Source organism: Amycolatopsis sp. La24, assembly GCF_029087445.1.
Taxonomy (GTDB): Bacteria; Actinomycetota; Actinomycetes; order Mycobacteriales; family Pseudonocardiaceae; genus Amycolatopsis; species Amycolatopsis nivea.
This window is the reverse complement of sequence record NZ_JARACH010000001.1, coordinates 390601-761508: the sequence shown is the minus strand read 5'-3', so window position 1 is coordinate 761508 and position 370908 is coordinate 390601. Positions and strand designations below refer to the sequence as shown.

The 370908-nt window shown below is 70.6% G+C and carries 306 protein-coding genes, 2 tRNA genes and 3 pseudogenes (1 of these 311 only partly in view); 152 read left to right on the top strand and 159 right to left on the bottom strand.

Annotated elements, in window-relative coordinates:
* Positions 1-508: 508 nt before the first annotated feature.
* Positions 509-1564: a chitinase gene (locus tag PUT80_RS03535; RefSeq protein ID WP_275291084.1), complete on the bottom strand. Its 1056-nt coding sequence runs from the start codon at positions 1562-1564 to the stop codon at positions 509-511.
* Between the two features lie 195 nt (positions 1565-1759).
* Complete coding sequence (locus PUT80_RS03530; protein ID WP_037815950.1) at positions 1760-3850, bottom strand: M4 family metallopeptidase; 2091 nt, start codon at positions 3848-3850, stop codon at positions 1760-1762.
* 359 nt (positions 3851-4209) lie between these two features.
* Between PUT80_RS03530 and PUT80_RS03525 the strand changes: the two genes are divergently transcribed.
* Positions 4210-4995 (top strand): TIGR00730 family Rossman fold protein, encoded by a 786-nt coding sequence (locus tag PUT80_RS03525; RefSeq protein ID WP_043831975.1) that lies wholly within the window; start codon positions 4210-4212, stop codon positions 4993-4995.
* Positions 4995-5537, top strand: coding sequence for a TIGR00730 family Rossman fold protein (locus tag PUT80_RS03520; RefSeq protein ID WP_275291083.1), 543 nt, complete (start codon positions 4995-4997; stop codon positions 5535-5537). The genes PUT80_RS03525 and PUT80_RS03520 overlap by 1 nt, the downstream gene beginning before the upstream one ends.
* Positions 5538-5542: 5 nt before the next feature.
* On the opposite strand, the gene PUT80_RS03515 is transcribed toward PUT80_RS03520, so the two are convergent.
* Entirely contained in the window at positions 5543-6217 is a 675-nt protein-coding gene (locus tag PUT80_RS03515; protein WP_037816398.1) for a lysophospholipid acyltransferase family protein, read from the bottom strand.
* Positions 6218-6271: 54 nt separating this feature from the next.
* Between PUT80_RS03515 and PUT80_RS03510 the strand changes: the two genes are divergently transcribed.
* A complete protein-coding gene (locus PUT80_RS03510) occupies positions 6272-7177 on the top strand; it encodes a glucosyl-3-phosphoglycerate synthase (RefSeq protein WP_275291082.1) in 906 nt (301 codons plus the stop codon).
* 93 nt (positions 7178-7270) lie between these two features.
* Positions 7271-7855, top strand: a complete 585-nt coding sequence (locus PUT80_RS03505) for a hypothetical protein (protein WP_238608521.1) — start codon at positions 7271-7273, stop codon at positions 7853-7855.
* On the opposite strand, the gene cydC is transcribed toward PUT80_RS03505, so the two are convergent.
* From cydC to PUT80_RS03485, 4 genes are read right to left on the bottom strand one after another with little or no spacing between them, the layout of a single operon-like run.
* Complete coding sequence (gene cydC / locus PUT80_RS03500) at positions 7839-9347, bottom strand: thiol reductant ABC exporter subunit CydC (RefSeq protein ID WP_275291081.1); 1509 nt, start codon at positions 9345-9347, stop codon at positions 7839-7841. The genes PUT80_RS03505 and cydC overlap by 17 nt on opposite strands.
* The gene (gene cydD, locus PUT80_RS03495) at positions 9344-10834 is read right to left on the bottom strand and encodes a thiol reductant ABC exporter subunit CydD (RefSeq protein ID WP_275291080.1); all 1491 of its coding nucleotides are present in this window, start codon (positions 10832-10834) and stop codon (positions 9344-9346) included. Before cydD ends, cydC begins: the two co-directional genes overlap by 4 nt.
* 13 nt (positions 10835-10847) lie before the next feature.
* Entirely contained in the window at positions 10848-11825 is a 978-nt protein-coding gene (locus tag PUT80_RS03490) for a cytochrome d ubiquinol oxidase subunit II (protein WP_275291079.1), read from the bottom strand.
* A 3-nt stretch (positions 11826-11828) separates the two neighbouring features.
* Positions 11829-12992: a cytochrome ubiquinol oxidase subunit I gene (locus PUT80_RS03485; RefSeq protein WP_275291078.1), complete on the bottom strand. Its 1164-nt coding sequence runs from the start codon at positions 12990-12992 to the stop codon at positions 11829-11831.
* Between the two features lie 140 nt (positions 12993-13132).
* Here PUT80_RS03485 and PUT80_RS03480 point away from each other — a divergent pair, with 140 nt between their 5' ends.
* Genes PUT80_RS03480 through PUT80_RS03460 form a run of 5 tightly spaced genes read left to right on the top strand, consistent with a single transcriptional unit; the run spans position 13133 to position 15479 of the window.
* Positions 13133-13450 carry a helix-turn-helix transcriptional regulator gene (locus PUT80_RS03480; RefSeq protein WP_037815937.1) on the top strand — a complete coding sequence of 106 codons (318 nt, stop codon included), beginning with the start codon at positions 13133-13135 and terminating at the stop codon, positions 13448-13450.
* Positions 13447-14145, top strand: coding sequence for a permease prefix domain 1-containing protein (locus PUT80_RS03475; protein ID WP_275291077.1), 699 nt, complete (start codon positions 13447-13449; stop codon positions 14143-14145). Before PUT80_RS03480 ends, PUT80_RS03475 begins: the two co-directional genes overlap by 4 nt.
* Positions 14142-14471: a DivIVA domain-containing protein gene (locus PUT80_RS03470; protein ID WP_037815935.1), complete on the top strand. Its 330-nt coding sequence runs from the start codon at positions 14142-14144 to the stop codon at positions 14469-14471. Before PUT80_RS03475 ends, PUT80_RS03470 begins: the two co-directional genes overlap by 4 nt.
* Positions 14464-14919 carry an SRPBCC family protein gene (locus PUT80_RS03465; RefSeq protein WP_037815932.1) on the top strand — a complete coding sequence of 152 codons (456 nt, stop codon included), beginning with the start codon at positions 14464-14466 and terminating at the stop codon, positions 14917-14919. The genes PUT80_RS03470 and PUT80_RS03465 overlap by 8 nt, the downstream gene beginning before the upstream one ends.
* Positions 14916-15479 (top strand): DNA-3-methyladenine glycosylase I, encoded by a 564-nt coding sequence (locus PUT80_RS03460; RefSeq protein WP_275291076.1) that lies wholly within the window; start codon positions 14916-14918, stop codon positions 15477-15479. The genes PUT80_RS03465 and PUT80_RS03460 overlap by 4 nt, the downstream gene beginning before the upstream one ends.
* Positions 15480-16026: 547 nt before the next feature.
* Here the strand turns inward: PUT80_RS03460 and PUT80_RS03455 are convergent.
* Entirely contained in the window at positions 16027-16821 is a 795-nt protein-coding gene (locus PUT80_RS03455) for an enoyl-CoA hydratase-related protein (RefSeq protein ID WP_037815927.1), read from the bottom strand.
* Between the two features lie 202 nt (positions 16822-17023).
* On the opposite strand from PUT80_RS03455, the gene PUT80_RS03450 reads away from it, so the two are divergent.
* Together PUT80_RS03450 and PUT80_RS03445 are read left to right on the top strand one after the other, a co-directional pair.
* Positions 17024-17191: a DUF3117 domain-containing protein gene (locus PUT80_RS03450; protein ID WP_005155393.1), complete on the top strand. Its 168-nt coding sequence runs from the start codon at positions 17024-17026 to the stop codon at positions 17189-17191.
* Positions 17192-17279: 88 nt separating this feature from the next.
* On the top strand, positions 17280-18719 hold the full coding sequence (locus PUT80_RS03445) for a leucyl aminopeptidase family protein (RefSeq protein ID WP_275291074.1): 1440 nt from the start codon (positions 17280-17282) through the stop codon (positions 18717-18719).
* 40 nt (positions 18720-18759) lie between these two features.
* Here PUT80_RS03445 and map read toward each other — a convergent pair whose 3' ends face one another.
* Together map and PUT80_RS03435 are read right to left on the bottom strand one after the other, a co-directional pair.
* The gene (map, locus tag PUT80_RS03440; protein WP_134668851.1) at positions 18760-19548 is read right to left on the bottom strand and encodes a type I methionyl aminopeptidase; all 789 of its coding nucleotides are present in this window, start codon (positions 19546-19548) and stop codon (positions 18760-18762) included.
* Between the two features lie 81 nt (positions 19549-19629).
* Positions 19630-20526, bottom strand: coding sequence for a LysR family transcriptional regulator (locus tag PUT80_RS03435; protein WP_275291073.1), 897 nt, complete (start codon positions 20524-20526; stop codon positions 19630-19632).
* A gap of 63 nt (positions 20527-20589) precedes the next feature.
* Here PUT80_RS03435 and PUT80_RS03430 point away from each other — a divergent pair, with 63 nt between their 5' ends.
* Positions 20590-21780: an MFS transporter gene (locus PUT80_RS03430; RefSeq protein WP_275291072.1), complete on the top strand. Its 1191-nt coding sequence runs from the start codon at positions 20590-20592 to the stop codon at positions 21778-21780.
* 4 nt (positions 21781-21784) lie between these two features.
* On the opposite strand, the gene PUT80_RS03425 is transcribed toward PUT80_RS03430, so the two are convergent.
* Complete coding sequence (locus tag PUT80_RS03425) at positions 21785-22441, bottom strand: O-methyltransferase (protein ID WP_037815919.1); 657 nt, start codon at positions 22439-22441, stop codon at positions 21785-21787.
* A 256-nt stretch (positions 22442-22697) separates the two neighbouring features.
* Between PUT80_RS03425 and sigE the strand changes: the two genes are divergently transcribed.
* Both sigE and PUT80_RS03415 read left to right on the top strand, forming a co-directional pair.
* Positions 22698-23291 (top strand): RNA polymerase sigma factor SigE, encoded by a 594-nt coding sequence (sigE, locus tag PUT80_RS03420; RefSeq protein WP_240691572.1) that lies wholly within the window; start codon positions 22698-22700, stop codon positions 23289-23291.
* On the top strand, positions 23288-23971 hold the full coding sequence (locus PUT80_RS03415; RefSeq protein ID WP_275291071.1) for a zf-HC2 domain-containing protein: 684 nt from the start codon (positions 23288-23290) through the stop codon (positions 23969-23971). Before sigE ends, PUT80_RS03415 begins: the two co-directional genes overlap by 4 nt.
* 522 nt (positions 23972-24493) lie before the next feature.
* Here PUT80_RS03415 and PUT80_RS03410 read toward each other — a convergent pair.
* Positions 24494-25570, bottom strand: coding sequence for a GDSL-type esterase/lipase family protein (locus PUT80_RS03410; protein WP_051728554.1), 1077 nt, complete (start codon positions 25568-25570; stop codon positions 24494-24496).
* A gap of 102 nt (positions 25571-25672) precedes the next feature.
* On the bottom strand, positions 25673-27124 hold the full coding sequence (locus tag PUT80_RS03405) for an amidase (protein WP_275291070.1): 1452 nt from the start codon (positions 27122-27124) through the stop codon (positions 25673-25675).
* A 92-nt stretch (positions 27125-27216) separates the two neighbouring features.
* Here PUT80_RS03405 and PUT80_RS03400 point away from each other — a divergent pair, with 92 nt between their 5' ends.
* Positions 27217-27819, top strand: coding sequence for a TetR/AcrR family transcriptional regulator (locus PUT80_RS03400; RefSeq protein ID WP_275291069.1), 603 nt, complete (start codon positions 27217-27219; stop codon positions 27817-27819).
* Here the strand turns inward: PUT80_RS03400 and PUT80_RS03395 are convergent.
* The 5 genes from PUT80_RS03395 to PUT80_RS03375 are packed head-to-tail and all read right to left on the bottom strand — an operon-like array spanning position 27797 to position 31788.
* Complete coding sequence (locus tag PUT80_RS03395; RefSeq protein ID WP_275291067.1) at positions 27797-29005, bottom strand: sigma-70 family RNA polymerase sigma factor; 1209 nt, start codon at positions 29003-29005, stop codon at positions 27797-27799. The genes PUT80_RS03400 and PUT80_RS03395 overlap by 23 nt on opposite strands.
* The gene (locus PUT80_RS03390) at positions 29002-29340 is read right to left on the bottom strand and encodes a YciI family protein (protein ID WP_275291066.1); all 339 of its coding nucleotides are present in this window, start codon (positions 29338-29340) and stop codon (positions 29002-29004) included. Before PUT80_RS03390 ends, PUT80_RS03395 begins: the two co-directional genes overlap by 4 nt.
* A gap of 14 nt (positions 29341-29354) precedes the next feature.
* Positions 29355-30065 (bottom strand): SDR family oxidoreductase, encoded by a 711-nt coding sequence (locus tag PUT80_RS03385; RefSeq protein ID WP_275291065.1) that lies wholly within the window; start codon positions 30063-30065, stop codon positions 29355-29357.
* Positions 30062-30916 (bottom strand): oxidoreductase, encoded by an 855-nt coding sequence (locus PUT80_RS03380; RefSeq protein WP_275291064.1) that lies wholly within the window; start codon positions 30914-30916, stop codon positions 30062-30064. The genes PUT80_RS03385 and PUT80_RS03380 overlap by 4 nt, the downstream gene beginning before the upstream one ends.
* 41 nt (positions 30917-30957) lie before the next feature.
* Positions 30958-31788, bottom strand: coding sequence for a helix-turn-helix transcriptional regulator (locus PUT80_RS03375; protein ID WP_275291063.1), 831 nt, complete (start codon positions 31786-31788; stop codon positions 30958-30960).
* A 219-nt stretch (positions 31789-32007) separates the two neighbouring features.
* Between PUT80_RS03375 and PUT80_RS03370 the strand changes: the two genes are divergently transcribed.
* Both PUT80_RS03370 and PUT80_RS03365 read left to right on the top strand, forming a co-directional pair.
* Positions 32008-32898, top strand: a complete 891-nt coding sequence (locus PUT80_RS03370; protein ID WP_275291062.1) for a glycoside hydrolase family 16 protein — start codon at positions 32008-32010, stop codon at positions 32896-32898.
* 377 nt (positions 32899-33275) lie between these two features.
* Positions 33276-38729, top strand: coding sequence for an RHS repeat-associated core domain-containing protein (locus PUT80_RS03365; RefSeq protein ID WP_275291061.1), 5454 nt, complete (start codon positions 33276-33278; stop codon positions 38727-38729).
* A 20-nt stretch (positions 38730-38749) separates the two neighbouring features.
* Here the strand turns inward: PUT80_RS03365 and PUT80_RS03360 are convergent, their stop codons facing one another.
* Positions 38750-39646, bottom strand: a complete 897-nt coding sequence (locus PUT80_RS03360; protein ID WP_275291060.1) for a LysR family transcriptional regulator — start codon at positions 39644-39646, stop codon at positions 38750-38752.
* A 97-nt stretch (positions 39647-39743) separates the two neighbouring features.
* Here PUT80_RS03360 and PUT80_RS03355 point away from each other — a divergent pair, with 97 nt between their 5' ends.
* Positions 39744-40586 carry an oxidoreductase gene (locus PUT80_RS03355; protein WP_275291059.1) on the top strand — a complete coding sequence of 281 codons (843 nt, stop codon included), beginning with the start codon at positions 39744-39746 and terminating at the stop codon, positions 40584-40586.
* A gap of 85 nt (positions 40587-40671) precedes the next feature.
* Here the strand turns inward: PUT80_RS03355 and PUT80_RS03350 are convergent, their stop codons facing one another.
* Positions 40672-42486, bottom strand: coding sequence for a hypothetical protein (locus PUT80_RS03350; RefSeq protein ID WP_275291058.1), 1815 nt, complete (start codon positions 42484-42486; stop codon positions 40672-40674).
* A gap of 290 nt (positions 42487-42776) precedes the next feature.
* On the opposite strand from PUT80_RS03350, the gene PUT80_RS03345 reads away from it, so the two are divergent.
* Together PUT80_RS03345 and PUT80_RS03340 are read left to right on the top strand one after the other, a co-directional pair.
* Positions 42777-43559 (top strand): lysozyme, encoded by a 783-nt coding sequence (locus tag PUT80_RS03345; RefSeq protein ID WP_238608348.1) that lies wholly within the window; start codon positions 42777-42779, stop codon positions 43557-43559.
* Between the two features lie 50 nt (positions 43560-43609).
* On the top strand, positions 43610-44233 hold the full coding sequence (locus PUT80_RS03340; RefSeq protein WP_275291057.1) for a hypothetical protein: 624 nt from the start codon (positions 43610-43612) through the stop codon (positions 44231-44233).
* A gap of 276 nt (positions 44234-44509) precedes the next feature.
* Here PUT80_RS03340 and PUT80_RS03335 read toward each other — a convergent pair whose 3' ends face one another.
* Both PUT80_RS03335 and PUT80_RS03330 read right to left on the bottom strand, forming a co-directional pair.
* Entirely contained in the window at positions 44510-46012 is a 1503-nt protein-coding gene (locus PUT80_RS03335; RefSeq protein WP_275291056.1) for an FAD-dependent oxidoreductase, read from the bottom strand.
* 1 nt (position 46013) lies between these two features.
* Positions 46014-46931 carry a diiron oxygenase gene (locus PUT80_RS03330; protein WP_275291055.1) on the bottom strand — a complete coding sequence of 306 codons (918 nt, stop codon included), beginning with the start codon at positions 46929-46931 and terminating at the stop codon, positions 46014-46016.
* Positions 46932-47124: 193 nt separating this feature from the next.
* On the opposite strand from PUT80_RS03330, the gene PUT80_RS03325 reads away from it, so the two are divergent.
* Complete coding sequence (locus PUT80_RS03325; protein WP_275291054.1) at positions 47125-47679, top strand: hypothetical protein; 555 nt, start codon at positions 47125-47127, stop codon at positions 47677-47679.
* Positions 47676-48173 carry a GNAT family N-acetyltransferase gene (locus PUT80_RS03320; RefSeq protein ID WP_275291053.1) on the top strand — a complete coding sequence of 166 codons (498 nt, stop codon included), beginning with the start codon at positions 47676-47678 and terminating at the stop codon, positions 48171-48173. The genes PUT80_RS03325 and PUT80_RS03320 overlap by 4 nt, the downstream gene beginning before the upstream one ends.
* Here the strand turns inward: PUT80_RS03320 and PUT80_RS03315 are convergent.
* The 5 genes from PUT80_RS03315 to PUT80_RS03295 are packed head-to-tail and all read right to left on the bottom strand — an operon-like array spanning position 48165 to position 53496.
* Complete coding sequence (locus tag PUT80_RS03315) at positions 48165-49394, bottom strand: multidrug effflux MFS transporter (RefSeq protein ID WP_275291052.1); 1230 nt, start codon at positions 49392-49394, stop codon at positions 48165-48167. The two genes, PUT80_RS03320 and PUT80_RS03315, sit on opposite strands and share 9 nt — an antisense overlap.
* Entirely contained in the window at positions 49391-50365 is a 975-nt protein-coding gene (locus PUT80_RS03310; RefSeq protein ID WP_275291051.1) for an alpha/beta hydrolase, read from the bottom strand. The genes PUT80_RS03315 and PUT80_RS03310 overlap by 4 nt, the downstream gene beginning before the upstream one ends.
* On the bottom strand, positions 50362-51339 hold the full coding sequence (locus PUT80_RS03305; protein WP_275291050.1) for an alpha/beta hydrolase: 978 nt from the start codon (positions 51337-51339) through the stop codon (positions 50362-50364). The genes PUT80_RS03310 and PUT80_RS03305 overlap by 4 nt, the downstream gene beginning before the upstream one ends.
* 50 nt (positions 51340-51389) lie before the next feature.
* Positions 51390-52355 carry an aldo/keto reductase gene (locus PUT80_RS03300; RefSeq protein WP_275291049.1) on the bottom strand — a complete coding sequence of 322 codons (966 nt, stop codon included), beginning with the start codon at positions 52353-52355 and terminating at the stop codon, positions 51390-51392.
* Between the two features lie 31 nt (positions 52356-52386).
* The gene (locus tag PUT80_RS03295; RefSeq protein WP_275291048.1) at positions 52387-53496 is read right to left on the bottom strand and encodes a zinc-binding dehydrogenase; all 1110 of its coding nucleotides are present in this window, start codon (positions 53494-53496) and stop codon (positions 52387-52389) included.
* Between the two features lie 104 nt (positions 53497-53600).
* Between PUT80_RS03295 and PUT80_RS03290 the strand changes: the two genes are divergently transcribed.
* A complete protein-coding gene (locus PUT80_RS03290; protein WP_240690622.1) occupies positions 53601-54956 on the top strand; it encodes an amidohydrolase family protein in 1356 nt (451 codons plus the stop codon).
* 63 nt (positions 54957-55019) lie between these two features.
* Here PUT80_RS03290 and PUT80_RS03285 read toward each other — a convergent pair whose 3' ends face one another.
* Complete coding sequence (locus PUT80_RS03285) at positions 55020-55742, bottom strand: SDR family oxidoreductase (RefSeq protein ID WP_134662934.1); 723 nt, start codon at positions 55740-55742, stop codon at positions 55020-55022.
* An 86-nt stretch (positions 55743-55828) separates the two neighbouring features.
* Here PUT80_RS03285 and PUT80_RS03280 point away from each other — a divergent pair, with 86 nt between their 5' ends.
* The 9 genes from PUT80_RS03280 to PUT80_RS03240 all read left to right on the top strand — a co-directional run bounded on the left by PUT80_RS03280 (position 55829) and on the right by PUT80_RS03240 (position 65847).
* On the top strand, positions 55829-56785 hold the full coding sequence (locus PUT80_RS03280) for an aldo/keto reductase (protein WP_275291047.1): 957 nt from the start codon (positions 55829-55831) through the stop codon (positions 56783-56785).
* 88 nt (positions 56786-56873) lie between these two features.
* Entirely contained in the window at positions 56874-57851 is a 978-nt protein-coding gene (locus tag PUT80_RS03275; protein ID WP_275291046.1) for a methyltransferase dimerization domain-containing protein, read from the top strand.
* A 275-nt stretch (positions 57852-58126) separates the two neighbouring features.
* Positions 58127-59650: an ABC transporter substrate-binding protein gene (locus PUT80_RS03270; RefSeq protein ID WP_134732041.1), complete on the top strand. Its 1524-nt coding sequence runs from the start codon at positions 58127-58129 to the stop codon at positions 59648-59650.
* Between the two features lie 69 nt (positions 59651-59719).
* Positions 59720-60661 (top strand): ABC transporter permease, encoded by a 942-nt coding sequence (locus PUT80_RS03265; protein ID WP_037806414.1) that lies wholly within the window; start codon positions 59720-59722, stop codon positions 60659-60661.
* On the top strand, positions 60658-62478 hold the full coding sequence (locus tag PUT80_RS03260) for a dipeptide/oligopeptide/nickel ABC transporter permease/ATP-binding protein (RefSeq protein WP_037806413.1): 1821 nt from the start codon (positions 60658-60660) through the stop codon (positions 62476-62478). Before PUT80_RS03265 ends, PUT80_RS03260 begins: the two co-directional genes overlap by 4 nt.
* Positions 62475-63290 carry an ATP-binding cassette domain-containing protein gene (locus PUT80_RS03255; RefSeq protein WP_275291045.1) on the top strand — a complete coding sequence of 272 codons (816 nt, stop codon included), beginning with the start codon at positions 62475-62477 and terminating at the stop codon, positions 63288-63290. Before PUT80_RS03260 ends, PUT80_RS03255 begins: the two co-directional genes overlap by 4 nt.
* A gap of 111 nt (positions 63291-63401) precedes the next feature.
* Complete coding sequence (locus tag PUT80_RS03250) at positions 63402-63992, top strand: TetR/AcrR family transcriptional regulator (RefSeq protein WP_275291044.1); 591 nt, start codon at positions 63402-63404, stop codon at positions 63990-63992.
* 574 nt (positions 63993-64566) lie between these two features.
* The gene (locus PUT80_RS03245; RefSeq protein ID WP_275291043.1) at positions 64567-65295 is read left to right on the top strand and encodes an alpha/beta fold hydrolase; all 729 of its coding nucleotides are present in this window, start codon (positions 64567-64569) and stop codon (positions 65293-65295) included.
* Between the two features lie 45 nt (positions 65296-65340).
* Entirely contained in the window at positions 65341-65847 is a 507-nt protein-coding gene (locus PUT80_RS03240) for a hypothetical protein (protein ID WP_037806409.1), read from the top strand.
* 22 nt (positions 65848-65869) lie between these two features.
* On the opposite strand, the gene PUT80_RS03235 is transcribed toward PUT80_RS03240, so the two are convergent.
* Positions 65870-67078, bottom strand: coding sequence for an FAD-dependent monooxygenase (locus PUT80_RS03235; RefSeq protein ID WP_275291042.1), 1209 nt, complete (start codon positions 67076-67078; stop codon positions 65870-65872).
* Between the two features lie 81 nt (positions 67079-67159).
* Here PUT80_RS03235 and PUT80_RS03230 point away from each other — a divergent pair, with 81 nt between their 5' ends.
* Positions 67160-68152, top strand: coding sequence for a WYL domain-containing protein (locus tag PUT80_RS03230; protein WP_275291041.1), 993 nt, complete (start codon positions 67160-67162; stop codon positions 68150-68152).
* 3 nt (positions 68153-68155) lie between these two features.
* Here PUT80_RS03230 and PUT80_RS03225 read toward each other — a convergent pair whose 3' ends face one another.
* Positions 68156-68794 carry a TetR/AcrR family transcriptional regulator gene (locus tag PUT80_RS03225; protein ID WP_037806403.1) on the bottom strand — a complete coding sequence of 213 codons (639 nt, stop codon included), beginning with the start codon at positions 68792-68794 and terminating at the stop codon, positions 68156-68158.
* A 111-nt stretch (positions 68795-68905) separates the two neighbouring features.
* On the opposite strand from PUT80_RS03225, the gene PUT80_RS03220 reads away from it, so the two are divergent.
* The 6 genes from PUT80_RS03220 to PUT80_RS03195 all read left to right on the top strand — a co-directional run bounded on the left by PUT80_RS03220 (position 68906) and on the right by PUT80_RS03195 (position 75394).
* Complete coding sequence (locus PUT80_RS03220; RefSeq protein ID WP_275291040.1) at positions 68906-70450, top strand: AMP-binding protein; 1545 nt, start codon at positions 68906-68908, stop codon at positions 70448-70450.
* Positions 70451-70461: 11 nt separating this feature from the next.
* Positions 70462-71652, top strand: a complete 1191-nt coding sequence (locus tag PUT80_RS03215) for an acyl-CoA dehydrogenase family protein (RefSeq protein ID WP_275291039.1) — start codon at positions 70462-70464, stop codon at positions 71650-71652.
* Positions 71649-72971 carry an MFS transporter gene (locus PUT80_RS03210; protein WP_275291038.1) on the top strand — a complete coding sequence of 441 codons (1323 nt, stop codon included), beginning with the start codon at positions 71649-71651 and terminating at the stop codon, positions 72969-72971. Before PUT80_RS03215 ends, PUT80_RS03210 begins: the two co-directional genes overlap by 4 nt.
* On the top strand, positions 72968-74140 hold the full coding sequence (locus tag PUT80_RS03205; protein WP_275291037.1) for a serine hydrolase: 1173 nt from the start codon (positions 72968-72970) through the stop codon (positions 74138-74140). The genes PUT80_RS03210 and PUT80_RS03205 overlap by 4 nt, the downstream gene beginning before the upstream one ends.
* Before the next feature lie 50 nt (positions 74141-74190).
* Positions 74191-74763, top strand: a complete 573-nt coding sequence (locus PUT80_RS03200; protein WP_275291098.1) for a TetR/AcrR family transcriptional regulator — start codon at positions 74191-74193, stop codon at positions 74761-74763.
* Positions 74764-74860: 97 nt separating this feature from the next.
* The gene (locus PUT80_RS03195; protein ID WP_275291097.1) at positions 74861-75394 is read left to right on the top strand and encodes a hypothetical protein; all 534 of its coding nucleotides are present in this window, start codon (positions 74861-74863) and stop codon (positions 75392-75394) included.
* On the opposite strand, the gene PUT80_RS03190 is transcribed toward PUT80_RS03195, so the two are convergent.
* From PUT80_RS03190 to PUT80_RS03175, 4 genes are read right to left on the bottom strand one after another with little or no spacing between them, the layout of a single operon-like run.
* Positions 75381-75650, bottom strand: coding sequence for a metal-sensitive transcriptional regulator (locus PUT80_RS03190; protein WP_134732068.1), 270 nt, complete (start codon positions 75648-75650; stop codon positions 75381-75383). The genes PUT80_RS03195 and PUT80_RS03190 overlap by 14 nt on opposite strands.
* A gap of 41 nt (positions 75651-75691) precedes the next feature.
* Positions 75692-75859: a hypothetical protein gene (locus PUT80_RS03185; RefSeq protein WP_162836033.1), complete on the bottom strand. Its 168-nt coding sequence runs from the start codon at positions 75857-75859 to the stop codon at positions 75692-75694.
* 2 nt (positions 75860-75861) lie between these two features.
* Positions 75862-76446 carry a disulfide bond formation protein DsbA gene (locus PUT80_RS03180; RefSeq protein ID WP_275291036.1) on the bottom strand — a complete coding sequence of 195 codons (585 nt, stop codon included), beginning with the start codon at positions 76444-76446 and terminating at the stop codon, positions 75862-75864.
* Positions 76443-76847, bottom strand: a complete 405-nt coding sequence (locus PUT80_RS03175) for a DUF302 domain-containing protein (RefSeq protein WP_275291035.1) — start codon at positions 76845-76847, stop codon at positions 76443-76445. The genes PUT80_RS03180 and PUT80_RS03175 overlap by 4 nt, the downstream gene beginning before the upstream one ends.
* A 178-nt stretch (positions 76848-77025) precedes the next feature.
* Between PUT80_RS03175 and PUT80_RS03170 the strand changes: the two genes are divergently transcribed.
* A complete protein-coding gene (locus PUT80_RS03170; protein WP_199817160.1) occupies positions 77026-77616 on the top strand; it encodes a DUF2231 domain-containing protein in 591 nt (196 codons plus the stop codon).
* Here PUT80_RS03170 and PUT80_RS03165 read toward each other — a convergent pair.
* Positions 77613-78047, bottom strand: coding sequence for a DUF6292 family protein (locus tag PUT80_RS03165; RefSeq protein WP_037806385.1), 435 nt, complete (start codon positions 78045-78047; stop codon positions 77613-77615). The two genes, PUT80_RS03170 and PUT80_RS03165, sit on opposite strands and share 4 nt — an antisense overlap.
* Positions 78048-78255: 208 nt before the next feature.
* On the opposite strand from PUT80_RS03165, the gene PUT80_RS03160 reads away from it, so the two are divergent.
* Positions 78256-79152: a nitroreductase gene (locus PUT80_RS03160; protein WP_275291034.1), complete on the top strand. Its 897-nt coding sequence runs from the start codon at positions 78256-78258 to the stop codon at positions 79150-79152.
* Between the two features lie 139 nt (positions 79153-79291).
* Here the strand turns inward: PUT80_RS03160 and PUT80_RS03155 are convergent, their stop codons facing one another.
* The 6 genes from PUT80_RS03155 to ccrA form a co-directional block, all read right to left on the bottom strand.
* Positions 79292-80104 (bottom strand): enoyl-CoA hydratase/isomerase family protein, encoded by an 813-nt coding sequence (locus tag PUT80_RS03155; protein WP_275291033.1) that lies wholly within the window; start codon positions 80102-80104, stop codon positions 79292-79294.
* Positions 80101-81603, bottom strand: a complete 1503-nt coding sequence (locus PUT80_RS03150; protein WP_275291032.1) for an AMP-binding protein — start codon at positions 81601-81603, stop codon at positions 80101-80103. Before PUT80_RS03150 ends, PUT80_RS03155 begins: the two co-directional genes overlap by 4 nt.
* Entirely contained in the window at positions 81600-82169 is a 570-nt protein-coding gene (locus PUT80_RS03145; protein WP_275291031.1) for an OsmC family protein, read from the bottom strand. The genes PUT80_RS03150 and PUT80_RS03145 overlap by 4 nt, the downstream gene beginning before the upstream one ends.
* Entirely contained in the window at positions 82166-83512 is a 1347-nt protein-coding gene (locus tag PUT80_RS03140) for an MFS transporter (RefSeq protein ID WP_275291030.1), read from the bottom strand. Before PUT80_RS03140 ends, PUT80_RS03145 begins: the two co-directional genes overlap by 4 nt.
* Before the next feature lie 173 nt (positions 83513-83685).
* A complete protein-coding gene (locus tag PUT80_RS03135) occupies positions 83686-84576 on the bottom strand; it encodes a LysR family transcriptional regulator (RefSeq protein WP_275291029.1) in 891 nt (296 codons plus the stop codon).
* A 57-nt stretch (positions 84577-84633) separates the two neighbouring features.
* The gene (gene ccrA, locus PUT80_RS03130; RefSeq protein ID WP_134662868.1) at positions 84634-85908 is read right to left on the bottom strand and encodes a crotonyl-CoA carboxylase/reductase; all 1275 of its coding nucleotides are present in this window, start codon (positions 85906-85908) and stop codon (positions 84634-84636) included.
* A gap of 216 nt (positions 85909-86124) precedes the next feature.
* Between ccrA and PUT80_RS03125 the strand changes: the two genes are divergently transcribed.
* The 6 genes from PUT80_RS03125 (at position 86125) to PUT80_RS03100 (ending at position 93440) form a co-directional block, all read left to right on the top strand.
* Complete coding sequence (locus PUT80_RS03125) at positions 86125-87372, top strand: helix-turn-helix domain-containing protein (RefSeq protein ID WP_037806378.1); 1248 nt, start codon at positions 86125-86127, stop codon at positions 87370-87372.
* Between the two features lie 152 nt (positions 87373-87524).
* Complete coding sequence (locus PUT80_RS03120) at positions 87525-87770, top strand: DUF3311 domain-containing protein (protein WP_037806376.1); 246 nt, start codon at positions 87525-87527, stop codon at positions 87768-87770.
* Positions 87767-89323 carry a sodium:solute symporter gene (locus PUT80_RS03115; protein WP_134662866.1) on the top strand — a complete coding sequence of 519 codons (1557 nt, stop codon included), beginning with the start codon at positions 87767-87769 and terminating at the stop codon, positions 89321-89323. The genes PUT80_RS03120 and PUT80_RS03115 overlap by 4 nt, the downstream gene beginning before the upstream one ends.
* A gap of 37 nt (positions 89324-89360) precedes the next feature.
* On the top strand, positions 89361-90167 hold the full coding sequence (locus PUT80_RS03110) for an enoyl-CoA hydratase/isomerase family protein (RefSeq protein ID WP_275291028.1): 807 nt from the start codon (positions 89361-89363) through the stop codon (positions 90165-90167).
* Entirely contained in the window at positions 90164-92248 is a 2085-nt protein-coding gene (locus PUT80_RS03105) for an acetate--CoA ligase family protein (protein WP_275291027.1), read from the top strand. The genes PUT80_RS03110 and PUT80_RS03105 overlap by 4 nt, the downstream gene beginning before the upstream one ends.
* A gap of 4 nt (positions 92249-92252) precedes the next feature.
* Positions 92253-93440: an MFS transporter gene (locus PUT80_RS03100; RefSeq protein ID WP_275291026.1), complete on the top strand. Its 1188-nt coding sequence runs from the start codon at positions 92253-92255 to the stop codon at positions 93438-93440.
* 77 nt (positions 93441-93517) lie between these two features.
* Here PUT80_RS03100 and PUT80_RS03095 read toward each other — a convergent pair whose 3' ends face one another.
* The gene (locus PUT80_RS03095) at positions 93518-94291 is read right to left on the bottom strand and encodes an alpha/beta hydrolase (protein WP_275291025.1); all 774 of its coding nucleotides are present in this window, start codon (positions 94289-94291) and stop codon (positions 93518-93520) included.
* 108 nt (positions 94292-94399) lie between these two features.
* Here PUT80_RS03095 and PUT80_RS03090 point away from each other — a divergent pair, with 108 nt between their 5' ends.
* The 5 genes from PUT80_RS03090 to PUT80_RS03070 all read left to right on the top strand — a co-directional run bounded on the left by PUT80_RS03090 (position 94400) and on the right by PUT80_RS03070 (position 99600).
* Positions 94400-95233, top strand: a complete 834-nt coding sequence (locus tag PUT80_RS03090; protein WP_275291024.1) for a helix-turn-helix transcriptional regulator — start codon at positions 94400-94402, stop codon at positions 95231-95233.
* 103 nt (positions 95234-95336) lie between these two features.
* Positions 95337-95738: a DUF6010 family protein gene (locus PUT80_RS03085; RefSeq protein ID WP_275291023.1), complete on the top strand. Its 402-nt coding sequence runs from the start codon at positions 95337-95339 to the stop codon at positions 95736-95738.
* 211 nt (positions 95739-95949) lie between these two features.
* Positions 95950-96396: a CBS domain-containing protein gene (locus tag PUT80_RS03080; protein ID WP_037806367.1), complete on the top strand. Its 447-nt coding sequence runs from the start codon at positions 95950-95952 to the stop codon at positions 96394-96396.
* 31 nt (positions 96397-96427) lie between these two features.
* The gene (locus PUT80_RS03075) at positions 96428-97717 is read left to right on the top strand and encodes an ArsB/NhaD family transporter (protein WP_275291022.1); all 1290 of its coding nucleotides are present in this window, start codon (positions 96428-96430) and stop codon (positions 97715-97717) included.
* 113 nt (positions 97718-97830) lie between these two features.
* Positions 97831-99600, top strand: coding sequence for a chloride channel protein (locus tag PUT80_RS03070; protein ID WP_275291021.1), 1770 nt, complete (start codon positions 97831-97833; stop codon positions 99598-99600).
* A gap of 207 nt (positions 99601-99807) precedes the next feature.
* Here the strand turns inward: PUT80_RS03070 and PUT80_RS03065 are convergent, their stop codons facing one another.
* Positions 99808-100374 carry a TetR/AcrR family transcriptional regulator gene (locus PUT80_RS03065; RefSeq protein ID WP_134662858.1) on the bottom strand — a complete coding sequence of 189 codons (567 nt, stop codon included), beginning with the start codon at positions 100372-100374 and terminating at the stop codon, positions 99808-99810.
* Between the two features lie 78 nt (positions 100375-100452).
* On the opposite strand from PUT80_RS03065, the gene PUT80_RS03060 reads away from it, so the two are divergent.
* Complete coding sequence (locus tag PUT80_RS03060) at positions 100453-101394, top strand: NADP-dependent oxidoreductase (protein ID WP_275291020.1); 942 nt, start codon at positions 100453-100455, stop codon at positions 101392-101394.
* A 15-nt stretch (positions 101395-101409) separates the two neighbouring features.
* Here the strand turns inward: PUT80_RS03060 and PUT80_RS03055 are convergent, their stop codons facing one another.
* Together PUT80_RS03055 and PUT80_RS03050 are read right to left on the bottom strand one after the other, a co-directional pair.
* Positions 101410-102420: an FAD-binding oxidoreductase gene (locus tag PUT80_RS03055; protein WP_275291019.1), complete on the bottom strand. Its 1011-nt coding sequence runs from the start codon at positions 102418-102420 to the stop codon at positions 101410-101412.
* A 1-nt stretch (position 102421) separates the two neighbouring features.
* Entirely contained in the window at positions 102422-103651 is a 1230-nt protein-coding gene (locus PUT80_RS03050) for a cytochrome P450 (protein ID WP_275291018.1), read from the bottom strand.
* Positions 103652-103786: 135 nt separating this feature from the next.
* Between PUT80_RS03050 and PUT80_RS03045 the strand changes: the two genes are divergently transcribed.
* From PUT80_RS03045 to PUT80_RS03035, 3 genes are all read left to right on the top strand, one after another.
* Complete coding sequence (locus PUT80_RS03045) at positions 103787-104722, top strand: AraC family transcriptional regulator (RefSeq protein ID WP_275291017.1); 936 nt, start codon at positions 103787-103789, stop codon at positions 104720-104722.
* Positions 104723-104785: 63 nt separating this feature from the next.
* A complete protein-coding gene (locus tag PUT80_RS03040; RefSeq protein ID WP_275291016.1) occupies positions 104786-105649 on the top strand; it encodes an alpha/beta hydrolase in 864 nt (287 codons plus the stop codon).
* 162 nt (positions 105650-105811) lie between these two features.
* The gene (locus PUT80_RS03035) at positions 105812-110248 is read left to right on the top strand and encodes a cation-translocating P-type ATPase (RefSeq protein WP_275291015.1); all 4437 of its coding nucleotides are present in this window, start codon (positions 105812-105814) and stop codon (positions 110246-110248) included.
* 59 nt (positions 110249-110307) lie between these two features.
* Here PUT80_RS03035 and PUT80_RS03030 read toward each other — a convergent pair whose 3' ends face one another.
* From PUT80_RS03030 to aztA, 4 genes are all read right to left on the bottom strand, one after another.
* Positions 110308-112587 carry a hypothetical protein gene (locus PUT80_RS03030; RefSeq protein ID WP_275291014.1) on the bottom strand — a complete coding sequence of 760 codons (2280 nt, stop codon included), beginning with the start codon at positions 112585-112587 and terminating at the stop codon, positions 110308-110310.
* A 22-nt stretch (positions 112588-112609) separates the two neighbouring features.
* A tRNA-Asn gene (locus PUT80_RS03025) sits at positions 112610-112682 on the bottom strand.
* Between the two features lie 11 nt (positions 112683-112693).
* A tRNA-Thr gene (locus PUT80_RS03020) sits at positions 112694-112768 on the bottom strand.
* A gap of 61 nt (positions 112769-112829) precedes the next feature.
* The gene (aztA, locus tag PUT80_RS03015) at positions 112830-113552 is read right to left on the bottom strand and encodes a zinc ABC transporter ATP-binding protein AztA (protein ID WP_037806346.1); all 723 of its coding nucleotides are present in this window, start codon (positions 113550-113552) and stop codon (positions 112830-112832) included.
* Between the two features lie 49 nt (positions 113553-113601).
* On the opposite strand from aztA, the gene aztB reads away from it, so the two are divergent.
* The 4 genes from aztB (at position 113602) to aztD (ending at position 117746) form a co-directional block, all read left to right on the top strand.
* Positions 113602-114423, top strand: a complete 822-nt coding sequence (gene aztB / locus PUT80_RS03010; RefSeq protein ID WP_043838566.1) for a zinc ABC transporter permease AztB — start codon at positions 113602-113604, stop codon at positions 114421-114423.
* A gap of 36 nt (positions 114424-114459) precedes the next feature.
* On the top strand, positions 114460-115644 hold the full coding sequence (locus tag PUT80_RS03005) for a hypothetical protein (RefSeq protein WP_275291013.1): 1185 nt from the start codon (positions 114460-114462) through the stop codon (positions 115642-115644).
* Complete coding sequence (aztC, locus tag PUT80_RS03000; RefSeq protein ID WP_275291012.1) at positions 115641-116540, top strand: zinc ABC transporter substrate-binding protein AztC; 900 nt, start codon at positions 115641-115643, stop codon at positions 116538-116540. The genes PUT80_RS03005 and aztC overlap by 4 nt, the downstream gene beginning before the upstream one ends.
* A gap of 102 nt (positions 116541-116642) precedes the next feature.
* Positions 116643-117746, top strand: coding sequence for a zinc metallochaperone AztD (gene aztD, locus PUT80_RS02995; RefSeq protein WP_275291096.1), 1104 nt, complete (start codon positions 116643-116645; stop codon positions 117744-117746).
* Positions 117747-117790: 44 nt separating this feature from the next.
* On the opposite strand, the gene mmsB is transcribed toward aztD, so the two are convergent.
* The 8 genes from mmsB to PUT80_RS02955 all read right to left on the bottom strand — a co-directional run bounded on the left by mmsB (position 117791) and on the right by PUT80_RS02955 (position 127580).
* The gene (mmsB, locus tag PUT80_RS02990) at positions 117791-119026 is read right to left on the bottom strand and encodes a multiple monosaccharide ABC transporter permease (RefSeq protein ID WP_037806337.1); all 1236 of its coding nucleotides are present in this window, start codon (positions 119024-119026) and stop codon (positions 117791-117793) included.
* Complete coding sequence (gene mmsA, locus PUT80_RS02985) at positions 119023-120543, bottom strand: multiple monosaccharide ABC transporter ATP-binding protein (protein ID WP_037806335.1); 1521 nt, start codon at positions 120541-120543, stop codon at positions 119023-119025. The genes mmsB and mmsA overlap by 4 nt, the downstream gene beginning before the upstream one ends.
* Entirely contained in the window at positions 120540-121646 is a 1107-nt protein-coding gene (gene chvE / locus PUT80_RS02980; RefSeq protein ID WP_275291011.1) for a multiple monosaccharide ABC transporter substrate-binding protein, read from the bottom strand. Before chvE ends, mmsA begins: the two co-directional genes overlap by 4 nt.
* Before the next feature lie 17 nt (positions 121647-121663).
* Entirely contained in the window at positions 121664-123169 is a 1506-nt protein-coding gene (araA, locus tag PUT80_RS02975; RefSeq protein WP_275291010.1) for an L-arabinose isomerase, read from the bottom strand.
* Positions 123170-123195: 26 nt separating this feature from the next.
* On the bottom strand, positions 123196-123873 hold the full coding sequence (locus tag PUT80_RS02970; protein WP_238606501.1) for an L-ribulose-5-phosphate 4-epimerase: 678 nt from the start codon (positions 123871-123873) through the stop codon (positions 123196-123198).
* Positions 123873-125543: a ribulokinase gene (gene araB, locus PUT80_RS02965; RefSeq protein ID WP_275291009.1), complete on the bottom strand. Its 1671-nt coding sequence runs from the start codon at positions 125541-125543 to the stop codon at positions 123873-123875. The genes PUT80_RS02970 and araB overlap by 1 nt, the downstream gene beginning before the upstream one ends.
* Before the next feature lie 108 nt (positions 125544-125651).
* Positions 125652-126668 (bottom strand): LacI family DNA-binding transcriptional regulator, encoded by a 1017-nt coding sequence (locus tag PUT80_RS02960; protein WP_275291008.1) that lies wholly within the window; start codon positions 126666-126668, stop codon positions 125652-125654.
* A gap of 117 nt (positions 126669-126785) precedes the next feature.
* Positions 126786-127580: an IclR family transcriptional regulator gene (locus PUT80_RS02955; protein WP_134732129.1), complete on the bottom strand. Its 795-nt coding sequence runs from the start codon at positions 127578-127580 to the stop codon at positions 126786-126788.
* 103 nt (positions 127581-127683) lie between these two features.
* On the opposite strand from PUT80_RS02955, the gene PUT80_RS02950 reads away from it, so the two are divergent.
* The 6 genes from PUT80_RS02950 to PUT80_RS02925 all read left to right on the top strand — a co-directional run bounded on the left by PUT80_RS02950 (position 127684) and on the right by PUT80_RS02925 (position 134474).
* Positions 127684-128634, top strand: coding sequence for a DUF1177 domain-containing protein (locus PUT80_RS02950; protein ID WP_275291007.1), 951 nt, complete (start codon positions 127684-127686; stop codon positions 128632-128634).
* On the top strand, positions 128631-129971 hold the full coding sequence (locus PUT80_RS02945) for a cytosine permease (RefSeq protein WP_275291006.1): 1341 nt from the start codon (positions 128631-128633) through the stop codon (positions 129969-129971). Before PUT80_RS02950 ends, PUT80_RS02945 begins: the two co-directional genes overlap by 4 nt.
* Positions 129968-131257, top strand: coding sequence for a M20/M25/M40 family metallo-hydrolase (locus PUT80_RS02940; RefSeq protein WP_275291005.1), 1290 nt, complete (start codon positions 129968-129970; stop codon positions 131255-131257). Before PUT80_RS02945 ends, PUT80_RS02940 begins: the two co-directional genes overlap by 4 nt.
* A 29-nt stretch (positions 131258-131286) precedes the next feature.
* A complete protein-coding gene (gene pepE, locus PUT80_RS02935; protein ID WP_275291004.1) occupies positions 131287-132021 on the top strand; it encodes a dipeptidase PepE in 735 nt (244 codons plus the stop codon).
* Between the two features lie 631 nt (positions 132022-132652).
* Positions 132653-133933, top strand: coding sequence for an MFS transporter (locus PUT80_RS02930; protein ID WP_205669897.1), 1281 nt, complete (start codon positions 132653-132655; stop codon positions 133931-133933).
* A gap of 22 nt (positions 133934-133955) precedes the next feature.
* On the top strand, positions 133956-134474 hold the full coding sequence (locus PUT80_RS02925; RefSeq protein WP_275291003.1) for a MarR family transcriptional regulator: 519 nt from the start codon (positions 133956-133958) through the stop codon (positions 134472-134474).
* Positions 134475-134603: 129 nt separating this feature from the next.
* Here the strand turns inward: PUT80_RS02925 and PUT80_RS02920 are convergent, their stop codons facing one another.
* The 8 genes from PUT80_RS02920 to PUT80_RS02885 all read right to left on the bottom strand — a co-directional run bounded on the left by PUT80_RS02920 (position 134604) and on the right by PUT80_RS02885 (position 144130).
* Entirely contained in the window at positions 134604-135965 is a 1362-nt protein-coding gene (locus PUT80_RS02920) for a HAMP domain-containing sensor histidine kinase (protein ID WP_275291002.1), read from the bottom strand.
* Between the two features lie 11 nt (positions 135966-135976).
* A complete protein-coding gene (locus tag PUT80_RS02915) occupies positions 135977-136657 on the bottom strand; it encodes a response regulator transcription factor (protein ID WP_043838595.1) in 681 nt (226 codons plus the stop codon).
* 164 nt (positions 136658-136821) lie between these two features.
* On the bottom strand, positions 136822-137505 hold the full coding sequence (locus PUT80_RS02910; protein ID WP_275291001.1) for a class II aldolase/adducin family protein: 684 nt from the start codon (positions 137503-137505) through the stop codon (positions 136822-136824).
* Positions 137502-138263 carry an SDR family oxidoreductase gene (locus tag PUT80_RS02905; RefSeq protein WP_275291000.1) on the bottom strand — a complete coding sequence of 254 codons (762 nt, stop codon included), beginning with the start codon at positions 138261-138263 and terminating at the stop codon, positions 137502-137504. Before PUT80_RS02905 ends, PUT80_RS02910 begins: the two co-directional genes overlap by 4 nt.
* A complete protein-coding gene (locus tag PUT80_RS02900; protein ID WP_134662835.1) occupies positions 138260-138544 on the bottom strand; it encodes an acetone carboxylase subunit gamma in 285 nt (94 codons plus the stop codon). Before PUT80_RS02900 ends, PUT80_RS02905 begins: the two co-directional genes overlap by 4 nt.
* Positions 138541-140514 (bottom strand): hydantoinase B/oxoprolinase family protein, encoded by a 1974-nt coding sequence (locus PUT80_RS02895; RefSeq protein WP_275290999.1) that lies wholly within the window; start codon positions 140512-140514, stop codon positions 138541-138543. The genes PUT80_RS02900 and PUT80_RS02895 overlap by 4 nt, the downstream gene beginning before the upstream one ends.
* Positions 140514-142625 carry a hydantoinase/oxoprolinase family protein gene (locus tag PUT80_RS02890; RefSeq protein ID WP_275290998.1) on the bottom strand — a complete coding sequence of 704 codons (2112 nt, stop codon included), beginning with the start codon at positions 142623-142625 and terminating at the stop codon, positions 140514-140516. The genes PUT80_RS02895 and PUT80_RS02890 overlap by 1 nt, the downstream gene beginning before the upstream one ends.
* Before the next feature lie 23 nt (positions 142626-142648).
* Complete coding sequence (locus PUT80_RS02885; protein ID WP_037806304.1) at positions 142649-144130, bottom strand: aldehyde dehydrogenase family protein; 1482 nt, start codon at positions 144128-144130, stop codon at positions 142649-142651.
* A 183-nt stretch (positions 144131-144313) separates the two neighbouring features.
* Between PUT80_RS02885 and PUT80_RS02880 the strand changes: the two genes are divergently transcribed.
* Positions 144314-145105, top strand: coding sequence for an IclR family transcriptional regulator (locus tag PUT80_RS02880; RefSeq protein ID WP_063697846.1), 792 nt, complete (start codon positions 144314-144316; stop codon positions 145103-145105).
* Positions 145106-145148: 43 nt separating this feature from the next.
* Here PUT80_RS02880 and PUT80_RS02875 read toward each other — a convergent pair whose 3' ends face one another.
* Genes PUT80_RS02875 through PUT80_RS02860 form a run of 4 tightly spaced genes read right to left on the bottom strand, consistent with a single transcriptional unit; the run spans position 145149 to position 148956 of the window.
* Positions 145149-146375: an FAD-dependent oxidoreductase gene (locus PUT80_RS02875; RefSeq protein WP_275290997.1), complete on the bottom strand. Its 1227-nt coding sequence runs from the start codon at positions 146373-146375 to the stop codon at positions 145149-145151.
* Positions 146376-146384: 9 nt separating this feature from the next.
* On the bottom strand, positions 146385-146987 hold the full coding sequence (locus PUT80_RS02870; protein WP_275290996.1) for a maleylpyruvate isomerase family mycothiol-dependent enzyme: 603 nt from the start codon (positions 146985-146987) through the stop codon (positions 146385-146387).
* A complete protein-coding gene (locus tag PUT80_RS02865) occupies positions 146987-147817 on the bottom strand; it encodes a fumarylacetoacetate hydrolase family protein (protein ID WP_275290995.1) in 831 nt (276 codons plus the stop codon). The genes PUT80_RS02870 and PUT80_RS02865 overlap by 1 nt, the downstream gene beginning before the upstream one ends.
* The gene (locus PUT80_RS02860; protein ID WP_275290994.1) at positions 147814-148956 is read right to left on the bottom strand and encodes a cupin domain-containing protein; all 1143 of its coding nucleotides are present in this window, start codon (positions 148954-148956) and stop codon (positions 147814-147816) included. The genes PUT80_RS02865 and PUT80_RS02860 overlap by 4 nt, the downstream gene beginning before the upstream one ends.
* Positions 148957-149022: 66 nt before the next feature.
* Between PUT80_RS02860 and PUT80_RS02855 the strand changes: the two genes are divergently transcribed.
* A complete protein-coding gene (locus tag PUT80_RS02855; RefSeq protein WP_043838609.1) occupies positions 149023-149781 on the top strand; it encodes an IclR family transcriptional regulator in 759 nt (252 codons plus the stop codon).
* Here PUT80_RS02855 and PUT80_RS02850 read toward each other — a convergent pair.
* From PUT80_RS02850 to PUT80_RS02780, 15 genes are all read right to left on the bottom strand, one after another.
* The gene (locus PUT80_RS02850; RefSeq protein WP_037806296.1) at positions 149778-150161 is read right to left on the bottom strand and encodes a hypothetical protein; all 384 of its coding nucleotides are present in this window, start codon (positions 150159-150161) and stop codon (positions 149778-149780) included. The two genes, PUT80_RS02855 and PUT80_RS02850, sit on opposite strands and share 4 nt — an antisense overlap.
* Entirely contained in the window at positions 150142-151359 is a 1218-nt protein-coding gene (locus tag PUT80_RS02845) for an AI-2E family transporter (RefSeq protein ID WP_134662828.1), read from the bottom strand. The genes PUT80_RS02850 and PUT80_RS02845 overlap by 20 nt, the downstream gene beginning before the upstream one ends.
* Positions 151356-152786: an MFS transporter gene (locus PUT80_RS02840; RefSeq protein ID WP_275290993.1), complete on the bottom strand. Its 1431-nt coding sequence runs from the start codon at positions 152784-152786 to the stop codon at positions 151356-151358. Before PUT80_RS02840 ends, PUT80_RS02845 begins: the two co-directional genes overlap by 4 nt.
* Positions 152787-152854: 68 nt before the next feature.
* Entirely contained in the window at positions 152855-153388 is a 534-nt protein-coding gene (cpt, locus tag PUT80_RS02835; protein WP_275290992.1) for a chloramphenicol phosphotransferase CPT, read from the bottom strand.
* A 57-nt stretch (positions 153389-153445) separates the two neighbouring features.
* Positions 153446-153667, bottom strand: coding sequence for a DUF6480 family protein (locus PUT80_RS02830; protein ID WP_037806294.1), 222 nt, complete (start codon positions 153665-153667; stop codon positions 153446-153448).
* Positions 153668-153777: 110 nt separating this feature from the next.
* Complete coding sequence (locus PUT80_RS02825) at positions 153778-154926, bottom strand: CoA transferase (protein ID WP_275290991.1); 1149 nt, start codon at positions 154924-154926, stop codon at positions 153778-153780.
* Positions 154923-155735: an enoyl-CoA hydratase/isomerase family protein gene (locus tag PUT80_RS02820; protein ID WP_037806292.1), complete on the bottom strand. Its 813-nt coding sequence runs from the start codon at positions 155733-155735 to the stop codon at positions 154923-154925. Before PUT80_RS02820 ends, PUT80_RS02825 begins: the two co-directional genes overlap by 4 nt.
* Positions 155732-157420 carry a CoA-transferase gene (locus PUT80_RS02815; RefSeq protein ID WP_275290990.1) on the bottom strand — a complete coding sequence of 563 codons (1689 nt, stop codon included), beginning with the start codon at positions 157418-157420 and terminating at the stop codon, positions 155732-155734. The genes PUT80_RS02820 and PUT80_RS02815 overlap by 4 nt, the downstream gene beginning before the upstream one ends.
* Complete coding sequence (locus tag PUT80_RS02810) at positions 157420-157872, bottom strand: MaoC family dehydratase (RefSeq protein ID WP_275290989.1); 453 nt, start codon at positions 157870-157872, stop codon at positions 157420-157422. Before PUT80_RS02810 ends, PUT80_RS02815 begins: the two co-directional genes overlap by 1 nt.
* A complete protein-coding gene (locus tag PUT80_RS02805; protein WP_275290988.1) occupies positions 157869-159083 on the bottom strand; it encodes an acetyl-CoA C-acetyltransferase in 1215 nt (404 codons plus the stop codon). Before PUT80_RS02805 ends, PUT80_RS02810 begins: the two co-directional genes overlap by 4 nt.
* Complete coding sequence (locus tag PUT80_RS02800) at positions 159076-159942, bottom strand: MaoC family dehydratase N-terminal domain-containing protein (RefSeq protein ID WP_275290987.1); 867 nt, start codon at positions 159940-159942, stop codon at positions 159076-159078. The genes PUT80_RS02805 and PUT80_RS02800 overlap by 8 nt, the downstream gene beginning before the upstream one ends.
* Entirely contained in the window at positions 159939-160673 is a 735-nt protein-coding gene (gene fabG, locus PUT80_RS02795; RefSeq protein ID WP_134662822.1) for a 3-oxoacyl-ACP reductase FabG, read from the bottom strand. Before fabG ends, PUT80_RS02800 begins: the two co-directional genes overlap by 4 nt.
* A gap of 9 nt (positions 160674-160682) precedes the next feature.
* Positions 160683-161831 (bottom strand): acyl-CoA dehydrogenase family protein, encoded by a 1149-nt coding sequence (locus PUT80_RS02790; protein WP_134662821.1) that lies wholly within the window; start codon positions 161829-161831, stop codon positions 160683-160685.
* Positions 161828-162655, bottom strand: a complete 828-nt coding sequence (locus tag PUT80_RS02785) for a CoA ester lyase (protein ID WP_037806285.1) — start codon at positions 162653-162655, stop codon at positions 161828-161830. Before PUT80_RS02785 ends, PUT80_RS02790 begins: the two co-directional genes overlap by 4 nt.
* On the bottom strand, positions 162652-163821 hold the full coding sequence (locus tag PUT80_RS02780) for an acyl-CoA dehydrogenase family protein (RefSeq protein WP_037806283.1): 1170 nt from the start codon (positions 163819-163821) through the stop codon (positions 162652-162654). The genes PUT80_RS02785 and PUT80_RS02780 overlap by 4 nt, the downstream gene beginning before the upstream one ends.
* Positions 163822-164048: 227 nt before the next feature.
* Between PUT80_RS02780 and PUT80_RS02775 the strand changes: the two genes are divergently transcribed.
* Both PUT80_RS02775 and PUT80_RS02770 read left to right on the top strand, forming a co-directional pair.
* Complete coding sequence (locus PUT80_RS02775; protein WP_275290986.1) at positions 164049-164726, top strand: GntR family transcriptional regulator; 678 nt, start codon at positions 164049-164051, stop codon at positions 164724-164726.
* Positions 164727-164783: 57 nt separating this feature from the next.
* On the top strand, positions 164784-166235 hold the full coding sequence (locus PUT80_RS02770; RefSeq protein ID WP_275290985.1) for an amidase: 1452 nt from the start codon (positions 164784-164786) through the stop codon (positions 166233-166235).
* Between the two features lie 47 nt (positions 166236-166282).
* Here the strand turns inward: PUT80_RS02770 and PUT80_RS02765 are convergent, their stop codons facing one another.
* A complete protein-coding gene (locus PUT80_RS02765) occupies positions 166283-167221 on the bottom strand; it encodes an Lrp/AsnC family transcriptional regulator (protein WP_275290984.1) in 939 nt (312 codons plus the stop codon).
* A gap of 180 nt (positions 167222-167401) precedes the next feature.
* Between PUT80_RS02765 and PUT80_RS02760 the strand changes: the two genes are divergently transcribed.
* The 5 genes from PUT80_RS02760 to PUT80_RS02740 all read left to right on the top strand — a co-directional run bounded on the left by PUT80_RS02760 (position 167402) and on the right by PUT80_RS02740 (position 173393).
* On the top strand, positions 167402-168904 hold the full coding sequence (locus PUT80_RS02760) for a peptide MFS transporter (RefSeq protein ID WP_275290983.1): 1503 nt from the start codon (positions 167402-167404) through the stop codon (positions 168902-168904).
* Positions 168901-170109: an amidohydrolase family protein gene (locus PUT80_RS02755; RefSeq protein ID WP_275290982.1), complete on the top strand. Its 1209-nt coding sequence runs from the start codon at positions 168901-168903 to the stop codon at positions 170107-170109. Before PUT80_RS02760 ends, PUT80_RS02755 begins: the two co-directional genes overlap by 4 nt.
* Positions 170110-170205: 96 nt before the next feature.
* A complete protein-coding gene (locus PUT80_RS02750) occupies positions 170206-171666 on the top strand; it encodes a hypothetical protein (protein ID WP_275290981.1) in 1461 nt (486 codons plus the stop codon).
* Positions 171663-172760: a hypothetical protein gene (locus PUT80_RS02745; protein WP_275290980.1), complete on the top strand. Its 1098-nt coding sequence runs from the start codon at positions 171663-171665 to the stop codon at positions 172758-172760. Before PUT80_RS02750 ends, PUT80_RS02745 begins: the two co-directional genes overlap by 4 nt.
* 30 nt (positions 172761-172790) lie before the next feature.
* Positions 172791-173393 (top strand): TetR/AcrR family transcriptional regulator, encoded by a 603-nt coding sequence (locus PUT80_RS02740; RefSeq protein WP_275290979.1) that lies wholly within the window; start codon positions 172791-172793, stop codon positions 173391-173393.
* Between the two features lie 31 nt (positions 173394-173424).
* Here PUT80_RS02740 and PUT80_RS02735 read toward each other — a convergent pair whose 3' ends face one another.
* From PUT80_RS02735 to PUT80_RS02725, 3 genes are all read right to left on the bottom strand, one after another.
* Positions 173425-174639 carry a cytochrome P450 gene (locus PUT80_RS02735; protein ID WP_275290978.1) on the bottom strand — a complete coding sequence of 405 codons (1215 nt, stop codon included), beginning with the start codon at positions 174637-174639 and terminating at the stop codon, positions 173425-173427.
* A gap of 82 nt (positions 174640-174721) precedes the next feature.
* Positions 174722-177787 carry a BTAD domain-containing putative transcriptional regulator gene (locus tag PUT80_RS02730; RefSeq protein ID WP_275290977.1) on the bottom strand — a complete coding sequence of 1022 codons (3066 nt, stop codon included), beginning with the start codon at positions 177785-177787 and terminating at the stop codon, positions 174722-174724.
* Between the two features lie 29 nt (positions 177788-177816).
* Positions 177817-178641 carry a hypothetical protein gene (locus tag PUT80_RS02725; protein ID WP_275290976.1) on the bottom strand — a complete coding sequence of 275 codons (825 nt, stop codon included), beginning with the start codon at positions 178639-178641 and terminating at the stop codon, positions 177817-177819.
* Between the two features lie 262 nt (positions 178642-178903).
* Here PUT80_RS02725 and PUT80_RS02720 point away from each other — a divergent pair, with 262 nt between their 5' ends.
* From PUT80_RS02720 to PUT80_RS02700, 5 genes are all read left to right on the top strand, one after another.
* Positions 178904-183274: an RHS repeat-associated core domain-containing protein gene (locus tag PUT80_RS02720; RefSeq protein WP_275290975.1), complete on the top strand. Its 4371-nt coding sequence runs from the start codon at positions 178904-178906 to the stop codon at positions 183272-183274.
* A gap of 608 nt (positions 183275-183882) precedes the next feature.
* The gene (locus PUT80_RS02715) at positions 183883-184677 is read left to right on the top strand and encodes a hypothetical protein (RefSeq protein WP_037806263.1); all 795 of its coding nucleotides are present in this window, start codon (positions 183883-183885) and stop codon (positions 184675-184677) included.
* A 71-nt stretch (positions 184678-184748) separates the two neighbouring features.
* Positions 184749-186452, top strand: coding sequence for a fatty acyl-AMP ligase (locus PUT80_RS02710; RefSeq protein WP_275290974.1), 1704 nt, complete (start codon positions 184749-184751; stop codon positions 186450-186452).
* A 23-nt stretch (positions 186453-186475) separates the two neighbouring features.
* The gene (locus PUT80_RS02705; protein WP_275290973.1) at positions 186476-186748 is read left to right on the top strand and encodes an acyl carrier protein; all 273 of its coding nucleotides are present in this window, start codon (positions 186476-186478) and stop codon (positions 186746-186748) included.
* 7 nt (positions 186749-186755) lie between these two features.
* Positions 186756-187532, top strand: a complete 777-nt coding sequence (locus PUT80_RS02700; RefSeq protein ID WP_275290972.1) for a hypothetical protein — start codon at positions 186756-186758, stop codon at positions 187530-187532.
* A 205-nt stretch (positions 187533-187737) separates the two neighbouring features.
* Here PUT80_RS02700 and PUT80_RS02695 read toward each other — a convergent pair whose 3' ends face one another.
* A complete protein-coding gene (locus PUT80_RS02695) occupies positions 187738-187827 on the bottom strand; it encodes a DUF1905 domain-containing protein (RefSeq protein WP_240691253.1) in 90 nt (29 codons plus the stop codon).
* Between the two features lie 1296 nt (positions 187828-189123).
* On the opposite strand from PUT80_RS02695, the gene PUT80_RS02690 reads away from it, so the two are divergent.
* Positions 189124-189411 (top strand): hypothetical protein, encoded by a 288-nt coding sequence (locus tag PUT80_RS02690; protein WP_134662803.1) that lies wholly within the window; start codon positions 189124-189126, stop codon positions 189409-189411.
* A 45-nt stretch (positions 189412-189456) separates the two neighbouring features.
* Here PUT80_RS02690 and PUT80_RS02685 read toward each other — a convergent pair whose 3' ends face one another.
* The 6 genes from PUT80_RS02685 to PUT80_RS02660 form a co-directional block, all read right to left on the bottom strand.
* Complete coding sequence (locus tag PUT80_RS02685; RefSeq protein WP_275290971.1) at positions 189457-193800, bottom strand: amino acid adenylation domain-containing protein; 4344 nt, start codon at positions 193798-193800, stop codon at positions 189457-189459.
* A 118-nt stretch (positions 193801-193918) separates the two neighbouring features.
* Positions 193919-198484, bottom strand: a complete 4566-nt coding sequence (locus tag PUT80_RS02680) for a non-ribosomal peptide synthetase (protein ID WP_275290970.1) — start codon at positions 198482-198484, stop codon at positions 193919-193921.
* 26 nt (positions 198485-198510) lie between these two features.
* On the bottom strand, positions 198511-210732 hold the full coding sequence (locus PUT80_RS02675; protein ID WP_275290969.1) for a non-ribosomal peptide synthetase: 12222 nt from the start codon (positions 210730-210732) through the stop codon (positions 198511-198513).
* Positions 210729-215051 (bottom strand): amino acid adenylation domain-containing protein, encoded by a 4323-nt coding sequence (locus PUT80_RS02670; RefSeq protein ID WP_275290968.1) that lies wholly within the window; start codon positions 215049-215051, stop codon positions 210729-210731. The genes PUT80_RS02675 and PUT80_RS02670 overlap by 4 nt, the downstream gene beginning before the upstream one ends.
* Positions 215052-215058: 7 nt before the next feature.
* A complete protein-coding gene (locus PUT80_RS02665) occupies positions 215059-216096 on the bottom strand; it encodes a TauD/TfdA family dioxygenase (protein WP_275290967.1) in 1038 nt (345 codons plus the stop codon).
* Positions 216093-226721: a non-ribosomal peptide synthetase gene (locus tag PUT80_RS02660; RefSeq protein ID WP_275290966.1), complete on the bottom strand. Its 10629-nt coding sequence runs from the start codon at positions 226719-226721 to the stop codon at positions 216093-216095. Before PUT80_RS02660 ends, PUT80_RS02665 begins: the two co-directional genes overlap by 4 nt.
* 368 nt (positions 226722-227089) lie before the next feature.
* Here PUT80_RS02660 and PUT80_RS02655 point away from each other — a divergent pair, with 368 nt between their 5' ends.
* Genes PUT80_RS02655 through PUT80_RS02600 form a run of 12 tightly spaced genes read left to right on the top strand, consistent with a single transcriptional unit; the run spans position 227090 to position 256462 of the window.
* The gene (locus tag PUT80_RS02655) at positions 227090-228346 is read left to right on the top strand and encodes a cytochrome P450 (protein WP_275290965.1); all 1257 of its coding nucleotides are present in this window, start codon (positions 227090-227092) and stop codon (positions 228344-228346) included.
* Complete coding sequence (locus PUT80_RS02650) at positions 228343-239223, top strand: non-ribosomal peptide synthetase (RefSeq protein ID WP_275290964.1); 10881 nt, start codon at positions 228343-228345, stop codon at positions 239221-239223. Before PUT80_RS02655 ends, PUT80_RS02650 begins: the two co-directional genes overlap by 4 nt.
* Positions 239220-240014 carry a tryptophan 2,3-dioxygenase family protein gene (locus PUT80_RS02645; protein WP_134662795.1) on the top strand — a complete coding sequence of 265 codons (795 nt, stop codon included), beginning with the start codon at positions 239220-239222 and terminating at the stop codon, positions 240012-240014. The genes PUT80_RS02650 and PUT80_RS02645 overlap by 4 nt, the downstream gene beginning before the upstream one ends.
* A 19-nt stretch (positions 240015-240033) precedes the next feature.
* Positions 240034-240255, top strand: a complete 222-nt coding sequence (locus PUT80_RS02640) for an MbtH family protein (RefSeq protein WP_037806251.1) — start codon at positions 240034-240036, stop codon at positions 240253-240255.
* Positions 240252-240551, top strand: coding sequence for a hypothetical protein (locus PUT80_RS02635; RefSeq protein WP_275290963.1), 300 nt, complete (start codon positions 240252-240254; stop codon positions 240549-240551). Before PUT80_RS02640 ends, PUT80_RS02635 begins: the two co-directional genes overlap by 4 nt.
* Positions 240544-240879, top strand: a complete 336-nt coding sequence (locus PUT80_RS02630; RefSeq protein WP_275290962.1) for a hypothetical protein — start codon at positions 240544-240546, stop codon at positions 240877-240879. The genes PUT80_RS02635 and PUT80_RS02630 overlap by 8 nt, the downstream gene beginning before the upstream one ends.
* Entirely contained in the window at positions 240876-241850 is a 975-nt protein-coding gene (gene sbnA / locus PUT80_RS02625; protein WP_275290961.1) for a 2,3-diaminopropionate biosynthesis protein SbnA, read from the top strand. The genes PUT80_RS02630 and sbnA overlap by 4 nt, the downstream gene beginning before the upstream one ends.
* 11 nt (positions 241851-241861) lie before the next feature.
* On the top strand, positions 241862-242872 hold the full coding sequence (sbnB, locus tag PUT80_RS02620) for a 2,3-diaminopropionate biosynthesis protein SbnB (protein WP_134728261.1): 1011 nt from the start codon (positions 241862-241864) through the stop codon (positions 242870-242872).
* Positions 242869-246117: an amino acid adenylation domain-containing protein gene (locus PUT80_RS02615; protein WP_275290960.1), complete on the top strand. Its 3249-nt coding sequence runs from the start codon at positions 242869-242871 to the stop codon at positions 246115-246117. Before sbnB ends, PUT80_RS02615 begins: the two co-directional genes overlap by 4 nt.
* Positions 246118-246120: 3 nt before the next feature.
* Positions 246121-254718 carry a non-ribosomal peptide synthetase gene (locus tag PUT80_RS02610; RefSeq protein ID WP_275290959.1) on the top strand — a complete coding sequence of 2866 codons (8598 nt, stop codon included), beginning with the start codon at positions 246121-246123 and terminating at the stop codon, positions 254716-254718.
* The gene (locus PUT80_RS02605; protein ID WP_134728264.1) at positions 254715-255677 is read left to right on the top strand and encodes an ABC transporter ATP-binding protein; all 963 of its coding nucleotides are present in this window, start codon (positions 254715-254717) and stop codon (positions 255675-255677) included. Before PUT80_RS02610 ends, PUT80_RS02605 begins: the two co-directional genes overlap by 4 nt.
* Positions 255674-256462 (top strand): ABC transporter permease, encoded by a 789-nt coding sequence (locus PUT80_RS02600; protein WP_051728533.1) that lies wholly within the window; start codon positions 255674-255676, stop codon positions 256460-256462. Before PUT80_RS02605 ends, PUT80_RS02600 begins: the two co-directional genes overlap by 4 nt.
* Positions 256463-256706: 244 nt before the next feature.
* On the opposite strand, the gene PUT80_RS02595 is transcribed toward PUT80_RS02600, so the two are convergent.
* Positions 256707-257705: an aspartyl/asparaginyl beta-hydroxylase domain-containing protein gene (locus PUT80_RS02595; RefSeq protein WP_275290958.1), complete on the bottom strand. Its 999-nt coding sequence runs from the start codon at positions 257703-257705 to the stop codon at positions 256707-256709.
* A 201-nt stretch (positions 257706-257906) separates the two neighbouring features.
* On the opposite strand from PUT80_RS02595, the gene PUT80_RS02590 reads away from it, so the two are divergent.
* Positions 257907-258773 (top strand): oxygenase MpaB family protein, encoded by an 867-nt coding sequence (locus PUT80_RS02590; RefSeq protein ID WP_275290957.1) that lies wholly within the window; start codon positions 257907-257909, stop codon positions 258771-258773.
* Here the strand turns inward: PUT80_RS02590 and PUT80_RS02585 are convergent.
* Genes PUT80_RS02585 through PUT80_RS02575 form a run of 3 tightly spaced genes read right to left on the bottom strand, consistent with a single transcriptional unit; the run spans position 258759 to position 261401 of the window.
* Positions 258759-259787 (bottom strand): hypothetical protein, encoded by a 1029-nt coding sequence (locus PUT80_RS02585; protein ID WP_275290956.1) that lies wholly within the window; start codon positions 259785-259787, stop codon positions 258759-258761. The genes PUT80_RS02590 and PUT80_RS02585 overlap by 15 nt on opposite strands.
* Before the next feature lie 13 nt (positions 259788-259800).
* The gene (locus tag PUT80_RS02580) at positions 259801-260493 is read right to left on the bottom strand and encodes an ABC transporter permease (RefSeq protein ID WP_037806240.1); all 693 of its coding nucleotides are present in this window, start codon (positions 260491-260493) and stop codon (positions 259801-259803) included.
* On the bottom strand, positions 260490-261401 hold the full coding sequence (locus tag PUT80_RS02575) for an ATP-binding cassette domain-containing protein (protein ID WP_078870190.1): 912 nt from the start codon (positions 261399-261401) through the stop codon (positions 260490-260492). The genes PUT80_RS02580 and PUT80_RS02575 overlap by 4 nt, the downstream gene beginning before the upstream one ends.
* A gap of 71 nt (positions 261402-261472) precedes the next feature.
* On the opposite strand from PUT80_RS02575, the gene PUT80_RS02570 reads away from it, so the two are divergent.
* The 3 genes from PUT80_RS02570 to PUT80_RS02560 are packed head-to-tail and all read left to right on the top strand — an operon-like array spanning position 261473 to position 263395.
* A complete protein-coding gene (locus PUT80_RS02570; protein WP_037806238.1) occupies positions 261473-261772 on the top strand; it encodes a PadR family transcriptional regulator in 300 nt (99 codons plus the stop codon).
* Entirely contained in the window at positions 261769-262539 is a 771-nt protein-coding gene (locus PUT80_RS02565) for a hypothetical protein (RefSeq protein ID WP_134728268.1), read from the top strand. The genes PUT80_RS02570 and PUT80_RS02565 overlap by 4 nt, the downstream gene beginning before the upstream one ends.
* 34 nt (positions 262540-262573) lie before the next feature.
* Positions 262574-263395, top strand: a complete 822-nt coding sequence (locus PUT80_RS02560; RefSeq protein ID WP_275290955.1) for a hypothetical protein — start codon at positions 262574-262576, stop codon at positions 263393-263395.
* On the opposite strand, the gene PUT80_RS02555 is transcribed toward PUT80_RS02560, so the two are convergent.
* The 3 genes from PUT80_RS02555 to PUT80_RS02545 all read right to left on the bottom strand — a co-directional run bounded on the left by PUT80_RS02555 (position 263359) and on the right by PUT80_RS02545 (position 266407).
* Complete coding sequence (locus tag PUT80_RS02555) at positions 263359-264189, bottom strand: alpha/beta hydrolase (protein ID WP_275290954.1); 831 nt, start codon at positions 264187-264189, stop codon at positions 263359-263361. The two genes, PUT80_RS02560 and PUT80_RS02555, sit on opposite strands and share 37 nt — an antisense overlap.
* Positions 264190-264396: 207 nt before the next feature.
* A complete protein-coding gene (locus PUT80_RS02550) occupies positions 264397-264957 on the bottom strand; it encodes an isochorismatase family protein (protein ID WP_037806232.1) in 561 nt (186 codons plus the stop codon).
* A gap of 37 nt (positions 264958-264994) precedes the next feature.
* Positions 264995-266407, bottom strand: coding sequence for an MFS transporter (locus PUT80_RS02545; RefSeq protein ID WP_275291095.1), 1413 nt, complete (start codon positions 266405-266407; stop codon positions 264995-264997).
* Between the two features lie 176 nt (positions 266408-266583).
* Here PUT80_RS02545 and PUT80_RS02540 point away from each other — a divergent pair, with 176 nt between their 5' ends.
* Entirely contained in the window at positions 266584-267447 is an 864-nt protein-coding gene (locus PUT80_RS02540; RefSeq protein WP_037806228.1) for a helix-turn-helix domain-containing protein, read from the top strand.
* Between the two features lie 51 nt (positions 267448-267498).
* On the opposite strand, the gene PUT80_RS02535 is transcribed toward PUT80_RS02540, so the two are convergent.
* The 13 genes from PUT80_RS02535 to PUT80_RS02475 form a co-directional block, all read right to left on the bottom strand.
* Positions 267499-268470, bottom strand: a complete 972-nt coding sequence (locus PUT80_RS02535) for a hypothetical protein (protein WP_051728528.1) — start codon at positions 268468-268470, stop codon at positions 267499-267501.
* A 104-nt stretch (positions 268471-268574) separates the two neighbouring features.
* Positions 268575-269333, bottom strand: a complete 759-nt coding sequence (locus tag PUT80_RS02530) for an SDR family NAD(P)-dependent oxidoreductase (RefSeq protein WP_275290953.1) — start codon at positions 269331-269333, stop codon at positions 268575-268577.
* 32 nt (positions 269334-269365) lie between these two features.
* Positions 269366-270136, bottom strand: a complete 771-nt coding sequence (locus PUT80_RS02525; RefSeq protein ID WP_275290952.1) for a glucose 1-dehydrogenase — start codon at positions 270134-270136, stop codon at positions 269366-269368.
* The gene (locus tag PUT80_RS02520) at positions 270133-271110 is read right to left on the bottom strand and encodes a beta-ketoacyl-ACP synthase 3 (protein ID WP_275290951.1); all 978 of its coding nucleotides are present in this window, start codon (positions 271108-271110) and stop codon (positions 270133-270135) included. The genes PUT80_RS02525 and PUT80_RS02520 overlap by 4 nt, the downstream gene beginning before the upstream one ends.
* Positions 271107-271364 (bottom strand): acyl carrier protein, encoded by a 258-nt coding sequence (locus PUT80_RS02515; RefSeq protein WP_158714388.1) that lies wholly within the window; start codon positions 271362-271364, stop codon positions 271107-271109. Before PUT80_RS02515 ends, PUT80_RS02520 begins: the two co-directional genes overlap by 4 nt.
* A gap of 44 nt (positions 271365-271408) precedes the next feature.
* Entirely contained in the window at positions 271409-272374 is a 966-nt protein-coding gene (locus PUT80_RS02510; RefSeq protein WP_134662779.1) for a zinc-binding dehydrogenase, read from the bottom strand.
* A 2-nt stretch (positions 272375-272376) separates the two neighbouring features.
* Complete coding sequence (locus PUT80_RS02505) at positions 272377-273444, bottom strand: beta-ketoacyl-ACP synthase 3 (protein WP_275290949.1); 1068 nt, start codon at positions 273442-273444, stop codon at positions 272377-272379.
* On the bottom strand, positions 273441-274316 hold the full coding sequence (locus PUT80_RS02500) for a hypothetical protein (RefSeq protein WP_037806221.1): 876 nt from the start codon (positions 274314-274316) through the stop codon (positions 273441-273443). Before PUT80_RS02500 ends, PUT80_RS02505 begins: the two co-directional genes overlap by 4 nt.
* A complete protein-coding gene (locus PUT80_RS02495) occupies positions 274313-274927 on the bottom strand; it encodes a hypothetical protein (protein WP_037806219.1) in 615 nt (204 codons plus the stop codon). Before PUT80_RS02495 ends, PUT80_RS02500 begins: the two co-directional genes overlap by 4 nt.
* Positions 274928-274965: 38 nt before the next feature.
* Positions 274966-276180, bottom strand: a complete 1215-nt coding sequence (locus PUT80_RS02490; RefSeq protein ID WP_275290948.1) for a cytochrome P450 — start codon at positions 276178-276180, stop codon at positions 274966-274968.
* Positions 276181-276202: 22 nt separating this feature from the next.
* Positions 276203-276862 (bottom strand): AfsA-related hotdog domain-containing protein, encoded by a 660-nt coding sequence (locus PUT80_RS02485; RefSeq protein ID WP_275290947.1) that lies wholly within the window; start codon positions 276860-276862, stop codon positions 276203-276205.
* Between the two features lie 124 nt (positions 276863-276986).
* Positions 276987-277703 carry an HAD family hydrolase gene (locus PUT80_RS02480; RefSeq protein ID WP_275290946.1) on the bottom strand — a complete coding sequence of 239 codons (717 nt, stop codon included), beginning with the start codon at positions 277701-277703 and terminating at the stop codon, positions 276987-276989.
* Between the two features lie 742 nt (positions 277704-278445).
* Positions 278446-278727 carry a hypothetical protein gene (locus PUT80_RS02475; protein WP_275290945.1) on the bottom strand — a complete coding sequence of 94 codons (282 nt, stop codon included), beginning with the start codon at positions 278725-278727 and terminating at the stop codon, positions 278446-278448.
* Positions 278728-280192: 1465 nt separating this feature from the next.
* On the opposite strand from PUT80_RS02475, the gene PUT80_RS02470 reads away from it, so the two are divergent.
* From PUT80_RS02470 to PUT80_RS02420, 11 genes are read left to right on the top strand one after another with little or no spacing between them, the layout of a single operon-like run.
* Positions 280193-281104, top strand: coding sequence for a TauD/TfdA family dioxygenase (locus PUT80_RS02470; protein WP_275290944.1), 912 nt, complete (start codon positions 280193-280195; stop codon positions 281102-281104).
* A complete protein-coding gene (locus tag PUT80_RS02465; protein ID WP_275290943.1) occupies positions 281101-282261 on the top strand; it encodes a glycerate kinase in 1161 nt (386 codons plus the stop codon). Before PUT80_RS02470 ends, PUT80_RS02465 begins: the two co-directional genes overlap by 4 nt.
* Positions 282258-283340 carry an Ldh family oxidoreductase gene (locus PUT80_RS02460; RefSeq protein ID WP_275290942.1) on the top strand — a complete coding sequence of 361 codons (1083 nt, stop codon included), beginning with the start codon at positions 282258-282260 and terminating at the stop codon, positions 283338-283340. The genes PUT80_RS02465 and PUT80_RS02460 overlap by 4 nt, the downstream gene beginning before the upstream one ends.
* On the top strand, positions 283337-284449 hold the full coding sequence (locus PUT80_RS02455; protein ID WP_275290941.1) for an aminotransferase class I/II-fold pyridoxal phosphate-dependent enzyme: 1113 nt from the start codon (positions 283337-283339) through the stop codon (positions 284447-284449). The genes PUT80_RS02460 and PUT80_RS02455 overlap by 4 nt, the downstream gene beginning before the upstream one ends.
* Positions 284446-285336, top strand: coding sequence for an isocitrate lyase/phosphoenolpyruvate mutase family protein (locus tag PUT80_RS02450; RefSeq protein ID WP_205669892.1), 891 nt, complete (start codon positions 284446-284448; stop codon positions 285334-285336). The genes PUT80_RS02455 and PUT80_RS02450 overlap by 4 nt, the downstream gene beginning before the upstream one ends.
* Positions 285333-286439, top strand: coding sequence for a thiamine pyrophosphate-dependent enzyme (locus PUT80_RS02445; protein WP_158714384.1), 1107 nt, complete (start codon positions 285333-285335; stop codon positions 286437-286439). The genes PUT80_RS02450 and PUT80_RS02445 overlap by 4 nt, the downstream gene beginning before the upstream one ends.
* Complete coding sequence (locus tag PUT80_RS02440) at positions 286436-287626, top strand: iron-containing alcohol dehydrogenase (RefSeq protein ID WP_158714383.1); 1191 nt, start codon at positions 286436-286438, stop codon at positions 287624-287626. The genes PUT80_RS02445 and PUT80_RS02440 overlap by 4 nt, the downstream gene beginning before the upstream one ends.
* Entirely contained in the window at positions 287608-289692 is a 2085-nt protein-coding gene (locus PUT80_RS02435; RefSeq protein WP_275290940.1) for an aminotransferase class V-fold PLP-dependent enzyme, read from the top strand. Before PUT80_RS02440 ends, PUT80_RS02435 begins: the two co-directional genes overlap by 19 nt.
* Positions 289689-290882, top strand: a complete 1194-nt coding sequence (locus PUT80_RS02430) for a GNAT family N-acetyltransferase (protein ID WP_275290939.1) — start codon at positions 289689-289691, stop codon at positions 290880-290882. The genes PUT80_RS02435 and PUT80_RS02430 overlap by 4 nt, the downstream gene beginning before the upstream one ends.
* Positions 290882-292105: an MFS transporter gene (locus PUT80_RS02425; RefSeq protein ID WP_275290938.1), complete on the top strand. Its 1224-nt coding sequence runs from the start codon at positions 290882-290884 to the stop codon at positions 292103-292105. Before PUT80_RS02430 ends, PUT80_RS02425 begins: the two co-directional genes overlap by 1 nt.
* Before the next feature lie 36 nt (positions 292106-292141).
* Complete coding sequence (locus PUT80_RS02420; protein ID WP_275290937.1) at positions 292142-292834, top strand: aspartyl/asparaginyl beta-hydroxylase domain-containing protein; 693 nt, start codon at positions 292142-292144, stop codon at positions 292832-292834.
* 284 nt (positions 292835-293118) lie between these two features.
* Here the strand turns inward: PUT80_RS02420 and PUT80_RS02415 are convergent, their stop codons facing one another.
* Positions 293119-293394 carry a hypothetical protein gene (locus PUT80_RS02415; RefSeq protein WP_275290935.1) on the bottom strand — a complete coding sequence of 92 codons (276 nt, stop codon included), beginning with the start codon at positions 293392-293394 and terminating at the stop codon, positions 293119-293121.
* A 258-nt stretch (positions 293395-293652) separates the two neighbouring features.
* A complete protein-coding gene (gene uppS / locus PUT80_RS02410) occupies positions 293653-294480 on the bottom strand; it encodes a polyprenyl diphosphate synthase (protein WP_199817156.1) in 828 nt (275 codons plus the stop codon).
* A 266-nt stretch (positions 294481-294746) separates the two neighbouring features.
* On the opposite strand from uppS, the gene PUT80_RS02405 reads away from it, so the two are divergent.
* Positions 294747-295034: a hypothetical protein gene (locus PUT80_RS02405; RefSeq protein WP_275290934.1), complete on the top strand. Its 288-nt coding sequence runs from the start codon at positions 294747-294749 to the stop codon at positions 295032-295034.
* A 286-nt stretch (positions 295035-295320) separates the two neighbouring features.
* On the opposite strand, the gene PUT80_RS02400 is transcribed toward PUT80_RS02405, so the two are convergent.
* Entirely contained in the window at positions 295321-296712 is a 1392-nt protein-coding gene (locus tag PUT80_RS02400) for a lysine 2,3-aminomutase (protein WP_275290933.1), read from the bottom strand.
* Positions 296713-296833: 121 nt separating this feature from the next.
* On the opposite strand from PUT80_RS02400, the gene PUT80_RS02395 reads away from it, so the two are divergent.
* From PUT80_RS02395 to PUT80_RS02385, 3 genes are read left to right on the top strand one after another with little or no spacing between them, the layout of a single operon-like run.
* On the top strand, positions 296834-298435 hold the full coding sequence (locus PUT80_RS02395) for an amidohydrolase (RefSeq protein WP_275290932.1): 1602 nt from the start codon (positions 296834-296836) through the stop codon (positions 298433-298435).
* A 10-nt stretch (positions 298436-298445) separates the two neighbouring features.
* Complete coding sequence (lnt, locus tag PUT80_RS02390) at positions 298446-300074, top strand: apolipoprotein N-acyltransferase (RefSeq protein ID WP_275290931.1); 1629 nt, start codon at positions 298446-298448, stop codon at positions 300072-300074.
* Positions 300075-300097: 23 nt separating this feature from the next.
* Positions 300098-300865 (top strand): polyprenol monophosphomannose synthase, encoded by a 768-nt coding sequence (locus tag PUT80_RS02385; protein ID WP_037806192.1) that lies wholly within the window; start codon positions 300098-300100, stop codon positions 300863-300865.
* Between the two features lie 7 nt (positions 300866-300872).
* Here PUT80_RS02385 and PUT80_RS02380 read toward each other — a convergent pair whose 3' ends face one another.
* The 3 genes from PUT80_RS02380 to PUT80_RS02370 all read right to left on the bottom strand — a co-directional run bounded on the left by PUT80_RS02380 (position 300873) and on the right by PUT80_RS02370 (position 303266).
* Positions 300873-301955, bottom strand: a complete 1083-nt coding sequence (locus PUT80_RS02380; protein ID WP_275290930.1) for an SRPBCC domain-containing protein — start codon at positions 301953-301955, stop codon at positions 300873-300875.
* The gene (locus PUT80_RS02375; RefSeq protein ID WP_275290929.1) at positions 301952-302296 is read right to left on the bottom strand and encodes a metalloregulator ArsR/SmtB family transcription factor; all 345 of its coding nucleotides are present in this window, start codon (positions 302294-302296) and stop codon (positions 301952-301954) included. The genes PUT80_RS02380 and PUT80_RS02375 overlap by 4 nt, the downstream gene beginning before the upstream one ends.
* A gap of 493 nt (positions 302297-302789) precedes the next feature.
* Entirely contained in the window at positions 302790-303266 is a 477-nt protein-coding gene (locus tag PUT80_RS02370) for a helix-turn-helix domain-containing protein (protein WP_275290928.1), read from the bottom strand.
* 49 nt (positions 303267-303315) lie between these two features.
* Here PUT80_RS02370 and PUT80_RS02365 point away from each other — a divergent pair, with 49 nt between their 5' ends.
* Positions 303316-304488: an MFS transporter gene (locus PUT80_RS02365; protein ID WP_275290927.1), complete on the top strand. Its 1173-nt coding sequence runs from the start codon at positions 303316-303318 to the stop codon at positions 304486-304488.
* On the opposite strand, the gene PUT80_RS02360 is transcribed toward PUT80_RS02365, so the two are convergent.
* Positions 304448-305332 (bottom strand): LysR family transcriptional regulator, encoded by an 885-nt coding sequence (locus tag PUT80_RS02360; protein ID WP_275290926.1) that lies wholly within the window; start codon positions 305330-305332, stop codon positions 304448-304450. The two genes, PUT80_RS02365 and PUT80_RS02360, sit on opposite strands and share 41 nt — an antisense overlap.
* Before the next feature lie 117 nt (positions 305333-305449).
* Between PUT80_RS02360 and PUT80_RS02355 the strand changes: the two genes are divergently transcribed.
* Positions 305450-305938 carry a cupin domain-containing protein gene (locus PUT80_RS02355; protein WP_275290925.1) on the top strand — a complete coding sequence of 163 codons (489 nt, stop codon included), beginning with the start codon at positions 305450-305452 and terminating at the stop codon, positions 305936-305938.
* 129 nt (positions 305939-306067) lie between these two features.
* On the opposite strand, the gene PUT80_RS02350 is transcribed toward PUT80_RS02355, so the two are convergent.
* From PUT80_RS02350 to PUT80_RS02340, 3 genes are all read right to left on the bottom strand, one after another.
* A complete protein-coding gene (locus tag PUT80_RS02350) occupies positions 306068-306415 on the bottom strand; it encodes an RNA polymerase-binding protein RbpA (RefSeq protein ID WP_009078445.1) in 348 nt (115 codons plus the stop codon).
* A gap of 226 nt (positions 306416-306641) precedes the next feature.
* Positions 306642-307403, bottom strand: coding sequence for a thymidine kinase (locus PUT80_RS02345; protein ID WP_037806185.1), 762 nt, complete (start codon positions 307401-307403; stop codon positions 306642-306644).
* A 22-nt stretch (positions 307404-307425) separates the two neighbouring features.
* Entirely contained in the window at positions 307426-308826 is a 1401-nt protein-coding gene (locus PUT80_RS02340; RefSeq protein WP_275290924.1) for an MFS transporter, read from the bottom strand.
* A gap of 250 nt (positions 308827-309076) precedes the next feature.
* Between PUT80_RS02340 and PUT80_RS02335 the strand changes: the two genes are divergently transcribed.
* Positions 309077-309781 carry a transglycosylase family protein gene (locus PUT80_RS02335; protein WP_051728517.1) on the top strand — a complete coding sequence of 235 codons (705 nt, stop codon included), beginning with the start codon at positions 309077-309079 and terminating at the stop codon, positions 309779-309781.
* Here the strand turns inward: PUT80_RS02335 and PUT80_RS02330 are convergent.
* Entirely contained in the window at positions 309714-310712 is a 999-nt protein-coding gene (locus PUT80_RS02330) for a YafY family protein (protein WP_275290923.1), read from the bottom strand. The two genes, PUT80_RS02335 and PUT80_RS02330, sit on opposite strands and share 68 nt — an antisense overlap.
* 40 nt (positions 310713-310752) lie before the next feature.
* Positions 310753-311529, bottom strand: a complete 777-nt coding sequence (locus PUT80_RS02325; RefSeq protein WP_275290922.1) for a glycerophosphodiester phosphodiesterase family protein — start codon at positions 311527-311529, stop codon at positions 310753-310755.
* A 75-nt stretch (positions 311530-311604) separates the two neighbouring features.
* On the opposite strand from PUT80_RS02325, the gene PUT80_RS02320 reads away from it, so the two are divergent.
* Positions 311605-311976, top strand: coding sequence for a hypothetical protein (locus PUT80_RS02320; protein ID WP_037806666.1), 372 nt, complete (start codon positions 311605-311607; stop codon positions 311974-311976).
* A 95-nt stretch (positions 311977-312071) separates the two neighbouring features.
* Positions 312072-312893 (top strand): hypothetical protein, encoded by an 822-nt coding sequence (locus tag PUT80_RS02315; protein WP_275290921.1) that lies wholly within the window; start codon positions 312072-312074, stop codon positions 312891-312893.
* A 401-nt stretch (positions 312894-313294) separates the two neighbouring features.
* Here the strand turns inward: PUT80_RS02315 and PUT80_RS02310 are convergent, their stop codons facing one another.
* From PUT80_RS02310 to PUT80_RS02300, 3 genes are all read right to left on the bottom strand, one after another.
* Positions 313295-313756, bottom strand: coding sequence for an SRPBCC family protein (locus PUT80_RS02310; RefSeq protein WP_043838676.1), 462 nt, complete (start codon positions 313754-313756; stop codon positions 313295-313297).
* Between the two features lie 4 nt (positions 313757-313760).
* A complete protein-coding gene (locus PUT80_RS02305; RefSeq protein WP_051173085.1) occupies positions 313761-314786 on the bottom strand; it encodes a tyrosine-type recombinase/integrase in 1026 nt (341 codons plus the stop codon).
* A gap of 652 nt (positions 314787-315438) precedes the next feature.
* Positions 315439-316149 (bottom strand): SDR family NAD(P)-dependent oxidoreductase, encoded by a 711-nt coding sequence (locus PUT80_RS02300; protein ID WP_275290920.1) that lies wholly within the window; start codon positions 316147-316149, stop codon positions 315439-315441.
* A gap of 61 nt (positions 316150-316210) precedes the next feature.
* Between PUT80_RS02300 and PUT80_RS02295 the strand changes: the two genes are divergently transcribed.
* Positions 316211-316804, top strand: coding sequence for a hypothetical protein (locus tag PUT80_RS02295; RefSeq protein ID WP_275290919.1), 594 nt, complete (start codon positions 316211-316213; stop codon positions 316802-316804).
* Here the strand turns inward: PUT80_RS02295 and PUT80_RS02290 are convergent.
* A complete protein-coding gene (locus tag PUT80_RS02290; protein ID WP_275290918.1) occupies positions 316801-317667 on the bottom strand; it encodes an LLM class flavin-dependent oxidoreductase in 867 nt (288 codons plus the stop codon). The two genes, PUT80_RS02295 and PUT80_RS02290, sit on opposite strands and share 4 nt — an antisense overlap.
* An 86-nt stretch (positions 317668-317753) precedes the next feature.
* Between PUT80_RS02290 and PUT80_RS46260 the strand changes: the two are divergent.
* The 6 genes and pseudogenes from PUT80_RS46260 to rox all read left to right on the top strand — a co-directional run.
* A pseudogene (locus PUT80_RS46260) lies at positions 317754-317909 on the top strand (AAA family ATPase); the annotation flags it as partial.
* A 2-nt stretch (positions 317910-317911) separates the two neighbouring features.
* On the top strand, positions 317912-318289 hold the full coding sequence (locus tag PUT80_RS02280; protein WP_275291100.1) for a hypothetical protein: 378 nt from the start codon (positions 317912-317914) through the stop codon (positions 318287-318289).
* Between the two features lie 33 nt (positions 318290-318322).
* Positions 318323-318928 carry a TetR/AcrR family transcriptional regulator gene (locus PUT80_RS02275; protein ID WP_275290917.1) on the top strand — a complete coding sequence of 202 codons (606 nt, stop codon included), beginning with the start codon at positions 318323-318325 and terminating at the stop codon, positions 318926-318928.
* The gene (locus PUT80_RS02270; RefSeq protein ID WP_037806167.1) at positions 318912-320528 is read left to right on the top strand and encodes an acyl-CoA dehydrogenase family protein; all 1617 of its coding nucleotides are present in this window, start codon (positions 318912-318914) and stop codon (positions 320526-320528) included. The genes PUT80_RS02275 and PUT80_RS02270 overlap by 17 nt, the downstream gene beginning before the upstream one ends.
* A 52-nt stretch (positions 320529-320580) precedes the next feature.
* The gene (locus PUT80_RS02265; RefSeq protein ID WP_275290916.1) at positions 320581-321225 is read left to right on the top strand and encodes a methyltransferase domain-containing protein; all 645 of its coding nucleotides are present in this window, start codon (positions 320581-320583) and stop codon (positions 321223-321225) included.
* A 176-nt stretch (positions 321226-321401) separates the two neighbouring features.
* On the top strand, positions 321402-322829 hold the full coding sequence (gene rox, locus PUT80_RS02260; protein WP_275290915.1) for a rifampin monooxygenase: 1428 nt from the start codon (positions 321402-321404) through the stop codon (positions 322827-322829).
* 57 nt (positions 322830-322886) lie between these two features.
* On the opposite strand, the gene PUT80_RS02255 is transcribed toward rox, so the two are convergent.
* The 4 genes from PUT80_RS02255 to PUT80_RS02240 all read right to left on the bottom strand — a co-directional run bounded on the left by PUT80_RS02255 (position 322887) and on the right by PUT80_RS02240 (position 327068).
* A complete protein-coding gene (locus PUT80_RS02255; protein WP_275290914.1) occupies positions 322887-323663 on the bottom strand; it encodes a PE-PPE domain-containing protein in 777 nt (258 codons plus the stop codon).
* Between the two features lie 174 nt (positions 323664-323837).
* On the bottom strand, positions 323838-324758 hold the full coding sequence (locus tag PUT80_RS02250) for a fumarylacetoacetate hydrolase family protein (protein WP_275290913.1): 921 nt from the start codon (positions 324756-324758) through the stop codon (positions 323838-323840).
* The gene (locus PUT80_RS02245) at positions 324755-325537 is read right to left on the bottom strand and encodes a cyclase family protein (protein ID WP_275290912.1); all 783 of its coding nucleotides are present in this window, start codon (positions 325535-325537) and stop codon (positions 324755-324757) included. Before PUT80_RS02245 ends, PUT80_RS02250 begins: the two co-directional genes overlap by 4 nt.
* A gap of 19 nt (positions 325538-325556) precedes the next feature.
* Positions 325557-327068 carry a CocE/NonD family hydrolase gene (locus tag PUT80_RS02240; protein WP_275290911.1) on the bottom strand — a complete coding sequence of 504 codons (1512 nt, stop codon included), beginning with the start codon at positions 327066-327068 and terminating at the stop codon, positions 325557-325559.
* 103 nt (positions 327069-327171) lie between these two features.
* Between PUT80_RS02240 and PUT80_RS02235 the strand changes: the two genes are divergently transcribed.
* The 3 genes from PUT80_RS02235 (at position 327172) to PUT80_RS02225 (ending at position 329280) form a co-directional block, all read left to right on the top strand.
* Positions 327172-327762: a TetR/AcrR family transcriptional regulator gene (locus tag PUT80_RS02235; RefSeq protein ID WP_238606396.1), complete on the top strand. Its 591-nt coding sequence runs from the start codon at positions 327172-327174 to the stop codon at positions 327760-327762.
* A 45-nt stretch (positions 327763-327807) separates the two neighbouring features.
* The gene (locus tag PUT80_RS02230) at positions 327808-328404 is read left to right on the top strand and encodes a TetR/AcrR family transcriptional regulator (protein ID WP_238606395.1); all 597 of its coding nucleotides are present in this window, start codon (positions 327808-327810) and stop codon (positions 328402-328404) included.
* A 141-nt stretch (positions 328405-328545) separates the two neighbouring features.
* Complete coding sequence (locus tag PUT80_RS02225; protein WP_275290910.1) at positions 328546-329280, top strand: SDR family oxidoreductase; 735 nt, start codon at positions 328546-328548, stop codon at positions 329278-329280.
* 645 nt (positions 329281-329925) lie between these two features.
* Here PUT80_RS02225 and PUT80_RS02220 read toward each other — a convergent pair.
* Entirely contained in the window at positions 329926-330573 is a 648-nt protein-coding gene (locus PUT80_RS02220; protein WP_037806151.1) for an SWIM zinc finger family protein, read from the bottom strand.
* Complete coding sequence (locus PUT80_RS02215; RefSeq protein ID WP_275290909.1) at positions 330570-333044, bottom strand: DEAD/DEAH box helicase; 2475 nt, start codon at positions 333042-333044, stop codon at positions 330570-330572. The genes PUT80_RS02220 and PUT80_RS02215 overlap by 4 nt, the downstream gene beginning before the upstream one ends.
* 106 nt (positions 333045-333150) lie before the next feature.
* On the opposite strand from PUT80_RS02215, the gene PUT80_RS02210 reads away from it, so the two are divergent.
* From PUT80_RS02210 to PUT80_RS02190, 5 genes and pseudogenes are all read left to right on the top strand, one after another.
* Positions 333151-333900: a TetR/AcrR family transcriptional regulator gene (locus PUT80_RS02210; protein ID WP_037806149.1), complete on the top strand. Its 750-nt coding sequence runs from the start codon at positions 333151-333153 to the stop codon at positions 333898-333900.
* 86 nt (positions 333901-333986) lie between these two features.
* Positions 333987-335225: pseudogene (locus tag PUT80_RS02205) on the top strand (RNA polymerase sigma factor); the annotation flags it as partial.
* Positions 335226-335297: 72 nt separating this feature from the next.
* Positions 335298-336101, top strand: coding sequence for an alpha/beta hydrolase (locus PUT80_RS02200; RefSeq protein ID WP_275291094.1), 804 nt, complete (start codon positions 335298-335300; stop codon positions 336099-336101).
* Complete coding sequence (locus PUT80_RS02195) at positions 336101-336424, top strand: YciI family protein (protein WP_037806147.1); 324 nt, start codon at positions 336101-336103, stop codon at positions 336422-336424. The genes PUT80_RS02200 and PUT80_RS02195 overlap by 1 nt, the downstream gene beginning before the upstream one ends.
* A gap of 32 nt (positions 336425-336456) precedes the next feature.
* Positions 336457-336945, top strand: coding sequence for a GyrI-like domain-containing protein (locus tag PUT80_RS02190; protein WP_167756325.1), 489 nt, complete (start codon positions 336457-336459; stop codon positions 336943-336945).
* Positions 336946-336964: 19 nt separating this feature from the next.
* On the opposite strand, the gene PUT80_RS02185 is transcribed toward PUT80_RS02190, so the two are convergent.
* Positions 336965-337441 (bottom strand): anthrone oxygenase family protein, encoded by a 477-nt coding sequence (locus PUT80_RS02185; RefSeq protein ID WP_037806143.1) that lies wholly within the window; start codon positions 337439-337441, stop codon positions 336965-336967.
* Positions 337442-337554: 113 nt separating this feature from the next.
* Between PUT80_RS02185 and PUT80_RS02180 the strand changes: the two genes are divergently transcribed.
* On the top strand, positions 337555-338394 hold the full coding sequence (locus PUT80_RS02180; RefSeq protein ID WP_275290908.1) for an alpha/beta hydrolase: 840 nt from the start codon (positions 337555-337557) through the stop codon (positions 338392-338394).
* Positions 338395-338965: 571 nt separating this feature from the next.
* Positions 338966-339901, top strand: coding sequence for an AraC family transcriptional regulator (locus tag PUT80_RS02175; RefSeq protein ID WP_275290907.1), 936 nt, complete (start codon positions 338966-338968; stop codon positions 339899-339901).
* Positions 339902-339905: 4 nt separating this feature from the next.
* Here the strand turns inward: PUT80_RS02175 and PUT80_RS02170 are convergent, their stop codons facing one another.
* Both PUT80_RS02170 and PUT80_RS46255 read right to left on the bottom strand, forming a co-directional pair.
* Positions 339906-340886, bottom strand: coding sequence for an NAD(P)/FAD-dependent oxidoreductase (locus tag PUT80_RS02170; protein WP_343076866.1), 981 nt, complete (start codon positions 340884-340886; stop codon positions 339906-339908).
* An 80-nt stretch (positions 340887-340966) separates the two neighbouring features.
* A pseudogene (locus tag PUT80_RS46255) lies at positions 340967-341041 on the bottom strand (hypothetical protein); the annotation flags it as partial.
* An 83-nt stretch (positions 341042-341124) separates the two neighbouring features.
* Here PUT80_RS46255 and PUT80_RS02165 point away from each other — a divergent pair.
* The 3 genes from PUT80_RS02165 (at position 341125) to PUT80_RS02155 (ending at position 343459) form a co-directional block, all read left to right on the top strand.
* Entirely contained in the window at positions 341125-341811 is a 687-nt protein-coding gene (locus PUT80_RS02165; RefSeq protein ID WP_275290906.1) for a TetR/AcrR family transcriptional regulator, read from the top strand.
* A gap of 27 nt (positions 341812-341838) precedes the next feature.
* Positions 341839-342582, top strand: a complete 744-nt coding sequence (locus tag PUT80_RS02160; RefSeq protein ID WP_275290905.1) for a hypothetical protein — start codon at positions 341839-341841, stop codon at positions 342580-342582.
* An 82-nt stretch (positions 342583-342664) separates the two neighbouring features.
* On the top strand, positions 342665-343459 hold the full coding sequence (locus PUT80_RS02155; RefSeq protein ID WP_275290904.1) for an MBL fold metallo-hydrolase: 795 nt from the start codon (positions 342665-342667) through the stop codon (positions 343457-343459).
* Here the strand turns inward: PUT80_RS02155 and PUT80_RS02150 are convergent, their stop codons facing one another.
* Together PUT80_RS02150 and PUT80_RS02145 are read right to left on the bottom strand one after the other, a co-directional pair.
* Positions 343460-344623 carry a tyrosine-type recombinase/integrase gene (locus PUT80_RS02150; protein WP_134728320.1) on the bottom strand — a complete coding sequence of 388 codons (1164 nt, stop codon included), beginning with the start codon at positions 344621-344623 and terminating at the stop codon, positions 343460-343462.
* Positions 344620-345315 carry a TetR/AcrR family transcriptional regulator C-terminal domain-containing protein gene (locus tag PUT80_RS02145; RefSeq protein WP_275290903.1) on the bottom strand — a complete coding sequence of 232 codons (696 nt, stop codon included), beginning with the start codon at positions 345313-345315 and terminating at the stop codon, positions 344620-344622. Before PUT80_RS02145 ends, PUT80_RS02150 begins: the two co-directional genes overlap by 4 nt.
* Positions 345316-345393: 78 nt before the next feature.
* On the opposite strand from PUT80_RS02145, the gene PUT80_RS02140 reads away from it, so the two are divergent.
* On the top strand, positions 345394-346515 hold the full coding sequence (locus PUT80_RS02140; protein ID WP_037806126.1) for an NAD(P)/FAD-dependent oxidoreductase: 1122 nt from the start codon (positions 345394-345396) through the stop codon (positions 346513-346515).
* 45 nt (positions 346516-346560) lie between these two features.
* Here PUT80_RS02140 and PUT80_RS02135 read toward each other — a convergent pair whose 3' ends face one another.
* Positions 346561-347262 (bottom strand): flavodoxin family protein, encoded by a 702-nt coding sequence (locus PUT80_RS02135; protein WP_078870168.1) that lies wholly within the window; start codon positions 347260-347262, stop codon positions 346561-346563.
* Between the two features lie 132 nt (positions 347263-347394).
* Here PUT80_RS02135 and PUT80_RS02130 point away from each other — a divergent pair, with 132 nt between their 5' ends.
* Together PUT80_RS02130 and PUT80_RS02125 are read left to right on the top strand one after the other, a co-directional pair.
* Positions 347395-348297: a LysR family transcriptional regulator gene (locus PUT80_RS02130; protein WP_275290902.1), complete on the top strand. Its 903-nt coding sequence runs from the start codon at positions 347395-347397 to the stop codon at positions 348295-348297.
* A 38-nt stretch (positions 348298-348335) separates the two neighbouring features.
* Entirely contained in the window at positions 348336-349301 is a 966-nt protein-coding gene (locus PUT80_RS02125; RefSeq protein WP_275290901.1) for a GNAT family N-acetyltransferase, read from the top strand.
* A 24-nt stretch (positions 349302-349325) separates the two neighbouring features.
* On the opposite strand, the gene PUT80_RS02120 is transcribed toward PUT80_RS02125, so the two are convergent.
* Positions 349326-349745: a hypothetical protein gene (locus PUT80_RS02120; RefSeq protein WP_275290900.1), complete on the bottom strand. Its 420-nt coding sequence runs from the start codon at positions 349743-349745 to the stop codon at positions 349326-349328.
* Between the two features lie 244 nt (positions 349746-349989).
* Between PUT80_RS02120 and PUT80_RS02115 the strand changes: the two genes are divergently transcribed.
* The 4 genes from PUT80_RS02115 (at position 349990) to PUT80_RS02100 (ending at position 353042) form a co-directional block, all read left to right on the top strand.
* Complete coding sequence (locus PUT80_RS02115) at positions 349990-350619, top strand: peptidase inhibitor family I36 protein (RefSeq protein WP_275290899.1); 630 nt, start codon at positions 349990-349992, stop codon at positions 350617-350619.
* Between the two features lie 145 nt (positions 350620-350764).
* Entirely contained in the window at positions 350765-351100 is a 336-nt protein-coding gene (locus PUT80_RS02110) for a hypothetical protein (RefSeq protein WP_037806120.1), read from the top strand.
* 199 nt (positions 351101-351299) lie between these two features.
* Positions 351300-352391, top strand: coding sequence for a hypothetical protein (locus PUT80_RS02105; RefSeq protein WP_275290898.1), 1092 nt, complete (start codon positions 351300-351302; stop codon positions 352389-352391).
* Positions 352392-352553: 162 nt separating this feature from the next.
* Entirely contained in the window at positions 352554-353042 is a 489-nt protein-coding gene (locus PUT80_RS02100) for a DinB family protein (protein WP_134661361.1), read from the top strand.
* A 9-nt stretch (positions 353043-353051) separates the two neighbouring features.
* Here the strand turns inward: PUT80_RS02100 and PUT80_RS02095 are convergent, their stop codons facing one another.
* The 4 genes from PUT80_RS02095 to PUT80_RS02080 form a co-directional block, all read right to left on the bottom strand.
* On the bottom strand, positions 353052-353930 hold the full coding sequence (locus PUT80_RS02095) for an alpha/beta fold hydrolase (protein WP_134661362.1): 879 nt from the start codon (positions 353928-353930) through the stop codon (positions 353052-353054).
* Positions 353931-353975: 45 nt separating this feature from the next.
* A complete protein-coding gene (locus PUT80_RS02090; RefSeq protein WP_275290897.1) occupies positions 353976-354554 on the bottom strand; it encodes a TetR/AcrR family transcriptional regulator in 579 nt (192 codons plus the stop codon).
* 73 nt (positions 354555-354627) lie between these two features.
* Positions 354628-355233, bottom strand: coding sequence for a response regulator transcription factor (locus PUT80_RS02085; protein WP_275290896.1), 606 nt, complete (start codon positions 355231-355233; stop codon positions 354628-354630).
* Positions 355230-356402, bottom strand: a complete 1173-nt coding sequence (locus PUT80_RS02080) for a histidine kinase (RefSeq protein ID WP_275290895.1) — start codon at positions 356400-356402, stop codon at positions 355230-355232. Before PUT80_RS02080 ends, PUT80_RS02085 begins: the two co-directional genes overlap by 4 nt.
* An 86-nt stretch (positions 356403-356488) precedes the next feature.
* Between PUT80_RS02080 and PUT80_RS02075 the strand changes: the two genes are divergently transcribed.
* Positions 356489-356905, top strand: coding sequence for a hypothetical protein (locus tag PUT80_RS02075; RefSeq protein ID WP_275290894.1), 417 nt, complete (start codon positions 356489-356491; stop codon positions 356903-356905).
* A 46-nt stretch (positions 356906-356951) separates the two neighbouring features.
* Positions 356952-357752 (top strand): pentapeptide repeat-containing protein, encoded by an 801-nt coding sequence (locus tag PUT80_RS02070; RefSeq protein ID WP_275290893.1) that lies wholly within the window; start codon positions 356952-356954, stop codon positions 357750-357752.
* 1 nt (position 357753) lies between these two features.
* Here PUT80_RS02070 and PUT80_RS02065 read toward each other — a convergent pair whose 3' ends face one another.
* On the bottom strand, positions 357754-357921 hold the full coding sequence (locus PUT80_RS02065) for a hypothetical protein (RefSeq protein ID WP_167754071.1): 168 nt from the start codon (positions 357919-357921) through the stop codon (positions 357754-357756).
* Positions 357922-358057: 136 nt separating this feature from the next.
* On the opposite strand from PUT80_RS02065, the gene PUT80_RS02060 reads away from it, so the two are divergent.
* The 3 genes from PUT80_RS02060 (at position 358058) to PUT80_RS02050 (ending at position 359707) form a co-directional block, all read left to right on the top strand.
* Complete coding sequence (locus tag PUT80_RS02060; protein ID WP_275290892.1) at positions 358058-358354, top strand: YrhK family protein; 297 nt, start codon at positions 358058-358060, stop codon at positions 358352-358354.
* 143 nt (positions 358355-358497) lie between these two features.
* On the top strand, positions 358498-359067 hold the full coding sequence (locus PUT80_RS02055) for a D-alanyl-D-alanine carboxypeptidase family protein (RefSeq protein ID WP_275290891.1): 570 nt from the start codon (positions 358498-358500) through the stop codon (positions 359065-359067).
* Positions 359068-359071: 4 nt separating this feature from the next.
* Positions 359072-359707 carry a TetR/AcrR family transcriptional regulator gene (locus PUT80_RS02050; protein WP_275290890.1) on the top strand — a complete coding sequence of 212 codons (636 nt, stop codon included), beginning with the start codon at positions 359072-359074 and terminating at the stop codon, positions 359705-359707.
* Positions 359708-359715: 8 nt separating this feature from the next.
* Here the strand turns inward: PUT80_RS02050 and PUT80_RS02045 are convergent, their stop codons facing one another.
* From PUT80_RS02045 to PUT80_RS02035, 3 genes are all read right to left on the bottom strand, one after another.
* Positions 359716-361035, bottom strand: a complete 1320-nt coding sequence (locus tag PUT80_RS02045; RefSeq protein ID WP_275290889.1) for an amidase family protein — start codon at positions 361033-361035, stop codon at positions 359716-359718.
* 68 nt (positions 361036-361103) lie between these two features.
* Positions 361104-361796: a helix-turn-helix transcriptional regulator gene (locus tag PUT80_RS02040; protein ID WP_275290888.1), complete on the bottom strand. Its 693-nt coding sequence runs from the start codon at positions 361794-361796 to the stop codon at positions 361104-361106.
* Between the two features lie 124 nt (positions 361797-361920).
* Positions 361921-362457, bottom strand: a complete 537-nt coding sequence (locus PUT80_RS02035; protein WP_275290887.1) for a CGNR zinc finger domain-containing protein — start codon at positions 362455-362457, stop codon at positions 361921-361923.
* An 82-nt stretch (positions 362458-362539) separates the two neighbouring features.
* Here PUT80_RS02035 and PUT80_RS02030 point away from each other — a divergent pair, with 82 nt between their 5' ends.
* On the top strand, positions 362540-363064 hold the full coding sequence (locus PUT80_RS02030) for a GNAT family N-acetyltransferase (protein WP_275290886.1): 525 nt from the start codon (positions 362540-362542) through the stop codon (positions 363062-363064).
* Positions 363065-363089: 25 nt separating this feature from the next.
* On the opposite strand, the gene PUT80_RS02025 is transcribed toward PUT80_RS02030, so the two are convergent.
* From PUT80_RS02025 to PUT80_RS02005, 5 genes are all read right to left on the bottom strand, one after another.
* Positions 363090-363914: an SDR family oxidoreductase gene (locus tag PUT80_RS02025; protein WP_275290885.1), complete on the bottom strand. Its 825-nt coding sequence runs from the start codon at positions 363912-363914 to the stop codon at positions 363090-363092.
* 34 nt (positions 363915-363948) lie between these two features.
* Positions 363949-365310 carry a solute carrier family 23 protein gene (locus PUT80_RS02020; protein ID WP_275290884.1) on the bottom strand — a complete coding sequence of 454 codons (1362 nt, stop codon included), beginning with the start codon at positions 365308-365310 and terminating at the stop codon, positions 363949-363951.
* 101 nt (positions 365311-365411) lie between these two features.
* Positions 365412-365834, bottom strand: a complete 423-nt coding sequence (locus tag PUT80_RS02015) for a cupin domain-containing protein (protein ID WP_043838738.1) — start codon at positions 365832-365834, stop codon at positions 365412-365414.
* 19 nt (positions 365835-365853) lie between these two features.
* On the bottom strand, positions 365854-366675 hold the full coding sequence (locus PUT80_RS02010; protein ID WP_275290883.1) for a phosphoenolpyruvate hydrolase family protein: 822 nt from the start codon (positions 366673-366675) through the stop codon (positions 365854-365856).
* Positions 366662-367906, bottom strand: a complete 1245-nt coding sequence (locus tag PUT80_RS02005; protein WP_275290882.1) for a Tm-1-like ATP-binding domain-containing protein — start codon at positions 367904-367906, stop codon at positions 366662-366664. The genes PUT80_RS02010 and PUT80_RS02005 overlap by 14 nt, the downstream gene beginning before the upstream one ends.
* 20 nt (positions 367907-367926) lie before the next feature.
* Between PUT80_RS02005 and PUT80_RS02000 the strand changes: the two genes are divergently transcribed.
* Positions 367927-369453: a PLP-dependent aminotransferase family protein gene (locus PUT80_RS02000; RefSeq protein WP_275290881.1), complete on the top strand. Its 1527-nt coding sequence runs from the start codon at positions 367927-367929 to the stop codon at positions 369451-369453.
* A 10-nt stretch (positions 369454-369463) separates the two neighbouring features.
* On the opposite strand, the gene PUT80_RS01995 is transcribed toward PUT80_RS02000, so the two are convergent.
* Both PUT80_RS01995 and PUT80_RS01990 read right to left on the bottom strand, forming a co-directional pair.
* Positions 369464-370765 carry an MFS transporter gene (locus tag PUT80_RS01995; protein WP_037806100.1) on the bottom strand — a complete coding sequence of 434 codons (1302 nt, stop codon included), beginning with the start codon at positions 370763-370765 and terminating at the stop codon, positions 369464-369466.
* Positions 370766-370779: 14 nt separating this feature from the next.
* Positions 370780-370908: the final stretch of an AMP-binding protein gene (locus PUT80_RS01990; protein WP_037806099.1), read on the bottom strand. The gene runs 1425 nt beyond the window's last position; the window shows 129 of its 1554 coding nt (coding positions 1426-1554); the start codon falls outside the window, past its right edge — the gene reads right to left on this strand; the stop codon is at positions 370780-370782.

Below are 370908 nucleotides of genomic sequence, written 5' to 3'. Positions count from 1 at the left end.
GTTCGGGGGTGCTTGTCAAGGCGGGAAAGATGCCTTGACAAGCACCCCCGAACCGCAGGAGAGCTTCGTATCGGGGTGCGGGGGAGGGCTGGGTGCCTCGCTCGTTGGGTGCATTGGCTGCGGGTGGGGCTGGGTGTCTCGATGGTTGGGTGCATCGGCTGCCGGTTTTCGGGTGGGGCTTGCGCCCCAATGTGGCATTGGGTGCGTTGGATGCACCCAATGTGGCGTTCGTTGCGTCCCATGCACCCAATGCCGCATTGGGGCGGTTGCGGGCCGGGCGAGCCGGGCGGGGGTGGGCCGTGAAGGGCTCCTTGAGGGAATCTGGGTCCGTGAAGGGGCCCCTCGCGTCCGGAGCATGGTCGTGAGGGGAACCCTGCGGGAATCAGCGTCTGTGAGGGTTCCCCTCACGGCAGAAAGGGCCGCCGGGGAGAGTCCGGCGGCCGTTCGGGTTTGTGGGCTGAGGCCGGGGCGGCGCAATGCGCAAGCACCCCGGCCCACAGCAGCTTTTTTACCGGCCTTGCAGCGATTTCACGTTGTCGCTGAAGGTCCAGCCTTTTGAACCGTCCCAGTTGATTGACCAGTCCATCAATCCCTTGAGTCCGGGGACGCTTTGGTACGCCTGCGAGACCAGGCCCGGGTCCATGTAGCCGCCGCCTGCGCCTGGTTGGGCTGGGAGGCCTGGGACTTGTTTGTCCAGTGGGACGCGGATTGTGGTGCCTTGTACGGTGAGGCCCTTGTCCAGGCATTGCGTCTGCACGGTGAATCCTTGCACGGTCCCGGCTTCGTAGCTGTCGCCGGAGCAGCCGTACATGGAGCCGTTGTAGTACTGCATGTTCAGCCACCACAGTTGGCCGTTGTCGGCGTACTTCTTGATGATGGGGAGGTATGCGCCCCAGATCGAGCCGTAGGTTACCGAGCCGCCCGTTACGTATGCTGTTTCCGGGGCCATGGTCAGGCCGAAGCCGGCGGGCATTTGGGACAGTACGCCGTCGATGATGCGTTCCAGGTTTGCTTGCGAGGCGGACAGCGAATTGATGTCGCCGCTGCTCGACAAGCCGGTCTCGATGTCGATGTCGATGCCGTCGAAATTGTACTTCTTCAGGATCGGCACGATGGTGCTGACGAACTTGTCGGCGACCGAGCTGGACGACAGGTCAATACCCGCTGCCGCGCCGCCGATGGACATCAGGATGGTGGCTCCGGCGTCCTTGGCCGCGCACATCTCGGCGGGGGTCGAGACCTTCACCGTCGAGTCCATGCCGTCTTCCCACTGCACGGTGCCGTCGGAAAGGATCACCGGGAAGGCGGCGTTGATGACGTTGTACCCGTGTGCGGCCATGCTGGGGTCGTTGATCGGCACCCAGCCCATGCCGGGGTGGACGCCGTTCGAGGCTCCGTCCCAGTTTTCCCAATAGCCTTGCAGCACCGAACCGGAGGGTCTCGGTTTTACCGCGCACGTGTCCGACTGCGGAGCGGCCGCTGAGGCGGGGGCGATTCCCGCTAGCGGCAGTGCGAGCAGGGCCGCCACGGCGGTCCCGAACCAGCGCGATTTCCGTCCGTTCATCACGGCTCCCGTCCCCGGTAACGGTGGTGTCGCAACGGTAAGCGGCGCACCGGGGGATTCCTACCCCCGAACGTATGGTCTAGACAAATTCCAGCAGGGGTGGTCTGGACAAGTGGGTGAACACAGACCAGCCGGGCACGAGGCGCCGTGCCCGGCTGGTCCAGAAGGCCGAGAAACTAGAGTGCGGTTACTGCGTCAGCAGGCCCCGTTGTCGGTCCAGACGGCCCAGGAACTGGGTGCGCCCGGCTCAGCGCCGACGGAGTACCACGTCGAGGTCCACTTGTGGTTGTTGTACGAGACCACGTCGCCCGGACCGTAGAACGTGTTCGAGTCCCACGCCGCGATGCCGCCGCAGCCCGGCGGGGTGCCGCTGCCCACGGTCAGGGTGAAGTCCGAGGTGTGCGTGGCGTTCGCGCCGGTCGCGGTGATCGTGACCTTGCTGGTGCCCTTCGGCGTGCTGGCCGTCGTGGCGATGGTGACGGTCGCGGTGGCGCCGGACTGGATGGTCGCCGGGTCGAAGGTCGCGGTCGCGCCCGAGGGCAGGCCGCTCGCGGTCAGCTTGACCGACTGCGCGTTGCCGTTGGTGATCTTGGTGGTCACCGTGGACTTGGCCGACTCACCGGGCTGGACAGTCGCGGTCGCCGGGGACAGCGCGACCGAGAAGTCGTTGCCCGCCGGCGGGTTGCCGGTGCAGGTGGCCTCGCCCGAGACCGCGCCGACCGAAACCGCGTCCCACGCCGCCTTGGTGGCGTTGAACTCGGTGCAGCTGCCCGGGAACAGGTCGACCGCGGCCTGAAGGGTGGCCTTGCGGGCCGCCTTGTGGTTCCAGGACGAGGTCTTGTGCAGCAGGCCGTTGTAGAAGATCTTGCCCGCCTTCTGGATGCCGACGCCGGTGACGCTGCTGTTGTTGCAGGTCGGGCTCGACGGCTGGCCGTCCGAGGGAGAGCTGCCCTCGGCGAGCAGGTAGAACCAGTGGTTCTGCGGGCCCGCGGCGGCGTGCACCTCGGTGTTCGGGATCGAGGACGAGTAGCAGTTCGGGTCGCCGATCTGGCCCGGGTTGTACATGTAGCGGATCGGGCCCTGGCCGACCAGGTTGACGCCCTCGCCGACGGTGAAGTCCGGCTTGTCGACCGGGTTGTTCGCGTAGAACTCGGTCAGCGCGCCGAAAATGTCGCCGGTGGACTCGTTGAGCCCGCCGTTCTCGTTGCCCGAACCCGCGCCGCCCGGCGTGTTCTGGAAGATGCCGTGCCCGAACTCGTGGCCGACCACGTCCATCGACGTCGCCTGGCGCTGGTTGTCCTGCGAGTGGCCGAAGTGCGTGGACGAACCGTCCCAGTACGCGTTGACGTCGTTCAACCCGACCGAGGCGGGGAACCCGCGGCCGTTGCCGTCGATGCCGCTGCGGCCCAGCCAGTCCTTCAGCATGTTCCACTCGGTCTGCACGCTGTAAAGCGTGTCGACGCAACCGGTTTCGAGGTCGGTGCCCTGCCCGTTGCCCCAGTTGTTGCTGGACTTCGTGAACACCGCGCCGTTTTCGCGGCCGCAGCTGATGCCCGACCGGTTCGGGTCGCGCATCGAGTACGAGCTGCCCGACCCGGTGGTGTCGATGCTGACCTGGCCGACGTAGTAGCTGTTGCCGTTGCCCGCCGCGGCGGGGGCCGCGGCGTTCGCGCCGGACTTCGCCGGGCTTTCGGCCTTCACGTCGTCGCGCTGGTCGAGGACCTTGCCGGTGGCGGCGTCGACGAAGACGTGCAGGTTGCTCGGCGCCTTCGCGGTGCGGCCCTTGACGACGACCTCGTAGGCGAGTTTCGGCTGTGCGCCGCCGAGAACGACCAGATCAGGCTTGCTCACCGTGCTCACGGTCGGCAACTGGGCGCGGGCGACCGAGGCCGCGCGCGCCGCGTCGACAGTGGGCTTGGTGCCCACGGTGATGGCCGCGCCCTCGGCGGAGTCGGTGCCGCGCACGCGGCCCGTTCCGTCGGCGACGATCACCGCATCCCCGCCGACGACCCGGAGGCCGTCGTAGGTGCGCTCGTAGGAGTTGTAATACAGCCCGGCGTCGCCCAGGGTGGTGCTGACGCGGTGCAGGCTTTCGGCCGAGCTCTTGCGGAGCCCGACCGCGCCTGCGGCGGCGGCCCGGTCGGCGGCCGCGATCGCGGTGGCCTGCGGGTCTGCGGTGGGGTGGGCGGGGGCCGCGGATGCCGGGGTCACCGGCAGCGCGAGCAGGGAAAGGGCGAGACCGGCGACACTTGCGATGCCGGTGGCGAGCCCTCTTCTGGACGTCATCGACAGTCCTTTCGGGGTACACGATGGGGAAAAGCGCAACGCGTTGAGCTGGGCTGATCAGGCCGCGGACACCGTGAGTAAAAAAGCGCTCACGGGGGCGGTCAATGCGCTGAACGGACCAGCGGGACCTCGGGGGCGATCGGGACTATTCCCCGCAAGTAGCCCCGTAGCAGGGAAAACGCCGGTTTGGGACGGGCCGGACGACTTTCGTAGGTAGTTCCTGACAACCGGCCGTTGGTAGGAGGACCGGAACCCGCTGGTGGTCCGCTTTCCCGCGTTCAGCCGCGGGCAACCGAGCCGTCACGCTCCGGTGCCGCCTCGGGCGCCCGCCGCGGCCGATCGGCCCGTAGGCTTGGCTGGTGAGCGAACAGTCTGAATTTCCCGACGGCCAGTACCCCGAACGTCCGGTGGAGCGGCACAAGGGCCCGGTGGTGCTCCGGCGCGATCGGCGCGACCAGGGCAGCACCACCGATCAGCGGCTGCTCGACTCGCGGGGGCCGAGCGACTGGGTGCACACCGACCCGTGGCGCGTGCTGCGGATCCAGGCCGAGTTCGTCGAGGGATTCGGCGCGCTGGCCGAGGTTCCGCGCGCGGTGACCGTGTTCGGTTCGGCGCGCACCAAACGCGACCACCCGGAGTACGAACTGGGCCGCAAGATCGGGGCCGCGCTCGCCGACGCCGGGTTCGCGGTGATGACCGGCGGCGGTCCGGGCGCGATGGAGGCGGTGAACCGCGGCGCGAACGAGGCGGGCGGGTTCTCCGTCGGGCTCGGCATCGAGCTGCCGTTCGAGCAGGGTCTGAACCCGTGGGTCGACCTCGGCGTGAACTTCCGCTACTTCTTCGCGCGCAAGACCATGTTCGTCAAGTACTCGCAGGCGTTCATCTGCCTTCCCGGCGGATTCGGGACGCTCGACGAACTGTTCGAGGCGCTCACGCTGGTCCAGACCAAGAAGGTCACGAAGTTCCCGGTGGTGCTGTTCGGCACCGAATACTGGGGCGGGCTGTACGACTGGATCGCGAAATCCGTGCTCGACGGCGGGAAAATCGGCGAGAAGGACCTCGATCTGCTGCACTTGACCGACGACATCGACGACGCGGTGCGCGTCGTGCAGGAGTCTTATCAGGCTTGGGAGGACACGCACTGATGCGGATCTGTGTGTTCTGCGGTTCGGCGCAGGGTTTTTCGCCGGAGTACGCCGAAGCGGCGGCCGGCGTCGGGAAACTGTTGGCGCAGCGGGGAATCGGCCTCGTCTACGGCGGCGCGAGCGTCGGCACCATGGGCGTGGTGGCGAACGCCGCGCTCGCCGCGGGCGGCGAAGTGATCGGCGTGATCCCGGAAGTGCTGTCGAACGTGGAAATCGCGCACGGCGGTCTCACCGAATTGCACGTGGTCGCCGACATGCACCAGCGCAAGGCGAAAATGGCCGCGCTGTCGGACGCGTTCGTCGCGCTGCCCGGCGGGGTCGGCACCCTCGAGGAATTGTTCGAGGTGTGGACGTGGGCGCAGCTCGGCATTCACCGCAAGCCGATCGGGCTGCTCGACGTGGCCGGGTATTACTCGCCGCTGGTGGCGTTCGCCGATCAGATGCTGGAGAAGGGATTCCTGCGGCCGGAAACGCGGGAGCTGATCAGTGTCGCGTCCGACGCGGACAAGCTGGTCGACATCATAAGCCGCTCGGTCGGATAAGGCGCCTACGACGCTTTTTCGTCCGGTCGCTTGTGATAGGTGTCGACGTATTCCTGCCCGGACAGTTCCAGGATCGCGTACATGATCTCGTCGGTGACCGAGCGGCGGATCGCCGAGGACGAGTCCTGGCCCTCGTAGCGCGCGAAGTCCAGCGGTTCGCCGAAGCGGACCTTGATCTTGGCGAGCCGCGGGATTTTCGCGCCGTTCGGCTGGATGCCCTCGGTGCCGAACAACGCGACCGGGACCACCTTCGCCCCGGTGGACAGCGCGAGCGCGGCGACGCCGGTGTGCCCGCGGTGCAGCCGTCCGTCGAGCGAGCGGGTGCCCTCGGGGTAGATCGCGAAGACGCCGCCGTCGGTGAGCACCTTCCGGCCCGCTTCGAGCGCGGCGAGCCCGGCCTGTGCGTTGCCGCGTTCGACCGGGACGTACCCGAGCGCGTCGAGCGATTTCGCGATGAACCGGCCCTTGACGCCCTTGCCCGTGAAGTACTCGGCCTTGCCGAGGAACCGGACCTGCCGCGGGGTGGTGAACGTGATCACACCCGTGTCCAGCGCCGCCCGGTGGTTGGAGGCGAGCAGCACCGGACCGTCCTCGGGGATGTTCTCGACCCCCTCGACCCGGGGCCGGTAAAGCGCGCGGACCAGCGGTCCGAGCACGAAACGGACGAGCAGCGACAGCAAGGGTTCTCCCTCCGGAGGATCGGGCACCGGCTCCAGCATGGCACGATCGCCTCCATGAGCTGGTTTCACCGTCGCACCTGGCAGGAGCCCGGGTGGAGCGCCGCGGACATCCTCGCCGCCAAACGCGGCCGGACCGTGTCGGTCGTGCTGCCGGCGCTGAACGAGGAGGAAACGGTCGCCGCGGTGGTCGCCTCGGTGCGCCCGCTGCTCGGCGGAGTGGTCGACGAGCTGGTGGTCGTCGACTCCGGTTCCACCGATGCGACCGTCGAGGTCGCCGCGGCCGCCGGGGCTCGCGTGGTGCGCCGCGAGGACGTCGTGCCGGAGCTGCCGCCGCGTCCGGGCAAGGGCGAGGTGCTGTGGCGCTCGCTCGCCGCGACGACCGGCGACGTCGTGGTCTTCCTCGACTCCGACCTGGTCGACCCGGACCCGGCGTTCGTGCCGTCGCTGCTCGGCCCGCTGCTCACCGAGGACGGCGTGCACCTGGTCAAGGGCTTCTACCGCCGCCCGCTGCGGCTGGAGAGCACCGGCGGCGGCCGGGTCACCGAACTGCTGGCGCGCCCGGTGCTGTCCGCGCTGCGCCCGGCCCTCGGCGAGCTGGTGCAGCCGCTGGGCGGCGAGTACGCGGGCACGCGCGAGTTCCTGGAGTCGGTGCCGTTCGCCGGGGGATACGGCGTCGAGATCGGCCTGCTGCTCGACGCCGAGGAGCGCTACGGCCTCGACGGGTTGGCGCAGGTCAACCTCGGCGTGCGCAAACACCGCAACCGGTCGCTGCTGCAACTCGGCGTGATGGCCCGGCAGATCCTCGGCACCGCGCTGGCCCGCTGCGGGATGCCGAGCGCGGAGGCGGCGCGGTTCACGCAGTTCGTGCAGGTGTCCGGGGAGTGGGTGCCCGACGTGACGGAGGTGCCGGTGGCGGATCGGCCGCCGATGCGCGAGGTGCTGGCCGCCCGGCAGGAATGACCTTCTGTCTACAGTGGACAGAACGCGGCTTCATCGAGATGTCATCGCCGCGCGCTACGTTCCGGAGCCGATCCGATTCGAGCAGCGGGGGCGATGGACGTGGCCAAAGACCGACTGGATCCTTCGAGCGCGCGCCGGCTGGAGCTGCGCGATCTGGTTCTTCGGCAGCCGGACCGGAACACCGTGCGGGTCTACGCGGACGACGGCAGCAGGGACGGGTTCCTGGTCGGCTGGGCCGAACTGGCTCCGCATCCTTTTCACCGGCGGCCCGCGTGGCAGACGGTTTACCGGAGCGTGCCCGGCGACGACTCCAGTTACTGGCGCGGCGGAATTGCCCGCCAGGCCGGGTACACGGCGTTGGATTACGGGGGAAGCGACGAGATCCGGCTGGCGATCGACGAGATCCTCTCGCTCGCCCGGTGGGGCGACGTCCTGGCCGCCCGCGCCGGCCGGACCGGGACTTACACCGCCACGATGCACCCGGTGCAGGCCGAGTGGCTGGCCGGTCTCGCCGAGCCGAAGGGGATCACTCATCTCGGCGACGGCCGAGTCCGGTTCACCGCTGTCGTCGTCGCGCTGTTCCGCGGATCGCCGGAATCGCAGCCGTACGTCGACGCCAACGACCTGTTCCACCTCGATCCGATGGACTCGCCGATCCAGCTCATCCGGGAACAGTGAGCGCTGGCCGACCGTCCTCCACCATGAGGATCTGGTCGAACCCGGCGACGTGCTCCGGCCGGTGCGTCACCAGCACGACGGTTCCCTTCGCCTGAGCGAGAATCCTCGCCAGGACCTCGTCGCCGTGTGCTGGGTCGAGGCCTTCCACCGGTTCGTCGAGGACCAGGACCGGCGGTGCGGCGAGTACCGCGCGGGCGAGAATCAGCCGTTGCCGTTGACCGCCGGAGAGGGCGTCGCCGTCTTGGCCGGTGTCCCGGTCCAGCGGGAGGTCGAAGCCAGCGGTTTCGCAGGCGGCGCGCAGGTCGTCGTCGGTGGCTTCCGGGTTCGCGAGCAGCAGGTTCTCGCGGACGGTCGTGGCGAAGACGTGTGCGTCGGCGAGGGCTCCGGAGATCACCGCGGGGTGCGGTTCGGTCACGGGGCGGCCGTCGACGGTGATCGAACCGGACGTGGGGGAGACGAAGCCGAGCAGGACGTGCAGCAGAGTCGTTTTTCCGGCGCCCGAGGGGCCGAGGATGCCCAACCGGGTGCCGGGCGGCAGGTCGAGGTCGATGCCTTCCAGCGCGGCGCGGCGGCCGGGATACTGGACGCCGACGTTGGTCAGCCGGAAATGCCCTGGTCCGGGGATCGGTTCGGGGGTTCGGGCCGGCGCGGCGAGGACGGCGCGCACCCGGCTCAGCGAGGCGCGGATTTCGGGGATTCGCTCGGCGGCGGGAAGCAGCGGAAGGACCAGTTCGAACAGGGCCATCGTGGTCAGGGTGAGGGCGGCGGTGACCGGGATGCTCGCGGGGCTGAGCAGCGCGACCGCGACGGTGGTCGCGAATTGCACGGCCACTCCGGCGGCAGTGGTCAGGGCGAGACGGCGGCCGGTGCGGCGGGATTCTGCGGCCAGCTTGTCGATGACCGTGGTGGCGCGGGTTTTTTCTCGTTGTTCCCAGCCGTAGGCGATGAGTTCGTGGCGGCCGAGGACGAGTTCCACGGTGCGTTCGGCGAGTTCCTGCGGCGGCTCGGGGGCTTTGCTTCGGGGGATTAACAGAAGTCCTGTTGCGAGCAGTCCGATGAGGACAATTCCGGAAAGCGGAAGGCTTACCGGCCCGGCGAAAACCACGACCGCTAGACCGACAGTGCTCGCGACCACGGCCGGTAGCGCTAGCCGGAGGATGGCGTCTTGCACGGCGTCCACATCGGACACCAGGCGAGTGACCAAGTCCGCGCCGGAGTGTTCGGCGACGCGACGGGGGAGTAGGGCCTGGTACACCCGGGTCCGGAGGGAGCCGAGGTAGCGGAGGACAACGTCGTGTCCGGCAAGGCGTTCGGCGTAACGGAGTCCGCCGCGCGCCAAGGCGAAGACGCGCACGGCGACAATCGCGAGGGTGAGCGCGGCGAGCGGAGGTTGCTCGGCGGCACGCATGAGCAGCCAGGCCGCGGTGCCGGTCAGGCCGAGTCCGGCGAGTTCGGCACCGACGGCGAGCAGGGTCGCGCGGACGAGTTTCATACCGTCACCCCATGCTTGAGTTCGACCGTCCGCGACGCGAGTGCTGCCAGCGCGGGTCGGTGTGCGACCAGGACTGCGGTGCGGCCGGGCAGCAGTTCCTTGGCACCGGCCAGCACGGTCGCTTCCGTACCGGTGTCGAGGCGAGCGGTGGGTTCGTCCAGCAGGACGAGTCCGGCTTCGGTGCGGGACAGAGCTCGGGCCAGTCCGACGCGTTGGCGTTGCCCGGCGGACAGTCCCGCGCCCAGTTCGCCGATCTGCGTCGCGTAGCCGTAGGGGAGGTCGGTGACGATGTCGTCAACGCGGCGTCCGCCGGTGTTTTCCTTGAGGGTGCCGCGAAAGAGCGTCGGACGTTGCGGTAGCCACGCAGTGTCGCGCAGCCAGGACGAGTGGTCGAGGGTGCGCAGGTCGACGCCGTCGACGAGCACTCGCCCGGCGGTCGGCTCGACGAAACCCAGCAGAACGGCGAGCAGAGTGGATTTGCCGGAACCGCTCGGCCCGACCAAGGCGAGGTGTTCGCCGGGTTGAATAGTTAAGTCTACTTCGGACAGTGCGCAAGTTTCGCCGTAATGCACGGATACGTGGTCGAATACCACTTCCGGCGGACCGAGGCGACGTGTCCGCGTGCCGGACCGGCGGATTGTCGTTGGTGCGCTGAGGATTTCTTTCCATGCGGTGAGTCCTTCCGCGGCGGCGTGGAACTTCGCTCCGGCGGCGCGCAGCGGCAGGTACGCCTCCGGGGCGAGGACCAGGACCAGCATCGCGGTGTGCGCGGTCATCGAGCCGGACAGCAGGCGGAACCCGATGGGTACCGCGACGAGCGCGATCGACAGGGTGGCGACGAGTTCCAGCACCAGCGCGGACAGGAAGGCGACTTTCAACGTCCGGATGGTGGCGTCGGCGTGTGCGTTGGCCATTTCGCGCACGCTCCGGGTCTGGGCTTGCGCGCGGCCGAAGAGTTTGAGCGTCGGCAAGCCTCGGACGACGTCGAGGAAGTGTCCGCCCAGTCGCGTTAGGAGTGTCCACTGTGTACGCGCTCTAGTGTGCACGCCAATCAACGCGCCGAAGAGCGGGATCAACGGGACGGTGGCGGTGACGATCAAGGCGGAGGTCAGGTCGGCAGTGAAAAGCCTTGCCAGTACTGCGATCGGGACCATGGCCGACAGCACCATCGCTGGCAAGTAGCCCGCGAGGTAGGTGGCGGTGGCATCGACGCCTTTGGTGATGCGGGTGGCGGTCACGCCGGGGTCGCCGGTCGCGTCTAGCAACCGACGACGCAGACCCGCCTGGGCCGATGCCGCGAAGTGGCTGGTGAGCAGGCCCTGCGCGACAACGAGCAGAAGCCTCGCCCCGACGGCGACGCACAGGGCGACCGAAACGCCGCCGCCGGTGAGCAGGGTCGCAAGCCCGTCCGCCTGGACGAGCACGGTGACAGCAGTGCCGACGCCCAGCACGGCGAGCGCTGTCAGGTAACCGCGAAGACCAGGCATGGTGAGGCTCCTTTTAATAGTGCAGCAACGACTTCTCGTCGACCGGACGTCGGTGCGCCCGCCAGGTCAGCCACTGCACGACGACCAGCACGAGGAGCGTGGGCGCGGCGAACCATCCGAGCACCGCGGCCATGTCCGGCGTGGTGGCGGCCTGGTCGACGGTCAACTGGTAGCCCGCGCCAGAGGACAGGACGACCGGGAACCGCAGCACCCCGACCAGCAGCGCGGGGCACGCGCTCAGCAGCATGACGGCGGGGAGCGCCAACCGTGGTCGCCGGAGTCCGAAAAGGACTGTCAGGTAGGCGGCGAAGGCGACCGCTACTACCGCCAGTGCGGCCCAAGAACCACCGGAGAAAGCTCCCCAAACCGTCGCTGTCACCAGGAAAACGCCCACCGGAAGCAGGAACGACCGAGTCAGCCGACGAACCCGTCCGGCAATTTCCGCCGGGCCACGTACTGCGAGGAAAACCAAGCCCTGCAAGCAGAACAGGGCGACAAACCCGAGTCCCCACAAGACCGCGTACGGGTTGAACAACGCCAGAACGTCGTCGACCGGGCGGCCCTGCGCATCGAGCGGAAGCCCGCGCACGAGGTTGCCGAGGAACAATCCCCACGAGACCGCGGTGACCAGCGCACCCGCGGTAATGGCGAACGTCCACCCGCGCCGGTTGCCCTCCGGATGCCGGCTCCGCAACTGCACCGCCGCGGTGAACGTGACCAAGCCCAGCAGCAACAGCACAATCAGCACGTATGCCCCGGCGAACACCCGCCCTTCCAGATGCGGGAACGCACCGAACAGCACGCCGACCGCCGCGACCAGCCACACCTCGTTCGCCAGGAAAAACGGGCCGACCGCGCCGAGCACGCGCCGCTGTCCAGCCTCGTCGCGGGAGAGCGCGGGCAGCAGCAGCCCGACGCCGTAGTCGTAGCCTGCCAGCGCGAAGTAGCCGCCCAGCAGCAAACCGAGCACACCCCACCAGATCGTCACCACGGGTCACACTCCACTCAGGACAGGAAGTTCGGTTTCCGCCGCGGCGACGGCCGGACCGCGTTTGGCGATCCGGGCGAGCAGCACCCAGTCGGCGACGGCCAGCACGGCGAACAACAGCGTGAAAGCGATGAAGGAGAACAGGATCTGCCCGCCGCTGACGTCGGCGACGGCGTCCGCGGTGCGCAGCTTGCCCCACACCAGCCACGGCTGACGGCCGATCTCGCGGACCAGCCAGCCCAGGATCGCCGCGATGAACGGCACGGCGATCCCCGGCACCATCAGGAAGAGCACCGGCCGTGCCCGGAGCAGCCGGTCGCGGAACAACAGCAGCGTGCCGACCAATGCCGCGAAAAACGCGAAGAAGCCGACATTGATCATCATGCCGAGCGGCAACCCGACGGCGACCGAACCCTTGAACTTGTCCGGCTGATACCCGGCGACCTCGGCGAACTGCGCGAACCCGGCCTGGACCACCAGTACGCTGCCGATCAGCGACGTCACCACGCCGATCCGCAGCGAGCGGCGGAAGAAGTCGATCTCGCTGGTGCGCTTGAGGAAGTGGTACGCACTGACGCCGGTCACGAAGAAGCCGCCGGTCAGCAACGCGGCCCCGATAACGTGCGGCAGCGACGCGACCAGCGCCGGGTTGGCGAACAACGCACCGAAGTCGTCCAGGCGCAGCACGCCGTTCTCCATCCGCGAACCGACCGGGTTCTGCAGGAACGAGTTGGCGACCATGATGAAGAGCGCGGAGGCGTACGCGGTGAGCGTGACCAGCCATAACACCGCCAAGTGCAGCCACTTGTTCATTCGGCCGCGGCCGAAGATCCACACACCGAGGAACGTCGATTCCAGGAAGAACGCCACCAGCGTCTCGATCGCGAGCGGCGCGCCGAAAACGTCCCCGGCGAACGCGGACAGCCCGGTCCAGGTCATCCCGAACTGGAATTCCATCACGATTCCGGTGACGATTCCGAGCGCGTAGTTGACCACGTACAGGCGGCCCCAGAACGCGGTCATCCGGTGCAGCTGCTCGCCGCCGCGGAGCGTCGCGCGGGTCTGCATGATCGCCACCATGGTCACCAAACCCAGGGTGAGCAGCACAAACAGGAAGTGGAACGAGGTCGTGGTCGCGAACTGGAGTCGCGCTATCGGCAGTGGGTCCATGCCGACGGAGCTTATACGTAGCGCGGCTACATGTAGCGGCAAAACCCATGAGATCGGGGTGATCTCAGGGTTTTTCCCGGACGGTTCGGGAAGGCGCGGAGATTAGCCTGCCAGGGTCAAGATGAGTAGACTGCCGACCTATGAAAGCGGACACGTTGCGCGGACACCTCGACGCGTTGCTGCTCGCCGTCCTCGACGGCCGCAAGCTGCACGGATACGCGATCATCGAGGCTTTGGCGCTGCGCAGCGACGGAGCGCTCGACCTGCCCACCGGCACGGTGTACCCGGCGTTGCGCCGGCTCGAGCGCGCCGGCTGGCTTGCCAGCGAGTGGGACGTGGTGTCCGGCCGCAAGCGGCGCACCTACCGGCTCACTCGCGCCGGGCAGCAGGCGCTGGCCGCGGAACGGGTGCAGTGGCGGGAGTTCACCACGGTGATCGGTGGAGTGCTGGAACCATGACCACGACAAGCCAGACTGCGGCAAGCCCCATCGAGGCCTACCTGGCCGAACTGGACCGCGCGCTGATCGGCCGCCGCGGCACGAAAGCGGACCTGCTCGCCGAAGCCCGCGACGGTCTGCGCGACGCGGCCGAGGCGTACCGCGAGGGCGGCTGGAGCGAGGTCGAAGCGCAACGCCGCGCGGTAGCGGATTTCGGTCAGGTCCGCGAGATCGCCGGTGACTACCAAGCGGAACTGAGCATGCACAACGGCGTACGGACGCTGTGGCTGCTCGTGCTCGGCGTGCCCGCGATGCAGACGTCGTGGGAGGTGGCGCGCATCTTCACCTACGGCTCCTGGTCGCGGCTGACCACGCCGAACCCCGGCTGGTATCCGTACGTCACGCAGTTCACCCACGCCGCGATCTACGCCGTGCCCGTGCTCGGCCTGCTCGCGCTGCTGGGCACCCGGTTCCTCAGCCGCCGGTTCGACGGCGTCCGCACGGCCCGGGTCTGCCGGACGCTCGGCGCGATCGCGGTGGGCGTCAACCTGTTCTCCGTGCTGCTGCTGATCGGAGCGACCGGGGTGGTCGACGCGGCGCGGCTGTTCCTGAGCGGTCCGTGCGGCGTGCTGATGGTCGCCTGGGTGGTCCTGTCGTTCCGACTTGTCGTGCTAGCGCGACGTTCTTGGCGGCGGTGTGCCACGATCGTCGCGTGACGACCGCGCTGATCTACCTCGTAGTCATGCTGCTGGTGGCCGCCGTGGTGTTCCTCCTGGCCGCTGTGGTGTTCGGCCGTGGCGAGGAACTGGCGCCGCTGCCGCCGGGCAGTTCGCCCACTCGTCTGCCCGCCGAGGACATCACCGGCGAGGACGTCCGCCAGGTACGCTTCCAGCTGGTGTTCCGCGGGTACAAGATGTCCGAAGTGGACTGGGTGCTGCGCAGGACCGGCGTGGAACTGGACGAACTGCGCGAACGGGTCGCCCGGCTCGAGGCCGCGCAACAGCCCCGCGAAGCAGCGCACCGGAGGCCGACGGGTGAGTGACCTGGTGCTGTCGGTAGACGTCGCGGCACCGGCTGGCACGACCTGGCTCGCACTCACCGACTGGGCCCGCCAGGGTGAGTGGATGCTCGGCACGCAGGTACGGGTCGTCGAGGGCAACGGCCGCAGCGTCGGCTCGAAACTCGCGGCCTTCACCGGCTTCGGAGGCATCGGCTTCACCGACACGATGGAGATCACGACCTGGGAACCGCCCCTGCGCTGCACGGTGCGCCACCTGGGCAGCCTGGTGCAGGGAACCGGCGTGTTCCAGGTGCTGTCGAAGGGCGCCGGCCACTGCACCTTCGTGTGGGCCGAACACCTCAAACTGCCCTTCGGCCTGCTGGGCCGCGCAGGCTGGCCCCTGGCGCGCCCCGCGTTCGCCCTCGGTGTACGCCATTCACTGCGGCAGTTCGCGAGGTTCGCGGAAAATTATTCAATGGGGGAACAATGACGGAACTACTGGGCGAAGACGGCATCGCCCGCTGCAGCTGGGGCAACTCAGCCCCCGATTACGCGACGTACCACGACGAGGAGTGGGGCGTCCCGCTCCACGGCGAGGCTGAGCTGTACGAACGCCTGTGCCTGGAATCGTTTCAGTCCGGACTGTCCTGGATCACCATCCTCCGCAAACGCGAGAACTTCCGGAAAGCTTTCCGAGGCTTCGCACCGGAGAAGGTCGCCCGCTTCGGCGAGAAGGACGTCAACCGCCTGATGCAAGACGCGGGAATCGTCCGCAACCGCGCGAAAATCGACGCAGCCGTGAAGAACGCCCGCGCTGTCGCAGACCTGGACATCCCGCTGGACAAGCTGCTGTGGTCCTTCGCCCCAGCGAAACACCGCCGCCCCCGCACCATGGCTGACGTCCCGGCGATCACCGACGAGTCGAAGGCAATGGCAAAGGATCTGAAGAAGCGCGGCTTCGCCTTCCTGGGCCCGACCACCTGCTACGCGCTGATGCAAGCCACCGGCATGGTCGACGACCACGTAAAAGGCTGCTTCCGCGCCGCCTGAAGTACGTGAGGGGACCCCTCACGTACACAGATTCCCCCAGGGTGGCCCTCACGACCGGCCGCTCGTTCAGTGAGGGGCCCCTTCGCGGACGTGGATTCCCTCAAGGAGCCCTTCACGGACCGCCCGGCCGCTGCCCGCCCCGCCCGCCACCCGGGATGCGCCCCCAATGCGGCATTGGGTGCGTCAGATGCACCCAATGTGGCGTTCGGTGCATCCAACGCACCCAATGCCACATTGGGGCGCTAGCCCCCACCACCAACCAAACCGCCGCCGGTGCACCCAACAATCAGTGCATCCAGCCCTCCCGCAGCCGGTGCACCCAACGCATTGAGGCACCAAGCCCCACCCCGCAGCCGATGCACCCAACCATCGAGGCACCCAGCCCTACCCCGCACCCCGATACGAAGCGCATCTGCGGTTCGGGGGTGCTTGTCAAGGCATCTTTCCCGCCTTGACAAGCACCCCCGAACCGTCAGCACAATCAAGCTTCGGGGTGCCCCACGCAACCCTCTTTTCTTATGCGGCGCAGCCGCTCCTCTTTAACCCTTCACTTCCCCTGAAAATTAGGCCGCCGCTTCCCCACAAACGCCTCCACAGCCTCCGCGTGATCCGCAGTACCCCCCAACTCCGTCTGCGCAGCGTCCTCAGCAGCCAACGCCTCCTCCAACGAAGACTCAGCCGCCACCCCCAACACGCCCTTGATCTTCGCGTAAGCCACAGTCGGCCCAGCCGCGAGCTTCGCCGCCACCTTCTGCGCCCGAGCGGCCAGCTCCTCGTCCGGCACAACCTCCCCGACGAGCCCGATCCGCAACGCCTCCGCCGAGTCCACCGTCCGCGCCATCAGCATCAACTCGGCAGCCCGCCCATACCCGATCAACCGCTGCAACGTCCACGACGCGCCCGAGTCCGGCCCAAGCCCGACATTCGCGAACGCCATCAAGAACGACGACGACTCCGCCGCGATCCGCAGGTCGCTGGCATACGCGAAGGCAGCGCCAGCCCCGGCCGCGGTGCCGTTCACCGCCGCGATGACCGGCTTCGGCATCCCGGTGATCGCCTTGACGATCGGGTTGTAGTGGTCGCTCACCGTGTGCAGCGGGGCCGGGTCGTTCGCCTGCAGCAGGCCGACGTGCTCCTTGAGGTCCTGTCCGGCGCAGAACGCCTTCCCGGTGCCGGTGAGCACCACCGCGCGGACGTCCGGGTCCTCGGCGGCCGCGCGCAGCTCGGCGATCAGGCGCTCCTTGAGCTCGACGGTCAGCGAGTTGTACGCCTCCGGCCGGTTCAGCCGCAGGGTGCGCACGCCGTCGGCGTCGGCGGTCAACAGGACGTCGGATGTGGTCACGAAATGCTCCTCTGAAGCGGCGGCTCGGGTTCTCGGGACTGAGTCTCGCACCCTCGGCGGGCGGCATACCAGCACCGATGCGGCGGCAAATGATCGGTCCGCGTTCGCGCCCGGGCGCTGATGAGGGACAATGGGGGACGAGACCCGGCTGGCATGGGAGTGCGCGACCCGGGCGCGCCGGTTGAGACGGAGGGAGCACGCTATGGCGGCCATGAAGCCCCGGACCGGAGATGGTCCCCTCGAAGTGACCAAGGAGGGGCGGGGCCTCGTCATGCGGGTGCCACTGGAGGGTGGCGGCCGGCTGGTCGTCGAGCTCTCCGCGGAGGAAGCGAAGGACCTCGGCGCCGCATTGCAGGAGGTCACTGGCTGACCTGCGCTCTCCCCGCTCTGTCCACTGTGCACCCCGGTCTCCTTCTGGAGGCCGGGGTCGGTTCGTCTGCGCCCTAAGGTTGCTCGCTGTGCGTAACTCGCTACCACCCGTCCCCACGAAGCTGCCCGAAATCGAGGTCGTCGCCGCGACGCGCCGCGGAGTTCCGCGAGCAGTGCTGATCGCGCCGGCCGAGGCGGAGGAAGGCACAGCGTACGGGTCGAGCGGACGCGCCGCCGAAGTACGCGAAGTGCCCGAAGACGGCGACGCTCCGCGCTGGGTCGCCGGTATCGGCGAAGGCGCGCCGAAGGACTTTCGACAGACCGGTGCCGCGTTGGCGCGCGCGTTCCGCGAAGCGGCCGGGGACCGTCCGATCCGGACAGTCCAGGTCGTACTGCCCGAAGACGCGACAGCCGAGCACGCAGCCGAATTGGCGATCGGACTGTCGCTGGGCGGATACCGGTTCGTGGTCACCACGACAGAGCCGAAGCCGCCGGTGCCCGCCGTACGCCTCGTTGTCGCGCACGAGCGTGCCGTACCCGCGTACGCAGACGCCGTAGCGCGCGTACGCGTTCTCGCGGCGGCGGCTGCCTTTACTCGCGACCTGGCGAACACGCCGTCGAACATCAAGAACCCGGCGTGGCTGGCGAACACCGCGGCGAAGGTGCTGGGCGGCACGGTCGACGTGACCGTGCGGGACGAGAAGTGGCTCGCCGACAAGGGGTTCGGCGGAGTCCTGGCGGTCGGCGGCGGCTCGGTTTCGCCGCCGCGCCTGATCGAAATGACGCACCGCCCGCGCGGCGCGACGAAGCACCTGCTGTTCGTGGGCAAGGGGATCACCTTCGACACCGGCGGCATTTCGCTGAAGCCCGCCGACGGCATGCACCTGATGCGCACCGACATGGCGGGCGGCGCGGCCGTGATCGCCGCGATGCGCGCGATCGGGGAGCTGAAGCTGCCGGTGCGCGTCACCGCGCTGGTGCCCGCGGCGGAAAACCACGTCTCCGGCGGCTCGTACCGGCCGGGCGACATCGTGCGGCACTACGGCGGCCGGACCACCGAGATCGGCAACACCGACGCCGAGGGCCGGATGGTGATGGCCGACGCGCTCGCCTACGGAATCTCCCAGTTCAAGCCGGACCTGATCGTCGACGCGGCCACGCTGACCGGCGCGATGAAGGTGTCGCTCGGCCTGCGCACCGGCGGCGTCTTCGCGACGGACGACGACCTCGCCGCCCGCGTGATCGAGGCGGGCGCCCGCGCCGGCGAGGCCTGGTGGCGGATGCCGCTGGTCGAGGACTACGCGACCGGTATCGAGGGCGAACTCGGCGACGTCCGGCAGGCCCCCGGCGGCCCGGGCGGGATCATGGCGGCGCTGTTCCTGCGCGAGTTCACCGCGGGGCTGCCGTGGGCGCACCTGGACATCGCGGGCCCGGCGCGCGCGGACAAGACGTACGACGACGTGGTGCCCGGCGCGTCCGGGTTCGCGGCCCGGACGTTGGTGGAGTTCGCGGCTTCCTACGAGGGCTAGCCGGACGCTGCCGCGGCGGAAGTCGCCGCGGCAGCACGGGCTAGTTCTTCCCCGCCAGCTCTTCCTCGCGGCGGGTCAGCACGATCGGGTCCCCGTCGGTGATCGCGACCGTGTGCTCGGAATGCGAGGTGCGCGAGCCGTCCGCGGAACGGATGGTCCAGCCGTCCGGGTCGTAGACGATCTTGTCCGTCGTGCGAGCCAGCCACGGTTCCAGCGCGAGCGTCAGGCCGGGCCGGAGTTTCATGCCGCGGCCTGCCCGGCCGCGGTTGGACACGTGCGGGTCGCCGTGCATGGTGCGGCCGATGCCGTGCCCGCCGAACTCGGTGTTGACCGGGTAGCCGTAGCCGGTCGCGACCGCCTCGATGGCGGCCGAGATGTCGCCGAGCCGGTTGCCCGGACGGGACGCCTCGATGGCGGCTTCCAGCGCTTCCTCGGTGGCCCGGATGATCCGCTGGTCCTCCTCGGCGGGCGTGCCGACGATGATCGTGCGCGCCGAGTCGGCCGCCCAGCCGTCGATGGTGACCGCGATGTCCGCGGTGAGCACGTCGCCGTCGCGAAGCGTGTAGTCGTGCGGAAGGCCGTGCAGGACGGCGTCGTTGACCGACAGGCAGATGACGTTGCGGAACGGGCCCTCGCCGAACGACGGCGCGTAATCCCAGTAGCACGAGACCGCCCCGCGCCGCTTGATCATGCCGCGCACGTGGTGCTCGATGTCCATCAGGTTGACGCCGACGTCGGCGAGCTTGCCGACCTCGGTCAGCACCTCGGCGATGAACCGCCCGGTCACGTGCATGCGGTCGATCTCCGCAGGCGTCTTCAGCTCGATCACGACTACCTCGCGTCCTCAAGTTCCGGTATTTCTATACCGGAACGCTAGCACGGTACCGGGATACAAATACCACCCCGGCGGCTAATCCGTCCTGCCGAGCACATGGTCGCGGAAGGCTTGGACGGCGGGCGAAAGCGGTTCCCCGGCGCGCCAGGCCAGCCCGATCGTCCGGTGGACCGGCGGGTGCAGCGGCACCTCCGCGACCCCGGCCGGGGAGCCCGGCTCGAAGCGCGGCAGGAGCGCGACGCCCAGCCCGGCCCCGACAAGTCCGCGGACAGTGTCGGATTCCTGACCCTCGAAGGCGACCTTCGGCGTGAAGCCGGCGGCGGCGCAGAGGTCGTCGGTGATCCGGCGCAAGCCGTAGCCGGGTTCCAGCAGCACGAACGGCTCGTCGGCCAGCTCCGCGACGCGCACGCTGCGCCGTCCGGCCAACCGGTGCCCGGCCGGGACCGACAGATGGATCGGCTGCCGGTCGAGCACGACGGTCTCCAGCCGTTCGTCCTCGACGACCGGGGCGAGCAGGGCGAGATCGAGTTCGCCGGACACGAGCCGGTCGACCATGTCCTGCAACGAACCCTGCACGAGGGAGAACCGGGCGGTCGGGGCCTGTTCGCGATACCTGCGGAGCAATTCCGGCACCAGCGACCGGCCGAGCAGGTGCAGAAATCCGAGCACGACGCGGCCGCTCGCCGGTTCGATCTCCTCGCGGGCGAGGCGGACCCCGGCGTCGACCACGGGAAGGGCGCGTTCCGCCGCGTCGGCCAGCAGCTCGGCGGCGCGGGTGAGCCGGACACCGCGCCCGTCGGGCACGGTCAGCGGCGCGCCGAGGGCCTGTCCGAGCGCCGCCAGCCGCCTGCTGACTGTGGGTTGCGGCACTCCGAGGAGCTCGGCCGTGCGAGTGACGTTTCCGGTGCTTCGCAGTGTGGCCAGCAGACACAGGTGCGGGACGAGCTGCGCAGTGAGGCTCTCATTCGGCACGGTATGAATGATGGCAGATCTGTGTATTAGACGTATTGATTAGCGAAGCTTACTTTCGAGGTCATGCTGTCCTCCGCCCGCCGGGCCAAGGTCGCGGTCGCCGCCGCGGGCTTCACGTCGTTCGCCCTGCTCTACGCCCCGCAGGCGGTCCTGCCGCAGCTCGCCGGGCAGTACCACCTCGATCCCGGCGGCGCGGCGCTCGCGGTGAGCGTGGCGACCGGCGCGCTGGCGATCTCCGTGCTGCCCATCGCCGCGTTGTCCGAGGCGATCGGGCGGCGGCCGGTGATCATCGCGTCCGTCGTGCTCTCCTCGGTGCTCGGGCTTCTGCTTCCACTGATGCCGAACTACCCGCTGCTGCTGGTGCTGCGCGCGGTGCAGGGCGTCGCGATCGCCGGATTTCCCGGCGTGGCCACGGCTTACCTCGTGGAACGGCTCGGGAAGACCGGCGTCGCGGCCGCGGTCGGCGCGATGATCGCGGGCAACACCATCGGCGGCATGACCGGACGGCTGGCCACCGGGTTCACCGCCGGTCCGTTCGGCTGGCGCGGCGCGCTGTACGTGGTGGCTGGGCTTTCGCTGGTCTGCGCGGTCGTGACCGTGGTGACGCTGCCGCCTTCGCCGGTCCGGACGGGGGAGCGGCAGGGCCTTCGCGACATCGGCGTCGGCCTGCTTTCCGCGGTGCGCCGGCCAGTGTTGCTCGCGCAGTACGCCGTCGCGCTGCTGGCCATGGGCGCGTTCGTCGCGCTGTACAACGCGGCCGGGTTCCGGCTGACCGGCGAGCCGCTGAACCTGTCACCGGCGATCGCGTCGCTGGTGTTCGTGTCGTACGCGCTGGGCTCGGTTTCCTCGGCCACGGCCAACCGGTTGTCCGCGCGGATCGGCCGTCGGCAGGCGCTGGTCGGCGCGCTGCTGCTGACCGCCGTCGGGGCGCTGCTGACGATTCCGGACTCGCTGCCGTTGATCGTCGTCGGCTTCCTCGTGTTGACGACGGCTTTCTTCGCCGCGCATTCGATCGCGAACAGCTGGGCCGCGGCCGAGGCTCCGGAGAACGCGCGCGGGCAGGTCGGCGGGCTGTACATGCTCATGTACTACTTGGGAAGCAGCGTCGGCGGCGGGGTCGGCAGCGTCGTCTACGGGGCGGACGGGTGGAGCTGGTTGATCGTGGCCGTCGTGGTGTGGCTCGGGCTGGCTGTCGCGGCGGTGCAGGTGGGCACGCGGGTGCGGAGCGAGAAGCGGGTGCTGGTGGGCAGCTGACCGCTCACGAGCACGCCGTGGCCACCAGCAGCCCGCCGCCGACCGGCAGCAGGGCCGGGATCAGCCGGTCGTCCTCGCGGACCGCTCGCGCGACCTCGCGCAACGCCATCGTCTCCGGATCGCGCCGCGCCGGATCGGTGAGCCTGCCGCCCGCCAGGACCTGGTGGAACACGATCACCCCGCCGCGGCGCAGCAAGGCCACGCCCTGCTCGTAGTAGCCCGGGTACTCGATCCGCGCGGCGTCGACGAACACCAGGTCGTAGCCGCCCGGCGTGAGCCGTGGCAGCACGTCCAGCGCGCGGCCGACGATGAGCCGCATCCGGCCCGGCGGATAGCCCGCCTCGAGAAAGGTCTTGCGCGCCGCCCGCTGGTACTCCGGCTCGACGTCGATCGAGGTCAGCACGCCGTCGGCGGCCATCCCGCGCAGCAGGTACAGCCCGCTCACGCCGGAGCCGGTGCCGACCTCCACGACCGCCCGCGCGGCGACCGTCGCGGCGAGAAACCGCAGCGTCGTGCCTGCTCCGGGGGCCAGCGGGGCGCACCCGAGGTCGACCGCGCGCAGCCGTGCCGCGGCCAGCACGTCGTCGTCGGGCAGGTACCCGTCGACCTGCTCGGCGCCGACCGCCCCGGTCTCGGCCGCCGCCTCTGTCCCCGAACTCACGCGCGAAGGTTAGCGCTGGTTGTCGATAAATCAGCGAAGGCTCCCTGGTAAGCGCCTTCCGGCCCGGGGGAAAGCCCGCGATCGCCCTGGAAAGGACCTCGCCGGCCAACTTCTCAGGCTGCTCTCAGATCGGTCTCATGAGTTCCATAAGGAAGACCGACAGACTGAGTCTCAACCACACGGGAACACCGTGTGCCCGGCCCGCGTTGGCAGAGGTGAAGAGGAGTTGACCCAGATGGAGGTGCCTGCTCCCCTGATGCAGAACGCCGAACTGCCGGAAGCCGCCCCGGTGACCGTGGACGCAGCCGAGACGGCTTGGACGCCGCCCTCGTGGGACGAGGTCGTGCGCGAACACGCCGACCGCGTGTACCGGCTCGCCTACCGCCTCACCGGCAACACGCACGACGCCGAGGACCTGACCCAGGAGACGTTCATCCGCGTCTTCCGGTCGCTCGCGTCGTACAAGCCCGGCACCTTCGAGGGCTGGCTGCACCGGATCACCACGAACCTGTTCCTCGACATGGCGCGCCGCCGCTCGCGCGTGCGCATGGAGGGACTGCCCGAGGACACCGACCGGATCGTCGGCGACGACCCGAGCCCCGAGCAGCACTACAGCGACACCCACCTCGACCCCGACCTGCAGGAGGCGCTCGACGAGCTGCCCCCGGAGTTCCGGGCCGCGGTCGTGCTGTGCGACGTGGAAGGACTGTCGTACGAGGAGATCGGCGCGACGCTGGGCGTCAAGCTCGGCACCGTGCGCAGCCGCATCCACCGCGGCCGCTCGGCGCTGCGCGCGTCGCTGGAGCGCCGTCGCGCGGCCCGGGAGGAATCTGCGAAGGTGCCCGTATGACCGGCTGGCGTTTCGCCGAATCCCACCTCATGCCCGACGCGGTAGTCGCACTGGTCGACGGCGAGCTGACGCCGGTCGCCCACGACCGCGCGCTCGCGCACCTCGCGCGCTGCCCGGACTGCGCGGCCGAGGTGACGTCGCAGCGGCAGGCCGTCGCGGCGGTGAAGGACGCGGGCGCGCCGTCGATGTCGGCGGGCTTCCTGGCCAGTCTCCGGTCCATTCCGGAGCACACTGACCTGCCGGGCACGCCGGACAACCTCGCGGTCACCGCGGATGGTCAGCTGGTGGCGATCCAGCGGCCGGACCGGGTGGCTGGACTGCGCGACGCTGGGGTGCTCGGGGGTGCTGCGCCGTTGGGAACAACCGCGCCGCTCGGGCAGTCGGCGAACGTGCTCGGCGGCGGTCGGTTCGCTTTCAGCCGGAAGCGGGCGGCGCAAGGAGCCGGAGTCGTGGTGTCCGGGCTCGTGCTGAGCGCGCTCGCGCTCGTCGGGACCGCGGCGGATAGCGGGGACGGGTCCGGCGGGAGCGGGCCGGTTCGGACGCCTAACGCTAATTTGCTGCCGGCGAATATGAATGTGCCTCGGGCTGGTGGGCCTTCTTCCTCTCCTGCGCCTTCTCCTTCGCCGGAGCCGGAAGAAGCTGGGGTGGTTCGGGCTGGGGCTGCTGTCGCGGCTCGGTAGATCGCGGGCGGCTCGTCGCCTGGCGGCGACATTGCGCCCTTCGTTGCGTGGGGCACCCCGAAGCTTGATTGTGATGACGGACGGCGGGTGCTTGTCAAGGCGGGAAAGATGCCTTGACAAGCACCCGCCGTCCGCATTTTGGCTTCGTATCGGGGTGCGGGGGAGGGGCTGGGTGCCTCGCTCGTTGGGTGCATTGGCTGCGGTTTCGGGCGCGTGGGGTGGGTGCGTGGTTGCGGTGGATTCGGCGGGCGGCGGTTGGGGTGGGGGTAGCGCCCCAATGTGGCATTGGGTGCGTGGGATGCACCGAACGCCGCATTGGGTGCGTCAGATGCACCCAATGCCGCATTGGGGCGCATTCCTGGCGGGGCGGCGGCGCGGGGCGGGCCGTGAAGGGCTCCTTGAGGGAATCTAGGTCCGTGAAGGAGCCCCTCACGTACGGCGGCGGGGCGTGAGGGGAACCCTGAGGGAATCAGAGTCAAGGAGGGTGGCCCTCACGTAACAGCTGGGCCAGGGGCGGCGGGGTCAGCTCACGGGTTCTGGGATGGCGTGGAGTTTTCCGTCTGGGCCTGCCAGGCAGGAGGCGTTTCCTCGTTGCGTCGTGAGGAAGTCCGTGAGGCAGTCGGCGATGGCGGCGTGTCCTGCGGCGTTGGGGTGGAAGGATTCCTGCAGTGCGTGCGTCGCCCGGTCGACTTGGGTCAGGTCGTTCAGGTGCAAAGTCAGGCGGGTGAACCATTCCGTGGCCGGGTTCGGGCCGCCGGAGCAGGCTTCGTGGTTTTCGCCTGCTCGGGCCAGATCCAGGAAACGGGCGCCGGATTGGGTGGCTGCTTGTTTGATTCCTGCGGACAGGGTGCTGATTCCCGTGGTCGAAATCCACTGGAGGTCATCGGTGCGGAAGGGGCAGCCGTTGAGGCTTTGCAGGTCTGCTGGGATGTCCGGGCCGACCGGGGTGGCGTAGGACTGGAGCACCAGCTGGTAGTCCGCGGGGACGTAACCGGCGTTGGCCAATACCTTTTTCACGTCGCCTACTGCGTTCGCCACCTTCGGGACCATCGCGTCCACTTTGGACTTCCAGCTTTGCTTCAATGCGACGTTGCAGGACGGGCCGTCGGCGGAGAACCAGGCCTTGAAGCATTCGCTGACTTGGGCGGAGAACTTCGGGTCGTCGTTCGCGCCCACTGCGATGACCACCGCGGCTACCCGGTGGTCTTTCACCACGTCGGCCAGTTGGGCGGCTTGCGAGCGTTCGCCCCACTGTTTGGCGTCGCCCAGGGCGACTTGGGCGGCGGGGGCGCCGGAGCAGGCCAGGTTGACCCGGGCGGTGATGCCGGGGATGCGGACCTTCTGCACGAAGGCCGCCGACGAGCGGTGGCACCAGTCGCCGTTTCTGCCGTCGGTGTCGGGGCTGTAGGCGCCGGCGCCTTCGCCCGACACGGTGCTGTCGCCCATCGACACGATGGTCAGCGGGCCGCGGCCGGGCGGGCCCTGGCGCGGAAAAGGCTGTCCTGGCCTGCTCTCGGTGCCGAAAAAGACGAAGAAGCCCACGAGCACAGCTACGCAGGCGAGGACCAGCGCCCCCCACCACCACCGGAATCGTCGCATCGCTCGCCAAGTCTAGCGAGAACCCGGACGGCCTCGTCAGGGTCGGCAGGGGGTGCGACGCGGGTCACCGGGCGGCGAGCGTCCACTGTGGACTTCAAGGGGCTATTCGGCCGCCCAGAGCGGGGGCTTGCGGTGGGTCCACGGGGCGGCCTGTTCCAGCTGTCCGGCCAGGCGGAACAGCAGGTCTTCGCGGCCGAAGGCGGCGGTGAACTGCATGCCGATCGGGAGTCCTTCGTCCTCGGACAGCGGGACGGACATCGACGGAACCCCTGAAACGTTCGCGGCCGCGGTGTAGGGGGAGCGGTCCAGGAGGCGGGCCAGCCAGCCGAGGCCGTCCAGTTTGTCCGCGTCTTCGCCGTATGCGCCCAGCGGGACCGGCGGCTCGGCCAGCGTGGGAGACAGGAGCAGGTCGTAGCGGGCGAAGTGGCGGGCGAAGGTTCGCGACACCTGGTTGCGGATCGCCAGGGCGCGGACGAACTCGTCGGCGGTGACCCGGTGGCCGTAGCGGTAGCTGGCGAGGGTGACCGGTTCCAGGGTGGTGTCGTCGATTGGGCGGCCGGTCGCGGCGGCGATGCCGTCGATCCACGGGGCCAGGTTCGCGGTCCACATCCGGGCGTTGCCGAGGACGAATTCCTCCCAGGAGACGCCTAGGGCCAGTTGCGTCTCTTCGACTTCGTGGCCCAGGGATTCCAGCAGGCGCATCGTCGCGGACAGGGCGGCGGAGACCGGCTCGGTGGGCTGGCGGCCGCCCCAGGGCTGGCGCAGGACTGCGATCCGGAGACGGCCTGGATCCGTCGCGACCTCCGCGGCATAGGGGCGCTCGGGGCGCGGGGCGGAGTACGGGTCGCCGGGTTCGGGGCCTTCGATCAGGTCCAGCAGGACGGCGCTGTCGCGGACGCTCCGGCTCAGGCTGCCTTGCACGGCCAGGCCGCTGAACACCTCGTCAGCGCCGGGGCCGTGCGAAATCCGGCCACGGGTTGGTTTCAGGCCGAACAATCCGTTGCTGGAAGCGGGAACCCGGATGGAACCCGCGGCGTCGGTGGCGTGGGCGAGGGGGACGATTCCGGTGGCGACCGCCGCGCCGGAGCCGCCGCTGGAGCCGCCCGCGCTTCGGGTGGGGGACCACGGGTTGCGGGTCGCGCCGTAGAACTCCGGTTCGGTGGTGGTGCTGTAGGCCATTTCCGGTGTGGTGGTGCGGCCGATGGTCACCAGACCGGCTTCGCGGAAGCGGCGCATCAGGAACGAGTCTTCGGGCGACACGGCCCCGGCGGCCAGGCGGCTGCCCAGTTCGCTGCGTTTGCCCGCCATGGTGACGCCGAGGTCCTTGATCAGGAACGGCACGCCCGCCAAGGGGGCGGAACCGGGGGCGTCCTCGGGCGGCCAGGTTTCCACTACGGCGTTGATCTGCGGGTTCACCGCTTCGACCGCCCGGGCGGCGGCGTCGGCGACCTCGGCTGCGGTCACCTCGCCGCGAGCGATCAGCTCTGCCAGGCCGACCGCGTCGCAGCTCGTGTATTCGGAGATTTTCACCAGCACGTCCTTCGCGAGACTCATCCGTATTGCATGATACCGAGCGGTATCACCGGAGACGGTTGTGTACCGTAGCCGGGACGAACCGCATTGCCAACCCCCCGGGGGAAGAACCGATGACGAGCACCTCCGCCCGGCGGCCGACGCGGGTCGCGACCTTGCCGCCTCGCGAGCGGATCCTCGACGCGGCCGAGGAGCTGTTCCTCAACGAGGGCGTCGTGCGGGTCGGGGTCCAGGCGATCGCGGACCGCGCCGGGACCACGAAGATGGCGATCTACCGGCACTTCGGCACCAAGGACGCGCTGATCGCGGAATGGCTGCGGATCGTCGTGCACGACTACTCGGCCGCCTTCGACGCGGCCGAACAGGCGCATCCGGACGATTACGCGGAGCAGATCCGCGCGGTCGGGCGGTTCATCGTCGACGGGCTGCCCGACTTTTCCCACCGGGGCTGCCCGTTCACGAACTCAGTCGCCGAACTGCCCGATCCGGACCATCCCGCGCGGCGGCTGATCAGCGAGCACAAGACCCGCCAGTTCGGCCGGCTCCGGGCGATGTGCGCGGGGCTCGGGCTGCCCGACCCGGAACTGGGCGCGGCGGAGCTGACGTTCGCGATGGAGGGGGCGCAGATCGCGGTGCAGAACGGCGGCGTCGAGAACGTCGGCGCGCACCTGACGAAGATCGTCGAGGGCGTGATCAGTCGCGGGAAGCCGGGCTGAGGGCGGCGCGTTTTCGGTGCAGCAGAAGGCGTTCCGCCTCGTTCGAGACCAGCCGGAGGGCGGCGTCGTAGGACTCGACGGCTTCGCCGGTCCGGCCCAGGCGGGCCAGCAGATCGGCTCGGACGGCGTGGAAAAGGTGCCGGTCGCCGAGGTCCAGACCGTCCACAATGGTCAGTGCGGCGGCCGGGCTTTCGACCTCGGCGACGGCGACGGCGCGGTTCAGCGCGACGACGGGGGTCGGCGTCAGGGCGAGCAGCTGGTCGTAGAGGGCGAGGATCTGCACCCAGTCGGTGCCGTCGCTGTGCACGGCGTTGATCGCGGCCTGGATCTGGTACGGGCCCGGGCGGTCGAGCCGCAGGCAGCGGCGGACGAGGTCCTGGCCTTCGGCGATCAGCGTCCAGTCCCAGCGAGCGCGGTCCTGAGCGGGCAGCAGCACCGGGATTCCGTCGGCGTCGACCCGGGCCGCGCGGCGTGATTCGGTGAGCAGCTGCAACGCGAGCAGGCCCAGCACCTCGGGTTCGTCGGGCAGCAGGGCGGCCAGGACCCGGGTCAGGCGGATCGCTTCGGACGCCAGGTCCGGGCGGGTGAGGTCGGTGCCGCTGCTGGCGGTGTGGCCTTCGGTGAAGATGAGGTAGAGCACGGCGAGGACGGCGTCGAGCCGGGCCGGGAGGTCGGCCGCGTCGGGTACGCGGTAGGGGATTCGGGCGGCGCGGATTTTGGCTTTCGCGCGCACAAGCCGTTGTGCCAGCGTCGATTCCGGGACCAGGAACGCGTGCGCGATCTCCGCGGTGGTGAGGCCGCCCAGCAGACGCAGGGTGAGGGCGACCCGGGCGGCCGGGCCGAGAGCGGGGTGGCAGCAGGTGAAGATCAGCCGCAGCCGTTCGTCGGGCACCGCGCCTTCGTCGAACGGTTCGCTCGCGTGCAGGAGCGCGGCCTGCGCGTGGCGGTCGGCCCGGGTGGATTCGCGGCGGAGGCGGTCGATGCCGCGGTTGCGGGCGGTGGTGACGAGCCAGCCGGCGGGACTCGGCGGCAGGCCTTCCGCGCGCCATTTCACCGTGGCGATCGCGCAGGCCTCCTGGACGGCGTCCTCGGCGAGGTCCAGGTCGCCGAAGACCCGGGCCAGCACGGCGACCGCGCGGCCGTGCTCGGCGCGGAAGACCCGCTCGAGCACGGCCGCCGGGATCACTGGAACTCCCGGACTTCCACCGGCAGCGTGGTGATCTCCGAGATCCGCCGCGCCCACTCGGTCGCGGCCTCCAGGCCGGGCGCGGTCACGACGGTGAAGCCGCCGAGGTGTTCCTTGCCCTCGGCGAACGGGCCGTCGGTGCACAGGACGCCGCCGCCGGACGCCCGGACCACCTTCGCCGCGGCCGCCGGACGCAGCCCGCCCGAGAACACCCAGACGCCTTTCGCCTTCATCTCGTCGGTCACCGCTTCGAGGCGCGCCGCGATGTCCGCCAGCACCTCGGGATCCGGGGTTCCGCCGTCGGGCTGGCAGATCCCGAGCAGGTACTGCGGCACGGCTCCTCCTCGGCTCAGCGTTGCCGGGCCGGCCGCACGATCATTTCGCTGACATCCACGTCGGCCGGCTGGTCGAGAGCGTAGGCGATGGCGTCGCCGATCGCTTTCGGATCGATGGCGTCCTTGCGGTAGATCCGCATGAACTCCTGCGTTTCCGGGTCGCTGATCGTGTCCGCCAGCTCCGAGGTCACGACGCCGGGGGAGACCGTGGTGACGCGGATCGACGGGTCGCATTCCAGCCGCAGGCCCTCGGTGATCGCCCGCGCCGCGTATTTCGTGCCGCAGTACACCGCCGCGGTCGGCGTGACCTGGTACGCGCCGATCGACGCGATCGTGACGAAGTGGCCGCGGCGTTGCCGGGTGAAGTGCGGCAATGCCGCGGCGATGCTGTGCAGCAGGCCCCGGACGTTGACGTCGATCATCCGGTCCCACTCCTCGACCAGCCCGGCGTCCAGCCGGGACAACGGCATCACCCCGGCGTTCGCGACGAACGCGTCGATCTCGCCGTGGTCGCGCACCGCGCGGTCGACGAACTCGGCGACGTCGGCCCGGTCGGTCACGTCGAGACGGTGGACCTCGATCCCGTCCGCGCTGGCCGCGAGCCGCGCGAGCCGGTCTTCGCGGCGCGCACCGGCGACCACGCGCCAGCCGTCCGCGGCGAGTCTGCGGGCGGTGGCCTCGCCGATTCCGCTGCTGGCACCGGTGATCAGGACAGTCTTGTTCATGCGGATTCCTTCGGGAAGTCGGCGGACAGGGTGACATCGCGCCAGTCGTCGAACGTCTTGCGGAGCGTGTCGAGGCGCGCGGTGGCGATGTCGTAGGCGGCTTGGCCGAGCAGCAGGCGCAGCGGCGGTTCGGCGGAGGCGACCGCGTCGATGACCGCCGTCGCGGCGCGGTCCGGGTCGCCCGGCTGCTTGCCGTAGGTGGCGAGCGTCGAGGTGCGGCGGGCGCCCGCGGTGCCGGCGTAGTCGTCGATGCGGATCGCGGATTCCCGCATGGACGGGCCCGACCAGTTGGTGCGGAACGCGGCCGGTTCGACGATCGTGACGCCGATGCCGAGCGGACCGACCTCCGCGGCGAGCGATTCGCTGAAGCCTTCGACGGCGAACTTGGTCGCGTGGTAGTAACCGGTCGCGCCGAAGGCGGCCAGTCCGCCGAGCGACGAGACCGAGACGATGCGCCCGCTGCGGCGGGCCCGCATTCCGGGCAGGACGGCGCGGGTGAGCGCCATCAGGCCGAATACGTTCGCCTCGAACAACGCGCGGATCTCGGCGTCTTCGCCCTCTTCGACGGCGGCGAGGTAGCCGTAGCCGGCGTTGTTGACGAGGACGTCGATCTGGCCGAAGACACGGTGTGCCTCGGCGACCGCTTCGGTGATCTGCTGCTGATCGGTCATGTCGAGCGCGACCGCCAGTGCACGTCCCGGATGCGCGGCGACGAGGTCCGCGACACGTTCGGGATCGCGGGCCGTGACGACCGCGCGCAGGCCGCGTTCGAGAACGGCGGTCGCGAGTGCGCGGCCGAGGCCGGTGGAACACCCGGTGATCAACCAGACGGGTGCATTGTTTTCAGACATGGCTCTGCCCCTGAAGGAATTCGATAATTGCGGAAAATGCGTCAGCGGTGCGGGCGGTCGCCGGCGGCGAGACTGCCGAGCAGCCCCAGCGCGGCCTCCGACGGACTGCCCGGATCCGCTTGGTACACCACGAGTTGCTGGCCGGGAGCGCTGTTCACGGTCATCGATTCGTAGTGCAGGGTGAGCATTCCGACCAGCGGATGCCGGAACCGTTTCGATTCGTGCGTTTTCTGCCGGAGCTCGTGGCGCGCCCACAGCCGGCGGAAATCGGCGCTCTTGAGCGACAGTTCGCCGACCGCCTCGATCAAGAGCGGATCGTCCAGATCGGTGCCCGCCGCCGACCGCAGCCCGCCGACCGTGTTCACCGCGACCCGCTCCCAATCCGGGTAGAAATCGCGGGCGTCGGGGTCGAGGAACGCCAGCCGCAGCAGGTCGCCGCTGTGCTCGTGCCCGGCGAACAGCGCTTCGCCGAGCAGATTCGACGCGAGCACGGTCATGCACCGCCCGAGCACGACCGCGGGCGTCTGCGGCCACGCGTCCATCAGCTGCACCAGCCGCGGACTGACGCGTTCCTTGGCGTGCCGTCGCTTAGGCCGCTTCGGCCGGGCCAGCGAATGCAAGTGGGCGAGCGCCTCGTCGTCGAGTTGCAGCGCCCGGCCGAGCGCGTCGACGACCTGCGCGGACGGGGTGCGCTCCCGGCCCTGCTCGAGCCGCACGTAGTAGTCGGTGCTCACCCCGGCCAGCTGCGCGACCTCCTCCCGGCGCAGGCCGCTGACCCGGCGCCGGGTGTCGGCGAGCAGGTCCGCGTCCGCCGGGACGGTGGTGCCGCGCCGGGCCCGCAGGAACTCGCCGAGGAGGTTGCTGTCGCTCATGCACCCAGGCTAGATCGCGCGCGGCGGCCGCGGGGCACGGAAAGGGGGTGTGGTTCTCCCACCCTGTGCGGTACCCCTCGGCGCAGTGGTTCAAACCTTTCCGGCGGCGCTCTGCCCGCGCGCACCGCCGCGGCGGAACCGGCAGGCAGACTGTTTTGACTGGTCAACGGCGCGAGCGGAGCCTGCTGGGACCACCCCCTCCACCGGAAAGGCGAACCCATGCGCCGAACCCCGCTGATCCTCGCCGCCGTCGCCGCCGTGTCGATGGCCGCCGCGCCCGCGCAGGCAGCCGAAACCTGGACCACGGTGTTCGAGGACACCTTCGACGGCCCGGCAGGCACCGGTCTCGACCCGCAGAACTGGCTCTACGACAAGGGAACCGGCTACCCCGGCGGCGCGGCGAACTGGGGCACCGGCGAGATCGAGACGTCCACCGACTCGACCGACAACGTCTACCACGACGGAGCCGGGCACCTGGTGATCAAGCCGCTGCGCGACGCGAACGGCGCGTGGACGTCCGGGCGGATCGAAACCCAGCGCACCGACTTCGGCGCGCCGGCGGGCGGGCAGATGGAAATGAGCGCGACGATCCAGCAGCCGAATCCGGAGCACGGTCTCGGCTACTGGCCCGCGTTCTGGGCGATGGGCGCGGACGCGCGGCCGGTCGGCGCGACGAACTGGCCCAGCATCGGCGAACTGGACATCATGGAGAACGTGAACGCGCTGGACAAGCATTCCAGCACGTTCCACTGTGGACAATGGGCGGGGGAGTGCCACGACCCGGACGGGATCAGCAGCGACCTGCAGGACTGCGCCGGCTGCAAGACCGGGTACCACACGTACTCGGTGGTGGTGGACCGCCGGGACGCGGCTGCGGAGGAACTGCGGTTTTCCTTGGACGGCAAGGAAACTTTCGCGGTGAAGCAGAACCAGGTGTCCGACGCCACCTGGAAGGCCGCGGTGGACCACGGGTTCTTCGCGATCTTCGACGTGGCGATCGGCGGGTCCTATCCGAACAAGGTGTGCGGATGCACCAGCCCGGGAGCGGACATCACGCCGGGGGCGGGGATGAATATCGACGCGTTTTCGGTGAAGGTCAGCGGAAGCTGATTTTCGGCCACGGAACTGGCACACCGGCCACTTGAGGCGGCGCCAGAGCGGTCTCGTGGTCCGTGAGGGGAACCCTGAGGGAATCTGATTCCCTCAGGGTGGCCCTCACGGACTTCAAGACACGGTCAGAAAAGGGCGAATCAGTCATTTCGGTGGCGCTGGCGTCTCTTGTGGACGGTCAGCGAGACTCCTGGCATGGGGAATCAGAGTCCCTCGGGGGTCCCCTCGCAGACAGACATGCCAGGTTGCGCCGGGACCGCCCGGTGCCTCTCCGGACTACCGCTCTTGCCCTCCCAGCCAGGCTGCCGCGTGCCGCGCGCCGTCGCGGGGCCGGATAGGTACCGTGATCACCGCAGCAGCGGGAAGAGGGGAACTAAGTGAGCAATCCATTGGTCGCGCCGGTGAAGGAGACCTCGGCGGTGGCCGGGGTCCCGTTGCTGGAGGACGCCACCGGGCTCAAGGAGGCGATCGAGAGCAAGAACTGGGCCGCGGTCGCGATCGGGGCCGTCGGCACCGCGATCGACGTGTTCACCGCGGTCATGGACCCGTTCGGCGCGATCTTCGCCGCGGGCGTCGGCTGGCTGATGGAGCACGTCGGCCCGCTCAAGGAAGCTCTCGACGCGCTCACCGGCAACGCCGACCAGATCAGTTCCCAGGCCCAGACCTGGACCAACGTCGCCAAGGAACTCGAAGGCGTCTCCGCCGAACTCGGCGAGCTGGTCAAGAAAGACCTCGAGAGCTGGCAGGGCGACGCCGCCGACAGCTACCGCAAGCGGGCCGAGGACACCTCCGCGCTGATCGCCAGCGCCCAGAAAGGGTCCGAGGGAGCGGCGAGCGGGGTCAAGACCGCGGGCGAGGTGGTCGCGGCGGTCCGGTCTCTCGTGCGCGACACCATCGCCGACCTCGTCGGGCACCTCATCTCGTGGGCGCTGCAGGTCCTGCTCACCGCGGGGATCGGGATGGCCTGGGTCGGCCCGCAGGTCGCCGCGGCCGTCGCGAAGACCGCGTCCCGGATCACCCAGATCACCACCAAGCTGGTCAAGGCTCTCAAGGCGCTCATCCCGCTGCTGAAGAAAGCCGGGACGCTGTTCGAGGACGCGGGCAAGGCGCTGAAGGGGCTCAAGGGCGGCAAGAACGCCCCGGCGCCGAAGCCCAAGGACATCAACGTCAAATCCGAGGGCGGCGGCACCCGGTCGCATCCCGGCGGCGACGACAGCACGCACACGTCCGGAGCCGGAGGCGGCGGAGGACACCAAGGCAACACCGGCAACACCCACACCAGCGGCTCGGAAGGCGGCGGCCAGGGCGGCGGGCACGAAGGCGGCCAAGGCGGCGGCGGGTCGCACGAGTCCGGCGGCAACGAGGTGCACCCCTCCTCGACACAGCAGCCCAGGGGCAACCAGAACCAGAACCCGGCCGAACACCACACGGACCCCAACGAGATCAAGGGCTGCGGCGACCCGATCGACGTCGCCACCGGCGCGGTGTACCTGGTCCAGGAAGACCTGAACCTGCCCGGAGTGCTGCCCCTGACCGTCGAACGCACCCACCGCTCGACCTACCGCTCCGGCGGATTCTTCGGCCCCACCTGGTCCTCGACGCTGGACGAACGCCTGGAGGTCGGCGACGACGGCCTGCACTACGCCGCCCCGAACGGCGTGCTCGTGCGCTTCCCCTTCCCGCAAGGCATCGAGGCCGTCGCCACCGACGACGGGCCCTACCTCGCGCTGCGCCGGGTGACCACCGGGTTCATCGTCGGCGACCCGCAGAGCAGCGTCATCCGCCACTTCACCGGCGAACCCGGCGACCGCGTCCTGCGGCTGCACGCCCTGGCCGACAGCTCGGGCAACCGGATCGACTTCCGCTACGAGGACGGCGTGCCGGTCGCCATGGAGCACTCCGGCGGCTACCGCGTGACGGTCGAATCGGCGGACGGCCTGGTCACCGCGCTGCGCGCGCCGGACGCGCCGGTGGCGGTCCGGGAATACCGCTACGACTCCGCGCGGCGGCTGACCGAGGTGGTCGACGCGGTCGGCACCTCGCACAAGTTCCGCTACGACGCCGACGGCCGGATGGTGCGCTGGGACGACGTCAACGGCCGCTGGTACAGCTACCACTACGACGGCGACGGCCGGTGCGTGCGCGCCCAGGGCGACGGCGGCTACCTCGACACCGAACTGTCCTACGAAAACCTCGCCACCACGGTCACCGACTCGCTCGGCGCGGTCACCCGCTACCAGCTCAATGAGCAGCTGAAGGTCGTCGCCGAAACCGATCCGCTCGGCAACACCTCGACCACTGAGTACGACGAGTTCGGCCGGGTCGTCGCCAGGACCGACGCGCTCGGTCACGTCACCCGCTGGGAGTTCGACGAGGTCGGCAATGTCGCCGCAGTGACGCGCCCGGACGGTTCGCGGCTGGTCAACGAGTACGACGAGCGGGGCCTGCCGGTCTCTACCACCGGACCCGCGGGCGACGTCTGGCGTTACGAGTACGACGAACAAGGCAGCCTGGTCAAGGAAACCGACCCGGCGGGCGGGGTCACCGCCTACACCTACCACCCGGACACCGGCGCGATCGCGACGCGGACCGACGCGCTCGGCGGCGTCACCCGGTTCGAGTCCGACGCGGCCGGCCTGCCCACGAAGATCACCGCCCCCGACGGCGCGGTGACCCGATACTCCTACGACGCGCTCGGCGCGATCACCTCGATCACCGGCCCGACCGGCGCGTCCGTGGAACGGGTGCGCGACGCGGCGGGCAACCTGGTCCAGCAGCGGAACGCCGACGGCACGGTCAGCAAGTTCGGCTTCAAAGCCGCGGGCAACGTCGAGGAGTCGGTCGACCCGCGCGGCGGCGTGCACCGCGTCGAGTACGGCGCGTTCGGTCTGCCGCTGTCCGCGCAGGACCCCGACGGCGGCGTCCGGCGGTTCGGCTACGACACCGAACTGCGGTTGACCACGGTGACGAACGAACGCGGCCTGGTCTGGCGCTACGAGTACGACCAGGCGGGTCGCGTCGTGGCGGAAACCGACTACAACGGCCGGGTTTTGCGCTATGGCTACGACGCGGCGGGCCGCCTCGTGCGCCGGGTCAACGCGGCCGGGCAGGCGATCGACATCGAGTACGACGCGCTCGGCCGGCTCGTGCGGCGCACCGCCGCCGACGACATCGCCGAATTCGCCTACGACCACGACGGCCGGATGGTGCTGGCGCGCAACGGCGAGACCGAGGTCCGCTTCGAGTACGACGCGCTCGGGCAGCTGGTGTCCGAGTCGATCAACGGCCGCGTCGTGCGGTCGGAATTCGACGCGCTCGGCAGGCGGGTCGGCCGCCGCACGCCCACCGGCGCGGAATCGTCGTTCGGCTACGACTCCGCGGACCGCCCGACCGCGGTCACCACTGCGGGCCGCACCCTGCGGTTCGAATACGACGCCGCCGGACAGGAAACGGTGCGCCGCCTCTTCGCCGGGACCGCGCCGGTGGCGGAGCTACGGCAGGACTGGACCTCGACCGGGCGGCTGCGCGGGCAGACCGTGCTGCGCGGCGCGGCCACCGTGCAGCAGCGCGACTACCGCTACCTGCCGGACGGGAACCTGTACACGACCGGAGACCTGCTGTCCGGGCCGCGCGCGTTCGAGGTCGGCGCGGGCGGACGGGTCACCGCGGTCCGCGGCCCGAAATGGCAGGAGAGCTACCGCTACGACGCGGCCGGCGCGGTCGCCGAAGCCGGCTGGCCGGGCGACCCGGCCGCGGCGGGCCCCCGCGCCTACCGCGGCACGCTCATCGAGTCCGCCGGCGAAACCCGCTACACCCACGACGCCGAGGGCCGCGTCGTGACGCGGGAACGCCGCGGGCAGCGGTGGGAATACCAGTGGAACTCTGCGAGCAGGCTGACCGGCGTGCGCACCCCGGACGGCACGGTCTGGCGCTACCGCTACGACGCGCTCGGCAGGCGCGTCGCCAAGCAGCGCCTCGACCCGGCGGGCGCGGTGGCCGAGCAGATCGAATTCGCCTGGGACCACTACCGGCCCGCCGAGCAGGTGCACAGCGCGCCCGGCCGCCCGCAGGTCGCGACCGTGTGGGACTGGCTGCCCGACTCCGACCGGGTGCTCGCGCAGACCGAGCGGAAGCTCGGCGAACGCGTCGACGAACGCTTCCACGCCATCGTCACCGACCTGGTCGGCGCGCCCGCCGAACTCGTCGACAGCGCCGGCGCGCTCGCCGGGCACCAGCGCACCTCGCTCTGGGGCGCGGTCGTGTCCGAAGGCGGGAACGCGCGCACCCCGCTGCGTTTCCCCGGCCAGTACTACGACCCGGAAACCGGGCTGCACTACAACATGCACCGCTACTACGACCCGGAAACCGGCCGCTACCTCTCGCACGACCCGCTCGGCCTCAACCCGTCCCCGGACTCGCAGGCCTACGTGGACAACCCGACCGCGATGATCGACCCGCTCGGCCTCAACCCGCTGCCGACCGGGCCGTGCCCCAAGAAGCTGAAGGAAATGGAGGAGCAGCAGGCCGGCAACAAGCGCAAACGCGACGACGACGCCGCGCCCGACGCGCCCCCGGCCAAGAAAGCGTCCACCGAACCGTCGAATCCGCCCGGCACCTACGGCGACCGCAACCCCGAAGCGGCCCGCGTGGGGAAGAACCACGGCTACCAGTTCGACGGGCACCGGACCAACCAGCACGAGCACGTCGGCGTCCACCAGGCCGCCGCGGACAACGGCAGCGGCCTCCCGCGGAAGCGTTCCGACGAAACGGACCTCGAGCACGCGGCCTACAGCTACACCGAAACCCACGACCTGCACCGCAAGCACCCGGGCACCGGGAGCGGCAACCGGATGCACACCTCCGGCTTCACCAGCGGGAAAGCGCACGACGAACACCAGCTGAGCTACGCCTACGCGCAGCGGCGGGCCTACGAGCGCAAGGACACGTCGGACCTGCTGCAGCTCAACCAGATGGGCTACGCGCACATGGACGGCAAGTACACCCGGCCGACCTATCAGGTGCCGGGCCGCCAGCCGCACAACACCTATCTGAGCCCGCAGGAAAAGGTCTACCACGGCGACGACCCGAACCACGTCCACCATCCGGATTTCCACGACCCGAAACACGGCATCCACACCTACGGGAACAAAACCAAACCGGTCCCCGGCGAGCATTACCCGGACGGTTCCGAAGTGCGGCACCGGATCGAGAACACCGACAAGCAACGGGAGGATTCGGCCGCCGCTTACAAACAGCGGGCCGAGGACGCGAAGGCCGAACAGGAACGCCGCGACTACCTCGCCGAGCACCGCAGCGAAATCGAAAACGGCAACGACGCCAAGCTCAAAAAGGACCTCAGCGACTTCGACGAGGAGCAGAAGTACCTGCGCGGGTCCAAGGACTCCTACCAGCACATGGTCGACGAGATGTACGGCACCGGCAAGGGCATGCCGTACAACCCCGCTCCGGGCACCAAGGAGTACGACGACATGGTCAAGAACGGGGAGTCCTTCGCGCGCACCGACCCGCTCACCGCGGGCGGCCGGGCCGAGGCGCATCTGGCCTACGAACAGCGTCAGACCGGCCAATACCCCCAGGGAACCGCCGACGAACTGCTCGACAAATGGGGATTCCAGGCCCCGAAGGACAAGAACGACCCGACGTGGCAGCGGTGGCAGAACGGCGATTACGACCCGCCGGAGCTGCGCAAATACGACGGCGAGACACCCATTTCCGCCGAGAAGCGCGCGGAGATGAAGGAAATGGAGGAAAGGGCGATCGCGCAGCGGATGCGGACCCTGGACCTGGACCGGAGCGAGGGCAGGAGCTGACGCGTTTTCCGGCGCGGGGATCAGCCCGCGCCGGAAAGATCCGTCGTCTCGGCCAGCCGGGTCGCCACGTCCAGCAGCGTGGCCGGGCGCGGGCCGTCCGCGCGCCACACCACGACCGTGTGCGCGGTTTCGCCCTCCAGCGGCACGAACACCACACCGGTGCGGCGCAGGCTGTGCGCCGAGGCCGCCAGCCGCGTCACGCCGACCCCGGCCGCGACCAACCCCAGCAGGCCCTGCACGGTCGCGGTGCGCTGCACGACGTCCGGAGTGAACCCGGCCGCGGCGAAATCGGCGTCGTACTTGCGGTGCCAGGGGTCCCACGACGCGCGCGGCGTCAGCACCCACGGCTCGTCCGCGAGGTCGGCCAGGCGCAGCGTCGAACGGTCGGCCAGTCGATGGCCCGAGGGCAGGACGGCGCAGACCTGCTCGGTCAGCAGGACGTGCGTCGCTAGGTCGTCGACCAGTGGCGGACGGGTGAAACCGGCGTCGAAGCGGCCGTCGCGGACCCCGTCGACGAGCTCCGCGATCGAGACTTCCGCGGTCGTGACGGTCAGCTCCGGGAGCTGCTCCCGCACCGCGCGCACGACCGGCGGGAGCAGGTAATTCGCCGTGCTGGCAAGGAAAGCCAGCCGCAGCGCGCCGATCTCGCCGCTGACCGCGCGAGCGACCGTCGCGACCGCGGCGTCGGCGCGGGCGAGCACCGCGCGCGCTTCGGGCAGGAAAAGTTCGCCGACCGGGGTGAGCCGGGTGCCGCGGGCGTCGCGGTCGAAGAGCTGCGCGCCGAGCTGGCGTTCCAGCACGGAAATCTGCTGCGACAGCGACTGCTGCGCGATGTGCAGAGCCGCGGCCGCACGCGTGAAGCTCGTCGTCTCGGCGACGGCGACGAAGTAGCGCAGCTGCCGCAGCTCAGGGGTCACAGGCTGAGACTGTAGCCCGCCAGCGAACCGGTGTTGGCGGACCCCGGCAGGCACGCGCCACGATCGGAGGCGGACAAACCACTGGAGGGACTGCTCAATGACCGAGGAAACCGACGGCCGCGTCTGGCTGATCACCGGGTGCTCGAGCGGCTTCGGCCGCGAACTCGCCCAGGCCGCGCTGGCCGCGGGGGACCGGGTTCTCGCGACCGCACGCGACCCGGAGACGCTCGCCGACCTCGCCGAGGCGGGCGGGGACCGGGTGCGCACCGCCGCGCTGGACGTCACCGACCCGGCCCGGATCGACGCCGCCGTGCGGACCGCGCTGGACGAATTCGGCCGGATCGACGTGCTGGTCAACAACGCCGGCCACGGTTCGGTCGGCGCCGTCGAGGAGCTGACCTTGCCCGAACTGCGCGCGGTGCTGGAGGTGATGTTCTTCGGCGCGGTCGCGATGACCAAGGCTGTCGTCCCGCTGCTGCGGGAGCAGGGGAGCGGCACGATCGTGCAGATGAGTTCGATGGGCGGACTGCTCGCGCCGCCCGCGTTCGGGGCGTACTGCGCGGCGAAATTCGCTCTGGAGGGCCTGTCCGAGGCGCTCGCGGCGGAGGTCGAACCGCTCGGGGTCAAGGTGCTGATCGTGGAGCCGGGCGCGTTCCGGACGTCGTTCGGCGGCGCCGCGATGCACCGCTCCCGCAAGATCGACGCCTACGCCGAATCGACCGCGGCCACCCGCGCCGCGATCGAAGGGATGGACGGGACGCAGCCCGGTGATCCGGCGAAGGCGGCAGCGGCGATCTTGCAGGCGGTGGACGCGCCCGACGCGCCGCTGCGACTCGCGCTCGGCGGCGACGCGGTGGACGCGATCCGCGGCAAAATCGGTGCGCTGACCCAGGATCTGGACTCCTGGGAGAAGGTCAGCCGAGCCACCGCGCTGGACTGAGACGCGGGGTTGCGGTCCGTGAAGGACTCCTTGGGGGAATCAGATTCCCCCAAGGAGTCCTTCACGGACGCAGAGGCCGGTCGAGTCACGGGTAGTTCGGGACGTTGACCGGCTTGGTGCCGTCCGGGGTCACGTCGCCCGTGTCGTTCACGACGTGGGTGATCGTGCCGCGGTGGTTCAGCGACACCGTGAGCAGGCTGTGCAGCTTCACCCCGCCGTTCTGCGGCACCTCGAACGCGTGATAGCTCGAAACCGCCGGGTTGGTGTCGAAGAAGCAGTAACTGCCCAAGCCCCACGCCTCGTGCGAGGTCACGTCCGGCCCGACCTTGTACGCGGCGTACCCGGCGGTGCCGGGCGCGGAGTTCCACGAGGCCTGATCCGGGACGTCGTAAGGCATTTCGTTCTGGAAGAAGATCGTCTTCCCGTTCTGGCCGTTCCACACCACCTGGAACTTCTGGTAATGCTCCACGAACAGCCCGGTCGCGGTCACGTTGTCGCCGTTGACGAGCACGCCGGTGTCGGCGGTGTTCGTGGTCCAGCCGACTGTGCCGCTGTTGCCGTGGTCGGCGCGCCATGCCCAGACGTGGTCGACGATGGTGTTGTCGCTGTTCACCACGAGACTGTTGGTCGCCTTGCCGGCCAGATCGCCGCCGACGCGGAAGAACACGTCCTGCAGCGACGTCGGATTCGCCGCGTGGCTCGTGTGCTTGCCGCTTTCGCCGACGGTCAGCAGCGCCTGCGAATTCTGCGTGCCCGCGTCGAACAGCAGGCCCTTCACCCGCACACCGTCCACATCGGACACGTGCATCGCGTCGACGCCGTTGTCCGGGATCAGCGTCGGGTAACCGATGCCGAGCACCGTCGTGCCCGGACGGGTCACGTTCAGCGTCTGGTCGAGGTGGTACGCGCCGGGCGTGAAGAACAGGTTGCAGCCGGCGTCGAGGGAGCTGTTGATGCTCTCCGCGGTGTCGCCGGGCTTGACGACGCGGAACTGGCTCATCGGGACGGAATCGCCGGGCGTGCCGCCGTTCGCCCAGCTCGGCCCGGACGCGTTCGTGCGCAGGGACGGCAGGAAGACGCGGTAGTTGCCGCCGTTGTCCACGTACAGGTACGGCACGTCGCGCGAGACCGGCGTGGTGTCGAGCGTCGTTTCCGGCGGGTTCGGGAACGAATTGGCGGGCGCGCCGGTTGTCCCGGAGAAGACCATGTTCCACACGCCGCCGTCCCAGCTGCCCAGCGCCGAATCCCGCGTGTACCACTGCTGTTGCGACACCGACGCGGCCTGCCCGGACACGCGGGTGTCGGCGACGTAGCCGCCGCTCGCGTACCCGTAGCTGGCCGGGAACAGCTGCAGCCCGCCCTTGATGTCCATCCGGCGGAACGGCGCGGCTTGCGACACCGCCCACCGGTCGCTGCCGCTGGAAGGCGTGACGGCCATGTTCTCCGCCGAACGCCAGAAGTTCTGCAGTGCGGAGCCCTGGTCGGACTCGTTGAAGGCGTCCACGGTGATGTCGCCGTTGATCTGGACGTCGTCCGGGTTCTGCCCGAGCCCGGCGACGGAGGTGTAGAAGCCGACGTTGTCGTGCACCGCGTAGGAGCCCGGCTTGAACAGGTGCGCGACGCGGCCCGAGCCGAACTGCGCGGTCTGGGTGTCCTTCTGCGCCTCGAAGTCCTTGTCCAGCTGGGCCTGGATCGTCGCGGAGGGCATTCCCGGGTCGAAAATGTGCACGTTCGGCCCGAAGTCCGGCTGATCGGACTGGCCGGTGCAGCCCGCCTGCCCGGACGCTGGGGCCGCGGCGGCGGGCACGGCGATCCCGGCCGCGGCGAGCAGCGCCAGCGCGATCAGTGCTGGTCCGCGGGATCGGGACGGCCGTCCGGGTGGTCGATGAGTCCGGTTCACGTGGGGACACCTCCGCCGGTAGGGAAATTGCCAACCAGTTTGTGGTCGGCCACAACAAATTAAACGCCCAGCTCGGCGCCGCCGGTCACAACTCGGTCACAGTTGTCTGGACCACTGGCGGGATTCCGGCTATCGGAAACTCGTTCACGTCCGGGTGACGCAGCCAGCCTCGCGCCGCGTTGTGCCCCACGATGGGCCGTGGACCTGCCGCCGTGAAGATCGGAGTCTCGGTGACCCGGACAGCAACGGACAACCCCTGGCGGCTCGGCTTGGCCGCCGTCGTGTCGGTCTTGGCGCTGGCGTGCGGCGTCGCGACTGCCGGACCGGCCGCCGCCGCGGACTACTCGAAGGCCGGCGAGAACGTTGCCGGTTCACAAATTCTGCGGCACGAGGGCGTGCAAAGCGGGAGCCCGCGGTTCGACCCGGCGACCGGACAGACCCTCGGCCACGACGTGAGCGGGCACCAGGGCGCGGTCGACTGGGGCCAGGCCGCCGGCGCGGGCGCGCGGTTCGCCTACGTCAAGGCGACCGAAGGCACCGGGTTCGTGAGCCCGCAGTTCGACCAGCAATACCACGGCGCGCACAACGCGGGCCTGATCCGCGGCGCGTACCACTTCGCCCGCCCGGACGTCTCCAGCGGCGCACAGCAAGCCGACTACTTCATCGCCCACGGCGGCGCGTGGCGCGGCGACGGCACGACGCTGCCGGGTGCCCTGGACATCGAATACAACCCCTACGGCGACGCCTGCTACGGCAAAAGCCAGGCCGACATGACCGCGTGGATCGCCGACTTCACCCACCGGTACCTGGCGAAACAGCGCCGCAGCGCGATCATCTACACCTCGACGTCGTGGTGGAAGCTCTGCACCGGCAACGCGGGCGGGTTCGGCGACACGAACCCGCTGTGGCTCGCCCGGTACGCCCCGCAGATCGGCGAACTCCCGGCGGGCTGGGACAAGCAGAGCATCTGGCAGTTCTCGCGCACCGGCAGCCTGCCCGGCGACCAGAACTACTACAACGGCCCGATGAACCGGGTGCAGGCGCTCGCCAGGGGAGGCGGTTCGTCGGCGTGATCGCCTGAAAAGCCGTACCGGCGGGGGTGCGGCCGGTGTTGGATCACCGGGTGACTTTCGCGATCGGACTCTTCGACCTCTTCACCTACGCGATCCCGGGCGCCCTGCACCTGGCGGTTCTGGCCTACCTCGCCGGACGGCTGCACTGGATCGACCTCGCCGCCGTCTCGCGCGGACCGGGCGTGGTGCTGGTGATCGGGATCGCGGTGGCCAGCTACCTCCTCGGGTACCTGGCGTACCCGCTCGGCGCGCGGGCTGGGCGGTGGCTGCCGCGGCGGCGGAAGCGGAACCCACGGGAGGAGTTCCTGCGCCGCAACCCGTCCGCGCGCGGCCAAGCGTTCGTCGAGGCGGATCCGTTCCTGCTGCTTTCGGCCCTGCAACTGCACGACGCGGACGCGGCCCTGGAGGCGACCCGGCTGCGCACCGCCGGGCTGATGCTGCGCAATTCCAGCCCGGCGATGGCGTTCGGGTTCGTGGCCGCGGTGGTCGAGCTGATCGTCGGGCCGCATCCGGTGTTCGCGGCGTGCGCGGCGGTCCTGTTCGCGGCGGCGTTTCCGGCGTTGGTCGCGCAGGGGAGGTTGCTGTCGTATTGGGCGAGTGTGAAGACGCTGGAGCTGAGTTTCTGGGTGCCGGAGGTGGAGGAGACGCTGGCGGCTAGGCAGAAGGCGGAGTGATGGCGGCTTCGTGCCAGGCGACGTTGGCGCCGAGCGCAGCAGTGAGCCGGGCGATGGTCTCGCGGGTGCTCTGGTCGTTGACGTGCTCGGGAAGCCAGGCGCAGGCGAGGTAAGCGCCAACGACGTCGGCGGATGCGCACGCAGCGGCGAGGCATTCTTCGATCCGGGCGACGCCGCCTCGGTGCGCGCACTAGATTGCCCGACAATCTGGCAAGACCCGACGCATACGAAAAGTCCCGGCCGCGAACCGCGACCGGGACTTCCGGATGAACTTTCTCAGCGACCCCTGAACCGCGCCGCCAGCGCGGCGATCGGCGATCGGCGGCCTCGCAGCGGAACCTCGCCGGACGTGATGTCCGCCAGCAGCGTCGCCACGGTTTCCTTCGCGCACGTGCGGTTCGCGCCGATTCCGCCCGACGGGCCGCGCTTGATCCAGCCGACCACGTACGTACCGGTCCGGCCCTCGACGCGGCCCGCGGTGTTCGGGATCGTCCCAGTGGCGTCGTCGAACGGGAGACCGGGCACCGGGCGGCCGCGATAGCCCACGGCGCGCACCACCTGACCAGCAGCGATCTCGACCGGTCCGGAAGGTCCCTCGACGCGCAGTCCGCGCACCTGCCGGTCGCCGGTGATCTCGACCGGGGCCGAGTGGAAGCGCAGCACGATCCGGCGCGGACCGTCCGCGGGAGGGGCGGTCCAGTCGACTGTTTCGCGCGCCAAGTCCTTCAGCAGCGCGGCTTTTCCGGTGCCCGCGTCGATCGCCGCGGCGGTGCGCGGGTCTTCGGTGTCGACGACGAGCGGCACAGTCTCCCGCTGCGCCAACGCGATCAGCTCGGGCGAGGTGTACGCGGTGTCTTCCGGGCCGCGCCGGGCGAGCAGCACTACCTCGCGGACCTTGCTGGAGCGCAACCGTTCCAGCGCGTGCGGGGCGATGGTCGTGCCGTCGAGATCGTCCGGGTCGGCGGTGAGGATCCGGGCCACGTCGAGCGCGACGTTGCCGGTGCCGATCAGCACGACCCGCTCCGCGGAGAGGTCGACCGCGTGCGCGGGGACGTCCGGGTGGCCGTTGTACCAGGCGACGACCGTCGTCGCGGCGAGGCTGCCGGGCAGGTCCTCGCCGGACAGGCCGAGGGCGCGCGCGGAAGAAGCACCGACCGCGTAGATCACCGCGTCGTGCCGCTCGGCCAGCTCGTCGGCCGTCACGTGGCGGCCGACCTCGACGCCGAGCTTCAGCTTCAGCCGCGGGTGGTCGTGGAACCGGGAGAACGTCTCGCCGATCCGCTTGGTGTCAGGGTGGTCCGGGGCGACGCCGAAGCGCACGAGACCGCCCGCGACCGGCAGCCGGTCGATCAGCGTGACGCGCGCGTTGGTGTGCAGCAACAGGTCTTCCACCGCGTACATCCCGGCCGGGCCGGTGCCGACGACGGCCACGTCCGCGGGCTCGAGGCCGCTCGGGATCTCCCGGTCGAACGTCGGCGGGCCCCAGCGGTGGAAGTTCGGCGCCGGGTTCGCGGCGACCGGCGGGCGGTCGGCGAAGAAGTCCGCGTTGATCCCCGCGTAGACCTTCATCGAATCGGTCAGCAGGTCCACCGGGAAGATCGCGTCGACCGGGCACGCGTCGGCGCACGCGCCGCAGTCGATGCATGTGGCCGGGTCGACGTAGAGCATCTCGGTGGTGCCGAAGTCCGGCTCGTCCGGCGTCGGGTGGATGCAGTTGACCGGGCAGACCGACACGCACGTCGCGTCGTTGCAGCAGGTCTGGGTGATCGCGAAGGCCATGTCAGATCAGATTCGCCCGCTTGTAGAACACCAGCGCCGGCTTCGTGAGCAGCCCGCACGAGCCGAGGAACTCCATCAGCCCGGCACAGCTCGAGCGCATCATCGACTTGTGGTGCTCGTTGTTCTTCGCCTCGCGCAGCGCGCGCTCGGCGTCCAGCCCGGCGTTCTTGTACACGTCGCGGTTGACCATGCTGCTGACGATGAAGTACGACGCGATCGCGATGACCAGCGCGTTGACCTGGCGGCGCACGGCTCCCGCGCCCTCCAGCTGCTCGCGCGTCTCCTCGCGGGCGAACTTCATGTGCCGCGACTCTTCCACGACGTGGATGTTGTTGATGGTGCGCACGAACGGGACCACGCGCTCGTCGCGCATCCAGTCGCGCTGCATCACGTCGAGGACCTCTTCGGCGACCAGGATCGCCGCGTACGCCGCTTCGCCGCCGGCGACCGCCTTGAAGACGCGGCCCAGTTCGACGGCGAGCTTGCGCGGCCGGTACGGGGGAGCGCCGAGCTTCTGCGCGCCGCGGGCGAACATGATCGAGTGGCGGCATTCGTCGGCGATCTCGGTGAGCGCCCACTGGAACGCCGGGTCGGTCGGGTCCTTGGCGTAGAAGTCGCGCAGCACCATCTGCTGCAGGATCATCTCGAACCAGATCCCGGTGCTCGCGACCGACGCCGCCTCCTGGCGGGTCAGCTCCTTCTGCTGCTCCGGGGTCATCTCGGCCCAGTAGCTCGTGCCGTAGAGCGTGCTCCACTCCGGGCTGGCCCCGTGGAAGTCCTTGTCCAGCGGGGTTTCCCAGTCGACCTCGGTGGCCGGGTCGTACGACAGGGTCGCGGAGGAGTCGAGCAGCCGCTGCGCGGTCTCGTGCCGGCCGGACGGGGCTGCTTCCGGTGCTCGTTGCACGTCTGCGCTGGTCATTCGGTCCTCCCTGAGCGACATTGGTTAGGCGTTACCGCGATTCACTGTTACCTAAGGTAACACCTATCTGGCCGTATCGCGAGAGGCGCCGGCGAACCGCGTGTCGCCCGTTCGGGCAATCGGGCCGGGGAAAGGCCGCTGACCTGGCAGGATGAGCCGAAAATGTCTTCCTGACCTCGGAGGAACCGCCGTCGTGACCCCAGGGCCTTATCCCGGCATGGAGCCGCAGCCGTACTCGCCGCTGCCGCCCGCTTACGGCGCGCAGCTCCCGCCACAGCAGCCGCCGCCGACCGTGTACTTCGGGGCTACTGCGGTCGCCGCGGCGACCTTGGCCTCGGTGATCGGACTGGTGGGCACGATCGGCTTCGTCGTGGCGGTAATCCGGATGGTCGGCCACCCCTCCTCGAGCAGGCTGCTTTCCAGCGGCATCGTCGGCGCCGCGGACCTGGCGATCGCGGCACTGAGCGTCGCCGGCGCGATCGGGCTGTTCAAGCGTTCCCCGGCGGGCCGGGTCTGCGTGCTCGTCGGCAGCAGCCTGGCGGTGCTGGACATCGTCGTCTTCATGATCGTCGGCCTCGGTTCCAGCTTCGTCCGGAAGAGCGCGCCGCCGACCCTGCAGATGACCTTCCCGAGCGGGTTCCTGTGGCTGATCGTCCCGGTCGCCGCGCTCGTGCTGGCAGCGCATCGGGCGACCGGCGCGTGGCTGCTGCCGAAAACCCCGCCGATGCCGTACCAGCCCGGCTGGTGACCGACCGGGAAGAAATCCTCCGCACGGCTCGCCTGCGCCTGACCACCTGGTTGCCCGAGGACGTGGACGATCTCGCCGCCCTGCACGCCGACCGCGAGGTCATGCGGCACATGACGAGCGGCCCGCAGACCCGCGAGGCGACCAGGGAACGGCTGGAGCGGTTCATCGCCGAACACCGGGCGCGCGGCTGGTCGAAGTGGCGGGTCGAAGGCGCGTCGGGATTTCTCGGCCGGGCCGGGTTCGGCGTCGCCCACCGCAGCGGACACCGGGAAGTCGGCTACCTGCTGGCCCGCGCGGCGTGGGGCGCGGGCCTGGCCACCGAGCTGACGCGGGCGCTGCGGCAGTGGCATGAGGACCACCCGGAGCCCGCCCTCGCACCCGAGCTGCGGGCGTATGTGCTGCCCGGCAACGCGGCCAGCTGCCGGGTGCTCGAGAAAGCGGGCTTCCGGGCGGTCGGGGAGGAGGACGGCCAGCTCGTCTTCGAGTCAGGCTGATCGACGCAGCCGCGGCAGCACCGCCAGCCACAGCAGAACGGTCGCGACGCCGTACGCCACCGTCATGGTCAGGCTCATCGACAACGGTGTCGTCCCGCCCAGCGACACCAGCGGCGCGACGATCGGCCCGACCGCGAACGACGACGTCCCGAGCAGCGCCGCCGCGGTCCCGGCCCGCCGGCCGTGGTCGGCGAGGGCAAGCGCGTTGCCGTTCGCCTGCGTGGTCCCGCCCGCGAACATCAGCAGCGCCAACGGGATCAGCAACGCCGCCAGCCCGGCCCCGAACACCACCGCGCCCAGCATCGCCACGGCCGCCGCCGCGGTGAAGGTCGTGCCCAGCACGTACATCCGGACCGGTCCCGCCCGCCGCACCGCCGCGCGGTTCACCTGTGCGCCGAGGACCGACATCACCGCGTTCGCCGCGAAACACGCGCTGAACAGCTGCGGCGACAACGAGAATCCGTCCTGCAGCACGAAACTGATCGACGCCAGATAGGTGAAGAACGCCGCTCCGCCGCAGGTGCTCACCAGCAGGAAACCCAAGAACAGCGGGTCTTTCAGCAATATCCGGAACTCGCCGCGGCCCTTGCGCGGATGTCGCGCCTCCGGCGGCAGGCTCTCCGGCAGCGCGGTCGCGGCGACGAGCAGCAACGCCGCCCCGATCCCGGCCAGGACGCCGAAAATGCCGCGCCATCCGATGACGGCTGCCAGCTGCCCGCCGATCACCGGGGCGACGATCGGCGCCAGCGCCCCGACGGTGGTCAGCAACGCCAGCAGCCGCACTAGTTCGACGCCCTCGGCGAGATCCCGCGCGACGGCCAGCGAAAGCACGATTCCGGCCGAACCGCACAACCCTTGGAGGAACCTCGCCGCGAGCAGCACCTCGATCGACGGCGCGAACGCGCACACCACCGACAGCACGGTGAACAGCCCGATCCCGGCCAGCAGCGGACGCCGCCTGCCGAACCGGTCGCTCAGCGGGCCCACGACCAGCTGGCCGAAGGCGAGACCGAGCATGCACACCGACATGGTCGCCTGCGCGAGGCTCTGCCCGGCCTGGAGATCGTCGGCGAGCTGGGGGAGTGCCGGCAGGTAAAGGTCCATGGAGATCGGGCCGAAGACCTCCAGCAACCCCAGCACGACGGCCATCCGGAGCGCGCCCGGCCGTTTTTTCGGCAACACCGCGTCGACCAGGCTCGCTTCGGTGTGGAGCGGCTTCATCCGGCACGCAGGATCCGGCGCAGCCACGAAAGGCGGGTCGCGACCGCCGAGCGGGAGACTTCCGCGTCCGGGGAGAAACCGGCGAAGCCGTGGTAGCCGCCCGCCCAGACGTGCAGTTCGGCCTGCCCGCCGGTAGCCCAGATCCGCAGCGCGTACTCGGTCGTCTCGTCGCGGAAGATCTCCGCGGCGCCGACGTCCAGGTACGCGGGCGGGAGACCGGACAGATCGGTCATCCGGGCCGGGACCGCGTACGGGGAGGCTGCGTCGGTGCCGCGCGCCGGGCCGAGCAGCGCGTCCCAGCCGGTGTCGTTGTTGTTGCGGTCCCAGGCGCCGATTCCGTTGTACTGCCGGGTGGACACGGACTCGTTGCGGTCGTCGAGCATCGGGCACGCCAGCAGCTGTCCGGCGATGGCCGGGCCGTTGCGGTCCCGGGCCAGCAGGGCGACGCCCGCCGCCAGGCCGCCGCCCGCGCTGGCGCCGGTGACGACGATGCGCGACGGGTCGATGCCGAGTTCGTCGGCGTGCTCGACTGTCCACAAGAGACCGGCGTAGCAGTCCTCGACAGCGGCTGGAGCCGGGTTTTCCGGAGCCAGCCGGTATTCCACCGAGATGCCGACCGCGCCGAACCGCAGGACGTCGTCGATCAGGCCGTCGAGACCGAAGAACCGGTTGCCCAGCACCATTCCGCCGCCGTGGATGCTGTACAGGGCGGGCGCGCCGGCGACGTCCGCGGCGGGACGGACGACGGTGAGCACGATGTCGGGTGCGCCTTCGGGGCCGGGGACGGTGTGCTCGGTTAGCTCGACCGGGCGGTCGCCGACGATCTGCTCGGCGGGCGGGATGATCGTCGCGAAATGCGCGCGGTTGGCCAGGATCGTGTCCGCGCGCAGCGGGATCCGCTCGACCAGGTCGAGGAACGCGGCGAGACCGGGCTCCAGTTCCGGGTCGTAGGGCACCGGAGGGACGCTCATTTCCCGGCCTTCCCGAAGATCCGGCGCAGCCACGAGTTCCGGGTTTCGAGAGCGGCCTTGCTGATCGGCCACTCCGGGACGTACATGTCGAACCCGTGGAAGGCGCCCGCCCACACGTGCAGTTCGGCCTGTCCGCCGGTCGCCCAGATGCGCAGCGCGTACTCGGTGTCCTCGTCGCGGAACGGTTCCGCGCTGCCGACCTCGATGAACGCCGGGGGCAGCCCGGACAGGTCGGTCGCGCGGGCCGGGGCGGCGTAGGGGGAGACGTCGTCGGTGCCGACCGCGTCGCCCAGCAGCGACTGCCAGCCGGCGAGGTTGGATTCCCTCGTCCACGTGCCCAAGCCGGGGTACTGCTGGCTCGCGATGGTGGTGTTGCGGTCGTCGATCATCGGGCACAGCAGGAGCTGGCCCGCGATGGCGGGGCCCTTCCGGTCGCGCGCGAGCAGCGAGACCGCCGCGGCGAGCCCGCCGCCCGCGCTGCCGCCCATCACGACGACGCGCGACGGGTCGATGCCGAGCTCGTCGGCGTGCTCGACTGTCCACACCAGACCGGCGTAGCAGTCCTCGACCGGCGCGGGGTGCGGGTGCTCGGGCGCGAGCCGGTACTCGACGTTCACCGCGACGACGTTCAATTCCAGCACCAGTGCCAGCAACCGGCCGACGTCCATGTTGCGGTGGCCGACCATCATGCCGCCGCCGTGGATGTTGTAGAGGACGGGAAGCGCGCCGTCGCTCTGATGCGGCGACAGAATGGTGATTTCCAGGTCCGGCGCGCCTTCCGGGCCGGGGATGGTCTGCTCGACGACGGTCACCGGGGCGTCGCCGACGACTTCCGCGGCGGGCGGGAACATCTCGGCCATCGCGCGGCGCAGGCCGGGGATCGTCTCCGGGGTGAACGGCGGCGCGTCGGCCGGGACGATCTCGGCGAGCGCGGGCTCGATCTCCGGGTCGAACGGGACAGGGGGATAGGTCAAGGCAGTCTCCTCGGCGAGGGCAGGGTTAGGGAGCGGGGAGGTCGGCGGGCTCAGGGGCCTTCGGGATCGACGGCGTCGCGGTCGGCCCAGAACGGCTCCACCAGCGCGCGGATCTGCTCGGCCCCGACCTGCTCGACCAGGTCGACCGCGGCGAGGTTGTCCTCCAGTTGCTCCATCCGGGTCGCGCCGAAAAGCGTCGTGACGTTCGCCGGATGCGTCAGCGTGAAAGCGACCGCGAGCCGCGCCGCGCTCGTGCCGAGTTCTTCCGCGGCTTGCACGACCTTGGGGGCGTCGCGCGTGATCCGCTTGCGGACATCGCCGGGGTCGCGGCCGATCTCGCGGGTCAGCTTGGTGCGCCCGGCGAGGATGCCGCCCTCGAGGACGTCCGAAGCCTGCATGACGAACCCGTCGGCGAACAGCCGGGCGAACGGCTCGCCGTCCGGGATGGACCGGCGGCCGATGCTGTACTTCAGCTGCGCGATCTGGGGACCCGGAACCTGCAGCGCTTCGGCGATTTCGCGCAGCCGCGCGATGTTCCCGGCCGACCAGTTGTTGACGCCCCACGCCCGGATCAGCCCGGAGCGGGAGAGCCCGGCGAGGTCCTCGACCAGGTCCTCCAGCGCGACGTCGTCGCGGCGCAGGTCGCCGAGGATCACCAGGTCCGCGACGTCGAACCCGCCGCGCAGGAACGCGTTTTCCAGCTGCGGCCGGAATCCCTGGTCGCCGAAGCCTTCGATCCACAGCTTCGCCGAGACCAGGTAGTCGTCGCGCGGGATGCGGGCGGCGCGGATGATCGCGCTCCAGAGCACGTCGGTGAACACCGGCGGGTGGCCGGGCATGCCGTAGACGCCGACGTCGAACAGGTTCACGCCGGCCTCGACCGCGGCGCGGATCATCGCGACGGCGTCGGCGAAATCCATCCGGTCGTAGGTGTGCCACGAACCGAGCGAGAGCAGTGAAACGTCCAGACCGGACGTGCCGATCTTGCGGTGGGGCAGGGGCGAGGATGCGGACACGAGACCTCCTTGGCTCGTAACGGGAAAGGGATCAGGGAAGACGGGGGTCGACGACGGCTTTCGTCTCGTCGAGGCGGTGCATGGCCTCGATCCGCTCGCTCGCGCCGCTGAGCCCGACCGGGGTGCCGAACAGCCGGTCCCACGGCATCCGGGAGGCGAACGAACCGAAGAACTCGATCGCGTGGTGGTAATCGGCGATGTCGCCGTTGAGGGAGCCGACGACGGTCAGTTCCTTGCCCATCACCGTGCCGAGCGGGACCGGCGTCGGCTCCGGTCCGGTGCTCCCGACGATCACGACCCGCCCGCGCTGCGCCGCCATCGCGACCGCCTCGCGGCCGATCGACGGCGCACCGGCGAAGTCCAGCACGAGGTCGCCGCCGTGGCCGCCGGTCAGCTCGGTGACGCGCTCGACGATCGCGTCCGAACCGCCCGCGACCTCGACCACCTCGTCGGCCCCGAATTCCTTCGCCAGCTCCAGCCGCGACGCGGGCGCGCCGACGGTGATGACGCTGCCCGCCCCGCTCAGGTGCGCGACCGCGGTCGCGAAGAGGCCCAGCGCGCCGGATCCCTGCACCACCACGCGCGATCCGGGCCGGACGCCGCCGACGCGGTCGAACGCGCGCAGCACGGTTTTCGCCGCGCATCCGGCCATCGCGGCCAAGGTGTCGGGCACCTCGGCGGGCAGCAGCAGCTTCGCCGCGCCCGGGACGACGTAGGCGTATTCGCACAGTCCGGCGGTCGCGAACGGCGCGACGTCCGACCGCTGCAGGAAGCCGTAGCCGCGCCGCGAGCACGCGACCGGTTCGCGCAGCACCGTGCAGCCGTAACACTCGCCGCAGGTGGATTCCGACCAGCCGATCCGGGACCCGGCCCCGATCGCGCGGCCGAGCGCGTCGCGCGTGTCCGGTCCGGCCGCCACCACTTCGCCGACCATTTCGTGGCCCAGCACCATCGGCAGCATGCCCGGGAAACTCATCTTCCCGGACCAGATCTCCACGTCCGTGCCGCACAGCGTCGCGCACGAAACGCGGACCAGCGCCGCGCCCGCTTCGAGCCCGGCGGGCAGCGGGAGTTCGGTCAGCTTCAGCGGCGCGCCGTGCTCGGTCAGCACCGCGGCGCGGGTGGAAGTCGGGACGGTCATGGGAAACCTTTCCGGGGACTGGCGGGCCCTGCGGGGCCGGACGATGGGTTAGTCTACGGACGTCGACAAAAATGTCGAGTCCCCGAATCCCTCCAGGAGCGCCTGTGCCGACCTCAGTTGCGGACCTCGTCTTGCGGGCAGCGGCGGTGCACACCATGGCCGGTCCCGCGCCCGCGACCGCGCTGGCGGTGCGGGACGGACGCGTGCTGCGCGCCGGAACCGACGCCGACCTGCGGGAGCTGATCGGCCCCGGCACGAGAGTGCTCGACCTCGGCGACCGCGCGGTGCTGCCGGGCATCAACGACGCGCACCTGCACGGCGCCTGGCTCGGCGCGCTCTGGCCGGACACCCTGTTCGCCGACGACGGCGCGCCCGGACCCGGTCCGGAAAAGCCCCTGCGCACCGCCGCCGAACGCCGCGCGGCCATCCTGCGCGCGGGCGAAATCCTTGCCGCGCTGGGCATTACGAGCTACACCGAACCCGGCCTCGGCCCGGGCGAGGACGACGGGCACATCGGCGCGTTCGGCATGTCCGTCGTCGAGCAGTACCGGGAACTGGCCGCCGAAGGACTGCTGCGGGCACGGGTGACCGCACTCTGGCTGTACGGCGAACTCGACGGCCCGAGCACCTTCGACCGCTTCCGCGCCGGACTGGCCACAGTGGACGGACCGGGTGCCGACCCGCGCCGGCTGAACTTCCGCGGGGTCAAGATCTTCGCCGACGGCATCCCGCCGATGCGCTCCGCCTACACCCACCACTGCTACGCCGACGGCAGCCACGCCCACCTCCTCGTCGGCGGCGCGGACGACCCGGAGCGCGAGGAAAACTTCACCCGGATGGTCCGCACTGCGCACGAAGCCGGACTGCAGGTCGGCGTGCACGCGACCGGCGACCGGGCGATCGAGCTGATGCTGGACGCCGTCGAACGGGCCCGGGAGGAACGCGACGTCGACCTCGGCCACTACGTCATCCACGGCGACCTGGTGAACGCGGCGCAGCTGAAGCGGATGGCCCGGCTGGGGGTCGGGCTGTCCGCCCAGGCCGGGATCGCGGTGCGCACCGCCGGAGTGGTCGACGCGGCGCTCGGCGCGGGCAGTTCGGCCGCCGCGTGGCCGCTGCAGGAGGCGCTGGACGCCGGGGTCCCGCTGTGCCTGACGTCCGACGCGCCGGTGCTGCCGCCGGACTGGCGCAAGGAAATCGCCGCCGCGGACCAGTGGATGGGGCCCGCCGAGGACGTGCGGCAGCGGATGGAAACGCTGCTCCGTTGCTACACCGTGCACCCGGCCCAGCAGGACGGCGCCGCGTCGTGGAAAGGCACGCTGGAACCGGGGATGGCGGCCGATCTGTGCGTGCTGTCCGCGGATCCGTTCACGGTGACCCCCGCCGAGCTGCCCGACGTCGAGGTGGACCTGACCGTCCTAGGTGGACAGATCGTCTTCGACCGCTCGGCCATCGCCTAACGGCCGTGAAGGGCTCCTTGAGGGAATCTGATTCCCTCAAGGAGCCCTTCACGGACAGCTGGGTCAGGTGAGCAGCTGGCCGCCGTCCACCGGGAGGCTCGTGCCGGTGATGTGGGCGGCGGCCGGGCTCGCCAGGAACACCACCGCGGCGGCGACGTCCTCGACCGCCGCCATCCGGCCGTCCGGGATCCGCGCCACCCACGCGTCGTGCGCGGGCGATCCGGGCGGCATCGCGGCGGCGAGCATCGGCGTCGCGACCGGGCCGGGCGCGACCGCGTTCACCCGGATCTTGTGCTCCGCCAGCTCGATCGCCGCCCACCGGGTCAGCGCGTCGACCGCGGCTTTGCTGCTTTCGTAACCGCCCATTCCCGGGGTCGGCTGCCGCCCGCCGATCGAGGACAGGTTCACCACGACGCCCGGCTCGCCGCGCGCGACCATCCTGCGGGCGACCAGCTGCGTCATCAGGAACGTGCCGTGCACGTTGGTCGAGAGAATGCGCAGCAGGTCCGGGCCGGGCAGGTCCAGCAACCGGCCGTGGACGCTGAGCAGACCGGCGTTGTTGACCAGGACGTCGACCGGGCCGATCTCGTCGAGCGCCGCCGAGATCGCGGTCTCGTCGGTGATGTCGAGCCGGATTCCGCGCCCGCCAACCGGTTTGGCGGCTTCTTCGGCGCCGTCGAGGTCGGCGAGCACCACGGAATCGCCTGCCTGGGCGAAGGCGGCGCCGATCGCGCGGCCGATGCCGCCGGCACCTCCGGTGATCAGCACGGTACGGGCAGCGGGCATCGTCGTTTCCTTTCGCCGGGAGCGAGGTTCGCGGGCTTATAGTATACAAGCGTAGAAAATAAATCCCTTGAACCGCAGGAGGAATCGTGGCGACGGATCGACCTGGACTGGGCCCGGCGTTCCCGCGCGTGCCGGCGTTGTCGCTCGGCTCGTGGAACACCTGGGACCGGATGGAGTTCGGCGACGCGGTGGCGCTGATCGCCCGCGCGGCCGAACTCGGGCTCGCCTTCTTCGACGTCGCGCACTACGACATGGGCCCGCACGCCGAGGGTTCCACGACCGACCGGATCTTCGGCCGCGCGGTGCGCGAGGCCGGTCTCGCCCGCGAAGACTGGCTCTACTGCGGGAAACTCTGGCTCTGGGACTACCCGAACGTCGGCTTCGCGCAGCAGATGAACACCGCCCTCGAACGCGTCGGAGTGGAGTCGGCCGATCTGGTCGTGGTCGGCGACTACTTCGGGGAAGTCGACCTCGAACGGGTCGTCGCGGACGTCGCGGAGCAGATGGAAGCTGGCCGGTTCCGCGCGTGGGGCGTGAACAATTGGCGCATTGACGATCTGCGCAAAGCTGTTGCCATTGCGCGCAAACGTGGTGTGGAGCCCCTGGTCTTCGCGCAGCTGAAGTACGGACTCGCGCGCCGTTCGATGGCCGAGGGCGAGTTTTACGCGCCGCTCTTCGCTTCCGGCGAGCTGACGCTGCAGGCGTCGGACATTTTCGAAGGCGGGCTGCTCGTGGGGAATCTGCAGCCGAATCGCAAGATCGGCGCGGATGTCGGAGGAATCCGGGAGAAGATCGCCGCCGCTTGGCCTGCGGTGCAACGGATCGCCGCCGAGCTGGAAGCTTCGCCCGCACAGCTGGGAATTGCCTTCTGCCTGGCCAATCCCGTGACCGCGAACGTCCTCGTGGGCGTATCGCGACTGGCGCAACTGGAGGACAATGCGGGCGCGCTCGCACTGTTGGAACGCGTCGGCGCGGACCGGATTCGCGAGCTGACCAAGGAGTTGTGGCTCGATCGCGCAGTCGCCGCCGACGGAACCTGGTGAAGGGGCTGGTGTTTTTTGTCGACGTGCGTAGACTAAAGCTCCCCGGGGTGCCCGGAGAGGCACCCCCGACGCCGTGAGGAGCCGCCACATGACGAAACCAGCGCCGGACCGCATCGTCGACATCGCCATCGGGTACATGGGCGCGAAGCAGTTGTTCGCCGCCTCGCGGATCGGCTTGTTCCGCGCGCTCGCCGACGGTCCGCGCACGGCGCCGGAACTCGCCGCCGCCACCGGCAAGGGCGAGCAGTTGACCAGGATCCTCGCCGACGCGATGAACGCGCGCGGCCTGCTGGAGCGCACCGACGGCCGCTACGAGCTGGCCGCCGACGCGCGGGAGTACCTGGGCGGGGACGGCGCTACGGATCTGGCACCGTTCCTGACCTTCCTCAACGAAATCAGCTACGGGCACTGGCTCCAGTTCGACACCACTGTGGACAGTGGCAAACCGGGCGACCTCCAGATGGACGAGGGCCGCTGGGCGACGTTCATGGCGGGCGTGATGCGCTACAACGCGCTGCACGCGTCGATGCTCGCGCGCGCATTCGATTTCTCGCCCTACCGTTCGATGCTCGATCTGGGCGGATTGTCGCCGGAATTCGCGATCGGCGCGCTGCGGGCGAATCCCGCACTGACCGCTCGCTTCGTTTTCGGACCCGAGTCCACGCAAGGGATCACCGACGCGGTGAATGCGGCCGGGTACGCGGATCGCACGAGCATCGACCCCGCGCCCACGGAATCCGCGGAACCGGGCGGGGAGCACGATCTGGTGATGGTGAACCACGTGGTGCACCGGTTCACCGCGGAGCAGAACCGGAAGATCCTGGCCAACGCGCGCGCGGCCGCCGGGGACGGAGCGACGTTGCTGCTGCTGGACTTCTTCCTCGACGACGGCGAACGGCAGCGCCCGATCGACGCGCTGCACGCGGGGGAGTACTTCGTGATCGACGGGACCGTCGTCTATCCGGAGGCGGAAGTCCGCGAATGGCTGGACGGTGCAGGATGGCGCGTATGCGATGTTCTCGCACTGCCCGGAAGCCCTCGCGTTCTGGTCGCCGACGCCGTCTGAAAACGGCCGCCGGGCCGGGAGATACTGCGCGAATCGTTACTGACCCGACCACAGCCACGGCCGAATGGCCTCGCAGCAACGGTTGCGTGCCGCTCGGGGGGTCGGCCTACTTTTGGCCGGATCAGTAACAAACGCATCCGGCCCGTTGATTTTTTAGCCGACAATCGTAGACTATCCCGCACCACGGCGAGCCGGGCCGCACTCGCAGGCCCGCCGTTCCCGGCGGGGCGCCGAGCGACCCCGCCGGCGGTCCAGCACCCTGAGAGAGGGACTCAATGACGAGGACAAGGACAGCGGCGTTGTTCGCGGCGGCCGCCGCGGCGCTGCTCGGCATCGCCGGATGCACCGGCTCGGGCGCCGCCGGGGCGGGCGCGGGCACCGACGAGCTGAAGGCGGGCGTGTTCCTCGACGTGACGTCGTGGGACCCGGCCAACGCCGACATCGGCTTCGACGGCCCGTACCTGTCCGCGGTCTACGACCCGCTGGTCGCCTTGGACAAGGACGCCAAGCCGATCCCCGCGCTCGCGAAGTCGTGGGACTGGTCGGCCGACCGGCTGACCCTGACCATGCACCTGCGCGACGACGTCGCGTTCGACGACGGCCAGAAGTTCGACTCCGCCGCGGCGGTCGAGAACCTCAACCACCTCAAGGCGGGCACCCGTTCCGGACAGGCCTACATCGACGTGAAGAGCGTCGAGGCGAAGGACCCCTCGACCGTCGTGCTCCATCTGTCCGAACGCGACGACGCGCTGCTGTACTTCATGGGCCTCGGGCGCAGCTGGATGGCCTCGCCCAAGGCGATCAAAGCCAAGTCGCTCGCCAACGGCCCGGACGGCTCCGGCCCGTACACCTTCGACAAGGCGTCCTCGCAGCCGCAGTCGCAGTACGTCTTCAAGAAGCGCGCGAAGCACTGGGACAGCGCCACCTACCCGTTCCCGACCGTTCGGCTGTTCCCGATCACCGACCAGGCGGCGAGCTTCAACGCGATGCTGTCCGGTCAGCTGAACGTCCAGTTCGCCAACGCGGCGAACCTGCCGAAGGCGCAGCAGAACGGCTGGAACGTCGCGAAGAAACCGGCTTCGTGGGTCGGCGTGCAGTTCGCCGACCGCACCGGCAGCCAGGTCAAGGCGCTCGGCGACCAGCGCGTGCGGCAGGCGATCTCCTACGCGTTCGACGCGGCGGGGATCCTCAAGGCGGTCGGCAATGACGCCGGCACGGTCACCGACCAGCTGTGGCCGAGCGGCAGCCAGGTCTACGACCCGGCGGGCAACGGCAAGTACAAGACCGACCTCGGCAAGGCCAAGCAACTGCTCGCTGAGGCGGGCTATGGCGGCGGCTTCAGCCTCAAGATGCCGATGTCCACGATCTTCCAGGCGTGGCAGCCCGCCGCCGAGCAGACCTTCGGGCAGCTGGGCATCAAGGTCGACTGGCAGAACATGTCGATGCCGGACTACCAGAAGAACGCGCCGACGTACCCGATGTTCCTCGCGGTGATCGCGATGGACGGCAACGACATGGCCACGCTGACCGACCAGGTCACGTCGTCGCAGTGGTACAACCCGAAGCCGTCGGTGGACGCCTTCCCGGAGGTGAAGGCGCTCGTGCAGAAGGCGGAACAGGCCCAGCCGGGCGCGGACCAGACCGCGGCGCTCAAGGAGCTCAACACGAAGCTCGTGGACCTCGCCTGGTGGAACGTCTGGTACCAGGCCGACAACCTCTACTTCAGCGTCAAGGGCATCACCGTCACGCCGATCACCGGCATGATGTTCCCGACGCTGCGGTTCATCCAGCGCGGCTGACGCGCCCGTCGTCCCCGGAGCCGTCCGAAGATTCCACTGTGGACGGCTCCGGGGGAGGAGCCGAACGACATGCTCACATTCATCGTCAAACGCCTGGTGTCCGGGATCCTGCTGCTCGTGCTGGTCACGAGCGGCACGTTCTTCCTGGCGCACACGGCGGTGGGGGACCCGACCGCCGGGCTGCTCGGCAACAGCGCGACCCCCGCGCAGCAGGCGGCACTGCGCGCCCAGATCGGGTACGACCGGCCGCTGCTCGTCCAGTTCTGGGACTGGCTGTCGCACGCGGCCACCGGCGATTTCGGGACCTCCTGGCGGAATTTCCAGCCCGTCGGCGAACAGATCGCGCTGCGCGTGCCGGTGACACTGTCGGTCGTCGTCGCGGCGACGCTGCTCGCGGCGGTCCTCGGCGTGCTCGTCGGGGTCATCTGCGGCCTGCGCCCCGGCGGAGTGGTCGACCGCGTGCTGAAGCTCGCCTCGGTGGTGCTGTTCGCGCTGCCCGGGTTCTGGGTCAGCCTCGTGCTCGTCACCTGGTTCGCGATCCAGCTCCAGTGGTTCCCCGCGGTCGGCTACGTGTCGCCGGACCAGTCGTTCGTCGGCTGGCTGCGATCGATCGCGCTGCCGTCGATCTCGCTGTCGCTCGGCGCGATCGTGATGATCGCCGAACAGCTGCGCAACGGCTTCCTCCAGGTCGCCAACCAGGACTTCGTCCGCACGCTGCGGGCGCGCGGCCTGTCGTCGCGGCGCGTCACGACGCACGTGCTGCGCAACGCCTCGCCGTCCGCGCTGACCGTGCTGGCGCTGATGTTCGTCGGGCTGCTCGGCGGCGCGGTGGTCGTGGAGATCGTGTTCAACCTGCCGGGGATCGGCAGCCTGACGCAGTCGGCGTCGCAGATCGGGGACATCCCGGTGCTGCTCGGCCTGACCGCGGTGACCGTCGTGTTCGTCGTGATCGTCAACTTCCTGCTCGACCTCGTGCTCGGGTGGGTCAACCCGAAGGTGCGCGACCGATGACCGCTGCCCCGTTCCCCGCCACGCTCGCCCCGGTGAAGCGGATTTCCTTGCTGCGCCGGTACTTCCGCCGTCCGGTCGGCGTCGTCGCGCTGGTCGTGTTCGCGCTCGTCGTGCTCGCCGCGGTGTTCGCGCCGTGGCTGGCCCCCTACGACCCGAACCACGTCGACTTCGCGCTCACCCACGCCGAACCCGGCAACGGGCACCTGCTCGGCGGCGACTCCGCCGGACGCGACCTCTTCAGCCGGCTGCTTTACGGCGCGCGGACCACGCTGTACGGCGGCGTGATCACCTGCGTCACCGGCGTCGTGCTCGGCGTCCCGACCGGGGTGGTCGCCGGGTACTTCGGCGGCGCGACCGACCGGATCTGCTCGTGGATCAGCGACGCGCTGCAGTCGGTGCCCGGGATGATCGTGTTGCTGGTCGTCGCGGCCGGCACCGGCCAGGACTTCACCGTGCTGATGATCGCGCTCGGCGTGTTCCTCTCGCCCGGCTACTACCGGATCACCCGCGCCCGCGCTCTCACTGTGCGCCGCGAGCCGTATATCGACGCCGCGCGCGTGGCCGGGGTCGGCACGCTGCGGATCCTCCGCACGCACCTGCTGCGCGCGGTGTATGCGCCGATCATCGTGCAGACCGCGCTCACCGCCGGGCTCGCCATCGGCATGCAGGCCGGTCTGCAGTTCCTCGGCATCGGCTCGGCGTCCACGCCCAGCTGGGGCCAGACGATGAACGACGGCTTCCTGAACATGCTGACGTACCCGCTGATCCTGCTGTGGCCGTCGATCGCGCTGGGCGTGACGATCGCCGCGCTGGCGTTCATGGGCTCGACGCTCGCCGACCTGGTCAGCGTCCGCGGGGAACAGCCGACCCGCCGGGGCCGGGCGCGGGTGCGGGAAGCGTTGGCCGCTCCCGCCGATTTGCCGTGCGGACCGGTTTCCGGCGAGCACGAGCACGCGGCGGCCGATTGCGCGCTGCGGATCGAGAACCTGCGAGTGGGCTACGCGACCGACAAGGGCGTCAAGGAGGTCGTGCGCGGGGTGTCGCTGGACGCGGCGCCCGGCGAGGTGCTGGGGATCGTCGGCGAATCCGGGTCGGGCAAGACGCAGACGGTGTTCTCCGTGCTCGACCTCCTGCCACCCGGCGGGACCGCGGTCGCCGACGGGATCTGGGTCGGCGGGCGCGAGGTCGGGAGCGCGGCGGAGCGGGCGAAACTGCTCGGCCGCGAGATCGGGTACGTGCCTCAGGAACCCATGACGAACCTCGACCCGTGCTATCGGATCGGGCACCAGCTCGTCGAGCCGCTGCGTCGGGTGCACGGGCTCGACAAGGCCGCGGCGAAGAAGCGGGCGCGCGAGGTGCTGGAGCGGGTCGGCCTCACCGACCCGGACCGGGTCATGGCGAGCTATCCGCACCAGATCTCCGGCGGCATGGCGCAGCGCGTGCTGATCGCCGGCGCGGTGGCCGGGCGGCCGTCGCTGCTGGTGGCGGACGAGCCGACGACCGCCCTGGACGTGACGGTGCAGGCCGAGGTGCTGGAGCTGCTGCGCGAACTGCAGGCCGAGTACGGGATGGCGCTGGTGATCGTCACGCACAACTTCGGCGTCGTCGCGGACATCTGCGACCGCGTCGTGGTGATGAAGGACGGCCGGATCGTGGAAACCGGCCCGGTGGAACGGATCTTCCGCGCACCGGAGGACCCTTACACCGCCGAGCTGATCAGCGCGTCGCTGGATGACACCGAAGGACGGGACGAGTTGGACGAAGCCTGGGAACGGCGCGGCCTTGCCCACGCGGCCGGAGAGGAGGCCGGGCGATGACTTCTCCGCTGCTCGCGATCGAGGACCTCGTCGTCGACTACCGGCTCAGCCGCCGGGTCCGGTTCCGGGCGCTCAAAGGGATTTCGCTGGACGTGCGGCCAGGCGAATGCGTCGGGCTGGTCGGCGAAAGCGGGTCGGGAAAGTCCACTTTGGGCAAAGCCGTGCTGGGCCTCGCCGCGCCGGAGTCCGGCCGGATCACCTTCGACGGCGAGGACATCACCCACGCCCGGGGCGCGACGCGTCGTCGGCTGGCCAGCGACATCCAGGTGGTGTTCCAGGACCCGTACGGCTCGCTGGACCCGACCATGACCGTCGGCGAAGTGCTTGCCGAACCGCTGGTGGTGGCCGGGACTTCGCGTGCGGACGCCCGCACGGTGGTCGCGGACATGCTCGACCGCGTGCGCCTGCCCGCCGACGCGGTGCACCGGTGTCCGGGGGAGTTCTCCGGTGGCCAGCGGCAGCGCATCGCGATCGCGCGGGCATTGGTCCGCCGGCCGCGGCTGATCGTGTGCGACGAGCCGGTGAGCGCGCTCGACCTGACCACCCAGGCGACGATCCTCGACCTGTTCCTGGAACTGCAGCGCGAGACCGGGGTGTCGTACCTGTTCGTGTCGCACGACCTGGGCGTGGTGCACCGGATCTGTCACCGGGTTTCGGTGCTGTACCAGGGAGAGATCGTGGAGTCGGGCTCGACGGCGACGGTCACGCGGGCTCCCGAGCATCCCTACACCCAGCGGCTGCTGCTGGCCGCCCCGGTGGCGGACCCGGCACGGCAGGCGGAGAGACGGGCGGCCCGGCTGGGACTCGGGTGAACGATTTTCGGGCCATGGCTTGTGCGTCCGCATTCCCGAACTCGCCGCTCCCGCGGACGGTCGAGCAGGGTCACATCCGTCGCGGGAGAATACGGGTTAGAGTCTGTAACCATGCCGAAGGTCATCGATCACGATCAGCGACGACGGGAGATCGTCGAGGTCGCCAAAAAGCTGATCATCGAGGGCGGGTTCGAGGCTGCCACGATGCGCAGCATCGTGACCGCGGCCGGGTTCGCGAACGGTGCCCTCAAGCATTACTTCCCCAGCAAGGACAGCATCATCGCGGCGACGTTCGAGAGCGTGCTGCAGGAGACTTCGCAGCGGATGTCCGAACTGGATCCTTCGCTCGGGCCCATGGAGTCGCTGCGGGGGTTTGTCGAGGCGGCGATTCCGTTCGACGAGCATCAGATCGCATCGGCTCGGGTTTTGCTGGTGTTGTGGGAGCATTCCGTGGCTAATCCGGAGCTTGCTCGGCAGTATCGGGATTTGCTCAATAGTTGGCGGGGGGAGTTGACGGTGCGGATCGCTGCTGCTCGGGGGAAGGGGGAGGCTTCGGATGCTCCGGTGATCGGGGTGCTGGCGGATGAGATTATCGCGGTTTCCATCGGGGCTAATGTGACTAGTTTGATGCATCCGGTGGGGGAGGTTGCGGAGCGGTATCGGGGGTATGTGGACGGGTTGATGGCTCGGATTGGGGATTGAGTTCTCTTCTTTTTGGCTCGTCGCCTGGCGGCGACATTGCGCCCGGTCGGTTGCGTGGGGCACCCCGAAGCTTGATTGTGATGACGGTCCGGGGGTGCTTGTCAAGGCGGGAAAGATGCCTTGACAAGCACCCCCGGACCGCATTTTGGCTTCGTATCGGGGTGCGGGGGAGGTGTGGGTGCCTCGCTCGTTGGGTCTATTGGCTGCGGTTTTTGAGGGCCGGGTGTCTCGATTGCTGGGTGTATTGGCTGCAGTTTCGGGCGCGCGGGGTGGGTGCGTGGCTGGGTTGGATTCGGCGGGTGGCGGTTGGGGTGGGGTTAGCGCCCCAATGTGGCATTGGGTGCGTCAGATGCACCCAATGTGGCGTTCGGTGCGTCGCATGCACCCAATGCCGCATTGGGGGCGCATCCCGGCGGGCCGTGAAGGGCTCCTTGAGGGAATCTAGGTCCGTGAAGGGGTCCCTCACGTACGGCGGCGGGCGGGTCGTGAGGGGAACCCTGGGGGAATCAGAGTCAATGAGGGTGGCCCTCACTTAACGCTGGACCAGGTGGCGGGTTTTGTCTACGATTGTAGAATGACTTCCGCGTTTCCGGTCACCCGTACGCTTTCCCGTCGTCCTGTCACCGGGCCTCCGGTTGTGTTGATTCATGGGTTCGCGTCCTCGGCCGCGTGTGATTGGCCTGCGGAGTACTGGGCCGATCCGCTGGCGGCTGCCGGGCGGGAGACGGTTGTGGTGCATTTGCCGGGGCATCCTGGCGGGCCCAAGGTCGCGGAGGCCGAGGAGGTGACCTCGACCTTGGTGGTCGACGCGTTGGCGGAATGTGCTGGTGCGGAAGAGGTCGACGTCGTCGGGTACTCGCTCGGGGCTCGGCTTGCGTGGGATCTCGCGGCGCATCCCAAGGTGTCCGTGCGGCGGTTGGTGTTGGGCGGGTTGAGTCCGCAGGAACCGTTCGCGGCGGTTGATCTCGGGGCGGCGCGGCTGGCCGTGCAGGGCGGGCCGGCGCCGGACGATCCGCTTACTGGGGCGATCACGGCGATGGCGGCGGCGGGGGACGCGGAGTCGCTGCTGAATCTCGTCGAAGGGTTGGCTAGCGAACCGTTCGATCCGGGGGCGGGGGTTCCGCAGGTGCCGACGTTGTTCCTCGCCGGGCGGCAGGACTTCATGGCGCACGGGATCGAGCAGCTCGTGGCGCGGGTGCCGGGTGCGCGGCTGCGGCAGGTCGCGGGGGATCACCGCGGTGCTCTGGTGGGGGTCGAGCTGCGGGAGGCGGTGTTCGACTTCCTCGGGGCCGAGGCCGGCTGAGGCGCCGAAATGGCCTGAGCGGCCCAGTCGTGCCAGCCTGGGGCCATGACGACACCGGCGCAGCTCCGCAGAACCGCCCTGTCCTACCCGGAGACGGCCGAGCTGGCCGTTGACGGCACGGTCGCGTTCACGGTGCAGGGCAAGGAATTCGCCGCCCTGCGACCGGATCGGCAGGTCGTGCTCCGGATGACCCCGTCCGATGTGGACGAACTGCGCGCCGCCCACCCGACCGCCCGCCGCGTCGCCAGGGCGGGGGCCCGGTTGCCGATCGGGGACCTCAACGGGCAGCAGCTCAACCACTGGGTGCGCCGCGCGTGGCTGGCCCGGGCACCGAAGCGCCTGGCGGCCCCGGTGGCTGCGGCCGGGACCGCCGTGGCCGGGGAGGTGGGGGACTTGCCGAAGGCGATCGGCAGCCCGGCCACCCGGGCCCTGCACGGTGCGGGGATCACGACTCTGGCGCAGACCGCCGAGTGGACCGACGCGGAGTTGCTCGCACTGCACGGCGTGGGTCCGAAGGCGGTGCGGCTCCTTCGCGAGGAGGCGCAACACTAGAACTGGGCGTTCGCGGATGCGGTCAGCGGCGCAGCCGGACGGCCGCGGCCATGAGCGGTGTCAGAACGGCGGTTGCTGCGGCCCCGAGCGGGGTGTTCGTGGCGAGGATCCATTTGACCGTCTTCATCGCCAAGGTCAGCACCTCGCTGCCGCGCTGGCGCATCTCGGCTTCGAACCGTTCGACGGCGGTGCTGCGGTCGGTTTCGGACAGGTGCTTCACCAGGCTCGCGGCGTCGCGAATCGCCGCGCCCGCGCCCATTCCCGCGGTGGGCGGGGTGGCGTGGACGGCGTCGCCAAGGGCGGTGATCCGGCCTGCGGGCCAGGGCGCGAGATCGGCGGCCCGGGTGGAGGCGGCGTTGAACCGGAAGGCGGCGACGCTGTCCGGGTCGGCCTTGGCGATGACCTCCAGGGTCCGCTCGGCCCAGCGTCGCTCGCGGAAGTTGTTCAGGAGTGCGGTCTGCAGTTCGCGGCCGCGCAGGGTGCGCAGGGAACCGGCGGGGTCGGGGAGCATCGCGCCCCAGATGTAGGTCGGTCCGGTGGTGACGGACATCCGGAGTTCGGGAGCGTCAAGCGCGGCATTGCCTACTGGGTCGAGGAAACCGACGTAGAGAGCAGCCCCGTGCGGTGCGATGGCGGTGCCGGAACGCGATCGCAAGCGTTGCTGTTCGGCAGGGCTCAGGTCGGCGCGGCGGGTGCGGCCGGAGAATCCGATGATGCCTGCCGGACTGTTCGTCGGGCCGCCCGCCAAGTGCCGGGCGACCACCGAATGGGCGCCGTCCGCGCCTACCACCAGGTCTGCTGAGACGGGTGCGGCATCGGCGAACAACACTCGGGGACCGTCCTCGCTGACACCGGACACCGTGCGGCCCAAGTGCAAGTCGTCGCCGACGGCTTCGGCCAGCAGCGCGCGCAAGGTGATCCGGTCGATGTCCACGCTGCCGCTGTCGCTCAGATCCGGACCGTGCCCGAGAAGCCGGCCGCGGCGGTCCCAGAACGCGTCGCGCTCGCGCAGCCGCAGCGCCGAGCCGGACGCGAGCAACCGCTGCATGATCTTCGGTTCCACCAATTCCGTCAGCGCGGATTGCGCCCGGTCGTCCAGCGTGAGGTGGTAACCGCCGGTCGCGGTCACGTCGGTGTCGCGGTCGAACACCGTCACCTCGAATCCCCGGCGGCGCAAGCCCGCGCCCAGTGCCAGCCCGCCGATTCCGCCGCCGACTACCGCTACTCGCATGTCTGTCCTTCCGCTCTTCCTGGAACGGAACCGACCTTGCCCGGAGTACTGGACATTGAGTGGCCACTACATGATGAGGAGATGGCGAACACCTCGCACCGCGCGCTCCGGTTGCTGTCTCTGCTCGGCTCCGGACGGGTGTGGCCGCTGCGCGAACTCGCCGCGCGGCTCGAGGCGAGCGAACGCACCGTCCGCCGTGACATCGAAACCCTGCGCGGGCTCGACTACTCGATCGCGACCGTGCACGGTCCCGACGGCGGCTACCGTCTCGGCAGCGGAAACACGTTGCCGCCGTTGCTGTTCGACCACGACCAGGCCCTCGCGGTGGCAGTTGCGCTGCAGACCGCGCCCAGCACGATGTTCGGGTTGGGCGACGACGCTTCCCGCGCGCTGGCGACGCTGCACCAGGTCATGCCGCCTGCCCTCCGGGCCTCGATGGAATCCCTGCGCCTGACCCGGCTGCGCAACTACTGGGAGTTTCCCGGACCGCCGATCGATCCGGAGGCGCTCACCGCCGTCGGAACCGCGGTGCGCCGCCGTCGCGTGCTCATCGCCGAAATTCTGCGCCCGGACGGCAGCCGACCCCATCCCGGTGACGCCGGCTTCCAGCCTGCCCACCGGATCGAGCCGCACCACTTGGTCGTCTGGGCCGCGCGGTGGTACCTGGTCGCGTACGACCGCACCGACAGCCAATGGCGAGTGCACCGGGTCGACCGGCTGCGTCCCCGGCCGACCACGGCGCGGTTCGCCGCCCGCGAGCTCCCGGCCGACGACCTGGCCCAGTTCGTGATGAGCACGCACGACCGCGGCGACAGCCCGGAGGAGTGGCCGTGCACCGGCTCCGCCCGGCTCAACCTCCCGGCGGATGTAGTCGCCCGCTGGGCGCCGGGCGGGTCGGTCGTCGAACACCTCGACGGCCAGCATTCGCGGCTCACGCTCGGCGCTTGGTCGTGGGCCGGGATCGCCGGGATTCTGGCCACTTTCGATGCCGAAATGACTGAGGTCCGGCCGGTGGAACTCGGGGAAGCTTGCCGTCGGCTTACCCGGCGGTGGGCCAAAATCGCGGCCGAGTAAGCGTTAGTGCTCCGCTGAATCCGCCCCGGTAGGCGCGGGATCCGGCGGGTCTCCCTCGAAACCGTTCGCCCAGTAACGGCCGCGCAGCGAAAGGTTCTGCAGCATCCCGGTGGCCTCTTCCGCCGACATCGGCGCCGGGTCCGTTTCCAGCCACCAGCGCAGGACGGCCAGCTGTTCCCCGACCCACGCCCTGGCCAGCACGCCGAGGTCGATGCGGGGCTTGACGTCGTGGTGGTCGGCCCGGGACTTGAACACCGAGCACACCGCGTCGATGCGCGCGTCGGTGAACTGCCGGAGCGCCCGGCCGTCGCCCTCGCCGCGCAGGATGAGCAGGTACAGGTCCCGGTTCTCGCGGGCGTGGCGGAACAGTTCCAGCGCCGGTTTGCCGGTGAAGCCCACTGAGGACGCCGGGACCAGCGGGCGCAGCCGTTCGTCCAGTTCCTCCTGGAGTTCGGTGACGACGTGCCGCAGCAGGGCGTCCTTGTCCGGGTAGTGGCTGTAGAACGTCGCGCGGCCCAGATCGGCCCGTTCGGTGATGTCCTCCACCGTCACGTTGGCGTATCCGCGTTCGAGCACCAGCGACACCAGCGCGTCGCGGAGCAGCCCGCGGGTGCGGCGGGTCCGTCGGTCAGTCGTCGGCAAGGGGCCCCCTTCAGTCGTTGCCGGCCCGAGTGTAGCGAACTGTTGACACCGCGACTGTTAATAGACACAGTGTTCAGCATTGGTCAATCTGACGGAAAACAGGGAGTCGGCGTGAACCTGGGCAGCTATGTCACCCGTGCCAGCACGTTCTGGCCCGATCAGCAGGCGCTGGTGTGCGGGGAGCGGCGGTGGTCCTACCGCGAGATGGAGGAGCGGACGAACCGGCTGGCGTCCGCGCTGCTCGCGTCCGGCGTCGAGCCCGGGCAGGCGGTCGCCACCTTCTCCGGCAACAGCGCGGAGCTGGTCGAGACCGAGATCGCTTGCTACAAGGGCGGTTTCCTGCGCGTGCCGATCAGCGCGCGGCTGTCCGCGGGCGAGGTCGAGCACATCCTGGCGGACGCGGACGTGCGGGTGCTGCTGATCGACGCCGAGCACGCCGAAGCGGCACAGAAGGCGGCGGTCGGGACGTCGTGCGCGCTGATCGATTACGACAGCCGCACGCCGGATGCCCGCTCCTATGCCGACGTGCTGGCGGCGGGGTCGCCGGAGCCGGTCGCGGTCGAGGTGAGCGCGGACGACCCGTCGGTTCTGCACTTCACTTCCGGGTCCACCGGGAAGCTCAAGGCCGCGGTGCAGACGAACGGGAACCGGCTGGCGAACATGCGCAAGCGGCTGATGAGCCCGGAAGGCGCGCCGTCCGCGGCGGAGCGCTATCTCGCGGCTGGTCCGATCACGCACGCCACCGGAATGGGTTTGCTGGCGGCCTTTTCCCGCGGGGCGACCGCGGTGGTGCTGCCGCGGTTCGGTGCCGTGGAGTTTCTGCAAGCGGTCGAGAAGGAGCGGATCACCTCGACGTTCGTGGTGCCGGTGATGCTGAACATGGTGCTGTCGCATCCCGGCCTGGGCGATTTCGACCTCTCCTCGCTTCGCTGCCTGCGGGTGGGCGGCGCGCCGGTGTCGCCGCAGCGGTTGCGCGACGCGGTCGCGGCGTTCGGCCCGGTGGTGATGCAGGGGTACGGCCAGGGCGAGACCACCAGCGGCGTCACGGTGCTGACCTGCGCCGACGTGGTGCGCGGGATCGAGGAGGACCCGGAGCTGCTGTCCTCGGCCGGGCGGCCGTTGTTCGACTCCGAGGTCCGGGTGGTCGACGACGAGGGCCGTCCGGTGCCCGCCGGGGAACTCGGCGAGGTGGTGGTGCGCGGGCCGGACTGCGTGGCCGAGTACTGGCACGAACCGGACCTGTCCGCGGAGACGTTCCGCGACGGCTGGGTCTACACCGGCGACATCGGCTACCTCCGTGCCGACGGCTATCTGTTCATTGTGGACCGCAAGAAGGACATGATCATTTCCGGCGGCTACAACATCTTCTGCACCGAAGTGGAATCCGTTCTCTACGAGCACCCCGCCGTTTCCGAAGCGTGCGTGGTGGGCGTGCCCGACGAGAATTGGGGCGAGGCGGTGAAGGCGGTCGTCGTCCGCCGTTCCGACGCGACCGCCGAGGAACTGATCGAGTTCTGCGCGGAACGGTTGGCGCGCATCAAAAAACCCCGCTCGGTGGATTTCGCCGACGAACTCCCGGTGAACCGCAACGGCAAGATCGACCGGCGCGCGGTGCGGGACCGGTATTGGGCGGGCGAAGCCCGGAAAGTCCACTGAGGAGGCCCCGCATGTCCTTCACCCTCACCCCGGCCTACGACGACAACCCGCGGCTCGCGGAACTCGTCGGCCGGCTGCGCGAATACCTGGCGGGCGAACTCGCCGACTACGAGGCCACGCTCGGGCTGACCCCGGAGACCCCGCTGACCCGGGCCATGATCGAGCCGGTGTGGAAACGCTGCCGCGAACTGGGTTTCTACGGCGTCCACCTGCCCAGCGAGTACGGCGGCCTCGACCTGAGCTACACCGAACTGGCCGCGCTCAAGGAGGAGGTCGGCGCGTCCGGCCGGATCCTCTACCACTGCGTCCTCGGCGACTTCGGCGGCCCGCTGCGCGCCGGCGCGATCTTCACGACGGCGACCGAGGAGCAGCGCGAGCGGTATCTGCTGCCGGTCGTCCGTGGGGAACGCGCGTGCTGTTTCTCGCTCACCGAAACCAATGCCGGTTCGGACGTGCGGGCGATGCGCACCACGGCGACCCCGGACGGCGACGGCTGGCGGATCAGCGGCCACAAGGTGTTCTCCTCGGCGGGCCCGATCGCGGACTTCTCCGTGCTGGTCGCCCGGATGGCGGGGGAGGACGAGAGCTACTCGGCCTTCCTGGTCGACCTGGATTCGCCGGGCTGCACGGTCGCCGACGGCGAGGTTCCGATGTCCGGCCAGCACGTCGAGTCCGACATCATCCTCGACAACTGCTACGTCGGCCCGCAGCAACTGCTTGGTAGCGTGGGGGACGGGCTGCGCATCGGGCTCGGCCGGGTCACCACGAACCGGCTGCTGCACTGCCCGACGGTCCTCGGCCACGCCCGTCGCGCGCTGGAACTCACCATCGAATTCGCCCGCACCCGCCAGGTGTTCGGCGGCCCGTTGGCGGCGCTGCAGTCGATCCAGCACAAGATCGCCGATATGGCCACCGCGTACTACGCGGCCCGCGCGATGACGTACGACGCACTGTCCGAATTGGACTCCGGGAGCAAGCCGAGCACGGAGGCGTTCATGTGCAAACTGTTCGTGGCGGAGAACGCCTTCCGCATCGCGGACGAAGCGGTGCAGATCCACGGCAAGGCCGGGCTCGTGCGCGGGGCCGAGGTGGAGTGGCTGTTCCGGCGGCTGCGGATGTTCCGCGTGCTGACCGGATCGTCGGAGATCCAGAAGAACGGCATCGCCAAAGCCCTGCTCCAGCCGTCCGGGACGCAGCGGTGAAGCCCGCCGGGACCCGGCCGCGTCCGGCCGCGCCGGCGGACGGGGCCGCGGGGAGCACTTGGCTGCGCCGCTGGTCGGTGGTGGGCATGCTGCTGCTGTTCATGCTGATCAACTACGGCGACAAGACCGTCCTCGGGCTGGCCGCGCGCCCGATCATGCACGAGTTCGGGCTGAGCCCGTCGCAGTACGGGTTGCTGTCGAGTTCGTTCTTCTTCCTGTTCAGCGTGTGCGCGCTGGCGGTCGGCCTCGCGTCGAGCCGGATTTCGACCCGGTGGATCCTGCTGGTGCTCGCGCTGGTCTGGGCGGTCACGCAGGTTTCGGTTGTCGCCGCGAGCGGGATCGGGCTGTTGCTGGTGAGCCGGATCGCGCTCGGCGCCGCCGAAGGACCGGCGCAGCCGATGGCGCTGCACGCCGCGCACAGCTGGTTCCCCAACGCCAAACGCAACATCCCGAGCGCGCTGATCGTCGGCGGCGGCGCGCTGGGCGGGGCGATCGCGACCCCGCTGCTCACCGTGGTGATCGTGCACTTCGGCTGGCGGGCCGCGTTCCTGGCGATGTTCCTGGTCGGCTGCGTGTGGTGCGTGCTGTGGCTGGTGATCGGCCGCGACGGCCCGGTCGACCGCGCCCCGGCCGGCGCGGCCCCGGTCCCGGCCGCCCGCGTCCCGTACCGGCGGATCCTGCTCTCCGGAACGTGGCTCGGCGGGTTCACCGGAGCGTTCGGCGCGTACTGGACTTCCACGCTGATGGTCGCCTGGCTGCCCACCTACCTGGAAACCGCGCTGGGCTACAGCACCGGCGAGGCGGCGGCGATCGCGACGATTCCGTGGCTGGCCGGGCTGATCCTGACCTTCGCGCACGGCGCGATCACCCAGTGGCTGCTGCACCTCGGCGTGCCCAGCCGGATCGCCCGCGGCATTCTCGGCGGGTGCGTGCTGATCCTGGCGGGCTTGGCGATGGTGCTGCTGCCGACGGTCACGCAGCCCGCGCTGCGGATCGTGCTCATCGCGGTCGCGTTCAGCTTCCACGGCGTCACCTTCGCCAACGGCCAGACGGTCAACAGCGAGATCAGCCCGCCCGCTCAGCGCGGCGCGGTGCTGTCGGTCAGCGTCGCGCTGGTCACCATCGCCGGACTGCTCGCGCCCTACGTCACCGGCAGGCTGGTCGAGGCCGCGGACGGGCCGGCTGCCGGATTCGCGACCGCCTTCGCCATTCCCGGAGTCCTGATGATGGCGGGCGGGCTGGCCGCCCTGTTCTTCGTCCGTCCGGAACGCGACGCCCGGCGCATCGCGGCACTCGCCGCAGCCAAGGAGAAACCGTGACCAATCCGTACACTGTGGACAACGCTTACTGGAGCCGCGGTTACGTCGACCCGGCGTTCGTCCGCCTCGGCATGACCCGCGCCAGGGAAACCGGCCCGACCCGGCGGGTGTGGCGCGGCTCGGGCCCGCGCTGGGACCTGCCCGAGGACCACGACGACCTGGACAACCTGCTCGTCACCCCGAGGACCGGGGACCCGGCCGTCAAGCTCACCGAATTCCTCGCCGCCGCGGAGACCGACGCGATCCTGGTGGCGCACCGGGGAAAGATCGTCTACGAGCGGTACTTCCACGGCATGCGGCCCCACGACGTGCACCTGTCCGCGTCGGTGGCGAAGTCGTGGACCGGGCTGCTCGCCGCGCTGCTCATCGACGAAGGCGTGCTTGACGCCGATCAGCCGTTGTCCCACTACGCGCCCGAACTCGGCGGCACGGCGTTCGGCGACGCCACGATCCACCACCTGCTGCACATGGGCACCGTCATGGACTACGGCGGTCGGCCATTCTGCAAACCCCTTGAAGCGCAACGGTATTTCGCCGCGGTCGGCATCGTTCCCCGTCCGGCCGGGTTCACCGGACCCACGAGCGTCAAGGAACATCTGGCTACCGCGCGGGCCGTCGCACCGCCGGGAACCGAATTCCGCTACGACAACGGCAACACCGAGGCCGTCGCCGAAGCCCTTCGCCGCGTCACCGGGGTCAGCCTCGCCGATCTGTGGAGCGAACGGGTCTGGGCCCGGCTGGGCGCGGAGGAGGACGGCGCGTACTGCCTGGACTCCACCGGGACGGAGATCGCGTGCGGCCGCTACAGCGCGACATTGCGCGATCTGGTCCGGGTAGGGGAGATGCTGCGCCGCGGCGGGACGGTCGGTGACCGGCAGCTCGTGCCGGAACGCGTCGTCGCCGACCTGACCAACGTGCCGCCGGGACCCGCTCAGCGCGCTCTGCCGACCGGTGCCGCGCGGCCGATCGAGTACCACAATTTCTGGTGGGTCCCCGGCGACGGCCACGGCACGTTCGGCGCGCGCGGCATCCACGGGCAGCGGCTGCAGGTCAGTCCGGGACGGGAGCTGGTGATCGCCCACTACGGCTCGCACGTGATGTCGCCGTCCGTTCCGGTGCCGGCGCTGGAAGCGGTGTTCGCCCAGATCGGCGACCATCTGACCGGATAAGACAGACCGTTCTCTCTGCTAGCGTGGGGTTTGTGGTGCAGAAGATCCGGGTGTCCGAAGCGAGGTCGAGGCTGCTCGCGACGGCCACCCGGATCTTTTACGCCGAGGGCCTCCACTCGGTGGGCGTCGACCGGATCGTGGCGGAGGCGAAGGTCACCCGGGCCACGCTGTACCGGCATTTCCCGGGCAAAGAAGACCTCGTGGTCGCGTATCTCCAGGGTGTGTCCGAGATGGAGCGCGAGGGGATCGGCAAGGTCCTCGCGGGAAATCCACCCGCGGCCGACGCCCTGCGTGCCGTCGCCGAGTGGATTGCCGAGAGCATCCAGTCGGCGCACTTCCGGGGCTGCGCGTTCCTCAACGCCGCGGCGGAGTATCCGGACCCTGCACATGCCGTGCACCAGGCTGTCCTGGCGCACCGCGAGTGGTTCCTCCGCACGGTCACGGACCTGCTCGCGCAGATCGGCACGTCCGCACCGGAGCCCGCGGCACGGCATTTCGTGATGCTGCGCGACGGTGCGATGGCCTCGGGCTGCCTGACGGACTCGGCCGAGGTCGGCGACACGTTCCTCCAGGGCGTCGACGGCATCCTGCGGCATCGCCTCGGCGCCGCGGAGCGCCCGTAACACTTCTGAAAGACCGATGGGCGTTGACGCCGCCACTCGGTTGCCGACAAGCTCAGGGAGAACGAACGTTCTATCTCTCTGGGCTCTCGGAAGGATCATCGTGACCATCGTTGACTCGCCCGCCGGAACGGCTCCGGCGTTGCGTCGCCTGTACTTCGTGCGGTTCGCCTTCGCCGTCGTCTGGGCCGCGCTGCTGTTCCTCACGTCCAAGACGGCTGTCGGCCCGATCGGGGTGGTCCTGGTCGTCGCGTATCCGCTGTTCGACGTCGCCGCCGCGGTCGTGGACGCGCGCTCGTCCCGTGCCGCCGGGCTGTACGTGAACATCGCGATCAGCCTGCTGGCGGGGATCGGCCTCGCGATCGCCAGCGCGTCCGGCGTCCCGGCGGTGCTGCGGGTGTGGGGCGCGTGGGCGGTGGTGGCCGGTCTTGTCCAGCTGATCGTGGCCGTCGGCAGGCGGAGGATGGGCGGGCAGTGGCCGATGATCCTCAGCGGCGGCATCTCGGTGCTGGCCGGGGCGAACTTCATCCTCAGCGCGGGCGCGCCGAACCCGTCGCTGGCCACCGTGGCCGGGTACGCGGTGCTGGGCGGGATCTTCTTCCTGGTCTCGGCGATCCGGATCAGGCGAGCGTGAGGAAGAGCTTCTCCAGCTGTTCCTCGGTCATGGCGGCCTCGTTGCCTTCGCTGTCGGCGGAGACGCAGTCGCGCAGGCCGCTCGCGATGATCTTGAACCCGGCCCGGTCGAGCGCGCGGGAAACCGCGGCGAGCTGGGTGACCACGTCCTTGCAGTCGCGCCCCTCGTCGATCATCGCGATGACCCCGGCGAGCTGGCCCTGCGCGCGGCGGAGCCGGTTGCGGACCTGGGTGACGGTGTCCTGGTCGCCGATCATGGCTGGTCTCTCCCTGGTTGGCCGGTGGAAGTCACGAGTGGTCAGGAACGGTTCTTGCGCCACGGCCACGACCGGCGCGGACGCGGTTCGGCGGGATGCCCCGGGCACCACTGTCCGGCCGGGACGGTCGCCTTGACCTGGTCGACGTGCTGGCCGCATCCGGCCCACGTGGTTTTGCCGCAGGTGCGGCACGCGACGGGACGGCACACGGTCATCCTTCCGGGATCGTCGGAGCGCCGGTGCGCGGACGGCGGAATTCGGCGAACGCCGGGACCGCGGCGGTCGTGCGCAGGGCGTCGAGCAAGCTGCGCCCCTCGGCCGGGGCGGGCAGTTCGGTGAGCACCGGGCCGAAGAACGCCCGGCCGTCGATCGCGGTGATCGGGCTTCCGCCGGTTTCGCCGAGCGCGTCCTGGCTCTCCTGGTGCGCACGGCGGACGGACGGGTCCGCGTCGGTGGAATTCGCTTGCTGGGCAAGGTCTTCCGGCAATTCCGCGTCGCGCAAGGCCGCGCGAAGCAGCGCGCTGTCCAGCGGCTGCCGCTGCTCGTGAATCCGGCGGCCGAGTGCGACGTGGAACCGAGCGGCGGCGGCCGGGTCCGCGATCGCGGCGCGGACCCGGCCCGCGTGCAGCGAGTCCTCGACCCGCTGACGGTGGCCTTCCGCGACGGTGTTGCCCTCGTTGAGCACGGCGAGGCTCATCGGCCGCACGGAGAATTCCGCGCCCGTGTCGGCGAGCCAGCGGTAGGCGAGCCAGGCGAACGGGCAGACCGGGTCGCCGTAGAGCACCACGTCGGTCATGTCAGCTCCCGATCGAGCGCGTCGAGTGCGGATTCGAGCCGCTCGGCGGCCTCCGCGGCAACGTCGGCGACGCCTGCCTCCGGCGCGACCTCGGCCATGACGGCGGGGTTGATCGCCTCGACGACCGTGCCCTCGGCCCCGTTCTCGCGGACCACCACGTTGCAGGGCAACAGCAATCCGATCTCGCGGGTCGCCGTCAGCGCGCGGTGGGCGAGCGGGGGATTGCACGCGCCGAGGATGGTGTAGCGCTCCATCCGCTCGTCCAGCTTCTCGCGCATCGTCGCCTGCACGTCGGTCTCGGTCAGCACGCCGAAACCGGCGTCCGCGAGCGCGGTTCGCGTCTTGGCCATCACGTCGTCGAAACCCGCGTCTCGGTAGGTACGGGACAAACCCAGCTCCATGGCGGCTCCTTTCCTCGGGATCCACCATACCCCCGGGGGCATCGGTTATGCCCCCGGGGGTATTCGTCGATGGGGCACTGTCCGATGTGCGGCAGCTTGTAGCCGCTTGCCCGACCCGCACTGTGACCGCCTCGCCCACGCGGGGACAAGCCGGGATTCTTGGCTTAGCCTCACCGTCGTGCCGCTGGGTGTTCAGCGCGCGCTCTCGAACCCGCACCACGTTAAGGACGCCATGACGACCGTCAACGGCCTGCCGGCCCACATCCTGCTCGTGCACGCGATCGTCGTGCTGCTGCCGTTGAGCGCACTGCTGCTGGTGTTGAGCAGCGTCTGGCCTAAAGCGCGCGGCAAGCTCGCCGGTCCGAACGCCGTGCTGGCCGTGGTCGTGGTGATTCTGGTCCCGATCACCACGAACGCCGGGGAGTGGCTTGAACGCCGGGTCGCGCAGACACCGTTGCTGCGCGACCACACCGAACTGGGCGACACGGCGCTCTGGGTCGCGATCCCGGTCGCTGTGCTCGCGCTTCTGGTGTGGTGGCGGGAACGGGAAAACACCCGTTTGTCGGCGGATACCGACGATTCGCCCGTCGCGGGTCGTCGGACTTATCTCGCACCCGCGTCGACGAAAGTCACGGCAGCCGTCGCGGTGGTCGCGGTCTTGGCGGCCGGTGCGGCCGTCTACGACATGTACCGCATCGGCGATTCCGGTGCGCGGGCCAGCTGGCAAGGGAACTTCAGCGAGAACGCCGCTCCGCGTCACGCGCGTTAGCGGGCCGGGCTTTCCTGCCGGTAGCCGAGAAGAAGGGCGATCAAGTCGGCCCGCCCCTGGGTGAGGTCCGGCGGCGTGGGCGGCGGCGTGCGCTGAGTCCGGGCGCGGACCGCGCGGACGAATTCCCGGACCCGGGCCGGAGCGGGGACCAGCTCGCCGCCGAGGCAAGCCACCAGGATCAGGTCCTCGCCGGAATGGGTTTCGATGGCGAACGACCAGCCGTGCCGTTCGTCCCACAGCAGCGCGGTGTCGCGTCCGGGATGGACGGAGAGGTGACCGTCGAGCGCGAGGTAGGCCGACATCGGCGAATCGAGATCGATGGTGCAGGATTCCGGGCCGACGCCCGCCGCGGCGCTCACCGCGTCGAGATAGGCGGTCAGTCCGCAGAGCAGGCGGTATTCGTGGTCGGTGGTCAAGGGCTGGACGGTCATCGGTGCTCGTTTCCGCCGCCGCGTCGAACGGCGGTCCGCTTCAGGCTGCGCGCCGGACGAATGGCGGACTAGGGCCGAAGGTCACCTGGCCAGGCGCCGCCGGAAGCAACCGGTGACGTTGGTCCCTGCGCTCGGTGGCTTGCGGCCGGTGCGCGAAGCGAGGCAGTCGGGTTGGCTCGGGTCGTTCGCCATGACAGGAGTGGCCGCCATGGAAAAGACAGCGACCGGGGAGTGGACGCTCGCCGAGGCGGAGGTGCTGGGCCGGTCTGTGCTGCGTTTCCCCTCGGCGCGCGACACGCAGCCCTGGCGAGTCGAGTTGACCGACGGTGCGGTGCTGCTTCGTGAGCGGGTCGACGTGGCGTTGCCGCGACGCGATCAGGCGATGTCCTGCGGGACGGCGCTCGCGAACTTGGAGCTGGCGGTCCGGGTGCTCGGCAGGCGCGCGGAAATCACCGTGCTGCCGGACCCGGAGCAGACCGACATCGTCGCGCGGGTCGAGGCTGCGGAGCCATTGCCGCCGACGGACCAGGAACTTCAGCGGTACGGCGCGATCATGGTGCGGCGGAGTCACCGCGGGGCGTTCACCGGACTGCCGGTCAGGGCGGAGCAGACCGCTCGGGTCGCGGCGGCCGCGGCGACGACCGGGGCGGAGGCGATCCGGCTCGACGGGGTGGAGCGGCTCGCGAGGTTCTTCGGCCACGCCGCCCGGACGCTCCAGGGCGAGGCGGCGGGAACGTGGTTTGCCGCGCTGCCACCCGTCGGTCCGGAGCTGTTCCTGCTGCGGGAACGGCTCGAGACCGAAACAGTGCTGCTCTTCACGACGCCCGGCGACGCGCGCATCGACCACATCCGGGCCGGTTACGCACTGGAGCGCTGCTGGCTCGAAGGGGTGACCCTCGGCCTCTCTGGAGCGGTTCTGACCCAGCCGCTGCGGGTGCCGGAGGTTCGGTCAACGCTGTGCGGGGACTATCGGCTCGCTGGGTTTCCGCAGGCTCTGCTGCGATTAGGGCGTTCTGCGCGGGTGGCTCCGGCGAGTCTGCGTCGCGGGGTCGCTGAGGTGTTGGGCGAGCGGTGGGTGCGTCGAAGCCGAAGGCCGGTTCCGTGAACGCCGTCGGCCCTCGAATTCGGGACGACCCGACGGACTGCCGACGCGGATGACCGCGCGACGGTTCGCCGCCTTGTGAGGCGCCAGGCGAGGGCGATGATGTTGCCGGGTGCCCGTGCTGGACGGGCACCCGGCAGGATCAGTCGAAGTCGGCGTACCGGCGGTCCCGCCACGCGAGGGCCGCGCCGAGGCCGCGGGTCGCGACGAGTTCGGTGAACTCCGCCCGCTCCGGCGTCGAGGCTGAGTTCAGCACCGCCGCGATGTCGTGGTTCGCGGCGACGGCGTCGCGCAGTCCCATCGCCTCGTACGCTCGGGTCAGCGCGCGTTTGGTGTAGCGCAAAATGGACAGCGGGGTCAGGGCGATCTTCCGCGCGAGCTTGTCCACAGTGGACTCCAGCTCGGCGGCGGGCACGACGCGGTTCACCATGCCGAGTTCGAGCGCGCGCCGGGCGTCCACCACATCGCCGGTGTACAGCAGTTCGTTGGTCGCCTTCTGGCCGAGCAGGAACGGCATCAGCAAGGTCACCGGACCGGACCCGAAGCGGATCTCGGGTTCGCCGAAGTGCGCGTCCTCGGCGGCGACGAGCAGGTCGCAGGCCATCGCGAGTTCGCAGCCGCCGGCGAGGCACCAGCCCGACACCGCGCCGACGACCGGTTTTCCGAGCCCCCACACCTTCATGGTCAGCCCGATGTTGTTCTCCAGGCCGGCGTGCCATTGCTCGGCCGTCGAGATCCCCGCCTCGACCTCCTGGGAGATGTCGTAGCCGACGCTGAACGCCCGCTCGCCGCCGCGCAGGACGACGACCTTCACCGTGTCGTCCTGTTCGGCCTCGTCCAGCGCCGCGGTCAGTTCCTGCATGAGCTCGACGGACAGGGCGTTGAGCTTTTTCGGCCGGTCGATGGAGATCCAGGCGGTTTCGCCGCGGAGTTCGGTGTGAATGAAGCTGGTCATCGGGCGCCTCCAGGGGTGTCGGGGGAGAGGACAGGTCCGTCGGCGTGGCGGGCGCGCAGCGCGCGTTTGTCCACTTTGCCCACGGGAGTCAGCGGCAGGCGCTCGACGCAGGTGAACGCGTCGGGCACCCAGAACGCCGGGAATCGTTCGGCGACATGGGCTCGCAGCTCGGTTTCGTCGACCAGGCGGCCTTGCCGGGGCACCAGCACGGCTACCGGTCGCTCCGTCCACTTGGGATCGGCGCGCGCCACGACGGCCGCGGCGGACACCGAAGGGTGGGTGCAGAGGTGTTGTTCGAGCTGCGCGGACACGATCCATTCGCCGCCGGACTTGATGAGGTCCTTGGCGCGGTCGTGCACCGCCAGCCGCCCTTCTTCGTCGAGCGAGGCGATATCGCCGGTGTCGAACCAGCCGTCCCGGTCGCCGACGACGAACGGTCCGCGTACCTGGAGCGCCCCTTGTTCGCCGGGCGACCCGGAATTCCCGTCGATCCGTGCCTCCAGCAGCGGGACGAACCTTCCGGCGCGGACGCTCGGGTCGGCGCGTTCGTAGGTGCTGACCGCGAGCGTCTCGGTCATGCCCCAGGCGGTCGCGACTCCGGCGCCGAGGACGTCCCGGACCAGATCGACGACCGAGCGCGGGACCGCGCTGCCGCCGGTGAGGACTTCGCGCAGCGCGGCCGGCGGCGCGGTGCCCAGTTCGGCGAGATGGCGGCAGACGTCGAACCACACGGCCGGCACCGCTGCGGCCACCGTGACGCGTTCGGCGTTCAGCATCCCGGCGATCCGCGCTGGTGTGAGGTCGTGGCCGGGGAGCACCAGCGACGCACCGGTGAGCGCGGCGACGAACGGCAGGCCCCACCCGTTGACGTGGCAGAACGGCACCAGCGGCAGCACCCGGTCCCCGGCCCGCAGCCCGGAGGCGTCGGCCGCGCTCTGGCTGAGCGCGTGCAGTACGACGTCCCGGTGCGTCACCTCGTAGCTCTTGGCCGGACCGGTCGTCCCGCTGGTGTGGAAGCGGAACGCGGTGACGTCCTCGCGCAGGTCCGGCAGTTCGGTTTCGACATCCGCGGCGAGTTCTGCTGCAGCGGCGACCGTGATCCCGTGGCCGGCGAGTTCGGCGGCCGCCGCCCGGACCGCCGGTCCGACCGAGCGGTGGTCGAGCGCTTCCTGGCCGACCACCAGCAGATCGGTCCGCGAGCGATCGGCCCGCGCGATCATCGCCGCGCTGTCGAGCCGGAGGTTCAGGCTGCTGAGCGTCGCGCCGAGGAGCGGGACCGCGTACATCAGCTGCAGGTGTTCGAGGGTGTTGAACGCCAGCACCGCGACACGGTCGCCCTGGCGGATTCCGTACCGCCGGTGCAGGCCCGCCGCCGTCCGGGCAATCGCGTCGGCGAGCTCGGCGAACCGGAGCCGGATGCCGTCGGCGACGACCTCAGATCCGGGGTGGACGTGCTTCATCCGCCAGACGAGATGGGCGAGGGTGAGCGGGACGCTCATGCTTCCGCCAGCGTCGTGGTGACCTCCACCGGGCCGGCGAGGGTGTCGCGGATCGGCGACCGGCGCTGCACCGCGGCGGTCAATTCGGCGAGTTCCTCCCGGGTCGCGGTGGGCGAGGCGGCGTGCACGGTCACGCGGATCTGGCGTGCGCCCGGCCGGGCGTCGTCGTCGAGGCCGAGGAACGCCTGGAGGTCGAAGTCCGCCTCCAGTTCGAGACGCAGCGAGGACAGTTCGATGCCGCGGGCGGTCGCGTTGGCGGCGAAGGTGACCGAGTAACACCCGGCCAGCGCCTGGAGGATGTACTCGGCGGGGCTGGCCGCGCGGTCGGTGCCGAGGAGCGCGGCGGGCTCGTCGGATTCCAGGACGTAGCGGGCGGTCCGGCCCGGCACCGCGGCGCCGGCCTGGCGGAGGTCGCCAGTGGTGGCGCGCTGGTGGCAGCCGTGCTGCCAGTCCGCGTCGAGGGCGAAGGTGACCTGGGCGAGTTCGGGCTGCTGCCGGACGGCCTCGACGGTGGCGGCGAGCGCGTCGCGGTCGATTCCGTTGGGGGCGGGGGCGGTCTGAGTCATCGGAGTTCTCCCATTTCGCTCGTGCGGTCGCGGGGTCCAGCAGCGACCGCGGGGTGTTCCGTGCTGGTGCGGAAGGTTTCGGGGGCGAGGTACGCGCAGACGCCGGTGATGACGCTGAGCACCAGGCAGTAGCCGACGACGAGCCACGGCCTGCCGTTGTTCGCGACGAGCAGGCTGCTGGCGATCAGCGGAGCGAGGCCGCCGGACAGCACGGAGCCGAACTGGTAGCCCATCGACGCGCCGCTGTAGCGCACGCCCGCCGGGAACATCTCGGCGAAGAACGCGGCCTGCGGCCCGTACATGGCGTCGTGGAACAGGTTGATCCCGACGACCATGCCGACGGTGACCAACAGCGGATTCCCGGTGTCCGCCAAGAGAAAGAACGGTGCGATGAACACCGCGCTCGTGACGGTGCCGAAGAGGTAAAGCGGGCGGCGGCCGTAGCGGTCGGACAGCCACGCCCAGACCGGGACGGTGACGAGGCTCAGCGCCGACGCCACCAGCACCGCCCGGAGGCCGACCTCGTCGTCGGCGGAGCGGGCGATGTAGGCGATGCCGAAGGTCGTGTACAGGTAGTAGAGCGCGTTCTGGGACAGCCGCATGCCCGCGGTCAGCCACACCGGACGACGCTGCGTCCGCATCAGCTCGGCCAGCGGCCGTTCAGGAAGCCGGTTCTCCTGTTTCATCCGGACGAACGACTCGGGCTCGGCGAGTTTCGCGCGGATCAGCAGGCCGACCGCGACGAGCGCGCCGCTGGCGAGGAACGGGACGCGCCAGCCCCACGAGAGGAACTGCTCGGTGGTGAGCAGCGTCCGGCCGAGGGTGAACGCGCCGGCCGCCATGAGCATGCCCGCGGAGACGCCGATCTGGGTGAAGCTGCCGTAGAACCCGCGCCGTCCGGAGGGCGCGCTTTCGACCGAGACCAGCGCCGCGCCACCCCATTCGCCGCCGACGCCGAAGCCCTGGGCGAGCCGCAGGAACACCAGCAGCACCGGCGCGGCGACGCCGATCGAGGCGTACGTCGGAAGCAGCCCGACCAGCGCGGTGGCGCAGCCCATGATCAGCAGCGAGGCGACGAGCATCGCCTTCCGCCCGATCCGGTCGCCGACGTGCCCGCCCACGAGCGCGCCGAGCGGCCGGGCCAGGAACCCGACCGCGTAGGTGCCGAACGCGGCGATCAGCCCGAGCGAAGGGTCGGCGCCGGGGTAGAAGAGCGGGCCGAATACGAGCGCCGCGGCGCTGCCGTAGAGGAAGAAGTCGTACCACTCGATGGTGGTTCCGATGAAACTGCCGAGCGCGACCATGCGTGCCGAGGGGGTGCGCCGCGTCGTTGCCTGCGCCATGGTTCTCACCGTTCTGTGGTCGGTGGAAGTGCGGTGACACCAGGAAAACAGCGGGTTCGGCGGCGATCAACGACCAGTTTCCCGCAGTGCTGTGCAGATTCGCACAGGGGTGGTCGGCGGTCCACTGTGGACAGCGGAGGAGGAGTGAGCAGCTGCTACCCGCCGCCGGTTCATCATGGACATTCGAGAAGGGCGCGTTCCCGGACCAGCCCGTCGATGGCCGCCGCCATGGCGCGCACGCGGGCCAGTCGGGCGAGCGCGTGCGGAACAAGCAGCCGATAGCTGTGCGGCACCGCATGCGGAAAGGTCTCGACCGGCCGCAGCCCGGCGGTGCGGTCGCCGATCCACGACGGCAGAAAAGCGAATCCCAGCCCCTGGCGGGCGGCGCAGATCTGGCCGGAGATGGTGTCGGCCCGGTATTTCGGGCGGGCCGAGGGCACGGCCCGGAACAGCGTTTCCAGCGTGGGGGCGCACAGCGCGTCCTCGGTGTACCAAAGGAAAGGCGCGTCGGCGAGGTCGTCGGCGGACGCGATCGGCGCGTAGTTTTCCAGCAAGGCCGGAGCGGCGTACAGGCGCAGTTCGTAGTTCGCCAGCAGCCGGGCGTCGACGGCGCGGGTGCTGGGGCGTTCGATGGCGATCGCGAGGTCGAACTCCCGCGTGCTGAGCGACGCGTGGACGTTCGCGATCACGAATTCCAGCGACAGCGACGGAAACTCGCGCGCCAGCCGGTGCAGGCCGGGGATCAGCAGGAAGGTGCCGAAGCCGTCGGGGGCGGTTACGCGAACGGTTCCGGTCAGGTGATGGCCGGTTTGCAAGCAGTCCTCGCGCGCGGCGAGCACCGCGGCTTCGACTGCTTCGGCGTGTTCGAGCAGTCGCGTGCCTGCCGTCGTGAGCACCCAGCCGCCGGGTTCGCGGTGGAAAAGGCGTTGTTCCGCGGTGCGTTCGAGGTGTGCGATGTGCCTGCCCACCGTCGTGTGGTTGAGGCCGAGGTGTTTCGCCGCTTCGGTCAGCCGGCCGCGGCGGGCTACCTCGAGGAAGATGCCCAGGTCGTCGGCGGAGATCATCGGAGCCCTCCCGGCGCGCGGGCCCGGGGGCGGGCGGGCCGCCCCCGGGCGCTGGGTTCAGGCGCGGCCCTGTCCCGGCGCGGCGGCGCCGATCAGCACCGAGACGTTGCCGAACACGTCCTCGCCGCGGCCCATCGCGGCGTGCGCGGCCGGCACTTCGGTGAACGGGACCGTCCGGCCGAGCACCGGGTCGATCGTGCCCGCGCGGACCAGGTCGTTGTACGCGACGGCCTGCTCGTCGTTCGTGCCGTGCGAACCTTGCAGCCGCTTCTGCCGCGTCCAGTGGTAGCGCAGGTCCACCATCGCGTCGAAGCCGGTCGTGCCCGCGCAGATCACCACCATCCCGCCCGGGCGGCACAGGAAGATGCTGGTCGGGATCGTGGCCCCGCCGGGGTGCTCGAACACGATCGCCGGGTCCTCGCGGGAACCGGCGATCTCCCACAGCTTCTTCCCGAACGCCCGCGCGCCCTTCGTCCATTCCTTCTGCCCGGCGGCGTCGTCGACCAGCGGCGGCACGCCCCAGTGGCCGAACTCGCGGCGGTTGAGGTAGCCGATCGCGCCGTGCTTCATCGCGAACGCGCCGCGCTCGTCGTCGGAGACGACCGCCACGGCACGGCCGCCGGCGGCGCGCACCATCTGGCAGGCCTGCGTGCCGAGCCCGCCGGAACCGCCCCAGACGAGTACGAGATCCCCGTCCTGCAGGGTGTTTCCGGCCCAGCCGTAGAGCATCCGGTACGCCGTCGTCCCGACCAGCGTCGGCGCCGCCGCCTCCTCCCACGACAGGTGCTCGGCCTTCGGCAGCACCTGGTGCGCCTGCACCCGGGCGAACTGGCCGAACGCGCCGTAGTTCGTGTCGTAGCCCCAGATCTTCGCGCTGGGCGCGATCATCGGGTCCCGGCCCGCCGCGATCCACGGGTCCTGCTCGTCCCACACCCCGGGGTGCACGATGACGTGCTGCCCGATCTCGACGCCGGTCACCCCGGCGCCGACCGCGTAGACGATGCCCGAGGCGTCCGACCCGCCGATGTGGAAGTCCTCCGGCTCCCCGCGCTTCTGCCGCGTCGCGATCTGGTCGACCGGATAGCCGCGCGCGGCCCACACGTTGTTGTAGTTGATCCCGGCGGCCATCACGCCGATCAGCACCTCGCCCGGTCCGAGCCGCGGGGTGTCGACCAGTTCGGGACGGAACGCGTCGGCCGGGTCGCCGAAGCGGTCCTGGCGCACGACCTGCGCGTGCATCCGGGCCGGCACCACGCCCAGCGGCGGCAGCTGGCCGATCGGGACCGGCTCCGCTCCCGGGGTCGCGACGCTCGTGCGTTCTTCGTCGTTCATCAGTGCACTCCTTCGTGAACGGACCGGCGCGCCGCGCGGTCCCGGCCGCGGGTGGTGCGCCGAGGCAAAGGGGATCCGGGGAATTCACGCCGGTGCGGCTGTCTGCGCGCCGGGGATGACGCAGGCGACGCTAGAGGGGCCGGGCGGCGCGAGTCATGAGAAGAAACGATAAGTTTGACGGCGAACCCTCGGAGAAACTGCGAACGGCGGTGCGGAATGGCGACGGACGCTTCGCGGCGGCAGGCAGTGCTGGACAAGGTTTTCGCGCGCCGCCACGAGCTGGCCGAGCAGCTGGTGGCCGAGTACCGCCGCGAGATCCCCGAGTACGGCGAGCTGCCCGAACCGGTGCTCGTGCGCGACGTCACCGAGGCGGCCGTCCTCAACATCGAGTTCCTTGTGCGCAGCCTCGCCGACGACGATGCCGACCGGAGCCTCAGCGACTCGCACGAATGGCTCCGGCGCAGTGCCGCGCGCCGGGTGCACCAGCGGGTCAGCCTGCCGTCCCTGCTGCGCAGCTTCCGGCTGTGGGGCATCCGGCTCTGGCAGGCCATGGACGAGCTCGCCGGGGCGGGCAAGGCGGGCAGGCTGCTGTCGATCGAGCTGGCCGAGGCGACGATGGTGCACGTCGACCGGGTCTCGACCGCGGTCACCTCGGCGTACGTGCGGGAATCCGCCACGATCTCCGCCGACCGCACCGCCCTGCGCACCGATGTCCTGGAAACCCTGCTGACCGGCGAAGCGGTGAGCGAGCAGGCCCGCAGGCAGAGCGCAGTGCTGCGGATGACGCTGCGCGGGCCGGTGCTGGTCGCGGTCGTGCAGTTGCCCGCCGGGGTCGACTCGACCATCGGCGTGCAGTCGGCGATCCGCGCGGTGCGCAATCAGCTCGCACCGCTGGCGAAGGAATTCCTGGTGGGCGCGCGGGAGTCCGAGGTCGTCGGCATCTGCTGCCTGGACGCGGCCGAGGACGCCCGCGAAATCGAGCCCGCGTGCGACCGGCTCGCCGACCCGGAACGCGGCTGGGCAGTCGGCGTCGGCCGCGTCGCCGAGGGCCTGCCGGGCGTGCGCCGGTCCTACGGAGAGGCGCGCGAAGCCGCCGACCTCGGCGGCCCGGCCGGCGGGCGGACCCGGGCCGTCCGGTTCGGCGACGTGCTGCTCGACCGGCTCCTGCGCGCGCCGGGGCACACCGACGCCCTGCTGGAGGAGACCGTGCAGCCACTGCTGGACTACGACGCCCGCAAGGGCGCGCCGCTCCTGCCGACGCTGCGCGCGTACGTGGGCGCGAACTTCAGTCTGACCAAGGCCGCGGCGGAACTGTCGGTCAACCCGAACACCGTGGTGTACCGGCTGCGGCGCATCCACACGCTCACCCGGCGCGACCCGCTGCAGGTGGACGACCTGCTGCTGTTGTCGCTGGGGCTGCGGCTGTACGACTCGGGCGCCGCCGGGCTGCCGGACCTCTCGTAAAAACCGATACGAATACCCGCGGAACTTCTCTGTTCCTCTCATGACGTGGGTTACGCGCGCCGCTTAGCGTCTGTCCCCGACGGCGCCGGTCAGGTCCCCACCCCAGCTGCGCGCCGTCAGCCCACCCGCCTCGGCTCAAAGGAGAGTCCAAGATGGGCGATACCGTCGCGCCGTCCTCACGGCGTCCGCTGCGCGTTGTCCTCTCCGCCTTCCTGATCCTCGCCCCGGTCACCGCGGGCCTCGCCGTGCCGCTCTACCAGCGGACCGGCCCCGCACTGGGCGGGATCCCGTTCTTCTACTGGTTCCAGATGGCCGCGGCCGTGCTCACCGCCCTGTGCACGAGCGCCGTCTACCGGCTGCTGTTCGCCGGCGAGAAAGACGCGGAGGGCGAGGAATGACCTTCAACCCCGTCACCTTCACCGTTTTCCTCGTCCTGATCGCCGTCGTCACCGTGATGGGCTTCGCCGCCAGCCGCTGGCGGCGCGCCAAACAGGCCGAGCAGCTCGACGAATGGGCGCTCGGCGGCCGCACGTTCGGGCCGTTCGTCACGTGGTTCCTGCTCGGCGGCGACCTGTACAGCGCCTACACCCTGATCGCCGTCCCGGCCGCGATTTTCAGCATGGGCGCCTTCGGCTTCTACGCCGTGCCGAACGCGATCGTGTTGTACGCGCTGGGTTTCCTGTTCCTGCCCAAGCTCGTTTCGCTGGCGCACAAGAAGGGCTACGTCACCCTCACCGACTTCGTCAACGACCGGTTCGGGTCGAAGGCGCTGGGCCTCGCCGTCACGATCACCGGACTGCTCGCGACCCTGCCGTACCTGGCGTTGCAGCTGGTCGGGCTCGAGGTCGTGTTCGGCGCGCTCGGGCTCGGCGGCTCGGGCTCGTGGTTCGTTCGCGACCTGCCGCTGCTGATCGCCTTCGGCGTGCTCGCCACCTACACCTACTCCGCCGGGCTGCGCGCGCCCGCGCTGATCGCCTTCGTCAAGGACGGCCTCACCTACCTCGTGGTCATCGCGGCGGTGATCTGGGCCCCGATCAAGCTCGGCGGATTCGGCGAGATCTTCCGCAAGGGCGGCGAGGCGCTCGCGGGCAAGGCCCCGGCCGGCCCCGATCCCACGATCGCGGTGAACCCGAGCGTCTACCTGACTCTCGCGCTCGGGTCCGGAATGGCCTTCTTCCTGTACCCGCACGCGATCACCGGCGTCTTCGCGTCGCGGGGCGCGAAAACCGTGCGGCGCAACATGTCCGTGCTGCCGGTCTACACCGTGCTGCTCGGGTTCGTCGCGCTGCTGGGCATGATGGCGCTCGCGATGGGCGTCAAGCCGCACGACGGCAACCCGCAGTACGCAGTCCCGCAGCTGCTGTCGGCGCTCTTCCCGCCGTGGTTCACCGGGATCGCCTACGCCGCGATCGCGATGAGCGCGCTGGTCCCGGCGGCGATCATGGCGATCGCCGCGGGCAACCTGGTGAGCCGCAACCTTTACCGCCAGTTCCGCACACGGCCGGTCAGCGCGAAATCGGAGACGCTGGTGTCGAAGGTCGTCTCGGTGCTGGTGAAGGTCGGCGCGTTGGTGTTCGTGCTGACTCTCGACGCGAAGTTCGCGCTGAACTTCCAGCTGCTGGGCGGGATCTGGATCCTGCAGACCCTTCCCACCGTCCTTTTCGGACTGTTCACGAAGCGGTTCGCCGACCGGCGGGCGCTGCTCGCCGGACTGCTGGTGTCGGTCGCCTACGGCACCTGGGCCGCTTACGAGGTCAAATCCGCGACCGGCGGCCCGTTCGGCGGGTCGACCGCGAAGCCGTTCTTCTTCGACAGCCCGATCTACATCGCGATCTCCGCGCTCGCGCTGAACTTCGCCGTGGTCGTGCTGGGCAGCGTCCTCGTCCGTGCGCTCGGCGCGAGCCCGCGCGGCGCGGTCGCGGCCGAAGAGCCGGTCCCGGCCCCGAACTGATCCCCGTTCCCGTTCTCCCGGAGGAGGAGTTTTCCCGATGACACCCGGCATTCGCGTGTCCGACCGGGGCGCCGTGCGCGTCCTGACCATCCACAACCCCGCCAAGCGCGGCGCGTTCTCCGGCGACATGGCGCCGGCCCTGCTGAGCGAACTGGACCGGGCGGACGCCGATCCGGCGGTGCGAGCCGTTGTCGTCACCGGCGCGGGCGGATGCTTCTCCTCCGGGCACGACCTGCAGGAAGTGCTGGAGAAGCCGGAAACCGCGGGCGACCCGGCGGCGAACGCTGCTTTCGGCAGGCCTGCCGAAATCCTCACGCCGGTCATCGCCGCGATCGACGGCCCGGCGTACGCGGCCGGGTTCATCCTGGCGCTCAACTGCGACCTGCGGGTCGCGAGCCGGGACGCCCGGTTCTGCGCGGTGGGCGCGGCGATCGGCCTGGTGCCGGTCGGCGGTCAGCTGAGCAGGCTGCTCGACCTGGTCGGCTACCCGGTCGCCTACCGCTGGCTCGCCACCGCCGCGCCGTTCGGCGCCGACGAAGCGCTTCGGCACGGCTTCGTCACCCACGTTCACGACGGCCCGGAAGCTCTCGAAGGAGCTCTGGAACTGGCCGAAGCCATCGCCGCCGTCTCGCCCGCCGTGGTCGCCGCGGTGAAGGCCGGGCTCCGGCACAGCCTGCGCCACGGCACGGACGCCGGGCTGGCGGCGGAACCCGCTCTCGCGGCGCTGGTCCGGGAGTTGCCCGACGGCGGCGAGGGCGTCTCCGCGTTCCTGGAACGTCGTCCGCCCGCTTACCCGGACCATCCCGGCGACCACCACGACCGCATTGCCGAGGTGCTGTCGTGACGACGGTTTCGCTGTCCGGCGAGCGGCTGCGCGAGGACGAGATCCGCGAGTTGGCCATCCGGTACGGCGTGCCGGCCAACCCGGTGACGTTCGCGGCGACGGCCATCGAAGCCGGGGCCGCCGCCGCGAGGATCGCTCGCCCGGTCGCGGTCAAACTCGTCGCCGACGGCGTGGTGCACAAGAGCAAGGCGGGCGGCGTGCTGCTCGGTGTCGACCCGCTCGACGTCGTCGACGCGGTCGAGAAATTGTTCGCCGCTCAGGCGGGCCAGGGCGTCGCGGTGCGCGGCGTGACGGTCGAGCCGATGGTCGAACCGGGCCTGGAGGCGGTGGTCGGCGCGTTGCACGACCCGGGGTTCGGCCCGGTGGTGATGGTCGGGTCCGGGGGAGTGGACGTCGAGACGCTCGGGGACGTCGCGTTCGCGCTCGCCCCGCTCGACCTCGCCGGAGCGGTCGCGCTGATCGACCGGACCCGGCTCGGCGCGGTGCTGCGCCGCCGGTTCCCGGACGCGCGCGCGGCGCTGGCCGACCTGCTCGTGCGGGTCGGCGGCGCGGACGGACTGCTGCTGTCCGAGCCGGTAGACCAGGTCGATTTCAACCCGGTCGTCGTCGGGCCGGACGGGATCGTCGCCGTCGACGCCCGCGCGGTGACCAGGTCCCCGGCACCTCCCTCGGCACCGCCGGTCCCTGCAGAGGCTTACGCGCAACTCCGGCCCGCCATCTATCCGGACAGCATCGCAGTGCTGGGAGCCTCGGCCGACCCGGCGAAGATGGGGCACCGAGCTGTGCGCACCCTCGTCGACCAGGGCTTCGCCGGAGCGGTGCACCCGGTGAGCCGGTCGGCGACCGAGATCCTCGGGCACCCTGCCGTGCGGGAAGTCGGCCAGCTGCCCGACGGCCTGGACCGGGCCGTGGTCGCGCTACCCGCCGCCGCGGTGCCGGACGCGTTGCGCGCACTCGCCGCGAAGGGCACGAAAACCGCGCACGTCTACACCGCCGACACCGCCGATCTCGCCGCGGCAGTCGCCGGAACCCAGCTCCGCGTGCTGGGGCCCAACTGCATCGGCCACTACACGCCCTACTCGCGGATCACGATGATCGGCCGGTCTGCTTCGTCGGACGAAACGGGCGGCATCGCGTTCGTGTCGCAGTCGGGCACCTACGCGGGCGATGTCGTGCGCCGCGGCAAGGAATTGGGGCTGCGGTTCAGTTTCGTCAGCTCGGTCGGCAACTGCGACGACGTTTCCCCGTCGGAGTTCCTGGCGTTCTGCGAGGCGGATCCGCGGACGTCGCTGGCCGCGTTCTATCTGGAAGACGACAGCGACGCGGAGCGGTTCTTCGCGCTCGCCGCGCAGGTGTCGATCCCGGTGGTGCTGTTCAAGGGCGGCCGGAGCGCGGCGGGCGGCGCGGCGGCCGCGTCGCACACGGGCGCGCTGGCAAGCGATCCGCGGCTGTTGCGCGACGCGGCGTCGGCCGCCGGGGTCGTGCTCGCCGGGCATCTGGACGAACTCCTCGACACCCTGCTGGTCGCGCAGTACGCGCCCGGCCTGACCGGCACCGGCCTCGGCCTGGTCGGCAGCGGCGGCGGGGTCGCGGTCGTCGGTTCGGACATCGCCCACGACCACGGCCTCGTCCTGCCCCCGGTTTCGGCGGAGACGGCGGAATCTCTCGCCCCGTACGACGCGCCCGGCAGCAGTCTGCACAACCCGGTCGACATCCCCATCTGGTCGCTGTTCGACGGTGACCGCTGCTTCACCGGGGCGCTCGCCGCCGCGCTCGCGCGAGATCCGGGCGTCGACAGCCTGTGCGCGTACCTCGATCTCGGGACCGTCTACGACCTGAAGGAGACCAAGGAAGCCGCCGACCTCGTCACCGCGCTCACCCGCGATCTGCTGACCGCCGATCGCGGCGACGTCCCGCTCGTTTTGGTGCTGCGGACCAGTTTCAGCGCGGAGCAGGACGCGCTGGCCCGCCGCTTGCGCACGATGGCGAGCGAGCACGGCGTAGCCATGCTGGACTCGGTCGAACGCGCGGTGGCCGCGCTGGGGCGGGTCCGCGCGGCCACCGAGTTCCGGAGGAGGTGACCGCATGGCAAGGCTGACCGCGGACCGGCGGGCGCTGGCGTTGATCGCCGTCGCGACGTTCGCTTCGATGAGCGTCTGGTTCTCGGCGTCGTTCGTGGTGCCGCAGTTGCAGCAACTGTGGCACCTGACCAGCGGAGAATCCTCGCTGCTGACCATCGCGGTGCAGCTCGGGTTCGTGGCGGGAGCGCTCGCGTCCGCCGCGAGCGGCCTCGCCGACGCGGTCGCGCCCCGGAAGCTGATGTGCGCCGGGGCGCTCTGCGCGGCGGTGACGAACCTGCTTCTGTTGTGGGCCCCCGGTTTCGGCACCGCCTTGGTGCTGCGGGCGCTCACCGGAGCGTGCCTCGCCGCGGTCTATCCGCCCGCGCTGAAAGAAGTGTCGTCCTGGTTCCGCAAGGGCCGCGGCACCGCGCTCGGGGTCATCATCGGCGCGCTGACGCTCGGTTCGGCCGCGCCGCAGCTGGTGAAGGCGTCGGGCGGGCTCGGCTGGCAGTCGGTGATCGCGGCGACGTCGGCGCTCACCGCGTGCGGCGGGCTGCTGGTGCTGACCGTGCGCGGCACCGGGCCGTACCCGTTCCCGCGCTCGACGTTCCGGCTCCGGTCCGCGCTCCGGGCAGTCCGCAGCCGCCCGGTGATGCTGGCCAACCTCGGCTACGCCGGGCACATGTGGGAGCTGTACGCAATGTGGGCCTGGATCGGGACGTTCCTGGCAGGGCTGCAGGGCTTCTCCGGCGGACCGGACGGCGCCCGGCACGCCGCGCTCGCGGCCTTCGTCTGCATCGGAGCCGGCGCGATCGGATGCCTCGTCGGCGGCTGGATCGGCGACCGGGTGGGACGCGCGCCGTCGGCGTTGATCAGCCTCGTGCTGTCCGGATCCACCGCGGTGGCGCTCGCCCTGCTGCGCGACATGCCGACGCCGGTCGTGGTGGTGCTGAGCGCGTTCTGGGGATTCTGGGTGATCGCCGACTCCGCCCAGTTTTCCGCGCTGGTCACCGAAACCGCCGACCCGCGTTACGTCGGCAGCGCGGTGTCGCTGCAACTGGCGCTGGGTTACGTCACCACCGCGGTGACGATCTACCTGGTGCCGGTGCTGGCCGAATCCGCGTCCTGGAGCGTCGCGCTGCTGGTGCTCGCGGCCGGACCACTGGTGGGTGTGGTGGCGTTGCTGGTCTTCCGGCGCACCGCTGTTTCGTGAGGACTTGGCGGGGGAGAGCACGCGGCAGACGGCAGTGCGGGATCCACGCTGCGGGCGTGAGCCGCACGGAGCCGAGCTCACCGGCCCCAGGCGCTCCGGAGCACCTGCGCGAGTGCGTCCGGCGCTTCCAGCGGCAGGAGGTGGCCGCTGCGGGGAAGGACGGTCATGCTCGCGTGTGCCAGGTAGGGCAGCAGGTTGTCGCGCAGCACTCCGGCCGGTTCCACCCGATCGTGCTCGCCCGCGACGACCAGGACGGGAACGTCGATGGCGCGGGCCGCGCTCGTGATGTCCTCGGCGATCCCGTGCCGGGGCCATTCGAGGCGCGCTTCCTCGGCGCAGGAACGGGAATCCGCCACGATCCGGGCTTTCGTCTCGTCGTCCAGTGCCGTGGCGGTGAGAACGGTGTCGCGTGCAGCTGCGGTCGACTCGTCGGAGTCGTAGGCGTGCGACAGCCCTTCCTGGTACTCGGGTGTGACCGTCGCGGCGGGCTTGGCCGGTCCGGGCGCGACGAGGACGAGACCGGCGAGCCCGGCCGGACGCGCGGAAGCCGCCAGCTGCGCGACTTTGCCGCCCATCGAATGCCCGACCAGGACGTAGTCGGTCACCCCCGCGTCGGCGATCACGGCCTCGGTGTCGTGCGCGAACTGCTCCAGCGTGTAGGGGCCGGGCAGTTCGCGCGAGCGTCCCCAGCCGCGGAAATCGAGGTTTAGTGCGGCGCGGTCCGGCAACCGGTCGAGCACTGGCTGCCAGGTGCGTGCCGAGCCGCCCCAGTAGTGCAGAAATACCAGCACAGGTCCGTCGCCCGGCCGGTAGTCGTAGACCGGAAGCTGTGTCTGAGCGGTCGTCGCCATGAGAGTTTTTCCTTTGTTGCCAGTCGGGTTGCTTGCCCTTGAGTCAACCGCCCAGCCCGCCTGGGCGCATCGTCGACGCCGGACCTGGCATGGTGAAAAATGGACTGCATGACCGGGATTCGTCAGCTCTCGTACCAGCCGCCGCAGGAGTCCGGCGCGCCGGTGGAGACGATGTCGTTCGCGAAGCTGCGGCGGCTGGACCGCGGCACGACCGAACGCGGCGACTTCCATGTCCTCGCGGTGGTCCGGCGCGGCCACGGCCGGGTTTCGGTCGACTTCGCGAGCTGTCCGCTCGCGGCCCGGAGCGTGGTGTGGATCCGGCCGGGCGTCGTGCACCGCTGGGACGACCTCGGCGACCTGGCCGGAGATCTGGTGCTGTTCGTGCCCACCGCACCGGCCACTCCCGGCAGCCGTGAACTGGCTGCGGACCCGTGGGCGTCGGCGTGCTGGACCGCCTCCGCCGAGCAGTGGCCGCTGATCAACGCCGCGCTCGGGCATCTGCGCAGCGAGGCCGGCGCCGCCCCGCAGGAGCGGACCGGCGAACTGCTCGGCCTGGTGTTGTCCGCGCTGCTGCTGCGACTCGCGCCGCCCGCCGCGGACGGCGACTCCGGAGCCGGTCTCTTCCAGCGATTCCGCGCCGCGGTGGAAGAGGATTTCCGGGTCTGCCACGACGTCGCCGGCTATGCCCGCAAGCTCGGGTACGCCCCGAGAACGCTGACGCGCGCCGTCCGAGCGGCGACCGGCCGCAGTGCCAAGGACTACCTGTGCGAACGCTTGGTCCTGGAGGCCAAGCGGCTGCTCGCGCACGACCGGCTCAGCGCGGCGCGATGCGGGCAACGCCTGGGATTCCCTGACGCCGCGAACTTCTCGGCGTTCTTCCTGCGCCAGACCGGCGTCCGCCCCGGGCAATGGCAGGCAGCGAACCTGGCCGGACGCGAATAGCGTCGCGACGGGGGAACAAGCGGGCGCTCCGCTGGCCAGAACCCGGCGAAAAGTGTCGTCGTAGCCAGTTATGCGCAGCCGCCCGCGACCTTAGCTTGAAAAAGTGATCATCGTTTCCGCCGTTCTCATCGGCATTGCTTACACCCTGCTCAATTCCTTTCTCGCCGAGCCGTACCGCCGTCGTTTCAACGCGATCATGGTCGCGGGCGCCGGCGCCGCCTACCTGAGCAGCGGCGCGTTCGGCCCGTGGGAGCTGGCGTTCGCCGCCGCGGTGACCTACTGCGCCTATCGCGGTCTGGAATCCTGGGCTTTCATCGGGGTCGCCTGGCTGCTGCACACGACGCTGGACGTGCTGCACCACCTCAAAGGCGCGCCGATCCTGCCGTTCGCGCACACGTCGTCGCTGGGCTGCGCCATCTGCGACCCGGTGATCGCGATCTGGTGCTTCACCGGCGGCCCGTCCGTGAAGGAAGCTCGCGCGAAACTCGTGTCCGTGCGGGGCTGATCCCGCGGCGCTCCCCAGACCGGCCCGGTTTGCTCCGGGCCGGTCTTTGCGGCATCTTTACGCGTGGTGTGCCGGGAAGTCTGGTCGGCCTGCCCGTGCCCAGCCGGGCGACGGGCGGTCCGGTCGACCCCGAGGAGCCCCATGGCGTCAGGCGTGCGGAAAGAAATCTCGAGTTCCGGCGGAGCGGCCCGGTCCGCCGTAGCCTGGGGGCATGCGCGCAGCGGAGCTGGCCGAGGAGTTCCCGGTCGTCGATCTCGATGCGGACGCGCTGGCGGCCGCGCGGCTGCTGGCGGAGCACCGGTTGCCGGGGCTGGTGGTGACGGAAGCTTCCGGCTGCCCGCACACGGTGCTGCCCGCCTCCGACGTCGTGCAGTTCCTCGTGCCGCCTTACGTGCGCGACGATCCGTCGCTGGCCGGGGTGCTCAGCGAGTCGATGGCGGACCGCGTCGCGGACAAGCTGGGCGGGCGCACGGTGCGCGAGTTGCTGCCGGACGAACCGCGCGAGCTGCCGAGGGTGGACGCCGACGACACGATCGTGGAGGTCGCCGCGACGATGGCCCGGCTGCGCTGCCCGCTCGTGGCGGTGATGCAGGACCGGACATTGCTCGGCGTGGTGTCCGCGTCGCGGCTGCTGGAGCACGCGCTGACGCCTCGCTGATTCCCGCGCGACCGAGCCGGGCGGCCCTCCGGTGAGCACGGTCATCGCGGTCGTCGTGTTCGTGGTGGCGTATGTGTTCATCGCGACCGAGAAGATCCCGAAGATGCCCGCCGCGCTGGCCGGGGCGGGCGTGGTGCTCGCGACCGGGGTGTCCGGGTCGGCCGACGCGTTCTTCTCCGAGGACACCGGCGTGGACTGGAACGTGCTGTTCCTGCTGCTCGGCATGATGATCATCGTCGGGATCCTGCGCCGGACCGGGGTGTTCGAGTTCGTCGCGATCTGGGCGGCCAAGCGCGCCAAGGGGTCGCCGCTGCGGATCATGCTGCTGCTGGTGCTGATCACCGCGGTCGCCTCGGCGTTCCTGGACAACGTGACGACGGTGCTGCTCATCGCCCCGGTGACGCTGCTGGTGTGCGACCGGCTCGACATCAGCCCGGTCCCGTTCCTGATCGCCGAGGTGCTGGCGTCCAACATCGGCGGCACCGCGACCTTGATCGGCGACCCGCCGAACATCATCATCGGCAGCCGCGCGGGCGTGGCGTTCAACGACTTCCTGCTCAACCTGACGCCGATCGTCGCGATCGAACTCGTCGTGCTCGGACTGGTGCTGCCGTGGCTGTTCCGCGGTTCGTTCTCAGTGGACCCGCAACGGGTCGCCGACGTCATGGCGCTCAAGGAACGCGAGGCCATCCGGGACCCGAAGCTGCTGCTCAAGTCCGGTGTCGTGCTGCTGCTGGTGTTCGCGGGGTTCGTGCTGCATTCGGTGGTGCACCTGGATCCGTCGGTGGTCGCGCTGCTCGGTGCGGGCCTGCTCGTGCTGGTGTCCGGGACGGCGCCCAAGCAGTATCTGGCCGGGGTGGAGTGGGAGACCCTGCTGTTTTTCGCGGGGTTGTTCATCATGATCGGGGCGCTGGTCAAGACCGGGGTGATCGACTGGCTCGCCAAGCTCGCCGCCGGAGCGACCGGCGGGAACGCGCTGCTGGCGGTCCTCCTGATCCTCGGGGTGTCCGCGCTGCTGTCCGGCGTGATCGACAACATTCCTTACGTGGCAACGATGTCGCCGCTCGTGCTGGCGCTGACCCACGACATCCCGGATCCGGCGCACTCCGAGGCGCTGTGGTGGTCGCTGGCCCTGGGCGCGGACTTCGGCGGCAACATGACGGCGGTCGGCGCGAGCGCGAACGTAGTGGTGCTGGGCCTTGCCGCCCGGGCCGGAGCGCCGATTTCGTTCTGGGAGTTCACCAAGAAGGGCGCGATCGTCACGGTGCTCACCGTGCTCGTCGCCGCGCCCTATCTGTGGTTGCGCTACTTCGTGTTCTGACCTGCTCGTCGGAGAAACCTCCGACGGCGGGCAAAGCGGACGAAAACCCTTAGCGCGCTTGGTGTGAGCGATCCCGCAACCATGTCCGTGCGCAATTGTTGCATACTGCATCAATGTCGTCGGGTGAGAGTGCGGGGAAACGCGGGCTGGTCGTGCCGGTGCGCCAGCCGGTAGGCCGGTGGGTGCGGGAGAGCCGGGCGGGCCTGGTCGGGCTGGCGGTGCTGATCGGTGCGGGCGCGGGTTTGGGTGCGGTCGTGTTCCGGTGGTTGATCACCACGTTCACGCACGTGTTTTCCGGGCACGCGGACTACTCGGCAGCCGGGCGTGAAGCGCATTCGTGGTTCCCGGCGCTGGGTCCGTGGTTTTTGTTGCTGGCCCCGGTGTTGGCGGGGTTGGTGTACGGGCCGTTGGTGTACCGGTTCGCTCCGGAGGCGCGGGGGCACGGGGTGCCGGAGGTGATGTACGCCGTCGCCGAGCGGGGCGGCCGGATTCCGGTGCAGGTGAGCGTGGTGAAGGCGCTGGCGTCGGCGTTGACGATCGGCTCCGGTGGTTCGGTGGGCCGGGAAGGCCCGATCGTGCAGATCGGATCCGCGCTGGGTTCGGCGCTGGGGCGGGCGGCGCGGCTGCCGGAATCGCGGTTGCGGGTGCTGGTGGCGTGCGGCGCGGCGGGCGGGATCGCGGCGACGTTCAACGCGCCGTTGGCGGGTCCGTTTTTCGCGATGGAGTTGATCCTGCGGGATTTCGCGGCGGAGTCGTTCGGGGCGGTGGTGCTGGCGAGCGTGACGGCGAGCGTGGTGGGGCGGGCGGTGCTGGGGAACGCGCCGTTCCTGGATCTGCCGCCGTTCTCGTTGCGGAGTCCGGTGGAGTATCTGCTGTTCGTGGCGCTGGGGTTGGTGGTCGGCGCGTGCGGGGTGCTGTTCACGCGGGTGCTGTACTGGATCGAGGATTTGTGCGACCGGTTGTGGCGGGGTCCGGAGTGGCTGCGCCCGGCGGTGGGCGGGGTGTTCCTCGGTGGGCTGCTGCTGGCGTTGCCGCAGATGTACGGGGTGGGCTATCCCGTGCTGCAGAACGCGGTCGAAGGCAAGTACCTGTTCGGGTTCCTGCTGGTGCTCATGCTCGGAAAGATCCTGGCGACCAGCCTGACGATCGGCATCGGCGGTTCGGGCGGGGTGTTCGCGCCGTCGCTGTTCATCGGGGCGATGGCCGGGACCGCGTTCGGGATCGCGGTGCACGCGTTGTTCCCGTCGGTGACCGCGTCGCCGGGGGTGTACGGGCTGATCGGGATGGGCGCGGCGTTCGCCGGTTCGGCGCGGGCCCCGATCACGGCGGTGATCGTGCTGTTCGAGCTGACCGGGCAGTACACGGTGATTCTGCCGATGCTGACCGCGATCGTGATCGCGACCGCCGTGAGCAAGACTTTGAGCCGGGACACGATCTACACGCTCAAACTCCGCCGCCGCGGCATCGACCTGGACAAACACCCGTCCGCGCAACGGTTGGCGGGCACCAAGGTCTCCGCGGTCACCGAACCGCTTCCGGAGCCGCTGCGGGAGAACCTGCCGCTGGAACTGGCCGCGCACGCGCTCGCCTTGTCCGGCCACGGAATCCTGCCGGTGATCGACGAGGACGGCCGCTATCAGGGCTGCGCCACCGCCCGCGCGGTCGCCGAGGCGGTGGCCGAGGACCAGGCGGGCCGGGTGGGCGACCTCGCCGAGCTGCCGCCGCTGGTGACGAGCGATTCGACGCTTGCCGATGCGCTCGATGCGCTCGCCCAGGCTCCGGGAACCGGGCTTCCGGTGCTGACCGGGACTGATGAGCTGACCGGGTGGATCACGCACCAGTCGGTGTTGAGCGCACTGGAGCCCGCGACGGTTAGGCGGTAGCCGGAGCCCGTCCAGCAGCCGATCTGCCATCGCCTTGTGCTCGACGGAACCGGCCACGGGATCCTGCCGGTGATCGACGAGGACGGCCGCTACCCGAAGCGGTGGCCGAGGACCGGGCCGGTCAAGTGGGCGACCTCGCCGAGTTGCCGCCACTGACCGGCTGGATCGCGCACCAGTCGGTGTTGAGCGCGCTGGAACCCGCGACGGCTAGGCGGTAGCCCGGAGCCCGTCCAGCAATAGGTCCAGCAGCCGACCTGCCATCGCCTTGTGCTCGGCGGAACCGGCCACGGTGAAGATGCCGATGAGTGCGGCAGCGATGTCTTCGGCGGGGACGTCGGCACGGAGTTCGCCGCTGGCGCGCCCGGCTTCGAGGAGGCCGTCGATGGCCGCGAGCAGTTCGGTTCTCGTGTGGGCGTGGGCGATCTCGCCGGATTCGACCATCGCGAGCAGCGTGTCCAGCATGCCGTTCTTGGTGGCGATCCAGTCCCCGAACAGGTCCATCCAGCGGCGCAGCGCGGCTGCCGGGCCGAGGCGGGCGAGCAGGTCCTCGGCGCCGGCGGTGAGCCGCGAGACCTGGTCCTGGTAGACCGCGTCGACCAGCGACTCGCGGGTGGGGAAGTGCCGGTAGAGGGTGGCGATGCCGACCCCGGCCTCGGCGGCGATCGCGCGCATCGACGGCTCGGTCCCGGCCGCGGCGAACAGCCGGGTCGCGACGTCCAGCAGTTGCCGGCGGTTGCGGGTCGCGTCTGCCCGGGGGGACTTCGCGGCAGCCAAAACGGATCACGCTCCACTTGTGCTAGATTCGAGGACGTAAACGGAGCATAGTCCGTTTCCTGGAATCGGAGGAGCCACGTGAGCGGGAAAGAAGCGAGCCGGGCGGTGCGGTTCGAGACGTTCGGCGGGCCGGAGGCCCTCAGGGTGCGCGAAGTGCCGGCGCCGCAGGCCGGTCCGGGGCAGCTTCGCGTGCGGGTCGCCGCGGCGGGGCTGAACCCGATGGACTGGTTCATGACCTCGGACGCGGAGACCGCCGCGCGGTTCGGGCTGAGCCTGCCGTGCGGGTTCGGCACCGATTACGCCGGGACCGTGGACCAGATCGGCGACGGCGTGACCGAGTTCGCGGTCGGCGACCGGGTGTTCGGCGGCGCGCTGTCCCGCGCGGTCGCCGATTACGTCGTCGTGGACGTCGCGGGGACCATCGCGGTGGGCGGCGATGCGCACCGCACCCCGGACGGCGTCGACGACCGCACCGCCGCCGCGCTTGCGATCGCGGGCTGCACGGCGGCCGCGGCGCTGGCGGTGGTCAACGCAGGCCCGGGCGACACGGTGCTGGTCGGCGGCGCGGGAGGCGGGGTCGGCGTGTTCGCTGTCCAGCTCGCCCGCCTTGCCGGTGCGCGAGTGATCGGGACGGGGTCGGCGTCCTCGGCCGACGCCCTGCGCGCGCTGGGGGCCGAGCCGGTCGCTTATGGCGACGGCTTGGCCGACCGGGTCCGTGCGCTGGCACCCGCCGGCGTCACCGCGGCCATGGATCTGCACGGTGCGGAAACGGCGTGGGCGGCCCGCGAACTCGGTGTGCCGGACGAACGCATCACCACCATCGCCGGTCAGATCGACGGGATCACACCGGCGAACGGGGCCAACGCCGCGCCCGGCGCCATCGAGGAGATCGCCGAGCTGGTGGCGGCGGGACGGCTCCGGGTGCCGATCGCGGCGAGCTTCCCGGTCGAGGAGATCCGGGCCGCGGTCGAGCTGCAGTCGGGGCGGCACGTGCACGGCAAGGTCGTCATCGATCTTTAGGAAACGGGATTCCGGTCAGGTCGTGGCCGGAGTGAAGTTCTCCCGGTGGATCATCCGCGGCGCCATGCGGCGGCGTTTGAACGCCTTCACCCCGGCGTCGACCATCGGCGGCGGCCCGCAGAGCCAGCCGGACCAGCCGCGGGCGCTGGGGACGTCCTCGAGGAACTGGTCGGTCGGGAAACCGGTGCGATACGTGCTGTTCCCGGGTTCGTGCGACAGCACCGGAAGGAACGAGAAACCCGGGTAGCTGTCGGCGAGTTCGGCCATCAGGTCGAGGTCGTAGAGGTCGGCCGCACCGCGAACTCCGTGGTACAGCACCACTTTCCGGCTCGGGTCCCGGGACAGCGCGGTGCGGGCGAGCCCGATCAGCGGGGCGAGGCCGGTGCCGCCGCCGATGAGCGCCATCGGGCCGCCGTCGTCCTCGTCCTCGGGCGGCAGGAAGAAATCGCCGAGCGGGCCGGTGACCTGGATCTGTTCTCCGACGGAGAGCCCCGCGAAGATCCACTGTTCGGTGGCCGCCCCGCCGGGCACCAGACGGACGTGCAGCTCCAGGACTTTGTCCTCGTCGGCGGTGTTGACCAGCGAGTACTGGCGGCGCACGCCGGTGCCGGGCACGGTCAGCTCGACGTACTGGCCCGCGTTGAACGCCAGCGGTTCGGGCAGGCCGAGCCGCAGCCGTCGGGTGTCACGGGCGATGTCCTGGATTTCGCGGACAGTCGCGGTGAGGTCGCGCAGCGGGTGCGTGGCCCGGGCGGCGCCGCCCGCGGTTTCGACGACGACGTTCGAGCAGAGCCGGGCCTGGCAGGCCAGCGCCAGGCCCGCCGCCCGCTCGTCCTCGGTCAGGGTGTCGGCGGGGGAGTCGCGGTGGTCAACGGAGCCGTCGACCACGCGCAGCTTGCAGGTTCCGCAGGTGCCCTGGTTGCAGGAGTTCGGCATCCAGACGCCGGCGCGGAGGAAAGCGTCGAGCATCGGCTGGTCCGGCCCGCACGGCACTTCCCGGCCGCCGACGGTCGCGGTGAAGGACATGTCAGGCCTCCCAGGCGACGTGCAGCGACGTCGGCCCGCGGAAACCCCAGCCCCAGAACTCGACGTCCGAGGAGGTGTCGCGCTCGAGGTTCGGGATGGACTCGAACAGTTCCTCCAGCGCGATCCGCATGACGTGGTTGGCGAAGTAGATCCCGGCGCAGGCGTGGTTCCCGGCGCCGAACGCCAGGTGCGGCAGCGGGGGACGGTGCAGGTCGTAGCGGGTCGGGGCCTCGTAGACGCCGGTGTCGTGGTTGGCCGAGCCGTAGGACAGGATCACCGGCGTGCCCGCGGGCAGGTCGACCCCGGCGACGGTGACCGCCTTCGTCGAGATCCGCGCGGTGGCCGACCAGATCGGCGAGGTCCAGCGCATTCCCTCGGAGATCGCGCGGGGGATCAGCGCCGGGTCGTCCACGACCTGCTCGAGCTGGTCGGGTTCGCTGAACAGGCCGGTCAGCGTCGAGGCCATGCCGTGGCCCGGTTCCTGCATCGCGCCGAGCAGGTACACGTAGATCGTCGGGTAGATGTATTCGCGGTCGCGGGTCTTGCCCGGCGGCATCCCGTCGTGCAGCCAGTGCGAGATCGCGGTGTCGGCGGGTTCGGCGATCCACCGGTCGATCAGCGGGTCGACCGTCGCCTGGATCTCGGCCTTCGCCTCGTCGCCCTGGACGAACCCCTCCGGGTTGGCGAATTCGCCGTCCTCGGTCATCGCCGCGTTGGTGAAGGACCGGCTCAGCTTCGCGAACCATTCGCGCAGTTTGTCCGAGCTGACGCTCTGCAGCCCGAGCAGGTCGCCGAGGGAACGGACGCTGACCGGCTCGCAGTACTGGGAGACGAGTTCCGCGCGGCCGTCGTTCTCGAACTTCTCCAGGTAGCCGCGGGCGATGGGGCGGACGAGGTCGTCGATCCACCGGTCGACCTCGACGGGCTGCAGCGCGGGCTCGACCATCAAGCGCAGGTCGGCGTGGATGTCGCCGTTGACCCCGATGATCGCCGGATGGCCGAAGGTGCGGCCGCCGGCCGGCGTGATGACGGCTTCGAAATCGGGGCTGGTGGCGATCTCGCGGCAGATCTCCGCGGTCGTCGCCACGTATGAGCCGAGCACCGGCACGTACGCCAGCGGGGCCTCGCGGCGCAGCCGTTCGTAAGGCTCGTACGGGTTGCGCTCCAGCTGGGCCATGGTGATGTCGTCGATCCAGGACAGGTCCGGGGCGGTGGTGCTGTTCGTCGTCATTGACGCGGCCTCCTTCGTGCGTGGTGGGGCGAAGGTAGGTCCGCGCGGGCAGCGCCCACGACACGCGAAGCGCGGATCCGGTACGGATCGCGCGACGAATCCGGCGCTCCGCCGCTGATCAGCTAGCATGCGTCCATGTCCGCACGCCGTGGTGCGGCGCCGCGGGACTGGGAGCGAGTCTCGAAGTCGGTGGCCGACGCCTACTTTCCGCACCAGCTGACGCCGCTCGGCGGCGGCCGCGAGCCGCGGCTGACCCTGCGGACGCTGGACCTCGGCCCGGTGCTGATCGGGTACGTCGGATGGGGAGCCGACGTCGAGATCGCCTGCGACTACCCGTCCGCGTACGAGGTCAACCTGCCGCTGACCGGCCACGTCGCCAGCCGTGGCAGGCACGGTTCGGTGACGTCGGTGCCGGGACAGGCGACGGTCTTCCGGGCGGACACGCCTTCGCTGATCACCCACTGGGACGCGACCTGCACCGTGCTGGGCGTCAAATTCGACCGGGACTGGCTGGACCGCGAGGCCGAACGGGTCGTCGGCGCCGGGACCGTCCGCGTCGCCGGTGCGCTCCCGGACCAGTTGCCGCTGGAGCACGGTCCCGCGCGCGACTGGCGGCATCTCGTCGCCGGTCTGTCGTCGCAGATGCGCGACGGATCGTTGTTCAGCGACCAGCCGATCGTCCGGGAACAGCTGGCCGGAGCGGTCGCGGCCGGATTCCTCCTGGCGGGCTGCCCTGATACCGGCCGCGTCCCGCCGCCGCGGCCGCGCGCGATCACGCGAGTGGTCGACGCGGTGCGCGCCGACCCGGCCCGGGCGTGGACGGCGGCGGACATGGCTGCTGTCGCCGGGACTACGGTTCGCCGGTTGCAGGAGAGCTTCCGGGAATGGGTCGGCTGCACGCCGACGGAGCATCTCGTCGGGGTGCGGTTGCAGCATGCTCGGGCGGATCTCGAAGAGCACCCGGAATTCTCGGTGAGCGAGATCGCGGCGCGGTGGGGATTTTCCAGCGCCAGCCGGTTCGCTGCGGCGTTTCGGCGCCGTTATGGGGAGTCGCCTTCGCGGGCTCGTTGAGTCTTCCGGTTGAGCGAGGCGCACCAGCGCGCGAGCGGGTCTCGGCGGTGCGAGAGTGGAAGCGTGTTCGACACCTTCGCCGAATGGGACATCTCCGTCAGCGACTCAGTGACCATCCACGGCCGAAGCGGCGGGGAAGGGCCGCCCGTGGTGTTGCTGCACGGGCATCCCCGGACACATACGACTTGGTACCGGGTAGCTCCCCGGCTCGCCGAGGCGGGATTGACCGTGGTGTGCCCGGATTTGCGCGGGTACGGCCGGTCGGCCAAACCCGATCCCGACGAAAACCACGAGGTCTACTGCGATCGCGCGATGGCAGCGGACATCGTGGCTCTGATGCGCAGCCTCGGCCACCGCCGATTCGCCGTCGTAGGACACGATCGCGGCAGTTACGTCGCTTACCGCACCGCGCTGGACCATCCCGATTCGGTGTCCCGTCTCGGAGTCCTGGACAGCGTGCCGATTCTCGAGGCGCTCGAACGCGCGGGCACTAAGTTCGCCACGGCGTGGTGGCACTGGTTTTTCCTCGGCGCCTCCCCGCACGCGGAGCGGGTGATCACGGCGGATCCCCTTGCCTGGTACCGCCCAAATGAGAAAGCCATGGGGCGCGAGAACTATCTCGACATGACGCGCGCGATCACGAATCCGGCCACCGTGCGGGCCATGCTGGAGGATTACCGCGCCGGGCTGACCGCCGATCGCGCCCACGACGAGGCGGACCGGGCGGCACAGCGCGTCATCGCCTGTCCGACCCTCGTCGCCTGGTCTGTCAGGGACGACATGGAGGACCTTTACGGCGATCCGGTCGGCATCTGGCGGTCGTGGGTCAGCGGCGAGCTGACGTCCGCCCGCATCGAGTCCGGGCACCACATGGCCGAGGAAAAACCGGACCAGCTCTCGGAAACGCTGGTCCGGTTCCTCCGGTAGCCGCTGGTCCGTTCCGCGCGCCAGCTTCCCTCGTCCGGGTGTTTGCCTCGCTCTCCACCGGGTATCACGACCGTGCTTGCGATGGAAGGAATTCGAGGGCAGCGGGTCGGCGCGCGGAGGATGACGAGAGCATGACGGGAAATCTGTCCTCCTTGGTGTCGCGTGCGTTCCGCGGGACAGGTCGCGGGCGTGGCCGTCGAGGCGGTCAGCCTCGGAACCGATGCCGTGGCGACCGGAGCGGGTGCCAGCGTCCGCGCCACGACCTGTGCCGCGCGGGTGTTGCGCGACGCTGTTGTCCATGGGGCCAAGGGAACCGAGGCGGTGTGGCGGCACGGGCAGAAGCTCCACGTCGGACTACGGCCGGAATCCACTGGCGACGCGAGCCGGTTCGGACGTGTGGTGCGCAAGCTGGTCCGCGAGGCGATGGCTCGGCCCGACGTCCTCGCCGCCTATTGGGACGCCGGTCTGTCCCGGATGGTGCTGACGATGGCGGAAGGCGCGGCCAGCGACCGTCTGGTGGCCGCCGTGACTGCCCGCGCCCGGAAGCACGGGCTTTCCGTTGGCTCCCCGGACGAAGCGTCCGCTCATCCCGGTGATCTCAGCGCGGTCCAGACGCAGGCTGCCGCGCTGGCGATCAGCGGTGCCGGGCTCGCGATGGCGACGGCTGCCACGCCCCTGCGGCTGCGCCGTCCTCCGCAAGTGCTGTCCGCCGCGCTCACTGCGGTGCGGGAACATCCGCTCGCACAAGACTTCTTGCGCGCCAAGCTCGGCAGGCCTGGTGCCGAACTGGCGGTCGCCACCGCCAACGCCGCGCTGCACGGCATCGGGAAGTCCCCCGCCGACCTCGCCCTCGACGTGCTGCTGCGCGCCGGGCAGCTCGCGGACGCGGTGGCGCAGGTGGTCGCTTTCGAACGGTCCTGCGACCGGCTGTGCGTGCCCGATCGCGACTGTCCGACAGCCCGGCCCGAACGCAGGCCGGCCCCGCCGGATCCGGTCACTGACTACGCCAAAACTGCGCTGACCGGCGGCCTCGTCGGCGCGGGGGCGACCGTGCTGTTCAAACGCGACCTCAGCCAGGCCAGTTCGGCGATCCTTGCCAGTTCACCCAAACCAGCTCGCTACGGCTGGACTGCCTACGCTTCGGGCACCGGACTCGCCCTCGCGCGCGAGGGGGTGCTCGTCCGGAATCCAGACCGGCTCCGGCTGCTGCAAGCGGCCGACACCCTTGTGGTGCACAGCAACGCACTATGCGGCGACCAGCGCACGGTGCTCGAGGCCCATCCCACTGACACCGAGTGGGCGGAAGGCAGGCTGTGGCAAGCGGCCTTGCACGCGGTGGACGGCGAAGACAGCTCCGTTCGGCTGCGGCCGGCGCCCGACGATCCCGATGCCGAGACCGGGTTGATGATCGCCTCGGCCGACGGCGTGGACGTCGGAACGGTGCTCGTCGGGTGGGTGCCCGATCCGCTGGCGGAGAGCGTGCTGGACGCGGCCGGGCAAGCCGGTCTGCGGATCGTGGTCGTCCAGGGCAGCTCGCCAGGTGCTGAGGCCGCGCTGGCGGACGAGGTCGTCACCGATCGCGCGATGGCCGACGTCGTCACCGGGTGTCAGGAGGACGGCCATGTCGTGCTGACCCTGGTCCGCGTCCCGCCGAGCGCGGACGCGTCTGCCCGGGAGGAGGTGCTGGACGGCCTGCTGCGCGGCGATCTCGCGGTCGCGGTCGCGCACGGATGCGATGCCGCGGTCTGGGCTGCTGACTTGCTGTCGATCAGTGGCTTGGCGGGAGTCTGGCGTTTGATGCGCGCGGTGCGCAGTGCGCGTGCCGCTGGCGACCGGGCGACGACCTGCGCCGAGGCCGCGGCGGCTTTGTCCGGTCTGGTGGTCGCCACGGACGGGCACCGGCAGTGGCGGCGTCTGTTGTCGCCCTTGGCGCGGCTGACTCCGGTCAACCTCGCCACTGGTGTCGCGCTGGCCGCGGGATGGCAGAGCGCCGTGGCGATGGCCGCGGAAACGGCTCCGGCACCGCGGCCGCGAGTCGCCTGGCACGCGTTGCCGCTGGAGGAAGTGCTGCGCAAGCTGGCCTCGGATCCGCGCCGCCGCCGATCTCGCCGCGCCGGTCTGCCCGAGCGCGCCCAGCACTTGGCTGCGGAGGCCGCCGAACTGCCCGGAACCGCGCCGGTGGCGACTGGGCTTCGTCTGGTCGGCGCGATGCGCGGCGAGTTGAGCGATCCGCTCACTCCGGTGCTCGCGGTCGGAGCGGCCGCGTCCGCGATCCTTGGATCCACTGTGGACGCGCTGCTGGTGCTGGCCGCGATGGGGGCCAACGCGCTCGTCGGCGGGGTGCAGGGCTTGCGCGCGGAGCAGGCTCTGGCGGGCCTCGCGGCGACTCAGACTCAGCAGGCCCGTCGCCTGGCCTCCGCGGACGCCGAGCCGGAAGCGGTGGACGCCGCCGACCTCCGGCCGGGCGACCTGGTGGAGCTGCGAGCGGGCGACGTCGTGCCCGCCGACGCGCGGTTGGTGCGGCTGCACGACCTCGAGGTCGACGAATCGGTGCTGACCGGCGAATCCCTGCCGGTGCCGAAACAAACCGCGCCGACCCCGGCCTCCGACATCGCGGACCGCCGGTGCATGGTTTTCGAAGGAACCACCGTGGTCGCGGGATCGGCTCGGGCGATTGTCGCGGACACCGGCGACCGCACCGAGGCCGGGCGCGCCGTGGCGTTGGCGTCCCGCACCGCTCCGGCGGCCGGGGTTCAAGCGAGACTGCGGGAACTGACCAGCAAGGCCCTGCCGCTGACGCTGGCAGGCGGAGTCGCCGTCGCGGGTCTGTCGTTGCTGCGCGGGCGAACGGTGCGCGAGGCGGTCAGCGGAGGCGTCGCGGTCGCGGTTGCCGCTGTGCCAGAAGGACTTCCGCTGGTCGCGACGGTCGCGCAGATGGCTGCCGCGCGCCGGCTCAGCCGCCGGGGCGTGCTGGTTCGCTCCGCGCGCACGCTGGAAGCACTGGGCCGGATCGACACCGTGTGTTTCGACAAGACCGGCACGCTGACGACGAACGAACTGAAGGTCATCAAGGTCGCGACGGCGAATGGCGAGGTTCTGCCGCTGGAGCGAGCTGCGGGATCCGACGCTGCGACGCAGGTGTTGCGGGCCGGGGCGCGGGCGTGTCCGTCCGAAGAGGACAGTGCCCGAGCCAAGCACGCGCATGCGACCGACGCCGCGGTGCTCGCCGCGTCGCCGCCGGGTGAGGATTGGCAGCAGGTCGCTGGCCTGCCGTTCGAGGCGAGCCGTGGCTACGCGGCCGCGGCGGGCGTTGAGGGCGAGACCGGTTGGCTGGTGGTCAAAGGAGCGCTTGAGGTAGTGCTCCCGTGCTGCCCGGACGCCCCGGCTGATGTCCTTGCGCGGGCGGAATCGCTGGCTGGCTCCGGCCTCCGCGTACTGGCGGTGGCTCGCCGGCCCGTGGGTCCGGACGGGTTGCCCGAGGCCGTCGAGAAACCGTTGGCGGACTTGGAGTTCATCGGTTTGCTCGCGTTGGCGGACAGCCCGCGGCCCAGCGCGGCGCCGATGGTGTCCGGGCTTCGCGCGGCGGGCGTGAACCCGGTGGTGCTGACCGGGGATCATCCGCGCACCGCCCTGGCTGTCGCCGTCGAATTGGGCTGGCCCGAGGACACCTCGGTCGTGACCGGGCAGGAACTGGCGGCGCTGGACCGGGCCGGCCGGGCGGACCTGTTGCGCGAGGCTGGAGTGGTGGCCCGGGTGGCACCGGAGCAGAAGCTGCAGGTGGTCGAGGCGCTGCGGGCGGCGGGCCGGGTCGTGGCGATGGTCGGCGACGGCGCGAACGACGCCGCCGCCATCCGGGCCGCCGACGCGGGCATCGCGCTGGCCGCACGCGGGTCCGCGGCCGCGCGCAACGCCGCCGACATCGTGCTGACCGACGGCGATCTTCGGGTGCTAGTCGACACGGTCGACGAAGGCCGGGCGCTGTGGCGCAGCGTCGCGGACGCGATCAGCATCCTGATCGGCGGCAACGCGGGCGAGGTGGGGTTCACCGTGCTGGGCACGCTGCTGTCCGGGGCTTCACCGTTGTCCACGCGGCAGTTGCTGCTGGTGAACCTGCTGACCGACATGTTCCCGGCGATGGCCATCTCGGTCACCCCCAGCGCCGCGCCGGACGCCGGAGAGGACGTGGGCACCGGGTCGCTCGGCGCGCCGCTGACCCGGCAGATCCGCGACCGGGGCGTCGTCACGGCTTTGGGAGCGACCACCGCGTGGCTGGCCGGCACCTGGACGCCGGGCACCGCGCGCCGCACCAGCACGATGTCGTTGTGCGGTCTCGTCGGAGCGCAGCTGGTGCAGACCCTGTCCGGCCGCGAGCACAGCCCGCTGGTCCTGGCCACCAGCCTCGGCTCGGCGGCGGTGCTGTTCGCGGTGGTGCAGACGCCGGTGGTGAGCCACTTCTTCGGCTGCACCCCGCTGGGCCCGGTGGCGTGGGCGGGTGTCGGCGGCGGCATCGTGGTGGCGAAGTTCGCGCCGCCGATGTTGCCGGTGGTGGAGTCGGTCGTATCCCGGGTCGCGGCGAGGCTGCCGACCGCGACCCGGTGAGCTGAGACTGTCCGGAGTGGACGGTCACGGCTGTCGGCTTGGTGCCGCGTCCCGTCTCCCTAGCCGCGCGCCGGTCGGACCTCGGGCAGGCACCAGTGCTTTCCCGTAGTCCACCCGAGAAAACGCCGTCCGTTCCCGCCGCCGATCCGGCCCTCCGGGGTGAACCGGCCGCCTTCCACCACGTGTGCCAAGCCGGTCACGGCCGGGGTGAAGCGTTCGGCCAGGCCCGCTCGGGTTACCTGCTCGGCGAGCTCGCGGACGGTCGCGCGCTGAGTTTCGACGTCGCAGAAACTCAGGAAGAACAGCGCCTGCCGCCAGGCGTAGGCCGCGTTCTTGACCGCTTGCAGGGCCGCGTGGTGGTGGTCGGTGCGCGTCGCCAGCCGGATCACCGTCCACGTCAGCGACTCGGCGGCCAGTTCAGGGGCCGACGCCTGGAGCCGCTTCCGCAGATCGAGCGTGTGCACCAGGACTGCCAGGTTCTGCGTCGTGAGAATCTGGCTCTGCTCCAGCACCGTGCCGTTCACCGCAACCGAGCGGAGCCGCCACGACGTGCGGGTTCCGCCGGCTCGGGCGAAGCACAGGTCGGCGAAGTCGTTGGCGGTGCCCTTCGCGAGCGCGCGGAACCGGCGCGGGCGGGGCTCCGACGTCCAGGATTCCGGCAGGTCGTAGTAGCGCGCGTAGAGCGTGCCCGCCATCGTGCGGCTCGTGAGTTCCGCTGCCGTGCGCCACTTCGCGGTGAAGATGCCCATGAAGATGTCGGCGGCGACCTCCTCGACCAGCGGCATCGGCAGCCCGGCCTGTTTCGCCAGCGCGCCCAGTTCGCGCACCAGCGTGTTCGGCAGGATCGCCTGCGGGAACGCGCTGAGCGCCAGCAGCACCGTCTGGGAGAGCGTCTGGCGGGCGGCCCGGGTGGCGTCCGGACGCCGCGTTCGCAGCCAGTCGAGCGCGTGGACCCAGGGGAGTTCCTCGATCCGGACCTGGTTTTCCAGGTCGAGCAGCAGCAAACTGCGGCGACGGCGGAAGGCCGCGTAGGTCTGCGCGTACAGCGTCGAAAGCTGCTCGTTGTCGAAGTTCGCGGCCAGCAGTTGCGCGGTGATCTGCGGCAGGACCGTCGCGAGGACGTCCGCCGACGTGATCACCTTCCGCGCGACCAGTTCTTCGATCGGTGCCTCCAGCGCGCGGGCGACCTTGGCGACCAAGTGCGCCGGCGCGTCCCCGGCGACCGGCTCGATCGACGGCAGCCCGCCGTCGGCCGGGAAGCGGTCCAGTCGTTCGGCCAGCGCGGCGGCGAGTTCGGCGTGCGTGGGCCGCGCGGCGACCGAGGCCTGCAGCGCTCGCAGCGCCGCCCGCGGTTCCGAGCCCGGCTCGCCGTGCTTGGTGATCGTGTTCGCCAGGGCACGGCGGATCCAGCCGACGTCCCGGCCGGTCAGTTCCGAGCTGTCCTGCTCGCACGCCCGCAACGCGCGGTACAGCCGGGTGAAGTTGCTCTTCGGGTGGACGTGGACTCCCGACGCGGTGTGCCGGAAGCGCGCGCTTGCGTAGTCCGCGAGCCATTCGGCGCGACGCTGCTGCCAGTCCTCCGGCCAGGTACGGCACGGCCATCCGCCGGTGACGCCGGTTTCGTCCAGCCGCGGCAGTTCGCCTTCGACGGTGTCGCACCACAGCGCGACCAGCCGGTCGAACAGCGGGTGCCATACCGTCAGCGTTTCCAGCATCGCCTTGATCGCGGGCGGGGTGCTCGCGGACCGCAGCGATTCCCGGACTTCGCCGACGGTGCTCAGCCGGACCAGTGCGCCCGCCGGTCGCGGCGCCGAGCCGGGCAGCGGGGCCAGGCGCAGGCGATGCAGGTGCGGCCGCAGTTCGGCGATCAGGTCGAGCGCCGCTTCGGCGTGCCCGTGCTCCAGCAGCCACGCGACGGTCGGCAGCGCGGCGTCCTCCGGGACGTCGATCCGGTAGGACTCGGTGGCGAGCATGGCGCGCAGCGCGGCGAGCCCGGCGTCGGTGAGGTACCAGAGGTTGAGCCGTTCGCGGTCGGTCCGGCCCGGTCCGTCGGGGCACAGCGCGGCCTCGGCGGGGGACAGCGGGACCTCGGCCAGGAACCGGCCGGTGGCGAACCCGCCGTGCACGACTTCGAGGGTCACCCACGCCGGAGTGCCCGCGACCGGGGCCCGCGAGCCGATCCGCAGCGAACCGGTGGCCATGCCCGTGAGGACGTCCTGCCACCGGTCGGCCTTCGCCCGCGCACGACGGCGCGTCCCGCCGTCCTTCGCGGACAAGGCGGTGCGCACAGCCCGTTCGAGCTGCCCGTAGGCGTACCCCGGCGACGCGGTGTGTCCCATGTGGATTCCCCCTGTGGTCAAGACTTGGAGGCAGGATTCGAACCTGCGCCTTCCCGGGTAACAGCCGGGTGTTCTGCCTGCTGAACTACTCCAAGGAGCGGGGAAATGGACATGGAGGCGGGACTCGAACCCGCGCCCTCCCGGTTACGAGCCGGGTGATCTGCCGCTGATCTACTCCATGCCGTTCCCCGCGTCCGGAATCCTATGTCGCGGCGGGACAGCGCCGCCACCGAAATTCCGGCTTACCCTGCGGGGTCCGGAAAATCCGGCAGACCCCACCCGGCGGCCACTCGGTCCCGGGTGAGCACCGCGGACGGCAGCCCTTCGGCAAGCAACCGCCCGTCGCGCAGCAGCAGACAGTGGGCCGCGCGGCGGGCAACCATGAGGTCGTGGGTGATGCGGACAACGGTCGTCCCGCCGCGCACCGTCGCGTCGAGCGCGTCGTCGATGAGGGTCTGCGCGTGCAGGTCCAGACCGGCCGCGGGTTCGTCTAGCAGCAGCAGATCCGACTGCTGGGCAAGGGCTTGGGCCACGAGCGTCCGTTGCCGCTGGCCGCCGGAGAGCGTGCCCAGCGGCTGGTCGGCGATCGACGCGATGTCCAGTTGCTCCAGGCAATCCTCGACGACCGTCCGGTCCCGGGCGGTGAGCCTGCGCCACGGGCCGCGGTGCGCCCAGCGGGCCATGGTCACCGTGGCGCGGACGGTGATCGGGAGTTCGCCGGACACCTCGCTGTACTGGGTCGCGTAGGCGGCGCGGAACCGGCTGGTGCGGTGCAGCGTGCCGGAGCTGATCGGCTGGATTCCGGCGATCACGTTGAGCAGGGTCGATTTCCCGGCCCCGTTCGCCCCGACGACGGCGGTGCTCCGCGCCGCGGGCAGCTCGGCGGTGATCCCGCCGAGCACCTCGTGCGACCCGTAGCCCGCGCGGACGTTCCGCAAGGTGACAGCCGGTTCGGCAAGGTTCACCAAAGCCCCCCTTAAAGAGAATGAAAACCATTTCCACTATAGTGGCGCCGTGACCTGGTTGCTGACCCCCTTCGACGTGTCGTTCGTGCAGCGCGCGCTCGTCGCCGGGGTCCTCGTGTCGGTGATGTGCGCGCTGGCGGGCACCTGGGTGGTGTTGCGCGGGATGGCTTTCCTGGGGGAGGCGCTGTCGCACGGCATGCTGCCCGGGGTGGCGATCGCGTCGCTGGCGGGAGTGAACCCGCTGCTCGGCGCGGTGCTGAGCGCCGCGGTGATGGCCGGGGGAGTGACCGTGCTGGGCCGGTCGCGGCGGTTGTCGCAGGACACGCTGATCGGGCTGCTGTTCGTGGGGATGCTCGCCGCCGGCGTGATCATCGTGTCCCATTCGCAGTCGTTCGCGGTCGACCTCACCGGGTTCCTCTTCGGCGACGTGCTCGCCGTCGGCACCGGCGATCTGCTGGTCCTGGCGATCGCGCTGGGGCTGGTCGCCGCGGTGTCGCTTCTCGGGTACCGCCCGTTCGCCGCCGTCGCCTTCGATGTCCGCAAGGCCCAGACGCTGGGGCTGCGGCCAGGTCTCGCGAACGCACTGGTGCTGGCGCTGGTGACCGTGACCGTGGTCGCGTCGTTCCGGGTCGTCGGCACCTTGCTGGCGTTCGGGTTGCTGATCGGCCCGGCGGCCGCGGCCACGTTCTGGGCGCGCCGCATCACGACGGTCATGGTGCTCGCCGCGCTGCTGGGGATCCTGTCGACGGTCGCGGGCTTGCTCGTGTCCTGGCACTGGGGCACGGCCGCGGGAGCCAGCATCGCCGCCGCCGCGATCGCACTGTTCTTTCTCTCCGCTCTGCTGTCCGCCGTCCGCGGCCGCCGTCGCTGAACGAATCCGTTGTCCGACAACAGAAATCGAGGACGCATGACGACATCTCCTGTCCGCCGGGCGGCGGGCGTGCTGGCCGTGGCGGCGCTGCTGGCCGCCTGCGGGCACGATCCGGCGGAGCAACCCGCTACCACGCCGCACGGCTACGTCGAGGGAGCGGAGGAAACCGCCGAGGCACAGTCGAGGCTGGTCGTCGCCGACGCCTCGACCGGTGCGGCGCACGTGCTCGACCTGATCACCGAGCAAGTCACTCCGGTCGGAACGGTGGAGGGCGCGCATGCGATCGCCGGGGACGGCCGGTTCGGCTACCTCACCGGCCGCGCCGACGGGGTCCGCGTCATCGACAGCGGTGCGTGGATGGTCGACCACGGCGACCACGTGCACTACTACCGCGCCGCGGTGCGCGAGACCGGAACCGCGCCGGGGCAGCGGCTGCTGGCGGCATACAGCGATCCCGCGGTCACCGCACTGTCCTTTCCGGACGGAACTGCCAAGTTGCTGGACCGCGCGAAACTGGACCGCGGTTCGATCGCCGAACTCGGCACGATCGCGCGGAGTCCGCATGCCGGGGTAGCGGTGCCTTATCGCGAACGCGTCCTGGCGTCGGTTGCCGATGGCGTGCGGGTGCACGATCGGCAGGGCAAGCAGGTCGCGGAGATCGCCCAGCCGTGCCCGGAACTGAGCGGTGCGGCCGTCACGCGGCGGGGCGTCGTCTTCGGTTGCGCGGACGGCGCGTTGCTGGTCACCGAGCAGGACGGGACGTTCGCCGGGGAGAAGATCCCCTACCCGCGTCCGGTCGGCAAGGAGGAACGCGCCTCCAGGTTCGCGCACCGGCCCGGCAGCACGACCCTCGCCGCCGCGGCCGGGACTGACGCGGTGTGGGCACTGGACGTCCGGGCCCGGAAGTGGTCCCGGATCGAGACCGGTCCGGTCGCCGCACTGAACGCTGTGGGTGAGGACGCGCCGGTCTTGATGCTGACCCGGGACGGCGTGTTGCGGGCCTTCGACCCAGCCACCGGGGCGCAGCAGGCGCAAGTCCCGTTGCTGCCCGCGGTCAATGGCCCGGTCACCCCGGCGATCCAGGTCGACGCGACCCGCGCCTACGTCAACAACCCGGCCTCCGGCGAGATCTACGAGATCGACTACAACGACCACCTCCGCCGAGCCCGGACGCTCACCGTTCCCGGCAAGGCCAGCTACGTCGTGGAGACCGGCCGATGAGCAGAATCCAGGCCCTGCTGGTCGCCGCGCTCCTGGTGGTGTCCGGCTGTTCCGGCGCGGGCGCGAGCGGCGCTTCGGTGGTGGTGACCACGAACATCCTCGGCGACATCACCCGCCGCATCGTCGGCGACCAGGCGGGCGTGAAGGTGCTGATGAAACCGAACGCCGACCCGCATTCCTTCGGCATTTCCGCACAGCAGGCGGCGGAGGTCGAACACGCGGGGCTGATCGTCTACAACGGACTCGGGCTCGAGGAAGGCATGCTGCGCACGGTCCAGGCGGCCGAGCGCAACGGGGTCCCGGCGCTGGCAGTGGGCGAGCGGGCCGATCCGATCAGCTACGCCGCCCACGGCGGTCCGGATCCGCATTTCTGGACTGATCCCGGCCGTGTCCGCGCTGCCGTGCCGGTGATCGCCGAGCAGATCGTCGCGCGGGTGTCCGGAGTGGACGGGAACGTGATCCGGGCCAACGCCGAACGGTACCGGCAGGAGCTCGGCACGCTCGAGGACACGATGCGCCGCCGGTTCGCGGAAATCCCGCCGCAGCGCCGGAAACTGGTCACCAACCACCACGTGTTCGGCTACCTGGCCCAGCGGTTCGGCTTCCAGGTCGTCGGCGCGGTGATCCCGAGCGGCACCACGCTCGCCTCGCCCAGCGCGTCCGACCTGAAGTCGCTGGCCGACGCGGTGCGCGCGGCCGGGGTCCCGGCGGTCTTCGCCGATTCCTCCCAGCCGGACCGCCTCGCGCGGGTGCTCGCTGACCAGGCGGGCGTGCGGGTGCGGGTGAAGTCGCTGTTCTCGGAATCCCTCAGCGAACCCGGCCAAGGCGCGGCGACCTACCTGGAGATGATGCGCGCCAATACCGACGCGATCGTCGACGGCCTGGCCGCGCCCTGATCTTCGACACCGAGAAAACCCATCCCCACCAAGGAGAACGAAATGCCAGTGCCGCCCTACCGAACCGCCTGCGCCGCTCTCGCCGCGGCCGGGCTGCTGACGATGACCGCCTGCGGATCCCCGGAGCCGCCCCCGGCAGCCGCACCCCAGACGGTCGCCGATCCGGTCGCGATCACCTACGACGGCGGGATCTCCCTGCTGGACGGGAAGACCCTGAAGGTCGTCAAGGACCTCCCGCTGCCCGGCTTCAACCGCCTCAACCCGGCCGGGAACGACCGGCACCTGATCGTGTCCACGGCCACCGGGTTCCGGCTCCTCGACGCGGCGGGCGCGACGCTGACCGACACCGAAATCCGCGCCCCGAAGCCGGGACACGTGGTGCGGCACGCAGGCAAAACGGTCCTCTTCTCCGACGGCACCGGCGAAATTACGGTGCTCGACCCGGCGACGCTCGGGAGCGGGAAACCGCCCGCGCCGCAGCACAAAACCCCGGAACCGCATCACGGCGTCGCGGTCGAACTGGCCAACGGCGAGCTGGTCGCCACGATCGGCAACGAGGACACCCGGAACGGCATCGCGGTGCGGGACAAGTACGGCAAGGAGATCGCGCGCAACGACCAATGCCCGGGCGTGCACGGCGAAGCGACCGCGCGGGGCGAGACCGTTGTGGTCGGCTGCGAGACCGGCGCGCTGATCTACCGCGCGGGCAAGATCACCAAGGTGACCAGCCCGGACGCCTACGGGCGCATCGGCAATCAGGCAGGCTCCCCGCAGTCGTCGATCACGCTGGGAGACTACAAAACCGACAAGGAAGCGGAACTGGAGCGGCCGACGCGGGTCTCGCTGATCGATACCGAGAAGGCCAGCCTGCGGCATGTGGACCTCGGCACCAGCTACACCTTCCGCTCCCTGGCCCGCGGCCCGCAGGGCGAGGGCCTGGTGCTGGGCACCGACGGCAAGATCCACGTGATCGACCCTGCCGCGGCTCGCGTGACCCGGACGATCCCGGTGATCGGCTCGTGGCAGGAGCCGCTCGAATGGCAGCAGCCGCGTCCGGCGCTGTTCGTCCGGGGCGGGACGGCGTATGTGACGGATCCGGGCAAGAAGGAGGTCCACGCGGTCGATCTCGGGACGGGGGAGAAGACCGCGACCGGCACGCTTCCTGGGGTGCCGAACGAGCTCAGCGGGGTTGTCGCGGAAAGCTGAGCAAGTGGCTGGTGGGCGGCGAAACATCGCCCACCAGCCACGAGTCAGCGAGCAGCAGCGCGGCGCTTCGTCCAGATGTCGTAAGCGACCGCCGCGAGCAGGACCGCGCCTTTGACGAGCATGACGCGTTCGCTGGGCGCCCCGATCAGGGACATCCCGTTGTTGATCACCGCCATGATCAGGCCGCCGGTGATGGCTCCGACGACCTTGCCGACCCCGCCCTGGACGGCCGCGCCGCCGATGAACGCGGCGGCGATGGCGTCGAGTTCGAAGTTGACGCCCGCGGTGGGCCCGGCCTGGTTGAGCCGTCCGGCGAAGATGATGCCGGCGAGCGCGGCGAGGACGCCCATGTTGACGAACACCCAGAACGTCACGGATTTGACCTTGACCCCGGACAGCGTCGCGGCCTGGAGGTTCCCGCCGATGGCGTAGATGTGCCTGCCGAACACGGATTTCCCGGCGACGAGCGAGTAGCCGAGCACGAGCACCGCGAGCAGGACGAGGACCCACGGCAGATTGCGGAACCGGGCCAGTTGCACGACCACGGCGAGCACCAGCGCGGCGGCGACGGCGATCTTCAGCACGAACAGCGGGAACGGGTCGACTTCCTGGCCGTAGCCGAGCCGGGCGGCGCGTTTGCGCCATTGCGTGAGCACGATTCCGGCCACCACGACGACCCCGGCGAGCAGGCTGACCAGGTCCGCGCCGCCGAGCGGGCCGAGGCCGATGTTGCCGAGGTATCCGCCGGTGAAGCCGTTGGACAGGGTGCGGATCGCGTCCGGGAAGGGGCCGATGCCCTGGTTGCCGAGCACGGTGAGGGTGAGCGCGCGGAAGGCGAGCATCCCGGCGAGGGTCACGATGAACGCGGGGATGCCGAAGTACGCGACCCAGTATCCCTGCCAGGCGCCGATCACCGCGCCGACGACGAGGGTGAGCACGACCGCGAGCGGCCAGGGCAGCCCGAGGTTCACGGTGAGGACGGCGGCGACCGCGCCGGTCATCGCCACCACCGAGCCCGCGGACAGGTCGATGTGCCCGGAGATGATCACCAGGATCATCCCGATGGCGAGGATCAGCACGTAGGAGTTCTGGACGATGATGTTCGAGATGTTCTGCGGTTCGAGCAGCGCGCCGCCGGTGATCACCTCGAACAGCACGACGATCAGCGCGAACGCGACGTAGATGCCGCTTTGCCGGAGGTTGATCGAGATCCGCCGGGGGCTGCGCCCGGCGGGCGGGGCGGCCGGATCGGCTGGCCGCACGGGGTTGGCGGTGGTCATGGCCGTTCCTTCGTCATGTGTCGCATGAGCAGTTCCTGGGTGGCGTCGGCGCGGGCGACCTCGCCGGTGATCCGGCCCGCGGAGAGCGTGTAAATGCGGTCGCAGAGGCCGAGCAGTTCGGGGAGTTCCGACGAGATGACGAGGACCGCTTTCCCCTGCGCGGCCATCTCGTTGACGATCGTGTAGATCTCGTACTTCGCGCCGACGTCGATGCCGCGGGTCGGCTCGTCGAGGATCAGCACGTCCGGGTCGGTGAAGATCCACTTGGCCAGCACGACCTTCTGCTGGTTGCCGCCGGACAGCTTCCCGGTGACGCTGCGCACCGACGGCGCCTTGATCCGGAGATCGCGGTGGAACCGGAGCGCGACGTCGTGTTCGGTGTGCTCGTTGACCCAGCCGCGGCGGGAGAGCGAGGGCAGTCCCGCCGCGGAGGTGTTGCGCTGGATGTCGTCGATCAGGTTGAGCCCGTAGAGCTTCCGGTCCTCGGTGGCGTAGGCGATGCCGTTGCGGATGGCGTCGCGGACCGACCGCAGCGCGATCTCCTTGCCGTCCTTGACCAGCCGCCCCGAGATGTTCGTGCCGTACGAGCGGCCGAAGACGCTCATCGCGAGTTCGGTGCGGCCCGCGCCCATCAGCCCGGCGAGCCCGACGATCTCGCCGCGACGCAGGGTCAGGTTCGCCCCGTCCACGACGACCCGCCCGGGCTGGTTCGGGCTGTGCACCGTCCAGTCCTCGATCCGGAGCACCTCCTCGCCGATGTCCGGTTCCCGCGGCGGGAAGCGGTGTTCGAGGTCCCGCCCGACCATGCCGGTGATGATGCGTTCCTCGCTCAGCCCGGCGGCGCCTAGCGTTTCGATCGTCTTGCCGTCGCGCAGGATCGTGACGGTGTCGGCGATCGCGGTGACCTCGCCGAGCTTGTGCGAGATGATCACGCACGTGACGCCGTCGTCCCGCAGTTCGCGCAGCAACCCGAGCAGATGCGCCGAATCGTCGTCGTTGAGCGCGGCCGTCGGCTCGTCGAGGATGAGCAGTTTGACGCGCTTGGACAGGGCTTTGGCGATCTCGACCAGCTGCTGTTTGCCCACGCCGAGTTCGCTGACCGGCGTGACGGCGTTCTCGCGCAGCCCGACCCGGCGCAGCAGGTCGGCGGCCTCGTGGTTGGTCCGGTTCCAGTCGACCCAGCCGCGCCGGGCCCGTTCGTTGCCGAGGAAGATGTTCTCGGCGATCGAAAGCTGCCCGCACAGCGCGAGTTCCTGGTGGATGATCACGATGCCGCGGCGTTCGCTGTCGCGGATGGACCCGAACGCGCAGGCCTGGCCGTCGAAGGTGATCTCGCCGTCGTAGCTGCCGTGCGGGTGGACGCCGGACAGGATCTTCATCAGGGTGGACTTCCCGGCGCCGTTCTCTCCGCAGACGGCGTGGATCTCCCCGCGCCGCACCGACAGCGTGACGTCGGACAGCGCGGTGACGCCGGGGAAGGTCTTGGTGATCCCGCGCATGCCGAGCAGTTCGGTCATTTCAGCTGGCCCGCCGTGTAGTAGCCGGAGTCGAGCAGCTCCTTCTGGTAGTTGGACTTGTCCACCACGACCGGCTGCAGCAGCTGGGACGGGACGACCTTCTTGCCGTTGTCGTAGTCGGTGGTGTTGTTGACCGCGGGCTTCTGTCCCTTGAGGACGGAGTCGGCCATCTTCACCGTGACGTCGGCGAGCTTGCGGGTGTCCTTGAAGACGGTGGAGTACTGCTCGCCCGCGATGATGGACTTGACCGAGGCGACTTCGGCGTCCTGTCCGGTGACGACCGGGTAGGGCTGGCCCGCGGTGCCGTAGCCGTTGCTCTTGAGCGCCGACAGGATCCCGATCGAGAGGCCGTCGTAGGGGGAGAGCACGCCCTGGACCTTCGCGCCGCCGGTGTAGGTCTTGGTGAGCAGGTCTTCCATCCGGCGCTGCGCGGTGGCCGGGTCCCAGCGCAGGATCGCGGTCGGCGCGAAGTCGACCTGACCGCTCTTGACCACCAGCTTCTTGCTCGCGATCAGCGGTTTGAGGACCGACATCGCGCCGTTGTAGAAGAAGGTCGCGTTGTTGTCGTCCGGCGAGCCGCTGAACAGTTCGATGTTGAACGGGCCCGGTCCGTCGCCGAGGCCCTTGAGCAGCGAGTTCGCCTGCTCGACGCCGACCTTGAAGTTGTCGAAGGTGGCGTAGTAATCCACGGCGGTGGAGTTGCGGATGAGCCGGTCGTAGGCGATCACCGGGACCTTGCGGTCGGCGGCCTCCTGCAGCTGGGTGGTGAGCGCGGTACCGTCGATCGAGGCGACGACGAGCAGTTTCGCGCCCTTGGTCAGCTGGTTCTCGATCTGGTTGACCTGGGTGGGGATGTCGTTCTCGGCGTACTGCAGGTCGACCTGGTAGCCGAGCTTCTCCAGCGCGGCCTTGATGTTGTCCCCGTCGTGGATCCAGCGCTCCGACGATTTGGTCGGCATCGTCACGCCGACCAGCGCGCCGGCGGATCCGCCCGCCTGCTGGTCGACGGTCTTCGCGCTGGACCCGCAGGCGGCGGCGCCGAACGCGAGCACCGCGACCCCGGCCGTCGCCGCGACGGTGCGGATTCCTCGAATGAACCTCATTGTTCGTTCTCCTTCTTTCAGAAACCCTGGGCGAGCCGGTGGTAGGCCTGGTTCCAGCGGATGCGGTCGGCGAAGTCCGCGGTGGTGGTGTGTCCGTCGATGACGAGCAGTTCGACGTCGAGCATGCGGGCGAAGTCCCGCACGGTCTCGGTGCCGACCGCCTGGGTGAGCACGGTGTGGTGCGGTCCGCCCGCGGTGATCCACGCTTCCGCGGACGTGGCGAGCGACGGCGCGGGCTTCCACACCGCGCGGGCCACCGGCAGGTTCGGCAGTGGCTCGTCGGGCGGGACCACGTCGATCTCGTTGGCCACCAGGCGGAACCGGTCGCCGAGGTCGATCAGGCCCAGCACCGTGCCCTGGCCGGCGGCGGCGTCGAAGACCAGCCGCACCGGGTCCTCGCGGCCGCCGATGCCGAGCGGGTGGATCTCGCACGACGGCTGGCCCGCGGCGATGCTGGGGCACACCTCGAGCATGTGCGCGCCGAGGATCTTCGGTTCGCCAGGCCCGAAGTGGTAGGTGTAATCCTCCATAAAGGACGTTCCGTGGTCCGAGCCGCGGCCCATCGCTTTCACCGACGCCAGCAGCGCGGACGTCTTCCAGTCGCCCTCGCCGCCGAAGCCGTAGCCGTCGGCCATCAGCCGCTGCACTGCTAGTCCCGGCAGCTGGCGGAGTCCGCCGAGATCCTCGAAGTTCGTGGTGAACGCGCCGAACCCGCCTTCAGCGAGGAAGGACCGCAAGCCGAGTTCGATCCGCGCGGCGTAGCGCAGCGACTCGTGCCGCTCACCGGCGCGCGCCAGTTCCGGGGCGAGCGCGTACTCGTCGGCGTACTGCGCGACCAGGCTGTCGACGTCCGAGGCGGAGGCCGCGTCGACCCGTTCGGCGAGCTCGGTGACGCCGTAGGTGTTCACCGAGACACCGAACCGCAGCTCCGCCTCGACCTTGTCGCCTTCGGTGACCGCGACGTCGCGCATATTGTCGCCGAACCGGGCCAGTTTCAGGGCCCGCAGGTGAGCCGCGCCGATCGCCGCGCGCGCCCACGCGTCGATCCGGGCGACCACCGCCGGATCGGCCGCGTGCCCGGCGACCGTCTTGCGCGGGATGCCGAGCCGGGTCTGGACGAACCCGAACTCCCGGTCGCCGTGCGCGGCCTGGTTGAGGTTCATGTAGTCCATGTCGAGCGTGGCCCACGGCAGCGCCGCGTCGAGCTGGGTGTGCAAGTGCAGCAACGGTTTGCGCAGCGCGTCGAGCCCGCTGATCCACATCTTCGCCGGGCTGAAGGTGTGCATCCACGCGATCACGCCGACGCACGCGGGGTCGGCGTTGGCCTCCTGCAGCACCTGCCGGATCCCGGCGGACTCGGTCAGCACCGGTTTCCCGACCAGTTCGCACGGGAGCCCGCCGGAATCGGCCAGCAGCTGCCGGATCCGCAGCGACTGCCCGGCGACCTGGTCGAGGGTCTCCTCGCCGTAGAGCGCCTGGCTGCCGGTGAGGAACCACACCTGCGGCTTGGTCGCGGAAATCATCTGTTCTCCTTGCTGGATCAGGGTTTTCAGCGCTGCCCGTAGACGTTCTGGTAGCGCGCGTGCAGCCGGTCGACGTCGGTTCCCGACAGCGGGACGGGCGTGCCGAGCTGGTGTGCGATGTGGACGGTGCGGGCCACGTCCTCGACCATCACCGCGGCCTTCACCGCGTCCCGCGCGGTCGCGCCGACGGTGAACGGGCCGTGGTTGCGCATCAGGACCGCGGGGGAACGGGTCGCGCGCAGCGTTTCCACGATGCCGCGGCCGATCGAGTCGTCGCCGATCAACGCGAACGGGCCGACCGGGATCTCGCCGCCGAACTCGTCGGCGATCATCGTGAGCACGCACGGGATCGGCTCGCCGCGCGCCGCCCAGGCGGTCGCGTAGGTCGAATGGGTGTGCACGACCCCGCCGACCTCGGGCAGATGCCGGTAGACGTAGGCGTGCGCGGCGGTGTCCGACGACGGGGCGAGTTCGCCGTGCACGAGTTCGCCGTTCAGGTCGGTGACGACCATGGTGTCGGCGCTCAGGTCGTCGTAGGACACTCCGGACGGCTTGATCACCATCAGGTCCTCGCCGGGCACCCGCGCCGACACGTTGCCCGAGGTCCAGACGACCAGCTCGTTGCGCGTCAGCTCGCTGTGCAGCCGCGCGACGGATTCCCGCAGCTCCGCGATCGTCCCGCGCGCCTGGGCGGTCAGCGTCATCAGTTCTGTCCTTTCGCGACAGTGGCCAGTTCGCGGCGGCGCGCGGCGAGACGGTGCAGCACGTCGTTGCCGCCGCGGCCGAAGTAGTCGTGCAGCGCGGTGTATTCCGCGTACAGCTCGTCGTAGGCCGACACGTTCGCCAGCACGGGTTGGTGCGCCATCCGCTGGACCGAGCCCATCGCCGCCGCGGCCGCGCGCACGTCGGGATAGGCGCCGGCGGCGACCGCGGCGTGGATCGCGGAGCCGAGCGCGGGTCCCTGCGCCGAGCCGATCAGCGAGAGCGGGAGGCCGGTGACGTCGGCGTAGATCTGCATCAGCAACGGATTCTTGGTCAGCCCGCCCGCGACGATCAGCTCGGTGACCGGAACCCCGGCGGCCTCGAAGGTTTCGATGATCTTGCGGGTGCCGAACGCGGTGGCCTCCAGCAGCGCCCGGTACACGTGCTCGGGCCGGGTGCTCAGCGTCTGCCCGACGAGCACGCCGGACAGCTCGTGGTCGACCAGGACCGACCGGTTGCCGCTGTGCCAGTCGAGCGCGACCAGTCCGTGCTCGCCGATCTCCTGCTGCGCCGCGAGCCCGGTCAGGAACTCGTGGAGCCCTTCGGTGCGCGCAGCGTCCGAATAGGACTGGGGGACGCAGTGGTCGACGAACCAGCCGAAGATGTCGCCGACCCCGCTCTGCCCTGCCTCGTAACCCCAGAGCCCGGGGACGATGCCGCCGTCGACGACCCCGCACATGCCCGGGACCTCGCGCAGGTCGGCGCCGTTCATGACGTGGCAGGTCGACGTGCCCATGATCGCGACCATCTGGCCCGGCTCGACCGCCTGCGCGGCCGGCGCGGTGACGTGCGCGTCGACGTTCCCGACCGCGACCGCGATCCCGGCGGGCAGCCCGGTCCAGGCCGCGGCTTCCGGGCTGAGCTTCCCGGCGAGCGAGCCCAGCTGGCCGATCGGATGGTCGAGCTTGTCCTCCACAAAGGACGCGAAGCCGGGGTTGAGGCTGCCGAGAAATTCCCGGCCCGGGTAGCGGCCGTCCTGGTAGATCCCCTTGTAGCCGGCCGTGCAGGCGTTGCGGACATAAGTTCCGGTGAGCTGCCAGACGATCCAGTCCGCCGCTTCGACCCAATGCCGCATGGCCCGGTAGACCTCGGGGGCTTCTTCGAACAGCTGCAGCGCCTTGGCGAACTCCCATTCGGACGAGATCAGCCCGCCGTATCGCGGCAGCCACGGCTCAGCGCGTTCGCGGGCCACGGCGTTGATGCGATCGGCCTGTGGTTGCGCGGCGTGGTGCCGCCACAGCTTCACGTACGCGTGCGGATTGCCGGTGAACTCCGGGAGTTCGGACAGGGGAGTGCCGTCCGCGGTGGTCGGAATCATCGTGCAGGCGGTGAAATCCGTGCCGATCCCGATCACGTCCTGCGGGTTGGCGCCCGCTTCGGCCAGCGCGGCGGGCACGGCGGTGCGCAGGACGTCCACGTAGTCCGACGGAACCTGCAACGCCCAGCCCGGCGGCAACTCCTCGGCGGTGGCGGGAAGCCGGTCGTCGACGACCCCGTGCCGGTATTCGGTCACGGCGGTCCCCAGTTCGGCGCCGTCGCGCACCCGGACCACCACGGCGCGTCCGGAGAGCGTGCCGAAGTCGATGCCGACGACGAGGGAATCTGCTGGCACTGGAGGGATTTCCTTCCGGACTCCACGCCGCGCGACGGGCTGCCGCTCGACTGTTAGCGCTAACATTTGGAGGGTGATCGCTTGCGTGAATGCGGTCGTGCGGTGCTCTTACCGGGGCCCGGTGCTGTCCCGGACGATCAGATCGGGTGCGACGAGATGGCGGATGCCGGGGTCGCCGCCTTCCATGCGTTCGACGAGCAGCCGAAACGTCCGCCGCCCGACCTCGATGAAGTCCTGCCGGACGGTGGTCAGCGGCGGGCTGAAGTACGCCGCCTCCGGCACGTCGTCGAACCCGGCCACGCGCACCTGGCCCGGCACCGAGATGCCGGCCTCGGCGAACGCGCGCAGCACGCCCAGCGCCATCTGGTCGTTCGCGACGAACACCGCGTCGGGCCGTGTTTCGGCGACCAGACGGCGTCCCGCGTCGTAGCCGGAACGCGGACTCCAATCCCCGCGCAACGGCGGCGGCACCTGCGCTCCGCGCCGCTCGAGCGCTTCCCGCCAGCCGCGCTCGCGTTCGAGCGATTCCAGCCAGTCCTCCGGCCCGGCGACGTGCCACACGGTTTCGTGCCCGAGCGACAGCAGATGCTCGGTCACCCGGCGGGCCCCGTCGTACTGGTCGACCGAGATCACCGGCACCGGAACGTATTCGCCGCCGCCGACCGCGACCATCGGGATGTCGCCGGTCACCTGCCGCAACGCCTCGCCGGCCGCGACGTGCGGCGCGATCACCACGATCCCGCCGACCGCCTGCCGTCGCAGATTGTCCACCGCCTCAGCGAAAGTCGATCGCCGCGGCCGGCTGACGCTGGAGATGGTGACCCCGTAACCCTCCTCGCGAGCGGCGTGTTCGATGCCGTAGAGCGTGCTCGCCGGACCGTACAAATTGGACTCCAGCGCGACGACGCCGAGAATGCTCGACCGCCCGGTCGCCAACGTCCTGGCCGCCGAGTTCGGCCGGTACCCCAGTTCCTCCACCGCGGCGAGCACCCGGGCCCGCGTCTCCGCGCGAACCGTCCCGGTGTCGTTGACGACCCGGGAGACAGTCATGTGCGAAACACCCGCCATGGCAGCCACTTCGGCCAGCCCGGGCTGGCGTTTGGCAGTGGGACCGTCGGTGGGCATCCCCGCACCTCCTCGCTGAAGTTCGCGGCGTGAGCATGGCAATGTTAGCGATAACAGGCGGCTGGTCAAGGCTTTCTTCGCAACTTGGTGCGGGACTGGTGCCGACGGGGCGGCGTCTCACCGCCGCGGAACCGGCCGAGAAAGCCGAAGCTCGATCAACTCCGCCCCTCGCCGCAACAGATCCACCCACTGCTCCGGATCATGCTGAAACCGGGAAGCGGACCACCCAACCGACAAACTCCCGTACGGTTCCCCGCGCAAAAACACCGGCACCGCGAGCGTCGCCACCCCGGTGTCGTACTCGCCGGTGGTGAACGCCCAACCCCGCTCGGCGACCTCGGCCAGTTGTTCGCGGAGCACGGCGAGATCGGTGACCGTATCCGGCGTGAACCGGGCCATCGGCCGGTCGGCGAACAACCGGTCGCGTTCCTCTTCGGACAGGAACGCGAAGTAAGCCTTGCTCGTCGCCCCCGCATGCGCCGGGTACAGCTCGCCGACCAGTGAGTAGCCGCGCAGCCGTCCGTCCGCGCCTTCCGCGGCCAGCACGCATCGGGTGTGCGCACCGTCGGGCAGGGACAGCAGGGCGGCGTGTCCGGTCTGGGCGGCGAGGTCGGACAGGACCGGGGCAACCAGCAGATCCAGCGCCCCGGCCCGGTCCCACATCCGGCCCAGGTGGAGAGCGGCTGGGCCGATCCGGTACTTGCGGGTGCTGTCGTCGCGGACCAGGAAACCGCGGTGGGCCAGCACGGCCAGGAGCCGCTGGGCGATCGACGTGTGCAGCCCGAACTCGCGGGCCACCGCGGTGACGCCCCATTCCGGGCGGGCGCGGTCGAACGCGAGCAGGACCTGCAGCGCGCGGTCCGCGGTCTGCGGCAGGCCGGGCGGGGTGGTGCGGTCGTCGGGGTCCGGCATCCAGCCATTGTGCGAATAACGGGAAATGCTGGCAATGCCGGGGCGCCCGGACGGAATCTGGTCGGACCAATCTCGGCGGCCTTGAACTCTCCAGAGGAACCACATGCTCAAACACGTCCTGGAACTGCTCGAAATCCTCGACGACCCGGCGGTGACCGGGAAAGAGGTCGTCGCCTACCTCGACGCCGTCGCCGGCGCGGACGGCAGCGGCGCGGAGATCACGACGGTGCCCGGCCCGGCCGGGAAGACCGACTTCGTCCGGGTGCGCGTGTCGGGCAGCCGGGGCCGCACCGCGGGTGGCGACGCGCCCACGCTCGGTGTCGTCGGGCGGCTCGGCGGGGTCGGCGCCCGGCCGGAGGTGACCGGGTTCGTGTCCGACGGGGACGGTGCCGCCGCCGCGCTCGCCGCCGCGGCCAAGCTGCTGTCCATGCGGGCTCGCGGGGACGTGCTGGACGGCGACGTGCTGATCGGCACGCACGTCTGCCCGGACGCGCCGACCCTGCCGCACGATCCGGTGCCGTTCATGAACTCGCCGGTCGACATCGCCACGATGAACAGCTACGAACTCTCCGACGAGATGGCCGCCGTGCTGTCGATCGACACCACCAAGGGCAACCGGGTGATCAACCACCGCGGGCTCGCCCTTTCCCCGACGGTGCGCAGCGGCTACATCCTGCGGGTCTCGGAGGGCTTGGGCGAACTGCTGGAGGCGGTGACCGGTGCGCCGCTGGTGACCTACCCGATCACCACGCAGGACATCACCCCGTACGGCAACGGCGTCTATCACCTGAACTCGATCCTGCAGCCGGCGACGGCGACGGACGCGCCGGTCGTCGGGCTGGCGATCACGTCGGCGGCGACGGTGGCGGGCTGCGCGACCGGCGCCAGCCACGAGACGGACATCGCGGCCGCCGCGCGCTACGCGGTCGAGGTCGCCAAGCAGTTCGGGGCGGGCGCGCTGCATTTCCACGACGAGGCAGAGTTCGCCAATCTGCAAGCCCGCTACGGCTCGATGGCGCACCTGCAGACGCTGGGCACGGAGGTGGCCGGATGAGCACCGCGACGAAAACCGCGAAACACGCCAAGAAGCGGATCGGCAACGACGACTACTCGCTGCGCCGCGTCCCCGAAGACGCCCGCTACGGCTTCGGTTCGATGCTGCTGCAGTGGCTCGCGCAGTCCGGCTCGCTGTCGCAGTTCGTGCTCGGCGCGACGCTCGGCGTGGGGATGCGCTTCTCCGACGCGTTCTGGGCGTTCACCCTCGGCGCGGTGATCCTGGAGGTGGTGATCTTCCTGATCGGCCTCGCCGGGCAGCGCGAGGGGCTCACCATGACCATGCTGACCCGGTTCACCGGCTTCGGCTGCAACGGGTCCGCGCTGGTGAGCCTGGTGATCGCGATCAGCCTGGTGGGCTGGTTCGGCGTGCAGAACGGCATCTTCGGCAAGAGCATGCACGCCCTCGTCGGCGGTCCGCCGTGGCTGTGGTGCGCGGTGTCCGGCGTCGTCTTGACGCTCCTGGTGATCTACGGCTTCAAGTACATGATGTGGCTGGCGAAGATCGCGGTGCCGCTGTTCTTCGGCCTCGTCGCGTGGAGCGTCATCTCGACCCTGTCCGACCACTCGGTGGGCGCGCTGATGTCGGCCGCGCCGACCGCGACCGCGATCTCCATCCCGGCCGCGGCGACGATCATCGCGGGCGGCTACATGACCGGCGCCGTGGTCGCCCCGGACATGACCCGGTTCAACCGCAAGGGTTGGCACGTCCTGCTGCAGAGCTCCGCGTCGATGGTCTTGTCCGAGTACATCGTCGGCATGACCGGCGTGCTGCTCGGGCACCTGGTCGGCAGTTCCGACGTCACGCACATCGTGCTGTCCACGTCGGGCTTCGTCGGGCTGATCGTGGTGGTCCTGGCGACCGCGAAGATCAACGACTGGAACCTCTACGGCTCTTCGCTGGGCGTGGTGAACTTCGTGCGGACCGTGTTCGGCCGCCCGCTGCACCGCGGTGTCGTCACCCTGGTGATCGGCATCGCCGGCACGGTGCTGTCCGCGATCGGGTTCCTCCAGCACTTCACCGCGTTCCTGTCCGTGCTCGGCGTCGCGATTCCGCCGGTGGGCGGCATCATCGTGGCCGAGTACTTCCTGGTGCGCGGCCTCTCCACCCCGCTGCGGGAGACCAGGGCCGCCGGCCGGGTCCCGGCGTCGATGCCGGTGTGGGTGCCCGCCACGCTCGCGGTGTGGGCGGCGGCGTTCTGCGTCGGCGAGTTCGTGCACTGGGGCATCCCCGCGCTCAACTCGCTGCTCACCGCCGCGATCCTGTACACGGTGCTGGGCCGGGCCGGGCTGATCCGGCCGGTGGGCTCGGCGGAACTGGAGGAGGTGGCGCGGTGACCAGCGCACAGGACGAGGTGGTCGACCTCTGCCGGGACCTGATCCGGATCGACACGTCCAACCCGGGCGCGACCGAGCGGCCCGCCGCCGAGTACGTCGCGGAGAAGCTCACCGACGCCGGGCTGGAACCGACGCTGGTGGAAAGCGCGCCCGGGCGGGCCAGTGTGTTCGCCCGGGTGTCCGGAGTGGACTCGTCGCGTCCCGCGCTGCTTCTGCACGGGCACCTGGACGTGGTGCCCGCCGACGCCGACGAGTGGAGCGTCCCGCCGTTCTCCGGCGAGATCGCCGACGGCATGCTGTGGGGCCGCGGCGCGATCGACATGAAGGACTTCGACGCGGCGATCCTCGCGCTGGCGCGGCAGTTCGGCCGCACCGGCGAGAAACCGGCGCGGGACATCGTGTTCGGCTTCCTCGCCGACGAGGAGGGCGGCGGCAAGTTCGGTTCGCACTGGCTGGCCGAGCACCGCCCGGACCTGTTCGACGGCGTGGGCGAGGCGATCACCGAGGGCGGCGGGGTGTCGTTCGACCTCGGCAACGGCAGCAGGCTGTATCCGATCGAGTGCGCGCAGCGCGGGCAGGCATGGCTGCGGCTGACCGCCACCGGCCGGGCCGGGCACGGCTCCTCGCCGAACGACGAGAACGCGGTCACCGATCTCGCCGAATCGCTCGCCCGGATCGGGCGGCACCGGTTCCCGGTCCGGCTGATCGAACCGGTGCGGGCGCTGCTGGAACGCGCCGGCGAACTGCTCGGCGTCCCGTTCGATCCGTCCGATGTGGACGGAAGCCTGGCGCGGATGGGCCCGGTGGCCGACCTGGTGAACGTGATCCTGCGCAATTCGGCGAACCCGACCATGATCTCCGGCGGGTACCAGGTGAACGTCATTCCCGGCCGGGCCACCGCCGCGGTCGACGGCCGGTTCCTGCCCGGGTACGAGAAGGAACTGCTGGACACCATCGACGGGCTGCTGCTGCCGTCGGTGCGCCGCGAGTTCATCCACCGCGACATCGCCATGGAAAGCGGTTTCGACGGCCCTCTGGTGGACGCCATGTGCGCCGCGATCACCGCGGAGGATCCGGACGGCCACCCCACGCCGTACTGCAACGCGGGCGGCACCGACAACAAGGCGCTGTCCGGGCTCGGCATCCGCGGCTTCGGGTTCAAAGCGCTGCGCGTCCCGCCGGAACTGCCCTACAACCGGCTGTTCCACGGCGTGGACGAACGCGTCCCGCTGGAGTCGCTGCGGTTCTCCGTCCGGGTCCTCGACCGCCTGCTGCGGACTTGCTGAACAATGGCGGGCGAACCAAGGAGAATCGCGTGACTGACTTGCTGTTGCTGTCCAATTCGACCAACCACGGCCACCAGCCGCTGGAACACGCGCTGGACGCGGTGGCCGAGGTGCTGGACGGGCGCACCGAGCTGCTGTTCGTGCCCTTCGCGCTGGCCGACCACGACGGCTACACCGAGCGCATCGCCACCGCGGCAGCGCCGCTCGGGGTGCGGGTGCGCGGGCTGCACACCGCCGAAGACCCGGTCGACGCGGTGCGCTCCGCCCAGGCCGTGTTCACCGGCGGAGGCAACACGTTCCGCCTGCTGGCCGAGCTGTACCGGCGCGAGTTGCTGCAACCGTTGCGGGACCGGGTGTCCGAGGGAATGCCCTACCTCGGTGCCAGCGCGGGAACCAATATCGCCGGGCCGACGGTGCGCACCACGAACGACATGCCGATCGTGGAACCGCCGAGCCTGACTTCGCTGGGCCTGGTGCCGTTCCAGCTCAACCCGCACTACGTCGACCCCGACCCGGGCAGCACGCACATGGGCGAGACGCGGGAGAAGCGGCTCGCGGAATTCCACGAGTGCAACGACATCCCGGTGCTCGGCCTGCGCGAGGGCACCTGGCTGCGCGTGCGCGGGGATTGGGCGGAACTCGCGGGCGTGTCCACGAGCGGCGGCGCGGCCGGGCGGTTGTTCCGGAGCGGCTTGCCGGGCGAGGACCTTTCCGGCGACGTGAGCGATCTGCTCGCCCCGGCGCGCGAACCGGTGTGGGGCTGATCGCCCGGCACCTCGGCAACTGTCCGTGAAGGGCCCCTTGAAGGAATCTGATTTCCCATGCCAAGGGACTTAAGGCGACACCGCGGGGGTAGCCGGGGCTCGTGTGCCCGCGTCGAAGGGCTGGCCAGGGTCGGCGGTCGCCGGGGAGGCGGCAGGACGCTCGCGAAAGCGCTTGGCGGGACGCCGAGTCCCGTGCCGGGCGACGTCAGCCGCGATTCGGCCCGGCTGACCGTCCACAAGAGACGCAACAGCCGCCGAAATGCCCGTTTTGCGATTCCGTGACGGGTTATTCAGGTCCGTGAGGGTCGCCTTGAGGGAATCGGATTCCCTCAAGGCGACCCTCACGGACCGCAGCCACTCAGGACCTTCGGCCTGGGCAGGCTCGCCTCAGCCGCATCCACGGCGCCGCCTTGGGTCCCCGGCGCAAAATCTCATTCCTTCAAGGGGCCCTTCACGTACGGTCACGGCGCTGGGCCGGGGGAGAGGACTCTGGCGAGATAGCTTGACACAAGCATCTTAGGACAAAGATACTTCCGGGCGACCCCGCCGGCCGAGGCGGCCGGTCTGGCGGCGCGGCGGGTCCGCGCGGTCCGGGCCGCCTCGCGATGGTCCGGCCCGGAAAGGAACCGCGGTGACTCTGCCGACCGAAGACCGGCGTCCCGGCGCGCCGATGACCGCGTGGCTGGGCGTGCTGGCGTTGCTGGCGGTCGTGGCGATCTCCTACATCGACCGGGTCAACGTGTCCGTGCTGATCACCGATCCGGCCTTCACGCGGCATTTCGGGATCGCGGGCAACCGGGCGGCGCAAGGCGCCCTGATGACGCTGTTCCTGGCCGGCTACGGAATCGCGGCCATGCTGATCACGCCCTGGTACGAAGCGGTGTTCGGGGTGCGGCGCGGATTGCTCGTCAGCCTGGGGTGCTGGGCGTTGTTCACTCTCGTGTCCCCGTACGCCGGGAGCGCGATGCTGCTGCTGACCCTGCGGTTCCTGCTCGGGGCCAGCGAAGGGCCGCTGTTCTCGCTCAAAACCATGTACGTCAAGGATAATTTCGCCGAAGGCGCGTGGGGCAAGCCCAACGCGGTCAGCTCGATGGGCGTTTCGCTGGGCACGGCGCTGGGCATCCCGGTGATCACCTTCGCTCTCGTGCACTTCGGCTGGCACGGCTCGTTCCTCCTGCTCGCGGCGCTCAATCTCGTGGTCGGGCTGCCGCTGGTCGCGGTGTTCGTCCGCGCCTCGCGCCGCCGGACAGCGGTCCGGGAACCGGCGTTGCGGCGGTTCGCGGGGGCGCTGCGCACGCCCAAGCTCGGCTGGATCCTGCTGATCGAGGTGGCGACGCTCGGCTACCTGTGGGGCAGCACGTCGTGGCTCCCGTCGTATTTGCTGCAGGCACGGCATTTCTCGCTGGCGCAGATGAGCGCGCTGTCGGCGCTGCCGTTCGTGGTCAGCCTCGGATCCGGGTTCCTCGGCGGATGGCTCATCGACCGGATGCCGGCCCGCCGGGCGCCGCTCGTGCTGGTCATCGGCAGCGTCGGCACCGCGCTGTGCGCGACGGCCGTGACCTTCGCCGATTCGCGCTGGCTCGCGGCGGCGACGCTGATCCTCGCCAACGCGTTCTGGGGCCTGCAAGGACCGGCGATCCCGACCCTGGTGCAGCAATACGCGCCGGCGGGTGCGGTGGGCAGCGCCTACGGCTTGATCAACGGGGTCGGCAATCTGGTGTCCGCGCTGCTTCCCACCTTGATGGGCGTGGCGATCGCGGCGGGCGGCGACCACGGGTTCGCCGCCGGGTACGCGCTGCTCGCCGCGACCCAGCTGCTCACGCTGGTCGGCGCGGTCGTGCTGCTCCGCGGCCGGGCTCCGGCCGGGAAAGCACCCGCCGCGGCCGGTCAGCCCGCGGCGCAGTCCCGTTAGGACGCGGATAGGCTCCGTCCGCATGCCGCGGAACGAGGAGCCGATGACGATGGACCCGGTCGACCAGGTGGTGGCGGACTGGGCGCGCCAGCGCCCGGACCTGGACGCCTCGCCGATCGCGATTTTCGGCCGGGTCCGCCGGATCGCCGACCTCGCCGCCGGCGGACTGCGCGAGTACCTGGCCCCGCACGGCCTGACCCCGGGCGCGTTCGACATCCTGTGCAACCTCCGCCGGGCCGGCCGTCCCTACCGGAAGACGCCGTCCGAGCTGGCGGCCTCCGCGCTCGTCACGTCCGGCGCTCTCACCGGACGGCTGGACGCGCTCGAACGCGACGGGCTGATCCGCCGCCGCGACCACCGGGGCGACCGCAGGGTCAGCTACGCCGAACTGACCGCCGCCGGCCGCAAGCTCATCGACCGGGTCCTCGAAGGACATCTCGAGCGCGAGGAATCGCTCCTCGCCAACCTGGACGAAGCGGATCGCAAGGACATCGAACGGGCGCTGGCCCTGCTGGAAAACGCCGTCCGGCGCGATAACTGACCGCGGGCAGGCAGGCAAGCAACCCGGTGCGGCCCAAAGAACCCAGGGCCTTCGCTCAGTCGTGTGCCCGACACTGCCGTCTGAGGCACCCGAAGCTTGCCGCGCGGCTGGTCGAGTTGGCTTGACGCGTCACCCGGGTGCTTGCGGGAGTTCGACGACGAACCGCGCCCCTCCGCCCGGCCGTTCCTCCGCCCACACCCGTCCGTCGTGGCGGTAGACGTGGTCCGCGACGATCGCCAATCCCAGACCGGTCCCTGAATCGGGATCCCGCCGCCCGGCGTGCACCCCTCGGGAGAACCGCTCGAAAATGCGTTCCCGGAGTTCGGCGGGCACCCCGGTGCCCGCGTCGTCCACTTCCAGCCGGACGACGCCGTTGCTCGCATGTGCGGCCACGCGGACCGCACCGCCGCCGTAGCGGGACGCGTTGTCGAGGAGGTTCGCCAATACCCGGTCGAGGCGTCGCCGGTCCGCGGCGACCAGCAGCGGGTCCGGGGCGAGGTCGAGAGTCGGGCGCGGGGCGGGGCTGCTCGCGACGCCGCTGCGGACGAGCGGGCCGAGGTCGACCAGTTCGCGCTCCTCGCCGTGGTCGGCTTGGTCGACGGCCGAAATCTCGAGCAGGTCGAGCACCATGCCGCGGAACCGCCGCAGTTCGGCGAGCAGGAGCTGCAACGCCTTCTGCGCGGGCGCGGGCATCGCGTCGCGGCGGCGTTCGAGGACTTCCGCGACGGACGTCATCGTGGTGAGCGGGGAGCGCAGTTCGTGGCTGACGTCGGCGGCGAACCGGGCGTCGCGGCGGACCCGTTGTTCCAGTGCGTCGGCGGTGGAGTTGAACGTCGCGGCGAGCGGGGCGAGGTCGGGTCCGGCCTGTTCGGGCAGCCGGGCGCGGAGGTCGCCGCGGGCGATGCGGGCGGCGGTTTCGGTGAACGCCGCGAGCGGACGGAGCGCGCGCCGGGCCGCCCACGCGCCGAGGGCGACGCCGAACAGTCCGCACGCCAGGGTTCCCGCGACGAGGATCATGCGCAGGTTGCGGAAGGTCCGTTCGAGCCCGAGCAGCGGATGCAGTTCGACGTAGTAGCCGTTCGACCGGGCGAGTTGTTGCGCGACCGCGAGGACCGGGATCCCGTCGGCGGTGAACCGCTCGTGCGCGGGCGCGCCGGGGCGGGCGCGGGAGAGCAGGCCGGGCGGGAGGTCCGCGGGGCCGACCGGGCGTCCGGCGGTGTGCCAGCCGCCGGGCAGGGCCACGAGGATCGTCGAATTCGGCCCGGAGGTGAGGCCGGACAGCAGTTCGCCGAGGCTGCCGGTCCGGTCGCGGACCGCGTTCTCTACCAGCCGCGCGTTGATCCGGGAATGGCGGTCGGCGCTCTGCTGGCGCTGGTTGAGCAGGTAGTCGGTGGCGAGGTGCCAGGTCGCCGCCGACAGCGCGCTGACCACCACCAGCAGCCCAAGCCCGAACGCGGCGGAAACCCGGCAGCGCAAGGAAAGCCGGGACACGGAAGCGGGGATCACGGCCGGGGCTCGGCACGGTAGCCGATTCCCCGGACAGTGAGCACGAGACGCGGACAATCGGGATTCGGCTCGACCTTGCGCCGCAATCGGCGGATGTGCACGTCGAGCAACCGCGTGCCGCCGAAGTAGTCGCGCCCCCAGATCCGGTGCAGCAACTGCTCCCGCGTGACAACCTCTCCGTCGGCGGCGGCCAATTCGGCCAGCAGGCGGAATTCGGTACGGGTAAGGCGAATGGGGACGCCTTCGCGGGAGACGGTGTCGTCGTGCGTGCTCAGCAGCAGATCGCCGACCTGGAGACAACACCTGCGAACCGGCGCCGCGCGGCGCAGCAGCGCGCGGATGCGGGCCGCCAGCTCGCCGGCAACCAGCGGCTTGGTCACGTAGTCGTCGGCACCGGCTTCCAGCCCGGCGATGACGTCCTGGCTGTCGGCCCGGGCGGTGATGACGATGACCGGCAGATCCCCGCGCACGCGCAGTTCCTTGCAGACGGCGAGCCCGTCCATGCCCGGCAGCATCAGGTCGAGCAGGACGACGTCCACGCGCACCGATTCCAGCATCGCCAACGCGTCCTCGCCGCACGCGGCTTGGGTCACCGTGCAGCCCTGGTCAGCGAGAGCGAGCGAAAGCGCTTCGCTGATCAGGGCGTCGTCCTCGACCAGCAAGACTCGGACCGTCATCGAGCCGCCCCTCCGCCGCGGAACCTGCCCTAGAAATTGTTCCCTACCGCGGCAAGGGCAGGCGGGATGCGGATTCCTGTGCGAATCTGGGCGGACAGTGGGGTTTTCGGTGGGGGTGTCGTGCGTGGCGATGCCGGTTCTAACCGGCATCGCCACGCACGACCTCACGGCAGCTGCCGCACCAGGTAATCCCACACCGCCTGCACCGCACGCGGGTGATAGATGTGCTCCCGCTTCGCATGCGACTCCTCCGGCGACGACCAGCTAGGCCATCCGCCGAACGACTGGGTCAGCAACTGCTGCTCACAAGCCCGCTCCAGCACCACCGCGGCGACGGTCGCGCTTTCCACCGAATCGCCGACCGCGACGATTCCGTGGTTCACCAGGAATACCGCCCGGGCATCGCCGAGTTCCGCGGCCAGGGACTTGCCCAATTCCGGCGTCAGGATCAGATCCGCGGTCTCGGTGTAGCGCGGCACTTCGGGCGGCACGAACAGGTTCGCGGCATGGCTTACCGGCCGCAGCTCCTGTCCCGTCGCGGCGAGGGCGACGGCATGAGGGGCGTGCGTGTGCACTACCGCGTTCACGTCCGGCCGCGCGGCGACGACCTCGGTGTGGATCGGGTATTCGCTGTGCCGCGGCCCGGTGCCGGAGACGACCTCGCCGTCGGCGTTGACGAGCTGCACCCGCTCCGGCGTCACCTCCTCCATACCCCATTCCGCGGACTTGATCCACACGCCGCGGCCGTCGTCGTCACGGCACGAGACGTGGCCCCAGATGAGGTCGCCCTGTCCGGCGGCTGCCAGGATCCGGGACGACAGCGCGACGAGTTCCTGTTGCGTGCTCATCGGTGCACCAGCCCGCCGTTGACGCTGAGGGTCTGGCCGGTCAGGTAGCCCGCGTCGTCGCTGAGCAGAAACGCGGCCAGTCCGGTCATGTCGTCGGCCCCGGCGGGGCGGTGCAGCGATTGGGCGCGCAGCATGGCCTCGCGTTGTTCGGGCGTCACGGTTTCCCGCGCGACTTCGGTGTAGACCGGCCCCGGCGACAGGGTGTTGACCCGGATGCCGAACTCGCCCAGTTCCCGCGCCATCGAGAACGTCATGCCATGCACACCGCCCTTGCTGGCCACGTAATGCAGGTACCCGGGGCGGCCGAGTTGCACCGCGTCGGAGCCGATGTTGACGACGCTTGCCGACGGTGAAGCCTGGAGCAGCGGGAGCAGCGCCGACACGAGCAGCCACGGGCCGCGCAGGTTGACCGCCATCAGACGGTCCCACTCCTCGTCGGTGATCTCCCAGAACGGCTTCATCTTGATGGTGGAGAAGATCGCGGCGTTGTTGATCAGGCCGTCGACCCGCCCGTGCGCCTCGGTGAGCTGCGCCGCGAACTCGGTGCAGCTGGTGCGGCTGGAGACGTCGAGGGCGTACGCGCTGGCTTTGCCGGGACCGTCGAAGGAAGCGGCGGTGGTTTGGACACCCTCGAGGTTGAGGTCGGCGAGCACCACGGTCGCGCCTTCGGAGACCAGCTGGCGGGCGTAAGCCGCGCCGATGCCTTGGGCCGCGCCGGTCACGACGACGACCTTTCCGGCGAGTCCGTTGAGGGTCATGTCAGGCTCCAGCTTCGGTAGGAGGGTTCGCCGTCCGGGACGATCTCGGTGGACAGCAGCGTCAGGCAGCCGGGGCAGAACGCTTGGCGCAGCAGGACTTCCCGGTCGACGAACGCGGCGGGATCGGCGTGGACGCCCGGTCCGGCGTCGGTCGAGGGCCGTTCGTGGCGCAGCGCGTGCGCCATCGGTTCGGCGGTGGTGTCGCCGATCCGGGCCGAGCAGTGGCGGCAGACGACCGCGCCGGTCGCGTCGTCCACGCGGAGGTTCAGGTCGAGGTTCACTGGTGCGCTCCTTCCGGCGGCGTGAGCCCGGCGCGCTCGTACCGCAGCCGGTCGCGGTGTGCTGCGGTGGCCGCGAGGTCAGGCGCGCCGTCGGTCAGGACGACGCCGTAGACGTCGAGCGCGGCGATCGCGGACACCTTGCCGTCGCGGACGTCGGCGGCGACGCGTTCGGGTTCACGGTGCAGCGGGTCGCCGATTCCGCCGCCGCCTTGCCAATGGGTGAAGTAGACGTCCGCTTCGGCGAGGTCGGTTTCCAGGTGCGGCGGGAGGGTGTCCGCGCGGCCGCTCAGGTCGTCGATCGTCTGCGGGATCCGGCCGTTCGCGAGCTGGTCGCGGACGGTGGTGTCGCGGACGAGGACGTCCCATTGCGTGGCCGCGGGATAGCCGCCGGAAATGCCGGGAGCCTGCGGGACCGCCTTGCCGTTCGCGGAGACGACGAGATGCACGCTGCGGGTCGGGGAGTCGTAGGGGATGAAGCAGCTCGACGCTCCGACGCCGCCGCGCCACCGGCCCGGCCCGCCGGAATCGACTTCCTCGCGCCGCCACAGGTAGAGCATCGGGAAGCTGAACTCGTTGATCTCGATGTCGGCGATGCGGCCCATCGGAATGCAGTTCTCGCCGCCGGTGTCGACGCCGTCGCCGTCCACCTTCGCGCCGAGGCCGCCGGACATCGCGTCGCACAGCATCGTGGCGAAGCCGCCGCCGCGCTGGTCGACGCCGGCCAGCAGGGTGAGATCCCAGGTGCCGCAGCAGACGCTCATCGCCGACCGGCTGAGTTCGGCGTGGGTGCTCAGCATCTGCGCGACGGTTTCGGAGACCGCGTTCTGCGTGGACCAGGCCGAGTTGACCGACGCCTTCCCGATGCCCGCCGGGAAGGTGCAGTTGTTGATCGTCCCGGGTTCGCTGACGATCTCGACGCACCGGTAGATCCCGCCCGGCGACCAGGAGATGTCCGGGCACAGCATGGTCAGCAGGATCGGCAGGATGCCGCCGCGCAGCCCGGCGAGGGTGCAGTTGATGATCCCGTCGACCTGCGGGTCGGTGCCGGTGAAATCGAAGGTCAGGGTGTCGTCCTGTTTGGACATCGCGACCACGATCTTGTGGATGTCCCGGTCGCCCGCCCGCGCCCCGTCCTGGTGCGCGACCGCCGACCACGTTCCGTCCGGCAGCGCCCGCAATTTCGTGCGCAGCTGGGCTTCCGCGTCGCCCATCATCTTCTTCATCACGGCCTTGACGGTGTCCGGGCCGTACTTGTCGATGAGCGCGGTGAGCCGGTCCTGCGCGACGTTGTTCGCGCCGATCTTGGCGCGCAGGTCCAGTCCGACCAGCCGCGGCACGCGGGAGCGCCGCAGGTACATGTCCTCCATGTCCGAGCGCAGCGTGCCGCCTTCGACGATCTTCACCGGCGGGATCGGCAGCGCCTCCCAGAACACGTCGTGGCCCTCGACCGACCAGCTGCCCGGCGACACGCCGCCGAGGTCGACCTGGTGCGCGACCGCGCCGGTCCAGCAGAACAGCTGGCCGTCGTAGAACAGCGGGGCGAGGACGGTGACGTCGTTCTGGTGCAGTCCGCCGCCGATCCACGGGTCGTTCAGGAGGAACTGGTCGCCCGGCGCGATTCCCGGGTTCTCGGCGCGATGCTCCAGCGTCCAGCGCACCGCCATGTCCAAAGCGGACCCGAGCTGCATGTTGTACAGCCCGACCTGCACGGTTTCGCCGGTCTCGTCCATGATGCCCGCGCCGAAGTCGTTGCAGTCGGTCACGACGACCGAGCCGGACATGCGCTTGATCGCGTCGCCCATGTCGTCGGTGATGGCGACCAGCCGGTGGCGGACGACCTCGTAAGTGAGGGCGTCGACGTCGGTGGAGTCGACGCGGTGCAGTTTCAGGTCGCCGAACCGGGCTTCCGGGTCGAGGGGAGCGCCGGACTGGACGAATCGCTCGGATCCGGCGACGGGGATGACAGCCATCAGGAGGGTTCCTTCCGTTCGGGGAAACGGATCACGAGGTTGCCGAGACGGTCCACAGTGGCCTGAGTGCCCGGCGGGAGGGCGACGGTGGTGGTCGGCGCTTCGACGACGGCGGGGCCTTCGATCTCGTGGCCGGCGCCGAGTGCGCGGTAGTCGTAGATCGCGGCGGGCTGGCGTCCGGTGCGGACGTCGAGCAGGACCTCCCGTTCGCCGCTCGTGGCGGGCTTGCCGGGCAGGGTGCCGTGTTCGGGCAGTTCCGGCTGGATCTGCAGGATCCCGGTCGCGCGGACGCGGTAGGTGATCAGCTGCAGGCCTGCGTCGGGGAAACCGGATCCCTTGCCGTACAACGCTTCGTAGCTCGCTTCGAAGTCGCGGCCGAGCTGCTCCACCGACTCGTCGGTCAGCTCGCCGCCGGGTACCGGGGTCGCGACCTCCGCGAGTTGCATCGTGTAGCGGATGTCGGCTTCGCGTTCGTAGCTGATCGCGGAGAAGGTGAGGCCCTGTTCGGCCAACCGGCGTTCCAGTTCCCGTTCCAGGCCGGTGAACACCTCGTTCGCGGTCTTCGCGGGCACCGGCATCGCGACCGGCTGCGACTGTTCGGCGGTCAGCACGATGTCCGAGGCGGCGAGGCCGTAGGCGGAGAAGACCGCCGCGGTGGAGCCGAGCGGGACCACGACCTCCTTGACGCCGAGGTCGGACGAGTAGCTCGCGCAGTGCATCGGGCCCGCGCCGCCGAACGCGTAGAGGGTGAAGTCGCGCGGGTCCTGGCCGGAGTTGACCACGACCTTGCGGACGAGGTCGGCGGTCTGGGCGTTCTGGATCGCGTAGATCGCCGCGGCCGCGTCCTCGACGGACATGCCGAGCGGGGTCGCGACCACCTTGTCGATGGCGTCCCGGGACAGCTGGACGTCCAGTTTCTTGCGCCCGCCCAGGAAATTGTCCGGGTTGATGATGCCGAGGACGAGGTCGGCGTCGGTGACCGTCGGCTCCCAGCCGCCCTCGCCGTAACAGGCCGGTCCGGGACGGGCGCCCGCGCTGCGCGGCCCGACGCGGAGGTTGCCGCCCGGGTCGACCCAGGCGATCGCGCCGCCGCCGGCCCCGATGGTGTGCACGTCGACCATCGGCGTGCTGATCGTGTACTGGTTGAGGATCGTGCTCGTGGTGGTCACGGGTTTGCCGTCGACGACCAGCCCGACCAGGAAGGTCGTGCCGCCCATGTCGGTCGAGATGACCTTGTCGTGGCCCAGCGACGCGGCCATCCGGGTGCAGCCGACGACCCCGCCGGTGAGCACCGAACCGATGGTGGTGATCGCGTGCGCCGGTGCGTCCGCGGCGGTGACGCAGCCGCCCGAGCCCTGCATCACCAGCAGCGCGCCGGTGAGCCCGCGCTCCCGCAGTTCGGCTTCGAGCGGCCGCAGGTAACTGCCCAGCCGCGGGCCGACCTGCGTGTTCATGATCGTGGTGACGTTGCGCGGGTACTCCCGGATGCGCGGGCTGACCTCGCTGGACAGCGCCACGTACACCTCCGGCGCTTCCTCCTGCACGATCTCGCGCACCCGCTGCTCGTGCGCGGAATTGCGGAACGACCACAGGAACGAGACCGCGATCGCCTCGGCGCCGTCGGCGAGCAGTTCGCGGACCGCGGTCCGGACGCCGTCCTCGTCGAGCGGGACGACGACGCGGCCCTGGTAGTCCACGCGCTCGTCGATCTCGCGGATCCGGTGCCGGGGCACCAGGGACGCGGGCTTCGCCGTGCGGGCCATGTGCTGGATGTCGTCGCTGCCGAGACCGGCGTAGCGGCCTTCGAGGTTCATGATGCTGATCGAGTCCGCGTGCCCGCGAGTGGTGAGGAAGCCGACCTGCGCGACGTCCCCGGTCACGAGTGCGTTCAGCGTGGAAGTGGTGCCGTGCACGACGTAATCGGTGTTGGCGAGCAGTTCACGGACCGGGATGCCGAGTTCCGCGGCGAGCTCGTCGATCGCGGTGAGGAAGCCGGTCGCGAAATCCGGGGGAGTGGACGGGGTTTTGGCGGCGGCGAGCCGGTTGTGCTGGTCGGCGACGAAGGCGTCGGTGAACGTTCCGCCGGTGTCGATGCCGATGACGTACGCCATGAGGGCCCCTTTGCCTTCGATGGTCAGAACATGACGTTGATGGACTTGGTTTCCGTGTAACTGAGGAGTTCTTCGAGGCTTTCTTCGCGGCCGACGCCGGATCCCTTGACGCCGCCGAACGGCACGTTGGGGAAATGCCGGGACGAGCCGTTGATCCAGACGAACCCGGCCTCGAACGCGCGGGCGACTCGGTGCGCCCGGGTGACGTCGGAGGTCCAGACGCTCGCGGTCAGCCCGTAGTCGACGCTGTTGGCGATGCGGACCGCTTCGGCCTCGTCGGCGAACGGGATGACCGACAGCAGCGGCCCGAACACCTCCTCGCGGGCGATCCGCATGTCCGGGCGCACGCCGGTGAACACCGTCGGAGCGACGAACAAGCCCTGGTCGACGCCTGCCGGGCGACCGCCGCCGGTGGCGACCTTCGCGCCTTCGGACACCGCGATGTCGATGTAGGACAACGACTTCTCGTACTGCGCCCGGTTGATCATCGTGCCCTGTTCGGTGCGCTCGTCGAACGGATCGCCGATGCGGCGCGCTTCGATCAGCTCGACCACGCGGGCGACGAGCGCGTCGTGGACGTCCTGGTGGACCAGCAGCCGCGAGTTCGACCCGCAGGACTGCCCGGACCAGGTGAAGTTCATGCCGAACACGGCTCCGGCGGCCGCCGCTTCGAGGTCCGCGTCGGGGAACACCACCATGGCGTTCTTGCCGCCGAGTTCGAGACTGACGTCCTTGACGCCGCTCTCCGCCGCCGCGCGCTGGATGGCGCGTCCGGTCGGTTCGGACCCGATGAACCCGATCCGCCGCACGTGCCGGTGCCGCACCAGCGCGTCCGGTACCGCCGGCCCGTCGCCGACGAGCACCGAGAGCACGCCGGGCGGGAAGATGTCCTTCGCCAGCTCGGCCAGCCGCAGCGCGGACAGCGGCGCGGCCTCCGGCGGCTTGAGGATCGTCGGATTGCCCGCGACCAGCGGCGCGGCGATCTTGCCCGCGAACATCAGCGGATGGTTGTAGGGCACGATCCGCGCGACCACGCCGACCGGTTCGCGCGTGGTCACGTGCAGTGCCGTGCTGGCGGGCACCGTCGTGCCCTTCAGCTCCAGCGCCTGCCCGGCGAACATGCGCAGCTGCGCCACCGTCACGCCGACGTCGACGCGCGAGTTCGAGATCGGCGAGCCGGCGTCCACGGTGTCGAGCAGGGCCAGTTCCTCGCCGTGGCGTTCGATCGCGTCGGCCAGTTCCGCGACCAGCTTCGCCCGCTCGACCGGCAGGGTGTCCCGCCAGACCGCCCTCGCGTCGGCCGCCGCGCGCACTGCTTCCTCGACGTCGTCGGGTCCCGCGTCGGGGACCTCGGCGATCACCGTGCCCGTGTACGGGGACACCCGGGAGAAGGTGGCACCGGACCGCGCCGGGACGAGTTTGCCGTCGATGAGCAGGCGCCACTCGCGGTCGAGAAGTTCGGCGACCCGGGTCGGGATTTCCGGGCCGGAATGTGCTTCGAGCATCGTCGCTCCTGCGCTTCCTGAGTCCCGCGGGGACCTGGAGCCCCGCGTGCCGTCGGCTCATGCTAACCCCGCGACCCGGCCCGAAGTCTAGCCTGCGGACTCTGATTCTGTTATCCAGAAATCGTGCCAAGTTTTCTCTCCGGAAGCACCCGCAAACTCCCTGGTCCAGATACCATGTCTGCTATGCAGACATCCGCTGCCGAAGCCGGTCCCGCGCGGCCCGCGCCCCAGTACCCGATCGAATCCGTCGACCGCGCGCTGCGGCTGCTGCGGATGTTCAGCGCCACGCGGGAGCTGCGGCTGTCCGACGCGAGGGACGCGCTGGGGGTCGGGCAGTCGACCGCGCACCGGCTGATGGCGATGCTCGTCCACCACGGGTTCGTCGACCAGGACCCGGCCAGCCGCGTCTACCGCGCCGGTCCGGCCCTGGTCGAAATCGGGCTGTCGGTGGTGAACCAGATGGACCTGCGGGCGGTCGCGCGGCCGGTGCTGCAGTGGCTGTCCGAAACCACCGGCGAGACCGTGCACCTCGGTTCCCTGGAGGGCAACCAGGTCCGCTTCCTCGACGTGATCGAGAGCGACCGGGCGCTGCGGGTGTCCGGCCGCGTCGGCCGCACGCTTCCGGCGCACGCGACGAGCCTGGGCAAGGCGATGCTCGCGCACCTGCCCGACGACCAGATCGCCCAGCGCTACCCGGACGACGTCCTGGGCCAGGTCACCACGAAGACCATGACGAGCCGCAGCGCGCTGCTGGCCGAGATCGAACGGATCCGGCGGCGCGGCTACGCGCTCAACGCCGGCGAGAGCGAGGACGGCGTCAGCTCGATCGGCTGCGCGGTGGCCCGTCCGGACGGTCCGCTGCTGGGCGGATTGAGCGTCGCGGCGCCGACCGGGCGGATGACGAAAGCCCAGCGGGACGAGCACGCGGTCGCGCTGGTGGAGGGGTGCCGACGGCTGGCGGAGAAGCTGGTCTGAACGAAAAACCGGCGGTGAACGGGTTGTTCACCGCCGGTCGTGGTCATCGGGTGGCCGTCAGTTTGTCCGCGCTGGACAGTGGGACCGGCTCGAACATCGCTGGTTCGTCCTCGGGGAACAGGGCTGTCGGCCCGTAGAGCCAGTCAGTGAACGCGTAATCGTCCGCCGCGCGGGCCCGCAGCAAAGTGTTGCGCCGCTCCCGCGCGACACCGTCCAGATGCCACAGGTTTCCCCAGGCCCGGGCGGTCAGCACGACCCGGCGGCAATGTTCCGTCCGGACCGCCTCGTACGCGGCTAGTGCACTGTCCCAATCTCCCAGCCGCTTCATGTGCTCGGCCAGGACCCAGCCGTCCTCGATGGCCATGATCGCGCCTTGGGCCAGGTACTGCAGGGGCGGGTGCGCGGCGTCGCCGAGCAGGGCGAGGCGGCCGTCGACCCAGGTGGAGATCGGGTTGCGGTCGTACATCCGCCACCATTTGTCCCGCCACATCCGCGGGATCCCGGCCTGCACCTCGTCGCAGGTGGCGGCGAAGGCGGCGTCCAGCTCGTCGGGCGTGCCCCAGTCGTCGAGGCCCGCCACCGCCTTCGGAGACTCGAAAACGGCTACCTGATTGAGCAAATCGCCGCCGCGGAGTCCATAGTGGACAAAGTGGCATCGCGGCCCGACGTACACCACGACCTCGGACAGATCGACCGGACGGCCGACCTCGGCGATCGGCACGGTGCCGCGATAAGCGACGTACGCTGACGAGACCGGCTGGTCGTCCGCGAAGTGCTTCCGGGCGACGGAGTGCAGGCCGTCAGCGGCGATCGCGACCGGCGCGGTGTGCACGGTGCCGTCGTCGGTCACCGCGGTCGCGGGGTCCGGCGTGTACGAGACGATCCGTTGCTCGGTGAGGAGTTCGACGCCCGCGTCGCGGCAGGCGTCGAGGAACAGCCGGTGCAGGTCGCTGCGGTGGATGACCAGGTACGGGAAGCCGTAGCGGCGTTCGAGGTCACGCAGGTCGAGCGCGGTCAGGTCGCGGCCGTCGACGGCGTCGCGCATGGCCATCCGGTCCGGGACGACGCCGCGCGCCTTCGCGGTGTCGAGCAGGCCGTAGGCGTCGAGGATCCGGGTGCAGTTGGGCGCGAGCTGGATGCCGGCTCCGACCTCGCCGAATTCCTTCGCCTGCTCCAGCACCCGGACCCGCAGGCCCAGCCGGGACAGCGCGAACGCGGTGCTCAGCCCGCCGATCCCGCCGCCGACGACGAGCACGTCAGGGGTGTCCATGGGATCTCCTCACAACCAGGGGCCGAGGTCGGGGACCCCGGTCAGCGAATGCGGCCGCCCGGCCAGGTACGCCGCTACGTCGGGCAGCGGACCGTCCGGCAGCGCGTCGAGACCGCGTTTGGCCTGGATTTCGGCGACGAGCGCGGACAGGAACGCCTCCGGCAGGTCGGCGAACGCCAGTCCGGTGCCGAGGTCGACCGCGTGCACGCACACCTCGCGGGCCCGCAGCCACGGGATCTCGGTGGCGGGAACCGTCCGGCCCTGCGCGGTGACCACCTCGGCCTGCCACTGCTCCGGAGTCAACGCGGCCATCGCGGATTCCAGCGAGCGCGCCGAATCCCGCAGCCACGACGTGAGCTGGGCTTCGGACCGCTGCGAGCCCGCTTCGATATCGGCGTTCCGCTGGTCCGGCGAGGCGTACATCGGGGTGCGCTCGCCGGTCCGCGCCCAGTGCACGAGGTTGCCGAGGGCTTCCGCGTTGGCCGCGACGTGCGCGGCGAGGTGCTTGCGGGTCCAGCCGGGCAGCGCACTCGGTCCGGGTAGGTTTTTCGCGTGGGTGAGGAAAAGCTCGGTCCCGAACGAGACCCAGTTCCGCGCGTCGCCGGGTGCCATCAGGATTCCTTCACGATCTGGTTCACGCACGCGCCGATCCCGGCGACCTCGGTGACGACGGTTTCGCCGCCGGTCAGGTAGACCTTCGGATCGCGGGCGTGGCCGACCCCGGCGGGCGTGCCGGTCGCGATCAGATCGCCCGGGTTGAGCTGGACGATCGTCGAGATGTACTGCACCAGGTGCACCGGGTCGAACAGCAGCGTGCCGGTGTCGTCCTGCTGCATGACGCGACCGTCCACAGTGGTCTTCACCTCGAGCGCGGGCCGGACGCCGCCGACCTCGTCCGGCGTGACGACGTACGGGCCGACCGGGGTCGAGGACTGCCAGATCTTGCCCTGCGTCCACTCGATGGTGCGGAACTGCCAGTCGCGGACCGAGACGTCGTTCATGACGGTGAACCCGGCGATCGCCGCCGCGGCCTCGTCCTCGCTCGCGCGCCGCACGGTCTTGCCGACCACGACGACGAGTTCGACCTCCCAGTCGAGCGCGTCGGTCTCGGGCGGCTTGACGATCGGGTCGGCCGGGCCGGTCAGGGTGTCGGCGAACTTCGGGAACAGCGTCGGGTACGCGGGCAGCTCACGGCCCATTTCCTTGATGTGGTTGGTGTAGTTGTGCCCGACGCAGACCACTTTGGACGGACGCGGCACGACCGGGGCGAGGTCCGCGCCCTCGGCGGGCCAGGTCCGGCCGGTCGCCTGGGCGGCGTGCGTTTCCCAGCCGTCCTGGGCGAAAAGCGTGCCGAGATCGGGGGAGCCGAGGTCGACCAGGACGTCTCCGTCGAGGCGGACGGCGCGTGTGCCGCCGTCGACGCGGAGGGTGGCGAGCTTCATCGGAGGGTCTCCTGACGGTCGAGGTGGAGCGCCTCGAAGACGGGCGCGTCCGAGAAACGGAACAGATCAAGGGCACCGGAGTCGGAATCGGTGGCACCGGCCTCCGACTTCACGGAGAACGGCTGCCACGACGGGACGACGAACAGGTCCCCGGGCGAAACCGCCCAGGTGGTGTCGCCGACGGTCACCGTGCCGGAGCCGTCGAACACCTGGCAGACCGACGAGCCGGTCTCGCGCACGGGCGCGGTCTCGGTGCCCCGGGCCACGCGGTGGAACTCGGCGCGGACGGTCGGCAGGACGTCGGAACCGTTGTGCGGATTGGAAAACCGCACCGCCGCGTGACCCGGCTCGACCGTTCCGCCGTAGCCCTCTTTCTCCAGCTGGAGCTGGTCCCGCAGGGCGGCGTCGGTGTGCTCCCACTTGTACGCCAGCAACGGCGAACCCGGTGCGACAGAGCCGACGGACAGCGGCCGCAGGCCCGGGTGCGCCCACAGCCGTTCGGAACGGGACCGTTCGGGGGTGATCCGCTCGTCGTCGCTGATCGCTTCGCGGCCGAACTCGAAGAACTGCGCGTCGATGCCGTACTGGAACGGGATGTCGAGGCCGTCGAGCCAGGCCATCGGCTCGCGGGTGGCGTTGTGGTGCGCGTGCCAGTTCCAGCCCGCCTGCGGGAGGAAATCGCCGCGGCGCATCGGAACCGCGTCGCCGCCGACGACGGTCCACACGCCCGAGCCCTCGACGACGAACCGGAACGCGTTCTGCGTGTGCCGGTGCTCGGGCGCGTCCTCGCCGGGCATCAGGTACTGGATCGCCGCCCACAGTGTCGGAGTCGCGAACGGACGGCCGCCGAGCCCGGGGTTGGCGAGCGCGATCGCGCGCCGTTCGCCGCCGCGCCCGACCGGCACGATCTCGCCCGCCTGCTCGGCGAGCCGGAGCAGGTTCGCCCACTGCCACCGGTGCGGCACCGCCCGCGAGCGCGGGTGCGCGGGCATCAGGTCGCCGATCTCCGTCCACAACGGAACGAGCAGCTCCTGCTCGAAGCCGCGGTAGAGGTCCCGCAGCGCGGGCGTGACCGCGGGCTGGTCCGGTGCGTCGACCGCGGCGAGCTGAACGGGAGTTCGCGCTGGAGTGCTGGTCATGGGGTTATGGTGGGCGCGTCCCGGTCTGCGGAAAACGGGATTCTGGTGTGCGGAAAGGCAGCCTCGATGGACAAACGGTTCAAGGCCCCGCCGCCGTACGCGGTGGCGAGCGTCGACAACGCCCTGCGGATCGCGGCGATGCTGCAGCTCGAAGGCCCGTTGACGGTCTCCGAGGTGGCCGAGCGGATCGGCGTGGCGCCCTCGACCGCGCACCGGCTGCTCGCGATGCTCGTCTACCGCGATTTCGCCGTTCAGGACGCCAACCGCGCCTATCGGGTCGGCCCGGTCCTGGAGCTGGCCGCGCACTCGCAGTCGGCCGCGTCGAAGCTGCGCGCGGCGGCGCTTCCGCACCTGCGGCGGCTGGTGGACCTGCTGGACGAGTCGGTGAACCTGACCGTCCGGACCGGGGACACGGCCCGGTTCATCGCGAGCGTCGAATGCTCGCAGGCACTGCGGGTAGGTTCACGCGAAGGGATGGTTTTCCCGGTACATCAGACGACGGCCGGTCTGCTGCTGCTCGCCGAGCTGCCGCCGGACCAGGTGGAGGAGCTGTACGCGGTCGACAAGCCTGGCGAGCGGCCGGACCCGGCGGAATTGCGGGCTGACCTGGCGCGTGTGCGGCGCAGCGGCTTCGCGCTGAACCAGGGCCGGTCGGAACGGGGAGTGGTCGCGGTCGGCGTGCCGGTGCACGGAGCGGACGGGGTGGTCGTCGCCGGGCTGTCGGTGTCGATGCCGAGCGTGCGGTACCGGAAAGACCAGCTGCCGACGCTGGTCGCGTCGCTGCGTGCGACCGCGGCGGCGCTGGAGGCGGACCTGCGCGGTTAACGCGCGTCTTCTCCGGCGAGTGCCGCCGCGAAAGCCGCGTGCACGTTGAGGAATTGCTGCACCGGCAGCTCTGCCGCGACCCCGGGACGCTGCGGGGCCAGCTGTTTCGCCGCCCAATCGCCCCACCGCACGTGTGCTTCCTCGACGCTCAGGTGCGCTGCTTCGGCGGCGTGGCGAGCGTTCACGCCGTCCAGGATCGCCTGGTGCATCAGTGCGGGCGTCGAGCGTTGTTCCCATGCCCGCAAGGACGCCATCGAGGAAAGCCGGTGCAGCGTCGAGGAAACCGTCGGCGGTGCGGACCGGGGTAGCGGAAACCCGCGTTCGAGAGGTCCTCGCCGCGGTGCCGTGCCGTCTGCGCTGTCAGTGATCAAGCTCGTCATCAGAGTCCCTCCGACGTGCGGTTACCCGCCTCCGCACGGCCGAAACCCTTGATCGTCCGGTCGTGCGCGCGTTGGCCGGCTGCAGCGGGTCGATGCCGACCGGGTCCAGATGCGGGTCGCGCAGCAGGGACCCGAACGCGGCCTTGGCGACGGCGAGGATCGGCACCGCGAGCAGGGCCCCGACGATCCCGGCGACCTCGAGGCCGAGCGCGATGCCCAGCACCACCGCCAGCGGGTGCAGCCGGACCGCGCGGCCGAGCAGGAAGGGCTGCAGGACATGGCTTTCGAGCTGCATCACCGCGACGACGATCGCGAGCACGATGCCCGCCGCGACGAATCCGTTGGCGACCAGGGCGATCAGCACGGCGACCGCGCCGGTCACCACCGCCCCGATGATCGGCACGAACGCGCCGATGAAGATCAGCGCCGCCAGCGGCACCGCGAGCGGGACCCCGACCAGCCAAATGCCGACGCCGATGCAGACCGCGTCCACGCAGGCCACCGCGACGGTCGCGCGCACGTAGCTGACCAGCGAGGCGAACCCGCGGCGGCCGGCGACGTCGATTTCGTCGCGAAGGGAGACCGGCACGATCCGCAGCAGGAAGTGCCACACCTGATTGCCGCTGTACAGGAAGAAAACGAGCACGAACAGGGTCAGCAGCATCTCGGTCAGCACGCCGCCGACGGTCGCCGCGGTGGAGAGCACCCGGCCGGTGAGTTCGGCGGTGTTGCCCTGGATCGCGCTGACCGCCTTGTCGAGCAGTTGCTGCACCTGCGGCAGGTGCAGCGGCCCGTGCTGGAGCCAGTTGTTGATGCGCGCCAGACTGGCTCCGACCTGGTCGCCCAGCTGCGGAAGGCTCGCGGTGACCGTGGTGATCACCAGCGCGAGAACCCCGCCGAGGACGGCGAGCCCGACGACGATCGCGACGAGCGTCGCCAGCGCGCGTGGCACGTGCCAGCGGACCAGCCGTTCCACCAGCGGCGCGAACAATGCCGACAGGAGCAGGGCGATCCCGATCGGGACGGTGACCTGCGCGAGGTAGCCGAGCGTCCACGCGATGACCCCGAGCATGGTCAGGACGACCAGGAACCGCCAGCTGGCGGCCGCCGCGACCCGGAGCGACCACGGCACCGCGTCGGCGGCGTCCCGGCGTCGACGGCGGTTCGCGCCCGCGATCTTGCGCGCCGGGGCGTTCATCCCGTCGCCGCCTTGGCCGACAAGGGTTGGGCGACCGATTCGAGCGAGCGCCGTTCAGCCCGGATCCCCAGCGCCGCCTCGGCAAGGCCGCCCGCGATCATCATGCCCGCGCCCAGGTAGTAGCCGAAAGCGACGTTCCCCACGACGCCGGTTTCGACCAGGCTGCCGAACAACACCGGCCCGATGATCCCGCCGAGGCCGGTGCCGACGGAGTAGAAGATGGCGATCGCCAACGCGCGCACCTCGAGCGGGAAGATCTCCGACACCGTGAGGTACGCGGAGCTGGCTCCGGCCGAAGCCAGGAAGAACACCGCGCACCAGGCGATCGTCAGGGTGACCGCGGAGAGCACTCCGGCTTGGAACAGCAGCCCGGTCCCGACCAGCAGCACGCCGGAGCCGAGGTAGCTGGTGACGATCATCGGACGGCGGCCGATCGAGTCGAAGAACCGGGCGAGCACCAGCGGGCCGACGAAACTGCCCGCCGCGAGCGGCACCAGGTAGAGCCCGACGGATCCGCTGGAAACGTCGAAGAACCGGTTCAGCACCAGGCCTTGGGTGAAGTAGACGGCGTTGTACAGGAACGCCTGCCCGACGAAGAGGGCGAGGCCGAGCAACGTCCGTCTCGGGTAGCTCCGCACGAGCGTCACCACGACTTCGGTCAGGCTGGTGCGCGTGCGCTCCTCGACCTCGATGGTTTCGTCGACCGGTTCGAGCCGTTCGCTGGTCGCTTTCTGGACGCGGTCTTCAATGCCGGTGACAACGTGGTCGGCCTCCTCGGCACGGCCGTGCGTGAACAGCCAGCGCGGACTTTCCGGCACGGTGCGGCGGACAATCAGGATGAACAGGCCGAGCACCGCACCCAGCCCGAACGCCAGCCGCCAGCCGAGCCACGCCGGGATCAGGCCGACGTCGAGCAGAACCAGGCTGAGCGCCGCACCGCCCGCCGCGCCGAACCAGTACGAGCCGTTGACCGCGAGGCTCACCGTGGCGCGCCAGCGGGCGGGCACGAGTTCGTCGATCGCGGAGTTGATCGCCGCGTACTCGCCGCCGATGCCCGCGCCGGTCAGGAACCGCATGAGGAAGAACCACCATGGCGCGAAGGAAAACGCGGTCAGGACGGTGGCGAGGAGGTAGAGGCCGAGGGTCAGCAGGAACAGGCGCTTCCGGCCCCAGCGGTCGGTGAGATACCCGAAAACCAGCGAACCGCAGACCGCGCCGGTGACGTAGCACGAGGTCGCGAGCCCGACCTGGGTCTCGGACAGCACGAGCCCGCTGCCGGGTTCGGTCAGCCGGTCGGACAGCGCGCTGACGATGGTCACCTCGAGCCCGTCGAGGATCCACACCGTGCCCAGCCCGACGAGCATCAGCCAATGCCACGACGACCAAGGAAGCCGGTCCATCCTCGCCGGCACATCGGTTCGCACCACGTCGATCACCTCGCGGCGCGAATTCCCGGCGGAGATCACTCGCAAACCGCTCGGCGGAGACGGGCCGATCAGCCGACCTGCGCGGCGATCGTCCGAGCGCACTCCAGCGACTCGGTACGCGTGGTGTCCACCTCCAGGTCATAGACCATGCCCCGGTGGACCATCTCCGCCTGGGCCGCCGCCATGCCGATGACCCGATCGCCTCGGGCGACCTCACGGCCCGCTGCGACCGCGCTGTCACAGCGGACGCCGACCCACAGCACCCGCAAGCCGCCCAAAGCCTTCTGCCATCGGTTTCGCGACCCCGTTCCGCCGAGGAAGACCTCGTCGACGATGACCCGGGCACCCGTGCGGGCCGTCGCGGCGATCCCCTCGATCCATGCCGCTTCCAGCGCCCGGAACTCCAGCCCGACGAGCACCTTTCCGTCCGGAGCGAACTCGATCCCGGCGTTCGAAGCCCGCATGGCCGCGGGCATCGCCTGAACTAGTGTGTCCGTCCCCAAGGCAAGCCACGGATCCGGTAGGACCGCCTGCAGGCACCGCGCGATCCCGGACTTCCCCGAGCTGGAACCGCCGTTGAGCATGATCACATTAGTCGTCACCACGGCACAGTAGAGACACCGCAGCAACGCTAGAAGCGAATTTCCCCGAACGCTGCCCTACAACCAATCGACAGCGCGCAGCACGAAGAACGCGGCCACCACCAGCACGAGAATCGCCACGATGGCAAGCCACCGGGCGGGCAGCTTGCGCGACGGCATCGGCTGCGGATGCGAAAGCCCCGAAGTCTGTCCGGCGTCGGGCGGGGTGTCGCCGGGCGGTACGGAACCGCCCGGTTCGAGACCCGGCACGTCGTCCGGTTCGGGCCCGGGTGCGGTCATGTCCGGTCTCCTCGTCGTCGGTGCGGTCACCGGAGGGTTTGCCGCATCGGACGGGGATAAACGTGCGTTTGCCCCCGGTCGAACGGGAGGGCGCCCACGGCAGGCGACAGCTATGCCTGAGTCGGAGGCAGCACCGCAGCATTGTGCTGGCCGACGTCCGGCGCAGGCTGAGGATCGAGCCGCGCTCCGTCCACCTGCACAGGAGACTTCGGTGCCCAATGCGTCCCCGCCCCAGGCTGGTCCACCCTCCCGAACAGAGCCAGCTCCCGCAGCGCCGCACCTCCGTCCCGGCCGAGTTCGGCGAAGCTGCGGTACCGCTCCCACAGAATCCGGTGCCGCGTAAGCACTTCCGCCACCTCCTCGTACGACGTCTGCCCGAACCACCGCGCCAGCAGCGGTGTGATCACGTCCCGGTGCCGGTACCGGTCGGACTCGGTGGCGAACGAGATCCCCAGCGCCTCGCTCAATCCGGCGAAGGCGTCGGACAGGCCGGTCGCGGCGAGCATTTTCTGCCAATGCCGTTCGGTGAGCAGCACGATCATCACGCGGACACCGTCGGCGGTCTCGAAATCGTCGCCGTAGGTCCCGTAGATCTCGTTGCCGGACTTGGTCCGCGAATGGTCCGTCAGCTGCGCTTCGGCGAGATAGCCGAGATTCCCGGCGGTGGCGAGGGCGACGTCCTCCAGCGCGACCCGGATCGATCGGCCGCGGCCGGTGACTTGCCGGTGCCGTTCGGCGGCCAGCAGGCCCACCGCGAGATACAGCCCGGCGCAGACGTCCCAGGCGGGCAGCACGTGGTTGACCGGCTCGGATCCGGTGCCGGTGAGCAGCGGGAAGCCGGTCGCGGCCTGCACGGTGTAGTCGACCGCGGCACCGCCGTCGGCTCGGCCGTCCAAGAGGACGTGGATGAGGTCCGGCCGTTGCGCACTCAGTGCCTCGTACCCGAGATCGGCGTGCCGCGAAGTGTTCGTCACGACCACGCACGGTCCGCCGTCGAGAATCAGCGAGGCGACCCGGCGGCGGTCCATTTCGGACTCCAGATCGACGGCGACCGCGCGCTTTCCCTTGTTCAGCCCGGACCAGTACAGGCTGGTCCCGGAGTCGGACAACGGCCAGCGCGTGCGGTCGGCGGCTCCGCCGAGCGGTTCGACCCGTACGACGTCCGCGCCGAGCTGGGCGAGCGTGAGCCCGCACAGCGGCGTAGCGACGTAGGCGGACAGCTCGACGACCCGCAATCCCGCCAGCAGTGCGGGGTTCATGCGTCGTGCACCCGGGAGAAGTCCGGCTTGCGGCGTTCGCGGTGCGAGGCCAGGCCTTCGTGCACCTCGGGACCGCCGAAGCCGTAGAACTCCAGTGCCAGCGAGGAGTCGAAGATCGCGCCCGCGAGCTGTCGGTACCAGAGGTTGAGGCTCTGCTTGGTCCACCGGATCGCGGTGGGCGCGCCGCATGCCAGTTCGTGCGCGATCTCCCGCGCGGTCGGCAGCAGCTCGGCTTCGTCCTCGACGCACAGCGACACCAAGCCGATCCGCTCGGCTTCGGCGCCGTTGAGCGGACGGCAGGTCATCAGGTAGTACTTGGCTTTCGCCATCCCGCACAGCAGCGGCCAGCACACCGCCGCGTGGTCGCCCGCCGCGACGCCGAGCCGGGTGTGGCCGTCGATGATCTTGGCGTTGGCGGTGACGACGGAGACGTCCGCGAGCACTCCGGCGACGAGTCCGGCGCCGACGGCGGGGCCGTGGATCGCCGACACGATCGGCTTCGAACAGTCGATGACGTTGTAGACCAGATCGCGGGCCTCGCGCATGGTGCGGGAGCGCGCTTCGAAGTCGGTGGCGAGTTTTTCGACCAGGTCGAAGGATCCGCCGGCGGAGAAGCCCTTGCCTTCGCCGCGCAGCAGGACGGCTTTCACCGCCGGGTCACGGTCGAACTCGCGCCAGACGTCGGCGAGATCGGCGTGCGCGGCTTCGCTCACCGCGTTGAGATTCGGGGCGTCGAGGACGAGTTCGACGACGCCGTCCTCGTCCGGGCCGTCGACCCGCAGGTTCTCGAACTGTGCGTAGCGACTCATGCCGCTCCTTTCCTGCCGTCGCCGAGGAACAAGCCCTCGCGGTCGTATTTCCGCAACTGCTCGACGTCGTCCGCGGTCACCTCGGGCAGTTCGCTCAGGTCGTCCGCCACCGCGAGGTCCCAGCCGCAGCGCGACCGGACGTGCGCGATGCGGTCGCCGAGCGGCTCCGGCCCGGGCGCGATCGCGGTGAGCACCAGTTCGCCGTCGCGCGGGGTCAGGATGCCGAGGTCGCTGACGACCGCCCGGACCCGCGCGCCGGGGCTGGTGACGTAGCTGCAGCTTTCGATGAACCGTCGCGGGCTCATCGTCCCGACGACGTACGTCTCGTCGGCGCCGGTCACGACGTCGTTGCCGCCGCCCGAACCGACGAGGTACGGGCCGCCGTCGATCCGGGTGGTGTTGATGTTGCCGCGTCGGTCGATTTCCGCCGCTCCGACGCAGGCGATCGACTTCGTGGCCGGGCCGTTCATGAGCGTCCCGAGCGCTTGTTCGGTGTCGAGCAGCATCGATGACGACGGGAAGTTGGCGAAGCTGAAGATGAACGGGTCGCCGGGCGTCGGGGAGTAGTCCCACAGACCGAGTTCGGCCGCGAGCGCGACCTCGTGCCCGTCCGCCTTCGCCTGTTCGACGGCCACCCAGGCGGCGAGGTTCGCCAGCCCGGCGCCGGCCAGTACGCCGTCGGCTCGGGTTTCGGCGATCCGCGACCGGACGAGTGCGGCGAGCCAGGTCGCCGCGCGTTCCGGCCGGGTCACCGGTCCGGTGTGGTCGCCGCGGCCGGTGGGCGGGGTCGGCTGCCCGAGCGTGCGGGTCAGCCGATCCAGCCGCGCTTGACCGAGTTTCGCCAGGTAAGCGTCGTGGTCGAGGAGGATCCATTCGCGGATCCAGTCGTCGAAGTCCGCCGAACGGCTGGCTTCCCGGGCAGCGATCCAGAACTCGACGTCCTCGGCGTAACCGTCGACGGGCAACCGAGCGTTCTCGCTGCCGGGGAAGACCCCGCCGGGATGGGCGCCGAACGGGGCCTCGACCACGGCCAGCACGCGGTGCGCCGGAACACGGACGAACGAAGCCCACGGCCGCAGGTCGTCAACGACCTTCTCCACCGTCGCGAGGACTCCGCGCCGCGCGGCGAACGCGCCGATCGAGCCCTCGAACATCGGCGGCGCGATGGCCAGATTGCCTTGCCGGTCGGCGACCGCGGCGTGCACGATCGCGACGTCCGGGGTGATCGGCGCGACCAGACCGACGCGGCCGAACGGCGTGTCGACCTCCGCGTAACCAGGATTCCCGGCCATCGAAGAATCGCGCACCGAGCCGGTGACCACAGCGGGCACACCGGTCGCGGCGGCGCGCAACCCCTGGATATAGCTCAGGAACGACCAGTTCTCGACCTCGACCGAACCGTCCGCGTACGCCTGCTGGAACACCGGATTCGGCGTGAAGACGGGAAACGAGTCTCCCGAGTAGACAGTCACGACCTTCTCCACGCACCCGGAGCGGAACAGCACCGCGCCGAGCGACGACAGGCTCGCCATGATCAGCGTGAACCGCGACGGCCGATGCCAGTGCTGCCGCGCGATCTCCCGGACAAGCGCGCTCCAGCGGCTGTGCCCCAGGATGACGTGCAGCGCGTCGCCCTCGCGCACATGGCGCGAGACGGCTTCGTCCAGCTGGCAGAACTCGGTCATCAGGCCACAACCACCAAAGTTTCGGCGACACACGCCGGTTTCGCCGCGCCTTCGAGTTCCACCGTGTACCGCGTGGTCACGGTGACCCCGGCGGAACCGTCTTTCACCTCGGCGAACGACGCGCTCGCGCGCAGCCGGGACCCGACCGGGACCGGCGCCGGGAAACGGACCTTGCCCAGCCCGTAGTTGATCCGCGCGGATCCGAAATCGAGCCGGACCAGCTGCGCGCTGAAGTACGGGATGAGCGACAGCGTGAGGAACCCGTGCGCGATCGTCGCCCCGAACGGTCCGTTCGCGGCCCGCTCGGGATCGGTGTGGATCCACTGGCGGTCGCCGGTGGCCTCGGCGAACGCGTCGATCCGCGCCTGGTCGACGGCGAACCATGCGGTCGGCCCGCTCTCGTCGCCGATCGCGGCCCGCACCTCGTCCGCCGAGCCGAAGACGCGGGTCATGCCGTGACCCGCTCGAACACCGCGGCCAGGCCCTGCCCGCCGCCGATGCACATGGTCTCCAGCCCGTACCGGGCCTCGCGGCGCTGCATTTCCCGCGCCATCGTGGCGAGAATCCGGGTGCCAGTCGCGCCGACCGGGTGGCCCAGCGAGATCCCGGAACCGTGCACGTTGAGCCGGTCGAAGTCGGACTCGCCGAAGCCCCATTCACGGGTGCACGCCAGCGCCTGCGCGGCGAACGCCTCGTTGAGTTCGATCAGGTCGATGTCGGAGATCTTCAGACCGGCGCGTTCCAGCGCGAGCGCCGAAGCGGGCACCGGGCCGATGCCCATCACCTTCGGCTCGACCCCGGCGACGCCGTGCGAGACCAGCTGCACGAGCGGGCGCAGGCCCAGTTCGGCGGCGCGTTCGCGGGTGGTCACGACGCACACCGCGGCGGCGTCGTTCTGGCCGCTGGCGTTGCCCGCGGTGACCGTCGCCTCCGGATCCTGCTTGCCCAGCACCGGCCGCAGCTTGGCGAGCGTTTCGACGGTCGTGTCCGGGCGCGGGTGCTCGTCGGTGTCCACGACGACGGTGCCCTTCCGCGTCTCGACCGGCACCGGGATGATCTCCTCGGCGAACACCCCGGACTGCTGCGCGGCGACAGCCCGCTGGTGCGAGGCGGCGGCGAGCCGGTCCTGTTCCTCGCGGGTGATGCCGTACTGCCGCCGCAGGTTCTCCGCGGTCTCCAGCATCCCGCCGGGCACCGGGTAGTGCTTGCCGCCCGGCGTCTGGCGGCCGCGGGTGAGGGAATCGTGCAGGTGGACGCCCGCGCCGCTCGCGCCCCAGCGCAGGTCGTTGGCGTAGAAGACGGTGTTGGACATGCTTTCCGCGCCGCCCGCGACGATCAGGTCGCTCGCGCCCGCCTGCACCTGGAGCGCGGCGAGCAGCACCGACTGCAGTCCGGAGCCGCAGCGGCGGTCGACCTGCATGCCCGGCACGGTGACCGGCAGCCCGGCGTCGAGCGCGACGACGCGGCCGATCGCGGGGGCTTCGGCGCTGGGGTAGCAGTGGCCGAGGATGACGTCGTCGATCGCGTCGGCGGGCAGGCCGGTGCGCTCCAGCAGGCCTTTCAGCGCGATCGTGCCGAGGTCGGCGGCGGGCACGCTCTTGAGCGAACCGCCGAAGCGGCCGATCGGGGTGCGGACAGGTTCGCAGATGACGGCGTCACGCATGGGGAGTGCCTTCCTCGTGGTAATCGGCTTCGAGGCTGGTGCGCGGTCCGGGGTCCCCGACGAGGGTCAGGGTCGCGCCGCCGGGACGCGGTTCGGTGCGCAGGTGCGCGGGCTGGCCGCAGAACAGCGGGGCCAGGTTGCGGTGCGCCAGCCGGGTCACCCGGGCGCCGGGGGAGTCCAGGCGCAGCACCTCGGCCAGCGCCAGCGACATCAGCGGCCCGTGCACGACCAGGCCGGGATAGCCCTCGACCCGGGTCGCGTACGGCCAGTCGTAGTGGATGCGGTGCGCGTTCGCGGTGGCGGCGGAGAAGCGCATCAGCAGGGTGGGGTCGGTGGCGAAGTCCCAGCCGTCTTCGGTGCGGCGGAACGGGGCTCCCGCGAGCTCCGCAGGCTCCACGGGCGCTGCGTCGGACGTTGTCGCGCCCGCTTCGCGGTAGATGAGGTCCTGCCGTTCCTCGACGAGCGGCGAACCGTCCACCCCGGACAGCACGGTCCGCACCACGACGATCACCAGCTTCCCGGACCGGCCGGACTTCTCGGTCACCGAGTCCACAATGGACCGCCGGGTCACCGTCTCGCCGATCTTCGGGGCCCGGTGCACGGTCACCTCGCCGCCGGCGAACATCCGCCGCGGCAGGTCGACCGGCGGCAGAAACGTGCCGCGCGCCGGATGCCCGTCGGGGCCGAGCCCGGAGGAGACCGGCCAGCGGGGGAGCGCGACCCAGTGCCACAGCGGCGGCAGGTCGTCGCCCGGGCGCGGCGCGGGCAGCCCGTTGTCGAAGAGCGCGGCCAGCGCCGCGACCGGGGCCGGGTCGACCAGCTCCACGGTCGTGACCGCGTGCGGTTCCCAGCCGGTCACATGAACCGCCCGCCGGTCACCTCGAGCACCGTGCCGGTCATGTAGGAGGACAGGTCGGACGCGAGGAACAACGCCACCGAAGCGATTTCGCCGACCTCGCCCGCGCGGCGCATCGGGATCTCGGCCATCTTCTGGTCCCACGCCTTCTGCGGCATGGCCTCGGTCATCGCGGTGCGGATCAGGCCGGGCTGGATCGCGTTGACCCGGACGCCGTGGTGCGCCATCTCCTTCGCCGCGGCCTTGGTCAGCCCGACGATCCCCGCTTTCGCGGCGGAGTAGTTGGTCTGCCCGACCATGCCGACCTTGCCCGACAGCGACGACAGGTTCACGATCGCGCCGCTCTTGCGCTCGCGCATGATCGCGGCGGCCTTGCGGGTGCCGTTCCAGGTTCCCTTGAGGTGCACGGAAATGACCTGGTCGAACTCGTCCTCGGTCATCGTCCGCATCGTCGCGTCGCGGGTGATGCCTGCGTTGTTGACGAACACGTCGACCGGCGAGAACGACTCGGCGGCAGCTGCCAGCAGGGCGTCCACATCGGAGGACTTGGTCACGTCGCAGGCCACGCCGACCGCTTCCCCGTCCAGGCTGTCCGCGGCTTTCGCGGCCGCGTCGCCGTCGATGTCGCCGAGCACCACGCGGGCGCCCTGGGCGACGAACAACTGGGCGATGGCGAGTCCGATGCCTTGCGCGCCGCCGGTGACGACAGCGGTCCGGCCGTTGAGCAGAGTCATGGGATTCCCTCAGATCTTGTTGCGCGCCACGAGCTGCGCGGCGATGACGTTGCGCTGGATTTCGTTGGTGCCCTCGCCGACGATCATCAGCGGCGCGTCGCGGAAGTAGCGTTCGACGTCGTACTCCCGGGAGTAGCCGTAGCCGCCGTGGACGCGGATGGCGTCGAGCGCGACCTGCATCGCGGTTTCCGACGCGAACAGCTTGGCCATCCCGGCTTCCATGTCCGCGCGTTCGCCCGCATCGAGCTTCTCCGCGGCGTCCACGGTGAGCAGCCGGGCGGCGCGCATCTTCGTGGCCATGTCGGCGAGCAGGTTCCCGACCGACTGGTGTTTCCAGATCGGCTTGCCGAAGGACTCGCGTTCCTGGGCGTAGCGGACGGCGTCGTTCAACGCGGCCTGCCCGACGCCCAGCGCGCGCGACGCGACCTGGATCCGGCCGACTTCCAGCCCGCGCATCATGTGCGACCAGCCCTGGTTCGGCGTGCCGCCGAGAACCGCGTCCGCGGGCACCTGCTGGCCGTCGAAGACGAGTTCGCAGGCTTCGACGCCGCGGTAGCCGAGTTTGGGCAGCTTCTTGGAGATGGTGAGGCCGTCGCCGGGTTCGACGAGCAGGACGCTCATGCCGCGGTGCGCGGGTTTCGCGTCGCGGTCGGTGACGCACAGCAGGCCGATGAGGCCGGAGTGCGCGGCGTTGGAGATCCAGGTTTTCGAGCCGGTGATCGTGTAGCCCTCGTCGCCCGGCACGGCCTGGGTGCGCATCGCCTGGAGGTCGCTGCCGCCGCCGGGTTCGGTCAGCGCCATCGTCGCGCGGATCCGCCCCTCGGCCATGGCTGGCAGGTACTTCTCGCGCTGCTCCGGGGTGCCGAAGGTCTTGATCAGATAAGTGATGACCGAGTGCCCGCCGATCGCGCCCGCCAGGCTCATCCAGCCGCGCGCGAGTTCTTCGGTGACGCGGGCGAAACAGGCGGTGCTGACGTCGACGCCGCCGTATTCGGCCGGGACGAGCAGCCCGAAGAAGCCGAGTTTCTTCATCTCGTCGATGAACTCGGCGGGGTAGATGTCGTCGGCTTCGAATTCGCGGACCCGGGGCCGGACCCGTTCGTCCACGAACTCCGCGACCAGAGCGACCATCTGCTGTTCGTCGTCGGTGAGCGTCATCGCCCGTTCCCTTCTCGTGCCTGCCGGAGGACGCGCTGGGCGCGCTCCAGCACCGGCTTGTCGACCATCTGCCCGTTCACCGCGACCGCGCCGTCCGCGCCGGCGTCGAGGATCGACTGCGCCCAGCGGACTTCCTCGCGCGTCGGACGCAGCGCCGCGGCGGCGACGGGCACCTGTTTCGGGTGCACGCACAGCTTTCCGGCGAAGCCGAGCCGCCGTGCGTAATGGACTTCGTCGGTGAGGTGCAGCTCGTTGTCCAGGTCCGCGGTGACGCCGTCGATCGGCCCGGGCAGTCCCGCCGCGGCGGAGGCGAGCACGAGCGCGCCCCGCGCGGCGACGAACGCGTCCCGGTCCGCCGGATCGGCCCCCAGCTCCGCGGCGAGGTCGAAGCTGCCGAACGCGAGACGCTGCACATTCGGCACGGTGGCGGTCTCCCGTGCGTCCAGCACGCCGCGCGCGGTTTCGACCAGCGCGATCACCACCGGCAGGACGCCGAGCTGCTCGGCCGCGGCACGCGTCGTCGCGGGCTCGGCCTTCGGCAGCATCACCGTGCACCGGCGCCGCCTGAGCACGGCGAGGTCTTCGTCGTGCCAGGCGGTGCCGGCGGCGTTTACCCGCACCGCGCACTCGGGGTTCTCCTCGAGCCACGCGACGGCTTGTTCCCGCGCGTACACCTTGCGCTCCGGCGCGACGGCGTCCTCCAGATCGAGCACGACCAGGCTCGGCCCGGCCGCCATCGCCTTGCCGAACCGCTCCGGCCGGTCGCCCGGGACGAACAGGAGGGTTGTCGCTTCCCGCGCCCGCGTGGCCGCGCGGCTGGTCATTTCTGTGCCTTCTTCGCCTGCCGGACCAGGCCGCCGCCGATGATGAGGCGCTGGATTTCGCTGGTGCCTTCGTAAAGCCGCAACAGCCGGATGTCGCGGTAGATCCGCTCGACCGGCACGTCGCGCATGTACCCGGTGCCGCCGTGGATCTGCACCGCGAGGTCGGCGACCTTGCCCGCCATCTCCGTGCAGTACAGCTTCGCGGCCGACGGCCCGATCCGCCGGTCCTCACCGGACACGTAGCGCGCCGCGGTCTCCCGCACCAGCGCGCGGCCGGCCATCACGCCGGTCTGCTGATCCGCCAGCATTGCTTGCACCAGCTGGAAATCGCCGATCGGCTGACCGCCCTGCGTCGCCGAAGCGGCGTATGCGACGGACTCGTCCAGCGCCCGCTGCGCGGAACCGACGGCGAGCGCGGCGATGTGCACGCGACCCCGCGCGAGGGAGGTCATCGCGGCGCGATACCCGTCGTCTTCGTTGCCGCCGACGAGCGCGGAAGCAGGCACTCGGACGTTGGAGAAGGTGACATCCGCGGTCCAGGCGCCTTCCTGGCCCATCTTCTTGTCCTTGGGCCCGACTTCCAGGCCCGGCGTGTCCGCGGGCACGAGGAACACCGCGATGCCCGGCCCGGAGTCGTCCGCGGGACGGGTGCGCGCGAAGACGACGAACAGGTCCGCGATCGGCGCGTTGGTGATGAACCGCTTCTGCCCGTCGATCACCCAGTCGTCGCCGTCGCGCACCGCTTTGGTGCGCAGCCCGGCGGGATTGGACCCGGCGCCGGGCTCGGTCAGCGCGAACGACGCGACGACCTCGCCCGAGGCGATGCGCTCCAGCCACTGGCTCTTCTGCTCGTCGGTGCCGAAGCCGACCAGCACCTGTCCGGCGATGCCGTTGTTGGTGCCGAACATCGACCGGAGCGCGAGCGACGTGTAGCCGAACTCCATCGCCAGCTCGACGTCCTGGGTCAGGTCGAGCCCGAGCCCGCCCCATTCCTGGGGGATCGCGTAGCCGAACAGGCCCATCTCGGCGGCCTGCCCGCGCAGGTCGTCGGGGATGGCGTTGCCGTCCATGATCTCCTGCTCGCGCGGGACGACCTTCGCCCGGACGAAGTCGCGCACCAGCTCCAGGATGGGCCGGAAGTCCTCGGGGGTAACCGCTGCTGCCATGCCTCCCACTATGACCCAGACCGCCTCGCTGGAAAATACTTTATCAGAAATCATCGAATGGCTCACACTCCCGGGCGACGCTCGGCCCGCATGGTTCTCCAGGTCAACGGCGGTTTCTTCGCTTGACGGGCGCTTCGGGCGCGAGTGACAGAGCCTCCCGAGCGTGCCCCGGTCGTGTAATACTTGATCCGATACAGCCGCGCATGAGGAGGGAGAAGGTAGTGGCGATGCCCGAGACCGCGAGTGCCGGACCGCGCCGCACCGGCCCGGCGAACCTCAAGGCGATGGCCGCGCAGGAAATCCGGCGGCGGGTCTTCTCCGGGCAGCTGCGCGCCGGGGCGAAGATCGACCAGGAGGCGCTGGCCGACGAACTCGGCATCAGCAAACTCCCGGTCCGCGAAGCGTTGATCACGCTCGACCACGAGGGCGTGGTGGAGCACATCGCCCGCCGGGGCGCGTTCGTCGCCCGGATGACGCGCGACGACATCCGGGACCATTTCCGCGTGTTCGGCGTCGTGTCCGGATTGGCCGCGGAGCGCGCGGCGAAGAACCTCTCCCCGGAAAGCCTCCAGGCGCTGCACGATCTCGCGGACCGGATGGAGTCCGCAGTGGACAGTGGCGAGCAGGAACGGCTGAACTACGAGTTCCACCGGCGAATCAATTACGCCGCCGATTCGCGCCGTCTCCTGTCGCTCTTGGGAATCCTCGTCAAAACCGTCTCGCACGGGTTTTACGAGGCACACGAGGACTGGCCGGTCAAGGCCCGGGACGACCACCGGCTGATCCTGGACGCACTGTCCGCCCGCTCGGCCGGCCGGGCGCGCACCCTGGTGGAGAAGCACCTCGCCGACGCGGGCGAGCGAGCGGTGGCGTTGCTGGAAAAACAGGGATTCTGGGACCACTGACCCGTTGCGCGAATTAATGTTTTATGGCTCCACCGGGTACCCGTTACGGTCGAATTCATGGAGCGGAACTTTCAGTCGGCCGGAGAACTCGCGGCCGCCATGCGGGCAGGCGAAACAACCTCGGCGGAGCTGACCGACGAGGCGATCGCCCGCATCGAGCGGGAAGACAAGGCACTCAACGCGATCTGCACACCGGACTTCGACCGTGCCCGCATCGCCGCGCAAGAGGCCGACCGGGCGCGTGCCCGCGGCGAAGACCGGCCGCTGCTCGGAATCCCGGTGACTGTCAAGGAGTGCTACAACGTCGCCGGGCTGCCCACGACCTGGGGCATGCCGCAGCACCGGGACTTCATGCCCGCCGAAGACGCGGTCCAGGTGTCGCGGCTCAAGAACGCCGGCGCGGTCATCCTCGGCAAAACCAACGTCCCCTTAGGACTTCAGGGCTTGCAGAGCTCCAACCCGGTCTACGGCACTACCAACAACCCTTGGGACCACGACCGCACCCCGGGCGGCTCCTCCGGCGGATCGTCAGCGGCCCTGGCAGCGGGCTTCGGCGCCCTGTCCATCGGCTCCGACATCGGCGGTTCGCTGCGCACCCCCGCGCATTTCTGCGGTGTCTACGGGCACAAGCCGTCCCTCGGCCTGGTGGCCAACCGCGGCATGGTCCTGCCGAACGAGCTGCCCTTGCCGCTCGACCTGGATCTCGCTGTCGTCGGGCCGATGGCGCGCACCGCCCGCGACCTGGCAATGCTGCTCGACGTCATGGCCGGGCCGGACCCGCTGACCTACGGCGTCGCGCACGACCTGGCCCTGCCGCCCGCCCGCCACGAGCAGCTGAGCGACTTCCGCGTCCTGATCCTCGACGAGCACCCCTTCATCCCGACCGGAACCGCGGTGCGGGCCGGAGTGAACCGGGTAGCCGATGCACTCGCCGACGCCGGCGCCCGGGTCGAACGACACAGCCCGCTGCTGCCCGACCTGGCCGAAGCCGCGACCCTCTACACCCAGCTGCTGTTCTCCGGCTCCGTCGCGCGCTTCCCGGTCGACGCCTACGAGGAGCTGCAGACTCGTGCCGCCGCCTTGAGCGCAACCGACCAAAGCCTGGACGCGGCGCGCCTGCGCGGCCTGGTGCTCAGCCACCGCGACTGGCTCGGGGTGAACCACCGCCGCGAACTGCACCGGCACGGCTGGCGACAGTTCTTCGCCGAGTTCGACGCGGTGGTCTGCCCGGTGACGCCGACGCCCGCGTTCCCGCACGACCACAACCCCGACCTGCTGGCCTGCCGGATCGACATCGACGGCGTCGAGTACCCGTTCTTCGACCAGCTGGTCTGGGCCGGGGTGGCGACCATGCCGGGCCTGCCCGCCACGGCGATGCCCGCGGGCTTCTCGCCGGAGGGCCTGCCGGTAGGGGTGCAGGTCGTCGGCCCGATGTTCGAGGACCGGACCCCGCTGCGGCTGGCTGAGCTGCTGGAGGAGCGGATCGGCGGGTTCCGGGTGCCGAACTGATGGAGCGGCAGCGGTTTCTGAGCATCCACAGTGGATAGCCGGGCTGCTCAGCCCTGCCCGGTGCCGACGGCGGTGAGCGGGCGGTCATTCTCCTCCTTGACCGCCCGCAGGTGGCTCCAGGACTCGATCGCGCGCACGCCGGGCAGCTCCCGCAGGCGTTCGAGCGTGTCCAGCACCTCGTCCGGGGACTGCGCCTGAATGCTGCCGATTCCGTTGCACCATCCCACTCCGGTCGCGAAACAGTCGATGTTCTCGAACTCCGCGATCCGGCGGGCGACCGGTTCGGTGTCGCCGGTCGCGTGGACCGCGAAACCGATGGTGTGGGTGCGCGTCGAGCGGCTGAGCCGCACCAACGCTCCGATGTGGACGACGCCGGACTCGAGCAGCCGGAGCACCCTGGCCCGCGCGGCTCCCGGGGAAAGCCCGGTCGCTTTCGCCAGTTCGGCGAACGACGCGCGCCCGTCGTCGCGCAGCTGCGCGAGCAGCAGGTGATCGACGTCGTCCAGCTCGAGGTCCGCGAGCGGCCCGGGGCTTTCCAGCGGTCCCGGCGGGAAATAGGGGTCCTTCCAGACCCGCAGGTACGTGATCGTCTGCACCGCCCGGACGCCGGGGACGGCCTGCACCCGGGCCAGCCCGGCCGCGAAGGACTCCAGGTCGGCGGCGCGCAGTTCGGCCGTCACCGCGAACCGGCCCGCGGTCGTGGTGACGAACGAGGTTTCGCCGAGTGCCGCGATCCGTTCGGCGACCGGGCGGGCGGCTCCCTCGGTCTCGACGATCACGTGCCCGAGCTGATGGAGCCCGAACACCGCCGGATGGATCGCGCCGATCAGCCGGAGTCCGCCCTCTTCGATCAGCCGCTGCACCCGCGCCTTGGTGGTGGAGCGGGCGAGCCCGACCAGCCGGGCCAGCGTCTCGAACGACGCGCGCCCGTCCTGTTGCAGCGCGCGGACGAGCAGCTCATCGACGTCGTCGGGGTTTCCTGGCACGGGGAAGAACCTAGCTGATTCCCCCTCGGTCGGCGAATCTTCTCCCTGGGAGGCATGTCGGAAGACGAAACGGCGTAACTATCGGCGTTCGCTCGCCGAATCGGCTATTGATTGCCGCATTCGGCAGATGTACCGTCTGCTCCCATCGGAGCGGCGGTCGACGCGGAAGGTGCGGTGGGCATGGGGAAGGAACGGGCGTTCTTCGGTCAGCCCCGCGGCTTGGTGGGGCTGTTCTTCGCCGAGGCGTGGGAGCGGTTCTCCTACTACGGCATGCGCGCGCTGCTGCTCTACTACATGACCGACCGGCTGTCCGACGGCGGCCTCGGCCTGCGGCCGGAGAGCGCGAAGCCGCTGATCGCGGTCTACGGGTCGGCGATTTACCTGGCGGCGATCCTGGGCGGCTGGATCAGCGACCGGCTGCTCGGCGACCGCCGGACCACCCTCGTCGGCGGGTTCCTGATCATGTGCGGGCACATTTGCCTGGCCGTCCCGGCGGGCGCCGGCGCGCTGTTCGCTTCGATGGTCTTCATCGCCGTCGGAACGGGCCTGCTGAAACCGGCGATTTCCTCGTCGGTCGGCGATCTCTACGCGGCCGGCGATCCGCGGCGCGACTCCGGGTTCAGCATCTATTACATGGGCATCAGCGTCGGCGCGGTGGCCGCTCCGCTGGTCGTCGGCACGGTGGGCCAGGATTACGACTACCACGCCGGTTTCGGGATCGCCGCGGTCGGCATGGCGGCCGGTCTCGTGGTTTATCTCCGGTCGCAGCGGCGCCTCAACCCGGTGAGCAACAGTCCGAAGAACCCGTTGCGGCTGGCCGAGGTCCCGCGGTCGCGGCTCGTCGCGGTCGTCGCCGGAATCGCTGTGCTGGCCGTGCTGGCGGCGGTGACGGTCAGCACCGGAGTCCTCGACGCCGACAGTGCCGTCAACCTCATCAGCGTGCTGGCGATCGCGCTTCCCGTCGGCTACTTCACGGTCATGCTGCGCAGTTCGCGCACCACCGCGGCCGAACGCGCCCGGGTCCGCGCCTACATTCCGATGTTCATCGCGGCGGTCGCGTTCTGGTGCATTCAGGAACAGGGCGCGACGGTGATCGCGCAGTACGCGGGCGAAAGCACCGACCTCGACGCGTTCGGGTTCGCGATCCCGGCGTCGTGGTTCCAGTCGGTCGGCTCGCTGGTGCTGATCGTGCTGACTCCGCTGTTCGCGATGCTGTGGCTGCGGCTGGACCGCTCGCCCCGCTCACCGTCGACCGCGCACAAATTCGCCGCGGGACTGGCGATCGCCGGCCTGTCGTACCTGCTGATGGTGGTGCCCGCGGCGCATCCGGGGCAGACGAACCCGTTGTGGCTGGCCGGGAGCCTGGCCGTGGTCACCGTCGGCGAAATGTGCCTCTCGCCGATCGGGCTGTCCGCGACGACGAAGCTGGCGCCCGCGGCGTTCGCGACGCAGACGATGGGGTTGTGGCTGTCGTCGAACGCGGCCGGGCAGGGCATCGGCGCCCAGCTGGTGAAGTTCTACGACGCCCGTTCGGCGGCAGGCTACTTCGGTGCGCTCGGCGCCGGCGCGGTCGTGCTGGCTCTGCTGCTGTTCGCGCTGGCTCCGCTCATCCGAAAGCAAGCAGCGAGAAGGGGGACCACGATGGACCGGGACCAGGCGGCCGTGAACGGAGCGGGCCGGTGAAGCGCACAGTTTTCCGCGGCGGAACTCTCTTCGACGCGACGTCCCGGTGCGCGGATTCAGCGGACGTGGCGGTCGAAAACGGCCGGATCGTCGACGTCGGGACCGGCCTCGACGGCGACGAGGAGGTCGACTGCACCGGCAGGGGAGTGCTGCCCGGCCTGATCGACTGCCACGTGCACCTCACGATGACGAGTTCGGATCTCTTCGAGAGCGTGCAACAGCCGTTTTCGCTCCAGTTCTACGAAGGCGCGCGGAACATGGCCCGCACGCTGGCCGCGGGCGTGACCACCGTCCGGGACGCGGCGGGCGCCGACCTCGGGATGCGCGTGGCGCAGGAGCGCGGCCTGATCGCCGGGCCCCGCATGCAGATCTCGCTGAACATGCTGAGCCAGACGGGCGGGCACGGCGACCCGTGGTGGCCCTCGACCAGCGTGGTGGACCTGCTGCCGCCGCACCCGGGCCGCCCGCCCGTGGTGGTGGACGGCCCGGAAGAGATCCGGCGCAAAGTCCGGGAGCTGGTCCGCGCCGGAGCCGACGTCATCAAAGCCGCTACCAGCGGAGGCGTCGTGTCCGGCGGCGCCGGGCCGAAGATCGCGCACTTCCGGGACGACGAGATCGCCATGATGGTCACCGAGGCCGCGGCGGCGGGACTGCACGTCATGGCCCACGCTCACGGCGACGGCGCGAAGGCGGCCGTCCGCAACGGGGTCCGCTCCATCGAACACGGCCATTTCCTGGACGACGAAACACTCGAGATGATGGCCGTGCGCGGCACTTGGCTGGTCCCGACCCTCAGCGCCGGAGTCGGTCTGCGGCAAGCGGTCGAAGCCGGGGCAGCGGGCTATCCCGACCACATCGTCGAGAAGATCAAGGAACGCACCGAAGGCAGCGTCCGGCGCGCGGTCGAGGCGGGCGTCCCGATCGCGATGGGCACCGACGCGCCGCTGTACCCGCACGGGGAGAACCTGCTGGAACTGGAACTCCTGGTCGAACAGGGCATGCGCCCGGCCGACGCACTGCACGCCGCGACACTGTCCGCGGCGAACCTGATGGGCCTCGGTTCCTCGCTGGGTTCGCTGACTCCCGGCAAGCGCGCGGATCTCGTCGTCGTCGACGGCGATCCGCTCGACGTGCGGGATCTGGGCAAACGGATCCTCGCGGTGTACCAGGACGGACGGCTGGTGCACGCGGTCGACCGCGGGTAGCCCGGGGCTGGTCGCTGACCAGGCCGATTGACACGCCGGTCCATCATTCATACATTATCTCGAAAGTTGTATGAATGACGAGCGGAGCTGGTTCGGATGAAGCTCGGCAAGACCGCTGTCGTCCTCGGCGGAAGCGTCGCGGGCCTGTGCGCCGCCGGGGCGCTGTCCCCGTATTTCGATCAGGTGCTCGTGCTGGAGCGGGACGAGCTGCCGGAGAGCGCCGAACACCGGCGCGGGGTGCCGCAGAGCAAGCACCCGCATTTCCTGCTGAACTCGGGCCGCCGGGCGATCACCGCGCTCTTCCCCGGTTTCGAGGACGACCTCGTCGCGGCGGGCGGGCTGCACCTGATGCCGTCGATGGACGCCGCCTACCTGGACCGGGAGGGCTGGTCGGCGCGCAAACGCAGTGCGATGACGATGGTCTACAGCTCGCGCGTCCTCATCGAGCGCGTGCTGCGGGACAAGGTCCGCCAACTGTCCAATGTGGACATCTGGGAGCACGTGGCGGTGCGCGGCCTTGGCACAGCGCCCGGGGCGGTCACCGGCGTCGACATCGCCCGGCCCGGGGGAGAGGAGCATCTCGACGCCGACTTCGTCGTGGACGCGATGGGCCGCGGCTCGCCCGTCGCGAACTGGCTGGCGGCGGCGGGCTGGCCGGAGCCCGAGGTGCGGACCCTCGACGCCAAGGTCACCTACACCTCGCGCTGGTACGAACTGCCGCCGCCCGAGAGCCGTCCGGCGTCCTGGTGGTGGCGGCACCTGGTGCTGATGCCGACCCAGGACCGCGGCGGGCATCCCGCGGAGCACGAGTTCCTGGTGAACTTCTTCCCGATCGAGGGCGACCGGGTCATCGCCTGCATGGGTTCGTGGGGACTGGAGATGCCGCGGACGGCCGACGCCTTCGTCGAATCGGCGCGCAGGACGCGGACGCCGTTGTTCGCCGCGGCGATGGACCGGTGCACGCCGTCCTCGGAGGTGCATCTGACGCGGTCCACCGGCAACCGGTGGCGGCGCTACGACCGCTGGACGAGCCCGCCGCGAGGCCTGGCGTTCGTCGGCGACTCGATCTGCGCGTTCAATCCGTTCTACGCACAGGGCATCAGTTCCGCGTCGGGTTCGGCGCTGCTGCTGCGCGAGCATCTGGCCCGCGCGACCAATCTCGACGCGAGCTTCTGCGCGCGATTCCTTGCGGCGCAACGCGACCTTCTCAAGGTGCCGTGGACTCTGGCGATGGCCCGCGACCGCGGTTACGAGTGCGCGGAGGGCACCGAACGGCTGCCCGGGTGGCAACGACGCCTCCTCGCGGCCGTCTCCGCCCCGGCGTTCAGCCTTGTCGTCGGCGCCGCCCGGGAGGACGACGTCGTCGACGAGCATTTCGCGAAGGTCTTCAATCTCGACGAGTCGCTGGGCGAGATGATGCGCACCCCGCGCGTGCTCGCCGGGCTGGTCCGCTACTGCGTCCGCTCCATGCTGGGCAGGCACCGGGTGCCCTTCGGCTTCGATCCCCAGGCCGAGCCGCCGACCACCGACTACTCGCCGGCCGCGGTCGCGGGATGAGCGCCGGTTGCGGGCCGGAGGCGGAGGAAGTCGTCCGGCGGCTCGGTTTCGACTGCCACGACGTCAGCCCGGTGGTTTCGGTCCGGGCGCCGTGGGACCTGGCGCACTGGACGATGCCGCTGCTGGAGATGCTGATCGTCGGCGGAGCCGTGTTCGCGCTCTGGCACGCCGTGCGCCGCTATCGCGCGGGCGATCCGGTCAACCTGGCGCTGTGGTGGGCTTCGCTGGTGTATCTCGTCGTCACCGAACCGCCGCTGTACTTCCCCGAATGGTTCGGCCTCGACCGGCTGTACGGATTCATCTTCGCGCACAACCGGTTCACCGTGCAGTTCATGGGGGACCGGCTGCCGCTTTACATCGTGGCGTTCTATCCGGTGATCAGCCAGCTCGCCTACGAACTGGTGCGGTCGCTGGGGGTCTTCCGCCGCCGCGGTCCGCTGACCGGCTCCGTCGCCGTCGCGTTCGCCTGCCAGGTCTTCTACGAGGTCTTCGACCAGGTGGGCCCGCAACTGAAATGGTGGGCCTGGAACCCGGCCAACCGCATCGTCAACCAGCCGGCACTCGCCGCGGTTCCGATGACCAGCATGCTGCTGTTCGCTTCGGTTTCGATGGCAGCGATGACCTACCTCGTGGTGCGCTTCACCGGAGGCCCGGCCGGAGACGGACGGCCGCGCCGCGGCTGGCGGCTGGTTCCGCGCATCCTCGCGGCGGGCGTCCTCACCCCGTTCACCATGGCGGTCGCCGGACTCCCGGCGAGTCTGTTCGGCGGCGACCATCCCAACCAGGTCGCGCAAGCCTGGGTGCTCGGCGCGGAACTGGGCCTCGTCTGGGTGGCCGGCGCGTGGATCGTCGTGGCACAGCTGCGCTCCGGCGAGCGCGGCGCGGGCGAACCGCAGTCGGCGTTCGCCCGGTACTACCCCGCGATCTACCTGGGCGGGATGGCAGTGTTCTGGATCGGCGCGCTGCCCGGCTATTTCGGAGCCCGGGACGGCATCACCAGTGACGGTTCCCCGATCGGGAGCGGACCGTACGCACTCGCGTGCTTCCTCGCCGCCGGTTCGCTGCTGGCCGCCGCTCGCCCCGCCCGTCAGTGACCTGCGGTCTCGTCTGGAACGATGGGCGACATGGGGTACCACGGATGGCAGGGCGACCCGCCCGGCGCCGAAGACGAGGCACGCCGCCGCATCGTGCAGGCGGCGATAGCGTGCATCGACCGCGCCGGGCTGGCCAAGACCAACCTCTCCCACATCGCCGCCGAAGCCGGAGTGACCCGGCAGACCGTCTACCGCTACTTTCCCGGCCTGGCCGAAATCCTGCGCGCCGTCGCCCACGCGGGCGCCGAGGAGTTCGCCGAACGGATGCGGCGGCACCTGTCCGCGTTCGACAGCCCGGTCGAGATCGCCGTCGAGTCCGTCGTGTTCGCCGTCCGCAGCCTGCCCGACGAGCCCTACCTAGGTTTGCTGCTGCAGGCCGGGGAAGCCGACTATTTCACCGCCGGGACCGCCACGCCGCCGTCCTTCTCCCTAGGCGCGCGAATCCTGCGCGACACGGAGGCCGACTGGTCCGCCGCCGCCGGCGTGCACACCGACGCCGAACTCCAGCAACTCGCCGAGATCCTGATGCGGCTGTTCATGTCGTTCCTGCAATACCCGTCGACACCGCCGGCGACCGACGACGAACTGCGAGGCCTGGTGCGCCGCTGGATCGGCCCGGCACTGCGCGGCTGACGCCCGGCGCCGTGGTGAACGTGGCGCTCGCTCAGGACCAGGTGACCGGAAGCTCGTGCACCCCATAGATATTCATGTTGGTCCGCAACGGCACCTCCCCAGCCGGAACCGCGAGCCGCAGGTCCGGGAAACGGCGGAACAGCCCCTCGAACCCCACGCGCATCTCGATGCGAGCCAGTTGCTGTCCCAAGCACTGGTGGACACCATGGCCGAACGCCACCTGCCCGCGGACCTTGCGGTGCAGGTCGATCGTGTCGGGGTCCTCGAAATGCTTCGGGTCGCGGTTGGCGGCGAGCAGCGAGACGACCACAGTCGAGCCAGCCGGAATCGTCTCGCCGCCGACCTCGATGTCCTCCGTGGCGTAGCGGTAGAAGATGTCAGCCACCGACAGGTAGCGCATCAGCTCTTCCACCGCGTTGCCGAACAGTGTCGGGTCGGCGCGCAGTTCCGCCAGCTGCGTCGGGTGATCGAGCAGCGCGAACGCGCCCAGCGACAGCATGTTCGCGGTGGTCTCGTGCCCGGCCAGCAACAGCAGGAACGCCATGCCGGTCAGTTCTTCGATGCTGAGGTCCTCGTCGCGGGCGAGGTCGGACAGGATGTCTTCGCCCGGCTCGGCGCGCTTGTCCGTGCACAGCTGGCCGAGGTAGCCCATCATCGCGCCGAACGCGGCCATCTTGTCTTCGAGGTTGACGTCGCGCTCCATGAACTTCGACGAGTTCGCCTGGAAGGTTTCGCGGTCGGCGTAGGGAACGCCGAGCAGTTCGCAGATCACCAGCGACGGCACGGGAAGCGCGAACTCCCGCACGAGATCGATCGGCGGCGCGAGCTGCGCGACCGCGTCCAGTTGCTGTTCGGTGATCGCGATGATCCCGTCTTCGAGCTGCTTCATCCGCTTGACCGTGAACGCGCCGGTGAGCTTGCGCCGCAACCGGGTGTGGTCGGGGGCGTCCATGCTGATGAACAGCCCGGGGATCTGCGGCGACGGTTCGGTGGCGACCGGCATGCCCGGCGTCTCGTACGGCACGTGGACCACGCCGAGGTCGAGGCGGTTGCTGAACCGGGCGTCGGACATGACCTGCCGGACCGCCTCGTATCCGGTGATCAGCCAGCCCTCGTGGCCGTCGGGGAAGAGCATCGGGCTGACCGGGCGGGTCTCGCGCAGCGCGGTGATCGCCGACGGCGGGTCGAACGGGCGTGCGTCGCGGTCCATCGGCAGGCCGTTGACCGGGGAAACCTGCTGGTTCATCGGGAAATCCTCTCGTGGTGGCTTGATGTCACCACGATCTCCGAGCGCCCAGACACCGAGCCGTCACGGCGCTGACACGGGATCAGGCCCGCGTCAGCGGCTCCGTGACCAGGTCGGTCCACACACCCGCAGAGCCTTCCCGGGCGGCCCGGTCGAACGCCGCGTCGCCGAGGTGGTTGCGCGCCTCCTGCTCGATCCGCGGCACGTCCGGGTTCGACAGGTCTTTCCGGCCGAGCACCTGTGCGCTCGCGGCCAGCAGCCGTGCGGCGTGCTCGTACTGCGCGCGCCGCAATGCCAGGTCGGCGACCCCGACGACCGCCTGCGCGATCTCCGGCGCGCGTCCGGTCTCCGCCGCCGCGTCGCAGGCAGCGGCACGGTGTTCGCGCGCCTCCTCGAGATCGGTCGCGAACCACGCGTGCAAGTCGTGGGCCGCGGCGCGCAGATGTGGTTGCTGCGCTTCGTCGCCGAGCAGGCTCATCGCGTGGCCGAACTGGTCGAAAGCGTCCTGCGCGTTGCCGTTCCACCGCGCCAGTTCCGCCCGGACGAGGGCGAGCGACGCCAGCGTCCCGGGCCACGTGACGCCTTCCGCGAGTCTTTCCGCCTCGGCGACCGCGGCGGCGCAAGCGTCCTTGTCTCCCGCGAGCCAGTGCAGCCGCGCCTGCCGCATGCGGAGCTGGACGACGTCGTCGAGGGCGTCCAGTTCGGCGACGACGGCGATCGCCTGGTCGAAATGCTCGCTCGCCTCGCCGAATTCGCCGCGCATGGCGAGGCAGCCGGCCAGTTCGGTCTGCGCGAACGAGATGCCGAACCGTTCGCCGAGGACCCGGAACTCGACCAGCGATTCGTCGAACCAGGATTCGCAGTCCTGGCCGAGCATCATCCGCAGTTTCCCGATGTGCAGCCGGGACAACGCGCGCACCCACGGGTCCTCGTCGTCCAGCAGCGACTCCCACGCCGGCAGCAGCGCGTCCGTGTCGCGCAGCATCATTTCCAGCGGCACCACCAGCCGCAGGGCCGCGTGCAGGTGCCGGCCGTGTTTGCCGAACTCGTACGCCTTGTGGATCCACTGCGCGGCTTCCGGCATATCGCCGGGGCCGGACGTGGCGAACATCGAGGTCAGCGCGTACACGATGGCTCTGGTCCCGTCGGGGACCTCGCCGGGAATCGCGATCGCGGCGGCGATCAGTTCCATGCCCTCGGCCTTGCGGCCCACGAGCCACCAGTACCAGCCGCAGGCTGCGGCGAGCCGCATCGCGGAGTGCGCGTCACCGGCGGCGAGCGCGCCGCGCATGGCCGAGACGAGATTGTCGTGCTCTGCCTTGAGAACGGTGAGCCATTCCAGCTGCTCGCCGCGCCGCAGCCGGGGTTCCGCGGTTTCGGCCAGTTCGGTGAAGTACGCGAGATGCGCTTGCCGGGCGAGCTCGGTCTCCCCGGCCTCGGCGAGGCGTGCGGTGCTGTACTCCTTGATCGTGCCGAGCATCCGGTACCGCGGCGCGCCTTCGCCGAACGCGACGAGCAACGACTTGTCGCTGAGCGCGGCGAGCAGGTCCAGCACCTCGTACTCGTCGACCAGTTCTCCCGCGCAGACCCGTTCCGCCGCCTCGAGGCTCGCGCCGCCGGCGAACACCGACAGCCTGCGCAGCACGAGCCGTTCGCCGTCGCTGAGCAGTTCCCAGCTCCAGTCGACCATCGCGCGCAGCGTCCGGTGCCGGGGCAGCGCGGTGCGGCTGCCGCCGGTCAGCAGCCGGAACCGGTCGTCGAGGCGGTCCGCGAGCTGCTCGGCGGACATCGTGCGGAGCCGGACCGCGGCCAGTTCGATCGCGAGCGGCATCCCGTCGAGCGCGGTGCAGATGCGGGCCAGCGTCCGGTCGTCGGCGAGGTCCTGGTTCCGCGTCGTCGCCCGGTCGCGCAGCAGTTGGACGGCCTCGGCGCGGGCGAGCGGTTCGACCGGCCACAACGCCTCGCCGGTGATCCCCAGCGGTTCCCGGCTCGTCGCGAGGATCCGCAGTCCGCGGCATTCGCCGAGCAGTCGGTGCGCGAGCGCGGCGGCGGACTCGATGACGTGTTCGCAGTTGTCCAGCACCAGCAACGTTTCGCGGTCGCGGATCGCGGAGACCAGTCGGTCCACCGGGTCCGCGGAGGACGCTTCCCCGAGCAGCGCGTCGCGGAGGCCGAGCCCGGACAGCGTTGCCTGCGCGACGTCGTCCCCGCTCCCGACCGCGGCCAGTTCGACCAGCCACGCGCCGTGGTGCAGGCCGGAGACCAGCGTGCGGGCGGTTTCCGTGGCCAGCCGGGTCTTTCCCGAGCCGCCAGGCCCGGTCAAGGTGGTGAGCCGATGCCGCGAAACCAGGTCGCGGACCGCGGCTACATCGGCTTCTTTCCCGATGTAGCTGGTGAATTCGGCGCGCAGGTTGGTCTTGCGGCTCTCCTCGCGCCGTCCGACCTCGCCGCGCAGCAACGCGACGTGCAGCGCGGACAGTTCGGGCGACGGGTCGGTGCCCAGTTCGTCGGCCAGCGTTTCCCTGATCCGCTGGAACGCTTGCAACGCCTCGGTGTTGCGGCCCGCGGCGGCGAGCGCGCGCATCAGCGCGGCGACGAGCCTTTCCCGCACCGGGTGCGCGGCCACCAGGTCGGTCAGCTCCGGGACGAGATCCGCGCCGCCGCCGAGATCGAACTCGGCTTCGAACCGGTCCTCCATGGCCGTCAGCCGCAGTGATTCCAGCCGCGTGGCCGCCGCGTCGAACGCGTCGCTGTCCTGCAATCCGACGTCCTGCATCGCCGGACCGCGCCACAACTCCAGCGCCTCGCGCAGCCGCCCAGGCCCGTGGTCGCGGGCCTGGGCGACGAGCCGCTCGAAGCGCACCGCGTCGACCGCGTCGGCGTCGATCGCCAGCCGGTACCCGTCGGTCAGTCCTTCGACCACGGCGCCCGGGAGCGCCTTGCGCAGCCGGGAAACCAGGCGTTGCAAGGCGTTCGCGGCGTCGGCGGGCGGCTGCTCGCCCCAGATCCAGTCGATCAGCGACGCCTTCGGCACGACCTGGCCCGGCCGGAGCGCGAGGGCGACGAGCAGCCCGCGCAACCGGGCGCCCGGCACCTCGGCCGTCGTGCCGTCGCGGACCTCGAACGGACCCAGGATCTTGATCTGCACCCGTCCGATCCTGCCATCCGATCGGGTGGTCAGGCAGCTGAATAGACGACGATGTCGTCGAGCCGGGTGCGGGCGTGGACCTTGAGCGTGCCGCGCGGGCTCTCCGGCGTGCCGAGGGTGTTGCGCACGGCGCCCTTCGTGCTCTTCGCGTCCACGTCGGCGGCGGTGCCCGCGCTGACGCCGACCTCGATCCCGCCGGCCGCGTTCGACAGCTCCACCTGACCGCGCGTGACCCGCCCGATCCGGATCGGGCAGTCGGCCGCCTTGGCGACGACGCTCCCGTCCGCGGTGCCGATGTCGAAACTCCCGTTCGACCCGCCGAGGTCCACATCGGACCGCGCGTGGCCGATCCAGACCTTGCCACTCGTGCCCTGGTACCGGATCTCGCCGTCGACCTCGCGCAGCCGCAGGCCCGCCGCGCTGCCCTCGATGACCGCGTCGCCGCCGACGTGCCCGACCGCGAGCCCGCCCGCGCCGAGGTTCCCGCGCAACGCGGCGACCCGGTCGAGTTGCACCTGACCCGAGCCGATGTTGACCTCGCAGTCGCCGAGCGTGCCGTCCGCCTGCACCTCGGTCCAAGCCGTGTTGAGCACGAGCTTGGACCCAGCGGGCAGTTCGATCGCGATATCGACGGAACCGGTCTGACGTCCGGACTTGGTGGTCTTGACGGCGAGCACGCCGTCGGCGAACTCGACCTTGGTCTTCTCCGCGACCTTCACGTCGGTCGAGTTCGCCGCGTCGACCGGCTGCACCCGCACGACGGTCTCGGCGCGCTCGCCCGCGGTGATCCGGACGCGAGCACCCGCGGTGGTCAGCGCGGCGGTGATGGGGTTGGGGGTGGTGAACGTGGACATTTCCGGTCTCCCTGGCTGGTTCAGCGGTTCGTTGTGACCACATTCGCCTGCTGGGCGGACACGCTGCTGTCACGGCTCAGACGCCGGGGAGGCGGCCGTGTCAGGCGCGGTGTCAGCGCGGGCCGGATCGGTGCTCGGGCAACATCGGGACTTCGTTCGGGCAGGGACTCGCGGTGCCGCGGGCGGACGGTTGCCGGGTGCCGCTAGGTTTCCGGGGGAGTTCGCCGGGATCGGGCCCGGCCGCAAGGGGGTTGTACGTCGCATGAGTAATCCGTTGGTCGCACCGGTGAAGGAGACTTCGGCGATGGCCGGGGTCCCGTTGCTGGAGGACGCGACGGGGCTGAAAGAGGCGATCGAGAGCAAGAACTGGGCCGCGGTCGCGATCGGCGCGGTGGGGACCGCGCTGGACGTGCTCACCGCGGTGATGGACCCGTTCGGCGCGATCTTCGCGGCCGGGGTCGGCTGGCTGATGGAGCACGTCGGTCCGCTGAAGGAGGCTCTCGACGCGCTGACCGGCAACGCGGACGAGATCAAGTCCCAGGCCGCGACCTGGACCAACGTCGCGAAGGAGCTCGAGAGCGTCTCGGCGGAGTTGACCGAGCTGGTCAAGAAGGATCTGCAGGACTGGCACGGCGAAGCGGCCGACAGCTACCGCAAGAAGGCCGAGGACACCTCCGCCCTGATCGCGAGCGCGCAGAAGGGCAGCGAGGGCGCGGCGAGCGGGGTGAAGACCGCGGGCGAGATCGTCGCGGCGGTCCGGTCTCTTGTCCGCGACACCATCGCCGACCTCGTCGGGCACCTGATCTCGTGGGCGCTGCAGGTCGTGTTCACGCTCGGGATCGGGATGACCTGGGTCGTGCCGCAGGTGATCTCGGCGGTCGCCAAGACGGCGTCGAAGATCGGCCAGGTCACCACGAAGCTGGTGAAGGCGCTCAAGGCGCTGATGCCGCTGCTGAAGAAGGCCGGGACGCTGTTCGCCGACGCCGGGAAGGCGTTGAAGGGGATCAAGGGCGGAAAGCCGAAGCCGAGTCCCAAGCCGAAAGACATCGAAACCCCGAAGGGCTCGCCGGGCAAGGGCGGCGGCAAGAACGAGAGCACGACGACCTCCAGCGCGGATTCGCCGCCGGCGAACTCCGGCGGGCATGAAGGCGGTTCCGGCGGCCGGGGACCGGAGACCGACGGCACGCGCGGCGGCGGCAACGACGGTCCGGTGCACTCTCCCGGCGGCGGGCAGTCCGGGGGCGGCGGCGGTTCCGGGTCGCGCGGCGGCTCCGGTTCGAACATCCGGGACAACAGCCGCGGGCCGCAGCAGGACCGCGTGCCGGACAAGAACCTGAACACCTGCGGCGATCCGATCGACGTGGCCAGCGGCGACGTGGTGCTGCCGCAAACGGACGTCGAACTGGCGGGCGTGCTTCCGCTGGTGCTGCGCCGGGTGCACCTCTCGTCGTACCGGGCGGGGCAGTCCTTCGGCCCGAACTGGGCGTCCACTGTGGACCAGCGGATCGAGGTGGACGACGAGGGCGTGTCCTTCGCGTCCGACGACGGCACGCTGCTGTTCTACCCGCACCCGGCGCCGGAGGCCATGCCGCTGGCCGGACCGCGGCGGCGGCTCGCGCTGACCGGCGACGGGTACACGATCACTCTCCCCGACGAGGGCCGGACGCTGCACTTCGGCCGCGGCGGCCCGGTGCTGCCGCTGCGGGCGATCACCGATCGCAACGGGCACCGCGTCGAGTTCGTCCGTGACGACGCCGGCACGCTCGCCGAGGTCCGGCACAGCGGCGGGTACCGCGTGCGGGTCGAGTCCGCGGACGGGCTGATCAGCGCGTTTCACCTGTGCGGTGCCGACGGCGGCGCCGATCTGCCGCTGCTGCGGTACGGCTACCGGCACGGCCTGCTGACCGAGGTGGTCAACGCTTCCGGGGCGCCGCTGCGGTTCGCCTACGACGGCGAAGGCCGGATGACGAGCTGGACCGACCGCAACGGAGCCTGGTACCGCTACAGCTACGACGGCGAGGGCCGCGTCGTGCGAGCTGAAGGTTCCGGCGGATTCTTCAGCGGCTCGCTGTCCTACGCGGACGGCGTGACGCGGTGGACGAACTCCCTGGGCGAGCAGACCGCGTACCACCTCAACGAACGCGGGCAAACCCTGCGCGAGGTCGATCCGGCGGGCAACGAGACCCGCTCGGAGTGGGACGAGTTCGACCGGCTGCTCGCGCGCACCGATCCGCTGGGCCGGGTGACCCGGTACGAGTACGACGAGGCCGGGAACACGGTGGCGGTGACGCGGCCGGACGGTACGCAGACCCGGTCCGAGTACAACGACCTCGGCCTTCCGGTGACGGTGATCGAGCCGGACGGCGCGGTCACCCGACGGGAGTACGACGCGCGCGGCAACCTCACGCGCCTGATCGACCCGGCGGGACAGGCCACCAGCTACAGCTACGACGAACACGGGCACCTGTCGTCGATCACGGACGCGCTCGGCGGGGTTCGCGCCGTGACAACTGACGCGGCCGGGTTGCCGATCTCGGTCACCGATGCGACCGGCGCCGCCACCCGGTTCGAGCGCGACGGTTTCGGGCGTATTTCAGCCGTGGTGGATCCCCTCGGCAACGCCACGCGACTCGGGTGGACCGTCAGCGGCGAACCGTCCTGGCAGACGCTGCCGGACGGAACGACCGAACGGTGGATTTACGACGGCGAGGGCAACCTGCGCACCCACGTCGACGCCCTCGGCCAGACCACGGTCACCGAAGTGACCCACTTCGACCTGCCTGCGGCGGAAGTGCGCCCTGACGGCACCCGGCTGGAATTCGGCTACGACACCGAATTGCGCCTCGTCTCCGTGCGCGACGAGCGCGGGAACTACTGGCGCTGCCGGTACGACGCGGCCGGGAACCTGGTCGAGGAAACCGATTTCGACGGCCGGGTGCTGCGCTACGCCTACGACGCGGCGGGCCAGCTCGTCAGCCGCGTGAACGGGGCGGGCGAGACCACCCGGTTCGGCTGGGACGCGCTGGGCAGGCTGGTCGAAGAGCAGGCCGGCGACAGCACGAGCCGCTACGACTACGACCAGGCGGGCCGGGTCGTCCGCGCGGTCAACGCCGACACGGAGCTGACCTGGACTTACGACGCTTGCGGGCGCGTCCTCGCCGAAAGCTGCAACGGCCGGACGCTGCGTTCGGAGTACGACGCGCTCGGCAGGCGGGTCAAGCGGATCCTGCCCTCGGGCACCGCCAGCGAGTGGAGTTTCGACGCCGCGGGAAGCCTCGTCGGCGTGCGGGTCGACGGGCACGCCATGACGCTGGGGCGCGACCTGCTCGGCCGCGAATCCGATCGCTCGTGGGGCACGACGGTCATCCGGCACCACTGGAACGCGGTCGGCACGCTCGCCGCGCAAACCCTGTCGGGCGGTTACGCCGCGCAGCAACGACGTTCGTACGACTACCGGGCGGACGGCACGCTCAGGGCGGTCGACGACGCGTTGGCGGGCACTCGCCGGTTCGACGTCGACGCGCTCGGCCGGATCACCGGCGTCACCGGAACGGCCGGGACCGAGCATTACCGCTACGACGCCACCGGCAACGTCGTCGCGGCGAACTCGTCCGCGGTCAGCGGTCCGCACTCCGGCGTGCGCGAGTTCGCCGGAAACCGGATCGTCCGCGCCGGGGCGAACCAGTACGAGCACGACGCTCAAGGACGGCTGATCCGCCTGATCAGCCCGGGCGCGCGTACCACGCAGTACGAATGGAACGCCGACGACCGGCTCGTCGCGGTGACCACAGTGGACGGACACCGCTGGCGCTACCGCTACGACGCGATGCGGCGGCGCACCGCCAAACAGCGGCTGTCGGCCACCGGCGAGGTCGTCGAACAGGTCGACTTCACCTGGGACGGGTCCCGGCTGGCGGAGGAGCACCACCGCGGTCCGGGCGGGCTGCGCCGGCTGCGCAACTGGGAGTTCGAACCGGAGACGGACCTGCCGCTGATCCAGGGCGAGAAGCTGCTGGACGCGAACACCCCGCAGCAGGTGGTGGACCGCCGCTACCACGCGATCGTGACCGACCTCGTGGGAACGCCGACCGAACTGGTGGGCCTGGACGGCTCCGTCGCCCGAAGCGGCCCGCGCACCATCTGGGGCGCGGAATCCGGCCGCGGCGACGACGTCACGCCGCTGCGGTTCCCCGGCCAGTACTTCGACGCCGAGACCGGCCTGCACTACAACTACCACCGCTACTTCGACCCGGCCCTCGCCCGCTACCTCAGCGCCGACCCGGTCGGGCTGACCGGCGGCACGAACGCCCAGATGTACGTCAGCAACCCGACGCTGCTGGTCGACCCGCTCGGCCTCAACGACTGCAAGTGGACGTTCAGCAAACAGGACATGCGGTTCGGGAACCAGCCGCTGACCGCGGCCGAGCAGGCGAAATTCGACACGTTCCAGAACTACATCCACAACAACAAGTGGCATCCGAAGAAGGCCGCCGAGGAAGCGGGCGACATGAACTACAAGCAGCTGAGCGGAAACCAGTTCCAGATCCGCCTCGGCGGGAAGCAGCGCGCGACCTTCCGGGTGCTGGACGACGAGAAGCGGGTCGAGATGATCCAGCTCGGCGGGCACACCTGAGCCGCTGCTGAAGGGCTCGGCGGGCCGCGCGAGGCCCGCCGAGCCCGTGAGCCCCGTGGCGGGCCACTCGGTTGGAGCAGGCCCTGCTCCAATTCGGGGAGCCCGCCGGAATATGCATTTCGAACCCGAGCGAATTACGCGTGTGCGCCCGGGGTGTCCGTCGTGCGCGATCGAGGAGTTTTTCGCGGAGCGATATCTCGCGATGTCGCCGGGGAACGGCCCGCCAGGGGCTCGATCTGATGAATTCTAGCCAGGGGCGGGGAAACCGGTCGACGCGATGCCCGGTAGTCGGCGAGCACTCGGACGGATGTTTTTCCTGGCATTCGTGGCAATGGCCTTTCGCCGGCCTCTCCCGGAGGCGGAGCATGTTTCCTCGCGGCGCTGAGGCGCGGGCGGATCGAAAATCGCGGAGAGGTGCTGTCATGGAATAGACCACTGCGCCCGCGTTCGCGGTGGCACATCCACCCGCTCCGACTGTTGGCAGCACGTTTATTGCACTGGATTCTCGCCGGTTCGCACTCGCCGTTCCAGTGGAATATTCCTCCCTGCGTTTTCCGCGATTCCGCGCCGCGAACATTTCATCCGTCACCCGTGGACAAGGAGCAGTCATGACCGAGATCAGCCAGTCCCACCTGGGCCGGGAGGCCCTGGAGATCGCGCTGTGGCAGACGTCGTACCCCGAACTGGAGGCCGCCGCGAGGTCCGCGCTGCAGGATTTCGACGCGGACAGCAACGCTCAGGGCGTGGGCAACAAGGCGGCGGGGGACAACAGCCTGTTGCCCGACCTGGGTCCGCTGTCGAAGTTCGGTTCGTGGGAGTCGGTCGGCAGCACCATCGTGCACCGGGCGGTGACGCTCAGTGGGTTCAACCCGGGCAGCGAGAAATTCGACCCGGTCGCGTGGAGCGTTTTCCTGCAGAAATTCTCCACGATTCCGTTCTTCCTGACCTACACCTTCGACAACCGTGACGCGTCCATCAGCAAGACGTCGCTGAAAAAGGCCGTCGAAGCGGTGTCGGACCTGGTCGAGAACATCATGACGCCGGAGAACTTCCAGGGCATCGTGACCACCATCCAGAAGATCGGCCAGCTCGCGCTGGAGAACGAGGGGAGAAAACAGAAGAACTCCAACCAGCAGGTCGGAGTCCTGTCACGGCATCAAAGCTCGCTGTACCTCGGAGCCGTCCGGACCGCGGTGGAGATGGAGTACAAATCGGGCAAGGGGTACGAGCAGCTGAATCAGACTATTTACGTCTACCGCGGCTACGGCGTGCTCGATTTCGAGAAGTGCAAGCGCCACGCCGACACGCTGCTCAAGTGGGACGGCCAGGACGTGGACGACTGGGAGAAGGACACGGCCAGCTCCTCGAAACCGCCCAACGAGAGCCCCGCCTGGAAGCACTGAGCCGATTCGTCCCGTGTTCCGCGGGCTCCCGGGGTCGCGGCCCCGGGAGCCCCTGACCCCAGGCAGGTCCCATGGTGTTCCCGCAACGGCGGCCTCCCGAGCGCCCAACGGCATCGACCTTCGCCCAAGTCCTCGCCGACAATCTCGGCCATCCGGACGGGGGCTTCACCTTCGCCCACGAGCACTTCGCGAGCTGGGCAGAGCTGTCGAGGGAAGCTCTGCGCCGAGGGCGGCAACTGCTCCGGAGCGGCCTGCGCAAGGGAGACCGCGTCGCGCTCATCGTCCCCGAGCAGCAGGAATTCGTCCTCGCTTTCCTGGGCGCGGTCTCGGTCGGCGTCATCCCGGTCCCGATGAGCCCGCCGATGGGCCTCGGCAAGTTCGAGGCGTACTGCGAGGACTCCGCGCACATCCTCCGCGCCGCGGGAGCACGCGCCCTCCTGATTCCCCGCAGCCTCGCGGACCTGCTGAACCCGCTCGTGCACGCTGTGGCCGGCATGCAGGTCCTCGATCCGGAGGACCTCTTCGCCGAACCCTTGCCGCGCAACGCGCCCCAGCCCGAGGACATCCTTCCCGAGGACGTGATGTTCCTGCAGTTCACCTCGGGAAGCACGGCGGCCCCCAAGGGAGTACGGGTCACGCACGCCAGCGCGCTCGCGAACTGCGCGGCCATCATCGGCGCCCTTCGCCTCGAACGCGACCGCGACCGGGGCGTGAGCTGGCTGCCGATGTACCACGACATGGGGCTGGTCGGTTTCGTGCTGGCGCCGCTGTTGGCGCGCTGCCCGGTGACCTTCCTGCCGACGCTGCGCTTCGCGCTCTCGCCGAGGCTCTGGCTGGAAACGGTGAGCCGCCACCGCGCGACCGTGACCTTCGCGCCCAACTTCGGCCTGGCCTTGGCGATCAAGCACACCCCGGCCGACGAGCTGCGGAAACTGGATCTGTCCTGCCTGAGAGTCGTGGGCTGCGGCGCCGAACCCAACCACCCCGAGACACTGCGGTCCTTCACGACGCACTTCGCGGCGGCCGGATTGCGTCCGGGGGCGGTCATCCCGTGTTACGGCATGGCAGAGGCGACGCTCGCGATCTCGTTCGGCGAGCTCGGAGTCCCGCTCGCCCCAGACGTCATCCAAACGGAGCCCTACCACGCGCGCGACCTCGCACGGCCAGCGTCAGCTTCCGAAGAGCACGTGGCGTTCGTGCCGTGCGGACGTCCCGTCGCGGGCCACCGCGTCCTCGTCGTGGACGACGACGGGAACCCGCTCCCGGAACGGCACATCGGCGAGGTGGTCTTCCAGGGCCCGAGCGTGGCAGCGGGCTATCACGGGGACCCGGAAGCGACCCGGCGAAGCTTCACGCCGCGCGGCCTGCGCACGGGGGATTGCGGTTACCTGGCGGACGGCATCCTCTACGTGACGAGCCGGAAGAAGGACCTGCTCATCGTCAACGGGCGCAACCACGACCCCCAGACCGTGGAATGGACCGCGGCCGAGGTACCCGGCTTGCGCAAGGGCAACATCGTCGCCTTCACCCGGCCCGGCCGGGCGACCGAGGAGGTCGTGATCGTCGCCGAACTCCGCGACGGCGACGCGGCCGCAGTGGCGAGGCGGGTCCGCAGCCGCGTCCAGACGACGCTGTCCCTGCCCGTGGCCGACGTCCTCCTGGTGCCGCCAGGGGAGCTGCCCAAGACGTCCAGCGGCAAGGTCCGGCGGAACAAGACACGACAGCAGTATCTGCAGGGATTTCTCCACCGCGGCGCGCTTTCCGGAGCGCATTGAGCACCCCTTTGGGAGGAGCAACCATGGACACCCGTCTACCCCCGCGAGAGCGAGAGCAGCTGTACACCCTGATCCGCGAAAAGCTGGAACTCGGCGGCGAGGAGCTCGACGACACCACGACGGTGGCAGAGCTGCCCGGGGTCGACTCCGTCAAGGTCCTCAGCCTCGTGGGCGCGGTCGAGCTCGGCTTCCGGGTCAACCTGGGCTTCGAGGCGATCCCGCAGGTACGGACGGTGCACGACATCGAGCGCCTGATCTGCGATTCGCGCGAGCTGTACGCCGCGCGAGCGTCGTGAGCCGGCCGTGGGCACTTCAAGCGACGAGCAGTCGCGGCGGGAAGCGTTCGAGATCGCCGTGTGGGCGGAGGGCAGGCCGGACGTGCTGGGCTGCGACAGCCGCGACCTCAACCAGGAAGCAGGAGTCGGCAACACCTGCGGCGGAGACAACACCGGCTTGCCCAGCCTGGGACCGCTGGCCCCCTTCGGCTCGTGGCAGTCGGTGGCCGCCACCATCATGCGCAAGACCGCGGATTCTGCTCGTTTCGACCAGTCGTCCACGATATTCGATCTGTTCCGGTGGATCGTCTTCGGAAACCAGTTCACCACCATGCCGTTCCTCACCGGCATCACCGGAGACAGCCGCAGCGTGTCCATCTCGTCGCTTTCCCTGTCACCGGTCATTTCGGCGGTGACCCAGCTGGTAGGCGGGCTGGTCACCCTGGACACGCTCACCGGCATCGTCAATTCCATCAAGAAGATCGGCCAGCTGGCGGTGGAGAACAAGGGGCTGCAGGAGAAGAACAGCAACGTGCACCAGGGAGTCCTGACGGTGGTGAACGGAAACCTCCGCCTCGGGCGCCTGCAGACGACGGTGCAGATGGAATACAAGACGGGCAAGGGATACCAGCAGCTCAACCAGCACCTGACGGTCAGCCGCCTGTTCGGGAACCTCGACTACGGCCTCTGCATCCGCAACGCCGAGATCCTGCTCGCTTGGGACCGGCAGGAGGTGGACGAATGGGTGAAGGGTGCGTCGAGTTCTCCCTACCCGCCTAACGACAGCCCCGCGTGGAGCAATTGAACCTGGCCCACCCGCGCCCGGCTCGCGGGTCTGTCGCGAACGCGGTCGGCGCGCCCGAGACCGAGCCGGGCACCTGGCCGAGGCCGTCGCACCGCGTGGCTCGACACGAGTCCATGCGGGACATCCTCTGCAGTTCGTGCCCCCGTTTCCGGCCCGGCCAACGCTCCACGGCTCGCCGCAGTGATCAAGCCAGGCTCCGCCGAAATCAGAGATCGAGCACCGTCACGGTCACCTGAGCGACGTCGCCAGGATCGAGCTTCTCCGCCTTGCGTACCGCGCGTTTGACCGGCAGCACGCGCCGAAGGTCCAGGTCTCGGTCCGCCGACGTTTCGGTGCGGACTGCTGGCCTCCGGCACTCCGGGGGGGTACTGGGCGCGGGGACTACGGCCGGGCGAGGAAGGCCACAGGATCGGCTCGCTGCACGGGTTCGCCCGCGCCGCGTGTTGGTGGACCGGATGTGGCCCGGCTCTGCTCCGGACGGGCGTTGTCCAGCTGTGGCACGGGTGATCTCCGTCGCCCGCGCAGCCGGCCGAAGACCGCCTTTGGTGCCTGCACCAGTCGGCGCGAAACTTTAAGGCAACACCACAGTTTGCACGACCGTGTCCCGCAGCGCGGTCGAGGCGTGGCTGGTGCATCTGCGACAACGCGGCTCGAACGTGACCTGGCGGGCGCGGACACTGAACGCCGTTCGAGACCGCGGTGCTTTTCCGGCATCCGCCGAACAGCGGAGCAGAGTACGTGCACAGATGCCGTTATCGCCCGAGCGGCAACGCTGTTCTGGCCGCCGCGGCCCGATCAGGTTCGGGGTGGTTCGCACCCGGCGACGGTTCGCCGAAGCGGGCCGGATTAATCGGGTCATAATCATTGCGCCGTTTGCCGGATGGTCAAGCAATGACCATTTCGAACGATCGGCGTAAAACGGGACCAGTGCGTTGTTGGGGCATCCCGTATCGCCGGTCCGGTTGACTGATTGGTCCGGGCTTATTGATCGCGCTCGGCGCATCGCGCGTGTCTTTCTCCGGTGTTTCCGGCGGTGTCGTCCAGTGTTCACCGGAGGAGATCAACGCTCGGCGGGCAGTGCCGAGTGCTGCCGAGGGCGCGAGGGCAGCGTGCGGCAAAACGACCGTACGAAAGGGATTTCACCGACAAAGCGGGCAATTCCTGGTGCTCAAGTTCTCCGTGTTCCGATCGTCTTATGTCCGATCTGGTCGGTATCACCGAGTGTAGTTTACCGTCTTCTTGCTTTTGTTCTGCATTTCGCGAACGATGCGGCCGAATTCCGTTGGCGCGGACTCGCCGGGGGATCTGCGCGAATGCGGTGGCAGGCGCGCTTTCTCGGCTCCGCGCTCGGCCGCTTCGCGTATTCCAGGTGGAGCAGACTGCGTTTGCGGGGTTGACGGCCGTTTATATTCGCGGCGTAGGATCGTATGCGATCAGGGGGTCTGGGGGTGCAGGCGCCTGCTCCGGCGGAATCTGGGCGGTCCGCCGGATGTGGTGGCGTGCAGCCAATCGATGGTCGGCGACCGGGCGCGGGGGACGCGCGGCGCCCTTCGATCGACCTCGCGACGCGAGCGACGAGGAGCTGGGGACAATGAGCATCGATCCGGGAATCGATCCGCCGAACGGCATATCGGCGATCACCGTGGATCGCGTCATCGACGTGGCGCGCAGTGCGCCCGACGGCGAGGTGTCGGCCGCGGACATCGCGGATTCGACCGGGATGAGCGTGGTCACGGCTCGGCGTTACGTGCGCTACCTGGCGCAGATCGGCTCGTTGCAGGTGTCGTGCCGCTACGGGAAAGTCGGCGCGCCGGAACGGGTGTACCGGCTGGCTGCCGGATTCGGCGAGGACCCGGCGGGCTCGCCCAGGTCGGCGTGAGCGCCCGGACGCGGAGGCCGCTCCGGCAGCGGCCGCCGCGTCCGGTCAGCCGAGTTCGTCCAGCAGGCCGGCGATGGCGTCGAGCGCGCCCTGGTCCAGCCGGGCCAGCGGGAAATCGGCGGGCGTCCAGCCTGCGCCGCCGTGCGAGACCTCCTCGCGCAGGCGGCTCAGGAACGCCTCGGCCAGTGTCCGCACAGTGTCCGGCGCGTGCACGGCCGGGCAATACGTCCAGTCCACTCGGAGGCGGCCTCCGGCAACGGCGGCGGTGAGGTCCAGCAGGTACGGCCGGACGCCCGCCGGGTCCGCGGACGGGCCAGGGTTCTCCGGGGCGGTGTCGAACAGGGCGTCGGCGGCCGGGTCGGCGACGAGCTGACCGTGGTAGTTGAGCCGGACCCACGGTTCGGGCATGGCCCGCAGCGCCGCGGCCGCAGGGTCGGTTCCGTACCGCAGCAGGCCGTATCCGACGCCGTTGGCGGGTATTTCGGCGAGAGACTGCTTGACCGATCGTGCGGTGGCTCCAGCGTCGAGCGCCACCGGGTGGATGACGGTGAACCATCCGACGGTCCGGGACACGTCGAGGTCGTCGGCCAGTGCGTCCCGGCCGTGGCTTTCGATGTCGACGACGATCCGCGGCGCGCCGGACCACTCGGTGAGCGTCTGGCCCAGCGCGGCCAGGAGCAGCGCGGGGACCGAAGTAGCGCCAGCCGAACGCACGAGATCGCGAGTGGTGTCCTCGTCCGCAGTCACGGTGACGGTCTCGGAAACGCCATAGGTGTTCTCACCGGAGCGCGGCGGCGCGGACTGGCCGGAGAGGAGGTCCGTCCAGAAGGGGATTTCCGCGGTGTGGCGGTCTTCTTCTTCGGCGAGCCGCTCCGCCCAGGCACGGTAGGAGACGGTCTTCGGCGGCAGTTGCACCGCAGTCCCGGCCGCTGCTTGCTGATACGCGGCGACCAGGTCCGCGATCAGGACGCGCCACGACACTCCGTCGACGCCGAGATGGTGCGCGACCAGCAGCAGCCGGTGCCCGTCGTCGCCGAGATCGGCCAGAAGGGCCCGGAACACGCAGCCGGAGGCGAGATCGAGCGAGCTTTGGGTGTGCTCGGCGGCCTTCTCGAACGCACTGCGCCGATCGGTCGCGGGCAGGTCGGCCAGTCGGACGGTGACAAGCGGATCGGCGGAGGCGGGCAGCGGTCCGGCGAGGTCGAGTTCGTCGCCTCGGACCCGGACGCGCAGAGCGTCGTGGTGGTCGATCAGGGCACGCAGCGCGATCCGCAGCGGTTCCGGATCGAGCGGCTGTTTCAGCGCCACCAGGACTTCCTGGTTGTAGTGGTGGCGGGCGGGCAGCCGCTGCGCGAGGAAGCGGCGCTGGATCGGCGTGGGCTTCACCGCCCCGGTGACCGGGCCCTGCTCCGCGCCGGTCGCGCTGCCGTCCGCCGCGGTGGCCACGCCGGCCAGTTCGCCGACAGTCGGATGCTGGAACAGCAGTTTCGGGGTGACCGCGAGGCCCGCCTTGGCTGCGCGCGACATGACCTGGATGCCCAGGATCGAATCGCCGCCCAACGCGAAGAAGTTGTCGTCGCGGCCGACCCGCTGGACGCGGAGCACCTGTTGCCAGATCTCGGCCAACGTCGCCTCGGCCGGGGTGCGCGGCGGCTGGTAGGCGACCGCGCCGGGCCCGGCGGCGGGCAATGCGCTGTGGTCGATTTTCCCGTTGGCGGTCAACGGGATCGCCTCGATCGCCAGGATCGCGCCAGGCACCATGTAGTCGGGCAGGTGCTCGGCGCAGTGCTCGCGCAGCTGCCCGGGTTCGGCGCCGGGGGCGACCACGTACGCGGCCAGCGTCGAACTTTCCTCCCGGAGCGTCACGACGGCCTGGCGGACCGCGGGATGGGTGCACAGCACGGCTTGGATCTCCGCGGGTTCCACCCGGTACCCGCGGAGTTTCAGCTGCTCGTCGGCCCGGCCGAGGAATTCGGTGATTCCGCCGCCAAGCCTGCGGCCGCGGTCGCCGGTGCGGTACATGCGCGCGCCAGGCGGCCCGAACGGGTCCGGCACGAAGCGGTCCGCGGTCAGACCCGGACGGCCCAGGTAGCCGCGGGCCACGCCGGCACCGCCGAGATGGATCTCGCCCGCGACCCAGGAAGGGACCTGCTCGAGCCGTTCGTCCAGGATCTCGGCCCGGCTGTGCGGCAGCGCGGTGCCCAGCGGGACGGTGCGGAACGCTCGCGAATCGTCCGGGTGCAGCTCGTGCGTGAGCACGCCGACCGTAGTCTCGGTCGGGCCGTAGTGGTTGAGGATGCGGCAGTCCGGCGCGAGACGGCGTACGTCGGCAATGAGCTGCCAGTCGGCCGCCTCGCCCCCGAGCACCAGACACCGCGTGGGCAGCACCGCGGCCGCGTCGGGTGCGTCGAGGAGTGCGCGCAGATGCGACGGCACGATCTTCGCGCAGTCGACCGGATGCTTGCGCAGATGCGCGACGAGGCGCGCGGGGTCAGCTGTGTGCTCGGCCGGCAGCAGGTCCAGGGTGCCGCCGGTGCTGAGAGCGGCGAAGAGCATGGTGTTGCCCAGGTCGGCCGCCGGCGTGGACAGCATGGCGTAGCTCGCGCCGCCGGACAGGTCGAGGCGCGCGGTCACGTCGTCGACGTAGGCGGCGAGGTTGGCGTGGCTCACCGCGACGCCTTTGGGAGCGCCGGTGGAGCCGGAAGTGAAGATCACGTATGCGAGCCGGGCGTCGGCATTCCCGGCGGCGGGCAGCGCAACGCCCGGTGCTTCAGCACAGTTCGGGGTGACGAGCGCCCGGTCCGGACCGGCGAGACCGGTCTGCCCGGCGGAGGCGACGACCACCCGGGCACCGGCCTGGTCCAGCATGGCGCGCCGGCGGGCCAGCGGTACGGCCGGGTCGAGCGGCAGGTACGCCGCACCGCTCTTCAGGATGCCCAGCACCGCGACGACCAGGTCGACGGTACGGTCCAGGCACAGCCCGACCGGCGTATCGGGCCGGGCTCCCGCGGCCAGCAGCCTGCGCGCCAGCCGGTCGGCGCGCGCGTCGAGTTCCGCCCGGGTGACCGATTCGTCCAGGCAGCGCACCGCGATGCCACCGGGATCGCGCTGGGCGTGCGTTTCGAACCGGCGGTGGACCGGCGGTGCCGGGTCGGCGTGCCGGGCCGGCACCGGCCCGGCGGCGGCTGGCACGCGCACGGCGAGCGCGGCTTGTGCGCCGTCGCTGCGGACCGAGCGCAGGACCGCGACGTACTGTTCGGCGAGGACCGGCATGTCGGCGGCGTCGACGACGGACGAGTCGAACCAGACGGACAGCCGGGTCCGGTCGTCGTATTCGCGACCGGACAGGCGGACGGTGAAACGTTCGGTGATCGCTTCGGCCTCTTCGAGCACGCCGGATTCGCCGCGGCGCCAGTCGAAGCCCGCCGCGATCGCGCCGGTCCGGTCGAGTCCGGCGGCCCACCGGTTTTGGTCGAAATAGCTTTGCCAATCCGCCATTTCGGCCAGTTCGCCCGCGACCTTCGCGACGAATCCGGCGACGGTTTCGCCGGCCTGCGGCCGGGCGAGCGACGGCGCGTACTTCTCGTACGGGCCGATCGCACCAGCCATCTCGTCTGCCACCCGGTTCGGCAGCCGCACGCCGATCGCCAGCTCGTCCTGCCCCGTCAGCGTGCGCAGCAGCAAATGCCAGCTGGCCAGCGCGACGGCGGGACCCGCCTCGCCCAGCGACGAGTCGAGGTCGACGGAGAACGCGGCCGGGGCGAAGCCCGCGCTGGACGTGCGGGCGAAGGGCAGATCCGCCGCGACGAGCCGCTGCTGCCAATACTCCCGTTCGAGGTCGAACTCCGATGCGGTGAGCAGTTCGTCCTGCCACGGGGCAAAATCCGCGTACTGCAACGGTTCTGTCCCCGCGCCGGCGCCGACGAGCCGGTCGCTGACTTCCTGTGCGAGCACCCGCGCCGACGCCTCGTCCGCGCAGAGGGCCGGCAGCCGCAGCAGCAGGCGGGCATCGTCGGCCAGCAGGACCAGAGCAGCATTGAGTGCGCCGGTGCCGATTGTCCCGGTGAACGCGGCTTTCACTGCGGCGTATGCCGCGTCCCGCGAATTGGCGGGCACCGAGCGCAGATCGTGCACGGGCACCTCCGGGCGGTCCGCGGTGTCGGCGATGACCTGCAGCGGGATCGACGCCTCGGCCGGGCGCCGGAACTCGGTGCGGAGAATCTCGTGCCGCGCCGCCGCTTCGGCCAGCGCCGCGGCGACCTGTTCGGCGGTCGTGCCTGCCGCCAGCCGGAGCGCACACCAGCTGCGGTAGGGCGACGGGCCGCTGCGCTGAAGTTCCCACAGGCGGCGTTGTTGAGGGGAGAGCGGGTAGCCCTCGGTGGCAGTCACTAGTGCACCCTCTTCTGTACGGGCCCCTGGGCAGGGCTGGGGGCGGGACGGCGGCGAACGCGGCTTTCACCGGTCACGGGGCCGAGGTTCGGGCGCGGTACCGGACCGGTTGTCGCGCTCATGCGCGGCCCCTGCGCTCCGGGGCGTTCGCGCGCCGGGTGTTCTTGAGCCGGTGCAGCCCGGCGAGGCTCATCCCGTTCTTGCGTTCGCGGCGCAGCCGGTCTTCGGACTCGGCCAGCCGGCGGGTCACCGCCGACAACCGGATCTCCGGGTCGGCGGTGACCAGTTCGAGCACGCTGACGAACCGGCGGGCCAGCCGCGCAATCGCCGCCGGTTCGAACAGGGCGGCCTTGTACTCGAACACCGCGCGCGTTTCGCCGCCGGACCGCTGCACGTCGAGCCGCAGGTCGTAACGCGCGAGCCGGTCCGGGTCGCCTGCCGGCGACACCTCGATGCCGGGGAACGCCTCGGCCGCGGCCGGCGCGTCCTGCACGACGAACCAGGTCTGGAACAGCGGCAGGCGGCCGGCGGCGCGGTCCGGGGCCAGTTCAGTCACGAGGCGCTCGAACGGGACCGCCTGGTGCGCGTAGGCGCCGAGGCAGGTTTCCCGGGTGCGTCCGAGCAGGTCCCGGAACGCCGGGTCGCCGCCGAGGTCCAGCCGCAGCACCAGGGTGTTCACGAAGAACCCGATCAGTCCCTCCAGTTCCTGGTGGTCGCGGTTGGCGGTCGGGGTGCCGACCACGACCTCGGAGAGGTCGCGAGTCTGGGCCAGCGCGGCGGCGAAAGCCGCGTACAGCGCCATGAACCGGGTCACGCCCGCCTGGCGGCAGAGCGAGCCGAGCCTTCCGTCCACTTCGGACGGAAGCGCGACGGCGCAGCGGGCGGCTTCGGCACCGGCGTCGGCCGAGCGCGGCCGGTCGGTGGGAAGGGTGACGGACGGGAGCCCGCTGAGCGTCTTGCGCCAGTAGGCGAGGTCCGCGGCGAGCCAGTCGTCGGTAAGGGTGCGGTGCTGCCATGCCGCGTAATCGCCGTACTGCACGGGCAGCGCGGGCAGATCCGCGCGGCCGCGCGCCCGGTACTGCGCGCCGAGTTCGTGCAGGAGCAAGCCGATGGACTCGCCGTCGGCGATCAGATGGTGCAGACAGAGCGCGAAGATGTGCTCCTCCGGGCTCGTGCGGACCAGCATCAGCCGCCACAACGGGCCCTCGGTGAGTCGGAACGGCGTTTCGAGCACGGCTCGCACGACTTCCCGCGCTTCTGCCGCGGTCAGGTCGACCACGGGGATAGCGGCGGGCATCCGCGAGGCCACGGTCTGCCGGGGGTCGTCCGCTGACGTCGCGGACACGTGGGTGCGCAGTACTTCGTGCCGGTCGACGACGGCCTGCCAGGCAGCGCGCAGCGCGGGCACGTCGAGTCTCCCGCGCAGCCGAAGCGCGCCGGAAATGTGGTAGAGCGCGGTGCCCGGTTCCCACTGTTGGAGGAACCACAGCCGCCGCTGGGGGAATGACAGCGGCAACGGCGTGGTTCGGTCGACCGGGCGCGGAGGCGTCGACGCGACGGCCGGGTCGCGGCGCAGCGCGTCGATTTCAGCGGAGAGACCGGCAAGGTCGGCGGCCGTGAAGATGGCGCGGAGCGGCACGTCCGCGGCAAACGCGCGGCGCAGCCGGGTCTGCAACTGAGTCGCGGTCAGCGAATGTCCGCCGAGATCGAAGAAATTGGCGTCCCGGCTCACCCGGTCGATGTGCAGCACGTGCGCCCACAGTTCGGCGACCAGTTCCTCGGTGCCCGGACGCGGCGCGACATAGCCGGGGTCGGCGTCGTCCGCGCGGCACTCGGGTGCGGGGAGGGCTTTGCGGTCCAGCTTTCCGTTGTCCGTCAAGGGAAGGCTCGGCATCGGCACGAACACGGCGGGGATCATGTGGTCGGGCATCGTGCGGGCGCAGTGGGCGCGCAGTTCGGCCAGCGGCGGGGCTCCGGTCACATACGCGACGAGCTGCGGATTGCCGGGGACGTCCTCGCGGAGCAGGACTGCTGCGTCGGCGACCGAGTCGGCTGCGCGCAGGGCGGCGGCCACCTCGTCCAGTTCGATCCGGAAGCCGCGCAGCTTGACCTGGTGATCGGTGCGGCCGAGGAAGACGATCGCGCCGTCGGCGTGGGTGCGGACCAGGTCGCCGGTGCGGTAGAGCCGGCTTCCCGGCGGCCCGAACGGATCCGGCAGGAAACGCTCCGCGGTCTGTGCAGCGTGACCGCGGTAGCCGTGCGCCAGGCCGTCTCCGCCGAGGCACAGTTCGCCGGCCGCGCCTGCCGGCACCGGCCGTGCCGCACGGTCGAGCACGTACGCGGTGGTGTTGGCGATCGCAGTGCCGATCGGCACTGTGCGGTCCTGATCGCCCACGGCGTCGACCATGTGCCAGGTCGCGAAGGTGGTGCTCTCGGTCGGGCCGTAGACGTGCAGGAGGCGCCGCGGCGCGCCAGCGGCGAGCACCGTGCGGACGGCGGCCGGATCTACGGCCTCGCCGCCGAAAAGCACCTGGCGCATCGGCGCGAACGCGTCCGGCGCGCCTGCGGCGAACTGGTTGAACAACGCGGTGGTCATGAACAGCGTCGTGATCGCCTGCTCGCGGATCAGCGCCGCGTAGCCGACCGGGTCCAGTGCCTGCTGTTTCGCCACGACCACCGCTGCGGCACCGGACAGCAAGGCTCCCCACAGCTCGAAGGTCGCCGCGTCGAAGGCGGTGGTAGCCGCGAAGGCGATCCGGTCGTCGGCTCGCAGCGAAACGTAATCGGTGTCGCGGACGAGCCGGACGATCGCCCGGTGGGGGACAGTGACGCCCTTGGGAGTTCCGGTGGAACCGGACGTGTACATCACGTACGCGGGCGCATTCGCGGTTGCCGTGACCGCCGCTTCGTCGCCGGTCGGCCAGGTTCGGGGATCGTCCAGGAGCAGGGTGCGCACTCCGTCTGGAACGTTGTGCTGCAACGCTTTTACGGTGAGAACGACGGAGGTTCCGCTGTCCTCAGCCATGAACGCCAGGCGCTGTGCCGGGTAGGAAGGAGCGAGCGGGACGTACGCCGCACCGGCACGGAGAGTGCCGAGCAGCGCGGTGATCAGTTCGGGGGAGCGCTCGAGAAAGACGCCCACGCAGGAACCCGGCGTGACGCCCAGCGCGCGCAACGCGCCAGTCAGGCGGGCGGCGCGGGCGGCCAGCGCGCGGTAGGTGAGGTGCTGTTCGCCGTGCACGACCGCTACCGCGTCGGGGGTGCGTGCAGTTTGTTCCGCGACCAGAGCGGGCACGCTGTGGTCGCGCGGGTAGTCGCCGCGGGTGGCGTTCCACTTCCGGACCAGTGCCGCTGCTGCGTCGTCGGACATGATCGGCACGTCGTTCACGCATCGGTCCAGGTTTTCGAGGAGGCCCGTCACCGCGGCGCGCAGCGCGCCGACGACCGCGCGGGCGGTCTCTTCGGTGTACCAGCGCCGGTCGCACAGCAGCCGCAACCGCAACGAACGCCCCGGCAGCGCAACGACCGTCAGCGGGTAGCTGGTCTGTTCGGTGGCCTGGACCGAGGTGACAGCGACGCCGTCGAAAGCGTTGTCCGCCGCGGCGGTGATCGGGAAGTTCTCGACCACGACGAGGCTGTCGAACAGCGGCTCGCCGCGCGGCACATCGCTGCAGCCTTGCGCACGCACCAGGGAGATGTGCTCGTGCCCGCGCGCGGCGGCGAAGTCCGCCTGTGTTTCGCGCAGCCATTCCAGGACCGGCCGCCGGCCCTCGACCCGGGTGCGTACGGGTAGCGTGTTGATGAACATGCCCACGATGTCTTCCACGCCCGGCAGTTCCGGCGGACGACCGGAAGTCGTGGCGCCGTGCACGACGTCCGAGACGCCGCTGAACCGGGCGAGCACCAAGGACCACGCTGCTTGTACGACGGTGCCGATGGTGAGCCCGCCGGCCTGTGCGGTTGCGATCCGCTTCGCCGTCGACTCCTCGGAAAACACTTCTTCGACGGAGAGAAATCCTTGCGCCGGCACCGCTTCCGCGGCGCGCAGCGGCAACGGGGTGGCGGTGGCGAACCCGCTGAGGCGAGTGCGCCAGAACTCCTCGGTTTTCGCCTGACTCTGCTCGGCCAGCCAAGTCAGGTAGTCCTGATAGGGCCGCACCGGCGGGAGGTCGGCGTCCTCGCCGCGCCGCAGCGCCGCGTACCTCGCGGCCACTTCGCTCAGCACCAGCGGCATGGACCAGCCGTCCAGGAGCAGGTGGTGGTGCGTCCACACGAACACGTACGCGTCGTCGGCCACTCGCAGCAGCGAGAACCGGTGCAGCGGCGGCGCGGCCGGGTCGATGCCCGCCGCCCGGTCCGCGGCGAGGAACTCAGGCAGGCGGTCCGGCGCGAGTTCGACGGTCCGCCAGTCGTGTTCGGTCCACGGCAGTTTGAAGGCGCGGTGCACCGCCTGCACCGGCTGCTCGCCTTCGAGGGAGTGGAACGAAGTGCGCAACGCTGGATGCCGAGCCACGACGCCCGTCCAGGCGGCGCGGAACGCCGGCACGTCCAGCGGCCCGTCGAAGCGGCAGCTGAACTGCTCGACGTAGACGTCGTCGTGCGGGGAGTAGAGGGCGTGGAACAACATGCCCTGCTGCAGCGGGGACAGCGGGTGAATGCTCTCGACGGTCGTCTGCTCGGGCATCGCTGGCGGCGCTCCTGGGGAGATCGTCATGGCGTCCGGAAACCGGCGAGCAGGTCGTCCAGCTCGCCGGGGGCTAAGGCGACCCCGGTCACGTCGGGGGCCGGCCAGCTCGCCGCCTCCGCGTCGCGGCGGCGCTCGACCAGGGTCCGCAGCAGGGCGGCGCAGTGGTCGGCGAGCCCGGCGGCGGTCGCCTCGGTGTGCAGGCGGTCGCTGTAGGACCAGGTGAACCGCAACCGCCCGGAAAGCACCATGGCGTCGACCTCCAGCAGGTACGGCCTGGGTGCGCGGGCGTCCTGGCCCGGACCTTCCGGTTCGGCGGCCGGCTCCCACGGCCCGGCCCCGCCGAACCCGGCGTCCAGCCGTCCGAGGTAGTTGAAGCAGACCGCCGCGGACGGCAGGTCCGCCAGTTGTGCCGCGGCGGGGTCCCCGGTGCGCGAATGGCGGATCAGGCCGTAGCCGAGGCCGCGTTGCGGCACCTCACGCATCCGCTGCCCGACGTGCCGCAGCGCGGCCGCCGGGTCGTGCGGATCGGGCGTCAGCAGGACCGGGTAGACGCTCGTGAACCACCCGACGGTGCGGGAGACATCCAGCGCGGCCCCGAAATCCTCGCGCCCGTGGCCTTCCAGGTCCACCAGCACCGAGGGCTCGCCCGCCCAGCTCGCGATCGCGGAGCTGACCGCGGTCACCAGCACCTCGTCGATCCGGGCCCGGTATGCCGGGGGCACCTCGTGCAGCAGGAGCCGGGTCGTTTCCTCGTCCAGTTCGCGGGTCACCGCGGCCAGCTGGGCCCGGGTGTTGACGTCCTCCAGACCCTCGTCCGCCTCGGGCAGCAGGTCCAGCGGGAGACCGGATTCGGCCCCTGCTCGCGCGACGGAGAGCCAGTGGCCGGTCTGCGCGCCGATCTCGTCGCTGTGCGCGTGTTCGGCGAGCGCCTGCGCCCAGTCCCGGAACGCCGTGGTCTTGGGCGGCAGCTCGACCGGGGCCCCGTCGCGCTCCCGGGTGTACGCGTGGGCCAAGTCCTCCAGCAGGATTCGCCACGAGACGCCGTCGATCGCGAGGTGGTGCACCGCGAGCAGCAACCGGCCGGGACGGTCGGTGCCGAGGTCGAACCACACCGCGCGCAGAAGCAGCCCGGCGTCGAGGTCGAGGGTGCGCTGCGCGGCGGCGGCGCGGGCCTCGACCGCCGCGGCGGGATCGTCGGCCGCGGCGAGGTCTTCCACGGTGAGCAGTCGCGCCGGCAGTCCGGACAGCCCGGCCTGCTCTTGCGCCCAGCCGTCTTCGGTGCGCCGGAATCGCATCCGCAACGCGTCGTGGTGCCGGACCACCAGGCGCAACGCCCGCTCGAGGGCTTCGGTGTCGATCGGACCGCGCGCACGGAGCAGCACCGCTTGGTTGTAGTGGTGCGGGGCCGGGTGCTGTTCGGCGAAGAACGTCGCCTGGACCGGAGTGAGCGGTAGCGAGCCGGTCACCACGCCTTGCTCGGCGTGCGACGCGGGCGAGGCCGGGACCGCGACCGCCGCCAGCGCCCGGACAGTCTGGTGGTCGAAAACCTGCTTCGGGCTGACGGCCCAGCCCGCGGCGCGGGTCCGGGCGACGACCTGAAGGCTGACGATCGAATCGCCGCCGAGGGCGAAGAAGCTGTCGGTCGCTGACACTCGCGGCACGCCGAGCACTTTCGCCCAGACCTCGGCGATCGCGCGTTCGGCGGCCGTTTCCGGGGGGTCGTAATCCTCGGTGGCTTCGGGCGCCTCCGGGGCAGGCAACGCGGACCGGTCGAGCTTTCCGTTCGCAGTCAGGGGCAAGGCGTCCAGAACCACGAGAACGGAGGGCATCATCGACGCGGGCAGCAGTCGCGCAGCCGTCGCCCGGACTTCCGCCAGCAGAGCGTCGTCGCGGTCCGCGACGACGTAACCGGCCAACCGGGGTTCCCCGCGAGCATCGGCCCGGACCGCGACGGCCGCGGCGCGCACGGCCGGATGCGCGGCGAGCGCCGCCTCCACCTCGCCTGGTTCGATCCGCACGCCGCGCAGCTTCACCTGCTCGTCGAGACGGCCGAGGAACTCCAGTTCGCCGTCAGGGCGCCAGCGAGCCCGGTCGCCGGTGCGGTAGAGCCGGTCGCCCGGACCGCCCCACGGATCGGGCACGAACCGCTCAGCGGTCAGGCCGGGCAGACCCGCGTACCCGCGGGCCACCTGCGGTCCGCCGAGGTGGAGTTCGCCGGGCGCGCCGAGCGGCGCCGGCGCGCCGGACCGGTCCAGTACGTACACCCTGGTAGCGCCGAGCGGACGGCCGACCGGGACGAGCGCGTCGCCGGCCTCGGTGAGCTCGCCGTCGAAACACGTGCTGTCGACTGTGGCTTCGGTGACGCCGTAGGAGTTGATGACACGGGTGTGCTCGCCGCCGATCCGCGCGGCCGCCGCGCGATCGCGCGCCGGCCAAGCGTCCGCGCCGGACACCAGCAACCGCAGCGCGGGCAACCGGCCGCCGGACGACTGCACGGCCTCCACTGCGTGCCGGAGCACCACTGGCACGAACTCGGCCGCGGTGATCTGCTGCTCGTCCAGGAGCCGGGCCAGCGCGGCCGGGTCGAGCAGCAACTCGCGCGGGCACAACACGAGAGCCGCGCCTGAACTCAGCGCGCGCGTGACGTCGCCGGTGAACACGTCGAACGTCACGCCCGCCATCTGCAGGTGCCGATCCTCTTCGGACAGCGCGTACGCAGTGCGCCAGGCGGCCGCGGCGGCGCTCAGGTTGCGGTGGCTGACCTGCACGCCCTTCGGACGTCCGGTCGAACCGGAGGTGTGCACGACGTAGGCGAGGCTGTCCGGCAGAGTCGTTCCGGGAAGGTTCTCCGCGGACTCGGAACCGCCGGCGCTGACCGGGATTGCCGGCACGGGCGCATCGCTCAGGTCCTGGTCGGACACCAGCAGCCGGATTCCGGCGTCGCCGATCAGCCGGTGATTCCGGTCCGCAGGCGCGTCCGGGTCGAGCGGCACGTACGCGCCGCCGGCTTTGAGCACCGCCAGCAACCCGACCAGCAGGCCGGGGGAGCGGTCGAGCAGCAGCCCGACCCGCGTCTCCGGACCGACGCCGTGCCGCCGCAGCACCCGGGCCAGCTGATTCGCGCGTGCGTTCAGCGCACGATAGGTGAGCTGCCGGTCGTCGGCGACCACCGCGACCGCATCCGGCGTGCGCTCGGCGTGCTCCTCGGCCAGCCGGTGCAGCGGACGCTCCTCGGACGCCGGGGAGACCGGGGAAATTCCTTGGGACAGCACGGCCCAGTGCGCGTTGTCGTCCAAAATGGACACTTGGCCGACCGGTCGACCGGGGTGTTTCGCGAACTCGGCCAGCAGGTGCCGCAGCTGGGCGAGCAGCTCTTCGGCCGCATCCGCGCTGTAGCGGCTGTTGTCGTAGAGCAGCGACAGCAGCAGCCGCGGGCCGGGAGCGGAGCTGAAGGTCAGCGGATAGTCGGTCTGCTCGACGGCGTGCACCTGGCGTGCTTCGACCCCCGTGAGGGCTTGGCCCGCGGCTTCGTCCACCGGGTAGTTCTCGAACACGACGATGCTTTCGAACAGGCTGCTGCCGCGCGGCACCGCGCTGCAGGCCTGCATCCGCACCAACGGGCTGTAGGCGTTGCTCTGCATTTCCAGCAGGTCCTGGTGCAGCTCTCGCAGCCACTCGCCGACCGGCTGCCGCCGGGGCAGGCGGACGCGCGCGGGCAACGTGTTGATGAACAGGCCGACGATCGACTCGACGCCGGGCAGTTCCGGCGGGCGGCCGGCGACCGTCACGCCGAACACGACGTCTTCCTCCCCGCTGTGGCGGCCGAGCAGCACCGCCCAGACGGCGTTCACCAGTGTGCTGGTCGTGATGCCCAGGTCGCGGGTGAACTGCCGCAGTTGTTCGGTCGCGTCCTCGGGAAGCCGGATCTCCGCGGTGCGGTACCCGTTCCCGGTCCTGCCGGGTGTGCGCGCCGGAAGCGGAGTGGCGGCGGCGAAGCCGCCGAGCCGTGCGCGCCAGAACTCCTCCGCCGGGTCCTGGTCCCGCAGCCACGCGATGTAGTCCCGGTACGGGCGGGCGGGAGCGGCCGGAACCGCCGGGGCGCCGTCGTCGTCGAGCGCTTCGTACCAGCCGAACAGCTCGCGCACGACCAGCGGCATCGACCAGCCGTCCAGCAACAGGTGGTGATGGGTCCAGACCAGTTCCCACTCCTCGTCGGCCAGCCGGAGCAGGGTGAGGCGGATGAGCGGCGGGCGGGTGAGGGAGAACCCGCGTTCACGGTCGGCGGCCAGGAATTCCGCGCTGCGCACGACCTGTTCCGCGCGGTCCAGCGCCCGCCAGTCCACCGTGTCGACGGCGACGGGCACAGTGCGGTGCACGACCTGGAGCGGACGGTGCAGCCGATCCCAGTGGAATGACGTGCGCAGCGCCGCGTGCCGGTTCAGCACCCGCTGCCAGGCGGCGCGGAACCGGCGGGGGTCGACCTTCCCGGTCAGCCGGGCGGCCATCTGCACCACGTACGAGCCGGGCCCGTCCTCGCGGACGGTATGGAACAGCATCCCTTCCTGCATCGGCGAAAGCGGGTAGACGTCTTCCACCGCGCCGTCGGTCGCGGCGGCGAGGCGGTCGAGCGCTGCCTGGTCCAGGTCGGCCAAGGGGAAGTCCGCCGGCACGAGCGCGTCGCCGGATCCGGACCGGACGGCGGCCAGCAACGTGCGCAGGTGCGCGCGGAGCGCGTCGAGCAAGCCGGCCACCGTCTCGCGCCGGTGCAGCGCGCCGTGCGTCACGGTGATCCGGAGGCGGCCGTCGGCGACCAGCGCAACCACGTCGATCAGGTACCGCCTCGGGACGTCCGGCGACTGGCCGGGCCCGGTGTCTTCTTCCGCGGGCAGCCACGGCGAGTCGCCCGCGAAGGACTGGTCCACCTGGCCGAGGTAGTTGAAACACACCTCCGGTCCGGGCAGCGCGCGCAGCCGCTCGGTCGCGGCGTCGGAGCGTCCGTGCCGCAGCAGCCCGTAGCCCAGACCGCCGTCCGGCAGCGCGCGGATCGCTTCGCGGACGTTGCGCACCGCAGTCCGCGGCGGTCCGGCGACCGGAAGGACGAGCGGGTAGATCGCGGTGAACCAGCCGACCGTGCGGGTCAGGTCGGCCGTCCCGGCCATGCCGGACAAGGCGTCCCGGCCGTGGCTTTCCACGTCCACCACCGCCCGGTCGCTTCCGGTCCAGTCGCAGAGTGCGCGGCCGAGCGCGGTCAGCAGCAGTTCGTGCGCGCTGGCCGGGCCGGAGGAGCGGAGCAGGTCTTCGGTGGCGGTGGCGTCGAGCTCGGCGGTCACCGAACCGGCAGCGGCATAGGTGTCGGCCGCCGGGTCGAGGTCCGCGTCGGTCGGCAAGGCTTGGGTCTGCGCGTCGACCAGCACGTCTGTCCAATAGGGAATCTGGACGCTGATCTCGGGGTGGTTCGCGTGCTCGGCCAGACCGGCGGCCCAGTCCCGGAAGGCGGTGGTCTTGGCCGGGAGCGCGAGCGGCGCACCGCGCAGCGCTTGATGATAAGCGGTGGCCAAGTCCTCCAGAAGAATCCGCCAGGAAACGCCGTCCACGGCGAGGTGGTGAGCTACCAGCAGCAGCCGTTCGCTGTCCGCGAGTCTGATGTGGACAGCGCGAAGCAGGCAGCCCGCGGACAGGTCGATGCCCGCGTGCGCCTCGGCCGCCGTTTCGGCGATGGTTTCCGCGTCCGCCGGTCCGGCGACGGTCAGTTGGACCGGCGCCGCGTCCGACAGGGCGGCGATGTCCAGCGTGGTGCCGGACGTCACGCGCAACCGCAGGACGTCATGGTGGGCAACCACTTCGCGCAGCGCCGCACGGAGCGCTTCGGTGTGCAGCGGACGGCGCGGACGCACCAGCAGCGCTTGGTTGTAGTGCTCCGGTGTCGGCAGGTGCTGGTCCAGGAACCACTGCTGGATCGGAGTCGGCCGGACCAGGCCGGACACCGCGTCCTGAGCGCCGGAGCCGGTCGCCGCCGGGGCCGCTTCTTCGACGGCGGACGCGAGGGCGCGCACGGTCCGGTTCTGGAACAGGATTTTGTGGCTGATCCGCAGACCCGTCTTGGCTGCTTGGGTGATCACCTGGATGCTCAGGATCGAGTCGCCGCCGAGGGCGAAGAAGTCGTCGTCGCGGCCCACTCGATCCAGCCCGAGCGCCTTCGCCCAGATGTCGGCGATCGTGCGCTCCGTCCGGGTGGAGGGCGCGGCGTACGACACCGCCAGTTCCGGACGGTCCGCGCCGGGCGCGGGCAGCGCGCCGCGGTCGAGCTTGCCGCTCGGCAGCGACGGGAACTCGTCGAGAACCACGAACGCGGCCGGGACCATGTACTCCGGCAGATCGCGGGCGCACGCCGCGCGCAGCTCGTCGGTCGTGACTCCGGTGTTCGCCACCGCGTACCCGACCAACCGGGGCGCGCCCGGCTGGTCCTCGCGCAGGACCACCGCCGCGTCCGCCACGTCCGGGACGCTCCGCAACGCGGCTTCGACCTCGCCCGGCTCGATGCGGAAGCCGCGCAGTTTGACTTGGGCGTCCAGCCTGCCCAGGAACGCGAGCGTCCCGTCGGCACGGAACCGCACCCGGTCACCGGTGCGGTAAAGCCGCGCACCGGGCGGCCCGAACGGGTCCGGCACGAAACGGTCCGCGGTCAGGCCAGGCCGGCCAAGATACCCGTGGGCGAGGCCGTCCCCGCCGAGGCACAGCTCGCCGGGGACGCCGATCGGCGCCGGACGCAGCTCGGCGTCGAGCACGTACGCGGTGCTGCCCGGGATCGGCCTGCCGATCGCCACCGGCGCACCCGGCAGGCATTCGGCCATGACGGTGCAGATGGTCGCCTCGGTGGGCCCGTACAGGTTGTGGAACCGGCGGCCGGGGGCCCATCGGCGCACCAGGTCGGCCGAGCACGCCTCGCCGCCGACTGTCACGGTGGTCAGGGCCGGCAGCGCCGCGTCCGGGGTGACCGCCAGCGCGGACGGCGGCAGCATCACCGTGGTGACCGCTTGCTCGTCCAGGAGCTGGACGAGATCCGGGCCGGGGAGCGGCCGCTCGCGCGGTGCGAGGCACAACGTCGCGCCGGACGGCAGCGCCATGACGAGTTCCAGCAGGGACGCGTCGAAGCTCAGCGACGCGTACTGCAACACGCGACTCCCGTTGCCGACCTCCAGCGCGCCCGCCTGCGCGTCGGCGAGCGCGGCGATGCCGCGGTGCGGCACCATCGTCCCTTTTGGACGGCCGGTGGAGCCGGAGGTGTAGATGACGTACGCGACGGCGTCGAGCGGAACCGGCGGCAGCGGGGTGTCGTCGCGCTCCGCGCGGATGGCAGGCCACTGCTCGTCGAGGAGCAGGACGTTCTCGTGCCGAGGCAACCGGTCCAGCAGGTCCCGTTGCGACAGCAGCAGTTGCGCGCGGCTGTCCTGGACCAGGTAGGCCAGCCGGTCGGCTGGATACGTCGGGTCCAGCGGCACGTAGGCGGCGCCCGCCTTCATGATGCCCAGCACGCTGATCACCAGTTCGGGACAACGCTCCAGGCAAACCGCGACCCGGACGTCCGGTCCGGCTCCGGCGGCCCGCAGGTGCTGGGCCAGCCGGGTGGCGCGCGCGTCGAGCGCGGCGTAGGTGAGCTGATGCCCGCCCATCGCGACCGCGACCGCGTCCGGGCTGCGCTTGGCCTGTGCGGCAACGAGATCCGCGAATCCGAGGGCTGGCGCCGCGGGGGCCGGGGTGTGGTTCCACCGGCGGGTCAGCAGGTCGTGGTCGGCAGTGGACAGCAGCGGCGCGTCGCGCAGCCGCCGGTTCGGCTCCGTCGTCAGGGCGGCGAGCGCGTCGAGCAGCACGACGGCAATCCGTTCGACGGTAGCCGGCTCGAACAACGCGGTGTTGTAGATCAGCGTGCCGGTCAGCGAATCCGGGCTTTCGACCAGGGCGAGCGCCAGGTCGAACTTCGCCGTTCCGTTGCCGGGCGGCGGGTCAAGCGGCCGGACGCGCACGCCCGGCCAGCCGAGTTCGGGCGAGGACACCCGCTGGTAGTCGCACCCCACCTGGGCCAGCGGCGCGTAGCTGGCGTCTCGTGCGGGACGCAGTTCCTCCACCAGTTGCTCGAACGGCACGTCCTGGTTGGCGTAGGCGTCCAGGCACCCTTCGCGGACCCGGGCGACCAGTTGCGCGAAGGTCGGGTTGCCGCTGAGATCGGTGCGCAGAGCCAAGGTGTTGGTGAAGAACCCGATCAGCCGTTCGGCTTCCTCGGTGGGGCGCTGTCCGATCGGCGTGCCGACCACGATGTCGTCCTGGCCGCTGTAGCGGGACAGCACCAGCGAGAACGCGGCCAGCAGAGTCATGAACGGCGTCGCGCCGATCTCCCGGCTCACCTGGTGCAGCATCTGCCGGACCGGTTCGGGCACGGTGAACGCGTGGCTCGCGCCGTCGAATCCCAGCTCCGCAGGGCGCGGACGGTCGGTGGGAAGTTCGAGCAGCGCGGGCGCGCCGGCGAGGTTCTCGCGCCAGTGCGCGAGCTGCCGCTCCAGCGTCGCACTGTCCAACCAGGACCGTTGCCACAGGGTGTAATCCGCGTACTGGAAGGGAAGTTCCGGGAGCACCGGTTCGCGGTGTTCCCGGAGCGCGGTGTACAGCTCGGTCAATTCGGCCAGCAGGACCTCGAGCGAACGGCCGTCGGCGATGGTGTGGTGCAGTCCGAGCAACAGCACGTGGTCGTCTTCGGCCAGGCGCAGCAGCCGAGCGCGGGCGAGCGGCCCGGCCTGAAGGTCGAAGCGCAGCCGGGCCTCGGAGGCGGCGAGCTCGCGGACGACCGCGGCGGTCCGGGCCGGGTCGAGGCCGCGGAGGTCCACCGCCGGCAACGGCACCGGCGCGGGCGGCGAGATCACCTGCGACAGGGCCCCGGTGCCGAAAGCGGTGCGCAGGGGTTCATGGCGCGCGGCGATGACGGTCAGCCCCGCGGCAACGGCTGCCACGTCGAGGACGCCGGTGAGCCGCAGGCCGGCGATGATCGTGTTGAGCGGCCTGTCCGGAGCCCACTGCTCGAAGAACCAGGCGCGCTGCTGTGCGAACGACAACGGAACGTCCGCCGGGCGGTCTTGCGCGCGCAGCGGCGGCCGCTGGTCCGCGGTCGTGCCGCGGCGAGCTTCGACGTGCTCGGCGAGTTCCGCGACGGTGGGATGCGCGAACAGCACCCGCAGCGGCACGTCGACGCCGAACACCGCCCGGAGCCGGGCATGGACCTGGGCGGCGATCAGGGAGTGGCCCCCGAGCGCGAAGAAGTCGTCGTGGATGCCGACGTTCTCGACGCCGAGAAGCTGTTGCCAGACCCCGGCGACGACCTCCTGCACCGGCGTTCTCGGTGCGGCCGTCTCGACTCCCGACCGCTCGCGGCCGGGCTCCGGCAGCGCCGCCGGGTCGATCTTGCCGTGCACGGTGAGCGGGAACTCGTCCACCACGACGCAATGCGCCGGGAAGAGGTGGCGGGGGAGGCGCCGCGCGAGGTGCTCACGCAGGTCGCCGACCTCGCCGCCGGCGGTGAGATACGCGACGAGCTGATCGTCGCGGAGCCGCACGTGCGCGCCGGTCACGTGCGGATGGGCGCGCAGTGCGGCCTCGATCTCGGCCGGTTCGACGCGGTGGCCGCGGACCTGGATCTGGTCGTCGGCGCGGCCGAGGTAGACGAACGTGCCATCAGGCAGCGCCCGCGCCAGGTCGCCGGTGCGGTACATGCGCGTCCCGGCCGGGCCGTACGGATCGGGCAGGAAGCGTTGCGCGGTCAGCCCTGGGCGGCGAAGGTAGCCGCGGGCCGGTCCGGCGCCGCCGACGTGAAGCTCGCCGGTCCGGCCCGCCGGCACCGGACGCAGGTTCTCGTCAAGCAGGTAGACGCGCAGGTCCGGGATCGGACGGCCGATGACGCTGCCCGCGGCCGGGTCGAGGTCCGCCGCGCCGACCGGGTGCCCGGTGACGTGCACGGTGGTTTCGGTGATGCCGTACATGTTCACCAGCCGGGGCCGGTCCAGGTCGTGCAGCCCGGCCCAGTGCGACAACCGGTCGGCGGCCAGGGCTTCGCCGCCGAAGACCACCGTGCGCAGGCTCGGCAGGTCGCCGGCGACCTCGGTCAACGGAAGGAACGCCGAGGGAGTCTGGTTGAGCACGGTGACCGCTTGCCGGTCGGCGAGGCAGGCGAACTCGGCGGGCGTGCGCCGGGTCAGGTCGTCCACGAGCACCAGGCGGCCGCCGTGCGCCAGCGCGCCCCACAGCTCCCAGACCGAGAAGTCGAACGCGACCGAGTGGAACAGGCTCCACACGTCGCGGGCGTCGAAGCCGAACCACGGGCGGGTGGCGTCGAACAAGCGCGCCGCGTTGCGATGCGGGACCAGCACGCCCTTGGGCTCTCCGGTCGATCCGGACGTGTAGATGACGTACGCGAGGTCGGCCGGGTCGATCCGCGGCGGCGCCGGGTCGGCTTCGGTGCCGGCGAGGAAGACCACCGCCGGCCCGTCCGGGATCCGGTCGGCGAGGTCGACGGTGCTGATCAGCGTCGGGATCTGACTGTCGGACACCAGATAGTCCAGCCGCTCCCGCGGATACTCCGGGTCCAGCGGCACGTAGGCTCCGCCGGCGAGGTGACACGCCAGCACGGCGATCACCTGCTGCGGGCCGCGGTCCACGAGCACCCCGGTCAGCACCTCGCGGCCGACTCCGGCCGAGCGGAGCTGCTCTGCCAGCCCCGCGGCCCGGCGTGCGACCGCGCGGTAGGTGAACTGTTCCCCGCCCCAGACCACCGCGATGGCGTCCGGCCGCTCGCGCGCCTGCCTGAGGAAGCGTTCCACCAGCGTTCCTTCGTCCGCGGAAACCGCTGCCGGGGCGGGGTTCCAGCTCGCGAGGAGGGCGGCTTCCCGCTCCGGCGCGAGCGCGGCGAGCGCAGCGACGGGTGCGTCGAGATTCGCGACGAGCGCGGCCAGCAGGTCCTTCAGTTCGGCGAGCAATCCGCTCGCACCCGCTTCGTCGTACTGATTCCGCGCGTACGCCAGCCGCAGCGTCAGCCGATCGGCGAGCGCCGAGACGAGGGTGAGCGGGTAGTGCGTCTGCTCGCGGAAGCTGACGCCGGCCACTCGAGGACTGCCTGCGGTGTGCTCGTCCAGCGGGTAGTTCTCGAAGACCACCAGGCTTTCGAAGAGGGGGCTGTTTCCGGGCAGTTCGGCCCACCGCCGCGTCTCCGCCAACGGCGTGTGCTCGTACTGGCGGAGTTCGACGAATGCCCGCTGAAGATCCCCGAGCCATTCGGCGACGGACTCGCCGGTCGCCCGGACGCGCACCGGGACGGTGTTGATGAACAACCCCACCATGTCCTCGACGCGCGCGAGGCCCGGCGGCCGGCCGGCGACGGTCGCCCCGAACAGGACGTCGGACTGCCCGCTGTGCCGCGCCAGCAGCAACGTCCACGCGGCCTGGACGAGAGTGTTGGCGGTGAACCCGTGGCTGGGGCCGAGCGCGCGCAGCGCGGCCGTGCCGGATTCGGACAGGTCGAGCCGCACCGAGCCGGTGCCCTCGCGCGCCTCGGCGGTTCCGAACGGCAGCGGGGTGGCCGCGCTGAATCCGGAAAGCGTGTCGCGCCAGAACTTCTCCGCCTGCGCGAGGTCGAGCCCTTGGTACCACGCGATGTAGTCGCCGAAAGCGGGCGCCGGCGCGAGCTCGGCGTCCCGTCCGGCGACCGCGGCGCCGTAGAGCGTCATCACTTCGCCGAACACCCGGGAACGCGACCAGCCGTCCAGCACCGCGTGGTGGTTCGTCCACACCAGACGGTGCTCCCGCTCGCCGAGCCGGGCCAAGGCCAGCCGGAACAGCGGGGCGCGGGCGAGGTCGAAGCCGCGGGCCCAGTCCCGCTCGGCCAGTTCCGCGACGGCCGCGGCCTGTTCGTGCGCGCCGAGCCCGGCGAGGTCGGATTCGGTCCACGGCAACGCGACCTGCCGGTGCACGACCTGCCGTGCCTGCGCCTGCCCAGTCCAGCGGAACGCGGTGCGCAGCGCGGCGTGCCGGTCCATGACCTTGGCCCAGGCGTCCCGGAACGCCGCCGCGTCGAGTTCGCCCGTCAGCGTGCAGCACACCTGCTCCACGTACGGGTCCTTGCCCGGTTCGTAGAGGGCGTGGAACACCATGCCCTGCTGCAGAGGCGAGAGCGGGTAGATGCGCTCGATGCGGGCGTGCTGTCCGGTCATGCGTCCCCCTCGGCGGGCAGCGTGTCGAGTTCGTCCATGAGCTCGGCCAGGTCCGCTTCGGCGAGGCCGGACTCGGCGAAGCGAGGCCCCTGCTCCGCGCGGGTGCCGGGGCCGGGGCCCGCGGCCAGTTCGCGCAGGCAGTCCCCGGCGAGTGTCGCGACGGTCTGCTCGCAGTGAACTGCTGGGCGGTACTCCCAGGTCATCCTCAGCCGGCCGGACAGCTCGACGGCGGTGATGTCGAGCAGGTACGGCCGCCGAGCCGTCGGGTCCGCCGTGTGGCCGAGACGGTCGGGCATCAGCTCGAGCAATCCGCCGGCGGCGGAGCCGGTTCCGCGGCCGAGGTAGTTGACCCGGATCGCCGGGCTGGGCAGCGCGCGCAGGCGGGCGGTGGCGGTGTCCGAGCGGAGGTGGCGCAGGATGCCGTAGCCAATCCCGCCGGACGGTGCGGGCGCGGCCCCGTCGGAGGTCAGCCGTACGGGGTGGATGGTGGTGAACCAGCCGGCGGTGCGGCTCAGGTCGGATTCCGCCCCGTGGACGTCCCGGCCGTGGCCCTCGACGTCCACGACCGCCTGCTGCCCAGTCCATTTGTGCAGGACCCGGCCGAGCGCACCGAGCACCGCGGCGTGCACCGAGGTCTGCGCGGACCGGCCGAGCAGGGCTTCGGTGGCGGAAGCGTCCAGTTCCACGGCGACCGTCCGGCTCTCGCCGTAGGTGCCTGGCCCGCCGGCGCGGTACTCGTCCTGCGGTATCCGGGCGTTGCGCGCCGCGGTCAGCAGGTCCGTCCAGTACGGGATTTCCGCGTCGTGGGCATGCGCCCGCTCCGCGGTCCGCACGGCCCACTCCTGATGCGAGGTGGTTTTCGCGGGCAGCCGGACCGGGTGCCCTGCCGCGGCCTGCTGGTACGCGGTCGCGAGGTCTTCGAGCAGGATGCGCCAGGACACCCCGTCGACGCCGAGGTGGTGTGCGACCAGGACCAGCCGCTGAGCGGCGCCGTCGCCGGCGAGGACGGCGCGGAGCAGGCAGCCGGACGCGGTGTCGATGTCCTGCTGTGCGTGCACCACAGCCGGTTCCAGGTCGTCGGCGGTGCGCAGCAGTTCGTGCTCGGCGATCGGTGCGTTGTCCAGCGTCCAATCGCCGTCGGGGGTCCGGGTCAGGCGCAGCCGCAGCGCGTCGTGGTGGACGACCAGCGCATGCAGTGCGGACCGCAGCGGCCCGGCACGCAGGCTTTGCCGCGGGCGCAAGCAGATCGTCTGGTTGTACCGCGACAGGTCGGGCAGGTCCAAGCCGAGGAACCAGCGCTGGATCGGCGTCGCCGGCACAGGTCCGGTCACCGGTCCCTGTTCCGCCCGGACGGGCGCGGCGCCGGTCGCGCAGGCAGCGGCGAGAGCGGCGATCGTCGGGTGCTGGAACAGCAGCGGGGGCGTCACCGCGAGGCCGGCTTGGTTCGCGCGCGAGACCACCTGGATGCCCAGGATCGAGTCGCCGCCCAGTGCGAAGAAACCGTCGTGGCGGCCGACTCGGTCGACGCGGAGAAGTTCGGCCCAGATGGCGGCGAGAGTCTCCTCCGCAGGGGATTCCGGCGGCGCGTACGCGGTGGCGCCTGCCGGTTCGGGAAGCGCCGCGCGGTCGAGCTTCCCGTTGGCGGTCAACGGGATCGCGCCGATCGGCACGATCGCTGACGGGACCAGGTAGGGCGGCAGGTGCGCGCCGCAGTGCGCTTGCAGAACTTCCGGGGTGGCGCCGGAGACGACATACCCGACGAGCTGCGGCGCGCCGTTGCCGCTGCGGACCACGACGGCCGCGTCCTGGACGTCCGGATGCCGGCGGAGCACCGCGGCGGCCTCGGCTGGTTCGACCCGGTACCCGCGCAGCTTCACCTGTTCGTCGTCGCGGCCGAGGAAGACCAGGGTGCCGTCGGCGCGCCGGCGCGCCAGGTCCCCGGTGCGGTAAAGCCGTTCGCCGGGCAGGCGGGGGTCGGGAACGAACCGCTCGGCGGTGGCCGCGGGGTCGGCGAGGTAGCCGCGGGCCGTCGCGGGACCGCCGACGCACACCTCGCCTGCTGTCCACAAGGGAGCGAGGTCGAGCCGGTCGTCCAGCACGTGCACCCTGGCGTGCGGGAGCGGCCGCCCGAGCGGCACCGGGTCGTCCGCCGCGGCGACTTCGTGGCTGAGCACGCCGACGGTCGTTTCGGTGGGGCCGTAGTGATTGAGCAGGCGGCAGTCCGGCGCCAGTTCCTGTACCGACCGGACCAGATCGGCGGTCAGCGCCTCGCCGCCGAGGACCAGCCGTCGCTTCGGCAGGACCGCCGCCGGTCGCGGGCCGTCCAGCAGCGCCCGCAGGTGGGACGGCACGATCTTCAGGCAGTCGATCGGGTTCCGGTCCGCGTAGCCTGCCATCCGCGCCGGGCTGTTCGCGACCTCGCGGGACAGGACGTGCAGCGTGCCGCCGGTGCACAGCGACGGGTAGACGACGGTGTGCCCGAGGTCGGCGGCGAAGGTGGAGACAATGCCGTACCCGCTGCCCGCGGGCAGATCCAGCACGCCCGCGATGCCGCTCGTATAGCGGGCGAGGCTGTCGTGCGTGACCGCGACGCCCTTCGGCGTGCCGGTGGAGCCGGAGGTGAAGACGACGTACGCGAGGTTGGCGAGTCCCGCTCCGCCGACCGGGTCGGTCGCCGGTTCGCCGGCCAGGCTCGGGTCGGCCGGGTCGATCGTGCCCGCACCGCCTTCGGCCAGGACCAGCCGCACGCCGGCCTGCTCGAACAGGGCGTCGCGGCGGGCCGGTGGCAGGTCGGCGTCGACCGGCAGATACGCCGCGCCGGATTTCAGCACGCCCAGCAGCCCGGCGAGCGAGCCAGTTCCCCGCCCGGCCACCAGGCCTACCCGGTCTTCCGGCCGTACGCCGGCCCGGCGCAGGCGGTGCGCGATCCGGTTCGCCCGCTCGTTCAGTTGCCGGTAGGTGAGCCGGTCCTCTCCCGCGACGACCGCCGTCTGCTCCGGCCGGAGCGCCGCTTGCTCCTCGAACATCGTGTGCACGCAGCGATCCGGAACCGCGGCCGGGGACGCGGGCAGCCCGGCGGCCAGCGCGCGGCGCGATTCTTCGCTCGGGGACATCGGCAGCGACTCGATCCGCGCCTCCGGTTCCCGCACCGCGGCGGCGAGCAAGCACTCGTACATCGCTGCCAACCGGCGCGCGTCGCCGGTGGTCAGCCGGGCGGTGTCGTGGTGCAGCGCCAGCCGGATCGTTGTGCCGCAGCGCATCCCGTCGAGCAGGACCGGGAACGGTTCGCGGTGTGCGACCGCGAAAACGACCGGCCAGTCCGACCGCGCCGGCAGCGCTGTCCAGGCGAATCCGGCACGCGCTGCCGGGGTCTCGCCGAACGCGGCCGCATCGAAGAATTCCTGGTTTTCCGCGAGCTTCCGGGTTTGATCCGCCACCGCGGCGACGGACTCGGCGAACGTCTGTGCCGGGTCGGCCGCCGCGGCGTGCGGCAGCCACTGGACGTACGAGCCGACCGCGTGCCGCATCTCCGCGTGCGGCCGGTTCGCCGCCGCCGAGGCGATCCGGACGACGCTGCCGGCCATCCGGGTGAGCAATGCCTGCCATGCCGCGGCGAACACGGCGTCGAGCGGCCACTCCCGCTGCTGCGCGAGCGCGACGACTTCGGCGGGCAGTTCGACCGGTACGGTCGCCGGGCGAAAGCCTTCCGCCGCACCGGTTCGCTCGCAGGGGAGCGCTTCGGCCGGCGGGAGCGCTGCGAGGTGCGTCTGCCAGAACTCCCGGCCACCGGCGGTCTCGGGAGCGGTCAGGACATCGTGCTGCCACTCGGCGGCGTCGGCGTACTGCAACGGTTCCTCGGGCTGCGAGCGTCCCTCGTAGCTCTCGCGGATCTCGGACAGCAGGACGTGCAGGGACACCGCGTCGACCAGCCAGCCGGGCATCGTCAGCAGCAGTTCGGCCCGGGAATCGGACAGCAGCACCAGATCGGCCAGCACGAGCGGACCGTCCGGGAGATCGAAATCCGTGCCCGCGCGCGCTCGCGCCAGATCAGCCGGTTCGGTGCCGACGTGCACCGCATACGCCACGCGCGGCGTCGGCTGGATGACCTGAATCGGCAAGTCCATGCCCGCGGGCCGGTGGAGCACCGTCCGCAGCGCTTCGTGGCGCAGGCACCCGCTTTCGACGGCGCGGCGCAACCGCTCGCGGTCCAGGTTCCCGTCGACTTCGGCGCGCGCCTGCGCCGGGTAGACACCGCTCGGGTCGGCCTGGTGCACCAGGCAGGCACGCTTTTGCTGAGGGGAGAGCCGGTAGCCTTCCATCGTCGCTCTACTGGCCCTGTCCGCCCGCGCCGGCCATCGCGACGACGAGCTCGCGCGGTCCGGCGTACGGCATGCGCCCGTGCGAGACGAGCATGTTCTCCAGAATGGCGATGTCGCCGTCCTGCCACCGGAACATGACGGTTTCTTCCCGGTAGGCGCGGCGGATCTCGTCGAGGTCGGCTTCGTCGATCGGGCTGCCGTCGCCGTAGTAGGTGTTGCGAGGCAGGCCCTGCTCGCCGAAGGCGGCCAGCAGCGTTTCGCGGATTTCGGGCGCCTGCGCGGAAATGTGGAACAGGTGCGCCTGGTTGAACCAGGCCGTTTCACCGGTTTCCGGGTGCGTCACCACCGCTTGGCAGACCTGACGGGTGCGCAGGCTGTCGTCGGCGAGCCATTCGTACTCGATCCCGGCGCGGTCGCAGAACGCCTCCACCTCGGTCCGCTCCGGCGTCTGGAACACGTCCTGCCACGGCAAATCCAGGCCCTGCCCGTAATTGCGCACGTACATCACGCCGTGCTCGGCGAACCGGTCGCGGATCGCGGCGGGGATGCGCGCCAGGACGCGGGTGCTGTCCGCGAGCGGCGTCTGGCCGCCTTCGGGAGCGGCCCGTACCGAGTAGAAGCCCAGTTTCAGCGGCCAAGACCGGCTGTAGGCCATCTCGTTGTGCTGCGGGATTTCCTGCGTGGCCGGGTATTCGGTCGACGTGTAGACGTTGCCCGCGACGTGGCTGCGCGGCGTCGATCCGTAGGAGTACTCCAGCATGTCGCCGCCGACCAGCCGCACCACCTGCTCGAATTCGGCGACGTCGCCGACGGTGAACCCGCGCAGCAGCACGGCTTTGTGCCGGACGGTCTGCTCGCGGACCTGCTCGCGGTTGGCCTCGACCCAGGACAGCGCGTTGACGCCGTCGACGGCCGGGGCGAACAGCAGCGGCGCCGGGCTTTCGGCCAGCAGCGGGCGGGCCGAGACCAACGTCTCCGGCGCGAGGCTCACCGCGGTTCGCCGCCGGGGCCGGAACTGGGCTGATCCGCTTTCCCGATTGCTCATCTTCCCGCTTCCTGTCGTGCGTTGGGTTCGACCTGGTCGGGCGCCGCGGCGACAGCACGGCGGCGCCGTCGCAGGGCTCCTTGGCTGTAGGCGGCGGCTCCGGCCGCGCCTGCGACCCGTTCCTCCTCGTCGGCGGCGGCGAGTTCGTCCGCGAGGTCCGCGATCGCGGCGCCCGGGTCGGCGGTCACGGCGCGCAGCACCCGCCGGATGTGCTCGGCCAGCCGGACGATCCCGGCGAGCCGGAACAGGCTGGTCTTGTACTCGCACACCAGGCTCAAGCCGGTGCCCGTGCGGCGGAACTCCAGCCGGAGGTCGTAGCGAGCCATGCCCGGCGGCGCCCCGACCGGCTGTGCGTCCAGGCTGCCGAAGCCGCCGGCGGCCGGTTCGTCCTGCACGACGAACCAGGTCTGGAACAGCGGCAGGTGACTGGCCGAGCGCTCCGGCTGCACCTCCTGCACGACGCGTTCGAACGGCGCTTCGGAGTGCGCATAGGCGTCCAGGCAGGTGGCCCGGACTTGTTCCAGCAGGCTCGCGAAGGTGGACTCGCCGCCCGGGTCCGCGCGCAGCACGACGGTGTTGACCAGACAGCCGATCAGCTCCTCGGTTTCCGGCCGGGACCGGTTCGCGACCGGCGTGCCGACCACCACCTCGGGCAGCTCCCTTGCCTGCTGAAAAGCGACCGCGGTGGCCGCGAACAAGACCATGAACGCCGTCGTGCCGGTCCGGTCCGCCACTTCGGCCGCTCCGGCCGCGACCGCGGCGGGCAGTTCGGCCTGGTGCACGGCGCTGGCGTGCGTCTGCACGTCCGGCCGGGGGAAATCGGTCGGCAGCGGGGCGGGGGAGATTCCGGTCAGCTTCGCGCGCCAGTACGCGAGATCGTCGGCGATCTGCCTGCCTGCCAAGCGGTCCTGCTGCCAGTCGGCGTAGTCGGCGAACTGGATCGGCAACGGCGCGCGCGCGATCGGCTCGCCGGCGAGCGCGGTGCGGTAGTTCTCCGCCAGCTCGCGCAGCAGGAGGTCAAGCGAGTGACCGTCGGCGACGAGGTGGTGCAGGCACAGCGCGAACTGGTGCTCTCGCGGGGAGGTGCGCACCAGCACGGTCCGCCACAGCGGGCCCTCGGCGAGGTCGAACGGGGTTTGCGCGACCGCCGCTGCCAGCCGGTCGGCATGGTGCGGCTGGCCGGACAGATCCACCACCGGCAGCTCGGCGGCGAGCTGGTCCCGCGCGAGCTGACCCGCTTCGGAACCGGCGACCGTCAGGTGCGTCCGGAGGCTTTCGTGCCGGTCGGCCACCGCCTGCAGCGCCGTGCGCAAGGCCCGCGGGTCCAGTTCTCCGGTCAACCGCAGGACGCCGGCGATGTGGTAGAGCGGGGTGCCCGGCCGCCATCGCTCCAGGAACCAGAGCCGCAGTTGCGCCGACGAGAGCGGAGCCGGTCCGGTCCGTTTCCGCGGGACGATCGATGCTTCGTCGGCCCGGGCGCCGGCGATCTCCTTGGCCATCGCGGCGAGATCGGGTGCTTCGAAAACGGCGCGCAGCGGCAGTTCCACACCGAACTCGGCACGAATGCGGCCCTGCAGCCGCGTAGCGATCAGCGAATGCCCGCCGAGCGCGAAGAAACTGTCGTGCAGTCCGGCTTCGGGCACGTGCAGCACGCTGCACCACAGCTCGGCCAGCGCCTGTTCGGTCGGCGTACGCGGTGCGACGTACCCGGCGGCCGGTTCTTCGCCCCCTCCCGGCGCGGGAAGCGCGGCGACGTCGATCTTCCCGTGCGCGGTCAGCGGGAAGGCTTCCAGCGTGACGTAATGCGCCGGACGCAGATGCGCCGGAAGGGCCTCTCGGACGCGGGAGCGCAGGTCGCTGGTGTCGCCGTCCGCGGTGAGATAAGCGACCAGACGCTGGTCCCCGGGCTCGTCTTCGCGCAGGACCACGCGGGCGCCGGTGACCTGGGGGTGGCGGCGCAGCACCGCTTCGATTTCGTTCGGTTCGATGCGGTGGCCGCGCAACTGCACTTGGTCGTCGGAACGGCCGAGATAGACGAAGGCTCCGTCGGGCAGCGCGTGCGCGCGGTCGCCGGTGCGGTACATCCGCGAACCGGGTTCCCCGAACGGGTCCGGCACGAATCGCTCGGCAGTCAGCCCTGGCCTGCCGAGGTAGCCCCGCGCCGGACCGGCTCCGCCGACGTGGAGGTGCCCGGCGATCCCGGCGGGCACCGGCCGGAGATCGTCGTCAAGCAGGTAGACGCGCAGGTCCGGGATCGGGCGGCCGACGACGCTTCCGGATGCGCGGTCCAGGTCCGGACGGCCGACCGGGTGCCGGGTGACGTGGACGGTGGTCTCGGTGATTCCGTACATGTTCACCAGCTGCGGGCGCTCCAGCCCGAACCGTTCGGCCCAGCCGGCGAGCCGGTCGGCGGACAGCGCCTCGCCGCCGAAGACCACCGTGCGCAGTGCGGGCAGTTCGGAGACCGTCTCGGCCAGTGGCAGGAAGGCCGAGGGCGTCTGGTTCAGCACGGTGACCGCCTGGTCGGCCAGGACCCGGGCAAAGTCGGCGGGGGCCCGCCGGGTGGTGTCGTCGACGAGGACCAGCCGTCCGCCGTGCGCGAGCGCACCCCACAGTTCCCAGACCGAGAAGTCGAACGACACGGAGTGGAACAGGCTCCACACGTCCTCGCGGCCGAATCCGAACCAGTGCCGGGTCGCGTCGAACAGCCGGGCCGCGTTGCCGTGCGGGACCAGGACGCCCTTCGGCCGTCCGGTCGATCCGGACGTGTAGATCACGTATGCGAGGTGCGCGGGATCGATCGGAGCCGGCGCGGGCTCGGCGGGCGCGGCCTCGGGCGTGAGGACGCGTGGCCCTGCGGGTACCCGGGCGGCCAGATCCGGCGAGGCGACCACGACCGGGGCGCCGCTGTCGGAGAGCAGATAGTCGAGCCGCTCCTGCGGATAAGCCGGGTCGAGCGGCAAGTACGCGCCGCCGGCGAGATGGCAGGCGAGTATCGCGATCACCTGGAGCGGCCCGCGGTCCAGCAGGACGCCGACCAGCACGTCCGGCCCGACCCCGGCGGCACGCAGCCGGCTCGCCAGGCCGCCCGCGCGGTGCAGCACGGCGTGGTAGGTGAGCTGTTCGCCGCCCCACACCAGCGCCACCGCGTCGGGTTGCGTTCGTGCCGCCTCGACGAACCGCTCGATCAGCGCCGGGCCGCGGACCTCTTCCTGCTCGGGGTTCCAAGCGCGCAGCAACCGGTCGTCCTCCGGGGCCAGCGAGACGCTGCCGACCAGGCGGCCTGGACCGTCCGCAAAGGACTCAAGCGCGCGGATCACCTGCTCGGCCAACGCGGCAGCACTGTCGTCGGGGCAGCGATCGGTGGCGTACATGAGACGGAGCGCCAGCCGCTCGCCCGGGGCGGCGACGAGGGTCAGCGCCGCGTCGGTCTGTTCAGTGGCGCGCACATCGTGCGCCCGCAACCCGCCGCGCGGCCGTACGGCGTGTTCGCCGAGCGGGTAGTTCTCGAAGACCACCAGGCTGTCGAACAGGCGGCTGCCGCGGGGCACGCCGCTGCAGCCCTGTATCCGCACCAACGGCGTGTGTTCGTACTGCCGGACTTCGGCGAACGACGACTGCACGGCACGCAGCCACGGCGCCACCTCGGCGTCCGGGTCGACGCGCAGGCGCATCGGCAGGGTGTTGATGAACAGTCCGACCATGCTCTCGACCCCGGGCAGCTCCGGCGGCCGCCCGGACACGGTCACGCCGAACACGACGTCGTCGGACTCGGCGTGACGGGCGAGGACCAGGCCCCATGCCGCCTGCACCGCGGTGCTCAACGTCAACCCGTTGCCCCGGCACAGGTCCCGCAGCGCGCGGGTGCGCTCCGCGGACAGTTCGACCTCTGCCGTCGCGGTGCCGATCGGACCGCATCCGGGCTGGTCCAGCGGAAGCGGGGTCGGCGCGGCGAACCCGGCGAGCGCCTCGCGCCATCCGGCGTCGGATTCGGTGGCGTCCTGCTCGCACAGCCAGCCGACGTACTTCTCGTACGGCGGCACGGCGGGCAGGTTCGGCCGCTGTCCGGCGACCCGCGCTTCGTATGCGGTGAACAAATCGGCGAGGACGATCGGCAGCGACCAGCCGTCCATCAGCAGGTGGTGATGCGTCCAGACGAACCGGTGGGTCCGCTCGGCGACCCGGGCGAGGGCGAAGCGGAACAGAGGCGGCTCGGCCAGGTCGAATCCGGCGGCGCGCTCTCTCTCCAGCAGGTCCGAGACCAGCGCGGCCACGTCGTCGCGACCGCGCCAGTCGGTCAGCCGCCACGGCTCCGGCACGTCGCGGTGGACGACCTGCACGGGATCTTCGCCGTCCGCCTGATGGAAGGTCGTGCGCAGGGCAGGGTGCCGGGAGACCACCTGATGCCAGGCGCCGCGGAACGCGGCGACGTCCAGATCGCCTTCCAGCGCAAAGGAAAGCTGGACGACGTACACCCCGCTGTCCGGCGACAGCAGTGCGTGAAAGCGCATGCCCTGCTGCAATGGGGACAGCGGATACGTCGCTTCGGCGCCGGATTCGTCAGCCGGTTCGGCGAGGTCGCGGACGTGCTGGAGAAACTGCTCGGCGAGCCGCGTGACGGTGCGCTCCGCGTGCATCGCGGGCACGTGGGTCCAGCGGACGTGCAACCGCCCGGCCGCCACGAAGGCGGTTACCTCGAGGGGATACGGCCGCGGCTGCCGGGGATCCTGAGTGCCGGAAGGCAGTTCGGGGACGAGTTCCCACGAGGCGTCGCCGAGTCCGCCGTCGAGCTGGCCGAGGTAGTTGAAGCACACCTCCGGCACCGGAAGGGAACGCAGCGGCGCGTCCGAGCCGTGCCGCAGCGCCAGGCATCCGGTACCGACCGCTTCCGTGCCGTCCTTGCCGAGCACCATCGGCTCGACGACCGTGAACCACCCGACGGTGCGGGTGAGGTCGGCATCGGGACCGGTGTCACGGCCGTGGCCCTCGACGTCGACCAGCACGCGGTCGCGGCCGGTCCAGCCGGTCAGCACCCGGCCGAGCGCGGCGTGCAGGATGTCTTTCGCCGACCGGCTGCCGGCCGGCCGCAGCAACACCGAGGTCTGGTCTTCGTCGAGAGCGACGGTCACGGTGTGAGCGTCGCCGACGGCACCGGCTCCGGCGTGTGCGAAGTCGGCGGGCGCGAAGTCCACCGGAACGCTGCCGTCGTGCTGTTCCAGCAATGCCCGGCACCGGTCCTGGTCGCCCGAGCGGCCGCCGGCCGACTCGGCCCACTGACGGAACGACGTGGTTTTCGGCGGAAGCACGACCGGCTCGCGCCGGAGCGCTTGGCGGTACGCGGTGGCGAGGTCGTCGAGCAGGATTCGCCAGGAAACGCCGTCCACGCCGAGATGGTGCGCGACGAGCAGGACGCGGTGGTCGTCCTGGGAGACGGTGGCGTACAGCGCGCTCAGCAGTACACCGCTGGCGAGATCGAGCGAGCGCTGTGCTTCCGCGACGCGGGACTCGAGCGCGGAGAACCGTTGCGCTGCAGGCAATGCGGTCAGATCGGCGATGTGAAGCAGCGCGGGCGGTTCCGCCGGGGGCGGGGCGTTGTCCAGCGCCCAGCCGTCTTCGGCGCGCAGCCGCAGGCGCAGCGCGTCGTGATGCGCGAGCAGCGCGTGCAGCGCGATTTCCAACGCCGCCGGGTCGAGCGGCTGGGCGGAGCGCAGGGCGAGCGCCTGGTTGAAATGGTGCGGTGCGGGGAGCTTCTGATCGAGAAACCACTGCTGGATCGGCGTCGGGGACACGGGCCCGGCGACCGGGCCTTGCTCGGCGGAGACTGCGGGCGCCGATCCGGCGACGGCGGCCAGTTCCGCGACGGTCTGGTGCTGGAACAGCTGCTTGGCGGTGACGGCAAGCCCGGCTTGCGCGGCACGGGAGACCACCTGAATGCTCAGGATCGAGTCGCCGCCGAGCGCGAAGAAGTTGTCGTCCCGTCCCACTCGGGCGATGCCGAGCACCTGCTCCCAGACCGCGGCGAGCGCGCGTTCGGCCGCGGTGCGCGGCGGCTGGTATTCCGCGCTCGCGGTGAAATCGGGCTCCGGCAGCGCGTCGCGGTCGACTTTTCCGTTGCTGGTCAACGGCATCCGGTCGAGCAGCACGATCGCCGCCGGCACCATGAACTCCGGCAGGCGACGCGCGCAGTGCTCGCGCAGCTCGGCCGGGCCGGGGCGGGGTTCGGCCACCACGTAGGCGGCGAGCCGGGCCGTGCCGCGGCGGACCAGCACCGCGGCTTCGCGCACCGCGGGGTGGTCGAGCAGCACGGTCTCGATCTCGCCGGGCTCGACCCGGAATCCGCGCAGCTGCACCTGATCGTCGGCCCGGCCGAGGAAGACCAGGCCGCCGTCGGGGCCGAACCGCGCGCGGTCGCCGGTGCGGTAGAGCCGGCCGCCCGGTGCACCGAACGGGTCCGGCAGAAACCGTTGCGCGGTAAGCCCGGGACGGCCGAGATAGCCGCGCGACAAACCGGGCCCGCTCACGTACACCTCGCCCGCGACACCCGGCGGCACCGGCCGGAGACGCGCGTCGAGCAAGTGGACCTGAGTGTTGGCGAAGGGACGGCCCAGCGTGGGTTCCGCGTCCTCGGCGCGGCACTGGCCGATGGTCGCGCCGACGGTGCACTCGGTCGGGCCGTAGCCGTTGAGGAACCGGCGGCCCGGCGCCCAGCGACGCACGACTTCCGCGGTGACGGCTTCTCCGGTCGAGGTCAGCACGGCGAGGTCCGGCGGGGTCGCGGGCAGTGACGCCAGGGCGGACGGCGCCAAGGTCGCGTGCGTGATCGCCTGCCGGCCCATCAGCCCGGCCAGTTCCGGGCCCGGCAGGCGCTCCTCACCGGTCGCGATGCAGAGCGTGCCGCCGAAACACAGCGCCATCACGACATCCCACAACGAGGCGTCGAAACCGAATGACGCGACGGCCAGCACCCGGTCCGCGGCGGACGGGGCGATCGCGGACGCCTCGGCGGCGACCAGATTCGTCAGGCCGCGGTGCGTCATCAGCGCGCCTTTGGGCCGTCCGGAGGATCCGGAGGTGTAGATGACGTATGCGAGGTGGTCCGGGCCGACGGTGACCGCGGGTGCGGATGCGCTCGCGGCGGCGATCTCGTCCCGGTGGCCGTCGAGACGCACGACAGTGCCGACGCCGGAGGGAACGGACTCGGCGAGATCGCTGGTGGTCACGACGACGCGAAGGCCGCTGTCGGCGGCCATGAACGAGAGCCGGTCCGCCGGGTAGGCCGGATCGAGGGGCAGGTACGCCCCGCCCGCGGCGAGCACCGCCAGCAGGCTGACGATCGACTCGGCGGAGCGTTCGAGGAACACGCCGACCGGCGTCTCGGCGCACACTCCCCGCGCACGCAGCACATGGGCGAGCCGGTGCGCGGACCGCTGCAGCGCGGCGTAGGTGAGCTGCCGGTCGCCGCAGACGACCGCGATCGCGTCCGGCGTCCGAGCGGCCTGGTGCGCGATGAGCTGGTGCAGGCGTTGACCCTCTTCGACCGGTACCGCGGTGTCGTTCCACTCGGCGAGCTGCCGGGTTTCGGCGGGAGTGAGCAGCGGCACCGAACTCGCCCGCCCGCCGGGATCGGCGGCCATCGCGGCCAGCAGCAGACAGTAGTGGTCGGCGAGCCGTTCGACAGTGCGCGCGGCGAACAGGTCCGTGCTGTACTCGACCACACCGTGCAGCCCGCCGTCGGTCTCGGTCACCGCGAAGGCGAGGTCGAACCGGGAGGTGCCGGGATCGAGATCGAGCTGCCGGGCGGTCACCCCTGGCAGGTCGACGTCGAAGGCGGAAGCGTTCTGCAGCGCGAACAACACCTGGTAGACCGGGTTGTGGCTGAGGTCCCGTCCGGGCCGCAGCGCCTCGGTGACCAGCTCGAACGGCACGTCCTGGGCGTAGGCCGCGAGGCAGGTGCGCCGGACCTGGCGCAGCAGGGCGCGGAAGCTGGGGTCGCCGTCGATCCGGACGCGCAGTGCGACGGTGTTGGCGAAGAATCCGACGACCTCCTCGAATTCCGGCCGCCCCCGGTTCGCGACCGGCGTCCCCACCACCAGATCGTCTTGCCCGCTGTGCCGGGCGAGCAGGACCGCGTACGCGGTGAACAAGGTCATGAAGAGGGTGACTTCTTCTTCCCGGCTCAACGCGATCAGGCGCCGGTGCAGGTCGGCCGGGACGGTGAAGGTGTGCACGGCTCCGGCGAAGGTCTGCACGGCCGGGCGCGGCCGGTCCAGCGGCAATTCGTGCAACGCCGGTGCGTCGGAGAGCTGTTCTCGCCAGTAGGTCAGTCGCGTGCCCAGCTCCGGGCGGTCCCGCTGCCAGCGGGCGAACTGCGCGTACCGCGCGCTCGGCGGCGGCAGCGGGGCGCCCCGGTAGGCGGTGGCGAAATCGCGCAGCAGCAAGGAAAACGACCAGCCGTCGACCACCGCGTGGTGCCCGGCCAGCACCAGCACGTGGTCGTCATCGGCGATGCGCACCAGCGCGGCCCGCAGCAACGGGGCGCGGCCGAGGTCGAACGGGCGACGCGCGACCCGCGCCGCCAATTCCCGCCCCGCGTCCGGCGTCGCCTCGGCGTTGATCAGCTCGATGCCGAGGCACAGCTCATCGGAGACCACCTGCACCGGCTGGCCGTCGTCCGAAACTATGGCCGTGCGCAGCGCGGAATGCCGGGCGACGACCGCGTTGAGCGCGCGTTCGGCCTCCGGGACCGACACCGGCCCGGACAGCCGCACCGCCACGTGCGACACGTAGGCCGCGGTACCGGGCAGAAGCTCTTCCAGGAACCACAGCTGGCGCTGCCCGGAGGAGAGCGGAGCGGGGGAGTCGCCGGACGGGAGTGCGGCGTCGGTGTGCGTGCGGTCCTGCTCGGCGATCTCGCGGGCGAGCGCCGCGAGATCGGTCGCCTCGAACACCGCGCGCACGGGCAGGTCGACACCGAACGCCGCGCGGACCCGGCTTTGCACCATGGTGGCGAGCAGCGAATGGCCGCCGAGGGCGAGGAACCGGTCGTGCCTGCCTGCCTTAGGCACGGCGAGGACGTCGGCCCAGATCTCGGCGAGCCGCTTTTCGGCATCAGTGACCGGTTCTTCGTACGGTCGGCCGGAATCCCGTCGCACGGGAGGCAGCGCGGCTCGGTCGACCTTGCCGTTCGGCGTGGTGGGCAGCGCGTCGAGGAGCGGGAACGCGTCCGGCACCAGGTGGGCCGGCAACCGCTCGGCGCAGTGCGACCGCAGGTCTTCGGCAGTCGTCTCGGGGGCGACCGCGTAAGCCGTCAGCGTGTCGGGCGCGGCGATGACGACGCAATCGCGCACTGCCGGGTGCTCGCGCAGCACAGCCTCGACTTCGCCCGGTTCGACGCGGTGGCCGCGGACCTTCGCCTGCCGGTCGAGCCTGTCCACGAAGTCCAGTTCGCCGTCCAGGCGGCGCAACACGCGGTCGCCGGTCCGGTAAAGCCGCGCGCCGGGCTCGCCGAACGGATCCGGCACGAAACGTTCCGCGGTGGTTCCCGGACGCCGCCAATAGCCGCGCGCCAAGCCGGGCCCGCCGAGGTACAGCTCGCCGGAAGCCCCGGGCGGCACCGTCCGGAGATCGGCGTCGAGGACGTGCGCCCGGGCGTCCGCGACCGGGACGCCGATGGTGACCGGCCCGTCCGGCACGCACGTCGCCGCCGTCGACCAGACCGTCGCCTCGGTGGGGCCGTACAGGTTGTGGAAGCGGCGGCCGGGCGCCCACCGGCGGACGACTTCCGGCGGGCAAACCTCGCCGGCCACCGAGACGGTGACGAGTGCGGGCAGCTTCGCGGCGGGGGTGACCACCAACGCGGACGGCGGCAGGGTGACCGTCGTGACTGCCTGCCGGTCCAGCGTCGCGATCAGGTCCGCACCGGGCATCAGCCGCTCGCCGGGAAGGACCAGCGTCGCGCCGGAACACAACGCCATCACGATCTCGAACACTGAGGCGTCGAAGCTGGCGGATGCGAACTGCAGTACCCGGCGGCCGGGTCCGGTGCCGAGAATCCGTTGCTGCGCGAGGGAGAGTCCGGCGATGCCGCGGTGGGTGAGCAGGGCTCCCTTCGGCCGTCCGGTCGATCCGGAGGTGTAGATGACGTACGCCAGAGCGTCGACGCGCGGCGCCGGCAGCCCGGCGGTTTCGGCGGGCCACGGCTGGTCGAGCGGCAGCACCCGCGCGTTGTGCCGGGGCAGCGAGATCGCGGAATGGGTGAGCAAAAGCGGTACGTCGCCGTCCGCGAGCAGGAACTCCAGCCGCCGGGCGGGATACGCGGGGTCGATCGGGAGATAGGCTCCGCCCGCCTTGAGCACTGCCAGCAGCGCGGTCACCAGGTCCGCGGCCGGCGGAAGACAGACACCCACGCGCACGCCCGGTCCGACGCCCAGCGCGCGCAGGCGGCGCGCCAAGGCGGTGGCGCGCGCGTCGAGCGCCCGGTAGGTGAGCTGCCGGTCGCCGCAGACGACCGCGATCGCGTCCGGCGCCGCGCTCGCGTGCGCGGCGAACAGTTCGTGCAGCGTGGCCTGGCCGGACGGAGCGCCGGCGAGCGCGACTGCGCCGTCCGGCGTATTCGATGCCGTCATGCAGCTGCTTCGGCGGTGCGCCGGAAACCGGCGGCGGCCGTCGTCCGTGACTCGCTGGATAACACGCTGAAACGCCCCCAGAATGGCGTGGCTGCGGATCAATTCTCCCGCACGCTAGCACGGAGCGGGGACCTCGCCAACCCGCTTTGCACGGGACAAAAAAATGCGCTGTGGCAGGTAATGGAGCATTGCATCGAATTACGATCATTGCGCATTGTCCGGACCGCTGAAAGCATTGCCGGGAAGGTCTTGCACGCATTCCGCCGAAGCCTCTACTGTCGGGCTCGCCGACCGGACAGCATGTGGAGCAGTCCGGTTCCGGCGCAGGGGACGACCGCCCGGGGCGGCGGAAGACGGAGGGCGGCTTCGTGAGTGCCGAAACGGCGGTTGCGGCGGAAAACCCGGCGGTGTTCGATTTGGCCGACCCGGCCACCCATGCCGATTCCGACCTGTCCGGGATGTGGCGTTATCTGCGCGACTGCGAACCGGTTTACCGGCATTCCGAAACGGCGCACGGCCCGGAATTCTGGGTGATCACCCGGCATGCCGATGTGCAGGCGGTGTACAAGGACAACATCCGGTTCACGTCCGAACGCGGCAATCTGCTCACCACTTTGCTGCGCGGCGGCGACACCGCGGCCGGGAAAATGCTCGCGGTCACCGACGGGCCGCGGCAGCGGGAACTGCGCGCGGTGCTGCTGAAGGCGTTCTCGCCGCGGGTGCTCGAACGGGTCTCCGGGCAGGTGCGCCGGTCCACCCGGCGGGCAGTGCGGGCCGCGGTGCGGCGCGGCACGTTCGATTTCGCCGGCGAGGTGGCCGACCGGATCCCGATGACCACCATCTGCGATCTGCTCGGCGTGCCCGAGGCCGACCGGCCGCATCTGCTCCGGCTGAACAAATCCGCGCTCAGTTCCGACGACGCGGACGAAACGTTCAGCGACGCGTGGGCGGCGCGGAACGAGATCCTGATGTATTTCGCCGAGCTGGCCGAGCTGCGCCGCGAAAACCCGGAGGACGACGTGATCAGTGCGCTCGCCACCGGCAGCATCGGCAATCGTGCGCTCACCGTGCACGAGATCATCTTCAACTGCTACAGCCTGGTCATCGGCGGCGACGAAACCGCGCGGCTGTCCATGTGCACCGCGGTGCAGGCACTCAGCGAGCACAAAGACCAGTGGCGCGCGCTGCGCGAGGGCGCGGTGGCGAAGGAAACCGCGGTCGAGGAGGTGCTCCGCTGGGCGACGCCGGCCATGCACTTCGGCCGGGTCGCCCTCGAAGACGTGGTGCTGCACGACCGCACCATCGCCGCGGGCGACATCGTGACGGTGTGGAACTGCTCGGCGAACCGGGACGAGCGGGTGTTCGACCGGCCCGAGGTGTTCGATCTGGCCCGCCAGCCCAACAAACACGTCACGTTCGGGTTCGGCCCGCACTTCTGCCTCGGGTCCTATCTGGCCCGGGTGGAGATGTCCGCCCTGCTCGGCGCGCTGGCCGAGTTCGCCGCGGACATCGACGTGGCCGGGCCGGTGACGCGAGTGCGCTCCAACTTCCTCAGCGGTCCGAGCAGGCTGCCGGTCGCGGTCGTCCCGGCCGCGGCCGCCGACGAGCTGGACTCGGCGCTGTGAGCGACGTCGCGGACCTTTACCCGCTTTCCCCGCTGCAGCAAGGATTGCTGTTCCACACCGTCTCCGACGACCGCGGCGGGATGTACGTGGAACAGGTCGCGTTCCGGGTCGAAGGCCCCTTCGACCCGGATGCTTTCGCCCGCGCGTGGCAGCGCGTGGTCGACCGGCACCCGGCGCTGCGCACCTCGTTCCTGTGGCAGAAGCTGGACGAGCCGGTTCAGGTCGTGCACCGCGAGGCGCGGCTCGACGTCGTGGTGGAGGATTGGCGCGGCGCGAGCGACGCCGAGCGCGAGCAGCGGCTGGAGGAGTTCCTGCGCGCCGACCACACCCGCGGGTTCGACGTGGCGCGGGCTCCGCTGCTGCGCATCGCACTGATCCGGCTCGCCGAGAGCGCGTGGGAAATCGTCTGCAGCAACCACCACCTGATCTTCGACGGATGGTCCCGGGCGAGGCTGCTGCGCGAAGTGATGGCGTACTACTCGGCGGCGCCCGGCGCCGAGGTCCGCCTTCCGCCGGTCCGGCCGTTCCGCGATTACGTCGGCTGGCTGCAGGCCCGGGACGACCAGGCGGCCGAGGAGACCTGGAGCGACGCGCTCCGCGGGTTCGCCGCCCCGACCCCGCTGCCGGCCGGGCCCGCGAACCCCGGCTCGGCGGGATCGGCGAGCGCGGTCGTCGAGCTGGACGAGGAAGCGACAGCGGCGCTGCAGCGGATGTGCCGGGAGCACGGACTCACTGCGAGCACGGTCGTGCAGGCCGCGTGGGGGCTGCTGCTGGGCAAGCACAGCGGTTCCGACGACGTGGTGTTCGGCGTGACTGTGGCCGGGCGTCCGCCGCAACTGCCCGGCTCCGAGGACATGATCGGGCTGTTCATCAACACCGTTCCGGTGCGCGTGCGCTGGTCGCACGGTGAGCCAGTCGGCGAGTGGCTTCGTCAGCTGCAGCGCTCGGTCGCCGAGCTGCGGCAGCACGAACATACGCCGCTGGCGCGGATCCGGGCGTGGAGCGAAGTGCCCGGCGGGGTCGCGCTGTTCGACAGCCTGGTGGTCTTCGAGAACTATCCGCTCGGCGACGACTCCGTGCGCGGCGAATCGGACCCGGTGGTGCGCGACGTGCGGGTCGCCGAGCAGACCGACGTGCCATTGACCCTGGTCGCGGCCCCGGGCGACCGGTTCAGCCTCCGCCTGCTGTACGCCACCGACCGGTACGACGCGCCGACCGCCGCCGACCTGCTCGGTCAGCTCGCCCGGCTGCTGGCCGGCATGGCCGCCGATCCGGCCCGCCCGGTGGCCCGGCTGCCCTTGGTGTCCACAGTGGACGAGGCGGAGCTGGTCCGGCGGTGGAACCCGGAGGCCGGCGAACTGGCCGCACCGACGCCGCTGGTGACCCGCTTCCAGGAGCAGGCCCGGACGCGGCCGGACGCGATCGCCGTCGTGTGGGGCGAGGAACAGCTGAGCTATCGCGCGGTGCTGCGACGCGCGTCCGGTCTCGCGGAACGTCTGCGGTCCGCGGGCGTCGGCCCGGAGAAGCTGGTCGGCGTGCTGTCAGAGCGCGGGCCGCAGCAGGTGATCGCGGTACTGGCCTGCCAGCTCGCCGGCGGCGCGTACCTGCCGCTGGACCCGGCTTACCCGGCCGACCGGATCGCGTACCTGGTGGCCGACAGCCGGACGCCGATCGTCGTCACCACCGCGGACCTGGCCGCGCGGGTGCCTGCCGGACCCGCGGTCGTCGTCCTGGACGAGCGTGCGGCTGAACCGGCTGACGTGCCGGTGGACCCGGCGCAGCTGGCGTACGTGATCTACACGTCGGGTTCCACCGGACAGCCCAAGGGCGTGCTGGTGCCGCACGGCAACGCGGCCCGGCTGTTCGACGCGACCCAATGCTGGACCGGGTTCGGCGCGGACGACATCTGGAGCCTGTTCCACTCGATCGCGTTCGACTTCTCCGTGTGGGAGCTGTGGGGCGCGCTGGCACACGGCGGCCGGCTGGTGCTGGTGGACGAACCGACCCGGCGCTCGCCGGACGACTTCGCGGAACTCCTTGCCGAGCAAGCGGTCACCGTGCTGAACCAGACTCCTTCGGCATTCCTGCCGCTGGCCTCCCGCGCCGGCGAACTGCCCGCCCTGCACACGGTGATCTTCGGCGGCGAGGCGCTGTCCGCCGGACAACTCGCCGGCTGGGCCGGCCGCACCGGGTTGCGCCGGCCGCGGCTGGTGAACATGTACGGCATCACCGAGACGACCGTGCACGTGACCCAGCACCGGGTCGCCGAGGCCGATCTGCGGCCCGGGGCGGGCTCGGCGATCGGCAGGCCGATTGCGGACCTGCGCGTGTACCTCCTGGACGACGATCTGCGCCCGGTGCCCGCCGGCGTGGCCGGCGAGCTTTACGTCGGCGGCGCCGGGCCCGCCCGCGGATACCTCGGCCGGTCCGGGCTCACCGCGGAGCGCTTCCTGCCGGACCCGCACGCGCACGGCGCGCCGGGCGCCCGGATGTACCGCACCGGCGACCTGGCGCGGGCGCTGCCCGACGGCACGTTCGTCTACCTCGGGCGCAGCGACAGCCAGGTGCAGGTCCGCGGGCACCGCGTCGAGCCGGGCGAGATCGAATCCGCGCTGCGCGCCCACCCGGACGTGACCACAGCACACGTGCTGCTGCGCGACGAGAGGCTGGCCGCGTACCTGGTCACCACCGGCGAGATCGCCGACATCCGCGAACACGTGGCCGGATCCCTGCCGAGCTACCTGCACCCCGCGCACTACGTGGTTGTCGACGCGTTCCCGTTGACCGCGCACGGCAAGATCGACGATGCCGCTTTGCCGACGCCGTCCGCCGACCGCGTTCAGTCCGGTGCCGAGTACGCCGCGCCGGACACCCCCGCCGAACGGGCGCTCGCCGAGATCTGGCAGGACATCCTGGGGCTGGACGCGGTCGGCGTGCACGACAACTTCTTCGCACTGGGCGGAGATTCGATCCTGAGCATGCGGATCGCGGCCCGGGCGATGCAGGCCGGGCTGCGGATCAATCCGCGGCAGTTGTTCGAGCACCAGACCGTGGCCGAACTGGCGACGGCGGCCGGCGCCGAAACAGCCGAACCCGCGGTGGCAGAGCCCGATCCGACCGGCCCGATCCCGCTGACTCCGATCCAGTCCTGGTTCTTCGCCGCGGAACGGCCCGCTCCGCATCACTTCAACCAAGCGTTCGTCATGCGGCTGGATCAGCCCGCGGACCCCGACGCGCTGCGAGCCGCGCTCGTGCACCTGACCTCGAAGCACGCAGCGCTGCGGCTCCGTTTCGAGCGACGCCCCGACAGCCGGTGGCAGCAGCGGATCGCTGAGCCCGCCGAGCATCCCGAGCTTCTGCGCTGCGTCGACCTCTCCGCGAGCGCCGAGCCGGTCCGCGCGTTCGAGGAGATCGCGACTGAGACGCAGACTTCGCTCGCCCTGGACGACGGCCTCCTGTTGCGCGCGGTGCATGTCAGCCTCGGCGACGACGGCGAGCGGCTGCTGCTGGTCGTCCACCACCTGGGAGTGGACGGCGTTTCGTGGCGCGTCCTGCTGGCTGACCTCGCGACGGCCTACGCCGAGATCTCCCGCGGCCGAAAGGCGCCAGCCGGCGCGTCCGGCACTTCCTTCGCTGCCTGGGCGACTCGGCTGGCCGAGTACGCGGAGTCGGACGAACTCGCCGCGGAAATCCCGTTCTGGCAGGACATGCTTCGCGCCGCGAACGCGTCGCTGCCCGTCGATTTCCCCAGCGCCGGACCGCACCCGGCCGGCACGGCGGCAACTGTGACCCGGTCGCTGAACCGGCGGCAGACCCGCTCCCTCCTGCACGCCGGGTCTGCCCGGGTGCGGCCCGTCGAGGTCCTGCTCGCCGCCCTGGGCCAGACCCTGGGGGAGTGGTCCGGCCGCGACCGCGTGGTAGTGGACACCGAGGGACACGGCCGCGAGACGTGCTGGGCCGGTGTCGACCTGACCGGCACTGTCGGGTGGTTCACCAGCCTTTACCCGCTCGAACTGTCCGCGGGCGACGCGGTTTCGGCGCTGCGGCACGCGAAAGCCCGGCTCCGGTCGGTGCCGGACGGCGGCATCGGGCACCAGTTGCTCGCCTACGGCCGGGGCGTCCGTTTCCGGGCGGCCGAGCGCGACGTCCTGTTCAACTACCTCGGCCAATTCGACGAGAACCCGGAGAACGGCGCCGGCTGGCGGCTGTCCGGCGAACCGGCCGGAGTGCCGCAGGACGACCGCGCGCCGCGCCGGTATGCGCTGGAAGTGACCGCCGCCGTCGCGAACGGCAAGCTCCAGGTCCGCTGGACCTACAGCCCCGGCCGGCACCGCGAAGCCACCGTGGCCCGGCTGGCGGGCCGCTTTCTCGATCGCGTCGCGCAGTTCGCGGGCGTCGCGGAGGACGCCGCGCTGGCGACCCCGCAGGACTTCCCGCTCGCGACGGTAACCCAGGACGCGGTGGACCGGTTCGCCGCGCTGCCCGGCGGCCTCGAAGACCTGTATCCGTTGTCGCCCATGCAGCAAGGGATGTTGTTCCACCTGCTGTACGCGCCGGAGGGCGGCGTGAACGTCGAGCAGGTGACCTGCCGGCTCACCGGCGACCTCGACATGCCGTCGCTGCGTTCGGCGTGGGCGGCGGTGGTGGCGAGCCACCCGGTGCTGCGCACTTCGTTCCACTGGCGCGACGGCGATTCCCCGCTGCAAGCGGTGCACCGCACGGCGGAAATGCCGTGGCGGGAGCTGGACTGGCGAGGCCGGACGGCCGCGGAACAACGCGAAGCGCTGGCGGATCTGCTGCGCGCGGACCGGGCCGAGCGGTTCCGCCCGGAAACCGCGCCGCTGATGCGGCTGACGCTGGTCCGCACCGGCGAGGACACCCGCGAGCTGATCTGGACCCACCACCATCTCCTGCTGGATGGATGGTCGCTGGCCCGGGTGTTCCAGGAAGTCCTCGCGTTCCAGCGGGCCGCGCTGACCGGCACTGAGTTCGTCCCGGCGCCTGCCCGGCCGTACCGCGACTACCTCGGCTGGCTCGCCGAGCGCGATTCGGCGCAAGCGGAAGCCTTCTGGCGCAAGGAATTCGGCGACATCAGCGCGCCGACGCCGTTGCCGGCCGAACCGGGCGAGCCGGTGCCGGGCACCGGGTCCGCCACCGAGATCGCGCATTTGACCGCCGAGCAGACTGCCGCCGTGCAGGACTTCGGCCGGTCCAATCAGGTCACGCTCGGCACCCTGGTGCACGCCGCTTGGGCGCTGGTGCTGCACCGGCACAGCATGGAACCCGAAGTGGTGTTCGGCACCGTCGTCGCCGGCAGGCCCGCGGACTTGTCCGGAGCCGAGGGCATGGTCGGGCAGTTCATCAACACCCAGCCGGTGCGGCTCGCGGTCGAGCCGGACCGGGAAGCGCTGGACTGGCTGCACGACGTGCAGCGCGCGCTCGCCGACGCCCGCCAGTTCGAGTTCACCCCCCTGGTGGAGATCCACGGCGTCAGCGCGGCTCCCCGGGACCAGCCGTTGTTCGAGTCGGTGCTGGTGTTCGAGAACTACCTGGTCGAGCAGTTGCCGGAAGCCGCGGCGGCGCGTCCCGCCGGGATGCCTGCGGTGGACCGGTTGCAGGGGCACGAGCAGACCAACTACCCGCTGACGCTGATCTCGGCGCCCGGCGAGCAGGTCCGGCTCCAGTTGCTCTACGACGGCGACCGCTACCGTCCGCAGACCGCACGGCGGGTGCTCGACCAGGTCCGCACCGCGCTGGCAGCGCTGGCGGACAATCCGCGGCGCACTGTCGCGGACCTGCCGCTGCTGGCCGAGGACGAGGTCCGGCAGATGCTGGTCGACTGGAACGACACCGCGGTGCCGTTCCCGCTGGACCAGACTTTCCCGCAGCTCTTCCAGGCACAAGCGGCGCGCACTCCGGCCGCGCTCGCCGTGGCCGACGACGACCGTGAGCTGACCTACGCCGAACTGGCCGCGGCCGCCGCAGGCCTCGCGCACCGCTTGCGGGGCCTCGGTGTCGAGCCGGAGACCAGGGTCGCCCTGTGCCTGGACCGCTCGGCCGACCTGATCGTCGCGATCCTCGCGGTGTGGCAGGCCGGCGGCGCGTATCTCCCGGTGGACACCGCGCTTTCCGCGCAGCGCATCGCCTTCATGCTCGACGACGCCCGCGCGGCGGTCGTGGTCACCACCAGCGCGGCTCGTGCCGCCCTTCCGCCGACGGACGCACAGGTCGTCTGCGTAGACGACGCTGACCAGCCCAGCGCGGTACAGCCGCCGGATCCGCGGACCGGGCCGGACCATCTCGCGTACGTCATCTATACCTCCGGCTCCACCGGCAGGCCCAAGGGGGCGATGGTCGAGCAGCGCGGGATGGTCAACCACTTGCTCGCGAAGGTCCGCGCCCTCGGCCTTTCCTCGGACGACACGGTGGCTGCCACCGCGTCGCCGTCCTTCGACATTTCGGTGTGGCAGTTCTTCTCGGCGCTGCTGGTCGGCGGCAGCGTGCGGGTGTTCGCCGATCCGGTAGCCCACGATCCGGTGCGGCTGATGGCCGAGACCGCCCGCCGGGACGTGACGATTCTCGAAGTGGTGCCCGCGATGCTCCGCGCGATCGAGGCGTCCGAGACACCCGGGGAGCTGCCTGCGCTGCGGTGGCTGCTGCTGACCGGCGAGGCGCTGCCCGCCGACCTCTGCCGGACCTGGCTCGCCCGGCATCCGCGGATTCCGCTGCTCAACGCCTACGGTCCGACGGAATGCTCCGATGACGTCACGCACCACGTCATCGCGGCCCCGCCCGCCGCGGACGCTTCCGGAGTGCCGATCGGGACGCCGTTGCCGAACACGCGGCTGTACGTCCTGGACAACCGGCAGCGTCCGGTGCCGCTCGGCGCGCCCGGCGAATTGTGCGTGGGCGGCAGCGGAGTCGGCCGCGGGTATGCCGGACGGCCTGGCCGCACCGCGTCGTCGTTCGTGCCGGACCCGTTCGGGCCGCCGGGCACGCGGCTTTACCGCACCGGCGACCTGGTGCGCGCAGCGGTGGACGGCACGCTGGAATTCCTCGGCCGCATCGACCATCAGGTGAAGCTGCGCGGCTTCCGGATCGAACTCGGCGAAATCGAGGCGGTCCTGCACCGGCACCCGGCCGTGCGCGACGCGGTCGTCCTGCTCCGCGAGGACGTGCCGGGCAACCAGCAGCTCGTCGCGTACGCGGTGACCGGCTCCGCCGACCGGGACCTCCTGGCGCACTGCGCGGAGCACCTGCCCGGGTACATGGTGCCGTCGGCGTTCGTCCGGCTGGACGCGCTTCCGTTGACCCCCAACGGGAAACTGGACCGCCGCGCGCTCCCGCCTGCTGCCGGGGCCGCCGCGACCGCCGAGGCGGACCGGCCGCGACCCGGCATGGAGGAGCTGGTCGCCACCGTCTGGTCGGGCGTCCTCGGCCGCACGGACGTGAGTCGCCAGTCGGCGTTCTTCGCGCTGGGCGGGCATTCGCTCTCGGCGATGCGGGTGATCGCCCGCCTGTCTGCCTTGGTGCACGCGGAGCTCCCGCTCCGCGCCTTGTTCGACAACCCGACGCTCGCCGACTTCGCTCGGTTCGTCGAGCGTGCGCGGCTGGCGGACGACTCGGCGCCGGCGCTCGCCCCGGTCCCGCGCAATGGCGTCCTTCCGCTTTCCTTCGCGCAGCAGCGTCTTTGGTTCCTCGACCGATGGGCACCCGGAAGCTCGGCGTACAACCTGCCGATGGCAGTGCGCCTCGCCGGCGACCTCGACGTCACTGCACTGGCCGACGCCGTGCGGAACGTCGTGCGCCGCCACGAATCCTTGCGCACCACGTTCTCCAGCGACGACGGCACGCCGTACCAGGTGATCGCCAAGATGCCGGAGGTCCGGCTGCCAGTGGTCGACCTGCGCGAACTCGACCGGGCGGACGCGCTCGCGCAGGCCCGGGCGCTGGCGAGGCGGGACGCCCGCGCGCCGTTCGACCTCGAAACCGGCCCGCTGCTGCGGACGGCGCTGGTGCGGCTGGCCGAAGACGACCACGTCCTCCTGCTGAACCTGCACCACATCGTCAGCGACGGCTGGTCGTCCGGCGTGCTGGTCGCGGAGCTGAGCGAGAGCTACACCGCGGCGGTCGAACACCGGCCCGCGGTGCTGCCGGAACTGCCGGTGCAGTACCCGGATTTCGCGGTGTGGCAACGCGAACTGCTCAGCGGCGAGCGGCTGGAACGCGAGCTCGCGCAATGGCGGGAGAAGCTGGCCGGCGCGCCCGGGCTGCTTGCGCTGCCCACCGACCGGCCGCGGCCGGCGGTGCAGACCCACCGGGGCGCGAACCTCGCGGTCGACCTGCCCGCGCGGGTGGCCGCGGCCGCCCGGGAACTGGGCAGTGCGGAAGGCGCGACCGTCTTCATGGTCCTGTTCGCCGCCTTCGCGACCGTGCTGTCGGGCTACAGCGGCCAGCACGACTTGCTGATCGGCACCCCGATCGCCAACCGCTCGCGGCCCGAACTGGAGCCGCTGATCGGATTCTTCGCCAACACCCTGGTGCTGCGCGCCGACCTGACGGGCGCGCCCACCGGCCGGGAACTGCTCGCCAGGGTGCGCGAGACCACTGTGGACGCCTACACCCGGCAGGACGTGCCGTTCGAGCTGCTGGTCGACGCGGTGCGGCCGGAGCGCTCGCCGAGCCACAGCCCCTTGGTTCAGGTGTTGTTCGTGCTGCAGAACGCGCCGGCGGGTGGCGCGCCGTGGCCAGGATTGGAAATCAGCGCGCTGCACGACCAACCGGCCGGTGACACCGCGCGCTTCGACCTGACCCTCTCGGTGCGCGAATCCGCCGAAGGGCTGCACGCCAACGTCGAATACAACACCGACCTCTTCGACCAGGCGACGATCCGCCGCCTGATGCGCTCGTACGAAAGCGTGCTGGGGGCGCTGGCCGAGGACCCCGACCGGCGGGTGCCGGACCTGCCGTTGCTGCCCGCACCGGAACTCGCCGCGCAGGCCGTGCTCGCCGGTCCCGCCGCCGAACTGCCGGAGACCACCCTGGCCGCGCTGGTGCGCGCGCAAGCGGAGCGAACACCCGACGCGATCGCGGTGTCCTCGGCCGGGCGCGAGCTGACCTACCGGGCCTTGCGCACCAAGGCCGAGCGGCTGGCCCAGCGGTTGCGCGCGTCCGGGATCGGCCCGGAGGACCGGGTCGGCGTCTGCCTGGACCGGTCGCCGGAGCTCGTCGTCGCCGTGCTCGGCGTTCTGTTCGCCGCTGCCGCCTACCTGCCGCTCGATCCGGAGCACCCGGCGGAACGGCTCGCGTCGCTGCTGGCCGACAGTGCGGTCGCGGCGCTGGTCACCGACCAGGCGGTCGTGCCGGACATCGAAACGGTGCATCCGGGCGAGGGAGCCGATCCGCGAGGCGGACCGGAGGCGGTGCCGGACAATCTCGCTTACGTCATCTACACCTCGGGCTCGACGGGGCGGCCCAAGGCGGCGATGAACACTCACCGCGCGATCGTCAACCGGTTGCAGTGGATGCAGGACACCTACCGCCTCGACGGCGACGACCGGGTGCTGCAGAAAACGCCGGCGACTTTCGACGTGTCGGTGTGGGAGTTCTTCTGGCCGCTGCTGACCGGTGCGCGGCTGGTGCTCGCCGCGCCCGGAGGACACCGAGACCCGCGTTATCTGGCGGAGCTGACCGACGAACAAGCCGTCACCACGGCGCATTTCGTGCCGGCCATGCTCTCGGCGTTCGTCGAAACGCCCGAATCCGCCCGCGCGAGTTCCCTGCGCCGGCTGATCGCCAGCGGAGAGGCGCTGCCCGCGGAGGTCGTCCGGGCGGTCGCGGCGAGGTTGCCCGGCGTGCCCTTGCACAACCTGTACGGGCCGACCGAAGCCGCGGTCGACGTGACGCACTGGCCGTGCCCGCCGGACCCGCTCGGCGCCGTGCCGCTCGGCGCGCCGGTGGCCAACACGCGGATCCACGTGCTGGACCGTTTCCTGCGGCCGGTGCCTGCCGGGGTTCCCGGCGAGCTGTGCATCGGCGGCGTGCAAGTCGGCCGCGGTTACCACGGCCGGCCGGGCCTGACCGCCGAGCGCTTCGTGCCCGACCCGGCCGGGACGTCCGGCTCCCGGCTGTACCGCACCGGCGACCAGGTGCGACTGCGCGCCGACGGGGTGCTCGAATTCCTCGGCAGGCTCGACCACCAGGTCAAGATCCGCGGCCTGCGCATCGAGCCCGGCGAAGTGGACGCGGTGCTCGAGGCGCATCCGGACGTCCGGGCAGCGGTCACCGTCGCGCACGGAACCGGCGACCAGGCGCGCCTGGTCGGATACGTCGTCACGGAGTCCGAAGTGGACGATTCGGGGCTGCGGTCGCACTGCGCTCGCACGCTGCCCGCCTACCTGGTGCCTGCCGTGTTCGTGCGGCTCACGGAATTCCCGTTGTCGCCCAACGGGAAGATCGACCGGAAAGCGCTTCGGCCGGCGGACGGCGACGAACTCGGCGGAGTTCCTTACCGGGTGCCCGCGACGCCCTCCGAGGAAAGGGTCGCGAAGGTGTGGCAGGTCGTGCTCGGCGTGCCCGAGGTCGGCGCGGACGACAATTTCTTCGCGCTCGGCGGCCATTCGTTGCTGGCGACCCGCGTGCACGCCCGGCTCCGCGCCGAATTCCAGTCCGACCTGCCGCTGCGGGCGCTGTTCGAGCTGCCGACCGTGGCCGCGCTGGCCGCCGAGCTCGACCGCCGGTCCGCGGCCGGGCCCGCGGCGGACGCGGGCGCGATCCGGGCGGTGGGCCGCGACGGCTACCGCCGCCGGAAATCCGAACTCCGAATGCCGCGCGCGACCGCCCCGGCAGCGCAGCCCAGAGGGGGAGATGCGGGATGACCGACCTGCCCGGCACCGCCGAGCTGACTTACGGGAGCTACCTCGAACTGGACGCCCTGCTGCGGCTCCAGCGCCCGGTGAGCGAACCCGAGCACCCGGACGAACTGCACTTCATCGTCACCCACCAGGCGATGGAGCTGTGGTTCAAGGTGATGATCCACGAGCTGTACCGGGTTCTGCCCTGCCTGGCCGACCGGCAGTGGGCGCGTGCGGTCACCAGGATGCGCCGGGTCAACGAGATCTTCGCCGCCCAGACCGCGCAGATGCAGACGTTGAACACGCTGGAGCCGAGCGCCTTCCTGCAGTTCCGGCACGCGCTCGGCACCGCGAGCGGATTCCAGTCGGTGCAGTTCCGGGTGCTCGAGGTGCTGGTCGGTTTGCGCGAGCCGGGTTACCTGGCCCAGCTCGCCTCGGCCAGCAGCGGCGTGCTGCCGTCCGACGTGAGCGCCGCGCTCGCCGTGCCGAGCCTCGCCGAAGTGGCCGTCGGGGTGCCGCGCGCGGCTGGCGCCGAGGACTGGCAGGCGGTGTACGCGGAACCGGAGCGGCATGCCGCGCTGGTGCTGCTCGGCGAGGAACTGCTTGACCACGACCGGATGTGGCTGCGCTGGCGGCACGAGCACCTGTGCCTGGTCGAACGGATCATCGGCAGGCTGGTGCGCGGCACCGGCGGCGGATCGTCCGGCTATCTCGAAGGCCGGGCCGCGCAGCGGGTTTTCCCGTTCCTGTGGGACCTGCGGCGGCAGCTGACCTTGGCCACCGAAAAGAACACCGTGAAAGAACCGCGCCGCTGAGCGCGCCGAAGGAGGAACTGTGTTCGAGGACGACGACGAGACCACCATTTACCACGTGGTGGTCAACCACGAGGAGCAGTACTCGATCTGGCCCGCGGACCGGGAAATCCCGGCCGGCTGGCGCGACGAGGGCACCTCGGGCACCAAGAAGGAATGCTTGGCCCACGTGGACGAGGTGTGGACCGACATGCGGCCGTTGAGCCTGCGCAAGCAGATGGCCGCCGAGGCCGCGGCACAGTGAGCGCGGCCGCACTGCCCGGGTACTGCAAAGCCTTTGCGCTGGCCGACTTCCGCCGGTTCCCCGGCTGGGCCGCGGCGGCCGCGCCGGCGCAGGCCGGTCTCGGGGACGACGACCTCGGCTATCTCGGCGACGACTACGCGGTGCGCGCCGATCCGGTGACCGGCGAACCGCTGCTGTTCGGCGGCGACGCCCCCGGATGGCAGGAATTCTGCACCGCCGAGCTGGGTTTCGCGGTGCCCGCCGACCTCGTGGCCGCGGCTGATTCGGAAAACCAAGGAGGACAGCGCAATGGATGAACTGGTGCAGCGCCTTTCGGAGGGCACGCACCCGGTGGCCGTCGGCGGGCCGGTGGCGACGCTGGCCGAACTGCACCGCCGGGTCGACGAGCTGGGCTTCGTGTTCGTGAAGTTCACCGGGACCTCCGGCGGCACCGACCTCGGCGTCCTGCTCGACCGCGAACGCTGCGCGCTCGACGGCGCGGACTTCGCGCAGGGCACCGGCGCCGTGCACTTGGAGGGCAGCTTGGTGCTCAACGACGAACCGGTGCGCTGCGTCGCGGACATCGACCTGGCCACACTGAGCGGGACCGGCCGGCTGCTGGCGACGACCGGCGCGGACGCGTGACCGACCACGCGCTGCTCGCGCGGCTGGAGGGGATCGGCGCCGGCTTCGCGCGCACTCCGGTGGCGCGGCTCTCGCACGAGCGGCTGCGGTTGTACGCGAAGCTCGAATTCCAGAACCCGACCGGCAGCGTGAAGGACCGCTCGGCGTACCTGATCCTGCGCCGCGCGGCCGAACGGGGCGAGCTGACGTCGGCCAGCGTGGTGGTGGAGTCCTCGTCCGGGAACTTCGCGATCTCGCTGGCGTCGTTCTGCCGAGCGGCCGGCCTGTCCTTCGTGCCGGTGATCGACCCGAACACCAACCAGTCCACCGAACGGTTCCTGCGCGCGGCGTGCGAGCGGGTGGAGAAGGTGGCCGAACGGGATGAAAGCGGCGGATTCCTGCTCAGCCGGCTGGCCGCGGTGCGCCGGCTGAAGGCGGGCATGCCGGACGGGTACTGGCCCAACCAGTACGAGAACGCCGACGCCGCGGACGCGCACGAGCTGATGACCGGAGCCGAGCTGTGCGCGGCGCTGGAGCGGATCGACTACGTGTTCGTGGGGGTCGGCACCGGCGCGACGATCGCCGGCGTCGCCCGCTGCGTCAAACGACTGCGGTCGCGGGCGAAGGTGATCGCGGTGGACGCCGAGGGATCGGCGATCTTCGGCAGTCCGCCGCGCGCCCGGCACATCCCGGGGCTCGGCTCGGCGATCCGGCCGCCGATGGTGGACCGGGCCGAGATCGACGACGTGGTGCTCGTCCCGGAGACCGAAACCGTCGCCGCCTGCCACGCCCTGGTGCGCGAACACGGCATCTACGCGGGCGGGTCCACCGGCAGCGTCTACGCCGCGATCGAACGGTACTTCGCCGGGTATCGCGGTCCGGCCCCGGTGGTCGCCATGTTGTGCGCGGACCGGGGCACCGCGTACGCGGACACCGTCTACCGGCCTGGCTGGCTCGCCGAGCGCCTGCCCGAGCCGGTGCTGAGCATCTGAAAGGGATTCCCATGCCCGAGCTGGCGCCGCCCGAATTCACCGTCATCACCGGAAGCGACGCGCGCGAGCACCTCGACGCCGCGCGCCCGCAGTGCGCCGACGTGGTCCGCCGTGCCTACCTCGTCCACGCCGCGGGGGACTCGTCGCTGCCGCACAGCAGTTTCCTGCGGTTCCCGGGGCGCGCGTCCGACCGGATCATCGCGCTGCCCGGATATCTCGGCGGGGAGTTCGACGTCGCGGGGATCAAGTGGATCGCCAGCGTCCCCGGCAACAAGAACCACGGCCTGCCGCGCGCGTCGGCGGTGCTGCTGCTCAACGACCCGGCGACCGGATTCGCCTACGCCTGCATGGAATCCTCGCTGATCTCGGCGACCCGCACGGCCGGATCGGCCGTGCTCGCCGCCGAGGCGCTGACCGGCGGGCGGACCGCCCGCCGGATCGGATTCGTCGGCACCGGCCTGATCGCCGACCACGTGCGCCGGTTCGTCGCCGATCTGTCCTGGGACGTCGGCGGCTACCGGTTGTTCGACACCGACCCGGCGGCCGCGCACCGGTTCGCGGAGCGGCTGCCCGGCTCCGACGTCGTCGTCGCGGACAAGGTGTCCGGAGCCTTCGAAGACTGCGATCTCGTGGTGCTCGCCACCGTCGCGGGCAGCCCGCACCTGCACGATCCGGAGCTGCTCGCGCACCGGCCGACGGTGTTGCACCTGTCGTTGCGCGATCTGAGCGAAGACCTGGTGCTGGGCGTGCAGAATTTCACCGACGACATCGACCACGTGATGCGCGAGCGCACTTCGCTGCACCTGGCGCAGCAGCGGGTCGGGCACCGCGATTTCGTCGCAGGAACCCTCGCCGACGTGCTGAACGGCACGGTCTCCCGCGATCCGGAGCGGGCCGCGGTGTTCTCGCCATTCGGGCTGGGCGTGCTGGACCTCGCGGTCGGCTCCTGGCTCGCCGAGAGGGTGCGCGCGGCAGGCGCCGGGCAGTCCGTCGCGGGCTTCTGCCCGGAGGTCGGCTGGTGACCGGCATCGATCCGGGCGTGGAGCAGGACGTCTTCGTCCTGCCCTCGTCTTACGCGCAGCAGCGGCTGTGGTTCCTCGACCAGCTCGAACCGGGCAGCCCCGCCTACACCGTCCCGATGGCCGTGCGGCTGGCCGGCGAGCTCGACGCCCCGGCACTGCGCCAAGCGCTGCGCACCGTGGCCGGCCGGCACGAAACGCTGCGGACGACGCTGGCCGACATCGACCAGTCCGGCGTGCCGAGCCAGCTCGTGGCCCCGGCCGCCGACGTCGCGCTGCCGGCGATCGACCTGTCCGGTCTGCCCGAGGCGGACCGCGCCGAGGTCGCGGCGCGGCTGGCCGCAGCGGAAGCCACCGCACCGTTCGACCTGGCGACCGGACCGCTGCTGCGGGTCCGCCTGCTCCGTCTCGGCCGTGCCGACCACGTGCTGCTCACCACCATGCACCACGTCATCACCGACGGATGGTCGCTCGGAAACTTCGCCCGGGAGCTCGGCATCTGCTACCAGGCCGCCGTGGCGGGCAGCGAGCCGGAGCTGCCCGAGCTGCCCATCCAGTACGCGGATTACGCGGTGTGGCAACGGGAACAGCTCTCCGGCGCCGCGCTGGAACGCGAACTGGACTACTGGCGCGACCGGCTGGCCGGCGCTCCCGCGCTCCTCGACCTCCCGCTGGACCGCCCGCGCCCGCCGGTGCCTGCGTCGCGGTCCGCGCAGGTCGCCGTGCGCTGGCCGGCCGATCTGCGCGACGGCCTCGCAGCGCTCGGCCACGAGCGCGGGGCCACGCTGTTCATGGTGCTGCTGGCCGGTTTCAGCGCGGTGCTGGCCCGGCACACTGGTTCGCCGGACGTGGTCGTCGGCACCCCGGTCGCCGGTCGCGGCCGTCCGGAGCTCGACGGCATGATCGGCCTGCTGGTCAACACTCTGGCGCTGCGCACGGACGTCTCCGGCGACCCGGGTTTCGCCAGCCTGCTCGATCAGGTGCGGGAGAGCTGCCTCGACGCCTACAGCCACCAGGACCTGCCGTTCGAGCGACTGGTCGAGGCGTTGCGGCCGGAGCGGGACTCTCGGCACAACCCGGTGGTACAGGCGCTTTTCGCGCTGCAGAACACTCCGGCGGCGGACCGGGACTGGCCCGGGCTGCGGTCGGTGCTGTTCCGGCGGGAGCACCGCGGAGGCACGTCGAAGTTCGACCTCAGCCTGTTCGTCACCGAGATCGGTGCGGACGGCCTCGACGTCGTGATCGAATACGACGGAATGTTGTTCGAGCACGCGACGGTCGAACGCCTCACCGGACATCTCCGCACGCTGCTGGAGGCGGCCGTCGCGGATCCCGTCGCGCCGGTGAGCACGCTTCCGATGCTGAGCGCGGCCGAGTTGGACGAAGCGGCGCGGTTGGCCGACGGCGGCCCGGCGGGCAGCCGGACGCCCGTACCCGAGCGGTTCCGCGCCCAGGCGGCCCGCACTCCGGACGCGATCGCCGTGCGGTGCGGGGAAACCGCCGTGACCTACCGGGAATTGGACGAGCGCGCCAACCAGCTGGCCGGGCATTTGCGCGGCCTGGGCGTGCGAGCCGAAACCCCGGTGGCGGTCTGTCTCGACCGCACGCCGGAGCTGGTGATCGCGCTGCTGGCGGTGCTCAAAGCAGGCGGCGGCTACCTGCCGCTGGATCCGGCGTATCCGGCGGAGCGGCTGAACGCGATGCTCTCCGACAGCGGCGCCGAGATCGTCGTGACCCGTGATGCGCTGGCGGGTCGGTGGACCGGCAACGGAATGCGCACGGTCTCAGTCGACGGCGACGCGACGGCTATCGCGGCACAGCCGGCGGACCGTCCGGACGACGCGGTCTCGGGCGCGCAAACCGCATACGTCCTCTATACGTCCGGATCGACCGGCAAGCCGAAGGGCGTGCAGATCAGCCATGCCAACGTAGCGGCGCTGGTGGACTGGGCGAGTTCCGCGTTCCCGCTCGACGGATCGGACGGAATGCTGGCCGCCACGTCGGTGTGTTTCGACCTGTCGGTGTTCGAGATCTTCTTGCCGCTGACCCTCGGCGCGCGCGTCGTGCTCGTCGACAGTGCGCTGGCCATGCTGGACACGCCGCTGCCGGACATCACGCTGGTGAACACCGTGCCGTCTGTGCTCGCGGAAGTGTTGCGGGACGGGGGACTGCCGCCCGGCGCGCGCACGGTCTGCCTTGCCGGAGAACCGCTGCCGGGGTCGCTCGTCGACGCCGCGCACCAGCAGGCGGCCGTCGCAGCGGTGCACAACCTCTACGGGCCCAGCGAGGCCACCACGTACTCGACCGCGGCGCTCGTGCCGGCCGATGCCGAACTGCCGCCGCCGGTCGGGACACCGATCGCCGGAACCCGCGCGTATGTGCTGGACCAGTGGTTGCGGCCGGTGCCGCGGGGCGTCGCCGGGGAGCTGTACCTCGGCGGTGCCGGGGTAGCCCGCGGCTACTTCCGCCGGCCCGGGCTGACCGCGGACCGGTTCGTGCCCGATCCCTTCTCCGCCGAGCCAGGGGATCGGCTGTACCGGACCGGCGATCTCGCCCGGTGGCGCGGCGACGGCGAGCTTTCCTTCCTCGGCCGGCGCGACCACCAGGTCAAGCTGCGCGGGTTTCGGATCGAGCCCGGCGAGGTCGAGGCGGTGCTGCGCGCCCATCCCGCGGTGGCCGAAGCTGCCGTGCTGGTCCGCGAGGACGCTCCCGGCGACCGCCGGCTGGTCGCGTATGCGGTGCCCGGCGGCCCGGTGGCCGAAACCGAGCTGCGGGCGCACTGCGCCGACCGGCTGCCCGCCTTCATGGTGCCTGCCGCGGTCCAGCTGCTCGACCGGTTTCCCTTGAACCCCAACGGGAAACTCGATCGCGGTGCCCTGCCGGCTCCGGCGGGGCGGGACGAAGCGGCAGCCGAAGCGCAGCCGCCCGCCGACGCCGTCGAGGCGGCGGTTGTCCGGGTGTGGGAGGACGTGCTCGGCGTCGCGCCGATCGGGGCGCAGGACAACTTCTTCGCGCTCGGCGGCCATTCGCTGCTCGCGACGCAGGTCGCGGCCCGGCTGCGCGCGGACTTCGCGGTGGACCTGCCGTTGCGTGCTCTGTTCGACGCGCCGACTCCTGCCCGTCTGGCGCGCGCTCTCGCAGCGGCCGAGCCCGCGGCGGGACACGTCGCCGCGGTCGCCGAACTCCGCGGCCAGATCGACGCGCTGTCGCTCGAGGAGATCCTCGCGCAGCTGGAAGACGGCGAGTAGCCGATGACCGACCAGCACGTTCCCGACGCCCGGGCCGCGGAGGCCAAGCAGCGGCTGCTGGCGCGGCTGCTGCGCGAGCGGGGCATCGCGCTGCCCGACCCGGACCGGATCGTCCCGGCCGGCCGCACCGACGATCTGCCGCTCTCGTTCGCGCAGCAGCGGATGTGGTTCCTGGACCAGGTCGAGCCCGGACAGTCCACTTACCACATCGCGATGAGCGCCCGGATCGACGGACCGCTGCGGGCCGGCTCGCTGCGAGCGGGCCTGGAGTCCGTCCTCGCCCGGCACGACGCCCTGCGGTCGGCGTTCCACAGCAGAGAAGGCCTGGTGCGCCAGTCGGTCCGGCCTGCCGTGCCGACACCGATGTCGGCGGTGGACCTCTCCGGGCTGCCTTCGGCGGAGGCCGAGCGGGTGCTGCCCGGCCTGGCTGCCCGGGCCGCGCAGGCGCCGTTCGACCTGACCCGTCCGCCGCTGCTGCGGCTGACCCTTTTCCGGGTCTCCGCCCGCGACCATGTGATGGTGCTGGCGACCCACCACATCGTCAGCGACGGCTGGTCTCTCGGCGTGCTGGTGCGCGAACTGGGCGAGGTGTACCTGGCGCGCGCCGAGGGCCGTCCGCCCGCGCTCTCGGCGCTGCCGGTGCAATACCAGGATTACGCGGCCTGGCAACGGGACCGGCTGGCAGGCGACTGGATCGAAGGCGAGGTCGCCTGGTGGCGCGAAGAACTCGCCGGCGCGCCGGATCTCGCCGATCTGCCCGCGGACTTCCCTCGGCCCCCGGTGCAGAGCTTCCGCGGCGCGACAGTCGCGTTCACCTGGCCCGGCGAGCTGGTCGAGCGGCTGCACGCACTTGCCCGCAGCCAGGACGCGACGCTCTTCATGGTGCTGCTGGCCGGTTTCTCGGCGGCGCTGGCGCGCTACACGCGGCAAGACGACGTGGTGGTCGGCACGCCGGTGGCAGGCCGCACGCGGTCCGAGCTGGCCGGGTTGATCGGATTGTTCGTCAACACGCTCGCGCTGCGCACCCGGTGCGACGACTCCGCGGATTTCCGATCGCTGCTCGCGCGGGTGCGGCGTACGTGCCTCGACGCGTTTTCCCATCAGGACCTGCCTTTTGAACGCCTGGTCGAGGCGTTGCGTCCGGACCGTTCGCTCAGCTACAGCCCGCTGGTGCAGGTGTTCTTCGACGTGCAGAACACGCCCGGAGGAGAGGTCGAGTGGCCGGGGCTGCGGCTTCGTCCGTTCGCCGGCGGGGAGGCGTTGCTCGGCACCACCGCGAAATTCGACCTCAGCATGTCGTTGCGCGAGACGCCGGACGGCCTCGAAGGCACGCTGGAGTACAACACCGATCTGTTCGCCGCCGGCACCGTGCAGCGGATGGCCGAGCATTGCCGGAACTTGCTGTCCGAGGCAGCCGCCCGCCCCGCGGAGCCGATGCGGAGCCTGTCGATGCTGGCCCCGGGCGAGCGGACGCGCGCACTCGCCGCGGCGCGCCCGGACCGCCCCGTCCGACCTGGACGGTCGCTGCACGAACTCGTCGAGCAGCACGCCGCACTTCGCCCGGACGCCGTCGCGGTGACCGGCGACGGCCGGACTCTGACCTACGCCGCGCTCAACGCCGCGGCGAACCGGCTGGCGCGTGCGTTGCGGGAGCGCGGGGCCGGGCCGGAAACCCGGGTCGGCGTGCTGCTGCGCCGGTCCCCGGACCTGATCGTCGCGGTGCTCGCCGTGCTCAAGGCCGGCGCCGCGTACGTACCGGTGGATCCGGACCACCCGCGGGAACGGCAGGCGATGCTGCTCTCCGACGCGGGCGCGGACTTGCTGATCGCCGAGGAAGCGCTGGATGACTTCCCGCTGGTCCGGCCGCGAGCACCCGAGCACTCCGCCGGTAACCTGCCGGGCCGCGCGAAGCCGGGCAATCTTGCGTACGTGGTTTATACCTCCGGCTCGACCGGGCGCCCGAAGGGCGTGCAGGTGACCCATCGAAATCTCGCTTCCGCCATCGAGGCTTGGCACGCTGCCTATGACCTCGTCCCGGACGACCGTCACCTGCAAATGGCCAGCGCCGCCTTCGACGTCTTCACCGGCGATGTGGCCCGCGCGCTCGGCTCGGGTGCGACCCTCGTGCTCTGCCCGCGGGATCTGCTGCTGGAGCCGGCTTCGCTCGCCGAGTCGACGGACGCGCACGGCATCACCTGCGCGGAATTCGTCCCCGTCGTGCTCCGGCACGTCGCCGCCGCCCTGCGCGGCCGACGGCTCGGCGCCCTGCGGTTGCTGATCTCCGGCGCGGACGCGTGGCCTGCGCAGGAGTACGCGCGTGCGCGGGAGATCGTCGGACCGGGCGGCCGGGTGGTGAATTCCTACGGGGTCACCGAAGCGACCATCGACAACACCTGGTTCGAGTCGGACTCCGGGCCGGAAGGCGCGCTCACCCCGATCGGCGGTCCGCTCGGGCACAGCCGGACGCACGTGCTGGACCGCCACGGCAACCCGGTTCCGCCGGGGGTGCCGGGGGAACTGTTCCTCGGCGGCGACGCAGTGGCTCGCGGCTACCTCGGCCGGCCCGGCCTCACCGCCGCCCGGTTCGTCCCGGACCCGTTCGGCGAGCCCGGCACCCGGTTCTACCGCACTGGCGATCTCGTGCGCCGGAACGCCCGCGGCGACCTCGAATTCCTCGGCCGGGCCGACCATCAGGTCAAGATCCGCGGGCACCGGGTCGAACCCGGCGAGGTCGAGGCGGTGCTCGATGCCCACCCAGCGGTTTCCGGCTCCGTCGTCGTCGCGCGCGCCGAGTCAGGGGCCGACGCCCGGCTGGTCGGCTACGCCGTGGCCGCACCCGGTGCCGAACGCGGCGGTCTCGCGGAGACACTGAGGGCACACGCGGCGCAGAGCCTGCCGCCCTATCTCGTGCCTTCGGCAATTGTGCTGCTGGACCGGATGCCGTTGAGCGCCAACGGAAAGGTGGATCGCCAGGCGTTGCCCGCACCGCCCGCTCCCGAGTCCGCCCCGGTGCGCACCGCTCCGGCGACGCCTGCCGAGCAGGCGGTCGCGCAGGCGTGGGCCGAGGTGCTCGGCCTCGACACGGTCGGCGCGGAGGACAACTTCTTCTCCCTCGGCGGCGACTCGATCGTGAGCCTGCAGGTGGTCGCCCGGATCCGCGCCGCGGGCTGGGCCGTGACACCGAAGCAGGTGTTCGAACATCAGACGGTGCGGGCGCTCGCCTCCGCCGCACGGGAGATCGCGGAGACCGATGTCCAGCAGGCAGAACAGGGTGTGGTGACCGGCCCGGTGCCGCTGACGCCGATCCAGCTCGCCATGCTGACCGAGCAGCGCCCGCCGGTGCCGGACCACTACAACCAGGCCGTTCTGCTGCGGGCGCGCCGCCCGGCGCCGCCCTCGGCCGTGGAAGCGGCGCTGCGCGAACTGCTGCGGCACCACGACGCCCTGCGGCTGCGCGTCGAGCGGGCCGGCTCGGGCTGGCGGCAGGAACAGGCCGGGCTCTCCGGGATCCCGGAGCGGATTCTGACTGTGGAGGACCTTCGCGCGGTTCCGGAAGCCGAACGGCCTGCCCGGATCGCGGCATCGGCGGAACGCGCGCAAACCAGCCTCGACCTCGCGGCCGGCCGGCTGGTCGCCGCGGTCTATTTCGACCTCGGACCGGACGACTGCCGCCTGCTGGTGGTGGTGCACCACGTCGCGGTGGACGGTGTGTCCTGGCGCATCCTGCTCGAAGACTTCGAAGCGGTGATGGCACGGGGTGCGTCCGCGCTGCCGCCGAAAACGACCTCGTTCCGCGAGTGGGCACACCACCTGCGCCGCCGCGCGCGGAGCGCGGAGATACGCGGGGAAGCGGATTACTGGGCCGGACTCGCCGGCACCGCGGCGATTCCGCTCGACCTGCCGTTCGCCGAACCCCCCACTGTGTCCACAGTGGACGTTGTGCGCACGAGGTTCGGCGCCGACGAGACGGCCGCCCTGCTGCGCGAGGTGCCGCAGGCATATCGGACCCGGGTCAATGACGTCCTGCTCGCCGCGCTGGGACAGGCGCTGGGCGAGTGGCTCGACTCGTCGCGGGTGCTCGTCGAGCTGGAAAGCCACGGCCGCGACGCCGCACCCGACGACCTCGACCTGTCGCGCACGGTGGGCTGGTTCACCAGCTTCCACCCGGTGCTGATCGAGCTGGGTTCGGACGACGATCCGGGCGCGCTCCTGAAGCGGGTCAAAGAAGCGCAGCGCGCGGTGCCGCGCGGCGGCATCGGCTACGGGCTGCTGCGCTACCTCGGCGGCACGCCGGAGCTCCGCGCCGCGCACCGCCCGCAGGTCGCGTTCAACTACCTGGGCCAGTTCGACAGCTCCTTCCAGCCCGGCTCATGGTGGGAGCCCGCGCCGGAACCGGCCGGGCGGATGCACGACCCGAACGAGCCGAGGGAGAACCTGCTCGACGTCACGGCCGCGGTCAGCGGCGGACAGCTCGAAGTCGCCTGGGGCTACAGCACCACCGTGCACCGCCCGGAAACGATCGAAGCGCTCGCCGCCTCCTTCGCCGACCGCCTGCGCGCCCTCGTCGCACACTGCTGTGCGCCGGGGACCGGCGGCTGGACGCCGTCCGATTTCCCGCTGTCCGCCTTGGACCAGGAAGCACTCGACCGGGTGCTGGCCGGCATGGACGGCGTCGCGGACGTCTACCCGCTGACCCCGATGCAGGAAGGCATGGTCTTCCACAGCGAACAGGGCGGCGGGCTTTACGTCGAACAGTTCACCTGCCGCCTCGAAGGCCCGTTGGACCCGGCAGCGCTGCGTGCGGCGTGGGAAGCGGTCGTGCAGCGGCACCCGGTGCTGCGCACTTCCGTGCACTGGTCGGGTCTGCCCGCTCCGGTGCAAGTGGTGCACGACTCGGTCTGTCCGGAGTGGACGGAGCTGGACTGGCGCGACACGCTCTCCTCCGAGCACCAGCGCCGGCTCGACCAGTTCCTGGCGGACGACCGCGCACGCGGGTTCGCGCTGGACCGCCCGCCGTTGTTGCGCTTCGCGCTGATCCGTCTCGCAGCCGACGACCACCGGTTCGTCTTCAGCCATCATCACCTGTTGCTGGACGGCTGGTCCTTCCCGAGAGTCACCGGCGAGGCATTCCAGAGATACGAGGCCGCGGTCCGCGGCCTGCCGGCGGAACTCGCGCCCGCGCGGCCGTTCCGCGATTATCTGGGCTGGCTCGGCGAGCAGGATCCGGCGCGAGCGGAGTCGTACTGGCGCGAGCTGATGGCCGGCTACCGGCCGCCGGTCGAGACCGGCCGCGAGAACGGCGGGGAACCGGGTTGCCAGGAAGCCGAGCTCCCGGCGAGTTCGACCAGCAAGCTCGCCGAACTCGCGAAGCGTTGCCACGTCACGCTCAACACCGTGGTGCAAGCGGCGTGGGCAGTGCTCACCGCGCTGCGGCTCGGCTCCGACGACGTGGTGTTCGGCATGACGGTTTCCGGGCGTCCGCCGGAATTGCCCGGCGCGGACGACATCGTGGGCCTGCTGATCAACACCGTGCCGGTCCGGGCGGTCCTCCGGACCGGGCAGCCGGTCGGCGAGTGGCTTTCCGACGTCCAGCGGCAGCTCACCGAATCGCGCCAGCACGAGCACACGCCGCTGGCCCGCATCCACGCTCTCAGCGAGGCGCCGCGGGACCGTGCGTTGTTCGACAGCGCGGTCGTGTTCGAGAACTATCCCGCGTCTCGCACCGGCAGCGATGACGAGACCGGTCTGCGCGTCCGTGACGTGCGGACCGACGCGCAGACCAACTATCCGCTGACTCTCGCCGCAGCACCGGGCGAGGAACTGCGACTGCAGCTGTGGCACGAGCGAGGGCGCTTCGACGGCGACGCGGCACGAACGCTGCTGGACCGGCTTGTCCGGATTCTCGACGGCATGGCCGAGGCGCCCGATGCGCCGGTGGAGAACCTGATGGCGCTCCCGGCCGACCAGCGCCGGATCCTCCTGGAACAGTGGGGCCGGACGCCGGGCAGGCCGCCTGCCGGCCAGTGCGTGCACGAGCTGTTCGCCTGCCAAGCGGCCCGCACCCCGGACGCGCCCGCCCTGCGGCACCGGGGCGGAACGGTCACCTACCGGGAGCTGGACGAACGGGCGAACCGCCTGGCGCACTGGCTGCGGGCGGCCGGGGTCGGCCCCGAAGACCGGGTCGCCCTGCTCCAGCAACGCGGAGTGGAGCTGATCGTTTCGACGCTGGCGGTGCTCAAGGCCGGCGGCGCGTACGTTCCGCTGGACGCCCGCAGTCCCGACGACCGGCTGGCCGCGATGGTCCGCCGCTGTGCGGTGAAAGCCGTCCTCACCGACGAGGCCTCGGCGGCCCGGAACGTCGCCGGATCCGCCGCGGTGCGCGTGGTCGACACGGCAGCGGAGCGGACCGATTTCCCCGTGGCCGCACCGGATCTTCCGGTGCACCCGGCCGGCCTCGCCTATGTGATGCACACGTCCGGTTCCACGGGCGCGCCGAAGGGCGTCGCCGTCACGCACGCGGACGTCGTGGCTCTTGCCGCCGACTCGTCCTGGGCCGATGGCCATCGGCGGGTCCTTTTCCACTCGCCGCACGCATTCGACGCGGTCACCTACGAGGTCTGGGCGCCGCTGCTGTCCGGCGGCGAAGTAGTCGTCGCACCGGCCGGCGACCTCACCATCGACGACCTGGGCGAACTCGTCGCCGAGCACCAGGTGACCGCGGCTTTCCTGACCTCCGGGCTGTTCCGCGTGCTTGCCGACGCCGCACCGTCCGCGCTGGCCGGTCTTCGCGAACTGTGGACCGGCGGCGACGCGGTGCCCGCCGACGCCGTGCGCCGCGTGCTGGCCGCATGCCCCGGCCTCGCGGTGACGGACGTCTACGGGCCGACCGAAACCACGACCTTCGCCACTCGGTTCCGGATGACCGACAGCGAGACCGTGCCGTCGCCGGTCCCGATCGGCCGTCCGCTGGACGGCATGGCCGTGCGAGTTCTCGACGCGCGGCTGCGCCTGGCGCCGCCCGGCTCGGTCGGCGAATTGTTCGTCGCCGGCGCGGGGGTGGCCCGCGGCTACCTCGGCCAGTCCGGCATGACCGCCGACCGGTTCCTGCCGGACCCGTTCGGCGAACCGGGCTCTCGCATGTACCGGACCGGCGACCTGGTGCGTTGGACCGCAGGCGGCGTGCTGGACTTCGTCGGCCGGACGGACGACCAGGTCAAGATCCGCGGCTTCCGGGTCGAGGTCGGCGAAATCGAAGCGGTGCTGCGCGCGCACCCCTCGGTCCGGGAGGCGATCGTCGTCGCGCACCGGGACGAAGGGGCAGGCTGGCGCCTCGTCGCGTACGTCGTGGGCGACAGCGATGCGGGCGACTTGGGCGCGCACTGCCGCTCGGCGCTGCCGGACTACCTGGTCCCCTCGGCAGTGCTGACCCTGGGCGAACTTCCGTTGACTCGCAACGGAAAAATCGACCGGGACGCGCTGCCCGCGCCGGTCGGTCCGACGCTCGCGGCGGAGTACGTCCCGCCGCAAACCCCTGTGCAGGCAGTGCTCGCCGCGGTCTGGCAGGACGTGCTGGGAGTCCCGCGCATCGGCGCGCACGACAACTTCTTCGACGCGGGCGGGCATTCCATGGTCGCGCTGCGGCTGGTGGGGGAGTTGCGCCGGATTCTCGGCCGCGCAGTGTCGCTGGCCGACCTGTACGGCAACCCGACGCCCGCGGAACTCGCCGAGGCACTGGAGCAGCCGCGCGAGGGCTGGCCGCGCTCGATTATCACGTTGCGCGCCGGAACCGCCGAGCCACCGCTGTTCTGCATGCACCCGAAGAACGGCACCGTCTTCTGCTTCACCTCGCTGGCCCGCGTACTGCCCGGGGAAGGCCCGGTCTACGGCGTGCAAGCGCACTCCCTCGAACTGGCGCGCGCACCGCACGAATCGATCGAGGAGATGGCTGCCGCGTATGTGGCGGACATCCGGAAGGTGCAGCCGGAGGGCGCGTATCACCTGTGCGGATACTCGCTCGGCGGCCTGATCGCGTACGAGATGGCCCGGCAATTGCGCGCGGCCGGGCACGAGGTGGCACGTCTGGTTCTGCTCGACAGCAGTCCCGACCTCGGGCCGGACTTCCCGTCGCTCGCCGAATTCGAGGCGATGGACGACGTGCGATTCCTCGCAAGCGAGTTCGCCGAACACCTGCCAGTGACCGAAGCGCGGTTGCGCGCGCTGCCCGAGGACGAACGGCTGCCGCACGTGGTCGCGCTGGCCGACGAAGCGGGTTTGCTGGCCGAGCACATGGACCTGCGCACGATGCGCCAGTACGTGGACATCGCCCGCGCGCACACGCGAGCTGCGCTGGCCTACCGTCCGCGACCCCACGCCGGAGCGGCGTTGCTGCTGCGCTGCGCCGACCCGGACGAACCGCCGGACAGCGATCCGGCGTGGGGCTGGGGCGAGCTGGCCCGCGGCGGCCTCGAGGTCCGGCTGGTGCCGGGCAGCCATCTGACCATGCTCGACCCGCCGCTCGTCGCGGCACTGGCCGAGCACCTGCGCACTCCGCCGGCCGGCGGACGGCCCCCCAGCGAGAACGGACAGGCGATGCGGACATGACTTCCGAGAGCGGCAAGGCCGTCGAGGTGACCGGGCTGACCAAGGTCTACCGCGCCGGATCGGGAACGCGCCGGGTGGTCGACGGTCTGCACCTGGCCATCGAGCACGGCCAGGTGCTCGGCCTGCTCGGCGTGAACGGGGCGGGCAAGACGACCACCATCAAGATGATCTGCGGACTGGTCACCCCCACCTCGGGCGAATTGCGCGTCAACGGCTGCGACGTGCGCCGCTCGCGGCGGCGCGCGATGGCGCAGATCGGTGCGGTGCTGGAAGGCACCCGCAACATCTACTGGCAGCTCTCGGCATGGGAGAACCTTCGGTACTTCGCCCGGCTCAAGGGTTCCCGGGGCACCGCCTGGCGGGAGCGAGCCGAGCAGCTGCTGCGCGACCTGGAGCTGTGGGAGCGCAGGCACGAGCCGGTCACCCGGTTTTCCCGCGGCATGCAGCAAAAAGTGGCGATCGCCTGCGCGCTGATCGGCGACCCGCCGGTGATCCTGCTCGACGAGCCGACGCTCGGACTGGACGCGCAGGCCTCGCGCACCGTGCGGCTCTGGGTGGACCGGCTGGCCCGCGAGGAGGGCCGCACCGTGCTGCTCACCTCGCACCAGCTGGAGGTCGTCCAGGACCTGTGCGACCGGGTGGCGGTGATCCACCAGGGCCGGATGCTGATCGACAAGCCGGTGAAGGAACTGCTGGCGCTGTTCGGCAAGGACAGCTACGAAATCCGGCTGGGCGGGCATCTCGACGCCCGCGAACCGGCCTGGCGGGACCTGGAGGTCACCGCGCGGGACGGCGAGATCACCCTCTCCGGCGAGATCAACGACCAGGAGGAACTACACGAACTCCTGGCGCACGCGCGCAGCCGGTCGCTGACCGTGCTCGGGATCAATCGCCTCGAGCCGACACTGGAGGAAGTCTTCTTGCGAGTGGTCCAGGACGAGCAGGAGCTGCGACGATGAGCGCGGCGGTGCACGTGGTGCTGGCCGAGGCGCGCAAAGGCCTGCGCGTCAACTGGTACTACAAGTTCAACATGGTGATGCAACTCGTCACGCTCACTGCGATCTTCCTTTTCCTGGTGTTCTTCCTCGGCCACGGTTCGATGGACCCCGGGCAGCTCACCTCGGCACTGCTGGGCTACGTGGTGTGGTTCTACGCCGTCAACATGGTCAGCTGGGTGGGCATCGATCTGGTCAGCGAGGCGCAGACCGGCACGCTGGAACAGATGTGCATGTCGGTGAGCCAGCCGGAACTGCTGCTGGTCGGCAGGGCGGTCGCGGCGCTGGTCACCACCACCGGACTGGTCGCCGTGCTCGACCTGGTGCTGCTCGCGAGTTTCGGCGTGTCCGTCCCGGTGTCCGGCGGCGGCTTGCTGATGCTCGCCCTGACCTTGACCGGCCTGTTCGGCTTCGGCCTGATGATCGGCGGTGCGATGCTGGTCTTCAAGCACGTCGGGGCGCTCGCGAACCTGATGATCAACATGATCATCTTCACCAACGGCACGCTGCTGCCGGTGGACGAGTTCCCGCGCTGGCTCACCACGATCGCCAACAGCCTGCCCAGCACGCAAGGGGTCACCATGCTCCGCGAATCGGTGCTGCAGGGCCGGTCGCTGGCCGCGATGTGGTCCGACGGCGGACTGCCCGGGCTGCTCCTGAACACCGGGATCTACCTCGGGCTCGGCGTGCTGGTGTTCGAGGTGGGCATCCGCAGGGCACGGGTGCGCGGGTCGCTCGGCCAGTACTGAGCGGAGCTGCCGAACGGCACCGCAGGGGCCGGAGCGGAACCGTTCGCCGCCCTGCCCTGCGCGGCTCCGCATCCCGTCTCGGTGCGCAGCGATCCGGCAAGGTCCCTCGCGGCAACACGGTTCCCGCGAGGGACCTTGCCGGTTTCCCAGTCCTGCCAGAGCATTTCGCGGATCTCATGCCGGAGCAGGAGCCGCGAAAAGTGCGCCGCACCCACCGGTGCGGCGCACGCGCGGTTCCGCCGGTTCAGCTCGCCAGCGCGGGCTGCTCCCGGACCGCCTCGATCACATGATTGCCGCGCCGGTAGCGGAACACGATCCGCGGAGCGGGGCCGGCCGGGTCCAGCACCATGCTCTGTTCGTGCGTCCAGCACAGCGGGCGGAACTCGCGGTCCCCGATGTGGGCGAGCGCGGTCTCGTGCTCGCCCAGCCGCAGGACGAGCCGGTCGTCCTGTACTCGCAGTTCTGCTTCGGCGTCCTCGCCGGAATCCCATTCTTCCGCGGTGGGCAGTTCCGGATGCGGTTTCAGGAAAGCGGCCGGCATCCGGATCGTTCCCTGCACGCTGCGCAGCTGACCCGGCAGCGCGCGTTCCTCCCGGAAGAACAGCACCTCGTCCTCGGCAATCTGCGCGCGTACGTCCGGCGGGAAGAGGTCGAAAAGCCCGGGCGCGACATAACAGTCGATGATCAGGTGGACACGCGCCGCGGAACCGCGATTGTAGAGTGAATGCGGAAGCCCGAAATTCGCGTACCAGAATTCGCTCGGCTTCCACCGCTGGTCAGCGCCGTTGATCGTCAGCACCGCGTCGTCGCTGGTTTCCACCGGAATGTGCAGTCGCACCCATCCGACCGGCAGGCCGTACGGGCTGTCAGTGTGTTCTTGCACTTCCGCGCCTGCTGCCAGCGAACTGAACCGCACGCCGCGGATCGGCACGTCCATGCTGTCGAGGATTTCCCGCACGTACGGGGTCAGTTCCAGGTAGGACGTGTCGGCGAAGTCCTCCAATCCGCCCGCGTTGCGGCCGATTTTCTCCAGGTCGCCGCCAGGGCAGCGCAGCACCAGGACATCCCAGCCGGTCTGCTCGCCCTCCGCCGGCTCCGCGTCCGCGGCGGCCGGGTTGGCATGGATGAGGAAGTGCTTCTCCACCGCGGCCAAGTCCGCGCGCAGCCGCTCCGGCTCGATGACGGGCAGCAGCTTGACCGCATCCGGCGGGCCGGCTGGCCGGGTTGCCGTGGACGTTCCCATGTGCTCGCCTTTCACCGGTGCGCAGCCGGATATCGGGGATTCGTCGGAAGCGCGGCGGCGCGGCCATTCACGCCGTGCGCATTATGCCGGTCATCGTACTACGGAAAAATGGCGCGCGGGACAGTTTTCCGATTGCGGCGAATTACGGTTATTGCGCTCGCCGGCCGCGCCGGAGACGAACTCGGCGTATGCTGGCGGGCGATGGCAAATCCCGAACCGCTCGGCGCGGGAAGCGTGATGTGGGACGTCGCGGGGGAGCTGCGCGCGTTCCTCGTCATTCCCTCCACTCTGCTGCTGCAGGTGATGCATCCGGTGGTCGGGGCGGCGGTGAGCGCGCATTCGGCGTTCCGCACCGACCAGTGGGGCCGGGCGAGCCGCACGTCGGATTCGATGCTGCGCTACATCTACGGCGGCGAGCTGGCCTTCGCCGAGGCGCGCCGGCTGCGCGAGCTGCACAAGCCCTTCCATGGCGTGGACGAGCACGGCCGCCGCTACCACGCGCTGAACGGCGCGGCCTACGCCTGGGTCAACGCGACGCTGGCAGAGCGGTACCTGACCTCGTGCGCGCTGTTCGGGCCGGAGCTGTCGGTGCGGCAACAAGAACGGCTGTACGCCGATTCCGTCCAATTAGGACATGTACTGGGCGTTCCCGGCCGCGAGATGCCGCCCACGCTGAACGAGTTCCGCGAATACTTCGCGACCATGATCAGCGGGTGCCTCGAACGCTCGGACGCGGCGCTGGCTGTGCTGTCGGACTTGCGCGATCCGCCGCCGCCACCGGCTGTGCCGCCCGCGCTGTGGCGGCGGCCCGGCCGGATTCTCGGCCGTGCCGCCGGTTTCGTCACCGCCGGCACGTTGCCACCCGAAGTGCGTGATGTGCTGAAGTTGCGCTGGACGCCCGCGGACCAGCGCCGCTTCGAGCGGTTCGCGGCCGGTGTCCGCACCTGTGCGCCCTGGTTGCCGGAGAGGCTGCGTTACGTCCCGGCAGTACGGAAAATTCGGACGCGGGCGGCCCGGGCAGGGGAGCCCCGGACCGCCCGCGCGGCGGATGAATCAGGTGCGGAGTGAGGCGGCCCGTCGACGGCCTCCGCGGGGCATGCCGGCCGCCGCGGCGAACGCCAGCAGACCGATCAGCAGCGCGGTGATCAGCGTGATGCTCGCGTATGTTCCGACAGAATCGACTTCCGCTCGGTGGCCAAGCAACTGCCAGATCCGGTCGCGCAGGACCGCCGCGGCCGGAAGCGTCAGCGCGCCCGCGATCACCGCGACGCGGGCGGCCCGCCGGATGCGGCCGGGGCGGGCCGATTCCGCGCCCCGGGGCACCGCGATGTGCAAGACGGCGTTCGAAATCAGGCAGAACGCGAGGAATCCGCCGAACGCGACCAGCACGCTCATGCCGTACAGCAGCGGGGTTTCGCCGCCCTCGCCGAGCGCCTGCATCGAGGCGACCCCGATGCCGGCGAGTGCGCTGAGCAGCACCGCGGACGCGACGATGTGGTCGCGCACGAATCCGAGCGGCCGGTCGATACGCACGCGGGCGATGCGGTGGACCAGTTCGGCCAGGTCGTCGAGCCAGTCGCCGTCCGGACGGCCGGATTCGGTCTGCGGCAACTGCCGCAGCGCCGTCCGGTGCAGCGCGAACGACGCCGCGGCCAGCAGCGCCAGCGGGACCAGGCTCGCGATGAGCCCCGGCGTTTTCGCGTCCCATCGGTCGCGGTCGGCCGCCAGCACGGTCGCGACGACGTCGGTCAGGACGGTCAGCGCGACCAGTGCCGAGCTGACCAGGCAGCCGCGCGCGAGCTGGTTGATCCGGAACACCGGCTGCGGCTGCCCGCGCCGCCACAGCGAGGCCCGCACGACGAGCAGCGCGGTCATCGCGGGCACCAGGAACTCGGTGAACGAGATCATCCCGTGGTACGGGTCGTCCTGCCACGGCGTGCTGGCGCTGATGCTGGGGAACTGGGTGGTCGCGTACGCCCAAGCGGTGAACACGACCCCGGTGAGGACGCTGCACCACAGCGCCCACGCGGCGGGACGGCGGGCCGGGTGCCCGGCCGGGATTTCCAGTGCGTCTGTCGTCACGGCGAACACCTCGTCAGCTGTTGATGTCGCGTCGGGCGAACAGGACCAGCGCCACGACGTCCAGCAGGATGAACGGCACGGTCGCGTGCAGGACCGCGGCGGCCGGGCCGGTGTGGTAGCCGATCACGCCGAGAGTGAAGTCCTGCAGCAGGTTTCCCGGCAGCCACTGGTCCAGTGCCTCCGACCGGCCCTGAAGCACCTTCTCCGCGGGAAGCACCCAGGCGATGGTGATGGCCAGCGCCGCGGGCACCGACCGGGTCAGCACGCCGACGGCGTGCCCGAAAATGGTGAGCGCCACGCAGGCGAGCGCGAACTGCCCGGTCGCCACGGCCATGTCCCGCGCGGTCGCGGCTTCGCCGAAAAGCCCGCTGGCCGCGTACGAAACCAGGCCGATCAGCACCGCGGCGCCGAGTGCCACAGTCACCGAGGCGGCGAGCTTGCCGGCGAACACCGAGAGCCTGGACGGCCGCGAGATCAGCCACGGCCGGATCGTGCCGGTAGAGAAGTCGTTGGCGGCCACCACCGCGCCGCGGCCCATCAGCAGCGTCGCGGTCAGGATCGCCACCTCGCGGAAACCCCACAGCGGCGGATGGCCCTGCGGGCCGGCATTGCTCATCGAAAACAGCGTGAAAACGATGCACAGCAGCAAGAACACCAGGGTGGTGCGGCTGCGCGCGCGCAGGAGTTCGGCGCGGTAGGTGGTCATGAGCGGGCTCCGGCGATCGCGATGTGGAAGGCTTCTTCGAGGGTCGGTGCGAGGTGGGTCAGTTCGATCAGTTCGATGTCGGCTTTGACCGCGGTGCTGAAGATCTGCTGGGCGATGGAGTCGGCCGCGCCGTCGGCGACCGCCCGGATGCCGTCGTCGGTCTGCGCGGCGTCGATGTGTTTCTCCCGCAGCAGAGCGGTCAGCCGCGCGGTGTCCGCCCCGTCGGAGCCGGCGACCCGCACCCGCAGCGTCGGCGGGCCGACGAACGAATCGAACGGGCCGTCGTAGAGGATCCGCCCGCCGTGCAGCAGGGCCAGCGCATCCGCGGTGCCTTCGAGTTCGCGCAGCTGGTGGCTGGAAACCACCACCGCGGAGCCCTCGTCGGCGACCGTCCGGATCATCGCGCGCAGCTGCACGATGGCTTCCGGGTCGAGGGCGTTCGTCGGCTCGTCCAGCAGGAGCAGATCCGGCGATCCCAGCAGCGACTGCGCCATCGCGACCCGCTGCCGGTAACCCTGCGAGAGCGTGCCGGCGCGACGCTTGAGCACGTCGCCGATCTGCGCGAGCTCCACCGCGCGGGCCACCTCGGCAGCGTCCGCTCCGGTCAGTATCCGGTGCATCTCCAGGTTGCGCCGGACGGTCAGCCCGTTGAACAGCGCGGGGGCTTCGATCATCGCCGAGAGCGCGCGGCCGCCGTCGCGGGACGGCCGCACCGTCACGGTGCCCTCGGTCGGCCGGATGAGCCCGGTGACGATGCGCATGAGCGTGGACTTGCCGGCTCCGTTGAGCCCGACCAACGCGGTGACCTGGCCGCGCAGCGGCGCCCAGGACACCGATTGCACCGCGGCAGTGGATCCGAACCTCTTGGAGACGTTGTCCAGGACCACTGGTGTGTCGTTTTCCACCATGACCCGGATAGTACACGGCGCGTACGACGCGGCGCGTACTAGTATGCTGAGAGGCGAGCAAGGGAGAACGGATGCAAGCCAACGACGCGCAGACCCTGGTGCTGTGTGCACTGGCCGACGGCCAGTTGCACGGTTACGCCATCAACAGCGCGATCGAGCAGCTGACCGGCGAACGTCTCGGCGCGGGCAGCCTTTACGGCGCATTGGCCCGGCTGGAGGCGAAGGGGCTGGTCGAATCGCTGGAGGAGCAGGGAAGGCAACGCCCGGTGCAGCTGACCGACCGCGGGCGGGAGGTCCTCGAACGCGAACTGCGGGCGATGGCCCGGGTCGCCGACGCCGGCCTGCGGCGGCTGGGGGTGAACCCGGCATGAGCTGGGCGGCGCGGCTGGTCCGGCTTTATCCGGCGTCGCTGCGCAGCCGCTGGGGCGCGGGGCTGGAAGACGAGGCCCGCGCCGCCGGCTGGCGGCGGCTGCCGAACCTGGTCGTCGGCGCTCTGGACATGTGGGTGCATCCGGTGGTGTGGCCTGCCGATTCGGCCGCGCAGCGGCGCAGCCGGGCTTCCGCACTGGTTTTCGCGGCCGGGCTGAGCGGTTGGCTGCTCGGGCACGTCGCCGTCGAAGACTCGCTGCTGCCGGAGAACGTGGTGCATTCGTGGGCGGCGAACATCAGCGATGTGCTCGTGCTGGCGGGCCTGGTGCTGGTCGTCCCGTTGCCGCGGCTTTCCGTGCGGGCGATGCTCCGCCTGGTCGCGCAAGCCCTGCGCCGGCTCGCGGTGCCGGTCGTCATCGGCGGCGCGGTGTACGTCGCCGCGAACCTGTCCGCCTCGCTTTCGCCGGGCCTGCGCATCACGCTGCTGGTCGGGTGGTGGCTGGCGCTGGTGCTGGGCTCGGTGCAAGTGTGCACCGTCGTCGCGGGCCTCGACCCGGAGGACGTGGTGGCACCCGAGCCAGGGCGGCTGTGGTGGGGGATCGGCATGGTGGCCGCGGCGCTGGCGGTCGGCGGCGGTGTGGTGCTGTGGTCCACTGTGGTGGACGGCGTGACCGGCCTGCTGCCCCTGGTTCTCGGAGGTGCGCTGCTCGTGCTGACCGCCCTGTGCGGCTGGACCCTGCGCGACCTCTACACCCTTTCCGCCGGCTGACGCCGTGCTCCGGGACTTCGCGAGGCAGGCCGTCGTGCGCCCGTTCGCGCTCCTCCTGCGCAACCCGAGCGTTCTCGCCGTCGCGGGGGTTGTGCTGGCTTTTTCTTTGCTGGTCCCGGATCAAGGCATCGCCACCGACGTCTTCCGCCGCGGCTGGCTCTTCGACGACGCTCCCGCGGAAGCATGGTCCCTGATCCGGTCGCCCGCGTTCCTGGCGGTGGCCGCGGGCGGGTTTGCGGGCAAGATCTTGGTCAGTGCGGCCGCTTCGCAGCAGTTGATGCTGCTTTTCCGGGACCGGCGCACGACGTTGTTCGCCACGCTGCGGTCGATCCGCGTGGGCTCCGTCTGCTGGCTTTTCGGTGCGGAACTCGCGCTTTACGTCCTGTGCGCACTGGCCGGCTTGCTCGGGTACCTACCCGCCCTGCTGGTGTGGCGCACTGCCGGGGCGGACCTGACGATTCCGTTGCTGGCCGTCGCCGTGCTGGCCTTCCCGGCCGCCTATGCCGCGGTCTCGGCCGCGATCGTCGCCGCCCCGCTCCCGGTTTCCGTGCGGGAGCGGAGCTCGGTGGTCGCTGCGATGCGGGAACGCCGGATATTCCTGCCCCTCTACGCATTGTTCGCGGTCCGGGTGATTCTGGAAACGATGCTGCTGGGCGTGGCGCCGCTGGTGTTGCTCGATGTCGTCCACAACAAGCCGCTTGCGACGCTCGCGGTCGGTGCGGGTGTGCTGGTGCCGTCGTTGTTGCTGCGGGGGAGTTGCTACGCGTTGATGCTGTACGCCTTGCGCCCGGTTCCGGTGGTAGAGCGGGTTTTCGGGTCTTATTTCGCCGATTCCGAGCCGGTCGGGGCGAGATAGCCGGGAGCGGAGAAGGCGGTGCGGACCGCGTCGAGCACCGCGTCGAAGGCCGCCGAGGTCGGGTCGATCAACTCGAAATGCCCGGTGCCCGGAAGGATCGTCAGCCGTGCGTCGCCGCCTTGGGCCAGTGCGGCGGCGTGGAACCGGACGCTCTGGCTCACCGGCACCCGGTCGTCCTGGTCGCCGTGGACCAGGACGCACCGCGCGGCCGACGGCACGAGCCGGATCGGATCGGCCAGGCGGTAGCGGGCGGAAAGACCGTCCGGCGGACCGCCGAGGAGGCGGTGCACCGCACCGTCGTCGAGGTTGCGCCGGTGACCGTCGACCAGATCGCAGACGCCCGCCAGGGACACCACTCCGTTGACTTCCGTCCGGTTCCCCGGCGCGCCCGGCCCGCCGTCGGGCAACCGGTCCCGTAAAGCCGTCCAGAGCGCGAGATGCCCGCCCGCGGAATGCCCGACCAGCACCGTTGTCTCGCGTCGTGCCCCGACGAGCCGCGGAAGCGCATCGACCGCAGCCGCGACATCGGTGAACGTGCCCGGCCAGCCGCCCGCGTGCTGCCCGACGCGGTGGTATTCGACCGCGACCGTCGTGTAGCCCTGATCCGCGAGCGCCGCGCAGAACGGACGGATATGCGACCGGTCGTATTCCGCGGCCCAAAACCCTCCGTGCACCACTACGGCGATCTGTTCGCCGCCGTGCCACATTTCGAGCACGTGCTCGGATCCGGTGCCGTAATGCTCTATCCGGTCCGCCGGACGCGCACGCAGGGACAGTACATTGGCAAGGCTCATCGGACCGGTCTCCTTGTCCCCGCGGGAATCCGGTTGCGACCTTAGCAAGCACAGCGGAGCCGGACAACAGCTTCCGACGGCCGCGAGCGTAATAGGAGGAAATGTGGTTTATTGTTCCGCAAATAGCGCGTCGAGTCCGCGAAAAAGGCCGTTGGCCGGGTCATCCCTGGGGGGAAGAAGACCCGGCCAACGGCCGCGCGCCCGATATCAGTGAGAGTTCTTCAGGTGATCGATGATCTCCTGTGCGGTACCGCTCTCACCGAGCATCGGGAAGATCCGCTCGATGCTGTTCCGGTGCGTTTCGGCGTTCAGGTCGGTCATCGCGTCCACCGCGAGCGTGACGTGATAGCCGCGTTCGTGCGCCGCGCGGGCGGTGGACTCGACGCCGATACTGGTGGCGATGCCGGCCAGCACGACCTGGGTGACGCCGAGCCGGCGCAGCCGAAGGTCGAGCGACGTCCCGTAGAACGCGCCCCAGTTCGGCTTCGTCACGACGTGGTCGCCGGGCTGCCGGTCCAGTTCGGGCACGAACTCGGCGAAGTCGGCAGGCAACTCGCCGCCGCCGGCGGGAGCGTCGGTGCGGCCAGGAGCGCCGCCGTCGACGTTGACCAGCACCACCGGCAGGTCGTGCCGGTGGAAGGCGGCGAGCAGCTGGTTGCTGCGCTCGACGATGTCCGCGGCCGGGTGGACGGTGGGCAGTGCCACGATGCCTTTCTGGAGGTCGATCACGATCAGTGCGGTGGTGCGGTCCAGCGTGGTGATGGCCACGGGTTCTCTTCTCCTTGTTGTCGTACTGCTGAAAAGGTCAGGAAGTCTTGTCCGGCGCGGGTTTCCGCAGTTCCCGGTCGAACACCACGGTCAGGATGGTCGCCGCGGAGCCGAAGGTGAGGATCAACGCCAGTTCGTGCAGCCCGGCATCGGTGGCCTGTTCGCCGAAGGTCAGGCTGATCAGGCTGGCCGACGCGATCGCCCCGAGGTAGGAGAACGTGCGCAGCAGCCCGGCGGCCGAGCCGGTGTGCGAAGCCGGTGCCTGCCGGTACATCGCGGCCTGGTTGCTCACCGCGTTGAGCCCGTTCTGCAGCCCGAACACGAGGCTCGTCACGATCAGCAGCCACAGCGGCGAATCCGCGTGCAGCAGCAACAGGCACGCGCTGGCCGCGGTCAGCGCGATCGTGCCTGCCAGCAGCGGGCCCCACGCCCCGCACCGGGCGATCAGCGCCGAACCGGCGGCGGCCACGACGAAGCACGGCACCATCAGCAGACCGGTCGTGGAGCTCGAGAAGTGCGCGCTCTGCTCCAGCCACATCGTCCAGCCGTAGAGGAAGCAGTACGTCACCAGCATGGTCACCGCGTACCGCAGATAAGTCGTGGTCAACGCCCGGTTCGTGGCCAGCATCCGCACGTCGAGGAACGGCGTGGGATTCCGCAGTTCCCACCAGACCAGCACGCCGAGCAGCACCGCGGCGCCGCCGAGCAGCCACCAGCGAGGCGTGCTCAGGTCCATCAGGAATACCAGCAGGCCGATCAGCACGACCGCGAACAGCGCCATTCCGGCCGGGTCGAAACTGCGCAGCCGCGAAGTGCCGCGCTCGTTCGGTTCGTCGGCGGGCAGCCAGCGCAGAGCGCACAGCACGCTGATCGCCGCCAGGGGAAGGTTGACGACGAAGGTGGCCCGCCAGCCGCCGATCGCGATCAGCAGACCGCCCAGTGGCGGACCGACCGCCATGCTGGTCCAGCCAGCGATCGCCAGCGCGCTCAGCACCCCGCCCGGGGCCGGAGTGCGCAGCCGCTCGGATTGCCGCCGCACCATGGCCATCGCCGCCGGATACGCGGCTGAGGTGCCGATCCCGATGATCACCCGCGCAACCACCAGCAGGGACAGCGTCGGCGCGAGGAACCCGAGCAGCCCGCCGAGGCCGACCAGCGCCGAGCCGATCAAGTAGACCCGGCGCGGTCCGAACAGGTCGGCGAGCCGACCAGCGGTCGGCTGGCCCACCGCGGTCGCCACGTACAGCGCGGAGACCAGCCACGTGGTGGAGTCGGCTCCGACCCCGAACGCCTGGCCGATGGACACCAGCGCGATCGCGATGATCGACGAGTTGACCGGGTTGAGCACGGAGCCGATCGAGGTCGCGGCGGTGAACCGGCCGCCGAACCCCGCCTGTTCCGGTGGCGGGCCCGCCCAGCGGCCGCGCGGCGGCGAAACCGTGCCCGGCATTCGTGTCACGGATCTCCCTTCGGGTCTGCCCGGGTTTCCGGGATGACTTCGACCCTGGCAGCAAGTACCGTCAGGAAGAAGACCGCAGTGTGCATGGCACCACCGTGCCTGCCAGTGAAAGGGACAGGCAGCGTCCGGCAACCACCACACCGGCGAGCCCTGGAAGAGGAGAATCCGTGCCCACGAGCACGCCCGCCCTGCTCGGCGAATTCCTGCTCGCCCGGCGCGCCCGGCTGCGCCCTGCCGACGTCGGGCTCCCCGAGGGCACCGGACTCCGCCGCACGCAGGGGTTGCGCCGGGAGGAACTCGCCACTCTCGCCGGGCTCAGCGTCCAGTACTACATCCGGCTGGAGCAAGGCCGCGAAACCAATCCGAGCGGCGTGGTCCTCGACGGGATCGCGAATGCGCTGCGGCTCAACCGGGAGGAACACGCGCACCTCTACGCGCTTGCCAACCACACCGCGCAACGCGTGCTGTCACCGGGAAATCCGTCCGAACGCGAGGTGCGTCCGGGCATTCTCCGGCTCCTCGAGACGGTGCGCCCGTGGCCTGCGCATCTGCTGAGCCGAACCAGCGACATCCTTGCCGCGAATCCGGAAGCGCTCGCGCTGTTCCCGGGATTGACGGACTGGCCTGCCGAACGCCGCAATACGATCCGGTACCTGTTCCGGCATCCGGCCGCGCGGGAGCTTTACGTCGATTGGGAGGAAGCCGCGGTCAGCACCGCCGCGCAGCTGCGCTCGCTGCTCGCCGACGCGCCCGAGGCTCCGGACCTGGCCGCGCTGGTCGAGGAACTTTCCCGGGACAGCACGGAATTCTGCCGGTTGTGGCAGCGCTACGATGTCCGCAGCCGGCGCAGCGCCCAAGCCCGGCTGCGGCATCCGGACCTCGGCGAGGTCACGTTCGACTACGAGGTGCTGCGGCTGGGCCCGGGCGGCCAGCGGATGACGATCTACCAGGCCGAACCGGGCAGCGCGGACCACGAGGCGCTGCGGAGGCTCGCGGAGATGGCCTCCCGTGCGGGTGCCGGCGGCGGCTGAGACCGCCGGAACCCGCACGGGAGGCGCTACGGCTCTCGCGGAGGTCGTCCGCTAGACCCCGCCGACCGCGGCGACGTCGAACGGGGTCACGGGCGTCGGGCTGCCGAACTGGCCGCGGGTCACGACCGTCTGCCCGCCGTAGCGGATCACCGAACTGGGAATCCGGAGGTCGTCGCTGGTGAACGAGACCTCCGGGGAGGCGACACCGGCGTCGCCGCTGAGTCCGGCCCGCACCACCGTGTTGCGGTAGTTCTGGGCGATCCACATCTTGTCGCCGGCGATGGTCAGGCCGTCGCCGTCGACAAACTTCGCGCTGCTCTGCACGACGCTGACCGAACGCGTCGCCAGGCAGATCCGGAACAATTGCCCGGTGGTGGAGTTGACTGTCACCAGATTTCCGCGGTACACGCCGATGCCGTTGAGGTTCAGCTGTTTCGTCGTGCCGTAGTCCGCGGGCGTGCCGCGCAGGGAGAGCCACTGCGGCAGGGTCGCGCCGTTCGCCGCGCCGGCCAGGTCGGCGGGGGCGACCCGGTACACCACCGGCAGATACGAATCGGTGATGTACGCGCTGCCGTCCGGGCCGAAGGCGACATCGTTGAGCAGGCCGTCGGTGCTGCCGCTGGTGAATGCCGCGATCCGCGCTCCGGTTTTGACGTCGTAGACGTCGACGATGCCGGTGGGGCCGCCCAGCACCCACAGCCGGCCGGCGCTGTCGACCTTGACCCCGGTCGCGTTCGCCCTGCCGTCGGCGCCGCCGGGAATGAACACCTGCGCCTGTCCGGAACCGGCGGCGCGGCGGTCGACTTCGCCGTTGGTGTAGCTGGAAACGTAGATGTCGCCGGTGGCCGGGTCCGCGGTCAGCGACTCGGGAGCGACATTGCCTGCCGGAAGGGTGAACAGCGGCGTCACCGGACCGGCTGCGTCCGCCGTCCCCGCGGTCAGCGCCAACGCCGCGCAGGCGGCCAGCAACGCGATGCCGCGGCGGCCGGACCTGCCCGGCGTCCGCGATTCGGAAAAGAACATGGTCGTCCATTCTTTCGTCCATCCGCGCGCGATTTTTCGCGCGCGGAACCCCAGTGCTGAGAAAAATGCTTCCCCAGGAAAAACAGCCGCAATGGTTCCGTCGGTCAGACGACGGTCCAGCCGCCGTCGACGACGAAGCTCGTGCCGTAGACGAACCTGGCCTCGTCGCTGGCCAGGAACAGCACCGTGTCGGCGATCTCGTCCGGGTGGGCGTGCCTGCCGGCCGGCACGCTGCGGACGGTTTCCAGAATCGGCAGATCAGCCTGTGCCAGCAGCGGTTTGGTCATTTCGGTTTCGACCGCGCCGGGCAGCACCGCATTGGCCCGCACGCCGTGTTTGCCGTATTCGAGGGCCAGTTGCCGGGTGAATCCGATGACGCCGTGCTTCGACGCGGTGTAGGCGACCCCGCCACCGCCGGCCACCAAGCCGGAGATCGAGGATGTGTTCACCACCGCCCCGCCGCCGTCGACGAGCGCGTCGAGCAGCGCCTGGGTGACGAGGAACATCCCCTTCAGGTTCACGTTCAAGACGCGGTCCCAGGCTTCCTCGGTCGTGTCGCGCAGGGTGGCGTAGTAATCGAAGATCCCCGCGTTGTTGACCAGGACGTCCACTGTGCCGAACTGCGCGGCGACCTCGTCGGCGGCTGCCCGCACCGACTCCGCCGAAGACACGTCGACCGCGAACGCGGCGGCCCGGAATCCACGGTCTGCCAACGTTTTCGCAGTCAGAGCCGCGCCGTCGGCATTGACGTCCCATGCAGCGACGACGGCGCCTTCGGCGGCGAATCGTTCCGCGGTCGCCCGCCCGATTCCCGATCCCGCCCCGGTGATCACCGCGACCTTTCCGTCGAGGCGGCCTCCCATCGCCTTCTCCTTTCCCGCGCCGGCCGGCGGCGTCACTGGATGGTGAATCCGCCGTCGACCGGCATCGCGACGCCGGTGACGTAGGAGGCACGGTCGCTGCACAGCCACGCGACCACCTCGGCGGTTTCCTCCGGCTGCGCGGTCCGGGGCAGCGGGGTCAGCTGGTGCAGCGTCTCCTCCATGCCAGGGTTCTTCGTGAACCAGTCGGCCACCTGCTCGCTGTGCGTCGCGCCCGGTGCGATGGCGTTCACCCGGATCCGCTCGCGCCCGTACTCCGCGGCAGCCGCCCGGGTCAGGCCGACGACGGCGTGTTTCGCGGCGATGTACGGCGCGGACACGGGTGACGCGACGAGCCCGCCGACGCTGCTGGTGTTGACGATCGCACCGCCGTTCTCGTTCGTCAGCATCGTGGTGATCTCCGGACGGAGGCAGTTGAAGACACCGCGCAGGTTGGTGTCGACGAGGTAGTCGTAAACATCGTCGTCCATCAGGTGCAACGGGTCGCGCCCGATGCCGTGGCCTGCGTTGTTGAAGGCCGCGTCGAGCCGGCCGAACCGCTCGACGGCAAGGTCCACCGCGGCCGCGCATTCTTCGGCGACGCGCACGTCCGCGACCGCGAACTCCGCTTCCGCGCCGCGGTCCCGCAGTTCCTCGGTCAACGCCTCCAACCGCTCCTTGCGCCGCGCCACCAGGACGACCTTGGCGCCCTCCCGCGCGAAAACCTTTGCCGCCGCGGCGCCGATCCCGCTGCTCGCGCCGGTGATCAGCGCGACCTTGCCTGCCAGCAGTCCCGGATGGTTCATGGTGTTTCCCTTTCGGTTGATTCTCCGCTTGCGCCGGGTCTCGCTTTCCACGAAATGACCCCGGCGCCCCAGGTCAGGCCCGCACCGAAGGTGGCGAGGCCGAGGATTCCGCCCGCGGGCGCCAGCTGCTGCCCGGCGGCCTGCGCGAGCGCGAGCGGGATCGACGCGGACGACGTGTTCGCTACCCGGTCGACATTGAGAAAGACCTTGCGCTCGGGCACTTCCAGCCGCCGGGCAACCGCCTGCACGATTCGCGCGTTGGCCTGATGCGCGACGAAGAGCGCGAGGTCGCCTGCGCTCAGCCCGGAGGTTTTCAGCACGAGCCGGGTGTGCCCGGTCATCGCCTCGACGGCGTGTTCGTAAATGTCCCGGCCGCGCATCCGCAGCAGCCTGTCGTGCCGGCCGACGTACAGCAGGTCGATCTTCGTCCCGTCCGAGCCCAACGCGAAGACCGGCCGCATCGCGCCCGGTGCGCGCGACACCACCACCGCGCCCGCACCGTCGCCCAGCAGCACGGCTGTGCTCCGGTCGGAGAAGTCGGTGATGCGCGAAAGCGCCTCGGCTCCGCACACCAGGACGTGCTCGGCGCGCCCGGACTCGATGAGCGCGATCCCTTGGTCCAGCGCGTAGAGGAAGCCGGAGCAGCCGGCGCTGACGTCGAACGCCGCCGGAAAGTCGAGGCCGAGCCGGGTGGCCACCTCGACCGCGACACCCGGGCTGATCCGGTCCGCGGTGGACGTGGCCACGATGACGTGCCGGATCGCCTGCGGCGCGACCGCCGCGTCGGCGAGCGCGGCGCGGCAGGCCCGCTCCGCGAGGTCCGCGAGGGTTTCGTCCTCCTCCAGCCAATACCGCTGCCGGATGCCGGTGCGCTGCACGATCCATTCGTCGGACGTGTCCAGGTGTGTGAAGTCGTCGTTGCCGACGACGCGGCGCGGCAGCGCCGATCCGGCCCCGGAGAGCGTGACCGTCATCCGAGCCCGGCCTTCCGGTAGATCACCGCGAGCGCCGCGCGGAGATTCTCGGCGTCTTCGAGGTCGCCGGGGTGCACGTCGATGCCGAACTCGTTCTTGACCGACAGGCCCATGTCGGTCACGTTCAGCGAATCCAGCCCCAGCTCGTCGAAGGACACGTCCGGGCCGATCCGTTCCCGGGCCGCGCCCTGCTCCGCCAGCGCGTCGATCACGAAGGTCTCCAGCGCCTCGCGGGTCACCGCGGAACTGCTCACCACACCACTCTCCTTGGGTTCGTTTTTCCGTGCGGACAACTGATTCAGACCGTGAACACGACCTTGCCGAACACGTTCCCCTCCGCCATCGCCCGGAATCCGGCCGCCGCACGCGACAGCGGCAGCACCCGGTCGACCTCGGGCGCGAGCCGATGCTCCGCGCAGAACCGCAGGAGCCGCGCCAGGTGCTCGCGGGTGCCGAGCGTGCAGCCGGTGAGGGTGAGCTGCCGGTAGAACACGTGCGTCAGGTCGATGCGCGGAGTCGCCCCGGTGGTCGCACCGGAGACGACGATGTGGCCGCCGGACCGGACGCTCCGGAGCGAATGCGCCAGCGTCGCCTCGCCGACGGTCTCCATCACCGCGTCGACCCGGCGCGGCAGGCGGGTTCCGGGCGGGAAGGACGCGTCCGCGCCGAGCCGCTCGGCCCGCCGCCGCCGTTCTTCGGTACTGCCGGTCACCCAGACCCGGAACCCGCCTGCGGCGGCGAGCGCGACGAGCGCGGTCGACACCCCGCCGCCCGCGCCCTGCACCAGCACCGTGTCGCCGGGTTTCAGCGGCGCCTGTTCGAACAGCATCCGATACGCCGTCAACCACGAACCCGGCAGGCACGCGGCCTCCTCGAACGAAAGCCACGACGGTTTGGGCAGCAGGTTCCGGACCGGGACGGCGACTCGTTCGGCGAACGTGCCGTCGTATTTCTCGCTCAGCACGGTGCGGTCCGGATCCAGCGTCTCGTCGCCCCGGTACTCCGGGTTCCCGATGACCGAATGCACGAGGACCGGTTCGCCGTTCTCGTCGACGCCGGCGGCGTCCGAACCGAGTACCACCGGCAGCCGCTGGTGCGGCGGCACCACGCCGCGCAACGTCCACAGGTCGTGGCGGTTCAGCGAAGCCGCGCGAACGGTCACCGTCGTCCAGCCTTCGCCAGGGGAGGGGTCCGGCCACTCTCCGGCGCGCAGCTGGCCGAGCGGGTCGGCGGCGTCGGTGCCCGCCGCTGAGATCGCGAACACCGCTAGCCCCGGGCCGCGCAGTGGCGCAGGCACATCGAACCCCACAGGAACCCGGCGCCGATGCCCGCCATGATCAGCACGTCGCCGTGTTCCGCGGGGCCGTTCAGCGTCTCGTGCAGAACGGTGAACATGCTGGCCGCGGCGGTGTTCCCGAAGCGCCGGACGGTGGTGGGAGCTCGCTCGGCAGGCACGCCGAGGCTCGCCATCGCCTCGGTGATGATGTTGAGATTGGCCTGGTGCAGCAGGTAATAGCCGACCTCGTCGAGACCGATCCCGGCTCGTGCCGCGGTTTCGCGGATGCTGCGCGGCAGCCGGTCGGTCGCCATGGTCCAGACTGCCTTGCCGTTCATCTTCAGGTACTGGTCGCGCCGCTGCAGGGTTTCCGGGCTGGTCGGCGTCCGCGAGCCGCCTGCCGGGATCTCGACCTCGTAGGACAGTTCGGAATCGGTGTGCCAGGACAGGATTCCGAAGCCGTCCGCGGTCGGCGCAAGCAGCGCGGCGCCCGCGGCGTCCCCGAGGAACACCCGGGTGCCGCGGTCCTGCGGGTCGGTCGCCCGCGAACCCGCGTCGGCCCCGATCACCAGCACGTGCCGGTACGAGGTGTTCTGCAGCAAGTGCGCCGCCACCACCAGGGCGTAGATCCCGCCGGCGCAGGCCGCCTGGGTGAGGTCGAGCGGGACGGCGCGGTGCGCGCCCAGCCGTTCCTTGACCATCAACGCGGTGGAGGGCAGCGGCTGGTCCGGAGTGAACGTGGTGACGATGATCGCGTCCAGCTCGGCCGCGGCGACACCGCCCCGGCGCAGCGCCTCGCGCGCCGCTGCGATGCTCATGTCCGATGTGGACAGTCCGGTCGCGAGGTACCGCCGTTCTTCGATCCCGGTGCGGGACCGGATCCACGCGTCGGAGGTGTCGAGCGTGCGGGTGAGTTCGGTGTTGGTCACCACCCGCGGCGGCACGCACAGCCCGGTCGACACGACGCCGACCGGCCGGCGCAAGCCCGCCGCCGCGTTGCGCCCGCGGGCGGCCTCGTCGGCCGGATCGCTGACCGGGGACACGATTCCTGACGTCATTTGCCATCTCCGTTGCGGGGCCGGGTGGTGAACTCGGCGAAGCCGGGCGCGTCGAGGCGCAGCTGCGCGTGGATGTCGGCGCCGAGACCGTGGTGCCCCACCGCGCCGCCGTAGTTCTGCTGGTAGCTCATCCACAGCACGACGAAATTGACCAGCCGGTCCGCGCTGTTCGGCGCGTCCGCGGCCGGGAACGGGTCGGGCAGCACGGCGCGGTAGCGCCCGTTGCCTTCCTCGTCGGCGACGAACACATTCGGCACTCCCAGCGGGCTGGGGTGGGCCGGGCCGTCCGGGTCCATGTCCCGGCGGCGGATCGCCATCACGGTGTACAGGCTTTCCGGGATCAGCCCGGAGAATTCGCCGCGGAACTCCGCCGCCGTGCTGTCCTCGGCCAGCGTGACGGTCAGCGTGCCGCGGGCCTTGACCCACTGCCCGAGCGTGACCGGCGCGGTCACCTTCGGGCCGTCTTCCGGCTGCAGATCCGGAATCGGGGCCTGGTGGAACGGATAGCTCGGGCGCGTCACCGAGAACGGCTCCGGTTGCTGTTGCGGCGCCATCACCGCCGTGTAGTTGGAGCAGGGCAGCGGCAGCGGCAGCGTGGCGAGCACCATCGCCTCGTCCTCGGCGGAAAGCTCCTCGGGCAGTTCGCGGACGATCCGGTAGGGGAGGGTGCTCCCGAACTCCGGGAGCGGGCTGTCCGCCGCGACGATCGCGCGTCCGGGCGCCGCCGCGACGCTGCCGTCCGGCTGCGCGCGGGTGATCGTGCCGATGACGACGAAGTCCCCGTCGGTGTTCATCACCTCGCTCGGCGGGTACAGCGGGCCCTGGGTGGTCATGCTCAGCCGGTAGACTGCGGACCGGCACGGCTCGGTCATCGGGACTGCTCGCCTTCAGCGGGAACCCGCCGGTAGATCCGGGTGTAGAGGCCTTCGTCGGTGACGAAACGGGGATGCGCCTGCCGGGCGATCTCGGCGTACCGCGCCGAGGCGAACGTCGGCAGGTACTCCTCCGGCGGGCAGGAGAACCCCGCGACGAACAGCACGCCCGGCTCGGTGCTCACCAGCGAGTGATAAGCCAGGAAGGCCTCGATCTTGGCCGACTCGCGGACCTCGGCGAAGATCGTCCCCTCGCGCCAGGCCAGGTATTCCTCGTGCACCGGCGGTTTCACCTCGACGTGCCGCAGTTGCACGTACGGGGTGTCCGGGAGGTCTCCGTCGACCGGCTTCGGCGCGGCGACGAATTCCAGCACCTGGGTGCGGAAGTCGCCGGTCTGCAGCGGCGCGAGCGGTTTGCGCAGTTCGCGCAGCCGGGCCAGCGGCGCGGCGAGCGCGGCCGCGTCGGCGACCGGCGTCAGCTCGAGGATCGCCGGGTGTTCGAGGCCCTCGTAGAGCGTGCCGGAACCGGTGTCCCGCAGCGCTTTGACCGCGTCGGCCGCCGACTGCCCGGCCACCGGGATCTCGGTGGCCAGGAGCAACGATGAAGTCATGAAGATTCCCTTTCCGGGTATCGGGGTTCGCGCCGCGGTCACCAGGCGACCGGCAGCTCGTGCACGCCGTAGATGAGCATTTCGTGCTGGTAGCGGACTTCTTCCGGAGCGACGGCGAGCCGCAGGGCGGGGATCCGCCGGTAGAGCGTGCCGTAGACGACCTGCAACTCGACCCGGGCCAGTGACTGGCCGAGGCATTGGTGCGGCCCGTAGCCGAACGCGAGGTGGTGGCGCGCCTTCTGGTGCGGGTCGAGGTCGTCCGGGGCCGCGAAGTGCCGGGGATCTCGGTTGGCGGCGGCGTTCGCGACGATCACGCCTTCGCCGGCGCGGATCAGCTGCCCGCCCACCTCGATGTCGGCGACCGCCACCCGCCGCCTGCCGGACTGGGTGATGGTGAGATACCGCAGCATTTCCTCGGCCGCGTTGGCGAGAAACGCCGGGTCGTCGCTGTCGCGGATCTCGGCCAGCCGGTCCGGACGGGCCAGCAGCGCCGCGGTGCCGAGGCCGATCATGTCCGCGGTGGTCTCGTGGCCGGCGATGAGCAACAGCATGCTGGTGTCCACGACCTGCACCGAAGTCATCCGCCCGGCCCGGACCTGGTCGTGCACGAGCCGGCTGATCAGGTCGTCGCCCGGCGTCGCCTCCTTGGCGGCCACCAGGTCGCGCAGGAAACCGCGCAGCTCCTCCCTGGCGTTGTTGATGCCTTCCCGGCTCAGCGTCTTGTCCAGCATGGCGGCCGAGCGGTCCTGGAAGAACGCGGAGTCTTCGAACGGCACGCCGAGCAGTTCGCAGATCACCAGCGAAGAGACCGGCAGCGCGAAACGGCTCACCAGGTCGGCGGGCGGGCCTTGGGCGAGCAGAGCGTCGATGGCGTCGTCCACGATCTGCTGCACGCGCGGCCGCAGCTGCTCCGCCCGGCGCCGGGTGAACTCGCGCATGAGCACCCTGCGCTGGTCCAGATGCTCGGGGCCGTCCATGTTGATGAAGCTGCGCCAGGTCGAGGCGAGCTGAGCCGGCCCGGTGGTCGGGTAGCCGGGCAGCCGGAAGTTCGAGCTGAACCGCGCGTCGCCGAGCACCGTGCGGCAGTCCGAGTACCGGGTGATCAGCCAGTGCCGGGAGCCGTCCCAGTTGCGCACCTGCTGGACGGGCCGGGTCTCGCGGATCTCGGCGAGTTCCTCCGGCGGGTCGAACGGGCAGCCGGGGCGGCGGGGCATCGGGAATTTCGGCGGTCCCGCGCCTTCCGTCGTCGTCATGGTTCTCCTCTTCGCAGCGGGGTCAGCGGGCCGGGTCGGGCGCCGGGGCGTTCTTGAGGGCGTGCCGCAGGGCGCGTTCGGCACCGCGGTGCTCCTTGCGCTCCAGCGACTGTGCGGACAAGGCGGTGCCGACCGTCCGCACCTCCGCGATGTGCAGCCCGGCCTGCCGGAACTCGGTCCGCACGTCGAAGACCGGCCGGCCGAGGTCGCTGGTCCCGGCGGTCACCGCGGAGCGCAGCCGGGTTTCCAGGGGATAAAGGAAGTTGCGGAAAGTGGTCTCCATCTTGTCGAACAGATGAATTTCGCCTTCGCTCGGGTAATAGCGCTCGCACACCGCGAGATACATCTGCCGCGCGGCCTCCAGCACGATCATTCCCTGGACGTGCACGCCCATGTGGTCGAGTTGGAACTCCTGGTCGTTGTGCAACCGCAGCGCTGCCTCGAACTCGTGGTCGCCCACCGGTTCCAGTCCGGCGACCAGAACGTTGTGCGGATTGTGCTTGTGGGTTTCCGAGCGGTCGCTGAGCGGGCCGTGCGTCAGCGGGCGGATCTCGACTTTGCCGGACGTTCCCCGGTGCGCGATTTCGTCTCGGATCCGGTCCCAGTCGCATTCTTCCAAGCCTTGCCCGCCGACCAGCTTCGTCGCACCTGGCATGCCGTCGCCCCGCATCTTTTGGATCACTTGTGAAACCGTCAGAGCTCCGGTATGCGCGGCGAATTTCGAAAATCGATCGCCGACCACGACGAACGCAGTCATCCCCACCTCCACGGGGCTGGTGTCCTTGCTGAGTAATGTGCCGCGGGAGTCAGTGCGCGGCGTTTTCCCGCGCGCCGGAATACCGCGGCGCGGGGTCCGCGGGCAGGGCGGGCCAGCCGCGGGCGGTCAGCACCGGATCGTTCCCGACCACGACCGGATTGCCCACCGCGGCCAGCATGTCGAGGTCGCTGGCGTGGTCGCCGTACGCGAAGCAATCACGCGGATCCAGATTCGCCGCGGCGATCTCCGCCGTCACCGCGTCCCGCTTGGCCTCGCCGATCATCGAACGGCGGACTTCGCCGGTATACCGCCCGTCTTCCGAGGTCAACGGCTCAGAGCAGAGTACGAGGTCAGCCCCGAGATCCTCCGCGAGCGGCGTCAGGCAGGCCGTGAAGGAGCCGGACACCAGCACGATCCGGTGCCCGGCGCGGCGATGTCTCTCCAGTGCCGCCAAGGCGGCCCCGACGAACGCTTCGGGACCCGCCCGGTAGGTCGCGTACCAGGCCCGGCCTGCGGCCTGCACCTCGGCCGCAACGGCCCCGGCGAAATACCGGTAGTAAAGTCGATTCCCTTCCTCCCGCGGCCTGCCGGAGGCAGCGATCTGCCGCAATTCGCCGGCGCGGCGGGCATACCCGCTCCCGTCGTCGCCATGGCGTTCCATCCAGTAGTGCAGGAAAGCGAACATGCTTTTTGCGGTGATGACTGTTTCGTCGACATCGAAAAAAGCCGCACGCCGGACCGCGGCCCGGCTTTTCAATTCTTCCACCGTACCCCCAGTGCGGTACGGGCGCAGGTGCCGGATGCGCCCGTACCGCGTTGTCATGATGCCGCTGATGCACAGCTGTTTCCGATAAATGCGTGGCCCGCGCGGTTCCCGCGCCGCGACGCCCGGGAATGATCCGCTGTCGCGCGCAAACCCCCGCCCGGAGATCGGATCCGGCACCGAAGCTCTTGTTCCCCAGATGGCGCGAGAATGCCCGCCCGGTCTCCTTCTCACATGCTACAGGCGCAGCCGGTGAATTCGCTGCGCCATTTCGGTGATCCGAATCACGAGCCCGGCAGAACCTGAGAAAAATCTCGAAACGGACAAAATAACGACCGTAATGATCGCAATTCCATGAGAATTGTTCTTCTCGAATTGAGTGGACGCGAAGCCCCGGCGAGTGCGATAGCCGCACTGGGCGCACGGTCCGGCTCCGAGATCCGCAAACAGGGAGCGGGGCAACCGCGGCAAAGGTGGGGGACAGTTGCGTTCCCGGTCGCCGTGAGCACGCAGCGGGCGCCTGCGGCCAAGTCCACGGCGGGCCGCAAGACGACGGGACGCGGGCGTGTGTGCTCCTGGCGATCCGATGCTGGCTGCGGTGACCGTGGCAGCCTCGGCGAGGAGCTTTCCCGCACCGGGAAACCCGTGCGGATCTTATCGGCGAGAGGTCGGTGCCCTGCGCGGGTCGCGATGCGGCAACAGGTTCGGGGAATGAACAGGAACAACCGCGAGTACCGGCCGGGTTTCACGCCGTGCTGGGTCCCGCGAGAGGTGGGTCCGGGTGGCCCATCGCGAGCCGCCGGTTCTCCGGCAAGAAGACTCCGACCTGACGGTCGATGAACCAGGTCTCTCGAACGCCGGCGACAAGTATCTTGACCGGGCGGCTGTCGCCCGCCCGCACGCCGCGGCCGTCGAGGTTTTCCGAAATTGCCCGGCGGGCCGCCATCCGGCCGGTCGGCGACGTCGAAGGGAAACCGATCCGGGCGGAGTCCTGCATCGCAGTGACCAGACTGTCGGGGCTGGTCACCGTCCGGGCCGAAGGGTAGAACCGGTGCTGCGGCAAGTCAGTGGCTATAGCTCTCCACTTCCGCCCCTGCCCGCAAAATCTGCACCGACTGCCCGTGGCGGTCGGGCGTCCGGCGAGAATCTCCGGTTTCGCAACCGCCCATGACTCCATTGCTCAACGGCCTAGGCATTGGCGTTGTACTGCGCGGTTCGGCGGCGAGCACGTCGAAACCTCGGCCGGGGACGCGCCGTGGGACAAATGTCAGACTCGCGGTCACCGCCGACGGAGCATTGATCCATCCGAAAGGCTCGTCCGCGGTTCCGGCGGCGCGGAGGCCCCTTGGCCGTCCGCTGCCGCGGGCGGATCGCGCCGCCTTAGGGTCAGCTGATCTTCTTCTGGCTGGGGCTGCGGCTAACCTGGTCGGGCGGCGGGGGCGCGAGGGTTGCACTGCTTGTCCTCGCGTGCGTGGCGAGCGCGGGTTTTCGTCGGTGACTCGCATCGTTCCGTTCGATTCGTTCCGTACACCGGAAAACGAGCGCTTAGTTACGATCAATTTCGTTCAGGGGCGCAGTTCCTGGTGCGGCGGTCCGGCCCGGGATGCGGCCTCGCGGACGTCGTGCTGATAGGCCGAAACTTCGGCGGAACGGTGATGGCACGGCCTGCCAAGGACAACCGGGAGCGGCTGCGTCGTCGAGTCTTGTGGAACACAGTAGTGCCGCGGCCGGGCAACCGGGTCGAGGACGATCTCCCGCCGCGTCAACGCGAGTAGTCCGCCCCGACCACCTCGAGCAAGGGAATCGCTCCGCCCATGCTGTTGCCGGGCCCGGTCGACCCGCCGTTGCGCGGGCAGCAAGGCGCGAGAAAGCAGCGGATTACTCGACCTATTAGCCGGTTCTGCGCTGTTTGTGCTCTTTAGTCACGATCGTTTTCCTGAATTGCGTGCAAGTGGAACACAAACTGGCCGACCGGCCGATCGGCAGCTCCGGGGCGGGGCGCGGCCGTGCAGCGATGTTGTTTGCTGGTGCTTAGCTTTTGCGGAATCTGAAGTTCAATGCGCTCAATGCCGGGAAAATCGCACTGTCGTCCGCGGTGTTACGCCCGGAATGTCAGCCTGTGACCATTGGTGCCGCTGATCTTTCCCGCATCGAGCGGTGCGTCTGCCCGGCAGTCTGTTCGTTAATGATGTTCCGTCCTTTGGGGCAGCGAGCGCATCCGCTTGCTGTACGCGCCGCGCGCGGAAAAGCGAAACGGGCGCAAAAATTGTCAAAAAACGCAGGAGGCAGTGGCCCGAAAGGAGCAGTACGGTGCCCGGCGGACGCGGATGCCGCCTTGACACTCGGACAAGATGACACCTAGACTACATTTTCGTTAATTGCGCACTACTGGGGCGATAAAATCTGGGGAGCACCTTGCCGTGATTCGGCGTTCTGCCGGAGCTTGGCAGTTTTCTGGCGGCAGGTGCACAAAACGGACAGAGGGGGATCCGTTGGTCGAGTTTTTGGCAACGCCTCGCGATGCCGCGGGCGCCAGAGCGGAGGTCGACAGCTTCGGCGCCTCGCGCGTCCCGCTCGCCGGAGGGCTTCGCGCATTCCTCGTCGCCGACGACGAGGACCCGGCCCCGCACGAGGCGCGCGACGAACTCGCCGCCTTGGTCAGGGAGCACGTCGAGCTTGGCCAGGGAGTGCTGGTCCTGACCGGTTTCCCGCTCGACGACGAGAGGAACAAGGAGGCGCTGGTCCGGTTCACGAGCCTGCTCGGCGAACCGCTCCCGCAGGACGGGGAGGGCAACCTGGTTCGCGAGGTCCGGGACCGCGGAACGGCGATCGGCGAAGGCGCGCGGGCGCGGTATTCGGACTCCCGCTTCGGCGGCAGCCTGCACACGGACGGCGCGGAGGCTCCGCTTCCGGCGCCCGAGTTCTTCACGCTCCTGTGCGTCCGGCAATCCGCGCGGGGCGGAGCACTGGAGTTCGTCCACATTCGCGACCTGGAAGCCGCTCTCGCCTCCCGCGCTGGGGTGACCGCGGCGCTGCGCGAGCCTTTCCATTTCGATCGCAGAGGCGACCAGGCTCCGGGCGAACCGCCGACCACGCGGAAGCCGGTGTTGTTCACTCAGAACGGAAAGTCCGCGATCAGCTATCTCCGCGGTTACATCGAGCGAGGGCACGAGCACCCCGGAATCCCGCCGTTGACCGATCGGCAGCGCGCCGCGCTGGACGAACTGGACCGGATTGTCGCCTCCGGCGGCCTCGCGAAGACAGGCAAGCTGCGCGAAGGCGAACTCGCCCTGTTCGACAATCTCTCCCTGCTGCACGGGCGCACCGAATTCCAGGACGAACCCGATCACACGCGGCTGCTGCTACGCACGTGGGTCCGCGGGCGCTCCGCCGTGCGCAGATGAGTCCCGATATCCGGGCGGCCGCGCGACGCATCGGCAGCGTGGTCGTCGCTCCGAACTGCCTGCGTGGCTACGCCACGTCCGTCGAGGTCGCCGACGCGCTCGCGGTCGGCGTCCGGCGCGCGCTTCCGCACGCCTCCGTCACCGTGCTGCCGCTCGCCGACGGAGGCGACGGCACGCTGTCCGTGCTGCACGAGGTCCTCGGCGGTCGGTTGATGCCCGTCACCGCCCAGGACGCCTCAGGTCGCGCGCAACGGATTTCCTGGTTGGCACTGGACTCCCGCACCGCGGTGGTGGAGACCGCGTCGATCTGCGGGCTCGGCGGAACGAGCCCGCGGAATCTCCGCCCGCTCGCGGCGAGTTCGGCGGGGGTCGGCACGGTGATCGCACACGCGATCGCCAACGGAGCGAAGACTGTTTTGCTCGCCCTTGGCGGCACGGCCGTCGTCGACGGCGGAGCGGGCGCGCTGCACGCGCTCGGTGCACGGTTTCTCGACTCGGCGGGCAAGCGCGTCGTTCCCGTTCCCTCGACGCTGCGCGAGGCAGCGTTGATCGACCTGGCCCCAGCCCGGCGTCTTCTCGACGGAGTGACTCTGCGCCTGCTGCCGGACGTCCGCCCGTCGCTGGCGGAGAACCTTGCTTTTTTCGGTGCGCAGAAAGGCATGACCGAGCAGGACCGGCCGATCGCGGCGGGCGCATTGAGCCAGCTCGTCGGCCTGCTCGCGGCAGCAGGCGACGAAGCCGCCCCGGCCCGGTTCCGCAGCGGCTGGTTCGGGGCGGGCGGCGGGATCGGATTCGGACTGGCCGCGGCGGCGACAGCGGAGGCGAAACCCGGGGCGGAGGCACTTCTCGACATGGTGGACAGAACAGGCGCGGTGCGGTCGGCGGATCTCGCCGTCACCGCGGAAGGAAAAGTGGACGAGAGCACCTGGAGGGGCAAACTCCCGGGCACCATAGCCTCCCGGCGCGCCGCGGACGGGCTCCGCACGGGCGTAGTGGCGATCCGGTTCGCCGGCCGCTCTCCGGATCCGCTCATCGCCCACCACCCGGTCGCCGATCCGCCGCCCACGTCGCCGTTGACCGGTGCCGCGCTGTGGAGCGGGCTGGCCGACGCGGCCGCACGCTCGTGCACGCCGTTCGCGGCGGTGATGCCGTCGTGATCGTGGGAGCCGCCGAACTGCGCGCGTTCGCCGCGACCGCGCTGCGAGCGACGGGAGCGTCCGGTCACGATGCCGACCTGACCGCGGAGGTGCTGGTCGCCGCCGATCTGGCCGGCGTGGACAGTCACGGTGTCGCTCGGCTGCGCCGCTACGTCGAGGGATTGCGGGAAGGCACGATCGACGGACTCGCCTCGCCGGAGGTCGTGCGTGACCACGGCGCGGTCGCCGTGGTCGACGCGCACAACGGGCTCGGACAGCCTGCGTTGTGCTTCGCGATGGACCTGGCCGTCGAACGTGCGAGGGCGCAGGGAGTCGCGGCGGTGGCGGTGCGCCGCTCGAACCACATCGGCATCGCGGGCTGGTACACCGAACGCGCCGCGCGCGCGGGCATGTTCGCGATCGCCACCACCAACGCCACGCCGCAGGTCGCGCCGTCGGGAGCGGGCGAGCCGATGTTCGGCACCGACCCGATCAGCTACGCCGTGCCCAGTACGGACGGCCCGCTCTGTTTCGACGCGGCGACGAGCATCGTGCCGCGCGGCAAGCTCGAACGTCTTCGCCGCGAAGGCAGGCCGATGCGCCCCGGTTGGGCGGTCGGCCCGGACGGCGAATCAGCCACGGACATCCCCGCGGTCGTCGCCGGGCTGAAGGCACGGGCGGGATTCGCGCTCCTCCCGCTCGGCGGCCTCGGCGAGGAATACGGCGGGCACAAAGGATCCGGTCTCGGGTTGCTCGCCGAACTGCTGTGCGGCCCGTTGGCGGGCGCGCGGTGGAGCAAACACACCTACGACGAGAGCGGGGCCGGTCTCGGGCAGTTCGTGCTGTGCCTGGATCTCGGCGCCCTCGGCGAACCGGACGTCGTCGCCGGCGAGGTGCACCGTCTGGCCGCCGAGGTGCGCTCGGCCAGGCCTGCGAATCCGGAGGTCCCGGTGCGCATGCCGGGCGACCGGCGCCGCAGATCGGCGCGACAGCGCGCCGCCGACGGCATCCCGCTGTTGCCGGCGGTGGTAACCGACCTGGCGAAGATCGCGGCCCTCACCGGCATCCGCCCGCTCCAGGCCAAGGACGGCGACGGATGAGCGGGGTGATCGACCTGTCCTCGGGCCAGGTGATCGAGCCGCTGGCCGAACCGGCGTTGAAGGCGCTCGCCGAGACCGTGTCCGGCCGCGAGGTCACCGCTTATGCGGCATCCGGCGGAGAATCGGGTCTGCGCTCCGCCGTCGCCGCGCACTACGCCCGCCGGGTCGGATCCGACGTCGACCCCGAGCAGATCACCGTCACCGCGGGAGCGCGGCACGGGCTGTTCAGCGTCGTCGCGGCTTCGGCGGCCGACGGCGAGATCCTCGTCCCGGAACCCCGGTGGAGCCACTATCCCGAGATGCTGCGGATCGCGGGTGCCCGGCCGGTGCCCGTGCCGGGAGATCCAGCCAACGGCTGGCTGCCGGATCCCGATCGGCTCGAAGCCGCGCGGACCGGGCGGACCAAAGCGGTCGTGGTCAACAGCCCGGTCAACCCGACGGGAGCCGTCTACGACACGGAAACCCTGGCTGCGATCCGCGCGTGGTGCGCACAGCACGGGCTGCTTCTGGTCGTCGACGACATCTACTGGGCCTACGGCGGCGAAGACGCCGGCGGGGTACGGGCCGGTGCGTGCGAGGTCGTGGTCGGCGGAGCTTCGAAGGTGCATGCGCTGGCCGGTCTCCGGGTCGGCTGGGTGTGGGCGGACGCGGCGCTGACGGCGGCGGTGCGGACCATCGTGGAGCACACCACCGGGCCGGTCAGCACCCTGGCGCAGCCCGCGGTCGCCGCGGTTCTCGACCGGCAGCAGGACGCCGTGCCGGATCGGGTGCGCCGGCTGGACGCGTTGCGGGAGCACGCCGTACGGACGATGTCGGCCGTTCCGGCGGTGCGCGTGATCGTCCCGCGCGGCGGTATTTATCTGTGCCTCGACGCTTCGGGGCTCGCGAAGGCGCGGCCCGAGTGGCGTGACGACCGGGTGCTGTGCGCGGCGTTGGCCGAGCACGCCGGAGTCCGCTTGCGGCCCGGGTCCACCTTCGGGCTGCCGGGCCATGTCCGGCTCTGTGTCGCGGCGGCGCCTGGCCTCCTGTCGGAGGCCGCTGGCCGCCTGTCGGAATTCCTGGGGACGGCTGCAATCGGAGCAGCCGGAAAGAGCGAGGGACTGCGATGACAACAGAAACTGCGAACCTGATCGAGGCGCCCGGTGCGCGGGCGGCCATGCTGCGGCGCGCGTTCGCCGAGAAAAAGCTTCTCCGGGTGGCAGGCGCGCACGACGGCCTCAGCGCCCGGTTGGCCGCCGAAGCCGGGTTCGACGCCATCTGGGCGTCCGGGCTGGAGATCTCGGCGGCGCACGGGCTTCCGGACGTCAGCCTTCTCGGCATGGCCGAATTCCTCGCCGGCGCGGCCACGATGCAACGGTCGGTGGCCGTCCCGGTGGTGGCGGACTGCGACACCGGATTCGGCGGAAACCTCAACGCCGCGTACACAATGATGTGCTACGAGGACACCGGGGTCGCCGCGGTCTGCATAGAGGACAAGGTGTTCCCGAAGCGAAACAGCTTCGTCGACGCCGGACAGCAGCTTCTCGAGGCCGAAGAGTTCGGGCAGAAGCTGACCACCGCGAAGCAGGCACAGCGGCACCCGGACACGGTCCTCATCGCCAGGACAGAGGCGTTCATCTGCGGCCTCGGGGTCGATGAGGCGCTCCGCCGCTGCCACCACTACGTCGACGTCGGCGCCGACGCGGTGCTGGTGCACTCGAAGGCCGTCGATTCGGCGGAAGTCATCGCCTTCATGGACCGGTGGCGGCATCGGGCGCCGGTGGTCGTCGTGCCCACCACCTACGCGCGGTTCTCGGTCCAAGAGGCGAACGACGCCGGCATCGCCATGGTGATCTACGCGAACCAGGGAATGCGGGCGACAGTACGGGCGGTACGCGACGCTTGGGCGACCGTGCTCGCCGAGGGGTCCACCACCGGCATCGAACCGCATATCGCTTCGGTGAAAGAGATCTTCGACCTGTCCGGCATGAACCAGTGGCTGGGCAGGGACCGTTGAGCGGGGTACTGGCGGCAGAGGCGTTCGTCCGCGAACTGCGCGCCTACGGCACCCGCCGGGTGACGGGCGTCCCGTGCGGTCATCTCGCCGGGCCCTGGACGCTCTTCGACCGTGCGGGCGAACTGACCCCGGCCGCGTCCGAGGGCGCCGCGCTGGCGCTGGCCGCGGGCTGGGAACTCGCCGGGGAGCAGGCCGCGGTGCTGTGCCAGAACTCGGGATTCGGCAACCTGGTCAACCCGCTGACCTCGCTCGTGCTGCCCTACCGCGTCCCGGTGCTGGTGGTGATGACCCTGCGCGGCTGGCCGGACCCCGGCGAGGACGAGGCCCAGCACGCGGTGATGGGCTCGGCCACCCTTCCGATGCTCGCCGGCTTCGGCATTCCGCACGCGGTGCTCCGGCCGGACGGGCTCGGCGAAGCGCTCGACGACGCGGCTCGAGCGCGTGCCAAGAACGACCCGTTCTTCCTTTTGGTGCCGAGGAAATCGATCGGGAAGGCTGCGGAGAAGGAACCGGTGCGGGGGTCCGGGCTGACCCGGGCGGCCGCGGTCGCCGCCTTGTTCGACCAGTTGACCGACGAACTGCTGGTCACCACGACCGGCTATCTGTCGCGGCAGGCTCATCACGAGCGGGACCGGCCGGAGACGTTCTACATGCAGGGTTCGATGGGGCACGCCGCGGCCATCGGGCTGGGCCTGGCGACCGCGCGCCCAGGACGCCGCGTGGTGGTGCTCGACGGCGACGGCGCTTTCCTCATGCATCTCGGCACCGGAAGCACCGTCGCCGCTTCCGGTGCCGCGCAACTGGTGCATGTGGTGGTGGACAACGGATGTTACGAATCCACCGGCTGCCAGCGCAGTACCTCGGCAGGGCTCGATTGGGACTCCCTTGGCCGGGGGCTCGGGTACCGCACGGTCCTGACGTGCGACGACGAAAGGACGCTCACCCCCAAGGTGCGCGCCGCCCTGTCCGCGCCGGGTCCGGTGCTGTGCGTCCTCAAGGCCATGCCGACGCCGGACGAGGTGCACCCGAGGGCGTCCGCGGCCATGAGCCTCGACGCGGTCGCAGAACGGTTCCGCGGCGCGGCTGCCGGGCAGGCGTCGTGACAGCGGCTGCCGAGCCGAGCGTCCCGGTGATCGCCGGGAGGGGTGTGTCCGGCAGGCTCGCCGAACTCGCGGGGCTTGGCTGGGCAGGCACGCTCGTGGTCGCCAGCAGGGGCACCGTGCGACGGCTCGGGCTGGCGCGCCGGTTGCCGCCCGGCACCCGCGTCTTCTCCGGATTCCGGCCGAATCCCACGTTCGACGAGGCGGTGGCTGCGGCCGGGGCGAGGGCGGACTGCGGCGCCACCTTGGTGGTCGGCGTGGGCGGCGGCTCTTCGCTCGACATCGCCAAGGCGGCCCGGGCGTTGCCCCCGGAACCCTCGGCGGCCGCGGAGGTGCTCGAGGGACGCCGCGCTCCGCTCGACGGAGCCAGGCTGGTGCTGGTCCCGACGACCGCGGGCTCGGGCAGCGAGGTCACCCGGTTCGCGACTTTGTACCGGGGGAACCGCAAGGTTTCGCTCGACGACGCGGCGGTACGGGCCGACGTCGCGCTGGTCGATCCCGCGCTGACCGACAGTTGTGCGCCCGCGCTCACCTGGAGCTGTGCTTTCGACACGCTCGCGCACGCCGTCGAATCGCTGTGGTCGATCCGCGCGACAGAGCGATCCCGGGACCATGCCGAGGCCGCGCTCGGCAAGGTCATCCCGATCCTGCGCGAGGCGGGCGAGGTTCCCACGGCGGCGGAGCGGGATCTGCTCTGCGAGGCCGCCACCCTGGCTGGACGGGCCATCGACATCACCCGCACCACCGCGGCGCACGCGCTGGCCTATCCGCTCACCGTCCATCTCGGCGTGCCGCACGGCCTCGCTTGTGCGATGCACCTGACCTGGCTGGCCCCGATGGTCGAGCGGGCGGGGCCGGCCGAGATTCCGGACCACCACGATCCGGCGGCGGTCGCCGCAGCGGTCGCGACGCTGCGGCGGCTGCTTCGAGCCGGCGAGCGCGACCTCGGCGCGACGATCCGGTCGCTCATCACCGCCCGCGGCCTGCCGGCGGAGCGCCGCGCCGAAGGCGCACCCGGACTCGCCGGAGTCGTGGTGGAAGAGGGATTGGCTTCGAACCGGGTCAGCGGTACCCCGGTCGTCCTCGACCGGGCGCGCGTCCGTGCCGCGGTCGAGGGCTTGTTGCCTGCCGGATCGAGCGCCGCGGACCGGCGAAGGAAGGGCGATGTCCCATGCGCAACTACCGAATGACCGGCCCTGCGGAAGTGAGCGGGGCGACGCTGGAGGCGATGGCCGCCGAACGGATGATCAGCCATCGCTCGCGGGAGTTTCGCGACCGGCTGGCAGACCTGACGCCGCGGCTGGCGAAGGTGTTCGGCACGACCGCGCCGGTGCTGGTGCTGACCTGCTCCGGCACAGGCGGGCTTGAGGCGGCGGCCGCGTCGGTGCTGCGGCGGGGCGATCGCGTGCTGTCGGTGCGGCAGGGCTACTTCGGCGCGCGTTTCGGCGAGATCGCCGCGTTCCACGGCGCCGAGGTCGACGTCCTGGAATCCGCGTGGGGCGACGTGCCGTCGACCGAGGAGATCCGCGCGAAGGCCACCGAGGGCTACCAGGCTGTCCTGCTGACGCACAACGAAACCTCGACCGGGGTACTGGCCCCGCTGGAGGAGTGGGCCGCGGCGATCCGTTCGGTCAGCGACTGCCTGATCCTGGTCGACGTCGTGAGCAGTCTGGGCGCTGCCGAGATCGCGTTCGACCGGCTGGGCCTGGACGTCGCCGTCGGGGTGCCCCAGAAGGCACTCGCCTGTCCGCCCGGCCTCGCGCTGGTGGCCGCGTCGGAGCGGGCGCTCGCCCGGGCCGCCGCTCCCGGAGCGGGCAGCTACTACCTCGACCTCGCGCGCGCCGCCGCGCACGCCCGCGAGTCCACCACCACGTACACCCCCAACCTGTCCGTGCTCTTCGCGCTGGAAGCGGCGGTCGCCGAGATCGAGAAAGAGGGCCTGGAAAACGTCTGGTCGCGGCACGCCGAGACGGCGCGCCTCTGCCGGGAGACCTTGCGTGCGCGAGGACTCGTCGTAGTGCCTCCGGAGCCGCTGTGCTCGCCGACGGTCACTGCGGTCCGCCTGCCGGCGCCCACCGCCGAACGGGTTCGCGACACCCTCGCCGCCCGGCACGACGTGTGGGTGTCCTCGGGACGCGGCGCGTGGAAACGCGATGTCCTCCGGATCGGCCACATGGGCCCGGTCGCGCCCGCCGACGTGGCGGCCTGCGCCGAGGCGATCGCCGCCGTCACCACGCCCCGCCGGAGCGCGCCGGTCGGCGGGCGGCGGGAGGTCAGGGTGCTCCGCACCGCCGACGAGCTCGGCCCGGAGTGGGACGAGCTGGCGAAGGATCTCGCCGCGCCGGTGTTCCACACCAGGGCGTTCCTGCGTGCCTACGAACACCATCCGGTGCAGAAGATCGCCCTCCCGCGCTATCTGGAAGTGCGCGACGCCAGCGGCGGGTTGCTGGCCGCCGCCCCCGCCTACCTCCAGGGCGACCCGCTCGGACTGCTCGGCCTGCGCGAAAACGAGCAGGCGTTTCTCTCCCCGATGTGGCACTGCCCCGGTGCGAGAGTGCTCGCGCGCGACGACGAATCCCTGCAGGCGCTGGGCGAAGCGTTCGGCGCGCAGGCAGCGGAGACCGGATGCGCACGATGGGGCTTCATCAATCTCGAGGACGGCACTGACACCGTCCGCGCGCTTGGCGAGCACGGGTTCCAGCGCGAGGAACTCGTGCCGCGGTGGGTGCTGCCGCGCACGCTCGCGCCCGACGGCCCCTCCTACCTGGCCTCGCTCCGCGGCTCGGCCCGGCGCGAACTCGGCAGGCAGCTGCGCCGGGCCGAAGACCAGGGCGCCCGGTGCGAGATCCGTCGAGCCGACCACCCGGACCTTCCCCGATTGATGGAGTTCGTGGCCGCCACCGCCACCCGGGCCGGGTCGCCGCGGTACTACGACCCGGTCAAGCTCGCGGCGTTCCTGCGCGAACTGGGGGAGCCCGTGCGGGTGCTGGAGGTCTGCGACGCCGCCGGCGCGACGCTGGCCGTCGGAGTGAGCTTTCTCGAAGCGGCCCGGCTGCAGTACTGGGCCGCCGGGTACCTGCGCGACCGGCCGGACGTCGCGTTCAGCCCCTATTACCGGATGTGGTGGCAGATGCTGGAACTGATGTGGTCGTCCGGGGTCGAGATCGCGGAATGCGGACGCCTCAACGAACCGTTCAAACGCAAGATGGGCCTGACCCCCCGTCCTCTGGTGGCGCTGACGGGGCCTACGGCATGACCGCGCGCACGCGGGCAACCGGCCGCAGCGCTTTCGAGATCGAGGAGTGCCCGCTTCCTGCCGCGCCGGCGGAATGGGACGATCTGGCGGCCCCGACCGGGATCGGGTTCTACTCGGCCAGGACCTGGAACCTCGCCATGCTCGGGCAGAACGGCGCGGAGGAGCGGGTACTGGTCGTACGGGACGCCGGCGGCGCGTTGCGCGCGATCGTCCCGCTGTTCCGGTACCGCGACGGTCCCGCCAACGCCCACCTCCATCCCGGCACGCTCTTCGGCGGCGCGGACCGGGTGACCGACGAGGCCGCCCGCCGCTGGGAACCGGTGACCGTGGTGGGGAACGCCTCGGGCTACGGAACCGCACCCGTGGTGAACGGCGGGCTGGAGGCATGGGCCGCGGCGGCGGAGTCCGAGGCGGCGGCGGGGGCTGGGTCCGCGTTCGCCGCGCACCTGACCGGACCGGACATGACTCGGCTGCGGGAACTGCTGCCCGGCCGGCCGGTATTGCTGACAGCGATGCGGATCTCGGTGCCGGTGCATGCCGATTCGGAGCGGGAGTACGAAGCGGGCCTGCGCAAACGGGACCGCGACCGGGTGCGCTGGGAGCGACGGCTGCTGGCGAGAGGCGGTCGGTCGGTGACCGTCGAGGACATCACCGACGACAACCTCCGCGAGATCGGCGAGCTGCAGGAAAGCACCCAGCGCCGGCACGGCAGCTACGGCGACGCCGACTATTTCGTCGGGCGCTACCGAAAGCTGAAATCGGTTCTCGGCGACGCGTTGTTCGCCTTCGTCTGCCGCCACGAAGGCCGCGCCCTCGGCTACTTCTCCTGCATCCGACACGGTCGTACGCTGGTCGGCCGCTCCGCGGGGCTCGACTACGACCGGATCGGCGACCACGCCGAGTACTTCAACCTGATGATCCACGAACCGGTCCGGTACTGCCTGCGGAACGGACTGCGCGAACTCGACCTCGGCGTGGCGGGGTACCGGCAGAAACTGTTGCGGGGCGGCGAACCCGTGCCCGTGTGGTCGATGCTGCTGCGCCCTCCGTCCGGCTGGTCGGACGAGGACACCGCCCGGCACAACCGGGCCAAGGCGCGGGAACTGCGGGAAGAGCTCGGTCCGATGTGCCCTGAGGGGCTGCGGGAACGGCTCGACCGGATCGCCGACGCCGGAAGGGCCGAGCTCTGATGCTGGGCACCCCCGCTTTCCGGTTGCTGCTGGGCGCGCGTGCAGTCTCCACCCTGTGCACCGGCTTGGACGTCGTCGTGCTGGCTTGGCTCGTCCTCGCCCTCGGAGGCACCCCGCTGCACCTCGCGGTGATGGCCGCGCTCAACGCGGGCGCGGGAGTGCCCGCCGCGTTCTTCGGGGGACCGCTGATCGACCGATTCTCCCGGCGCGCGGTCACCGTGGCCACCGAACTCGGGCGCGTCCTGCCGCTCGGCGCGATCCCGCTCCTCGCCGGCCTGGGGGAGTTGCGGCCCTGGCACGTGCTGGTAGCGGGCGCGGTGGTCAGCGGCCTGTACTCGCTGTCCTCGGCCAGCTACAGCGCCCTGCTGCCGGAACTGTTCGACCGGACGGGACTCCTGCGGGCGAATGGGGTCTGGCAGGCCGTGTCGCAGGTCGGGGTGTTCATCGGGGCGGGGCTGGGCGGGGCCGCCATTCCGGCTCTCGGCGACACCGCTCCGCTGCTCGTCGGCCTGGCCGGGCGCATACTCACCAGCGGCATGCTCCTGGCGATGCCGTCGCGGCGCACCACCAAACCCGCGACGAAGCGCACGAGCGGGCTGCTGTTCCGCGACATGACCGACGCCTGGCGCGTGCTGGCGTCGCACCGGAGACTGCTGTTGGCGGCCCTCTTCGCTGCGATACCAGGCAGTCTGATCTCCGGCATCAATGCGGTGCTGCCCGCTTTCGTCAAGAACGACAACGGGATGGGCGCCGCCGAGTACGGGCTGATCGACGCGGCTTGGGGCGTCGGCGCGTTCCTCGCAGGGCTGGTGTGCGTGAAGCTTTCCCACGCGCACGACGACCCGCGCTACCACACCGGTTCGCTGCTGCTCACCGGCTGCGCGATGACGCTGCTGGCCACGGCGACGAACCTGCCGTGGTCGATCGCGCTGGCCGCCTTCGTGGGCGGGGCGGCGCTCGGCTCGCTCGTGCTGTTCCGCGCTTATGTCCAGGCCGAAGCACCGCCGGACTACACCGGCCGGATCCTCGCGGTGTCGCAGCTGGTGTTGTCGGCGTTGTGGCTTGCCGTCGCGCTGGGTCTGGGCACGCTGACCCTCATCCTGTCGGTGCGCATGGTGATCGTCTGCTGGGGCACCGCGATCATCTGCGGCGGGCTGACGATCCATCTGCTCCTCCGCCGTTACGGCACCAAGGAGGTTTCGCACGCCGAAGGCTCCGACTGAACCGAAAACCATCCTCTTCCGCACAAGGAGCATCAGATGAAAGGCTCGCTCAGCGTCGACCAGCCGGGCGTCCGGAACGCGATCAACAGCTACTTCCTGCGCACCAGCGGTGGCGAGAAACGTTTCCGGATCATGTCCCCGTACAAGCTCTTTCCTGAGGCACGACAGCTCGAAGCGCAGTTCGACCAGGTCAGAAGCGAAGTGCTGGCCCTGGTCGGCAGGCGCGACCTGCCCCAGTACCGAGACATCGACCCCGTCCGCGCGGCGGAGGTGTCCGACAACTGGCGGCTCTACTACGCCTACATGCTCGGCGTCGCGAACCCCAAAGCACGGGAAGACTGCCCGACCATCCTGTCTTTCGCCGAGCGGACGCCCACGGTGGTGAACGCGATGATCTCGGTCCTCGAACCCGGGGTGAAGCTCAACGTGCACAACGGTCCCTACGCGGGAATTCTCCGGTATCACCTCGGGATCAAAGTGCCGCGGGAGAATCCGCCGCGGCTGCGGGTCGACACCGAGCACTACACCTGGCGGGAGGGCGAAAGCGTGCTCATCGACGACACCTTCGAGCACGAGGTCAGCAACGAGAGCGAAGAGGACCGGATCGTGGTGATCATCGACATCCGCCGCCCGATGGGAATTCTCCGGGACCGGGTGAACCTGGCGAGCCTCCGGCTCAAACGCAAGTGGTCGGGTCAATTCATCAACGGCACCAACGGAGACATCTAGTCCGCGGCCGGTCGCAAGCCACGCCTGGAGCAGCTTCGACGACCTGCTTCGTGTCGGGCACCGCGGAATGCGCCAGGTATCCGCGCAGCCGCGGCCCGGGAACCGGACAAGGCCGGGGAAATCGTCGTGGTCGAAGGTTCCCGCTTGGCCGACGTCGAAGGCCAGTGAGCGATCGTGGGCGAACTCGCAAGGCATGTCGCTGATCAGGACCGCGGCGCTGTGCACGGCGACCAGTCGCGGCTGGCTCCGAGCGGTGCGAACTCAGTCTCCGACGAGGTGTGCGATCAGTTCCCGTCCCATGCGGTGAGAGGCAAAAACCGAACCTGGACAATACCGTCGGAGCCGAGCGAAAACTGTGCTCTCGACAGCACGATGCGGTGCAGCAACCCGCGGTCGCACTGCCCGCGCCCAAACCTGCGACACGATCGACCGGGTACTCCGCGCAGCGGGAAACCGCGCTGTGCGAACTCTTCGTCGACGTGCCGGGGCTTGCCGAGGTGCCCGCCGACGACGACTTCTTCGCCCTCGGCGGCCATTGCCCTCACCGGCACGATGCTCATCGCGCGGATCCGGGACCGGCTTGGCGCGGCGGTGTCGCTGGGCGACCTTTTCGACCGGCCGACCCCACCGGATCGCGCTGATCTTGGCCGGTGCGGCGGTCGCGGGGGTCGTGGCCGCCCTCCTGCCGCTGCGGCAGGCCGCGAAGACCTCGGTGGTCGAGGCGCTCGCCGTCCAGTGAAGGTGACCGCCGAGGTCGCCCCGGCGGTCACCTTGCCCCTCCGGCTGACCGTCGAGTGCGGAACTTCCGCACTCGACGGTCAGCGGCCGTAACGACGGTTCCGCCGCGCGTAACTGCGGAGGGCCCGGAGGAAGTCGACCTCGCGGAAGGCGGGCCAGAAGGTGTCGCAGAAGTACAGCTCGGAGTAGGCGCTCTGCCAGACCAGGAAGTTGGACAGCCGTTGTTCCCCGCTGGTGCGGATGACCAGGTCGGGGTCGGGTTGCCCGGCGGTGTAGAGATGCCGGGACACGTCTTCCATGGTGATGGTGTCGGCGAGTTCGTTCAGGGTCCCGGCAGCGGCGTGTTCGGTCAGCAGGGCACGCAGCGCGTCGACGACCTCCTGGCGGCCGCCGTAGCCGATGGCCAGCGTGATGTGGTGGCCGGTGTCGCAGTCGCGGGTGACCTCGACAGCGTTCTTCAGCGCATGCGCGGTGGTGTCCGGCAGGGCGTCGAGAAGACCCGCGACGTGCACCTGCCACCCCGCGTCGGGCTGGGCGAGCTTGTCGGTGATGACCTGCTCGATCAGGTGCATCAGGTACGACACCTCGGCGTCGTCGCGGCGCGCGAGGTTCTCGGTCGAGCAGAGGTAGATCGTCACGTGCTTGACGCCCGCGCGCTCGCACCAGGACAGCACGGTCTCGACGTGTTCGGCCCCGCGCTTGTGCCCCATGCTGAGGTCGGCCATGCCCATCTGCCGAGCCCAGCGCCGGTTGCCGTCCATGATGATCCCGATGTGCCCCGGCAATTCGGCGCCCACGAGCTGTTTCCGCAGCCGGTGCGTGTAAATCCCGTAGATGATTCGCTGGACCGGACCAGGCAGCACGATGCGCACTCCGTTCGCCGTTGTTTCGCGCGGGTTCGCGCCCATAGTAGCCAACCCCGTTTCCCTTCCGCGGACACGGTTCCCCGCAGCGGAAACGCTGCCAGAATTGTCGGCGTAGGTCGGTTTTCGACTGTCTGGCGGGCCCGTTCTCCACAAAATTCTCAGGAAATGTTCGAACGACATCCAGAGGCTTCGGGGAAATGTCGCTGTCAGCGTCCGGGAGCCCGCGTTACTGCCTGGCACGCAACGACCGCGAGCGCGTAGGTTCTCGGCTGGAAGGCATGCGTCGCCGGGCTAGGAGGAGGAAGCCGTTGGACCTCGCGGAGCGGCTGGCAGTAGTCACGACGCTTTTCGAGGCCCACATAAAGACGCCATTCCCGGCAGGCTTCGATCTGGCGATGCTCGACGCGGACCTAGCCGGTTGTGTGTCCACATGGTTAGTGCAACAAGGTCACCTGGACGACCGGAGATGGAACATCCTCGCCGAATGCGAACAGGACCTCATTCGGGCCATCCCCGAATCGGCCGCCGACAGTCGCGTGTACTGCCAAAGGCTTCTGGACATGGCGGTATTGGTACTCGAGGCGGATTCCCCGTAGCGGCAGCGCTAGCCGACCAGCTGTCCGGCCCCAACCCGGTCGGTCACATCGCGGCACTCCCACTGGTGCCCGGCAGCAGCGGTGTCTTGGCTGGCGGTAGTTCAGTCCTCGGTGAGGTCTACGGAGGGCCAGCGGGTGAGGAACGCGCGGACGGCGACGTCGCAGCACTTTGGCAGGTGCCTGGCCAGCGGATATACCGCCGGCCAGGCACCCTTTGAGGTCTTCATCCCCGGTGCCGTCCGCCTATGGCAGGGCGCGGGTCCCGCGACGGCAAGCGCGCCCAGGATCAGCGACCCTTCTCGTCAGCCCACCACTTCTGCCCAGCCTCCGGCAGCGTCTGGATCGGGTCGTAGTACGGGTACCTCCGCTGCAACGCCTCCGGGTCCTCGTGCTCGATCCCGGTCCGGTAGTTCTTCGTCCAGTACGAAATCCCCAGATCCCGGTCGTACTCCGCCAGCTGGTGCACCCACCGCTTCCCAACATAGGGAACATCGCACACAATCCGCGGCGTGGCATACCCCGGCAGATACCCCATGATCGAATGCTGCAATTCCTGGGCTTCCCAAACGGCAACCCGCCAGTGTTCAGCATTCGGAATCATGTCGCACATATAAAAATAGTAAGGCAGAATATTGGCCTCACCCTGCAACGCAAAGCAAAGATCCAAAAGCGCAGCCGGAGTCGCATTGACCCCGCGCATCAACACGCCCTGGTTCCGCACATCCCGCACCCCGACCTGCAACGCCGTCCGCGCGGCCTCCGCCACCAGCGGCGTCACCGACTGCGCGTGGTTCACGTGCGTGTGGATAGCCAGGTTCACCCCGCGCGCCTGCGCCGTCAGCGCGACCCGCTGCAGGCCCTCCGTCACCTTGGGCTGCAGCCAGTGCTGCGGGAGCGCCGCGAGGGCCTTCGTCGCCAGGCGGATGTCGCGCACCGTCTCGATGTCCATCAGGCGCATCAGGAACGACTCCAGTTGCGGCCACGGCACGTTCGCCACGTCGCCGCCCGACACCACCACGTCCCGGACCCCCGGGGTGCGCTTCAGGTAGTCGATCATGGCGTCCTGGCGGTCCACCGGCTTGAGCGCGAGCTTGTGCTTCTCCACCTGCTCGGTCGAGTTGCCGACGAGGTCCATCCGGGTGCAGTGGCCGCAGTACTGCGGGCAGGTCGAGATCATCTCGGCCAGCACCTTCGTCGGGTAGCGGTGGGTGAGCCCCTCGACCACCCACATCTCGGCCTCGTGCAGGGAGTCGCGTTCGGCGTGCGGGTGGCTGGGCCACGCCGGGTGCCGGTCGCTGCGCACGGGAAGCATGTAGCGGCGGATCGGGTCGGCGTAGAACGCCTCGGTGACCTTCGCCGGGTCGGTGCCCGCGTGCGGGGCCATCGTGTTGATCATCTGCGGCGGCAGCAGCATCGACATCGTGGCCATCTCGCGCTGGTCGGCGACCAGGTCCTCGTAGAACCGGTCCTCCAGCAGATCGCCCATGAGGGCCCGCAGCTGCTTGACGTTGCGCACGCAGTGCACGCGCTGCCACTGGGCGTCCCGCCACTCTGCTTCGGTCACGTCGTGCCAGCCGGGGAAGCGGCGCCAGTCGGGTTCGGCCAACTCGGCGCGGACGTACTCGTACGGCTGGTCGAAGGCGGCGGCAGTCGGCACAGGTTCCTGGATCGCAGTCATCTGTACTCCTAGTCGTCGGGAACGCGTGAAAATATCCTGCCATAACGTTAGTCGACCGTAAATCTTTCTGCACGATGACCCGGTCTGCCCTGCTCGGGGGACCAGGCGGGAGACTCGGGGAGTGAACGACAGCACCACGCTCCTGCTCGGCGGCCGCGTCTACACCCCGTCCTCGCCCGACGCGACCGCGATGGCGGTTTCCGGCGGCACCGTGGTGTGGGTCGGCCAGGACGCGCCGGCCCGCGCGCTGCACCCGGACGCCGAGGTCGTCGACCTGGGCGGGGCGTTCGTCGCGCCGGCGTTCGTGGACGCGCACGTGCACGCCACCTCCACCGGCCTGCACCTGACCGGTCTCGACCTGACCGCCGTCCGCAGCTCCGCCGAACTCCTCGCCGCAGTGCGCGACGCCGTCGTTCCCGGGCAGGTCCTGCTCGCGCACGGCTGGGACGAGTCGTCCTGGACCGAGCAGCGGCTGCCGAGCCGCGCCGAGCTGGACGACGCCGCCGGGGACACGCCCGTCTACCTGAGCCGGGTCGACGTTCACTCCGCGCTGGTCTCGACCGCGCTCGCGAAACTCGCGCCGGGCGTCGAGTCCAAGGCGGGATGGTCCGCCGACGGCCCGCTCACCCGCGACGCCCACCACCTCGTCCGCGGAGCCGCCCGAGACGCGATCACCCGAGCGCAGCGGCAGGCAGCCCAGCGCGCGTTCCTGACGACGGCTGCCGCGCGCGGGATCGTTTCGGTGCACGAATGCGCGGGTCCGGACATCTCCGGCGAGGAAGACTTCGCCGACCTCCTCGCGCTGGCCGGCCCGACGCTGCCCGAGGTCGTCGGCTACTGGGGCCAGCTGAACGGCCTCGACACCGCCCGCCGCCTCGGCGCGCACGGCGTCGCCGGAGACCTTTTCGTGGACGGCGCGCTCGGCTCCCGCACCGCGGCCCTCACCTCGCCGTACTCCGACGAGCCCGGCACCTCCGGCTCCCTCTACGCCGACGCCGGGGTCATCGCCGACCATCTCGTGGCCTGCACCGAAGCCGGGCTGCAGGCGGGCTTCCACGTCATCGGCGACGCCGCCGTCGGCGAGGTGGTCGAGGGATTCCGGCTCGCCGAGAAGCAGGTCGGCCAGCGTCCCCTCGCCGCGCGGCACCACCGGGTCGAGCACCTGGAGATGGTCACCGCTGAGCAGGCGCGCGCACTCGCCGGCTGGGGCGTCGTCGCGTCCGTGCAGCCGCTCTTCGACGAAGCCTGGGGCGGCACTTCCGGCATGTACTCCGAACGGCTCGGCGACCGGGCCGCGGCGCTGAACCCGTTCGCGCAGCTGGCCGCTGAGGGAGTCGTGCTCGCCTTCGGCAGCGACGCCCCGGTGTGCGCGGTCGACCCGTGGGCTTCCGTACGCGCGGCCGTGCACCATCACACGCCCGAAGCGCGCCTGTCCGCCCGCGCCGCGTTCACCGCCCACACGCGCGCCGGACACCGCGCGGCGGGCGTCAACGACGGCGTGACCGGCAGCCTCGTCCCGGGCGCGCCCGCGCACTACGCGATCTGGGACGCGGCCGACCTCGTCGTCGCCACCGCCGACAGCCGAGTGCAGCGCTGGTCCACCGATCCGCGTTCGGGCGTGCCGCCGCTGCCGAGGCTGGAGCCGGGCACTGCGCTGCCGCGCTGCCTGCGCACGGTCCGCGGCGGCACGGTCATCTACGACGAGTTCACACCGGCCGCTTAGAGTTCCGGGTGTGGCAGTGAGCGTGGCGGACGCCGATTCGGGCGTTCCGCACAAGACCAAGCGAAAGCGGGCGTGGAAGCCCTGGCTGGCGCGCGTCGCGGCGACGGCGGCGACCGGCTACGGCTACTACCTCAGCTTCGCGCCGCGCCCGCTGTGGTGGCTGGCCCCGATCGCGTTCGCCGCGTTCGCGCTGCTCCTTCGCGGACGGTCGTTCCGCGGCGCGTTCGGCTTCGGCTTCGTGTTCGGCATGGCGTTCTTCGTGCCGCTGCTGGTGTGGCTGCAGGACTTCCTCGGCCGCGACTTCGGGCCGCTGCCGTGGCTGGCGCTGTCGTTCGCGCTGTCGCTCTACTTCGGACTCGCCGGATGGCTGATCCGGGTCGTGGCGCGGCTGCCGCTGGCGCCGCTCTGGGGCGCGCTGGTGTTCGTCGCGCTGGAGACGCCGCGCACGTGGTTCCCGTTCGGCGGATTCCCGTGGGGCCGGGTCGCGTTCAGCCAGCCCGAGGGCGCGTTCCTGTCGCTCGCGTCGGTCGGCGGCGCGCCGCTGGTCGGTTTCGCCGTCGTGCTCACCGGTTTCGGCCTCGCCGCCGTGCTCAGCAGGCTCTGGCGCACGCGCAAAGCCTGGGACCGCGCGCTGGTCTGGCCCGCCGTGTTCACCGTGCTTCCCGCCGCGGCCGGGCTCGCGGTGTGGCCGACGATCGGCACCGAGGCGCAGGACGGTTCGCTCACCGTCGGCTCCGTGCAGGGCAACGCGCCGGACATCGGCCTGGCTCTGCAGGGCCAGCGCGAGGTGCTGCGCGCCAACGCCCTCGCCGAGAGCGCGCGGCTGCTGCAGAAAGTCCAATCAGGACAGGCGCCGAAGCCGGATCTGCTGCTGTGGCCGGAAACCTCGACCCCGCTCGACGGCGACGACCCGGGCGTCGACCAGGTGGTGGCGGCCTTCGGGGCCCCGGCGATCATCGGCGCGCTCGTGCGCACCCCGGACGGGGCGGCGGAGAACTCCGCGGTCGTCTGGGACCCGAACACCGGGCCGGGCCAGCGGTACGTCAAACAGGATCTGGTGCCCTTCGGCGAGTACGTGCCCGCGCGCGCCGTCGCGCGGCTGGTGACGCCGTTCATCGACGACACCCGCGACATGCGTCCCGGCGACGGCTCCAACGCCGCCCTGTCGGTCGCGGGCACCAAGATCGGCGTGTTCATCTGCTACGAATCGGCCTTCGACGGTCCCGCTCGCGACGCGACCAACGCGGGCGGCGAACTGCTCGTCGTGCCGACCAACAACGCGTGGTACGGGCCGGGGGAGATGAGCTACCAGCAGCTGGCGATGGCGCGGCTGCGCGCGGTGGAGCACGGGCGCGCGGTGGTGGTGTCGGCGGTGTCCGGGGTGAGCGCGCTGGTCGCCCCGGACGGGACGATCACCAGCTCGACCGGGCTTTTCACGGCGGATGCCCTGGTCGGGCGCGTGCCGCTGCGCACGCAGACTACGCTGTCGGATCGAATCGGTGCGTGGACGGAGTACGGACTGCTGGCGTTGGCGATCGCGGGTGTCGCCGGCGGGTTCGTGCTCCGTTTTCGCACCCGGCGCGGCGAGGCAGCGACGGCCGCGAAGACGGGGACCACAGCAGGGGAAGCGGCGGGCTGACTCGCCGGATGCGGAGGAGACGGATGGCGCAGGCGCCGCGGGGGGCCGAAACGATCGAACCGGTGCTGGTGGTGATCCCGACCTACAACGAGCGGGACAACCTCGGCCCGGTGCTGGACCGGCTCCACAAGGCACTCCCGGACGTCGACGTGCTCGTCGTCGACGACGGCAGCCCGGACGGCACCGGCGAGCTGGCCGACGAGCGCGCGGCCGCGGACAAGCGGGTGCACGTGCTGCACCGCACCGCGAAGGAAGGCCTCGGCAAGGCCTACATCGCCGGGTTCCATTGGGGGATGGAGCGCGGCTACGCGACGTTCGTGGAGATGGACGCCGACGGTTCGCACGCGCCGGAGGACCTGCCGCGGCTGCTGGACGCGGTCGGCGACGCGGACCTGTCGATCGGGTCGCGGTACGTGCCCGGCGGCAGCACGGTGAACTGGCCGCTGCGCCGGACGCTGCTCTCGCGCGGGGCGAACCTGTACTCGCGGATCGCGCTGGGGATCAAGGTCGCGGACATGACCGCCGGGTTCCGCGCGTACCGGCGCCCGGTGCTGGAGAAGCTGGCGCTGAACGAGGTCGCCTCGCACGGCTACTGCTTCCAGATCGACCTCACGCGCCGCACCGCGGACGCCGGGTTCGACATCGTCGAGGTGCCGATCACCTTCACCGACCGGGAGATCGGCGTGTCGAAGATGAGCGGCGGCATCATGTCCGAGGCGTTCTTCCGGGTCGCGGAGTGGGGCGTGCAGCGCCGCCTGGCCCAGCTGAAGAAGCTGCTGGGCCGGGGCTGAGCGGCGGCTACTTCAGGACGCGGTAGGTGAGGTGTTCGGCGCCCGGCGTCGACACCGCACCGAGCGGCTCCAGCCGCACCGGCCCGGGATTTCCCTGGGGGAACAACGGGGTTCCGCCGCCGAGGACGATCGGCGCGAGGTGGATCCGCAGCACGTCCGCCAGTCCGGCGTACAGGACCTGCGACGCGATCGACCCGCCGCCCATCACGACGACGTCCTTGTCGCCCGAGGCCGCGCGCGCCTGCTCGACCGCCTGCTCGACGCCGTCGGTGACGAACCGGAACCGCTCGCCGAGGCGCACCTCGCGGGGCCGTGCGTGGGTGACGACGAAGACCGGCGGGGCGACGGTCTGGTCTTCGTCGTAGCCGTAGCCGATCTCGTCGTTCCAGCCCTGCGGCCCGTCGACGACGTCGAAGGTGCTGCGGCCCATCACCACGGCGCCGGTTTCGGTGAACGACCGGTGCAGGATTTCCGAATCGCGCGGCGTCGGCTCGGACACCCAGGCGTGCAGCGGTTCGCCGCCGGCGCCGAGACCGTGTTCGGGATCGGCTCCTGGCCCGGTGACGTAGCCGTCCAGCGACATCGAGATGTCCACGACCACCCGGCTCGTGCCCGGCTGCTCCGCGTCGCGCGCGAGTTCGCCGAGCCGGTCCATCGAATCGCGGATCCCGTGTTCCATCCCGCTCGCGACCATCGCGTCGCGGGCCTCGACGCTCGGGAACACCGACCGGGCCCGCAGCCGCGTCCGCCCGTCGAGTTCCTCGAAGATCAGGGTCTCCAGGCTGACCTGGCCGGGCGCGCCCTCGTACTCGAAGGTCTGGACAATCCGCTCGGCTCTCTCCACGGAATGGAAGACGCCGCGGAAGAGGTGCTCGCTGCCGTCGGTGTCGACATGCGCGTAGCGGTACGCCCCGCCGGAATGCGGGTCGAACTCGAGGAGCCGCATCTCGACGTCGCGCGGACCGAGCCAGCGCGTGATCAGGTCCGGGTCGGTGTAGGCGCGGAAGAGCCGCGCGGGCGTCGCGTCGAACTCGCGGACGACCTCGACGAACGGGCTGCCGGGCTGGGCGGTGATGGTGGTGGGGTTCATCGGTCCTGCTCCTTGGTTTCTTCGAGAAGGCTGTCGAGGCGGCGGAACTCGCGTTCGCGGGTGAGCCGGTAGGTGTCGATCCAGCTGGTCAGCTCTTCGAGAGCGGTGGCGTTGAGGTGGCACGGGCGGCGCTGGCCGTCGCGGCTGCGCGTGATGAGCCCGGCCGCCTCCAGCACCTGGACGTGCCGCGACACGGCTTGCTTCGTCACCGGGAACGGCTCGGCGAGTTCGTTCACCGTCGCTTCGCCGCGCGACAGCCGGGCGATCAGCGCGCGCCGGATCGGGTCGCCCAGCGCGGTGAAGGCCCGGTCCAGCCGTTCCTCGACGTTGTCAACGGACATCTTTATCAACCGATCTCTTTATCAAGCAGTACGTTGACAATAAGTCCGTTGCGGCACCGGGTCAAGGGGTCTGGCGGTCCGTGCGGGACCTCTGTGGGAATCTGGTTCCGATGCCAAGGGGCTTAAGGCGACATTGCCGGGGGCAGCCGAGGCGCGGTGCCCGCATCGACGGGTTGGTCGGGGTCGGCGGTCGCCGGGAGCGGCAGCAGGACGCTCCCGAAAGTCCTTGACCGGACGCCAAGTCCCCATGCCGGGCAACGTCAGCCGCGTCGATTCGGCTGGCCGACCGTCCACAAGAGACACAACAGCCGTCGAAACGCCCGCTTTCCGGCTACATATCGGTTTCTCAAGGTACGTGAGGGCCTCCCTGAGGGAATCAGATTCCCTCAGGGAGGCCCTCACGTACCGCCAGACGCCCGCCAGCACCCGCTGAGCACCTCCGAACTGGGCAGACCCGCCGACGCAACGCAGCCTGAAGTTCCTGACAGGGGATTCAGCTCTTGCGCACCGAGGTCGTCTCGGCGTCGACCGCCTCGCCGTTCGCGGCGACCGGCGCGAGCAGCGGGATCGGCTGCCCGGCGTTGTCGACCAGCACGGAGTGGTCTTCGCCGGGGGAGAAGGCGTGCCGCTCGCCCCACTGCCGGAGCGCGACGACGACGGTGAACAGGTCGCGTCCGGCCGGCGTGAGCGAGTAGACCTGCCGTTTGCCGGATTCCGCGGTCTGCCGGTCGAGGACGCCGCGTTCGACCAGGCGGCGCAGCCGGTCGGTGAGGATGTTGCGGGCGATGCCGGTGCGCTGCTGGAAGTCGGTGAACGCCCGCGCGCCGTCCATCGCGTCGCGGACGATCAGCAGGCTCCACCGATCGCCGACGAGGTCGAGGGTGCGGGCCACCGGACACGACGGGTCGGTCCAGGCCGTGGTGCCGTCCACGCTCGCGCGCCTCCTTGATGAGTTGCTCTTTGAAACCATTCTGCCGTACGGTGCGATTAGTTGCAATTCGCTACTGATTGGGGGACTCATGGGCCTGACCACGGGCCGCCGGACGGTGTTCGCCGCGGTGTGCGCGGTCGCCGTCGCGAGCATTTACGCCGCTCAGCCGGTGCTGGCCGAGATCGGCGCGGACCTGGGCGTGCCGGACGCCGGCCTGGGCTGGATCGTCGCCGCCGGACAGCTCGGCTACCTCGCCGGTCTCGCCGCGCTCGTCCCGCTGGGCGACCTCGTCGACCGGCGCACACTCATCGCCGCCCACCTGCTCCTGACCGCCGTCGGAGCCGGAGTGGCCGCAGTAGCAAGCCAAACCTGGCTGCTGCTGGCCGGCTTGGTGCTCGCGGGACTGTTCGCGGTGGTCGTGCAGACGACGGTCGCCTACGCCGCCGCACTGTCCACTCCGGACGAACGCGGCCGCACCCTCGGCGTCGTGACGTCCGGGGTCGTCATCGGCATTCTCGGTGCCCGCGTCGCCGCCGGAGCGCTGGCCGAACTGTGGGGGTGGCGCAGCGTCTATGTCGCATTCGCGGTGCTGCTGGTGACGCTCGCCGGTCTCGTGCTGAGGACGATGCCGCCGGATCCGCGCCGCGACGGCACGACGTACCGGCAGGTGCTGAGCTCGCTTGGCGGGCTGTTCCGGGAACCGCTGTTCCTCTCGCGGGGGTTGATCGCGTTCTTCCTGTTCGCGTCGTTCGGCGCGCTGTGGAGCGGTCTGTCGCTGCCGCTCGCCGCGGACCCGTGGAACCTGAGCACCGCGCAGATCGGCCTGTTCGGGCTGGTCGGCCTCGCAGGCGCGCTCGGCGCCGCCCGTGCCGGACGCTGGGCCGACCGGGGACGCGCGAGCCTGGTCACCGGCGGAGCGCTGGTACTGCTGGCGGTGTCCTGGCTCGCGGTCGGGCAGCCGTCGCTGTGGTTGCTGGGGCTGGGCGTGCTGGTGCTCGATTTCGCTGTGCAGGCGGTGCATGTCAGCAATCAGCACCTGCTCACCGCGGCGCATCCGGACCGCACCAGCAGCGTCATCGGCGGGTACATGATCTTCTACTCGCTCGGCTCCGCACTGGGCGCGACGGCGACGACTACCGCGTTCGCCGCGGCGGGCTGGACCGGCTCCGCCATGCTGGGCGCGGCGTTCGCCGGGTGCGCGTTCGCGGTGTGGGCCTGGTTCAGGGCCGATGCTCGGCGGCTGTCGACGCGAACGCCTTGACCAGCGCGGTCTCCCCGGCGCTGCGCCACATCAGCCCCCACCGGGCAGGCGGGGTGTCGCGGAAGGGCACGAACGCGATGCCCGGCCGGGCGAAGTACTCCGCGGCGTGCGCGGCGAGCGGGCAGATCCCTTCGCCCGCGCCGATGACCAGCAGAAGTTCCTGAAACGTGCGGTAGGCGCGCCCGCGGGCGATCGGAACGCCCGCGGGCGTCGTCCACGGCTCGGGCGGCTCCCGCCAGTAGGCGGGCGGCGGGTGCGCGGCGCGCAGGACCGTGTCGCGGCCGAGGTCCTCGAGCGTGACGAACTCCCGGCGCGCGAACGGATGCCCGGACGCGACGGCGAGCACCATCGGCTCGGTGTGCACGACCGGTCCCGTCGCGATCGCCGGCTCGGAGACCGGCAGCAGCACCACGGCCAGGTCGGCTTCGCCGGAACGAAGCGTGGCGAGCGGGTCCTCGAACGGCGCCTCGCTGATGTCGACCTCGCAGCCCGGATACCGGGCCCGGAAGGCGGCCGTGACGCCGGAGATCAGGTTCGCCACCGCCGGAGCCTCGAAGGCGAGCCGCAGGACGCCTTCGACACCGCGTCCCGCCGCGACCGCGCGCTCGATCCCGGCCAGCAGTTGCCGGTAGGCGGGCCGGATGTCGGCCTCCAGCGTGCGGCCGATCGGGGTCAGGGAGACCCGTCTGCTGGTGCGGTCGAACAACCGGGCCCCGATCCGGCGCTCCATCGTCTTGACCGACTGGCTGACCCGCGCCTGCGACACCCGCAGCCGTTCCGCGGTCCGGCCGAAGTGCAGTTCCTCGGCGAGCGCGAGGAAAACCTCGATGTCCCGGTGTTCCACCCGCGCCTCCGATCGATAACCCAGAGCTTATCAACCGATCCGGACTTCTCCGTTGTTCGCCCAGCTCAGCGGCGGAAAAGTAGACCTCGTCCAGCCCGCTCCACCCCGGAGGAACCGATGTCGCACCCCACCCTGATCCGCGCCGCCGAGGCCGAAGTCCTGTCGGACGCTCCCGGCAGCCTGATCGCCCTGCTGGCCGACTCCGGCGGCACCGGCAACCGGTTCACCGCCAACCGCGCCACCCTGGACGAGGGCGTCTTCGGCACGCCCGCGCACTTCCACACCCGCGCGACCGAGTTCTTCTACGTCCTCGGCGGCGCCCTGCAGGTCCTCGCAGGCGACGAACTCCACACCCTGGAAACCGGCGACTTCCTCGCGGTTCCGCCGACCGTCCCGCACGCTTTCGGCCCGGCCGCGGGCTCCGCGGCCGACGTCCTGGTGGTCTTCACCCCCGGGATGGACCGCTTCGGCTACTACCGGCTGCTCGACCGTGTCGCCCGCGGCGAGGCGGACCCGAAGGAGATCGCCGCTTCCGCCGAGCAGTACGACAACCACTACGTCGACAGCCCCCGGTGGCGGCAAGCCCGCGCCGACGCGGCGGCCTGATCCGCGCGGCGCGGACCGGCGAGACGCGTGCACCGCCGGAGAGGTGCCGCGGACGCGGAACGGCCCCCGCGGGGGGAGGTCGCGGGGGCCGTTCCTGTTCGGTGGTGGGAGCCAGCTACTGGCCGAGGCTCAAGCGGACCGGCTGGTCCGGCGTCCCTTGAGCTCGGCGAGACGTTCGTTCAGCAGGTCCTCGAGCTCGGGGATGGAGCGGCGCTCCAGCAGCATGTCCCAGTGGGTCCTGGGGGGCTTGACCTTTTTTTGCTCGGGCTGCCCGCCGTCGACGATCTCGGATTCGCTGCCGTGCAGGCGGCACTCCCACACCGTCGGGATCTCGGCGTCGTCGGAGAACGGCACCTCGAACTCGTGGTTCTTGGGGCAGGAGTAGCGCACGGTACGGCGCGGAGCGAGGTCGTGATTGCGGTCGGTCTCGTAGCTGACCGCTCCCAGCCGGCTTCCACGGAGAACACGGTCGGCCATAGTGGGATTCCTTTCAGTCAGCTCCGGGTGGAGCCAGGGTGATGCTCACCCTATGCAACGAACGAGGCGTCCGGGGGATTCCCGGCACGCCATGTCGCTGCTCACGATGAGCTGCGTCACCCGTGGTCTTCAGCTTCCTCCAGAGGGAGTCTTTTCGCCCTCTGACGTGACGCGGATACCGCCTTCTTAGTGCGGATATCCCCCAGTCGGGCTAGTTAGGTTAGCTCTAGGACAACCGTAACTGACCGTGCTGGGCAGCGGCGGGTCCCAGATCCCCCGAGCGGAAGTGGCGACGGCACAGTACCTGATAACGGACCGTGACCGTTTCGGCATCAGACCGTGCTGAAGCTGAAGGTTCAACTACGGAGTGTTCGGTATCTGCCACCACAACGGTGTCTCCGTCACGGAGAATCACGTCGTCGCGGACCCGCGCGTTGAACCGGCCGGGCAGCCCGCACCAGCAGAGCACCTCGACCTGGACCGGCTGGAGCTCGTCGGCGATCTCGAACAGCCGGCCGGCCCCGGGGAACAGCCTGCTGCGGAAATCGGTCGCGATGCCGAAGCAGTAGACGTCGATGCCCGCCTCGTCGGCGAGTTCGGCGAGCTGGTCGACCTGCGCGGGGGAGAGGAACTGCGCCTCGTCCACGATCACGTAGTCCACGTGCTGCCCGCTCGCCCACTGCTCGCGCACCAGATCCCGCAGGTCGGTGCCGGTCGCGACCTCGGTCGCGCGCCGCGCGATGCCGATCCGGCTGGTGATCTGCGGCGCGCCGGACCGGTCGTGGCGGACCAGGACGAGACCGCGCCTGCCCTGGCGCGCGTGGTTGTGGTCGATCTGCAGCGCGAGCGTCGACTTCCCGCAATCCATCGGGCCGTAGCAGAACTTCAGCCGTCCCCGGGCCGGACCGTTGCGCCGGGCCCCGGCGGGCGGGGCCGCGGAAAGCGCGTCGGTGGGGTCGTCGAGCACAACGTCGTCTGCAGCGGTCACGACGACCGACCCTATCTGGGCCTCACAGCACCTCCGGCGGACGGTTGCCGGCGGCCGCGATCGCGCGCCGCACCGGCACCAGCGCGACGAACACGAAGCCGAGCACGAAGAACACCACGAGCGCGATGATCGCCAGCCGGAACGAGCCGGTCGCCTGCCCGACGCCGGCGAACACCAGCGGCCCGAGCCACGACGTGCCCTTCTCGCCGACGACGTAGAGGGAGTAGTACTGCGCGTCCTTCCCGGCCGGGATCATCTGGCTGAACAGCGACCTGGCCAGCGCGTTCGTCCCGCCGAGCACGAGCCCGATGCCGATCGCGACGGCGAAGAACTGCAACGGCTGCCTCGGCTGCACGAAGTACGCCCCGCCCAGCACCACGACCCACAGCACGAGACTGACCAGGATCGTCCGCTTCGCGCCGAGGCGGCGCGCGAGCAGGCCGTGCAGGACGCCGCCCGCGTAGGCGAGGAACTGGATCACCAGGACCGTGACGATCAACACCTCGTCGGAGAACCGCAGCTCGTCCTTCCCGTACTGCGCCGAGACCGTGACGACGGTGTTGATCCCGTCCGCGAAGAGCAGGTAGCTGCCGAGGAAGGCGAGCGTGAGCGGATACGCCTTCGCCTCGCCGAGCGTCTGGCGCAGTTCGCGGAAACCGGCGCGCAGCACCGAGACGCCGCGCGCGGTCGCGGTCGGGACGTGGACGCGGGGGAGCCGGCGCAGGGTCGGGATGGTGAAGAGGGCCCACCAGATCCCCGAGGTCAGGAAGCAGATCCGCACCGCGAGGCCGGTGTCGATGCCGAGGGATTCGCGGCTGAGGTAGAAGGCGAGCTGCAGCGCGAGCGCGAGCCCGCCGCCGAGATAGCCGAACGCCCAGCCCTTCGCCGACACGTCGTCGCGCTCGTCCGGCGTCGCGATGTCCACCAGGAACGAGTAGTAGACGACCAGCGAACCGCCGTACCCGATGTTGGCGAGGATGAACAGCGCCGCGCCCAGCTGCCAGTCCGAACCGGCCATGAAGAACATCAGCGCCGACGCCACCGCGCCCAGCACCGCGAACCCGCCGAGGATCTTGCGCTTGTTGCGGCTGCGGTCGGCCACCGCGCCCGCGATCGGCAGCACCAGGACCTGCACGATCGTCGCGACGGACAGCAGGTAGCCCCACAGCGAACCGGCGGGGAAGTGGAGGCCGAACAGCGACACGTCGCAGTGGTTGAGCTTGTCGTCCGCCCCGGACACGTTGAGACAAGCCCTGTCCCCGTTAAGGGTGATGTTCTGCTTCGCGTCCGCGGCCGCGACGGTGCTCATGTACAGCGCCCCGAACACCGTCGTGACCGACGAATAGAACGGCGAGTTGGCCCAGTCGTAGAAGTACCAGCCCCACCGTTCCCGCTTGCTGTCCCGGGTCTCGGCCAGCGTCATCCACGACTCCTCGAATCGGTGCGAATCTCCAGGTCGCGCCGGACATTACTGCGGCGAGGGCGACCGGTACCGCCGAAGGGGGCAAACCGTGTCCGGTTCGTCGCTTCCGGTTTGCGCCACGCCGCGCGGCGGAACGCGCGACACGCCGGGCCGGGCGTGTCGCTGCCGGGATTTCCGGGCGTGTCATGTGAGACTGCTGAGCGTGGTGTGACTCTTGTGGTCGATGGGTCACGTGCTTAGTGTGCGTGGCATGACCAACCGCGTTCGCACTGCCAGACGGGCCGCCGCCAGAGCCTTGCTGCTCGTCGTCGCCGTCCTCGGCATGGAACTCGTCGTCACCGGCGCCGCCTCCGCGGACCCCGCCTCGGGCACCTGGGCCAAGCTCCGCATGTGCGAGTCGAGCGGCCGCTACTCGATCAACACCGGCAACGGCTACTACGGCGCCTACCAGTTCGACCTCCCCACCTGGCGCAGCGTCGGCGGCCAGGGCCGCCCCGACCAGGCCAGCCCCCGCGAGCAGGACTACCGCGCGCTCTACCTGTACCGGATGCGCGGCTGGCAGCCCTGGGAATGCGGCGGCATGCTCGGCCTGTCCAACGACGGCGACGCCCGCAGCAAGCGCGTTCCCTCCTGGGAAGAAGCCGCGTACATCGGCGGCGGCGGACTGCCGGCCCCGCCCGCGCCCAAGCCGCAGCCCGCCCCGCCGCCGGGACCGCCCGGCGCGACGCCCGCGTGGCCCGGTCTCGTCTACGCCTACGGCGACTGCGCGCCCGCGCTGCGCACGTTCCAGCTGCGGATGAACGCCTTCGGCTACGGCTTCACCGGCACCGGCTGCTACTACGACAAGACCCGCACCGCGGTGCTGGACCTGCAGCGCGCCAACGGCATCAACGACTCGGGCCGGCTGGGTCCGAAGACGTGGAAGGCCGCGTGGGAAGGCAAGGCTCCGCGCTGACCCGCCCCGCCGCCGCGTAGCGCGCGGCGAGCTGCCGGAACGCTTCCTTCAGTTCGGCCGGGCCGACGACCTCGACGTCGGCGTCGACCCGGCCGAACGAGGCGGCCAGCCCGCGCCACGACCAGGCGCCGAGGCTCACCCGGCACCGGTCCGGCCCGAGCGCCTCGATGACGCCGTCGGCCAGGTAGCTCGCCGCTTCCGTCGCCGGGAGCCGCAGGATCACCTCGCCGCGGCAGGGCCATTCGCCGGACAGATCCGTCCCGCGGAACCGCGCGGCCACGAACGCGGCGACATCGGACAGCCCGCGCTCGGCGAACTTCGGCCCCGTGGGCGTGCGCGGCGTGATCCGGTCCGCCCGGAAGATCCGCCAGTCCTCGCGATCGAGATCCCACGCGACCAGATACCAGCGCTGACCCCACGTGACGAGATGATGCGGCTCGACGCGCCGGGGCGGCGTATCCGTTGGCGCGTAATCGAACCGCAGCACCTCCCGGGCGCGCACGGCGGCGCTCAACGTGACGAGGGTGTGCGGATCCGCGCTGGGCGCCGGACGTTCGACGGCGGTGAAGCTCAAGGCGTCCACCCGGTGCCGAAGCCGCGCGGGCATCACCTGCCGCACGGTCTGCAACGCCCGCTTGGCCGCTTCCTCGGTCCCGGCCCCGGTCGCCGCCTGCAACGCGATCGCCAGCGCGACCGCCTGGTCGTCGTCGAACAGCAACGGCGGAAGCCGCGCACCGGCGTCGAGCCGGTAACCGCCGTCCGGCCCCTTCGTCGTGACGATCGGATAACCGAGCTCCCGCAACCGATCCACGTCCCGGCGCACCGTGCGCGGACTGACCTCCAGCCGCTCGGCCAGCAGCGCACCCGGCCAGTCCCGCCGAGCCTGAAGCAACGAGAGCAGCGACAACAGCCGCGCGGAGGTCTTCGGCACGTCCTCGATCCTGCCTGAAGCAGCGGTCAGCTCCTGTCCGCTACCTCCACGCACCCCGCTCCCGCAGCACCTCGCGCAGCAGGTCCGGCCGATCCGTGACGATCCCGTGCACGCCGAGGTCCAGCAGCGTCCGCATCTCGTCCGCGTCGTCGATCGTCCACGTGTGCACCTCGAACCCACGCCGCACCGCCGACTTCACGAACGCCTCGTCGACCACCTTCAACGGCCCCTGCCGCACCGGAACCTGCGCGAGCCAGCCCGCCGAGAACCGGCTGATCTGCAGCAGCGGCACCCAGCCGTTCGCCCACAGCAGGAACGCCGAGCGCGGCCCCATCGCGGTCAGCAGCTCCGGCCCGGCCAGCCGCCGCAGCCGAGCCAGCCGGGAGTCCGAAAAGGACGCCGCGGCGACCCGCCCGACCGCACCGGTTCGCTGCAGCGTCCGCACGAACGGGACCACCGCGCTGTCGGCCTTCACGTCGATGTTGAAAAACGCCTCCGGCAGCTCTTCGAGGAGATCCTCCAGCCGCGACAACGGCGCCCGCCCGTCGATCTTGACGTCCTTGAGCTGCGCCCACGTCTGGGTCGCGATCGCCCCGCGCCCGTCGGTCGTGCGGTCGAGCGTCGCGTCGTGATGGACGACCACCACCCCGTCCGACGTGGCGTGCACGTCGGTCTCGAGATAGCGGTACCCCTCGGCGGCCGCGCGCTGGAACGCCGGCAGCGAGTTCTCCAGCCCCTCGAGGTCGCCGATGTGCCAGCCGCGGTGGGCGAAGGCGCGGGGGAGCGAGTCGGCGAGGTACGGAAACGGTGGGCGCATGGTTCCAGTCTGCGCCATCGGTGTGGCCCCGTCGTGAGAACGTGATGGACAGCTAGAGTCCGGCGGGTGAGGGAACTGGCCGAACACGCCCTGACCGGCGACGAACGCGTCGTGCCGCGCCGCACGAACGCCCCGAAACACTGCGGCTGGTGCGGACGCCGCCTGCCCGAAGCAGGCAACGTCGGACGCCGCAGGCGCTACTGCGGGCAGTCCTGCCGCCAGCGCGCCTACGAACGCCGGACCGCCCTGCAGCGCAGCGGCCTGCCCGAGGACGCCGTCGTGCTGTCGGACACCGAGATCGCCGCCCTGCAGGACCGCCTCTTCCAGCTGCGCTGCGCCGCGGAGGACATCGTGACCGCTGCTCAAGACGGCGCGTCGGCGAGCGAGCTGCGACAGCTCGCCGAGGACATCGCCACAGCGGCGAAGGATCTCGAACAGCTCCGCTGATCTTGTTATTACGCAGAAAAATGCCTCCTGAACTGCTGACTATTTTCCGTTATGCCAATTGACACAAGTTCCGCTGGTGCTCTAGCGTTCCCGCCATGGACGAACCCCGAGGGCGAGGCAGGCCCCGCAAAAACCCCGCGGCCCCGGCCCGCTGGACGCCCCCGGAAGGCTGGTCGCGGCTCGTCGCCTGGATCTCCCCGGAGGAGAAGAAGGCACTGAAACACGTCGCCGTCGAAGCGGACGTGTCAGTGGCAGACCTCGTCCGGTCGCTGGCGAGCGGACTGGCCGAGGGCGTCATCAGCCACGAGGAACTGCTGGGGCACATCAGGAGAGGCAACCAAGTCATGGAGAAAATCCCCACGCTCTTCGAACGCGACGAGCGTTTCCAGGTGGTCGACCGGCCCCGCGCCGAATGCGCGTGGGTCTTCGACGGAGCCGGAGTGGGGACCGAGAAACTCGACGGCACCAACGTCCGCCTGACCGTCCGCTCCGGCCTCCTGGTCCGCGTCGAAAAGCGCCGAAACCCGAGCAAAACTCAGAAACAGCAAGGCATCGTCGACGGCTGGTACGTCGACACCGACGAAACGTCCGCCGACGACAAGTGGATCCTCGCCGCCGCGGGAAACACCGACGTCTCGCACTGGCCGGACGGCGAGCACCCGTGCGAGGCACTCGGACCGCGCATCCAGGGGAACCCGCTGGCGCTGCCGGACCACCTGTGCGTGCCGTTCGACTTCCAAGCGCCCACGGTGCTGGACGTCCCGCGCAGCTACCAGGGACTGCGCGAGTTCCTGACCACTTTGGACAGCAAATTCTCGCCGGGACACCTCGCGGAGGGGATCGTGTTCCACCACCCGGACGGGCGGAGGGCGAAGATCAAGCGCAAGGACTTTCCGCGGGGTGCGGCCGCGGCCTGAGCAGCTCGGGCAAGCTCCGGCGCGGTTGCCACTGACGGCTTGCGCGCAGGGGAGAACCGTCTTTCCGCAGCAGGACGCGCACGAACCGTCCAGCTCGACGTCACCGACGCGTGTCAGGCCATCCTTCGGACGTAAACCCGCTTCCGAGCGTGTTTGTCTCCGCTCCGTCCGGTGCGCTGGTTTCCGGCGCACCGGACGGACCTGCCGCTCCTCGACTTCCGGCGGGACAGTCGAGCCGCGTGAGAGAAAACATGGTTCAGGCGTGCCAGACACAGGGGAGTGACAGCCAATCTCCCCGCACCCCTGGCCCAAGCCAGCGCGGATCCACCTCGGCGCATCACCCGCATCGTTCGCGCAGCTACCTCCGAGGCGACCCCCGCGCCTGCCGGAAACCCGAGCTACTACTGCGGAAGTTCCGCCGCCTTCGCCAGGTTCTCCAGCGACGCCGACAGCTTCTCCGCCGTAATGGTGCGGGCGCGGGCGTTCCGCATCGCGTCGTCCGGGTCGAGGTTCGACCAGTCGTAGGTGTGCGTCACCTCCGTACGCGTCTCGCCGAGCGGGTTCAGTTCCCAGCGCCACAGATGCCCCGGAGGCTGCTTGCCCGGTTCCGACGGACGCCACGCCACCCGGCGCGCTTCCTCGAACTCCACGATGTGGTTCTCCCGGACCCAGCCGTTCGTGAGCGTCGTGGCGAACACGTCGCCGACCGCGTGGACGCGCTGGCCCGGCTTCGACTCGGCCAGGTTGTCGTTGCCGTCCCAGCTCGGCTGCTGCGACGGGTCGGCGATCAGCTCGAAAATCCGCTCGGCGGGGGCCTCGATCTCACGGCTGGCGCGCACGACGCGCGAGGGTTCGTCAGTCACGCGCTCATGCAATCACATCGGCCTCCCGCGCAGTGCCCTCTTGCGGAGCATCGTCCCGAGCCAATCCGTTGAGCGCCCGATAGGTCCGGTTGCTCGCGGCGGCCGCTCGCTGTTCGCGTCCGGTCGCTTCGATGTAGTTCTGGCTCGTCGCCAAGCTCGCGTGCCCCAGCAGCGACATGATCTCCGACGCGGTGGCACCGTCTTCGGCCAGCCGCGTGGCGAAGGTGTGCCGCAGAGCGTGCAGATTCGCGCCCGTCGGCACCCTGTCATGCAAGCCGGCCCATCGGTAGCACGACTTCACCAGGTACTCCAGCGCACCGCGGCCGATCGGTTCGCCCGCCCGGTCCCGCAGCAGCGGCTCGCTCGCCGGGAATCGCTGCCGGGGGAACCGCCGGCGACACGAAGCCTGATAGTCCTCGATCAGTTTCGCCATTGCCGGTTGCACCGGGATCGACCGGTCCCTGCTGCCCTTGCCGTGGACGTGCAACCGCAGTTCGCCATCTCGCCCGACCACCGACCGCGGCGTGAGCGCGCGCATCTCCGCTGCTCGCAGACCCGCGACCAGCCCCAACGCCAGGACCAGCACGTCTCGCTCGGGCCAAGGATCCCGCGCACGCCGGGCACCGTCGGCCGCCGCGGTGAGCAGCTGCTCGGGAGTTTCCTCGCCCCGCAACGGTTTCGGCGTGAGCGGGGGAGTCTTGGGCCGCGCGACCGCTCCCATGGGATTGCCGGGCAGCAGTCCGTCCGAGACGCAGAAGGTGAGGAACTGATTCCACGTCGACCACGCCCGCAGCACCGAGCTTTTCGCGTGGTTGTCGGCAAACGCGCCGAAGGCAGCCCGCAGCACCGGCGCTGTCAGCTCTTCGACGTCCACCTCGTCGCGCCCCAGCTCCGCCAGCAGGAGAGCGGTGATCCCGGCGAGGTCCCGCCGATAGGCGGCAGTGGTGTGCGGCGAGTCCTTGCGCGGCCGCCGTGCGGCGAAGAACGCTTGCTGTGCCTCGGAAACGAGCATAGTGATCTTGTACCGCACAGCACCGACAATTTCGACGCTATCCGTCGTCTGATATATGATGCATAATAGCGATTATGCATGAAACATGGCTGCGGGAGGGGTTCTGCCGGGCTTGAGAAGGGGCTGAATCCCCTTGGGGGACAGTGCTTTCCGATCGCTCCGTTAGAGCTCTGGAGCGCCCCGCGTGCTGCGGAATCTCGCTGTTGAGGCCGACTTCAGCGGCTTGACTGAGTCTGACATCGGACTGGATCCACGATGCGTTCATCTGGTCGAGTGGATCTTCAGGCTGCCTGAGCCAGTGTCGGCACGTTCGGAAAGTTGTTGTGCTCCAACCTCAATGTCCTGCCAGTCGTGCTTAATTCGTCACGGTGACGAATTAAGCACGACTGGGACGGCAGTTCCCGTCGGGGATCTCGGGTTGCTCTCTGGCGGACTCGCCTCGGGTCTGGCCGGAGAGCTCCGTCAGCGACGTGCGCTGAGGAGGCCGCTGAGCCAACGAGTTCCCGAACGCCGTGTCGATGCGTGCAGAGACAAGTCATATGGCCGCCAGAGCCCGCAGGAAACCTCTCCTCAACCTGCTGATCTGCAGGTCAGCGAAACGCCGATAATGTACATTATGTCAAGTAAGCGGTGAGACGGCGTCCGACGCCACTCGCCCGCCCGTACGCGCTCACCACACCAGCGGGCCGTTGATGTCCGTGTAGGTGCCGGTCGGTCCGCTGACGCCGATCTGCGCCATCCGGACGATGATCTCCGCACCTTGCTCGACCGGCTGTCCTCCGCGGCGTCCGTTGATGTCCGTCTGCGTGTAGCCAGGCTCGATGGCGTTGATGCGGATCCCGGGAAACGCCTTGGCGTACTGGACGGTCACCATGTTCACCGCGGCCTTCGACGCCGGGTATGCGACGCCGCGGTACGCGTACTGGTGTGTTGCCTCGTCCGTCATCCTGCCCAGCGATCCGAGCGCGCTGCTGACGTTCACCACCACTGGCGCGGACGATCGTTGCAGGAGAGGCAGAAACGCGTGCAACACCCGCACGACGCCGAAGACGTTGGTCTCGAACGTTTCCCGCATCAACTCGGCCGTGGTTTCCGCTGCTCCGACCGATTCCCCATCGCTCTTCAGTTCGACGGCGATGCCTGCGTTGTTGACGAGGACGTCCAGTCCCCCGTCCGCCTCGATGGTTTTCGCTGCGGCGAGGACCGATGCTTCGTCGGTGACGTCGAGCTGGACGGTTCGTGCGCCGAGTTCTTCCGCGGCTCGTTCGCCGCGGGCGGCGTCGCGGGCGCCGAGGTAGACGGTGTGTCCGGCAGCGACCAAGCGGCGGGCGGTTTCGTAGCCGAGTCCTTTGGTGGCACCGGTGATGAGCGTTGTCGTCATGGCGGCGAACGTATGTGCTGGAGCGCGGACCAGGTCAAGCGTCCGGTGGCAGGATGGGAAGATGCCGCTGCCTGAGCCGACGACGCACGACTGGTCCCGTGATCACGATCCTGACCACTTGCGGTTGATCCGGGACAACCCAGTGCGGTACGCGCCGACCGGAATGTGTCATCTGATCCTGGAGGTGCTCGCCTACGCCGCGGACGAGGCCGAGGATCGCGGTGCGGGCCGGGCGGTCGTCGAATTTCACTCGGACGGTTCGGTCTCCGTCTCGGACGACGGGCGCGGGACGCAGATGGCGGTAGACGACGACGGACGGCCGGTGCGGAAGCCGGTGATGGCGACGAAAGACTTCCGGTACTTCGATTCTCCGCCCGCCACTCCCCTCCCGGACGGGTATCCGCGGTACGGGATGTCGGTGGTCGCGGCGTTGAGCGAGTGGTTGGTGCACACGAATCGGCGGGCTGAGGGCGCGTGGACGCAGCGGTATCGCGACGGCGTTCCGGCGGACGAGCTGGTTGCGGTGCCGTCGGACGGGACGACCGGGACGACCGTGCGTTTCCTTCCGGCGGATGGGCTGGGCGGCGAGGTGTCGGCGGAGTCGGTGCGGCCGTTGGCGGAGCGGTTGAGCCGGGTGCTGGTGGTCGAGGTCTAGTCCACTCCCCTCGGCGGGCCTTGGCTGATGCGGCGCAAGGTGGGTTCGAGACGGTCGAGGTCGCTGGTGGTGATCAGCTGCCGTTCGTCCCACCAGGTCGCGCCGGCTTCGGCCAGCGGGGCGATGAGGTCTCGGGCTCGGGTCGGGTCGCCCGGGGAGGCGCCGCCGACGACGAACTCGAACTTCTCCCCCGCGCCGTGTTTTCGGGCGTAGGCCACGACGTCGCGGACGTCTTCCGCGGCCGGGGCGACGCCGTGGGTGGCGTTTTTGAACAGCGGGGCGACGCCGTCCCAGCGCGCGGCGCGGCGGACGGGCTTGCGGTTGGGCCACACGGCGGCCAGCCAGACCGGCGGGCGCGGTTGCTGGACGGTGGCGGGCCGGAGGGTGACGTCGCGGACTTGGTAGTGCTTGCCGTCGTGGTCGACGGGGTTTCCGGACCAGTAGCGGTCGAGGAGGCCGAGGCTTTCGTCGAGATGTTCGGCGAGGACGACCGGGTCGGTGGGTTCGCCGAAGCTGCCGAACTCGTCCTGGATCGGTCCGCCGAGGCCGGCGCCGAAGATGACGCGTCCGCCGCTGAGCGCGTCGAGGGTGGCGACCTGGCGGGCGAGGTGCTCGGGACGGCGGCGGGGCACCGCGGTGACGAGCGTGCCGATCTTGAGCGTGGAGGTCGCGAGCGCGGCCGCGGTCAGCAGCATCCAGGGATCGCCGAACGGCTGGCCGCGGCGGATTTCCTTGTCGTGGACCACGTGGTCCCAGAGGAACAGCGCGTCCCAGCCTTCTTGTTCGGCCGCTGCCGCCACTCTCGCCACGGTCCGGGCATCGGCGAAGTCGCCGAAGTTCGGGATGTTGATCGAGAACCGCATAACGGGCATGGTCCCGGCGGAAGTGCTGGCGGGGCAAGCGAATTTAGCCCGGTTCGGCGGGTGTTCGGGGTGGCAGGATCGTCGCCGTGCTGGGTTACGAGCGGGTCGGATCGCCGGACAGTCTCCTGGTGATCCTCAGGGGTCCGAGCGGCGCGGGGAAGTCATCCGTCGCGCACGCGGTGCGCAGAAGGCACGGGCGCGGGATGGCTGTGCTCGGGCAGGACGTCATGCGGCGAGAACTGCTGTGGGAGAAAAAGACCTCCCCGGCGGTCTGGCTCCGAGCTTCATCACGCACTCGGCGGGGTTTCTGCTCAATGCGGGCTCGCCGGTCATCGTCGAGGGCATCCTCAGCGCCGCCTCCTACGGTCCCGCGCTGAGGGAGCTGATCGCCGCACACCGAGGCCGGACGCTGGTGTATTTCCTGCAGGTGGAGCTGGCCGAGACGTTCGCTCGCCATGGCACCCGGCCTGAGGCGGCGCAGTTCACGACCGCCGACATGGCCTCGTGGTTCGAGCCTGACGATCGGCTCGGCGTCCCTGGCGAGGTCGTGATCCCGCAGGACTCTCCCCTCTCCGGCACCGTCGACCGGATCTGTCGCGACACCCGGATCCGAGACCGTTGACGCAAGTTGTGAATCGATGGTTCACTTCTTCCCGTGGCCTACCGCAGAACGCCCAAAGTCCAGGAGCGCCTCGACGCGCTCCGGGAGACCATCCTGGACGCGACAGTGCAGCAGCTCGCCGAACACGGGTACTCCGGTTGCTCGGTAGCCGCCGTCGCTGAGCGGGCCGGGGTCGCGGTCGGCACGGTGTACCGGCACTTCCCCACCAAGGCCGATCTGGTCGTGCGGGTCTTCCGGCAGGTCGTCTCGCGCGAGGTCGAGGCCGTGCGGTCCGCGGCGACGGGCCCGGCCGATCCGGTGGCTCGGGTCGTGGCGGTGTTCGAGACGTTCGCGTTGCGGGCGTTGAAGGCGCCGCGGCTGGCGTATGCCCTGTTGGCCGAGCCGGTGGACGCGGTGATCGACGCGGAGCGGCTCGAGTTCCGGCGGGTGTTCCGGGACGTCGTCGCCGAGCATGTCGCCGAAGGGGTCCGCGCCGGGGTGTTGCCCGCGCAGGACGCGGCGGTCAGTGCGGCGGCGTTGGTCGGCGCCGCGGCGGAGGTGTTGATCGGCCCGCTGACCAGCGGCGGGTCGGCGGAGGTCAGCGAGTTGAGCACGTTTGTCGTGCGGTCACTGGGAGGTTCGGATGCCCGCAACGCATGAGGTCGTCAATCAGGTTCCGCCGCTGGAGCACGACACCGCCGCCGATCCGGCGCTGGCGGAGGCGGTCGGGCGCACCGAGGCGGCGTGGGTGGTCGATGAGCTGCACGAGCTCGGGCGGCTCGCCGGCAGTGAGCAGGTGCAGGAGTGGAGCAGGCTGGTCAACGAGAACGAGCCGGTGCTGCGCACGCACGACCGGTTCGGGCACCGGATCGACGAGGTCGAGTTCCATCCGCATTGGCACGACCTGATGAACGTCGCGGTGTCGCACGGGCTGCAGGCCGCGCCGTGGCGGGACGAGCGGCCGGGGGCGCACGCGGCGCGGGCGGCGAAGTTCTATGTCTGGAGCCAGTCCGAGGCCGGGCACACCTGCCCGATTTCGATGACGTACGCGGCGGTTCCGGCGTTGCGCGCCAATCCTGAGCTGACCGAGAAGTACGAGCCGTTGCTGGCGTCGACCGAGTACGACTTCGGGTTGCGCGAGCCGGGCACGAAGCGCGGGCTGATCGCGGGCATGTCGATGACCGAGAAGCAGGGCGGTTCGGACGTCCGTGCCAACACCACCGCGGCGCGGCCCGCGGGCGACGGCAGCTATCGGCTGGTCGGGCACAAGTGGTTCACCAGCGCGCCGATGTCGGACATGTTCCTCACGCTCGCGCAGGCGCCCGGCGGGCTGTCCTGTTTCCTGCTCCCCCGGGTGCTCCCGGACGGCAGCCGGAACCCGATCCGGTTGCAGCGCTTGAAGGACAAGCTCGGCAACCGGTCGAACGCGTCGTCGGAGATCGAGTACGACGACGCGGTGGGCTGGCTTGTCGGAGAGGAGGGCCGCGGGGTCCGCACGATCATCGAGATGGTCAACAACACGCGGCTCGACTGCGCGCTCGGCAGTTCGTCGGGGATGCGGCTGGGCGCGGTCCGCGCGGTGCACCACGCGACGCACCGGTACGCGTTCGGCAAGGCGCTCGTGGACCAGCCGTTGATGGCGAACGTGCTGGCGGACCTGGTGATCGAGGCGGAAGCGGCGGTGGCGGCGTCGATGCGGCTCGCGGCCGCGGGCGACCGGCGCGACGACGAGCAGGAGCAGGCGTTCCGGCGGCTCGGGCTCGCGGTGACCAAGTACTGGGTGTGCAAGCGGGCGCCGATGCACGCGGCCGAGGCGCTGGAATGCTTTGGCGGCAACGGGTATGTCGAGGAGTCGGGCATGCCGCGGCTGTACCGGGAGGCCCCGCTGATGTCGATCTGGGAGGGGTCGGGCAACGTCGCGGCGCTGGACGCGTTGCGCGCGATGGGACGGCAGCCGGAGTCGGTGGCCGCGTTCTTCGCCGAGGTCGAGCAGGCCGCGGGCGGGGACGCGCGGCTCGACGACGCGGTCGACCGGCTCAAGAAGGATCTGTCCGATGTGGACGATCTGGAGTTCAGGGCGCGGCGGGTGGTCGAGTCGATGGCGTTGGTGCTGCAGGGTTCGCTGCTTGTGCGGCACGCGCCGCGCGCGGTGGCGGACGCGTTCTGCGGCACGCGGTTCGGCGGCGACTGGGGGCTGGCTTTCGGTACTTTGCCCGCTGGAACCGACACTTCCGCGATCATCGCCCGCGCTCGCGTCTAGTCCGCGTGTTTCGCCGGACGGGGCGCGGCGGCGGGGGCTACTGTCCCTGCCCGTGACCGAACCTGTTTACGTAACCGAGACGCGGACCGCGTACGACACCGTTGCCGAGTCGTACGCCGAACTGCTGAAGGATTTCCTCGAGTCGAGCACGTGGGACCGGACGATGCTGGGCGCGTTCGCGGAGCTGACCGGCGAGGGGCCGGTGGGCGATCTGGGCTGCGGGCCCGGCCGTCTCACCGGGTACCTCGCGTCGCTGGGCTTGGACGTCTTCGGCGTCGACCTGTCCCCCACGATGGTCGAGGTCGCCCGCCGGACGCATCCGAGCGTGCGCTTCGAGGTCGGCTCGCTCGCTGCTTTGGATGTCGCCGACGGCTCGCTCGCCGGGGCGCTCGCGTGGTATTCGCTGATCCACACGCCGCCCGAGGAGCTTCCGGTGCTGGCCAAGGAACTCGCGCGGGTGCTGCGTCCCGGCGGCTGGCTGCTGACCGCGTTCCAGGTGGGCGACAACCAGCGTCGCCGCATCGAAAACGCCTACGGCCACGACATCGCGGCGGACGCGTACCGGCTGGATCCGGATTTCGTCGCGCAGCTGCTCACTGACGCCGGTTTCGTGGTGGACGCGCGGCTGGTGCGCAAGCCCGGCCCGAGCTACGAGGCGACCGATCAGGCGTACGTGATGGCCCGCAAGGAGGGCTGAGGAACGTCCACTGGGGACAGAAGGGGGCAGGGACTTCTCCCTGTCCCCTTCAACATATAGCGCACCCCGGGGCTTGCGGCAAGGCCCGGGTGGTGCTCCACAATCGTCCGCCGGAGCCACTGCCTGCGGAAATACCGCGGGCGGGAAGCGGCTCCGGTACAGGGGACGCAAAGTTCATGGTGGACGTGATCGTGGTGGGGGCCGGGCCGGCGGGCGTCATGCTGGCCGCGGAGCTGCGGCTGCACGGGGTGCGCGTGGTCGTGCTGGAAAAGGACGCGGAACCGCCGAAGTACGTGCGCGCGCTGGGGATGCACTCGCGCAGCATGGAGGTCCTGGACCAGCGGGGAATGCTGGAGCCGTTCCTCGCCGAGGGGTCGACGCATCCGGCCGGGGGTTTCTTCGCGGGGATCGCGCGGCCCGCGCCGGAACGGCTGGACACGTCGCATCCGTACGTGCTGGGGCTTCCGCAGCCCATCACCGATCGGTTGCTGGCCGAGCACGCGGTCGCGGCGGGCGCGGAGATCCGGCGTGGGTGCGAGGTCGTCGGGCTGAGCCAGGACGACGACGGGGTGAGCGTTTCGCTGGCCGACGGCAGCGAACTTCGGGCGCGCTATCTGGTCGGCTGCGACGGCGGGCGGAGCACGGTGCGCAAGGCGCTCGGCGTCGCGTTCCCGGGCGAGCCCGCGCGTCGCCAAGTGCTGCTGGGCGAGATGGAGGCGACCGCGGATCCCGCCGAAATCACCGCGCGGGTGATGGAGATCCGCAAGACGCAGCTGTGGTTCGGGGTCGGGCCGCTGCGCGACGGGATGTTCCGCGTGGTCGTGCCCGCGGCCGGGGTGGTCGAGGACCGGGAGGAGCGGAGGCCGACGCTGGACGAGGTCAAACAGCAGCTGCGCGAGTACGCCGGAACGGATTTCGGCGTCCACTCCCCTCGCTGGCTCTCGCGGTTCGGGGATGCGACCCGGCAGGCCGAGCACTACCGCGTCGGCCGGGTGCTGCTCGCCGGGGACGCGGCGCACGTGCACCCGCCGCTGGGCGGGCAGGGGCTCAACCTCGGCCTCCAGGACGCGTTCAACCTCGGCTGGAAGCTCGCCGCCGAGGTCAACGGCTGGGCTCCGGAGGGACTGCTCGACACCTACGAGGCCGAACGGCACCCGGTCGCGGACGCGGTGCTGGACAACGTCCGCGCGCAGGCCGTGGTGATGTCGCCCGATCCGGACGGCCGCGCGATGCGGCGGCTGCTGACCGAGCTGATGGCCTTCGAGGAGGTCAACCGGCTGCTGCTGGAGAAGGTCCTCGCGCTCGACATCCGCTACGACTTCGGCGAAGGGCATCCGCTGCTCGGGCGGCGGATGCCGGACCTGGCGCTCAAGCGGGGACGGCTGTACGAGCTGATGCACCAGGGCCGAGGGCTGCTGCTGGACCAGAACGGGCAGCTGTCGGCGGAAGGCTGGGCGGACCGGGTCGACCGCGTCGTGGACGTGAGCGAGGACCTCGACGTGCCCGCCGCGCTGCTGCGTCCGGACGGCCATGTGGTCTGGACCGGCGAGGATCAGCGCGAGTTGGAGAAGCACCTGTTGCAATGGTTCGGCGCGAAGCGATGAGGACGTAGCGGGGCGGGTTTCCCGGCTTCCCTGGGGGTGCCGGGAAACCCGCCGCGGTCACGGATGGACCGGACCGCCCCAGCAGTCCTGTTTGCCCAGCCGCACCGACGTGTTGGTGTAGACGCCGTCGGCGATGCTGTCCTGCATGATCGACCGCTGGTCGGACGGGCGCGGCCACTGGTAGCACCAGTGCTGGGCGAAGTAGCCGCCCGCCGCCTGGATCGGGTCGAAATCGCAGATGCCGTCGGTCTGGATGCAGTAGCGGATGGACCGGACGCCGGCGAAGTCCGGGCGGCCCGCGCCGAACGACACGTATCCGCCGAACGGCGAGGGCAGGCCGGTGCCCGGCGGGAGCGTCGCGCTGATCCCGGTTCCGGCCGGGCCGGGCGGCTGCATCGGGTCGGCGAAGAGCTTGGCGCTGAACTTCGCCTTGTCGACGCCGAGCTGGTCGTCGGCGATGTCGTTGAGGACCAGGTTCGCCACTATCGCGCCCTGGGAGTAGCCGACGACGGTGAACTCGGCGTTCGGGTTCTCGTGGTAGGCGTCCTGGACGACCTGGCGGCCGCGGGCGTGCCCGATCGCGACGCTCTGGTCCATCGGGGTCTGGTCGCAGTTCGGCGCGCCAGCGGCCCCGGCGGGATAGTCGACGACCCGCGCGATGCCGCCCTGCAGCCACTCCGGACGGTAGACCGACGCCTTCCCGTCGCAGGTGCCGCCGATCAGGATGTAGTAGTGCGCGTCGTCGGCGTACGCCGGTGTGGCGCTGGCGAATCCCGCGCCGAGCGTGGCGACGACCGCGCCGATCAGCGCGATCCTCCTGGTTTTCTTCCCCATCGGGTCCCCTCCGCGTCGAATGGTCAGCATGTTGCTGAACGTGTTCGAAAAGCTACGGAGGAGCAATGAAATCCTGCTGACATCATGATCGCCCGCGAGCCGGGGCGTTCGCCGATGCCGCTGGTCAGGCGGTACCGGCGCCGGATCCGAGTCCACCGGATCGAGTGACCCGCCTCAGGCCGGGTTTCTGCGCCGGGCAGCGGGCACGTCGTGCAGGGGCGGACCGGCGACCACGGTGTTGTGGACGGTGCCGATCCCCTCCACGGTCATGCGGACGGTGTCGCCGATGCGCAGCGGCGGCGGTTGCCGGTCGCCGCGCCATCCCCACAGTTCGGCGAGGCAGCCGCTGCCGCAGGTTCCGGAGCCGAGCACGTCCCCGGGCCGGACCCAGGTGCCCCGGCTGGCGTAGGAGATCAGCTCGGCGAACGTCCAGGCCATGTTGGCAAGCGTGTCGCCGCCGATGCGGGTGTCGTTGACGAAAACCTCCATCGCGAGGTCGTACCGGCCGTCGCGGTCGGCCAATTCGTCCGGGGTGACCAGCACCGGGCCGAGGGTGGTGGCGGTGTCCTTGCCCTTGGCCGGTCCGAGTCCGACGCGCATTTCGCGGCTCTGCAGGTCGCGCGCCGACCAGTCGTTGAGGATGGTGAACCCGGCGATGTGGTCCGCGGCCTCGGCGACGGACAGGTTGAAACCCGCCGTGCCGATCACGGCCGCGACTTCGAGTTCGAAGTCCAGCACTTCGCACCCGGGCGGCATCGGGACCGGGGCGCCGGAGCCGATCGCGGCGTGCGGGTTGGTGAAGTAGAAGGCGGGCGCTTCGTACCAGGCGTCCGGGACCTCGCTGGTTCCGGTGATCGCGCGGAGCGAGCCGGCCGTGTGCTGTTCGAAGGTGATGAAGTCGCGGATGCTGGCGACCGGCACCGGGACGGCGACCGATGCGGTTTCGTCCCAGGCCGACCGCTCGCCCGCCGCTCCGGTCTCCCCTGCGGCGAGCACCTCGAAGACGTCCGCGGTCTCGGGCAGCAGATCGATGCGGTCACCGTCGACGACGCCGTAGCGCTGGACGCCGTCGACGAACAAGGAACCCATTCTCATTCCGTCTCCTCGTCGAAGATCGCCACCGCGCGGGTCCAGCCTGCCGACGCCGCGTGGACCTTGACCGGGAAGCAGGCGATCTGGAACCCGGTGGCCGGGAGGCTTTCCAGGTTGTGCAGCTTCTCGAGGTGGCAGTAGCCGATCTCGCGGCCGGCCCGGTGGCCCTCCCAGATGACCGAGGCGTCGCGGTCGCGGGCGTAGCGCTCGGCGGTGAACCGGAACGGGGCGTCCCAGCTCCAGGCGTCGGTTCCGGTCACCCGCACCCCCTGTTCGAGCAAGTGCAGGGTGGCGGCGCGGCCGACTCCGCAGCCGGAATCGACGTAGTCGTCCTGGCCGTAGCGGGCACCGGCGCGGGTGTTGACCACCACGATGTCGAGCGGGCGCAGCCGGTGGCCGATCCGGTCGAGTTCGGCGTCGATGTCGGCGGGCGTGACGACGTGGCCGTCGGGCAGGCTCCGGAAGTCCAGCTTCACTCCCTGCTGGAAGCACCAGTGCAGCGGCACCTCGTCGATCGTCATCGCCCGGCGGCCTCCGTCCATTGTGGACGCGTAGTGGTACGGGGCGTCGAGATGGGTGCCGGTGTGCGTGGTGGCCTCGATCCGCTCGATCGCCCAGCCTTCGCCGTCGGGCAGGTCCGCGGCCGTCGCCCCCGGGAAGAAGCGGAGCAGGTCCGGGACCGACTGCTGATGGTCGACGTAGGTGATCGAGGGCCGGTGCCCGGGCGGGTCGGACGCGATCCCGCCCCGCAGCGGAACCGAAATGTCCACGAGCTGTCGCATGGCGACTCCTTCCGGCCGCTCAGCGCGGGATGACGGGGACGAGCAGATGGGAGGCGTGGTCGCCGCCGAGGTGGATGACGGCGCCGGTCGCCGGGCGGGCGAGATCGGGACGGTCGTGCGTCATGAAGCCGAGGTCGCTGTCGCCGGCGACCAGTTCGAGGCGCAGCCGCTCGCCCGGCGCGAGGGTGATGCTGGTGGGCCAGATCTCGACCTCGAGCAGGGTCGGCTCGCCGGGCGCGAGGGGAATCTCGCGGGAATGGGGGTGCCACGGCCGGTGCGGCAGCGACCGCTCCGGATCGGTCTCGCGGTGGGAAGCCTTGAGCCAGCCCATCGTCATCGGGACCGGACCGCCCTGGGGGCCGACCCCCGGGATCGGCTCGCCGTCCGCGCCGATGTGCTGCACCCGGGCGAAGACGTCGAGGTCGTCCTGCTCGGAGCTGAGCCACAGGCGCAGCGCGACCGGGCCGGTCAGCTCCAGCGGATCGGTCACCGGGGCGGTGTCGAAGCTGGCGGGGTAGGCAACCGTCGCGGCGTCCGCGGGCGGGTCCCAGGCGAGGGTTCCTTCGCCGAGGTGGAGTTCGCGCCACTGCGTCTGCGGGAGCGGGAAGTCCGTGGCGTCTCGCCATTCGACCTCGCGCCCGTGCCGGATCGCCAGCCGCACCGGGGGCACGCCGTCCATCCGGTCGGGCTGGTCTTTGAGGAACCGGTCGAGGAAGCGCAGCTGCAGGTCCAGGGCCCAGTCGGCGTAGTAGGGATCGATGTGGGTGCCGGTGTGCACGACGAGCCACTTGTCCCGCGACGCCGCGCGGGCCCAGCCTTCGATGTTGCCGCGCAGGTGGACATGCAGGGCGCCCCAGTTGCCCGCCGACAGCACCGGCACCGTGACCCGGTCGAGGTCGACGATGCGTGCTTGGTGGTAGTCGTCCAGCACGGGGCGCTGCGGGAGCACCTCGCGCCAGTCGTCGCCGTCCTCGCCATTGCGCTGGGGAGTGATCTGGCGGTCCCACCAGAACTCGACGAACCCGTTGGCGTACAGGCCGCCCTGGTAGATGAAGTCGCGGTAGAAGTCGGTCGCGCCTTCCCAGGCCACGACCGCGGCGAGGTGCGGCGGCTGGAGTTCCGCGACCCGCCAGCCCATCATCGCGAGCCACGAGATTCCGCTGGACGCCACCTTTCCGGTGGACCACGGCTGTCCGGCCGCCCATTCGACGACGTCGTAGAAGTCCTCGGAATCGCCCGGGCTCATCAGGTCCATCCGGCCGGGCGACTTGCCGGTGCCCCGGGTGTCGGCGCGCAGCACCGCATAGCCGCGCGCTGTCCACCACTCGGGATCCGGGGTCTCCCAGACCATGTGCTCGCTCTGCGGCACGCGGTCGTAGAGCGGATAGCGGTCCGGCCAGTGCACGTCCTTGCCGTACGGGCTGATCGACGCCAGCACGGGAAACGCGCCCTCGTCGTCGGGCAGGAACAGGTCGGCCAGGATCGGCGAGCCGGTGCGGGCGGGGACCTCGATGTCCCGTTCGATGCGCATCTCAGTACTCCAGGGGGTGACCGTTAAAGCAAGTCCGCTTGCGTCAAGGAGTATGGCCACTGGCACGCGCTAAAGCAAGCGGACTTGTATTAGAGTGCTGCCCGTGAACGATTCGGACGTCCGACGACGACCCGGCGGACGGGCGGCCCGGGTGCGCGCCGCCGTCATCGACGCGACCAACGAGCTCCTGCAGGACCATGGCCTGACCGGACTGAAGGTGTCCGAGGTGGCGCGGCGCGCGCAGGTCAACGAGACGTCGATCTTCCGGCGGTGGGGCACCCGCGAGAACCTCGTCATCGATGCCCTGCTCGCCGACGCCGCCGAACAGCTTCCGGTGCCCGACAGCGGGAATGTGCGCGACGACCTGATCGCCTACGCCACCTCGCTCGCGAAGTACCTGACCTCGCCCGCTGGCAACGCCCTCGACCGAACCCTGGCCTCAGCCGGCGACGACCCCGCCACCCAGCAGCTGCGCGACCAGTACTGGGACGCCCGCTACGCCCAGTCCGGCCAGATCGCCGCGCGGGCGGTCGAACGCGGAGAACTGCCCGTCGGCACCAGCCCGCGGTTCGTGCTGGAGATGCTCGTCGCGCCGCTGCACTTCAGGATCGTGCTCACCCGCGAGCCGCTCGAACCGGACTTGCCAGCACGCATCGTCGACGCGCTCCTCCACGGGCTCCTCACGTCTGCCTGAGTCAGCGTTGTGGCCCGTACGGTCCAGAACCAGTAGGGTCGGCGCATGGCCCGGCCCCGCGAGTTCGACGAACAACGCGTGCTGCTCGCTGTCCGCGACGAGTTCTGGGACAAGGGCTACGCGGCGACGTCACTGGAGGACCTGCTGCGCGCGAGCGGACTCGGCAAAGGCAGCTTGTACGGGGCGTTCGGAGACAAGCGAAGCCTATTCCTGCGAGTACTGCGCGACTACGACGACGCGAATCTGCTGAAGCTGCGCGAAAATCTGGCGTCCGCGGCGCGCGGGATCGACATGGTGCGCGCGTTTCTGCTCAGCCCGACCGTCGACCCGACCGGAGCGGTCGCGCGTCGAGGTTGCTTGCTGGCCAACAGCAACGCCGAACTGGCCGCGAGCACTCCGGACGTGGCCGCTGAGGCGCGTCGCAGCTACGACGCGATCACGGACATTCTCGCCGAGGCACTGGAACGCGCCCAGCGCGAAGGCGACCTCTCCCCTGACGCCGACCCCGCCGAGACCGCCCGCGCGGTGCTCGTCGCCCAGCTCGGCCTGACCGCGCTCGGGCGTACCGGCATGGACGTCGACGCGCTCACCAAGGCGGCCCAGTCCACTATCGAGCGGCTGCTGCCCGTCCCGGCGCAGTAAGACGGACCGCCGCTCTCGCCTCGGATGCCTGCCTGGCACATCCAGGTCCATGCATGCTCTTCCCGCCTTCATTATTGACCGCTCGGTCCAGATCTGCGACAGTTATGGACCTTACGGTCAATAACCTTGAAGGAGGGCGGCATGGCCGTCTTGGCAGACAAAATCGCCGTGGTCACCGGAGGCAGCACCGGCATCGGGTTCGCGACCGCACGCGCGTTCCGCGACGAGGGCGCCAAGGTCTTCATCACCGGCCGCCGCAAGGACGCGCTCGACGCCGCGGTCGCCGAACTCGGGCCTGCCGTGACGGGCGTGGTCTGTGACGTTTCGGTGCTCGATGAGCTCGACGCGTTGTACCGGACCGTGCGCGAGCAGGCCGGTCGCATCGACGTACTGGTCGCCAACGCAGGCATCGGCATCTCGGCTCCCCTCGGCGAGGTGACGGAGGAGCTGATCGACTCGGTGTTCGCCACCAACGTCAAGGGAACGATCTTCACCCTGCAGCAAGCGCTGCCGCTGCTGAGCCCGAACGCCTCGGTGATCCTCACCGGTTCGACCGCCACCACCCGGCCCAGCCAGGGACTCGAGGTCTACGCGGCATCGAAGGCCGCGATCCGCAACCTCGCCCGAGGCTGGGCTCTCAGCTCGCGCACGCACGGGTTCCGGGTCAACGTCGTGTCCCCTGGCGGCACGCGCACGCCCGGTCTTCTCGAGCTGGTCCCGTCCGAGGCGCTCAGGCAGTCCGAAGGCGCGATACCACTGGGCCGCCTCGCCGAACCCGCGGAGATCGCCGCCGTGACGACGTTCCTTGCCTCCGACGCGTCCAGCTATGTCAACGGCGCCGAGTTCTTTGCCGACGGGGGTTTCGCGCAGGTGTGAGCACCCGCGAGAACATCACCGGGACAGAGCGAGAACTCGGCGCCGGGCAAGGGAAGCAGCGGGCGTCGACCGCTGCCGGAGCCGAACTGCCCGGCCTTGCCGAGTGCGGCAGGAAAGCAGGCTCCGTGCGAGCGCGGGTTTGGTGGGAACTCTGCAAGGCTCGGCGATGAAAGCCAAACCACCGAGCGTTCGAGTGCTGCACGCACGTGGCCGTGCGCGAGCGTTTGTCAGCGGACGCGCGGCGAGAATTCCGCGAAATCGGGCAGCACAAGGCCAAGCCGCCGGTCTTAATGGGTGCTGCGGGTGCCCTCGGCTGTGCGCGTGCGCAGGTCGACGGAAAGACGGCGAGAACTCCGGCAGCGAAAGCCACCGGTCTTGCCGAGCGATGCGAGCACCCCGGCTGCACACGCTCGGCAGAACGGCGGTGTGAACTCGGCGGGATCCGGCGGCGAAAGCCAATCCGCCCGATCCCGCCGAGCGCTGCACGCACCCGGCCGCACACGAGCGCGGTCACCGCACGACCGGGATGAGCTCCGCAACGTCCGGCAGCAGCGACACCCCGCCGCGCACGAGCGCGGATCACCGCACGCGCAGCGTGAACTCTGCATGGCCTGGCGGCGGCACCCCGGGGTGCGCGAGCGCGGATCACCGCACGCGCGGCGTGAACTCCGCGAGATCCGGCAGCGGCGGCACCTCCCGGGCATACATGTCCGCCGCCAGGACTCCGGTGGTGACCCGGGTGGCGGTGCGGCGGCCGAGTTCGTCGAGGATTTCCTGTTCGGTCCGGCCACGGGCGAGCAGGAGCAGGAACGGGTCCGCGTCGAGCAGCCACGCGACCTGGAACGACAGGGCGGCGGCGTGCCGGCACGGGAGTTCCCAGCCGGGGCAGTCGCAGTCCGGGTCGAGGTCGCCGATGCCGGGCAGCAGCGGGACGACCTCGGCCAGTTCCGGCGGCAGGTGCCGGTCGAGCAGCGCGGCGAGGTGGCCGGAGTGGTCGGCGGCGCGGTCGAGCAGCAGCTCCCAGTCCGTTGTGGACAGTTCGGCCAGGTGCACGCCGGTGCGGTACGGGCCGTCGTCGGCGTCCTCGGTGGTCGCGGTGATCAGGCCGGGGCTGACCGTGATCGGGCCGACCAGGCCCGCCGCGGCGTAGCTCCGGCCTTTCTTCAGCTGCCGCAGGTCGAGCGCGGTGTCCTCCATCGCCTGCAGCCACGCGCGGCCCCACCAGGTGCGGGCGAACGGGCCGCGGCCGGGGCGGGCGGGGAACGCGGGGAATCCGCGGACCCGGTCGGTCATCGCTGCCTCCGGAGGGTGACGAGCTCGGCCAGTTCGGCGTCGGTGAGTTCGGTGAGCGCGGCCTCGCCCGAGGCGAGCACCGCGTCGGCGAGCGCGCGTTTCTCCCGCAGCATCACCGCGATCCGGTCTTCGACCGTGCCTTCCGCGACCAAACGGTGGACCTGCACCGGCCGCGTCTGCCCGATCCGGTACGCGCGGTCGGTCGCCTGGTCCTCGACCGCCGGGTTCCACCACCGGTCGTAGTGCACGACGTGGTCGGCCCGCGTGAGGGTGAGCCCGGTGCCCGCGGCCTTGAGCGACAACAGGAACACCGGCACGTCGCCGTTCTGGAAACCGCGGACGAGCTCCTCGCGCCGCGCGACCGGGGTGCCGCCGTGCAGCAGCTGCGAGGGGACGCCGCGCGCGGCGAGGTGCCGTTCGAGCAGCCGCGCCATCACGACGTACTGGGTGAACACCAGCACCGCGCCGTCCTCGGCGAGGATGGTGTCGAGCAGTTCGTCGAGCAGCTCGAGCTTGCCGGACCGCCCGGCGAGCGGGCTGTCGTCGGGCTCGCCGAGGAACTGCGCGGGGTGGTTGCAGATCTGCTTGAGCGCGGTGAGCAGCTTGACCACGCGGCCGCGGCGGGCCATGCCGTCGCTCGCGGAGATGTCCGCCATCAGCTCGCGCACGGTCGCCTCGTACAACGCGGCCTGCTCCGCGGTGAGCGACACCGGCCGGTCGGTCTCGGTCTTGGCGGGCAACTCGGGCGCGATGCCCGGGTCGGATTTGCGGCGGCGCAACAGGAACGGCCGCAGCAGCCGCGACAGCTGCTCGGCGACCGCCGGATCGGCCCCGGATTCGACCGGCTTCCCCCAGCGCCTGCGGAAATCGGCGAGCGGGCCGAGCAGTCCGGGCGTGGTCCAGTCGAGGATCGCCCACAGTTCGGTGAGAGTGTTCTCCACTGGCGTGCCGGTGAGCGCGACCTTCGCCGAGGAAGGCAGCAGCCGCAACGCTTTCGCCGTGTCGGAACGGTGGTTCTTCACGTGCTGGGCCTCGTCGGCGACCAGCAGATCCCAGCTCACCCCGGCCAGCGGCGCGGGATCGGTGCGCAGCGTGCCGTAGGTGGTGAGGACGAACCCGCCGCCGAGATCCTCCAGCGACCGCGCCGTGCCGTGGAACCGGCGCACCGGCGTCCCGGGCGCGAACCGGCGGATCTCGGTTTCCCACGTGCCCAGCAGCGAAGCCGGGCACACGACCAGCGTCGGACCGGCGCCGCGGTGCAGGTGCAGGTGCAGGGCGATGAGCGTGACGGTTTTGCCGAGCCCCATGTCGTCGGCGAGACAGCAGCCGAGGCCTAGGCCGGTGACGGTGTCGAGCCACTGCAAGCCGCGCAGCTGATAGTCGCGCAGGGTCGCGGCCAGCCCGGCTGGCTGCGGCACCGGCGCCGGGTCGGCCGACAGCCGCTCGCGCAGCTCCTCCAGCCAGCCGTCGGTGCGGACCTCCACCTGCTCGCCGTCGACCTCGGTGCGCCCGGTGAGCGCGACGCCCAGCGCCTCGATCGCGGTGAGCGGTTTGAGCGTGCGGTCCCGGGCGCGGTCTGCGGTCGTGCGGTCCAGCAGCACCCACCGGTCCCGCAGCCGGACGACCGGACGCTGGGCCTCGGCGAGCGCGTCGAGTTCCGCGACGCTCAGCTCGCTGTCGCCGAGCGCGAGCTGCCAGTCGAACTGCAGCACCCGGTCGCCGCCGAAGAACGACCGCGCGTCCGACGGCGCGTCGCCCGGCCGGACGACCGCTCGCGCGGCCAGCCCGGTGAGCTCCGCGGGCCAGTGCACCGCCAGCTCCGCGGCGTCGAGCGCGCCCGCGAGCAGTTCGGCGATCTCGCGGTCTCCCAGCGCGACCGACGACGGAACCGCCGCCGACAGCAGCGGAGCCAGCGCGGGCCACACCTCGGCTCCGTGCCGCAAGGCCAGCAGGACCTCGTGCCGCGCCTCCTGGCTGCCGGTGCGCCACAGTTCTTCCGCGTCCACCAGCGGTTCGGTCCCGCCGTGCACCTGGACGACCGCGCGGAACCGGCCGCCCGCCAGGTCGTCGGACTCGATTCGCAGCGACACCCGCAGCGCGGGCTCCACTCCGGCGACGTCGCCGAGGAACCGCATCAGCAGGGGATACGGCTCCGGCAGCCGCGCCGGGTCGCCCGGGATCGGCGTCGCGTGCGCGTGCGGCGGCATCGCGTCGGCGAGCCGGCGCAGCCACGCTTCCTCGTCGGGGTCGAGCGCCCCGGTCCACCCGGCCGACGCGAGCCGTTCCGCGGCCTCGGCGGCCAGCGCCCAGAACCTCGCCGACGGACCGGCCAGCGTCCGCAGCACCGGCACCGCGTCCGCGGTCGGCAACCGCAGCGCGGGCACCGTGCGCACCCCGTCCGGCAGCACGACCTCGACGGTCCCGGGCGCCCCGGGACCGTCCGGCTCCGCGCCGTCCGGTCTCCAGAACACGACCCGGCCCGGCTCCACCACTACTGAATTCAGCGCTCCGCCCTCCCCTGGCTGGCCTCTCCGGGATAGTCTACCGGAAAACTCTGTACTGCGTACAAGGAGCGAAATGGACACCGAGGAACCGGGCGATCCGCGGCGGGCCATCGAACTGCTGTGGGGCGTGCCGGGTCCCCCGCGCCGCGGCCCGAAGCCGAAGCTGTCGGTCGAGCACGTGGTGTCCGCCGGGATCCGGGTCGCGGACGCGGAAGGACTGGACGCGGTCACCATGCGCCGGATCGCCGACGACCTCGGCGTCGCCACGATGTCGCTCTACACCTACGTGCCCGGCCGCGACGAACTGCTGGAGCTGATGCTCGACCACGCGCACGGCGAGCTCCCGGGCGAACTGCCGGAGGGCTGGCGGGCCGGGCTCGCCGCGGTCGCCGAGGACCTGTGGCGGCTCTACCACCGGCATCCCTGGCTGCTGGAGATCCGCGTCGGCCGCCCGACGCTGGGCCCGCACACCTTCGCCAAATACGAGCGCGAACTCGCCGCGATGGACGAACTCGACCTCGACGACGTCCAGCTCGACGCGATCGTCAGCCTGCTCAACGGACTGGTCGCCGGCGCGGCGCGCGGTTCGGTGGACGCGACCCGCGCCGCGCGGCGCAGCGGGTTGAGCGACGTCGACTGGTGGAACCGTTCCGCGCCGGTGCTGGCGGAAATCCCGGCGGCCGATCCGGTGCACTTCCCGCGCGCGAGCCGGGTCGGCACCACCGCCGGGCAGACTTACGGCGGCTCTTCGGATCCCGAGCACCATTTCCGGTTCGGGCTCGAGCGCATCCTCGACGGGATCGGCCAGCTGGCCGGAGCCTGACCGCGCGAAATTGTCGGCGCCCCGGTTTACCGTTCGGAGAGTGCCGGCGGAACTCGTTCGCCGGCCCGCATAGGGAGGGGCACGCAGTGACCGGGCAGCACGACGCGGCCGAAGCCGCGGTCGCGCAGGCGTTCCGCGACGAGTGGAGCTCCGTCGTGGCCACGCTCATCCGCGTCACCGGCGACTGGGACCTGGCCGAGGAATGCGCCCAGGACGCGTTCGCGCTCGCCGTGCGCACCTGGCCGCGCGACGGCGTTCCGGACCGCCCCGGAGCGTGGCTCACCACCGCCGCCCGCAACCGTGCCGTCGACCGGCTCCGCCGCGCGTCGGCGGGAGCGGACAAACTCCGGGAGGCCGCGCTGCTGGCCGTCCCGGACGAACCGGCAGCCGTCCACGGTGGACAGAACATGGTGGAAGACGACCGGCTCCGGCTCATCTTCACCTGCTGCCATCCCGCGCTCGCGTTCGAAGCGCAGGTGGCGCTCGCGCTGCGCACGCTCGTCGGGCTCAGCACCGCCGAGATCGCCCGTGCGTTCCTCGTGTCCGAGTCGACGATGTCGCAGCGCCTCGTCCGGGTGAAACGCAAGATCCGCGCCGCCGGGATCCCGTACCGGGTGCCGCCCGCGCACCTGCTGCCCGAGCGCACCGCCGCGGTGCTCGGCGTGCTGTACCTGCTGTTCAACGAGGGGTACTCGGCCAGCGAAGGCGACGACCTCCAGCGTCCCGATCTGGCGGTCGAAGCTATCCGGCTGGCCCGGCTGCTGCATTCCCTGATGCCGGACGAATCCGAGGCCACCGGCCTGCTCGCGCTGCTCCTGCTCCAACACGCCCGCCGCGGCACGCGGAACAGCCCCGACGGCGAATTGATCCCGCTCGAGGAACAAGACCGCAGCCAGTGGGACACCGCCGCGATCGCCGAAGGCACCGCGCTGCTGGAAAGTGCGTTGCGACGGCGCAGCCCTGGGCCGTACCAAGTGCAGGCCGCGATCGCCGCGTGCCACGCCAGTGCCGCGCGCGCCGAAGACACCGACTGGGCGCAGATCGCCGGGCTCTATCTCCAGCTGCGGCGTTACCGGCCGGGTCCGGTGGTCGAACTCAACCGCGCCGTCGCGGTCGGCATGGCCGTCGGGCCCGAAGCCGGGCTCGCCCTCGCCGACAGGCTGGCCGAAGACCTGACGGGCTACCACCTGCTGCCCGCCACCCGCGCGGACTTCCTCCGCAGGCTCGGCCGCACCGAAGAAGCCCAGGTCGCGTACACCGAAGCGCTCGCCTTGGCCCCCACCGGAGCCGAACGCAGCTACCTCCGGAGAAGACTTTCGGAAATTTCTTCGCCGGAGGTGTCTGTCTCCGCCTCGTCCGTTCGTCGGGAGGGCAGAACCGACTCCGGAAGGACAGCCATGATCACCAAGACCCTCAGCGCACCCGGCGCGCAGATCCACTACGACGTCGCCGGATCCGGGCCGCTGCTGCTCCTGGTGCCCGGCGGGCCCGCGGACGCCACCGGGTTCGCCGCGCTGCGCCCGTGCCTCGCCGACCGCTACACCGTCGTCACCTTCGACCCGCGCGGGATCTCCCGCAGCCGCACCACCGATCTCGACGACGACCTGGTCGGCCAGCACGCCGAGGACGTCCACCGGCTGCTCGCCGAACTCGACGCCGGACCGGTCTCGGTGCTGGCCAACAGCGGCGGCGCGATCACCATGCTCGAACACGCCACGCGCTACCCGGGCGCGGTGCGGACGCTCGTCGCGCACGAACCGCCGGTCAGCCGCTACCTCGGCGACCTGCTGGCCGATTTCCCGGACATCCCGGCGATCTACCGGGAGCAGGGCGCCGACGCGGCGATCGGAGCGTTCATGGCCGCCAGCGGCTTCGAGATCCCGCCGCCGCCCGAGCACCCCACCGCCGAGGAAATCGAGCAGGGCAAGCAGATGCGCGGCAACTTCGAGGTGTTCTTCGGCAAGCTGATGGGCGCCATCGGCGCGTGGGAACCCGATCTCGAAGCGCTCGCCGCCGCGGACACCAGGATCGTCGTCGCGGTCGGCGAGGCGGTCGGGACCCCGGCGTACGAGGCGGGCGTCGGTCTGGCCCGGGCGCTGGGCAGCGAGCCGGTCCGGTTCCCGGGCGACCACGGCGGTTTCGCCGCCGAACCCGAGGCGTTCGCCGCCCGCCTCGCCGAAACCCTCAACGAGGAGAACTGATGCGCTACCTGCTGATGATCGCCGGCTCCGAAGAGCCGACCCCCGAACAGCTCGCGATCGGCTGCGGCGGCTGGTCCGAGGACCTGCTCCAGCGCGGCATCCTCGTCGGCGGCGGCGGACTGCACCCGCCCGCGACAGCCACCACGGTCCGCGTGCGCGACGGCGAGGTCCTGCTCACCGACGGGCCGTTCGCCGAGACCAAAGACCAGATCGGCGGCTACGCCGTGCTCGAATGCGCCGACCTCGACGAGGCCGTCGACCACGCGTCCCGGCACCCGGCCGCTACCTACGGCACCATCGAAGTACGCCCGCTGCTCGGCTGACTCCCGCACCCGCTCCCGGAAAGGAACCCCCCTTGCCCTCCATTGTGGACAGAAACGAACAGCGCTACGTCGGCTACCGCGCGACCGTCGGCCCCGACGGCATGGCCGAGGTCGCGCACCGGATCGCCGCGATCATCGGCGCCCTCGCCGAACGCGGCCTCGAACCCGCCTGCGCGCCGTTCTTCCGGTACCTGGTGCTCGGCTCGGACATGGAGACCGTCACCGTCGAGGTCGGCGTCCCGGTCACCGAACCGCTCGACCTCGGCGACGAGTACTTCAACGACGTCCTGCCCGCCGGGAAATACGCACAGGCCACACACCACGGAGCGCCCAGCGGCCTCTTCGCGGCCACCGCCGACCTCCTCGCCTGGGGCGAAAAGGAGGACGTGCGCTGGGACCGCACCGTCGAGGCCGACGGCGAGCACTGGGTCGCGCGGCTGGAGATCTACCGCACCAATCCACAGATCGAGCCGGACGCGAACAACTGGGACACCGACCTCTGCTTCCGGCTCGCCGACTGACCTCCCCGGCGTCCCGGGGTCACGCGCCCCGGGACACCACCGCACCGACCAGGCACCCGAACCCGGCCGCGGACAGCACCGTCCGCACCAGGTTCCACCGCACCCACGGGTCCTCGAACTGGGCCCGCAGCGCGGCGAAATCGACCGTGTCCGCGGCGAGGGCGTTGTTCATCGGCACGTTGATCGCGCCGGTCACCACCACCATCGCCACCAGCAGTGCGGCGCCAGCGATGAGCCAGGGCAACCCGCCTCGCGCGCCGCTGGTGAAGTGCAGCACCACGGCCGCGACGGCGAGCAGCGGCGCGCCCAGGAACGACAGCATGAACCAGCCGTTGAGGATCGCCTCGTTGATGCGGCGCATCGCGGTCACGAACGTGTGGTCGTCGGCATGGGCGAGGCCCGGCATCACCGACACCGTGTACGCGTAGAACAACCCCGCGATCAAGCCTGCCGCGACCACCGCCGCCACGAGCGCCGCCTTGGAAACGATCACCATCGCCTTGCCTTTCGTCTTGTCCCCCAACGCACCCCAGTCAACCCGCAGACCGCGAGACGATCCATCGGTTATCCGCTCGGAGCCATGCGTCATCGTCTCGCTAGGAGACCTCCATGCAGCACTCGCTCCCCAACGGCGTCACGCTCGGCGCCGAGCACTTCGGCGACCCGGCCGCGCCGCTGGTCCTGCTCGCCGGCGGCACCACGATGCTGTCCTGGCCCGACGCCGTGTGCGAAGCCCTTGCCCGCGGCGGACGGCACGTCGTGCGCTACGACCTCCGCGACGCAGGCACCTCGACCACGATCGACCCGAACGCCCCGGCCTACACCCTGCGCGACCTCGCCGCCGACGCCGCCGCGCTCGCCCGAGAACTCGACGACCGGCCCGCTCACCTGGCCGGCATCGGCGTCGGCGGGATGGTCGCCCAAGTCGCCGCCCTCGACCACCCGGAGGCCTTCTCCGCCCTCACGCTCTGCGGAACGCGCCCCGTCGCCCCTGGTCCCGTCGACGCGGACCTGCCCGATCACGACAAGAAAGCCATGCGCGCACTGTTCTCGCTGCCGATGCCGGACTGGGCGGACCGCGCCGCCGTCACCGACCGGGCCGCCGCCAGCGCCAAAGTCCTCGGCAACGACCCCGACGCGGCCCGAACCGTGGCGGCCCGCATCTCCGACCGTGCGGCCAGCGCGGAGCCCGCCGTGCAGATGGCCAACCACCTCGGCATGGTGTTTTCCAAACTGGACTGCACGCCGCGCTGGCGCGAACGCCTGCCGGAAATCGCGCTCCCGACGGTGGTGCTGCACGGCCGCCGGGACGTGTTCTTCCCGGTGGGCAACGGCGAAGCGCTCGCCCGCGAGATCCCCGGCGCACGGCTGGTCGTCCTGGAAGACGCCGCGAGCGCGATTCCGGACGTTGCCGCCGAAGAGGTCGCCGCAGCGATGCTCGCCGCCTGACGCCGAGCGCCGGACTGATTCCCAGCCACGTCCGCGCCAGCTTGACGGTTGCCCGGCACTGCGATCGCGGAGCCTCGCGGGATTTCCTTGGCAGCGCGGAAATAGCGGACTTGCTCGACACCTGGCCAGCGCTCGGGATGGCGGTGGGTGCGGCCGGGGATGAGGAAACAATCGACCTCGTCGACACTCGGGCAGCGCTTGGTACGGCTGTCTGCGCCGTCGGGAGGCGGAAACAGCCCGACTGCGACGGCCGTCTGCGCGGTCGGAGGGGGGAATAGCGGACTTCCTCGACACTGGGCTGCGCTCACTACGGCGGTCTGTGCAGCCGGGGGACGCAACCGACACTGGACCAGCGCCCGCAGCGGCTGTCGGCGCGGCTGGGAACCGGAAACTAGCGGGCTTCCTCGCCCCTGTCCCACCGCCCGCAACGCCGCGTCCGGTGAGCCGGAACAGCGGACTTCCTCGACACCGGGTCAGCGGTCTGCCCGGCAGGGCAGAAGAAAGCGCGCCGCGGCAAGAGAACCCCCGAAAACACGAAGCTTTCCCTTGCCGCGGCGCTAGTCTCGGCCAGGTGGACCCGCTCACCGCGTTGCTCGAAGGACCCCGTGCGCACGGCGCGTTCCTGCTCCGGTCCGTGCTGCGCCCGCCGTGGTCGTTGCGGATCGAGGACGAAGCGCCGCTGACCGTGCTCGCCGTGGTCCGCGGCGAGGCCTGGCTCGTGCCCGACAACGCCGAAGCCGTCCGGCTGGGTGCCGGCGACGTGGCCGTCGTCCGGGGGCCCGATCCCTACCTCGTCGCCGACGAACCGGGGACGCCGCCGCAGGCCGTGATCCGGCCGGGGCAGGAGTGTGTCACGCCCGACGGCGGGCATCTCACTGACCTGACCGAGTTCGGCGTCCGCACCTGGGGCGGCGACCCCGACGGTCCGACCGTGCTCCTCACCGGCACCTACCCGACGGTCGGCGAGGTTTCGCGCCGTCTACTCGCCGCCGTGCCGAGCGTCGTCACCGCCCGGGCCGGGACCAGCCCGGATCCGCTCGTCGCGATGCTCGCCGACGAGATCGAACGCGACGTCCCCGGGCAGGAAGCCGTCCTGGACCGGGTGCTGGACCTCCTGCTCGTCCGCGTCCTGCGGGAATGGCTCGACCGCCCGGCCGCGCCCGCCTGGTACCGCGCGCATGGCGACCCGGTGGCCGGGCAGGCCCTGCGGCTGCTGCAGGACCAGCCCGAGCATCCGTGGACCGTCGCCGGTCTCGCGAGCGCGACCGGCGTTTCCCGCGCCGCGCTCGCCAGGCGGTTCACCGACGCGGTCGGCGAACCGCCGATGACCTACCTCGCCACCTGGCGGCTCGCCCTCGCCGCCGACCTCCTGCGCCAGCACCCGGACGCGACGCTCACCTCCATCGCCCGGCAAGTCGGCTACCGCAGCCCCTTCACGCTGAGCGCCGCGTTCAAACGGGAGTACGGGCGCAGCCCGCAGCACTACCGGCTGCGCGAACCTGCCTGAAGCGTCAGTCCTCCTCCCCGAACATCTTCGCGAACAGGTGCCGCACCTTCTCCGCCGCGCCGTCGGACAGGAACAGCTCCAGGTTGTCCGCCGACATCCGCGCCGCCGGCTCCGCGCGTTCGAGCATGACCTGCTCGAACTTCCGCACATCGCCGCCTTCAGCGAGAACCAGCGCGAGCTCGGCGCCGTCGCGCATCGCGAGGTTCGCGCCCTGTCCGGCGAACGGCGACATCAGGTGCGCGGCGTCTCCGATCAGCGTCACGCCAGGCGTGTTCTCCCATCGCACCCCGACCGGCAGCGCGGTCAACGGATACGCGAGCAGCGGCCCGGACGTGGCATCCACCAGCGCCAGGAACTCCGCCGGCCACCCGGCGTAGAGCTCCTTCAGCGCGGCGCGAGCGCGATCCGGGTCGTCGAACGGGATCCCCGACGACTCCATCCAGTCCTCGCTGCACCGCAGCGTCAGATGGACCCGGATGGTGCCGTCTCCGTTGCGCTGCGCGGAAAGCGTCTGCTGATCCCCGATCGCGGAGAAGCTGCCGCGCCCGACGAGCGCCGAAGCAGCCGGGTGCGCCCGGTCCGCGTCGTGGATGACCAGCTCCATCCCGTGCGCGCCGCAGTACGCCGGTTCCGCGTCGGTCAGCAGCGGCCGGATCCTCGACCGGGCGCCGTCCGCGCCGATCAGGAAATCGCAGTCCAGGGTTTCGCCGCCGGACACGTGGACGCGGTGGCGTCCGTCGCCGAGCGGCTCCGCGTGCGTCACCGCGTGTCCCCAGTGGACAGTCTCTTCCGGAAGCGCGTCGAGCAGCAGTTTCCGCAGCGCGGGCCGGTCCGCCTCGGGACGGCCCCAGCGTTCTTCCCCCTCGTCCGGGGTGACCTCCCGCCGCAGCAAGGTTCCCGCGGAGTCGTACAGGACCATGTCCTGGCCCTCCGGACGGGCGATCGCGCGGTAACCGGCCTCCACCCGGCCTCGCGCAGCGCCCACTGGCCCTCGCTGACGGTCAGGTCGAGCGTGCCGCCTTGGACTCGCGCTTCCCTGCTGGCGTCGCGTTCGCAGACCACGGCGTCGATCCCGTGCGCGTGCAGCACCCGCGCACACGTCAGCCCGCCGAGCCCGCCCCCGGCGATCACGATTCGCATGATGACATCCCCTCGATACACTGTATTGACGAAATACACCGTATCGGAACCGCCCCGGTACTGTCACCCGAAAAGGAGCGAGCATGGACGAACTGGTGTGGGAACGGCCCGAACCGCCGGCGCGCGCGGCGCCGGCGCCGTTGAGCCGCGCCCGCATCGTCGAGACCGCCTGCGCGCTCGCCGACGAAGGCGGGCTGGAAGCGGTGTCGCTGCGCAAAGTCGCCGCCGCGCTCGGCGCCGGGCCGATGCGGCTCTACGGCTACCTCGACACCAAAGAAGAACTGCTCGACCTGATGACCGACGCCGTCTACGGCGAGATTCCGCTGCCCGACCCGGACACCGAAGGCGTGGCCGCGCTGCGCGCGCTCGCCCACGGCTGCCGCGCCGCCGTCCAGCGGCACGAATGGTTCGCGGACCTGATCGGCGGCCGGCCCGGTCTCGGCCCGAACGCCCTCGCGTACCTGGAGGCGTCGCTCGCCGCCGCGGCCGGTCCGGGCCCGATCGAGGACGCCATGATCACGGTCTTCACCGTGCACTCCTACGTCACCGGCGCGGTGCGCAGCGAGATCCGCGAACGGCGGCTCATCAGCGACACCGGCCTCGACGAGGAAGGCTGGCATCGCGCCGCCGCGCCGTATCTGAAGCGGATGTTCGACACCGGCCGCTACCCCACCCTCTTCCGCACCGCCCGCGACGCCGTGCACCCGGACGGCGACGCCGTCTTCGCCGCCGGCCTCGAGCGCGTGCTTGCCGGACTCGCCCTCAGCTAGTTACCGCTTAAGCGGCAAGATAGGCGCATGGACACCGCCGCGCTGGGGCCCACGACCCGTGTCATGCACGCGATGGAACAGCTCTGGGCCGAGATCCGGCGGCGGCACGCGGACGTTCCCGAAGCGATCCTGGTGCTGGCGTCGGGAACGATGGGCACGACCACCGAGATCCACGGCCACTTCGCCCGGTCCCGCTGGCACGTCGGCGACGGCGTCGAACCGCGCGCCGAGTTCTTCCTCGGCGCCGAAGGCCTGCGCCGCAGCGCGGCGGAAATCCTCTCCACCACACTCCACGAAGCCGCGCACGGACTCGCCGCCACCCGCGACATCGTCGACGTCAGCGACGGCCGCTACCACAACAAACGCTTCGCAGCGCTCGCCGCCGAACTCGGCCTGCGCGCCGAACAGGCGGACCGGATTGGCTGGTCCTCGACCACCGCGCTGCCCGCGACTCTCCAGGCGTACCAAGGAGAACTGTCCCGGCTCGAAGCCGCGCTGACCGTGTGGCGGCACACCGAACAGGAGGTCGCCCGACGCGCCGTCGCGGCCCCGCCGGACGACCCGGAAACGCCGGACGAGATCGCCGAACCGCTCCCACCGCCGGTGGTGATCGCCCCGGTCGACGGCCGCGGCGCGCACCGCGGCGGGCCGAACTACGTCGCGGCGATCTGCCGGTGCGAACCCCCGCGCCGGATCCGCGCGGCCCGGTCGATCCTGGAACTGGGACCGATCACCTGCACCTTGTGCACCGAGCCGTTCATCGAGGCCTGACCGCTGCCGCGGTACGACGGTAGTGCTTGCACCTTGCTATCACTTCGGGCTACTGTCGCGCTCCACGAGCGAAGGGGGCGCCATGTTGAGCCAGGCAGCGGAAGGCGTGCTGGTACACCAGAGCGAGGTGCTCGAGAACAACGCGGTCGTCGTGCAAGGCCGGGACGGCGTGCTGCTCGTCGACCCCGGGCTCACCCATGAGGAGCTGGGCTGCCTCGCCCAGGATCTCCGCGAACTCGGCCAGCCGGTCGCAGCGGGCTTCGCGACGCATCCGGACTGGGATCACGTGCTCTGGCACGCCGAATTCGGCGACGTCCCCCGCTACGGCACCGCCCGGTGCGCCGATTCCCTGCGGGACCTGCTGGCAAAGCCGGACTGGAAAACCCTTGTCGCCGAAGGATTGCCGCCGGAGATCGCCGACGACGTGCCGATGGACCTGTTCGGCCGCATCACCGGCCTGCCCGCCGGAACCGCGTACCTCCCCTGGGACGGCCCGCGCGCCCGGATCATCGAACATCCCGCGCACGCCCCCGGTCACGCCGCGCTGCTGATCGAGGAACGCGGGGTTCTTGTCGCGGGAGACATGCTTTCCGATGTGCTCGTTCCGATGTTCGGCCGCACCGCCGACCCGATCGGGGACTACCTGACCGGGCTGCAGCTGCTGGAAGCCGTGGCGGATGAGGTCGAAATCGTCGTCCCGGGTCACGGATCCGTCGCCGCCAGTCAGGTACGTGCGCGCATCGAGTTGGACCGCGCGTACGTGCAGGCCTTGCGCGACGGCCGCGAGCCCGACGATCCCAGGATCGGCCCGTCGGCCAAACCCGGCTGGGAATGGGTCAGCGACCTCCACCGGGGACAGGCCGCCAGGTTCGGCTGATCAGCCGAGCCAGCCGCGATGCAGCGCCGGGGCCAGTTCGTGCGCGGCCGAATCCCGGATGGCGTTCTCGTCGTGGAGATAGCCCTCGGTGGTCGACAACGCGGCGTGCCCGAGGTCGCGCTGCACCTGCCGCGGCGGGACCCCTCGCTCGATCGCGTGCGTCGCGTAGGAATGGCGCGCCGAATGCGGATGAATGGTGTCGCACAACGGCTGCAGGTGCGTCGCGACGAACCTAGCCTCGGCGGTGTCGAGCACCTCCCGCAACCGCGCGGTCTTGGGCGGCTGGCAGAACGTCGCGCACAACCGGCGCAGCAACGCCGTCACATGCGACACATGCACGCGCCCGCCGGTGCTCGTGACGAACAACGGCTCCGCCCGCTTCGCACCGACCTGCCCGCGCAGCGCCGGGACCTGCGGCGCGGCCCGGTTGGCCAGGTAGGCGTCGAGCGCGTCGGCCACCGGCGCGGCCAGCGCGACCTCGCGGTCCTTGGATCCCTTGCCGTGCACGCGAAGCACGCCGAAGCCGCCTGCGGTCGGCCGGCGGTAGTCGCCCAGATCGACGCCGACGAGTTCCTCCGCGCGCACGCCGGTGCCGACCAGGATCTCGACCATCGCACGGTCGCGCAGGCCGTTCCGGCTGTGGCCGGCCAGCAGCCACGCCGCGAGCAGCAACGCCCGGCACGCGTCGAACGACCAGCGCGCGGTCTGCGACGGGACGCCGGACGGCCGGTTGAGATGCTGCGCCCGCCGGTCCACGAGCGCGGCCGGATTGTGCCCGGCCAAGCCTTCGCGCAGCAGGTACTTGCGGTAGAACGCGGACACCGCCGACAGCATCCGGCCGCGCGTCGCGTCGCGGTACCCGGCCCTCGCCAGCTCGTCCAGCCACTGCTCGACGTGCTCCACCCGGACGTCGGCAAACGACGTGAACCCGTTGCGCAGGCACCAAGGCAGCCACGCGAGCGCGTCCGGATCGGTTCGCCGGGCCCGGCCGCGGCGGCGTCCCGGATCGGGCGGCTGATAGCCGGGCACCCAGTCGAGCGGGATGCCGAGATCGGTCGCGTACGCGACGCGGGTGTTGAGCGACGCGTACACGCGCAGGAACTCCCCGAACCGCTCCCGCGCGTCCTTGCCCGCTCCCCCGGCATCGGTGAGCGCGAGGGTCATGCGCGCCCGCCCGGATACCGCGCGGCGACCCCGGCGAGCACGAGATCGATCCCGGCGAGGAACTGCTCGCGGTCGTCGTGCTCGCGCATCTGGCTCGCCATCAGCCGGGTCGTCTCGTACTCCCGCGGGTCGAGCTGCTCCCACGCTTCCGCCGTGGCGGCAAGGAATTCGGCCCGGTCCGCGTCCGGCTCGGCGACCTGGCTGTTCGCCGCGTTCTGCCCGGCCGCGCCCAGGACGTAGTGCATCAGCACCGACGTCGCGGTGAACCAGTGCTCCTCGGGCACGCCCAGCGCGCGGACCCGGCGGCCGAGGCTTTCGAGCATCCGCGGCGTCACCGGCCCGCCCGGGCTGCGGGACAGCTGGAGCAGCAGCTGCGCGGCCAGCCACGGATGCGCGTCGATCGCGGAGAACAGGCCGAGCGCGACCGCGTGCACTTCCTCCCGCGGCGATCCGGCCGGCTCCGCCGCCAGCGCGTCGGCCACCACCGCGTCGGTCGCGGCGACGAGCAGCTCGCCCTTGTTCGCCACGTGCCAGTAGATCGCCCCGGGCCCGGTCGCGAGCCGCTCGGTGAGCACGCGGAACGTCAGGCCGCTCTCGCCCGCCGCGTCCAGCAGTTCCACCGCCGCCTCGACGATGCGCTCCCGAGAGAGTGCCTCCGTGCGCCGCTGTGCCCGGCGCGTCCCCGTAGCCATGCGCCCATCTTGACACATCTGGTACGCCGTTCCAATATGGAATGGCGTACCAGAACTCTCGGCAGAAGGAGCCCTGTCATGAACACGTCCGTCACGATCGTCGGCGCCGGGCTCGGCGGCCTTACGCTCGCCCGCGTCCTGCACGTCCACGGAATCCCGGCCGCCGTCTACGAGGCCGAGCCCTCGCCGACGTCGCGCGCCCAGGGCGGCTTGCTCGACATCCACGACTACAACGGTCAGCTCGCCGTCGAAGCCGCCGGGCTGACTTCGGAATTCCGCGACCTGATTTTGGAAGGGAGACAAGAGCTGCGGCTGTTGTCCCGGGACGGGACAGTGCTGTTCAAACAACCAGACGACGGCACCGGCGGCCGCCCCGAGGTCCACCGCGGTGAGTTGCGGCAGCTGCTGATCGACTCGCTGCCGGAGGGCACTGTCCACTGGGGACACAAGGTCACCGGCGTGCGCGCCTTGGCTCAGGGCTACGAGGTCGCGTTCGCCGACGGAAGCACGGTCACCACCGACTTGCTGGTCGGCGCGGACGGTGCCTGGTCGAAAGTCCGGCCGCTGCTGTCTTCGGCGAAGCCGGAGTACACCGGCGCGTCGGCCGTCGAGACCTTCGTCTACGACTCCGATCGACGGTTTCCGGCCACGGCCGAGGCGGTCGGCGGCGGGATGCTGCTGGCGCTCTCGCCGGACCAGGGCATCACGGCACACCGCGAGCGCGACGGAATCCTGCACGCCTACATCGGGCTGACCCGGCCGCTGGAATGGTTCGACCGCATCGATTTCGCCGACCCAGCCGCCGCGACCGCCCGGATCGCGGCGGAGTACGAGGGCTGGTCGACGGCGCTGACCACGCTCATCACCGAAAGCGACACCGCACCGGTCCTCCGGCCGCACTACGGGCTGCCGATCGGGCACGAATGGAAGCGGGTGCCGGGCGTAACCCTGGTCGGCGACGCCGCGCACCTCGCCCCGCCGAACGGGGAAGGCGCGAACCTGGCCATGCTCGACGGCGCCGAACTCGGGCTCGCCCTCGCCGCGCATCCGGACGACGTGGAGACCGCGCTCGCCGAGTACGAGCAGGCGATGTTCCCGCGCGGCGCGGAAACCGCAGCCGAGGGCGCGCACCTGCAACGGCAGATGTTCGGCCCCGACGCACCGCACGGCCTGCTCGCCGAATTCGTCGCCGGGACGTAGGACTCCGGGGGTGCGGTCAGGTCACGGACCGCACCCCCGCCGCGGTCAGGCGACCGCCTCCCGCAGCGAAGCGGACAGCGCGCGGGCCTCGTGCTCGGTCATCCGGCCGGTTTCGTACGGCACGCCGTTGACCCACCGTTGCGTCAGCCGGGCGATCCGCTCGCCGTAGCGCTGCGCGGTGACGCGGTCGCCGTGCGACCCGGCGTCCTCCGGGCCGAGGTCGGCGTGGCTCTGGCTCATCAGCCCCAGCCACGAGCCGAGCCGGTTGACGTCGTCGCGGGACCCGCCGCTCCAGTTGTTGCCCGGCATGTCGCCCACGCCGATCCACTGCATGCCCAGCTGCGCGGCGAACACCGACAACTGCTGCAGCACGGTCAGCTTGTCCCCGCTCTGCGACGCGGACATGGTGAACCCGCCAGCCAGTTTGTCCTTCCACGCCTGCGTCGTGAACGGCGTGAAGGCGGCTTCCATGAACGCCTTGAACACTGCGGACACGCTGCCCATCAGCGTCGGGCAGCCCATCACGATCGCGTCGGAACGGTCCAGCAGCGCCATGACCTCGCTGTCGTGCCAGCGGCCCGCGGAGACGTCCTCGGCGCGGAGGTCGACGACGTGCACCCGCACGCCCGGCACCTGCCGCGCCCCTTCGGCGAGATGCTCGGCCAGCAGGCGGGTGTGCCCGTGCACCGAATGGCAGACCACGGTCACCGTGGCCTCGGGGATGCCGTCAACGGCAGTGGCTGTCATGCGAAAACTTCTTCCGGTCGTGGGGAAATCCCCTGCTTGCTCCCCATCTCATCCCGATCCCCGGATGTCATCAACGGCGTTCTCCAGCACCCAGCGATCGGTCTCACCGATCGATCGGGCTAGCCTGGTCCGGTGGACAGGATCGAGCTGGAAGCGTTCGTCACGGTCGCGGAGGAACTGCATTTCGGCCGCGCCGCCGAGCGCCTGCACCGCGGGCAGCCGACGGTCAGCGACGCCGTCCGCCGCCTTGAGAAAACCTTGGGCGGCAAGCTGTTCCACCGCACCAGCCGCCGCGTCTCGCTGACCGACCTCGGCGAAGCCCTCCTGCCCGACGCGCACGCCACCCTCGCCCAGCTGAGCCGCTTCCAGCAACGCGGCCGCTCCCTCGCCGGCGGCGACCGGAAACGCACCACGCTCGTCGTCGCCCACGCCGAATACACCGCCCACCAGGTGCTGCTGCGCTGCCTGCCGCGGCTGCGCGAGCAGTTCCCGGACGTCACGATCGTGCCCGAGCCGATGCCGACGACGGCGCAACTCGCCGCGTTGCGCGCGGAAACCGTCGGACTCGGCATCGGCTGGGCGACCGGCGGGATCAACGGCGTGCGGGCGCGGGTGCTGTCCGCCGAACGGTTCGTCGCACTGGTGCCCGCCGCGCATTCCCTTGCCGGACACAAGGAACTGAGCGCGGCCGAACTGTCCTCGACCGCGTTGCTGACCTGGCCGCACCAGATCAACAGCGGGCTCTGCGACCGTCTGCTGTCCGCGTTCCGGATCAGCGGGGCGGATCTGCGGATCATCCGGACCGCCGACAGCGTGCAGGCGATCGCCGGCCACGTCGCGGCCGGGACGGGCATCGGGATCACCGTCGAATCGGCGCTGGACCACCAGCCGCCGGGCCTGCGGATCATCCCGCTGACCGGCCCGTCGACCACGGCCGACCAGGTCGTCCTCCTGCCCGAGAAGCCGTCGGAGGTCGCGCTCGCGCTGCGGGACCTGCTGCTGCGCGCTTCCGTGCCGGGGCAGGGACGTAGGTAGGTTGCCAGAAGGGGCTGATTTCGATCAGGGGGGCGACAGTGCTGGACGTACGGCTTTTCGACGCGGACCGGGCAAGCGACGCGGAGTGGGACGCACTGCACGAGCTGCAGTTTTCCGCCTGCCGGCTGGATTCCCCGGAACGTCCGCCGATGACGCGGCAGGAGACGATCTCCGGAGTGCGCGCGCCGCAGATCCAGGCGGGCGAGCAGCTGGTGTGGACCGCCCACCGGGACGACCGGCTCGTCGCCAGGGCGATCGTGACGCTGCCCGCCGACGGGAACGAACAGCTCGCCCTCGTGCGGCTCCACGTCCATCCGGACGTGCGGCGCCCAGGCATCGGGACAGAGTTCTTCCACGCCTTGGAGCCGATGCTGCGGACGCGCGGCCGAACGCGGGCGGAGGGCTGGAACCTGACCCCCAGCGGTCCTGGCGAAAGCTGGGCTCAGGGGCTCGGATTCCGGATCGTGCACACGGCTATCCTGCAGATCATGGAGCTGGGCGAAGTCGACCGCAGGCGGTGGGACATCGCGGTGCCTGCCGGATACCGGCTGATGCGGTGGGTCGGCGCCGCGCCGGAGTCACTGGTCTCCGCGTATGCGAAGGCTCGCGCGGCGATCGGCGATGCGCCGTTGGGCGAGTCCGAGTTCGGCGCGCCGGATTGGTCGGTGGACCGGGTCCGGCGGATCGAAGCCTCGTATCGCGAACGGGGCATCGAGCATCGGACGGTGGTGGCGGTTTCGTCCGGGGGCGAGGTGGTCGGCTTGACGGAGTTGGAGGCGCGGCCGCTGCTGCCGGAGAGGTTGCACCAGGGCGACACCGCGGTGCTCGCCGCGCATCGCGGGCACGGGCTGGGATTGGCGATGAAGTCGGAGATGCTGCGGCGGTTCACGACGGACCGACCCGGCGTGGCGCAAATCTGGACGGGTACGGGCGCGGCGAATACGCACATGATCGCGGTGAACCACCGGCCGGGTTCGCGAGCGTGCGGACGGGCAGCGTGGTGAGCCGGGAGTTGTGAGGGTTCACCGCTAGGAGGGGAACGGCGGCGCATCGGCCAGCGGCGAGCGCGCGGTCTCCAGCGAAGTGCTGAACGCGGACACCAGCCGGAGGATCATCTCTTCCAGACGGGTGCCGTCGATGATCTCGACCGCGGGATCCGGAGTCCAGGATGTCCTGGACATGCAGGTGATCTGTACTTGCCCGGCGAGCGGCCGGAAGTGCTGGGTCCGCTCGATGCCCTGGCCGTAGAAGTCGATCTCGCCGTCGTGGCGGGCGCGCAGGTCTCGCAGCAGGCCGGGAAGCTGTTCGACCAGCGTCGACAGGTCGTAGGCGACGTCCACCGGCCAGCTTCCGCCGAAGCCGCGGACGGTGAACGCGCAATCCGTCGCAGCGAGCACCTGGCACGCCTCGATGACCAGGACGTCGAAGTCGAGATCGTCGTTCAGCATTGGCGCGACGCTGCCGGGCGCGCGCGTAGCGGGTCGCAGAGAGAAGGAAAACCCCGGCAGTTCGCTCCCGGTCATCAGCGTCCCCCATACCTCCGACGTGGTGGCGGCTGATCCTGGCACGGCGGCTGCGCGTCCACCGGTCCGGAGTCCCCGGAACGGTTGATCACCGCGTTCGCCGCCGGGACCTGGGCGTTTCGCTCGCTACGCTGATCCGCGGTCCGGACGGCTTGGCGAGGGGCGAAGCATGGCGGAGCGCAGTCCGGACGCGAAAACCTTCGGCGAACGCCTGCGCGAACTGCGCGGCCCGATGACCCAGCACGCGCTCTCCCGGCGTTCCGCGATCGGCTCGGAGGCGCTGACCAGGCAGCGCGTGTCCTACCTCGAGAACGGCCAGGTGCCGACTGCCGGTCAGCTGCGCTGTTACCTGCACGGATGCGGCCGCGAGGACTTGTTCGACGAACTCGACGCGGTTCGCAAGCGGCTGTGCGCGTCCGGTCCGGCGGCGAAGGAACCGGCTGGGCCAGGGCACCGATGGCAGTTCGTCGCGCTGGCGGCCGCGGCGCTGCTGGCTGCCGTGACAGTGACGTTCTGGGTGCTCAACCGTCCGTCCGCGACCGTCGGCGAGTGTGCGCCCGGGTTCGTCTGCTTTTGGAGCGAACCGGAATTCGGCGGGCAGAAGATCACGCTCGACCCTGTCTGGGCGAGCGAAAACCACTGCGCCACCCTGCCGTTCGAGGCCCGCTCGGAGATGAACAGCAGCAAAGAACGCCAGCTCGGCTTTCCTGCCCCGGACTGCACCGGCTCGCACACCGTGCTCAACCACCTGGGCGGCACCGAACGCTCGACCTCCGTCCGGTCCTACCGGCACAGCTGACCGGAAAACCGCAGGTCCGCGTGTCCGGCGCAGAACAGGACACGGCAGGACACCCGGTCTTCTCGCCGCGCTCCCGGCACCGGTGCTGTTCTCGATCGGCCACCACCGTGGCGACCGGGGAACGCCATCACCAGGGAGGAACACGATGAGGATCTCGAAGACGCTGACCGTGGCCGCACTGACCCTCGCGGCCGCCGGAGCGACGATCAGCCCAGCGCTCGCCGCACCCGCGCTGGCCCCCTACCGCGTCACGCCGTGGCACGACGCGCGAGTCCGCCAGCTGCCGACGACCCACAGCCAGCAGGTCGACTACGTCACCGCTAACAACGGCTACGACGCCTACTGCTGGATCCACGGCGAGAACATCGAAGGCAACGACATCTGGGTCCGCCAGCTCGGCAACACCTACAAACAGGGCTACGTGGCCGCCTACTACCTCAAGGGCGGAGTGACCGGCGGCGTCGCCACCCAGTGCCACTGACCACTTTTTCGGGTGCCCCGCCAAGCTCGAACAAGCGGGGCACCCGCTGTGCGCGCTAACTATATGAATAATCTCAGTTATCCATATAGTTCACAGCCACTGCCGTCGTCGACCGGTTCCGCTTCGCTAACTGATACCTAGGGTTTGAGTATTGAAACTCTAACTGTAGAGTGGTTCCCACCTGCGGAAAGGGGCACTGATGGAGACGGTGGGGCCGCCGATCCGGCGCGGAAGCCGGGAGGAACGCCGGGAGGCGACCGTGCGGGCGCTGGCCGCCGGGGACGAGGCTGGCTGTGCGTACTGCGGGCAGCCGCTGCCGCCCATCCCCCGGCAAGGCGGGCGGCCGACGCCGTACTGCCCGGCCGATCCGGAGCGGTACGGCCGGTGGGGCGCGAAGGTCGTCACGTGCGCGATGCTCGACGAACAGCGCGAGATCTGGGTGACCGTCTACGGCCCCGACCAGCCGATGACCCAGCTCGACACCCGAGCGCTCGACGAGAAGCTCGGGTCGGCACTGTCGGCGTTGGACCCGCTGCACGCGGAACTGTCGGCGCTGCGCACGCACGTCACCGACCAGACCGCGGCCGCCCTCAAAGCGCGGGAAGAGGCCGAAGCCGCCCGTGACGAGGCGTTGGAGCAGGCCCGGGTCGCGAACGGCGAGCGCGCACACGCGGTAGCGGCGGCGGAGGAAGCGCGAGCGGCCGAGGAAGCGGCCAGGAAACAGTCCGAAGTGGACCGGGAGGAGCGCGACGCTGCGCTCGCCAACGCTGCCACGGCAAGGAAAGCGCAGGAAGCGGCGCTGGCGGTCCGCGACGAAGCCGAGAACAACCGGCAGCGTGCGCTCGAGCAGGCGGCGGCCGCGCATGACCGGGTCACGGCGTTGCAGCGCGAGATCTCCGCGTTGCGTGCGACGGCGGTCGAGGATCTTGAACAGGCGCGCCGCACGGCCGCGGAGGCGCAGCAGGAACTGCGGGCTTCGCTGACCGCCGAGCACGAGAGCCGGATGTGGGAGCAGGAGCAGCGGTTGCGCGAGCAGGCGGCGGAGGCGGACGAGCGGGTCCGTGGTGTGCAGTCGGCGGCCGATCAGCGGGTCGCGGAGTCGGCTGCGCAGTTGAGCCAGGCGACCAAGATCTACGCCGAAACGCTGGCACCGCTGCACGCTGAACTGGGGGAACTGCGTGCTCGCGTGAGTGCGCAGCAGGCGGAAATCGACGAATTGCAGCGGCTCCGCGAGGCCGAGAAGGCGGAACAGGCGGAAGAGACCGAGCAGTCGGAGGACGGCGGCGCCTGACCGGGTTGTGGTTGAATACCTCCCGTCGCCGGGGTTGACCGGCTGACAGTCATCGCCCGCGGTGCCTTTCCTGGCCCGTGCAGGCGCGCTCCCGTCAGCACTTCAGCAATCCCCGGCCTCGTCAGGTCGTCCCCAGTCATGCCCGAGAAACGGAGCAGAACCATGCCCACCGAACGCATCACCAACGGCACCGAACGAGCACTGCTCGAGAACACGCTCGACCGCAACCGCGAAGCGCTGGTCGAGACCCTCCGCGGCCTGTCCGAAACCGACGCGCGGCGACGGCTCGTCGCGTCGCTGTCGACGCCGATTTCCGTGGTCAAGCACGCCGCCGCGGCGGAACGGATCTGGTTTCAGCGGTTCTGGGCCGGGCTCGCCGAGTCCGAATGCGACGGGTACTCGAAGCGCGACGTCGGCACCTTCACCGTGACCGACGACGAGACCGTGGCCGACGTGATCGCCGAATACGAACGCGCCAGCCAGCGGTCAAGGGAGATCGCTGCGCGCTTCGAACTCGACGACACCAAGGAGTTTCCCGGCGAGGGCACCGTCAGCATGCGCTGGACGCTGCTCGCGATGATCCAGGAGTTCGCCCGGCACGCGGGACACGGCGACATCCTGCGCGAGCAGATCGACCAGCCGCTCCCCTGACCTCGCCGGCTACCGGTGTTCGGCGAGGAACGGAAGGAGCGCGTCGGCCATCTCGTCGGGCACTTCCTCGGCGAGGTCGTGCCCGGCGTCGAAAACGAGGCCGGTGACGTCGTCCGCCATGATCCGCATCTGGGACTCGGCGCGTTCGCCGATGAACGCCGACCCGCCGAGCGCGAGGACGGGGATGTCCAGTTTCCGTTGCGCCGCTTGCCGATTCTGCTCGGCGTCGACGAGCATCGCCCGGTAGATCGCGAGCATCGCGCGGATGCCGCCGGGCATGGAGTAGCAGCGCACGTACTCCTCGATCGCGTCCGGGGTGGCGCTGTCGGGGCGGCTGCGCTCGAACTTGATCATGTAGGTGATCAGTTCGCGTTCGTGGCCGGCGATGAGCATCTCGGGGACGTCCGGCTGGAAGTAGAAGCCCAGATGCCACAGGTGCATGCCGCGGGCGACGTTCTCGGCGGTGAGCGCGGTGTGGTCCTCGAAGCCGAACCCGGGGAACAACGCCTCGGCGAATACCAGCGACGGCACGCGGTCGCGGTGCCGGGCGGCGAGCTGGTAGCCGATGACGGCTCCCCAATCCTCGCCGACCACGGCGTAGGTCTCGTGGCCGAGGGCGGCCATCAGCTCGGCGACGTCGTCGCTCATCGTCGCGGAGTCGTATCCGCCTGCGGGACGGGCGGAATCGCCGAGGCCGCGCAGATCCGGGACGACGACGGTGTACTGCGGCGTGAGCTTCGGGACGAGGTGCCGCCAGTGGTAACCGGTCTTCGGCACGCCGTGCAGCAGCACGACCGCGGGTCCGGACCCGGCGGTTCGGTAGTGGAGGCTCGTTCCGTTGACCGCGGCGCGGCCGGTGCGGACGGGAGTGCTGTCGTGGTCGAGCATCGTTCTCTTTCTTGATCGATCGTTCCAGATTGAGGACGTAAAACATCAGCCGAGGGCGACGAGGGCTACCTCCACGAGGGGTTCGAGGGCGCGGGCGTCCGGGGCGATCTTCGCGGTGACCAGCAGTCCGTTGAGGAACGTGACCAGAAAGGCGGCCAGCGTGGCCGGATCGTGCGGGGTCGTGATCTCGCCGCGCTCCGCCGCGACGCGCAGCACTTCGGCGATCGCGTCCTGACTCGCGTCCTGCATGTCCCGCACCGTGCGCCGGGTCGCGGCGTCCCCCGGCAGGCGCTCGCAGACAGCATTGACAGCCAGGCAACCGCGGCCGTCGTCGGACACGGCGATCCGGATCCGCTCGACCAGGAGCGTCCGGATCGCCGAGCGGGCGTCGGCCGCGGTTGCCTGGCTGTCCAACGCGGTTGCCGCGAGCGTGGCCCGGTAGTGCTCCAGCGCAGCCCGGTACAGGCCGTCCTTGTCGCCGAACGCGGCGTACAGCGAGCCCTGCCCGATGCCGAGGTGCTGGGTCAGATCGCGCACCGAGGTCGCCTCGTAGCCACGCGACCAGAACAGTTCCATCGCGCGGCTCACCGCGGCCTCGGTGTCGAACTCTCGGGTGCGGACCATGATCCGCACTCTACGCCTTTCTGGAACGCCCGATCAAGAAAGGGTTTTCCTCGGATTGGCCACGTCCGGAGCGCTACAGCCACCCGCTCGTCTCGGCGACCCGGACCGCCTCCGCGCGCGTGCGGGCCTGCGTCTTGCCGATGGCCGACGACAGGTGATTGCGCACCGTCCCCGCCGACAGGCCCAGCGCCAGCGCCATGTCCGCGACCGTTCCGCCTTCCGCCGCGGCGCGCAGGACGTCCGCCTCGCGGTCGGTGAGCGGACTCGCGCCGCTGGCCAGCGATTCGGCGGCGAGCGCCGGGTCCACGAACCGCAGTCCGGCGTGGACCCGGCGGATCGCGTTGATCAGCTGCTCCGGGCGCGAATCCTTCACCACGAACCCGGCCGCGCCCGCGGACATCGCGCGCGACAGGTAACCGGGGCGGCTGAAGGTGGTGCAGATCAGCACGCGGCAATCCGGCAGCGCGTGGCGCAGTTCGGCGGTCACGGCGAGGCCGTCGCGGCCGGGCATCTGGACGTCGACGAGCGCGATGTCCGGCGCGGTCCGCTGCGCGGCGGGCAGGACTTCGGGACCGGAGCCGACCTCGGCGACCACCTCGATGTCGGATTCCATCCGCAGCAGGGAAGCCAGTGCGCCGCGCACGAGCGCCTGGTCGTCGGCCAGCAGGACCCGGATCACGCCGCACCTCCGGTCGCCGGGCCGCGGGCCAGCACCCGGAAGCCGCCGTGCGGGCCGCGGCCGTGTTCGAGCGAGCCGGACACCGCGGCCATCCGCTCGGCGAGACCGGTCAGACCGTGTCCGGGGACGACCTCCGCTGGGACGGAGCCGTCGTCGGCGACCTCCAGCCAGTCCCGTCCGACGCGGACGGTGCAGCGCTGCGCGTCGGAGTGGCGGAGCACGTTTGTCACAGCTTCCCTTACTACGTAACCGAAAACGCCCTGCAGTTCGGGAGCGACGGCGTCGGCCGCGGCGGGCAGTTCAGCCTGGACGCCGGCGGCGCGCAACGCCATCCGGGCGCCGGCGACTTCGGTCGCGAACGACACCGTGCGGTAGTCGGACACGGTCGCGCGGACGTCGGAGAGGGCTTCCCGGCAGAGGTCGTCCAGGTCCCGGATCTCGGCGAGCGCTGCGTCGGTGTTGTCCGAAGTCTCCAGGATCCGCCGCGTCAGGCCGAGTTTCAGGGTCATCGTGGAGAGGCTGTGGCCGAGGACGTCGTGCAGGTCGCGGGCGACGCGCTGCCGCTCCTGGTCCACCGCCATCCGCCGGATCTGCTCGCGGGCGAGCCGGAGGTGGCCGATGGTGAACGTCAGCGCGTAGACGATGCCGAGGATCGCGGTGACGGCCACGAGCGTGAGGACCTGGCCCCAGGCGACCCGCCCGTCCCTGACCAGCATCCACGCGATCTGGGCGACGGCCGCTCCGGTGCCGAGAAGCAGGGAAAACCGCAGCGGCAGCAGCATGAGCCCGGTCGCGATGGCATAGGTGAGGCCGGTGAGGTACGCCGGGGAACCGAGGATCAGCGCGGGCGCGGTGCCGAGCGCGAACATCGCCGCGACCATCGCGATCCGCTGCCGCCGCAGCGCGAGCGGGCCGAACCACAGCACCAGCAGGTACGCGATGGCGTAGCAGCCGAGGAAGCCGAAAACGAGCCCGGTGCGCACCGGGCCGTACCGGCCGTCCGCGATCGCGACCACCCAGGTGGCCAGGAAGCCCATCATCAGGCCGTTGACCACCACGGACCGGAGGCGGCCGCGGTGCAGACCGGGCCCTCCGCTGTGCGCGTCCGTCCAGAAGCTCCAGTCCGGCCACTGGCTGGCCGAGAACCGGTCCGGATCGGGTTCGCGCATGTCGATCATGGTACGGCCGTCTCGCCGATGATCACCCATGACAAACGGCACGGGCGGTTCGGACGGGGCGATGCTGGAGTTTGGCTATGTTGCAGATAGCGAAGTCCGGCTTGACCAAGTACGAAATCACCAGCGACGGCCGCCTGCTCACCGTGATCGAGGGCCGGTCCGGAGGGGAGTTCCGGCTGGACGGCGCCAGCTACCGGATCCGCCGCCGGCTGCGCAGTTACCAGTTGCTGGCGGCCGACGGGTCGGTGCTCGCGAGCACTCACCGGCCGGGCACGCGCACCTGGAGCGTCGAGAGCGGCGGTGCGGAACTGCGTTTCCGGCGGACCGGCCGTCGTGACCACGTGCAGCTCGACGAGGCCGGGAACACCGTCGGCACTCTCACCGCGGGCACCGCTGACCTGTCCGGCGTCAAGCCTGAGCTGCAGGTGTTCGTGCTGGCGGCGCTGGCGATGCGATCGCGCCGCCGACGCGTCGTGGTCGTCGCGGGCAGTTGAGCGGCGACTACGCTGGACAGGTTCGCCCGCCTTCGCTGGAGAGACCTTGCCCGACCGCCGCACCCTGACCGCCGACTGCACGAGCTGTTTCGCCCTCTGCTGCGTCGCGCTCACCTTCACCAAATCCGCCGATTTCGCGATCGACAAGCGGGCCGGCGACCCGTGCCCGAACCTTCGGTCCGACTTCCGCTGCGGCATCCACGACCGGTTGCGCCCCAAGGGTTTCGCGGGCTGCACCGGGTACGACTGCTTCGGAGCCGGACAGCAGGTGTCGCAGGTGACCTTCGGCGGCCGGAGCTGGCGGGAGGCCCCGGAAACGCGCGAGCGGATGTTCGCCGCGCTCCCGGTGATGCGGCATCTGCACGAACTGCTCTGGTACCTCACTGAGGCGCGCTCGCTGGCGACGACCCGCGAAATCCACGCGGACCTGGACGCGGAGATCACCGAACTGGAGCAGATCACCTCCGAGGACCCGGACGCGGTGCTGGCCATCGACGTCGACGCCCGGCGCGCTCAGGTGAACCCGCTTCTGGTGCGCACCAGCGAACTGGTCCGCGCCGGTGCCGGGCGCAAGAAGGACCGGCGAGGCGCCGACCTGATCGGCGCGAAACTGGCCGGCGCGGACCTGCGCAGCACGAACCTGCGCGGTGCCTACCTGATCGCGGCCGACCTCCGAGGCGCCGACCTGCGCCGCGCTGACCTGATCGGTGCGGACCTGCGCGACGCCGACGTCCGCGGCGCCGACTTCACCGACAGCATTTTCCTTACGCAATCCCAGGTCAACGCTGCCCGCGGCGACGCCGAGACCAAGCTGCCGCCGCGGCTGGCCCGGCCCGACCACTGGTGAGTCAGCGCGGGCGGGTAGACCCGACGACGACCCCGCCGAGCCGCGCGATCCAGCTGCCGCACACACAACGCACGTAGTCGGCCCGGCTGCCCGCCGACGCGGGAACGACAGCGGACGAGGGCAGCTCGGCCAAGGGCCAGCCACAGCGGGGGCAACGGTTTTCTTCCATGTCCGCCATCGTGCGGTAATGGTTCAGTGCAGTTCAACCCTTACGGATTTCGCGGCGGTCGCGCGGCGAGGAGGGGATCGGGCGGAGATCGCGTCCGTCGCGGATTAGCCGTACGGGCATCCGGGTACGCAGCAGCATGGCGCACGCGAACGGAACGGACACCGCGGACCTCGTGCTCACTTTCGGGCACGACGAACTGATCATCCGCCGCCGGTACGAAACCTTGAGCATCGGCAACGACATCCTCATCGCCCTCTGGTTCGTCGCCGGAAGCATCCTGTTCTTCTACGAGTCCCTCGCCACCCTGGCCGCCTGGTTCTTCCTGATCGGCAGCATCGAACTGCTGATCCGCCCGGTGATCCGGCTGACCCGCGCGGTGCACCTCCGCCGCATCCGCCGCGACGGGGCCGTGGATTCCACGCCCGACTTCTGACCGGCTCGCCCCCCTGCTCCGCGGCCAGCGATCTCGGGCGGAGACCTGCTTGAGCAGTTGCTCAAATCTCGTCTATCCTCTGATTTGAGCAACTGCTCAAAAGCGGGTTGGCGGTCGTGCACACGACCGGAGTGGGGGTAGCAATGACGAGCGTCCGTCTCGATCCCGGCCGGGCACTTCGCCGCGATCGCTGGTACCAGGCGGTCACCCGGATGCTGGCGATAGCGCTGCTGCCGGTGGCATTCGTGATCACGCCGGGTCGGGCTCGGCGCACCGCCTGCCAGTGGGCGCTGGCGGTGCGTTTCCCCGCAGAGGACCTCACCGGCCTCACGCCCGCGACCCGTGCCGCGTTCATTGCGGCGCGCACGCAGGCGTTATGGCAAGACGGTGAGCTCATCGGGCTCACCTCGGGACATCGGGACGCCGGGGAGCAGGAGCGCTTGTTCGCCGAGGAAATCCGTCGGAGCGGGTCACCGGCGGCGGCCCGGTTGCGGGCGCTGCCGCCGGACGAGTCCCGGCACGTCGCGGGGACCGCCCTGGACGTGCGGCCGGTCGAGGGTTCGCGCTGGCTGGAGCGGTATGGCGCGCGCCATCACCTGTATCGGAGGTACGACAACGAATGGTGGCACTTCGAGTACTGGCCCGCCGGGCGTCCGGAGCGGCTGCCGCACCCGGGTGCCGTCGGTCACCGACTGTCGGGGCCTCTACGGTGAAGCCGTGGCCGACACCCGACAACGCCTGATCGACGGCACGATCGAGACGATCCGCACGCACGGCCTCAACGGCACCACGGCGCGGAGCATCGCGGCGACCGCCGGGGTCAACCAGGCGCTGGTCTTCTACCACTTCGGCACCGTCCACGACCTGCTGCAGGCCGCGTGCCTCGCCGCGACGCAGGCCAGGGTCGCACCGTTTGTCGAACGCCTCGACGAGGTCACCGATCTGCGGCAGCTTCTTGCGCTGGGCCGCTCCCTGCACGCCGACGAACGCGCCCAGGGCAACGTCACGGTGCTCGCCCAGATGCTCGCCGGCGCGCAGGCCGACCCCAAACTCGCCGAAGCGACCGCTACGGCCCTGCAGCTGTGGATCGCGCCGATCGAGAGTGCCCTGACCAGGTTGCTGGCCGACTCCCCGGTGGCCGAGGTCATCGACACGCCGGGCCTGGCACGCGCGGTGAGCGCCGGGTTCGTCGGACTGGAGCTCTACGAGGGCGTCGACCCGGAGGGGACCGAAGCGGCCCTGGACGCGCTCGACCGGCTGGCCGTGCTCATCGAGGTGGTCGACGACCTCGGGCCGATCGCCCTCCGCGCGCTGCGCGGCAAACTCCGCAGAACAACCAAAAAAGTGCGGTAGCCGGTTGGTCAACCGGCCTGGTTGACGGTGTCCGACAGTGTTTCCGCCATTCGTTCGGCGAGGCGCAGCGTCCGGCGGTCGTCGAACCGTCCTCCTTGGACGGTCAGTCCGACCGGAAGACCGGTCGCAGGGGTCGCGAGCGGGAAGGTGACCATGGGCGCTCCGAGCATCGCACCTGGCGTGGTGTTCCGGGTGTAGAGCTCGAAAGCGTCGACGCGGCTGCCCAGATGTTCCACGGTCCCGTCGCAGTCGACGGGCGGAGCCGGTGCGGGCGTGGTGGGAAACGCGAGCGCGTTGAGTGCGTGCCTGTGCAGCAATTCCGCGTAGCGCGCTCGCGCTTGCTCGGTTTGCCGCTGGGCGATCGCGTATTCGTCGGGCGACACCGGGGACGATGCCTCCGCTTCGAGGATCTGCCGGACGTCCGGACTGCGCACTCCCGCGACCAGCCGGGCGAACGCCTCCTCCGGGTTCATGCCCAGGGCGCGGGCGACGGCGTCTCCGAGCAGCCGACGCGCTTCCCAGCACACGATCGGCATCGCCGCCGCGTGGCTCAGCTCCCAGATCTCCTCGAGGTGCACCGGCACCAGCTCGACGACGTCCGCAAGCGCCGCCAAAGCCGCTTCGGTCGCCGCTCGCGTGCTGGGGTGCAGTTCGCGGAACATCTCAGCGGGCACCCCGATCCGGGGCCTCGGAAGGTCCTGGTCCGTCGTTTCGCCGAGCATCGCCCGGTCGATCTCGGCGAGGCGGCGCACCGAGCGCGCGAAGATCCCGGGGGCGTCCCGTGTCCACGACAGGCCGACGATGCCCGCAGTCGGCCAGCGTCCGGTGCTGGGCCGGAATCCGGCGACCCCGCACAGGCTGGCGGGAATCGAGATCGAGCCCCCGGTGTCCGTGCCCAGCGCGACCTCGGCATGACCGCGCGCGACGACCGCGGCGCTGCCGCCCGAGGATCCGCCAGCCAGATAGCCCGGACGATCCGGCAAGCCCACCGCGCCGTAGGAGGCGTTCTGCGACGTGATCCCGAAGGCGAGTTCGTGCATGTTCGCCATGCCCACGACCACCGCGCCGGAGCGGCGCAACAGCGCGACGACCGGGGCGTCGGCCTCCTCGGGTCCGAGGTCCAGCAGCTCGCATCCGGCGGACCGGCGCAGTCCGCGCACCGCGATGTTCGCTTTCACCGCGAGCGGATACGGCTTCCCGCCCGCCAGCGGCAACTGGGTCGCGATGTCTTCGGCAGTACAGGTTTGCGTCCACTCCCCCGGTTCCGGCCGTCCGACCGGCTCGAGGACAGCGGGGTGGGCAGTGACGCCCGCCGGTGAAAGCGGCATCCGGGGCTCCTTTGCAGCGAATGAGGCTTATCCGGGAGTCTCGGCATGCCGCGCGGTCTCCGCCATCGTCATTTCTGACGATGGCGGAGGTGGTGCGCCGCCAGAGCCGCGCGGTTGGCGGCTCCGGTCTTGGCGAACGCGTTGCTCAGGTGGGTCCGCAAAGTCGGCGGCGCGATCCCGAGGGCCGCGGCGATCTGCTTGTCGCTGTACCCGTCCGCGACCAGCTCCGCGACCTGGGCTTCGCGCCGGGACAACGGCTTCTGCCCGGCCGGGGCCTCCCTCGGCCAGGTTCGCGCGACCAGATCGCCGAAAGAGCGGAAAACCCGCGCCTCGTCCTCGGTGAACGCGCGGCCGCCGCGTCCCCGCCACAGCCGCAGGTCCACCGAACCGGGACCGGCTCCGGCCGCGAAGTAGTTCATGCCGTGGTACATCCCGCCGCGATGCAGGAAGTCCTGGACGAACTCGGTGGATACCCCGGCGGCCGGAGTGATCCGCGAAGCGCTCCCCCGCGCGAAAAGCTTCGGGGTCAGGTCGTCGACGTGCCGAAAATGCTTGTCGTATGCGCGAAGCGCGTCGTCGCCGAGGTCGAGCTGGACCGGGTCGGCGTAGGGGCCGGACGAATCGCAGACATAGGAGGCGAAGATGTCCGCCCGCAGCATGCGGCGCAGAACGTCGCCGAGCTGGAGGCGTTTTGCCTTCAGCGGTGAGTCAGAGAGGACGATGTCGATCGCTTCACACGTCAGTGCGTACTCCTGGGCCATACTGCCTCGCTTCGGTGCGAAGTAGCGAGCGCGGCGGTTCAGGTCCGTCGGCTCTCTGCTCGGACGAGAGTCTACGAGGCAACCCCTGAAGAGAGCAGACTGCAGCGGGCAGGCCCAAGAAATTTCAGCCCTCAGCGGTCCGGCGGCGGCGCGCCGCGGCGGTTTTGACGCGGTCCTGGCAGGCGGTCGAACAGAAGCGGCGGATGCGGTTGCGGGTGGTGTCGACGAGCAGCCGTCCGCAGCCAGGTGCCTCGCACGCGCCGATCCGGTGGGCGTGACCGTCGGCGAGGAACCGGGCGAGGGCTTCCGCGCAGATTGCCGACCACATGGGCACCAGGGACGTTTCGGCCGGGTGGTGGTGCAAGCGCCAGCGTCCTTCTTCCCGCGCCAGGTGCGGGTGGGCGGGGTACGCGGAGAGCAGCTTGTTGAGCCTGGTCGCGGCGCTGTCCTCGTCACCGGCGCGCAGGTTGTCGAGTACCGGTCGCAGCGCGTTGGCGAGTGCGGTGAATCCGGGGGCGTCGTCGGCCGTCACCTGGGCCGCTGACGGCGGGTCGACGGCGAGGATCTCGGCCAAGACGCTGTCGTCCGGGTGCAGGACTAGGCGGTTGACGAGGTCGATCGCGACCAGCAGCCCGGTGTCGGCGTAAGCGTCCAGGCGCACTTGCTTGCCTGCCTCCCTGTTCAGTAGCGTCACTGGCGTAAACAGCCTACGGCAGTGATGTACATCGGCGGAAGGAAGTCCCATGACTCGTACCTCGCCCGCACCGGTCCTGCGTGCGGCGGAGCCGTCCGACCTGCCGCGGATCGCCGCGATGTGGGAGGCCGCGTGGCTCGACGGGCACCGCGGCCGTGTCCCGGACGAGCTCATGGCGGTGCGCGATTCCCAGCACTTCACCAGCTTCGCGGCCGACCACCTGAGCACGACGCTGGTCGCCACCGACGGCGGGCTGGGTCTGCTGGGGCTGGTCATCGTCGGGGTCGGCGACGGCGAGGTGATCCAACTCGGAGTGGACCGGGCCGCGCGGGGCACGGGCGTCGGGTCCGCTCTCCTTGAGGCCGCCGAGCGCCTGATCGCGGAAACCCACCGGGAGGCGTGGCTGGCTGTCGTTCCTGCCAACGACACCGCCCGGCGGCTTTACGAGCGAGCGGGCTGGCGCGACGCCGGGCCGATGGTTCACCAAGCCCCGACCCGGCATGGCACCGTCGGCGTGCCGGTCCACCGCTATGTCAAAACCGTCCGTCCCAGCGCGGCGGACACTGCCGGTTGACGAGAACCGGACGGGCCAGTCGTGATCAGTACGGAGTTCCGCCGCCGTCCGCGTTCACCGCCTGGCCGCGGATCGCGAACGCGTTGTCCGACAGGAGGAACGAGATGACCCGGGCGACCTCGGTGAGGTCGAGGTGCCGTCCGGCCTGTTCGGTGATCATGGCGTCGAAGATGTCGCCCGCCGGTTCGTGGATGCGGTCGGAATAGGCGTCGGCCACCTGGCGGAGCATCGCGGTCGGCAGGCCGCCGGGGCACACGCAGTTGACGTTGATGTCCGCGTGGGCCAGCGCTGCCGACATCATCCTGGTTTCGTTGATCAGGGCGGCTTTGCTCGCGCTGTAGGCGAGTGATTGGGCGTGGCCGACCTTTCCCGCCTCGGAGGCGACGTTCACGATCGCGCCGGGACGGTTTTCCTCGATCAGGTGCTGTGCCACCAGCCGGGAGAGTTCGTAGGGGCCAACGACGTTGACCGCGAGCTGGTTTTCCCAGTCTGCTTGCGGAATCTGCAGCGGGTCGGAATGGCGGACGATGCCGGCGACGTTGGCGAGGCCGTCGATGCCCGAGAAGTGCGAGATGGCTTCGGCTGCCGCGTCCGCGATGCTCTCGGGCGAGCTCAGATCGACGACGAACGGGGCCGCTTGCCCGCCGAGTTCGCGGGCCGCGGCGGAGACGGCGTCGCCTCGGACGTCCATCATCGCGACGCGGGCGCCTTCCGCGAGCAGCAGTTCCGCGGTCGCTCGGCCCAGGCCGCCGGCCGCGCCGGTGACGATGAAGCGCTTGCCCGCGTGGACGGGGAACACCTCCGGGTGCCGGACCGGCAGGGTCCGGGTCGCCGTGGTCTTGATGTGCATGATGCATTTCTCCTTGCTGGGCAGTCGGATTCGCCTATTCGGCGGGAGCGCGCCGCTGCAGCCCGTTGAAGATCAGGTTGAGGGCCACCGCCACGACTGCGGTCACGACGATTCCGCTTTGCAGCACCATTTGCAGGCCCTGCGGGAAGGCGTTGAAGATCTCCGGGTAGGAGGTGGGGACGAAACCGGCTCCGAGGCTTATCGCGACGACGATGAGGTTGCGGTCGTTGTGCAGGTCGGCCTTTCCCAGGGTCTGGATGCCGACCGTGGCGATGATGCCGAACAGCGTCATGAGGGCGGCGCCGACCGCGGGAGCCGGCAACGCCGCGGCCACGGCGGCCACCTTCGGCAGGCAGCTGAGCACGACCATCAGAACGCCGGCGGCGGCCACGACCCAGCGGCTTTTCACGTTGCTGGCCCGCACCAGGCCGATGTTGCCGTTGAACGTGGTCGGCGGGACCGAACCCACGATCCCGCCCAGTACGGCGGCGACGCCTTCGGCGAGGATCCCGCGGCGGACTTCCTTGTCGGTGGGGCCCCGTCCGAGGATCTCGCCGACCGCGAAGTAGCTGGACGTGCATTCCACGCCCACGATCAGGACGGCGACGGTCATCGCCAGGACGGCGCTGAGATTGAACGTCGGCAGTCCGAAGTGGAACGGCACCACGAACGAGAACCAGCTCGCGTCGGCGACTCCGCTGAAGTCGGCGACCCCGACGGCGGCGCCCACCGCTCCCCCGGCGACCAGGCCGACGAGAATGGCGATGCTCTTCAGCAGGCCTTTGCCGAACCGGTAGATGAGGAGAACGGTCACGACGGTCGTCGCGGCGACCGCAAGATTGGCCGCGCTCCCGAACGACTTCGTGCCCGGCTCGCCGCCGCCGATCAGCTTGACGGTGATCGGCAGCAACGAGAGCCCGACCATCGCGATCACCGATCCGGTGACCACTGGCGGAAACACCCGGAGCAGCGCCCCGTACAGCGGCGAGGCGGCGGCGAGCACGAGCCCGGCGACGATGGACGCGCCGAAGACGGCCAGCAGTCCACCAATGCCGCCGCCGTTGGCGTTGCCGATGGCGATCGCCGGGCCGATCACCACGGCCGAACCGCCGAGCACCAGCGGTTTCCTGATCCCGATCCGCCAGACACCGACCGTCTGGACGATCGTGGCGATGCCGCCGGCGAGGACCGTGGCGGCGAGGAACACCACCGTCTCCGCTTGGGGAAGGTGGATGCCGGCCGCGATGATGACCGGCAGCACGAGAACCGTCGCGTAGAAGGTCAGCAGGTGCTGGACGCTGTAGAGCGCGAACCGACCGAACCTCGGCACCTCGTCGACGGCCGCGTCGGCGTCGGCGGGGGCGGTGTTCGGGGCGGTTCTGGGCCGATCGACCATGATCGTCTCCCTCGGAACGGGGCGGGCTGGGCGTGGATCACGCCGTGCGTCCCCCACGCACGAGCGGCGGCCGGGAGGTCAGGCTTGCCCGGCTGAACGGATCATTCGGCGGGGCGCGCTTCCCGGACCCAGGTCGGGGTGATCCCGGCCGGGACCTCCTCGTAGTCGGGCAGGGACCGGAAGTTGCGCTCTTCCCCGCCCGGGCTGTAGGTCACGATCAGCCGCAGGGCCCGCCATCCGGTGTTGAAGGTCGAATGGTCCGCGCCGCGCGGCACGAACACCGCGTCGCCGGTTTTGATCGGGAACGGGTCGCTGTCGCCGACGGTCTGCACTCCCTCGCCCTCGATGACGTAGATGACTTCCTGGGCGTTGGGGTGGTTGTGGATCGCGTGCCCGCGTCCGGGGTAGACGATCACTTCGCCGACGGTGGTTTCGGCGCCCTCGATCGTGGACGGGTTCACCAGCCACTTGAGGGTTCCCCAGTCGAGGACCATCGTCGGCGTCTTTTCCGGTTCGACATGCATGCGGTTCTCCTCGGGTCGGTCACGCGCGCAGCGCGGTGAATGCCTTGACCTGGTCGACGATCGCCCGCTCGGTCGGCAGGCGTTCCATGGACGAGGCGCCGAAGAATCCGGCGACCCCGGTGGTGTGCTCGAGGACGTAGCGGACGTCCTCGGGTTCGGCGATCGGGCCGCCGTGGCAGAGCACGATGACGTCGGGGTTCTCCGCTACTGCGGCGTCACGCATCTGCTGGATGCGCTCGACGGCGACCTCGAGCGTGACTGCCGTGCGCGCCCCGACGGAACCGGACGTCGTCAAGCCGAGGTGCGGCACGACGATGTCCGCTCCCGCCGCGGTCATGGCTCTGGCCTGCTCGGGGTCGAAGACATAGGGCGACGTGATCAGGTCCCGTTCCCGGGCCGCAGCGACCAGGTCCACTTCGAGCCGGTACCCCATCCCGGTTTCTTCGAGGTTCTGCCGGAAGACGCCGTCGTAGAGCCCGACGGTCGGGAAGTTCTGCACCCCGGCGAATCCCATGTCCTTGAGGTCGTCGAGGAATTTCGGGATGACGCGGAACGGATCGGTTCCGCACACGCCCGCGAAGACCGGGATCTCCGACACCACCGGCAGCACTTCGCTCGCCATTTCGACCACGATCGCGTTGGCGTCCCCGTAGGGCAGCAGTCCGGCGAGCGACCCGCGGCCGGCCATCCGGTAGCGCCCGGAGTTGTAGATCGCCAGCAGATCCGCCCCGCCGGCCTCGGCCAGTTTCGCGGAGAGACCGGTTCCAGCGCCCGCTCCGATGATCGGCGCGCCGGAGCCGATTTTGGCGCGCCAGGCGGAAAGGCGGTCAGTTCTCTGCATTCTTGTTCTCCTCGGACACGGTCAGGTAGCGGAGCAGGGTCTCTGCTGCCGCGCGGGCGAATTCGGGGTCGTTGATGTGCGCGTCGACGTGGAGCACCTCGACTGGGCTGTCGGCGACGGCGGCGACCGCGGCGCTGGTCAACGCCTCGCCGGCGGCGGGATCTTCGAACAGGCCGCCGGAAGTGTCCAAAGCAGACACTCCGCGGCCCGGGATGACCAGTGCGGTCGGGCCGGAGGCCGCGGCGAGCTTGCGTCCGAGGATTTCGCCCAGCTGCGCGGACTCCTCGACGGTCGTGCGCATCAGCGTGACGGTCGCGTTGTGCTCGTACAGCAGCCGCGACGCGAACCGCGGGGGAACCGTGTCCCGGGCTCCGAAGTTGACCATGTCCAGTGCGCCGAGGCTGACGACTTGCGGGATGCCGTGCGCCCCGGCCGCGGTGAGCCGGTCCGGACCGGCGGTGAGCACCCCGCCGACCAGTTCGTCCGCCAGTTCGGTGGTGGTGAGGTCGAGGACGCCGGCCAGGAAACCGCCCGCTGCCAGCCCTTCCAGCGCGCGGCCGCCGGCACCGGTCGCGTGGAAGACGAGGACCTCGTACCCCGCGTCCTCGAGAATGGCGCGGCACGCTTCGACCACCGGAGTCGTCACCCCGAACATCGACGCGGCCACGAGCGGCCGCTCGTCCGGCTCGGGTTCGCGGGCGGCGTAGCGCTCGGCCATCCCGACTATCGCTGCCACGGCGTTTCCGAGCACTGCCTTCGAAAGCCGGTTGATTCCGGCGATGTCGACGACGCTGTACATGATGGTCACGTCGGACGCGCCCACGTACGGCGAGACGTCCCCGGAAGCCATGGTGCTCACCAGCAGCTTCGGGAAGCCGACCGGCAGCGCCTCCATGGCAGCGGCGGCGATGGACGAGCCTCCCGAACCGCCCGCCGAAAGGAACCTGTCGATCGAGCCGTTCCGGGCGAGCTCAGCGACGACCCGGGCGGCTCCGGCGCTCATCGCGGCCAGCGCCTTTCCCCGGTCGTCGTCCTCGATCAGCTCGCGAATGCTGGTTCCCGCGCGCCTGGCGACCTCTTCGCGCGTGATTTCGGGCGTGCCCGCCGGCTGACCGGCGACACCGGCGTCGATCAGGTGCACGCGGTGGCCCAAGCCTTCGAGCTGGCTGCGCATCCACTGGAACTCCGCGCCCTTGGTATCGAGGGTCCCGAGCATCGCCACGGTAGCCATTGACTCCCCTACGGATCATCGTGCGCCGTCTTCGTTGTCCGGCCGGGCTAGAGTGTGCCCAGACGATAATTGGATCATCTAGGCCAATCGGCCGAAATTGGCTGGAGGACTCGGTGCGCCAGGTATCCGCGACGGAATTCGCGCAGGCCATCGCCGGGTGGCAGCAGCACGCCGGCCGCAAAGCGGAGCAGGTGGCCGCGGCGCTTCTCGACGCGCTGCAAGCGCAAGAGATCCCCTTCGGCTCGGTCCTCCCGGCCGAACGCGCCGCGGCCGCTGCCCTGGGAGTCAGCCGCACCACGATCACCGAGGCGTATTCGCTGCTGCGCGAGGGAGGCTTGCTGGAAAGCCGGCAGGGAAGCGGCTCCCGCCTGCACCGGCCCGACGGCAGCCGGAAGAGCCCGGCGTTGCCCAGCTTCGAGCCGGACAGCCGCCTGAGCAGCTTCTCCGACCGAGCCGGCGACGAGTCCCGTCCCGGGCAGTTCGTCGATCTCTCCAGCGGCAGCCTCCCCGGCCTGCCCTTAGTCGGCGAAGCCTGGCGGCGGGCCGCCGACCGGGGCATCGACGCGTTGCTGGCCGCTGACGGCTACGAGCCGCGGGGCCACCTCCTCCTCCGCGAGTCGATCGCCGCGCTCTGCACAAGCACCGGGGTTCCCACCGACCCCGACCAGATTCTGGTGACTTCGGGGTCCCAGCAGGCTCTGGAGATCATTTCCCGCACCTGGATCGACGACAACGAGCCCATCGTCGTAGAGGACCCTTCCTACCGCGGCGCGCTCGAAGCGTTCCGGGCCCGCGGCGCGCAGATGTACACCATCGCGGTCGAGCGCGACGGCGCCGACGTCCAGGCACTGGAGCGCATCACCCGGCGCACCCATCCGCGTTTCGTCTACCTCCTCCCCACCTCGCACAACCCCACCGGCGTGCACATGTCCGCGGAAAAACGGCAGACGGTCGCCGATCTCGCGAACGAGCGCGGCTTCGTGGTGATCGAAGACGCGTCCAGCGCGCATCTCGCCTTCCGCCCGCCGCCGGCCGCGAACCTGTTCGGATTGGTCAACCCCGCGCAGTCGGTCCTCATCGGATCGTTGTCGAAGCTGTTCTGGGGAGGCCTGCGGGTGGGCTGGATCCGCGGGCCGCGTCCGATGATCGAGCGGTTCCAGCGAGCGAAGGTCGCGATGGACCTCGGAACGTCGCTGCCGAGCCAGATCCTGGCGCACGAACTGCTGCCGCACACCGCCGAAGCCATGAAAACACGGGCCACCACGCTGCTCGACGGCCTGGCGGAACTCGAACAGGCTCTGACGCTGCACCTGCCGCATTGGTCGTGGACCCGGCCGGACGGAGGAAGCGGGCTGTGGGTCAGAGCCCCCGGAGTCGACACCGAGAGCCTGGCCGACGCGGCCAGGCTCTCGGGTGTGCGGTTCACGCCGGGACCGGCGTTTTCGTCAGTCGGCGGGCAAACCGAGATGCTCCGGCTTCCCTTTGCCCGGACTGGCCGCCTGGAGGAAGCCATCGCACGGTTGGCTGGCATCGCGAGCGTCAGGTGACCTCGCCCAGTCACCGCCTCGCCAGGTCCAGGTTCTTGGTCTCCCGGAACGCGAACCCGACCACCAGGGACGACACCACCGCGATCGCCATCAGGTAAAGCCCCGGCGCCAGCGAGTTGCCGGTGAGCGTGACGAGCCCGGTCGCCACGAACGGTGCGGTCCCTCCGAAAAGGACATACGCCGCGGTGTAGCCGATCGCCGAGCCGCTGGCGCGGACCGGGCCCGGGAACATCTCCACCATCGCCGGCACGTTCGACGTGCCGATGACCGCGACCAGCACGGCGAGCACCGCGGTGCCGACCAGCGCCCCGGCGAATCCGGCGTGCATCAGCGCGAACGCGGGCAGCGTGCACACGGCGAACCCGAGGCACGACAGCAGCAGCATCCGTTTGCGTCCGTACCGGTCGCTCGCTGACGCCATGAACGGGCAGGCCGCGCTGTAGCACAGCATCGACACCACGCTCGCGATCAGCGACTGGGTGCGCGAGTAGTGCAGCTCGTCGGCCATGTACGTGATCATGTAGCTGCTCATCAGGTAGTACGCGATCGCGTTGGTGATGCTGTAGCCGAAGAGCGTGAAGATCTGCCGCTTGTGCGAGCGGAGCGCGTCGCGCAATGGCTTGCGCTGCACGGAGTTCTCGCTTTGCAGCTGCCGGAACACCGGGCTGTCCTCGACCCGGCGGCGCAGGTACAGCCCGATCAGCCCGAGCGGGCCGGCCAGCAGGAACGGCACCCGCCAGCCCCAGGTGTGCAGCGCGCCCGAGGACAAAGTGGAGGTCAGCAGCACCCCGACCGCCGATCCGGCGACGCTGGCCAGACCGACGGTGGCGGGCACGGTGCTGGCGAAACGGGCGCGCCGTCCGTCCGGCGCGTGCTCCATGATGAAGGCCGAAGCGCCGGTGTACTCGCCGCCGGTGGAAAAACCCTGCAGCGTCCGCAGGACGAAGAGCAGGATCGGCGCGGCGACCCCGAGCGCGGAGTACGTGGGCAGCACGCCCATCAGGAACGTGGCCCCGCTCATCAGCAGCACGCTCAGCGCGAGCGTCCGGTTGCGGCCGATCCGGTCCCCGTAGTGCCCGAAGAACGCCGCGCCCAGCGGTCGCGCGACGAACCCGCCCGCGAAGATCGCCCACGTGGCCAGCAGTGCCGCCGACGGGTCGTTCTTGGGGAAGAACTCGGCGGCGATGGTGGACGACATCGTCGCGTAGGCGGCGGAGTCGAACCATTCGGTGAAGTTGCCGATGCCCGAGGCGAGTGCGATCTTCCGCCTGCCGCGGGAAAGGGTCGCGGGCTGTTCGGTCCGGACGGTCATTGGCTGGCTCCTCGTCAGTCGGTGCCGGGGCCGCGATCGCGGTCCCGGAGGCCGGCCCGGCGGATCTTGCCGGTGGCGGACCGGGGCAGCACGTGCACGAACTCGATGTGCCGCGGGTAGGCGAAACGCGAATAGGTCTCCTT

Bases quoted from the DNA above. Each gene is read 5' to 3' on its own strand.
- PUT80_RS03050 (WP_275291018.1), bottom strand. From the start codon at position 103,651: ATGACGACGAACAGCACCACCGCCCCGGACCTGTCCTGGATCGACGAC.
- PUT80_RS03150 (WP_275291032.1), bottom strand. From the start codon at position 81,603: ATGAGCGTCCCGCTCACCCTCGCCCATCTCGTCTGGCGGATGAAGCAC.
- PUT80_RS03080 (WP_037806367.1), top strand. From the start codon at position 95,950: ATGCGCGCAGCGGAGCTGGCCGAGGAGTTCCCGGTCGTCGATCTCGAT.
- PUT80_RS03385 (WP_275291065.1), bottom strand. From the start codon at position 30,065: ATGAACAAGACTGTCCTGATCACCGGTGCCAGCAGCGGAATCGGCGAG.
- PUT80_RS03410 (WP_051728554.1), bottom strand. From the start codon at position 25,570: ATGCGACGATTCCGGTGGTGGTGGGGGGCGCTGGTCCTCGCCTGCGTA.
- PUT80_RS02245 (WP_275290912.1), bottom strand. From the start codon at position 325,537: ATGCGACAGCTCGTGGACATTTCGGTTCCGCTGCGGGGCGGGATCGCG.
- PUT80_RS03475 (WP_275291077.1), top strand. From the start codon at position 13,447: ATGACCACGACAAGCCAGACTGCGGCAAGCCCCATCGAGGCCTACCTG.
- PUT80_RS02925 (WP_275291003.1), top strand. From the start codon at position 133,956: ATGCCGCGGAACGAGGAGCCGATGACGATGGACCCGGTCGACCAGGTG.
- PUT80_RS02720 (WP_275290975.1), top strand. From the start codon at position 178,904: ATGAGTAATCCGTTGGTCGCACCGGTGAAGGAGACTTCGGCGATGGCC.
- aztC (WP_275291012.1), top strand. From the start codon at position 115,641: ATGAGCAGAATCCAGGCCCTGCTGGTCGCCGCGCTCCTGGTGGTGTCC.
- PUT80_RS03070 (WP_275291021.1), top strand. From the start codon at position 97,831: ATGTCGTCGGGTGAGAGTGCGGGGAAACGCGGGCTGGTCGTGCCGGTG.
- PUT80_RS02350 (WP_009078445.1), bottom strand. From the start codon at position 306,415: ATGGCCGACCGTGTTCTCCGTGGAAGCCGGCTGGGAGCGGTCAGCTAC.
- PUT80_RS02135 (WP_078870168.1), bottom strand. From the start codon at position 347,262: ATGACAGCCACTGCCGTTGACGGCATCCCCGAGGCCACGGTGACCGTG.
- PUT80_RS02580 (WP_037806240.1), bottom strand. From the start codon at position 260,493: ATGACCACCTACCGCGCCGAACTCCTGCGCGCGCGCAGCCGCACCACC.
- PUT80_RS02100 (WP_134661361.1), top strand. From the start codon at position 352,554: ATGCCCACCGAACGCATCACCAACGGCACCGAACGAGCACTGCTCGAG.
- PUT80_RS02960 (WP_275291008.1), bottom strand. From the start codon at position 126,668: ATGCCCACCGACGGTCCCACTGCCAAACGCCAGCCCGGGCTGGCCGAA.
- PUT80_RS03190 (WP_134732068.1), bottom strand. From the start codon at position 75,650: ATGATCGGCGACCAGGACACCGTCACCCAGGTCCGCAACCGGCTCCGC.
- PUT80_RS02745 (WP_275290980.1), top strand. From the start codon at position 171,663: ATGAGCGCCGGTTGCGGGCCGGAGGCGGAGGAAGTCGTCCGGCGGCTC.
- PUT80_RS02670 (WP_275290968.1), bottom strand. From the start codon at position 215,051: ATGGAAGGCTACCGGCTCTCCCCTCAGCAAAAGCGTGCCTGCCTGGTG.
- PUT80_RS02385 (WP_037806192.1), top strand. From the start codon at position 300,098: ATGGCGCAGGCGCCGCGGGGGGCCGAAACGATCGAACCGGTGCTGGTG.
- PUT80_RS02815 (WP_275290990.1), bottom strand. From the start codon at position 157,420: ATGACCGAGTTCTGCCAGCTGGACGAAGCCGTCTCGCGCCATGTGCGC.
- PUT80_RS02820 (WP_037806292.1), bottom strand. From the start codon at position 155,735: ATGAGTCGCTACGCACAGTTCGAGAACCTGCGGGTCGACGGCCCGGAC.
- PUT80_RS02055 (WP_275290891.1), top strand. From the start codon at position 358,498: ATGACGAGCGTCCGTCTCGATCCCGGCCGGGCACTTCGCCGCGATCGC.
- PUT80_RS03430 (WP_275291072.1), top strand. From the start codon at position 20,590: ATGCTGTCCTCCGCCCGCCGGGCCAAGGTCGCGGTCGCCGCCGCGGGC.
- PUT80_RS02505 (WP_275290949.1), bottom strand. From the start codon at position 273,444: ATGACGTCAGGAATCGTGTCCCCGGTCAGCGATCCGGCCGACGAGGCC.
- PUT80_RS02080 (WP_275290895.1), bottom strand. From the start codon at position 356,402: ATGCGCGAACCCGATCCGGACCGGTTCTCGGCCAGCCAGTGGCCGGAC.
- PUT80_RS02315 (WP_275290921.1), top strand. From the start codon at position 312,072: ATGGACGAACCCCGAGGGCGAGGCAGGCCCCGCAAAAACCCCGCGGCC.
- PUT80_RS02555 (WP_275290954.1), bottom strand. From the start codon at position 264,189: ATGAGCCTTGCCAATGTACTGTCCCTGCGTGCGCGTCCGGCGGACCGG.
- PUT80_RS02530 (WP_275290953.1), bottom strand. From the start codon at position 269,333: ATGGGAGGCCGCCTCGACGGAAAGGTCGCGGTGATCACCGGGGCGGGA.
- PUT80_RS02465 (WP_275290943.1), top strand. From the start codon at position 281,101: ATGAGTCCCGATATCCGGGCGGCCGCGCGACGCATCGGCAGCGTGGTC.
- PUT80_RS02945 (WP_275291006.1), top strand. From the start codon at position 128,631: ATGAGCACCGCGACGAAAACCGCGAAACACGCCAAGAAGCGGATCGGC.
- PUT80_RS02715 (WP_037806263.1), top strand. From the start codon at position 183,883: ATGACCGAGATCAGCCAGTCCCACCTGGGCCGGGAGGCCCTGGAGATC.
- PUT80_RS02095 (WP_134661362.1), bottom strand. From the start codon at position 353,930: ATGCTCGACCACGACAGCACTCCCGTCCGCACCGGCCGCGCCGCGGTC.
- PUT80_RS02535 (WP_051728528.1), bottom strand. From the start codon at position 268,470: ATGTTCTTTTCCGAATCGCGGACGCCGGGCAGGTCCGGCCGCCGCGGC.
- PUT80_RS02010 (WP_275290883.1), bottom strand. From the start codon at position 366,675: ATGCAGAGAACTGACCGCCTTTCCGCCTGGCGCGCCAAAATCGGCTCC.
- PUT80_RS02790 (WP_134662821.1), bottom strand. From the start codon at position 161,831: ATGACGCTCACCGACGACGAACAGCAGATGGTCGCTCTGGTCGCGGAG.
- PUT80_RS03355 (WP_275291059.1), top strand. From the start codon at position 39,744: ATGACCGAGGAAACCGACGGCCGCGTCTGGCTGATCACCGGGTGCTCG.
- PUT80_RS02430 (WP_275290939.1), top strand. From the start codon at position 289,689: ATGACCGCGCGCACGCGGGCAACCGGCCGCAGCGCTTTCGAGATCGAG.
- PUT80_RS02195 (WP_037806147.1), top strand. From the start codon at position 336,101: ATGCGCTACCTGCTGATGATCGCCGGCTCCGAAGAGCCGACCCCCGAA.
- PUT80_RS02415 (WP_275290935.1), bottom strand. From the start codon at position 293,394: ATGAGCATCGTGCCGGTGAGGGCAATGGCCGCCGAGGGCGAAGAAGTC.
- PUT80_RS03095 (WP_275291025.1), bottom strand. From the start codon at position 94,291: ATGGCGACGACCGCTCAGACACAGCTTCCGGTCTACGACTACCGGCCG.
- chvE (WP_275291011.1), bottom strand. From the start codon at position 121,646: ATGAGGTTCATTCGAGGAATCCGCACCGTCGCGGCGACGGCCGGGGTC.
- PUT80_RS03110 (WP_275291028.1), top strand. From the start codon at position 89,361: ATGACACCCGGCATTCGCGTGTCCGACCGGGGCGCCGTGCGCGTCCTG.
- araA (WP_275291010.1), bottom strand. From the start codon at position 123,169: ATGATTTCCGCGACCAAGCCGCAGGTGTGGTTCCTCACCGGCAGCCAG.
- PUT80_RS02225 (WP_275290910.1), top strand. From the start codon at position 328,546: ATGGCCGTCTTGGCAGACAAAATCGCCGTGGTCACCGGAGGCAGCACC.
- PUT80_RS02120 (WP_275290900.1), bottom strand. From the start codon at position 349,745: ATGCTGAACGACGATCTCGACTTCGACGTCCTGGTCATCGAGGCGTGC.
- PUT80_RS02030 (WP_275290886.1), top strand. From the start codon at position 362,540: ATGACTCGTACCTCGCCCGCACCGGTCCTGCGTGCGGCGGAGCCGTCC.
- PUT80_RS02155 (WP_275290904.1), top strand. From the start codon at position 342,665: ATGTTGAGCCAGGCAGCGGAAGGCGTGCTGGTACACCAGAGCGAGGTG.
- PUT80_RS02955 (WP_134732129.1), bottom strand. From the start codon at position 127,580: ATGCCGGACCCCGACGACCGCACCACCCCGCCCGGCCTGCCGCAGACC.
- PUT80_RS02735 (WP_275290978.1), bottom strand. From the start codon at position 174,639: ATGAACCAGCAGGTTTCCCCGGTCAACGGCCTGCCGATGGACCGCGAC.
- PUT80_RS03335 (WP_275291056.1), bottom strand. From the start codon at position 46,012: ATGGCCTTCGCGATCACCCAGACCTGCTGCAACGACGCGACGTGCGTG.
- PUT80_RS02780 (WP_037806283.1), bottom strand. From the start codon at position 163,821: ATGGCAGCAGCGGTTACCCCCGAGGACTTCCGGCCCATCCTGGAGCTG.
- PUT80_RS03250 (WP_275291044.1), top strand. From the start codon at position 63,402: ATGCCGAAGGTCATCGATCACGATCAGCGACGACGGGAGATCGTCGAG.
- PUT80_RS02040 (WP_275290888.1), bottom strand. From the start codon at position 361,796: ATGGCCCAGGAGTACGCACTGACGTGTGAAGCGATCGACATCGTCCTC.
- PUT80_RS03405 (WP_275291070.1), bottom strand. From the start codon at position 27,124: ATGAGTCTCGCGAAGGACGTGCTGGTGAAAATCTCCGAATACACGAGC.
- PUT80_RS02500 (WP_037806221.1), bottom strand. From the start codon at position 274,316: ATGACCGAGCCGTGCCGGTCCGCAGTCTACCGGCTGAGCATGACCACC.
- PUT80_RS03380 (WP_275291064.1), bottom strand. From the start codon at position 30,916: ATGTCTGAAAACAATGCACCCGTCTGGTTGATCACCGGGTGTTCCACC.
- PUT80_RS02365 (WP_275290927.1), top strand. From the start codon at position 303,316: ATGGGCCTGACCACGGGCCGCCGGACGGTGTTCGCCGCGGTGTGCGCG.
- PUT80_RS03125 (WP_037806378.1), top strand. From the start codon at position 86,125: ATGGCGACGGACGCTTCGCGGCGGCAGGCAGTGCTGGACAAGGTTTTC.
- PUT80_RS03155 (WP_275291033.1), bottom strand. From the start codon at position 80,104: ATGACCAGCTTCATTCACACCGAACTCCGCGGCGAAACCGCCTGGATC.
- PUT80_RS02850 (WP_037806296.1), bottom strand. From the start codon at position 150,161: ATGACGAGCTTGATCACTGACAGCGCAGACGGCACGGCACCGCGGCGA.
- PUT80_RS02770 (WP_275290985.1), top strand. From the start codon at position 164,784: ATGGAGCGGAACTTTCAGTCGGCCGGAGAACTCGCGGCCGCCATGCGG.
- PUT80_RS02450 (WP_205669892.1), top strand. From the start codon at position 284,446: ATGACAACAGAAACTGCGAACCTGATCGAGGCGCCCGGTGCGCGGGCG.
- PUT80_RS02110 (WP_037806120.1), top strand. From the start codon at position 350,765: ATGAGGATCTCGAAGACGCTGACCGTGGCCGCACTGACCCTCGCGGCC.
- PUT80_RS02760 (WP_275290983.1), top strand. From the start codon at position 167,402: ATGGGGAAGGAACGGGCGTTCTTCGGTCAGCCCCGCGGCTTGGTGGGG.
- PUT80_RS02145 (WP_275290903.1), bottom strand. From the start codon at position 345,315: ATGGCTACGGGGACGCGCCGGGCACAGCGGCGCACGGAGGCACTCTCT.
- PUT80_RS03485 (WP_275291078.1), bottom strand. From the start codon at position 12,992: ATGGACCCACTGCCGATAGCGCGACTCCAGTTCGCGACCACGACCTCG.
- PUT80_RS02180 (WP_275290908.1), top strand. From the start codon at position 337,555: ATGCAGCACTCGCTCCCCAACGGCGTCACGCTCGGCGCCGAGCACTTC.
- PUT80_RS03235 (WP_275291042.1), bottom strand. From the start codon at position 67,078: ATGCGAGTAGCGGTAGTCGGCGGCGGAATCGGCGGGCTGGCACTGGGC.
- PUT80_RS02240 (WP_275290911.1), bottom strand. From the start codon at position 327,068: ATGCGCATCGAACGGGACATCGAGGTCCCCGCCCGCACCGGCTCGCCG.
- PUT80_RS03120 (WP_037806376.1), top strand. From the start codon at position 87,525: ATGGGCGATACCGTCGCGCCGTCCTCACGGCGTCCGCTGCGCGTTGTC.
- PUT80_RS02490 (WP_275290948.1), bottom strand. From the start codon at position 276,180: ATGACGACGACGGAAGGCGCGGGACCGCCGAAATTCCCGATGCCCCGC.
- PUT80_RS02065 (WP_167754071.1), bottom strand. From the start codon at position 357,921: ATGGAAGAAAACCGTTGCCCCCGCTGTGGCTGGCCCTTGGCCGAGCTG.
- PUT80_RS02355 (WP_275290925.1), top strand. From the start codon at position 305,450: ATGTCGCACCCCACCCTGATCCGCGCCGCCGAGGCCGAAGTCCTGTCG.
- PUT80_RS03285 (WP_134662934.1), bottom strand. From the start codon at position 55,742: ATGCCCGCTGCCCGTACCGTGCTGATCACCGGAGGTGCCGGCGGCATC.
- PUT80_RS03535 (WP_275291084.1), bottom strand. From the start codon at position 1,564: ATGAACGGACGGAAATCGCGCTGGTTCGGGACCGCCGTGGCGGCCCTG.
- PUT80_RS02905 (WP_275291000.1), bottom strand. From the start codon at position 138,263: ATGACCCTCAACGGACTCGCCGGAAAGGTCGTCGTCGTGACCGGCGCG.
- PUT80_RS02890 (WP_275290998.1), bottom strand. From the start codon at position 142,625: ATGGCGTACGTCATCGGCATCGACACCGGCGGAACGTTCACCGACGCC.
- PUT80_RS03370 (WP_275291062.1), top strand. From the start codon at position 32,008: ATGCGCCGAACCCCGCTGATCCTCGCCGCCGTCGCCGCCGTGTCGATG.
- cydD (WP_275291080.1), bottom strand. From the start codon at position 10,834: ATGCCTGGTCTTCGCGGTTACCTGACAGCGCTCGCCGTGCTGGGCGTC.
- PUT80_RS03145 (WP_275291031.1), bottom strand. From the start codon at position 82,169: ATGACTCAGACCGCCCCCGCCCCCAACGGAATCGACCGCGACGCGCTC.
- PUT80_RS03295 (WP_275291048.1), bottom strand. From the start codon at position 53,496: ATGACCGTCCCGACTTCCACCCGCGCCGCGGTGCTGACCGAGCACGGC.
- PUT80_RS02495 (WP_037806219.1), bottom strand. From the start codon at position 274,927: ATGACTTCATCGTTGCTCCTGGCCACCGAGATCCCGGTGGCCGGGCAG.
- PUT80_RS02455 (WP_275290941.1), top strand. From the start codon at position 283,337: ATGAGCGGGGTGATCGACCTGTCCTCGGGCCAGGTGATCGAGCCGCTG.
- PUT80_RS02045 (WP_275290889.1), bottom strand. From the start codon at position 361,035: ATGCCGCTTTCACCGGCGGGCGTCACTGCCCACCCCGCTGTCCTCGAG.
- PUT80_RS02590 (WP_275290957.1), top strand. From the start codon at position 257,907: ATGGCAAATCCCGAACCGCTCGGCGCGGGAAGCGTGATGTGGGACGTC.
- PUT80_RS02600 (WP_051728533.1), top strand. From the start codon at position 255,674: ATGAGCGCGGCGGTGCACGTGGTGCTGGCCGAGGCGCGCAAAGGCCTG.
- PUT80_RS02255 (WP_275290914.1), bottom strand. From the start codon at position 323,663: ATGGGGAAGAAAACCAGGAGGATCGCGCTGATCGGCGCGGTCGTCGCC.
- PUT80_RS03375 (WP_275291063.1), bottom strand. From the start codon at position 31,788: ATGAGCGACAGCAACCTCCTCGGCGAGTTCCTGCGGGCCCGGCGCGGC.
- PUT80_RS03260 (WP_037806413.1), top strand. From the start codon at position 60,658: ATGACCGCTGCCCCGTTCCCCGCCACGCTCGCCCCGGTGAAGCGGATT.
- fabG (WP_134662822.1), bottom strand. From the start codon at position 160,673: ATGACTCTGCTCAACGGCCGGACCGCTGTCGTCACCGGCGGCGCGCAA.
- PUT80_RS02295 (WP_275290919.1), top strand. From the start codon at position 316,211: ATGCCGCTGCCTGAGCCGACGACGCACGACTGGTCCCGTGATCACGAT.
- PUT80_RS02895 (WP_275290999.1), bottom strand. From the start codon at position 140,514: ATGGCTGTCATCCCCGTCGCCGGATCCGAGCGATTCGTCCAGTCCGGC.
- PUT80_RS02830 (WP_037806294.1), bottom strand. From the start codon at position 153,667: ATGACCGCACCCGGGCCCGAACCGGACGACGTGCCGGGTCTCGAACCG.
- PUT80_RS03160 (WP_275291034.1), top strand. From the start codon at position 78,256: ATGGAAAAGACAGCGACCGGGGAGTGGACGCTCGCCGAGGCGGAGGTG.
- PUT80_RS02425 (WP_275290938.1), top strand. From the start codon at position 290,882: ATGCTGGGCACCCCCGCTTTCCGGTTGCTGCTGGGCGCGCGTGCAGTC.
- PUT80_RS03115 (WP_134662866.1), top strand. From the start codon at position 87,767: ATGACCTTCAACCCCGTCACCTTCACCGTTTTCCTCGTCCTGATCGCC.
- PUT80_RS02520 (WP_275290951.1), bottom strand. From the start codon at position 271,110: ATGACGGTCACGCTCTCCGGGGCCGGATCGGCGCTGCCGCGCCGCGTC.
- sbnB (WP_134728261.1), top strand. From the start codon at position 241,862: ATGCCCGAGCTGGCGCCGCCCGAATTCACCGTCATCACCGGAAGCGAC.
- PUT80_RS03005 (WP_275291013.1), top strand. From the start codon at position 114,460: ATGACGACATCTCCTGTCCGCCGGGCGGCGGGCGTGCTGGCCGTGGCG.
- PUT80_RS03165 (WP_037806385.1), bottom strand. From the start codon at position 78,047: ATGACCGTCCAGCCCTTGACCACCGACCACGAATACCGCCTGCTCTGC.
- PUT80_RS02885 (WP_037806304.1), bottom strand. From the start codon at position 144,130: ATGCTCGAAGCACATTCCGGCCCGGAAATCCCGACCCGGGTCGCCGAA.
- PUT80_RS02565 (WP_134728268.1), top strand. From the start codon at position 261,769: ATGAGCTGGGCGGCGCGGCTGGTCCGGCTTTATCCGGCGTCGCTGCGC.
- PUT80_RS02825 (WP_275290991.1), bottom strand. From the start codon at position 154,926: ATGAACCCCGCACTGCTGGCGGGATTGCGGGTCGTCGAGCTGTCCGCC.
- PUT80_RS03520 (WP_275291083.1), top strand. From the start codon at position 4,995: ATGCGGATCTGTGTGTTCTGCGGTTCGGCGCAGGGTTTTTCGCCGGAG.
- PUT80_RS02150 (WP_134728320.1), bottom strand. From the start codon at position 344,623: ATGACCCTCGCGCTCACCGATGCCGGGGGAGCGGGCAAGGACGCGCGG.
- PUT80_RS02400 (WP_275290933.1), bottom strand. From the start codon at position 296,712: ATGACTGCGATCCAGGAACCTGTGCCGACTGCCGCCGCCTTCGACCAG.
- PUT80_RS02250 (WP_275290913.1), bottom strand. From the start codon at position 324,758: ATGAGAATGGGTTCCTTGTTCGTCGACGGCGTCCAGCGCTACGGCGTC.
- PUT80_RS02710 (WP_275290974.1), top strand. From the start codon at position 184,749: ATGGTGTTCCCGCAACGGCGGCCTCCCGAGCGCCCAACGGCATCGACC.
- PUT80_RS02375 (WP_275290929.1), bottom strand. From the start codon at position 302,296: ATGTCCGTTGACAACGTCGAGGAACGGCTGGACCGGGCCTTCACCGCG.
- PUT80_RS03230 (WP_275291041.1), top strand. From the start codon at position 67,160: ATGGCGAACACCTCGCACCGCGCGCTCCGGTTGCTGTCTCTGCTCGGC.
- PUT80_RS02060 (WP_275290892.1), top strand. From the start codon at position 358,058: ATGGCGCACGCGAACGGAACGGACACCGCGGACCTCGTGCTCACTTTC.
- PUT80_RS02545 (WP_275291095.1), bottom strand. From the start codon at position 266,407: ATGCCGGGCACGGTTTCGCCGCCGCGCGGCCGCTGGGCGGGCCCGCCA.
- cydC (WP_275291081.1), bottom strand. From the start codon at position 9,347: ATGAAACTCGTCCGCGCGACCCTGCTCGCCGTCGGTGCCGAACTCGCC.
- PUT80_RS02860 (WP_275290994.1), bottom strand. From the start codon at position 148,956: ATGACCAGCACTCCAGCGCGAACTCCCGTTCAGCTCGCCGCGGTCGAC.
- PUT80_RS02200 (WP_275291094.1), top strand. From the start codon at position 335,298: ATGATCACCAAGACCCTCAGCGCACCCGGCGCGCAGATCCACTACGAC.
- PUT80_RS03255 (WP_275291045.1), top strand. From the start codon at position 62,475: ATGACTTCTCCGCTGCTCGCGATCGAGGACCTCGTCGTCGACTACCGG.
- PUT80_RS02845 (WP_134662828.1), bottom strand. From the start codon at position 151,359: ATGAACGCCCCGGCGCGCAAGATCGCGGGCGCGAACCGCCGTCGACGC.
- PUT80_RS02220 (WP_037806151.1), bottom strand. From the start codon at position 330,573: ATGACCGACCGGGTCCGCGGATTCCCCGCGTTCCCCGCCCGCCCCGGC.
- PUT80_RS02335 (WP_051728517.1), top strand. From the start codon at position 309,077: ATGACCAACCGCGTTCGCACTGCCAGACGGGCCGCCGCCAGAGCCTTG.
- PUT80_RS02370 (WP_275290928.1), bottom strand. From the start codon at position 303,266: ATGGTTTCAAAGAGCAACTCATCAAGGAGGCGCGCGAGCGTGGACGGC.
- PUT80_RS03045 (WP_275291017.1), top strand. From the start codon at position 103,787: ATGTCCGCACGCCGTGGTGCGGCGCCGCGGGACTGGGAGCGAGTCTCG.
- PUT80_RS03330 (WP_275291055.1), bottom strand. From the start codon at position 46,931: ATGACCAGCGCAGACGTGCAACGAGCACCGGAAGCAGCCCCGTCCGGC.
- PUT80_RS03030 (WP_275291014.1), bottom strand. From the start codon at position 112,587: ATGGGACACACCGCGTCGCCGGGGTACGCCTACGGGCAGCTCGAACGG.
- PUT80_RS03400 (WP_275291069.1), top strand. From the start codon at position 27,217: ATGACGAGCACCTCCGCCCGGCGGCCGACGCGGGTCGCGACCTTGCCG.
- PUT80_RS03510 (WP_275291082.1), top strand. From the start codon at position 6,272: ATGAGCTGGTTTCACCGTCGCACCTGGCAGGAGCCCGGGTGGAGCGCC.
- PUT80_RS02705 (WP_275290973.1), top strand. From the start codon at position 186,476: ATGGACACCCGTCTACCCCCGCGAGAGCGAGAGCAGCTGTACACCCTG.
- PUT80_RS02300 (WP_275290920.1), bottom strand. From the start codon at position 316,149: ATGACGACAACGCTCATCACCGGTGCCACCAAAGGACTCGGCTACGAA.
- PUT80_RS03140 (WP_275291030.1), bottom strand. From the start codon at position 83,512: ATGGCGCAGGCAACGACGCGGCGCACCCCCTCGGCACGCATGGTCGCG.
- mmsA (WP_037806335.1), bottom strand. From the start codon at position 120,543: ATGACCGAACTGCTCGGCATGCGCGGGATCACCAAGACCTTCCCCGGC.
- PUT80_RS02785 (WP_037806285.1), bottom strand. From the start codon at position 162,655: ATGACCAGCCGCGCGGCCACGCGGGCGCGGGAAGCGACAACCCTCCTG.
- PUT80_RS02020 (WP_275290884.1), bottom strand. From the start codon at position 365,310: ATGGTCGATCGGCCCAGAACCGCCCCGAACACCGCCCCCGCCGACGCC.
- PUT80_RS02675 (WP_275290969.1), bottom strand. From the start codon at position 210,732: ATGACCGGACAGCACGCCCGCATCGAGCGCATCTACCCGCTCTCGCCT.
- PUT80_RS03180 (WP_275291036.1), bottom strand. From the start codon at position 76,446: ATGACCGACGTGGTGCTCTACGGCGACCCGGTCTGCCCGTTCGCCTGG.
- PUT80_RS03175 (WP_275291035.1), bottom strand. From the start codon at position 76,847: ATGGAGCTGGGTTTGTCCCGTACCTACCGAGACGCGGGTTTCGACGAC.
- PUT80_RS03505 (WP_238608521.1), top strand. From the start codon at position 7,271: ATGGACGTGGCCAAAGACCGACTGGATCCTTCGAGCGCGCGCCGGCTG.
- PUT80_RS02210 (WP_037806149.1), top strand. From the start codon at position 333,151: ATGGACACCGAGGAACCGGGCGATCCGCGGCGGGCCATCGAACTGCTG.
- aztD (WP_275291096.1), top strand. From the start codon at position 116,643: ATGACCGCCTGCGGATCCCCGGAGCCGCCCCCGGCAGCCGCACCCCAG.
- PUT80_RS02115 (WP_275290899.1), top strand. From the start codon at position 349,990: ATGGCGGAGCGCAGTCCGGACGCGAAAACCTTCGGCGAACGCCTGCGC.
- PUT80_RS02525 (WP_275290952.1), bottom strand. From the start codon at position 270,136: ATGAACCATCCGGGACTGCTGGCAGGCAAGGTCGCGCTGATCACCGGC.
- PUT80_RS03310 (WP_275291051.1), bottom strand. From the start codon at position 50,365: ATGAGCGTCCCTCCGGTGCCCTACGACCCGGAACTGGAGCCCGGTCTC.
- PUT80_RS02015 (WP_043838738.1), bottom strand. From the start codon at position 365,834: ATGCATGTCGAACCGGAAAAGACGCCGACGATGGTCCTCGACTGGGGA.
- PUT80_RS02435 (WP_275290940.1), top strand. From the start codon at position 287,608: ATGCGCAACTACCGAATGACCGGCCCTGCGGAAGTGAGCGGGGCGACG.
- PUT80_RS01995 (WP_037806100.1), bottom strand. From the start codon at position 370,765: ATGACCGTCCGGACCGAACAGCCCGCGACCCTTTCCCGCGGCAGGCGG.
- PUT80_RS02325 (WP_275290922.1), bottom strand. From the start codon at position 311,529: ATGCGCCCACCGTTTCCGTACCTCGCCGACTCGCTCCCCCGCGCCTTC.
- PUT80_RS02595 (WP_275290958.1), bottom strand. From the start codon at position 257,705: ATGGGAACGTCCACGGCAACCCGGCCAGCCGGCCCGCCGGATGCGGTC.
- sigE (WP_240691572.1), top strand. From the start codon at position 22,698: ATGCAGAACGCCGAACTGCCGGAAGCCGCCCCGGTGACCGTGGACGCA.
- PUT80_RS03135 (WP_275291029.1), bottom strand. From the start codon at position 84,576: ATGATCTCCGCCGACGACCTGGGCATCTTCCTCGAGGTAGCCCGCCGC.
- PUT80_RS02750 (WP_275290981.1), top strand. From the start codon at position 170,206: ATGAAGCTCGGCAAGACCGCTGTCGTCCTCGGCGGAAGCGTCGCGGGC.
- PUT80_RS02605 (WP_134728264.1), top strand. From the start codon at position 254,715: ATGACTTCCGAGAGCGGCAAGGCCGTCGAGGTGACCGGGCTGACCAAG.
- PUT80_RS02910 (WP_275291001.1), bottom strand. From the start codon at position 137,505: ATGAGCACGCAACAGGAACTCGTCGCGCTGTCGTCCCGGATCCTGGCA.
- PUT80_RS02875 (WP_275290997.1), bottom strand. From the start codon at position 146,375: ATGGACACCCCTGACGTGCTCGTCGTCGGCGGCGGGATCGGCGGGCTG.
- PUT80_RS03265 (WP_037806414.1), top strand. From the start codon at position 59,720: ATGCTCACATTCATCGTCAAACGCCTGGTGTCCGGGATCCTGCTGCTC.
- PUT80_RS02775 (WP_275290986.1), top strand. From the start codon at position 164,049: ATGCCCGAGACCGCGAGTGCCGGACCGCGCCGCACCGGCCCGGCGAAC.
- PUT80_RS02570 (WP_037806238.1), top strand. From the start codon at position 261,473: ATGCAAGCCAACGACGCGCAGACCCTGGTGCTGTGTGCACTGGCCGAC.
- PUT80_RS03450 (WP_005155393.1), top strand. From the start codon at position 17,024: ATGGCGGCCATGAAGCCCCGGACCGGAGATGGTCCCCTCGAAGTGACC.
- PUT80_RS02665 (WP_275290967.1), bottom strand. From the start codon at position 216,096: ATGAGCAATCGGGAAAGCGGATCAGCCCAGTTCCGGCCCCGGCGGCGA.
- PUT80_RS02270 (WP_037806167.1), top strand. From the start codon at position 318,912: ATGCCCGCAACGCATGAGGTCGTCAATCAGGTTCCGCCGCTGGAGCAC.
- PUT80_RS03055 (WP_275291019.1), bottom strand. From the start codon at position 102,420: ATGTCCTTCACCGCGACCGTCGGCGGCCGGGAAGTGCCGTGCGGGCCG.
- PUT80_RS02575 (WP_078870190.1), bottom strand. From the start codon at position 261,401: ATGGTGGAAAACGACACACCAGTGGTCCTGGACAACGTCTCCAAGAGG.
- PUT80_RS02855 (WP_043838609.1), top strand. From the start codon at position 149,023: ATGGACAAACGGTTCAAGGCCCCGCCGCCGTACGCGGTGGCGAGCGTC.
- PUT80_RS02915 (WP_043838595.1), bottom strand. From the start codon at position 136,657: ATGACGGTCCGAGTCTTGCTGGTCGAGGACGACGCCCTGATCAGCGAA.
- PUT80_RS03530 (WP_037815950.1), bottom strand. From the start codon at position 3,850: ATGACGTCCAGAAGAGGGCTCGCCACCGGCATCGCAAGTGTCGCCGGT.
- PUT80_RS03460 (WP_275291076.1), top strand. From the start codon at position 14,916: ATGACGGAACTACTGGGCGAAGACGGCATCGCCCGCTGCAGCTGGGGC.
- PUT80_RS02075 (WP_275290894.1), top strand. From the start codon at position 356,489: ATGTTGCAGATAGCGAAGTCCGGCTTGACCAAGTACGAAATCACCAGC.
- PUT80_RS03480 (WP_037815937.1), top strand. From the start codon at position 13,133: ATGAAAGCGGACACGTTGCGCGGACACCTCGACGCGTTGCTGCTCGCC.
- PUT80_RS02290 (WP_275290918.1), bottom strand. From the start codon at position 317,667: ATGCGGTTCTCGATCAACATCCCGAACTTCGGCGACTTCGCCGATGCC.
- PUT80_RS02810 (WP_275290989.1), bottom strand. From the start codon at position 157,872: ATGACCCGCGTCTTCGGCTCGGCGGACGAGGTGCGGGCCGCGATCGGC.
- PUT80_RS02645 (WP_134662795.1), top strand. From the start codon at position 239,220: ATGACCGACCTGCCCGGCACCGCCGAGCTGACTTACGGGAGCTACCTC.
- PUT80_RS02185 (WP_037806143.1), bottom strand. From the start codon at position 337,441: ATGGTGATCGTTTCCAAGGCGGCGCTCGTGGCGGCGGTGGTCGCGGCA.
- PUT80_RS03245 (WP_275291043.1), top strand. From the start codon at position 64,567: ATGACTTCCGCGTTTCCGGTCACCCGTACGCTTTCCCGTCGTCCTGTC.
- PUT80_RS02805 (WP_275290988.1), bottom strand. From the start codon at position 159,083: ATGCGTGACGCCGTCATCTGCGAACCTGTCCGCACCCCGATCGGCCGC.
- PUT80_RS02680 (WP_275290970.1), bottom strand. From the start codon at position 198,484: ATGCCCGAGCAGACGACCGTCGAGAGCATTCACCCGCTGTCCCCGCTG.
- PUT80_RS02610 (WP_275290959.1), top strand. From the start codon at position 246,121: ATGACCGACCAGCACGTTCCCGACGCCCGGGCCGCGGAGGCCAAGCAG.
- PUT80_RS02160 (WP_275290905.1), top strand. From the start codon at position 341,839: ATGGACACCGCCGCGCTGGGGCCCACGACCCGTGTCATGCACGCGATG.
- PUT80_RS03100 (WP_275291026.1), top strand. From the start codon at position 92,253: ATGGCAAGGCTGACCGCGGACCGGCGGGCGCTGGCGTTGATCGCCGTC.
- PUT80_RS02090 (WP_275290897.1), bottom strand. From the start codon at position 354,554: ATGGTCCGCACCCGAGAGTTCGACACCGAGGCCGCGGTGAGCCGCGCG.
- PUT80_RS03240 (WP_037806409.1), top strand. From the start codon at position 65,341: ATGACGACACCGGCGCAGCTCCGCAGAACCGCCCTGTCCTACCCGGAG.
- PUT80_RS03415 (WP_275291071.1), top strand. From the start codon at position 23,288: ATGACCGGCTGGCGTTTCGCCGAATCCCACCTCATGCCCGACGCGGTA.
- PUT80_RS03270 (WP_134732041.1), top strand. From the start codon at position 58,127: ATGACGAGGACAAGGACAGCGGCGTTGTTCGCGGCGGCCGCCGCGGCG.
- PUT80_RS02865 (WP_275290995.1), bottom strand. From the start codon at position 147,817: ATGAAGCTCGCCACCCTCCGCGTCGACGGCGGCACACGCGCCGTCCGC.
- PUT80_RS02970 (WP_238606501.1), bottom strand. From the start codon at position 123,873: ATGACGCTGACCGCCCAGGCGCGCGGGACGATCGCGGAGCTGCGGGAA.
- PUT80_RS03315 (WP_275291052.1), bottom strand. From the start codon at position 49,394: ATGAAGCCGCTCCACACCGAAGCGAGCCTGGTCGACGCGGTGTTGCCG.
- PUT80_RS03275 (WP_275291046.1), top strand. From the start codon at position 56,874: ATGACGAAACCAGCGCCGGACCGCATCGTCGACATCGCCATCGGGTAC.
- PUT80_RS02725 (WP_275290976.1), bottom strand. From the start codon at position 178,641: ATGTCCACGTTCACCACCCCCAACCCCATCACCGCCGCGCTGACCACC.
- PUT80_RS03215 (WP_275291039.1), top strand. From the start codon at position 70,462: ATGTCCTTCACCCTCACCCCGGCCTACGACGACAACCCGCGGCTCGCG.
- mmsB (WP_037806337.1), bottom strand. From the start codon at position 119,026: ATGACCACCGCCAACCCCGTGCGGCCAGCCGATCCGGCCGCCCCGCCC.
- PUT80_RS02230 (WP_238606395.1), top strand. From the start codon at position 327,808: ATGGCCCGGCCCCGCGAGTTCGACGAACAACGCGTGCTGCTCGCTGTC.
- PUT80_RS02140 (WP_037806126.1), top strand. From the start codon at position 345,394: ATGAACACGTCCGTCACGATCGTCGGCGCCGGGCTCGGCGGCCTTACG.
- PUT80_RS02105 (WP_275290898.1), top strand. From the start codon at position 351,300: ATGGAGACGGTGGGGCCGCCGATCCGGCGCGGAAGCCGGGAGGAACGC.
- PUT80_RS02380 (WP_275290930.1), bottom strand. From the start codon at position 301,955: ATGAACCCCACCACCATCACCGCCCAGCCCGGCAGCCCGTTCGTCGAG.
- rox (WP_275290915.1), top strand. From the start codon at position 321,402: ATGGTGGACGTGATCGTGGTGGGGGCCGGGCCGGCGGGCGTCATGCTG.
- ccrA (WP_134662868.1), bottom strand. From the start codon at position 85,908: ATGAACGACGAAGAACGCACGAGCGTCGCGACCCCGGGAGCGGAGCCG.
- PUT80_RS02340 (WP_275290924.1), bottom strand. From the start codon at position 308,826: ATGACGCTGGCCGAGACCCGGGACAGCAAGCGGGAACGGTGGGGCTGG.
- PUT80_RS03090 (WP_275291024.1), top strand. From the start codon at position 94,400: ATGACCGGGATTCGTCAGCTCTCGTACCAGCCGCCGCAGGAGTCCGGC.
- PUT80_RS02870 (WP_275290996.1), bottom strand. From the start codon at position 146,987: ATGGCACCCGGCGACGCGCGGAACTGGGTCTCGTTCGGGACCGAGCTT.
- PUT80_RS02165 (WP_275290906.1), top strand. From the start codon at position 341,125: ATGGACGAACTGGTGTGGGAACGGCCCGAACCGCCGGCGCGCGCGGCG.
- PUT80_RS02660 (WP_275290966.1), bottom strand. From the start codon at position 226,721: ATGACGGCATCGAATACGCCGGACGGCGCAGTCGCGCTCGCCGGCGCT.
- PUT80_RS02880 (WP_063697846.1), top strand. From the start codon at position 144,314: ATGCAGACATCCGCTGCCGAAGCCGGTCCCGCGCGGCCCGCGCCCCAG.
- PUT80_RS02630 (WP_275290962.1), top strand. From the start codon at position 240,544: ATGGATGAACTGGTGCAGCGCCTTTCGGAGGGCACGCACCCGGTGGCC.
- uppS (WP_199817156.1), bottom strand. From the start codon at position 294,480: ATGGGCGCGAACCCGCGCGAAACAACGGCGAACGGAGTGCGCATCGTG.
- PUT80_RS02690 (WP_134662803.1), top strand. From the start codon at position 189,124: ATGAGCATCGATCCGGGAATCGATCCGCCGAACGGCATATCGGCGATC.
- PUT80_RS02025 (WP_275290885.1), bottom strand. From the start codon at position 363,914: ATGCACATCAAGACCACGGCGACCCGGACCCTGCCGGTCCGGCACCCG.
- PUT80_RS02005 (WP_275290882.1), bottom strand. From the start codon at position 367,906: ATGGCTACCGTGGCGATGCTCGGGACCCTCGATACCAAGGGCGCGGAG.
- PUT80_RS02420 (WP_275290937.1), top strand. From the start codon at position 292,142: ATGAAAGGCTCGCTCAGCGTCGACCAGCCGGGCGTCCGGAACGCGATC.
- PUT80_RS02740 (WP_275290979.1), top strand. From the start codon at position 172,791: ATGGGGTACCACGGATGGCAGGGCGACCCGCCCGGCGCCGAAGACGAG.
- PUT80_RS02950 (WP_275291007.1), top strand. From the start codon at position 127,684: ATGCTCAAACACGTCCTGGAACTGCTCGAAATCCTCGACGACCCGGCG.